Consider the following 455,644-nt stretch of genomic DNA (forward strand, 5'->3'; position numbering starts at 1 on the left):
CTCTCCGTGAATGTTTTCCCGTAATCGGGATGAACACCACGAGAGCGGTGCGAGAGGAGGAATAGTCCCCTCGCACACAGCGTCCTCGCTGTGTTTGTTTCAAAGGAACCTCGTCCATCGGACAATGTCCGACGGACGGGGTATCAACATATCTGGCGTTGATTTTTGGCACGCTGTTGAGTTCTCAAGGAACGGTCGCTTCCTTTGTACTCACCCTCTCGGGCTTTCCTCCGGGCGCTTCCCTTCGGTCTTGCGTTTCCGACTCTATCAGATCTTTTCTCGATCCGATTTCCTCGGTGCTTTCCAGTTCCCCGCTCTCGCGGTTTCCTTTCCGGCGCTCACCGACTTTATCAGAAGTTCCGAGTCGGTTTTCCCACCCGCTCCGGGCACCTGTGTCCAGCGCGTGAAGTGCTGGGGTTCCCGGTTGGGCGGAGCCGTAAACGTACTGGAGCGGGGCGCCCCGATGCAAATCGAGGCGCCCCGCTCCGGACTCGTGTCGACGGGGCGTCAGACCTCCACGACCACCGGGAGGATCATCGGCCTGCGGCGATAGGTGTCGGAGACCCACTTGCCGAGGGTGCGGCGGATGAGCTGCTGGAGCTGGTGCGGCTCCACGACCCCGTCCTGGGCCGAGCGCTCCAGGACCTCCGTGATCTTCGGCAGGACGTCGGAGAAGGCCGCGTCCTCGATGCCGGAGCCGCGTGCCTGGACGTGCGGGCCGCCCGTGATCTTGCCGGTGGACGCGTCCACGACCACGAAGACGGAGATGATGCCCTCGTCCCCGAGGATCTTGCGGTCCTTCAGCGCCGGCTCGCCGACGTCGCCGACGGAGAGGCCGTCGACGTAGACGTAACCCGCCTGGACCTTGCCGGAGATCTTGGCCTTGCCCTCGATCAGGTCGACCGCGACGCCGTCCTCGGCGATGACGATCTGGTCGTGCGGGACACCGGTGAGGGCGCCCAGCTCGGCGTTGGCGCGCAGATGGCGCCATTCGCCGTGGACCGGCATCAGGTTCTTCGGGCGGCAGATGTTGTAGAAGTACAGCAGCTCGCCCGCGGACGCGTGGCCGGAAACATGCACCTTGGCGTTGCCCTTGTGGACGACGTTGGCGCCCCAGCGGGTCAGGCCGTTGATCACGCGGTACACCGCGTTCTCGTTTCCGGGGATGAGGGACGAGGCCAGGATGACCGTGTCGCCCTCGACGATCCGGATCTGGTGGTCCCGGTTGGCCATGCGGGACAGGGCCGCCATCGGTTCGCCCTGGGAGCCGGTGCAGACCAGGACGACCTCGTGGTCGGGCAGGTCGTCCAGCGTCTTGACGTCGACCACGAGGCCCGGGGGGACCTTCAGGTAGCCGAGGTCACGGGCGATGCCCATGTTGCGGACCATGGAGCGGCCGACGAAGGCGACCCGGCGGCCGTACTCGTGCGCGGCGTCCAGAATCTGCTGGATACGGTGGACGTGGCTGGCGAAGCTGGCCACGATGATCCGCTTGCGGGCGCCGGCGAAGACCTGGCGCAGCACGTTGGAGATGTCGCGCTCGTGCGGGGTGAACCCCGGGACCTCGGCGTTCGTGGAGTCGGTGAGCAGGAGGTCGATGCCCTCCTCGCTCAGCCGGGCGAACGCGTGCAGGTCGGTGAGGCGGTTGTCCAGCGGCAGCTGGTCCATCTTGAAGTCGCCGGTGTGCACCACCATGCCGGCGGGGGTGCGGATGGCGACGGCCAGGGCGTCCGGGATGGAGTGGTTGACCGCGATGAACTCGCAGTCGAAGGGGCCGACGCGCTCGCGGTTCCCCTCGGCCACCTCCAGGGTGTACGGCCGGATCCGGTGCTCCTGGAGCTTGGCCTCGATGAGGGCGAGGGTCAGCTTGGAGCCGATCAGCGGGATGTCCGGCTTCTCGCGGAGCAGGAACGGGACGCCGCCGATGTGGTCCTCGTGGCCATGGGTGAGGACGATGCCCTCGATGTCGTCGAGGCGGTCCCGGATGGACGAGAAGTCCGGCAGGATCAGGTCGATGCCGGGCTGCTCCTCCTCGGGGAAGAGCACGCCGCAGTCGACGATCAGCAGGCGGCCGCCGTACTCGAAGACCGTCATGTTTCGGCCGATCTCGCCGAGGCCGCCGAGCGGGGTGACCCGGAGGCCGCCCTCGGGGAGCGGCGGGGGCGGGCCCAGTTCAGGATGCGGATGACTCAAAAGACTCTCCTCACCATGCGCGCCACGTACCGGTACGGCACGTGGCGCGCATGACGTTCGTGCGGAAGCAGTTGTCGTTGTGGTGTGCAGGCACCGGTGACCTGCGTGTTCAGTTGTCAGGATCTATTCGGTTGTGAAGTCGTGCTGCGCGGTTCTCCGCGCGAAGTCTGTTGATTAGAGCTGTACCCCGCCGGCAGCAAGATCGATCTTGAGCTGTGCGATCTCCTCGGGGGAGCACTCGACCATGGGCAGGCGCAGGGGTCCGGCGGGCAGGCCCTGGAGGGCGAGCGCGGCCTTGGTGGTCATGACGCCCTGGGTGCGGAACATGCCGGTGTAGACCGGGAGCAGCTTCTGGTGGATCTCGGTGGCCTTGACGACGTCGCCGGAGACATAGGCCTCGACGAGGGCGCGCAGGTCCGGGGTGACCAGGTGGCCGACGACCGAGACGAAGCCGACCGCGCCGACGGAGAGCAGCGGCAGGTTGAGCATGTCGTCGCCGGAGTACCAGGCGAGGCCGGAGCGGGCGATGGCCCAGCTGGCGCGGCCGAGGTCGCCCTTGGCGTCCTTGTTGGCGACGATCCGGGGGTGCTCGGCGAGCCGGACGAGCGTCTCGGTGCTGATGGGGACGCCGCTGCGGCCGGGGATGTCGTACAGCATGACCGGCAGCCCGGTGGCGTCGGCGACGGCCGTGAAGTGCCGGTACAGGCCCTCCTGCGGGGGCTTGTTGTAGTACGGCGTGACGACGAGGAGGCCGTGGGCGCCGATGCGCTCGGCCTCGCGGGCCAGCTCGATGCTGTGGTGGGTGTCGTTGGTGCCGACGCCGGCGACGACGTGGGCGCGGTCGCCGACAGCCTCCAGTACGGCTCGTACGAGGTCCGATTTCTCCGCGTCACTGGTGGTGGGGGACTCGCCGGTGGTGCCGTTGATGATCAGGCCGTCGTTGCCTGCGTCCACCAGGTGGGCGGCGAGCCGCTGCGCGCCGTCGAGGTCGAGTGCGCCGTCCGCCGTGAAGGGCGTGACCATGGCGGTGAGGACCCGCCCGAAGGGGGTCTGCGGAGTCGAGGTCGGAGCCATGGGTAACACGCTACTCGGTGCGCAATGCCTGGTCTGCCCTCGGGGTGCCGAGAAAGTCCGGACAAATAAGGAGCCCGGCACTGCCTGCTCGGGGGTTCAAGCAGTGCCGGGTCCGTTTGATCAGGCTAGATGAACTTCTCTAAATGCCGCAATACGGACACTTCGCGAGGCTGATCCGTACATCCGTTCCGAGCGGGGGAACAGGGCTTCGCAGGCCTTGCCTACGGGGCCACCCGGCCGTTCGCGTTGAAGGCGGCGTACGTCAGCGGCATGAGCCTGGCCCACTCCGCCTCCATCTTCTCGCCGACCATCTCGATCTCCCGCTGCGGGAAGGACGGCACCTTGGCCAGCTCGTGCTGGGTGCGCAGGCCGAGGAAGTGCATCAGGGAGCGGGCGTTGCAGGTGGCGTACATCGAGGAGTAGAGGCCCACGGGGAGAGCCGCACGGGCGACCTCGCGGGCGACGCCCTCGGCGAGCAGCTTCTGGTAGGACGCGTACGCCTGCTCGTACGACTCCCGCAGGGTGCCGCTGACCGCCTCGTACTGGGCGGGGGTGCCCTCGACGAAGACGTACTTGCCCGGGCGGCCCTCCTGGACGAGCTTGCGGTCGGTGTCGGGGACGTAGAAGACCGGCTGGAGCTCCCGGTAGCGGCCCGACTCCTCGTTGTACGACCAGCCGACCCGGTGCCGCATGAACTCACGGAAGACGAAGATCGGGGCACTGATGAAGAAGGTCATCGAGTTGTGCTCGAACGGGCTGCCGTGCCGGTCCCGCATCAGGTAGTTGATCAGGCCCTTGGAGCGCTCGGGGTCCTTCTTCAGCTCGTCCAGGGACTGCTCACCGGCAGTCGAGACCCGGGCGGCGAAGAGGACATCGGCGTCCGAGGCACTGGACTTCACCAGCTCGACGGTGACGTCACTGCGGAACGTGAGCGACTCGGTGGTCACGAGGGTCGGGGTCCTTCCCATCACTTCTTGAGGTTCGCGCCCACTGTACGGGGCACCTCTGACAGTCCGGACAGTGACCTTGCCGAGGATTTTTTCGGACATGGGCACCTTTTGTGCCACTCGAGCGTCTGTATCGGTGAGGCCTGAGAGGTCGAGGACGAAGCCCGGTTTCGCAGGCCCGGCTTCGAGAGGAGAGGTAGCCGCCATGTTCCGTCGGCGTGAGTCCGTGCCCTTCGCCTTCGTGGCCGAGGCGGACCGGTTCCGCAGCAATGTCGCTCCCCCGCCGCGCCGGCGGGCGTCCGCCGCCGAGATAGCGGGGCACTGGCTGCTGGGGGTCACGATCGTCGCCGGTCTCATAGGCGCGCTGATCCTCGGCTTGCCGGCGATGTCCATACCCTCCGACACGCCGTCCCAGCAGTCGCAGGCGTCACAGGGGCACTGACCCTTCCGGCCCCCCGAGGGTGGTGAGCGGCACCACAGGCGGATAGCCTCACCGGGCACAGCCCACACATGGACCGAGTGAGGACCAGCCGTGCCCCTGCCCTTCCTGACGGCCGACCGCACCTTCGAGACAGCGTCGGAGAGCGCGCTGCCGTACGACGACCGCGACCGCTGGCGGCGTCCGTACCGGCCCGGTCCCTGGCGGGTGGGGCTGGCCGCGCTGGTGCTGCTGGTCGCGTCGTTCGTGCTGTTCGCGGCCGTGGCGATCGCCCTGACCGGCTCGGTGTCCTTCGCCGGGGCCGTCCTCGCCGCGGGAGTGGCGGTCATCGCCTGCGCGCTGCGGCTGCTGCGGGTGGGGGTGTGGGTCAGCGGGCGCGGACTGCGCCAGGTCGGCTTTCTGGTGACGCGTACGGTGCCGTGGGCGCGGGTGGGCTCCGTGCGGACGGTGCAGCAGCCGGTGCGGTGGCTGGGGCTGCCGCGGACGGTGCAGGGCCAGGCGCTGGCGCTGGTCCGCACGGACCGGGCTCCCGATGAGACGGCGCCGCTGCTGACCACGCACACGCTGGACTTCCTGGGCCGGCCGACGGCGTTCGACCGGGCGGCGGATGTGGTGGAGGCGTGGGCGGCGGAGCGGCGCGGCTGGGACGCTCCCCGCTGAGCGGCACCGCGGCCGGCCGCGGCTTCCTGGCGCGCGCGTGGGCGCGCGCCGGGCAGCCTCAGGCCTCGACCGGCTTTCCGTCGTGCAGGGCGATCGCCCGCTGCATGGCCTTGCGGGCGCGCGGGGTGTCGCGGGCGTCGTGGTAGGCGACGGCCAGCCGGAACCAGCAGCGCCAGTCCTCGGGGGACGACTCCGTCTCGGCCTTGCGCCGGGCGAAGACCTCGTCGGCCGAGTCGCGGTCGATGTGCCCGCTCGGCAGCCGGCGCAGTTCGTCCACGGGCAGTCCGCCCTCGGCGTCGAGTTCGGCGGCGAGCTGGTTGGCCCTGCGGACGAACTGGGTGTTCTTCCACAGGAACCACAGGCCGATGACCGGCAGGATGAGCACCGCCACGCCGAAGGTGACGGTGAGCAGCGTGCCGGACTGGATGAGCAGCACGCCACGGCTGCCCACCAGGACGAAGTAGAAGACCAGGACGGCGGCCGTGACGAGGTAGGTGATCTTTGCGCGCATGACTGTGGGGCTCAGCTCAGGTCGAGGAAGTGCTCCAGGCCGAAGGTCAGGCCGGGAGTCGACACCACGCGGCGGGCGCCGAGCAGGATGCCCGGCATGAAGCTGCTGTGGTGCAGGGAGTCGTGCCGGATGGTGAGGGTCTCGCCCTCGCCGCCGAGCAGCACCTCCTGGTGGGCCAGGAGGCCGCGCAGCCGGACGGCGTGGACCGGGACGCCGTCGACGTCCGCGCCGCGGGCGCCGTCCAGGGCGGTGGCCGTGGCGTCCGGCGCGGGGGCGGTACCGGCTGCCCGGCGGGCCTCGGCGATGAGCTGAGCCGTGCGCGTGGCCGTACCGCTCGGGGCGTCGACCTTGTTCGGGTGGTGCAGCTCCACCACCTCGACCGACTCGAAGTAGGGCGCGGCGATCTGCGCGAACTTCATGGTCAGCACGGCGCCGATGGAGAAGTTCGGCGCGATGAGCACACCGGTCTCCGGGGAGTCGGCGAGCCAGCCGCGCAGCTGCGCGAGGCGTTCCTCGGTCCAGCCCGTCGTACCGACGACCGCGTGGATGCCGTGGCGCACGCAGTAGTCGAGGTTCTCCATGACGGAGGCCGGGGTGGTCAGCTCGACGGCGACCTGGGCGCCGGTCGCCGCCAGCGTCTCCAGCGTGTCGCCCCGGCCGAGGGCGGCGACCAGCTCCAGGTCGTCGGCGGCCTCGACCGCCCTGACGGCCTCGGAGCCGATCCGGCCCTTGGCACCGAGGACCGCCACGCGCAGCTTGCTCATCTCTGTTGCTTCCTTACCGAAGACGGGGAGTTTCAGGCGACGGCGTCATGCAGCCGCGCGGCCTGCTTGTCCTTCAGCGGGCCGATGACCGACAGCGACGGGCGCTGTCCCAGGATGTCGCGGGCGACCGAGCGGACCTCGTCCGGGGTGACCGCGGCTATCTTCGCCAGCATGTCGTCGACGGACATCTGCTCGCCCCAGCACAGCTCGCTCTTGCCGATACGGTTCATCAGCGCGCCGGTGTCCTCCAGGCCGAGGACGGTGGAGCCCTTCAGCTGGCCGATGGCACGGGCGATCTCGTCGTCCGAGAGGCCGTTGGCGGCGACGTGGTCGAGTTCGTCGCGGCAGATGCGCAGCACGTCGTGCACCTGGCTCGGCCGGCAGCCGGCGTACACGCCGAACAGGCCGCAGTCGGCGAAGGCCGAGGTGTACGAGTACACGCTGTAGGCGAGGCCGCGCTTCTCCCGTACCTCCTGGAAGAGACGGGAGGACATGCCGCCGCCGAGGGCGGTGTTGAGCACGCCCATGGCCCAGCGGCGGTCGTCGGTGCGGGCGATGCCGGGCATGCCGAGGACCACATGCGCCTGCTCGGTCTTGCGGCCGAGCAGCTCGATCTTGCCGGCCGTGCGGATCGTACGACGGCCTTCGCGCGGGCCGATGGGGGTCACGTCCGCGTTCTTGAACGCCCCGGCCTTCTCGAAGGCGGCGCGGACCTGGCGGACGACCTTGTTGTGGTCGACGTTGCCGGCGCAGGCGACCACCAGGTGGGTCGGGTCGTAGTGCTTCTTGTAGAAGCGGCGGATGCGGTCGGCGGTGAGGGCGTTGACCGTGTCGACCGTGCCGAGGACGGGGCGGCCGAGGGCGTTGCTGCCGAACATGGTGTGCGCGAACAGGTCGTGCACACAGTCGCCCGGGTCGTCCTCGGTCATGGCGATCTCTTCGAGGATCGCACCGCGCTCGACGTCGACGTCCTCCTCGAGGATGAGGGAGCCGGTCAGCATGTCGCAGACCACGTCGATGGCGAGTGGCAGGTCGGTGTCGAGCACGCGCGCGTAGTAGCACGTGTACTCCTTGGCCGTGAACGCGTTCATCTCGCCGCCGACGGCGTCGATGGCGGAGGAGATGTCCAGCGCGGAGCGGCGGGAGGTGCCCTTGAAGAGCAGGTGCTCCAGGTAGTGCGTGGCGCCGTTCAGGGCCGGGGTCTCGTCGCGGGAGCCGACGTGCGCCCAGATGCCGAAGGTCGCGGAGCGGACCGAGGGCAGCGTCTCGGTGACGATGCGCAGGCCGCCGGGGAGGGTGGTCCTGCGGACCGTGCCGATGCCGGCCGTGCCCTTGATGAGCGTTTGGGTACGGGCGACGGCCCGCGCCTCCGAAGAGGGGCGGGCCGTCACCTTGGAGCTACGGGACGTCACTGCTCGGCGTCGTCCTTGTTCTCGTCGTCTTCCTCGCCCTCGATCACGGGGACCAGGGAGAGCTTGCCGCGGGAGTCGATCTCGGCGATCTCGACCTGGACCTTCTGGCCCACACCGAGGACGTCCTCGACGTTCTCCACGCGCTTGCCGCCGGCCAGCTTGCGGATCTGCGAGATGTGCAGCAGACCGTCCTTGCCGGGCAGCAGGGAGACGAACGCACCGAAGGTGGTCGTCTTCACGACCGTACCGAGGTAGCGCTCGCCGACCTCGGGCATCGTCGGGTTGGCGATGCCGTTGATCGTGGCGCGGGCGGCCTCGGCGGACGGGCCGTCGGCGGCACCGATGTAGATGGTGCCGTCGTCCTCGATGGTGATCTCGGCGCCGGTGTCCTCCTGGATCTGGTTGATCATCTTGCCCTTGGGGCCGATGACCTCACCGATCTTGTCGACCGGGATCTTGACGGTGATGATCCGCGGGGCGTGCGGGGACATCTCGTCGGGCCGGTCGATGGCCTCCATCATCACGTCGAGGATGTGCAGGCGGGCATCGCGGGCCTGCTTGAGGGCCGCGGCCAGGACGGAGGCCGGGATGCCGTCCAGCTTGGTGTCGAGCTGGAGGGCGGTCACGAACTCCTTGGTGCCGGCGACCTTGAAGTCCATGTCGCCGAAGGCGTCCTCGGCACCGAGGATGTCGGTCAGGGTGACGTAGTGCGTCTCGCCCTCGATCTCCTGGGAGATCAGACCCATGGCGATACCGGCGACCGGGGCCTTCAGCGGCACACCGGCGTTCAGCAGCGACATGGTGGAGGCGCAGACCGAGCCCATGGACGTCGAGCCGTTGGAGCTCAGCGCCTCGGAGACCTGGCGGATCGCGTAGGGGAACTCCTCGCGCGTCGGCAGGACCGGGACGAGGGCGCGCTCGGCGAGGGCGCCGTGGCCGATCTCGCGGCGCTTCGGGGAGCCGACGCGGCCGGTCTCGCCGGTGGAGTACGGCGGGAAGTTGTAGTTGTGCATGTAGCGCTTGCGGGTCACCGGGGAAAGGGTGTCCAGCTGCTGCTCCATGCGGAGCATGTTCAGGGTGGTGACGCCCAGGATCTGGGTCTCGCCACGCTCGAACACCGCGGAGCCGTGCACGCGCGGGATGGCCTCGACCTCGGCGGCCAGGGTGCGGATGTCGGTGACACCGCGGCCGTCGATGCGCTTCTTCTCCTTGATGACGCGCTCACGGACCAGGGTCTTGGTCAGCGAGCGGTACGCGGCGGAGATCTCCTTCTCGCGGCCCTCGAACTCCGGCAGGAGCTTCTCGGCGGCCAGCGCCTTGACGCGGTCCAGCTCGGCCTCGCGCTCCTGCTTGCCGGCGATGGTGAGCGCCTGGGCCAGCTCGGGCTTGACCGCGGCGGTCAGCGCCTCCAGCACGTCGTCCTGGTAGTCCAGGAAGATCGGGAACTCGGCGGTCGGCTTGGCGGCCTTGGCGGCGAGGTCGGCCTGGGCGCGGCACAGCACCTTGATGAAGGGCTTCGCGGCGTCGAGACCGGCGGCGACGACCTCCTCGGTCGGCGCCTCGGCGCCGTCCTCGACCAGCTTGATGGTCTTCTCGGTGGCCTCGGCCTCGACCATCATGATCGCGACGTCGCCGTCCTCCAGGACGCGACCGGCGACGACCATGTCGAAGACGGCGTCCTCGAGCTCGGTGTGCGTCGGGAAGGCCACCCACTGGCCGCGGATCAGCGCGACGCGGACGCCGCCGATCGGGCCGGAGAAGGGCAGACCGGCCAGCTGCGTGGACGCGGACGCGGCGTTGATCGCCACGACGTCGTACAGGTGGTCGGGGTTGAGCGCCATGATGGTGGCGACGACCTGGATCTCGTTGCGCAGGCCCTTCTTGAAGGACGGGCGCAGCGGGCGGTCGATCAGGCGGCAGGTGAGGATGGCGTCCTCGGAGGGACGGCCCTCACGGCGGAAGAAGCTGCCGGGGATCTTGCCGGCGGCGTACATCCGCTCCTCGACATCCACCGTCAGCGGGAAGAAGTCGAGCTGGTCCTTGGGGTTCTTGGAGGCGGTGGTGGCCGACAGCACCATGGTGTCGTCGTCCAGGTACGCCACGGCGGAGCCGGCGGCCTGCTTGGCCAGGCGGCCCGTCTCGAAGCGGATGGTGCGGGTGCCGAATGCGCCGTTGTCGATCACGGCTTCGGCGTAGTGGGTCTCGTTCTCCACTAGCGTTTTCTCCTCGTCGTCGTCCCACGGCTGCCCGTGTGGCAGGGGGACGGTGGTGGAGAAGCGCGCCGTCTGGTGCGGGCCGGTCTTCGATCGAAGCACCCGGGGCTCGCTTCCCCCCGGGGGCCACTACCGAGGACCGGCGGCGGCGAGGTGCGCTCCTCCTCGTTCGGTGTGCGTGCTGTCGGCCTACCCGGAACGGGTCGGCACTATCACGCTGTGTCGTACGTATTGCGTTGTGCTACCACACTACAAAGCGTCAGTGACACTCCGCACGTTTCCGCCCGTGCACCGGAGGTTCGGCCTCCGTGCGGCACGTGCGTGCGGGACCTTGCGTGCGGCTCCCGCATACGGCAAAGGGAGCGGTCCCCGAGATCATTCCGGGAACCGCTCCCCTCACGGCGTCTTACTTCGCGCCCGCCGCACCGCGACGGATGCCGAGGCGGTCGACCAGCGCACGGAAGCGCTGGATGTCCTTCTTCGCCAGGTACTGGAGCAGGCGACGGCGCTGACCGACCAGGATCAGCAGGCCACGGCGGGAGTGGTGGTCGTGCTTGTGGGCCTTGAGGTGCTCCGTCAGGTCGGAGATCCGACGGGAGAGCAGAGCGACCTGGACCTCGGGGGAGCCGGTGTCACCCTCCTTGGTACCGAACTCGGCGATGATCTGCTTCTTCGTAGCGGCGTCGAGCGACACGCGTACTCCTCATAGTCTGTGAGTGGCAACCGAGTGCCCCCGGTCTTCATCTCGGGGGAGCTTCCGTTACTCGGGAGCCGGGATCCGCTGGGCGCGGCCTCCAGGGCGCAGGGCTCCGGGGGCGCGTACACACACGGCCGTCACTCAGGGTACCAGTACGGCTCGGCCACCCGGGTCACTGGTTGCGCTTGGCCGCCCAGACCAGGAAGACGACCACTGCGACGACCAGCAGCAGGACCCACAGGAGCGGCTGGCTTCCGCCGCCGGAGCCGTTGTCGCCGTAGTGGCGGTAGCCGCTGGAGTAGCCGCTGTGAGAGCTGCCGCCGTAGCTCCCCGTGGAGCCGCCCTCTTCCTCGGAGCCGTGGTAGCCGCTGGAGCCGCCCTCCTCCACGGAGCCGTGATAGCCGCCGGTGGAGCCGCCGCTGCTCCGGCCGCCGCCGAGGGCGACGACGTCGGTGGGCCGGAAGGACTGCGGGGCGAGAACAGGCAAGCTCATGACCGGGACGCTACGTGGACCCGCCATGGCATGGGCACGCCCGTTGCGGCCCTGTGACGAAACCTTCGCCGCCCGCGCACGTACGGGGACAGCCGTCCAAGGCCGACTGTCCTAGCCGACCATCGAGCGTACGTCCGTCAGGACGCCCACCACGGCGAGGCAGAGCGGGACCAGGGTGAGCAGCACCGCGCCCTCGGCCAGGTCGAGGAAGCGGCCCCAGAAGGGGGACAGGCCCTTGCGCGGCACGATCAGGCCGATCGCGGTGAGCAGCGCGGCTCCCGCGGCGACGGCCGCCGTGAGCCAGACGGTCCGCAGGTCCAGGGCGCCCCGGTCGTGGTGCAGTACGAAGTCGGTGAGGGCGGAGGACGGCGGGTTCAGCGCGAGCCCGAGCAGCAGCAGGGCGATGGCGGCGATACCGGCCACCAGGACGCAGCACACCTGCGAGGTGTAGCGGAACAGGCGCGCGCGCATCAGCATGGCGAGCCCCGTGGCCAGCGCGAGGAGCTGTCCCCACACGTCGGAGGAGAAGCCGAGGACGGCCGCGGCGCCGACCACGACCGCGGCCGTGCCGCCGACCAGGCCCAGCAGCATCTCGTGGCCCCTGCGGGCCTGCGCGGCGATGCGTTCGACGTCGAGCGGTTCGGCGTCCACGCCCCGGGTGGGGTCGGCCTCGAAGTCGTCGCCGCCGGACCGCGGGGGGGCGTAGCCGATGGGCAGCCGAGCGAAGCGGGCGGACAGGCCGGGCAGGAACGCGACCAGGCCGATCGCCGCGGGGGCGCACACCGACGCGGTGGCGGTGGCGGAGGCGTCGGACAGGATGGCCGCGAAGGCGGCCAGGGTGCCGGCCGTCGCCAGGAAGGAGGCGGCCACGAAGGGGGCGTCCCCGCCGGGGGTGACGACGACCAGGACCACGGAGGCGATCAGGACCGCGACACAGCCCAGCATGAACTGCAACCTGCCCGGCCCCTGGCCGGCGCTGGGGCCGACGAGCCCGGAGCCCGCGATCATCAGCAGCGGCAGGGCGCCCAGGCCGAGCGCCACGGCGGCGGGCCGGTCGCCGTAGACCCGCGCGCGGATGCCCGCGAACGCCGTCAGCAGCACGCCGAGACCGGCCGCGATGATCCCGGGCAGGCCGTGCATGTCGTGGCGGACCGGATCGGCGTACCACAGGACGAGCGCCGACAGCAGGACCAGCAGTGCGCCGCCCGTCAGGCCCGCGGCCCGCAGCATTCCCTCGCTCCACAGGTGCCGGTCACGTTCGACGGCGGAGGCGACGGCGTCGGAGATGTCGTCGTACACCGCGGGCGGCAGCGATTCCGCGAACGGGCGCAGGCTGAGCACCTCGCCGTCGAGGACCCGTTCGTCGGCGAGGGTGCGGCCGCTGTCGAGGACCCGGCCGTCACGCCGTACGAGGTGATAGCCGGACGGAGCGCCGACCGCTTGGGTCTGTCCGGTCAGGCGCAGGATCTCCGGGTAGATGTCGGCGACGGCGATGTCCACCGGGAGCGCCACGTCGATACGGCTGTCGGGCGCCACGACAGTGACTCTGCAGAACCCCGTCACCGCTGTCGTACTCACCTGTCCTGACCCCCTGTTCGCGGATGCGCACGGTGCGGGCGTCACCCTACCGGGCGGCGGTGTCAGTGGTGGCCAGTAGGATCGGCCGGCAAGCGGAGGAAGCCGTCGCCACGGGGGTGCCGGTGGTCAACCGATCGTCCGTACAGGTCGTCCGTACACGAGGATTGATGCTCCGGTGAGCCAGATCGTCATCAAGCGCCCGCCTCGCGCGCTTCCGCCTGAAGTGCCCACGGACGAGGTGCGATTGGAGGCTCCTCCCGAACTGCCGCGCGGGCAGCAGGAGGGCATGCTGATGCAGGTCCTGCCGACCCTCGGCATGGGCTCCTCGGTGGTCTTCTACTTCGCTTCTCCCAACGCCCATCCGTTCATGCGGATCATGGGTGTGGTGATGCTGCTGTCGACGGCAGCGATGGTGGTCTCGCAGATCGTGCGCTACCGCCGCGGTACGCAAGGGCAAATGGCCGACGTTCGCCGTGACTATCTGCGCTACCTGGCCCAGACCCGGCGTTCGGTGCGCAGGACGGCGCTGCGCCAGCGCGACGCGCAGCTGTATCTGCACCCCGCCCCCGAGCAGTTGTGGTCGCTGGTCGCCGAGGGCAGCCGGGTGTGGGAACGGCGTGTCAGCGACGAGGACTTCGGGCAGGTGCGCATCGGTCTGGGCCCGCAGCAGCTGGCCACTCCGCTGGTGGCGCCGCAGACCGCGCCCGTGGACGAGCTGGAGCCGCTGTGCGCAGGCGCCATGCAGCGGTTCCTCGCGGTCCACGGCCAGTTGGACGGCCTGCCCGTGGCCCTGTCGCTGCGCGCCTTCTACCACGTGACCGTCTCCGGCGACCCCGAGCGCGCGCAGGCGTCCGCGCGGGCGCTGGTGGCCCAGGCGGCCACCCTGCACTCCCCCGACGACCTCGTCGTGGCCGTGGTCGCCGCGCCGGGCGCCGTCGCCCGCTGGGACTGGACGAAGTGGCTGCCGCACTGCCAGGTGGCGGGCCAGTACGACGGCGCGGGCACCCGCCGGCTGTTCGGCGACGACCTGGGCGAGCTGGAGCAGCTGCTCGCGAGCCGGCTGGACGGCAGGCCCCGGTTCAGCCGGGACGGCCAGCCGCTGCTGGACCAGCCGCACATCCTGGTGGTGCTGGACGGTGGCATGGTGCCGCCGACCTCCGCGTTCGCCGCGGCGGAAGGTCTCCAGGGCGTGACCATCGTGGAGGTGCTGCCGGGCGAGCTGGACCAGCCGCGCGGCGACCTGTCGATCGTCGTACGACCGGAGCGGCTGTGGCTCGACTCCGGCGGCGGGGTGGCCTACGAGGGTCTGCCCGACGGGCTGTCGCTGCCGGCCGCGGAGGCGCTGGCCCGGCAGCTGGCCCCGCTGCGCGTGGGCGGCGGGGACGACGACGAGCCGCTGCTGGCCAACCTCGACTTCACCGAACTGCTGGGTCTGGGCGACGCCGCCTCCGTCGACGTCACGCGCACCTGGCGGCCGCGTTCCATGCCGGAGCGGCTGCGGGTGCCGATCGGTGTCGGCGAGAACGGGCAGCCGGTGATGCTGGACCTCAAGGAGGCGGCGCAGGACGGCATGGGCCCGCACGGTCTGTGTGTGGGCGCGACCGGCTCGGGCAAGTCGGAGCTGCTGCGCACGCTCGTGCTGGGGCTGGCGGTCACGCACTCCTCGGAGACGCTGAACTTCGTCCTCGCCGACTTCAAGGGCGGCGCGACCTTCGCCGGCATGTCCCAGATGCCGCACGTCGCCGCCGTGATCACCAACCTGGCCGACGACCTCACTCTGGTCGACCGCATGGGCGACGCCATCCGCGGCGAGCTGCAACGGCGCCAGGAACTGCTGCGCGCGGCGGGCAACTACGCCAACATCCACGACTACGAGAGGGCGCGCGCCGCCGGTGCCCCCCTGGAGCCGCTGGCCTCGCTCGTCCTGGTGATCGACGAGTTCAGCGAACTTCTCACCGCGAAACCCGACTTCATCGACATGTTCATCCAGATCGGCCGCATCGGCCGTTCCCTGGGTGTCCATCTGCTGCTGGCCTCGCAGCGCCTGGAGGAGGGCCGGCTGCGCGGTCTCGACACCTACCTGTCGTACCGGATCGGTCTGCGCACCTTCTCCGCCGCCGAGTCGCGGGCCGCGCTCGGCGTCCCGGACGCCTACCACCTGCCGTCCGTGCCCGGCTCCGGCTATCTGAAGTTCGGCACGGACGAAATGGTCCGCTTCAAGGCGGCGTACGTCTCGGGGACGTACCGTGCGGGCGGCCCTGAGGTGACACACGGCAGCCTGCCCATGGAGCGCCGGCCGGCGCCGTTCACCGCGCTTCCCGTACCGATGGCCTACGCGGCGCCCGACACCGCGCAGCCCCGGTCCGTCCGGCCGGAGGACGACGCGCTGGCCGACACCGTCCTCGATGTGATCGTGCGGCGGCTGGAGGGCCAGGGTGTGCCCGCACACCAGGTGTGGCTGCCCCCGCTGGACCAGGCGCCGACGCTCGACCAGCTGCTGCCGACGCTGTCGGTGTCGCCGGAGCGCGGACTGCACGCCTCGGGGTACACCCGCCCGGGCGGTCTGACGGTGCCGCTCGGCCTGATCGACAAGCCCTTCGAGCAGAAACGCGAGCTGCTCTACCGGGACTTCTCCGGCGCGGCCGGCCACATGATGGTCGTCGGCGGCCCGCAGTCCGGAAAGTCCACGCTGCTGCGCACCCTCGTCGGGTCCTTCGCGCTCACCCACACCCCGCACGAAGTGCAGTTCTACTGCCTTGACTTCGGTGGCGGCGGCCTCGCGGCACTGGCGGACCTCCCGCATGTCGGCGGGGTGGCGTCCCGGCTGGACCCGGAGCGGGTCCGTCGTACGGTCGCGGAGGTGGCGGGCATCCTCAACCGCCGCGAGCAGTTCTTCCGCACCCAGGGGATCGACTCCGTGGCGACCTACCGCAGGCGCCGCGCGGCGGGCGAGCTGCCCGGCGAGGCGTGGGGGGACGTCTTCCTGGTCATCGACGGCTGGGGCAGCTTCAAGGCCGACTACGAGGGCCTCGAGGGCGTCGTCAACGACATCGCGGGCCGCGGCCTCGGCTACGGCGTCCATGTCGTCGTCTCGGCCTCGCGCTACATGGAGGTCCGGTCGGCTCTGAAGGACCAGATCCTGGGCCGGCTGGAGCTGCGGCTCGGTGACCCGATGGACTCCGAGTTCGACCGCAAGGTCGCCGTGAACGTGCCGACGGGCGTGCCCGGGCGCGGCCAGGTCCCGGAGAAGCTGCACTTCATGACCGCCCTGCCGCGCGTCGACTCCTCGTCCACGGTGGACGGCCTCGCCGACGCGACGACCCGGTTCGTGCAGAGCGTGCGGGCCGGCTGGCAGGGCCCGTCGGCCCCCGCCGTCCGTCTGCTGCCCCGCAAGCTGCCCGCCGACCAGCTGCCCAAGGGCTTCGAGTTCCCGCAGCATGGCATCGCGATCGGCATCGACGAGGCGAATCTGGAGCCCGTCTTCGTCGACCTCGACACCGATCCGCTCTTCCTCGTCTTCGGTGAGAGCGAGTCGGGCAAGACGAACCTGCTGCGGCTGATGGCCAAGCAGATCGCGGAGCGCTACACGCCCGCCGAGGCCCGCATCGTCGTCGGCGACTACCGGCGCACCATGCTGGAGGCGGTCTCGGAGGAGCATCTGCTCGAGTACGCGCCCATGGCGTCCGCCATGGAGGTCCATATGGACGCGATCCGCCAGTTCATGGAGATGCGGGCCCCGAAACCGGACATCACCCCGCAGCAGCTGCGCGACCGCAGCTGGTGGAGCGGCCCGCAGCTGTTCGTCATCGTCGACGACTACGAGCTGGTGTCGACCAGTTCCGGCAATCCGCTGGCGCAACTGGCGGAGCATTTGCCCTTCGCACGCGATGTTGGCGTGAAGTTCATCATCGCCCGCAGCGCGGCCGGCGCCTCGCGTGCCATGTACGAGTCCTTCATGCAGCGCCTGAAGGAGCTGGGCGCCCAGGGCGTTGTGCTGTCCGGCGATCCGAGCGAGGGCGACATTCTCGGCAGCGTCCGGGCCCGTCCGATGCCGCCGGGCCGTGGCGTGTTCGTATCGCGCAAGCGCGGGACGTCCCTGATTCAGGTGGGGTTGCTTCCGCAACGGCACTAGAGTGATTGACGAGTTTTTACTCCGCTCCAGCGGGCGGAGTGCACGGGGAGAGCGGGGAGGCAGCTGAGGTGAGTTCGAACGGAGGCGGCGGTTCGAGGAATGCGCCGGACACCGGCAAGGACTTCGACTCCCTGTCCCATGTGAACCCTCAGATGGCGCTGGACGTCCAGCACAGCGCCATGAAGAAGTTCAAGAAGCGCGTCGACGACCTGCTGATCGAGCTGGAGAAGTCGGAGGCGGCCCCGGGCAAGGTCGGCGAGGACCGCCTGCCGCGGGCCGAGCTGGGGTCCGCGGACTTCAAAGAGGCCCAGTTCCTCTACGACTCGTACACCCTCGTCCACGACGAGCTGGAGAACCTGTCGAAGGCCCTGGGCGCCCAGATCGAGGGCATGGGCCTGGCCGTCCACGCGTCGCGGGTCGGCTACGCCAACCTCGACGAGGCCATCAAGGAACGGATGAGGGCGGTGAACGCGGAGGCGGAGAAGTACTACGACGTGAACCGGGATCCGTACGCGCATCAGCCGGACACGACGCCCACGTCCGGTTCTGGCTCCGGCTCCGGCTCCCAGGAAACGAAGGGGACGTGGTGATGAGCAAGGCGTCGAACCGACCGGAACCCCAGCTCGCCCACACGGACTTCGAGTCCATGACGCACGAGCAGCTGGCGGCGATGCTCGACTCCGCGAGCACGGCCGGAGCGTCCCACCTCTCCACCAAGCTCGCCAAGGCCGCGACGACGATCACCAAGATCGGCGACGACCTCATGCAGCACGTCAAGAACCTGGAGTGGCAGGGCGACGCCGGCGACGCGTTCCGTGACTGGGGTGGCCAGACGGCGAGCGCGACGCTGCGCCTGGGCGAGTACGCGGCGGTGGCGTCCCGCTGGATGGGCACCGTGTCGCAGGCCATCTCCGAGGCGAAGGCGGCCATGCCGGACGTCTCCGAGACGACCCAGGCCAAGACGGACCTCGCCAACGCCCACGCCACGATCGCGGCAGCCAAGCAGCCCGGAGCCCACAACGACCCCGACGCCCAGCAGCAGGCCCGCACGGCCAAGGCCGACGCGACGGCTGCGCAGCAGCGGATCGAGGCGGCGCGGGGCGAGGCGATCCAGCAGATGCGGAAGCTGGCGCAGACGTATGAGTACTCGGCGCAGCAGGTGAACAGTGTGACGCCGCCTACGTTTTCGCCGCCGGCGAGTCATCTGGAGCCGGATTGGTACGGCGACAGCAGCCGTCACATCTCGGTTGGCTCTGACGGATCTACGACAGCCTCCAGGACTCACACAACTCGGACGTCGGGCGGCACAGTCTCGGCACCATCCCGAGGCCCTCAGGGCACGGTCCCTCATGCCGTGACCCAGACCGTCAGCAACCACGGAACGCCGGTACACACAAACCAGCCGATTCCCCATACGCAACCGGTGGACATGCGAATCGACGGTACGGACACCCTGCCGCGCACTGCCCCCTCGCAGACCACCACGGGGCCGCACACAGGCATGCCGCATCCAGAAAGCCCTGTGCCCAGTTGGCAGCCGAGTGTCCTGCCGCCGGTGTATACCGGCGGTGAGCGCATGACGGGCCCGGCCCCCGGCCCGCGGGATTCGTCTCCTTCACGGCTCTCTCAGCCGACTCCCGGCGGCTTGGCTACCGGTCGTGGACCGACAGCTCTGCCTCCGGGGGGTGTGGCAAATGGACGCACACCTCAGCTCCCGCGGGAGACGGGGATCGTCGGCGGTCGTCCCGTGGCCACCCCGTCCGGGCGACCGCAGAACGGCATCCCGCGCGGAACCGTCATCGGCAGTGAAGGCGGCCAGGGCCGAACGGGCATGATGCCCGGGGGTACCGTGCAAGGCTCCGGTGCGGGTAGTGCCGGCTCAGTGCGAGGCACGGCCGGTGGCCGTCGTCTGGCTTTCGAGACCGGTGGGGTTGTCGGCAACCGTCAAGTCCAGCCGGAGCGAACGGGTGGGCGTCCGTTCACTTCGGGCGGCTCAGGGCTCGTCCGACCAGCGCCTGTCGCGGCCGAGGGCACTCGCGCCGGGGCGGCAGGCCGCAAGGGGTCAACCTCCCACGCGGAGCGACCTACGGGCTCACGCAAGGAACAGCAGCGGGGACGACGCCCGGACTACCTCTGTGAGGACGAGGAAACCTGGACGCCTGACAACCAGCGGATGCTTCCTCCAGTAGTCGACTGAGTCCGGTCACATCCAGTCCAGGAAGGCATATGCGTACCAGCAGGAAGCTGACACTCCGCCCGTTGCCCACTGCGTCGGCTGTTCTCGGCCTACTGCTTCTCGGCGTGGGTGCCACCCCCGCCTACGCGGATTCCGTCCGGGCTCGTCAATGGCACCTCGATGCCATGCACGCCGAAGAGATGTGGAAGGTCAGCAGAGGACACGGCATCACCGTGGCCGTCATCGACTCCGGCGTCGACGACACTCTGGCCGATCTCAAAGGCCAGGTTCTGGAGGGCAAGGACTACTCCAGCCAGCGCGGCGACGAACACACCGACATCGACGGCCATGGAACAGCAATTGCTGCTCTTATCGCGGCTACCGGGGCACGAGGACCGGTCACCGGATCGTACGGCCTCGCTCCTGAAGCCAAGATTCTTCCCATCCGCATGCGCTATGCCGTCGAGGACGACGGGAAGGACCACAAGGCCGAGTTCTCCCACATCCTCAGTAAGGCAATTCGCTACGCGGCAGACAGTCAGGCCGAGATCATCAACATGTCACTGGGCAACTCCAACACACCAGGCAGGCAGGACGTTGAGACTCCGGAACTGATGTCAGCTGTAAAGTATGCCCTTTCGAAGGATAAATTGCTCTTCGCTGCTGTCGGCAACAGCGGAGACAAATCCAACTTGCTCGCCTATCCAGCCGCCACCCCGGGTGTCGTGGGCATCGGGGCCGCCGATCAGAACGGCAAGGTGGCTAAGTTTTCTCAGCACGGCCCTCAGGTCGACCTCGTAGCCCCGGGCACCAACATGGTGCATGCCTGTCCCGGTGCCACCGAGATCTGCAATTCGCAGGGAACCAGCGACGCGACCGCCATCGCCTCCGCCTCAGCAGCCCTCATCTGGTCCAAGCACCCCACCTGGACCAACAACCAGGTCCTCCGGGTCATGCTGAACACCGCCGTCAAGCCGGCCGGCGGAGAGAAGCGGAGCGACTACGTCGGCTATGGCGGTGTACGGCCCCGGATTGCCCTGACGAATCCGGGCGACCCCGGCCCTGCCGACACGTACCCGCTCCCTGACCTGGCGACCGCGTCTCCCTCCCCCAAAACATCTGGCTCAGCAAGCTCGGCCGGCTCTGGCCGGAACGACAGCCGGTCCCCAGCCGCTGCCGCCAAGACGAGCGACGACAGCAGCACCTCGCTGTGGATAGGGCTGGGAATCGCCGCCGCTGTCGTTGTCGGGACCGCTGTCGCCATCCCCGCCGTCCGTGCGCACCGACGCCGCACGCGCCGCAGTCCGGCCGTCACCCCGACGCCTCCCGCCCACCCCCCGACGTACTCGCCCTCCCCGTACCAGTCGTCCGCGCCGCAGGCCCCCAGCCAACCGCCGCACAAGCCCGGGCAGCCTGGCTGATCGCGTCTCCACCGGCCGCGAACCGACCGTCCGCAGCGATTCAATGAGTGAGGTCTTTGTGACGTTCGAAGAACAGTGGGCGTCCGCGCGCACCCACGCAGCCGCCAAGCCAAGTCCCCCGGACGCAGCCGACATGACCCTCGCCTCCGCCGACTCCGGCAGCGGAGGCGGGGGAGGCGCGCTGGTCTACCTGCGATATCCGTGGACCAACGGAGCCACGATCCTGGGCGAGTTGAGAACCACGACGAACTCCTCGGTGACACAGCTGACGGAGGCGAAGGCCGGAGAGACCGCGCGCATCGAGGGGCTGGCTTCCATTCAGGCTTTGAGCACCGTCCGGGACAGTTGGCACCGTCGCCTCACGGCGGTTCGCGACGAGTGCGAGCACCTGGAGCCGGCCATGCGCCAGGCCGCCAAGGACCACGGGGAGAACGAAGCGAGGATCAAGGCTGCCATCGAAGCCGAGAAGAATCTCTCCAAGCGTTTCGAGGCGGACCACTAGTCATGATCACTCTCGGCCAGCTTCGCGATCTCAAGTTGTCCCAGCTTACGGACGAAGCGCATGCTTGGACCGCCATCAGTAATCGAGCCTACGCCTCACGGGACAGGGTCACGAACGAGATCTGCGCGGATCTGTCGGAGACCCAGGTGGGTGACGCCTCGTTCTGGGCCATTGTGCGGCTCGGCCGGCTCAGCAACAATTACCAGTACGTTTACACCGAATGTGGACTGGTCGCCGCAGCTCTGACCGGCCTGGCCGAGGAGCTGGCTCCTCTACAGCGGAAGCTGCTGAGCGCCCTGGAGGACGCCAAGCACGCGGGTTTCCAAGTCAACGATGACGGGTCTGTTCGCTATCCGGAAGCGAGTTCCGACGACACGTTTCTGCCAGGTGGCGCAGTCACTGGAAACAGCGGGTTCTTCAGCAGGGCCATGGGAGTGGCGGAGACGGCCACAAACCCGAACCCTCATGCCATGGTCGCCCAGGGCATCGCAGACACCATTGCCAGCGCCCTCTCCGAGGCCGCCCAGATCGACGATCAGTACGCGAAAGCCCTCCGCCGCCTCCAGGCGGCGGAGGGGCTCGATGTAACCGACTCGACGTGGGCCGACGTCAGTGGTGACGCAGCTGCCGTGCACGGTGCGGCGGATGATGTCCTGAAGCGAAACATCCCCACCGACAAATCGCCGGCAGAGCGCAAGAAATGGTGGAACAGTCTCAGTCCGGAGGAGCAGAGGGAATACCTGGCCGTCTACCCCGACACGATCGGCAACCTCGACGGCATTCCTTCCTTGGCCCGTGATCAGGCCAATCGCCTGTATCTTCCGCAGCTCATGGGAAAGCTGGAGGAACAGGGCGACGATGCCTCCATGACCAAACTCGACGGTCTTCGAAAAATCGACGAACAGCTCAGATCTGGAGGCCAGCCTCCCATGCTGCTCCTCGGCGTCGGAGATCAAGGCAACGGGCGCGCGATCATATCCTTCGGTGATCCGGACACGTCACAGAACGTCTCTGCCTATGTGCCTGGTCTGGGTACTTCGCTTGACGCGGATTTCGCAGACGGCACAGTGAAGCGGGCCAGGAATACGGCCGTAGGAGCGCGGGAAATCAATCCTTCCAGCGCATCGATCGTGTGGCTCGGATACGACGCTCCCCAGGGCGCGGACGTCGCCAGCACCGCCGATGCTGAAAGAGGAGCACCCGCCTATCAGAAGTTCATGAGCGGCCTGGCTGCCACCAACGAGAACGCCAATCCGCACCTCACCGCCATCGGGCATTCATACGGCTCGCTGACTGTCGGAACAGCGACTCAGCAACCGGGCGGAATGCCGGATGTAGACGACTACATCCTGGTAGGCAGCCCGGGCGTGGGCGTGGACCATGCCGAGGACCTGGGCGTGGGCAAGCAGCACGTCTTCGTCGGCGCGGCAGACAACGACCTCGTCAGCAAGGCTCCTTCAAAGAGTGCGGTCGTGGGTGGATTCCTCGGAGGCACCGTCGGGTTCGTCACGGGCGGGCCGGGCGGCGCGCTGGAAGGTGCCGGCTTGGGAGCGGAACTGGGCGACCCCGATCACGATGACAACTGGTTCGGTAAGGACCCGGCGAGCGCGGATTTCGGGGCTACGCGCTTCCGAACGGAAGCGGGGCCGAATCCGTTCACCCACTTTACAATGGAAGCCCATTCCAACTACTTCAACCCCGTGAAGGACCAGATGTCCGCCGACAGTATCGCCAACATCGTCGCCGGTAATCCTGGTGGGATCACTCCGGAGGCACGTCGATGAAAACGCGACTCGTCCTGGCTGCGGCGCTTCTCGCGCTCACTACAGCGTGCGGGCTGGTCGGAGGGGAGAGCGGGTCAGACGAAGGGAACGCGGCGTCAGATATGAACATGCAAGAAGCGGCGGAGCATGCCGACAATCTCCTTGCGGGCACCCTGGATGCGATCAAACCGCCGGTGAAGTGGGCGCATGGGATCTCCACGGACATCAGCTGCACGGTGTCCAGGAGGATCTCCGTGACGACCGTCATCTCCTCCGAGCGGCGGGGGAACTTCCTAGGTGTCGTGGAGCAGTACTGGAAGAAAAAGGGGTTCACCTATCGCGGCTCCAATAACAGCAAGGAGACTCCCGCGACATACTTCCTGACGCCGGACAATTTCCAGATTCGTCTGCTTTTCGGGTACCAGGGGCAGGCACACTTCGAAGTGACCACTCCGTGCGTGGAGAAGTCCGACGTCGCACCGCCGAAGCCGAGGCCCGGTGCGCCGACGTACGACGGCTCGGAGCCGCCGTTGCCCAGCGAGCACTCCGACTTCTGGTCCGCGACGTCTCCTGTCCCAGGAACTTCTTCGTCGGGTTGACCAGGGGCAGAAGAGAGAGGGAGGCAGCGCAAGCCGCGCTGCCTCCCTCTTGCGTGGGACGGGCTCAGCCCATCAGCATGCGGAAGCGGGCCGCGTTGCCCTTGTCCGTGTCCTGGTAGCCGATGACCGACTCGTCCAGGAGCTGGGCGACGCGGGCCAGCTTCTCCGTCATGGCGGCCATTTCCTGGGCGTTGCTGCGCTGGATCTCGCCGAAGGCCGTCTTGGCCTCGCCTTCCCAGCTCTCGGCCTTGACCTTGACGGCGCGCATCAGGGCCTCGAGGTGTTCGCTGAGGTTCTTCGCCGTGTTGCGGACGTCGTTCGCGGCCTGGGTGACGGTGTCGTAGTTGACCGCTGTCCGGTCGAAGCTACTCGACATGTTCTTCGTTTCCTTTCCAGCGGTTCAGGAGTAGTTGACGCCGACCTGGCCGAGGATCTTGCTCTGGATGTCCCCGGAGTTGTCCACCTTGCGGATCTCGGAGATTCGCTCCTGCTCATGCGCGCTGAACTTGTTGGTGCTCATGCGCACGATCTCCTCCAGGTCCGACAGGTTGTCCTGGAGCTTCCTCAGGTTCTGGTTGATGCCCCGTTGCAGGGAGTCGAACTCCTTGCCGGCTGCACCCTGCCACCCCGCCTGGACCATGTCGACGACCTGGTTCAGGGAACCGATCCGCTTGCTCAGTTCGACGTTGAAGGAGTCGATGTCCTTGGCCAGTTCTGTAATGCTGTCGTGGCTGAAGTCGAACTGCGGCTTCGTCATCGCCTCTTGCCCCTCCTGTTGTCCTGATCGTGGCGACAGCCACCGGGCCGGGTCTGCGAGGAATCCCTGAGGTGCCCGCCCGTGGGCAAGAGGTGCCACCGCTCCCCGCGTGCACGGACGCGGGAGCAACACCGCGCCGCCCCCGTGACGTACCACTGACGTAGTACCGGAAGCCACTCTAGTCATTTGATGTGTCGCTTCCAACTGCAAAGGACACCGGCCTGAGTTCGGCTGAGACTACGCTGGTCGGTGGATTGTCGGTACGTGGGAAAGGTCGCTGCGGCATGGCTGAGACTGCTGAGGAGATCAAGGCTCGCAAAGAGCGCGAGCGGGACGAGCTGTACTCGCTCGACATCTCCGGCGTCGAGTGGCACTGCGCTCCGGGTACGGAGGAGCACGAGGAGCGCGTCGAGATCGCTTATCTCCCCGAGGGTGCCGTCGCCATGCGGTCGTCCCTGGATCCGGACACCGTGCTGCGGTACACGGAGGCCGAGTGGCGGGCGTTCGTGCTCGGCGCGCGGGACGGGGAGTTCGACCTGGAGCCGATGGAGCACAACGGTGGGCTCGCAGTCGGGGAGGGGGAGGCCGACAGCAGCCACTGAGGCCGGCTGCCGTTGACGGCAGAAGGTGAGGGGCGGCACGCGTGTGCCGCCCCTCTGTCGTGTCAGTACCGGTTCACACCCGCACCGCTCAGTGCTGCTTCAGGCCCGCGCTGCCCACTCCCAGCGCCGACACCACCGGGTCCTTCGGGTTCTTGTCGTCGCGTTCGAGCATGCGGCGGGCGAAGAAGACCCGACCGTGTTCGTAGACGATGTCCGAGTACTCGGGGTCGCTCAGCTCCCACTCCTCCTCCGGAAGGTGGAAGAAGAGGTACGGCGTCTCCTTGTCCGTCCGGGGGTTCCAGTCGACCACGGCCGCGGGCTGCACGGTGTCCAGGCTGGTGCGGTAGATGATCAGGTCGTCGCCGTTCATGCGGACGGGGATGACCGTCTGGAAGGGGCGGCCCTTGAAGGAGGCGGCGGCGGTGCCCTTCTGGACGTCGAAGGCGGTGATCTTGTTGGCGGGCTTGACGATCTCGCCGCTGTCCTTCGTCATCACGAAGATCCGGTCGCGGCCGACCACCATGCCGTCGCACTTGTCGATGTCGCCGAAGGTCGGGCCGGCGTAGTCGCGTCCACACTTGGGGTCGTAACCGCGCAGCGAGATGGTGGCGAGCGGCTTGCCGCTCTTCGGGTCCAGGGTGATCAGGTCCGTGACGAGGGTGTCTCCCGCCGCGACGGCGAGCACCGGCGGTTCGGCGGAGGGCAGGTAGACGGCCTGGATGCCGCTGCTGACGTTGTACTGCCACAGGATCTTGCCGGTACGGGGGTCGATCTTCTCCGCCCGGTAGGTGGCGGTGGTGGACTCGCCGCAGGTGACGAGGGCCAGCAGGCCCCGGCCGCCGGCGTAGCCCGTGTCATGGCACTGGGAGGTGGACTCGGTGGTGTTCCAGAGCCGCTTGCCGCTGTCCATGTCGTACGCCACGGAGCCGTGGTTCCAGGCGATGGCCACGACCCCCTGGGTCAGGGCGATGTTCGTGTTGGTGACGTAGGCGAAGTCGGCCGCCGGCATCTTCTGCTGCCAGAGCTTCTTGCCGGTGTTGAGGTCGACGGAGAGCACCTCGTTGCAGACGCCGCTCTTGCCGGTCTTGGCGGCCGGGGGCTGGACGACGACCGCGGTGCGGCCGTCGGCGGTGACGTCGCGGCTGACGGCGCAGATGTAGCCGCCGAGGTCGAGGGACCAGGCGGTCTTGCGGTCGTCCGGGTTGGGCTCGATCGTGTAGCCCTGGATGGTGTGGGCGACGGCCTGCGCCAGGACCTTGTCCGTGGCCCAGGTGCCGGGGGCGTACCGCGGCTGGCCGGTGAGTTTGTCCTCGTAGTGGTGGACGACCATCTCGCCCTCGGGCGAGCCGGGCGCCTGTTCCACGGTCGCGCGTATCGCGTCGGGGGCCTGCTGGGCCGGCTTGGCGTCGGTGTGCCCCTTGGGCCGGCCGGACGAGTGGTACCAGTACAGGCCCGCGCCGAGGGCGAGGACGACGGCCACGACGGCGGCGATCGTGCCGACCGTACGTCTGCGGCGTCTGGCCCGCGACTGGTCGGCCTCCAGCGCGGATTGGGTGTACATCGACGAAGGTGGGCCGAAGCTCACGCTGACAGATCCTTTCGATGGCGGCGGCGCAGATCGCGGGCTACTACAGCGGTACCGGCGATGACGGCGACCAGGACGGCGGTGACACCGAGTGCGTAGACGGCGTAGCGCTGGTTGCGCTCCTGCGGGGTCTCCGCGAGGGAGAACGGCGCTACGTCGGGTTCCGGTGCCTTGGACGGGCCGGGGTCGGGGGTCGGGGAGGACGGCGGGTCGCCGCTGTCCGAGTCCTGGACGGCGCGCACCGGGTCGACGACGCCCCAGCCGACGAAGTTGTCGTGGCCGTTGACGGAGCGTTCGGCCGTCTGCTCGATCCGGGTGACGATCTGGGCGGTGGTCCAGTCGGGGTGCTTCTCCTTGAGCAGCGCCGCGACCCCGGCGACGAACGGGGCGGAGAAGCTGGTGCCGTCGTCGGTGCACTGGCCGCCGCCGGGCACGGTGGAGGCGATGTCCACTCCCGGGGCGGCGACCCCGACGAAGGTTCCGGCCTGGGAGAACGGCGCGCGTTCGTTGTTGCGGTCCGAGGCGGCCACGGCCAGGACGCCCGGGAAGGCGGCCGGGTAGGTGTTCTTGGGTCTGCCGTCCACGCCGTCGTTGCCCGCCGACGCGACCACGACCACTTTCCGTGCGATCGCGCGGTGTACGGCCTGGGCGAGGGCGGAGGTGTTGGACAGCGGCTTGGTCGTGTCCTGGGAGATGTTGATGACGTCGGCGCCCCGGGAGACGGCGTAGGTGATGGCCTGGGCCATGGTGTCGGAGTCGCCGCTGTTGTCGGCGTCGTTCTGCCGGATGGGGATGATGGTGGCCTTGGGGGCGAGTCCCACGAAGCCGGTGCCCTTGTGGGGGCGGGCGGCGATGATGCCGGCGACTTTGGTGCCGTGTCCCACCTGGTCGTCGGTGGGGTCGCCGCTCTTGCCCTTGGCCAGGTAGTCGCGGCCGGCCGCCTTGTCCACGGCACCGGCGAGTTGCGGGTTCCTGTCGTCCACGCCGGTGTCGATGACGGCGACCTGTACGCCCTTGCCCTGGTCGGTGCCCTGCCACAGCTGGTCGAGCAGGACGCGTTGCAGCGCCCAGGGCGTGCCCTTGATCTGGTGGGCGGGGAAGGTGCACTCGCCGCTGCCGTCCAGCCGCGGGTGCGGGTGCGGGGCGGGTGGAGCGGTGCCGAGCGCGGTCAGCAGGGCGGCGGCGGTCAGCAGGGTCGCCTTCGTGGGCAGCACGCGTACGGCGCTCCTCTTCGCGTGTCCGTCGTGTCCGTCGGTCATGTCGGGCAGGGGAGGCGTCAGGAACCCTGGGGCTGGCGGGCGCTGTTGGTGTCGAGGCGGGGCCCCTTGGCGAGCAGCTCCGACCAGGCCGCGGGCACCTTGGCGGGCCGGACGTTCTGGTAGCCGAGCTTGACCTGGGCCTCGCTGGGTTCGGGGCTGCCGTCGGAGGTCTTCTTGCCGTTCGCGCCGATGTCCGAGGTACGGCTGTCGCTGTCTCCGTTGGTCTGTACGGCGTACCGGAGTCCGGTGTCGGTGACCAGGAAGAGCGCTCCGGCGCCGGTCTCGGTGCCCTGGATCTGGGTGTAGAGGAGACCGGTGCCGGGGGTGACGTAGGTTCCGGTGCCGTCCGCGGTGATCGCGACGGGGTAGTCCTTGCCGGCCCAGGTGCTGAGGGTGGTGGTGTGGGCGGAGCCGGTGCCGGCGTCGCGCAGCACGCTGCACACGGTGTCGCGTCCGGTGGCGGAGGAGGCGGAGTTGACCTGCTGGGCGCGCGCCTCGGGCCACCTGCCCTGTCCGGCGAACGGGGTGGCGTCGGCCGTGAAGTCCTGGAGGCCGACGGTGCGTGCCTCGCCGTTCATGTCCAGTCCGGCGGTCTGCGGCGAGGAGATGAGCAGCCAGGCCGTGAACTCGCTGATCGGCTGCACCTTGCCGGGCAGGACGACGTAGTACTTGGTGCCGTCGCCGGTCCGGGTGCGCAGCACCATGCCGACCCTGTTCTCGGCCGCCGAGAGCTGGCCGTGCACATGGGCGGGTGTGCCGACCCCCGGGGGCAGTCGCGGGAACCGGATGGGGTCGCCCTGGTGCAGGGTGCCGAGCCATTCCTTGGTGACGAGCTGGGGTTTGCGGGTGCCGACCAGGGCGGTGGTCAGGGCGTCGGTCTCGGTTCCGGTGACGGCGTACGACGTTCCGTGCGCGTCGACGAGGTAGCGGTCGCCGGTGCGGGTCTTGACGTAGAGCACGTCGCCGGCGCCGAGGCGGCCGGGGCCGTCGGTCTTCGGGGCGTCCCGCTGGGCGAGGACGAAGGTGGCCTGCTGGACGGTCTCGCCCTTGCCGCCGGGCTGTTCGCAGACGGCCCACCGTTTGGGCTTGCCGGCCTCGTCGGGCGAGGGGAGCCGGTCGGGGGCGTAGGGGATGCCGAGGATCGGGCCGCGCGGTGGCTTGCCGGAGTCCAGGATGCTGTCACTCACCTGGATGACCTGGTAGTCGGCGCCGTTCATCAGCAGGCGTGCGGAGGCGAGGTTCAGGACCGGGTGCAGCCGGGCGGTCTTGCCCGTCTTCAGTACCACGTAGCGGGTCGTGGACTGCTTGCCGACGATCACCCGGGTGCCGGGGGTGTCCCAGCCGGCGGGAGCGGTGGGCCGGAACATGCCCCAGGCGCCGAACACGGCCAGCGTCAGCGCACCGGCGACCAGGCTGGGCACGATCGCGCGGAGCGGCTTGGGGGCGCCTTCCTCGGATCCGGACGGCGAGGGCTGGAGAAAGGCCGCGAGGGTGCGCCTCTTCGCGAACGTGTAGGCGTTGAGTTCGTCCCGCTGTGATGCCATTGGTGCCTGCTTCTCCCCGTCGTCGCACCGGCGGGCACCCGTCCCGCGCCGCGATGTCAGACCGGCCCCCTACTATGCATGGTGTCCGCGTGAACCGGTGGAGCGGGTAGGGTACCGGGGCCTCGGCTAGGCCCGGACGGGCCGCTCGGACCAGTGAGTTGTGAGTAAAACGGGGGGATGCAGTGATGGCTTCCGGTACTCGGTCGCGATCGCGCGGCCGGTCGGGGACCACCGGCTCCCCGGCGCCCGCCCCCGAGTCCTCCGGCCGGCCGGCCGCGCCGGATCCCGGCACCGCGGCGAGCGGTGCTCCGTCCTTCCGGGCCCGTCCGGGCCGGGCCGGTTCGTTCCGGCTGCAACGGCTCGTACTGCTGGAACTGGCGGTGGCCGTGCTGGTCGTCGGCTGGGCGGTCGCCCCGCTGGCGCTGGCCGTCGCGACGCCGGTGGCGGTGGCGCTGGTCCTGCTCGCCGTGGTCCGCCGCAGGGGCCGCACCCTGCCGGACTGGCTGGCCACGGCACGGGCGCTGAGGGCTCGTCAGCGGCGCGCCGCCAACACCCCCATACCGCCGGGCACGGAGCCCTCCCTGGTGCCCGCGCTGGAGTGCGAGCCCGCGTTGCGCACGTACTCCTACGGCGCGCGTGAGCGGCGGCCGGCCGGGATCGTCGGGGACGGGACCTTTCTCACGGCCGTGCTCCAGGTGGAGGCCGACGCGACCGCGCTGCGGGCCGAGCGGACCCGGCAGCCGCTGCCGCTGGGCCTGGTGCGGGACGCGCTGGAGGTGGACGGCATCCGGCTGGAGTCCGCGCAGATCGTGCAGCACACCCAGCCGGCGCCCGCGCTGCATCTGCCCCAGCAGTCCGTGGCCGTCGCCAACTACGCCCCGCTTCAGCAGCGGACGGGCGCCCCGGCCGTGCGCATCACCTGGATCGCGCTGAAGCTCGACCCCGAACTGTGCGCGGAGGCCGTGGCCGCCCGCGGCGGCGGGCTGCTCGGGGCGCAGAAGTGCGTGGTGCGGACCGCGGACCATCTGGCGAGCCGGCTGACCGGCGCCGGGTTCCGGGCGCGGGTGCTGGACGAGGAGGAGCTGGTCGCCGCGCTCGCCACCTCCGCCTGCGCCAACCCGCTGGTCACCGCCGAGGCCGGGCGCGGTGAGGCCCGGGAGCGGCGCACGGAGGAGTCGGGGCGCAGCTGGCGCTGCGACAACCGGCGGCACACCACGTACTGGGTGCGCAGATGGCCGCAGCTCGGCGGCGCGCGGGGCGGTTCGCTGCCGCAGTTCGTCGCCGAGGTCACGGCGATACCGGCCCTGGCCACCACCTTCAGTCTCACCCTCGCGCGCGGGGAGCGGCAGGAGGTCTCGCTCTGCGGTCATCTGCGGGTGACCGGCCGCAGCGACGACGAACTCGTCGCGGCCCGGCGTGCCCTGGAGGCCGCCGCTCGGCAGGCCGGTGCCGGGCTGTCCCGGCTCGACCGTGAGCAGCTGCCCGGCATGCTGGCCACGCTGCCGCTGGGAGGTGCGCGATGACGACGGTACCGACGAGCGCGGCCACCGAGGGGGCGGCGCCCAAGGTGTCCGGGCTGCGCCGGGCCGGTGAGCGGCTGCGGCACGGCCTCGGACTGCTCGGGCCCCGGCACGGCCGGCACACCCTGTCCGCAGCGCAACTGGACGCGCTGGCCCTGCCGATCGGCGACGACGGTGTGGTGGCCGGGGTCGACAGCGAGGGGCAGCCGGCGGTCCTGGGCATCAACCGGCCGACGCCGTACGACATCGTGCTGATCGGCGGCTTGTGGACCGCGCAGGTGCTGGCGCTGCGCTCGGCGGCCACCGGCGCGCGGGTCGCCGTGGAGACGGGCCGACCGCAGGCCTGGATGCAGATGGTGCACGCCATGGGCGGCGGGCAGAACGGGCTGTCCGTGTACGACGTCGGACGCGTCCCGCCACAGGGCGCCTCCGCCGGTACGCCGGTGCTGGTCGTGCGGGACTGCGGTATGCGGCCGCCCCGCGGGCGGGTGGTGGCCGGGCCCTGGCAGTCGGTGCTGACCCTGCTGCCCTATCTCAGCCCGGTCGCGCCCCGGTTGCTGCGGCAGGCCCGGCTCGCCGGCATCCAGCGGGTGTCGCCGGACGAGGCCACCGAGCTGGGGCGCACCATGGGGCTCAGCCGGACCGAGGTGGAGTCGCTGCCGGCGCTGCCCGACGGCGTCACCCTGTGGTGCACCGACCGTGACCGGCAGTACGTGCTGACGCAACCCACCGACGCCGAGACCGGATTGTTGGGCGGCCCGCGCCGGATGGACTGAACTGCCCTTACCTGCCCTATTTGTTATCCAGCCGCGCCTTTCCGGTTCGTCACATCTCTTCCGTTTACTCCCTGCTTTCGACGGTAAAACGCCGGGCGGATGCGGGGATTCGGGGTGCGTCGCAGCCCCGTCGGCGTGCGCCGAGAGGTGGGCGGGCCTGCCGAGGTGTGGCGTGCGGTGATTAGGCTGGGAGCGGGCGCGATGGCAGGAACCGTGGGCCGGGCGTCGGTGTCCCAGGGGGTGAGCCGTGGATCGGACTGCCTCGACGACTACGGACGATTCGGAACGACACGACAGGGTCGCCCCCGCACGGCATGAGGGTGCTCGACCACACCAGGAGGAACTGTGAGCAGCGATCGGGACGGGATGCGCGGGGGCTGGGCCACACCCGGCGATGACCAGCCCGACGCAGAGGCCGTCGAGACCACCGGCGAGTTCACCATCGACTACGCCCCGCCCGCCTGGTACACCCAGAACGCGGCCGGTACGGCGGCCGGTCCAGGTGGTGCGCCGGGCGCGGGCGGCTTCACCGGGGCGAACGGCCCGGGCGCTCCGGGTGAGCCCGGTGCCCCGGGGGCGCCCGGCATGCCGCCGTTCCCGCCGGGCGCGCCCGTCGCCGGGCCGACCCCGCCGCCCGCGGCGCCGTTCGGCCCGCCGCAGGGCGGGCCGTACGCTCCGCCGCCCCCGCCCGCTCCGGTGCCGGGTGCGCCCTTCACTCCGCCCGCCATGCCCACGCCACCCGCGCCGCCCGCGCCGCCGGTCGGGGAAGCGGTCCCGATGCCGAAGCTGCCCGAGGGCTTCGAACCCCAGCAGCCGGTGCAGCCCCAGAGTGTGCAGCCTCAGCCTCCGGTTGCGCAGTCGGCCGAGCAGGGTGGGCAGCAGGGGTCGTCCGAGGTGCCGGCCGCGTCCCCCGTGGCCGAGCCGGAGACGAACAACGGCGACCTGGAGAGCGGGGCCACCATCCGCTTCTCCTCCGCCGCGCTGAAGCGTGAGATGGCCGAGATCGCCGCGCGCGCGGCCGCCCTCCAGGCGGATGCCTCCGGCGGCCAGGGCGACGAGGCCGCTCCCGCGGGTACGGAGGAGGCCCAGGCCGAGGGCGGCTCCGCGCCGGAAGCCGAGAACGGCGGGGAGACCGAGGCGGAGGACGCTGCTGACGCCGAGGCGGAGGGCTCCGCCGAGGGTGGGGCGGAGGGCTCCGCCGAGGAGCAGGAGGCCGCCGCGGGCGACACCGACGCCGACACCGCCACTGATACCGACGCCGTGGCCGAGGCTCAGGAGCCTGCCCCGGCGCCGGTCTCCATCGAGAAGGCGGCACCGGAGGCTCCGCAGGCCGACGCTCCGGAGTCCGAGGAGACTCCCGCCGCCGAGCCGCCGGCAGCGGACGCGCACACCTCCGAGCCCACCGATGCCGTGCCGCCGCAGGCCGATGCCGCACCGCAGCCCACGGATGCCGTGCCCCAGAACAGCGCGCCCGAGCCCGGCGCCCCCGAGACCGGTGCCCCGCAGGACGCGGTGCCGCCCGCGCCCCCGGCCCCGCAGGACGCCGTACCCACGGCCGACGCCCCGCAGGACGCCGTACCCGCCGCTCCCCCCGCCCCGCAGGACGCCCAGTCCGCGTGGGCTCCGCCGCCGGCGCCGCAGAGCGGGGTGCCTCCGCTGCCGCCGTCGTACCAGCCGGCCGCCCCGGCCCCGGCTGCCCACTGGCCCGCGCAGCCCGCCGCACCGCAGCCCGCCACCCCGCAGCAGCCCGTGCCGCAGCAGCCCACGCCCCAGCCGCAGGCTCCGGTGGCGGGTCCGATGCCGGGTCAGCCGCAGCCGCAGCCGGCCGCCGCGCAGGGGCCGTTCGGCGTCCCCGGCCAGCAGCCGCCGTTCCAGCCGCAGGCGCCGCAGCCCGCACCCGCGCCCTGGGCCCAGCCCGGTCAGCCGAACCAGCCCCACCCGGCCGGTGCGCCCATGCCTCCTGCCGCCGCGCAGGGCGGTTACGGTTTCCCGCCTGGGCCGCCGGCGCCGCAGCCCGCCCCCAACGACCCGAGCGCCCAGGGCGGCTACGGCTTCCCGCCCGCCCCTCCGGCGCCCCAGCCCGCCCCCAACGACCCGAGCGCCCAGGGCGGTTACGGCTTCCCGCCGGCACCCCCGGCGCCCCAGCCCCAGCCCCAGCCCCAGCCCCAGCCGAACGACCCGAACGCCCAGGGCGGTTACGGCTTCCCGGCCGCCCCGCAGCAGCCGAACCCGCAGCAGCCCGCTCCGGCCCCCGGCCCGGGACCGGTCGATCCGCGTTCCGGTGCCGCATGGCCCCAGCCCATCCAGCACGACCAGCGGCAGATGGCCAACCCCGATGCGGCGCCGCTCGGTTACACCGCCGCCGTCGAGCTGTCCTCGGACCGGCTGCTCAACAACAAGCGGCAGAAGGCGAAGAGCAGCCGGCCGGCCGCCGCCTCCTCGCGGTTCAAGCTGGGCGGCAAGAAGGAGGAGGCGGAGCGACAGCGGAAGCTGGAGCTGATGCGTACCCCGGTGCTGTCCTGCTACCGGATCGCGGTCATCAGCCTCAAGGGCGGCGTCGGCAAGACGACCACGACCATGGCGCTCGGCTCCACCCTCGCCTCCGAGCGGCAGGACAAGATCCTGGCGATCGACGCGAACCCGGACGCCGGTACGCTCGGGCGGCGCGTGCGCCGGGAGACCGGGGCCACCATCCGCGACCTCGTCCAGGCGATTCCGTATCTGAACTCGTACATGGACATCCGCCGGTTCACCTCCCAGGCGCCCTCCGGTCTGGAGATCATCGCCAACGACGTGGACCCGGCCGTCTCGACCACGTTCAACGACGAGGACTACCGGCGCGCGATCGACGTGCTGGGCCGGCAGTACCCGGTCATCCTGACCGACTCCGGCACCGGTCTGCTGTACAGCGCCATGCGCGGGGTGCTCGACCTCGCCGACCAGCTGATCATCATCTCCACCCCGTCCGTGGACGGCGCGAGCAGTGCCAGTACGACGCTGGACTGGCTGTCCGCGCACGGGTACGCGGATCTGGTGTCCCGGTCGCTCACGGTGATCTCCGGGGTCCGCGAGACCGGCAAGATGATCAAGGTCGAGGACATCGTGTCCCACTTCGAGACCCGCACCCGCGGAGTCGTGGTCGTGCCCTTCGACGAGCATCTGGCCGCCGGTGCCGAGGTCGACCTCGACATGATGCGGCCGCGGACCCGCGAGGCGTACTTCAACCTGGCCGCGATGATCGCGGAGGACTTCGTACGGCACCAGCAGTCGCACGGGCTGTGGACCAGCGACGGCAACCCGCCGCCGGTGGCCGCCCCGCCGATGCCGGGCCAGCAGATGCCGGGTCAGCCGGTGCCCGGCCAGCCCGTGCCCGGGCAGCCGTACCCCCAGGCGCCCGGCCAGGAGCTGTACACCGGGCCGCCGCAGCCCTATCCGGCACAGCCCGCACAGCCGGGCCAGCAGCAGCCTGGCCAGCCGTATCCGCAGGCCGCTCCGGGCCAGCAGCAGCCCTACCCGCCGCAGGCCCAGGCCCCCGGTCAGCCGTACCCGCCGCAGCAGGGCTACGGGCAGCCGCCGCAGCAGTAGGGGCAGCGGGGTACGACACAGGCGGCCGGTGCGTTTCGTACGCACCGGCCGCCTGTGTATGTCCGGGGGTGACTCAGCCCTCCGCGGCCACGATCTCCCGGCAGCGCTCCACATCCGCGGCCATCTGCTCCAGCAGGGCCTCCAGCGAGTCGAACTTGGCCTGGCCACGGACGTAGGCGAGGAAGTCGACGGCGACGTGCAGGCCGTACAGGTCGAGGCCGACGCGGTCGATGGCGTACGCCTCCACCGTGCGCTCGGTGCCGTCGAACTGCGGGTTGGTGCCGACGGAGATCGCGGCCGGCATGACCTCGCCCTGGGCGTGCAGATAGCCGGCGTACACGCCGTCGGCGGGGATCGCGGTGTGCGGCAGCGTCTCCACGTTGGCCGTGGGGAAGCCCAGTTCGCGGCCGCGCTGGGCACCGCGCACGACGACGCCCTCCACGCGGTGCGGGCGGCCCAGGATCTCGCGGGCGCCGTGCATGTCGCCCGCGGCGACCAGGCGGCGGGTCAGCGTCGAGGAGAACGGCTCGCCGCCGCCCGCCTCACCGGAGACGTACAGATCGACGACGTCGACCTCGAAGTCGTAGACCTTGCCCTGCTCGGCGAGGAACTCGACGTTCCCGGCGGCCTTGTGGCCGAAGCGGAAGTTGGGGCCCTCCACGACCGCCCTGGCGTGCAACTTGTCCACCAGGACCTTCACCACGAAATCGGCGGGCGAGAGTTTCGAGAACTCGGTGGTGAAGGGGAGGATCAGGACGGCGTCGACGCCCAGTTCGCCCATCAGCTCGGCGCGCCGGTGGTGCGGGGCGAGCAGCGGCGGGTGGCTGCCGGGGCGGACGACCTCGCTGGGGTGCGGGTCGAAGGTGACCACCACGGCGGGGACGCCCAGCTCGCGCGCGCGGTCGACGGCATGCTTGATGATCAGCTGGTGGCCGCGGTGGACGCCGTCGTAGGAACCGATGGTGACGACGCTGCGCCCCCAGTCCTGGGGGATGTCCTCCAAGCCACGCCAGCGCTGCACTGTGACCGCTCCTCGAACCCGTGTCCGTATTGACTCTCAAGACTTGCGCAGGTCTAAGGGTGCCATGCCGGGTGCCCGGGACTCGCATCGGCATCAGGGCTGTGACGGGGCGCACGTTCACCCGGGCCCCGGACCGCTGCTCCGTGCACACCGGTACGCACAGGCGCCCACCGGCCGCCCGCTCACGCCGGTACGCGCACGCCCGCCAGGTTCTCCAGCATGCGGCGGGCGCTGGGGCCCACCACGGCGGCCCAGTCGTCGGGGGTGTCGGTCAGCCAGCCGGTCACCAGGGCGGCGAAACCGGGGACATGGCGGCCGAGGTCGACCAGGCTCCGGTCGAAGCGGGTGGCGCCCTCGGGGGTGCGGACGAGGAGCAGGCCCGTGCGGTGGACCAGGCCGCGGGCCTGCGCCTCCGCCTCCGGGCCGCCGCGGTGCTCGGCGGCCGCGTGCAGGACGGCGACCAGGACGGAGGGGTCCCGTTCCTGGGCGAGGAGGGCCTCCAGGAGTTCGCGGCGCAGCGGGCGGGAAGCGGGGGCGCCGGGCGCGGCGAGCACGGTGGCGAGGGCGGCGCGGAGCGGCTCGGGGCCGTCGTCGAGAAGGCCGGTGACCAGGGGCAGCAGCACCGGGCGGGCGGTGGGGCCCTCGGTCAGCCTGCGGTCGACGCGGGCGGCGACCCGGCCCGCGGTCTCCGGGCGCCGCCGCACCGCCTCCTGGACCAGGGGTGCGACCCGGCGGGCGAGGGCCGGGGTGGTGGCCTCGGCGACGAGGGCGGCCAGCGTGGTCAGGGACGCCTCCGCGTCCGGGCCGCACAGCCGGGCGCGGAAGGCCTCCAGGACCGGCTCCGGGTGGGTGCTGAGGGCCGGGAACAGGGCGGAGGGCGGGAGGTGCGGATCGCCGTCGGCGAAGTGGCGCAGCGCCTCGGGCAGGTGTGCCTCGCGGGTGTGCGGGTCGTGGACGAGCAGGGCGAGGGCACCGGCGTGCAGGCCGCTGACGTCGGGGCGGGCGAGCAGGGCGAGGGCGGCGTGCCGCAGCAGCTCGCGATCGGCCGCCGAGCGGGCGTGGGGGGCGACGCGCGGCCCGTGGGCCACCGCCGCGGCCCGGCGGGCGGGGCGCTCGTCGCGCGCCCAGCGGCCGACGGCCCGGCAGACGGCCGTGGGCTCCTCCTCGGCGAGCACGGTGAGCAGTTCGTCGGCGCGCCGGTGCCCGCTCGCCACCAGCGCGTCGACGAGTTCGTCCAGGGCGCCGTGCCGGTGGGTGTGCAGCAGCGCCTGGGCGGCGGTGGCCACGGTGGCGTGCGGCGTCGCGGGCAGCGGCCGCTCGTCCTCGAACCAGCGGGTCAGCTCCGGTTGTACGGCGCCGGGTGCGGCGGCGAGCAGCCGGGCGACGGCGTCGAGGTAGCGCGCCTCGGGAGCGGCGGGAGCACAGGGGCGCTCGTCGGCCCCGGACCGGCGCTCGACGTCGGGGTCGGGCGGAGGCGGATCGGCGAGGACGAGCCGCCGCAGCAGGTCGAGGCGGGCGGCCACCGGAAGGGGCAGGGCGGTCCAGAAGGCGGGGCCGAACTCCCCCGGGACGGGCCGCCGTTCACCGCGCCAGGCGACGACCCGGTCGGCGAGCAGGCGCAGCACCTCGGTGTACGGCGCCGCGTCCGGCACCTGGAGCAGGGTCCGGGCGAGCAGCCGGGCGGCCCACCAGGAGCCGTTGTCGCGATCACGCGGCGGAGCGGACGGTTCCCGGGAGAGGTCCGGAGCGGTGGGCAGGCTGAGATCCAGGGAGTCGATCAACTCCCTGAGGCAGAACCCGAGTCGGCGGGTGCCGTGCTGTCGGGCCAGAAGCAGCAGCGCCTGCACGACGGGGCCGACGCGGTGGTGCGGTACGGGCACCGGGTGCGCCTCACGGGCGGTACGGGGGCGGTGGACGAGGGCGTACAGGGCCTCGTCCAGGTCGAGGTGCATGCCCTGGATCCAGTCCGCCAGCTCCTCGTCGGCGAAGCGGTAGCCGCCGCCGGCCGGGACGAGCAGCCCCTCGGTGAGGACGGCGGAGGCCCAGCCGGTGCCGCTGCCGAGCCGGGCCGGGGCGGGTCCCCAGGGGAACACCGCCTCGAAGGACTCCCGGTCCAGTTCGCCCTGGCCCGGACCGAGGCTGCGCCGGGCGGCCTCGTGCACCTGTCCGGCGACCCGGGCCGCGAGCCGCCGTACGGCCGTGCCGCGCAGGCCGCTCGCGGCGGCGAGGCGGACCGCGATGCGCAGACACATCAGGTCCAGGTGGGCGGCGAACACCTCGTGCCGGTCGACGGGCCCGGCGTACGGCGCGTCCGGGAGCGCCGCCCGCACCTCGGCGAGCAGCCGCAGGGTGAGCGGGTGCCGGGCGTCCCGGTCGGCCAGTACGCCGTCGGGGATGCCGTACCGGGCGCGCGCCCGACGGGCCTCCTCGGGGGTGAAGTCACCGACTCGCAGGCAGGACGGGAGGGCGGCGTGCGGGGGACGTGCCGGGGGGCACGGAGATTCGGGCGCGGTGGGGGCGGGGTCCCGCGGGGTGTGGAGAAGGTCCGGGGGGAAGCAGGTGGCGGCGCGTTCCCAGTACTCCTCGCGGCAGGCCACCACCAGGCGCGCCCCGGTGCGCCGGAGCCAGTCCGCCGTGCCCCTGGTCCACTCGGGGAGGCGGTGGGCGAGGACGGGCGGCATCTCCTCGGGGCCGTCGAGCAGAAGCAGCAGGGGGCGGCCGGCCCGGGCGGCGAGGTGGGCCAGGTGCTCCGGGGTGATGTCGCCGAGGTCGCCGGGGTGCACGGATCGGGCGGCGGCGACGATCCGGGCGGCCCGCTCCAGGGTGCGGCGGGCCGCGTCGGCCACGGAGTCGTCGGTGTCGTGCAGGTCGGCGCCGCGCAGCCACAGCGTGGGCGCCGGCCGTTCGCCCCGGGTCCGGCGGGCGGCGAGGGCCGCGAGTTCCGTCGTACGGCCGCTGCCCGGGGCGCCGACCAGCCCGAGGACGGCCCGCTCGCCCTCGGCGAAGGCGGCCAGCTCCCGGACGACGGCGGTCCGCTCGATGGCCTCGCCCGTCCCGGTGAGCGCGCCGGGCGGTCCGTCCTGGGCCACGGAGGTGACGGTCAGTTCCAGGATCCCGGCCGGGTTGAGGTCGGTGCCGTAGGCGGGCACGGTGGCCGCGTTGCGGGCGAGCAGCTCGGCGAGGGGGCCGTCGGCGGGTCGCAGAGGGACGGCGAAGCCGGCGTCGCGCTGGGCGGTGTGCAGGGCGGTGCCGAGGACACCGAGGACCGCGTCGGTGCGCGCGTCGAGCACCGGGCCGCCGGCCGCGCCGCCGCCCAGCCGGAGCGCGTCCCGGCCCGCCGTGCCGATGGCCAGCTCCAGGGCGTCCTCGACGAGGTGGAAGCCGTCGGTGGAGGTGTACGTCACCTCGGTGGCGGCCAGCACCCGGGCCTCGCGCCAGCAGCCCGCGGGGATCCGTACATAGGTGCCGGCGTCCACGCGCTCGTGCTGGGTCAGCGGCAGCGGGTCCACGCCCAGGCCTTCGGTGCGGACCAGGGCGAGGTTCCGCTCGGGCAGCGCGGTGACGGCGTCGGGGCCGACCACACAGGTGCGGTCGCCCGCGCCGTGCAGTACCAGCCGGGCGAGGCCGTCGACGGCCTCGTGGCTGGTGAGGAGGGTGCCGTCGTGGTCGGCGAGAAATCCGACCCCGCGCGGCCGGCCGGCGAGGTCACGGATGTGCACGAGGGCACTGTCGTCGGCGCGAGGAGTCCGGGCCGGCGTCGGCACCTCACCCGGCTCACCACCACCGGGGTCCGTGGCCGGGCGGTCGGTGTGGTTGTCCGTGTGTTCCGTTCCCGCCATGGCCGTACCTCCCCGCCCTGCCGCGTGCCCTGGCTCCCGACGGTAGGCGGGCGATGATCGGCGGGACAGATCGCGCGATGAACGCGCCCCCTTCCGCTCCCCCGCTTCACTCCGAGCGCCTGCCCGGACGGGTGAATAGGCGCGGGCCGCTGGATAACCCTAGGGGAGGGGGAACCGAGGGGGGACCGTGGAGCGGCGGCAGGGGCCCGACCCCGTGGCCGGCCGCCGCTCCACGGACAGCGCTCCCCGCCGGGGGGGCGCCGTCCGTGGGCGGGGCGGGCGTGGGTCAGCCGAAGACGGCCAGGCTCTTGGCCTTGCCCTTGTGCTGCTCGACGAGCGCCAGGAAGCGGCCCTGGGGGTCGAAGACGGCGACCGGGCCGGCGCCCGCGTACTCGTCGGGCATCTCCAGGCGGACACCGTTCAGCAGCAGCCGGCCGCGCTTGGCGTCCACCTGCCAGCGCGGGAAGGCGGCTCCGGCGGCCTCGGCGACCGGCATCACGGTCAGCTCCTGCTGGAGCTGGTCCAGCGTCCTCGCCGCGTCCAGCTTGTACGGCCCGACCCGGGTGCGGCGCAGCGCGGTGAGATGGCCGCCGACGCCGAGGTCGGCGCCGAGGTCGCGGGCGAGGGCACGGATGTAGGTGCCGGAGGAGCAGACCACGGAGACGACCAGGTCCAGGACCTGGGTGCCGTCGTCGGCGACGGCGTCCCGGACGTCGTAGACCGCGAAGGAGGAGACGGTGACCGGGCGGGCCGGGATCTCGAAGTCCTCGCCCTCGCGGGCCCGCTTGTACGACCGTACGCCGTCGATCTTGATGGCGCTGACCTTGGACGGCACCTGCATGATCTCGCCGGTCAGCTTGGCGATGCCGGCGTCGATGGCGTCCCGGGTGATCTTGGTGGCGTCGGTGGACGAGGTGATCTCGCCCTCGGCGTCGTCGGTGACCGTGTTCTGGCCCAGGCGGATGGTGCCCAGGTACTCCTTCTCGGTCAGCGCGAGGTGGCCGAGAAGCTTGGTGGCGCGTTCGACACCGAGGACCAGGACGCCGGTCGCCATCGGGTCGAGGGTGCCGGCATGGCCGACGCGGCGGGTCCTGGCGATCCCGCGCATCTTGGCGACCACGTCGTGCGAAGTGAAGCCCGACGGCTTGTCGACGATGACAAGGCCGTCGGGCGGGGTGGGCTTGCTGGTCATTCGGCGGTGTCGTCCGTCTCGTCGTCGCCCGGCTTCCGGTACGGGTCCGCACCGGCCGCGTAGGCGGCGCCCGCGGAGGCCTCGCGGACCTTCGCGTCGGACTGCCGGGCCTTGTCGAGGAGGTCCTCGATGGTCCGGGCGGTGTCCGGCAGGGCGTCCGCGACGAAGGTCAGGGTCGGCGTGAACTTCACACCGGCGGCCCTGCCGACCTCCGAGCGGAGGATGCCCTTGGCGCTCTCCAGGCCGGCGGCCGCGGCCGCGCGCTCCTCGTCGTCGCCGTAGACCGTGTAGAAGACGGTCGCCTCCCGCAGATCACCCGTGACCCGGGTGTCCGTGATGGTGACGTGCGAGCCGAGCCGCGGGTCCTTGATCCCGCGTTGCAGCTTCTGGGCCACCACCTCCCGGATGAGGTCCGCCAGCCTTTTCGCCCGAGCGTTGTCGGCCACTGGTCCGTCTCCCGTTCTTTCTTCTTCGTGCGTTTCGTGATCTGGTCGTCGGGTGGTCAGTCGTCCTCGCCGTGGAAGCGCCGTCGGACGGACAGCAGCTCCACTTCGGGGCGGCCGGCGACCAGCCGTTCACACCGGTCGAGTACGTCGCTGAGATGCCCCGCGTCGCCGGAGACCATCGCAAGACCGATGACGGCCCGGCGATGGAGGTTCATGTGGTCCACCTCGGCCGCGCTCACCGCGTACTTCCGCTGGAGGTCGGCGACGATCGGGCGGACGACGGAGCGCTTCTCCTTCAGCGAGTGGACGTCGCCGAGGAGGATGTCGAAGGACAGAGTCCCCACGTACATGTGTGTAACCGGTTCACCCGCCGGTACGGGATCGATGGCCTCGGAGCCACGGTACCGCCTGGCTGCCGGTGTCTCGACCGGGTTTGTCGGCGTCCCCCGGGAACGCCGAGCTGGCCGGCGGGACCGTGATCCCGCCGGCCAGCTTCAGTCACCTCGGGCCGTTACGCCCGCGGCTTCTCCCGCATCTCGTACGTCGCGATGACGTCGTCGACCTTGATGTCGTTGAAGTTGCCGAGGTTGATACCGCCCTCGTAGCCTTCGCGGATCTCGGTGACGTCGTCCTTGAAGCGACGCAGGCCCTCGATGTTGAGGTTCTCCGCGACCACCTTGCCGTCGCGGATGAGGCGCGCCTTGGTGTTGCGCTTGACCTCGCCCGAGCGGATGAGGACACCGGCGATGTTGCCCAGCTTGGACGACTTGAAGACCTCGCGGATCTCCGCCGTACCCAGCTCGACCTCTTCGTACTCCGGCTTGAGCATGCCCTTGAGGGCCGCCTCGATCTCCTCGATCGCCTGGTAGATGACCGAGTAGTACCGGACGTCCACACCCTCGCGCTCGGCCATCTGCGCCGCGCGGCCGGCCGCGCGGACGTTGAAGCCGATCACGATGGCGTCGGAGCCCATCGCCAGGTCGATGTCGGACTCCGTGACCGCACCGACGCCGCGGTGCAGGACGCGGATGTCGACCTCTTCGCCGACGTCCAGCTGGAGCAGGGAGGACTCCAGGGCCTCGACGGAACCAGAAGCGTCACCCTTGATGATCAGGTTCAGCTGCTGGACCTCGCCGGCCTTGAGCACCTTGTCCAGGTCCTCCAGGGACACGCGGCGCGTGCGCTTGGCGAAGGCCGCGTTGCGCTCACGGGCGGCACGCTTCTCGGCGATCTGACGGGCCGTACGGTCCTCGTCGACCACCAGGAAGTTGTCACCCGCACCCGGGACGTTGGTCAGGCCCAGGACCTGGACCGGCGTCGACGGGCCGGCCTCGGCGACGTTGTTGCCGTTGTCGTCGAGCATGGCGCGGACCCGGCCGTAGGCGTCGCCCACGACCATCGTGTCGCCGACCCGCAGCGTGCCTCGCTGGACGAGGACCGTCGCCACGGCACCACGGCCGCGGTCGAGGCGGGACTCGATCGAGATGCCCTGCGCGTCCTGGTTCGGGTTGGCCCGCAGGTCGAGCGAGGCGTCGGCCGTGAGGATCACGGCCTCCAGCAGCGAGTCGATGTGCAGACCCTGCTTGGCGGAGATGTCGACGAACATGGTGTCGCCGCCGTACTCCTCGGCCACCAGGCCGTACTCGGTCAGCTGACCACGCACCTTGGTCGGGTCGGCACCCTCGACGTCGATCTTGTTCACCGCGACCACGATCGGCACGTCGGCCGCCTTGGCGTGGTTGAGCGCCTCGACCGTCTGCGGCATGACGCCGTCGTTGGCCGCGACGACCAGGATCGCGATGTCGGTCGACTTCGCACCGCGGGCACGCATGGCGGTGAACGCCTCGTGACCCGGGGTGTCGATGAAGGTGATCTTGCGCTCTTCGTCGTTGACCTCGGTCGCGACCTGGTAGGCACCGATGTGCTGGGTGATGCCGCCGGCCTCGCCCGCGATGACGTTCGTCTTGCGGATCGCGTCGAGCAGTCGGGTCTTACCGTGGTCGACGTGACCCATGACGGTCACCACCGGCGGACGGACGACCAGGTCCTCGTCGGAGCCCTCGTCCTCGCCGAACTCGATGTCGAAGGACTCGAGCAGCTCGCGGTCCTCCTCCTCCGGGCTGACGACCTGAACCGTGTAGTTCATCTCGTCGGCGAGGAGGTGAAGAGTCTCGTCGGAGACGGACTGCGTGGCAGTGACCATCTCGCCGAGGTTCATCATGACCGCGACGAGCGACGCCGGGTTGGCGTTGATCTTCTCCGCGAAGTCGGTGAGCGACGCGCCGCGGGAGAGACGGATGGTCTCGCCGTTGCCGCGCGGCAGCATCACGCCGCCGACGCTCGGGGCCTGCATGGCCTCGTACTCCTGGCGCCTCTGCCGCTTCGACTTGCGGCCACGACGCGCGGGACCACCGGGACGGCCGAAGGCACCCTGCGTGCCACCGCGGCCACCGGGACCGCCGGGACGGCCACCGAAGCCGGGACGGCCACCGCCGCCACCGGCGCCCGGACCACCCGGACGGCCGGCGAAGCCGCCGCCACCGCCGCCGCCACCGGGACGACCGGCGAAGCCACCGCCACCGCCACCGGGACGACCGGCGAAGCCACCGCCACCGGGACGACCGCCGCCGCCACCGGGACGACCGCCTGCACCGGGACCGCGGCCGCCGGGGCCACCGCCGCCCGGACGCGGGCCGGCAGCGGGACGCTGCGGCATCATGCCGGGGTTCGGACGCGGACCGGCCGGGCCGGGACGCGGGCCGCCGCCCTGCGGGCGGGGCATGCCGGCCGGGGTCGGCCGGGGACCGCCGGGAGCCTGCGGACGCGGACCGCCGCCCTGGGCGCCGGGCGCCTGCGGACGGGGACCGGCGCCGGGGGCACCGGGGCCGCCGGGACGCGGACCGCCCTGCGGGCGCGGGGCCTGCGGACGGGCCATGCCGGCGTTGCCGCCGGAGGTGAAGGGGTTGTTGCCCGGGCGCGGACCGGACGGACGGGCACCCGGACGCGGGGCCTGGCCGGGACGCTGACCGCCCTGGCCCGGACGGGCCGCCTGGCCCTGGCCGGGAGCGGCCGGACGGGCGCCACCGGGCTTGGGAGCGCCGGGACGGCCACCGCCGCCGGGACGCGGACCCTGCGCGGCCGGGGCCTGCGGGGTCTGAGCGGCCGGAGCAGCCGGCGGAGCGGTGAACTCCGGGGCGGCCGGGGCCGGACGCGGCGCGGGCTTGGGGCCCGGCACCGGACGCGGACCGGGGGTCGCCGCGGGGGCCGCGGGCGCGGCCGGAGCCGACGGGGCCGCGGGCTGCTGGGCCGCGGGCGTCACCGGCTTGGGGGCGCCCGGCTTCGGGGCAGCCGGACGTGCCGCCTGCGCCGGGGCGGGCGCGGCGGGCTTGGGGGCGGCCTTGCGCGGGGCGGGCTTGCCGGCGGACTTGCCGTTGCCACCGCCCTGGAAGGCGTCGGTCAGCTTGCGTACAACGGGCGCTTCGATGGTCGAAGACGCCGAACGGACGAATTCACCGAGCTCCTGGAGCTTGGCCATGACGACCTTGCTCTCTACTCCGAACTCCTTGGCGAGTTCGTAAACCCGGACCTTAGCCACTTCGCTCCTTTGAGGTCCGGGTGAAGCCGGACCGTCGCTAGTTCATGGGCGTACTCATCGCGTACTCATCGAGTGCTCATCGCAATCTCGACCTGCTTTCGACTCGCGAGGTACCAGACCGCACGGTGATCCGTGCGGTACGTCTTACGGCGTTGCCTGCTCGGCAACTGTCGTCTGCTCGACGTGCTGGCGCAACGCCTTTGTGTCGAGCGGTCCCGGGACGCGCAGTGCCCGCGGGAACGCCCGGCGGCGTACCGCCTGGTCGAAACAGACCAGGGCGGGGTGTACGTACGCACCCCGGCCGGGCAGCGTACCGCGAGGATCGGGGACGCATGCGTCCTCGATCACCACGATCCGCAGGAGATCACTCTTGGCCGTCCGCTCCCGGCACCCCACACAGGTGCGTTCAGGGCATGCTCCGGCGTGCGTCCGGCCAGACACGGTTAAGTCTACCTCCCCGTAGCGACCTCACTCCTATGGGGCAAAGATCGAACGGCTGTTGTCGTGATCTCAACGGCCTGCGGCCGGGATTCATTCCCCGCGGGGGTCCCCGGCCGCCTCCGTCATTCCCCGGCCTGCTCGGTGTCGGGCCGGATGTCGATGCGCCAGCCGGTGAGGCGGGCGGCGAGGCGGGCGTTCTGCCCCTCCTTGCCGATCGCCAGGCTGAGCTGGTAGTCCGGCACGGTCACCCGGGCGGAGCGGGTGGCCATGTCGACAACCTCCACCTTGCTCACCCGAGCGGGTGACAGGGCGTTCGCCACCATCTCGGCCGGGTCGTCCGACCAGTCGACGATGTCGATCTTCTCGCCGTTCAGCTCGCCCATGACATTGCGCACACGGCCGCCCATGGGGCCGATGCACGCGCCCTTGGCGTTCAGGCCCGAACGGGTGGACCGTACGGCGATCTTGGTGCGGTGACCGGCCTCACGGGCGATCGCCGCGATCTCGACGGAGCCGTCGGCGATCTCCGGCACCTCCAGGGCGAAGAGCTTCTTCACCAGGTTGGGGTGGGTCCGGGAGAGGGTCACGGAGGGGCCGCGGACGCCCTTGGCCACCCGGACGACGTAGGACCGCAGGCGCATGCCGTGCGGGTACGTCTCGCCGGGCACCTGCTCCTGCACCGGCAGGATGGCCTCCAGCTTGCCGATGTCGACCAGCACGTTCTTCGGGTCGCGGCCCTGCTGGACCACACCGGTGACGATGTCGCCCTCGCGGCCGGCGTACTCGCCGAGCGTCGCGTCGTCCTCCGCGTCCCGCAGTCGTTGCAGGATCACCTGCTTGGCGGTGGTGGCGGCGATCCGTCCGAAGCCCGACGGGGTGTCGTCGAACTCGCGCGGCTCCTGCCCCTCCTCCAGGTCCTCGGGGTCCTCCTTCGCCCACACGGTCACATGCCCGGTCTCCCGGTTGAGCTCCACGCGCGCGTGTCGGCGGCTTCCCTCGGTGCGGTGGTAGGCGATGAGGAGGGCCGACTCGATCGCTTCGACCAGCAGGTCGAAGGAGATCTCCTTCTCCCGGACCAAGCCCCGCAGGGCGCTCATGTCGATGTCCACGGCTACGCCTCCTCTTCTTCCTTCATGTCCTTCTTGTCCGCTTTGTCCTTGCGGTTGAACTCGACCTGCACGCGCGCCTTCGCGATCTCCGGGAAGCCGAGCCTGCGGCTGGTGGCCTTGCGGCCCTTGACTCCGGGGACCTCGACGTCGATGCCGTCCTCGTCCACCGTCAGGATCCGGGCGAGCAGCTCGCCGCCCTCGGTCAGCTGGAACTTCACGAGCCGGTCGGTGGCGCGGACGAAGTGCCGGTGCTCGGTGAGGAGGCGCTCGGCGCCGGGGGTTCCGACCTCCAGGTCGTACGCGCCCTCGCCCATCGCGTTGGTCTCGTCGAGCTTCGCCGAGAGCGCACGGCTCACATCGGCGATCGTGTCCAGATCCGCTCCGTTGTCGGAATCGACGACCACGCGCAGCACTCGCTTGCGTCCCACGGAGTCCACGGCGATCTCTTCGAGATCCAGCCCTTGCGAGGTGACGAGCGGTTCGAGCAGCTCTCGCAGCCTCTCGCTCTGGGTGGTGCTCATCCGGGTGACTCCTCGGCCGCGTGTGCTGTTGTGGGATGGGTCGCGTGTCTGCTCAAAGGGTATCCGGTCGCGGGGAGTGTTGCGTCCTGCCTCCCGCGGCCGGCGGTGCGGGCAGCGGCTCGGTCGAGCAGCGCCGCGGAGCCGGTGACATCACGCCACGGGATGCGCGGGTACCGTGATCACGGCGGGCCGGTCTCCCGCCCGTGTGTTCGTACGAGCCCCCGAGGACGTCAGCCGTGCCGTACCCCCCGCCGCCGCGCATCCCCTCGGGGCCGCGCAGAAGAACCCTGCTCGCCTCGGCCGCCGGGGCCGCCCTGCTGGCCGGCTGCTCGGCCGACCCGGACTCCGGCACCGATGCCGCCACGGCGGCCGCCGACCGGGTACGCGCGCGTGCGGCACGGGACAGCCAGGCGCTGCTGGCGCAGTACGACGCGACCCTCACGGCCCATCCGGGGCTCGCGGAGCGGCTGCGCCCGCTGCGCGCGGAGGTCGCGGCCCACGCGGCGGCCTTCACGAGCGGTACGACGCCCACGCCGAGCGCGTCGGCGTCGGCGTCTCCCTCCCCCGCCCCGGTGCCGGCCACCGAGCGGGCCGCGCTCGCCGGGCTGGCCGCGGCCGAGCGGGACCTCGCCGACCGGCGGGCCAAGGAACTGCTGGACGTGCCGGGCGAGACGGCCCGGCTGCTGGCCTCCGTGGCCGCCGCCGGCGCCGCGCACGCCTACCTGCTGACGGAGGGGGCGAAGTGACCGAGCGGACCGAGCACACGGCGGTGCACGGCCAGGCGGCCGCGAGCACCGCGCACAGCTGCCTGCCCACCAAGGAGGCGAAGTGACCGAGCGGACCGAGCACACGGCGGCATACGGCCAGGCGGCCACCAGCACCGCACACAGCTGCCTGCCCACCAAGGAGGCCAAGTGAGCCAGCGGCCGGAGAAGAAGAAGGCGGAGCCGGGCGAGCTGACCGCGCTCCAGGCGGCCCTCGCGGCCGAGCACGCGGCGGTGTACGGCTATGGCGTCGTCGGCGGACAGATCGGCCCGCGGCGGCGCACCGAGGCCCGGGCCGCGTACGACGCCCACCGGGCCCGCCGGGACGCGCTCAGCCGCCAGGTGCGCGATCTGGGCGGCGAGCCGGTGCCCGCGAGCGCCGCGTACGCGCTGCCGTTCCCGGTGCGGGACCCGGCGGACGCCGTCACGCTGGCCGCACGGCTGGAGCAGCGGGTGGCCGGGGTCTACTCGGACCTGGTGCGGGCGGCGACCGGCGCGCGGCGCGCGGACGCGGCCGCGGCGCTGCGGGAGGCCGCGGTGCGGGCGGTGCGCTGGAGCGGGCGGAGCGTAGCCTTCCCTGGGCTCGCCGAGCGGGGCGGCGAGGACACCGGCGCGGCCGGCCCGACGGGGTCGCCCTCGGCCTCGGCTTCCCCCGCGCCGTGAGTGCGCGTAGGACGGTATGACGGGACCCCGACGGGAAGGGAACGACTCGCGCATGGCTTTCGAACCGCCGCAGCGCCTGGTGAGGGCGCTCGGTGAGACGGCACCGGCCGGCGACGACTGGCTGGCCCGGCTGCCCGGGACGGCCGAAGAGGCCGTCGCCCGGCGCGAGTTGACCGTCGAGCGGGTGCAGGTGCCGGGCGGCCGCAGCAGCCTCGTGGTGCTGGTGCGGCGGGCCGACGGCACCCCGGCCGTACTGAAGCTGGCCCCGCCGCGGGCCCGTCCGGGCAGTGAGCGGGCGGCGCTGGCGCAGTGGGGCGGGCTGGGTGCCGTACAGCTGCTGGAGGCGGAGCCGGAGGAGGGGGTGCTGCTGCTGGAGCGGCTGCACCCGGATGTGTCGGTGCGCTCGCTGCCGGAGGCGAAGGCCCTGCTGGAGGCGGCGGGCACGCTGCGCCGGCTGTGGGTGGAGCCGCCGTCCGGGGAGGTCTTCGAGACCGTCGCGGAGCGCACCGGGCGGCAGGCGGCGGCGATGCGGGCGGGCGCCGAGTCCGCGCCCGAGGTGGCGCCGCTGGTGGACGCGGCGCTCGCGGCGCGCGAGGAGCTGCTGGCCGCGCCGCCCGAGCGGCGGCTGCTGCACGGCACGTTCCGGCAGAGCAAGGTGCTGGCCGGGGAGCGGATGCCGTGGCTGGCGGTGGGGCCGGACCCGGTGGTCGGCGAGTGCGCGTTCGATCTGGCGCGGCTGGTGCGGGACCGGGTGGAGGACCTGATCGCGACGCCGTCCGGGGCCGCGACGACGCGCCGCCGGATCAAGCGGCTCGCCGAGTCGCTGGAGGTGGACCAGGAGCGGTTGCGCGGCTGGACGCTGTTCCGGGCGGTGGAGTCCGGGGTGCGGGCGCTCCGCGTGGGCCGGCCGCAGGACGCGGAGCTGCTGCTGGAGTTCGCGGGCTGGCTCTAGGGTCTCCCCCGACGCCCGACGCCCGGTGCCCGGTGCGGGCCCGCGCCCCCGGAGAGGGGCGCGGGGACCGGACGGTGGTCAGGCCGTCAGGCGGGCGATCGCGTCCTCGACCGACAGCTCCTCGCGCTCGCCGGTCTTGCGGTCCTTCAGTTCCAGGACGCCCTCGCCGGAGCGGCGGCCGGCGACCAGGATCTGCGGTACGCCGATCAGCTCGGCGTCCGTGAACTTCACGCCCGGGGAGACGCCGGCCCGGTCGTCCACCAGGACCCGGACGCCCGCCGCGGCGAGCTTCTCGGCGACGTCGAGGGCCAGCTCGGTCTGGAGCGCCTTGCCCGCGGCGACGACGTGCACATCGGCCGGGGCGATCTCCTTGGGCCAGACCAGGCCGTGCTCGTCGGCGCTCTGCTCGGCGATGGCCGCGACCGCGCGGGAGACGCCGATGCCGTAGGAGCCCATGGTGACCCGGACCGGCTTGCCGTTCTGGCCGAGGACGTCGAGCTTGAGGGCGTCGGTGTACTTGCGGCCCAGCTGGAAGATGTGGCCGATCTCGATGGCGCGGTCCAGCTTCAGGCCGGTGCCGCACTTGGGGCAGGGGTCGCCCTCCTGGACCACGACCACGTCCACGTACGCGTCGACCTGGAAGTCACGGCCGGCGACGACGTTCCTGGCGTGCGTGTGCTCCTTGTTGGCGCCGGTGATCCAGGCGGTGCCGGGGGCGACGCGCGGGTCGGCGAGGTACTTCACCTTCTCGCCCAGGCCCTGCGGACCGACATAGCCGCGGACCAGGTCGGGGCGGCCGGCGAAGTCGGCCTCGGTGACCATCTCGACGGTGGCCGGGGCGAAGTGCGCCTCGACCTTGTCCAGGTCGACCTCGCGGTCGCCGGGCACGCCCACGGCGACGATCTCGCCGTCCACCTTGACCAGCAGGTTCTTCAGCGTGGCGGAGGCCGGGACGCCGAGCGAGGCGGCCAGGGTCTCGATGGTCGGGGTGTCGGGGGTGGGGATCTCCTCCAGCGCGGGCACCGCCGAGCCGTCGACCTCCTTCAGCCCGTAGGTGATCGCCTCGGTGTTGGCGGCGAAGTCGCAGTTCGGGCAGTCGGCGAAGGTGTCCTCGCCGGCCTCGGCCGGGGCCAGGAACTCCTCCGACTTCGAGCCGCCCATGGCGCCCGCGGTGGCCGCGCAGATCCGGTAGTCCAGGCCGAGGCGCTCGAAGATCCGCTGGTAGGCCTGGCGGTGCAGGGCGTACGACTGGGCGAGGCCCTCGTCCTCCAGGTCGAAGGAGTACGAGTCCTTCATCAGGAACTCGCGGCCGCGCAGGATGCCGGCGCGGGGGCGGGCCTCGTCGCGGAACTTGGTCTGGATCTGGTAGAGGATCACCGGCAGGTCCTTGTAGGACGTGCACTGGTCCTTGACCAGGAGGGTGAAGATCTCCTCGTGCGTCGGACCGAGCAGGTAGTCGCCGCCCTTGCGGTCCTTGAGCCGGAACAGCTCCTGGCCGTACTCGTCCCAGCGGCCGGTGGCCTCGTACGGCTCACGGGGCAGCAGCGCGGGAAGGGTGACCTCCTGCGCGCCGATGGCGTCCATCTCCTCGCGGACGATCCGCTCCACGTTGGAGAGGACCTTCTTGCCGAGGGGCAGCCAGCTCCAGATGCCGGCGGCGGTGCGGCGGACGTAGCCGGCGCGGACGAGGAGCTTGTGGCTGAGGACCTCGGCGTCCGCCGGGTCGTCGCGCAGCGTCTTCGCCATCAACTGGGACATGCGCTGGACCGGTGCGTTCGCCATGGTTCTCGTACTCCTGCCAAGAAAACGGTGATGGCAAGGAGGTTAGCCGGGCCGACTGCGGGGGTGGAAATCGGTTAGGGCCTTTCTTTCGGATCAGGTCGGCTGCGGTGGCGGTGCCTTTTCGGCCGACCCGAGCGGGGTCTGGTGCGTGCAGATGCAAGGCGGAGGGCCGAGTCGACGCGGAGCGTCGGGGAGGGACGACAACGCAGCAGATGTGCGTGCCAGACCCCGCTCGGGTCGGCAAGATCCGAAAGAGAGGCCCTAACGCCTGCGGAGCGGCAGCGGGGCGCCCATCACCGCGTACGGCCGCGGCGCGCTCGGGAAGTGCACCTGGCGGGCGAGGTCGGCGTAGCCGAGGGAGTGGTAGAGGCCGCGGGCGGGGCTGTCGGTGTCGATCGCGGAGAGGATCGAGCGCGGCTCGGTGGCGCTGTCGGTGATGGTGGTGATCAGGCTGCGGCCGATGCCCCGGTTCTGGTGGTCGGGGTGGACGTGCAGCTCGGTGATGACGAAGGAGTCGTCCAGCCAGTACTCGTTGCCGCCCGCGCGCAGGTACGGCTCCACGACCGTGGACCACCAGTGGGTGCGGGAGTTGGGCATGCCGTAGACGAACCCGACGAGACGGCCGCCGACGGTCGCGCCGAGGGCGCGGGCGCCCGGGAACTGCATATGGCGCTGGACGATCTGCCGGCGTACGGCCACTTCGTCGGGGCCGAGGCCGAAGGCGACGGCCTGGACCGCCAAGGCCTCGTCGACATGGGCGGAGAGGTCCAGCGGGCCGATCACGAGGTCCATGCGGGGAGCGTACAGGGAAGCGGGCGCGCGCGGTCCGGGTCGGCGGCCGGCCGTCCGGGCCGCCGGCGTCCGTTTCAGAAGAGCACGCTCATGAAGGCGCCGACCTCCTGGAAGCCCACCCTGCGGTACGTCCTGCGCGCCGCCGTGTTGAAGTCGTTCACGTACAGGCTGACCACGGGGGCCACGTCCGCGAGGGCGTAGCGCAGGACCGCCGCCATGCCGGGGGCGGCGAGGCCCCTGCCCCGGTACTCCGGGGCCACCCAGACGCCCTGGATCTGGCAGGCCCGGTGGGTGGCGGCGCCGATCTCCGCCTTGAAGACGACCTTGCCGTCGTCGTCGACCCGGGCGAAGGAGCGGCCGGAGCCGACGAGTTCGGCGACCCGGGCCTGGTACAGCAGGCCGCCGTCCCCGGCCAGCGGCGAGACGCCGACCTCCTCGGTGAACATCGCCACGCACGCCGGCATGATCGTCTCCATCTCGTCCTTGCGGACGCGGCGGACGTAGGGGTCCGGGGCGATGTCGGCGGGCATCCGGTCGGTGATCATCAGCGGCTGGTGGGCGCGGACCTCGCGGGCCGGACCCCAGTGCGGCTCCAGCAGGCGCCACAGCGCGGCGGTGGATTCGGCGGGGCCGACGATGGAGGAGCAGCGGCGGCCCGCCCGGCGCGCGCGGTCCGCGAAGGCGCGGACGGCGCGCGGGGTGGCGCAGATCGGGACGAGGTTGGCGCCCGCGTAGCACAGCGACGTGAGCATGCCGTCCTCGTACCAGCCCCACATCTCGCCGCCGAGGCGCCAGGGGTCGAGGCCCGCGACCTGGACCCGGGAGGTCACGAAGGCGTTGGCCACCGGCTCGCGGTCGAGGACCGCGAGCGCGGCGTCAAGGTCGCTCGGTTCGAGCACCCGGGAGGTGGTCTGGGTCAACACGTACGGGGCCTCACCGTGGGGTTCCGCTGATCCTCCGCACTATAGCTGCGCTGCTTGGGCGGTGCGCCTTCTGGCTCGGGGCACTTTGTGCGTGGGCGGGTTCCGGTGGTCCGTGGCCGGTCGCGCCCACGCGGCGGAGCCTGAAGGCGCCTTTGCCGCGGCGTCGGACCGTCAGCCCGCCACCGACACCGAGGGCTCGCCGGAGGTCACGCCGTCCTTCTCCATCTGCTCGGCCAGCTTCATGGCCTCCTCGATGAGGGTTTCCACGATCTTGGACTCGGGGACGGTCTTGATGACCTCGCCCTTGACGAAGATCTGGCCCTTGCCGTTGCCGGAGGCGACGCCGAGGTCGGCCTCGCGGGCCTCGCCGGGGCCGTTGACGACGCAGCCCATGACCGCGACGCGGAGCGGGACCTCCATGCCGGTCAGGCCGGCGGTGACCTCTTCGGCCAGCTTGTAGACGTCGACCTGGGCGCGGCCGCAGGACGGGCAGGAGACGATCTCCAGGCCGCGCTGCTTGAGGTTCAGCGACTCCAGGATCTGGATGCCGACCTTGACCTCCTCGGCCGGCGGGGCGGAGAGGGACACCCGGATGGTGTCGCCGATGCCCTGGCTGAGCAGCGCGCCGAAGGCGACCGCCGACTTGATGGTGCCCTGGAAGGCGGGGCCGGCCTCGGTGACGCCGAGGTGGAGCGGGTAGTCGCACTGCGCGGCGAGCTGGCGGTAGGCCTCGATCATGACGACCGGGTCGTTGTGCTTGACCGAGATCTTGATGTCCCGGAAGTCGTGCTCCTCGAAGAGGGAGGCCTCCCACAGGGCCGACTCGACGAGCGCCTCGGGGGTCGCCTTGCCGTACTTCTGGAGCAGCCGCCGGTCCAGGGAGCCCGCGTTGACGCCGATGCGGATCGGCGTGCCGTGGTCCTTGGCGGCCTGGGCGATCTCCTTGACCTTGTCGTCGAACTGCTTGATGTTGCCCGGGTTGACGCGGACCGCGGCGCAGCCGGCCTCGATCGCGGCGAAGACGTACTTCGGCTGGAAGTGGATGTCCGCGATGACGGGGATCTGCGACTTGCGGGCGATGGTCGCCAGGGCGTCCGCGTCGTCCTGCGTGGGGCAGGCCACGCGGACGATCTGGCAGCCGGACGCGGTCAGCTCGGCGATCTGCTGGAGGGTGGCGCCGATGTCCGACGTACGGGTCGTGGTCATCGACTGCACCGAGACCGGCGCGTCTCCGCCGACCGCCACGCTGCCGACCTGGATCTGCCGGCTCTTCCGGCGCTCGGCAACCTTGGTCGGAACGGACGGCATGCCGAGAGAAATCGCAGTCATCTGCTGTGCAACCCCAAGTCGTGGATCAAGGTCCGGCCCTGTGAACAGTGGGCTCCAGGCTCCGAGATTACGGCACCCGAGGCTCCGAGATTACGGCACCGCCCCGGGCTCCGGCACATCAGACCGGTAAACCCACTCGTTGGAAGACGGCCCGGAACACAGGGGTTTCCGGGCCGTCCGTGAACGGCCCGTGGCTAGGAGATTTTCACCGGGTTGACGACGTCCGCGATCAGCACCAGCAGGGTGAAGCAGACGAAGATCCCGGCGATCACGTAGGCCAGGGGCATCAGCTTGGCCACGTCGAACGGGCCGGGGTCCGGGCGGCGCAGCACCCGGGCCAGGTTCCGGCGCAGCGCCTCCCACAGGGCGCCCGCGATGTGCCCGCCGTCGAGCGGGAGCAGCGGGAGCATGTTGAACAGGAAGAGGGAGAGGTTGAAGCCGGCGAGGAGCATCACGAACATCGCCACCTGCTGGGAGGCGGGGATGTCGAGGGTGGCGATCTCGCCGGTGACCCGGGCCGCGCCGACGATGCCCATCGGGGAGTCCGGTTCGCGCGGGCCGTCGCCGAAGGCGGCGTTCCACAGGGCGGGGATCTTGCCGGGCAGTGCGGCGAGGGAGTCGACGGCGTCGCCGACCCGGTCGCCCATCCAGGTCACGGACTCGCCGAAGTCCTTGTGGACGACACCGGTGGCGGCGCTGAAGCCGAGGAAGCCGGCCTTGACGTAGCCCTTGGTGTACTGGCCGTTCGCGTCCTTCTTGGCGACCAGGTTCGTCTTGATCGTGGTGTGCAGGGTCAGCTGCCGTCCCTGGCGGTCGACGACGATCGTGACGTTCCGGCCCGCGCTGTCCCGGATGAGGTCCGAGAGGGTGTTCCAGTCCTTGGTGGGGGTGCCGGCGAAGGAGACGATCTTGTCGCCAGCCTTCAGACCGGCCTGGGCCGCCGGGGAGACCGGGTCGGACTTCTTGCAGGTGTCGCGGTTCTGGTTCTGCGCGATGGAGCAGGGCGAGACCGAGCGGACGGTGGTGGTCTGCTCCTGGACGCCGAAGCCCATCAGCACGGTGAGGAACAGGGCGATCGCGAGGATCAGGTTCATGAAGGGGCCGGCGAACATGACGATGACGCGCTTCCACGGCTTGCGCGTGTAGAACATGCGCGTCTCGTCGCCGGGCTTCAGCTCCTCGAAGGCGGCCGAGCGGGCGTCCTCGATCATGCCGCGCCAGGGCGAGGTGGAGCGGGCGGAGACCCGGCCCTGCTCGTCGGGCGGGAACATGCCGATCATGCGGATGTAGCCGCCGAGCGGGACCGCCTTGATGCCGTACTCGGTCTCGCCCTTCTTCCGCGACCAGATGGTCGGGCCGAAGCCGACCATGTACTGCGGGACGCGGATGCCGAAGAGCTTGGCCGTGGAGAGGTGTCCCAGCTCGTGCCATGCGATGGAGACGAGCAGGCCGACCGCGAAGACCACTATGCCGAGGATGAACATCAAGATCGTCATGCACGCGCCTCCGCGGTCGCCGTCGTGGCTGTGAGTTCGCGGGCCCGGGCGCGCGCCCAGGTCTCCGCTTCGAGGACGTCCGACACCGTGAGTGAGGTTCCCGTGCCGGGGGTGCCGTGCTCCTCCACCACCCGGGTGACGGTCTCCATGATCCCGTTGAAGGGCAGCGCACCGCCGCGGAAGGCGTCGACGCACTCCTCGTTGGCCGCATTGAACACCGCCGGGGCCGTGCCCGCGAGCTGCCCCACGTGCCGGGCGAGGTTCACCGAGGGGAACGCCTCGTTGTCCAGCGGGAAGAACTCCCAGGTGGAGGCCTTGCTCCAGTCGAAGGCGGGCGCCGCGTCCGGCACGCGTTCGGGCCAGCCCAGACCGATGGCGATGGGCCCGCGCATGTCGGGGGGCGTCGCCTGGGCGATCGTGGATCCGTCGGTGAACTCGACCATCGAGTGGACATACGACTGGGGATGCACGACGACCTCAATGCGGTCGAAGGGAATGTCGTAGAGGAGGTGCGCCTCGATGACCTCCAGACCCTTGTTGACGAGGGTCGCGGAGTTGATCGTGATCACCGGGCCCATCGCCCAGGTGGGGTGGGCGAGGGCGTCCTCGACGGTGACCCGGGCCAGCTCGGCCTTGGTCCGGCCGCGGAAGGGGCCGCCGGACGCCGTCACCACCAGCTTGCGGACGTCGGCCCGGGTGCCCGCCGCCAGCGCCTGGAAGAGGGCGGCGTGCTCGGAGTCGACCGGGATGATCTGGCCCGGCTTGGCGAGCGCCTTGACCAGCGGTCCGCCGACGATCAGCGACTCCTTGTTGGCGAGCGCGAGGGTGCGGCCCGCCTCCAGCGCGGCCAGCGTCGGCGCGAGGCCGATGGAGCCGGTGATGCCGTTGAGCACGGTGTGGCAGGGGGAGGCGGCGACCTGGGTGGCCGCGTCGGGTCCGGCGAGGATCTCGGGCAGCGGCTCGCCGGGGCCGTAGTGCGCGGCGAGCGCCTCGCGCAGCGCGGGTACGGCGTCCTCGCGGGCGACCGCGACGGTGCGCACCCGCAGCCGGTGCGCCTGCTCGGCGAGGAGGGCGGTGCGGCCGCCGTTCGCGGAGAGGGCGGTGACCCGGAAGCGGTCGGGGTTGCGCAGCACGAGGTCGATGGCCTGGGTGCCGATGGATCCGGTGGAGCCGAGGATCACCACGTCCTTGGGGCCGTCGCCGGCCACGGGGTCGTAGACGAGGTGCGGGTCGGCGAGGGGTGCCGGATGGGCGGGACTGTCGGTCATCCCTCCATTGTGGCCGCACCGGCCCGGCGCCCGGACAGGGTGTCCCTCGGAAGGGCGGCTCCGTGACGATCATGTGACACAGGCCACCCGTTGTGTCACTACCTTGTACCGGTCCTGTCGGAAAGGCACGGAAATCGCGCGCGGACGGCGGCCGGCAGTGGCATCCTTCCGGTGCAGCCCGTCACGTCGGGCCTCAAAGGGGGAGTACCACCACGATGAACCGTATGCGTACCACCGCGGCCGTCCTGGCCGGAGCAGCCGTCCTGACCACCGCTCAGCTGGGGATCGCCGGTACGGCGTCCGCCGCCACCCGCACGTCGGCCGGCGCCGGCTGCCCGGTGGACCTGGTCTACCCGAGCCGCTTCTACATCAACTCGCACCACTGGGTGACCAACGGCGGCCTGTACTTCGGCATCAAGAACAAGAGCACGACCACGTCCTTCAAGAAGGTCACGTTCAGCGTCACCAACGTGAAGTACCTCCGCTTCGGCACGGCGAGGGCCACGGGCGGCCGGATCACCCACAACTCGACCCAGTCGGTGTCCGTGTACACGGGCACGCTGAAGGCGAAGAAGAGCCTCGGCATGAGGATTCCGACGCATCTGCTCAACACCCGTACCTACCAGGTGAAGTTCACGCTCCACGGCACGGGCTGGAACTGCGCCGTGAACCAGGGCACCTGGGGCAACTGACCCGCCCCAGGCGCCCGGCGGGGGTCAGTCGCCGAAGGGTCGGCGTTCACTCGCCCGGGTCGCGGGTCCGGGGGTCGCGTCGGCGATCCACGGGCCGTCGCCGGACGGGTCGATGATCCCCTCTTCCAGCCAGGTGTAGGACCCGGCGAGGACGGCCTTGACCACCTTGTGGTCGAGGCCGTCCGTGTTGGTCCACAGCCGGCCGAACAGCTCGTCCACCCGGATGCGGGCCTGGTGGCAGAAGGCGTCGGCCAGCTGGTAGGCCTCGCGGCCGTGTTCGCCGCGGGTGCGCAGCCGCTCGGCGCGGACACAGGCCGCGCTCATGGCGAAGAGCTCCGCGCCGATGTCCACGATCCGGCCGAGGAAGCCCTGCTTGGTCTCCATCCGGCCCTGCCAGCGGGACATGGCGTAGAAGGTGGAGCGGGCCAGTTTGCGGGCGGTGCGCTCGACATAGCGCAGATGCCCGGACAGGTCGATGCCGTGCTTGAACTCACCGTACGACATGGGGAGTTGTCCGGGTCCGGCGACCAGCTTCGGCAGCCACCTGGCGTAGAAGACGCCCGCGTTCGCGCCCGCCCGCGCCTTGTCGGCGAGGGTCTTGTCGGGGTCGATGAGGTCACCGGCGACCGACAGGTGGGCGTCCACGGCCTCGCGGGCGATCAGCAGGTGCATGATCTCCGTGGAGCCCTCGAAGATGCGGTTGATGCGCAGGTCGCGGAGCATCTGCTCGGCGGGGACCGCGCGTTCGCCGCGCGCCCTGAGCGACTCGGCCGTCTCGTAGCCGCGTCCGCCGCGGATCTGGACCAGTTCGTCGGCCATCTTCCAGGCCATCTCGGAGCCGTAGAGCTTGGCGAGGGCGGCCTCGATGCGGATGTCGTTGCGGTCCTCGTCGGCCATCTGGGAGGACAGGTCGAGGACGGCCTCCAGGGCGAAGGTGGTGGCCGCGATAAAGCTGATCTTGGCGCCGACGGCCTCGTGCAGTGCGACCGGCTTGCCCCACTGCTCGCGCTCCGCGGACCATTCGCGGGCGATCTTCAGACACCACTTGCCGGCGCCGGCGCACATCGCGGGCAGCGACAGCCGGCCGGTGTTGAGGGTGGTCAGCGCGATCTTCAGACCGGCGCCCTCGGGGCCGATGCGGTTGGCGGCCGGCACCCGGACCCGGTGGAAGCGGGTCACGCCGTTCTCGATGCCGCGCAGCCCCATGAAGGCGTTGCGGTTCTCCACGGTGATGCCCTCGGAGTCCGCCTCCACCACGAAGGCGGTGATGCCGCCCGGGTGGCCCTCGGACACGGGCACGCGGGCCATGACGACGAGCAGGTCGGCGACCACCCCGTTGGTGGTCCACAGCTTCACCCCGTCGAGGACGTAGGCGTCGCCGTCGGGCACGGCGGTGGTGGCGAGCCGGGCCGGGTCGGAGCCGACGTCGGGCTCGGTGAGCAGGAAGGCGGAGATGTCGGTGCGGGCGCAGCGGGGCAGGAAGGCGTCCTTCTGCTCCTGGGTGCCGAACATCTTCAGCGGCTGCGGTACGCCGATCGACTGATGGGCGGAGAGCAGCGCGCCGACGGCGGGGCTCGCGGAGCCGGCCAGCGCGAGGGCCTTGTTGTAGTACAGCTGGGTGAGGCCGAGGCCGCCGTACTTGGGGTCGATCTTCATGCCGAGGGCGCCGAGTTCCTTGAGCCCGGCGACGACCTCGTCGGGGATGCGGGCCTCGCGCTCGATGCGGGCGCCGTCGACGGTGGACTCGCAGAAGGCGCGGAGCTTGGCGAGGAACTCCTCGCCGCGCTGTACGGCTTCGTCGGCGGGCAGGGGGTGGGGGTGGATGAGGTCGAGCCGGAATCGCCCGAGGAAGAGTTCCTTGGCGAAGCTCGGCTTGCGCCAGTGCTGTTCCCGGGCGGCCTCCGCCACCTGGCGGGCCTCCCGCTCGGTGACGTTGGTACGAGGGGTGGTGGGGGCGGACATGAGGCTCACCTCGCCGCGAAGAGGGATGTTTTCGGGTCGTTCGTACCGACCGGTGCTACTGGATCGTTGGTACCCGAAACGGGGCGACCCCACCACCCCTCGCGCGTCCGATCGGCCCATGCTTCGTCTCCGCCGGCGCGGTCCGGGGTGTTGCGCCGGGGGTCCTTCCGGGGGGACGGTTCGTGCACCGCGCCGGTGCGGCCGCCGCCCGCCGGGGAGGGAGCCGCAGCGCGTCCCGGACACCGGCGGCGGAAATCGCTGTCGAAGCGCTTCGACATCCTCTGGACACCCTGACCTCGCTGGGGCTAGTGTCATTGCCACCCTCAGTTATCCCCGTCGGCTATGCGCCCGTGTCGAAGCGCTTCACAACAGCTTGGAGAGCCGGATGGTCACCCTCGCCGAGGTCGCCCAGCACGCCGGAGTCTCGGCGAGCACGGTGAGCTATGTCCTCAGCGGCAAGCGGTCGATCTCCGCGACCACCCGGCAGCGGGTCGAACAGAGCATCCGGGAGCTGGGCTACCACCCGAATGCGGGCGCCCGCGCCCTGGCCAGCAACCGGTCGAACATCATCGCGCTGATGATCCCGCTGCGCACCGACATGTATGTGCCGGTGATGATGGAGATCGCCATCGCGGTGGCCACCACGGCCCGCACACACGGGTACGACGTACTGCTGCTCACCGGCGAGGAGGGGCCGGACGCGGTGCGCCGGGTGACTGGCAGCGGGCTCGCCGACGCGATGATCCTGATGGACGTCGAGCTGGAGGACGAGCGGCTGCCGCTGCTGCGGGAGACCGACCAGCCCTCCGTGCTCATCGGCCTGCCCGCCCAGACCACCGGACTGACCTGCGTGGACCTGGACTGGACGGCGACCGGCGCGCTCTGTGTGGATCATCTGGCGGGGCTCGGTCACCGTGATGTCGCGGTCATCGGCGAGGCCCCGGCCGTCTACGAGCGGCACACCGGCTTCGCCGAGCGCACCCTCGACGGTCTGCGCGCCCGTGCCCGCGAGACGGATGTGCGGGTGCTGCACCGCCCGTGCGAGGGCGGGTACGACGCGATGGCCCTGACCCTGGCCCGGATCTTCGACGAGCGGCCCGGGACCAGCGGGTTCGTGGTGCAGAACGAGTCGGCGGTGGAACCGCTGCTCGCGCTGCTGCGCCAGCAGGGCCGGGCCGTGCCGGAGGACGTCTCGGTGGTCGCGATCTGCCCGGAGCAGGTCGCCGTGCAGGCCTCGGTGCGGCTGACCTCGGTCGCCGTACCGGCGCAGGAGATGGGCCGGCACGCCGTGGAGCATCTGGTGGCCAAGCTGGACGGGCGGGGCGGCGACGAGGTCGTGCTGATCGCGCCCGAGCTGACGGTACGGGCGAGTTCGGGACCGGCTCCGGCCGCCTCCTGACCCACCCCTCCTCCCCCGTGCTCCGGTGCGTCCGGGGCACACCTCTGCCTGCCTTGTCCCTGTCCCGCACTCCTTCAGGAGCATGCAGTGAATCAGCCTGGCGTCGCGCAGTCGAAGGTCTCTCTCGCCCAGTCCTCCCCCACCGTCGGCACCTTCCGTGAGCGGGACGGCGCGCTGGAGTGGAGCGGCCGTCAGGAGACGGTGCGGATCGAGCCCTGGGGCCGGGACGCGGTCCGGGTCCGGGCCCGGCTCGGCGGCCCGGTGCTGGAGGGGCTGCCGGGGGCGCTCCTCGGCACCCCGCCGGAGCGGGCCGGCACGGTCAAGACCGATGGCGAGCTGGCGCGGCTGACGGTCGGCGCGCTGACCGTGGAGGTGACCGCGGAGGGTCTGATCCGGTTCCTGCGCACCGACGACGGCAGCGAGCTGCTGGCCGAGGAGCGGGCCCACTTCTGGTGGCCCGGGCCGCGGCTGTACACGGCGGTCGGCAACGGCCACCACCGGCTGGAGCAGCGGTTCGCCGCGTACGAGGGCGAGAAGCTGTACGGCCTGGGCCAGCACCAGCACGGGCGGCTGGACCAGAAGGGTCTGGTGCTGGACCTGGTGCAGCGCAACGCCGAGGTGAGCGTGCCGGTGCTGGTGTCCAGCCGGGGCTACACCCTGCTGTGGAACAACCCGGCGATCGGCCGGGTGGAGCTGGCGGGCAACGGCACCCGCTGGGTCGCGGACTCGGCGCGGCAGATCGACTACTGGATCACGGCGGGCACCCCGGCCGACGGGCAGCGTTCCTACAGCGCGGTGACGGGCCGCACGCCGATGCTGCCGGAGTGGGCGGCCGGCTTCTGGCAGTGCAAGCTGCGCTACCGCACCCAGGACGAGCTCCTCGCCGTGGCCCGCGAGTACAAGCGCCGGAACCTGCCGATCTCGGCGATCGTGTGCGACTTCTTCCACTGGACGCACCTCGGCGAGTGGAAGTTCGACCCGAAGGAGTGGCCCGACCCGGCGGCGATGGTCCGCGAGCTCGACGAGCTGGGCATCAAGCTGGTGGTGTCCGTGTGGCCGTCGGTGTCGCCGCTGTCGGAGAACCACCCGGTGATGGAGCAGCGCGGCTATTTCATCGGCACGCAGTACGGGCCGATGGCGCACGCCGACTGGCCGGACAAGGAGGTCGCCTCCACCGTGCAGGTGGCCTTCTACGACGCCACCAACCCCGAGGCCCGGGAGTTCGTGTGGTCGAAGGTGCGGGACAACTACCTGGTTCCGTACGGCATCTCGGCGTTCTGGCTGGACGCCTGCGAGCCCGAGCTGAAGCCCGGCTTCCCGGAGAACCTGCGCTACTGGGCGGGCCCGGGCCTGGAGGTCGGCAACCTCTACCCGGCGGAGAACGCCCGCACCTTCCACGACGGGCTGCGCGCCGAGGGCGAGGAGGTCCTCACCCTCAACCGCTCGGCGTGGGCGGGCAGTCAGCGGTACGGCGCCGCGCTGTGGTCGGGTGACATCGGCACCGACTTCGCGACCCTGCGCCGGCAGATCGCGGCGGGCCTGAACACCGCGCTGTCCGGCATCCCCTGGTGGAACACGGACATCGGCGGCTTCCACGGCGGCGACCCGGACGACCCGGCCTACCGCGAGGTGCTGATCCGCTGGTTCCAGTTCGGCGCGCTGTCCCCGCTGATGCGGCTGCACGGCTTCCGGGACCCGGGGATGCCGCTGGGCCCGGAGATGACCGGCGGCCCCAACGAGGTGTGGTCCTACGGCGAGGAGGCCGGCGCGATCCTGGAGCGCTATCTGCGGCTGCGCGAGCGGCTCAGGCCGTACATCCTCGAGGTGATGCGACAGGCGCACGAGGAGGGTCTGCCGGTGCTGCGGCCGCTGTTCCTGGAGTTCCCGGAGGACGGTGCGGCCTGGTCCGTGGACGACGCCTACCTGTTCGGCCGGGACCTGCTGGTCGCCCCGGTGCTGACGGCGGGTGAGAGGGTCCGTACGACGTATCTGCCGGCGGGCGCGCTCTGGACGGACGCGTGGACGGGCCAGTCGTACGAGGGCGGTACGGAGGTCACGGTGGACGCGCCGCTGGACCGGATCCCGCTGTTCCTGCGGGACGGGGCAGAGCTGCCGATCACCGGGTGAGGGGTGGCGAGCAGGGGGCGCGGGGAGCCGCGCCCCCTGCCGGACCGGCTGCCGGGTCAGCTGCTGGTGACGCTTTCGCTGTTGACCGTGAAGTTCAGGCCGCCGGAGGAGGAGGTGATCTCGAAGCCGAACTGGAGGTCACCGATGGTGACGTTGCCGAACCAGCCCTTGGTGTCCTTGATCCATTTCAGGATCGGCAGGATGTCGACCGTGCCGGAGCTGGAGTTGGAGGTGCGGAGGAACGAGAACACGTCGTTGGAGCCGTTGGTGCCCTTGTAGACCGTCCAGGTCGAGCCGCCGAGCGTCACGGTGCCCTGCGAGGTGCCGAGCGGGCCGACGGGTCCGGTCTTGTTGAGCCAGAGCATGATCTCGTACTTGTGGTTGGTGTCCCAGATGTCGTACGCCGTCTCGTAGGCGCCGGAGGAGGGGACGCTGACGTTGTAGCTGCTGGTCAGCGAGGAGAGGGAGGTGATCGACTTGTTGATCACCTTGTCGGCGTTGGGGTAGGACTTGATCCCGCCGGTGTTGGGGTGGTTGGCCCAGACGCCCCAGTTGGTGCCGGAGTTGGCCCAGATGCACTGGCTGCCGGCGCCGGAGCCCCAGATGTCGTTGTACAGGGTGTAGCCGTTCAGCGTGGTGGAGGCCCACTGGTCGCAGGAGGACCAGACGGCGGCGGAGGCGGGGGCGGAGGCGAGGCCGACGGTCGCGCCGAGGGCCAGTGTGGGGGCTATGAGGGCCTTGGCGACCCTGCTCAGGGTTCTCGTTGCCATGGTGTCCCTTCCATGGGTGGGGGGGGAGTGTGGGGTTTTCTCGGCTACCGCGCCCCCAGGGTGAGGACGCGGTCTTCTCCGGCGACGAGGTCGAGCGGCTCGGTGCCGGAGGAAGTCCGCAGTTCGATGCGGTGGGTGCGCCGGGGCTTCACGACGGCTCGGGCCCCGTCCGGGCGCCAGCTGAGGTCGATCTCCGCCCCGAACCGGGCCTGGACACCACGCAGTTCACCGCGCGGGCAGCCGGCCGGGACGGCGGGGAGCAGGACCAGCCGGTCCGGGGTGGACTGCACCAGCGACTCGATGAGCACGCCGGGCAGGGTGTGCGCGGCGTCCGCGTTGTAGACGCGGCGGTCCGGGTAGTGGGCGCTCATCAGGGAGGCGTGGAAGTAGTCGCCGCCGAGGACCCGTTCCAGGGCGTGCGCGACCCGGTCGGCGGCGCCGAGCCGGGCGGCGACGAGGGCGTGGTGCAGATGGCCGTGGGCGGAGTCGTTCTCGGCGCCGCGCAGTTCGAGGGCGCGAAGGGCGGCGGCGGCCGGCTCGGGGGTGTCGTGGGGGGTGATCTCCTCCAGGGGCCAGACGCCGTACAGATGGCTGAGATGGCGGTGGTCGTAGGTGTCGTCGAGTCCGGGCCAGGCCCATTCGGCCAGTGCTCCGTCCCGGTTGATCCGGTGCGGGGGCAGCCGGTCGGCCAACGCCAGCCATTCGCGCGCCCGTTCGGGGTGGTGGCGGGCGGCGGTGCGCAGGGCGTGCCGGGCGGCCGAGAGATCCATGGCCGCGTTCAGCACGCCCCAGCCGCCGTTGGCGGGGCGGTTCTCCGGCGAGTAGGAGGGGACGACGACGAGGTGTCCGTCGGCGTCGGTGCGGGTGAGGAAGTCGGCGTAGAAGGCGGCCGCCTCGGCGAGGGCGGTGACGGTGCGCGGATCCGGCTCGGCGCCGCTCGCGCGGTGGATCTCGTCGTGGTCGAGCAGCGGCTTGAGCAGCCAGTCCAGACCGGCGGTCCACAGGTGCAGCGGGTACTCGCGGCTGAAGTGGTAGGCCAGCCCGGACTCGCCGTCGGTGTGCGCGGGGACGACGGCACCCCGGGCGCCGAAGATCGCCCGGGCGTTCTCCCGCCAGTCGGGCAGCTGCCGCTGGACGAACCGGGCGAGCGCCTCGGTGACCTCGGGCAGCGCGGCGGCGGGGGCGCTAGCGGTCTGGAGATTGAGGTTGGCGTTGGTGGTGAGGGCGCCGGACCATGCCGTGTCCCACTCCCCCGTCCACAGCCCGGTGAGCCGGGGCGGGAGCAGGCCGCTGCTGGACAGCAGGTGATAGCGGCCGGCGGCGAAGAGCCGCTCCAGCAGTGCCGGGCTGTGCGGGCGGCTCAGCAGCTCGGAGCCGGGCAGCGCGCGCTCGGCGGGGTCGGCGTCCAGGTCGAGCGTCACCCGCTGGTAGGCGGTGCGGTGCAGGGCGAGATGCCGGCCGAGGAGATCGTCGTACGGTCGCCCGCCGGTCTCGGCACCGGCCTTGGCACGGGTCTCGGGACCCGCCTTGGCACCGGTCTCGGGACCGGTCTCGGCACCGGTGAGGAGGTCGCGCAGCTCCCGGCCCGCGGCAACGACGTCCAGTTCGCCGGTGTGCCGGCGCACCCGGGTCAGCAGCAGCACCGAGCGGGCGCCGGTGACACGCACGGCCGGCGGGGTGAGTTCCGCGCTGCCGCCGTCGAGCACGACGACGGTCACCCCGGTGTAGGCGCGGTCGCTGCCCGGGTAGCGGGCGCGCAGGCTGAGCAGGGCGCCCTCGGGGATCAGCAGGGCGCCCTGGCCGACCCGCAACCCGGCCGGGACGCCGGGCAGCCGGTGGTCCAGGCAGATGTCGAGGGTGCCGCCGGTGACCTCGTGCACGATCACGTCGTCCGCGCGGGAGACGAAGACCCGGCTGCGCGCGCCGGCGCAGCTCGCCGTGGCCTCGCCGGTGCTGAAGTCGAGGGCCCGCCGGTGGCCGCGCCCGGTCTCCCCGGTGCCGCGCACCCGCAGCTGGAAGGCCGGGTGGAAGGGCTGCACCCAGTGCAGCGGGCGGCCGTCGGTGAACTCCTCGGCGGCGGTGAGGTCACCGGCGAGCAACCGGTCCTGGAGGGCGGGGAGCCGGTCGGCGAGCCGGGGCGGCCGGGCGTGTTCGGAGCCGTTGGGGCGGACCAGGGTGTGATGGGTGACGATGACACGATCGTCGTGCGGATCACCGAACACCAGGGCGCCATGGTGACCGTTCCCGGTCAGGAAGGCGTCCTCCCAGCGGGCAGCCGGCGAGGGCTCCCAGGTGCCGTGCACCACGGATGCCTCGGGTGCCCCCTGGGAAGGCTGCCGGCTCAACCCTTCACCGCCCCCGTCAGCATCCCCTTCTTGAAGTGCTTCTGGACGAACGGCGACAACACCGCGACCGGCAGCAGCGCCATCACCATCACCGCCATCTGCACGGCCAGCCCGGACAGTTGGCCCGTCTTGATCGCCTGGCTCAGCCCCACCGGCGCCTCCTGCTTCTGCACCAGCTGGATCAGGACGTTCTGCAACGGCATCATGCTCTGGTCGTTGAGGTACAGCGACGCGTTGAACCAGGCGCTCCAGTACCCGACCGCGTAGAAGAGCGTGATGACCGCGAGGACGGCCCGGGACAGCGGCATGACGATCTGCCACAGGATCCGGAAGTCGCCGGCGCCGTCGATCCGCGCGCTGTCGATCAGTTCCTGCGAGATGCCCATGAAGAACCCGCGCAGGACCAGGATGTTGAAGACGCTCACCGCGCTCGGCAGGATCAGCGCGAGATAGCTGTCGGTCAGCCCCAGGGACTGCACCAGCAGGTACGTCGGGATCAGACCCGCGCTGAAGAACATCGTCGCCAGCAGCAGCATCAGCAGCCAGCGGTGCCCGAGCGAGCCGATGCGCGAGAGGCCGTACGCGCACAGGACGGACACCGCCATCGAGAACAGCGTGCCGACGAGGGTGACGAGGGCGCTGATGACCGTGGCCCGGGTGACCTGGCCGCCGCTCAGCAGCTCCTTGTACGCGACGAACGTGATGCCCTTGGGGACCATCACCAGCCCGCCCGCCTGGTCGATCGTCCGGCGGGAGGACAGGCTGGTGACGACCACGATCCAGAGCGGGAAGAGGATGCCGAGACAGGCCAGGGTCAGCACCAGGCCCTTGCCGGCCAGGCCGGCCCTGCTCGGCTCCTCCTCCCACACCGGCCGGGGCGGAGCGGCCCAGCGGGACGGCCGCCGTACCGGAGGCTTGTCGACTACCTCGGTCACTTCTTGTACACCCCCTGCTCGCCCATGAGATGGGCCACCTTGTTCGCGGCGAGGACCAGCCCGAGGCTGACCACGCCCTTGATCAGACCGGCGGCGGCCGCGTAACCGAAGTCCTGGTTGCGTACGCCGTTCCACCAGACGAAGGTGTCGAGGACCTCCGCCGCGCCCGGCCCGACGGCCTGCCGCTGGAGCAGGATCTGTTCGAAGCCGACGGTCAGGGCGTCGCCCACGCGCAGCACCAGCAGCAGTGCGATCACCGGGCGCAGCGCGGGCAGCGTGACGTGCCACATCCGGCGCCAGCGGCCCGCCCCGTCCATCGCGGCGGCCTCGTACAGGTCGGGGCTGACGGAGGCCAGCGCCGCGAGGAAGACGATGATCCCCCAGCCCGCGTCCTTCCAGACGCCCTCGGCCGTGACGAGGAACTTGAAGGTGGACGGGTCGCTCATGATGTCCAGGCCGTCGTACCCGTGTTGCCGCAGCAGCTGCGACAGGACGCCCGCGCCGCCGAAGATCTGCTGGAAGACGGAGATGACCAGCACCCAGGAGAAGAAGTGCGGGAGGTACAGGATCGCCTGGGACAGCGAGCGCAGCCGCGGCCTGACCACGCTGTTGATGAGCAGCGCGAGCAGGATGGGGACCGGGAAGAACAGCACCAGCTGGAGGAAGAACAGCACCAGCGTGTTCTTGACCGCGTTCCAGAAGGCCGGGTCGTCGAACATCCGCTGGAAGTTGTCGAAGCCGACCCAGGGGCTGTGCAGGATCGAGACGATGCCGTTGTCGCTGACGTAGGGGTCGTAGTCCTGGAAGGCGACGACGTTGCCGAGGATCGGCAGGTAGTTGAAGACCAGGAGCAGCAGGACGGCCGGCAGGGTCATCAGGAGCAGGATGCGGTCGCGCCGGAATCTCTGGCGCAGCCCCGGCTTCCCGGTCCTGGTCCTGGCGTGGTCCGCCCGGGCTGTGCCGGCGGCGCCGGACGCCGCCCGGGTCCTGCCCGTCCTGTCGTCCGCTCCGGCCGGCTTGCGGGACACGGTGCTGTGGGACACGGCCGTCCTCCTTGCCTCGGTGCCCGGTCAGCCGGCCGCCGGACCGTTCTCGTCGAGCAGCTTCTTGTACCAGTCGCGCAGCTTGTCGCCGCCCTGGCTCTTCCAGTCCGAGACGGCCTGCTGCATGTCGCTGATCTTCTTGCGGCCGCGGGTGATGTCGTCCTCGAGCTGTTCGAAGTCGCTGCCGAGGTTGGTGTAGCGGGTCGGCTCGGTGATCATCTGGCCGTAGAAGCTGGACTTCCTGGTGAAGGCGCCCATCCGCTGCTGCCACTCGACCTGGGCCTTGGCGACGTCGGGGAAGTCGGGGTGGGCGATGGTGGCGGCCGGGCTCGCGACCATGACGTAGGCGTTGAGGACCTCGTTGTTGCCCTGGGTGGTCTTGCTGGGCACGCCGTTCTTGACCGTGTAGTCGGCGCCCTCCACGCCGTAGTTGGTGAGCATGTACTCCTTGGTGCCGTACGGCGCGGCGGTGACGTTGGCGACGGCGAGCGCGTCCCGGATCACGGACTCGGAGGCCTTCTTGTTGATGAAGGCGAAGATGCCGGCAGGCTGCTCGGCCCACAGCTTCGGGGCGCCGCCGTCATGGCCGAAGATGTCCATGCCCCAGATCTTGAACTCCGGGTTCTGGGCGGCCTGTTCGGCGGTACGGCCCCACCACTGGCTGATGTTGTTGGGGTAGATCAGGAACTCGCCGGCCGCGAACCCCGGGCCCGCGTCGGGGGCGTTCTTGCCCATCATGGCGTCGGGGTGGACGTACCCGGCGGCGAAGAGCTTGCGGGTCCACTCCAGGGCCTCGAGGTACTCCTCGGTCTCGATGCGGCAGATCATCTTGCCGTCGACGAGGTTCCACCCCAGCGGCTTCTCGCTGCCGGAGAGCACCCCGAACATCTGGAAGGCGGTCCACTTCATGTCCAGGCAGGCCCACCGCTTGGCCCTGGCGTTGGTGATCTCCTTGGCCAGGGACATGAACTCGTCCGCCGAGCGCGGGACCTGGTAGCCCTTCTTGTCGAAGATGTCCTTGCGGTAGAAGGGCACGATGCCGGTGACGTACGGGGAGGGCTGCGGCAGGCCGCGCAGCTTGCCGCCGATGATGCAGCGCTGCCAGGCGTCGGTGGGGATGGCCGCGAGGTTCGGGTAGTCCTTGACCTTGTCGCCGGAGAGGTACGGCCCGAGATCGGCGAACTTGTTGATGATGGCGGTGGGTATCCTGCCGCCCATGTTCCAGCTCGGGACGACCACCACGTCCGGTACGTCGCTGGAGGCGAGGACCGCGCCGAGCTTCTGGTCGTAGGTGTTGCCGTCCTGGTTCTGCCAGACGACGTCCACGCCGATCAGGTCGTTCATCGCCTTGTAGTAGGCGTTGTCCTGCTTGGGCGGGGTACCCCAGAACGGCGACATGACGGTGACCCTGCCGCCCTTGCCGAGCTTCCTGGGCACCGAGGTCTTCAGGCCGGCGAGATCGAGCTTGCCGGTGAAGCCGATCGCCGAGCCGTTCTTCGCCGGGATGTCCGGGGTCACCACGTTGGCGGCGACGTAGGACGGCAGCAGCTTCTTCGCGTCCTTGCCCGAGGAGGAGCCGCCGCCCGAGCCGCTGTCCGACCCGCCGCAGGCGGTGAGCAGCGGCATCCCCCCGGCCACCGCCACTGCGGCGACCGCCGTGGAGGCGAGGAAGCTTCTCCTGCTGGTTCCGGTGGGGGCGGAGTCGGCGTTCGGCGTCATTGCGTCAACCCTTCGTGGCGCACCAGGACACCCGGCGGTGGCCGTCGGCTGCGGTGTCTCGAGTGGATCTGGCTGAGCGGAAGCGCCCGGATCAGGACACCCGGGTGAGGAGCAGATCGAGCGCTCCGCATAGTCGAAGCGCTTCGATGTTGCTGTGAGATTAAGTGAACCCCTGGGGGCGCACAAGGGTCGTTACGAAAGTTCCCGGGATGCGGCGCGCCCCCTGCACATCGCCGATCCACCCTTGCGGGGCAGGCGAGAAGTCCACTCTTTTCGGGTCCGGGACCTTGACACCCACCCCACCGTCGAATGAGCATCGAAGCGCTTCGAAAGCTTCTCGTCGCTCCCGTCGCAAGGGGAACCGCTCGTGACCGTTGACTCGCCGACCACGCCGCCTTTCCGCGATCCGAACCTGCCGTTCGCCAAGCGCATCGACGACCTGCTGGCGCGGCTCACCCTGGACGAGAAGGTGGCGTTCCTGCACCAGTTCGTGCCCGCCGTGGAGCGGCTCGGCATCGCCGCCTTCCGCACCGGCCAGGAGGCCCTGCACGGCGTCGCCTGGACGGGCCCGGCGACGGTGTTCCCGCAGGCCGTCGGCCTGGGCGCGAGCTGGAACCCGGAGCTGGTGCGGCGGGTCGGCGAGGCGGTGTCGAAGGAGGTCCGCGCGATGCGCGCCCGCGACGAGCGGATCAGCCTCAACGTCTGGGCGCCGACGGTCAATCTGCTGCGCCATCCGCTGTGGGGCCGTAACGAGGAGGGCTACTCGGAGGACCCGAAGCTGACCTCGGCGATCGCCACGGCGTACACCCACGGGCTGCGCGGCGACCACCCGGTGTACTGGCGTACCGCCCCCGTGCTGAAGCACTGGCTGGCCCACAACAACGAGACGGACCGGGCGACCTCCTCGGCCTCCGTCCGGCCGCGGGTGCTGCACGAGTACGACCTGCGCGCCTTCCGCGAGACGGTCGAGGCGGGCGCCGTGGCCGGCGTGATGCCCGCCTACAGCCTGGTCAACGGCCGCCCCAACCACGTCTCCCCGTATCTGCGCGAGCATCTGCGCACCTGGACGGACGAGGACCTGATGGTCTGCTCGGACGCCACCGCGCCGTCCAACCTGGTCGACCCGGAGCACTACTTCGACACCCACGAGGAGGCCACCGCGGCCGCCGTGCTGGCCGGCCTGGACAGCTTCACCGACCACGGCACGGACTCCTCGCAGATCACCGCCCGGATCAAGGGGGCGCTGGCGCGGGGGCTGCTGACCGAGTCGGACATCGACACGGCCGTCCGCCGCCAGCTCTCGGTGCGCTTCCGGCTCGGCGAGTTCGACCCGCACTACGACCCGCACGCGGGCACCGGCGAGTTCGACACCCCCGCGCACCGGGCGCTCGCCCGGGAGGCCGCCGAGCAGGCGGTGGTCCTGCTGAAGAACGACGACCTGCTGCCGCTCGCGCCCGACACCCGGATCGCGGTGGTCGGTCCGCTCGCCGACGAGTGCAAGCTCGACTGGTACAGCGGCAGTCTGATCCACCGCTGCACCCCGCTGGAGGGCCTGTACGAGCGGTTCGGGCCCGAGCGGGTGGAGTTCACGGAGGGCGTGGACCGCGTCCGGCTGCGCACCGCCGCCGGCGCCTTCCTGCACGTGCCGCCGTCCGAGGCGCCCGACGAGGTGCGGGGCGCCGAGGGCGCCCTCGACCCGGCGCTGCTCGCCGGCCGCACCGATCTGCCGCCGCTCACCACCGATCCGACCGGCACGGAGTTCGCCCTGGCCGAGTGGGGCGACGGGGTGCTGACCCTGCGCGCCCCCGACGGCCGCTATCTGACCGTCGCCGAGGACGGGTACGTACGCGCCGCCGCGGACCAGCCCGGCGGCTGGGTGGTCCAGGAGACCTTCCGCCTCGAACCCCACCACGGCGGTCACCTCCTCACCCATCTCGGCACGGGCCGCCATGTCCGAGTCGCCGCCGACGGCGTGCAGGTTGCCGCGACCGGCGACATCTTCGAGGTGATCACGGTCGAGCGCGGCGAGGAGGCCGTGGCCCGGGCCGCGGCCGGGGCGGACGTGGTGCTCGTCGTCGCGGGCAACGACCCGCACATCAACGGCCGCGAGACCGAGGACCGTACGACCCTGGACCTGCCCGGCCACCAGCAGCGGCTGCTGCGCGCGGCCCGCGCCGCGAACCCGCGCACGGCGCTGGTGCTGGTGTCGGCGTACCCCTATGCGGTGGACGTCACCTCGCTGCCCGCCGCGCTGTGGACGGCCCACGGCGGCCAGGCGGCGGGCACCGCCCTGGCCCGGGTGCTGGCCGGTGACGTCTCCCCCTCGGGCCGCCTCCCGCAGACCTGGTACGCCTCGGACGCCGATCTGCCCGATCTGCTCGACTACGACGTGATCGGCGGCCGGCAGACCTATCTCTACTTCGAGGGCACCCCGCTGTTCCCCTTCGGCCACGGCCTGTCGTACGCGACCTTCGCCTACTCCGACCTGGTGGTCCGCGTCGGCCCGGGCTCGGTCGTGGTCGACTGCGCGGTCACCCACACCGGGGACCGCCCGGCGGCCGAGGTGGTCCAGCTGTACACCCGGGCCGTGGACCCGTCGGCGGCCCGCCCGCGCCGGGAACTCCTGGCCCACGAGCGGATTGCCCTGGAGCCGGGCGAGACCCGGCAGGTCTCCTTCGACGTCCCCCTGTCCGCCTGGGAGTTCTGGGACGTCGCGCACAGCCGACGCCGGCTGGAGCAGGGCGTGTACGAGATTCTGGTGGGGGCGTCCAGCCAGGACATCCGGCTGCGTACGACCGTCGTGCTGGACGGCGAGCCCCCGGCGCCGCGTCCGGTGGTCCGGCGGGGCCTGCCGGCGGCCGACTTCGACGAGCAGTCCGGCGTCGCGATCGTGGACCGCACGAAGACGGCGGGCGACGCGGTCACCCCGGCGCACGGCGGTACGGCGGAGCTCCTCTACCGGGCCTGCGACTTCGGCTCCGGGGTGCGCGAGGTGACGGCGCAACTGGCCGGCCAGGGCGTCCTGGAGGTCTCCCTGGACGGCGGCCCGGTCCTGGCCGAGCTGGCCCTCGACACCCCGACCGCGGGCCCCTACGCCTACACCAGCACCGGCGCCGCGCTCGACGCCGAGGGCGTCCATGACGTCCGGCTGAGACTGCGCGGCCCGCTGCGGCTCGCGCACGTCGGCTTCTCCGGTTGAGGGTCCGGACGAGGCCGACGAGGGGAAGGGGTCCGGCACCGGCAGGCAGCGGTGCCGGGCCCCTTCGGCCAGGGCGGCTCCGGTGCGGCGGGCGGAGCAACCGGAGGGCCGGAAAACGCCTCACTAACAAGCGTCGGCACCAAGCACTGGCACTGGAAAGGCCCCCGCATGCCTGCGTTCGCGCGAATACGACGGCCCCGGATACTCATCGCCGCCGGGACGGCCGTGATCGCCGCCCTGGTGGCGGCGCTGATCGTGTCCCTGACGATCACGACGTTCGACCACACGTCGCCGCGTGCCGCCCGGGACAAGGCGAAGGGCACGGTGACCGGGCCGGTCGACTGCCGCAAGGCGAAGTGCGTGGCCCTCACCTTCGACGGCGGTCCCAGCGCGACGACCCCGCGGCTGCTGGACATCCTGAAGGAGAACCATCTGCACGCGACGTTCTTCGTCCAGGGCAGGGGCCATATCGACACGTACCCCAAGATCCTCCGCCGGATCTCGGACGAGGGGCACGAGATCGGCAACCACACCTGGTACCACGAGGTCCTCACGGAGATCGACGACAAGGACGTCCGGAGCGAGCTGACCAGCACCCAGACCGCCATCGAGCGGATCACCGGCAAGAAGCCCATCCTGATGCGCCCCCCGCAGGGCCGTACCAGCCGCAAGGTCGCCGAGATCTGCAAGGAGCTGGGGCTGGCGCAGGTGCTGTGGAGCGTCACGGCCAAGGACTACGAGACGACGGACTCGGCGCTGATCACCAAGCGGGTGCTCGACCAGACCCAGCGTGACGGCATCATCCTCCTGCACGACCTGCACAAGGGCACCGTCCCCGCCGTACCGGGCATCCTCAAGGCCCTCAAGGAGCGCGGCTACACGATCGTCACGGTCTCCCAGCTGCTCGCCCCGGCCAAGCCGGAGCCGGGCATGGTCTACCGGCCGTAAGAACCGTTTCTGCACAGAGACTGCGGAATTCACATTCACGCCTTCGGGGGTAGATCGACCGCAGGACACCTGCACAGCCTCATGCGGCCCGGCGGGCATGGCACGCTTCGGGAAATGCCCGTCGCACCGTGAGGAATCCGCATGAAAAAGGCTGGCAGCGTCCTGGACGACGGAATGTCCCTCGACGGTTCGGCCGACGCACTGCACAAAGCCGTGGCGCACCATTTCGACCAGCTCGTCGATCTGTACGAGGAGCTGTGGGGCGAGCACATCCACCACGGTTTCTGGGACCCGGACCGGCCCGAGGTGCACCGGCACGAGGCACAGCTGCGCACGGTCCGGGAGCTGATCGCCTACGGCGGTGTCCCCGAGGGCGGCCGGGTGCTGGACAGCGGCTGCGGCATCGGGGCCTCGGCCCAGGTGCTCGCCCGCGACCTGGGCTGCCGGGTCGAAGGGATCACCATCAGCGGCGAGCAGATCCGGCGGGCCGCGGAGAAGGCCGCGCAGGCCGGCCTCGCCGACCGGGTCGGCTTCCGGCTCATGGACGCCATGCGGACCGACTACGCGGACGACACGTTCGACGCGGTCTGGTCCCTGGAGAGCTGTGAGCTGATGACCGACAAGCGCGCCTATCTCGCCGAGTGCCTGCGTGTGCTCAAGCCGGGAGGGAAGCTGGTCGTGGCCACCTGGTGCAGCCGCGACGACCGGCTCACCGGCTCCGAGGTGCGGCTGCTCCGCAAGATGTACCGGGGCCTGGCGGTCCCCTATGTGCTGCCCCTCTCGCATTACCGGGACATCTGCACCGACCTCGGTTTCTCCGCGGTGGACACCGCCGACTGGACCGACAGTGTCCGGGCCACCTGGAGGATTTCCGCGGACATCGTCAAACCCATCGCGCGCAATCCCCGTCTCATGGTCAAACTGATCCGCGCCAAGGGGCTGGAAGTCCTGCGCATGTCGCATTCGGTTCCGCTGATGAAGCGACTGTACGACGAGAACATCATGCGCTACGGCGTGTTCCGCGCCACCAAGCCGAGGGACTGACAGGCGCCTGACGTGACCCCGTCGAAGGCGCCGGTGGTCGTCATCGGTGCGGGCCCCACGGGGCTCACCACGGCCACCCTGCTCGCCCAGTACGGCATCGACTGCCTCGTCCTCGACCGCTGGGAATCGGTCTTCCCCCAGCCCCGAGCGGTCCACCTGGACGACGAGGTGTACCGGATCCTGGCCCGGCTCGGGATCCGGGAGGAGTTCGCCGCGATCTCCCGGCCCTGTCCGGGGCTGCGCCTGGTCGACTCCCGGCTGCGCCCGCTGGCCGAGTTCCGGCGGGACCTCGGGACGGGGGTCCACGGCTATCCCGCGGCGAACATGTACGACCAGCCGGACCTCGAGGCGATCCTGCGCGCCAACCTCGCCCGGCACCCCGGTGTGACGGTCCGCGGCCACACCGAGGTCACCGGCCTGACCCAGCCGGCCGGCGGCGGGGTGACGCTCCGGGTCACCGACCGGGTCACCGGCGAGACCGGCACCCTCCACGCCGAGTACGTCCTCGGCTGCGACGGCGCCCACAGCCGCACCCGCGCCTGGATCGGGGCCACCATGCGCGACCTGGGCTTCGCCCAGCGCTGGCTGGTGGTGGACGTGGTCACCGACGCCGACATCCCGCAGTGGGACGGGGTGCACCAGGTGTGCGATCCGGTCCGCGCGGGGACGTACCTGCGCGTCGGGGGCCGGCGCCACCGCTGGGAGTTCCGGCTGGGGCCCGGCGAGTCCGCCGACGGCTACCGCGACATCGCCCGGCTGTATCCGCTGATCGCTCCCTGGACCGGTGCCGTGCCGGCCGGGCGGCTCGAGGTCGTGCGCGTCGCCGAGTACACCTTCCGCGCGCAGCTGGCCGACCGCTGGCGGGACGGGCGGGTGTTCCTGCTCGGGGACGCCGCCCATCTGACCCCGCCCTTCATCGGGCAGGGCCTGGGCGCCGGGCTGCGGGACGCGGCCAACCTCTCCTGGAAGCTCGCGGGCGTGCTGGCCGGCCAGCTGCCCGAGGCCGTACTGGACACCTACGAGACCGAGCGCAAGCCGCACGCCCGGGCCATGATCCGGCTGGCGAAGCTCATGGGGGTCGCCATGACCCGAGGCGGCGAACTCGGCAACGCCGTACGCGGGCTGCTGCTCCCCCGGCTGGGGCTGCTCCCCTCGGTCGGGCGTCTGGTCCTCAGCAGCGCGACCCCGGCGCTGCGCCGCTCCGCCCTCGTCCGGCGGCCGCGGCTGCCGCGCGGCCCGGCGGGCAGCCTGTGCCCGAACGCGCTGGTGGACGGCGGCCGCAGACTCGACGATGTCGCGGGCGGCCGGTTCGCCCTCGTGACCACGGCGGAACCGGGCGGGGAACTCCGCGCCGAGCTGGCCCGCCGCGGTGCCGTGCTGGTCGTGGCACACGCCGGCACGGAACTGCACCGCTGGCTGCACGGCGCTCGCGTGCGAGCCGCCCTGGTCCGCCCCGACGGGACGGTGCTGCGTGCCGCGCGCCGCGCCGACGAGCTGTGCCGGGACCTGCCGGTGTGCGCCGTCGAGCACCCGCGCCCGTGGACCGGCGCCGAGGGGCATCGGCCGTCGAGCGTCTTCGAACGGGTGAAACCACGTTTCCCGCTCCCGCGGCGCGCGTTCACAGAGGGGCGCTCGGACGATCATGTAGTACGCAGGGTCGGCCTGCCGCGCCCGTCGACGGACCGAGAGGGATTCCGCGATGGCCGCGGAACGTGAACAGGAGGCACCGGTATGACCCAGGCCGCCCGGGGCGCGCTGCCCGAACAGCTCGTGACCCTGCTGACCCAGCACATGGAGGTCCGGCTGGACCCCGGGGACCTGACCCCGACGGCCACCTTCAAGAGCCTCGGCGTGGACTCGCTGTCGCTGATGGAGCTGGTGGTGGCGGCGGAGGACGAGTTCGGCATCGTCCTGCCCGAGGACACCCTGGACCTCTCCCCGGCCTCCACGCTCGCGGACGCGGCCCGAGTCTTCGAGGAGGCGGCCTGTGCCGCCGACGACGCGCGCTGAGATCGCCGTCACCGGCCTCGGTCTCGTCACCCCGGCGGGACACACCGCCGAGGACAACTGGGCGGCCCTGTGCCGGGGACGTTCGCTCGCCGCACCCGATCCCGAACTCGCCGGGCTCGCGGTCGACTTCTCCTGCCAGGTGCCCGGCTTCGACGCCGCGGCGGAACTCGGCCGGCCGCTGGCCCGGCGGGTGGACCGGTTCATCCAGTTCGCCCTGGTCGCCGCCCGCCGGGCCGTCGCCGACGCCGGTCTCGGCACCAGCACCGACGGCGGGCTGGGCGACCGGGTCGGGGTCGTCCTCGGGGTCGGGTCCAACTGTCTGAGCACGTACGTCACCGAGTTCGGCCACCTCGGCGCGGGCCGCCCGGAGCGGGTCTCGCCGCTCGCCCTGCCGCGCAGCGTGCCCAGCATGGCCGCCGGCGAGGTCGCCATCGACCTCGGTGCGCGCGGCCCCAACTTCACCACCGCCAGCGCCTGCGCCTCCGGCACCACCGCGCTGGGCGTGGCCCGCGATCTGCTCCGCTCGGGCACCTGCGACATCGTGCTGGCCGGCGGCAGCGAATCGGCCCGCTCCCGGATGACCGCCACCTGCTTCGCCCGGATGCGGGCGCTGTCCCGGCGCCGCGAGGAACCGGAGCTGGCCAGCCGGCCGTTCGACGCCCGGCGGGACGGCTTCGTGCTCGGCGAGGGCGCGGCCGTCCTCGTCCTGGAGCGCGCCGCCGACGCGCGCGCCCGCCACGCCCGCCCGCTGGCCCTGCTGCGGGGGTACGGCGCCGGCGCCGACGCCCACCACCCGGTGGCCCCGCACCCGGACGGTGACGGCGCCGTACGGGCCGTCACCGCCGCGCTGCGCGACGCGGGCTGCGGTCCCGGGGACATCGTGCACGTCAACGCGCACGGCACCGGCACCCCGTTGAACGACGCGGCGGAGGCCGCCGCCCTGACCCGGGTCTTCGGCGACGCCATGCCCGCGGTCACCGCGGCCAAGGGGGTGATCGGCCATGCCCTGGGGGCGGCCGGGGCGATCCAGGCGGCGTACACGGTCCTCGCCCTGCGCCACGGCCTGGTGCCTCCGGTCGCCAACTTCGAGGGGCAGGACGGCGATCACAAACTCGACATCGTGGCCGGACGGCCCCGCCCGGCCACCGGCGCCGGGCTCAGCTGCTCCTTCGGTTTCGGCGGCCAGAACGCCGTTCTTCTCCTCACCCCGGCGTAGCCGCCGCCGGACAGCCACAGCACACGGACGCAGAAAGCAGAAAGGGGTGGAAGCCGTATGCCGACAGGTCGGACGACGGTGGGGCGCGGGGGGTGGGGGCCGGCCGAGCCGGGACCGCGGGTCAGGGCGGTCCGGACCGCCGTACCGGCGCACCGGTTCACCCAGGAAGAGATCATGGAGGCCATCGCGGGCACCACGCTGGGGCGCTCCCAAACCGGCCGGCTGATGCTCCGCAAGATCCAGGCCAACGCGGGGGTGACGACGCGCCACTTCGCGCGGCCGCTCCGGGAGCTGAGCGGCCTGACCGACTTCACCGACGCCAACCGGGCCTGGCTCGAGACCGCGCTGGACCTCGGCGAACAGGTCCTCACCGAGGCGCTTCAGGCGGCCGGTGTACAGCCCTCGGACGTGGACGCCGTGATCAGCACCACGGTCACCGGGCTGGCGGTGCCGTCGATCGAGGCGCGCCTCGCGCAGCGGGTCGGCCTGCGCCCGGACGTCCGGCGCGTCCCCCTGTTCGGCAACGGCTGCGCGGGCGGCGCCGCGGGCCTGGCCCTGCTGCGCGACTATCTGCTCGGCCACCCCGGCCACATCGCGGTGCTGCTCTCCGTCGAACTGTGCTCCCTGGCCTACCGGACCGACGACACGTCGATGGCGAACATCGTCGCCGGAAGTCTCTTCGGCGACGGCGCGGCGGCCGTCGTGGCGTTCGGCGCGCAGCGGCACCGGCAGTCCGGCGGCACCGGCGGCGGGCCGGAGCTGGTGGACAGCCACAGCCGCCTGGTGCCCGGTACCGAGGAGGTGCTGGGCTGGGACATCGGCTCCCACGGCCTGCGCATCCTGCTCTCCCACGACGTCCCGGAACTCACCGCGGAGCATCTGCCGAAGGCCGTCTACGACCTGCTCGGCCGGCATGCGCTCACCCCCGGGCAGATCGCCACCTGGATCGTCCACGGCGGCGGACCGAAGGTGCTCACCGCGGCGGAGCGCGCCTTCGACCTGCCCCCGCAGACACTCGAACCGACCCGGCGGTCCCTGGCCGACAGGGGCAACCTCTCATCGGCCTCCGTCCTGCACGTGCTGCACACGGCGATGGCGGCACCACCGCCGCCGGGCGCGCCCGGCCTGGTCGCCGCCATGGGTCCCGGGTTCGCCATCGAGCTGGTGCTCACCCGCTGGTGAGTGTGGTGAGTCCCTCCGCCGTACGACCAGACAAGGATGCCGACCGCCCATGACTCTCACCCCCGCGCACCACGAAGGAGTGGCGGCCGGACCGGACCAGGTGGCGCACCGCCGGGTGCTGTGCGTGATGTGCCTGGCGCTGATGCTGGTCACCGCCTCCATGTCCGCGCTGAATCTGGCCCTCCCGGACATCGGCCTCGACCTGTCGGCCTCCTTCACCTCGCTCACCTGGATCGTCGACAGCTACACGGTGGCCCTCGCCGGCCTGGTGCTGCCGCTGGGCGCCCTCGGTGACCGGGTCGGCCGCCGTGCCGTGCTGATCGCCGGAACCTTCGTCTTCGGCGGGGCCGCCTTCGCCGCGGCCGTGTCCTCCAGCAGCACCGGTCTCGTCGGGTGCCGGGTGGTGATGGGCCTGGGCGCCGCGATGATCATGCCGGGGACCCTGTCGACCATCACCGGCGTCTTCCCGGCGCACCGGCGCGCCAAGGCGGTGGCGATCTGGTCCGGCTGCGCCGCCGCGGGGTCCATCCTCGGCATGCTCGGCTCCGGAGCCCTGCTGGAGTACTTCTCCTGGAGGTCGATCTTCGTGGCCCTCGGCTGCGGCGCCCTGGCCGCGGCGGTGGCGTCCGGCGTGTGGGCCCCGGAGTCCAAGGACGCCTCCCCCGGCCGTTTCGACGCCGCCGGAGCGGTCTGCACCGCTCTCGCGCCGGGCGCGCTGGTGTACGCGCTGATCGCGGGCAGCGACCAGGGCTGGGGCACGCCCGAGGTCGTCGTCGCCCTGGTCGTCGCGGTGGCGGCCGGCACCGCCTACGCCCTGCTGGGGCTGCGCGCCGAGAACCCGCTGCTGGACCCGCGGCTGTTCCGCGTGCGGGAGTTCTCCCTGGGCAGTGTGGCGCTCACCGTGCAGTTCATGGTCCTGTTCGGCTTCTACTTCGTGGGCCTCCAGTACCTGCGGCTGATCCTCGGCTACGGCCCGCTGAAGTCCGCCGTCGCGCTGGTGCCGGTCGCCCTGGTCGTCGTACCGACCTCGCTGGCCACTCCGCCGCTGGTGCGGCGGGCGGGCAGCCGGGTGGTGATGACGTGCGGTCTGGTGCTGCTCGCCTCCGGGCTGATCTCCATGTCGCTGCTGACGGCCGCCTCCGGGTATCCGCCGTTCCTCGGCAGTCTGCTGCCGGCCGGTCTCGGCATCGGCCTGATCGGGGCCGCGGGCACCTCCGCACTGACCGGCTCGCTGCCCCCCGACCGGCAGGGCGTGGCGTCGGCCGCCAACGACGTCACCCGGGAGGTCGGGGCGTCCCTCGGCATCGCGCTCATGGGCTCCGTCTTCGGCAGCCACTACCGGTCCTCGCTGACGGTGGACCTCGGCCGGCTGCCCGAAGCCGCGGCCGCCGCGGTGCGCCGCTCGCCGGTCGGCGGGCTGTACGTCGCGGATCTGCTCGGGCCGCGGGGGGCGGCGCTCGCCGCGGACGTCCGGAACGCGTTCATGAACGGCATGTCCGCGGCGGTCCTCGCGGTGGCCGTGGTCACCGCCGCGGCGATCTGCCATCTCGCCCTGAGCGGGCGGCGGAAGGGCTCCGGCCGGCCCGCGCCGGCGGCGGAGCGGACGGCCCTGCGCGCGGCCGCGGAGGACTCGGGAGCGGTCGAGTGACCGCCCTCGGCACTGCGGTGGTCCCGCTCGGGGCGCTGCTCCTGGTCGCCGCCGTCTGCTGTGTGCGCGTGGTGGAGCTGTCGGTGGCCCGGCGCAACACCCGCTGGGCCGCCGCCCACGGCGGTGTGGAGTACGGCCACCGGCGCTATCCGGTGGTGATCGTGCTGCACACCTGCCTGCTCGCCGGGCTGCTGCTCGAAGTCGCCCTGGCCCACCGCCCGTTCGTGCCGCCGGTCGGCTGGTCCGCGGTGGCCGTGCTGGTGCTGGTGCAGGGCGTGCGCGGGTGGTGCATGCGCGCCCTCGGGCCGCGCTGGAACACGCGGATCGTCGTCGTCCCCGGTCTGGCCCTGGTGCGCCGGGGGCCGTACCGGCTCCTGCGGCACCCCAACTACAGCGCCGTGGTGCTGGAGGGCATGGCCCTGCCGATGGTGCACACCGCCTGGCTGACCGCCGTGCTGTTCACCATCGTCAACACGGTCTTCCTGGTCTCCTGGGCGCGGCTGGAGGACCGGGCGCTGGCGCTCGCGGCGAGCGGGTGCGTGAGCGGGGCGGGCCGGCCGCTGTCACCGGGGCGACGGGGTGCCGGAAAGGCGAACGGCCGGAGCCCCCGCACAGTGGGCTCCGGCCGTTCTGTTATCTGACCTGTCCGTGGCAGGTCAGAGCGCGAGGCCGGTCAGGACCAGCACGCGCTCGTAGGTGTAGTCCTCCATCGCGAACCGCACGCCTTCGCGGCCCACACCGGACTGCTTGGCGCCGCCGTACGGCATCTGGTCGGCGCGGTAGGACGGGACGTCGCCGATCACCACACCGCCGACCTCGAGGGCACGGTGGGCACGGAAGGCGGTCTGGAGGTCGTGGGTGAACACGCCCGCCTGGAGGCCGTACTTGGAGCTGTTGACCGCGGCGAAGGCCTCGTCCTCGCCGTCCACCTTCTGCACGGTGAGGACCGGTCCGAAGACCTCCTCGCAGGCGAGGGTGACGTTCTCCGGTACGTCGGTGAGGACGGTCGGCGCGTAGGAGGCGCCGTCGCGGTCACCGCCGGTGAGCAGCGTGGCACCGGCCTCGACGGCCTCCTTCACCCAGGACTCCACGCGCTTCGCGGCGTCCTCGCTGACCAGCGGGCCGACGTCCGTCTTGGCGTCGCTCGGGTCGCCGGTGACCTGGGCCTCGACGGCGGCGACGATGCGCGGCAGCAGACGGTCGTGGACGGAGGCGTCGACGATCACGCGCTGCACGGAGATGCAGGACTGGCCGCCCTGGTAGTTGGAGAAGGTCGCGATGCGGCTCGCGGCCCAGTCCAGGTCGGCGTCGGAGGCGTAGTCGCCGAGGACGACCGCGGCGCCGTTGCCGCCCAGCTCCAGGGTGCAGTGCTTGCGCGGCACCGAGTCCATGATCGCGTAGCCGACCTTGTCGGAGCCGGTGAAGGAGATCACCGGCAGGCGCTCGTCCTGGACCAGGGCGGGCATCCGGTCGTTGGGCACCGGCAGGACGCTCCAGGAGCCGGCCGGCAGGTCCGTCTCGGCGAGCAGCTCGCCGAGGATCAGGCCGGACAGCGGGGTGGCCGGGGCGGGCTTGAGGATGATCGGCGCGCCGACCGCGATCGCCGGGGCGACCTTGTGGGCGCACAGGTTCAGCGGGAAGTTGAACGGCGCGATACCGAGGACGACACCCTTCGGGAAGCGCCGGGTGAGCGCGAGGCGCCCCTGGCCGCCGGCGTCGGTGTCGAGCCGCTGGGCCTCGCCGCCGTTGAACCGACGGGCCTCCTCGGCGGCGAACCGGAACACGGAGACGGCACGGCCGACCTCGCCGCGGGCCCACTTGATGGGCTTGCCGTTCTCGGCGGAGATCAGCTGGGCGATCTCCTCGGTGCGCTCGGCCAGCCGCTTGCTGACGTGGTCGAGGGCGGCGGCGCGGACGTGCGCCGGGGTGGCGGCGAACTCGTCCCGCACGGCGTACGCGGCGGCCACGGCCTCCTCGACCTGGGCGTCGCTCGGCACGCTGACCTTGCCGACGAGCCGGCCGTCCCACGGGGAGGTGACGTCGAAGGCAGCGTCGCCGGTGACCTGGCGGCCGGCGAGCCAGAAGGCATGGGTGGAAGTCATGTGCGAGTCCCGGCCCTTCCGCGTTGGGGGTGCTTGTCTTTCGTGGTCCACGGTAGGGCGGGCCCGGCCGGAGGTCGTTTGTCCGCGCAGTAGCAGTCGGGCCGGATGGTGCTACGGATTGGCGGAGTAGCGCCTGGTCACTCCGGCGAGGTCGCCTTGAGGGCGAGCCACAGCTCCATCCGGACGTCCGGGTCGTCCAGGCTGCGCCCCAGGATCTCCTCGACCCGGCGCATCCGGTACCGCAGGGTGTGCCGGTGCACCCCGAGGTCCGCCGCGGCCGCGTCCCACTGGCCGTGCCGGGACAGCCAGGCCCGCAGCGAGGCGACCAGATCCCCGCGCCCGGTCGCGTCGTGCTCGTGCAGCGCGCGCAGCAGCCCGTCGGCGAACGCCTTCACCGCGTCGTCGGCGAGCAGCGGCAGCACGGACCCGGCGGCCAACTGCTCGTGCTCGACCAGCACCCGGCCGCGCCGCCGGGCCACCGACAGCGCCTGCTCGGCCTGCTTGTAGGCGGCGGCAGCGGCGATCGGCCCGGCCGGTGCGGACAGGCCGACGACCAGCTCCTGCTCCTCGGCGGCCGCCTTCTCCGGTACCGCGCGCGCCGCCTCCAGCGTCGCCGCGTACTGGGTGCACGCGGCGGCGGCCGCGCCCCCGTCCGCGGCCAGCACGACCAGCCGCTCCCCCTCGGGTACGACCAGGACGGCCTCGCCGGCGCGGGCGGCGGCGGACTCCACGGTCTCGCCGAGCGCGCCCAGCGGATCCCCGGCCGCGGCGGTGCCCTGCCCCCGGGCGGCGGCCGGGCCGGGCACCGACTCGGCGACGATCATCCGGAACGGCGCGTCGAGCAGCCCGCCGTACAGGTCCCCGGCGACGGCCCGGGCGTGGTCGGGCTCGGCGGCGAGCAGCATGCGCAGCACCGCCGCGCCGACCCGCTGCTCGGCCGCGTGCAGGGAGCGGGAGCGTTCGGTGGTGAGGGTGAGCAGGGCGATGGCGGAGTGGACGGCGTAGCGCTCGGCGGTGCCGAGGGCGGCGGCGGTGCCCACGGCGAGGGCGGCGCGGGGCCGTCGTCCGGTGCCCAGCGAGTGCAGTTCGACCCGGTCCTCGTGGTCCGGGCCGCCGACCACGGACGACGCCGGCGCGGGCCGGTCCCGCAGCCGCTCCACGTCCCCGGTGAGCCGTGCGGCCCGCCGGCCGGCCCACTCCGGTGCGGCGGCGACGACGGCGCCCGAGGCGTCGTACAGCGCGGCCCATCCGTCGACCTGGGCGGCGAGGGCGCCGAGCAGTCCCTCGGGCCCGGAGCCGAGCGCCTGCCTGGTCAGCTCGCGCTGGGCGGCGAAGCCGGCGGTGACCGCCCGGTACTGGTCGGCGGCGATGGCGGCGGAGACGGCCTTGCTGATGGCGAGGAAGGGGGTACGGCGCGGCACTTCGAGCAGCGGCAGCCCCTCGGCGGCGCACGCGTCGACCAGCGCCCCCGGAACCTCCTCGTAATTCACCCCCACGGCGAAACCGAGCCCCACGACCCCCGCCCCGGCGAGCCGCTTCACATACCGGCGCATCACCTCGGGGTCCTCCGCGTCCAGCTTCAACGCGGTGATCAGCAGCAGCTCGCCGCCCTCCATGTACGGCACGGGGTCGGCCAGCTCGCTGACGTGCGCCCAGCGGACGGGCACGTCGAGCCGGTCCTCGCCCGCGCGCACGGTCAGCTTGAGCGCGGAGTGGTGGACAAGGGAGGCGAGCGTCAGGGGCATGGGGCCTTCACGGTGAGGAGATCCGGTGATCGTTGCGATCTATTGGCCGTCACGTATGAACAACCTAAGCCGATTCTGCCTCACCGTACGATCCCGGGCGGCCACCTCACCCCCGCAGATCCACCAGCAACGGCGGCGCGTGCTCCCCCCGGACGGTGGTCAACGACAACACGGCATGCCCGGCGGGAACGCCATGCGCCAACTCAGAAGCAGACCACCGCTCCCGCTCGACCTGCCGAACGGTGACGGCCTCCGTGGTCACCGCCTTGCCAGTCACCAGCTTGCGCAGGGCGTGGATCGCGCGGGTCATCGGCTGGTCCGCGAAGACGGTGTGCCGGGCGATGTCCCGGGTCTCCACCCACTGGGTCCCCCAGGCATCCGCGAACCTGCTGCCGTCCCATGTGGTGACCCCGGAGAACGCCATACGACAGCCGACGGCCGCGTACAGCGGCCCGTGCAGCGCCTCGGGTACGTCGCCGACCGTGCGCAGGGCGAGCACCACGCCCGCGTTCCGGGAGCGCAGACGCTGGATGCGGCGGACCGACTCGGTCGTCACCGCGCCGGTGGCGTCGTCGAGGACGAGGCATGCGAAATGCTCCCGTTCCCCTGCCGTCGCGACGGACCCGAACTGTGCGAGTACCAGCCGGGTGACGATCCGGGACGCCTCTTCGTGGCCGCGTTCGGGCAGGTCGATACGGACCCGCAGCGGGTGGTGGGCGATGGCACGCAGGGAGAACGGGCGGGGGCTGCCGCCGTCCGCGCCGAAGAACTCGGCGAACGCCGGACGGTCCAGCACGGCGAGCCGGTCGGCCAGGACGGGGCCGGGATCGCCCGCGCTGCCCGCCTGCCGCGCACGCGCATCGAGCTCGCGGCGCATCGCCGCATGCTCCGGCCCCTCCAGCGCCGTGTGCAGCGCGGCCAGCGCCGCGGGCTCCCCGTCCAGGAGTTCACGCAGCACAGGCAGCGTCGGGAAACGTCCGTACGCCGCCCGGTAGGGCCCGAGAAGCTGGGCGAGTGCGGTGGCCGCCCGCTGCCCGCTCGCCGCGTCCAGGTCGCCGGCCAGCCCCTCGGCCAGGAAGGCGGCCGCCTCGTCCGGGTCGTCGGATTCCGCGTACGGGTCGAGGTCGTGCACGGACGCGGGGTCACCGAGGCGTACGACGACGTCATAGGCGGCGTCCGGCCCGAGCGGAGTACCCGCCGCGCAGACCGCGACGACGGCGCACCGCCCGGCGAGCGCCTGTAGTCCGAGCGACTCCACGACGGGCCGGATCAGGTGGTGCGTCTTGCCGGAGCCCGAGGGCCCGACGGCCAGCAGTGACGTGCCGAGGGTCTCCGGTGCCAGCGCGGCCCCGGCACCGACGTAGGCGGGCGGAGTGCGATCCCCCGCCACCCACTGTCCGATCCGCACCTGCCCGGCGAGCAGATCGTGCCGGGCGGCCCGGCCCGGCAGATCCCGCACACCGGAGGGATGCGTCCAGGCGGCGGCACCCTCGCGCACCACCGTGTCGGTGAAGGAGGCGAGCCGAGCCCTCGCACGGCTCACGGTCCACATATGGCCGATCCGGACGCAGTCGACGTCGTTCATGCGGCCGGCGTGCACCTCGGCGGCGAGCACGTCCGCCGCCTGATGCTGACCGGCCTCCCGCAGCTCGGGCCACTGCGACGGCCGCCGCTCCACGGACGACGTGGGGGTGGGCTGGGCCGTCTTCGCCCGTTCTCGGGCGGCGAGCCTCTCCTTGACAAGGGGCCACCAGCCGCCGAGCCGGGCGAACGGCCACAGCACCAGCAGCGTGACGAGCAGGTACAACCCGTCCGTGAGCAGCTGCGAGCCGAACACGGCATAGCCGCCGGTGACCAGGACGACCAGGGAGAAGACCGGGTCCTGTACGGGCAGCGCGTCCCAGCCGAGACCGAACGCGCTGGGGAAGACGAAGGCCAGTGCGACCAGTGCACCGAGGGCGGCGAGGAGGGCCCGCGCGGGTTGCTCACGGCGGGCGACCAGGTGCCGGATGATGTCGGACCAGCTGCCCAGACGCGCCATGGCGTAGACGAGGAGGGCGAAGACCACGCCGTCGGCGACCGTGATGGCCTCGGCGCCCTGGTAGGTCTTGGGTGTCGTCGTGCCGCCCCACCACCAGTCGTCCGGGGTGAGCAGCTTGAGGATGGTCCACTGGTAGGGGATGCTGCCGTGCCGCCACAGGGACCACAGGAGCAGGCCCGCCACCAGGGGGACGACGAAGCCGACGATGGTCACGGGGGCCAGGCGCTGTCCCTGCGACGCGGCCTTGGCCTGACGGTAGCCGTAGCGCCAGATGCCGGGCTCGGCGGACGGGCGCGGCGCGTCGAGCCAGTCGGCGACCGCCGGGCGGGGATGTGGTGGATGCGAGGGGCGGGGGGACTGGGCGGCCAGGGGCGGCATGTCCGGTGCCCTCGTCGGCCGTGGCGGCACCGCGGGGTTCTCCCGTGGGGGGGTTGGGTGGGGTAGGGGGGTTGGATGGGTGCCGCGTGGGTCGCGGGTGTTGTTGCTGTCCATCCGTCTGCCCCCTGACCAGCCGGTCCGTCCGTCATCAGCCATCAGCGAGCCAATCTAACGCCCCGGCAAGGGGAGTTCACCGCTTACACGGCCGACAGGCGCCGCCGGGCGAGTGGTGTGCGGGCCCACGGCTATGTCCATGGCGGACAAGCCGGGCCTCCGACAACGCCCACATGGAGCATGCCCAGCCTCCACCCCCGGCCCTAGCCTGCGAAGAAAGAGTAGGTAAGCGTCCGAAAAACGCACCCCGTACCGCCGCCCGAAAGATCATCAGGGAGCCCCCATGACCGCACTTCCGCAGGAGCGCCGCGTCGTCACCGCCATCCCCGGCCCGAAGTCGCAGGAGCTGCAGGCCCGCCGCACCGCCGCGGTCGCGCAGGGCGTGGGCTCGGTGCTGCCGGTGTTCACCACGCGCGCGGGCGGCGGCATCATCGAGGACGTCGACGGCAACCGCCTCATCGACTTCGGGTCCGGCATCGCCGTGACCAGCGTCGGCGCCTCCGCCGAGGCCGTCGTACGGCGTGCCTCCGCCCAGCTCGCCGACTTCACCCACACCTGTTTCATGGTCACCCCGTACGAGGGGTACGTGGAGGTCGCCGAGGCGCTGGCCGAGCTGACCCCGGGTGACCACGCCAAGAAGTCCGCGCTGTTCAACAGCGGTGCCGAGGCCGTCGAGAACGCCGTGAAGATCGCGCGTGCGTACACCAAGCGGCAGGCCGTGGTGGTGTTCGACCACGGGTACCACGGGCGCACCAACCTCACCATGGCGCTCACCGCGAAGAACATGCCGTACAAGCACGGCTTCGGGCCGTTCGCGCCCGAGGTGTACCGCGTGCCGGTGGCGTACGGCTACCGCTGGCCGACCGGTGCGGAGAACGCCGGCCCCGAGGCCGCCGCGCAGGCCATCGACCAGATCACCAAGCAGGTCGGCGCGGACAACGTCGCCGCGATCATCATCGAGCCGGTGCTGGGCGAGGGCGGCTTCATCGAGCCGGCCAAGGGCTTCCTCCCGGCGATCCGCCAGTTCGCCGCGGACAACGGGATCGTCTTCGTCGCGGACGAGATCCAGTCCGGCTTCTGCCGGACCGGCCAGTGGTTCGCCTGCGAGGACGAGGGCATCGTCCCGGACCTCATCACCACCGCCAAGGGCATCGCCGGTGGTCTGCCGCTCGCCGCCGTCACCGGCCGCGCGGAGATCATGGACGCCGCGCACGCCGGCGGGCTCGGCGGCACCTACGGCGGCAACCCGGTCGCCTGCGCCGGTGCGCTCGGTGCCATCGAGACCATGAAGGAGCTCGACCTCAACGGCAAGGCCAAGCGCATCGAGGAGATCATGAAGGGTCGCCTCACCGCCATGGCCGAGAAGTTCGACATCATCGGCGACATCCGCGGGCGCGGCGCGATGATCGCGATCGAGCTGGTCAAGGACCGCACGACCAAGCAGCCGAACCCGGAGGCCACCGCCGCGCTGGCCAAGGCCTGCCACGCCGAGGGCCTGCTGGTCCTGACCTGTGGCACCTACGGCAACGTGCTGCGCTTCCTGCCCCCGCTGGTCATCGGCGAGGACCTGCTGAACGAGGGTCTCGACATCATCGAGCAGGCGTTCGCGGCCGTCTGAGCAGTTCCTGAGCGTCTGCGGCAGGGCGTGTGAAGAAGGTGTGCGAGGTGGATGACGGGAGGCCGATCCGTCTGCCCAAGCGCCACCGCCTGCCGTAGGTTCTCTCGGGATGAGAGATACACCCCGCCCACAGGGGACTGTGGGCGGTCTCAGGCCGAGGCCTCCCCAGCTTCGACCTGGCCGTGCCCTCGCGCACACGACCGGGGCCTGACGGCTCCGGGATCTCCTCACCGATCGGACGGTCGCCGCCCCAAACCCCCCGGGGCGTGCGACGTTCCGGTCCGGACGGCCGCCTCGGAACCATCCCCCCTGTTCCGGGGCGGCCGACCTCCTTCCCCCGCTCCCTCTCCCGGGACACCGCACCTGCGAAGCTGGGCCCGTGTCGTCCCGTCGCCCGTTCCGCCCGGCCCTTCTCCTCGCCGTCCCGGCCGTTCTCTTCGCCCTGATCACCTGGCAGGTGACCGGCCACGGCCCGCTGCTGCGGCTGGACTCCCGGCTCAGCCGGGCCCTCGTCCATCCGGACCGCCCCTCCCAGCTGCTCTCCGACCTCGGCGACATCCAGGTCGCCGTCCCGGTGCTCGCGCTCGTCATCGGGTACGCCCTGTGGCGGGGCCGGGCCACCCGGACCGCCCGCTGGTGGGTGCCACCGCTCGGCGCCGCCGTGCTGATGGCGGTCGTACCGGCGATCGTGGTGCCGCTCAAGGACTGGACCGCCCGGCCGGGAACCCCCGTGGTGCCCCCGGCCGTCGGCTACTACCCCTCCGGCCATACGGCGACCGCGGCCGTCGCCTACGGCTCGGCGGTCCTGCTGCTGCTCCCCCGGCTGCGCTCCCCGGCCGCCCGCCGAGGCCTGGTCGCCGGCTGCGCGCTCCTGGTGCTCGGGGTGTCGTACGGCCTGGTCCGGCACGGCTACCACTGGCCGCTGGACGTGGTGGCCAGCTGGTGTCTGTGCTCCGTGCTGCTGGCCGTCCTCGCCCTCGTGATCAGCCGGAGTACGCGTCGAACGTCTTCCGGAGCTGTCGAGGGTGGGAAATGTAAGCGGCCCCCTGAGGCCGCCTAGTCGCGCTCGCCCCGCGGTCCGGCCTGGCCCGCCGCGGCCTCGTGCATCGCCAGCTCCAGCAGCGCCGGATCGGTCAGCGTGCCCGAGCCGTCCGGCGGTACCAGCCAGCGCACCCCCCGGGTGGCCCGGCCCGGGTACGGCACGACGATCCAGGTGCCCGGCCCGGCGGTCCGGACACCGGTGCCGAGCCAGCGGGTCGCGGTGCCCGGCGGCACGAAGAACCCGACCCGGTTGTCGCCGAAGTCGGCGAGCACCGGGCCGGGTCGGTCGAGGACGCGGGTGAGCACGTCCAGGGTCGGATGGCCGAGGTCGCCCGGCAGGATCAGCACGTCCCAGGCCCGGCCGGCGGGCAGCAGCGCGACCCCGAGCGGGTTGCGCTCCCATTCCCAGCGGCAGGCGTCGGGATCCGGCGCGACCGATGTCAGCCACTCGACCGCCGTCTTCGCCCCACTCATCGAAGGCCTCCCTCTCGCTCCTTCCCGCGCCCGGCCGTCGGGCCCGGGGTGTCGGGAGGAGAGAGGGAGGCCGCTCGGGGAGCATTACGCGACTTCCGCGCACCGGGAGTTGTGAGCTGGATCACACATCCGGAACTGGCTTCAGCTGTCGAAGCCCAGCCCCAGCCGGTCCATGGCCCGCAGCCACAGATTGCGCCGGCCGCCGTGGGCGTCCGCGCGGGCCAGGGACCACTTGGTGAGGGCGATCCCGGTCCAGGCGAACGGCTCCGGCGGGAACGGCAGCGGCTTCTTGCGGACCATCTCCAGCCGGGTCCGCTCGGTGTCCTCGCCGTCCAGCAGGTCCAGCATCACATCGGCGCCGAAGCGGGTGGCGCCGACCCCGAGGCCGGTGTAGCCGGCCGCGTACGCCACCCTGCCCTGGTGCGCGGTGCCGAAGAACGCCGAGAACCGCGAGCAGGTGTCGATCGCGCCACCCCAGGCGTGGGTGAAGCGGACGCCCTCCAGCTGCGGGAAGCAGGTGAAGAAGTGCCCGGCGAGCTTGGCGTACGTCTCCGGGCGGTCGTCGTACTCCGCCCGCACCCGGCCGCCGTAGTGGTGGACGGCGTCGTAGCCGCCCCACAGGACGCGGTTGTCGGCGGACAGCCGGAAGTAGTGGAACTGGTTGGCCGAGTCGCCGAGGCCCTGCCGGTTCTTCCAGCCGATCGCCGCCAGCTGGTCGGCGGTGAGCGGCTCGGTCATCAGCGCGTAGTCGTAGACCGGGACGGTGTAGGAGCGGACCCGGCGCAGCAGGCTGGGAAAGATGTTGGTGGCGAGCACGACCTTGCGGGCGCGCACCGAGCCGTACGGGGTGGTCACGGCCATCCCGGCGCCGTACTGCTTCAGGGTCAGCGCCGGGGTGTGCTCGTGGATCCGCACACCGAGCCGGAGGCAGGCCCGCTTCAGGCCCCAGGCCAGCTTCGCCGGGTGCAGCATGGCCACGCCCCGGCGGTCCCACAGGCCCGCCTCGAAGGTGGGCGAGTTCACCTGTTCGCGCACGGCGTCGGCGTCCAGGAACTCGACGCCGTCCGCGAGGCCCCGCTGCTCCAGCTCCCGGTGCCAGTCGCGCAGCTCCCAGGCCTGGTAGGTCTCGGTCGCGACGTCGATCTCGCCGGTGCGCTCGAAGTCGCAGTCGATGCCGTGCCGGGCGACGGCCGCCTCGATCTCGTCGAGGTTGCGCCGGCCCAGCTCCTCCAGCCGGTGGATCTCGTCCGGCCAGCGGGCCACGCCGTTGGCCAGCCCGTGGGTGAGGGAGGCGGCGCAGAAGCCGCCGTTGCGGCCGGAGGCGGCCCAGCCCACCTCGCGGCCTTCCAGCAGGACCACATCCCGCTGCGGGTCGCGCTCCTTGGCGTTGAGCGCGGTCCACAGTCCGCTGTACCCACCGCCGACGACCAGCAGGTCGCAGGTCTCGGCGGTGGTCAGCGCGGGCTCGGGGTGGGGCTTGCCAGGGTCTTCCAGCCAGTACGGGACCGGCTGGGCTTCGGAGAGAGAGGCGATCCAGTTGTCTTGGCCACGGCTCATGGCGCTTGGGGCCATGATTTCAACTCCCTACAGAGGAATCCCCGAAAAGGCTTATGCCTTTTGCTTGCTACGGCGGTTGGTGATGAGCATCGAGGTCAGTGTGATGAGCACCGCGACGAGGAACATGGCCGTGCCGATCACATTGATCTGGACCGGTGTTCCGCGCTGCGCCGAACCCCAGACGAACATGGGGAAGGTGACCGTCGAGCCGGCGTTGAAATTGGTGATGATGAAATCGTCGAAGGAGAGCGCGAAGGACAGCAGCGCTCCCGCGGCGATTCCGGGTGCCGCGATCGGCAGGGTGACCCGCAGGAAGGTCTGCACGGGGCCGGCGTACAGGTCCCGGGCGGCCTCCTCCAGGCGCGGGTCCATCGACATCACGCGCGCCTTGACCGCGGTGACGACGAAGCTCAGACAGAACATGATGTGGGCGATGAGGATCGTCCAGAAGCCCAGCTGGGCCCCCATGTTGAGGAACAGGGTGAGCAGCGAGGCGGCCATGACGACCTCGGGCATCGCCATCGGCAGGAAGATCAGCGAGTTCACCGCGCCGCGCGCGCGGAAGCGGTAGCGGACCAGCGCGAAGGCGATCATCGTGCCGAGGGCGGTCGCGCCGACCGTCGCCCAGACCGCGATCTGGAGGCTGAGGGACAGCGAGCCGCACATGTCGGCGACGCCGCACGGCTGCTTCCAGGCGTCCAGGGAGAACTGCTGCCACGCGTAGTTGAAGCGCCCCTTCGGTTTGTTGAAGGAGAACACCGTCACGATGACATTGGGCAGCAGGAGATACGCGAGCGTCAGAAGTCCCGCGATGACGACGAGACGGCGCTTGAGCCAGTTGACGAAGGGCATTAGACCAGGTCCTCCGTCCCCGACCGGCGGATGTAGATCGTGACCATGGCCAGGATCGCGGCCATGAGGATGAAGGAGAGGGCCGCCGCCGTCGGATAGTCCAGAATCCGCAGGAACTGCGTCTGGATGACATTGCCGATCATGCGGGTGTCGGTGGAGCCGAGCAGTTCGGCGTTGACGTAGTCACCGGCCGCCGGGATGAAGGTCAGCAGCGTGCCGGAGACCACGCCCGGCATCGACAGCGGGAAGGTCACCTTGCGGAAGGTGGTCCAGGGCCGCGCGTACAGGTCGCCGGCGGCCTCGTGCAGCCGTCCGTCGATCCGCTCCAGCGAGGTGTACAGCGGCAGGATCATGAACGGCAGGAAGTTGTACGTCAGTCCGCACACCACCGCCAGCGGGGTGGCGAGGACGCGGTCGCCGGCCGTCCAGCCGAGCCAGTTGGTCAGGTCCAGGATGTGCACCGCGTTCAGGGCGTGCACGACCGGGCCGTTGTCGGCGAGGATCGTCTTCCAGGCGAGGGTGCGGATCAGGAAGCTGGTGAAGAACGGCGCGATCACCAGGATCATGATCAGGTTGCGCCAGCGGCCCGCGCGGAAGGCGATCAGATAGGCCAGCGGATAGCCGAGCAGCAGGCACAGCAGGGTCGACGCGGCCGCGTAGAGGACGGACCGCAGGAACTGCGGCCAGTACTCGGACAGGGCGTCCCAGTAGGTCGCGAAGTGCCAGGTGACCTTGTAGCCGGTCTCCAGCGAGCCGGTCTGCACGGAGGTGGAGGCCTGGTAGATCATCGGCAGCGCGAAGAACACGACCAGCCAGAGCATGCCGGGCAGCAGCAGCCAGTACGGCGTCCAGCGGCCTCGCTTGCGCGGTGGCTTGCGCTTCGGCTCGGCGGGGGCGAGCGGCGGTGGCGCCTCGGTGAGGGTCGACATCAGGCGGCCGCCTCTTCCTCGGTGCCCGCATCGATGTCTTGGGCGGCGTCGAGACCGAAGGTGTGCGCCGGGTTCCAGTGCAGGACGACGTCGGCGCCGGGCACCAGCCGGCCGTCGCGCTCGACGTTCTGGACGTAGACCGCCAGCTCGTCGCAGACCGGGCTGTCGATGACGTACTGGGTGGAGACGCCGATGAAACTGGCGTCGGCGATCCTGCCGGTCAGGCGGTTGCGCCCCGCGGGGATCGAGCCCGCGTCGTCGGCGTGGGTGAGCGCGATCTTCTCGGGGCGGATGCCGACCAGGACCTTGCCGCCGGTCCGGGCCGGCGCGGAACAGCGCGCCGCGGGCAGCACCAGCTTGCCGTCGGCCGCCTTGAGCACGATGTCGTCGCCGCTCTTGGTGTCCACCTCGGCCTCGATGAGGTTGGAGGTGCCGAGGAAGTTCGCAACGAACGTCGACCGCGGGTTCTCGTAGAGGTCGTCGGGCGAGCCGAGCTGCTCGACGCGGCCGGCGTTCATCACGGCGACCGTGTCGGCCATCGTCATGGCCTCCTCCTGGTCGTGCGTGACATGGATGAAGGTGATGCCGACCTCGGTCTGGATGCGCTTCAGCTCCAGCTGCATCTGGCGGCGCAGCTTGAGGTCGAGGGCGCCGAGCGGCTCGTCGAGGAGGAGCACCTTGGGGTGGTTGATGAGCGCGCGGGCCACGGCGACGCGCTGCTGCTGGCCGCCGGAGAGCTGGTGCGGCTTCTTGCGCGCCTGCTCGCCGAGCTGGACCAGCTCCAGCATCTCCTCGACCTGCTTCTTCACGCTCTTGATGCCGCGCCGGCGCAGACCGAAGGCGACGTTCTCGAAGATGTCGAGGTGCGGGAAGAGGGCGTAGGACTGGAAGACGGTGTTGACCGGCCGCTTGTACGGCGGCAGGTGGGTGACGTCCTGGTCGCCGAGGCGCACGGTGCCGCCGCTGGGCTCCTCCAGGCCCGCGATCATGCGCAGGGTGGTGGTCTTGCCGCAGCCGGAGGCGCCGAGCAGGGCGAAGAAGGAGCCCTGCGGCACGGTCAGGTCCAGGGGGTGTACGGCGGTGAAGGCGCCGTACGTCTTGGTGATCCCGGAGAGGCGGACGTCGCCGCTGTTGTCTGGTGTCGTCATCGTCGTCACGCCCCTGTGAGCTTCGAGAACTTCTGCTGGTAGGTCGTCTCTTCCTTCGCACTCAGGGAGCGGAAGGCATGGGACTTCGCCTGCATGGCCTTGTCGGGGAGGATCAGCGGGTTGTTCGCCGCCTCCTTGTCGATTTTCGCGAGATAGGGCTTCACTCCCGCGACGGGGCTCACGTAGTTGATGTAGGCGGCCAGCTCGGCGGCGGGCTCGGGCTCGTAGAAGTAGTCGATGAGCCGCTCGGCGTTCGTCTTGTGACGCGCCTTGTTGGGGATGAGCATGTTGTCGGTCGACGTCATGTAGCCGCTGTCGGGGAGGACGTAGCCGATGTCCGGGCTGTCGGCCTGGAGCTGGACGATGTCGCCGCCCCAGGCGATGCAGGCGGCGAAGTCGCCCTTGCTGAGGTCGGACGTGTAGTCGTTGCCGGTGAAGCGGCGGATCTGGCCCTTGTCGACGGCCTTCTGGAGGCGGGCGGTCACCCTGTCGTAGTCGTCGGCGGTGAACTTCGCCGGGTCGATGCCCATGTCGAGCATGGTCATGCCGATGCTGTCGCGCATCTCGGTGAGGAAGCCGACGCGCCCCTTGAGCCTGGGGTTGTCGAGCAGGTCGGAGACCGACTTCACCTCGATGCCGTCGAGCGCCTTCTTGTTGTAGGCGATGACGGTGGAGATGCCCTGCCAGGGGTACGAGTACGCCCTGCCCGGGTCCCAGTCGGGCGCGCGGAACTGGTCGGACAGGTTCGCGAAGGCGTGCGGCAGGTTGGCGGGGTCCAGTTTCTGGACGTACCCCAGCCGGATCATGCGCGCGGCCAGCCAGTCGGTGAGGACGACCAGGTCGCGGCCGGTGTCCTGGCCGGCGGCGAGTTCCGGCTGGATCTTGCCGAAGAACTCGTCGTTGTCGTTGATGTCCTCGGTGTACTTGACCTGGATGCCGGTCCGCCTGGCGAACGCGTCGAGCGTGGGGTGGTGCTTGCCCTTGTCGTCCACGTCGATGTACTCGGGCCAGTTGGAGAAGTTGACGACCTTCTCCTTGGCCGAGTGGTCGTCGGCGGAGACGCCGCCTTGCGTCTTGGTCGCCGCGGGGATCCCGCAGGCGCTCAGCGCCCCGAGTCCGCCGACCGCGAGCGCGCCGCCCGCGGAGGCGCGCAGCAGCGAGCGGCGGGTCATGGCGGCCCTGCCGCTCCGCATGCTGCGCCGTATGGCGGCGACTTCGACCGGTGTCAGGCGGTCGGGCTCGTACTGCTCCATGCGCGTGGTGCCCTTTCGGGAGGGTTGGGTGGTCGGCCTGGTCGAGGGCCGGGACGTCACACCCGGCAGCAGCCGGGCCGCTTGCGTTGTCCGGCGCGGAACGCCGGACGGCGGCTGCTACCGGTCCCCGAAGATCGTGCGGTGCCAGTCCTTCTCGGCGACCGCCGTATTGTCGAACATTACGTGCTTGACCTGCGTGTACTCCTCGAAGGAGTACAGCGACATGTCCTTGCCGAAGCCGGACGCCTTGTAGCCGCCGTGTGGCATCTCGCTGATGATCGGGATGTGGTCGTTGATCCACACGCAGCCGGCCCGGATGTCACGGGTGGCGCGGTTGGCGCGGTAGACATTGCCGGTCCACGCGGAGGCGGCGAGGCCGTACGGGGTGTCGTTGGCCAGCCGGATGCCCTCATCATCACCGTCGAACGGGAGGACCACCAGTACCGGGCCGAAGATCTCGGACTGGACGATCTCGCTGTCCTGGGCCGCGTCGGCGATCAGGGTGGGCCGGTAGTAGGCGCCCCGCTCCAGCTCGCCCTTCGGCGCCTCGCCGCCGGTCACCACGCGCGCGTAGGCACGTGCCCGGTCCACGAAACCGGCGACCCGGTCCCGCTGGGCGTGCGAGACGAGCGGCCCGAGGTCGGTGCCGGGGGCGAAGGGGTCGCCGAGCCGTACGGTCTCCATCAGCGCGGCGGTCCGCTCGACGAAGGCGTCGTAGAGCGGTCGCTGGACGTACGCGCGCGTGGCGGCCGTGCAGTCCTGCCCGCTGTTGATGAGCGCCCCCGCGACCGCGCCGTGCACGGCCGCCGTCAGGTCGGCGTCGTCGAAGACGACGAAGGGCGCCTTGCCGCCCAGCTCCAGGTGGAGCCGCTTGACGGTGGCGGTGGCGACCTCGGCGACCCGCTTGCCGATCGCGGTGGAGCCGGTGAAGGAGGTCATGGCCACGTCCGGGTGGCCGACGAGATGCTCGCCCGCCTCCCGGCCGGTGCCGGTGACGATGTTGATCACCCCGTCGGGGATCCCGGCCTCGGTCGCGGCCTGCGCGAACAGCAGCGAGGTGAGCGGGGTCAGCTCGGCGGGCTTCAGTACGACCGTGTTGCCTGCGGCGATGGCCGGGAGGATCTTCCAGGCGGCCATCTGGAGCGGATAGTTCCAGGGCGCGATGGAGCCGACGACGCCGATCGGCTCGCGCCGGACGTACGAGGTGTGGTCGCCGGAGTACTCACCGGCCGACTGCCCCGCCAGATGCCGGGCGGCGCCCGCGAAGAAGGCGGTGTTGTCGATGGTGCCCGGCACGTCGAATTCGCGGGTGAGCTTGAGCGGCTTGCCGCACTGGAGGGACTCCGCGCGCGCCAGCTCCTCGGCACGGCCGGCGTCGGCGAGCACGGCGGCGAACCGGTGCAGGGCCTCCGAGCGCTCGGCCGGGGTGGCCGAGGACCAGCCCGGGAAGGCCTCCCGGGCGGCGGCGACGGCCGCGTCGACGTCGTCGGTGCCGGCCAGCTCGTAGGTGTACACCTCGGCGCCGGTGGCGGGGTCGACCACGGCGTGGTGACGGCCCGAGGTGCCCTTCGTCAGCCGGCCCGCGATGAACTGCGCGCCGTCGGCGAATGTGTCCTCGGCGGGAAATCGGTCCGGGGTGGCGGTGCCCGGGTTGTGCATGTCGCTCTCCTCCGCCGTACGCCCCGTGACGGGGGTGGGTGGCGTAGCTCCAGCTCGATTTGAGTGCCGATCCTGACAGAGCACTAGGACTCCAACAAGTGATTCCGTTGTTGCCTTTTGGTTACGCAACGGAATCTGTCGACCAGGTGTCGAGTCGCGGCGGAAAAGGGCGGACGGAGTGTCAGTGGTGCGTGCCAGACTCGCGTGCATGGGAAAGATCGACGGGGTGGACGCGCTGATCAGGGAGGTCGGAGCGGGGACCCGAGTGAAGTACCTCCACTTCTGGGGGCACCGGCCGCGGCCGGACGGCAGGATCGGCGCGAGCTGTCTGAGTCAGTGGTGGCCGTCACCGTTCGCGGTGGACGGGGAGCACTACGCGACGGCCGAGCACTGGATGATGGCCGGCAAGGCCCGGCTGTTCGAGGACGCGGACGCGCTGCGGCGGGTGCTGGCGGCTGGGCATCCCGCGGAGGCCAAGAAGGCCGGGCGACTGGTGCGCGGGTTCGACGAGGAGGTGTGGGAGCGGGAGCGGTTCCGGATCGTGGTCGAGGGCAGCGTGCACAAGTTCTCGGCCGACGAGGAGCTGCGTCGGTTCCTGCTCGGCACCGGTGACCGGGTGCTGGTGGAGGCCAGTCCGGTGGACCGGGTGTGGGGGATCGGCCTGACCGCGGACGACGAGGCCGCCATGGACCCGGAGCGGTGGCGGGGACCCAATCTGCTGGGGTTCGCTCTCATGGAGGCGAGAGAGCGGCTCGCCGCGGCGGGGTGACGCCGGGGGACGCCGTGGGGGGCGGGTCAGCGCCGCCCCCCTCAGCGCCGCCCCCGCCTCAGCGGCGCACAGCGACTCTCAGGCGTTCATCGCGATGATGAGCGCGAGGAAGGCGGCGGCCAGGACGAAGCCCACGCCGCCGCAGATCATGCCGGCCAGGGCCATGCCCGGCTTGGTGGCCTCGCCTCGGGTGACCTTCGCCCGGCCGACGGCGCCGAAGATGACGGCGAGGACGCCGACGATCAGCGCCACGGGCCACAGCAGGAAGCCGACCGCCGAGATGATGCCCAGCACCAGGGAGGCCGTGCCCATGCCGTTGCTGGGCTGCGCGGGCATCCCGGACCAGCCGTAGCCGTTCGCCATCGGGTAGCCGGGCACGCCCGCGCCCGGATAGGACGCCTGCGGCGGATAGCCGTACGACACCGGGCCGGGGCCGGTCGGGGCGATCGGCGGCGGAGGCACCGGCTCACCGGCGGCGGGTGCCATGGGGGCGGGCGGCGCGAACGGGTTCGGCTGGGCGGCGGGCTGCGGCGCCGACGGCGGCGTGAAGGGGTTCGCCGGGGGTGCGTACGGGCCGGCCGTGGGCGGTGCCCAGGGGGCCGGGTCCGGTACCGAGGGCAGCGAGGTCACCGTCTCCTGGTAGTGCACCGCGTCCTGGGCCGGGCCCGTCCGGCCGGGCGCGGAAGCCGCCCCCTTGTCCAGGGAGACGCCGGGCGCGGTGGACCGGTCGCCGGTGCCGTACTCGCCTGGCGCGGACCACGCCGACTCGTCGGACATGCTGGAAGACCCCCTGTTGCTGGACGTCCCGTCATGCTACGGGCAGCGGGGTACGGCGCGGCCCGGGGCCTACGATGTTGGCGCGCAACCGATCAGCCGATCACCGCGCCCGCCGCCGGCAGTAGCACCGCGCGGGCGCCCGTCCCGGGGAGGACCCCCTTGACCGACACCTCCGTACCCGCCACCGGCACGGCCGACCGCGATCTGCGGACCTTCATCGCCGGGCTGCCCAAGGCCGAACTGCACGTCCACCACGTCGGCTCCGCCTCCCCGCGCATCGTCTCCGAGCTGGCCGCCCGGCACCGCGACTCCCGGGTGCCCACCGACCCCGAGGCCCTGGCCGACTACTTCACCTTCACCGACTTCGCCCACTTCATCGACGTCTATCTGTCGGTGGTCGACCTGATCCGCACCCCGGAGGACGTCCGGCTGCTCACCTACGAGGTGGCCCGCGACCTCGCCCGCCAGCAGGTGCGGTACGCCGAGCTGACCCTCACCCCCTTCTCGTCCACCCGGCGCGGCATCGACGCGAAGGCGTTCATGGACGCCATCGAGGACGCCCGCAAGGCCGCCGAGGCCGAGTTCGGGACCGTACTGCGCTGGTGCTTCGACATCCCGGGAGAGGCCGGGCTGGAGGCGGCCGAGGAGACGGCGCGGCTCGCCACCGACGACCGGCTCCGGCCGGAGGGGCTGGTGTCGTTCGGTCTCGGCGGGCCCGAGATCGGGGTGCCCCGGCCGCAGTTCAAGCCCTACTTCGACCGGGCCATCGCCGCGGGGCTGCGCTCGGTGCCGCACGCCGGGGAGACGACCGGCCCGGAGACCGTCTGGGACGCGCTGACCCATCTGGGCGCGGAGCGCATCGGGCACGGCACCAGCTCCGCGCAGGACCCGAAGCTGCTCGCGCACCTCGCCGAGCGGCGCATCCCGCTGGAGGTCTGCCCGACCTCGAACATCGCCACCCGCGCGGTGCGCTCCCTGGACGAGCACCCGGTCAGGGAGTTCGTCCGCGCCGGTGTGCTGGTCACGATCAACTCGGACGACCCGCCGATGTTCGGCACCGACCTGAACAACGAGTACGCGGTGGCCGCCCGCCTGCTCGACCTGGACGAGCGGGGCCTGGCCGAACTCGCCAGGAACGCGGTCGAGGCGTCCTTCCTGGAGCCGGAGGGCAAGGCGCGGATCGCCGCCGAGATCGACACGTACACCACCACCTGGCTCGCCTCCTGACGCACCGCACAATGGGGCCATGCAGACGCTGACCGCCGTGGCCCATCGCGGCGACCCCTACCGCTTCCGCGAGAACACCGTCGCCTCGCTGCGTTCCGCGCTCGACCGGGGCGCGGACGCGGTCGAGATCGACGTACGGCTCACCCGTGACGGCGTGCCCGTGCTGCTGCACGACGAGACCCTCCGGCGGCTGTGGGACATCGACCGCCCGCTGACCGCCCTGTCCGCCGAGGAGGTGCGCGGACTCACGGCGGGCGGGCTGCCCACCCTCGCGGAGGCGCTGGCCGCGACCGGGGAGAGCCGGGTGATGGTGGACCTGTGCGGGCGGGTCTCGCGGCGCGTGGTGGACCGGGTGATGGACGTGGTCCGGCAGAGCGGGGCCCGGGAGCGGGTGTACTACTGCGCCGGTGCCGAGGCGATGCTCGCCGTGCGGGCCGCCGATCCGGCCGCCGAGATCGCCCTGACCTGGACGACTCTCGCCCCGCCCCGGCCCGCGCTGCTGGCCGCGATCCGGCCGCGCTGGCTCAACTACCGCTTCTCGCTGGTGAGCCACGACCTCGCGGCCCGCGTCCACCGCGACGGCCACCTCCTCTCTGTCTGGACCCCGGACACCCGCCGCTCCCTGCGCCGCCTGCTGGCCCTGGGCGTCGACTCCATCACCACCAACCGCATCGACGCCCTGCACGCCCTGCGCAACGGCGGCGGATGACCGTTCTTTCCCTCCGCCGCACGCCCCCTAAGGGACACCCCTCGCAACTCCCCCACCACGACGGGCTTTGACTCCGGGAACGACCGGGGTCGGACATCATCCCCGCCGATGATCCTTCCCTCGGCCCGGCAGCGCAGGATGATCACACACCGCTCACCGATCCGTCCCGATCCGGCCGGATCCGCTCCGAGGAGCCTGTATGCGTCCGCGCACCCGCGCCACCGTCCTCACCACGTCCGCCCTGGTCCTGGCCCTGTCCGCCGCTCCCCTGGCGGCGCCCGCCTTCGCCGCCCCCGCCATGACGGCGGCACACCGCGCGTCGGCCCCGGACGGCGCCGCCCTGCGCGCCGCCCTCGCCGGGCTGCCCGACGCCGACGCGACCGCCGCGTTGGTCCGGGTCGGCGGCAGCGACGGCAGCTGGCGGGGCAGCGCGGGTGTGCACGATCTGGCGAGCGGCCGGGCGGCGGACCCGGATGCCCGGTTCCGGGCCGGTTCGACCACGAAAGTGGTGACGGCGGCGACCGTGCTGCGGCTGGCGGCCGACGGCCGGATCGACCTGGACACCCCGGTCCAGCACTACCTCCCCGGTCTGCTCACCCCGGCCTTCAAGCCCGTCGCCATACGGCAGTTGCTCAACCACACCAGCGGTATCCAGGCGGGCGACGGCTGGGGCGACGACTTCCAGGACCAGTACGCCCACCGCTTCGACACCCTGACCCCGGCCCAGGTGGTGGCGTCGGCGGTGGCGAAGGGACCGGAGTTCGACCCGGGCGAGCGCCAGGACTACCTCAACATCAACTACACGGTCCTCGGCATGCTGATCGAGAAGGTGACCGGACGGCCGTACGCCGAGGAGGCGGCCCGGCTGGTGCTGCGTCCCGCCGGAATGCGGCACACGTACTTCCCCGGCACCGACCCGCGCATCCACGGCCCGCACAACCTGGGCTACCAGAAGGTGACCCGGGCCGACGGCACGACCGGGTTCGTGGACGTCACGGAGTGGAACCAGGCCGACCGCTGGGCCGCCGGGGACATGATCTCCACGACGGCCGACCTGGAGCGGCTGATCACCGCACTGTTCCGCGGACGGATCGTCCCCGAGCCGCAGTTGCAGGAGATGTTCACGGTGCCGGCCGGCATCGAGGGCGCCAGCTACAGTGCCGGGCTCCAGCGGTTCGAGTACGGCGGCAAGGTCTACTGGGTCAAGTCCGGTGCGCGGTACGGCTACAGCACGGCGATCGTGGCGACGCGGGACCTCAGCCGCACCCTCGTCTACTCGGTCGGTTCCACCGACGCCAAGGGCGACTCGATGAACCCGGTGGCCCAGCGGATCGTCCTCGCGGCACTCAAGTAGCCACGGCTGCCGCCGGGTTCGGCGCGACGAGCTCCTCCAGCCGCTTGATCTTCTTCCGCAGGACGTACAGCGGGATCACACCGAACACCCCGAAGGACATGTCGATTAGGCTCCACCAGAAGGGGATGCCCCGGATCGGTCCGCAGGCGAGGGCGAGCGGGATGATCCCGGCGCAGGCGATCATCCCGAACTCGACGACCCAGATGTTGCGGACGGGGTCCCGGTACACGCCGTAGAAGGCGACCGCGATGACGAGATGGGCGAAGGCCAGCCAGTCCGTGCCGTACAGCACGAAGGGGTACGTGGCGTCGACGGAGTCGAGCCCCTGCCGGACGCGGGTGATCCACGCCATCAGCCCGGGCAGATGCTCCGGCACGGACAACGCCCGCAACGCGCTCTCGGTCCAGCGCAGTTCATGAACCAGAGGAAAGGCCGTGGCCCCGCTGAGGACGAGACACACGACGAAGAGGCCCAACCAGACGCGAATGCCCTTGAGCAGGGCTGCTCTGTCGCTCATGAGGGCAGCGTACGCCTCTGATTGAACGTGTTCAAAAGAGTCTTGCGCCGGAACTCGGCCCGCACGGGACCGAGGAGCGCCGGAAGTCCGCTCAACGTCATGCCGGTTGCGCCGAGCCAGAGCGTGGGGGCGGTTCCGACGGCGGCCCCCGTCGCTCCGCCCGCGAGAGCGCCGAGCGCCAGGCCGCCCCAGGACAGGAAGCGGGCCGTCGCGCTCATACGGCCCAGGAGGGGGTCCGGTGTGGCGGTCTGCTGGAGGCTGGCCTGGGCCACCAGGCGGACGACTCCGCCGAGGGAGAGAAGGGCGAGGCCGGCACCGGCGGCGTACAGGGTCCAGTGCCCCGGGCGGGCCCACGGCAGCAGGGCCGCCGACGGGCAGGTGAGCAGCGGGGCGAGGCCGATCACGCGGCCCGGTCCGACCCGCGCCGAAACCCTGCCCGCGACCAGCGCGCCCAGCAGTCCGCCGCAGCCCATCCCCGACAACAGCAGGCCGATGCCGAAGGAGGAGAGCCCCAGCTGCCGGGCGAGGAAGATCATGAGCATGGCCTGGTAGAGGGCGAGGAAGACGTTGAACACCGCGTCCGTCGCCATGGTCGCCCGCAGCACGGGTGACCGGAGGACGAAGGCGAGCCCTTCCGCGATCTCCCGGCCGAAGCGGCGGCGCCGCTCCTCGCCCGGCCCGGGCTTCTCCTCCCGTCCGCGGACGGCGGTCACCAGCAGGCCCGACAGCGCCATCCCCGCCGAACTCGCCAGCAGCGCGAGCGGCGCCCCGCACCAGCCGACCAGGGGTCCCGCCAGCGCCGGTCCGCCGATGCTCGTCGCCGAGCGGACGGCGGAGAGCCGCGCGTTCGCCTCGACCAGGTTCCGGCGCCCCACCAGATGCGGCAGCCAACTGACGTAGGCCACGTCGAAGAGGACCGTCAGCAGGCCGTGCACCAGGGCGACGGCGTACAGCAGTCCCATGGTCAGCGTGCCGGTCCCCCAGGCGACCGGCACGGTCAGCAGGGTCAGCGCGCGGACGAGGTCGGTGCCGATCAGGACCGTGCGTTTGCGCCGACGGTCCACCCAGGCGCCGGCCGGGAGGCCGACCAGCAGCGAGCCCGCCATGGTCGCCGTACTCAGCAGCCCGGTCCGGAACGCGCCCGCGTGCAGCGCCTCGACCGCCACCAGCGGCAGGGCGAGGAAGAGGACACGGTCGCCGAGCTGGCCGAGGGCCGTCGCGGCGAACAGGCGTTGGAAGTCCGGGTGGTCACGCAGAAGGCCGAGCCGGGAGGGCGAGGGTGTCGACGCCGAACTCATAGACCACCTCCCGGCGCGCGTCCGGGATCACGATGTCGGCGGTCTCCACCGGCCGGCCGTCGGTGTCGTAGATGATCCGCTCGATCCGGAGCACCAGGTCCCCGACGGCGATGCCCAGCAGATGCGCCTGCTGTGGGGTGGCCCGGGCCGGGCGGGGCAGTTCCACGACCGTTTCCACCACGACGCCGATGGAGCGCATGCGGGCGACGACGCCCTTGCCCGCGAGCGGGCCCTTCTCGGGGAGGACGACCGGGGTGCCGCCCGTGATCGCCAGGGGTTCCCAGGACTCCGACAGCTGGACGGGCAGTCCGTCGGCGAGGAACTCGTAGTGCGTGGTGACGCACGGGTCGCCGGGCCGGACGGCCAGCCGCTCGGCGATCGCCTCGGGCGCCGGGACCCGCACCTGGCTGTGTGCGTCCCAGGCACCGGCCCGGCCGCGTTCCGCCGTGCAGGGCGGGGAGGGGCGGTAGCCGCCCGGGCGGTCGCGGTGGCGGGAGCGCACCATGCGCAGGCGCTCGCGGGGGACGCGGACGTACGTCCCGGAGCCCGCGCGTCCTTCGAGCAGCCCCTCGCCGATCAGCCGGTCCACGGCCCGCTGCATCACATTGCGCCCGACCCCGTACGCCTCGGCAAGCCGCGCCCGGGACGGCAGGCGCGCCCCGATCTCCCACTCCCCCGCCAGGATCCGGGCGCGCAGCGCGTCGGCCACGGCCAGGTACGGCGCCTCTCGGGGCATGGACGACCTCCGGTTGCTCGGCTGGGGGGCGGCCGCCCGGGTGGGTGCGGGCGGTGTCGGCACGCTAATGCAGCCGGGGAAAGCTACTGGAGCAGCAATACGCTGGGTGCGGGGACGCTCAAGGGAGGGCGGCGGGCGTCCGATGGTGCCGGTATGACCACGCGATCCCCGGGCGCCGAGCGCCACTTTGCTGTCTCCCGCCGGCTGCTCCTGACGGCCGGGCTGTCCGCCGTACTGACGGCTGCGACGGCGGGTCCGGTGGCAGCCTCGGGCGAGGGCGGGGAGTGTCTGCGGTCCCTGTTCGGCTCGGAGAACCGCGTCCTGCGCACCCGGGAGCGGGTGGTCGCGCTGAGCTTCAACGCGGCCTGGAACACGGCCGGACTGGGCCGCGTCCTCGGCGAGCTGGCCCGCCGGTCCGCCCCGGCCGTCTTCTTCCTGACCGGCGACTTCGCCGACCGCCACCCCGAGGCCGTCCGGCGGATCGCGGCGGCGGGACACGGGCTCGGCAACCACTCCTACAGCCACCCCCACTTCACCGGCCTGTCCGCCGCGGCCGGCGCCCGGGAGGTGCGGGCGGCGGACCGCGCGCTGCGCCGGGCCAGGGCCGGCCGGGCGCTGACCCCGTTCTTCCGCTTCCCCTACAGCGAGACCACGCCCGCCCACATCCACAACGTCTACGAACTCGGCTTGGCCGACATCGAGTTCACCAAGGACACCAACGGGTGGATGGGCAGCGGGGGCGGGATGACCGTGGACCGCGCGGTGGGCCGGGTGATGGAGGCGCTGCGGCCGGGGGCGATCGTGGAGATGCATGTCGGTGCGGCCGACGGCGGCAGCGAGGTGATCGACGCCCGGGCGCTGCCGCTGATCCTCGACGGTGTCGCCGCCCGCGGCTACCGGGTGGTGGATCTGCGCACCCTGCTCACTGCCCCGTGTGTCACATCCGGAGACCGGGCGGTGTCTTCATGGCGTACGCGTCGGACGCACCAGCCATGAGGAGACAGACGATGACGCCACGCCTTCCGAAGGCCGAGCTTCCCGCCGAGCTGCGGGAGATGATGCTCCAGCAGTTGGGTGCCGTCCCGGAGAATGTCGAGGTGACCTGGCACGCTCCCGATGTCGCCCAGGCCAACCTGGAGTTCGGCGCCAAGGTGGGCGCCTGGAGCGCGGCCGACACGAGCCTGAAGTCGTTCGCGCACATGGCGGTCGCGGCGCAGGTCGGGTGCAGCTGGTGCCTGGACGTCGGCTACTTCCAGGCACAGAACGAGAACCTGGACCTGACCAAGGCGAGCCAGGTGCCGCGCTGGCGGGTCTCGGACGTGTTCACGCCGCTGGAGCGGGATGTGATGGAGTACGCCGAGGCCATGACGAACACCCCGCCGACCGTGACCGACGAGCAGTACGCGAGCCTGCTGGAGCGGCTCGGCCCCGCGGCGATGGCCGAGCTGACCGCGTTCGTCGCCTTCGTCAATCTGGCGACCCGGGCCAACGTCGCCAACGGCGTCACCTCGCAGGGCTTCTCCGACGCCTGTGCGATCCCGCTGGCCCCGACGGCATGACCGAGGTGCCGGCGGATCCCTTCGTCACCCATCGCAGCCTGCTGTTCACCGTCGCCTACGAGATGCTCGGCTCCGCGGCGGACGCGGAGGACGTGCTCCAGGAGTCCTGGCTGCGGTGGGCCGGCGTGGACCCGGCGGGGGTGGGCGACCCCCGGGCCTATCTGGTCCGGGTGGTCACCCGGCAGGCGCTCAACCGGCTGCGCTCGCTGTCCCGCAGACGCGAGGACTACGTCGGCGAGTGGCTGCCGGAACCGCTGCTGACCAGCCCCGATGTCGCCGAGGACATCGAACTCGCGGAGAGTGTCTCGATCGCGATGCTGACCGTCCTGGAGACCCTCGGACCCCTGGAACGGGCGGTGTTCGTGCTCCGCGAGGTCTTCGAGATGCCGTACGACGAGATCGCGGAGGCCGTCGGCAGGTCCGCGGCCGCGGTACGGCAGACCGCCCGCCGGGCGCGCGAGCACGTGGCGGCCCGGCGGCCCCGGACGCGGGTGAGCCGCGCGGAGCAGCAGCGGGTGGTGGACCGGTTCCTGGCCGCGCTGCGCACGGGCAAGGTGCAGGACCTGATGGACGTCCTGGCCCCGGACGTGGTCTTCGTCGCCGACGGCGGCGGCCGGGCGAGCGCGGCCCCCGCTCCGCTGCACGGCGCCGCGCTGGTGGCGGCGGTCCTCGCGCGTCCGGGCCGCACGGTGACGCCCGTCTGGCTCAACGGCGCGCCGGCGGCCCGGATCGAGTCGGACGGTCAGCGGGCCGCGGTGACCCTGGAGGTGGCGGACGGCCGGATCACCCGGATCCACGCGGTCGCCAACCCCGGGAAGCTGACCCGGCTGCACCGCCCGACGGCACTGGCCCGGTAGCCGGTCACAGGCCCACGATGCGGTTCCAGCGCTTGGCGAACTCCAGGCGTTCCGTGGACGTGATGTCCCGGGCGATCGCGAGGCGCTGACGCATCGTGGAGTCGGGGAAGACGAGTCGGTTGTCGGCGAGGGCCGCCGTGTCCTTGTCCTTCGCGGCCGCCAGGATCTCCCTGGCGGCCGGCACCGGGCAGACGTAGTTGACCCAGGCGGCGAGCCGGGCGGCGACCTCGGGGGTGTAGTAGTAGTCGATCAGGCGCTCGGCGGCCGCCTTGTGCCGGGCCCGGTCGGGGATCATCAGGGAGTCCGACCACAGCTCGGCGCCCTCCTCGGGGACGACGAAGCGGATGTCGGGGTTGTCGGCCTGGAGCTGGATGACATCGCCGGAGTAGGCCTGGCAGGCGAGGACGTCCCCGCTGACCAGGTCCTTGGTGTAGTCGTTGCCGGTGAAGCGGCGGATCTGGCCGCGGCGCACCTCGCGCTCCACCTGGTCGCAGATCCGGTGGAAGTCGTCGGCGGTCCACCGGGTGATGTCCACGCCGTTGCCCTGCATCAGCAGCGCGAACGCCTCGTCGAGGCCGGACAGCAGGGTCACCCGGCCCTTGAGGTCGCTCGCCCACAGGTCGGACACCCGCCGGATCTCCCGGCCGAGCTTGCGGTGGTTGTAGGCGATGCCGGTGATGCCGGACTGCCAGGGCACCGTGAAGCGGCGGCCCTTGTCGAAGGCGGGCGAGCGGAGCAGCGGGTCCAGGTTCCTCGCCACGTTCGGCTGCCGGGCCCGGTCCATCTCCTGCACCCAGCCGAGCCGGACGAACCGCGCGCACATCCAGTCGCTGACGACGATCAGATCGCGGCCGGTGGTCTGGTGGTTCATCAGCGCGGGGCTGATCTTGCCGAAGAACTCGTCGTTGTCGTTGATCTCCTCGGCGTAGTCCACGGAGATCCCGGTGCGCTTCTGGAACGCCTCCAGGGTGGGCCGCCGGTTCGGGTCATTGTCATCGGTGTCGATGTACAGCGGCCAGTTCGCCCAGGTCAGCTTCTTGTCGGCCACGGACTCGTCGGCGACGGCCCGGTCGCCGGGCGCGACATAGGCGGCGGGCACCCCGCAGCCGGCCAGGGCACCGAGCGCGGCGGTGCCGCCGAGGGCGCGCAGGAGGGAGCGGCGGGACATCGGGGTCGTACGAGAAGAAGTCTGGGGCACCCCGGAAGGATGCCGCTCCCCGCGGCGGAGTCACAATCGACGCTGCGTCGAGCAGGCCCCGGCCTGCCGGACACCTTGTCGATCAGTCGGACCGGGAGCGGTCGGCACGGCTCGAACAGACCGAGCAGGGGCCGGATTTCGTCGCAGGGACATGAGACAGCGCGGCCCCCGGCAGGGAGGTGAGCCTGCCGGGGACCGCGCTGTTGTGTGTCGGTGGGGACGGCCACCCCCAGGGGCGCGGGGCTGTGTCGCCATGCGGCTCCGCCACGCGGACGCGACAAGCCGCAGCGCACCCGCAGCCGAAGAGCGGCCGACCCCGGCGGAGCGCTACTCGCCCAGGGACGTCATCACGTGCTTGATGCGCGTGTAGTCCTCGAAGCCGTACGCCGACAGGTCCTTGCCGTAGCCGGACTTCTTGAAGCCGCCGTGCGGCATCTCGGCGACCAGCGGGATGTGGGTGTTGATCCACACGCAGCCGAAGTCCATCTTCTTGGACATGCGCATCGCGCGCGCGTGGTCCTTGGTCCACACCGAGGAGGCGAGCGCGTACTCGACGCCGTTCGCGTACGCGACGGCCTGGTCCTCGTCCGAGAAGGACTGGACGGTGATGACCGGGCCGAAGACCTCCTGCTGGATGATCTCGTCGTCCTGCTTGACGCCGGAGACCACGGTCGGCGCGAAGAAGTAGCCCTTGTCGCCGACGCGCTTGCCGCCGGCCTCCACGCGCGCGTGGGCGGGCAGCCGCTCGATGAAGCCCTCGACCTGCTTGAGCTGGTTGGGGTTGTTGAGCGGGCCGTACAGCACGTCCTCGTCGTCCGGCCGGCCGGTCTTGGTCTCCTCCGCGGCCTTCGCCAGCGCGGCCACGAACTCGTCGTGGATGGACTCGTGGACGAGGACGCGACAGGCGGCCGTACAGTCCTGGCCGGCGTTGAAGAAGCCCGCCACGGAGATGTCCTCGACGGCCTTGTCGATGTCGGTGTCCTCGAAGACCACGACCGGGGCCTTGCCGCCCAGCTCCAGGTGGACCCGCTTGAGGTCCTTGGAGGCGGACTCGGCGACGGACATGCCCGCGCGGACCGAGCCGGTGATGGAGGCCATCGCCGGGATGTCGTGCTCGACCATCAGTCGGCCGGTGTCCCGGTCGCCGCAGACGACGTTGAAGACGCCCTTGGGGAGGATGGACCCGATGATGTCCGCGATCAGGACCGTGGACGCCGGGGTGGTGTCCGAGGGCTTCAGGACGACCGTGTTGCCCGCGGCGATGGCCGGCGCGAACTTCCACACGGCCATCATCATCGGGTAGTTCCACGGCGCGACCTGCGCGCAGACGCCGACCGGCTCACGGCGGATGATCGAAGTCATCCCCTCCATGTACTCGCCGGCCGAGCGGCCCTCGAGCATCCGCGCCGCGCCCGCGAAGAAGCGGATCTGGTCGACCATCGGCGGGATCTCCTCGGAGCGGGTGAGCCCGATGGGCTTGCCCGTGTTCTCCACCTCGGCCGCGATCAGTTCCTCGGCGCGCTCCTCGAACGCGTCGGCGATCTTGAGGAGGGCCTTCTGGCGCTCGGCCGGGGTGGTGTCGCGCCAGGCCGGGAAGGCGCGGGCGGCGGCCTCCATGGCGGCGTTCACGTCCGCCTCGCCGGACAGCGGCGCGGTCGCGTACGCCTCGCCCGTCGCGGGGTTGACCACCTCGGTGGTCCGTCCGTCGGCGGCGTCCCGGAACTCACCGTCGATGTAGTTGCGCAGACGACGCAGCTCGGTGCTCACTGCCGGCCTCCTGATCTGGTTCAACACTGTCCACTCACTGAGACACCCACCCTAGCCGCCCGGTCCACGTTTTCAACACCCCCACCGGGACCAGTTCTGCGAAATCCGCAAGGTTGGATCTCTTAAACAACGAATTTCATCGCTTGGGGCTTGCAAAACTGTCGAGACCTCGTGCACAGTGAGGTCGTGGCCAGTCGAAGCGCAGACCAGAGGGACTCGTCCCGCGAGTCCAGGAACGGCACCCCCCAGCTGGATGCCGTGTCCCTCGCCATCATTCAGCAGCTCCAGGAGGACGGCCGCCGGCCGTACGCCGCGATCGGCAAGGCCGTCGGCCTGTCGGAGGCGGCCGTGCGCCAGCGCGTGCAGAAGCTGCTGGACCAGGGCGTGATGCAGATCGTCGCCGTCACGGACCCGCTCACCGTGGGCTTCCGCCGGCAGGCGATGGTCGGGATCAACGTCGAGGGCGATGTCGAGTCGATCGCCGACGCGCTGACCGACATGTCGGAAGTCGAGTACGTGGTGATGACCGCGGGCTCGTTCGACATCCTCGCCGAGATCGTGTGCGAGGACGACGACCACCTGCTGGACGTCATCAACAAACGCATCCGAGCCCTGCCCGGGGTGCGCTCCACCGAAAGCTTCGTCTACCTGAAGCTGAAGAAGCAGACCTACATGTGGGGAACCCGATAACCCGTGAGGACCCGATAACCGTGAGCACCAAGGACCTCAGCCGCACCGCGTACGACCACCTGTGGATGCACTTCACCCGCATGTCCTCGTACGAGAAGTCCCCCGTCCCCACCATCGTCCGGGGTGAGGGCACCTACATCTTCGACGACAAGGGCAAGCGGTACCTCGACGGCCTCGCGGGTCTGTTCGTGGTCCAGGCCGGTCACGGCCGTACGGAACTCGCCGAGACCGCGTTCAAGCAGGCGCAGGAGCTGGCCTTCTTCCCGGTGTGGTCGTACGCCCACCCCAAGGCCGTCGAGCTGGCCGAGCGGCTCGCCGACTACGCCCCGGGCGACCTGAACAAGGTCTTCTTCACCACCGGCGGCGGCGAGGCCGTGGAGACGGCCTGGAAGCTCGCCAAGCAGTACTTCAAGCTGGTCGGCAAGCCCACCAAGCACAAGGTCATCTCGCGTGCGGTCGCCTACCACGGCACCCCGCAGGGCGCCCTGTCCATCACCGGTCTGCCCGGCCTGAAGGCCCCCTTCGAGCCGCTGGTCCCCGGCGCGCACAAGGTGCCGAACACCAACATCTACCGCGCGCCGATCTTCGGTGACGACCCGGTCGCCTTCGGCCGCTGGGCCGCCGACCAGATCGAGCAGCAGATCCTCTTCGAGGGCCCCGACACCGTCGCGGCCGTGTTCCTGGAGCCCGTCCAGAACGCGGGCGGCTGCTTCCCGCCCCCGCCCGGCTACTTCCAGCGGGTCCGCGAGATCTGCGACAAGTACGACGTGCTGCTCGTGTCGGACGAGGTCATCTGCGCCTTCGGCCGCCTCGGCACCATGTTCGCCTGCGACAAGTTCGGCTACGTCCCGGACATGATCACCTGCGCCAAGGGCATGACCTCGGGCTACTCCCCGATCGGCGCCTGCATCATCTCCGACCGGCTCGCCGAGCCGTTCTACAAGGGCGACAACACCTTCCTGCACGGCTACACCTTCGGTGGCCACCCGGTGTCGGCGGCGGTCGGCCTCGCCAACCTCGACCTGTTCGAGCGCGAGGGCATCAACCAGCACGTGCTGGACAACGAGGGCGCCTTCCTCCAGACCCTCCAGAAGCTGCACGACCTGCCGATCGTCGGCGACGTCCGCGGCAACGGCTTCTTCTACGGCATCGAGCTGGTGAAGGACAAGAACACCCGGGAGTCCTTCAACGAGGAGGAGACCGAGCGGGTCCTGTACGGCTTCCTCTCCAAGGCCCTGTTCGACAACGGCCTTTACTGCCGTGCCGACGACCGCGGCGACCCGGTCGTCCAGCTCGCCCCGCCGCTGATCTCCAACCAGGAGACCTTCGACGAGATCGAGCAGATCCTGCGGGCCACCCTCACGGAGGCGTGGACCAAGCTCTGATCATCCGACCGGCTGATCGACTCCGGCCCCGGTGCCCTCCGTTCGAGTGAGAACGGCGGCCCGGGGCCGTGTGCTGTCCGGGCTCCCCTCGCCGCCTGCCTAGCGTGCCAGTGACCGATCGGCCCAGCCTTTCGTTCCCCCACACGGAGGAAACAGGCACGGGGAAACGGATCAGAACGAGGTGTACGCCCATGGAGGCCCCGCCGGACAACGACGTGCTCTGGGCACGCTCGCTGCACTTCAGGCACCCCGACGGCTCCCCCGGGCTGGCCGGGGTCTCGCTCGGTGTGCGGGAGGGCGAGATCCTCGCCGTCACCGGGCCGCGCGGCTGCGGCAAGACGACCCTGCTGCGCTGTCTGTCCGGGCTGGTGCGGGTGCGCACCGGCGAGGTCTGGTTCAACAGCGCGCCCGTCCACACCCTCGGCCCGATCGCCCGCGAACGGCTGCGCCGCAACCGCTTCGGCTGGATCGACCCCGAGCCGGTCCTGGTGCCCGAGCTGAACGTCTGGGAGAACGCCGCGCTCCCCCTGATGCTCCGCGGCGCCGGCCGCCGACGGGCCAAGGTGACGGCGCTGGAGTGGCTGGAACGCCTCGACATCGGCGACCGCGCCCGCAACCGCCCGCACGAACTCCAGCAGGCCGAACGCCAGCGCGTGGCGATCGCCCGGGCGCTGGCCACGACCCCGACCGTGCTCTTCGCCGACGAGCCGACGGCCCCGCTGCACCGCGCCGACCGCACCCATGTGCTGCGCACCCTCACCACGGCCGCCCGCTCGCACGGCATCACGGTCGTCCTCGCCACGAACGACCCCGACACCGCCGCCCTCGCCGACCGCACGGTGACCCTGCTCGACGGCCGTCGCGTGCACACCGTCCAGCTGCCGGACACCGCCGAACCGGAAGGCCGGGCCGCGTGCTCGCTCTCCGTCTGACCCGCGCCGCCCGGCCCGCCGTCCAGCTGCGCCGCCTGCTGGTCACCGCGGCCTCGGCCGGCACCGGCTTCCTCCTGCTGTCCTGCCTCGGCTACGCCCTGAACCACCCCGAGGCCGCGGGCGCCGCCGCGCTGCGGCTGGGCTGGTGCGTGGTGCCGCTGGCCGCCACCGTGTACCTCGCGCTCGCCGTCGCCCGCACCGACCCGAGCACCCGCCCGCGCTCCGGCCTCTCCGCCGTCGGCCTCGGTCCCGCCCGCATGATGGCGATCGCGTCACTGACCACCGCCCTGTCCTGCACCCTGGGCTCACTGCTGGCCCTGCTCGTCTTCCTCCACTTCCGCGGCGATCTGACGGGCCTGCCCTTCGACGGCGCGGCCACGGACTTCCTGGCCGCGGGCCGCCCGCTGCCCCTCCCGGCCTCCCTCACCCTGCTGGCCCTGCTCCCGGCGACCGCCACGGTCACGGTGGCCCTGGCCCTCCGCCCCAAGGACCCCCGCCCCCCGGCCCAACACCCCCGCCACTTCGGCCGCTTCGGCGCCTACAGCAAGACCCCGCCGAAGGAGACGTTCGGCGCCTACGGCCGCTTCCGCGCGGGCACGCGCCGCCCACCGAAGGGCAAGAGGGATGCTGACGGCTCCCCGGCCCACGCGGGTTCCGCGACCGGGGCGGGAGGTGCGGGCGGCTCCCAGGCCCGCGCGGGCTCCCTCAGCGGAGGGGCGGGTGCGGACGCGGAGGGTGCTCCGCCGCGCACGCATTCCGCGGCCATGCCTGCCGCCGGTACGGCACGAACGAGCCCGGACCATCCTGAGTCACCGGACCGCGCCGAGCCCCACGCGCACCCCGCGCCCGGCCCCACCGCCGAGACGGGAGCTACGGGCCCGGACGGCACCCCGCCCCACCCGGATCCCGCAACCAGCCCCGCCGCCGAGCCACGCGCCGACGATGCGGGCCGCACCTACCCCCAGGCGCATTCCGCGGCCGGCTCGGCCACCGTGACGGTACGAACGGGTTCGGACAGCCCCCACTCACCCGCGCACCCCGCGGACAGTCCCACCGCTGGGGCGGAAGCTGCGGACCCGGGCAGCGCCGTGCCCCCCTCCCAGACGACGGCCGGCCCCGACGCCCAGAACCCCACCGGTCTCCCCTGGGGCATCGCGCTGCTCGCCACCGGCCTGGCCCTGCACCCCTACGCTCCCCACTCCGGCCTCGTCGTCCTGCTCAGCCGCCTCCTCACCGCCACCGGGCTGGTCCTGGCCGCCCCTGGCCTCACCCACCTCTGCGGCCGTCTCCTCCAGTCCGTGCGGCCCGGCGCCCTGCGCCTCCTCGCCGGCCGGGTGCTCATGACGGAGGCCACCCGGATCGGCCGCCCCCTCGGCGTCGTCTGCGCGGTCGCGGCCACCGGCTACGCCATGACCACCCTGTACGACCGCCCCCTGCCCTCCTTCGGCCCGCTGACCACCCTCGCCGCGCTCCTGGTCACCGGCTGTACGGTCGCCACCCTGCTCACCGCGGCCGTGGAAGCCCGGCAGAGCCGCGCCGACACCACCGCCGCCCTGCTCCGGCTCGGCGCCCCGGCGACGATGCTGCGCGCCGCGGCGGCCCTTCGCGTCGCCGCCCTGCTGGCCCTGTTCGGCCCGCTCACCCTGCTGATCGCCGCGCTGGCGGCACTGCCGGTGGCCGGCTGAGCGGTGCGCCGGCGGACCGCCGTAAAAAAGATCGAAGAAAGTTCCGGCCCCGCCGATGAGTTCGGCGCGGGCCGCCGGTCTACCCAGGCGAAACGATCGACACCGATAGGGAAAGGCCCACCATGTACCAGCAGATGATCTTCGTGAACCTGCCCGTGAACGACCTCGACGCCTCGAAGAAGTTCTTCACGGAGCTGGGCTACACGATCAACCCGCAGTTCAGCGACGAGAAGGCGGCCTCGGTGGTGATCAGCGACACCATCGTCGCGATGCTGCTCACCAAGCCGTTCTACGCGACCTTCACCAAGAAGGAGATCGCCGACGCCACGACGACCAGCGAGGTGCTGGTCGCGCTGAGCGCCGAGAGCCGCGAGAAGGTCGACGAGCTGGTCGACAAGGCGCTCGCGGCGGGCGGCACCCCGAGCGGCGAGACCCAGGACCACGGCTTCATGTACGGCCGCGCCTTCGACGATCTCGACGGCCACACCTGGGAGGTCATCTGGATGGACCCGGCCGCCGTTCAGGGCTGACCCCTCCCCGGCGTGCCCGGCAAGGGCGGGCGCACCCCGCGCCCGCCCAGCCGCACCCACCACACACGCACCACGGCCGAGAACAAACACATGAGCGATTAATAAGCAGGTAAAGCCAACTCCCGTCACAGGCATATGCGTTGACACTGCTCGCGGGGCGCTTATAGACCAGTGAGCCTCCCCGAAACCCCCCGCACATATGCTCTGTAAAGGACAAACGTGTCCATAACTCTCCGCAGCGCACGCCGTTCCGTGCGCGTGCTGGGTGTCGCCTCCGCCACGGCCGCGCTCACCCTCGGCATCGCCGGCCAGGCACTCGCGTGCGACATCTCGGATTTCAAGGCCGAGGCCAAGTGCGTCGGCGGCAAGGGCGTCATCGTCGTCACCGACACGGACAAGGGCGCCACCCCGGCGACCGTCACGCTGTTCCGCGAGAACGCCGGCGGAGTCGAGAAGCAGATCGGCCAGCAGCAGGTGAAGGGATCGGCCGCGGGCACCTCCGTCACCTTCACGGAGAACTGGCAGCCCAAGAACACCTACCGCGTCCATGTCACGGCCGGCCCGGTCGACCAGGATCTGGCGGGGCAGCTCACCACCCCGGCCGCCGCCTGTACGACCGACACCGCGACGCCGACCCCCTCGGCTCCCACCCCCTCGGCCCCGGCGCCCTCCCTGTCCGCGTCCGCGTCCGCGCCTGCCGAGTCCGCGACGCCGACCCCGAGCCCGACCCCGTCGGTGTCCGTGTCCAGCCCGGCCCCGGCGGGCGCCCCGAGCAACGAGCCGTCCCCGGCGGCCGGCAGCTCGAACCTGGCGGAGACCGGCGCCGACTCCAACATGCCGCTGATCGCCGGAATCGCGGCCGCACTGGTCGTCGTCGGCGGCTGTGCGGTCTTCTTCGGCCTGCGCCGCCGCGGAGCACGCGGCAACGGCTGATCGTCCGGCCCGCCCCCGAGGACACCGGAAGTCCGGGGGCGGGCCCCACCGCCGCGCGGCTCAGCCGAAGGTGGTCCAGCCCAGCCAGGACTCCAGCACCTCGCGCTCGCCCAGCACCTCCAGGCCGGGGGCGTCCAGCGGCAGCCGCCGGTAGAAGGCGAGCATGACCGAGGTGAGCGGTCCGCGCAGCGCGACCGTCGCCTTCTCGTGGCCGCGGCGCCAGCGCACGCCCTCCGCGCCGAACTCCAGCAGCCACTCGGCGTTCAGCTCCGGGCCGGCGTCGGTGGCGTGCAGATGGATGGAGCGCAGGGGCCCCTCCAGCCGGAAGCGCTGCTCATCGCCCCGGTGCTGCTGGATGAAGCCGATGATGCCGAGCCACTCGTCGATCGCGTCGGCCGCGATCTCCGGCGCCACCGTGTAGCCCTGCCCGGCGGCGAGGGCCGCGTCCGCACGGTGCACGGTGATCTCATGGGTCATCCGGCGGGCCCAGAACCCGGCGGTCGGCTCACCCTTCCAGCTCCACACCGCCGCGTCCGGCCCGGCCTCGCGCAGCGCCGCGACGACCCGCTCGCCGCTCTCCGCCAGCCACTTGTCCAGGGCGATGGCGTCCCCCCGCTCCTCGGGCCCGGCACCGAGCGGCACCTGGTCCCAGGGGATGTTCTCCTGCGCCCGGGCGCGCACCAGCGCGTCCACCCAGCGCAGGGCGCCGCCCATATGGCGTACCAGCTCTTCCAGCGACCAGTCCGGGCAGGTCGGCACGGTCGCCGACAGATCGGCCCCGGAGGTCACCACGGCCCTCAACTGCTCGGTCTGGAGGGCGATTTCATCGCAGTAGCGGTCATGTGCGAGCAAGGTCATGGCCTCACCCTAAGCCGCGCCCGGCGGCCGGCCCCCATGGATTCGGCCGCGCCGGTCAGTCCAGTACGACGATGTCGGCCGCGTCGAACTCGACGCCCACCGTGTCCCCGGCCTCCGGCGCGTCGCGCAGCGCGCAGGCCGCCTCCAGGCGGGGTCCGTCCGCGGGCTGGAGATGGACGGCGACATGCGTGCCCTTGAAGGTGCGGGCGCTCACCGTGCACGGCAGCCCCTGGTCGGCCGCGACCAGCCGGACCCCGGCGGGCCGGACGAGCAGCGTGCGCGCCCCCTGCGGCGAGCCGTCGGGCACCGGCACCTTGCCCCACGGGCTGTCGGCGGCCGTACCCACGACGGTCGCCGGGACCACGTTGTCGAAGCCGAGGAAGCGGGCCACGAACGCGTCCGCGGGCCGCTGCCACACCTGGAGCGGGGTACCGGACTGCGCGATCCGCCCGTCCCGCATCACCACCACCCGGTCGGCCAGCGCGAACGCCTCGCCCTGGTCGTGGGTGACGGCGAGCACGGTCGTACCCAACCGGCCGAACAGCTCGCGCAGTTCGACCACCAGGCGCTCGCGCAGCGAGCGGTCGAGCTGACCGAGCGGCTCGTCCAGCATCAGCAGCCGGGGCCGGGGCGCGAGCGCGCGGGCGAGGGCGACGCGCTGCTGCTCGCCGCCGGAGAGCCCGGCCACGGCCCGCCGGGCGGCCCCGGGCAGCCCGACCAGCTCCAGCAACTGACCCACCTCGGCGTCCCGTTCGGCTCGCGCCATGCCGCGCATCCGCAGCCCGAAGGCGACATTGCCGCCGACGTCCCGCTGCGGGAAGAGCTGGTGGTCCTGGAACATCAGGCCGATGCCCCGCTTGTGCGCGGGGGACGCCGTCCGGTCCCGTCCGTCGAGCAGCACCCGCCCGGAGTCCAGCGGCTGAAGCCCGGCCACCGCCCGCAGCAGCGTGGACTTTCCGCTGCCGCTGGGCCCGAGCACGCACACCACCTCGTGCTCGGCGACCTCCAGGTCGACCGCGTCGAGCACGGCCCGGCCGCCGAAGCGGACGGTCGCGGCCTCCAGGCTCAGCAGCATCTAGAACTCCCCCGTCCGGTCGGTGCGCAGCCGTTCCAGCAGGAGCAGCGCGGCGGCGCACACCACCATCAGAATGGTCGAAAGGGCCATCGCCTGGCCGTAGTTGAGATCGCCGGGGCGGCTGAGCAGCCGGGCCACGGCGACCGGGAGCGTCGGGTTGTCGGGCCGGGCGATGAACACGGTCGCACCGAACTCGCCGAGCGAGACGGCGAACGCGAACCCGGCGGCGACCAGCAGCGCCCGCCGCACCAGCGGCAGGTCGACCTCGCGCCACACCCGCCACGGCGAGGCACCGAGCACGGCGGCCGCCTCCCGGAGCCGTGCGTCCACCGCGCGCAGCACGGGCAGCATGGTCCGTACGACGAAGGGGGCGCCGACCAGCGCCTGCGCGAGCGGGACGAGGATCCAGGACTGCCTGAGGTCCAGCGGCGGCTTGTCCAGGGCGATCAGGAAGCCGAAGCCGACGGTCACGGCGGAGACGCCGAGCGGCAGCATCAGCAGCGCGTCGAAGCCCCGCAGCAGCCGTCCGGCGTCCCGGCGGGCCAGCGCGGCCGCGGCGAGCCCGCCGATCAGCACGGCGATGGCGGTGGCGGCGCAGGCGTACTGGAGCGAGGTCCACACCGCCTGCACCGGCGCCACCAGGAACGTACCGCTGTCGGCGTCGGTCAGTGCCCGGTAGTAGCCGAAGCCGGGCGCGTCCAGCGAGCGGCGGACCAGCACGGCGAGCGGCAGCACCAGGAGCAGGCCGATGGTCAGCAGCACCCCGCCGAGCAGGGCCCACTGTCCGGCGCCGCGCGGCCGGCGCGCGGTCACCGACGGGTCGACCAGCCGCAGGGCGCTCTCCCGGCGCCGTACCGTCCAGGCGTGCACGGCGAGAATCGCGCCGACGGCGGCGAACTGCACCAGGGTGAGGACGGCGGCCGTGGACAGGTCGAAGGTCTCCGAGGTCTGCCGGTAGATCTCCACCTCCAGGGTGGAGAAGGTGGGGCCGCCGAGGATCTGCACGATGCCGAAGGACGTGAAGCAGAACAGGAACACCATCAACCCGGCTGCGGCCACTGCGGGCGCCAGCGCGGGCAGCGTCACCTTCCGCCAGGCCTGCCACGGGGAGGCGCCGAGCATCCGCGCGGCCTCCGTCTGCCGGGGGTCGAGCTGGGCCCACAGCCCGCCGACGGTACGGACGACCACCGCGTAGTTGAAGAAGACATGGGCGAGCAGGATCGCCCAGACCGTGGTGTCCAGCCGTACGCCCCACAGCTGGTCGAGCAGCCCGCCGTGCCCGAGCACGGCCAGGAAGGCGCTGCCGGCGACGACCGTCGGCAGCACGAACGGCACCGTGGCGACGGCCCGCAGCAGCCGCTTGCCCGGGAAGTCCAGGCGGGCGAAGACATAGGCGGCGGGCAGCGCGAGCAGCAGGGTGAGCGCGGCGGAGGCAAGCGCCTGCCAGGTGGTGAACCACAGCACATGCCGGATGTCCGGCTCGGTGACGACGTCCGCGATCCGCCCGAGCCGCCACGCCCCGTCGACCTTCAGCCCGCGCGCGACGATCGCGGCCACCGGCCAGGCGAAGAACAGCGCGAAGAACGCGACGGGCAGGGCCACGAGCCCGAGCCGCGCCGCGTTCCCGCGCCGGGACGCCGCTACTTCAGTACGAGCGAGGTCCACTGCTTGACCCACTGGTCACGGTTGGCGGCGATCTTGCCGGGGGTCATGTTCTCGGGGTGGTCGGCCGCCCTGCCGTACTCGGTGAACTCGGCGGGCACCTTCGCGCCCTGCACCACCGGGTAGACGAACATATTCAGCGGCATGTCCTCCTGGAACTCCTTGGAGACCAGGAAGTCGATGAACGCCTTGGCGCCCTTGGGGTTCCTGGCGTTGCTGAGGAGGCCGGCGAACTCGATCTGCCGGAAGCAGGTGCCGTACGACACCCCGGTCGGGGCGGTGCCGGGCCGCTTCTTGGCGTAGATGACCTCGGCGGGCGGCGAGGAGGCGTAGGACACGACCAGCGGCCGGTCACCGCCCGCCTTCCTGCCCTCGGAGGAGCCGGAGAACTCCTGGTAGTAGGCCTGGTCCCAGCCGTCGACGACCTTGACGCCGTTGGCCTTGAGCTTCTTCCAGTAGCCCTGCCAGTTGGTGTCGCCGAACTGCGCGGCGCTGCCGAGCAGGAAGCCGAGGCCCGGCGAGGAGGTGGCCGCGTTCTCGGTGACGAGGAGGTTCTTGTACTGCGGCTTGGCCAGGTCGGCGAAGGTCTGCGGCGGGGTCAGCCTGTGCTTGCTGAAGTAGGCCTTGTCGTAGTTGACGCAGATGTCGCCGTAGTCGACGGGCGTGACCCGGTTCCGGCCCCGGTCGAGCTGGTACTGGGTGCCGACCTTGTCCAGGCCCTTGGCGGTGTACGGCTGGAAGAGGCCGTTGTCCAGGGCGCGGGACAGCAGGGTGTTGTCGACGCCGAAGAAGACGTCGCCCTGCGGGTTGTCCTTGGTCAGGATGGCCTTGTTGACGGCCTGCCCGGCGTCGCCGTCCTGGAGGTTGCGGACCTTGTACCCGGTCTTCTTCTCGAAGTCGGCGAGGACGCTCTTGGAGATGGCCCACGAGTTGTGGCTCACGAGCGTCACGGTCCTGGAATCGGCGGCGGAGTGCTTGCTGCCGCCGCCGGAACCGCACGCGGACAGCGTGATCAGGCCGAGGCCGACCGCGACGGCCACGAAGGTCTTGTTCTGCACCGGATGTCCTCCTGGGGGTTGGCCAGGAAGAGACGCGGCCCTGCCCGGGCTCCGCGAGGGAGGCCCGGGCAGGGCGCAACAGCTTGAGTGATGACCGAACTTCCTACCCAGAATGACCTGGGCGAGGTTCAGAGGGTCTGCGGCCCTGTCCGCCGCACTCTCAGCGCTGTGGCGCTCCCCTGTCGGAATATGAAGATATGTGGACCCGGTCAGATTACCGCTCGGTGGCGGCGAGCTGACCACAGGCTCCGTCGATCTCCTGTCCACGGGTGTCCCGGACGGTCACCGGCACCCCGTGTGCGGCGATCGCCTCCACGAACGCCTTCTCGTCCTCGGGCCGCGAGGCGGTCCACTTGCTGCCCGGGGTCGGGTTCAGCGGGATGAGGTTGACGTGCACCGGCTTGCCCCGGAGCAGCCGCCCGAGCCGGTCTCCCCGCCACGCCTGGTCGTTGATGTCACGGATGAGGGCGTACTCGATGGACAGCCGGCGGCCGCTCTTCTCGACGTACTCGAACCCGGCGTCCAGCACCTCGCGCACCTTCCACCGCGTGTTCACGGGGACCAGGGTGTCGCGCAGCTCGTCGTCGGGGGCGTGCAGGGAGATCGCGAGCCGGCACTTGAAGCCCTCGTCGGCGAACCGGTGGATGGCCGGCACGAGCCCCACGGTGGAGACGGTGATCCCGCGCTGCGACAGCCCGAGGCCGTCCGGCGCCGGATCGGTGAGCGCGCGAATGGCGCCGACCACCCGGTTGTAGTTGGCGAGCGGCTCGCCCATCCCCATGAAGACGATGTTGGACAGCCGCGCGGGACCGCCGGGCACCTCGCCGTCCCGCAGCGCCCGCATACCGTCGACGATCTGGTGGACGATCTCCGCGGTGGACAGATTCCGGTCCAGCCCCGCCTGCCCCGTCGCACAGAAGGGGCAGTTCATCCCGCACCCCGCCTGGGAGCTGATGCACATGGTCACCCGGTCCGGGTAGCGCATCAGCACCGACTCGACGAGCGTCCCGTCGAACAGTCGCCACAGCGTCTTGCGGGTGGTCCCCTGGTCGGTCGACAGATGCCGTACGACGGTCATCAGCTCCGGGAACAGCGCTTCCTGAAGCTTGCCGCGCGATCCGGCCGGGATGTCGGTCCACTGCTCCGGGTCGTGCGCGTACCGCGCGAAGTAGTGCTGCGAGAGCTGCTTGGCACGGAACGGCTTCTCACCGATCTCGGCCACGGCATCCTTGCGCTGGGCGGGCGTGAGGTCGGCGAGATGCCGCGGCGGCTTCTTGGCTCCGCGGGGGGCGACGAAAGTGAGTTCTCCGGGCTTGGGCATGGTGCTACCAGTGTCTCAGATCAATTCCCGTGGCCCGTTGCCTGTGGATTTCGTCGCCCGTTGCCTGTGGATCTCCGTGCCGGGGGTGGGTTACAGCGCGCCCGGGGTGGCGTGTTCCAGGCGTTCCTTGAGGAGGCGTTCGTTGTGCGGGAGTTCCTTGCGGACCTGGGGGCGTACGACGAGGGGCAGCAGGACCTTGCCGATGCCGTGGCCCTCGAAGTCGAGGTCCATGGTGACCCGGGTGCTGCCGTCGGGCAGTGCGGTGACCTCGCCGTGGACCTGGCCGCGGATGTGTCCGTCGATGCCCCGGGCGGTCCAGGAGTGCGGCGGCTCGAACTCGGTGCACTCCATGGTCATCGGCATGTCCCGGCCGCCGACGTGCCGGGTGACGCGGAAGCGGGAGCCGACGCCGAAGGGACCGTCGTCCAGCTCCTCGACGGAGACCGCGCTCTCCTGCCATTCCGGCAGGTGGACGGGGTCGCTGACGTACGCCCAGACATCACCGGGCGACCGCTCGATGTCGATCTCTTCATGGAAGGCGGACATGGCGCCCTCCTTCGGTGCGGGAGAGGGTCTGTCTACGTGCAGAATCGTCCCACTTGGATGGGTTTAGGGCTATACGGGACGGGCCCCCGCCACGCGCGCGTACGCGTGAGGCGGGGGCCCGGGAGCCGTACGACGCCGTCGCTCACCCGGAGCCGACGAACGCGACCATCAGCAGCCAGACCACCGGCGCCGTGGGCAGCAGGGAGTCGAGACGGTCCATGATGCCGCCGTGCCCGGGGAGCAGGGTGCCCATGTCCTTGATGCCCAGGTCCCGCTTGATCATGGATTCGCCGAGGTCGCCCAGCGTGGCGCTGGCCGCGACCGCGAGGCCCAGCAGCAGCCCCTGCCACCAGCTGCCGCCGTCGATCAGGAACTGCATGCACAGCGCCCCCGCGACCATCGCGAACAGCACCGCGCCGACCAGGCCCTCGCGGGTCTTGCCGGGGCTGATGCGCGGAGCGAGCTTGTGCTTGCCGAAACGCCAGCCGACGGCGTAGGCGCCGGTGTCGCTGACCACGGTCAGCAGCAGGAAGGTCAGGACGCGCCAGGGGCCGTCGTCGGCGGTCAGCATCATCGCGACGAACGTGGCCAGGAACGGCACGTAGAACGCCGCGAAGACACCGGCCGTGACGTCCTTGAGGTACCCCTCGGGGGGTTCCGTCATCCGCCAGACCAGGGCCGCGAGCGCCGTCAGGGCCATGGCGACCCACGCGCCCTCGGCACCGCGCACATACCCGGCGACCACCATCGCCGCGCCGCCGACGGCGAGCGGCACCAGCGGCGCCCTGATGCCCTTGCGCTCCTGGAGCCTGCTCGTCAGCTCCCACAGGCCGACGACCACGGCGACCGCGACCACCCCGACGAACACGGCCTTCTTGATGAACAGCGAGGCGATGATCACCACACCGAGCCCGACGCCGACTCCTATGGCCGCGCTCAGATCACGGCCCGCGCTCTTCTTCTGCGGCGCGGGGGCCGGCTGCGGGGCGTCGGACATGGGCTCCGGATTCTGGTTCTCGGCCGGGATCTCCCCGGACAGGGGGCCGCTCGACCGAGCGGCCCCCCGGTGATCGTCCTGGTCTCCGCCGTACGCGGGGCCGTCGGGCACGATGGGCATGGGGCGAGTCTGCTGCGCCTGAGGCGCATCGTACGCGGGACCCGCCGGGGCGGCCCCCCGGACAGGCGGGACGGGCTGGGCGGGCCCACCGTCGGTGGTTCCCCAGTACCCGGCCTGCCCCGCGGGTGGCGGCGCTCCCCAGGAAGAGTCGCTCATCAGACTTCGAGCAGCTCCGCTTCCTTGTGCTTCAGAAGCTCGTCCACCTGGGCGACGTACTTCGCCGTGGTGTCGTCCAGCTCCTTCTCCGCCCGACGCCCGTCGTCCTCGCCGACCTCGCCGTCCTTGACGAGCTTGTCGATGGCGTCCTTGGCCTTGCGGCGCACGGAGCGGATCGAGACCTTGGCGTCCTCGGCCTTGCCCTTCGCGACCTTGATGTAGTCGCGGCGGCGCTCCTCGGTCAGCTCGGGGAACACCACCCGGATGATGTTGCCGTCGTTGCTGGGGTTGACGCCCAGGTCGGAGTCGCGGATCGCCTGCTCGATGTTGCGCAGCGCGCTCTTGTCGAACGGGGTGACGACCGCCATGCGCGGCTCCGGCACGGAGAACGAGGCCAGCTGGTTGATCGGCGTCGGGGCACCGTAGTAGTCGGCCACGATCTTGTTGAACATCGCCGGGTGCGCACGGCCGGTGCGGATCGCGGCGAAGTCCTCCTTGGCGACCACGACGGCCTTCTCCATCTTCTCCTCGGCCTCGAGGAGGGTCTCTTCGATCACCACTTGCTCCTGCGTGTCTTGAGTAAGGCCCGGCTGCGGTTCCTTGAGTCGGTCGGCGGCCGGCTGCGTCGCGTCTTCTTCCTGCACGGTTCCCCACCGGCAGGACATTGTCCATCCCCCGGCCGGGGCCCGGCCCCTGCGGGGCCGTACATCACCGGCCGGACGGATACCGGGTCAGTCCCGGTTGCCCTGGTCGCCGACCAGCGTGCCGATCTTCTCACCCTTGACGGCCCGAGCGATATTGCCCTCGGCGAGCAGCTCGAAGACGAGGATCGGAAGCTTGTTGTCGCGGCAGAGCGTGATGGCGGTGGCGTCGGCGACCTTCAGGTCGCGGGTGATGACCTCGCCGTAGCCGAGCGCGTCGAACTTGACGGCGTCCGGGTTGGTCTTGGGGTCGGAGTCGTACACCCCGTCCACGCCGTTCTTGCCCATGAGCAGCGCCTCGGCGTCGATCTCCAGGGCGCGCTGGGCGGCGGTGGTGTCGGTGGAGAAGTACGGCATGCCCATACCGGCGCCGAAGATGACCACGCGGCCCTTCTCCAGGTGGCGCACGGCGCGCAGCGGGATGTACGGCTCGGCGACCTGGCCCATGGTGATGGCGGTCTGCACCCGGCTGTCGATGCCCTCCTTCTCCAGGAAGTCCTGGAGGGCGAGGCAGTTCATCACGGTGCCGAGCATGCCCATGTAGTCGGAGCGGGCGCGGTCCATGCCGCGCTGCTGGAGTTCGGCGCCGCGGAAGAAGTTGCCGCCGCCGATGACGACCGCGATCTGCGCGCCGTCCCGGACGACGGCCGCGATTTCGCGGGCGATCTTGTGCACCACGTCGGGGTCCACGCCCAGGCCGCCGCCACCGGAGAAGGCCTCTCCGGACAGCTTCAGCAGGTACCGGCCGCGCACTTTGCCGTCGTCGCTCTTCTGGGCCTTGGTGGTCATGGGAGATCCCGCCTCTTTCACGTGTTGCACATACGAAGAAGGCCATTGCCGATGGGGTCGCTTTTCGCTCCCATGCGCGGCAATGGCCTCCTCGTCAGATCTGCTGCCGTCCGCCACGTGCCCGGGTATGGCGGTGTGCGCGGACGACTGCTGTCGACCCTACCGAGAATTCTCCTCGGGTCGCGCGTCGATCGCGGTACGGACTCAGATGCCGACCTTGATGCGCGAGAAGCGCTTCAGGGTGACACCGGCCTCGTCCAGCACCTTCTGGACCGACTTCTTGTTGTCCAGCGCGTACGGCTGGCCCAGCAGCGTGGCGTCCTTGAAGAAGCCGTTGAGGCGACCCTCGACGATCTTCGGGAGCGCGGCCTCGGGCTTGCCCTCGGCGCGGGTGGTCTCCTCGGCGATACGACGCTCGGACTCGACGACCTCGGCCGGGACGTCCTCCTTGGAGAGGTACTTCGGCGCGAAGGCGGCGATGTGCTGGGCGATGCCCTTGGCGACCTCGGCGTTCGGCTTGTCCAGCTCGACCAGGACACCGATCTGCGGGGGCAGGTCGGGCATGGTGCGGTGCATGTAGGCGAGCACGAAGCCGTCGGCGAACTGCGCGAAGCGGTCCAGGACGATCTTCTCGCCGAGGTTGGCGTTGGCCTCGTCCACGAACGCCTGCACGGTCTTGCCGGGCTCGATCTCGGAGGCGAGCAGGGCCTCGATGTCGGCCGGGGAGGTCGCGGCGACGTGCTCCGCGATCTTGTTGGCGACGGCCTGGAACTTGTCACCCTTGGCGACGAAGTCCGTCTCGCACTTCAGCTCGACGATGACGCCGGAGGAGTTGTCGTCGGCGATGATGGAGACCACGGCGCCGTTCTCGGCGGAGCGGCCCTCGCGCTTGGCGACGCCCTTCTGGCCCTTGATGCGCAGCGCCTCGACGGCCTTCTCGACGTTGCCCTCGGCCTCGTCCAGCGCCTTCTTGCAGTCCATCATGCCGGCGCCGGTCAGCTCACGGAGCTTCTTGACGTCGGCGGCGGTGTAGTTCGCCATGAGTCTGTGAGTCTTTCTCGAAGTCTGGAAGATCTTCAGATCAGCACGGTCCAGCACGGTGTCGCTCCACATGTGAACGCGGCGCGCATACGTCGTGCTGACCTACGGGTGAACAGCGGGGGCGGTCTTCACCGCGCCGGAGGCGCTGTCAGTACCGCCCCCGCTGTCGACGCCTGTGTCAGGCCTGCTCGGCCTCGGCGGCGGGGGCCTCGGCGGCGGCCTCGGCCGGAGCCTCGGCGGCGGAGGCCTCGGCCGGCTGCTCCGCCTCGTCGGCCTTCTTCTCGCCCTCGAGCAGGTCGCGCTCCCACTCGGCGAGCGGCTCGCCCGCGGCCTTCTCACCCTTGTCGCCGGTGGCGACGCCGGAGCGGGCGATGAGGCCCTCGGCGACGGCGTCGGCGATCACGCGGGTGAGCAGGGTGACGGAACGGATCGCGTCGTCGTTGCCCGGGATCTTGTAGTCGACCTCGTCCGGGTCACAGTTGGTGTCGAGGATCGCGACGACCGGGATGTTGAGCTTCCGGGCCTCGCCGACGGCGATGTGCTCCTTCTTGGTGTCCACGATCCAGACGGCGCTCGGCACCTTCTGCATCTCGCGGATACCACCGAGGGTCTTCTCGAGCTTGGCCTTCTCGCGCGAGAGGACCAGCAGCTCCTTCTTCGTCAGACCGGAGGACGCGACGTCCTCGAAGTCGATCTGCTCGAGCTCCTTGAGGCGCTGCAGACGCTTGTAGACGGTCGAGAAGTTGGTGAGCATGCCGCCCAGCCAGCGCTGGTTGACGTAGGGCATGCCGACGCGGGTGGCCTGCTCGGCGATGGCCTCCTGCGCCTGCTTCTTGGTGCCGACGAACATGACCGTGCCGCCGTGGGCGACGGTCTCCTTGACGAACTCGTAGGCGCGGTCGATGTACGACAGCGACTGGAGCAGGTCGATGATGTAGATGCCGTTGCGCTCGGTGAAGATGAAGCGCTTCATCTTCGGGTTCCAGCGACGGGTCTGGTGACCGAAGTGGACGCCGCTCTCCAGCAGCTCCCGCATCGTGACGACGGCCATGGCCGTTTCTCCTTGGTTTCTCGGTTGTGCCGCGTCCGCCGGACGGCGGTCGCGCCTGACGCCCGCGATGCGCCGTTGCCACAGAGGACCGAGGGGCGCTGACACAGATCGTTTGACCGATCGGTGTCGGGGCGTGCGAAGTCGACCCGGTGACCCGGATCGCCAGAAGAAGTGTACGGGACCGGCGGGCCCGCGGGTGACGCCGCTGTCCACAACGGCGGGGTGGTCCACAGACTCCGGCCGTGATCACAGGCCTGCGGAAGGGTGGATCGCATGCGACGAGCGACGCGACACCTGACCGCGGGTACGGCCCTGCTGCTCCTGGTGCTGCCGGCCGCGCTGCCGGCGGCGGCCCTGACCGCCGTGCCCTGGGCGGGCCCCCCGCCGCCGGGTCCGCCGCCCGGCCCGCCGGTGCCGGCCGTCGCCCGGACCTGGCCGGTGGGGCCGCCGGGCGGCCGCCCGGCGGTGATCCGCGGCTGGGAGCCGCCCGCCACGGTCTACGGCCCCGGCCACCGCGGTGTGGATCTCGCCGCCCCTCCCGGCGCCCCGGTCCGCGCCGTCGCGTCGGGCCGGGTGTCCTTCGCGGGGCGGGTGGCGGGCAGGGGGGTGCTCACCCTGGAACTGGACGGGACGGACCTGCGGACGACGTACGAGCCGGTGATCCCGTCGGTCCGCGCGGGAGAGGAGGTGACACCGGGCGAGACCGTGGCGACGCTGGACCGCCCGACCCCGCACTGCGGCCCGCGCTCCTGCCTGCACTGGGGTCTGCTGAGAGACAGCACCTACCTGAACCCCCTGTCCCTGCTCCCGCCGTGGCTCCTGCCCCGAGGCCCGTCGAGACTGCTGCCGGTCCTGGGCGTACCGGAGGCCCCGTAGCCGCAGCTCGGCAACAGAGGCCCCGGGTGAGGCCCGCGCAACGCTGGGCACCCGACGCCCCGGCTCCTGCTCCGAGGCCGGTCGCTTTCCGTCCGGGGCCTACCGCAGGCGCCGTGGACGCGGCCCCTGCAGCTCGGCCCGGGAGCGCGGTGATCCGTTGGGCCACCCGGGAGCCAGGCAGGCCCGGGCGAGACCATCGCGGCAGGCCGGTCGAGACCCCTGCCGGTCCTGGGCTACCGCAGGCCCCGTAGCCCCGGCCCGGCAGTAGAGGCAAGCCCGGAGACGAGGCCACGCAACGCTGGACACCCGACGCCCGGCTCCCGCCCGACGCCGGTCGCCTACCCGTCCCGGGCACGGCGCAGGCGCCGTGGATGCGGCCGCGAGCCGGGGCCGCCGCCGGGTCAGCCTCGTACGCCCCGCAGTGCCATGGCCACCGCGGCCTCCGTCACCTGCGCGGGCTCCTCGGCCGCGCCCAGCTCGATCCGCCGCACGGCGGCATCGACCACACCCTGCACCAGCATCGCCGCCAGCCGGGGCTGACCGTGCCCCATCTCGCCGAGCGCCTCGACGATCATCGCGACCAGCCCGCCGTGGGCCGCCCGGATCTTCTCCCGCGCCCCGGCGTCCAGCTCGCTCGCCGAGATGGCGACGACCGCCCGATGCCGCCGGTCCCCGACGAGCGCCAGCTGCTGCCGCACATACGCCTCGACCTTGGCCTCGGGCGTCCCGGCCCGCTCCATGGCCGCCTCGACCTCGGCCGCCCACAGCGGGAAGTCGACCTCGCACAGCTCCTCGACCACGGCCGCCCGCGACCGGAAGTACTCGTACACCGACGACCGCGCCAGCCCGGTGCGCTCGGCCAGCGCGGGGAAGGTCAGCGCCTCCGTCCCGCCCTCGGACAGCAGGGACCGAGCCGCGTCCAGCAGGGCGGCTCGCTGCATCGACCGGTGCTCGGCCACGGAGGCCGCTCGAATCCTTGGCACGGCAACACTTTACGGACGAGCCCCGCCGAACGGGAGCGACTCAGCGCCCGAAGCTCGCCAGCTTGGCCCGCAGCTGGAGCACCGACTTGGTGTGGATCTGGCTGACCCGGCTCTCGGTGACCCCGAGCACATTGCCGATCTCGGCGAGGGTGAGCCCCTCGTAGTAGTACAGCGTCACCACGGTCTTCTCCCGCTCGGGCAGGGTGTTGATGGCCCGCGCGAGAAACCGGCGCAGCTCCCGGTCCTCGGCCACCTCCACCGGGTTGTCCGCAGCGGTGTCCTCCAGGGTGTCCATGAGGCTGAGCCGGTCCCCGCCCTCGCCGCCGACGTGCAGCAGCTCCTCCAGGGCGACCACGTTGGCCAGCGACAACTGGCTGAACACCGCGTGCAGTTCGTCGACCTCCATGCCCAGCTCGGCGGCGACCTCGCACTCGCTCGGGGTGCGCCGCAGCCGGGCTTCGAGGGTCGCGTAGGCCCGCTCGACGTTGCGCGCCTTCTGCCGCACCGAGCGGGGGATCCAGTCCAGCGCCCGCAGCTCGTCGATCATCGCGCCGCGGATCCGGGTGATCGCGTACGTCTCGAACTTGATCTCCCGGTCGATGTCGAACTTCTCGATGGCGTCGATCAGCCCGAACACCCCCGAGGAGACGAAGTCGGCCTGCTCCACATTGGGCGGCAGCCCGACGCTGACCCGGCCCGCAACGTATTTCACGAGCGGCGAGTAGTGCAGGATCAGCTGCTCCCGCAGCCGGTCGTCCCCCGTCGCCTTGTACGACCGCCACAGCTCGTCAAGCGTCGAGGGAGCGGGCGGCCGCACGCTGCCACCCTCGCGGGCGGCTGGGGGGAGCGCCGCCCGGTCGGACCCGGAGGTGTGCTGGGGCATTCGTCGCCTTGTGCCGTTCTGCCGTGAAGTGCTGTGAACTGCCGCGAAGTGCTGCGGTGTGGGAGGGGCTGGGATGTCGTGTCGTACGGTGCGGTGCCGTGGGTCGAAGTGGGCTGCCTGGGTGACCTGCCGGTCTGGTGTTGAGTTGGCGCGTTCTGCTCCGTCGCCTTTGTGAGCGTAGCGTGACTGAGGAGTCGCGGTGTGCGAACAGCGAGGCTCCACCCGCGCACGGGGCGCTCACGGGGGCTCCGCGAGCGCGGCGCGCGCCTCGCTCCGGGTGACCGGCGCGGACCCCAACTCCGGGAAACCCCAAGGGCGTCGGGGGTTCCCCCGGACGGCCGAACACTCTCGGTCAGCGACTTTCGTGGGCAGCCCGGACGGACATCACCGCCTGGCGTGTCAACTTCCAGCCGTCGCCATGTCGTTCGACGTACCCCAGTGCTCGGAGTTCGTACAGCCGGGCGATCGTGTCGTCCGGCGTGGTGCGGGCGCCCAGCGCGATCTCCGCGGCGGGGGCCGGCCGGTCGCCCGGCAGGGCGGCGAGGACGCTCCGGGCGGCCGGTTCCAGCAGGTCACGGGGGAGCACCGGGCCCCGCCGGGCCGGGGCCAGCTCTCCGATGTCGCCCACGAGTTCGACCACTTCCGCGGCGTCGGTGACGAGGGTGGCCTCACCGCGCAGCAGTTCGTGCACCCCGGCGGAGAGTGCGCTGGTGACCGGGCCGGGCACGCCCATGGTGAATCTGCCGAGCCGCTGTGCGGCCCGCGCGGTGGCCAGGGAGCCGCTGCGGCAGGCCGCCTCCACGACGACGGTGCCTCTGGTGAGGGCCGCGATCACCCGGTTGCGCAGGATGAACCGGCTCGGTGTCGGGTGGTCGCCCGGCGGCAACTCGCCGATCACCAGCCCCTGTTCCCCCATACGGTCGATGAGCGCGGTGTGGCCGCGGGGGTAGGGCCGGTCGACGCCGCTGGCCAGGACGGCGACGGTGGCGCCGCCGACGGCGAGGGCACCGCGGTGGGCGGCGCCGTCGATCCCGTAGGCGCCGCCCGACACCACCACCCAGCCCCGCTCGGCGAGGCCCGCGGCGAGGCCGGCGGCGGTGTGGCTGCCGTACTCGGTGCAGGCGCGGGCGCCCACCACCGCGACCGAGCGCAGCGCCCATAACCGCAGGCTGGGGCGGCCCCGCACCCAGAGACCGAGGGGCCGGGCGTCCCCGAGGTCGTCGAGCTGCCCGGGCCACTCGGCGTCCCCCGGGCGCAGGAACCGTGCCCCCGCCCGCCGGGCCTGGGCGAGATCCCGCTCGGGCTCGGCCCGCCGGGCCCGCGCGACCAGCCCCTCCCACCGCACGGCGCTCACCCCGGGCAACGGCTCACCGTCCCCGCGCAGCCGCCGCACCACCTCCCCGACCCCGAACTCCCGCACCCACCGCCCGCCGGCCTCGTCCCCCGGCTCGATCACCCGCCCGAGGAAGACCCGCCCGAGCAGTTCGGCGTCGGGGCATTCCTCTCCGGTCATGTCAGCGCCCCGATGGCCATCGGCACGCCCCGGGGGACTCCGGTGCGCAGTTGCAGGGCGAGGGCGACGTCGGCCGCGTCCGGGCGGTCGTGGCCGACGAGGTCGGCGACGGTCCAGGCGACGCGCAGCACCCGGTCGATGCCGCGCGCGGTGAGCACGCCCCGCTCCAGGTTGCGCTCGGCCTCGTCCATGGCGCCGGCCACGGCGTGATAGCGGCTGCGCAGCTCCCGGCCGGGCACTTCGCTGTTGCTGCGCCAGGGGGTTCCGGCGAGCCGGGCCGCGGTCCGCTCCCGGGCCTGCCGCACCCGGTCGGCCACGGTGGCGGTGGTCTCGCCCCGGGCGCCCGGTGCGGTGAGCTGGGCCCGGCTGACCGGGTCGACCTCGACGCGCAGGTCCACCCGGTCCAGCAGCGGCCCGGAGAGCCGGGCCTGATAGCGGCGGATGGCCGACGGCGGGCACTCGCACAGGGAGTCGCGCACGGAGAAGCGGCCGCAGGGACAGGGGTTGGCCGCCAGCACCATCAGGAAGCGTGCCGGGAACCGGACGACACCGGCGCTGCGTGCGATGACCACATGGCCGGACTCCAGGGGCTGGCGCAGGGCGTCCAGGGTCTGGCTGTGGAACTCGGGTGCCTCGTCCAGAAAGAGCACCCCGCGATGGGCGAGGGACACCGCTCCGGGGCGCGCGATGCCGGGGCCGCCGCCGACGAGGGACTGCATGGTCGCCGAGTGGTGCGGGGCGCAGTAGGGGGCGATGTCGATGAGCGGCTTGCCCGGCGGCAGCAGCCCGGCCACCGAGTGCACGGCCGTCACCTCCAGCGAGTCCTCCCTGGTGAGCCGGGGAAGCACGGTGGGAAGCCGTTCGGCGAGCATGGTCTTGCCCGCGCCGGGCGGCCCTTCCAGGAACAGATGGTGTCCGCCGGCGGCGGCCACCTCCACGGCCGTACGGGCCGATGTCTGGCCCACCACGTCCGCGAGGTCGTGGTCGTGTTCCTGCTGGGTGGCGCCGATGCTGTGCATGCCGGTGGCGGCGCCCGTGCCCGGTACCCGCAGACCGGCCAGGACCGGGTCCGGGCGGCCCTGCTGGGCCGGTTCCTCCTCGGGGACGGGTTCGTCGGCCAGGACCGCGATGAGCTGGCGCAGGCTGCGCACGCCCAGCACCGAGACACCGGGGACCAGCGAGGCCTCCGCCGCGGCGCATTCCGGCACGACCACCTGTTCGTACCCGGCGTCGGCCGCGGCGAGCACCGCGGGCAGGATGCCGCGCACCGGGCGGACCCGGCCGTCCAGCCCCAGCTCTCCGATCATGACGATGTCGGCGAGGACCCGGGGATCGATCCGCTCGGCGGCCCCGAGGACGGCGCAGGCCACGGCCAGGTCGAAGCCGGAGCCCGCCTTGGGCACCGATGCCGGGCTGAGTCCCACGGTGAGCTTCTTCTGCGGCCATTCGCCGCCCGAGTTCACCACCGCCGCCCGGACCCGGTCCCTGCTCTCCGTCAGGCTCTTGTCCGGGAGACCCACCAGGGTGAAGGCGGCGACGCCGGGTTCGAGGTCGGCCTGGACCTCGACGACCACGCCCTCCACGCCCACCAGGGCCACCGAGCACGTACGGGCGAATCCCATTCAGGCCACCCCCCGGGCGTGCTCGACACTCGGGCCGCCCCGGCGGGGCAGGAGCACGCCGACCAGGTCGATGCGGACGCCTCCGGGCGGAGCCCCTCCGTGGGCCTGGATCCAGTGCTGGGCCAGGCCGAGCAGCCGACCCGCCTTCTGCGGGGTGACGGCGGCCATCGGATGCTGGAACGCGCCGTCCCTGCGGGTCTTCACCTCGCAGACGACCAGGACATCGCCGTCCAGCGCGACGATGTCGATCTCTCCGGAACGACCGCAGCGCCAGTTGCGCTCCAGGATCCTCATCCCGGCCTCGGTCAGCCGCCGGGCGGCCAGATCCTCGCCGTACCTGCCGAGTCCACTGCGTGCCTTGCTCATGTCGGCACCACCTCCGGCGCCAACGATCACGCAGCCGGACCCAAGATGTTGATCTTGGTGGACGGCCCGGCGATTGTGGATAACCCCGTCACCTGCGGGAGCCCGTCACCCGCCGGAATCCGTCAGCCGCGGGTCACCTCACCCGCCGGGCAGCTCGAGGTCGCTCTTGTTCAGCTCCTCGATGTTCACGTCCTTGAACGTCAGGACCCGGACCTGCTTCACGAAGCGAGCCGGCCGGTACATGTCCCAGACCCAGGCGTCGGCCATGGACACCTCGAAGAAGACCTCACCCTGGACCGAGTGCACCTGCATCTCGTAGTCGTTGGTGAGATAGAAGCGCCGCTCGGTCTCGATCACGTATTTGAACAGACCGACGACATCGCGGTACTCCCGGTAGAGCTTCAGCTCCATCTCGGTCTCGTACTTCTCGAGGTCCTCGGCGCTCATGGCATGTTCCCCTTCAGCCGTGCGATCCCACCATTGTGCGCCAGCCGCGCGAGCCCTCAGACGATTTCCGGATCGAGGGTCACGGGACCGGCCGGGGGACCTTCGTCGAGCAGCGTGCGCAGCAGCTCGGCGAGTCTGGTCGGATACACCGTCTCATGCGCCCGGGCCAGTTCCTGACACGTCCACCACCGTGCTCCGGCCACGCTGCGCCGCTCCAGCTCCGTCAGCTCCGTCGCCCCGGTCACCGTCTGCGCCGTACGGGCCAGGTAGTACCACTCGTCCTGGTCCCAGCGGCGGCCCGCGAACGGGAAGGAGCAGCGGCGCTGCCACAGCACGGGGCCCAGCTCGACGTCCGTGATGCCGGTCTCCTCGGCAAGCTCCCGGAGGGCGGCCTCCTCCCGCGTCTCGGTGCCCTCCAGACCGCCCCCGGGGGTGAACCACCAGTCGTCGGCGGGGTCGTCGGGCTCATGGCCGTGCAGCAGCAGAATGCGGTCCTCGGGATCGAGCAGGACCACCCGGGCCACCTTGCGCAGCTCAGCGGGCACCGGCCGCCTCCGGGCGGGCGGGAGTGCGCCGGGAGCGGCCGAAGAGCTTGGCGACCGGGCCGTACGCGCCGCCGGCCAGGACCAGGACCGCACCGGCGACGATCAGCAGCTCGATGGTGCGCAGCGGGCCGGGCTGCGAGAGGGTGCCGAGCGCCGTGAAACCGGTGGGCCGCTTGAGCATGCCCTTCCAGGGCCATACGACGGCGTCCACGCGGGCGGTCACGGCGTCCCGGGAGACGGTGCCCTTGGCCGCGTCGGTGAGGTGGGCGGTGGAGTCCAGGGAGCCCTGGCGTTCGTCGCCGAGCAGGAAGAGCCGGCCCGCGGGGACGGTCACCGTCGGGAAGTTCTTGATCTCGGCGAGGGAGCCCTCGGGCAGGTAGGGCTCGTCGATCTGCTTGCCGTTGACGGTCAGCTTTCCGTCGGTGCAGCAGGAGACGGTGTCCCCGCCGACGGCCACGACCCGCTTGACCACCTTGGCGTTGGTCACCCAGCTCGTGTCCTCGAAGACCACCACGTCACCGCGCTTGACGTCGGCGCCGTCGACGCGCTGGGCCAGCACCCGGTCACCGGCGTCGATCGTGGGTGTCATGGAGCTGGTGGGCACGGTGTACGGCCGGTAGGTCACCGCCGCCCAGCCGAAGCCGCCGAGGAACAGGACGAGGCCGAGGGCCACGACCAGCCCGGACAGCCGCTGCCCCAGCCGGCTGCCGCCGGGCCCTGCCGTGCCTGTGCCGCCGCTGCGCGGGGCCGTACGCGTCGTGCTCTCGCCACCCATGGACCGGGACCCTACCCGGCGGTACTGAGCCTTGCCCACCCCCGGCGGAAAAGCCGGAGCCGCCCCGGCCGGGGCGGCTCCGGATGCTGTCGGACAGGTCCTGCCGCAGCGTGTGGCGTCAGCGCGCTCCTGCGGCGGCGTCCGGCGTCAGACGCGCTCCTGCGACCGGCTCCTGCGCCGGCGCCACACCGCCACCGGCACGACCGCCGCGACGGCCAGGCCCTCCGGAGCCACCGTCAGGGAGGCCGCCGCCGAGGACTGCCGGTCCAGGCCGGGCTGGTCGAAGGTGTCCGGAATCGGCAGGGTGCCCCAGCGGTTGACCGGCCAGGCCTTGACGATCGCACGGCCCACGACCTTGCCGACGGGGACCATGCCGTGGTTCCGGTCGGACTGGTTGTAGCGGGAGTCACGGGAGTTCTGGCGGTGGTCGCCCATCACCCAGATGTAGCCCTTGGGCACCTTCACCTTGAACTGGCCGCCCTGGTCGTCCACGCTGCACGGCGTGTTGCCGGGGTACACATACGGCTCGTTCAGCGCCTTGCCGTTGACCAGCAGCGGGCCCGAGCCCTTGCACTGGACGGTGTCGCCGCCGACCCCGATCACCCGCTTGATCAGGTCCTTCTCCTCCGCCGACGGCATCAGGCCGATCCAGCTGAGCACCTTCTGCACCGCGTTGGGGTTCGGTGTCGGCTCGCCCGCCAGCCAGTTGTCCGGGTCGTGGAAGACGACGACCTCGCCGCGCTCGGGCTCGGAGCCGAACCACGGGGTGAGCTTGTCGACCAGGACCCGGTCACCCTCCTGGAGGGTGTTCTGCATCGAGTCGGAGGGGATCGAGAACGCCTGCACCAGGAAGGTCTTGATCAGCAGCGCCAGGACCAGCGCGATACCGATCAGGATCGGCAGCTCCTTCCAGAAGGAGCGGGGCTTCCTGGGCCGGGGCGCGGTGTCTTCCGCGTCGGATCCGGACCCGGAGCCGGAGCCCGCGTCCTGGGTGCGGGGCGGCTGCTCGTCCCCGGGGGTGCCGTCGTCCGCTGCCATGTCATTCCCGGAGGTCATGGCGCCGTCCGGTGCGGGGGCGTTCGCTTCCACGGGGTGCCCGCGGTGCTCCTCGCCGTCGTGTCCCGACCGTGCGCCAACCGCCACATCCCCCACGCCAACTCCTTACTCTGTGCCGCCGCCCGCACCGCATACGACGCAGGCCCACCACTCCCATAACGAGCGGGAGTTCCGCAGGGGTCGGGAGTTGGGTCATTCCGTTCGGATTCTCGGAAGCAACCCTATGCGACAGCCGGGAGGCCGCGGCCGTACCGGAGCGGGAGTCGCCGACGCTTGCGAAGGTTTTAGGTTCGTCCAGGCTGGTCCAGTGACCGATCGGCCAGCCGATGACCATGGCGCGGCCCACCACGGAGTCCAGGGAGACCGTGCCGCCGTACGGGGTGTTCTGGTGGGCGCGGGAGTCCGCGGAGTCGTCGCGGTGGTCGCCCATCACCCACAGCCGGCCCGGGGGCACGGTGATGTCGAAGGGGGTGGCGGCGGGGGACGTGCCCGGGAAGAGGTAGTCGGCCTCGCTGAGCGGGACGCCGTTGACCGTCACCCGGCCCTGCGCGTCACAGCACTTCACATGATCGCCACCGACGCCGATGACCCGTTTGATCAGGTCTTTCTCATTGTCGGACGGAAGCAGGCCGATGAAGGAGAGGCCCTCCTTCAGCTGCTTGAGGACGACCGGGTCGGACTTCTTCTGGGTCTGTTCGTCCGCCAGCCAGCCGCCCGGGTCGTGGAAGACGACGACGTCCCCGCGCTGCGGCTCGGAGCCGAACCACGGGGTGAACTTGTCGACCAGGACCCGGTCGCCGATCCGGATGGTCTGCTCCATCGAGCCGGACGGGATCACGAACGCCTGGACCAGGAAGGTCTTCAGGACCAGCGCTATCAGCACGGCGACGCCGACCAGGAGCGGGATCTCCCGGACGGCCGAACGCCGCCGCTTGCGCTTGACCTTGCGCTGGAGTTTGCGGCGCTCCGCGCGCGTGCGGCCGCCACCGGGCGCGGAGGTGCGCCGGACCCCGGTGGGCAGCAGGTCGTCCGCGGGGGTCTCGGGCACCCCGCGCGGTTTGCCGCGGTTACCCATGGGCGCCCTCCGCCGCGGTCGCGGGCACGCGCGCGTAGGCGGACGGCCGGCTCAGGTGGGTCATATGGGCGTACGGCCAGAGGATCCAGTCGGCGCGGCCGATGACGTCACCGACGGGGATCATGCCGCCGCCGGGTGAGCCCAGGTGGTCCCGGGAGTCGCTGGAGTCGCTGCGGTGGTCGCCGAGGACGAAGAGGGTGCCGGCAGGCACACGGATGTCGAAGGCCACCTCGGAGGGGCGGTCCCCGGGATAGAGGAACGCCGTCTCGTCGACCGCCCGGCCGTTCACCTCGATCCTCCCCTTCTTGTCGCAGCAGACCACATGGTCTCCCCCCACACCGACAACGCGCTTGATGTAGTCGGCGTCCCCGAAATACCCCGTGCCGTCGAACACAACCACGTCACCGCGGCGCGGCCGGGCACCGAAACGGTACGCCAACTTGTTTACGAGAACGCGGTCCCCGATCCTCAATCCCTGTTCCATCGATCCGCTCGGGATCTGGAACGGTTGCACCACGAAGGCGTTGAGGGCGAGCAGGAACGCCAGGCAGACGAGAAGGGTGAGGGTGATCCGGCCGCCCGGCAGCCAGTCGGCGAGCCGCGCCACCAACGCGAAACGCGACCGTCCCTCCGGCCCCGGGGACTCCGGGTGGGAGGAGCGGTCGCGTTCGGTCGGCTGTGCTTCGGTGTCCATCGGGGCGAGATGCTATCCCGCCCCGCTGTGACGCCGTGGTGCCGGCTCGCTCGCCTGCGGCTCGCGAGCAGCGCAGAGCGCTCAGCTCTCGCGCTTCTCCTTGATCTTCGCGGCCTTGCCGCGCAGCTCACGGAGGTAGTACAGCTTGGCGCGGCGCACGTCACCACGGGTGACCAGCTCGATCTTCTCGACGATCGGGGTGTGCACCGGGAAGGTGCGCTCGACGCCGACGGAGAACGAGACCTTGCGGACCGTGAAGGTCTCGCGGACACCGGAGCCCTGGCGACGGATCACAACGCCCTTGAACTGCTGCACACGGGAGCGGTTGCCCTCGATGACGCGGACGTGGACGTTGACGGTGTCACCCGGGCGGAAGGCCGGGATGTCGCTGCGCAGCGACGCGGCGTCGACGGTGTCGAGCAGGTGAGACATTTGGTCTGCTTTCTTCGCTGATGCCACAGGTCATCAACGGAAACTAGTGGTTCCAAGAAGGACTGTCGTGCGAGTCGGGGCGGACGTCGTGTCCCCCTGTGGCAGGGGCGCACACCGGACGGACGCACAACAGCGGTCTATTCTTCCACGCCCCCGGCCCGGCGCCAAAATCGGCCGTGCGGGTGACCCTCCGGGTCCGGTTCCCAGCCCAGGATCGACAGCATCTCCCGGTCCTTCTTGTCGAAGGCCTTGGGATCGCAACGCTCGATCAGGTCGGGGCGGTGCAGTGTCGTACGCCGCAGGGCCTCGTCCCGGCGCCAGCGGGCGATCTTGCCGTGGTGGCCGCTGAGCAGCACGTCCGGGATGTCCCGGCCGCGCCAGACCGGCGGCTTGGTGTAGACGGGGCCTTCCAGGAGGTTGGCCATGGCGCCGGGGGCGAAGGAGTCGTCGCGGTGGGACTCGGCGTTGCCGAGGACACCGGGCAGCAGCCGGGCCACGGCCTCGGTGATGACCAGCACGGCCGCCTCGCCGCCGGCGAGGACGTAGTCGCCGATGGAGACCTCGTAGACGGGCATCCGGGTGGCGTACTCGTCCATGACCCGGCGGTCGATGCCCTCGTAGCGGGCCGGCGTGAAGATCAGCCAGGGCCGCTCGGAGAGTTCGACGGCGAGTTCCTGGGTGAACGGGCGGCCGCTGGGGGTGGGCACGATCAGCGCGGGCGCCTGGGCGCCGCTCTCGTAGCCGTCGGCGAGGACGGTGTCCAGGGCGTCGCCCCAGGGCTCGGTCTTCATGACCATGCCGGGACCGCCGCCGTACGGCGTGTCGTCCACCGTGTTGTGCCGGTCGTACGTCCACGCGCGCAGGTCGTGCACCTGGACGTCGAGCTGCCCACGCGCGCGGGCCTTGCCGACCAGGGAGACGTTCAGCGGCTCCAGGTACTCCGGGAAGATCGTGACGACGTCGAGCCTCATGCGCCGTCCTCCGTCGGCTCTTCCCTGGACGAGGCGATCTCGGCGCGGTCGTCGATCAGACCCGGCGGGGGCGCGATGACGGCCCGCTGCTCCTCCAGGTCGATCTCGGTGACGATCTCCTCCACGAAGGGGATCAGCACCTCGCTGCCGTCGGGGCGCTCCACGATGAACAGGTCCTGGGAGGGCAGATGCGAGATCTCGGTGATCCGGCCGACCTCGGTCCCGTCCTCGGTGACCACGTCGAGGTCGATGAGCTGGTGGTCGTAGTACTCGTCCTCGCCCTCGGGCAGCTCTTCCGGGTCGATCTCGGCGATGAGCAGGGTGTTGCGCAGGGCCTCGGCCGCGTTGCGGTCGGTGACGCCCTCGAAGCGCAGGAGGAGGCGGCCGCTGTGCACGCGGCCCGTCTCGATGGTGAGGGGGCCGGCGGAGGCCGGGTCGGTGGCCAGGACGGCGCCCGGCGCGAGCCGCAGCTCGGGCTCGTCGGTACGTACCTCCACGGTGACCTCGCCCTTGATGCCGTGGGCGCGGCCGATCCGTGCGACTACCAGCTGCACTGTGCTTGATCTCCTGTCGGAACGACGAGAGCCGGAAGGCTCATACGACTGCGGGCCGGGGACGGCCCGATGGACCGGTCCCCGGCCCGAGCCGGTTGCGATGAAGCGTCAGCGGACGTGGTCCACGTCGACGAGGTCGACGCGGACACCGCGGCCGCCGATGGCGCCCACGACGGTACGCAGAGCGCGCGCGGTACGGCCGTTGCGGCCGATCACCTTGCCGAGGTCGTCCGGGTGGACCCGGACCTCGAGCACGCGTCCGCGGCGCAGGTTGCGCGAGGCGACCTGCACATCGTCAGGGTTGTCGACGATGCCCTTCACGAGGTGCTCAAGCGCCTCTTCGAGCATTGTGCTCAGGCCTCGGCCGACTCGGACTCGGCAGCCGCCTCGTCCTTCTTCTCAGCCTTCTTCTTCTGGGTGATCGCCTCACCCTTGCCCTCGTCGTCACCGCCGAGCGCCTCGAACGACGGACGGGCCGGCTTCGGCTCGGCGACGAGCAGCGGCGCGGGAGCCGGCTCGCCCTTGAACTTCTGCCAGTCGCCGGTCTTCTTCAGGATGGCGAGGACGGGCTCGGTCGGCTGCGCGCCGACACCCAGCCAGTACGCCACACGATCGGCGTCCACCTCGATGACCGACGGGTTGTAGGTCGGGTGGTACTTGCCGATCTCCTCGATGGCCCGGCCGTCACGGCGGGTACGGGAGTCGGCGACGACGATGCGGTAGTGAGGCGAACGGATCTTGCCCAGACGCTTCAGCTTGATCTTGACTGCCACGGGAGTGGATTCTCCTGGAATTGACGTGGTTGGGCACGGCGAGCTGCCGCGTGGGGTTGCGGTACCCGAATGCCCGATGGACGCGTCAGCCGGAGGAGAGAGGGGTCCTATGCGGCTGTCGAGTACAGCTAGCCATTGTGCCACACCCGGCGGGTCGCTCCCGGCCGCGGGGTGTGCCGGGCATGCTTGACCGGCACCCGGCGTGGAGGTGAGGTCACGTCGGGTGCACTGCCCCCGTGCCGTGCGACTGCGGTCCGGGCCGTCACCGGCACCCACGAGATGCCGGTACCGCGGCCCGGGTCACGCCGCTCCCACGACCTCCGGGATCCTGAAGGGCTTGCCGCAGCCGCCGCAGACGATGGGGGCCTGGGCCAGCACCGAGGGGACCACGCGGACGTTGCGGCCGCAGTCGCAGACGGCCTTGACCCGGACCCCGCCGCCGGAGGAGCCGTGCCGGGCGGCCGGACCGCGGAAGGTGCGGGAGGTGTCGGACGAGGTGGCCGCGGTGTGCGCCTTCAGGGCGCGCTGGAGGCGCTCCATCGTCGGGCGGTAGCGCCGCTTCGCCTCGGGGTTGAGCGTGACCAGGGAGAAACCACTGCTCGGGTGTGGTTCCTCGGGGTGGTCCAGGCCCAGCTCCTCGGCGATGGCCAGGAATCGGCGGTTGTGATAGCGGCCGGCCCGGGAGGTGTCGCGGATCCCACGGGCGGCGGCGATGCCATGGACTGCCTCATGGAGCAGTCGCTCGAAGGAGAGTTCGTGCCCGCACGCGGACGACGACTCTCCGATCAGGGACTCTGGCGCGGCGAGGTCAGGCAGCTCGGGGTGGTACCGCTGAATGTCGGCCCACGCCTGCGCCAGCTCTGCGGCGAGAACAGGGGGTGTCTGTGTCGTGCTCACGTAATGACAACGAGCGGGGGTGCCGCTGTGTTCCTATTCCGGGGCATCCCAAATAATTTGCACGTACCCGTCAGTTGGCACTGATGCGTCCGGACGAGGGCGGGTGCGCCGATCCACGGAGAAGCCGCACAGCTCCTACCAAGCCGGTGCGTAGGCCGCGCTACGACGCATCCCGTAAAGCCGGATGTCGCCCGGGCCGACGGATGCGCAAGAGGCGATTCGGCCGCTCTCCGCGCGGGCCTCGTCCTGGTCAGCGTCCGTGACGGCCGTGACGTTACCGCGCACCCCCGCAACCCCCCTGCCCCGCCCCTTCCCTACCTGGAGCGGACACCGTACGGCCGTCCGTATTGCCGGGACATGAAATCTCGCCACACCGGCCACCGGCCGCCAAGCGGAGCCCTACGACCCCTGGACGGCGCCGCGAGCCCGCAGTTACCTGGCATACGTGGAAAGTGCGCGCGCACGGTACGGGGGCCACGCGACCGGGCACAACGGCGAACTGTCGGCGGATTGGGGCGCTTACCTATGACACCTACGCTCGTGCGGCAGCATCAGGCGCACGCGGACTCCACACCCCGCGTCGACCGGTACGCACGCGCGCGTGACTGGTCCGAGATACAGGAGCGCATGCTGGTCCCGCTCTACGAAGCCGTGTACCAGCGACTGGAAGTGGGCCCCGCCACCCGGCTGCTGGGCCTGCGCTGCGGCTCCGGGCTCGCGCTGCTGCTGGCCGCCTCCAGAGGCGCCGCCGCGGTCACCGGCGCCGACCCCTCCCCCGAGCGCCTCGCCCTCGCGCGCGAACGCCTGCTGCCCGAGGAACCACGCGACCGGCACAGCACACGCGCGCGTACGGCCGTACGCCTGCTCCAGGGCCCCGCCGGGGACCCGGCCGACCCCGAGCCGGCCCGGTACACCCTGGTGACGGTCTTCGAACCGATCGGCTGCCGCGCGGGCGACACCGAAGGGCTCGGCGGCCTGCTCGCCGAGGCGCTGCCGGCGGCCGCACCCGGGGCCGCCGTGGTGCTGGCCGGCTGGGGACCGCCGGAGCGGTGCGCCACCTCCTCGGTGCTGCGCGTGGCCGGAAAGCTGGCCGATCCGCTGCGCGGCGCGGACAGCTGGCGACCCGCCCGCAGGGACGACCTGGAGGAAGTCGCCCAGCGGGCCGGGCTGCGGCCCGACGGCTCGGGACGGGTGGCCTGCCCGTTCGGGTACGCCGATGCGGACAGCGCCATACGCGGACTGCTGTCGACCGGGCTGTTCGACGCCGCGATCGCGGCCACCGACGCCAAGCAGGTGGACAAGGAGCTGACCGAGGCCCTGCATCCCTACCGGCGCCCGGACGGAACCGTGTGGATGGACAACGTCTTCCGCTACGTCATCGCCCGCGTGCCCTGACCCTCACCCCTCCTCGGCCCCTCCCCCGTCCTTGGCCAGCCGGGTGATCCCGGCGATCCGGTACGCCTCCGCCTCCTCCAGCGTCTCGTTCTCCAGCAACGCCTGCGCAAGGGCGTCCAGCTGCCCGCGGTGCTCGCGGAGCTTGCGACAGGCCTCCTCGTAGCACTCGTCCACGAACCGCCGCATCTCGGCGTCGATGACATCGAGCGTCTGCGGGGCGGCGGCGAGCCCGTAGGCCTGCTGGGCGTCGTTGGGCAGCGCGGAGAGCCGGCCGACCTCCTCGCTCATCCCCCAGCGCGACACCATCCCGCGCGCGATGCCGGTGACCTGCTCCAGGTCACTCTCCGAACCCGTCGTGATCACGTCGTACACCACGTGCTCGGCGGCCATCCCGCCGAGCGCGCCGATGATCCGGCCACGCAGGTACTCCTCGGTGTACGCGTACTTGTCCGCGTCCGGCGTCGACAGGGTGACCCCGAGCGCCCGGCCGCGCGGCACGATAGTGATCTTGCGAACCGGGTCGGCACCCGGCTGGAGCATGCCCAGCAACGCATGCCCGCTCTCGTGATACGCGGTCCGCCGACGCTCCTCCTCGGGCATCACCAGCGACCGCTCCGCCCCCAGCTGGATCTTCTCCAGGGCCTCCGACAGGTCGGCCTGGGTCACCGCCCGCTGCCTGCGCTTCACCGCGAGCAGCGCGGCCTCGTTGGCGAGGTTGGCCAGTTCCGCACCGGTCATCCCCGGCGTCGTCCGGGCGACCCGGGCGAGGTCCACGCCCTCGGCGAGCGGAATGTCCCGGGTGTGGATCTCCAGGATGGCCTCACGGCCGCCCCGGTCCGGCGGCGCGACCTGGACGATCCGGTCGAACCGGCCCGGCCGGGTCAGGGCCGGGTCCAGCACGTCCGCACGGTTGGTCGCCGCGATGACGACCACGCCCTCCGAACCGGAGAACCCGTCCATCTCGGTGAGGATCTGGTTCAGCGTCTGCTCACGCTCGTCATGCCCGCCCATCGACGCGCCACCGCCACGGGCCCGCCCGATGGTGTCGATCTCGTCGATGAAGATGATCGACGGCGCCAGCTTGCGCGCCTCGGCGAACAGCTCCCGCACCCGGGAGGCACCCACACCGACGATCATCTCGATGAACTCCGAGGCGGAGGCCGAGAAGAACGGCACCCCCGCCTCACCGGCGACCGCCCGCGCGAGCAGCGTCTTGCCCGTACCCGGCGGACCCGCGAGCAGCACACCGCGCGGCATCTTCGCACCCATCCGGCGGTAGGCGTCCGGGTTCTTCAGAAAGTCCACGACGTCGTTCAGCTCGCCCGCGACCTCGTCGATACCGGCCACGTCGGCGAAGGTCGTGCGCTTCTTGCCGGGCTCCAGCTCCACCGGCCTCGGCGGCGCCTTGCGCCCCAGCATGCCGCCCGCACCACCGAGCCCCGCGCTCATCCGCCGCGCAATGAAGATCCACAAGGCGACGATGACCAGCATCGGCGCCAGCGAGATCAGCAGATTGGCCAGGAAACTCCGGTGCTGCACGACCGGCTGCGCCGTGACGATGACGCCGTGCTTGGTCAGACTGGCCCACAGATCGTCGTGCGCGAACGACGGGCGCTCGGTGTCGAACTTGGTGTACGTGCCACCGCCGTCGGGCCGCTTCTGCTCCTTCTTGAGCTGGCCCTGGATGGAGTCGCCCTTGGCGTAGATCTTGGCGACATTGCCGTCGTCCACCTGCTTGGTGAACTCGGTGTACGAGATCGTCGGCTCGTTCGCCTGATCGAAGTACGACAGCACCAGGTTGGCGATCAGAAACACCACCAGCGCGGTGAGCGCCAGCCGCCACCAGCCGCCGCGCATCCTCCGCCCACCGGGCGACTGCGGCGGCGGCTCGTCGGGCGCACCCTCGGTACGCCAGGGCTGGTCGGGCGACGTGCGTGGCGGCGCGGGGTTGGTCATATGCGGACGGTACGACACCGACCAACCCCCGGCACGCGCAGCCGCGACCGCGGGGTAATCCCGCGGTCCCGGCTCAGCCCATGAACTTCTTGAACTCGTCCGGAAGCTCGAACTCCTGGCCGCCCTGCTGCGGCAGCCCGAAGGCGCCACCGCCCTGCGCGGCCGCCTCGCGGCGCTGGGCCTCCTCCAGCTCCTGCTGCCGGCGCTTCATCGGGTTGCCGGAGCGCTGCTTGCCCTTGGCCTTCTTCTGCTGCTTCTTCGGCCGGCCGGGGCCGCCGCCCATGCCCGGGATCCCCGGCATGCCCGGCATACCGCCCTGGGCCATCCGGGACATCATCTTGCGGGCGTCGAAGAACCGCTCGACCAGGTTCTTCACCGCGCTGACCTCGACACCGGAACCCTTGGCGATACGGGCGCGGCGGGAGCCGTTGATGATCGTCGGGTCCTGGCGCTCGGCCGGGGTCATCGACTTGATGATCGCGGCCGTGCGGTCGACGTCCCGCTCGTCGATGTTCTGGATCTGGTCCTTGATCTGCCCCATGCCGGGCAGCATGCCGAGCAGCTTGCTGATGCTGCCCATCTTCCTGACCTGCTCCATCTGGGCCAGGAAGTCGTCCAGGGTGAAGTCCTGGCCCTTCTTGGACGCCAGCTTCGAGGCCATCTTGGCGGCCTCTTCCTGGCTGAAGGTCTTCTCCGCCTGCTCGATCAGGGTGAGCAGGTCACCCATGTCGAGGATGCGGGAGGCCATCCGGTCCGGGTGGAAGGCGTCGAAGTCGTCCAGCTTCTCGCCGTTCGACGCGAACATGATCGGCTTGCCGGTGATCTGCCGGATCGACAGGGCGGCACCACCACGGGCGTCACCGTCGAGCTTGGACAGGACCACACCGTCGAAGCCGACGCCGTCGCGGAAGGCCTCGGCGGTGTTGACCGCGTCCTGACCGATCATCGCGTCGACGACGAAAAGGATCTCGTCCGGGCCGACCGCGTCGCGGATGTCCGCGGCCTGCTGCATCATCTCCTGGTCGATGCCCAGGCGGCCGGCGGTGTCCACGATCACGATGTCGTGGACCTTGGACTTCGCGAAGTCGATCGAGTCCTTGGCGACCTTGACCGGGTCACCGACGCCGTTGCCCGGCTCGGGGGCGTAGACGGCGACACCGGCGCGCTCGGCGACGACGCTGAGCTGGTTCACGGCGTTGGGGCGCTGGAGGTCACAGGCGACCAGCAGCGGGGAGTGGCCCTGCTCCTTGAGCCACCGGCCGAGCTTGCCCGCGAGGGTGGTCTTACCGGCACCCTGGAGACCCGCCAGCATGATCACGGTGGGGGGCTGCTTGGCGAAGCGGAGCCGGCGGGTCTCGCCGCCGAGGATGGTGACCAGCTCGTCGTTGACGATTTTCAGGACCTGCTGCGCGGGGTTCAGCGCACGCGAGACCTCGGCGCCGAGCGCACGCTCCTTGACGTTCTTGATGAACGTCCGGACGACCGGCAGCGCCACGTCGGCTTCGAGAAGCGCGATGCGGATCTCGCGGGCCGTGGCGTCGATGTCCGCCTCGCTGAGGCGCCCCTTGCCGCGGAGGTTTTTGAATGTCGCGCTGAGGCGGTCGGAGAGGGTATCGAACACGGTGGCGTCGGTCCTCGGGGTCGGAGGTGGACAGGGCTGCCCTCCAGGGTATCTGGCCCGGCGGGGCAACAGTCCCCGCACGCCGGTTCCGGCGGCCGGGACACTCCCCGCGGCCGCAAGGTCACCCCCGCAGCGTCTCCTCCAGCACCCGCGCGAGTGATCCCGCGTCGTCCGCCGGGAGCGGGTCCCCGACGCCGGTCGTGACGTAGAAGGCGTCCACGGCGTTGGCGCCCAGGGTCGACACGTGCATGCTCCGCACCCGCACGCCCGCCTTCTCCAGGGCCGTGCCGATCCGGTGCAGCAGGCCCGGCGCGTCCTGGGCCCGTACCTCGATCACCGTGGCGTGGTGGGAGGCGGCCGGGGCGACGGTCACCCGCGGTGGCGGGGCGACCCAGCCCCGGCGCCTCGGATAGGCCGCGTCGCGTTCGGCGAGCCGGCCGGCGATGTCCAGGCTGCCGTCCAGGGCACGGACCAGGTCGGAGCGGAGCCGGGCGGCCTGGGGCAGGGAGCCGTACTCGGCGGCGACCCGCCAGTTGAGCAGGAGCACCGCGCCGTCGTCGACGTCGTCCGGCAGGCGCAGGGTGCGCAGTTCCGCCGTACGGACCGTGAGGCGGTGCACGGCGAGGACACCGGCGACCGCGGGGAGCACCGCGGGCTGGTCGGGTACGGCGATGAGCAGCTCGACGCCGAGGGGTTCGCCGGAGCCCTCCTCGGCGGTGACCGGCTCGGGCTGCGCGCGCAGGGCGAGGACCGGGCCGCCGGTGCGGTGGGCCTCGATGGCGAGGCGCTCCTGTTCGGCGGTGGGCGCGACGGGCTCGGGTTCGGCCGGGGCGTCGCCGGAGAGCACCGCGGAGACCCGTCGTACGAGGTCGGCGACGAGGGAGCCGCGCCAGGCGGACCAGGCGGCGGGGCCGGTGGCGAGGGCGTCCGACTCGGTGAGGGCGTGCAGCAGCTCCAGGGTGCTCTGGGTGCCGACCGCCTCGGCGACCGAGCGGACGGTGGCGGGGTCGTCCAGGTCGCGGCGGGTGGCCGTCTCGACCAGCAGGAGGTGGTGGCGGACGAGGGTGGCGAGGACGGTGACGTCGGCGCGGTCGAAGCCGATCCGGGTGGCGACGTCCTTGGCGATGATCTCGCCGGCCACCGAGTGGTCGCCGGGCCAGCCCTTGCCGATGTCGTGCAGCAGGGCGGCGACGAGCAGCAGGTCGGGGCGGCTGACGCGGCGGGTGAACGCGGAGGCGCGGACGGCGGTCTCGATCAGGTGCCGGTCGACGGTCCAGATGTGGACCGCGTTGCGCTGCGGGCGGCAGCGGACCCGCTCCCAGTCGGGGAGCAGCCCGGTGATCAGCCCCTCGGCCTCCAGCGCCTCCCAGACCGGGACGGTGGGACGGCCGGAGCCGAGCAGGGTGACGAGTTGTTCGCGGGCCTCGGCGGGCCAGGGCGTGGGCAGCGGGCGGACGGTGGCGGCCATGCGCCGTACGGCGTGCAGGGAGAGCGGGAGTCCGGCCTGCGCGGCGGCGGCCGCGGCGCGCAACGGGAGTACGGGGTCGCGTTCGGGGCGCGCGGCGCGGGCGAGCACCACCTCGCCGTCCTGTTCCACCACGCCCTCGGCCAGGGGCGAGCGTTCCGCGACCGGTTTGCCGCCGCCGAGCATGGCGCGCAGCCGCGGGCGGACGGCGCGGGAACGCAGGACGCGCCCCACCTCGCGCCAGGTGACATCGCTGGCGTACGAGATGACCCGTGCCGCCTCGTACACCTGCCGCAGCAGCGTGTCGGCGTCGAGCAGGCCCAGCTCGGCCGCCACCTGGTCCTGTTCCTGGAGGGACAGCCGGTCGGTGGCGCGGCCCGTCGTCAGGTGCAGCGCGTCGCGGACGTCGAGCAGCCGGCGGCGGGCGTCGGCGAGTCCCTCGCGGGGGGCGTCGGCGAGCCAGGAGGCGGCGACGGCGCGCAGCGCGGTGGCGTCGCGCAGTCCGCCGCGGGCCTCCTTGAGGTCGGGTTCCAGCAGGTACTGGAGTTCGCCCTGGCGCTCGGCGCGTTCGGCGCACAGCTGCTGGAGTTCGGGGAGGCGCTTGGGGGCCTGGTTGCGCCAGTCGGCGAGGACGGCGGTGCGCAGCTGGGAGGTCAGGCCGGCGTCTCCGGCGAGGTGGCGGGCGTCCAGGAGGCCGAGCTGGACCTTGAGGTCCTCCTCGGCGGTCCTGCGGGCCTCGGCGGGGGTGCGCACGGAGTGGTCGAGGGCGAGCCCGAGGTCCCAGACGGGGTACCAGAGCCGGTCGGCGAGGGCGGCGACCGCGCCCGGGTCGGAGCCGTCGTGCAGCAGCAGGAGGTCGAGGTCGCTGCGCGGGGACAGCTCGCCGCGGCCGTATCCGCCGACGGCGACCAGGGAGGCGCCCTGGACGTCCCGGGCGGCCGCGGTGAACAGCCCGGCGAGCCATTCGTCGGTCAGCTCGGCGAGGGCGGCACGGCGCGGCGGCCCGGACCGCGCCTCCTCGGTGAGGAGACGCAGCCGGGCCGCCGCGTAGCCGCTGGGCCCCGGGTCTTCCGCTTCCGTGCGCACTTCCGTACCCGTCACCCAGCGACTCCCGTCTTCACTGTTCTGTCGGAGCGACCGTCCGTCGGAGCGACCGTCCGTCGGAGCGATCGCCCTGGCGGAGCGACCGTCGTGTCAGAGCGCGTCCGGGCCGCGCTCGCCGGTGCGGACCCGTACGGCCGTCTCGACCGGCAGGGACCAGACCTTGCCGTCACCGATCTTGCCGGTGCGGGCGGCCTTGACGATGACCTCGACGAGCTGTTCGGCGTCGTCGTCCTCGGCCAGTACCTCTATGCGGATCTTGGGCACCAGGTCGACGGTGTACTCGGCACCGCGGTAGACCTCGGTGTGTCCCCGCTGTCGACCGTAACCGCTGGCCTCGGTGACCGTCAGCCCGTGGACGCCGAAGGCCTGAAGGGCCTCCTTGATCTCGTCCAGCCGGTGCGGCTTCACGACGGCGGTGATGAGCTTCATGCGTCCACCTTCTTGGTCTGCGCGGCGGCGGCCAGGGCCGGGGAGGAGACGGAGGAGCCGATGACACCGCCGCCGGCGCCACTGAAGTCGTATGCGGTCTCGGCGTGCTCGGCCTGGTCGATGCCGGAGACCTCCTCGTCCTCGGTGACCCGCATGCCGATGGTCTTGTCGAGGAGGAAGGCGAGGACCGCGGAGACGACCAGCGAGTAGCCGAGGACCGCACCGACACCGGCGCACTGGATCCAGAACTGGTGCATGCCGCCGCCGTAGAAGAGGCCCTTGACCTGCGACTGGCCCTTGCCGGTGGCGAAGAGGCCGATCAGCAGGGAGCCGAGGATGCCGCCGACCATGTGGACGCCGACGACGTCGAGGGAGTCGTCGTAGCCGAACTTGAACTTCAGGCCCACGGCCGCGGCGCAGGCGACACCGGCGATGGCGCCGACGGCGATCGCGCCGAGCGGGGAGACGGCACCGCCCGAGGGGGTGATGGCGACCAGGCCGGCGACCGCGCCGGAGGCGGCACCGAGGGTGGTGAACGCGCCGTGGCGGATCTTCTCGTAGGCGAGCCAGGCGAGCATGGCAGCGGCGGTGGCGACCTGCGTGTTGACGAACATCAGGGCGCCCACGCCGTCGTCGTTGCCGAGCCAGGAGCCGGCGTTGAAGCCGAACCAGCCGAACCAGAGCAGACCGGCGCCGAGCATGACCAGCGGGAGGCTGTGCGGACGCATCGGGTCCTTCTTGAAGCCGACGCGCTTGCCGATGACGAGGATGACACCGAGGCCCGCCGCGCCCGCGTTGATGTGGACCGCCGTACCACCGGCGAAGTCGATCACGCCGAGCTTGTAGGCCCAGCCGTCGGCGCCCCAGACCCAGTGGGCGACCGGGACGTAGACGATCGTGAGCCACAGGGCGATGAAGAGCGACCAGGCGGAGAACTTGACGCGGTCCGCGAGGGCGCCGCTTATCAGGGCCGGGGTGATGATCGCGAACATCAGCTGGAAGACCATGAAGACGAAGATCGGGATGGTGTAGCCGTCCCAGAGCTGCGTCAGGCCGATGTTGCTGAGGCCGAACCAGTCGGTGTTCCAGCCGATGAGCCCGTTGTGCGTGCCGAAGGCGAGGGAGAAGCCGTAGAGCACCCAGAGGATGGTGACGATCCCCAGGCTGATGAAGCTCATCATCAGCATGTTCAGGGTGCTCTTGACCCGGACCATGCCCCCGTAGAAGAAGGCCAGGCCCGGGGTCATGAGCAGTACAAGGGCGGAACAGATGAGCATGAAGCCTGTGTTCGCGGACGACAGCTTGGGTGCGTCCGCCGCAAGCATGATGGCTGGTGCCATCGGCGTCTCCTCGTCGGTGTGTACGGCCCCGTGCGGGCGGTGCCTGTGCGGTCCGGTCAGTGAGGGGTGGGCCGGTTATGCGCCATGAGATTGGCGCAGCGCGGTTTCGGTGGGAGCCCCTCGCTGTTTCGCCGGGGTGACGAAGGCTGCGTGCGTGTTACGCGTCCATGAACTGCCTGATCTGGGCGGCGCCGATCGTTATCGTGGCGCAACCTTCTCCCGAGTGCGCTCGGGGAAGACAGGCCGGCCGCGGGCGGCCTCTCGATGACCTGGCATGGGGGAGCCGAGTCGGGCAGTTCGGGAGGACCGGCCGCGGCCGGGGCATGGGTGCTCGGGCCGGTCAGACGGCCTCTGCGTTCTCGGGGAGATCGACGGCGAGCTGTTCGGTGAGGTCGATGACGGCGGCGAGATCGCCGTGGTCGCGTACGGCCGTGTCGACCGTCTTTCGGATACGAGTGTTCACACGCTCGGAGCGGACTTTCTTGGCGATGTCCATGGCCTGGGAGGCGTAGGCGGTGCTCTGCTCGGGCTCGCGCTGGAGCAGGTGCACGGTGGCCATGCCGATCAGGTTGAGGGCGTACGACCGCTGGTGCTCGGTGTCCTTGGCGAACAGCTCCACGGCCCGCTTCATGAGCGGCTCGGCGAGGGAGGCGTAGGCGGGGCTGCGGCCGGCGACATAGGCGAGGTCGCGGAAGGAGTGGGAGTTCTCGCCGTACAGCTCGGCCTCGGAGAAGAAGCGGATCCAGTCGGGGTCCGGCTCGTCCCACTCGTCGGCCTCGGCGAAGGTGTCCTCGGCCATGCGGACCGCGCGCTTGGTCTTTCCGGGCTGGCCCATGTTGGCGTAGGCGCGGGCCTCCATCGCATACAGCATGGACTGGGTGCGCGGGCTCGCGCAGTCGCGGCTGCCGTACTGGGCGAGGTGGATCAGTTCCAGGGCGTCGTCGGGCCGGCCGAGGTGGATCATCTGGCGGCTCATGCTGGAGAGGATGTAGGAGCCGAGCGGCTTGTCGCCGGCCTCCTTGGCCGCGTGCAGGGCGAGGACGAAGTACTTCTGGGCGGTGGGCTGGAGTCCGACGTCGTACGACATCCAACCGGCCAGTTCGGCCAGCTCGGCGGCGATCTTGAAGAGCTTGCGGGTGGTGGCCTCGGGCTGGGGTTCCTGGAGCAGGTCGGTGACCTCGTGCAGCTGGCCGACGACCGCCTTGCGGCGCAGTCCGCCGCCGCACTGGGCGTCCCACTGGCGGAACATCCGGGTGGTGGACTCCAGCAGGTCCAGCTCGGGCCGGGACAGCCGGCCGGGCCTGCGCGCGTCGAACGCGGCCTCGGGTTCGGGGGTGATCGGCACGGCGGGCGCGGGGACGAGCCAGCGCTGCATGGGCTCGATCAGGGTGGGGCCGGCGGACAGCGCGAGCGAGGTGCCGAGGAAGCCGCGGCGGGCGAGCATCAGGTCGCTGCGCGAGAACTCGCTGAGCAGCGCGACCGTCTGCGGGGCGGTCCAGGGCAGGTCGACGCCGGACGCGGAGGGTGACGGCCGGGCGGCGCGCAGGCCGAGGTCCTCGATGGAGACCACGCAGCCGAAGCGCTCGGAGAACAGCTCCGAGAGGATGCGCGGGATCGGCTCGCGCGGGTTCTCCCCGTCCAGCCAGCGGCGCACGCGCGAGGTGTCGGTGGAGATGTGGTTGGCGCCCAACTGGCGCGCCCGGCGGTTCACCTGCCGTGCCAGCTCGCCCTTGGACCAGCCGCTGCGCACGAACCACGAGCCGAGCAGCTCGTTGGGGCGCTTGTCAGCGTTCGTCCCGCTACCGCCGTTGCCGCCCACCGGAAGGCCCCCATCCCTGATTGCGATCCTCGGTCGCCCTGGAGGGAGACCGCCTCGCGCCAAGCCCTATCAGAATGCCCGTTGATACGGCTTCCCGTCCGCCGGTTCTCACCCTTCGAACGGGTTGACGAGTTGCCTCCGGCATACCCGCGCGGGCATGTGCCCCAGGGCTCGCACACTCACAGTAATCCTACGATCACCGGTCCAGCCACGGGGATCCGGGAAACGCCACCATTCGCCACCCCTTCGAATGAACTCACGATCGGCCGCTCGCGATTCACTTGACATAGGACGAACGGAAGTGGGCGGAGTGAAGCACGCAGGGGCGCGCAACGCCCGGTGCACCACTTTCCACGCTTCCAGGCGCTGCCTCAAGTGCGCGGTCACGCGGGCTTGGCCTTCGGGCCGCACGGGAAGGCGCAGCCGTAGCGTTACGTTCCGCTTTCGTCTCGTTCCGTGTCGTAACCACCGGCGCGCTGGACCCGTTGGAGGGGGCATGGGCTTCACGATCGGCGGCATCCGCGAGATCCGCTCCGGCACGCGACGGCGCGGCCGCTCGTCGGAGTGCACCACCGTCGCCGAGTTCACCGGGCTGTGGGGCTGGGACGTGGTGCCGGGCGCGCGGGCCGCGGCGGGCGCCTGCTCGTGCGGCCGGACCGACTGCCCGGCGCCGGGCGCGCATCCGCTGGACTTCGCGCCCCAGGTGCCGGCCGGGGCCACGCTGGACGAGGTGACCAAGACCTGGTCGGACTTCCCGGGCGCCTCGGTGATGCTGCCGGTCGGCCAGGCCTTCGACGTCCTGGAGGTCTCCGAGGCCGCCGGCCGGCGCGCCCTGGCCCGGCTGGAGCGGATGGGTCTGCCGCTCGGTCCGGTGACCGCCACCCCGGAGGGCCGCGCCCACTTCTTCGTCGCCCCCGGCGCCGCCGCGGAACTCCCCCGGCTGCTCTACCGCATGGGCTGGGACGACCCCGGCGCCCTGGATCTGCGCGGCCTCGGCCCCGGTGCGTTCGTCACCGCCCCGCCGTCCGACCGGGGCGGCCTCGGCCCGGTGCGCTGGCTGCGCCCGCCCGCGCTGGACTCGGCGACCAGGCCCCCGGCGGCCCGGCTGCTGCTCGGCACGCTGGCGTATGTGGCCCACCGGTCGCGGGCGCGGGCCTGACCGCCGCCGGAGAGGGCCTGACCGCCGCCGGAGAAAGCCGAAGCTCCCGTCCCCCACTGCACCTGGGGGGCGGGAGCTTCTCACTGCGCACCTGCGGCGGCAGTCCTAGTCGCCGATCAGCGCGTCCACGAACGCCTCCGGCTCGAAGGGCGCCAGGTCGTCCGCGCCCTCGCCGAGACCGATCAGCTTGACCGGCACGCCCAGCTCGCGCTGGACCGCGACGACGATGCCGCCCTTGGCGGTGCCGTCGAGCTTGGTCAGCACGATGCCGGTGATGTCCACGACCTCGGCGAAGACCCGGGCCTGCACCAGGCCGTTCTGGCCGGTGGTGGCGTCGAGGACGAGCAGCACCTCGTCCAGCGGCGCGTGCTTCTCCACGACCCGCTTGACCTTGCCCAGCTCGTCCATGAGGCCGGTCTTGGTGTGCAGCCGGCCGGCGGTGTCGATGAGGACGACGTCGACCCCCATCTCCTTGCCTTCCTTGACCGCGTCGAAGGCGACGGAGGCGGGGTCGCCCGCCTCCGGGCCGCGCACGGTGTGGGCGCCGACGCGCTCGCCCCAGGTCTGGAGCTGGTCGGCGGCGGCGGCCCGGAAGGTGTCGGCGGCGCCGAGGACGACCGTGCGGCCGTCGGCGACGAGCACCCGGGCGAGCTTGCCGGTGGTGGTGGTCTTGCCGGTGCCGTTGACGCCGACGACCATCACGATGCCGGGCTTGCGGTCCTCGGGCTCGGTCTTCACCGTGCGGTCGACATCGGTGCCGACCAGCTTGAGCAGTTCCTCGCGCAGCAGGCCGCGCAGTTCCTGCGGGGTGCGGGTGCCGAGCACCTTGACGCGCTCGCGCAGCCGCTCGACCAGCTCCTGGGTGGGCTGCACACCGACATCGGCGGTGAGCAGCGTGTCCTCGATCTCCTCCCAGGTGTCCTCGTCCAGGTGCTCGCGCGACAGCAGCGTGAGCAGGCCCTTGCCGAGGGCGTTCTGGGAGCGGGACAGGCGGGCGCGCAGCCGGACCAGCCGGCCCGCGGTGGGCTCCGGGATCTCGAGTTCGGGAACCTCGACGGCGGCGGGGCCGGCGGGCGGCTCCTCGACGGCGACCGGCGCGGGGCCGCCCGGGAGATCAACCTCCTCGATCGTCCGGCGCGGTTCGTCGCGCGGCGTCTCGGCCTCGTCGCCGACATGCGGCTCGGCCGGGGGCGCGGTGATGTCGGGCGTCTTCGGGGGCGGCGGGGGCAGCGGCTTCCGGCGCCGGCTGCCCACGATCAGCCCGCCGAGCGCGCCGAGCACGACCACGGCGATGACTACAGCAAGGATGACGGTTTCCATAACCCGACCAGTATCGGCCATGGGGTGCCGGGGAACCGGGTTTGTGGCTTTCTCCGAGAGACAAAGGCCACGTATGGCGAGGAGTGGGAGCAAAGTACGATGGTGGCGACTCGGTTGACGCGCGTAGAGTCCGGGTCGTCCCCTGTTCCCCCACGTCTGGCCCCTTTTTCATGAGCAAAACCGTCGAGACCGAAGGCGCTCTCGAGACCCGAGGCATCGAGCAGGTCCCGGATCACGAGCGCACCGCCAAGACCCGTGAGCTGTTCCCCACCTGGGTCGGCGCCAACATCAGCGTGCTGCTGCTGACCATGGGCGCGAGCCTGGTCGTCGCGTACCACCTGGACATCTGGCAGGCGCTCGTGGTGGCCGTGGCCGCGCCGGTCGTGTCGTACGGCCTGGTCGGGCTGATCGGTATCGCGGGCAAGCGGGGCGGCGCGCCCGGTATGGCGCTGTCGCGCGCGGTGTTCGGCCAGCGCGGCAATCTGCTGCCCGGTTCGCTGATCTGGGTCGCGCGCTGGGGCTGGGAGACGATCAACGCGGTCACCGGCGCCTACGCGATGCTCACCATCCTGGACATCCTGTTCGGCCTCAAGGCGAACAGTGTGCTGGACATGGTGATGCTGCTGGCGTTCGTCGTGGCGACCTTCGCGATCTCGGGTCTCGGCATCAACGCCGTGCAGAAGTGCAACAAGTACGCCACCTACCTCTTCGGCGTCTTTTCGGTGCTCGTGCTGGTCTACCTGGCGGCGAACACGGACTGGTCGAAGGTGACGCACCAGGGCGGGGGCTCCACCGCGGCGGTGATCACGGGCATCGGCATGATCGCGGCGGGCGGTGTCAGCTGGATCCCGACGGCCCCCGACTTCACCCGCTATCTGCCGCGTACGGCCTCCTCGAAGGCGATCGTCGGTACGGCGGTGGGCGGCGCCGGCATCGTCGTCCTGCCCATGGTGCTGATGGGGGCGGTGATGGCGGTGTCCACGCCGGACCTGGCCTCGGCGACCGACCCGGTCTCCTTCCTCGGCGAGATCCTGCCGACGTGGATCGCGGTGCCGTACCTCTTCATCGCGCTGATCGGCATGCTGCTGATCAACTCGATGTCCATGTACTCGGCGGGCTTCACCGCGCAGACCCTCGGCTTCAAGGTGCCGCGGCACTGGGCGGTCTCGGTGAACGCCGTGATCTCGCTGCTCTTCGGCGGGGTGCTGATGCTGGTGGCGACGAGCTTCATGGGGTCGTTCATCGCCTTCCTGTCCCTGCTGGCGGTCGCGTTCTCCGCGTGGGTCGGCGTGTTCGGCGCGGACATGCTGCGCCGCACCGAGTACGACGGCCGGGCCATGGCCGACACCACGCGCGCCAGCGCCTACTGGTACAAGGGCGGCTTCTCCCCCGCGGCCGTGGCCGCCTGGGCGATCGGTCTGCTGGCCGGTCTGATGTTCACCACCTCGGACTGGTTCACCGGCCCGCTCGCGGGCAACAACGTGATCGGCGAGTACGGCCTGGGCTGGGTCGCCACGATCGTCGTCTCGGGCCTGCTGTACCTGGCCCTGCCGAAGCCGGCGGTCCGCCCGGTCGAGGGCGGTGCCGCGGAGCAGGCCGCCGAGCCGGTCGCGGAGCCCGTGACCGCCGACGCGTGACGGAACCTTCCGCACCCCTGGTTATCTGACACCTCGTCAGCTAAGGTCCCCCTCCTGCCGCAGCGCACCGGAGGGGGATCTGCCATGCCCGGCACGGTCGTCCGTTTCAACCTCGTCGCACCCGGCGCCGCCCCTGCCGCTCTCTCCGCCCGCTACCGGGCCGCCGTGGAGATGGCCGCGTATGCCGACGCGCACGGGATCGGCATGGTGCAGACCGAGGAGCACCACGGCGCGCAGGACAACTGGCTGCCGTCGCCGTTCGCCTTCGCGGGCGCGGTGTTCGGGGCGACGCGCCGGATCGCGGTGACGGTGTCGGCGGTGATCGGCCCGCTGCACGATCCGCTGCGGCTGGCCGAGGAGATCGCCGTACTGGACCTGCTGAGCGGCGGGCGGCTGGTGACGGTGGCCGGGATCGGTTACCGGCCCGAGGAGTACGCCCTGTTCGGCGTCGACTGGCGGCGCCGCGGCCGGCTCCAGGACGAGCTGCTGGAGACGCTGCTGAAGGCGTGGTCCGGCGACGAGTTCGGCTATCGGGGCCGTACGGTACGGCTCACCCCGCGCCCGTGCACCGATCCGCACCCCCTGCTGCTGGTCGGTGGTTCCTCCCGGGCGGCGGCCCGGCGGGCGGCCCGGCTGGGGCTGCCGTTCTTCCCCAGCGCGCATCTGCCGGAGCTGGAGGCGTACTACAAGGAGCGGCTCGCCGAGTACGGCACCGAGGGCTGGGTGATGATGCCGGCCGCCGCGACCCCGCTGCTGCACCTCGCCGAGGATCCGGACCGGGCCTGGGCCGAGTACGGCGAACACTTCCTGCACGAGGCGCTGACGTACGCCTCCTGGCAGTCGGACGGGATCCGCTCGGCGGTCCGGTCGACCGCCACGACGGTGGCGGAGCTGCGCGCGGAGGGCGTGTACCGGATCCTCACCCCACAACAGTGCCTGGCCCAGGACCTGGACACCCTGGTCCTGCACCCCCTGGCGGGCGGCATCCCCCTGGCCGAGGGCTGGCGCAGCCTCACGCTGTTCGCGGAACGGGTACTGCCGGAGCTGGAACGGCAGGGGGCTCGGTGAGGACGGGACCGGATGACGGGGTCCCGGGCGGTGCGGCCGGGTGGCCGTGGTCCTGACGGCGCGACCGGGTGGGGATGGTCTTGGCGGCGTGGCCGGGTGGGGGTGGTCTTGGCGGCGCGGTCGGTCGGCGGTGGTCCTGACGGCGCGGCCGGGTGGCCGTGGTCCGGGGCGGTGCGGCCGGGTGGCCGTGGTCCTGGCGGCGTGCCCGCCCGGTTGCGATCGGGTTCGGCGCCCGGTCCGTGACCGGTGTGTCGACAACCGCCGACGCCTTGGCTCTGCCGCTGGGAGGGTGGCAGTGCTGGACGCCCTCCGGCCGGCGGGCGGGATGCGTAGCCGACGGCTCGGTCAACAGCGCGGCCGCGCGGCTGGCGCTCCCCGTGGTGCCCGGCGCCGGCTGCCGCCGGATTCGACGCTCAGTCCAGGACCGGGGTGTCCACAACCACCGGCGCCTTGGCCCGCCACCGGGACAGCGGGAGTGCTGCGCACGGAGGGCGTGTACCTCTCGTCTCCCCCCGGGTCAGCGCCTGGCAGAGGGCCTGCCCCCGGATGGCAGGCGCTATACGGAGCCGGCGTAGCCGACGGCTCGGTGAGGGCGCGGCCGCGCGGCTGGCGCTGCCCGTGGCGCCTGGCGCCGGCCGCCGCCGGATTCGACGCCCAGTCCGGGACCAGGGTGGCCTTGGCCCCGCCGCCGGGACGGGGGCAGTGCTGCGCACGGAAGGCCCTGCTGGCGGCCGGGATGCGTAGCCGACGGGTCGGCCGCGCGGCTGGCGCTCCACGCGGTGCCCAGCGCTGGCCGCCGCCGGATTCGGCGCCCAGTCCGGGACCGGGGTGTTGGCCAGGGCTGCGGGCCCGTGCTCCGGCGTCGGCAGGTGCGCTGGTGCAGGGTCCGGGCTGTGCCCATCGCAGGGGCGGAGCCCACGGCGCGGTCCAGATGGCGGCGGGCTCGGGTCGGGCCCAAGGGGGGCGGGGTGGGAGCAGGGAGCCTGGGGCCAAGCGGGCGGGCCCGGGGGCCAGGGGGCCGGGCCCGAAGTGGGGCCGGGGCGGCTAGGGCCCGGGTCCGGAACGAGGTCAGGGCCGCCCGAGGCCGGGAGGGCGGCGTACTATGCCGCCGCCCCCGGTCCGGGCAGTGGCCGGAGCGGGGGCGGCGGAGGGTACGAGGAGAGGGGCAGCGGGGACTTGGCCCTTCTCCTCGAGTTCGAGGGGGCTGCGGGTCAGCCCATCTCCTCCAGCGACTTGCCCTTCGTCTCCTTGACGAACTTCAGGACGAACGGGATGGAGAGGGCGGCGAAGACCGTGTAGATCACGTAGGTCGCGGAGAGGTTCCAGTCGGCCAGCGACGGGAAGCTCGCGGTGATGGCCCAGTTGGCGATCCACTGCGCGGCGGCGGCCACGCCCAGGGCCGCGGCGCGGATCCTGTTCGGGAACATCTCGCCGAGCATGACCCAGACGACCACACCCCAGGACAGGGCGAAGAAGAGGACGAACACGTGGGCGGCGATCAGCGCGGTCCAGCCCTGGGTGCTCGGCAGCTTGCCGTCGACCAGGTCGTAGCTGAACGCCCAGGCCTCCAGCGCGAGGCCGACGGCCATGCCGATCGAGCCGATGAGCGCGAGCGGCTTGCGGCCGACGCGGTCGACGAAGATCATCGCGATCACGGTGCCGACGATGTTGATGATCGACGTCGTGAAGGAGTAGAAGAACGAGTCCGTCGGGTCGACACCGACCGACTGCCACAGCGTCGAGGAGTAGTAGAACGCGACGTTGATGCCGACGAACTGCTGGAAGACCGACAGGCCGATACCGATCCAGACGATCGGCTTGAAGAAGAAGCCGCCGCCGAGCAGGTCCTTGAAGGTCGACTTGTGCTCGCTCTTCATCGCGTGCTCGATCTCGGCGACGCGGGCGTCGAGGTCGATGCCGTTGCCCTCGACCTCGGCGAGGATCTCCTTGGCGCGCTCACGCTTGCCGACGGAGAGCAGGAAGCGGGGGGACTCGGGGATCGCGAAGGACAGCATGCCGTACAGGACGGCGGGGACGACCATCACGCCGAGCATGACCTGCCAGGCCTCCAGGCCCATCAGGTGGCCGCGCTGGTCACCGCCGGCGGCGTTGAGCAGACCCCAGTTGACCAGCTGCGAGATGGCGATGCCGACGACGATCGCGGCCTGCTGGAAGGAGCCGAGACGGCCGCGGTAGGCGGGCGGGGCGACCTCGGCGATGTAGGCGGGGCCGATGACGGAGGCCATGCCGATGGCGAAGCCGCCGACGATCCGCCAGAAGGCGAGGTCCCACAGCGCGAACGGCAGTGCGGAGCCGACGGCGCTGATCGTGAACAGGACGGCGGCGATCTGCATACAGCGGATGCGGCCGATGCGGTCGGCTATGCGGCCGGCGGTCGCGGCGCCGATGGCGCAGCCGATCAGGGCGACGGCGATGACCTGGGCGAGGGCCGCGGAGCCGATGTCGTACTTGCCGCGGATGGCCTCGACGGCGCCGTTGATCACGGAGCTGTCGTAGCCGAAGAGGAAACCGCCCATGGCGGCCGCCGCCGCGATGAAGATGACGTGCCCGAGGTGCTCGGGTTGGGCCGTCCTGGCTCCTGACTGAGGTGCCTGCGCTGTGCTGGTCACGTGTATCTCCTCGGGCCACGGCAACGCTGCCGCGGGTGGGGGCGAGCCCTTCCAGGTGTGTGGATCTCTGGGTTCCAGTGGCGCATACGTTCACGCCGCTCACACCTGAAGGTAAAAGCAACGTTGCAGAGACTATGCCTTCAAGTTTCGAAGTCAATAGTTCAACGGCTGTGAGTTTTCAGATATGCCCGGTAGCTCTGTGTTCAAGAAGTGAACACAGAGTGAGCTGATCTTTGGATTGATCTTGAAAAGCGGCTAGCGGAGCCGCTGGGAGATGACCTTTGACACACCGTCACCCTGCATCGACACGCCGTAGAGCGCGTCGGCGACCTCCATCGTGCGCTTCTGGTGGGTGATCACGATCAGCTGCGAGGCCTCCTGGAGTTCCTGCATGATCCGGATCAGCCGCTGGAGATTGGTGTCGTCCAGCGCCGCCTCCACCTCGTCCATCACATAGAACGGACTCGGCCGGGCCTTGAAGATCGACACCAGCAGCGCGACGGCCGTCAGCGAGCGCTCCCCACCGGACAGCAGCGACAGCCGCTTGACCTTCTTGCCCGGCGGCCGGGCCTCGACGTCCACGCCCGTGGTGAGCATGTTGTCCGGGTCGGTGAGCACGAGCCGGCCCTCGCCGCCCGGGAAGAGCCGGCTGAAGACACCCTCGAACTCGCGGGCCGTGTCCCGGTAGGCCTCCGTGAAGACCTGCTCGACCCGCTCGTCGACCTCCTTCACCACCTGGAGCAGGTCCGCGCGGGTCTTCTTCAGGTCGGCCAGCTGCTCGCTGAGGAACTTGTGCCGCTCCTCCAGCGCCGCGAACTCCTCCAGCGCCAGCGGGTTGACCTTGCCCAGCTGCTGGTAGGCCCGCTCGGCGGCCCGCAGCCGCTTCTCCTGCTCGGCGCGGACGAAGGGGCGCGGCTGGTTGCGAGGGTCCTCGGGGTCGTCGGGCAGCTGCTCGCCGTCGGCGGGGGGCGAGGGCGGCACAGGCTGGTGCGGGCCGTACTCGGCCACCAGTCCCGCCGGCTCGACACCCAGCTCCTCCAGCGCCTTGGTCTCCAGCTGCTCGATCCGCAGCCGCTTCTCGGCGCCGAGTACCTCGCCGCGGTGGACCGAATCCGTCAACTTGTCGAGTTCGGCCTTGAGTTCGCGCCCGGCGGTGCGTGCGGCGGCCAGCTCCTGCTCGCGCCGGGCCTTGGCCGCCTCGGCGACGGCCCGTTCCTGCTCGGCGCGGGTGAGGGACACCTCGACATGGGCGAGCAGCTGCCGGGCGCCGGAGGCGACGGCCTCCGCGACGGCCGCCTCGTGCCGCAGCCGGGCCCGGCGCTGCTCCGCACGCGCGCGTGCCTCGCGTTCCGCACGGGCGGCCCGGTCCAGCGAGTCGGCCCGCCCGGCCAGCCCCTTGACCCGCTCCTCGTGGGTACGGACCTGGAGCCGGGCCTCCATCTCGGTCTGCCGCGCGTTCGCCCCGTCGGCGGCCAGCCGGTCCCGCACCGAGGTGTCCGGCTCCTCCTCGACGGGCATCTCCTCGGCCACGGCCAGCCGTTCGGCCAGCTCCTCGGCCTCCATGACGGCCGCCTCCAGCGCCTCCTGCGCGCGTGCGGCGGCGGCCGTGGACCGCTCGGCCTCCCCGGCGGCCGCGCGCGCCTGTCCGGCGAGCCGGCCGAGCTGCTGGGCGACGGCCGACTTCTCCCGGTCGGCGGTACGGCGCCGCTCCCCGAGTTCCTCCACCAGGGCCGCGGCCTCGGCGCGCCGTTCGGCCGCCGTGCGCTGCTCCTGGGCCAGCTCCTCGCACCGCACCGCCAGCTCGGCCAGCTCGGCCGCGGCCTGGTCCACGGAGGCCTGCACCTCCAGCAGGCTCGGTGCCCCGGCGGAGCCGCCGTGCGCGAAGTGGGCGCCGAGGAGGTCGCCCTCGGCGGTGACGGCGGTGAGTTCGGGGTGCGCGTAGACGAGGTCCTCGGCGTCTTCCAGGGTGCCGACGACCGCGATGCCGTGCAGGAGGCGGCGGACGGCGGGAAGGAGTTCGGCGGGGCCGCGGACCAGGTCTGCCGCGAGGAGGGGGGTGCCGGGTCGTCGGTCGGCCGCGGGTTCGTCGTGGCTGGTCGCGCCCCGTGGGGGCGCTGCCCCCGGCGTCGGCTCCCCGGAGCCCGCCAGCAGCAGTGCCGCTCGTCCCCCGTCCTGCTTGCGCAGCAGACGGATCGCCTCGGCCGCTGCTGCGGGGTTCGCCACGGCGATCGCGTCCGCCGCCACGCCGAAAGCCGCCGCCAGCGGGACCTCGTAGCCCGGGGTGACCGACAGGAGTTCCGCCGCCGGGCCCAGGATCCCGGTGAGGCGGTCGCGGGCGCCGAGCAGTATGCCGGTGCCGTCCTTGCGGCGCAGGCCGAGCGCCAGGGCCTCGTGGCGGGCCTGGGTGGCGGCGCGGGTGCGCTCGGCCGCGGTGGCCGCCTCCCGGGCCGCGCTCAGCGCCGCTTCCGCCGCCGTCAGCTGCCGCTTGGCCGTCTCGTGCCGCTCGGCCAGGTCCGCGTCGTCGGCGTCCAGGCCGTCGACCTCGGCCTGCAACGCCTCGTACTCCTCCTGGGCGCGCACCGCGCGTTCCCGGGCCTCGTCGCGGGCGGTGGCCAGCCGGTCGATCTCGGCCTGGGCGGAGGCGGCGCGCGAGCGGGCCGCGTTCACCTGCCCGGACAGCCGGGCCAGGCCCTCGCGGCGGTCGGCGATGGCGCGGGCGACGTCCTTCAGGCGGCGTTCCTCCACGGCCAGCTCGCGCTCCAGTTCGGCGCGGTGGGCGACGGTGTCGTCGAGCGCGCGCTGGGCCGCTTCCAGGGCCGCCGCCAGCTCGGCCTCCTGTTCCCGGATCCGGGCGGCCTCGCGCTCCAGGTCCTCGGGGTCCCGGCCGCGCCGCTCCTCGAGGGGCGCGGAGGTGGCGCTCTTCACCCGGGCGTCGGCCAGCGAGACGGTGCCCCGGACGCGTTCGGCCAGCTGGGACAGCTCGTACCAGGTCTGCTGGGCGCGTTGCAGCCGGGGCGTGAGCCGCCGTACCTCGTCCTCCAGCCGGGCCTCGCGGTGCGCGGCCTTGCGCAGCTCCTGTTCGGCCGCCTCCTTGCGCTCCTTCAGGGCCGCCTCGTCGGCGATCTCGGCTTGCAGGGCCGCGCGCAGTCGTACCAGGTCGTCGGCGAGCAGCCGGAGCCGGGCGTCCCGCAGGTCCGCCTGGATGACGGCGGCCCGGCGGGCCACCGCCGCCTGCCGGCCGAGCGGCTTGAGCTGGCGGCGCAGCTCCTCGGTGAGGTCCTGCACGCGCGCGAGGTTGGCCTGCATCGCGTCCAGCTTGCGCAGCGCCTTCTCCTTGCGCTTGCGGTGCTTGAGGACGCCGGCGGCCTCCTCGATGAAGGCGCGGCGGCCCATCGGGTCGGCGTGCAGAACGGAGTCGAGCTGGCCCTGGCCGACGATGACATGCATCTCGCGGCCGATGCCGGAGTCGGAGAGGAGTTCCTGGATGTCGAGCAGGCGGCAGGTGTCGCCGTTGATCTGGTACTCGCTGCCGCCGTTGCGGAACATGATCCGCGTGATGGTGACCTCGGCGTACTCGATGGGCAGCGCGCCGTCGGAGTTGTCGATGGTCAGCGACACCTCGGCCCGGCCCAGCGGCGGGCGGCCGGTGGTGCCGGCGAAGATGACGTCCTCCATCTTGCCCCCGCGCAGCGACTTGGCGCCCTGCTCGCCCATGACCCAGCTGAGCGCGTCCACGACGTTGGACTTGCCCGAGCCGTTCGGGCCGACCACGCAGGTGATGCCGGGCTCGAACCGGAGCGTGGTCGCCGAGGCGAACGACTTGAAGCCACGGAGGGTCAGGGCCTTGAGGTGCACGCCGGGGCACTCTACCCGCCGCCGCTATCTCACTCCATGAACCCTCGCAACCGCGCGGTTTCGCCAGTGAACAGGGAGGGCACACCGTACGTTAAAGAGGGTGAAAGGATGCGCGGGGGAAAGAAAGAAGGAAGGGACGCCGAAGCGTCCCTTGCAACTGTGACGACCGGGTTGCGGTCGTCCGATCAACTGAGCGGTTGATACGGGCAGCCCGACCACAGCGACTGCTGTTGTGGAGCGATGCAGTGATCAGGTGAGCGCAGGCTCCGCCTGGTGTGCGTCGATGCTCTCCATGATCCTCTCCTGAGAGGCGGCAGCCGCCAGCGCTTCGTTCTCCGCCTGGATCCGGACCAGCTCGGACTCCAGGTCCTGTACGCGCTGCTGCAACCGTCGCATCTCGGCGAGGAGTCGAGGGTCGGAGCCGCCGACGTAACCGAGAAGCGCCTTTGCCATGATGGATGGTCCTCCACACTGAGTGACCGACCGATGCGGTGTGGGTCGTGAGGGATTTGCACCCGCGGTGCTTGGCACATCCGGGTGTTGCTCTGCTGTTGCTCCATGCCAAACAGCTAAGGTGCGCGGGGCTTTCAGCGTCTCACCAAAAAGTTTGACGGTCAACACGATCACGCCCTGTATTGACGGGCAAACCCGGGGCGCTGCCTTCAGAACGGCGGCGCTGCGACTCGTCCGGGGCCTTGAGGGCGTGGCGATCAGCTGTACCAGCGGAGCCTGCCACGAGACGTCGTTCTTGGCAACCACCAGGTCGTTTCCCCGGACGGCGAGCGCCCCCGGTGGTCCGCCGCACGCCGGGCGGCGCCGCCGCGCGGTACCGGATCAGCGCACGGCGAAGCCGTCGTAGCCGCCGCGGGGTGTGTCCCAGATCTCGGTGACGCCGTCCACGCGGCCGGGCGTGTCGTCACTCTGGAGCCAGTCGAGCAGCCCCTCACAGCCCTCCCGGGAGCCCTCGGCGACCACCTGGACCCGGCCGTCGGCCAAATTGAGAGCAAAACCACTCAGGCCGCCGATCTCCAGCGCCTTGGCCCGGGTGAACCAGCGAAATCCCACGCCCTGCACGTGTCCACGCACCCAGGCGACCAGTCGTACATCCTCGCTCATGGGTGCAACCTAACCGCCCGGTGTCGTCCGGGACACGTCGTCCCCCGGCGCCATGGGGTACCGTCCCGACCCATTGAGTCGCACACGCAAATTCACTCGGTCGAGTGAGCCGGGTGGACCGTAGGGAGTCCGGAGGGGGTCCCCGGGAGTCACTCGCCGCGCAGGTACCGGGTCGCCCGCGAGCACGAGGAAGAGGGCAAGGACATGGGACGCCACCGACGCTCCGCCGCCGGCCGCGCCGCCACGGGCCGCGCCACGGGGGCCACGCACCCGGACCGCTCCACCACGGCAGGCGACGACCCGCAGCACCCGGCCGATCCGCAGCACCCGGCCGGGGCTGAGCAGCCGGCCGCGCGCAGCACCCCGTACCTGCTCCCGGAGGGCTACGCGGAGGTCACCGCCAGGAGCACGGCCTATCTGTTCGCGACGGACGACGAGCCCGCGGCGGCCACCGGCGCGCCCGGCGGCCCGGCCGGCGGCCGGCGCCCGTGGCGTCCCGGGCGGCCGGTGCGCGCGGGCCTGCTCGGCGTGACCGCGGCCCTCGCCATCGGCACGGCCGCGGCGGCCACGGGCTTCATGCCCGGCCTGGAGAACTACCGGCTCGGCGGTGGCACGCACGCCACCGGCGGCGAGCGAATACGAACCACCGTCTCGCCCGGCAACACGGCCACCCAGCAGGGCGGTACCTCGGGCAGCGCGGCCGGCGGGACCGGCCCGGCGGCGGGCGGCGGCGCCAAGGCGTCCCCGTCGTCCTCCCCGTCGGCCACCGGCCCGTCCGCTTCCCCGTCGTCCTCCCCCTCGGCGTCACCCTCGGCGTCACCCTCGGCGTCACCTTCGGCTTCGCCCTCCGCTTCCCCCTCCGCCTCGCCCTCGAAGACGGCGTCCAGGTCGGCCTCGGCGACGCCCTCGAAGAAGCCGGCGTCCTCGAAGAAGCCGGCGGCCTCCACGAAGCCGACGGCCGCTCCCAGCCGGCCGCGGAGCACCCCCTCGCGTACGGCGACCGCGGCACCCCCGGTCCCCACGGTGACCTCCGTGCCGGTGACCGTCTCGGCCCAGACCGCCGCCGAGGCGGAGGTGTTCAAGCTCGTCAACGAGGAGCGGACCAAGGCCGGGTGCAGCGCCCTGGCGGTGAACTCCTCGCTGACCAAGCTGGCGGAGGCGTTCAGCGCCGACATGGCCGCGCGGAACTTCTTCGACCACACCGACCCGGACGGCAGGACGCCGTGGGACCGGGCCGCGGCGGCCGGCATCACCGGTCTCGGTGGGGAGAACATCGCCCGCGGGCAGGCCGACGCGGCGGCCGTGATGGATGCCTGGATGAACAGCTCCGGCCACCGCGCCAACATCCTGAACTGCGAGTTCAAGACCCTCGGTGTCGGCGTGCACTTCGGCCCGGGCGGGCCGTGGTGGACGCAGGACTTCGGGTACTGATCCCGCCCCGCCTACTACGCGGCCGCGCGGCCCCGGGCGAAGACCGCGGCCGTCTCGGTGACCCGGCGGCCCAGGTGCTCGGCCGTGGCTATGTCGGCCTTGTGGACGCCCTCGGGACCCTGGTCGTTGTTGCTCTGCGCGGCGGCACCGCTGAAGAAGCCGAGACGGTTGAGGTCGTTCTCGGAGGCTTCGCTGCTGCTCCAGCCGGGGAGCAGGCCGAGGTTGACCCAGTGCATGCCGTGCTGGGCGGCCAGGGTCTGGAAGAACTGGAGGGTGTGCAGCTTGTCGCCGCTCTTCGAGGCCGAGTTGGTGAAGCCGGCGGCCAGCTTGTCCTGCCAGGCGCGGGTGAACCAGCGGCCGGAGGTGGTCTCGGCGAAGGCGTGGAAGGCGCCGGACGCGGTGCCCATGTAGGTGGGCGAGCCGAAGACGATCGCGTCGGCGCGGTCCAGGACCGCCCACTGCTCGTCGGTGATCTCGTCCACCTTGACCAGGTGCACCTCGGCACCCGCCTCGGCGGCGCCGGCCCGGACGGCCTCGGCGAGGACGGTGGTGTGGCCGAAGCCGGAGTGGTACGCGATGGCAACGACAGGGGTGGTCATGGGAATTCCAACTCCTCGGGTGGACGACTCAAAGCGATGACCAAAGGAAAGCACTAACTTTTGGTTAGTGCAACCTGGCGGTTAGCGCTGCGCTCGCGTAGGCTTGTGATATGAGCGCCCGCACCGAAGAACCCGTCACCGAGGTCACCGCCGAGGACCACGAGGACCTCGCCTACAACGTCTTCGCGAAGGCCTGCCCGTCGCGCGGCACCCTGGAGCACGTCACGGGGCGCTGGGGCGCACTGACGCTCGGCGCGCTGTACGAGGGTTCGCTGCGCTTCAACGAGCTGCGCCGCCGCGTGGACGGGGTGAGCGAGAAGATGCTGTCCCAGACGCTGCACGCGCTGGAGCGCGACGGCCTGGTGCACCGCGAGGCCCAGCCGACCAACCCGCCCCGGGTGGACTACGAACTCACCCCCCTCGGCCGCCAGGTCGCCGAGCGGCTGCTCGCGCTCATCCACTGCGTGGAGGGCGCCATGGACGAGGTACTGGCCTCCCGCGAGGCCTACGACGGCCGTCAGGCGTAGGCCCACGCCGGCCGGCAGCCGCAGCGGGAGGTCACTCCCCGCCGGAACCGGCGCCGCTCGCTCCCCTCAGCCCCGGCCGGCCGGGCGGGGGCGGGGCGGCCGCTGGCAGGTGGGGCAGAAGTAGCTGGAGCGGTTCATCCAGGGGCGGCGGCGCATCGGCGTACCGCAGCGGCGGCAGGGCAGGCCCTCCCGGCCGTAGGCGTCCAGGGAGCGGTCGAAGTAGCCCGACTCGCCGTTGACGTTGACGTACAGGCTGTCGAAGCTGGTGCCGCCCTCGGCGAGGGCCGCGTTCATCACGTCCCTGATGTGGCCGAGGAGTTCGGCGGTGACCGGGCGGGTGAAGTGGGCGGTGGGCCGCTCGTAGTGGATGCGGGCGCGCCACAGCGCCTCGTCCGCGTAGATGTTGCCGACCCCGCTGATCAGCGACTGGTCCAGCAGGGCCCGTTTGACCGTGGTCCGCTTGCGGCGCAGCGCCTGATGGAAGGCGTCGTCGTCGAACAGCGGATCGAGGGGGTCGCGGGCGATGTGCGCGATGACGTCGGGCAGGCCTTCTTCGGTGTTGTCGTGCAGCGAGAGGCCGCCGAAGGTGCGCTGGTCCACGAAGCGCAGCTCGGTGCCGAGGGAGTCGGCGAACCGGATCCGGATCCGCAGGTGCTTCTCGTCCGGCGCGTCGTGCGGCTGCACCAGCAGCTGGCCGCTCATGCCGAGATGGGCGAGGACCGACTGGTTCGTCTCCTCCAGCGGCAGCCACAGGTACTTGCCGCGCCGCCGCGGAGCGCCGATGTGCTGTCCCTTGAGCCGGTGCGCGAAGTCGTCCGGGCCGGCCAGGTGCCGGCGTACGGCGCGCGGGTGCAGCACCTCGACCTCGGCGACCGTGCGGTGGGCGGCCCACCGCTCCAGTCCGCGTCGTACGACCTCGACCTCGGGCAACTCGGGCATCGTGAACCCCCGTGACGAACCGGTGGATGAGCCGAGCGCCCGCTCCGGTGCCGTCAGGGGCTCGGAGCGGGCGCTCGGTACTGCTCGGGACCTGCTCGGAACAGGTCAGGCGGTGGCGGACGACGAGGCGTCGTCCCGGGCGGCCTCCTCGGCCGCCTTGGCTGCCTTGGCTCGCTCGTCCGCCGCGGCCCGGATGGACCGCCAGGCGGACTCGGCGGCCTGCTGCTCCGCCTCCTTCTTGCTGCGGCCGGTGCCGGTGCCGTACGAGACGCCCCCGACGCGGGCGGCAGCAGTGAAGGTCTTCTCGTGGTCGGGGCCGGTCTCCGTGACCAGGTACTCGGGCACGCCGAGTCCCTCGGTCGCGGTCAGCTCCTGAAGGGATGTCTTCCAGTCCAGGCCTGCGCCGAGGTTGGAGGACTTCTCGATCAGCGGGTCGAACAGGCGGTGCACCAGTTCGGAGGCCGCGTCGAGGCCCTGGTCGAGATAGACCGCGCCGATCACCGCTTCCAGGGTGTCGGCGAGAATGGATGCCTTGTCCCGGCCGCCCGTGCCCTCTTCGCCCCGGCCGAGCCGGATGAAGGAGCCCAGGTCGAGGCCACGGCCGACCTCCGCCAGCGCACGCGAGTTGACCACCGCGGCCCGCAGCTTGGCCAGCTGGCCCTCGGGCAGGTCGGGGTGGGTGCGGTACAGCGTGTCCGTGACGACGAGACCGAGGACGGAGTCACCGAGGAACTCCAGCCGCTCGTTCGTCGGCAGACCGCCGTTCTCGTACGCGTAGGAACGGTGGGTCAGCGCACGCACCAGAAGGGCGGACTCGACCTGGTAGCCGAGCCGCCCTTCCAGAAGCGTGTGGGACGAGGCCTGGTTGTCCACCGGGCCACCCCCGCTGACGCGGGGAGCGTTCTTCTTCGCCGTGGACACAGTGCCTCTCACCAGCCCGCTCAGACTTCGAGGACCTGGCGCTTGTTGTAGGTGCCGCAAGACGGGCACGCGATGTGCTGCTGCTTCGGCTCGTGGCAGCGCTCGCACGCAACCAGGGTGGGGACCGCAGCCTTCCACTGCGACCGGCGGTGGCGCGTGTTGCTGCGCGACATCTTCCGCTTCGGAACAGCCACGGCTACTTCTCCTGCTTCTCGTCGACGCCCGCTTCGGCGCCGCTCATCTCGTCCTTCTCGCCGTCCGTCTTCGAACCGGCGAGTCCCTGCAAAGCCGCCCAACGGATGTCGACGGCATCGTGGTGGTGGTCCGGGTCGTCCGCGAGCCGGGCTCCGCACTCGGAGCACAGACCCGGGCAGTCTTCCTGGCACACCGGCTGCATCGGCAGTGCGAGCACCACCGCATCACGCAGCACAGGTTCGAGGTCGATCAGACCGTCCTCGATGAAGAGCCTGTCCTCGTCGTCCTCGGCGTCGTCGCCCGGTTCCGCGATCACGCGGCCCCGGTCGTCGGCGTCAGGGTACGAGAACATCTCCTGGAAGTCCGCATCGAGCTCCAGCTCGACCGGCTCCAGACACCTTACGCACTCCCCCTCGGCCGTTGCACGGGCGGTGCCTGTGACAAGCACCCCTTCCATGACCGACTCGAGTCGGAGTTCGAGCTCCATCGGGGCGCCTTCCGGCACTCCGACGACTCCCTGGATCCCGAGATCCCGGGGAGCGTCGATCTCGCGGGTCAGGCGCTGCAGCGCGCCAGGACGCCGGCCCAGCTCGTGCGTGTCGATCACGAGGGGGTTGCGGTGGTCAAGGCGGGCGTTGGGAGCCATTCCTGCTTTCGATCTTCGAACTCGAAGGGACGCCACCCGCCGGTGTCTGCGGGCAGCGCTGATCGCGGACGTACACGCGACCGAACAGCCAGGATACTGGACCTTTCGCTCTGGGCCCAATCGGGTGCCGGCCGCCCCGGGCTACAGGCCCCGGCCCTGCTCGTAGGCGCGCAGCTGCTCCGCGCTGATCATGCTCGTGTCGAAGAGGCTGGTCTCGTCCAGGGCCGCATAGCCCGCTTGGGGCTGCTGCGGGGCCTGGTGGGGCTCGTGGGGCTGCTGAGGCGTGTAGGCGGCCTGCTGGGGGTCGTAGCCGCCTTGGTAGGCGTAGGGGTCGGCCTGCTGGTAGCCGTAGGGGTCCTGCTGGCCGTAGGCGGGCTGCTGCGGGAAGCCGCCGTAGGGGTCGGGCTGCTGCTGCTCGTACGACGCGTAGGCGGGCTGCGGGTCGTACGACGGCTGCGGCGGCTGCTGTTGCTGCCGGTCCGGGCGCTCGGCCGGGGTGTCCTGCTCGGCGAGGGCCGCGAGGTCGGCGAGGTAGTCGGCGTCGCTGGAGTGCTGGAAGGTCGTGGTGTCGTCGGCGAGCGCGCCGAGGTCGTCCGTGGCGATCCGGCCGTGCAGCTTCTGCCGGCCGCGGCCGACGGCCTCCAGGGTCTTGGCGAGGACCGCCTCGAAGGCGCCGAGCTTGGCGTCGACGTACTGGTCGGCGTTGTGCCGCAGGGTCTCCGGGTCGTGGCTGCGCTCGGGGGCGTCCTCGTCCTCGTAGCCGTTCTCGTCCACGCCGGGGCCGGTGCCGAGCAGCTTCTCGCGGCCGCGGCCGACCGAGCCGAGGGTCTTGGTGAGGACGACCTCGAAGTTGGCGAGCTTGGAGTCGACGTAGTCGTCGGCCTCCGCGCGGACCTCCTCGGCCTCCTTGCGGGCCTCGGCGAGGATCCGGTCGGCCTCGGCCTGGGAGCGGCGGGCGATCTCGGTGTCGGAGATCAGCGAGCCGCGCTCGGCGTGCGCGTTCTCGATGATCCGCTCGGCCTCCAGCCGGGCCTGCTCGACCATCTGTTCACGGTCGCCGATCAGCTCCTGCGCCTGCGCGAGGGAGCCGGGCAGCGCCTGGCGCAGCTCTTCCAGCATCGCGAGCAGCTCGGCGCGGTTGATCACGCACGACGCCGACATGGGCATGGAACGGGCGCCGGAGACCGCGGAGACGATCTCGTCGAGCTTCTTCTGCACGTCCACCTGTGCTCGCCACTCTCTACAGCCGGGTTGGAGACGGACGGGACGACTGTAGCCCCATCAGTCCCGGCGCAGGCGCGTGTTCAGGGCCTCGAGGACCGGGGCCGGCACCAGGTGGGAGACGTCGCCGCCCCAGGCCGCGACCTCCTTGACGAGCGAGGAGGACAGGAAGCTGTACGTGGGGTTGGTGGGCACGAACAGCGTTTCCACGCCGGTCAGGCCGTTGTTCATCTGGGCCATCTGGAGTTCGTAGTCGAAGTCGCTGACGGCGCGCAGGCCCTTGACGATGGCGGGGATGTCGCGCTGCTTGCAGAAGTCGACCAGCAGGCCGTGGAAGGCCTCGACCCGGACGTTGGCGTAGTCGGCGGTGACCTCGCGGATCAGCTCGATCCGCTCCTCGATCTCGAAGAGGCCCTTCTTGGACTGGTTGATCATCACCGCGACGTAGACCTCGTCGTAGAGCCGAGAGGCCCGGGCGATGATGTCGAGGTGTCCGTTGGTGATCGGGTCGAACGACCCGGGGCATACGGCGCGGCGCACTTGTGATCCCTCGCTCTCCGGTCCGGTCATCGTGCGTCTTCGCACGTAGAGGCGGCGCGACCGTACCAAAACGTTCCCTCGCCGTAGCGGCGGGACCGGATCGGTTCGAACCCGTCCGGCCACCGGAATTCACCGCCTCTGGTGCTGCGCTCCACGGTGACGAGCGCTTGCTCAGCGAGCCAGCCCTCCGAGTGGAGTGTGAGCAGAATCTCCCGAAGATCGTCGTCCGTGACGGCGTACGGCGGGTCGAGAAAGACCAGGTCGTACGGGTCTTCGGGGGCCGGCGTCCTGATGACCTGTTCCGCTTTGCCCGCTCTGACCTCGGCGCCGGGAAGGCCCAGGTTCCTCACGTTCTCCCGGACGACTCGCGCCGCGCGGCCGTCGGCTTCGACGAGGAGGGTGTGGCTCGCGCCCCGGGAGAGGGCTTCCAGGCCCACGGCGCCCGAGCCGGCGTAGAGGTCGAGGACCCGTTCCCCGTCCAGGGGGCCGCCCAACAGGGACTGCCAGGTGGAGAAGAGACCTTCGCGGGCCCGGTCGGAGGTGGGGCGGGTCCCGGTGCCGGGGGGTACCGAGAGGCGCCGTCCGCCGGCCCGGCCGGCGATCACGCGGGTCATGTGGGGTCCTTCTTCGTGAGCGGCTTTGCGTTCATTGTGGCTGGTCGCGCGGTTCGGCGCGCCCCTGGGTAGGTCTCCTTCAGCCCTTTTCCAGGTACTGCTCCCGCTCTTCGTCCAGCAGGGCGTCCAGCGCCGTCCGCAGCCCCGGCAGCTGCTCCAGGTCCGGGTCGCTCGCCACCAGGGCCGTCGCCTCCTCCCTGGCCTCCGCGATGACCTCCTCGTCCTCGATGACCGCGAGGACGCGGAGGCTGGAGCGGGCGCCGGACTGGGCCTGGCCGAGGACGTCGCCCTCGCGGCGCTGTTCGAGGTCGATCCGGGAGAGTTCGAAGCCGTCGAGGGTGGCGGCGACCGCGCCCAGGCGCTGGCGGGCGGGGCTGGCCTCGGGCATCTCGGTGACCAGGAGGCACAGCCCGGGGGCCGAGCCACGGCCCACCCGGCCGCGCAGCTGGTGGAGCTGGGAGACGCCGAAGCGGTCGGCGTCCATGATCACCATGGCGGTGGCGTTGGGGACGTTCACGCCGACCTCGATGACGGTGGTGGCGACCAGGACGTCCGTCTCGCCGGCGGCGAAGCGGCGCATCACGGCGTCCTTGTCGTCGGGGTGCATCCGGCCGTGCAGGACCTCCACCGTCAGGCCCTGGAGGGGGCCGCGGCGCAGCTGTTCGGCGACGTCCAGGACGGCGAGCGGCGGGCGCTTCTCGGCCTCGTCCTCGGGGGACTTCTGTCGGGCCTTCTTCGGGTCCTCCTCCTCGTCGCCGATGCGCGGGCAGACCACGTACGCCTGGTGACCGGCCTCGGCCTCCTCGCGGATGCGCTCCCAGGCGCGGGCGAGGAAGTGGGGCTTGTCGGCGGCCGGTACGACATGGGTGGCGATCGGGGAGCGGCCGGCCGGGAGCTGGTCGAGGACGGAGGTCTCCAGGTCGCCGAAGACGGTCATGGCGACCGTGCGCGGGATGGGGGTGGCGGTCATGACGAGGAGGTGCGGGGGCTGTTTGCCCTTGCCGCGCAGGGCGTCGCGCTGCTCGACGCCGAAGCGGTGCTGTTCGTCCACGACGACCAGGCCGAGGTCGTGGAACTGGACCTTGTCCTCGATCAGGGCGTGGGTGCCGACGACGATGCCGGCCTCGCCGGTGGCCAGGTCCAGCATCGCCCGTCGGCGTGCGGCCGTCCCCATCGATCCGGTGAGCAGTACGACCTTGGTGGCGCGCTCGGCGCCGCCCAGCATCCCGCCCTCGGCCAGGTCGCCCATCATCTCGGTGATGGAGCGGTGGTGCTGCTGGGCGAGGACCTCGGTGGGCGCGAGCATGGCCGCCTGGCCGCCGGCGTCGACCACGGCGAGCATGGCGCGCAGGGCCACCATCGTGTTGTGGGTCACCGTGAAGTGGTCGGTGACGTAGGCGTGGCTGCGATGGGCGACGCTGATGCACTGGACCGGTTTGCGCCCCACGTGCTCGACGGCCCGGATGCCGCGGCTCAGGGCGCCAGCCCCGGGGTGCGGGCGCAGCCGGGCGGCGTGGGGGCTGAGCCGGAACGGGGGGTGGTCCTCGGGCAGTTCCACGGAGACGTGGAACCCGGCCTGCCGTGCCAGCACCCGGGCCCGGCCGCCCAGGGAGCGCACGAGCCAGGCCACGTCGTCCGCCAGCGGCTGGGAGTCGGTGGCGAGAAAGGCGCCGGTCCCGTCCCGGTCCACCGTGCCGAGGGTGTCCATGAGCCCCTGGAGGAGGGCGAGGCGGTTCTTGACCGAGGTGTTCTTGAACGCGTCGGGAACGGGCCGCGGGCCGGGCGGGACGGAGCCGTCGCCGAGGCCGCGCCCGAAGCGGTAGGGGTCCGCGGGGAGCGGGGAGCCGTCGCCGAGGTCCACGGGGGTGGCCGGCGGGATGTGCCACTTCGGCGATCCGTCCGCCTCCAGCAGGTCGTCCCTGATGGCTCGGGTGGTCAGCACCTCGGGGGGCTCGCCGCTGTCCCGGCCGCGCCGCGTGCCGACGATCCAGAGGTGTTCGTCGTCGCACTCCACCGCGCTTCCGTCGGTCAGCACGAGGCGCCACACGTCCCGCTCCCCCTGCGGGAAGATTCCGTCGACCGGCGCGGTCTCGCCGGACGGCACGACGACCTCGTCGCCCACCTCCAGCTCGCCCATGCGCCGGAAACCGCGCGGGGTGAGCACGAGCGAGTCCAGCGGCTGGGCCTTGCCGGAACCCACCTCCCCCTGGAGGAGCCGGTGCATGGGGTGTTCGGTGGCGAGGTCGGCGAAGATCTCGCGGGAGACCTTCTGCTGGCCCTCGGTGAGGGTGAAGGGCAGGCGGTCGTCGAAGGCCGCGAGCAGGCCGTCCGGTCCGGGGCGGCGGGGTACGGCCGGGAGCAGGGTGTCGGCGTGCCGGCGGCGGGCCAGGGCGACCTGGAGCACGAAGGCCTCGTCCCACTTCAGGCGGGCGCGGGCGTCGGCGATGTCGGCCTTGGTGTGCGGGCGGTGGATCTTGAGCAGGGCCTCGGGGAGGGGGAGCAGCCCGCGGCCCTCGCGCAGCGCGGGCGGCAGCGGGTCGAGGGCCTCCTGGGCGCTGGGCAGGACCGTCTGGACCGCCTTGCCGATCTTCCAGGACTCCAGTTTGGCGGTGGCCGGGTAGATGGGGATCAGCGCGCCGGCCCAGGTCTCGACCGCTTCCTCGCCGTCCCCGCGCAGCAACTCATAGGCGGGATGGGCGAGTTGGAGTCGGCGGTTGAAGACGGAGACCTTGCCGGCGAACATCGCGCGGGTGCCCGGCAGCAGCTCCTTGTGCGGCTTGTGCACGCCGTTGCCGAAGAAGACCAGCTGGAGCCGGCCGCTGCCGTCGGTGATGGTCACCTCCAGGCGCTGGCCCTTGCCGCGGGGCGCCTTGGCGGAGGCGAAGGAGTGCAGGCGGGCGTCGGCGACCATGGCGACCACCGTGACGTGCTCGTCCATGGGGAGGTCGGCGAGGTGGGTGAGCTGGCCGCGCTCCTCGTATCTGCGCGGGTAGTGGTGCAGGAGGTCGCCGACGGTGTGCAGGCCGAGATGCTCGGCCATCACCTTGGCGGTGGCGGGGCCGAGCACCTTCTTCAGTGGTTCTTCCAGTGCGGGCACGAGATCCATTGCACACCACGCCACTGACAATGCCGTACACGCTGCCCCGCGGCTTTCCGTCCGCACGGCCGGGAACCTGGGGAAACCCCTGGTCAGGCGGAGTGCTCCGGGCCTAGGATGGCGCGCTCCGGCCATCCTTCGCGGTCACCGCCCCAGCCGGGACCGCCCGACCCCGCGCCGCACGCGCTCCTCCCCCGGCGCAGTGACGATGGACTCCCAGATCCCACAGCCAGCCCAGGCATCCCAGTCACCCCACCCACCCCACACGTTCCAGGTCGACCTGCGTGGTCTCGTGGACCTGCTCTCCCATCACCTGTACTCCAGCCCCAAGGTCTACCTGCGCGAGCTGCTCCAGAACGCCGTGGACGCGATCACCGCCCGGCGGGACGGGCAGCCGGACGCCCCGGCGCTGGTCCGGCTGCACACGGCACAGGGCGCGCTGCGGGTGGAGGACAGCGGTGTCGGGCTCACCGAGGCCGATGTGCACAGCCTGCTGGCCACCATCGGCCGCAGCTCCAAGCGGGCCGAGGAGCTCCAGGAGGCCCGCTCGGGCTTCCTCGGCCAGTTCGGCATCGGCCTGCTCGCCTGCTTCCTGGTCGCCGAGCGGATCCGGGTGGTCAGCCGCAGCGCCCGGACGCCCGGGGCGGCGCCGGTGGAGTGGACGGCGCGGGACGACGGGTCGTACACCGTGCGCACCCTGCCGGACGCCGAGCGGCCCGAGCCGGGCACGACGGTGTATCTGACCGCGCGGGCCGGCGCCGCGGAGTGGCTGGCCCCGGAGCGGGTGCGCCGGCTGGCCCGGGACTTCGGCTCGCTGCTGCCGTACGACGTCCAGGTGGACGGGCAGCCGGTCACCGACCTGCCCGCGCCCTGGGACCGGCCCTATCCGAGCCCCGCCGCACGCCGCGTGGCGCTCGCCCGGCACTGCCAGGAGCTGTTCGGGTTCACCCCGCTGGACTCGGTCTCCCTGGACGTGCCGCTGGCCGGTGTCCGCGGGGTGGCGTACGTGCTGCCGTCGGCCGTGAGCCCGGCCCAGCGGGCGACCCACCGGGTGCATCTGAAGGGCATGCTGCTCACCGAGCGCGCCGAACAGCTGCTGCCCGACTGGGCGTTCTTCGTGCGCTGTGTGCTGGACACCGACAGCCTGCGGCCGACCGCCTCGCGCGAGGCGCTGTACGAGGACGAGACGCTGGCCGCCGTGCGGGAGGCGCTCGGGGAGCGGATCCGGTCCTGGCTGACCGGCCTCGCCGCCGGGGACCCGGAGCGGCTGGCCGCGTTCCTCTCCGTGCACCACCTGGGCGTGAAGTCGCTCGCCCGGCACGACGGCGACATGCTGCGCACGATGCTGCCGTGGCTGCCGTTCGAGACGACGGACGGCCAGCTGTCCCTGGAGGAGTTCGCCCAGCGGCACCGGGTGGTGCACTTCACCCGGACCGTCGAGGAGTTCCGGCAGGTCGCGCCGATCGCCTCAGCGCAGGGGGTCGGGGTGGTCAACGGCGGCTACACGTACGACAGCGAGCTGGTCGAGGCGCTGCCCCGGGTGCGGCCCGGGACGGTGGTCGCCGAGCTGGACGCGGACACCGTGACCGCGCATCTGGACCCGGTGGACACGGCCGAGGAGCTGGCGCTGGCCGGGTTCCTGGCGGCCGCGCGGGCCAGGCTCGACCCGCTGGGCTGTGACGTCGTCTTGCGGGCCTTCCATCCGCTGTCGGTGCCCGCGCTGCATCTGGACGACCGGGCCGCCCGGCACGAGCAGGCCCGCGCGGCGGCCGAGGAGCAGGCCGACGACCTGTGGGCGGGCATCCTGGGCTCGCTGCGCGACAGCGCACCGCGCGCGCGGCTGGTGCTCAACCACCTCAACCCGCTGGTCCGCAGGATCGGTTCGCTCGGCGACCCGGAGCTGATCGGCACGGCGACCGAGTCGCTGTACGGGCAGGCGCTGCTGAGGGCGCAGCGGCCGTTGCGGCCGGCCGACTCGGCGCTGCTCAACCGGGCGTTCATCGGCCTTCTGGAGTGGGCCACGCATGGGGAGAACGGCAGCTGATGGGTGAGATCGCGGACTTCGACGCGCTGCGCCGGGCGATGGCGGAGAACTCCGAGCAGCCGGAGGGCCCGGCCCGCAACGCGCGCGCGGAGGAGCTGCTCGCCGAGGCCGAGCGGCTGGAGGTGCCGCTCGCCGTGATCGAGGCACTCGGGCATCAGCTGAAGGTCTACAACTACAGCTCCGAGAAGGCGAAGATGTTCGTCCCGTTCGCGCGGCTGCTGCGCATGTGGGACGAACGGCCGGAGGACTTCGACGAGTACGAGACGCATTCCCTGCACTGGGCCTTCAAGTGGATGTCGGCGGGCATGCTGGACCAGCCGCACATCCCGCTCGCCTCGATCGAGAAGTGGCTCGGCGAGATGGAGCACCGCTACCGGCTCGCCGGGTACTCCGAACGGGCCGTGCGTGGCGCCGAGTTCAGTGTGGCCGCGCATCTCGGGGATGTGCCGCGCGCCGAGCGGGCGTACGCCGCCTGGCTGGCCGCCGACCGGGACCAGATGGCCGACTGTCACGCCTGCGAGCTGCACGGGCAGGGCTTCTGGCAGGCCGAGCGGGGCCGGGACGAGGAGGCGCTGCGGCTGTGGCAGCCGGTGCTGGAGGGCGAGTTCGCCTGTGCGCACGAGCCGCACACCGTGCTCGCCTCCTCGCTGGCGCCGCTGCTGCGCCTGGGCCGCGTGGACGAGGCCCGCGCCCACCATCTGCGGGGTTTCCGGCTGGTCCGGGCGATGGAGAGCATGCGGGGCGCGTACGCGGACCATGTGGAGTTCTGCGCGCTGACCGGCAACGAGGCGCGCGGTCTGGAACTGCTCGCCGAGCGGCCCGCGTACTTCACGGACACCGGGCATCCGCGCAGCCGGCTGGAGTTCCTGGCGGTGGTGGCGCTGCTGATGGAGCGGCTGACCGGGCTGGGGCTCGGCGCGCGGCGGGTGCCGGGCCCGGCCGGGCGGACCTGGACCGCCGGTGAACTCGCCACGCACGCGCGTGCGGAGGCGCTGGAGCTGGCGGAGCGGTTCGACCGCCGCAACGGCACCTCGTCCGTCGGCGACCGGGTACGCGCGCGCATGGCGCAGCGTCCGCTGGTGGAGCGGCTCCCGCTGGGCGTGCGTACGGCACGGCCGGCCGCGGCGCCCGTGGTCGCGCCGCCGGCCGCCGGGCCGGTGCCCGCCGAGGCCGACCTGGCCGCCCTGCTGGCCGAGGCGCGGCGGATGTCGGACACGTTGCAGCCGAACGCTCTCGAGGCGTGGGCGGCGGTGGCGCGGGCCGCCGAGGGTGTACAGCTGGCCGCGCGCGACCGTGCGGAGCTGACCGACCACGAGGCGATGGCCCGCGGTCCCGAGGGCGTCGAGCTGTTCGAGCGGGCCGCCGCGGAGTACGCGGAGGCGGGCGACCCCGGTGAGGCGCTGGCGGCACGCGCGCGTGGCGCGTACATACGGGCCCTGGGCGGTGAGGTCGACGCGGCCCTGACAACGGTCTCCGGCCTGTACGACGAGGTCCTGGCGCTCTACGCCGACGGGGCCACCGGGGTGCGCCAGACCGCGTCGGTGCTGATGAGCCGGGCCCGGACTCTGATGCGCCGGGTGCACCAGGCCGCCGAGCGAGGCGCGAACGGTGCCGTCGAGGCCGCCGTCGGCGCCGCCGAGGCCGCGGTGCGGGAGGTGCTCGCGCTGGTCGGCGGGCGGGCCGGGGACGATGTGCGGCTGGTCGCCCGGGACGGCGAGGCGCGGGCGATGCTCGCCGAGCTGGCCGGGCTGACCGGGGACGCCGGGCGGGCGGCACGGCTGTTCCGGGAGGCGGCCGACGTCTATGTGGGCGCCGGGCTGCCCTGGTTCGCCGTCGAGTACGAGGTGCAGGTCGCCGCGCTGGCCCACCAGGCCGGTGACATCGCCGGGGCCGAGCGGGCGCTGCGGGCGGCCCTGGCGCACGGCGGGGCGCATGTGGAGCCGGTCGGCCGGGCTCAGCTGCATCTCCAGCTCGCCGAGGTGATCGGCTCCCGGGGCGCGGCCGAGGAGGCGGCGGACCACGCCCTCGAGGCCGCGCACTGGGCCGACGAGGCCGGTGCGAGCGGCACGGTGGGGGCCTGGGCGCGGCAGCAGCTGGGCGGCTTCCTGCTGCGCCAGGGCCGGTGCGCGGAGGCCGCCGAGGTGCTGGAGTCGGCGCTCGCCGACCTGAGCGCCGAGACGCACGGCGACGGCGCGGTCGTCCAGGCCCGCTGGTGGCTCGGGGACTGCCTGGCCGAGCTGGGCGAGCACCGGGAGGCCGCCGGGCAGTGGCTGCGGGCCGCCGAGACCGCCCGGCACTGGCCCGAGCAGCAGGACCACGCCACGCTCGCCCATCTGGCCGCCGGTTCGCTGGCCCACGCCGGGCTCGCCGAGGAGGCGGACCGGGCCTACAGGCGCGCGGGCGAGCTGTGGCGCGCGCTCGGCAACCCCCAGTTCCTGGTCCGCTCGCTGCGGGCCCGCGCCTGGCTGGCGCTGCGCGGCGCCGTGGGTGCGGCGGGTGCGCGGGCGCTGATGGCGGACGCGGTACGGGAGTGCGAGACGGCGCTCGCGGCCACGGCGGAGCCCGCCGTCCGGGACCAGCTCGGTGCCGAACTGGGCGACACCCACCGGCAGTTCGCGGAGCTGCTGGCCCGCTCGGCGTCCGAGGCGGACGGCGAGGGCGAGGAGGCCGTGGAGGCCGAGGACGCGGTGATCCAGGAGGTTTTCGAGGCGGCGCTGGAGCAGATGGAGCGGGCCGTGGCGGTGTTCGGCGCGCTCGGCGCGGCCGGCCTGCACAGCCGTACCGGCGCGGAGCTGGGGGCGGGCTGGCTGGAAGCGGACCTGGGGCGTCCAGCGGCAGCGGCGGCACGCGCGCGTGCCGTGCTCGCGGCCTACGCGGACGCCGGCGCGGCGGACGGGCCGGACCAGGCCGACGAGACGGTCCGCGCCCGGTGCGCGGAGGCCGCCCAGCTGCTCCAGGCGGCGCGGACCGAGACGGAGGGCTGAGCCGGGCCCCCGCTCACCTCAGGGCCGCTGCCCTGCTCACTCCACCCCGATGAGCAGCAGCGCGCCCTGCCGGCCGCCCTGGTACACCACCGTGTCCACGGCCAGGTAGGACTCCCGGACCCGGGCCTGGAGGCGCTCGGCGACGGCCTCGGGGGCGCCGTCACCGACGACGAGGGTGACCAGCTCGCCGCCGGCCTGGAGCATGCGGTCCAGGACCGTCTCGGCGGTGGCGCCGACCTCCGGGCCGATCACCGCCACATCGCCGTCGATCAGGCCCAGGACGTCCCCGGCCTGGCAGATGCCAGCCGTCGTCCAGGACTGGCGTTCGGCCACGGTGATCTCGGCGTAGCGGGTGGCGCCCGCCGCCGAGGTCATCTGGACGACGTCCTCGTCGAAGCGGCGTTCCGGCTCGTGCACGGCGAGCGCGGCGATGCCCTGCACCGCCGAGCGGGTCGGGATCAGCGCCACCCGGATGCCCTCGGTGCGGGCCTGCTCGGCGGCCGCGGCTGCGGTGTGGCGCAGCTCGGAGTCGTTGGGCAGCAGGACCACCTCGCGCGCGTGGGCCCGCCGTACCGCCTCCACCAGCTCCCCGCTGGCCGGCGGCTCCCCGGGGCGGGCGAGGACGGTGGTCGCGCCGGCCTCGGTGTACAGCCCGGCCAGCCCCTCGCCGGGGACGACGGCGACGACGGCCCGCTGGGCGCGCTCGCGCGGGTGCGGCCGGCCTGCGGTGTGCACGTCGCCCAGCCCGAAGTGGGTGATCCGGATCCGGTACGGCCGGCCCGCCTCCACGCCCGCCTCGACGGCGGCACCGGCGTCGTCCACATGGACATGGACGTTCCACAGCCCGTCGCCGCCGACCACCACGAGGGAGTCGCCGAGGGCGTCGAGCCGCGTGCGCAGCCGGGCCACGGCCGCGTCGTCGGCCTCCAGGAGATAGATCACCTCGAAGGCGGGGCCGCCGGCTCCGGCGCCCTCGGGGCACCCGCCGGAGCCGCACGCGCGCGCGTGGGCAGCGGACGCGGTGTCCGCCGCATCGCCCCGGGCCAGGGTGTGCCCGCGCACCGCCTCCGGCGCGACCGGCTCCCCGGTGACCGCCTCCACCAGCGCCCCCAGCACCGTCACCAGTCCGCTGCCGCCCGCGTCCACCACGTTGGCCCGCTCCAGCACGGCCAGCTGCCCGGGGGTCGCCGCCAGCGCGGCCCGCGCCCCCGCGTAGGCGGCCCGGGCGACGGCCGCGCAGTCGCCCTCGGCTCCGTCGGCGGCGTCCGCGGCGGCCGAGGCGACGGTGAGGACGGTGCCCTCGACCGGGTGGGCCACGGCCTGCCGGGCGGAGTCGGCGGCCCGGCGCAGGGCCAGCCGCAGCTCCGGACCGTCGATGTGGGGTACGTCACGGTTCCGGCCGTCCGCGAGGACCTGGGCCATGCCGCGCAGCAGCTGGGCGAGGATCGTTCCGGAGTTGCCCCGGGCGCCGATGAGCGCTCCGTGCGCCATGGCCCGTACCGCGTCCGCGAGGGACGGCTCGGCGGAGCCGGTCCCGTACCCGGCGAACACGGCCTCCACGGCCGTCGCGGCGGACTCCACCGTCAGATAGAGGTTGGTCCCGGTGTCGCCGTCGGCCACGGGGTAGACGTTGATCGCGTCGATCTCCTCCCGTGCCCGGCCGAGCGCCCGGAGCGCCAGACCGCACCAGGTGCGCACCGCGAGAGCATCGAGGAATGTCTGCGGCACCTGCGCCACCTGCGCCTCCCTGAGCTGGCTGGACGTGGCACGCAGCGTAGACCCCGGGCCGGTGTCCGGCCGAGGCGGGCCGGGAGCGGGGCACCGATCCGCCATGGTAGTTTCGTTCTGCTGGCGCGGCCGTTGTATGCTGCTCCGGTTGCCCGATCCGATCGGGCTGTTCCCCTGGCAACGCCACTCAGATCTCAGATCGTACGATCTCGATCCCGGCATGCCGGGATTAACCGTAAGTGCATCTGAAGTCTTTGGAGTGACCCGTGGCTGCCAACTGCGACGTCTGCGGCAAGGGGCCGGGCTTCGGCAACAACATCTCGCACTCGCACCGCCGTACGTCCCGCCGCTGGAACCCGAACATCCAGCGTGTGCGTACCGTGGTCGGCGGGACGCCGAAGCGCGTGAACGCCTGCACCTCGTGCATCAAGGCCGGCAAGGTCTCGCGCTGACGCACCAGCTGAGCGCGCGGCCACTGCCTGGTCCGCTGCACTGAGCCGGTCCACCTTCGGGTGGGCCGGCTTTTTGCCGTACCCGCGCGCGGTGGATGGAACAATGCGCAGAATGCGCTTCGGCATTCTGGGCCCCCTGGAGATCCACACCGGCGACGGCACCCCTGTGTCCCCCGGCGGCCCCCGCCCCCGCGCGCTGCTCACCCTGCTGCTCCTGGACGCCGGCCGCGCGGTCTCCGTGGAGCGCCTGCTGGACGGCCTGTACGGCGCCGAGCCGCCCGCCGGTGCCGCGAACGCGCTCCAGTCGCAGATATCCCGGCTGCGCGGGCGGCTCGCCCCGCACGCCCGCATCGACGCGGTCCCCGCCGGATACACCCTCGCCGTCGGCCCGGGAACCGGCGGCCCGCGGACCGTCGATCCGGACACCGTCGACGCCCACCGGTTCGCCCGGCTCGCCGCCGAGGGCCGTACCGCGCTCGCCGCCGCCGACCACCCGCGCGCGGCGGCGCTGCTGCGGGACGCGCTCGCGCTGTGGCGCGGCCCGGCGCTGCCCGATCTGCCGGACGCGCACGCCGACCGGGCCCGGCTCGCGGAGCTGCGGCTGGCCGCCGTACAGGACCGGATCGAGGCGGAGCTGGGGCTCGGCGGCGGGGCGGAGCTGGTGCCGGAGCTGCGGGCGCTGCTCGCGGAGCATCCGCTGGACGAGCGGCCGTACGGACAGCTGATGCGGGCGCTGCACGCGGCCGGGCGGCCCGCCGAGGCGCTCACGGTGTACGAGGAGGCGCGGCGCACGCTCGCCGACCAGCTGGGCACGGATCCGTCGGCCGAGCTCTCCGCGCTCCACCGGGAACTGCTCCGGGGCGGCCCCGAGGCCCCCGTCCGGCCCGCGCTGCCGGCCCAGCTGACCCGTTTCGTCGGCCGGGAAGCGGAGCTGGCCCGGGTCGAGGAGGCGCTGGCCGGCTCCCGGCTGGTGACGCTCACCGGCCCCGGGGGCGTCGGCAAGACCCGGCTCGCGCTGGAGGCGGCCCGGTCCCGCCCCGGCACCGAGGTGTGCCTGGTGGAGCTGGCCCCGCTCGCCGACGGCTCCCGGATCCCGTACGCGGTGCTGGCGGCGCTCGGGGTGCGGGACGGCTTCCGCAGCCCGGCCACGGACGCGGCGGCCCGGCTGCTGGCCGCGCTGGCCGACCGGGCCGTGCTGCTGGTGCTGGACAACTGCGAGCATCTGGTCGAGGCCGCCGCGCGGACGGTCGCCCGGGTGCTGGCCGCCTGCCCGGGCGTCCGGGTGCTGGCGACCAGCCGGGAGTCGCTGGCCATCACGGGCGAGGTCCTGGTGCCGGTGCCGCCGCTGCCGCAGGAGTCCGCCGTACGGCTGCTGCTGGACCGGGCGCGAAGTGTGCGGCCCGGCTTCGACGGCCACGCGCGCGCGGCGGAGATCTGCCGGGCGCTGGACGGACTGCCGCTGGCGATCGAGCTGGCGGCGGCACGGCTGCGCACCCTGTCGGCCGAGGAGCTGGCCGACCGGCTGCACGACCGGTTCCGGCTGCTCACCCGCGGGGACCGGGCCAAGGCGCCCCGGCACCGCACGCTGCGCGCGGTGGTGGAGTGGAGCTGGGAACTGCTGGACACGGCGGAACGGGAGCTGGCGAGCCGGCTGACCGTCTTCGCCGGAGGCGCCACGCTGGACGCCGTGGCGGCCGTGTGCGGGGTGCCGTACCCGGAGGACGCGCTGGCGTCCCTGGTGGAGAAGTCCTTCGTCGAGGTGGCCGACGGGCGCTACCGGATGCTGGAGACGATCCGTGCCTTCGCCGCCGAGTCGCTGGCCGAGCCGGCGGCGCTGCGGGCGGCGCACGCCGGGTACTTCCTGCGGCTGGCCGAGCAGGCGGAGCCGGCCCTGCGCGGCGGCGGCCAGCTGCCCTGGCTGGCCCGGCTGACCGCCGAGCAGGACAACCTGGACGCGGCGCTGCGCCATCTGACCGAAGCCGCGCCCGGGGACGCGCTGCGGCTGATGGCCGCCCTGACCTGGTTCCGGCGGCTGCGCGGCCTGCACGGCGACCGGGTGCCGCGGGCCCGGGCGCTGCTCGCGGCGGTCGGCGCCGAGCCGCCGCCCGGGCGGGCGGAGGAGTACGCCCTGTGCGTGATGAACGCCGTGTCCGGGCAGGGCGACGATCCGGAGGACGCCGGTCTCGTCGCGCGCGCGGCCGCCGTCATGGCCACGCTGGACGGGCCGCTGCGGCTGCCGTTCACGGTGGTCCTGTGGTCCCTCACCGGCGGCCCGCTGCTGAGCACGGACGCGCGGGTGCGGGCGCAGATGGGGCAGGAGCCGTGGAGTCTGGCCCTGCTGGACGTCGGCCTCGCCTACCAGGCGCTGTTCGCGGGGCGGGCCGCCGCGGCGGAAGCGGCCTTCACGCGCGCGTGGGAGGGCTTCCGGGCGACCGGGGACCGCTGGGGACTGGCCAACTGCCTCGATCCGCTGGCCGGGTTTGCGTACGGCCGCGGCGAGTACGCGCGGGCGCTGGCCCTGCTGGACGAGGGCTTGGGGCACGTCCGGGAGCTGGACGCGCCCGAGGAGACCGCCGATCTGCTGCGCACCCGTGCGATCACCCTGCTGGGCCGGGGATCCGCGCAGGAGGCCGCCGCGCACTTCACGCGCTCGTACGACCTGGCCCGCGCCGCCGGGGCGACCGACAAGGCGGCCGGGGCGCTGCGCGGCCTGGGCGATGTGGCCCGCCTGACCGGGGACCCGGCACGCGCGCGCGTGCACTACGAGAACGCCCTCCAGACCTGCGCGGCCACCTGGTTCAGCGTCGGCGAGACGGCGCGGATCATGATCGGCCTGGCGCGCACGGCCGCCGCCGAGGGGGACCCGGGCACCGCCCGCGAGTGGCTCGCCCAGGCCCACGCCCAGGCCCTGGAGTCGCCGGAGGTGCTGCTGCTGGCCGATGTCGCCGACGCGCTCGCGGCCGTGGCCCCGCGGCCGGAGCGGGCGGCCGAACTCCTCGGCGCCGCCGCGGGCCTGAGGGGCGCGCCGCAGCTCGGCGACCCCGATGTCGTGACGACGACGGAGCACACGCGTGCGTGCCTGTCCCCAAAGGAGTTCGAGCAGGCCTTTGAGCAGGGCCGGAAGCTTCGGTCAGCGGCGGTCAGCGAACGGTAGGCGCACGGTCAGCGGGGCCCTGGACCGTAGGGGGCATGACGAAGACAGCCGATCTGAGCCACCTGACCGTCCTGATCTCCGGCGCGAGCGTCGCCGGCCCCGCCCTCGCCCTGAACCTGGCCCGCCACGGCGCCCGGGTCACCGTCGTGGAGAAGGCGCCCGAGCTGCGCGGCGGCGGCTTCGCCGTGGACTTCCGGGGACGCGTGCACCGCAGGGTCCTCACCGCGATGGGCCTGTGGGACGAGATCCACGCCCACCAGACCCACATGGGCCGCCAGACCGTGGTGTCCGCCGACGGCAGCCCGCGCGTGGACCTGCCCGCGGAGATGATGAGCGGCGATGTGGAGATCTTCCGCGGCGATCTGGCGCGGATCATGTACGAGCGTACGAAGGACACGGTGGAGTACGTCTTCGACGACTCCGTCACCGCGCTGACGGACACCGGGCAGGGCGTCGAGGCGGCCTTCGAACGGGGTGCGCCCCGCCGCTTCGACCTGGTCGTCGGCGCCGACGGCCTGCACTCGAACACCCGCCGTCTGGTCTTCGGCGACGAGTCCCGCTATCTACGCTTCTTCGATCACTACGTGGCCGCCTTCAGCCTTCCCAACCACCTCGGTCTGGACCGCACCGCCCGCCTGCACAGCGAGCCGGGCCGCTGCGTCGGCATCAGCAACTACGACGGCGACCCGGACCGCGCGGGAGCCCTGCTGGTGTTCCGGTCCGAGCAGCTGGCGTACGACCGCCGGGACACGGACGCGCAGCGCCGGATCCTCACCGAGCGCTTCGCCGGGATGGGCTGGGAGGCGCCGTACGTCCTCGGGGCGCTTCAGGACGCCGACGACCTGTACTTCGACGCGATCGCCCAGATCCATGTCGACCGGCTGACCCGGGGGCGGGTGGCGCTGCTGGGCGATGCCGGGTACGGCGCGACCATGGGCGGGATGGGCACCGGGGTGGCGATGGTCGGCGCCTATGTGCTGGCCGGTGAACTGGCCCTGGCGGGCGGCGACCACCGCACCGCCTTCGCCGCGTACGAGCGCCGGATCACGGACTTCGCGAAGGGCTGCCAGAAGATCTCCGGCAACGCGGGACCGTTCTTCGCGCCGCCCACCGAGCGGCGGATCCGCAGCCGGGACCGGATGTACCGGCTGCTGAGCTCGCGGCCGCTGGGCGGGTTCTTCAAGCGGATGACGGAGAAGGCGGCGACCGCGATCGAGCTGGGGGACTACCCGGCCTGAGGCCGGTGCGTGCCGAGGGCCCAGCCGTGGTGCACCGGGCCGATGCCCGTGCCCAGCGGGAAACCGGCGGCGATGGCGCCCGTGACGTAGCTCTTGGCGGCCTGGACCGCCTCCGGGACGCTCAGGCCCTTCGCCAGTCCGCAGGCGATCGCGGACGCCAGGGTGCAGCCGGTGCCGTGGGTGTGCCGGTTGTCGTGGCGCGGGGCGCGCAGCCAGTGCTCGGCCGAGCCGTCGGTCAGCAGGTCGACGGCGTCCCCGGCGAGATGGCCGCCCTTGATCAGCACCCAGCGCGGACCGTACGCCAGGACGGCTTCCGCCGCCGGCCGCAGGTCGTCCTCGGACTCCACCCGTACGCCGGTGAGTTGGGCCACCTCGTCGAGGTTGGGGGTGGCCACCGTCGCCGCCGGAAGCAGGCGGCCGCGCACCGAGTCCAGCGCGGTGGCGGCCAGCAGCGGGTCGCCGTGCTTGGAGACGCCGACCGGGTCGACCACGGCCGGGGCGTCCGTGCCGGAGATCAACTCGGCGACCGTCTCGACCAGTTCGGCCGAGGCCAGCATGCCGGTCTTCACGGCCTGTACGCCGATGTCGTCCACGACAGTGCGGTACTGGGCCCGCACGGCCTCGGCGGGCAGCTCCCAGGCGCCCTGGACGCCCCGCGAGTTCTGCGCGGTCACGGCCGTGATCACGCTCATCCCGTGCACGCCGAGCGCCAACATCGTCTTCAGGTCGGCCTGGACCCCGGCGCCGCCGCCGGAGTCGGAGCCGGCCACCGTGAGCACCCGGGGCAGGCTCATGACTCGATGTCCCCGAAGTGGTCCCAGCCGCCCTTGCTGGTCCAGGGCGCCCCGTCCACGGTCACCTGGGGCAGCGCGGAGGGGTTGAGGACCTCGCCGATCACCTTCCAGCGGGCCGGCAGCTTGGCGTCCGGCGGGAAGGTCGCCACGATCGCGTGGTCCTCTCCGCCGGTCAGCACCCACTGGAGCGGGTCGACGCCGACGGCCTGACCGATGTCGTTCATCTGGGTCGGGATGTCGATCGCGCCGGAGCGGATGTCGATCCGGACCTTGCTGGCCTCGGCGATGTGCCCGAGGTCGGCGATCAGCCCGTCGCTCACGTCGCACATCGCGGTCGCGCCGAGCGCCGCCGCGGCCGGACCCGCGTGGTACGGCGGCTCGGGGCGCCGGTGGGCCTCCACGAAGGCGCGCGGCGAGCGGAAGCCGCGGGACAGCACCGCGTAGCCGGCCGCGGACCAGCCCAGCCAGCCCGTCACGGCCACCAGGTCGCCGGGCTGGGCTCCGCCACGGGTGACGGGCTCCTGGTTGCGCAGATCACCGAGCGCGGTGATCGACACCATGATCGTGTCGCCGCGTACGACGTCTCCGCCGACCACCGAGGCGCCCGCGACCTGGCACTCGTCGCGCAGGCCGTCCATCAGCTCGCTCGGCCAGGTGACCGGGAGTTCGGCCGGCACCACCAGGCCGAGCAGCAGCGCGGTCGGTACGGCGCCCATGGCGGCGATGTCCGCGAGGTTCTGTGCGGCGGCCTTGCGGCCGACGTCGTAGGCCGTGGACCAGTCACGGCGGAAGTGCCGGCCCTCCAGCAGGATGTCCGTGCTCGCCACCACCCGCCGGTCGGGTGCGGCGAGCACCGCGGCGTCGTCGCCGGGCCCGATCCGGACCGCCGGGGTGGTGGTGAGACGGGAGGTGAGCTCCCTGATGAGCCCGAACTCCCCGAGCTCACCAACAGTGCCCTTCATGTCCCTTGGCTCCCCTTCTCTCCCTAGCCGTGCCCAGTCGCGCGTCATCAGTGTCCCCGATACGGTCGAGATGACCGTCGATACGGTCGGAATGACCGTGGATGAAGGCCGTTCCGACCGTCAACTTCCGTCGTGCCTGCACTCTGGCGCGCAAGCCCGGTTCCCGCGGGTCTCCCCGAGGGGCGCGGCGACGCGATACCGTGGCGTTCCTTTCCCCCACATGATCCTCGTGGCCGCCCTGGAGGTTCCGTGGTACAGGCGTACATCCTGATCCAGACGGAGGTCGGCAAAGCGTCGACCGTCGCCGACACGATCAGCAAGATTCCTGGAGTGATCCAGGCCGAGGACGTGACGGGACCGTATGACGTCATCGTGCGCGCACAAGCCGACACCGTCGACGACCTCGGTCGCATGGTGGTCGCGAAGGTCCAGCAAGTGGACGGCATCACGCGCACCCTGACCTGCCCGGTCGTGCATATCTAGCCCCCGTCTACGCTTGGCCGGTGAACATTTTCCGTCACCGGCCTCTCGGCGTGCTCGCGCCCGCGCTGCTCGTCGCGGTCGCGGGCTGCTCCTCGGCAGACGACGGCACGGCGGTGACGGTTCCCAGCCCCGACGCGAAGACGGCGCCGGTGTGCCGGGAACTGCACCGGGTGCTGCCGCAGCAGCTCGACGGCAGGAGCCGGAACGACCCCGGACCCCGGTCCGCCTACACGGCGGGCTGGGGAAACCCGGCGATCATACTGCGCTGCGGTGTCGTACGGCCGCCGACGATGATCGACCCCAAGGTGGCCGAAGGCGGCGACCCGGACGCGATCGCGGGCGGGGTCGACGGCGTCGACTGGCTGATGGAGAAGCAGAGCGACGGCACCTGGCGGTTCACCACGGCGGGCCGCGTGGCCTATGTGCAGGTGAGCCTGCCCAAGGGCATGTCCGCGCAGGAGGAGGGCACCGGCGTCCTCACGGACCTGGCGCCGGCCGTGAAGAAGGCGATCCCCGAGGGGATCGCCTCCATGCGCGGCTAGAGGTTCGCTGGCGCTCAGCGCAGACCGGTCGGGCGGCGCAGCGCCGCCTGCACCAGGCGGTCGATCAGCTCGGGGTAGGAGACCCCGCTGGCCTGCCACATCTGCGGGTACATCGAGATCGGCGTGAAGCCCGGCAGGGTGTTGATCTCGTTGATGACGAACTCGCCGTCCTCGGTGAGGAAGAAGTCCGCGCGGACCAGACCCTCGCAGGAGGCCGCCTCGAAGGCCTGCACGGCGAGTTCCTGCACCTCGGCGGTCTGCGCCTCGGTGAGCGGCGCCGGCACGAGACCGGGGGTGGAGTCGATGTACTTGGCCTCGAAGTCGTAGTACGCGTGCGCGTCCGGCGGCGGGATCTCGGCCGGGACGGAGGCGCGCGGCCCGTCCTCGAACTCCAGCACGCCGCACTCGATCTCACGGCCCCGTACGGCGGCCTCGACCAGGATCTTCGGGTCGTGCGCCTGCGCCTCGGCGATCGCCTCGTCCAGGCCGGACAGGTCGTCGACCTTGGTGATGCCGATGGACGAGCCCGCGCGCGCGGGCTTCACGAACAGCGGCCAGCCGTGCTCGCCGGCGAAGTCGACGATCTTCTTGCGGGCGGCGGACTCGTCCTGCTGCCACTCCCGGGGGCGGATCACCACGTAGGGGCCGACCTTGAGCCCGAAGGAGGTGAAGACCCGCTTCATGTACTCCTTGTCCTGGCCGACGGCCGAGGCGAGCACGCCGGAGCCGACGTACGGCACTCCGGACAGCTCCAGGAGGCCCTGGAGGGTGCCGTCCTCGCCGTACGGGCCGTGCAGCACCGGGAAGACCACGTCGACCTCGCCGAGCGCCTTGGGCACGGAACCGGGCTCGCTGTAGACGACCTCGCGGTTCGCGGGGTCGACGGGGAGCACCACGCCGCCCTCGTGCGACTCGGCGAGGTCCGCGACCTCGGGGGTGCGGCGGTCGGTGATGGCCATCCGCTCCGGCTCGTCGGCGGTGAGCACCCAGCGGCCCTCCCGCGTGATGCCGATCGGCAGGACGTCGTACTTGCTCCGGTCGATGGCCTTGAGGACGGCGCCGGCCGTGACCGCGGAGATGCCGTGTTCGGAGCTGCGGCCGCCGAACACGACGGCCACGCGCGGCTTGCGCGACGGCTGCTCGGGGGTCTGGGGGAGGTTCTCGGTGCTCATATCGCGTTGAGAGTACCCGTTGGTATCCCCCGCGTCAGCGCCCGCTCGGCCGCCGTGACGACGCGTCCCCCGAGTGGTCGCTCAGCGTCGTTCCGGCTTCGCGCTGCGCGACATCAGCTCCTTCACCGCGGCCACCGGCGACTTGCCCTCGTGGACGATCGCGACGACCGTCTCGGTGATGGGCATGTCGACGTCGTGCCGGCGGGCCAGATCCAGCACGGACTCGCAGGACTTGACGCCCTCGGCGGTCTGCCGGGTGACCGCGATGGTCTCCTCCAGGGTCATGCCCTTGCCGAGGTTGGCGCCGAAGGTGTGGTTGCGGGACAGCGGCGAGGAGCAGGTGGCGACCAGGTCGCCGAGGCCCGCGAGGCCGGAGAAGGTCATCGGGTCGGCGCCGAGCGCGCTGCCGAGCCGGGTGGTCTCGGCGAGGCCGCGCGTGATGAGGGAGCCCTTGGCGTTGTCGCCGAGGCCCATGCCGTCGGCGATGCCGACCGCGAGCCCGATGACGTTCTTGACCGCGCCGCCGAGTTCGCAGCCGACGACGTCGGTGTTGGTGTACGGCCGGAAGTACGGCGTGTGGCAGGCGGCCTGGAGGCGCTGCGCGACCCGCTCGTCGGTGCAGGCGACGACGGCCGCGGCGGGCATCCGCGCGGCGATCTCGCGGGCCAGGTTGGGCCCGGTGACCACGGCGATGCGATCGGAGCCGACCTTCGCGACGTCCTCGACGACCTCGCTCATCCGCATGGTGGAGCCGAGTTCGACGCCCTTCATCAGGGAGACGAGCACGGTGTCCGGCGCGAGCATCGGGGTCCACTCGGCGAGGTTGGCGCGCAGGGTCTGGGAGGGGATGGCGAGGACGGTGAAGTCCGCGTCCCGCAGCGCCTCGGCCGCGTCCGAGGTGGCGCGCAGCCGCTCCGGGAGCTCGACCCCGGGCAGGTAGTCGGGGTTGGTCCGGGTGGAGTTGACGGCCTCGGCCAGCTCCGGGCGGCGGGCCCACACCGTCACCTCGCAGCCCGCGTCGGCGAGGACCATGCCGAAAGCGGTGCCCCATGAGCCGGTGCCCATGACCGCCGCCTTTACCGCCTTGCTCACGTGCCCTGGCCCTCCGGTTCCTTGCCTCGCGTCTGCGCCTGGGTGCGGCGCCGCTGCTCGATGCGTTCGCGGCGCGGGTCGTAGGGCGTCTCCGGCGCCTTCTCGCCGCGGATCTCCTCCAGCAGGCGGGTGATGGCCGCCATGATGACCTCGGTGGCCTCCTTGAGGACCTCCGGGGTCATCTCCTTGCCGTAGAAGCGCGACAGGTCCACCGGCGGGCCCGCCAGCACATGGTGGGTCTTGCGCGGGAAGAGGTTCGGCTTCTTGGCGTACGGCGGCAGCAGTTCGTTGGCGCCCCACTGGGCGACGGGCACGACCGGGCACCTGGTCTGGAGGGCGACGCGGGCGGCACCGGTCTTGCCGGTCATGGGCCAGCCGTCCGGGTCGCGGGTGAGGGTGCCCTCGGGGTAGAAGGCGACGCACTCACCGCGTTCCACGGCGTCGATCGCGGCCCGGAAGGCGCTCAGCGCGTCCGTGGACTCGCGGTAGACGGGGATCTGTCCGGTGCCGCGCATCGCGGCGCCGACGAATCCCTTCTTGAAAAGTCCGCTCTTCGCCAGGAATCGCGGAACCCGTCCGGTGTTGTACTGATAATGGGCGTACGCGAAGGGGTCCACATGGGAATTGTGGTTCACCGCGGTGATAAATCCGCCCTCGGCCGGAATGTGCTCCATTCCACGCCAGTCCCGCTTGATCAGAACCACCAGCGGCGGTTTGCAGATCACCGCGGCGAAGCGGTACCAGAAGCCGATTCTGCGGCGGGGCACAAGGACACCTTCCTCTAGGGCTGCCACCCCGGCGGGGGCCGCACAAGTGTCGCGCCGGGCCGCCGGTCTGTCGAGAACACCGTACGCCCCGACGGTCGGGCTGCCCGAGGACCCGGGGGACAATGATCGTGACGAGAGAGGGACGGTACGCGGTGCAGTGGACCTTGGTGATTCCTCTGAAGCCCCTCGCCCGGGCCAAGAGCAGGCTCTCGGACACCGCCGCCGACGGTGTGCGGCCGGGGCTGGCGCTTGCGTTCGCGCAGGACACGGTGGCCGCGGCGGTGTCCTGCCCGGCGGTGGCGGATGTGGCGGTCGTCACGGACGACGAGCTGGCCGCGCGGGAGCTGGCGGCGCTGGGCGCGCGGATCGTCCCGGACCGCCCCGGGCGGGGACTGAACGCCGCTCTGGCGCACGGCGCGGCGGCGGTGCGGGAGTCCCGCCCGGGGGTGCCGGTCGCGGCCCTGAACGCGGATCTGCCGGCGCTGCGGGCGGCGGAGCTGGCCCTCGTCCTGGGTGCGGCGGCGGAATTCCCGCGGGCCTTTCTTCCGGATGCGGCCGAACTGGGCACGACCTTGCTGGCCGCGGGGCCGGGGCGGGAACTGCGGCCGGAGTTCGGGCCGGATTCCCGTGCCCGGCACCGGCTCTCGGGGGCGGCGGAACTCGTGCTGCCGGGCGTCGATTCGGTACGGCAGGACGTGGACACCGGGGAGGATCTCCGGGCGGCACTGGCCCTGGGGGTGGGCCGGCACACGGCGGCGGTGTCGGCGGGGCTGCCGATCCCGGGCTCGAGGGCCCCTCGCGCCGTCCGCGGCGGCGGACACTAGGCTGACCGTCATGCACGCCACCGCGTACACCTACGACCCCGAGACCCGCAGCGGGCAGGTGCTTCTGGACGACGGCACCCCGGTCCCCTTCGACACGGCCGCGTTCGACGCGGGCGGCCTCAGGCTGTTGCGGCCGGGACAGCGGGTGCGGCTGGAGACGGAAGGGACGGGTGAGACCCTGCGGATCACCCTGGTCACCCTCCAGACCCTGTAACCGGGTAACTGGCCCTGTACACGCCGCGGGCCGGACTCCCCAGGGGAATCCGGCCCGGCGCGTGAGTGCCCTGGCGGTCTACCGTGTGACCTTACGACGTGGCCTTGCGGGCGGTCGTCTTCTTCGCGGTCGTCTTGCGCGCCGTCGACTTCTTGGCCGGCGCCTTCTTCGCGGTCACCTTCTTCGCGGGCGCCTTCTTCGCCGTGGTCTTCTTGGCGGTGGCCTTCGTCGCGGTGGTCTTCGCGGCAGCCGTCGTCGCCTTCTTGGCGGGCGCCTTCTTCGCCGTGGTCTTCTTCGCGGCGGCCGTCGTCGTCTTCTTCGCCGGGGTCGCCTTCTTGGCCGTGGTGGTCTTCTTCGCGGCCGCCTTGGTCGTCTTCTTCGCGGCGGCCTTCTTCACCGTCGCCGCGGCACCGCCGGTCAGGCTGCCCTTGGGAGCCTTCTTGACCGACACCTCGCCACCGCGCGGCAGCTTCTTCGAGCCGCTGACCAGGTCCTTGAAGCCCTGACCGGCGCGGAAGCGCGGCACGGAGGTCTTCTTGACCCGAACCCGCTCGCCCGTCTGGGGGTTGCGGGCGTAGCGAGCGGGACGGTCCACCTTCTCGAAGGAGCCGAAGCCGGTGACCGAGACCCGCTCGCCCGCGACGACCGCGCGGACGATGGCGTCCAGGACATGATCGACAGCGTCGGCGGCCTGCTGGCGGCCACCCACCTTGTCGGCAATCGCTTCTACGAGCTGCGCCTTGTTCACGTCTTCCCCTTCGGAGACCTCGCCAGAACGAAAGTGTTCAAGCTTTTTCGCACGTTAGGCAGATATATACCGCAAATCAAACACGAAACGGGCTTATCACCCTTGTGCCGCAACGGACTCGGTCGCCCCGGGCTGTTCAGCGGTCCTCTTCGGGGATCCGACCCTCGTCGAGGTCCGCGGTGAACTGCTCGAGCCGCCTTGCCGCACCGGCGAGATCGTGCTTGGCCGCGGCCGTAATGACCAGCAGCTTCCGGGTCAGCGCCATCCGTACGCCCTCCGGGACTTGCAGTGCGCGCACCCGTGAGTGCGCTTCCTTGAGCTGGTTCGCGACCGCCGTATAGAGCTGGAGTTGGCCGTCGTGTTCCATGCACAGATTGTGCCATCTGGGGCGAGTTGTCGCCCGCCCAGGGGGCAACTGCCGCCTCAAATGGCCTTCCAGGCACTTGCGCCGACCGCGCGCACAGCACTCACGTACCCGCGCAACTCCCTTCCTAACGTGGGAAGTTGTGGGACGCGTAAGAAGATCGCAGGTCCGTTCGGGTGCAGACATGGCTGTACCCCCAATCGTGGCGATCGGGGGTACAGAGGGGGTGTTGGGGTGGCCGGATCCCGACCACCGGTGCGCGGGATCAGCCCTGGAGCGTCCGCGGCTTGTAGGAGGGCCGCCGGGTCTCGTACGCGGCGATGTCGTCCTCGTTCCGGAGGGTGAGGGAGATGTCGTCCAGGCCGTTCAGCAGCCGCCAGCGGGAGTTCTCGTCCAGCTCGAAGGAGGCGGTGATGCCCTCGGCCCGCACCTCACGCGCCTCAAGGTCCACAGTGACCTCAGCCGTGGGGTCCTGCTCGGTCAGCTCCCACAGCGCGTCCACGATCTTCTGGTCCAGGACGACCGTGAGCAGGCCGTTCTTCAGCGAGTTGCCGCGGAAGATGTCGGCGAAACGGGAGGAGATCACGGCCTTGAAGCCGTAGTTCTGGAGCGCCCACACGGCGTGCTCGCGGGAGGAGCCGGTGCCGAAGTCGGGGCCGGCGACCAGCACGGTCGCCCCCTGCCGCTCGGGCCGGTTGAGCACGAACTCCGGGTCCTTGCGCCAGGCCTCGAACAGCCCGTCCTCGAAGCCGTCCCGGGTGACCTTCTTGAGCCAGTGAGCAGGGATGATCTGGTCGGTGTCGACGTTGCTGCGGCGCAGCGGGACGGCCCGGCCGGTGTGCGTGGTGAATGCTTCCATGACTGATCAGACTCCAGCGGGCGTACGGGTCTCGGCGTCGGACAGGTCGGCGGGCGAGGCCAGGTGGCCCAGGACCGCCGTGGCGGCCGCGACCTGCGGCGACACCAGGTGGGTACGGCCGCCCTTGCCCTGCCGGCCCTCGAAGTTGCGGTTGGAGGTGGAGGCGGAGCGCTCACCCGGGGCCAGCTGGTCGGGGTTCATGCCGAGACACATCGAGCAGCCCGCGTGCCGCCATTCGGCGCCGGCCTCCTTGAAGACCACGTCCAGACCCTCGGAGACGGCCTGGAGCCCCACCCGCGCGGAGCCCGGGACGACCAGCATCCGTACGCCGTCGGCGACTTTGCGGCCGCGCAGCAGCTCCGCCGCGGCGCGCAGGTCCTCGATCCGGCCGTTGGTGCAGGAACCTACGAAGACGGTGTCCACCTTGATGGAGCGCAGCGGCTGTCCGGCCTCCAACCCCATGTACTCCAGGGCCTTTTCGGCGGCGAGGCGCTCCGAAGCGTCTTCGTACGAAGCCGGGTCGGGGACGGACGCCGAAAGCGGCGCACCCTGGCCGGGGTTGGTGCCCCAGGTGACGAACGGGGACAGCGCGGCGGCGTCGATGACCACCTCGGCGTCGAAGACCGCGTCCTCGTCCGTGCGCAGGGTCTTCCAGTACTCCACCGCGGCGTCCCAGTCGGCGCCCTCGGGGGCGTGCGGGCGGCCCTTGAGGTAGGCGAAGGTGGTCTCGTCCGGGGCGATCATGCCCGCGCGGGCACCGGCCTCGATCGACATGTTGCAGATGGTCATCCGGGCCTCCATCGAGAGCTTCTCGATGGCGGAGCCGCGGTACTCCAGGATGTAGCCCTGGCCGCCGCCCGTGCCGATCTTCGCGATGATCGCCAGGATCAGGTCCTTGGCGGTGACGCCCTCGGGCAGCTCGCCGTCGACGGTGATCGCCATGGTCTTCGGGCGGGCCATCGGCAGCGTCTGGGTGGCCAGCACATGCTCGACCTGCGAGGTGCCGATGCCGAACGCCAGCGCGCCGAAGGCACCGTGCGTGGAGGTGTGGGAGTCACCGCAGACCACCGTGGTGCCCGGCTGGGTCAGGCCCAGCTGCGGGCCGACGACGTGGACGACGCCCTGCTCGACGTCGCCGAGCGGGTGCAGCCGCACCCCGAACTCGGCGCAGTTCTTGCGCAGCGTCTCCAGCTGGGCGCGGGAGACCGGGTCGGCGATGGGCTTGTCGATGTCGAGGGTCGGGGTGTTGTGGTCCTCGGTCGCGATGGTGAGGTCGAGGCGGCGGACCTGCCGGCCGTTCTTGCGCAGCCCGTCGAAGGCCTGGGGGCTGGTCACCTCGTGCAGCAGGTGCAGATCGATGTAGAGGAGGTCGGGCTCGCCCTCGGCGCGCCGGACGACGTGGTCGTCCCAGACCTTCTCCGCGAGTGTCCTACCCATCGCTTTCCCTCCGGCCGGCACACGTCCACCGGCCCAACTAGATCGTGAGGAGACGGCGACTGCCCGTGTGCGGGCCCCATGAAGTCGTGATTCCGGGCGTCCACCGCCAGGCCCGTTGGTCTGCGGGCCGCTGTGTGATTCCAGGGTGGCGCGTTCCACGGAAAATTGAACTTGCGTTTCACAGAGTGAGACGTGAGTATCGTTGCATGGACAACAGTAGCGGCGTCGGCGTTCTGGACAAGGCGGCCCTCGTCCTGAGCGCTCTGGAGTCCGGTCCGGCCACCCTCGCGGGTCTGGTCGGGGCCACCGGACTGGCACGACCCACGGCTCACCGCCTGGCCGTGGCTTTGGAACACCACCGCATGGTGGCACGCGACATGCAAGGCCGGTTCATCCTCGGACCGCGCCTGTCCGAGCTGGCCGCGGCCGCGGGCGAGGACCGCCTGCTGGCGACGGCCGGCCCGGTGCTCACCCACCTCCGCGACGTCACCGGCGAGAGTGCCCAGCTGTACCGGCGCCAGGGTGACATGCGCATCTGCGTGGCCGCCGCGGAGCGGCTGTCCGGTCTGCGGGACACGGTCCCGGTCGGCTCGACGCTCACCATGAAGGCGGGCTCCTCCGCGCAGATCCTGCTGGCCTGGGAGGAGCCCGAGCGCCTGCACCGGGGCCTTCAGGGCGCCCGCTTCACGGCGACGGCCCTGTCGGGCGTACGGCGGCGCGGCTGGGCCCAGTCCATCGGCGAGCGCGAGCCGGGCGTGGCGTCGGTCTCGGCGCCCGTGCGCGGCCCCTCCAACCGTGTCGTGGCCGCCGTGTCGGTCTCCGGCCCGATCGAGCGCCTGACCCGCCACCCGGGCCGTATGCACGCCCAGGCGGTCATCGACGCGGCCGGCCGCCTCTCCGAGGCCCTGCGCCGCTCCGGCTGACGTACGAAAGCCCCGCCCCGGGGGAGAGGCCGCCCCAACGCCGCGGCAGCCTCTCCCCCGGCGCGGGGCCGCACCCTCAGGGGCGCGCGGCCTTCTCTGCGCCCGACCGGTAGGCGAACCGGTCCTTGGCGTACCGCCCCCGCGCGGCGAGCGGCACCTGCCCGTGCGCGGCGGCGAGCCCGAAGGCCGGCATGTCCGCGTAGATCGACTCGTACGACCCCTCCGGCACGACGTAGGTCTCGTGCCAGATCCCGACCTGTCCCCGCAGCTTCCCGTTGCGCTCCTTGCGGTTGAGCGTCGCCCACGCCTTGTGGTGGAAGGCGTCCGGCGCGGTGGCGTAGGCGTACAGCTTGTCCTTGGACTCCCAGTACTGCACCACGTAGTAGGTCCGCGGGGACGCGGTGAGCAGGACCCGGGTGAGCAGCCCCCGCGCCGGGTCCTTCTCCAGCTCGCGCAGCATGCGGAGCATCCCGAAGAACACGGGGAGCCACAGGTGTACGGCCCAGAAGCGGTTGATGCGCATGCCGATGAGCATGACGACGATCTCGCCCTTCGCATCGGCGGTCGTACGGGACACCATGATTTCCCCCTCATAGGTGAGCGGCGCTATCCAAGAGCGCGTGTTTGGATAGTGCCGTTATCCAAGAAGGAGCGCAAGAGATGCGACTCGCCGAACTGAGCAGGCGCAGCGGTGTGTCCACCGCGACGATCAAGTACTACCTGCGCGAAGGCCTGTTGCCGCCCGGTCGCCAGATCAACACGACGACGGCGGAGTACGGCAACGAGCATCTGCGCCGGCTGCGGCTGGTGCGCGCGATGATCCAGGTCGGCAAGATCCCGGTGGCCACGGTCCGGGAGGTGCTGGGCCACGTCGACGACTACGCCCTGGGCCGCACGATCCGGCTGGGCGCGGCCCTGTGGGCGCTTCCGCAGGTGCCGGAGCCGGACGAGGACGACGTGTTCGTCCAGGCGGCGCACCGGGAGGCGGACGAGCTGCTGGACCGGCTGGGCTGGTCGAACGCGAAACTGCTGACGACGATCTCCCCCTCGTACCGCTCCCTGGTGGTGGCGGTGGCCGCGTTCCGCCGGCTCGGTTACGACTGGGGGAGCGAACTGCTCGTGGCGTACGCCCAGTTGATGCACGAGGTGGCCAGGCTCGACCTGGACTTCGTGGAGACGCAGCCGTCGGAGGCGGAGAAGGTGGAGACGGCGGTGCTCGGTTCGGTACTGACCGAGCCGATGCTCCAGGCGCTGCGCCGGCTGGCCCAGGAGGAGGAGTCGGCGCGCAGATACGGCTTCGAGTGAGCCCCGGACACGGCGAAGGCCCCCCACCGAAGTGGAGGGCCTTGCCTCTGTGTACCCCCGACCGGATTCGAACCGGCGCTACCGCCTTGAGAGGGCGGCGTGCTAGGCCGCTACACAACGGGGGCGTGGACTCTGCGTTTCCGCAGGTCCGAGCTGGTCTACCTGGACTCGAACCAAGACTAACTGAACCAGAATCAGTCGTGCTGCCAATTACACCATAGACCAATGATGGTTTAGACCAGTCAGTACCCCCGACCGGATTCGAACCGGCGCTACCGCCTTGAGAGGGCGGCGTGCTAGGCCGCTACACAACGGGGGCCCTAGCGATCCCGATCTGGATCAGGATCAGTACCCCCGACCGGATTCGAACCGGCGCTACTGCCTTGAGAGGGCAGCGTGCTAGGCCGCTACACAACGGGGGCTTTGCAGATGAGCTCTGCGAGCTGGCCTACCTGGACTCGAACCAAGACTAACTGAACCAGAATCAGTCGTGCTGCCAATTACACCATAGGCCACTGGAACTCAAGCCCCTGTACCGGGGATCTCGTTCTAGCTTGCTCCTCGGGGTTCCGGCCTTTCGGCCCGTTCCCCTCGGCGCAGAAAGAACATTACCCGAAGGTGGACGGGGCTCCAAAACGGGTATGCGCGCGGACCAGCGCGGGCAGTTCGGCGAGGGTCGCGATCCGGTGCGCGGGAGACCCTCCGGGGCCCTCGGCGTACACCGTCCCGCGGTCGATCCAGACGGACAGCAGACCGGCCTCGGCGGCGCCCCGGCCGTCGATCTCCGGGTGGTCGCCGACGTACGCCACCTCGTGCGGGGGCAGGCCCAGCGCCTCGCAGGCGGCCAGGAAGGCGCCGGGGTCCGGCTTGGAGACGCCCAGCTCGGCGGCGCACAGCACGGCCTCGAAACGGTCGAGCAGGCCGAGGGTGCGCAGCTTGTGCTCCTGGACGGTGAGGCTGGAGTTCGACAGCACCGCGTGCCGGTAGTCGGCGGCGAGGGCGTCCAGGGCGGGCAGGACGTCCGGGAAGAGGCTCCAGGCGGCCTCGTAGTGCCCGATGTACCGCTGGAACCAGGCGTCGGCCTCGGCGTCCGTCATCTCGGCACCCAGGAAGATCCGTACGCGGTCGCGCCGCTGGCCCTGGAAGGTGGCCTCCCCGGCGGAGAACCGCGCCCACTGCGCGTCGGTGATCTGCCGCCACCGGGCGAGGGCCTGTTCGGGGCTGTCGTAGCCCGCGAGCAGCCCTTCCACCACCAGGTGCGCCCGCATGCCCTCACGGTCCGCGGTCGTGTAGTCGAACAGGGTGTCGTCCACGTCCCAGACCACGGCTCTGATCGTCATGACTCCGACGGTACCGCCGGACGGCTGGCACACTTGCGGTCATGAGCGAGTACCGCGTCCAGTTCACCGTCGAGGCCCGTGCGACGTACGACGCCCTGCCCGCAGAGCGCCGGGCACAGTTGGACAGGGCCGTGCGGATCCTGGCCCGCGACCCGTTCCGGAAGACCTCGACCGCGCCGCTCGGACCGGACGACAACCTGCGCAAGGCCTATGTGGCCCCCGGTGTCGTGCTGGAGTACATGGTGGCCGGCGCGATCATGGTCGTCGTCGTGCTGGAGATCTTCGACGAGAGCGCCTATCTGGTCGACGAAGTCGACGCCCAGTGACCAACGCAACAGGGGCGGCACCCGGAACACTCCGGATGCCGCCCCTGACGCATGGGTCGGCTAGGCGGTCAGCTTGGCCAGGGCCGCGTCGATGCGGGCCAGCGTCTTCTCCTTGCCCAGGATCTCCAGGGACTCGAAGAGCGGCAGGCCGACGGTGCGGCCGGTGACGGCGACGCGGACCGGGGCCTGGGCCTTGCCGAGCTTGAGGCCGTGGGCCTCGCCGGCGGCCAGGACGGCCTCCTTCAGGGACTCGGCGGACGTCCAGTCGGCCGACTCCAGCTTCTCGCGGGCGGTGCGGAGCAGGGCGTCGCTGCCCTCCTTCATCGCCTTCGTCCAGGAGGCCTCGTCGGAGACCGGCTCGGGGAGGAAGAGGAAGTCCACGTTGTCGGTGATCTCCGACAGGACCTTCAGGCGGGTCTGGGCGTGCGGGGCGATCGCCTGCCACTTCGACTCGTCGAAGTCCTCCGGGGCCCAGGGGGCGAACGGCGCCTTCAGCCAGGGGCGGCAGCGCTCGGTGAACTCCTTCACATCCAGCATGCGGATGTGGTCGCCGTTGATCGCCTCGCACTTCTTCAGGTCGAAGCGCGCCGGGTTGGGGTTCACGTCGGAGATGTCGAACGCGGCGACCATCTCCTCGATCGTGAAGATGTCCTGGTCGGCGGAGAGCGACCAGCCCAGCAGCGAGAGGTAGTTGAGCAGGCCCTCGGGCAGGAAGCCCTGCTCGCGGTAGAGGTTCAGGGACGACTGCGGGTCGCGCTTGGAGAGCTTCTTGTTGCCCTCGCCCATCACGTACGGCAGGTGGCCGAAGGCCGGGATCTGCTGGGCGACGCCCAGCTCGATCAGCGCCTTGTAGAGGGCGATCTGGCGCGGGGTGGAGGACAGCAGGTCCTCGCCGCGCAGCACGTGGGTGATCTCCATCAGGGCGTCGTCGACCGGGTTGACCAGCGTGTACAGCGGGGCGCCGTTCGCGCGGACGATGCCGTAGTCGGGCACGTTCTCCGGCGTGAAGGTCAGCTCGCCGCGGACCAGGTCGGTGAAGGTGATCGCCTCGTCCGGCATCCGGAAGCGGACGATCGGGGTGCGGCCCTGGGCCTGGTACTCCTCGACCTGCTCGGCGCTCAGCTCGCGGCAGTGGCCGTCGTAGCCCGAGGGCTTGCCGGCGGCGCGGGCGGCCTCGCGGCGGGTGTCCAGCTCCTCCTGGGAGCAGTAGCAGCGGTAGGCGTACCCGCCGTCCAGGAGCTTCTGCGCGACGTCCTGGTAGATGTCCATGCGCTGCGACTGGCGGTACGGCGCGTGCGGGCCGCCGACCTCGGGGCCCTCGTCCCAGTCGAAGCCGAGCCAGCGCATCGCGTCGAGCAGCTGCTGGTAGGACTCCTCCGAGTCGCGGGCCGCGTCGGTGTCCTCGATGCGGAACACCAGGGTGCCCTGGTGGTGCCGGGCGAACGCCCAGTTGAACAGGGCGGTGCGGACCAGGCCCACATGGGGGTTACCGGTGGGCGAGGGGCAGAAACGGACGCGTACGGGGGAGCCTGATGCGCTAGCCACGCTTGACAACCTTGTTGGTGAGAGTGCCGATGCCTTCGATGGTGACGGCGACCTCGTCGCCGACGTTCAGGGGTCCGACCCCTGCCGGGGTGCCGGTGAGGATGACGTCGCCGGGGAGCAGTGTCATGGCCTCGGAGATGTTGACGACCAGGTCCTCGATGGGGTGGATCATCTCGCTGGTGCGGCCGAGCTGGCGCTGCTGGCCGTTGACCGTGAGCTGGATGATGAGGTCGTTCGCGCGGTCGAGGTCCAGGTCGGTCTCGACCCAGGGGCCGAGCGGGCAGGAGGTGTCGAAGCCCTTGGCCCGGGCCCACTGCTTCTCGCGCCGCTGCACGTCCCGGGCGGTGACGTCGATGGCGCAGGTGTAGCCGAGGATGACGTCCTTGACGCGCTCGCGCGGCACCTCGCGGCACATCCGGCCGATGACCACGGCCAGCTCGGCCTCGTGGTGCAGTTCCTCGGAGAAGGAGGGGTACCGGATCTCGTCGCCGGGGCCGATCACCGAGGTGGACGGCTTGAAGAAGGCGAAGGGGACGGGGGGCACCTCGTTGCCCAGCTCGTGCGCGTGCTCGCGGTAGTTGCGGCCGAACGCGACGACCTTGTTGGGGAGCACCGGCGGCAGCAGCCTGACCTTGCTGATCGGCACCTTCGTACCGGACAGCTCGAAGTCCGCGAACGGAATGCCCTTGATGATGTCGAGGACGAGTTCGTCCTGCTTGTCGCCCTCGACCGCGCCGAAGGCTACGTTCCCGTCGATGGAGAACCTGGCGATGCGCACGGGATCCTTGCGCCCCTCACTGAGAACCGGCGTACTGACGCCCCAGGTTAACCGGTCGGGCGGCCCGGTGTTCGGCCGGTACTGCGGCCCGTCCGGGGTTTTCCGGATGCGGAAACCGGCCGGACGGAATTAGCCCGGGGATGCGTCTTCGCAGGTCAGAGGGTCAGGTGGGGTTGCCGGGAAGGAATAGGGGCCGGGCTTTTCCGGCGCCGGCCCAGGGCCCCGCGGGATAACGCGCTCAGGCGAATGGGTTCCGCCGGAAAAACACGGGCGCGGCCGGAAGGATCATGCGAGGATCCCTCCGGCCGCGCCCGTCGGTGCCGTCGGCTACTCTCCGGCCGGGGCCCCCACGCCCACCGGCATCTCCATCAGAACGGTGCGCCGGGGGTTGGCCGTCTGGGTCGGCAGGTCGACGGAGTGCTCCGGCAGCTCGGCCGTCTGCAACTCGCCGGCGTCCTTGAGGTGGGCCAGCGTCGTGCGTCGCGGGTTGGCGATCTTGTGGAACAGCGTCGTCGTCTTCACCGTTGTACGAGTCCTAGTCCTGTGTCGGCGGGTCCGGAGCCTGCGGGCTTACAGATGCGTCCCCCATGTAAAGCGTCAGGCTAAACATCCGATTCCCCGCCGAAGACGCCAACTGACCCGGATGGACGTGTGAGTTTGCTCACGAACTCACGGGCAAACCGGTCAATTCCGGCCGACAATCCGCCCAGACGAAACGGACATTGAGCCGCTGAACCCATCATTCCGCTCCTGATCATGGCGACTGGGACACCGGGCACCGGGCGGCGACTCACCCCTGTATGCCCGTTCTGCCCAGGAACGGCTTCGACGGCCGGTAGTCCGTCACTCACAGGCCGTCACGTAGGTCACAGCTCGGGACACGGCCCTTGTTGGAGATCCGGCACTGTGCTGGAATTCCACGGACCGCCGCGGGATCGAGCCGGCGCGCAGGGGGCGCAACACAGCGCCGAGTGGCGGCGAGAGGGGGAACCAGCGCCGGTCACTCAAGACCACCCGGGGGGCGTAATTCAGGGCGCTCTCCAAACGCCGACACCGTGTCCCTCCGTTCACGCGGAGGGGTGCCTGGTCCAGAGGTTGCGACGCTAGTGCAGGGACGTTTCAAGAGGGATGGCAGCGCCTCGGCGGAGCCGGAGCCGCACGACGGGACTGGCCCCATGAAGGGCAGCTCCTCGCCCCAGCACGCCCAGAACCCGGGCCCGGCCCCGTCCGGAGACGGCGGTGAGCGCGGCGGCCGTCCGGGCGCGGCGTCCTCCAAGGCCGCGCCGGGATCCACGAACTCCGGTGCCCCCACACCGACCCCGAAGTCCGCCCAGGGCCCGACCGGCCCCGGCCCGCGCATGGCGCTGCGCAACTGGCGCATCTCCACGCGTCTGGTGTCGCTGCTCGCTCTGCCCGTGGTCGCGGCGACCTCGCTCGGTGCGCTGCGCATCGACCAGAACATCACCGACATCCAGCAGCTCGACAACATGAAGCTGCTGACGGACATGACCAAGCAGGCCACGGAACTGGCCGCCGCGCTCCAGGAGGAGCGCGACCAGTCCGCCGGTCCCCTGGCGCACGGCCTGAAGGCCACCGACTACACGGTCAAGGGCTACCAGGAGAAGACCGACCGGGCCCGCGAGAACTTCCTCAACTCCTCCGAGCAGATCGACGCGGCGAGCAAGGACGGCCAGCTCCAGGGCGTCCGCGACGCCCTCGTGGGCCTCGCCAACCAGCTGGACGACCTGGCGAAGATCCGCCGGTCCGCGTACACGTCGAAGGGCAACTCGACCCAGACGATCGAGTCGTACCACCGGCTGATCACCCAGCTGATCGGTCTGTCCCAGGACATGGCCGAGGCGTCCAGCAACCCGGAGATGATCTCCCGCACCCGTGCGCTCGCGGCCTTCTCCACGGCCAAGGAGTACGCCTCCGTCCAGCGCGCCACGATCGCCGCCGCGCTGCCCGCGTCCAACGCGACCAAGGGCAAGCTCTCCGAGAACGACCGCCTCTACGGCGAGTCGGCCTACGCGAGCGAGAACTCCGAGCTGGCGATCTTCCGCAAGATCTACGCCTCCGAGAACGCCGAGGAACTCCTCAAGCCGATCGACGAGGGCAACCCGACGATCCAGTCGGCGGACACCTACGCCAAGCGCTCCTTCGAGTCCTCCGACGGACTCCAGCAGCTGCCGGCGCGGTCCTACCGGGACTGGGTGGACGACAGCTCCACCAAGATCGAGCAGATGAAGAAGATCGAGCACACGCTGCTCGAGGACATGGAGCAGAAGGCCCGCGAGCTGAAGAGCGCCACCCAGCGTGACGCCATCATCTCCGGTGTGCTGATCCTGCTCGTGCTCGGCGTCTCGCTGGTCGGCGCGTTCGTCGTGGCCCGGTCCATGATCCGCTCGCTGCGCCGGCTCCAGGAGACCGCCACCAAGGTCGCCCAGGAACGCCTGCCCGAGCTGGTCAAGCAGCTGTCGGAGTCCGACCCGCAGGACGTCGACACCTCGGTGGAGTCCGTCGGTGTGCACTCCCGCGACGAGATCGGCCAGGTGGCCGCGGCCTTCGACGACGTGCACCGCGAGGCGGTCCGCCTCGCCGCCGAGCAGGCCCTGCTGCGGGGCAACGTCAACGCGATGTTCACCAACCTCTCGCGCCGCTCCCAGGGTCTGATCCAGCGCCAGCTCTCCCTCATCTCCGAGCTGGAGTCCCGCGAGGCCGACCCGGACCAGCTGTCCTCCCTGTTCAAGCTGGACCACCTCGCCACCCGTATGCGCCGTAACGGTGAGAACCTCCTCGTCCTCGCGGGTGAGGAGCCCGGCCGCCGCTGGACCCGCCCGGTCCCGCTGGTCGACGTGCTCCGCGCCGCCGCGTCCGAGGTGGAGCAGTACGAGCGCATCGAGCTGGCCTCCGTACCGACCACCGAAGTGGCCGGCCGGGTCGTCAACGACCTCGTGCACCTCCTCGCCGAGCTGCTCGAGAACGCCACCTCCTTCTCCTCGCCGCAGACCAAGGTCAAGGTCACCGGTCACGCGCTGCCCGACGGCCGCGTGCTGATCGAGATCCACGACACCGGTATCGGCCTCTCCCCCGAGGACCTCGCGGCGATCAACGAGCGGCTCGCCTCGCCGCCCACCGTGGACGTCTCGGTCTCCCGCCGCATGGGTCTGTTCGTGGTCGGCCGGCTGTCCCAGCGCCACGGCATCCGCATCCAGCTCCGCCCGTCCGACTCCGGTGGTACGACCGCGCTGGTCATGCTGCCCGTGGACGTCGCCCAGGGTGGCAAGAAGCCCGTTCCGGGCAAGCCGGGCGCGCCGCTCGGCACCGGTGGTCCCGCCGCCGCGCAGGCCGCCGCCGGTGCGGCCGCGGCCCGTCGGCAGACCGGCCAGGGCAACGGCAACGGCAACGGCGGCGCCCCGGCCGGTGGCGGTCTGCTCGGCGGCTCCGGTCCGCGCGGCCAGGTCGGCGCCGGTCAGAGTGCCCGGGCCGCGCTGCCCGGCACCGGCCAGGGCGGCCGTCCCGGCGCCCGCGGTCCGCAGGCGCCCGGCGGTCCCCAGCAGAACCGTCAGGCACCGGCCGGCTTCGGCGGCCAGGCGCCCGCCGCCCCGCAGGGTCTTCAGGCGGCCGGCCCGAACGGCCCGCAGGACGCCTTCGGCGGCCGTGGCCCGCAGCGGCCCGCCGCCCCCGCCGACCAGGGCCGCCAGCCCCAGCTGCCGCCGCGCGGCGGACCGCGGGCCGAGCTGCCCGGCGCCGGCGCGCCCGCGCGCACCCCGGCGTGGAGCGAGGACCGGACCCCGCAGTCCCGGGCCTCGCTGGACACCCCGCGCGGCCACGACGAGCAGGACCCGGCGCACACCGCGCGGATGCCGCGGGTGGACGACCGGCAGGGCCCGGGCTCGACCTCGGAGATACCGCGGATCGACGCCCAGGACCCGGCTGCCACGGGCCAGTTCCCGCGCGCCGAGCTGACCGGCCTGAACGCCGGCCAGTACAACGGCGCCGAGAACACCGGCGGGTACCACGGTGCCGAGAGCACGGGCCAGTTCGAGGCCCCGCAGCGGCCCGAGCAGTACAACGGCGCCCAGGGCACCGGCCAGTTCGCCCGCCCCGAGGCCCCGCAGCAGCAGGACACCGGTTCGTTCGTCCGCTCGGACATCTTCGGCGCCCCGGCGACGCCCGCGCGGCAGGACGAGAACCCGCAGACCACCGGCGAGTTCCAGGCCCCGCAGGGGTACGAGAACGGCTACGGCACCGGGTACGACGGCGGCTCCACCGGCCGGCACGCGCTGCCCGCCCGCCCCGAGCCCACGCACACCGGCCAGTTCGAGCGCCCGCGCCCGGCCGCCCGGGACGAGTTCGGCGCCCCGCGCCAGACCGCTCCCCAGCAGCCGCAGCGCCCGGTGCACCGCGAGCCGGAGGCGTTGCCGCCGGCCAGCGGCCCGTCGGACGGCCGTACCCCGCTGTACGACACGCTGGAGACCAACTGGTTCCACGGCGGTCCGCAGGCGGAGAACGCGCCGGCGCCGCAGCAGCAGCCCGCGCAGCAGCCGCAGCAGCCCGCGGCTCCGCAGCGCTCCGCCGCCGACACCGGCTCCTGGCGCACCTCGCCGAACGACGACCTCGTCCGGCAGGCCGAACGCGTCCGGCAGCCCGCCTCGGGTGGCATCACCACCTCCGGTCTGCCGCGCCGGGTGCCCCGGGCGAACCTCGTCCCGGGCACCGCGCAGCAGCAACAGCACCAAGCCGGTCCGCAGGTCTCGCGTGCGCCTGACGACGTACGCGGACGGCTGACCAATCTCCGTCGGGGTATCGCTCAGGGCCGTCAGGCCGGCAGCGGCCAGACCGGCAGCTTCCCGAGCCCCACTCACCAGCAGGAGCGTTAGTTGAGTCCGATGAGCCAGGCGGCACAGAACCTGAACTGGTTGATCACCAACTTCGTGGACAACACCCCCGGGGTGTCGCACACGGTGGTGGTCTCCGCCGACGGCCTTCTGCTGGCGATGTCCGAAGGTTTCCCGCGCGACCGCGCCGACCAGCTGGCGGCGGTCGCCTCCGGGCTGACCTCGCTGACGGCCGGGGCGTCCCGGATCTTCGAGGGCGGCAACGTGGCCCAGACGGTCGTGGAGATGGAACGCGGGTTCCTCTTCCTGATGTCCGTCTCGGACGGCTCGTCCCTGGCCGTGCTGGCGCACCCCGAGTGCGACATCGGCCTGGTCGGCTACGAGATGGCTCTCCTGGTCGACCGCGCGGGCACGGTCCTCACGCCGGACCTGCGCGCCGAACTGCAAGGCAGTCTGCTTCACTGACCGACCCGAGATCCACCCGCCTCACCAAATCACCGTCCGGCCGCCACAATCCCCCCACCGGCCCCGTCAGACGGTCAGTCCGACCGACTTGCTGTCCCGCCCGGAGGATTCATGACCCCGCCCACCGCCCATCATGATCCGTACGCGGAGCCGTACGGGGACGAGGGCGACCAGCCGCTGGTACGTCCCTACGCGATGACCGGCGGCCGGACCCGGCCGCGCTACCAGCTCGCGATAGAGGCGCTGATCAGCACCACGGCCGACCCGGCAGCGCTCATGGGACTCCTTCCGGAGCACCAGCGCATCTGCCATCTGTGCCGTGAGGTCAAGTCGGTGGCGGAGGTCTCCGCGTTGCTGGCCATGCCGCTCGGCGTGGCGCGGATCCTGGTCGCCGACCTCGCCGAGGCCGGCCTGGTCGCCATCCACCAGCCGGGTGGCGACGAGAACAACGGTGGCGCTCCGGACGTGACGCTGCTCGAAAGGGTGCTCAGTGGACTTCGCAAGCTCTGACGGGGGCCGGGCCACCACCTCCGCGAAGATCGTGGTGGCGGGCGGCTTCGGCGTGGGCAAGACCACGTTCGTGGGCGCCGTCTCGGAGATCAACCCGCTGCGCACAGAGGCCGTCATGACGTCCGCTTCGGCCGGCATCGACGACCTCACCCACACCGGAGACAAGACCACCACCACGGTGGCCATGGACTTCGGCCGCATCACCCTCGACCAGGACCTGATCCTCTACCTGTTCGGCACCCCCGGCCAGGACCGCTTCTGGTTCATGTGGGACGACCTGGTCCGCGGCGCCATCGGCGCAGTGGTGCTCGTGGACACCCGACGCCTCGCCGACTGCTTCCCCGCGGTCGACTACTTCGAGAACTCCGGCCTGCCCTTCGTCATCGCCCTCAACGGCTTCGACGGACAGCAGCCCTACACCCCCGACGAAGTACGCGAAGCCCTCCAGATCGGCCCCGACACCCCCATCATCACCACCGACGCCCGCCACCGCGCCGACGCCAAGAGCGCACTCATCACCCTCGTGGAACACGCCCTCATGGCACGCCTGCGGTAGTACTCAAGTTCGACGACGGTGGCGGCAGTTGCCGTAGACCGTTCGGAGCCGGCTGTGGCCTTAGACACGGCCGGCTCCGGCGTTCATAACAGTTCGGCAGAGGAATCACCGCACTTCACCACGCGACGCGGTCGTGCGGTGCCGCTGCGCTCACAACGGCCCCGTCTTTTGGCGGGGCTCGCTCTTTATGACCGTTTTATCTGGCGTTTACAACGGCTCCGTCACAAGCTTTCCACTGTTTGGAAGTGCACTGGTCCACGTGCTGGAATGCCTGAACTGCCCATTGGTCAAAGACGTACTCCGTAGTGGTCTGCGACGAACCGGGCTCTGAGAGACTGCGGCACGACGAAGGTGCCGACCGCCGAGAGGTTGTTGGTCGAGTGAGGCGAAGCAAGAAGGCTCCCGAGCCGTCGGCACGGGGCAACTTCACCCCGCCGCCGCGCGCTGCGGCGCCCACCCCTGTACCCGGTCAGGAGCCGTCGGCGACTCCGGCTCCGAGCGGCAGCCGTCTCTCGCCGCGCAACTGGCGGGTGCCGACCCGGCTGAACGCGATCCTTCTCATACCCGTGGCGGTCGGTCTCGTCATGGGTGGTTTCCAGGTGAAAACCTCGATCGACACCTGGCAGCAGGCCCGCGACGCCGAGAGCACCGCCCGTCTGGTGCGCGCCGCCCTCGGCTATGCCGACGCCCTCGAGAACGAGCGTGACGTCACCGCCGCCCCGCTGCTGCTGAAGAAGAAGGACAGCGCCAGCAAGGCGACCATCGACAACGCCCGCAAGGCCACGGACACGGCGGCCGACGCCTTCGACCAGGCCGCGCAGAACATGCCGCACAAGGCGGGCCTGGAGCGCCGGCTGAAGCTGTTCCGCGAGGCCGAGCCCAAGCTCACCCAGCTGCGGCAGATCGCGTACACCTCCAAGGTCACCGGCGTACAGACCGAAGAGGGCTACGTCGAGGTCAGCCACCCGCTGATGGAGTTCGCCAACGAGCTGGGCCTGGGCACCGGCAACATCACCTCCTACGGCCGTACCGTCTACGCCATCTCACTGACCAAGGCGGCGCTGTCGCTGGAGCGGTCGATCGGCACCCACCTGCTGGTCAAGCCCGGTCCGGACGCCCCCAACCTGGCGACCCAGCGAGTCTCCCTGTCCTCGTACGCCTACCTGGAGCGCATCGCCCGCGAGGAGTACATCGGCGGTGGCACCGAGGCCGACGCGCAGAAGCTGACCGGCCTCGAGGACCAGATCAAGGCGGACGTCTCCGCGCAGGCCGCGAAGGCCAAGGCGAGCAACCCGCAGTTCGTGTCCGACCCGACGGCCATGGTCACGTTGCTCGCCACCATGCCGGACACCAGCGCGCTCACCCGTCAGGGGCTCGCGACGAAGGGCGTCACCGCCGACAACTGGTTCGCGGTCAACACGCTGAAGTACAAGGCCTACCGCAAGATCGAGTCGGACATGGCCGACAAGGCGGTGAACGAGGCCTCCGACATCGCCGACAACGCCAAGACCTCCGCGTTCATCACCGGTGGCGTGGTCGTGATCGCGCTGCTCGCCGCGTTCATCCTGGCCGGTCTGGTGGCCCGGCAGATCAGCCGCTCGATGCGCCGGCTGCGCAACGCCGCCTTCGGCATCGCCGAGCAGCGCCTGCCGATGCTGGTCGACCAGCTCTCCCGTACCGACCCGGGCCGCGTGGACACCCGCGTGGAGCCCATCCCGATCACCAGCCGCGACGAGATCGGCGAGGTCGCCCGCGCCTTCGACCAGGTCCACCGCGAGGCGGTCCGGCTCGCCGCCGAACAGGCGCTGCTGCGGGGCAACATCAACGCGATCTTCACCAACCTCTCGCGCCGCAACCAGTCGCTGATCGAGGGCCAGCTGACCCTGATCACCGACCTGGAGAACAACGAGGCCGACCCGGACCAGCTGGAGAACCTCTTCAAGCTGGACCACCTGGCGACCCGTATGCGCCGCAACGGCGAGAACCTGCTGGTCCTCGCCGGCGAGGAGCCCGGCCGCCGCTGGGACCAGCCGGTCCCGCTGGTCGACGTGCTGCGTGCCGCCTCCTCCGAGGTGGAGCAGTACGAGCGCATCGAGCTGTCCGGCGTGCCGGAGGCCGAGATCCACGGCCGCGCGGTCACCGACCTCGTGCACCTGCTGGCCGAGCTGCTGGAGAACGCCACCACGTTCTCCTCCCCCCAGACCAAGGTCCGGGTGACGGCGACCCGTCTGCCCGACGGCCGCGTCATGATCGAGATCCACGACAAGGGCATCGGTCTGACCGCCGAGGACTTCGCGGACATCAACCACAAGCTGGCCAACCCGCCGACCGTGGACGCCGCGATCTCCCAGCGCATGGGCCTGTTCGTGGTCGGCCGGCTGTCCGACCGGCACGGCATCCGGGTCCAGCTGCGCCCCTCGGGCGAGCAGGCCGGCACCACCTCGCTGGTCATGCTGCCGGACGCGATCACGCACGGCGGTGGCGGCGAGGCCGCGCTGGAGCGCGACGAGTTCACCGTGTCGCAGATCATCCCGGAGCAGCAGTTCCGGGGCGAGAGCTTCAGCCAGCAGCAGCCCCTGCGCACCGCCGCCGAGCTGGGCTTCGACGACAGCCGGTACACCGAGGTCCCCGACGACATCCGGGAACTGGACCCGGTCGGCCGCTCGCTGATGCGCGAGGAGCGCCGTGCGGCCCTGGAGGCCCAGACGCACGGCCAGCCGGGCGAGGAGCCGCACCAGGAGGCCGCGGAGGCCGCCGCCGGCTACGCCGACCCGCTCTTCGACAGCCGGCAGCAGCCCTCGTACCAGGAGCAGCAGCAGACCTCCTACGAGGAGCAGCAGCAGCCGTCGTACGAGGAGAGCTACGAGCAGCAGGGCTACGAGCAGCAGCCGTACGAGCAGCACTACGACGAGCAGGGGTACTACGCGCCGAACGGCGGCCTGCCGCAGAACAACGGCCTGCCGCAGAACGACGGCTTCCCGCAGGCCGGCGCGGCCGGCGGCTACCCGGACCCCGCGTACGCCGAGCCCGCACAGCAGCATTCGTACCAGGACGACTGGCCCCAGCAGGACGGCTACCAGAACGGCTATCCGGCCCAGTACGCTCCGGAGGCGGAGCCTGTGCAGGCCGCTGACGCAAGTGAGCGGAACCGCGTAGGCTTCGACCGTCCGGGAACGGCCTCTCCCGCCGCAGACGACATGTCCGCACCCGACCTGACCGACGCCGGGCTGCCCCGCCGCGGTTCCGCGGCGAGCGGTGCCCAGGGCGCCGGTGGCGCGAACGGCGCGGCGCGCGTGCAGCAGGAAGCGCCTACTCCCGCACCGGGCAACACGCCGGGCGGCAACGGCGACAGCGGCTGGCGTTCGGCGAACGACGAGCGGTGGCAGCAGGCCGCGCAGCTCCGGAAGCCCAAGGCAGGCGGGGTCACCGCCTCCGGCCTGCCGCGGCGCGTGCCCAAGGCCAACCTGGTCGAGGGCGCCGCCGAAACCACTCCCCAGGGAGGCCCACAGGTCTCCCGTGCCCCGGAGGACGTCCGGGGCAGGCTGAGCAACCTGCGTCGAGGCGTCCAGCGCGGACGCAGCGCAGGCAGTGAAACGAACGGCCAGGGCTTCGGTCCTGACAGCACCTACAACCAGGAGCGTTAGTGTGAGCCCGATGAGCCAGGCGGCACAGAACCTGAACTGGTTGATCACCAACTTCGTGGACAACACCCCGGGGGTGTCCCACACGGTGGTGGTCTCCGCCGACGGACTCCTTCTGGCGATGTCCGAAGGCTTCCCCCGCGACCGCGCCGACCAGCTCGCGGCCGTCGCCTCCGGTCTGACCTCGCTGACCGCCGGTGCCTCGCGCATCTTCGAGGGCGGCAGCGTGAACCAGACGGTTGTGGAGATGGAGCGGGGATTCCTCTTCATCATGTCCATTTCCGACGGGTCCTCCCTCGCGGTACTGGCCCACCCGGAAGCGGACATCGGCCTCATCGGGTACGAGATGGCACTTCTGGTGGACCGTGCGGGCACGGTTCTCACCCCGGATCTCCGTGCGGAGCTCCAGGGCAGCCTTCTCAACTAGCAAGCGGACGGTGCGAGTCCGCGTTCCGGGGCCGTAAGGTTTCGGGACGCGGCTCCACAGGGATGGGCGCCCGGCACAGTCGGAGGAGGAGAAGAAAGTGGCAACACCCCCAGGTGGTTCGTCTTCGGGCAACTGGTCGTACGGCCCTGCCCAGGGCCGGCAGGACGGCTCGGCGAACCCGTACGGCTACCCCTCCTCCCCGGCCCACCGGCAGCCGTACGCCCCGCAGGGCCCCGGCCCTTCGCCGTACGACCAGCCTCCGGCGCCGCGCATCCAGCCGGTACAGCCGCAGCGCCGCCCCGAGCCGGCGCCCGCGACCGCGTCGAACAACCCCCTGGTGCGTCCGTACGCCATGACCGGCGGCCGGACCCGCCCGCGCTACCAGCTCGCCATCGAGGCACTGGTGCACACCACCGCCGCTCCGCATCAGATGCAGGGCCAGCTGCCCGAGCATCAGCGGATCTGCAACCTGTGCCGGGAGATCAAGTCGGTCGCCGAGATCTCGGCGCTCCTCACGATTCCCCTCGGCGTGGCCAGGATCCTCGTCGCCGACTTGGCGGAGGCGGGCCTGGTCGCCATCCATCAGCCCGGCGGCGACGAGAACGCCGGTGGCCAGCCAGACGTGACACTGCTCGAAAGGGTGCTCAGTGGACTTCGCAAGCTCTAGCGGCGGTCCTTCCCGCTCCACCACCTCCGCGAAGATTGTGGTGGCGGGCGGCTTCGGCGTGGGCAAGACCACGTTCGTCGGCGCTGTCTCGGAGATCAACCCGCTGCGCACAGAGGCCGTCATGACGTCCGCTTCGGCCGGCATCGACGACCTCACCCACACCGGAGACAAGACCACCACCACGGTGGCCATGGACTTCGGCCGCATCACCCTCGACCAGGACCTGATCCTCTACCTGTTCGGCACCCCCGGCCAGGACCGCTTCTGGTTCATGTGGGACGACCTGGTCCGCGGCGCCATCGGCGCAGTGGTGCTCGTGGACACCCGACGCCTCGCCGACTGCTTCCCCGCGGTCGACTACTTCGAGAACTCCGGCCTGCCCTTCGTCATCGCCCTCAACGGCTTCGACGGACAGCAGCCCTACACCCCCGACGAAGTACGCGAAGCCCTCCAGATCGGCCCCGACACCCCCATCATCACCACCGACGCCCGCCACCGCGCCGACGCCAAGAGCGCACTCATCACCCTCGTGGAACACGCCCTCATGGCACGCCTGCGGTAGTCGGATCCGCGGTAGACAGACAGAAACAGAGCAGGGCCCCTCTCCGAGGAGAGGGGCCCTGCTCGTCGTGCGGGATCAGTGCCAGCTGTGCGGGGCGCGGAAGCCGGGCTCGCGCTCCAGGCGGCGCCAGCCGGCCCTGGCCCGGCCGCTGTGCCCCGGGGCGGCGGCCGGCCGGGCGGCCGCGCGGGCCAGCAGGACGGCCGTGAGAGCGGCGACTTCCTCGGGCTCGGCGTGGCCCTTCTCGACGCGGATGTCAGTGTTCATGGATGTCAGTCTCCGTGAGAGAGAGGTCCGCGGGGTTGCCGCGGCGGGTCCGCTCGGTTACTGCGGGGGGTTGCCGTGCTTGCGGGAGGGCAGGTCGGCGTGCTTGGTGTGCAGCATCGCCAGGGAGCGGATGAGCACCTCACGGGTCTCGGCGGGGTCGATCACGTCGTCGACCAGACCGCGCTCGGCCGCGTAGTAGGGGTGCATCAGCTCGGCCTTGTACTCCTTGACCATCTTCTGACGCATGGCCTCGGGGTCCTCCGCGTCCGCGATCTGCCGGCGGAAGATCACGTTGGCGGCGCCCTCGGCGCCCATGACGGCGATCTCGTTCGTCGGCCAGGCGTAGGTCAGGTCGGCGCCGATCGACTGGGAGTCCATGACGATGTAGGCACCTCCGTACGCCTTGCGCAGGATCAGCGAGATCCTCGGCACGGTCGCGTTGCAGTAGGCGTACAGCAGCTTCGCGCCGTGACGGATGATTCCGCCGTGCTCCTGGTCGACACCCGGGAGGAACCCGGGTACGTCCAGGAAGGTGACGATCGGGATATTGAAAGCGTCACACATCTGGACAAAGCGCGCAGCTTTTTCGCTCGCCTCGATGTCCAGTACGCCCGCCAGCACCTGGGGCTGGTTGGCGATGATGCCGACGACCTGGCCGTCCAGCCGGGCGAGGGCGCAGATGATGTTGCGGGCCCAGCGCTCGTGGACCTCCAGGTACTCGCCCTCGTCGACGATCTCCTCGATGACCTTGGCCATGTCGTACGGCCGGTTGCCGTCGGCCGGGACCAGGTCGAGCAGGACGTCGCTGCGGCGGTCGACGGGGTCCGCCGACTCCACCCGGGGCGGGTTCTCGCGGTTGTTCTGCGGGAGCAGCGAGAGGAGGTAGCGCACCTCGGCGATGCAAGTCTCCTCGTCGTCGTACGCGAAGTGGCAGACGCCGGAGGTCTCCGCGTGGACGTCCGCGCCGCCCAGGCCGTTCTGGGTGATCTCCTCGCCCGTCACCGCCTTGACCACGTCGGGGCCGGTGATGAACATCTGCGAGGTCTCGCGGACCATGAAGACGAAGTCGGTGAGGGCGGGGCTGTAGGCCGCACCGCCCGCGCACGGGCCGAGCATCACCGAGATCTGCGGGATCACACCCGAGGCCTTGGTGTTGCGCTGGAAGATGCCGCCGTATCCGGCGAGCGCCGAGACGCCCTCCTGGATCCGGGCGCCGGCGCCGTCGTTCAGGGAGACCAGCGGGGCACCGGCCGCGATGGCCATGTCCATGATCTTGTGGATCTTGGTGGCGTGGGCCTCGCCCAGCGCGCCGCCGAAGATCCGGAAGTCGTGGGCGTAGACGAAGACCGTGCGGCCCTCGACCGTGCCCCAGCCGGTGATGACACCGTCGGTGTACGGCTTCTTCGCCTCCAGGCCGAAGCCGGTGGCCCGGTGCCGGCGCAGCTGCTCGACCTCCTGGAAGGAACCCGGGTCCAGAAGCAGCTCGATGCGCTCCCGGGCCGTCAGCTTGCCCTTGGCGTGCTGTGCCGCGGTCGCCTTCTCGCTGGGGCCCGCCACTGCCTGCGCACGGATCTCGTGCAGCTCGGCGACCCGTCCGCGCGCGTCCGTCGGCTCGCCGGTCGGCTCACCCGTCGTCTCTTCCAAAACGGTCATGTAGCGACCTTACGAAGGACACCAAGGAAAGCGAGCCGTCGACTCCGTACAGTCTCCGGCCCGTTTTCCTGGTACCAGTGAACAGAACCACGGCGACGTGCAGCCGTTCCGACTGCTCAGAGGGCGCCTTCGTTGTGGGGAGACGACAAAAGCGTCACCTGAGAGCCACCTCACATTCGAGGGAAGAACATGCCATCCCCGGAGTGACACGGAGCCTCAGACGGCCCTGTGCCGACAGCACCTGGACGCCGGGACCGGCCCGGCGCACCGAGCCGACCGCGGGCTCGTCCCAGGTGATCTCCAGCGGCTGCCCGGTGCGGAGCGGTTCGCTGACCCGCAGGGCGGCCGTACGGCCCCGGCGGACCAGGAGCACGCTCGCCCCCGCGGTGGCGCTGAGGTCTCCCACAGTACCGCCCTGCCAGAAGTTGACGGCGGTCAGGCCCGCGCCGGGCACGGCGACGGCCTGGCGGCCGGTGTCGTTGGCGAGGACGCGCAGCCAGTGCCGGTCGGCGGCCCGGGCGGCGGTCTCGGCGCGGGAGGCCCCGGGCAGCAGGACGTACGCGTAGCCGGCGCCCGCCGGGTCGGTGCCGTGGTCGAGCCACAGGGTCTGCCAGCGCCGGGTGCGCCGCTCGGTGCTGCTGCCGGTGTTGATGTCGGACCAGGCGCCGGTGCGGTCCTCGCGCAGGGTGTGCAGGGTGCCGCCGCGGGGCAGCAGCCAGCCGCCGTGACCCGCCAGATGGGCCCAGTCCCGCCCCTGCACGAAGGCCGGGTCCGCGCCCTCGCCCAGGTTGCGGTTGTCCACGACCGTCTCGACCGGGACGCCGTCGGCGCAAGAGATCCCGGCGCCGAGGCAGATCACGCAGTCGTCGAGGAAGAACCAGGACGCGTGGGCCTCCAGGGTGGAGCCGAGGCCCTTGAGGTGCTGGCCGACGGCCGCGTACCACCCGTCCGTGGCGCCGCCCACCCAGCGCACGTCCGGCTTGGGGGCGCCCCACTCCCCGCCCGCCCGGTCGGCGAGCCGCCGGGTGGACACCGTGGTGCCGGGCAGCCGGTACCAGTCGACGGTGGGCCAGTACCAGTCGGTGTACTGGTCGCCGCGGCCGGCCGGCCACCAGGAGAGCATTCCGGCGCCGGTGTGCCAGCCGCGCGGGTTCTCGCCGTTGCCGCACTCGTAGTGGGCGATGCGGTCGCTGGCCATGGCGAGCGCGGCGGTGAAGCGGGGTCCGCGGTGGACGGCCCGGTCCATGGCGGGGAAGAGCCGGTGGCCGAGGGGTTCGGGGACGGGGCGTACGGGCGCCGCGGCGACGGCGTGCAGCCGGGCGAGGTCGGCGACCTGGAACTGAGGCGACGTCAGGACCGGTAGCACGGTGTCCCGTTCGATCCAGCCGCGCACCAGGCCGTACCACCGCTGCCGCTGCTCCGGCGTCGCCGCGTCCGCGAGCAGGGCGACGGCGGCGATGAGGGCGTGTCCGTGGTAGTGGTCGCCGCGCATCAGGTCCGGGGGCTCGCCGCGCAGCCGGCCCCGGCTGATGGCCCTGCCGTTGACGCAGTCCATCACCAGCCCGTCGTGCACGAGCGGGGCGTAGGCGTGCTCGACGCTGTCGAGGATGTTCTGCCGGGCGGGGTCGGTGACCTCCCAGGGGGAACCGGCGAGGAGCGCGAAGAGCCGGCCGAGGCCGTCCAGCAGGACCTGGCCGTACGTCCCCGAGTAGGCCACCCAGGTGTGCTGCACGAAGGAGCCGTCGGCGTAGAGCCCGTCGCCGCGGGTGACAGGGGGGAAGACCGGCGAGAGGGCGTCCCGGGCGCGGGCGATCCGGTCGGCGGCGCGGCCGAGGACGCCGCGCAGGGCGACGGAACGGCACAGGTCGACGCGGTTGGCGCCGGTGGAGATGCCGGAGTAGTCGCCGAGCAGCGCGTCCGGGACGAAGTGGTCGACGGCCGCGCAGGCCCCGGCGATCCGCTCGGCGCCGAGGTGCTCGTACAGGGCGGCGGTGATGTCCATGAGGAGCCGCGGGCTGCCGATCCGCCACTCCCACCAGTTGCCGTAGGGGGTGGTGGCGGGGTGGTAGACGGTGGCGGAGAGGTGGTCGAGGCCGCGCAGTACGGCGGTGAGCAGGGCGGGGTCGCCGGTGGCGCCGGTGCCGGGCTGGACGTGGGCCTGGGCCATGGTCCACAGCCGGTCGTAGCTGAAGGTGATTCCGGCGGGCGGGTCGAAGGGGTGTCCCGGCCAGAGGGAGTCGGGGCCGGGCGCCATGGTCGCGCTGAACTCCCGGGCGTCCCGGCCCAGTTGGGCGAGGCGGGAGGCGTACGGCTCGGCGTCCGGGTCGTACCCAGTACCGAGGGCGAGGGCGAGCCAGCGGCGGCGGAGGGTGTCGTAGGGGTCCTCTTCCGCAGCGTGGGCGGGGGCCGCGGCCAGGGTGGCGAGGGTCGCGGCGAGGAGGCCGGCACGGAGGACGGTTCGGCGCGTTGAAGGCATGCCCTTGGCGTGTAGCAGAAAGAGACGCGGTATGACAGAGCGTGACACTGGAGACACGGTCCGGATGATGTTGAAATTTAAACTGAAGGGAGTTACGGTCGGAGACAGCGAGGTTGTTGAACGCTAAACCTTCTATTCCGAGGAGCACGCCATGGGCATCTTCAGCCGCAAGAACACCACCGCCGAGACCACCCCCGCCGCCGCCCCCGCCCCGGCCGCCGTGAGCCCGGACCTGGCCGCGCTGACCGGCGACTACACCATCGACCCGGCGCACAGCACGATCGGGTTCGTGGCACGGCACGCCATGGTCACCAACGTCAAGGGCGGCTTCCAGGACTTCACCGGCACCCTGCACCTGGACGGCTCGGACCCCAGCCGGTCCACGGCGTCGCTCGATGTGCAGATGGCCAGCATCGACACCGGCAACGCCGACCGTGACGGCCATCTGAAGTCGGCGGACTTCTTCCGGATCGACGAGTTCCCGACCATGACCTTCCGCTCCACCAAGGCCGAGGCCCTGGGCGGCGACGAGTACCGCATCACGGGCGACCTCTCCCTGCTCGGCGTCACCAAGCCGCTCACCATCGACCTGGAGTTCAACGGCGCCGCCAAGGACCCGTTCGGCAACGAGCGCGTCGGCTTCACCGGCACGGCGGCCATCCTGCGCTCCGAGTGGGGCGTGACCTGGAACGCGGCGCTGGAGACCGGCGGCGTCCTGGTCTCCGACAAGATCAAGCTGACCTTCGACATCTCGGCGATCCGGAACGCGTGAACCCGGGGGCGCACGGCCGGAGGGAGCCGGCGCTTTGGCGGTCAGAAGCCGCCGCCGAAGTCCCCGCCGTCCCCTCCCCCGCCGTCGAAGCCGCCGCCGTCGCCGAAGCCGCCCCCGAAGTCGCCGGGGTCGAAGTCGGTGCCGGAGACATCGCCGCCCGTGTAACCGCCGCCGACGTCACCGGTGTCGCCGAAGTCGCCGTACCCGGTGCCGTAGTCGGCGGCGTACGACGGGGTGGCCATCATGCTGCCGAGCACGGTGCCGACGAGCAGGCCGGGCAGGATGCCGCCGCCGAAGTAGCCGCCGGCCCAGGGGCCGTAGGCCGGGCCCGCGTCCCAGTAAGGGCGGCGGCCGTACTCGGTGTCGACCTCGCGGATCACCGGGTCCCGGCCGTCGGCCAGCCGGGTGGCGTCGGCCGCGCAGACCGGCACCTCGCGCAGGGCGCCGCCCGGCGGGGTCCAGGGGGCCTCGGTGACCGAGGGGCCGTGCCGCGGGTCGAAGAAACAGGGCGGACGGCGCTCGGGCAGCGGGCGGCCCTCACGGCGGGCGGCCAGCTGGGCCAGGGAGAAGCGGCCGTCCTCCAGCGCCTCGGTGACCGGGCGCACGTCCTCCGGCTTCTGCGCCTCGGCCATCCGCTGCTTCGCCGTCTCATAGGCGTCCAGGGCACGCTCGTAGTCGCCGCGCATCGCGTCGTCGGCGCCCGGTTCCGCCGGGTGGAAGTCCAGCCGGTCCAGCTCCTCGCCGAACGCGGTGATGTCCTCGTCCACCACCACCCGCAGCCGGTCGAGGGCGGCCCGCTGCTCCTCGGCCCGGCGCCGCCGGCTCCGGCGGACCAGCGCGTACGCCCCCGCACCACCGGCCACCAGCACGGCACCCGCCACGATCAGGGCCGTACCGGACGTTCCGCCGCCGGAACCCCCGCCCCAGCTCCGCGGCGCATGGCCGCCCATGTTTGCCAGCGCGCGGTCCGTGAAGTCGGTGAGCTGGGCCTTGGCGCTCTCGCCCTGGACGCTGCTCACCAGGTTCTGCCGGGCCGTCGCCGACATGACGGAGGAGTCGGCCCGGGCGTCGAAGCGGTCGCCGAGGCGGATGCCGTACAGGCCGGTGATGCCGGTGGCGGCGCGCAGGTCGCGGAAGAGGCCCGCCGTGCGGTAGCCGGCCGGGAGCACCGCGATGAACAGGGGCTTGTCCGCTTTCTTGATGCGGGCCGAGAGGGCGTCGGCATCGGCGGCGGACAGCTGCCCGGCGGCCGCCGGGTCGACGTAGACCGGGCTCTTTCGCAGGGCCTGGGCGATGGTGGAGACGCTGGTGTCGGCGCTCGCCCGGGGCGCGGACGTGGTCACCGCCAGCAGGGCGAGTACGGCCAGCAGCAGGGCCGGGAACAGTCGGGTCCGCGGGACGGCCTTCATCCTTCGAAATTACCTGAACGCCGTCAAACTGGTCACGTAAGGCACCCCTCTCCCCTGGAGCCCGGTATGAGTACCGCGCAGGATCTGTTCATGGTCGGCCTGGACGTGCCCGGTGACCACCCCGTCGAACAGGGGGATCTGTCGCTGGCGCTCGCCGGGGCGGAGCTGGTCGATCTGCTCGGGGTGCGCGCCGCCGCCCTGGACGGCGACCGGATCGTGCCCGGCCCGACGCTGACCACGGGCGACCGGCTGCTGGACGAGGCGGGCGCGCTGCTGGTGCGGCAGGAGCCGTACGAGACGGTCGAGGACTGGTTGTGGCGGCGCGGTCAGGGGCTGGCCACGGCCTATCGGGACGTGCTGGACTCCGCGGGGCAGCTCGGCGGGAAACCGCACCGGTGGCTGCCCGGGCGCCGGAGCGACACGCCGGCCGACACTCCCGCGCGACGGCAGGCGGCCGACCGCTGGTGGGCCCGTGAGCCGGTGCTCGCCGGGCTGGCCGCGACGCTGGGCATCGAGGACGGGCCGGACGGCGAGGAGGAGTTCGGGGACGCGGCCGTCGTCACCGTGCTGGCGGCGGTGGGCGACGCGGTGACCGAGCTGGCGGCGGTGCGGGAGCGGCGGCGGATCGAGAACGTGGCGTTCGACAACATCTGGCGGGCGCCGTAGCCCGGTGCGGGGCGAGCGCCCGCCGCGTCACTCCGGTTGCTCCGGATACCCCCGGTTACTCCGCCGGTTCCACTCCCGCCCTCAGCAGGCCGTAGGTGTAGGCGTCCTCCAGGGCCTGCCAGGAGGCGGCGATGACGTTCTCCGCCACGCCGACCGTCGACCATTCGCCGGAGCCGTCCGAGGTGGAGATCAGCACCCGGGTCGTGGACTGGGTGCCGTGCTTGCCCTCCAGGATGCGGACCTTGTAGTCGACCAGGTCCAGCTTGGCGAGCTGCGGGTAGATCTTCTCCAGGGCCACCCGCAGGGCGCGGTCCAGCGCGTTGACCGGGCCGTTGCCCTCGGCCGTGGCGACGATCCGCTCGCTCTTGGCCCACAGCTTGACCGTGGCCTCGTTGGCGTGGCTGCCGTCGGGGCGGTCCTCGACGATGGCCCGCCAGGACTCGACGTCGAAGTACTTCAGGGGGCGGCCCTGCACCTCGCCGCGCAGCAGCAGCTCGAAGCTCGCGTCGGCCGCCTCGTAGGTGTAGCCCTTCAGTTCGCGTTCCTTGACGCGCTCGACGACCCGGCCGATCAGTTCCCGGTCGCCGCCCAGGTCGACGCCCAGCTCCTTGCCCTTCAGCTCGACCGAGGCGCGGCCGGCCATGTCGGAGACCAGCATCCGCATGGTGTTGCCGACCTGCTCGGGGTCGATGTGCTGGTAGAGGTCCGGGTCGACCTTGATGGCGGAGGCGTGGAGTCCGGCCTTGTGGGCGAAGGCCGAGACCCCCACGTAGGGCTGGTGCGTCGAGGGGGTCAGGTTGACGACCTCGGCGATGGCGTGGGAGATACGGGTCATCTCGCGCAGCCGGCCGTCGGGCAGCACCTTCTTGCCGTACTTCAGCTCCAGCGCCGCGACCACCGGGAACAGGTTGGCGTTGCCGACGCGCTCGCCGTAGCCGTTGGCCGTGCACTGGACGTGGGTCGCGCCCGCGTCCACGGCGGCCAGGGTGTTGGCGACCGCGCAGCCGGTGTCGTCCTGGGCGTGGATGCCGAGCCGGGCGCCGGTGTCGGCGAGGACGGTGGAGACGACCGCGTGGACCTGGGCGGGGAGCATGCCGCCGTTGGTGTCGCAGAGGATGACGACGTCGGCGCCCGCCTCGGCCGCCGTACGGACGACGGCCTTGGCGTACTCGGCGTTGGCGCGGTAGCCGTCGAAGAAGTGCTCGCAGTCGACGAAGACCCGGCGGCCCTGGCCCTTGAGGTACGACACGGTGTCGCGGACCATCTCCAGGTTCTCGTCCAGGGTGGTGCGCAGGGCCAGCTCCACATGCCGGTCGTGCGACTTGGCGACCAGGGTGATCACCGGGGCGCCCGACTCCAGGAGCGCCTTGACCTGCGGATCGTCGGCGGCCCGGGCGCCGGCCCGGCGGGTGGCGCCGAAGGCGACCAGCTGGGCGTGCTTGAAGCCGATCTCCGCCTGGGCACGGGCGAAGAACTCGGTGTCGCGGGGGTTGGCACCGGGCCAGCCGCCCTCGATGAAGCCGACGCCGAAGTCGTCCAGGTGCCGGGCGATGGCGAGCTTGTCCGCGACGGTGAGGTTGATGCCCTCGCGCTGCGCTCCGTCGCGCAGCGTGGTGTCGAAGACGTGGAACGAGTCGTCGAGCTCGCTGGTTGCCGTCTCGGTCATGGTCTCAAGGCTCCAAGTTGTGGATCTTCGGTCTTACCGGAATGACCGGCTCCACCGTCCCCCCAATGGTCCCTCGCGCTCCGCTCCCGGCTGAAGGTGGGCCGGAAAACGAAAAAACCCCTCGCGGGTGCGAGAGGTCTGCGCGCGGGTCGAGGACGACGGTGGCCACCCGCACCTGGTCGTACGAGGTGGTCACTGCGGACCGGCGCGCCTGCTGCCAATAATCATGGCGAACGAGAGCACGGGGGCAGTCTGGCACAGCCCCGCCCCCGGCTCACCGCCCGTCTCAGGATGCGGTCGTCACTCTGGAATCCGTTCGATCGCCCGTACGGGCCAGGTCCAGGTCCTTGGTCTCGCGCATGGTGACGTACACCACGAGGGACACGGCGGCGCAGCCGGCCACGTACCAGGAGAAGCCGGACTCGGCGCCGGCGTTCTTGAACCACAGGGCGATGTATTCGGCGGTGCCGCCGAAGAGGGCGTTGGCGATGGCGTACGGCAGGGCCACCCCGAGGGCGCGGATGCCGGTCGGGAACAGCTCGGCCTTCACACAGGCGTTGATCGAGGTGTAGCCGGTGACCACCACCAGGGCGAGCAGGGCGAGGCCGAGGGCGGGCCAGAAGCTGCCCGCGTGCTTGAGCAGCGCCATGAGCGGCACGGTGAGGAAGGTCGAGCCGACGGCGAAGGTGATGAGCAGCGGGCGGCGGCCGATCCGGTCGGACAGGGCGCCCGCGAGCGGCTGGAGGCAGGCGAAGACGATCAGGGCGGTGAAGGAGACGAGGGTCGCCGTCCGCTTGGGCAGCCCGGCGGAGTTGGAGAGGTACTTCGTCAGATAGGTGGTGTACGTGTAGTAGGCCACCGTGCCGCCCATGGTGAGGGCGATGACCAGGAACGCCTCCCGCTTGTGCCGCCACAGGGCGCGCAGGGTGCCGCGCTCCGGGGAGTGGGCGGCGTCCTCCTCGTAGACCTCGGTCTCCAGCATGCTGCGGCGCAGATAGAAGATGACGGCAGCGCCGAGCGCGCCGACGACGAACGGGATGCGCCAGCCGTAGCTGTGCAGCGCGCTGTCGGACATGGTGCGCTGGAGGACGATCTGGAGGCCGAGGCCGATGATCTGGCCCGCGGTCATGGAGACGTACTGGAAGCTGGAGGCGAAGCCGCGCCGGCGCGGGTCGGAGGCCTCGGTGAGGTAGGTGGCGCTGGCCGCGTACTCGCCGCCCACCGAGAGTCCTTGCAGCAGGCGGGCGACGAGCAGCACGAGGGCGCCGCCGTACCCGGCGACCGCGTAGGTCGGCGCGACGGCGATGAGGACCGCCGACGCCGACATGAGCGTCACGGTGAGGGTGAGCGCGGCCTTGCGGCCCTTGCGGTCCCCGACCCGGCCGAGCAGCCAGCCGCCCACGGGCCGCATGAAGAAGCCGACGGCGAAGATGCCCGCGGTGTTCATCAGCTGGGCGGTGGGGTTGCCGCTCGGGAAGAAGGCGCCGGCGAAGTAGGTGGCGAAGCTGGCGTACACGAACCAGTCGAACCACTCGACCATGTTGCCGGCCGACCCGACCCAGATCCTCTTCCAGTGGTCTCTTTCCATGCGGCGTTATCTGCCCGGCAGTTGAGTGAACGATTCCTCACTCCGCCACCGGCGTCCGCCGGAGCTATGCCGTCAGCAGCGCGTCCCCGATGAACTCACGGACGTGGTCCAGCACCTGCGCCCGGTCGGTGCCGCGCAGTCCGATGGCGACATGGATGGAGAAGCCGTCGAGCAGGGCGCGCAGCCGCGCCGCGAAGCGGTCCGCGTCCACCCGGCGGAACTCCCCGCGCGAGACCCCCTCGGCGATCAGGGCGACCAGGTCGCGGTGCCAGGCGCCCTCGATGGCGGCCTGCCGTTCGCGCGCGCCGTCGTCGGCGTTCTGCGAGCGGTTCCAGACCTCCAGCCACAGCGTCCAGTGCGGATCGCGGTGGCCGTCGGGGACGTACAGGTCCACATAGGCGGACAGCCGCTCGCGGACGGTTCCCGGCCGGGTGAGCAGCCGGCCGCGCTCGGCGCCCAGCCGGCCCTCGCTCCACTCCAGGGTCTGGAGCAGCAGCTCGTCCTTGGAGTGGAAGTAGTACAGGAGATGGCCGCTGCTCATCCCGACCTCGCGGCCGAGCGCCGCCATGGTGAGCTTCTCCAGACCGCGCTCGGCGATCATGTCCATGGCGGCGGCGAGCACCTCCTCGCGCGGCGGCGCGTTCTTCCGCGTCCGGGCCGCACCGGCCATCCCTGTCTCCTACATGATCGAGAGCACGCTCATACCTTGGGCTGCTGCTGGGTGATGCAGTGGATGCCGCCCCCACCCGAAAAGATCGTACGCGCGTCCACCAGGGTGACCGTCCGCTCGGGGAAGAGCCGGCGGAAGATCCCGGCGGCGATCTCGTCGCGCGGGTCGTCGAAGCCGCACAGCACCACGCCGCCGTTGCAGAGGTAGTGGTTGATGTAGGAGTAGTCGGCCCAGTGGCCGTCGGCCTCCAGGGCGGTCGGGGCGGGCACCTCCACGACCTCCAGCCGCCGGCCGCGCGCGTCGGTCGCCGACTTCAGGATGCCGATGACCTCCTTGGTGACCTCGAAGTCGGGGTGGGCCGGGTCCGGCTGGGAGTGCGCCACCACGACGCCGGGCCGGGCGAAGGCGGCCACGATGTCCACATGGCCCAGCGTGCCGAAGCCGTAGGGCGGGTAGTCGCCGGTCAGGCCGCGCGGCAGCCAGATCGCCTTCTCGGTGCCGAGCTGGGCGTGGATCTCGGCCTCGACCTGCTCCTTCGTCCAGTGCGGGTTGCGCTCGGGGCCGAGCTGGACCGTCTCGGTCAGCAGCACCGTGCCCTCGCCGTCGACATGGATCGCGCCGCCCTCGTTGACCAGCTGCGAGGCGTACGTCTTCGCGCCCGCCAGGTCGGAGACATACGCGGCGATCTTGGCGTCGTGCTCCCAGCGGGCCCAGTCCTGGGCGCCCCAGCCGTTGAACGTCCAGTCCACGGCGGCCAGCTCACCCTTGCCGTTGGTGAGGAACGTCGGGCCGATGTCCCGCATCCAGGCGTCGTCCAGGTCGCGCTCGACGGTGTCGATGTCCGGGCCGAGCAGCGCCTGGGCGTCCGCCGACCGGCCGGGGCCGCAGACGACCGTGACCGGCTCGAAGCGGCGGATCGCGCGGGCCACCGAGGCCCAGGCGGCGCGCGAGGCGGCGAGGTCCTCGGGGTCGTCGAAGGTGGGGTTCGGGCCGGGCCACGCCATCCAGGTGCGCTCGTGCGGGGTCCACTCGGCGGGCATACGGAAGCCGTCGGCGGCAGCAGACATGGTGTTCCTTAGGAAGGTCAGAGGAAGTAGAGGCGGTTGAGGGAGACCGAGTCGGCGGGCGCCGAGCGCAGCGGGTCGCCGTCGAGGGTGACCAGGCCGGTGTGCCGGTCGACGTCGACCGCTCCGGTGCGGGAGTTCAGCCGCAGGTCGGCGGGGCCGATGCCCCGGGTGCCGCGCACGGCGACCCGGCGCCGGCGGGTGGGCATCCGGTCGCCGCCCTGGTCCACGGCCGCCTGGGCGACGAAGGCCACGGAGATGTCGGCGGCGGTGGCGCCGTAGGAGCCGAACTGCGGCCCGAGGACGAGGGGTTCGCAGGTGTCGGTGGCCGCGTTGGGGTCGCCGACGACCCCGTAGGCGGGGAAGCCGGACTTCAGCACCAGCTGCGGCTTGGCACCGAAGTACTCCGGGCGCCACAGCACGATGTCGGCGAGCTTGCCGACCTCGATCGAGCCGACCTCGTGGGAGAGGCCGTGGGCGATGGCCGGGTTGATGGTGAGCTTGGCCATGTAGCGCAGCACGCGGGCGTTGTCGTCGCCCTCGCCGTCGCCCTCCAGGGGCCCCAGCTCGGCCTTCATCTTGCCGGCCATGGCGAAGGTGCGGCGGACCGTCTCACCGGCCCGGCCCATGCCCTGGGCGTCGGAGGAGGTGATGCCGATCGCCCCCAGGTCGTGCAGCACGTCCTCGGCGCCCATCGTGCCGGCCCGGATGCGGTCGCGGGCCATGGCCGCGTCGCCGGGCAGGTCGGTCTTCAGGTCGTGGACGGAGACGATCATGCCGTAGTGCTCGGCGACCGCGTCCCGGCCGAAGGGCAGGGTGGGGTTGGTGGAGGAGCCGATGACGTTCGGGACGCCGGCCATCTTCAGCACGTTGGGCACGTGTCCGCCGCCGCAGCCCTCGATGTGGAAGGCGTGGATGGTCCGGCCCTCCAGCACCTTCAGGGTGTCCTCGACGGAGAGGCACTCGTTCAGGCCGTCGCTGTGCAGGGCGACCTGGACGTCGTGCTCCTCGGCGACCCGCAGCGCGGTGTCCAGCGCCCGGGTGTGGGCGCCCATGTCCTCGTGCACCTTGAAGCCGGAGGCGCCGCCCTCGGCCAGCGCCTCGACGAGGGGGGCGCTGTGCGAGGACGAACCCCGGCCCAGGAAGCCGATGTTGACCGGCCAGGCGTCGAAGGCGTTGAAGGCGTGGCGCAGCGCCCACGGGGAGTTGACGCCGACGCCCCAGACCGGGCCGAACTCCTGCCCGATGATCGTGGTCACGCCGGAGGCGAGGGAGGCCTCCATGATGCGCGGCGACAGCAGATGGACATGGGTGTCGACCGCGCCGGCGGTGGCGATGAGCCCCTCGCCGGAGACGATCGAGGTGCCGGTGCCGACGACGACGTCGACGCCGTCGAGGGTGTCCGGGTTGCCGGCGCGCCCGATGGCGCAGATGCGGCCTTCCCGGATGCCGATGGAGACCTTCCGGATGCCCTGGGCCGCGTCGATCACGACGACGTTGCTGATCACGACGTCGCAGGTGTCGCGGACGGCGGCGGCCTTGAGGTGCAGCCCGTCCCGGGCGGTCTTGCCGAACCCGGCCAGGAACTCGTCGCCGTAGCGCTGGGAGTCGGACTCGACGCGGACGGTGAGCCCGGAGTCGCCGAGGCGGATCCGGTCACCGGCGCGCGGGCCGTGGGTGGCCGCGTAGGCGTGCGGGTCGACGTGGATCGACCGGCTCACCTCTCGTCCCTTCGAGCGGCTCATCGCTGCTCACCTCCGTCCGTCGTCGCGCCCAGGTATCCGCAGGCGGCGGCCCTGCGCAGGGCTTCTTCACGGGCTCCGGGCGCGTCCAGCGGCCCGTCGACCAGTCCGGCGAAGCCGATGGCGACCCGCTCGCCGCCGATCGGCACCAGCCCGACCTGCTCGCTCTCGCCGGGCCCGAAGCGGACCGAGGACCCGGCGGGTACGGCGAGCCGCATGCCGTAGGCGAGCCGGCGCTCGAAGTCGAGGCGCGGGTTGGCCTCGAAGAAGTGGAAGTGGGAGGTGACGGAGACCGGCACGGTCGCGGTGTTGGTGACGGTGAGCCGGAGGACCGGTTCCGGGTCGGCGTGCTCGGGCCCGGGCAGCAGGGCGCCCGGCGCCTGCTCGCCCAGGCCGCCGCCGATCGGGTCGGAGACCACCGCGAGCCGGGAGCCGTCGTCGAAGACCGCCTCGACCATCACCTCGGTGACGACGTCGGCCACGCCCGGGAGCACGTCCTCGGGGCCGAGTACCGAGCGGGCCGCCTCGATGGCCTCGGCGAGCCTTCTGCCGTCCCGGGCGGCCTCGCAGACGGTGTCCGCGATCAGCGCGGTCGCCTCCGGGACATTGAGCCTGAGGCCGCGCGCGCGGCGGGCCCGGGCCAGCTCGGCGGCTCCGAAGAGCAGCAGCCGGTCACGTTCCGTGGGGGTCAGTCTCACGAGGCGACACCTCCTTGCCTTCCACGTTCCACACTTTAGAACATCACTCTAAACACAGAATTCGTGAAACTGAAGCATTGACTCTCGGAGCGGCCTCGCAGAGATTGAACGCTGCTCTAACTTCACCGGCGCTTGTCGAAGGAGACCAGCCATGCCGATAGAACAACGCGGAGTCGACACCATCCCGGACGAGGAGCGCACCAGCGGACCCCGCGACCTCGTCTCGATCCTGCTCGGCTCCAACCTCTGCCTCGGGGTGATCATCTTCGGCTGGCTGCCGCCGTCGTTCGGGCTCGGCTGGTGGGCGTCGGTCAGCTCGATCGTGGCCGGCACGGCCGTCGGTACGGCCGTGACGGCGCCGCTCGCCCTGATCTCGCTGCGCACCGCGACCAACCTCTCCACCTCCTCCGGCGCCCAGTTCGGCGTCCGGGGCCGGCTGGTCGGCTCGGTCGTCGGTCTGCTGCTCGCCCTCGGCTACACCGCGCTGACGGTGTGGATCGGCGGCGATGTGATGCTCGGCGTGCTCGGGCGGATGTTCGGGGTGCCGGCGGACGGGGTGTCGTACGCGATCGTCTACGCCCTGCTCGCCGGGGCCACCGTCGCGGGCGCGGTGTACGGCTACCGGGTGCTGCTCAACATGTCCAAGGTGCTGTCCATCGGCATGACCGTGCTGCTGCTGCTCGGCGTCTTCGCCTACGCCCCGCACTTCGGCACCGCCGCGCTGCCCGAGGCCGGCGGCTATCTGCTGGGCTCCTTCTGGCCGACCTGGTTCCTGGCGGCCGTCGCCGCCGGCCTGTCCGGGCCCATCGCCTTCATCACCCTGCTCGGCGACTACACCCGCTACATGTCCCCCGCCCGCAACTCCAACCGCCGGGTGCTGCGGGCCACCTGGCTGGGGCTGATCCTGGGCCTGCTGGTGCCGCAGCTGTTCGGCACGTTCACCGCGTACGGCGCCCACGCCGCCCTCGACTACGCCGGTCCGCTGGTCCAGGCCTCCCCCACCTGGTACCTGGTCCCGCTGCTGCTGTCCGCCTCGGGCGGGTCGGTCGGCAACGCGGGTCTGATGCTGTACTCCATGGGCCTGGACCTGGACGCGATCCTGCCGAAGGCGTCCCGGGCCCGCGCCACCTACACGGTCGCGATCGTCGCCACGGCCTGTGTCTTCGCCGGCCACTACGCCTGGAACGCCCAGTCGGCGATGACGTCCTTCGTGCTGCTGCTCACCGCCATCGGCACCCCGTGGGCCGTCATCACCCTGATCGGCTTCGTCCGCTGCCGCGGGGTGTACGACGCCGACGCCCTCCAGGTCTTCAACCGCCGTTCCCGGGGCGGGATCTACTGGTACAGGGCCGGCTGGAACATCCGGGCGACCCTCTCCTGGGCCCTCGGCGCCGGCGTCGGCCTCCTGGCCGTCTCCCTGCCCTCGTACCAGGGCCCCCTACTGCACCTCACCGGCGGCGTGGACTGCAGCTTCCTGCTCTCGGGCGCGGTCGGCGGCCTGATCTACCTGATCCTGACCCGAGGCCAGGAAAGCCCAAGGGCCACCTCGGACACGGAACAATCCGAAGCAGCCCTGAGCGCATAGGAGCGCCAGAGGGGCGCGGGGCCCTGTCGATATGCGGCTCCGCCGCGGGGCGCGACCAGCCACAGCGGCGCTACAGCCGAACTCGGACAGATCGCGCCCCAACGGCCAAGCCGTCAGCCGACCCGATGCATCCAGCCGTGCTTGTCCTCCACATTCCCCCGCTGGATGCCCAGCAGCGCGTCCCGCAGGCGCAGGGTGACCTCGCCCGGGTTGCCGTCGCCGTGCGTCCACTCGTCGGTCTTCGTCTTGACGTGACCGATCGGCGTGACCACGGCGGCGGTGCCGCACGCGAAGACCTCGGTGAGGGCGCCGGACGCGGCGTCCGCCCGCCACTGCTCCAGGGTGATCACACCCTCCTCGGCGGTGTAGCCGAGGTCGCGGGCGACCTGGAGCAGGGAGTCGCGGGTGATGCCCTCCAGGATCGAGCCGGTCAGCTCGGGGGTGACGATCCGGTCGCCGTAGACGAAGGCGACGTTCATGCTGCCGCTCTCCTCGACCTTGGTGCGGGTGGCCGCGTCGAGGTAGACGACCTGGTGGCAGCCGTGTGCGGCGGCCTCGGCCTGGGGCAGCAGGGACGCGGCGTAGTTGCCGCCGGTCTTGGCGTCGCCGGTGCCGCCGGGGACGGCGCGGACGTGGTCCTCGGCGACCCAGATGGTGACCGGCTTGACGCCGCCGGGGAAGTACGCGCCGGAGGGGGAGGCGATCAGCATGAAGAGGTACTCGTTCGCCGGGTGGACACCGAGCGCGGCCTCCGTCGCGAACATGAACGGCCGCAGGTAGAGCGCCTGCTCACCGCCGTGCGGCGGGACCCAGTCGGCGTCCTGGGTGAGCAGCGCGTCCAGCGCGGCGATGAACAGCTCCTCGGGCAGCTCGGCCATGGCCATGCGGCGGGCGGAGTGCCGGAAGCGGCGGGCGTTCGCCTCGGGACGGAACAGGGCGACCGAGCCGTCGGGCTGGCGGTAGGCCTTCAGACCCTCGAAGATCTCCTGGCCGTAGTGCAGGACATGGGTGGAGGGGTCCAGGGAGATCGGCCCGTACGGGACGAGCTGGGCGTCGTGCCAGCCGCGGCCCTCGGTCCACTTGATCGTCACCATGTGGTCGGTGAAGTGGCGGCCGAATCCCGGGTCGGCCAGGATCGCCTCGCGCTCGGCGGCGGCGAGGGGGCTGGCGGAGGGCTTGAGCTCGATCGTGGGCGTCGTCATGAGTGGTTGTCCTTCACCGGTTGTAGTGACGGGCCGCGCACCCTCCCGGCGCCTGCCTTGCGGCGGGTGCTAGGACGTCCGAGCATTCCCTCATACCGCGGCTCCGCGTCCGATTATCGCGCGGAGGCTGCGGGGTCAGGATCCGGGGTGAAGCGGCCCAAGGGTCGATGGTGGCACCCGGCGGGGACAGGGGGAAGCCGCCGGGCGATCGGTGACCCGGCGGCTTGAGGGGTGGAGCGCCGGATCAGCCGGCTACTCGCGCGGCGAGCGCGTCGCCGATCTCGGAGGTCGAGCGGGCGGGCCGGCCCGCGCGCTCGGTGAGGTCGGCGGCGACCGCGGTGTCGATGCGGTCGGCCTCGGCGTCGTAGCCGAGGTGGCGCAGCAGCAGGGCGACGGAGAGGACCGTGGCGGTCGGGTCCGCCTTGCCCTGCCCTGCGATGTCCGGGGCCGAGCCGTGGACCGGCTCGAACATGGACGGGAACTCCCGGCTGGGGTTGATGTTGCCGGAGGCGGCCACACCGATGCCGCCGGAGACGGCCGCGGCGAGGTCGGTGATGATGTCGCCGAAGAGGTTGTCGGTGACGATGACGTCGAAGCGCTCGGGCTGGGTGACCAGGAAGATCGTCGCGGCGTCGACGTGCAGGTAGTCGGTGGTGACCTCGGGGAACTCCTTGGCCACCTTGGTGAAGATGTCCGTCCACAGGTGCCCGGCGAAGGTCAGCACGTTGTTCTTGTGGACCAGCGTGAGCTTCTTGCGCGGGCGGGCCTGGGCGCGGGCGAAGGCATCGCGGACCACGCGCTCGACACCGTAGGCGGTGTTGACGGAGACCTCGGTGGCGACCTCGTGCTCGGTGCCCTTGCGGATGGTGCCGCCGTTGCCGGTGTAGGGGCCCTCGGTGCCCTCGCGGACGACCACGAAGTCGATCTCGGGCTGGCCGGCCAGCGGGGTCGCGACGCCGGGGAGCAGCTTGCTCGGCCGCAGGTTGACGTGGTGGTCGAAGGCGAAGCGGAGCTTGAGCAGGAAGCCGCGCTCCAGGACGCCGGAGGGGACCGACGGGTCGCCGATGGCGCCGAGGAGGATCGCGTCGTGCTGCTTCAGCTGCGCCAGGTCCGCGTCGGTGAGGGTCTCACCGGTGGCGTGGTAGCGCTTGGCGCCGAAGTCGAACTCCTTCGTCTCCAGCTTCACATCCTGCGGCAGGACGGCGGAGAGGACCTTGAGACCCTCGGCCACGACCTCCTGGCCGATGCCGTCACCGGGGATCACTGCGAGATTGATGCTGCGAGACATGCGGGCACCCTACTCCTCGTCCCAGGTGATGACACGGCGCGTCCACCATACGGACGACCGAGGCGGCGTCGGCCGGCTCAGTGGCCGGTCTCGCCGCCGTTGTCACGGCGGTCGAGGGCCCGCTGGAGGGCGGCGGCGGCGTTCTTGCGGTCGGACTCGCTCGCGTGGGACACGTGGCGGACGCGGCGGCGGACGGTCGTCTCGGCCATGGGAATCGACTCCTTCGCAAACGCGGAGCACAAGAAGGTCATGAGGGGTTGCGAGACGCCGGAAGGGGCGGAGAGCGGCGGACCGCAGGGGTTGCCTGCACGGGCCCGGCTCACGACCGCCATTCGCTGGATCGAGCGATACGTTCGGCTCCTACAAAACTAAGGGAGCCGGCCGCCGCTGTCTGCACAATTACTCGGACTTCCTACTATCTGAGACGGCGAACCGGCTCACGCCGCCCTGAGCTGGGCTTTCGTGCGTTCGGGTGTGCTGTGGCCCAGGGTGCGCAGGGTGCGGATCAGGGCCCGTACGGCGGTGGTGCCGGCGAGTTCGGCGGTGGTGACGTAGCCGACGGAGCGATACGGCCGCGCCGGGCCGAGGTCGGTGACCGCCACGCTGGGCGGAGCGGCGGCGAGCGACAGCTCCGGCATGATCGCCATGCCGAGCCCGCTGCCCACCATGGACAGCACCGCCCCGTCGTCCTCGGCCCGCACGGTGGCCGCCGGGATCCAGTCCTGGGCGGCCCACCAGTCGCGCGTGTAGGAGCCGCAGTTCTCCGTCCAGTCGACGAGCGGCAGGCTGCGCGGCGCCGGGTGCCCCGCCGGGGCCACCAGGGAGTACGGCTCCTCCAGCAGCACATCGCCGACCAGCCCGGCGGGGAAGGGCCCGTTGAGGGTGGCGATCCCGACGTCGGCCCGGCCGGCCGCGACCTCGCCCGCCGCGCCGGCGCCCACCTCCCGTACGACGTTCACCTCGACCTCGATGCCGGGGTGCAGGGCGCCCAGCCGCTCCAGGGCGGGCGGGAGCAGATGCAGCGCCGCGCTGCGGAAGGCGGCGATCCGCAGCGGCCCGGAGATCCCCCCGCCGTCCGCGGCGCGGACGTCCGCGGCCAGCGCGTCCAGCATCCGCAGCACCCGCCGGGCATGCGCCGCGGCCCGCTCGCCGGCGGCCGTGGGCCGGGCGCCGAACCGGCCCCGCTCGAAGAGCACCGCACCGAGTTTCCGCTCGATCCCGCGCACGGCGTGCGAGACGGCGGACTGGGTGGCGCCGAGCCGGCCGGCCGCGGCCGAGAATCCTCCCTCGTCGGCCACGGCGACCAGGATTCTCAGCTCCTGCGGGGCAAGGTCGGCTGTGCTCAATTCGGGGCTCCCACCTGGGTGTATGAGGGTGTCTCATGGATCGGCGCGTTCCATGAGCGCAACCCTCTGCCCGGCCCCGGCATTCCTGCCTAGCGTCCCGTCCATGACCGAAACAGCGCTCACCGTCCAGCAGACCGCCCGCCCCACCGGCTTCCCCACCGCGGACCACTTCCGCTTCGCCGAGTCCCCGGTCCCCGAACCGGCCCCCGGCACCGCCCTGGTGGAGAACCTCTACTGGTCCGTGGACCCCTACCACCGCGAGATGATGGACGGTGAGTTCGCGCTCGGCGCCCCGCTGGAGGGCCGCACGCTCGGCCGGGTCGTCGCCTCCCGCACGCCGGCGCTGCCCGAGGGCGAGGTCGTCTTCCACCGCCAGGGCTGGCGCACCCATGCCGTGGTCCGCCCGGAGGAGGTGCGCCGGCTCCCCCACCACCCGGGCGTGCCGCTGTCCGCGTATCTGAGCGTGCTGGGCGGCACCGGCCTCACCGCGTATGTCGCCCTCACCCGGATCGCCCGGCTGCGCGAGGGCGAGGACCTGTTCGTCTCCGGCGCCGCGGGCGGGGTGGGCACGGCGGTCGGCCGCTTCGCCCGGCTGCTCGGCGCGGGCCGGCTCACCGGCAGCGCGGGCAGCCCGCAGAAGGCGGCGTACCTGACCGAACAGGTCGGCTACGACACGGTCTTCGACTACCACACCGCCCCGGTCGCCGACCTGCTGGCCGAGGCCGCGCCCTCGGGCGTCGACGTGTTCGTCGACAACGTCGGCGGCGAGCACCTCGGCGCGGGGATCGACGCGCTGCGCGACCGGGGCCGGGTGGTGCGGATCGGCACGATCAGCCAGTACAACACCCCGGACGCGCCGCCGGTCGTCTTCGACCACGCCGCCGTGGTGGAGAAGCGGCTGCGCATCGAGGGCTTCCTGGTCCGCGACCACACGCATCTCCAGGAGGAGTTGTACGACTTCGCCGTGCCGCATCTGCGCAGCGGGGCGCTGACGGCGGACGAGACGGTGGTCGACGGGTTCGAGCGGATCGTGGAGGCGTTCCTGCGGATGCTGCGCGGGGGCAACACGGGAAAGATGCTCGTCCGCGCGACCCCCTGAGGCTTCCTAACCGTTCATTTCCACTTGACCAGTTAGACATGGGCGTGCTGCACTGCTCCCATGCCGACGCACCGCATCCACCACCGCACCGTGACCGTCCGTGGCCTCGACGTGTACTACCGCGAGGCCGGTCCCGCCGATGCCCCCGTGCTGCTGCTCCTGCACGGCTTCCCCAGCAGCTCGCACATGTTCCGCGACCTGATCCCGCTGCTCGCCGACCGGTACCGGGTGATCGCCCCGGACCACATCGGCTTCGGCCGCTCGGCGGCGCCGGACGCGACCGGGTTTTCGTACACCTTCGCGGAACTGGCTGCGATCACCGGCGAGTTCACCGAGCTGCTGGGCCTGGACCGGTTCGCCCTCTACATCCAGGACTACGGCGCCCCGATCGGCCTGCGTCTCGCCCTCGCCCACCCCGACCGGGTCACCGCGATCGTCACGCAGAACGGCAACGCCTACGAGGAAGGGCTCGGCGCCGAGGCCTGGGCGCCGGTGCTGGCCCTGATCGAGAAGCGGACGCCCGAGACCGAGGCGGCGGTGCGCCAGATCTACACCCTGGACGGGATCAAGTGGCAGTATCTGCACGGCGTTCCGGACCCCTCGCTGGTCAGCCCCGACGCCTACGAGCACGACGCCGCCCGCCTCGCCCGCCCCGGCCAGGCGGAGATCCAGCTGGACCTGATCTCCGACTACGGCAGCAACTTCGCGCTCTACCCGGCCTTCCACGCGTACTTCCGCGAGAGCCGGGTCCCGCTGCTCGCGGTGTGGGGCGCCCACGACGAGATCTTCGTGCCGGAGGGCGCCCTCGCCTACCGCCGCGACCTGCCCCAGGCGGAGATCCATCTGCTGCCGGCCGGCCACTTCGCCCTGGAGACCCACGCGGACCAGATCGCCGCGCTCATCCGGGACTTTCTCGGCCGGTGCCTGGTCAGCGGGGCTGCGGTTGCAGCCGGGGCCGGGGTGTTGCAGCGTGGTGTGTGAACGGATGGGGCTGACGGGGCTGCTGTGACACCGCGCGGCAGTGACATCCAGGCCGACGCGACGGCCGACCCCGCGGACATCCCCACCAGCAGAGCGCCCGTCCCCAGCGCGACGCGCGCATGCGGCCCCATCACACACCCGCACACCATGAGCAGGTGGTGACATGCCCACGAACACATCGCGCATCGTCCACAGGTCCCGCGCCGTGGCGGTCCTCGCCACGGCCACCGTCGGAAGTCTGCTGGTCGTGGGACCGGCACACTCGGCAACCACCACGGGAACCGTGTCCTACTCCGGCACGGCGAGTTGCGCGACGAGGTTCCCGAACACCGTACCCACCGAGATCACGCTGAACGCCGGGCAGGGCCCCGCGGCGGACAGCGTGGACAACAACGACCAGTCGAGCGGCGCGTACGGTCCGGTCGACCTCACCGTCCCGGTGAACAAGGCGTTCACCCTCCGCGTCACCGTGAACTGCGAGACCTCGGGCGGCACGACGCACAGCTTCCACCCGAGCGTCAAGCAGAGCGGCCTCAAGGACGGGAAGGACATCACCCTGAACTTCTCGTAGGGGCGGCGTGGCCGGACATGGCGACGGGCCGGCAGACCTGCTCCGAGGCAGGCCTGCCGGCCCGTGACATGGGGGGGCCGGGGATCAGCCCATGTGCGGGTACGCGTAGTCGGTCGGCGGGACCAGGGTCTCCTTGATGGCGCGGGTCAGCGTCCAGCGCAGCAGGTTCTGCGGGGCACCGGCCTTGTCGTTGGTGCCGGAGGCACGGCCGCCGCCGAAGGGCTGCTGGCCGACGACGGCGCCGGTCGACTTGTCGTTGATGTAGAAGTTGCCGGCCGCGTAGCGCAGCTTCTCCATCGTGTAGGCCGCCGCGGCACGGTCGTTGGAGATGACCGAGCCGGTGAGGGCGTAGTCGGACACCGACTCCATCTGGGTCAGCATCTCGTCGTACTTCTCGTCCTCGTAGACGTACACCGCGAGGATCGGGCCGAAGTACTCGGTCGTGAAGACCTCGTTCTCCGGGTCGGTGCACTCGATGACGGTCGGGCGGACGAAGTAGCCGACCGAGTCGTCGTAGGTGCCGCCCGCGACGATCGTGCACGCCGGGTCCTGCTTGGCGCGGTCGATCGCGGCCTTGTTCTTGGCGAACGAGCGCTCGTCGATCACGGCGCCCATGAAGTTCGACAGGTCGGTGACGTCACCCATGGTGAGGTAGTCGACCTCGGCGGCGAACTCCTCCTTGAAGCCGCTGTTCCAGATCGACGCCGGGATGTACGCGCGGGAGGTGGCGCTGCACTTCTGGCCCTGGTACTCGAAGGCACCGCGGGTCAGGGCCGTCTTCAGCACCGCGCGGTCGGCCGACGGGTGGGCGACCACGAAGTCCTTGCCGCCGGTCTCGCCGACCAGACGCGGGTACGAGCGGTACTTCTCGATGTTGGTGCCGACCGTCTTCCACAGGTACTGGAAGGTCTTGGTGGAACCGGTGAAGTGGATGCCGGCCAGGTCGCGGTGGTGCAGGGCGACCTCGGAGACGGCGATGCCGTCGCCGGTGACCAGGTTGATGACGCCCTTGGGCAGGCCCGCCTCCTCCAGCAGCTGCATCAGCAGGACGGCCGCGTGGGTCTGGGTCGGGGACGGCTTCCAGACCACCACGTTGCCCATGAGGGCCGGGGCGGTGGGCAGGTTCGCGGCGATCGCCGAGAAGTTGAACGGCGTGATCGCGTAGACGAAGCCCTCCAGCGGGCGGTGGTCCAGGCGGTTCCACACACCCGGGGAGTTCGCCGGCGGCTGCTCGGCGAGGATCTGCCGGGCGTAGTGCACGTTGAAGCGCCAGAAGTCGACCAGCTCACAGGGGCTGTCGATCTCCGCCTGCTGGGCGGTCTTGGACTGGCCCAGCATGGTGGAGGCGGCGATGGTCTCGCGCCACGGACCGGCCAGCAGCTCGGCGGCGCGCAGGATGATCGCGGCACGGTCGTCGAAGGCCATCGCACGCCAGGCCGGCGCGGCGGCCAGGGCCGCGTCGATGGCGTCCTGGGCGTCCGCCTGCGTGGCGTGCCGGCCGGTGCCGATGACGGCCTTGTGGTTGTGCGGCTGGACCACCTGGAACGGCTCGCCGCCGCCCATCCGCTTCTCGCCGCCGATGGTCATCGGCAGGTCGATCGGGTTCTCGGCCAGCTCCTTGAGCTTGACCTCGAGGCGGGCGCGCTCGGGCGAGCCGGGGGCGTAGCCGTGCACCGGCTCGTTGACGGGGGTGGGGACCTGGGTCACAGCGTCCATGAGATCCGAACTCCTTGTGCGTGAGCGGGTGGTGGGGCTTGGGGGCGGCTCAGCCCTTGCTGACCATCGAGCGGAGGAAGAAGCGGAGGTTGGCCGGCTTCTCCGCGAGACGGCGCATGAAGTAGCCGTACCAGTCGGTGCCGTAGGCGGTGTAGACGCGCATGCGGTGGCCCTCGGCGGCCAGTCGCAGGTGCTCGTCGCCGCGGATGCCGTACAGCATCTGGAACTCGTACTCGTCGAGCTTGCGGCCGGCCTTGTGGGCCAGCTCCTGGGCGATGGAGATCAGGCGCGGGTCGTGGGACCCGATCATCGGGTAGCCCTCGCCCTCCATCAGGATCCGCAGGATGCGGACGTACGCCTTGTCGATCTCGTGCTTCTGCTGGTACGCGACCTCGGCGGGCTCCTTGTAGGCGCCCTTGACCAGGCGGACGCGGCTGCCGGACTCGGCCAGCCGGCGGGCGTCGGCCTCGGTGCGGAAGAGGTAGGCCTGGATGACGCAGCCGGTCTGCGGGAAGTCCTTCCGCAGCTCCTCGTGGATGGCGAACATCGAGTCGAGGGTGGTGTGGTCCTCGGCGTCGAGCGTGACCGTCGTACCGATGGCGGCGGCGGCCTCGACGACCGGGCGGACGTTGGCGAGCGCCAGCTCGTGGCCGCCGGGCAGCGCCTGGCCGAACATGGAGAGCTTGACGGACATCTCGACGCGCGCGCCGAGGTCCAGCTCCTTGAGGTGGTCGATGAGCGCGAGGTAGGCGTCCCGGGCGGCGGTGGCCTGCTCGGGGGTGGTGATGTCCTCGCCGACGACGTCCATCGTCAGCTCCAGACCCTTGGCCGTCAGGTCCTTGATGATCGGGACGATGTCGGCCACCGTCTCGCCGGGGATGAAGCGGTCGACGACCTGCTTCGTCACCGGGGCCGCCGAGATCAGGCGTCGCATCCGGTCGCTTCGCGACGCGGCGAGAATCACGGGACCCAGCACGGGGCACCTCCACAGACAAGCACCAAAACGGCCATCACCCGACGCTTCGGGTACGGCACGGAGAACCACCGTGAAACCTAAGGATCCCTCCGATCCTCGGCCATCGACAGCTGTCACGCATCCGTGCACGGGATCTCAGACAGATGTATGAAGCCCCTGCGGAAATGCGGGAGAATGCCCGGGTGACGGCCGAATACAGGGGTGACTACCAGGAACTGGTCGATGAGATCTCGGAGCTGCTGGGCGCGCCGGCGACCCTGGAGAACCGGGACTTCGAGCTGATCGCCTTCGGGGCGTACGACAGCGAGGGCGACCTCGATCCCTCGGCCCTGGACCCGGTCCGGACCCGCTCCATCCTGACCCGGCGCTCCACGGCGGCGGTCCGGGCCTGGTTCGAGGGGTTCGGCATCGCCCGGGCGACCGGGCCGGTGCGGATCCCGCCGACCCCGGCGGCGGGGGTGTACCGCGGCCGGATCTGCCTGCCCGCCCGCCACCGGGGTGTCGTCCTCGGCTATGTCTGGCTGCTGGAGGACGACCCCGGTCCGACGGACGCCCAGCTGGCGGCGGCCATGGCGGTGACGGCCCGGATCGGCGCGCTGCTCGCCGACGAGGCACAGCACGGCGCCGATCTGACCCGGGAGTTCCGGGCGGTGCTGAGCACCGAGCCGGGCTGGCGGCAGGACATGGCGGTGGGCGCGCTGCGCACCGCCCTGGGCCCGCGCGGACAGGGCCCGCACGCCGTGGTCTGTGTCGCCCCCTGGCCCTCGGCCGACCCCGACGACGCGCCGTCGGCCCGTACGGTGCCGCACGCGACGGCGCTGTGCACGGTGCCGTGGGAGGGGGACGCCAAGGGCGGTGCGGCGGCGGGGCCGGGGCAGCAGTGTCTGGCCGTGCTGGTGCGGCTGCGCTCGACGGACGTACTGGCCCCGGCGCTGACGGCCGCCTCGCGGCTGCTGCGGGAGGGCGCCCGCGCGGCCGGGGTCGGCGAGGTCCGGGCCGGCCTGGCCGAGCTGGGCGTGGCCTGGCAGGAGGCGTCGGCGGCGGCCCGGGCCGCGCTCGCCGAGCCCCGGCTCGGACCGGTCGCGGAGTGGTCCCGGATCGGCCCCTACCGGCTGCTCACCTCGCTGCCCGCCCGGGTGACCCACGACCCGGCCGTGGCACCGCTCCTCGCCCCCGCCCACCAGGAACTGGCCCGGACCGCGGAGGCCTACCTGGACCACGCCGGCCAGGCCGGCCGCACCGCCGCCGCCCTCGGCGTCCACCGCCAGACCCTCTACTACCGGCTGTCCCGCGTGGAACAGCTGACGGGCCTGGACCTGGACGACGGGGAGGACCGGCTGCTGCTGCACATGGCCCTGAAGGGGGCACGGCTGTAGCCGGGCCTCTTCCTGTCATGCCCGGGCCCGGCGCCGGGGCCCGTGTCAGGATGCGTCCATGTGGCTGAAGGAGCAGATACTCGGGATCCTCTCCACGGCATCCCCGGCACACCCGCCGGTGCTGGTCCGGGCGTGGACGGAACCGGTCCACCTGAACGACCCCGAGCCGGTCGGTCATCGTTCGCTGCTCCTCGCCGCCCTGGACGGAGCCGGTTCGCCCGGCGTCGACGCCGTACGGGACGCCTTCCGGGCGGCCGGGTGGGAGACGGCCGGCCGGGGAGCGGTCCGGCACGGGGACCACTCGGCCGAGATCCGTCAGGGCCGGGGCCCGGCGGTCCTGATGTGCACCGCCTGGTCGCCCGTGGTGTTCCCGGCGCGGGCGCTGGGGCAGCCCTGGTACACCCTCAGCACGGTCGACGGCGTGCTCTGCGACACCTGCCACGGCTGGGGAGCCTGCATGGACTGCGAGGGCACCGGCCGCGACCCGGGCAATCCCCGGAGCTACGGCCGCTGCTGGTGCTACGCGAGCAACTACGGCCCCGGCACCTGCGTCGAGTGCGAGGGGAAGGGCGCCATCACCGCGTCCTCGCTGGAGCGCAAGCGCCGGCCGTATCCCCGGCTCACCGACGGATACGTCCCCGATCCCGAGCGCGAGACGGGGCATGACACCAATCTCGGCGCGTTCGTGGACGTGGTGCACCGCGCCTGCGTGTGCGGGGAGTTCCGCTGCCGCTGGGACAACACCGTGACCCGGACGGACAGCGGCCTGCACTCCCTCTTCACCGGCCTGTGCCCCGCCTGCGGCGAGCGGCGCGGCTACGCCTTCGCCCTGCCGGCCGGGTAGGACCGGCCGGCGGCTTGCCGCCAGGGCGCCCTCACCCGTCAGCGGTGCGGCCCCGCCAGTGGTCCAGGCTGTCCTCGATGAGCCGGAGGTCCACCTCGTCGAAGCCCAGCTCGCGCAGGTCCTGGCCGAGCAGTTCCTGGTACGCGGCGGCGGCCCCGGCCGCGTCACCCGCCCTGCCGCGCAGCATCGCGACGAGCCAGAGGGTGGTGAGGGTGTCCGGGTGGCCGAGGCCGCGGATGCGCCGGTGTTCGGCGAGGCGAGCCTCGTAGGCGGCGAGCGTGTCGGGGTGGCCGGGGCTGAGCACGGGCTCCTGCTGGGCCAGCAGCTGGGCCTCGACGGCGGCCGCTCCCTCGGGGTCCCCCGCCCGCTCGCGCCAGTGGGCGAGGCTCTTGCGGGTGGCGACCGTGGCGGAGTGCCCGGGGCCGAGGGCGCGCTCGTAGGCCGTCAGCAGCACCTGGAAGGTGTCCGCCGCCAGAGCCGCCTTGCCGGTCTGGCCGTACAGCCAGGCCAGTTCGTACCGGGTGTCCAGGGCTTCGGGGTGCTTGCGGCCGAGGACGCGTTCCTGGTCGGCGAGGAGTTCGAGGTAGGCGGTGATGGCGCCCTCGCGGTCGCCCGTGTCCGCCCGGAACCAGGCCAGGTTGTGCCGGACGGTGAAGGCGTGGAGGTGGTCGCGGCCCAGCGCCCGCTCGACGTCGCCGCGCAGCTCCTCCAGCGCGGCCACCACGCCCGCGGTGTCTCCGCTCTGGTACCGCAACTGCGCGAGGTTGGCGCGCGCGGCGAAGGTGTCGGGGGCGTCGGGCCCCTGCTCCCGCGTCACCCGGTCGAGCGTCTGCTGCCACTCGGCCAGGGCGATGGCCGCCAGTGGCTTTTCACCGGCCGGATCGACGGGGGTGCGCAGCGAGAGGACCCAGTCGGGGGTGTCCGTGCGCTGGTGGCGGCTCGTCGCCGGCAGGACGTCGTCGATGATGTGGATGCGCCAGCGGTGGTGCGCCTTGCGGTAGGAGACGTCCCGGTCGGCCCACATGAACGGCCCGTACGCGGCGGCGAGTTGCTCCTCGCGCATCCGCTGGACGTAGAGCTGGATCAGCGGGAGCCGGGCGGCGGTCGTCATCAGCCGCCGGGATGTGTCGTCGTCGCCGCGGCGGAAGGTGAGGTCCGCGAGAATGGCGACGGTGGAGTAGTAGGCCTCGCAGGCCTCGGTCGCGCGGCGCGCGCTGTGCCAGGCGGTGAGCCGCATCCGGGCCTGCCAGCGCCATGCCCGCACCGGGTGGCGCAGGGCGCGGGGCCGCTCGTTCAGCATGAACCACACGCCGAGGAAGTAGTTGAAGCAGGCGGTGAAGGTCGCGGCGTCGGCGATGAGTTCCTCGTTCTCCTCGTCGGTGACGCCGAGGGCCGCGGCGGTGTCCTGGGGGAGGAGCACCGGCGGGCCGGCGTGGTCCACCGGCCAGAGATGCCCGTACTGGATGTGGGTCAGTTCATGGGTGAGGGCGAAGGCGACCGCCGCGTCGTAGAAGTCGCGCGGCCCCCGGCCGTGCTGCCGTTCCCGGTCCTCGGCGGTGACCTCCATCGCGATGTCCAGCATGCTCGTCGGCGGGGGCGCTTCACCGTTCCCCTCCAGCGCACGGATGTACCGGCTGATGAACAGGTCGAGCGATTCGAAGGCGTGCATCGTCGCCTCCTCCCAGCCCTTGGGCAGCACTTCGGCCATGTAGGGGTGGGCGGTGTTCATCCCCCAGGCGATCTCGGCGCTCATCTGCACCACGAGCGGGGAGATGCCGATGAGCCAGCCGCCGGCCTCGCCGGGGTTGCGGAAGACCCGGGACTCCACGGCCATCGACGGCAGGACGAACGCCTCGACGGAGCGCGCCAGTTCCAGCGCCCGGGCGTGGTCCTCCGGGGGAAAGGTGCCCAGCAGCCCGTCCAGAAGCCCCCGGACCTGGCGTTGGGTGCGGTCGAAGTACATCTCCCAGGCCCGGTCCGGATCCTCCTCGCCGGTGATCCACCGCAGGAAGGAGAAGTCCGCGAAGGCCATGCTCATCTCGCGGGCCTCGGCCGCGAGCAGGGGATTCTGCTGCTCGCCGAAGAGGATGCTGCGCCCCGGGTCAGACACCGCCCGGTCCCCCGGCGGCACCGCCGGACCCGGTGTCCCCGCCGCGGGGCGGCAGCGCACCGGCGATGACGTCCGCCAGCCCGGCTCCGTCGCGCACGGTCACCTCGCCCGACTTGCCGCGCACCACCACGACACCGCGCGGCAGCGCCGGGTCCTGGCGGATGGTGAGCTGCCGCCCGATCGCGTCGACCACCACGCCCTTGCTCCACGCCTTGCGCAGGGTGTTGATCAGATAGGCGAGGGCGTGCGTCGCCACCGAGCCGATCATCAGCACGTCGCCCAGCGGAACGGTCCCGCGCGCGTCGACGCCCTTCCCGGCGCTCTCGGCGGCCGCGAACGCGGCCTCGGTCGCGGCCAGCGACTCCGCGTCGGCCGGAGCGAACACGTTCACCCGGACCCGCTCGACCCCGGCACTGTCCATCCGGCCCCCCGAAGACGCCCGCGAACCACTTCAAGTCGACTGTACTGGAAGGAGGTTCGCAAGGGATCAGCTCGGCTCGGCCGCCGCGAGGATCCGGCGCAGACCCTCGGTGAGCTGTTCGGCCCCGGTCGCCGAGTCGGGGTCGAACAGCCACTGGACCATCAGTCCGTTGAGCAGGGTCTGGTAGAAGCGGCCCTCGGTGTCGACGGCCGCGTCGTCCAGCTGATCCTCCGGCACGCCGTTGAACATCGACAGGATGCCCTTACGGCCCTCCACCTGGGCCTCCGCCAGGAGTCTGCGCACCTCCGGCAGCCGGTCGCCCTGGAAGAGCAGCTCGAAGCTGAGCAGCCAGATCGCCCGGGAGGCGGGCACCGCCCGGATGATGTCCGCCCACACCTCCTGGAACCGCGCCAGTGAGCCGGCGGGTGAGGTGACCTCGCCGCCGCTGCCCCAGCCGGGGTCGAAGCTCTCCCCCACGCCCTCGATCAGCGCCACATACGCCTGCGCCAGGAGCGCGTCCTTCGACCCGTAGTGGTAGCCGATCGAGGCCAGGTTGGTCCCCGACTCCTTGACGATGTCGCGTGCCGTCGTGCGCGCGAAGCCCTTCTCCAGCAGGCAGCGCTTGGCGCCTTCGAGCAGATCCTCACGGTGTCCCATGGCCTCACCCTACCCACGGTCCATACAGCCGTCATAGACGCGTGACTTATACAATCGTTCTAGACAGCTGTTTAAGACGCTTGTACATTCCCTGTCATGACCAACGCGACGAGCACCGCCCCGAGCCCCACCCCGTCCCCGACCCCCTCCCCGACCGCCCGCGCCGGACGCCGCGAGTGGACCGCGCTCGGCGTGCTGATGCTGCCGCTGCTGCTGGTCTCGATGGACGTCTCGGTCCTGTACTTCGCGACCCCGGCGATCAGCGCCGACCTGCACCCGAGCGGCACCCAGCAGCTGTGGATCTTCGACGTCTACGGCTTCGTCCTGGCCGGCCTGCTGATGACCATGGGCGCCCTGGGCGACCGCGTCGGCCACCGCCGGCTGCTGCTGGCGGGGGCCGCGGCCTTCGGCGCCGCCTCGCTCCTCGCCGCCTACGCGAACAGCGCCGAGACCCTGATCGCGGCCCGCGCGGTCCTCGGCATCGGCGGCGCGACCCTGATGCCGTCCACGATGGCGCTGCTGCGCACGATGTTCGCCGACCCCGGCCAGCGGGCGAAGGCACTCGGCCTGTGGTCCAGCGTGATGACCGGCGGTATCGCCCTCGGCTCGGTGCTGAGTGGCATCCTGGTCGAGCACTTCTGGTGGGGCTCGGTCTTCCTGGTCAACCTGCCCGCGATGGCGCTGCTCCTGCTCCTCGGCCCGGTGCTGCTGCCGGAGTCCCGCAATCCCGAGCCCGGCCGCTTCGACTGGCCGAGCGTCCCGCTGTCGATGGCCGCCGTGCTCCCCGTGGTCTACGGCCTGAAGGAGATCCCCTCCGAGGGCTGGCACCCGCTCTACGTCGGCTCGCTCACCGTCGGTCTGCTCTTCGCGGCCCTCTTCGTCCACCGCCAGCGCACCACGGCCGCCCCGCTCGTCCCGCCCGCCCTGCTGAAGGGGCACGGCTTCACCCCGGCGCTGGTGCTGAACCTCGTCGCGAGCCTCGGCATGATGGGCTCGGCCGTCTTCACCACGCAGTACCTCCAGTCGGTCCTCGGCGAGAGCCCGCTGGCGGCGGCCCTGTGGAGCCTGCTGCCCTCGGTGTTCATCGGGGTCGCCGCTCCGCTCACCGCCCAGCTCGTACGGCGGGGCGTCAACCGGGGGTACGTCGTCGCCGGCGGCTTCGCGACCATGGCGGCCGGCTATGCGCTGCTCGCCCTCGTCGGCACCGACTCGCTGTGGCTCGCGCTCACCGGCTCCGGAATCCTGGCCTGCGGGCTGGTCGCGCTGATGTCCCAGCTGACCGACCTCGCGATGCGCGGCGCCCCGCTGGAGCGGGCGGGCACGGCCTCCTCGCTGCTGGAGACCGGCGCCGAGTTCGGCGGCGCGCTCGGTATGGCGGTGCTCGGCTCCATCGGTACGGCGGTCTACCGCCACGCGATGCCGGCCACGGCTCCGGCCGGGGCCCGCGAGACCCTGGGCGGGGCCCTGGCGAGCGCCGCCTCGCTGCCCGGCCGGGCCGGCGCGTCCCTGCTCGCCACGGCACGGGCGGCGTTCACCAGCGGGATGCACGCGGCGGCGATCGCCGGGGCGGTGCTGCTGCTGGGGGCGGCGGTGGGCGCGGCGGTGAGCCTGCGCCGGATCGGGAGCGGGGACGACGAGTAAGGCGGCACGAAAAAAGCGCCGGCCGGGCTGATGAACATCAGCCCGGCCGGCGCTTGAGCGTGAACGGCTCAGACCAGGTTCACGGAGCGGGCGGAGGTCGCCCCGATCTCCGAGGCCAGCTCGGCCAGCACACCGGCGGCGACCGTGTCGTCCACGGTCAGGACGGCCAGCGCCTCGCCGCCGGCGGCCGCGCGGGCGACCTGCATGCCGGCGATGTTGATGCCCGCCTCGCCGAGGATGCGGCCGACGGTGCCGACGACACCCGGACGGTCCTCGTAGCGCAGGACGACCATGTGGTCGGCGAGCGCCAGGTCGACGTCGTAGTCGCCGACGGCCACGATCTTCTGGAGGTGCTTCGGACCGGCCAGCGTGCCGGAGACCGACACCTCCTCGCCGGTGCCCAGGGTGCCGCGCACGGTGACCACGTTGCGGTGGTCGGCGGACTCGGAGCTGGTGGTCAGACGGACCTCGACACCGCGCTCCTGGGCGAACAGCGGCGCGTTGACGTAGGACACGGTCTCGTCGACGACGTCCTCGAAGACACCCTTGAGCGCGGACAGCTCCAGCACCTTCACATCGTGCTGGGTGATCTCGCCGTAGACCTCGACGTCGAGACGGACGGCGACCTCACCGGCGAGCGCGGTGAAGATCCGGCCGAGGCGCTCGGCGAGCGGCAGGCCCGGCTTGACGTCCTCGGCGATGACACCGCCCTGGACGTTCACCGCGTCCGGGACCAGCTCACCGGCGAGGGCGAGGCGCACCGACTTGGCGACGGCGATACCGGCCTTCTCCTGCGCCTCGTCGGTCGACGCGCCGAGGTGCGGGGTGCAGACCACCTGGTCCAGCTCGAACAGCGGGGAGTCGGTGCACGGCTCCTTCGCGTACACGTCGAGGCCCGCGCCGGCGACCCGGCCCTCCTTCAGCGCCGAGTACAGCGCCGCCTCGTCCACGATGCCGCCGCGCGCGGCGTTGACGATGCGCACGCTCGGCTTGACCTTGCGCAGCGCCTCCTCGCCGATGAGGCCGAGGGTCTCGGGGGTCTTGGGCAGGTGGACGGTGATGAAGTCGGAGACCTCGAGCAGCTCGTCCAGCGACAGCACCTTGACGCCCATCTGCGCGGCGCGCGCGGGCTGGATGTAGGGGTCGTAGGCGACGACCTTCATCCCGAAGGCGGACATGCGCTGGGCGACCAGGGCGCCGATGCGGCCGAGGCCGACGACACCGAGGGTCTTCTCGGCCAGCTCGACGCCCGTGTACTTGCTGCGCTTCCACTCGCCGTTCTTCAGCGCGGCGTTGGCCTGCGGGATGTGCCGGGCGGTGGCGACGAGGAGGCCGCAGGCCAGCTCGGCGGCGGTCACGATGTTGGAGGTCGGGGCGTTGACGACCATCACGCCGGCCTTGGTGGCGGCGGAGACGTCCACGTTGTCGAGGCCGACGCCGGCTCGCGCGACGACCTTGAGCTTCTTCGCCGCGGCGATGGCCTCGGCGTCGACCTTGGTGGCGGAACGGATCAGGATCGCGTCGACGTCGGCGATGGCCGGCAGCAGTTCGGCCCGGTCGGCGCCGTTGGTGTGCCGGATCTCGAAGTCCGGGCCGAGCGCGTCCACGGTCGCGGGCGACAGCTCTTCAGCGATGAGTACGACGGGTTTCGAGCTCACGTGAGGTCCTCACAAGTCCAGAGCATGCGGACGGCCGTCCCGACGGCCGCAGGCGGAGGAGGGGGGCTAGCCGCGGAAGACGCACGACGCTGTGGGCCTGACGCGTGTTGTGCAAGCAGTGTAGTGGCGCGATGGATGGCGTAGTGCGCCTCTGCGGAGAGATCACCCGTCCGTGGCTGGACGGGCTGGACAACAGATGGACGAGGGGGGCCGGGGCACCGGCCCCGACCCCCTGATCCAAGGCTTACGCCTCCTCGTTCACCCAGCTCATCAGCTTGCGGAGCTGCTTGCCCGTGGTCTCCAGCAGGTGCTCGGAGTCCTGCTGCTTGTACTCGTTGTACTTCTTCAGACCGCCGTGGTACTCGTCCATCCAGTTCTTGGCGAAGGTGCCGTCCTGGATCTCGGCGAGGACCTTCTTCATCTCGGCCTTGGTGGCGTCGGTGATGATCCGCGGGCCGGTGACGTAGTCGCCCCACTCGGCGGTCTCGGAGACGGACCAGCGCATCTTCTCCAGGCCGCCCTCGTACATGAGGTCCACGATCAGCTTCAGCTCGTGCAGGCACTCGAAGTAGGCGATCTCCGGCTGGTAGCCGGCCTCGGTCAGGGTCTCGAAGCCCGCCTTGACCAGCGCGGCGGTGCCACCGCACAGGACGGCCTGCTCACCGAACAGGTCGGTCTCGGTCTCCTCGGTGAAGGTCGTCTTGATGACGCCGGCGCGGGTGCCGCCGATGCCCTTGGCGTACGACAGGGCCAGCTTCAGGGCGTTGCCGGAGGCGTCCTGCTCGACGGCGGCGATGCAGGGAACGCCGCGGCCCTCCTCGTACTGACGGCGGACCAGGTGGCCCGGGCCCTTCGGGGCGACCATGCAGACGTCCACGCCGGCCGGGGGCTTGATGAAGCCGAAGCGGATGTTGAAGCCATGGCCGAAGAACAGCGCGTCGCCGTCCTTCAGGTTCGGGGCGATGGACTCCTCGTAGACCTGGGCCTGGATCGGGTCCGGGACCAGGATCATGATGACGTCGGCCTCGGCGGCGGCCTCGGCCGGGGTCACCACGCGCAGGCCCTGCTCCTCGGCCTTGGCCTTGGACTTGGAGCCCTCGTGCAGACCGACACGGACGTCGACACCGGAGTCGCGCAGCGACAGCGCGTGGGCGTGGCCCTGGCTGCCGTAGCCGATGACCGCGACCTTGCGGCCCTGGATGATGGACAGGTCGGCGTCAGCGTCGTAGAACAGCTCGGCCACTTTGGGTTCTCTCCTTGTGTGCAGGTGGTGCGTCCCACCGTATGACGGTGGGCGGTGAGGAAGTTTCAGGGTCTCGGCATACGGGCGGGACGGAGGTCACCGGCCGCCCGTTTTCAGCCGTGGCGTTACGTCTTCAGCTTCGGTACGTCTTCAGCTTGGTACGTCTTCAGCTTGGTACGTCTTCAGCTTTACGCGGATCGGTCGAGCGCGCGCAGCGAACGGTCCGTGATGGACCGGGCGCCCCGGCCGATCGCGATCGTGCCGGACTGGACCAGCTCCTTGATGCCGTAGGGCTCCAGCATCTTCAGCATGGCCGACAGCTTGTCGCTGGATCCGGTGGCCTCGATGGTGACGGCCTCCGGGGAGACGTCGACGGTCTTGGCGCGGAACAGCTGGACGATCTCCACGATCTGGGAGCGGGTCTCGTTGTCGGCGCGGACCTTCACCAGGACGAGTTCGCGCTGGACGGCCTGACCCGGCTCCAGCTCGACGATCTTCAGCACGTTGACGAGCTTGTTGAGCTGCTTGGTCACCTGCTCCAGCGGCAGGTCCTCGACGTTCACCACGATGGTGATGCGGGAGATGTCGGGGTGCTCGGTGACGCCGACCGCGAGCGAGTCGATGTTGAAGCCGCGGCGCGAGAACAGGGCGGCGATCCGGGCGAGGATGCCCGGGGTGTTCTCCACCAGGACCGAGAGCGTGTGCTTGGACATGGTCTTTTTACGTCTCTCTCGCTCAGTCGTCTTCGTTGTCGCCGAAGTCGGGGCGGACGTCCCGGGCGGCCATGATCTCGTCGTTGGAGGTGCCGGCGGCGACCATCGGCCACACCATCGCGTCCTCGTGGACGATGAAGTCGACGACGACCGGGCGGTCGTTGATGGAGTTCGCCTCCTGGATGACCTTGTCCAGGTCCTCCGGGCGCTCGCAGCGCAGGCCGACACAGCCCATCGCCTCGGACAGCTTCACGAAGTCCGGCACCCGGGTGCCCCGCGCCTCCGGGTTGATGTCGTCCGGACCGCTGTGCAGCACCGTGTTGGAGTAGCGCTGGTTGTAGAAGAGGGTCTGCCACTGGCGGACCATCCCGAGGGCGCCGTTGTTGATGACGGCGACCTTGATCGGGATGTTGTTCAGGGCGCAGGTGGTCAGTTCCTGATTGGTCATCTGGAAGCAGCCGTCGCCGTCGATCGCCCAGACGGTGCGCTCGGGCCGGCCGGCCTTGGCGCCCATGGCGGCGGGGACCGCGTAGCCCATGGTTCCGGCGCCGCCGGAGTTCAGCCAGGTGGCGGGCTGGTCGTACTGGATGAAGTGCGCGGACCACATCTGGTGCTGGCCGACGCCCGCCGCGTAGATGGTGCCCTCGGGGGCGAGCCGGCCGATGCGCTCGATGACCGCCTGCGGGGAGAGCGAGCCGTCCTCGGGCTGGTCGTAGCCGAGCGGGTAGGTCTCGCGCCAGCGGTTGAGGTCGCTCCACCAGGCGGTGTAGTCGCCCTTGTGACCCTCGCTGTGCTCCTTCTGCACGGCCTGGACGAGATCGGCGATGACCTCGCGGGCGTCCCCGACGATCGGCACGTCGGCGGCGCGGTTCTTGCCGATCTCGGCCGGGTCGATGTCGGCGTGGACGATCTTGGCGTACGGCGCGAAGCTGTCCAGCTTGCCGGTGACGCGGTCGTCGAAGCGGGCGCCGAGGGCGACGATCAGGTCGGCCTTCTGAAGCGCGGTGACGGCGGTGACCGCACCGTGCATGCCCGGCATTCCCACGTGCAGCGGGTGGCTGTCGGGGAACGCGCCGAGCGCCATCAGGGTGGTGGTGACGGGCGCTCCGGTGAGTTCGGCGAGGACCTTCAGCTCGGCGGTCGCCTGCGCCTTGAGGACACCGCCGCCGACGTAGAGGACGGGTCGCTTGGCGGAGGTGATCATCTTGGCCGCCTCGCGGATCTGCTTGGCGTGCGGCTTGGTCACCGGGCGGTAGCCGGGCAGGTCCATGGTGGGCGGCCAGGAGAAGGTGGTCTTCGCCTGGAGGGCGTCCTTGGAGATGTCGACCAGGACCGGGCCCGGGCGGCCGGTGGAGGCGATGTGGAACGCCTGCGCGATGACCCGCGGGATGTCATCGGCCTTGGTGACCAGGAAGTTGTGCTTGGTGATCGGCATGGTGATGCCGACGATGTCCGCCTCCTGGAAGGCGTCGGTGCCGATCGCCTTCGAGGCGACCTGGCCGGTGATCGCGACCAGCGGCACGGAGTCCATGTGGGCGTCGGCGATCGGCGTGACCAGGTTGGTGGCGCCGGGGCCGGAGGTCGCCATGCAGACGCCGACCTTGCCGGTGGCCTGTGCGTAGCCGGTGGCCGCGTGGCCGGCGCCCTGCTCGTGCCGGACCAGGACGTGACGCACCCGGGTGGAGTCCATCAGCGGGTCGTAGGCCGGGAGGATCGCGCCGCCGGGAATGCCGAATACCGTCTCAGCGCCGACCTCCTCGAGGGAGCGGATGAGGGACTGCGCACCCGTGACGTGCTCGACGGGGGTGGAGTGTCCTCCGGAACGGGGCCGCGGCTGCGGATGGTGGGCCCCGGTGGCCTGCTCGGTCATCGGCATTCTCTTCTCGATGCTGAGGGTTGGTGCGAGGTTCGGGCGGATTCACGCGGTGCACGGCCGGTGCTCGTGCAACAAAAAACCCCTCGTGCCACAGGGGCAAGCGAGGGGAGCGCGTCGGTGTGGGTCGCTGGGGATTCCGGATCGTCCTCCGGTGGGTCCCAGCTCAGCCGACGCGCTGTCCAAGTACGAGAATTCGGGTGCGCATGGCACTGACCCTCCCCCCGACGCGCACCACGTGTCAAGTGGGTGGGACGGGCGTCTCAGAATGTGAGCGATGGCCACGACTGCCTCCGAGAACAGCGGTGACACCTCCTGTGTACACCCCCGAGCCCCGCTCCATGGCCCGTTCGCCGACACGCCCCTTGGGCTCGCGCACACTGCCCGCGAACGCCGGTTCGGCCGGGGCGTGCGGCACCGGATAGTGGCCGGATCCGAGCGCCCGACGCAGCCGGTACTCGTCCAGCGGCCCGGCGAACGCCATGCCCTGTCCATGCGTGCAGCCCATCGCGCGCAGCGCGACCACCTGCTCGGGCAGGTCCACCCCCTCGGCCACCGACAGCAGCCCGAGATCCCCGGCGATGCGCAGCAGCCCACCGGTGATCTTGTGCAGCCGCGGGGACTCGACCACGCCCTCGACCAGGCTGCGGTCGAGCTTGAGGATGTCCACGGGAAGCCTCCTGAGAGCCGTGATGGCCGCGCAGCCGGTGCCGAAGCCGTCCAGCGCGATGCGCACCCCGAGCCGGCTGAGCGCGGTCAGCCGCCGCTCCAGCTCGTCCAGGGGCGCCCTGGGGTCGACGTCGGACAGCTCGATGATCAGCGCGCCGCCCGGCAGCCCGTGCCGGGTGAGCAGCGCCTCCACGGAGCCCAGCGGCGTCGAGCGTTCCAGCAGCCGCCGGGCGCTCATCCGGACGACCACCGGGACGAGCAGCCCGCTCGCCGCCCGCTCGGCGGCCTGCTCCACCGCCTCCTGGAGGATCCAGCGGTCCAGCTCGGCCGTCTTGTCGCCGTCCTCGGCCACCCGCAGGAACTCGGCCGGCGTGAACAGCACCCCCTGCGAGGAGCGCCAGCGCGCCTGCGCGCCGACCGCCCTGATCCGGCCGTTCTCCAGGCACACCACCGGCTGGTGCAACAGCGCGAACTCGCCGTCGTGCAGCGCGGCGCGCAGCCGGGTGGCCAGCTCCGCCTTGCGTACGACGTCCTGCTGCATCTGCGGCTTGTACAGCTCGACCCGGCCCTTGCCGGCCGCCTTCGCGCGGTACATCGCGAGGTCGGCGTTGCGCAGCAGCTCGCCCGCGCCCAGGCCCGGCTCGGCGAAGGCGACGCCGATGGAGGCGTTGACCCGGACGTCGTTGCCGTCGATGGCGTACGGCTGGGAGAGGGTCACCCGGAGCCGGTCGGCCAGCTCCAGGATGTTCCGCTCCCGGGCGGCGCGGTCGCGGCTGCCGTCCCCGACGATCAGGGCCGCGAACTCGTCGCCCCCGAGCCGGGAGGCGGTGTCGCCCTGCCGGACCGCGTCCTGGAGCCTGCGGGCGGCCTGCACGAGCAGCTCGTCCCCGGCCTGGTGGCCGATGGTGTCGTTGACGGCCTTGAAGCCGTCCAGGTCGATGAAGAGCACGGCCGTGCCCAGCAGCGCGGCACCCCGGTCGGTGGCCCGGCGCCCGGACAGGGCCTGCTGGACGCGCCGGGTGAACAGCGCGCGGTTGGGCAGGTCGGTCAGCGGGTCGTGTTCGGCGTTGTGCTGCAACTGGGCCTGGAGACGCACCCGTTCGGTGACGTCCCGGCTGTTGAAGATCAGACCGCCGTGGTGCCGGTTGACGGTGGACTCCACGTTGAGCCAGCTGCCGTCGCCGGAGCGGAACCGGCACTCGATGCGCGTGGTCGGCTCCTCCAGCGGGCTCGCGGTGAGGAACCGGCGCACCTCGTGCACCACACAGCCGAGGTCCTCCGGGTGGATGATGCCGGCCAGCTCCTGGCCCACCAGCTCCTCGGCGGGCCGGCCGTACACCCCGGCGGCGGCCGGGGAGACGTACCGGAGGACGCCGTTGGGAGCGGCGATCATGATGACGTCGCTGGAGCCCTGCACCAGGGAGCGGAAGTGGTTCTCCTTCTGCGCCAGCTCCTGGGTGAGGGTGATGTTGTCCAGCAGCATGATGCCCTGCCGGATGACGAGGGCGAGGACGACGGCGCCCGCGGTGATCAGCACGACATGGTCGGGCCGGCGGCCGTTGAGGACGTTGTACAGGATGCCCAGGGTGCACACGGCGGCGGCGAGGTACGGGGTGAGCGCGGCGAGGGAGCCGCTGAGCGGCCGGCCCGCCGGGTAGCGGCTGTGGTCGCCTCCCGCGCCGGTCGCGAACACATGGTGCTGGCCGGTGCCGCGCTGGCCGGGCACGTGCTCGTGGACCACGCGCGTGTACCCCTCCCCGGCGCGGGACTGCGGCCCGCCGGGGCGCCGGGGCGCGGCCCAGGGCGCGTAGGCGAGCAGCAGCGAACCGGCGAACCAGCCCGCGTCCAGCAACTGCCCGGAGTGGTAGCTGCTGTGCAGCAGCGGGGAGGTGAACAGCGCGTCGCACATCACGGTGAGCGCGAGCGCGCCGATCGCGGTGTTCACCGCCGTACGGTTGCCCGGGGCGCGCCGGAAGTGCAGCGCGAGCACCATGCTGACCAGCGCGATGTCGAGCAGCGGGTACGCCAGCGACAGCGCGGTGTGGGCCACGCTCGGCCCGTCGAAGCGGGCCGCCTGGGCGAGCGCCAGGCTCCACGACAGGGTGAGCAGCGAGCCGCCGATCAGCCAGGCGTCCAGGGCGAGGCAGATCCAGCCGGCCCTGGTCACCGGCCGCTTGGCGAGGACCAGCAGGCCCACGATGGCGGGTGGCGCGAAGCAGAGGAAGAACAGGTCGGCGTAGCTCGGGCTGGGCACGGTCCGGCCGAGCACCACCTCGTACCAGCCCCAGACCGCGTTGCCCAGGGCCGCCATCGCCGAGGAGAGGGCGAACAGCAGCCAGGCCGCGCGGAAGCGCACGCGCGCCCTGCGGGCGTAGAGGAGACAGGAGACGGCGGCGGTGCCGGCCGCGGCGCTCAGCCCGAAGTCGCCCATGACCAGGGCGACTTCGGTGGAGCCCCAGTCGAACGCGGAGCCGATGGCGTAGGCCGCGCAGATCACGGCGAGGACGAGCTGTTCCTTCGTGCGCGCACCCTCACCGCGGGCCGGCCGGCGGGGTGGCGGCGCCTCGTGCGGGTGCGGTGCGCGCACGGCTCCGTCGAGCGGGGGCGTCACAGAGGGCGGCGCACTCACCGGGGCCTCCCGGTCCGCGCCGCTCCCGGGTCGCGCCGGTCCCGGTGCGCATGCCTCCTGCGGCCGCCCGGCCTGTGCGGGTGATGGCTGTGATGGCTGGTGTGCTGACCGCGTCTGCGCGCCGCCGTGCGCCAGGGTCGCCGTCGGCGGCTCCGCCGCGTCGGATCGTTCGTCCATAGGCCGTGCATCGCCCGTCGCCCCCCTCACAAATCTGAAATGTCCATCCCCGGCGCCGAGTGGTCAGCGGCGCATCCCCTGTCGGGGACGATACACCAGTATCGTCACTCAGGGACATAGCTTCTCTACGCTCCGTGACGACCAGGGAGTATGCGCCTACCGGCCGCGTCCGGAGAGTTGCGGAGGGTGCCGGAAATCGCTTACCGGCCGTCCTCTCCCGTCGTCAGGATCACGTTCCGCAGCGGCTCGTGGTTCACGTACCGGGTCAACTGGTCGACGAGCAGCCGCTCGGCGCGCGGCCGGAAAGCGGAGGAGGGCCCGCCCACATGCGGGCTGATCAGGACACCGGGCGCGTGCCAAAGCGGATGGCCCGGCGGCAGCGGCTCGGGATCGGTCACGTCCAGGGCCGCGGTGATCCGGCCGGTCTCCAGCTCGGCGACCAGCGCCTCCGTGTCCACGACAGGCCCGCGCGCCACGTTGACCAGCAGCGCCCCCTCCTTCATCCGGGCCAGGAAGCCGGCGTTCACGAGGCCCCTGGTGTCCGCGGTGAGCGGAGTGGCCAGGATGACGACATCCGCGCACGGAAGCAGTGAGAGCACATCGGCGATCGGATGCACGGGACCGCGCGCGGTGGTGCGCGCGGAGCGCGCGACGCGCACGACCCGCGCTACCTCGAACGGCGTGAGCCGGTCCTCGATGGCCTCGCCGATCGCGCCGTAGCCGACGATGAGCACGGTCCGGTCGGCGAGCGAGGGCTGGAAGCCGCCCTCCCAGCGCTCCTCCTGCTGCGCCCGGACGAAGCCGGGTATGCCGCGCAGACTGGCCAGGGTCAGGGTGAGCGCCAGCTCGGCGGTGCTGGTCTCGTGCACTCCGCGCGCGTTGCACAGCTGTACCCCGGGCACCAGGTCCGCCAGCCGCCCGGTGATGTCGTCCACCCCCGCGGTCAGCGTCTGGACCACCCGCACCCCGGTGAGCTCCTTGAGCGGCCGCACCCGCACCGGCAGGGGCTTCATGTACGGCACGACGTACACGGCGCAGTCCGCCGGATCGCCGGGGAACTCCTGCTCGCCGTCCGCGCCGCCGTCCCAGAACAGGTACCGGGGACCCGCGGGCAGCCCGTCGATCTCCTGCGGGGGAATGGGCAGCCATACGTCTGAAGTCATGGCAGGAGGCTATGTCAGGCGGCCGGGAGCGCAGAGGTTAGGTTGGGGGCCGGGCAGAGGGAGGTTCACGAGCAGGTGGAGCGCAGGACGATCGGCGCGGGGGGACTCGCGGTGGGGGCCGTCGGACTCGGGTGCATGCCGATGAGCTGGGCGTACAGCGGGTCCCGGCAGCGGGGGGACGAGTCGCTGAGATGTGTGCACCGGGCGCTGGACGCGGGCTCGACGCTGCTGGACACGGCGGACATGTACGGCCCGTTCACCAATGAGCTGCTGCTCGGCCGGGTGCTCAAGGAGCGGCGCGAAGACGCCTTCGTGTCCACCAAGGTGGGCCTGCTGGTGGGCGAACAGCACATCGTGGCCAACGGCCGCCCGGGCTATGTGAAGCGGGCCTGCGACGCCTCGCTGCGGCGGTTGCAGACCGATGTCATCGACCTCTACCAGCTGCACCGCGCCGACCCCGAGGTCCCGGTCGAGGAGACCTGGGGCGCGATGGCCGAGCTGGTGCGGGCCGGGAAGGTGCGGGCGCTGGGGCTGTGCGCGGTGGGCGCGCGCGGCGGCCGCCGGCCGGGCACCGGGCTGTACGACACGACGCTGCGCCAACTCCAGCGGGTGCAGCAGGTGTTCCCGGTGGCCGCGGTGCAGGCGGAGCTGTCGGTGTGGTCGCCGGAGGCGCTGGCCGCGCTGCTGCCGTGGTGCGAGGCGCGGGGCGTGGGCTTCCTCGCGGCGATGCCGCTGGGCAACGGCTTCCTGACCGGCACGCTGACCCCGGGCGAGGGTTTCGAGCCGGACGACGTGCGGGCCCGCCATCCGCGGTTCACGGCCGAGATGATGGCCGCCAACCAGCCGATCGTGGCGGGACTGCGGCGGATCGCGCGGCGGCACGGCGAGGACGTGACCCCGGCCCAGGTGGCGCTCGCCTGGGTGCTGGCGCAGGGACGCCATGTGATCGCCCTGCCGGGCACCAAGCGGGAGCGCTGGGCCGCAGAGAACGCGGCTGCGGCGGGGCTGCGGCTGACCGCGGAGGACCTCGCCGAGGTGGCGCGACTGCCCGCGGCCCGGGGATCCTGGGACTGAGCGCGGCACCGCCGTTTTCGACCACAGGCCCCACAGGCCGTGCCCCGAAGGGACCGAGATCGTGCGACGACGAGCTGTGCCGGCCGTGCTGGCCGCGGCCGCCCTGCTGCTGACGGCGGGCTGCTCCTCCGGGGGCGGGCCGCCGCTGCCGCCGATCGGTACGCCGTCCGGGAGCGCCGCCCCCTCCGCCCGGGCCGGCGAGCCGGTCCCACCGGCCAAGGGGTCGGTGACGGTGCTGCGCACGGTGACGCAGGGGCTGAAGACGCCCTGGGGGCTGGCGGTGCTGCCGGACGGCGCGCTGCTGGTCTCCTCCCGGGACGACGGCACCATCACCCGGATCGACGGGAGGACCGGCCGCAAGACCGTCCTCGGCACGGTCTCCGGAGTCTCCCCCGGCGGCGAGGGCGGTCTGCTCGGCATCGCCCTCTCCCCCGAGTTCACGGCGGACCATCTGATCTACGCCTACTTCACCTCGGCCTCGGACAACCGCATCGTCCGGGTGCTGTACGACGACCGGAAGCCGGCCGGGGAGCAGCTGGGCGCTCCGGACACGGTGTTCAAGGGCATACCGAAGGGCGCGATCCACAACGGCGGCCGGATCGCGTTCGGCCCGGACGGGATGCTGTACGCGGGGACCGGTGAGAGCGGCCGGCGCGGACTGGCCCAGGACCGGTCCTCGCTGGGCGGCAAGATCCTGCGGCTGACCCCGGACGGCGAGCCGGCGCCCGGCAACCCCTTCCCGGACTCCCCCGTGTACTCCTACGGTCACCGCAACGTCCAGGGGCTGGCCTGGGACACCCGTCAGCGGCTGTTCGCCTCGGAGTTCGGGCAGGACACCTGGGACGAGCTGAACGCGATCAAGCCCGGCGGCAACTACGGCTGGCCGAAGGCCGAGGGCAGGTCCTCCGACCCCGCCTTCCAGAACCCGGTGGCCGAGTGGCACACCGACGAGGCCTCCCCCAGCGGGATCGCCTACGTCAAGGGCGTCATCTGGATGGCGGCGCTGAAGGGCCGGCGGCTGTGGCGCGTGCCGCTGCACGGCACCTCGGCCGCGGCCGCCCCGCAGGCCTTACTCACCGGCACCTACGGCCGCCTGCGCACGGTGGCCCCGGCGGGCGGCGACCGCCTGTGGCTGCTGACCAGCAACACGGACGGCCGGGGCACCCCGAAGCCCGGGGACGACCGGCTGCTGGAGCTGCGGGTGAGCTGAGCGGCGCGGCTGTGCGTCCTCGTCGAGGAGGGACCAGTCACCCCGCCGCCACCCGGTCCCCGGTCTCGGCCGGGAAGAGGCCGAGCCGGTGGGTCAGGGCGGCCGCCTCGCCCCGGGTCGAGACACCGAGCTTGGTGAGGATGTTGGAGACGTGGACGCTCGCGGTCTTCGGGGAGATGAACAGGGCCTCGGCTATCTGGCGGTTGGTGCGGCCCGCCGAGACCAGGCGCAGCACGTCCTGCTCGCGGCTGGTCAGGCCGAGCGCGGCGGCCGGGTCGGCGGCGGTGAGGGCCTGGCGCGGGGTGCGGGCGGGGGTGAGGCGGGCGCGCTGGGCGAGCCGGGCGGCCTGGTCGGCGAGGGGGCGGGCGTCGAGGTGGGCGGCGACCGCGGCGGTCAGCCGGAGCAGCTCCTCCGCGCGGTCCCGCTCGTCCTCGCCGGCGCCGTCGGCGAGCAGTGCCGCGGCGAGGCGGTAACGGACCCTGGCCAGGTCGTAGGGGCGGTCCAGGCACTCGAAGGCGGTGACCACCGGTGCCCAGGTGCGCGCGGTGTCCCGGCCGGCCGCGCGGAGCAGTTCGGCGCCGGCCCACTCGCTGTACGCCGTCCACACGGGCACTCCGGTGGCGAGGTGCCGGACCGCCTCGGCGAGCCGCTCCAGGATCTCGTCCCGGCCCGGCTGGGCGGCGGGCAGGGTGCGGGTGTCGGCCTCGGCGGTGGCGGCGGCCAGCAGCAGGGGCCAGCCGTAGCGCTGGGTGCCGGGCGGGAATCCGGCGTCCAGGGCCGCGAGCAGCTCGGCGCGGGCGTCGGCGACGCGGCCCTCCGCGGCGGCGATCCCGAGGGCGATCCGGGCCATGGGCAGGGAGATCTGCGGCATCGGGTCATGGGTGCCGTAGTGGGCGCGGGCGGCGGCGAGCTGCCGGCCGGCCTCGGCGAGGTCGCCGCGGGCCAGGGCGAGGTGGGCCAGGCGCAGGGCACCGGCCCCGCGGGGCTTGGCGCTGTGACCGGCCCGGGCGACGCGCCCGGCGGCCTCGGCGGCCTCGGCGGCCTCCGTCCACTGGCCGAGCGAGTACAGCGCGTCGGCGAGGTTGCCCCAGACGAAGGCCTCGGCGCCGACCAGCCCTATTCTGCGGGTGAACTCGACGCCCTCGCGCAGCAGCGGCACCGCTTCGCGGGAGCGGCCGAGGCCTTGCAGCACGGACGGCAGGTTCACATAGGCGCGGGCCGCCACGTCGTGCATCTGCTCGGCACAGGCTTCCCGCAGGACCTGCCGCAGCTCGGCCAGCCCGCTCTCCTGGTCCCCGGACTCCACCGCCAGACCGCTCAGGGTGAGCCGGGCGGTCAGCTCGATCTCGCGGGCGCCGACCATGCGCGCGTAGGTGACGGCCCGCTCGGCGGCGGCGAAGGCCTCGGGGCCGGGCCGGTGCAGCATCGACCAGCTGGAGGCGAGGGCCAGCACCTCGGCGTGCACCTCCGACGGCGGCAGGCCGCGCACGAGGTCCTGGGCGGTGGCGAGTTCCGCCCAGCCGTCGCCGCGCGCCAGGTCCTGCACGAGCCGGGAGCGCTGGGCCCAGAACCAGGCGGCGCGCAGCGGGTCGGGTTCGTCCTCCAGCAGCCGCAGGGCGCGCTTGGTGATCTTCAGTGCTCGTTCGCGTTCACCGCCGGAGCGGCCCGCGACGACCGCCTCGGCCATCAGGTCGAGGTAGCGCAGCGGGGTGGTGGCGGGGTCGCAGCCGCAGGAGGGGTAGGCGTCGGCGCAGCCGACCGGGCGCAGCGCGGCGCGCACCTCCTCGGGGGCGTCGTCCCACAGCTCCATCGCCCGCTCCAGGAGCCCGAGTTGCTCGGTGTAGGCGTGCCGGCGGCTGGCCACGACGGAGGCGTCCAGGACGGCGGGCAGCGCCTTGGCGGGGTCGTGGGCGTGGTACCAGTAGCTGGCCAGGCGCAGTTCGCGCGCGTCGGCCGGGACCAGCGTCGGGTCGGCGGCCAGGGCCTCGGCGTAGCGGCGGTTGAGCCGGGAGCGCTCGCCGGGCAGCAGGTCGTCGGCGACGGCCTCGCGGACCAGGGAGTGCCGGAAGCGGTAGCCGTCGCCGGCCGGGGCGGCGGTGAGGATGTTGGCGCCGACGGCGGCGCGCAGCGCCTCGATGAGGTCGTCCTCGGGGAGCTGGGCGACGGCGGCGATCAGCCGGTGCTCCACGGTGGAGCCGCCCTCGGCGACGATCCGGGCGATCCGCTGGGCGGACTCGGGCAGCGCCTCGACCCGGACCAGGAGCAGATCGCGCAGGGAGTCGGTCAGGCCGGTACGGCAGCCCGTGCGGCTCGCGACGGCGAGCTCCTCGACGAAGAAGGCGTTGCCGTCGGACCGTTCGAAGATGTCGTCCACGTGGGCCGGGTCCGGTTCGGCGGCGAGGATGCCGGCGATCTGGCAGGCGACCTCCTCGCGGGTGAGCCGGGCGAGTTCGATGCGGCGGACGGTGCGCAGCCGGTCCAGTTCGGCGAGCAGGGGGCGCAGCGGATGGCGGCGGTGGATGTCGTCGGAGCGGTAGCTGGCGAGGACGAGGAGCCGGCCGGTGCGCAGGGTGCGGAAGAGGTAGGCGAGGAGGTGGCGGGTGGAGGCGTCGGCCCAGTGCAGGTCCTCCAGGACCAGCACCACCGGGTGCTCGGCGGCGGTCCGCTCCAGCAGCCGGGCGGCGAGTTCGAACAGCCGGGCCACGCCCTGCTCGTCATGACGGCCGGCGGTGGCCTCGCCCAACTCGGGCAGCAGCCGGGCCAGTTCCTCCTCCTGGCCGGCGGCCGCGGCGGCGAACTCCGCGGGCAGGGCCGCGCGCAGGGCGCGCAGCGCGGTGGAGAAGGGCGCGAACGGCAGCCCGTCGGCGCCGATCTCCACACAGCCGCCGACGGCCACCACGGCGTGCCGCCGGGCGGCCGCCGCGGTGAACTCCTCGACCAGACGGGTCTTGCCGACTCCGGCCTCACCGCCGAGCAGCAGCGCCTGCGGCTCGCCGGCGGCGGCACCGGCGAGCGCGGCGTCGAGCACGGCCAGCTCTTCGGTGCGGCCGACGAACACGGGACTGACGGACCTGTTCTCCACGAGCCCGAGCATCGCACGAGGTGCGGAGGGTGAGGCGGCTGTTTTCCACAGGTCAGGTGCGATTGTCGTACCAATAGCAGCGGTAGGGGTGGGTGCCGTGCCCGTGGGCGGCGGAGGCGTGGCGCTCATGCGGGGCGCGGGGCGCGGCGTCCGCGGAGGCGGCCGGTATGGGACTCGGCGGCCGCGGCGCCGTCGCCGAGGCTGCGCTCGCGGCGGGCGGCGCGACGGGCCCGGGTGGCCTCGCGGGCCAGACGGTCCTGTGCGGCCTCCTGGAGCAGCTGGGCGGTGCGGATCTTCTGCTGGTCGAACATGGTGTGTCCTTCCGGGACTTCGGGGTGGTGCCTCGCGTTCTGCGATGCCTCCACTCTCGTCTCCCAGGGGGGTGCGCCACATCGGGAAGGTTCCGCATCTTCGGGCGGCCCACGTGCCGCACGCACGCGTAAGGGGTCTTAGGAGAGGCCGTAAGACGCATACGGCTCCCCTAAGACCCCTCAGGCCTCTAAGGCATGTGCGGCCGGGGGCGGCTCAGCCGGCCGAGGGCAGGGCGAGCAGCGCGTCGGAGTACTTCAGGACCGCCAGCAGCAGACCGACGGTGCCGAGCGAGACGCCCGCCCAGGCGACCGACCTGATCCAGGGCGCCTGGGAGCGGCCGGGGGCGCCGAACGCGGGCCGGGCGAGCACGACCACACCGGTGATCAGCGCGGCCAGCGCGAACAGGCCGGCCCACAGGGCGGTGGTGTGCCAGGCGTCGCCGTAGACCGCCTTGAGCTGCGTCGCGACGCTCGCCCGGGTGGAGGTCCGCAACTGGCCGATGAGCTGCTCGCGGGCGGCGGCGACGGTGCCGATCCAGCCGCCGCTGAGCGAGACCAGGCCGAGCGCGGCCGAGACGACGGCACCCGCGCCCTGCCCCACCCCGGAGGGCGCCTCGGCCTCCGGCACAGCAGCCTCGGCCGCCTCTTCCCCGGCCGTCGCCTCCGCAGCCGTCTCCTCCTCGGCCGCCCGCTCCTTCGCAGCGTCCGTCCCGACGGCTTCCGCCGTCGTCTCGTCGTCCTTGCGCGCCACCGCGCCTGCCTCTGTCTTCGTTGCCATGCCCGGCACCGTACGGAGGCTGTCTGAGAGGTGTCTTAATGATCCATCTGCCCGGTACGCGCGCGTGCGGCACGCCACTCGGGGGCGAGCACCGACCAGATCTCGATGTCGTGCCGGACGCCGTGGTGCGGGTGGCTCTCGCGAAGCACCGCGTCCCGGCTCATGCCCAGCCGGCGGGCGACGGCGATGCTCGGCAGGTTGCCGGAGGCCGCGTGCCACTCCACCCGGTGGATGCCCCGCTCCTCGACGGCCCAGTCGACCAGGATCCGCATTGCACGGGTGATCAGTCCGCGCCCGGTGGCGGCGGGTTCCAGCCAGCAGCCGACCTCGCAGTTGCCCGCCGCCGCGTCGAAGTTCAGCGTCAGCACCCCGCCGACGAGCGTCCCGTCCAGCCAGATGCCGTGGTACGACGCGCTGTCGGCGGCGCGCAGATCGGCGTACCGGCGGAGCGTGTCCCGCGCGGAGGCCACGTCGGTGACCTGCGAGCCGAACGGGATGAACCGGCCGATGAACTCCCGGCCGCGGTCGAGGTGGGCGAGGAACTCCTCGGCGTGCCAGACCTCGAGCGGCCGCAGCTCGGCGCCGTCACCCAGGGATATCGCGTACATCGTGGCGCTGCTCCTCGCGCAGTTCGTCGACCGGGACCGGGCTGAGCCTCTCATGCGCGGCACGGCACTCGGGCGGCTCGATGCTGATGCGGGGCAGCCTGCGCTCCAGCCAGGCGGGCAGCCACCAGTTGGCGGCGCCGAGCAGATGCATCAGGGCGGGCACCAGCAGGGTGCGCAGCACAAAGGCGTCGAGGGCGACGGCGGAGGCCAGCGCGATGCCGAACATCGCGATCACCCGGTCGCCGCTGAGCACGAAGGCGAGGAAGACCGAGATCATGATGACCGCCGCGGAGTTGATCACCCGGCTGGTCTCGGCCAGGCCCACGCGCACCGCGCGCCGGTTGTCGCCGGTCTCCAGCCACTCCTCGTACATCCGGCTGACCAGGAACACCTGGTAGTCCATGGAGAGTCCGAAGAGCACCGAGACCATGATCACGGGCAGGAAGGGCTCGATCGGTCCGGCCCGGCCGAGGCCGAGCAGTTCGCTGCCCCAGCCCCACTGGAAGACGGCCACGACGACGCCGAACGCGGCGGCGACGGCGGCGACGTTCATCACGGCGGCCTTCAGCGGGATGCCGAGCGAGCGGAAGGCCGCCAGCAGCAGAAGGCAGCCGAGCCCGATCACCGCGCCGACGAACAGCGGCAGCTTGCCGACGATCACATCCGCGAAGTCGTCGTAGGCGGCGGTCACCCCGCCCACCTGTACGTCGAGCGCGGTGCCGGTCTCCGCGCGCGGCAGCACCTTGGTGCGCAGCCGGTCCACCAGGTCGCTGGTGCGCTGCGACTGGGGCGCGGAGTCGGGGACGACGGTCAGATACGCGGTGCCGCCGCCGGCGGCGTAGGAGACCGGGGTGACGGAGGCGACGCCGGGGGTGGCGCGCAGGGTGGTGTCGAGGCTGTCCAGGGCGAGCCGGTCGGCCGCCCCGTCCACCCGGGTCACCAGGGTCAGCGGCCCGTTCACCCCGGGCCCGAAGCCCTCGGCGAGCAGGTCGTAGGCCTTGCGGGTGGTGGAGGTGCGGGGGTCGTTGCCCTGGTCGGAGGTGCCGAGCCGGAGCGAGAACGTGGGCAGGGCGAGAACGGCGATGACGACCACGGCGAGCGCGCCGAGCAGCTTGGGATGCCGCTCGACCAGCGCGGACCAGCGGGCGGCGAACCCGGTGGGCAGCTCCGGGCTCGGCCCCTGCTCGGCGAGTCGCCGCCGCTCGCGGCGGCTCAGCGCGCGCGGGCCGAGATACGACAGCAGAGCGGGCAGCAGCGTCACGGAGGCGGCGACGGTGAGCACCACGGTCAGACTGGCGGCGACGGCCACCCCGTTGAGGAAACCCAGCCGCAGTATCAGCATCCCGAGCAGCGCGATGCACACCGTCGCGCCCGCGAAGACGACCGCTCGCCCGGTGGTGGCCACGGCGTTCGTGGCGGCCTCGGTGGCGCTCAGGCCGCGTTTCAGACCACGCCGGTGCCGGGTCACGATGAACAGCGCGTAGTCGATGCCCACCCCGAGACCGATCAGCATGCCGAGCATGGGCGCGAAGTCGGCGACCGTCATCGCGTGCCCGAGCAGGCCGATCCCGGCATAGGCGGTGCCGACGCCGACCAGGGCGGTGGCGATGGGCAGCAGGGAGGCGGCGAGCGAGCCGAAGGCGAGGAACAGCACGACGGCGGCGACCAGCACGCCGACCGCCTCGGCGGTGTGCCCGCGGGCGGACTCGGTGAGCCCGATGGCGCTGCCGCCCAGCTCCACCTGGAGCCCGGCACGCTCCGCCGACCGGGCGGTGCGCACCACCGACTGCGCCTCGGCCTTGCCGATGTCCTCGGCCCGCCGGGTGAAGGTCACGGTGGCGTAGGCCGTACGGCCGTCCGCGCTGATCCGGTGGGTGTGCGGCCGGCCGTACGGGCCGGACACCGAGGCCACCCCGGGCAGCTCGGCGATCCGGTGCAGGGTGCGGGTCATGGTCCGTCGGACGGCGGGGGCGCGCACGGTGCCGTCGGTGGTGTGCCAGACGACGGTGTCGCTGTCCCCGCCCAGGCCCGGGAAGCCTTGCGCGATCAGCTCGGCCGCGTGGCCCGACTCGGTGCCGGGGACCTGGTAGTCGTTCGAGTACGACGACCCCGCCACGGCCGCCGCCGCGCTGACCCCGCCGAAGGCACACAGCCACAGCAGGACGGCGATCAGACGATGCCGGACGCACCAGCGCGCGAGGGCTGCCACGGACGTGCTCCCAGAGGACGATTTGTTGATCTTTGGCCGGGAACCATCGTCCATAAACTGAACAGCCCGCAAAGAACGCATGAGTATTCGGATGACACTCTTACAGGAGAAGATGATCCTTTGCGGCGATCGTGGGCTTCTTCACACCTTTGAGGGGAAGTTCAGTCGGAGCGGTCCCCGAACGCCATGATCATCGTGCCCGCGATCAGCAGCCACAGCGCCCTGCGGGTGCGGCCCCGCGCCCCGAGGACCCCGGCCAGGGCGCAGACGGCGGCACCGAGCGCATAGGCGGCTGGTACCAGCGCCGGGGCGGAGCCGGTGAGCCGCAGCAGCGACGCGCCCAGTCCGGCGAGCGTCAGCAGCGCTCCCGTCCCGGCGGCGATCCAGCGGGCCCGGCGGGCGTCGCTGACGTACTCCTCGGCGTCTTCCGCCTCCGTCACCGCCTCGGGTATCGCGGGCCGGCTGTCGGAATCGGTGCGTCCAGTCATGGCCGGTGAGCGTACTGCCTGTGGCCGGGGGCGATACGACGCGGGGGGAGGTGCCGGACCCGGCACCTCCCCCCGCGGCTGACGGCGGCTCAGACCTCGCCGACGCCCAGCTGCTCCAGGATCAGCTCCTTGACGCGGGCCGCGTCGGCCTGGCCACGGGTGGCCTTCATGACCGCGCCGACCAGCGCGCCGGCCGCGGCCACCTTGCCACCGCGGATCTTGTCCGCGATGCCCGGGTTGCCGGCGATGGCCTCCGCGACGGCGGCGGTCAGCGCGCCCTCGTCGGAGACGACCTTCAGGCCGCGCTTCTCGACGACCTCGTCCGGGGTGCCCTCGCCCGCGAGGACGCCCTCGATGACCTGACGGGCCAGCTTGTCGTTCAGGTCGCCCTTCGCCACCAGCTCGGTGACCCGGGCCACCTGCGCCGGGGTGATCGCCAGCTCGTCCAGCGCCTTGCCGGACTCGTTGGCGCTGCGTGCCAGCTCGCCCATCCACCACTTGCGGGCGGCGGCCGCGTCGGCACCGGCGTCGATCGTGGCGACGATCGGGTCCAGCGCACCGGCGTTGAGGATCGCCTGCATGTCGGTGGCCGAGATGCCCCACTCGGCGAGCAGCCGGGTACGGCGGGCCAGCGGCATCTCGGGCAGCGCCGCGCGGATCTCCTCGACCCACTCGCGCGAGGGCGCGACCGGGACCAGGTCGGGCTCCGGGAAGTACCGGTAGTCCTCGGCCTCCTCCTTCACGCGGCCCGAGGTCGTGGACCCGGTGTCCTCGTGGAAGTGGCGGGTCTCCTGGACGATCGTGCCGCCGCCGGAGAGCACGGCCGCGTGGCGCATGATCTCGTAGCGGGCCGCACGCTCCACCGAGCGCAGCGAGTTGACGTTCTTCGTCTCGGAGCGCGTGCCGAACTTCTCGGCGCCCTTGGGCATCAGCGAGAGGTTCACGTCGCAGCGCATCTGGCCCATCTCCATGCGGGCCTCGGACACGCCGAGGGCACGGATCACCTCGCGCAGCTCACGGACGTACGCCTTCGCCACCTCGGGGGCGCGCTCACCGGCGCCCACGATCGGCTTGGTGACGATCTCGATGAGCGGGATGCCCGCGCGGTTGTAGTCGAGCAGCGAGTGCTGCGCGCCGTGGATACGGCCGGTCGCGCCGCCCACGTGGGTGGACTTGCCGGTGTCCTCCTCCATGTGGGCGCGCTCGATCTCCACGCGGAAGGTCTCGCCGTCCTCCAGCTGCACGTCGAGGTAGCCGTTGAAGGCGATCGGCTCGTCGTACTGGGAGGTCTGGAAGTTCTTCGGCATGTCCGGATAGAAGTAGTTCTTCCGGGCGAAGCGGCACCACTCGGCGATCTCGCAGTTCAGCGCGAGACCGATCTTGATCGCGGACTCGACGCCGGTCGCGTTGACGACCGGGAGTGCGCCGGGCAGGCCGAGGCAGACCGGGCAGGTCTGGGTGTTCGGGTCGGCGCCGAGCGAGGTCGAGCAGCCGCAGAACATCTTGGTCTTGGTGCCGAGTTCGACATGGACCTCAAGGCCCATGACGGGGTCGTACGACGCCAGTGCGTCCTCGTACGACACCAGGTCGGTCGTGGTGGTCACGGTGAAAACTTCCCTCTCAGCCCAGCAGGACGTCGTCGTCGCCCAGCCGCTTCAGCTCGCGGTAGAGGATCGCGAGGCCGGTCACGATCGCCACGGCGGAGACCGTGGCGTCGATCAGCCGCAGCGTGTCGTGCTCGGCGCGGGCCTTCTTGATCTGCTTGGCGACACCGAACGCGCCGAACGCGGTGGTGGCCATCGACAGGTACGTACCGGACTTGGACTTCTTGAAGTCCTTGGCCTTGGACAGCTTGCTCACAGCGACGGAGCCTCCTCCAGCAGCGGGTGACCCCACTTTTCCACGAAGGCGGCCTCGACGGCGGCGCCGACCTTGTACAGCCGGTCGTCCTGCATCGCCGGGGCGATGATCTGGAGGCCCACCGGGAGGTTGTCCTCCGGGGCGAGGCCGCAGGGCAGGGACATGGCCGCGTTGCCCGCCAGGTTGGTCGGGATGGTGCACAGGTCCGCGAGGTACATCGCCATCGGGTCGTCGGCGCGCTCGCCGATCGGGAAGGCGGTGGTCGGCGTCGTCGGCGAGACGATCACGTCGACCTGCTCGAAGGCCTTCTCGAAGTCGCGCGTGATGAGCGTGCGGACCTTCTGGGCGGAGCCGTAGTAGGCGTCGTAGTAGCCGCTCGACAGGGCGTAGGTGCCGAGCATGATGCGCCGCTTGACCTCGGGGCCGAAGCCCGCCTCACGGGTGAGGGAGGTGACCTCCTCCGCCGAGTGGCTGCCGTCGTCGCCGGTGCGCAGGCCGTAGCGCAGGCCGTCGAAGCGGGCCAGGTTGCTGGAGCACTCGCTCGGCGCGATCAGGTAGTACGCCGACAGCGCGAGGTCGAAGGACGGGCAGTCCAGCTCGACGATCTCGGCGCCCAGCTCGCGCAGCAGCTCGACGGACTCGTCGAAGCGCTGGATGACACCGGCCTGGTAGCCCTCGCCGCGGAACTGCTTGACGACACCGACGCGCATCCCGGCGACGGAGCCGTTGCGGGCCGCCTCGACGACCGCCGGGACCGGCGCGTCGATGGAGGTGGAGTCCAGCGGGTCGTGGCCGGCGATCACCTCGTGCAGCAGGGCCGCATCCAGGACCGTACGGGCGCAGGGGCCGCCCTGGTCGAGGGAGGAGGAGAAGGCGACCATGCCGTACCGCGAGACCGCGCCGTACGTCGGCTTCACGCCGACCGTGCCGGTGACGGCGGCCGGCTGGCGGATGGAGCCGCCGGTGTCGGTGCCGATGGCGAGCGGGGCCTCGAAGGCGGCGAGGGCGGCGGAGGAGCCACCGCCGGAACCGCCGGGGATCCGGGTGAGGTCCCACGGGTTGCCGGTCGGGCCGTAGGCGCTGTTCTCGGTGGACGACCCCATGGCGAACTCGTCCATGTTGGTCTTGCCGAGGATGACGACGTCGGCGGCCTTCAGCTTCTTGGTGAGGGTCGCGTCGTACGGCGGGATCCAGCCCTCGAGGATCTTCGAGCCGACGGTCGTGGGCACGCCCTCGGTGGTGAAGATGTCCTTGAGCGCGAGCGGCACGCCGGCGAGCGGGCCGAGCTTCTCGCCCCGCTCCCGCTTCTCGTCCACGGCACGGGCCTGGGCGAGCGCGCCCTCGCGGTCGACGTGCAGGAAGGCGTGCACCTTCTCGTCGACGGCCTCGATCCGGGCGAGGTGCGCCTCGGTGACCTGGACGGCCGTCAGCTCGCCGGAGGCGATCTTCTCGGCGATCTCGGCGGCCGTGAGCTTGATGATGTTGCTGTCCGTCATGACGGTTTAGTCCTCCCCCAGGATCTGCGGCACCTTGAAACGCTGCTGCTCCTGGGCCGGGGCGCCGGAGAGCGCCTGCTCGGGGGTGAGCGAGGGACGGACCTCGTCCGCGCGCATGACGTTCGTCAGCGGGAGCGGGTGCGAGGTCGGCGGTACGTCTTGGTCGGCGACCTCGCTGACGCGGGCCACCGCGCCGATGATGTCGTCCAGCTGTCCCGCGAAGTGGTCGAGTTCTTCGGGCTTCAGCTCCAGACGCGCCAGCCGGGCGAGGTGGGCGACCTCCTCGCGCGTGATGCCAGGCATGCAGCGATCCTCTGGGGTGAGTGTGTGTGGTTTGGGGCCAATCCTATGGGGCGGCGCCGGGTGACCGTGAAACGGTTTGCCCGGTCACCTGGGAAACGGTTTCCCCGGTCACCTGCGGCCGTCCCAGGCGGGGCTGGTCAGGAAGTGGTTGTCGTACAGCTCCTGGATCTCCAGCAGGCTCTCCCGGGTGGCCTCGCCGAGGCGGACGCGCTGGAGGTGGCGGAAGTACTCGAAGCGCTCGACGCCGGGGGCGATGACGATCAGGAGGTCGGCCGTGCTGCCGGGGGCGGCGGCGAAGGCGTGCGGGCGGTCCGGCGGGACGATGACCAGGTCGCCGCGCTGGGCGGTGACGATGTCGTCGCCGGAGAGCAGCTCCGCCTCGCCGTCGAGCAGGTAGAACATCTCGGCCGAGTTGTGGTGCACATGCGGCCGGGCGCCGTCCGCGCCCTCGCCGAGGGTGACCCGTACGGTGGACAGCGCGCCGCCGGTGGCGCTGCTGTCGGCGAGCAGCCTGACGGCGACCGGATCGTCCCCGGCCACCTCGGCCTCCGCCTCCCGCACCAGCACGGTCTCGTCGAACTTGGGCACGAACAGCGACATGGTCCCTCCCGGGGCACGCGATCGGTCAACGCGGCGCGGTACGGCACCGATCATCGCAAACGATCATGTCCGACGCGTTCATCCCGGCGTTCGTCCCGGCGGGGCGGGACGGGCGGGCGGGAAGGTCATTCGGCGGCCGGCAAGGCCGCGCGCGGCCGCTGCCAGCCCCGGGAGCCGCGGGCCCGCAGCCACGCCGTCGTCTCCTCCGGAGGCATCGCCGCCGCGACGAGCCACCCCTGCACCGCGTCGCACCCCAGGTCCCGCAGCCGCTCCCAGGTCTCGTCGTCCTCCACCCCCTCGGCGACGACCAGCAGCCCCAGCGAGTGCGCCAGGTCGACGGTGCAGCGCACGATCTCCGCGTCCTCGGTGTCGACGGCCAGCCGGGCCACGAAGGAGCGGTCGATCTTCAGCTCGCTCACCGGCAGCCGCCGCAGATGCACCAGCGACGAGTACCCGGTGCCGAAGTCGTCCAGGGACATCTTCACGCCGTGCCCGGTGAGCCCGGCGAGGGTGTCGGCGGCCCGCTGCGGGTCCTCCAGCAGCACATGCTCGGTTATCTCCAGCTGGAGCGCGCCCGCCGGGACCCCGTGGCGGGCCAGCCGCGCGGCGACCGAGCCGGCGAAGCCGGGCGTGTGGACGTCGCGCGGGGAGACGTTGACGGCGACCGGGACCCGAAGTCCCTGTGCGCGCCACTTGGCGACCTGCCCGAGCGCGGTCTCCAGGACGTACTCCGTCAGATGGGGCATCAGCCCGCTGGACTCGGCTATCGCTATGAACTCGTCCGGCGGCACCTTCCCCCGCTCGGGGTGCACCCAGCGCACCAGCGCCTCCAGGCCGGCGACCTGTCCGTCGAAGCGGACCTTGGGCTGGTAGTGCAGCTGCACCTCGTGGGCGTCCAGCGCCCGGCGCAGATCGCCGAGGAGGCCGAGGCGGTCCGGGGTGTTGGAGTCCCGCTTGGACTCGTACACCTCGACGCCGGTGCGGTCCCGCTTCGCCTGGTACATCGCGACGTCCGCGCGCCGCAGCAGGCCCTCCGCGTCCAGGGCGTGGTCCGGGAAGACGGCGACGCCGGCGCTGGCCTCCAGCACGAGGGTGAGCCCGTCGAGGTCGAGCGGCGAGCTGAGTGCGGAGACGAGGCCGCGGGCGACGCGCGTGGCCGACGTGGTGGAGTCGGCGACGGGCAGTAAGACGGCGAACTCGTCACCGCCGAGCCGGGCGGCCTCGGCGCCGCGCGGCAGGGCGAGCCGCAGCCGGTCGGCTATCTGGAGCAGCAGCCGGTCGCCGGCGAGATGTCCGAGGGTGTCGTTCACCGAACGGAACCGGTCGAGGTCGATCAGCATGAGGGCGGACCGGGCGCCGATGCGCTCGGCGTCGTCGAGGGCGGTCCAGATCCGGTCCAGCAGCCACTGCCGGTTGGGCAGTCCGGTCAGCGGGTCGCGGAGCTGTTCCTCGGCGCGGGCGCGGGCCATCCACAGGGTGGAGTCGAGTGCGATGAGCGGGATGGCGAACAGCGGGAGCAGGATCGGCTGGGCCTCGGCGACCACGCAGACCAGCGGGGCTATGCCGAGCAGCGCCACCGCGACCAGTGCCTGTCTGATCAGCGCGGGGCGGGAGATGGCGGGCAGTCCGCCGCGCGGGCTGTACAGGTACCAGAGCAGGCCGCGGCTGACGGCGAGGTAGGCGAGCGCGGCGAGGGTGACCTCGGGCACGGTGGCGAGGCTCCAGCTGCCGGTCTGCCAGGGCGCCTCGACGGTCGGCACCCGGCCGAACGCGCCGAGCAGCAGGGCGCCGACGCCGATGCCGAGGATGTCCACCGAGCCGTGCAGCAGGCCCTGGCGCCAGCGGTGCCGGCGGGCGACGCCGACCAGGACGACCACGGTGAGGCTGACCAGACCGGCGGGCACCCAGCCGTACAGCAGCAGTACGGCGAGGGTGAGGGCGGCGCCGGAGCCGGTGCCGCCCCACCAGCGGGCCCGGCACAGCATGACGAGATGGCCGACGATGACGCCGATGAGCAGGGCCAGCGACCAGCCGACCCGGCCGGCCGGGAAGAGCGCGTGGTGGCCGGTGAAGGCCTGGTAGAAGCCGGCGCCGAGGGCGAGTGCGGCGGCGGCGACCACGGCCGCGGGCAGGGCGGGCCAGCTCAGGTGCCGCTCGGGTTCGGCGGCGGCCTGGCCGGGGGCGGGGGCGACCGCCAGCTGCATGGGCAGGCAGGCGTCGGTGGCGGCGCCTGCTCCGGCCGGCCGCGGCGGCGCGGCCGTACGGCTCTCGCTCCGGGCCGGCCAGCGGTTCCCGCGCCAGGCGAGCGCGCGACGGCGCAGGCGCAGCCATGAGTCCGGGGCGGCGCTCTCGGTCGGTTCCATTCCCGTCCCTCTCACAACCGGCGGTGCCCACGCCACGCGGCCCGATGTCCGACGCCCATCAGCAGCTCCGCGGTGAAGAAACCTTCCCCGCGTCCTGAGAGGACACGGGGATGCCCCAACCGCAGCCGGGCACGGCAGGCGCACATCCCAACAGTAGGCCGCGGAAGGCTTCCACGGGCACCGGTCGTCGACGGTTGCCCGAATAGGCCCGGGCCACCCGTATGCAACTGATATGCACCGATCGGGTGGCCTTCAACCGCTACTCCCCGGTCGGAAGCGCGACTTCGGCCGCCGCTTCCGGGCCCTGCTCCAAGAGGACGCCGAAACCGCCCTCGTTCAGAACAGGAACCTTCAACTGCATGGCCTTGTCGTACTTCGATCCAGGGTTCTCACCTACGACGACGAACGAGGTCTTCTTCGATACGGAACCGGTCACCTTCGCGCCCCGGGTCTGCAACGCCTCCTTGGCGCCGTCCCGGGTGTGGTGCTCCAGGGTGCCGGTGACCACGACGGTGAGCCCCTCCAGCGGGCGCGGTCCCTCGTCCTCGCCGGTCGAGGCGTCCTCCAGCGGGACACCGGCGGCCTTCCACTTGCGGACGATCTCGCGGTGCCACTCCTCGGCGAACCACTCCTTGAGCGCAGCGGCGATGATGGGCCCCACGCCGTCCGTGGCCGCCAGCTCCTCCTCGGTGGCCTGCTCGATGCGGTCGATCGAGCGGAACTCGCGCGCGAGGGCCTGCGCGGCCACCGGTCCGACATGGCGGATGGACAGGCCGTTGAGGAAGCGGGCCAGCGGGCGCTCCTTGGCCGCCTCGATGTTCGCCAGCAGGGCGAGGGTGTTCTTCTTCGGCTCGCCCTTCTGGTTGGCGAAGACCGTGACGACCTTCTCCTCGCCCGTCTTGGGGTCCCGCTTGGGCAGACCGCTGTCCGGGTCCAGCACATAGGCCTTGATGGGCAGCAGCTTCTCCACCGTCAGGTCGAACAGGTCGCCCTCGTCCACCAGCGGCGGGTCGGCCGGCTCCAGCGGACGGGTGAGCGCGGCGGCGGCCACCGCGCCGAAGTGCTCGATGTCCAGGCACTCACGGCCGGCGAGGTAGGAGACCCGCTCCCGCAACTGGGCCGGGCAGGTGCGCGCGTTCGGGCAGCGCAGGTCGATGTCGCCTTCCTTCATGGGCCGCAGCGGGGTGCCGCACTCGGGGCACTCGCCCGGCATCACGAACTCCCGCTCGGTGCCGTCCCGGAGGTCGACCACCGGGCCGAGGATCTCCGGGATGACGTCACCGGCCTTGCGGATGACGACCGTGTCCCCGATGAGCACGCCCTTGGCCTTGACGACCTCCTGGTTGTGCAGGGTCGCGAACTCCACCTCGCTGCCGGCCACCGTGACCGGCTCGACCTGGGCGTACGGCGTGACACGGCCGGTGCGGCCGACGCCCACCTTGATGTCGATGAGCTTGGTGTTGACCTCTTCCGGCGCGTACTTGTAGGCGATGGCCCAGCGTGGCGCCCGCGCGGTGGAGCCGAGCCGGCCCTGGAGCCGGATCTCGTCCAGCTTGATGACCGCGCCGTCGATCTCGTGCTCCACGGAGTGGCGGTTCTCGCCGTACTGCGCGATGAACTCCCGCACCCCGTCGAGGCCGTCGACCACGCGGTTGTGCGGGGAGGTGGGCAGGCCCCAGGTCTTCAGCAGGCGGTACGCCTCGGAGAGGCGGGTCATGCCGGTGAAGCCCTCCAGGGCGCCGATGCCGTGGACGACCATGTGCAGCGGTCGGGTGGCGGTGACCCGCGGGTCCTTCTGGCGCAGCGAACCGGCCGCCGCGTTACGGGGGTTGGCGAACGGCTTGTCGCCGGCGGCGACCAGGCGCTCGTTCAGTTCGAGGAACTTCTCCATCGGGAAGTAGACCTCGCCGCGGATCTCCACCAGGTCCGGGACGTCCTCCCCGTCCAGGCGGTCCGGGATCTCGGCGATCGTGCGCACGTTGGGCGTGATGTCCTCGCCGGTGCGGCCGTCGCCGCGGGTGGCCGCGCGGGTGAGGCGGCCGTGCTCGTAGGTGAGGTTGACCGCGAGGCCGTCGACCTTCAGCTCGCACAGGAAGTGGTACTCCTGCTCGCCCAGTTCCCGCGCGATGCGGTCGGCCCAGGCGGCCAGCTCGTCGTCGTTGAAGGTGTTGTCCAGGGACAGCATGCGCTGGCGGTGCTCGACCGCCGTGAACTCCGTCGCGTACGACCCCGCGACCTTCTGGGTCGGGGAGTCCGGGGTGCGCAGCTCCGGGTACTCGGCCTCCAGGGCCTCCAGGGACTTCAGGAGCTGGTCGAACTCCGCGTCGCTGATGACGGGGGCGTCCTTCACGTAGTACCGGAAGCGGTGCTCCTCGATCTGCTCAGCGAGCTGCGCGTGCCTGTCCCGTGCCTCGGCGGGCACTGCCGTCTCCGCCTGCTGCTTGTCGCCGGCCACCGTGTTGTCCTCCCGTTACTCTGGGTTGTCCGCGAGCGATCTCGCCGCCTGGACGCAGTGGGCGAGCACCTGCCGCGCATAGGCGGGGGAAGCGCCCGCCAGACCGCACGCCGGGGTGACCGTGACCGCCTCCGCGAGCAGCCCCGGTTGCAGCCCCAGCCTGCGCCACAGCGTCCTGACACCCATGACGCTACCGGCAGGGTCTGACAATGGGCCGTCCGTGCCCGGGACGACACCGGCGAACAGCCGGGTGCCGCCCTCCACGGCCTCGCCGATCGCGTCGTCGTCACGCTCGGTGAGAAGTGCGACGTCGAAGGAGACGGCGGCCGCGCCGGTCCGGCGCAGCAGGGCGAAGGGGACGTCGGGGGCGCAGGAATGCATGATCACGGGGCCGTCGTGGGCCGCGACCACCTCGCGCAGGGTGGCCTCCACGACCTGGCGGTCCACGGCGCGGTGGGTGCGGTAGCCGCTGGCGGTACGGACCTGGCCGCGCAGGACGGCGGTGAGGGAGGGCTCGTCGAGCTGGAGGACGATCCGGGCGCCGGGGATGCGGCGGCGGACCTCGGCGAGGTGCAGCCGGAGCCCTTCGGTGAGGGAGCCGGCGAGGTCGCGGCAGGCGCCGGGGTCGGAGAGGGCGGCCTCGCCGTTCTTCAGCTCCAGCGCGGCGGCGAGGGTCCACGGGCCGACGGCCTGCACCTTGAGATCGCCCTCGTACCCTTGCGTGAACTCCTCCAGGGCGTCGAGGTCCTCGCCCAGCCAGGAGCGTGCGCGTCGGGTGTCCCGGCCGGGTCGGTCGCCGATCCGCCAGCCGCTGGGCTCCACGCGCGCGTACAGCTCGACCAGCAGACCGGTGGTACGGCCGATCATGTCGGCGCCCGGGCCGCGGGCGGGCAGCTCGGGCAGGTGGGGGAAGTCCTCGAAGCTTCCGGTGACGGTCTTGGCCGCCTCCCGGGCGTCGCCACCGGGCATGGAGCCGACTCCGGTGGCCGCCGGAAACCTGAACTCGCTGTTCTCACTCACCCCGGCAGGGTATGTCCTGCGCCGGCCAGGGGCTCCGTCAGCCTCCGGCCGTACGGTGCCGCTCCGGGAAGGCCGGCAGGGCGTCCGGGTCGCTCACCGTGAGGTTATTGCGGAACCGGCCACTTTCCCAGGTGATGTCGCGGCCGCCGTGCAGGCTGCCGACGCCGAGGAACGCGCCGTCGCCGTCGAGCGAGGCCGCCGGGTCGAAGATCCCGCCGACGACCGGCCGCCCGGTGAGCGGGGTGCCCGGGTCCGGGCCGCCCAGCAGCACGGCCGCCGCCGTCCGGGACCGGACCTGCGCCGGCCAGGCCCGGATCGCGGGGGCCGCGGACGCGGGGGCTGTGGTCATCGGCCCGGGCGTACCGTCAGGTCGTTGACCTCCGCGTCCTTGGGGAGGTCCAGGGCCATGAGGATGGTCGTGGCGACCGACTCGGGGTCGATCCACTTCGCCGGGTCGTACTCCTTGCCCTCCTGCTGGTGGACCTTGGCCTGCATCGGGCTCGCGGTGCGACCGGGGTAGACGGAGGTGACGCGGACGCCGTTCGCGTGCTCCTCCTGGCGCAGCGAGTCGGCGAGGGCCTTCAGGCCGTGCTTGGAGGCGGCGTACGCGGACCAGCCGGCGTGCGCGGCGAGACCGGCCCCGGAGTTGACGAAGACCACATGGCCGCGGGCGACCCGGAGCTGGGGCAGGAAGTGCCGGGTCAGCTCGGCGGGCGCGATCAGGTTGACGTTGAGCTGGTGGTGCCAGGACTTGGGGGTCAGATCGACCACCTCGCCCAGGTCGACGACGCCCGCGATGTGCAGCAGGGAGTCGACCCGGTCCGGGAGGCTCTGGTGGGAGAAGGCCCAGGACAGCCTGTCGGGGTCGGCGAGGTCGCCGACCAGGGTGCGGGCCCCGGGGAACTCGGCGGCCAGCTCCTTCGCGCGGCCCGCGTCGCGCGCGTGCAGGACGAGTTCGTCCCCGCGCGCGTGCAGCCGGCGGGCGACGGCCGCGCCGATGCCGGACCCGGCTCCGGTGATCACATGAGTAGCCATGCCCGCCATGCTCCCATCAACGGGTGCCGAGCTGCTCCTCCAGGTAGGCCAGCGCACCGATCGGCTCCTCGGCGAAGAAGACCAGCTCGGCCAGGGGGCGGGGCAGGAATCCCTCGTCCTCCATGCGGCGGAACTGCTGCTGGAGACCGTCGTAGAAGCCCGCGGTGTTCAGCAGCACGACCGGCTTCTCGGTGCGGCCGTGCTTCTTCAGCTCCAGGATCTCGGTGGCCTCGTCCAGCGTGCCGGTGCCGCCCACCATGATCACCACGGCGTCGGCCTTCTCCAGCAGCAGCTTCTTCCGTTCGGCGAGGTCGGCGGCGATGACCATCTCGTCGGTGCCGGGGCGCGCCTTGTTCGCCAGGAACTCCACCGAGACGCCCAGCAGCCGTCCGCCCGCCTCGTGCACCCCGTCGGCGACCACCTTCATCAGACCGACGTCGGAGCCGCCCCAGACCAGGGTGTGACCGCCCTTGCCGATCAGTTCCGCGAACTCGCGCGCGGGGCGCGTGTACCGCTCGTCGAGGTCGGCCGCGGACAGGAAGACGCAGATGTTCATGGCCTCCACCGTACGGCCTCCGGTCCCGGGAGGAGGGGGCGCACCCGGGAAGAGTCCGGGGCCCGCCGGTGCTTCTACGGACATGGCCGAAGGACACACCATCACCATCGAGCAGGGCGAGCGGCACGTGCGCGTGGTGCACGGGGACCTGGTGCTCGCGGAGACCGACCGAGCGCTGGTGCTGCGGGAGACGGGCTGTCCCCCGCGGTACTACATCCCCGCCGAGGACGTACGGCTCGACCTGCTGACCCCCTCGGGGACCCGCACCGTCTGCCCGTTCAAGGGCACGGCGTCCTACTGGTCGCTGCCGGACGCGCCGGACCTGGTCTGGGCGTACCCCGATCCGAAGCCGGACGTGGCACGCATCAAGGACCACCTCTGCTTCTACGACGTCGACGTGTCGTGACCGGTGACTCCGGCGCGGTACGGCAGTCTCCTCGGGCATGGACAAGAAGACGACTTCCCGTGACGGCACGTCCCTCGCCTACCACGTGACCGGCAGCGGGCCCACGGTGATCCTGGTGAGCGGCGCGATGTCCACCGGCGGCACCCTGGCGCCCCTGGCGCAGCGGCTCGCCGACCGCTGCACGGCCGTCGTGTACGACCGCCGGGGCCGTGGGGAGAGCGGTGACACCTCGCCGTACGCGGTCGAGCGCGAGGTCGAGGACCTGGCGGCGCTGCTCGACGCGGCGGGCGGTGAGGCGGCGCTGTTCGGGGTCTCCTCGGGCGGCGCGCTGGTTCTGGAGGCGCTGGCCAGCGGGCTGCCCGTGTCCCGGGCCGCGGTCTACGAGGTGCCCTACGCCGACTTCCTGGAGGGCGGCGCCCAGCGGGAGGCCGCCTACAAGGAGCAGCTGGCCAAGGCGCTGTCGGAGGGCCGGCGCGGGGACGCGGTGGAGCTGTTCCTGCGGCTGACGGGCCTGGCCGAGGAGGTGATCCGGGGCGCCCGGCAGTCGCCGATGTGGGCCGGGATGGAGGCCGTCGCGCCGAGCCTCGCGTACGACGACACGGTCATGGGCGACGGCCTGCTCCCCCGGGAACGGCTCGCCGCGGTCTCCGCGCCCGTGCTGTGCGTCGCGGGCGGCGCGAGCCCGGACTGGATGCGCGAGGCGTCCCGGGAGGTCTCCAGGGTGGTGCAGGAGGGCACGTACCGCGAACTTCCGGGCCAGACGCACATGGTGGAGCCGGATGTGCTGGGCCCGGTCCTGGCGGACTTCCTCGGCGCGTGACCGCACCGGGGGGAGCCGTTCTTCCGCCCGCCGGCGGCCGACGGCGGGGTCCGCCGAGGGCTCAGGCGGACGCGGTGGCCGTCGCGCGGGTGGTCGTCGCGATCGTCGCCGAGCCGACCACGCGGGTGCCGTCGTACAGGACGATCGCCTGGCCGGGGGCGACGCCGCGGACCGGTTCGGTGAAGGTGACCCGCAGTTCGCCGTCGACCGGCTCCGCGGTCACCTCGGTCTCGCCGCCGTGGGCGCGCAGCTGGGCGGTGTAGGTGCCGGGGCCGGTGGGCGCGGCGCCGCACCAGCGGGGCTTGATCGCGGTCAGGGCGGTCACGTCGAGGGCGGCGGCCGGGCCGACCGTCACCGTGTTGGTCACCGGGGAGATGTCGAGGACGTAGCGGGGCTTGCCGTCCGGGGCCGGGGTGCCGATCCGCAGGCCCTTGCGCTGGCCGATGGTGAAGCCGAACGCGCCCTCGTGCGTGCCCAGCCGGGTGCCGGACTCGTCCACGATGTCGCCCTCGGCCTTGCCGAGCCGCTGGGCGAGGAAGCCCTGGGTGTCGCCGTCGGCGATGAAGCAGATGTCGTGCGAGTCGGGCTTCTTGGCGACGGCCAGCCCGCGGCGCTCGGCCTCCGCGCGGATCTCCTCCTTGGTGGTGACGGTGTCGCCGAGCGGGAACATCGCGTGGGCGAGCTGCCGGTCGTCCAGGACGCCGAGCACGTACGACTGGTCCTTGGCCATGTCGGAGGCGCGGTGCAGCTCCCGGGTGCCGTCCTCGCGCACGACCACCTGGGCGTAGTGGCCGGTGCAGACCGCGTCGAAGCCGAGGGCCAGCGCCTTGTCGAGCAGCGCGGCGAACTTGATCTTCTCGTTGCAGCGCAGGCACGGATTGGGGGTGCGGCCGGCCTCGTACTCGGCGACGAAGTCCTCGACCACGTCCTCGCGGAAGCGGTCGGCGAGGTCCCAGACGTAGAAGGGGATGCCGATGACGTCGGCCGCGCGGCGGGCGTCCCGGGAGTCCTCGATGGTGCAACAGCCCCGCGCGCCGGTGCGGAAGGACTGCGGGTTCGCGGAGAGCGCGAGATGGACGCCGGTGACGTCGTGGCCGGCTTCCGCGGCGCGCGCGGCGGCGACGGCGGAGTCGACACCGCCGGACATGGCGGCGAGGACGCGGAGGGGGCGGGGGCGCTGCGGGGTGTCAGTCATAGCCCTTCCAGGGTACGGGGGCGCGGGAACCGGGGCGGGCGGATATCCGTTGGAGATCACATGGGGGAGGCGAAGGACGACCGGGACCGGCGGCTGGGGCGGCGGGCGCTGCTGGTCGGGGGCGTGGCGGCGGCCGCGGGCACGGCCGCGCTGGCCCGCGGGGAGCTGACGCGGCTGTACTGGCGGCTGCCCGGGGTGGAGAAGCCGCGGGTGCCGGGGGCGGTGGACTTCCGGGGCGCGCGCTGGGTGGCGGCCTCCCCGGCGAACTACCGGCGGACGAACCGCCCGGACGACTATCCGGTGGACCGGGTCGTCGTCCATGTCACCCAGGGCGGGTACGCGTCGGCGGTGAAGGTGTTCCAGGACCCGGCGCACGGGGCCGCGGCGCACTACATCGTGCGCAAGGACGGGCTGGTCACCCAGCTGGTGCGGGAGCTGGACGTGGCGTACCACGCGGGGAACCGCTCGTACAACGAACGCAGTGTCGGCATCGAGCACGAGGGGTTCGTGGCGGACGCCTCCTCCTTCACCGACGCCCTGTACGCGGCGTCGGCGCGGCTGACGGCGGCGGTCTGCCGGAGGTACGGCATACCCGTGGACCGCACCCATGTCATCGGCCACGCCGAGGTGCCGGGCACGGACCACACCGACCCCGGCGCGCACTGGGACTGGGACCGCTACCTACGCCTGGTGCGCCGGGCCGCGCCCTGAGCGGCGTTAGGTCAGTCCCGCCGCGCGGGCGCGTTCCACCGCCGGGCCGATCGCCTGGGCGACTGCGTCGACGTCGGCCTTGGTGGAGGTGTGGCCGAGGGAGAAGCGCAGGGTGCCGCGGGCCAGGTCCGGATCGGTGCCGGTGGCGAGCAGGACGTGGCTGGGCTGGGCGACGCCGGCGGTGCAGGCGGAGCCGGTGGAGCACTCGATGCCCTGGGCGTCCAGCAGGAGCAGCAGGGAGTCGCCCTCGCAGCCGGGGAAGGTGAAGTGCGCGTTGGCGGGCAGGCGGCCCTCGGGCGCCGGGTCGCCGCCGAGGATCGCGTCCGGTACGGCGGCGCGCACGGCGTCGATCAACTGGTCGCGCAGGGCGCCGATCTCCCGGGCGAACCACGCGCGCTGCTCGGTGGCGAGACGGCCGGCGACGGCGAAGGAGGCGATGGCCGGGACGTCGAGGGTGCCGGAGCGGACGTGGCGTTCCTGACCGCCGCCGTGCAGCACGGGCACCGGGGTGTACTCGCGGCCGAGGAGGAGCGCGCCGATGCCGTAGGGGCCGCCGATCTTGTGCCCGGAGACCGTCATCGCGGCCAGCCCGGAGGCGGCGAAGTCGACCGGGAGCTGGCCGAAGGCCTGGACCGCGTCGGCGTGCAGCGGGATGCCGAACTCGGCGGCGACGTCGGCGAGTTCCCGGACCGGCATGACCGTGCCGATCTCGTTGTTCGCCCACATCACGGTGGCCAGGGCGACGTCGTCGGGGTTGCGGGCGATGGCCTCGCGCAGCGTGTCGGGGTGGACGCGGCCGTGGGCGTCGACGGGGAGGTACTCGACGGTGGCGCCCTCGTGTTCGCCGAGCCAGTGCACGGCGTCCAGGACGGCGTGGTGCTCGACGGGGCTGGCGAGGACCCGGGTGCGGGCCGGGTCGGCGTCGCGCCGGGACCAGTACAGGCCCTTCACGGCGAGGTTGTCGGCCTCGGTGCCGCCCGAGGTGAAGACGACCTCGCTGGGGCGGGCGCCCAGCGCTTCCGCGAGGGTCTCGCGGGATTCCTCGACCGTGCGGCGGGCCGTGCGGCCGGCTGCGTGGAGAGAGGAGGCGTTGCCCGTGATGCCCAGCCGGGCGGCGAATGCCTCTGCCGCCTCCGGGAGCATGGGGGTGGTCGCGGCGTGGTCGAGGTAAGCCATGGTGTGCCGATTCTACGGTGACCCGGCGCTCGGCCTCGGCCGCAGGGCGGCCGGCGGCCGCCGGGGACCGGAACCGGTCACAGGCTCCAGGACACCGTGTGGGACATCTGCATGGCGATCCCCAGGACCGCGAGGTCGGCGACGCCCAGGGCCAGGCCCAGGTAGGCGCGGCCGCGGCGGGTGGTGCGGCGCCACAGGGCGACGACGGCCAGGACGATCGCGACCGGGCCCAGGAAGATGTTGAGGACCAGCAGGCCGAGCAGGCCGAGGATGAAGGAGGCGACGGCCATGCCGTCGGCGTCCCGCGCGGGCGTGGTGCCGACGGGGGTGGCGGTGCGGGTCTTGGCCGGTGCGGTGAGGTGCATGGTGCTCAGCTCCTTGAAGCCTGGGTGCGGTCAGTGGGCCGAGGGGTCGCGACGGCGGGCGTGGCGCTCGCGGAGCGCGAAGACGCCGAGCCAGACGGCGATGACGGCGGCCAGCACACCGGTGACGGTCAGCGGTGCGTGGGCGACGGTGCCCAGCACCACGCCGAGCAGCATGAGTGCGGCGACGAGGAACAGCATGGGATCGGATCCCCTTCCGTGATGCCTCGTGTGAAGGCCTTGTCGAGGCCTCGTGTAAAGTTTGAGTGAACAGTTGTAGTAACAGTTGTTCACTGACTTCGAGTCTAGCGCGTCCCACGGCTTTTCAATTCCAGAGAACAGTTGTTAACTGGATGACATGAGTCACACCCTCGGCATCCGTCAGGCCCAGAAGCAGAAGACCCGGCAGGCCTTCCTGGACGCGGCGCTCGCGCTGCTGGAGGAACAGAGCCTGAGCAGTCTGGGACTGCGCGAGGTCACCCGGGCCGTCGGTGTCGCCCCGACCGCCTTCTACCGGCACTTCCGCTCGACCGCCGACCTCGGCGTGGCACTGGTCGACGAGGCGCTGGGCAGCCTGCACCCGATGGTGCAGACGACGGTGTCCACGACCGGCGACAGCGACGAACGCATCACCCGGGCGGTCGAGTTGATCGCGGGCCATGTGGCGGCGTACCCGGCGCACGTCCGGTTCGTCGCCCGGGAGCGGCACGGCGGTGTCCAGCCGGTGCGCGCGGCCATCCAGGCCCAACTCGGCCGGTTCGCCGAGGAGGTGAAGGCCGAGCTGGCCAAGGACCCGCAGGCCGCCGGGTGGGACGACGACGACCTGCTGATGCTCGCCCATCTCTACGTCGACCAGATGCTCATCACCGCCTCCCTGTTCCTGGACGCGCTGGAGGCCCCGGAGGAGGAGCGGGAGCGGGTGACCCAGCTGGCCACCCGGCAGCTGCGGCTCATCAGCATCGGGCGCAGCCACTGGCTGGACTGAGCAGCCCCCGGCGAGCGCCGGTTTTCAGCCGGGCTGCCGGTCCGGTTCCTGGTACAGGGCCGTGACGGAGCGGACCGCCGCGAGCAGCTCCGCACGGGCCTCGGGCGGTTCCAGGATCTGCACCCCGTCGGAGAAGCCCAGGAGTTGGCGCACCGCGCGCAGGTTCGGGTAGGCGAGCCGGAGGACGGCCCACGCGCCCTCGCCGTCCTCCTCGACTCCGTCCGGGTCTCCGTCCGGCGGACTCGTCAGCTGCCCGGCGGCCATCCGCCGGAACATGTCCAGCCGCTCGCGCCGCACCCGGACCGTGACCTCGATCCCGGCCTCCCGCTCCTCCACCTGGCGGCGCAGCACCTCCCAGGCATCGGCGAGTTCCACACCGGGGCGGCGGCGCACGGGTTCGTCCAGCAGCCGGGCGGAGCCCACGCGTTCGGCCCGGAACAGCTGCGGCCGGCCGCGCCGGTCGGCGACCAGGTACCAGACCCCGGCCTTGGCGACCAGGCCGTACGGGTCCACGGTGTACGTCCGCAGGGCGCGCTCCCCGCTGTGCCGGTAGCGCAGCCTCAGCCGGCGGTCGGAGAACACCGCGTCCTGGAGCACCGCCAGGTCGACCGCCGGCTGTGGGCCGCTCTTCCAGCGGGTGGCGTCGACCAGGATGCGCCGGCTGGTGACCTCGGCGGCGGGCCGGTGCGGCGCCGGGAGCGCGGCCATCACCTTGCGCAGGGCCGAGCCGAGGGCCGCGTCCAGGCCGAGCGCGGCATGGGCGCCCTGCGCGGCCAGGATGAACAGCGCCCGGGACTCGTCGGCGGTGAGCCCGGTGACGTCCGTGCGGTAGCCCGCGAGGAGTTGGATGCCGCCGTGCCGCCCGCGCTCGGCGTACACCGGGACGCCGGACGCCGACAGCGCCTCGATGTCCCGGTAGATGGTGCGCACGGACACCTCGAGCCGGTCGGCGAGTTCGTGTGCGGGGACGCGGCCCCGGGTCTGGAGGAGCAGCAGGATCGACAGCAGCCGGTCGGACTTCACCCCGTCAGAATCGCGCCAGTGTCGGGGCGTCGGCAAATGTTGACGTTCCCTGTCAGGTTATCCGGCGATGCTGTGCTCACCGACGTACCGAACGGAGAGACATCGCATGAGCACGACCACCGGATTCACGGACCCCCGCCCCTTCTACGCCCACGCCACCGAGCAGGCGGCCGCAGTCATCGAGACGGTACGGCCGGACGACCTCGGCAGGCCCACGCCGTGTACCGAGTTCGACGTACGGGCCCTGCTGAGCCACATCGTCGGCGGCACCCGGCGGATCGCGGTCGTCGGCGAGGGCGGCGACGGGATGGCGGTGGAGGCGGTCGCCGAGGGCGTCGCCGACGACGGCTGGCCGGCCGCCTACGACGAGGTGCGCACCCGGGTGCTGAAGGCGTGGGACTCCGACGAGCGGATGACGTCCTCGGTGCGGGTGCCCTGGGGCGAGATGCCCGGGCACGCGGCGCTGTCCGGTTATGTGATGGAGATCGTCACCCACACCTGGGACCTCTCCGAGGCGCTCGGGCATCCGCTGGAGCTGGACCCGGAGCTGGCGGAGTTCGCGCTGGCCGCGGCGCGTCAGGCGCTGCCGGACTCCCGCCCGCGGGACGCGCACGTGCCCTTCGACGACCGCAAGGAGGCCGCCGAAGGGGCCGGTGCGTACGAGCAGCTCGCGGCCTGGATGGGCCGTGAACCGCTGCGCCGTCCGTGAGCGCGGCCGCCGCTCAGCCGAGCCGGACCCGGGCCAGCTGACGCGACTGGGCGACCAGGCGGTCCTCGGCGTCCCAGACCTCGGCGTCCTCCTCCAGGAAGCCGCCGGCGAGGTTGCGGGTGGTGATGGAGACCCGCAGCGGGCCGGGGGCCGGGCGGTGGCGGACGTGGACGGTGAGTTCCACGGTGGGCACCCAGCCCTTCAGGCCCAGTTCGAAGGCGGTGGGCGGCAGGGCGTCCACCGCGAGGAGCAGGGAGAGCGGGTCGGCGTCGCGGCCGTCGGCCAGGCCGAACCAGGCCCGCATCTCGCCCTTGCCGGAGGGGGCGCCGAGGGCCCAGCCGAGGGTCGCCGGGTCCAGCTTCAGCATCAGGCGGTCGGTGATGGCGGAGCTGCCCTCGACCGGGGCCGGGCCGTCGTCCGCGCCGAAGCACTGGTCCAGGGGCGGTATGGCCGGCGGGGTGGCCGTCGTACGGACGTCGTCGGGGAGGGCGGCGAGGTCGCCGTAGGAGGCGAGGACGCGGATGCGTTCCGCCTCGTTGCCCTCCTCGTCGTACTGGAAGAGGGAGGCCTGGCCGGTGGAGAGGGTGCGGCCGGTGCGCACGGTCTGGGTGCGGACGACCGCGGGACCGGGCTGGGAGGCGGTGAGGTAGTGCGCGGAGATGGTGAAGGGGTCCGGGTGCGGAAGGCTGTCTCCGAGGGCCCGGCCCAGCACGGCCAGCAGATAGCCGCCGTTGACGGCGTTGATGATGGTCCAGCCGGCCGAGAGGTCGATGTCGTAGACGCCGGGCTCGCGGCGGGTGACCGCGGTGTCGCGGTCGAACTCGCTGTCGCCGATCGTGGCCGTCAGGGCGGGCGCGGAAGCTGCTTCTGGCATGGATGAACGGTACAACAGGAAGCTACTAAGCGGTAGCTTTTTGGGTGGCGGGAGGGTGACGGCTCCGCCCCCCAGGTGAGGTTCGGGCAATTTCCCGGTAAGTCTCCCGAGCCGTCCGAAACCCCGGGCTCCGTATTTCCCTCTATGGGGACATGAGCCTCACCGGGACTCCGTTCCTCTACACGACCATCGTGCTGGCGGTGGTCGCCCTTGTTCTGCCGCTTTTCCTCTGGTCGCGGATCCGCGGGCCCAAGGCCCTGCGCGCCGCGGCCCGCGTAGTGATGCTGCTGTTCGCCCAGGGCACGGCCGTCACACTGGTCTTCGTTCTGGTCAACAACCAGAACAACCTGTACGACAACTGGGCCGACCTGCTCGGCACCGGCAACCATGTGCAGCAGGCCGCCGACCTCGGCCGTGACGGCACCGGTGGCATCTCGGTGAAACGGTTGCCCAAGGTCAAGCAGACCTTCACCCAGGCCGACGGGCCCGGCATGCACGCGGCCGGCGGCGTGCGCATCACCCAGCTCAAGGGCCGGATCTCGGGCGTCAACGCCGAGGTCTACGTCTGGCTGCCGCCGCAGTACAACGACCCGGCCTACGCCCACAAGAAGTTCCCGGTGGTGGAGGTGCTGCCGGGCTACCCCGGCTCCGCCAAGGCCTGGTTCGGCTCCATGAGGGCGCACGAGCAGCTGCTGCCGCTGATGCAGAGCGGCCAGGTGGCGCCGTTCATCATGGTCGCCCCGCGCACCAACCTGCTGGCCGGCGTGGACACCGGCTGCGCCAACATCCCCGGCCAGGTCAACGCCGACAGCTGGCTCAGCATCGACGTGCCGAAGATGGTCATGGACAACTTCCGTGCGCTGCCGGCCCCGCGGGGCTGGGCGGTCGCGGGCTACTCGGCCGGCGCGCACTGCGCGGTCAAGCTGGCCGTGGCGCACCCGGATCGGTACAGCGCCGCGGTGAGCATGTCCGGGTACAACGACCCGATCGGCGAGCGCAACTCCCTCGCCGCGCAGACCCCCGCCCTGCGCGCCGCGAACAACCCCTTCATGATCCTGAAGAAGTCGCCCACCCCGCCGCCGATCGCGCTGTACATCTCCGGCGAGTCCGGTGACGGCTACCAGGCGGGCGTGGCGCTGGAGTCCGTCGCCAAGGCGCCCACCACCGTGCACGTGGTGTTCCTGCCGCGCAGCCTGGGCGGGCACAACATGGCGCTGTGGCGGCCCCAGGTCCCGACGATCTTCCGCTGGCTGACCCTTCAGATGGGGCAGAACCACGCCAAGGGCAAGGACACGTCTCTTACCGGAACCGGTAGTTCTCTTACCGGAACGGCCGCCGGACCGACCGGCTCGGCCCCCGGCTCTACTCCTCGGTCACCGTCGAGCGGCGGTTCCACGCCCGCGGAGCTCGCCAGTGGAACCGCATCGCGAGCAGGCGCAGCACAAAAGCGGTGACGACCGCGAGCCCACTGGTGAGGGGGGTCAGCGCGTCGTAGCGGATGCACAGGGCCACCATCGTGGCCCCCACCATGGCTGGGACCGCGTACAGATCGCGGTCCCAGCGCAGCAGCGAGGGCACCTCGTTGGCCAGCACGTCCCGCAGCACACCGCCGCCGACGGCGGTGGCGAGGCCCAGGGTCGCCGACGCGGTCAGGCCGAGGCCGTAGCTGTACGCCTTCGTCGTACCGCTCACACAGAACAGGCCGAGGCCGGCCGCGTCGAAGACCAGCACCGCCGCCTGGATGCGCTCCACGTGCGGGTGCAGGAAGAAGACCACGAGCGCGGCGAGCAGCGGGGTCAGGAAGTACCCGAGGTCCGTGAACGCGGCCGGTGGTACGGCTCCGATCACCACGTCGCGGAAGAGTCCCCCGCCCAGCGCGGTGACCTCGGCGAGGACGGCGATGCCGAAGACGTCGAAGTTCTTCCGGACCGCCAGCAGCGCGCCGGAGATCGCGAACACGAAGATGCCGATGACATCGAGCGTGTGCTGGACGGAGGGACTGAAGAGTTGCTGGAGCACCCTGACATTCTCACCTGTCGCAGGGCGTGAACCTTACAAAGCCAGGCTCACAGGGCCGGCTTCCCTGTGCTGAACAGCCAGGTGTCGAACAGGTCGCCCAGCTGCTGCCCGCTGACGCGCTCGGCGAGGCGGATGAAGTCGGCGGTGTCCGCGTTGCCGTACCGGTGGAGCTTCGTCCAGGCGGGCAGCAGCCTGAAGAAGGCGGTGTCGCCGATCCGCTCGCGCAGCATCTGGAGCGTCATCGCACCGCGCTGGTAGACGGCGGAGGAGAACATCGTGTCCCGCTGCGGGTCGGCCACCTCGATCTGCCAGAAGGCGGCGTCGGCGGGGCGGGAGTCGTAGGCGGCGCGGAAGGAGTCGTGGGCGGAGCGGGTGCCCTTGTGCTCGGCCCACAGCCACTGCGCGTAGGTGGCGAAGCCCTCGTTGAGCCAGATGTCCTGCCAGCGCGCCACGCTCACCGAGTCGCCGAACCACTGGTGGGCCAGCTCGTGCACGATGGTCGTCTCGTTGCGCACGGCCGAGTAGGCGGGCTTGCTCTGCACCTCCAGAGAGAACCCGGCCTCGGGCATGTCGTCCACGATCGCGCCGGTCTCCTCGAACGGGTACGGCCCGAAGACCTGCGACCAGTAGTCGGTGGCGGCCGCGGTGACGGCGTACACGTCGACGTCGTTGCTGTTCTTCAGGACCGGGTCGACGGCGACGTAGACCGGGATCCCGCCGGGGGTGCGCCCGGTGCGCACGTCGAACTTCCCGATGGTGGCGGTGGCGAGATAGGTCGCCATGGGCCGCGACTCCCGCCAGTGGGTGTACGTCGACCCGCCCCGGTCGTGGCGCGAGACCAGCCGGCCGTTGGAGACGGCGGTCAGGCCCTTGGGCGCCTTGATCCGGATGTCGTAGGTGGCCTTGTCGGAGGGGTGGTCGCTGGACGGGAACCAGGTGGAGGCGGCGTTGGGCTCACAGGCGACGAAGACGCCGTCGGCCGTCTTCATCCAGCCGTAGGAGGAGCCGAACACGATGGGACCGCTGAGCGGCTGCGGTACGCCGCCGTAGCGGACGGTCACGCTGAAGGTGCGGCCCTCCGGGATCGCGCCGCGCGGGGTGACGGTGACCTCGTCCCCGTCCCGGCTGAACCCGGCCTGTCTGCCGTTCACTTCGACCCGGGCGATGTCCAGCTGCTGGAGGTCGAGGTCGAAGGAGGACAGCGCCTGGGTGGCGCGCGCGGTGAGGGTGGTACGGCCGTCCAGGCGGCCGGTGTCGGGGGCGTAGGCGAGGTCCAGGTCGTAGTGGAGGGCGTCGAACCCGCCGTTGCCGAGCCGGGGGAAGTAGGCGTCACCGATGCCGGGGGCGCCCGGGGTGGGGGCGGGGGCGGCGGCGATGAGCAGCAAGGAGGCCGCCGCGGTGGCGAGGACGCCGGAACGTGCCGAACGGGAGAATGCCATGGTCGTCCCTTTCGAGCGTGCCGATCAGTGGTCGGACACGGACGACTGTGCACTCTCCCGTTCAGCCATGTACATGACTTTGCCGAGCTGTCATGTGCTACTTGTCGGTTGACTCCTGGGAGTCGGAGGCCTCGCCGGAAGCGGCGGCCGACTCGTCAGCGGACTCCTCGGCGGGCTCGTCCGTCGACTCCTCCGTGGACTCCTCCGCGGATTCCTCGGCGGATTCCTCGGCGGGTTCGGCCGCGGTCTCCCCGGCCGGCTCCTCCGTGGTCTCCCCGGCCGGCTTCGCAGGGGCCTCTTCCGGGGTCTTCTCCGCCGCGGATTCCTCGGCGAGTTCCGCCGCCACCGCCGCCGAGGTCTGGGCCGACTCCGCGAGGACCTCGTCGGCGACCAGCTCCGCCGCCTCCTTCGCGGCGGTGAGCAGGACGGTGTCCTGCGGAGCCTGGTCCTCGAAGTTCTCCGGGTGGTGGCAGGCCACCCGCTGACCCGGCCGCAGCTCCTTGAGCGGCGGCTCGACCGTGGCGCAGATCTGCGTCGCCTTCCAGCACCGGGTGTGGAAGCGGCAGCCGCTCGGCGGCGAGATCGGCGAGGGCACATCGCCCTTGAGCAGGATGCGCTCGCTCTTCGCGTTCTTCCGCTTCGGGTCCGGGATCGGCACCGCCGACATCAGCGCCTTGGTGTACGGGTGCATCGGCTCCCGGTACAGCAGGTCGCGGTCGGCCAGCTCGACGATCTTGCCGAGGTACATCACCGCGATCCGGTCCGAGACATGCCGGACGACCGAGAGGTCGTGCGCGATGATCACGTAGGTCAGGCCCAGTTCCTCCTGGAGGTCGTCCATGAGGTTCACGACCTGGGCCTGGACCGACACGTCCAGCGCGGAGACCGGCTCGTCGGCGACGACCAGCTTCGGCTTCAGGGCGAGCGCGCGGGCGATGCCGATGCGCTGGCGCTGACCGCCGGAGAACTCGTGCGGATAGCGGTTGTAGTGCTCGGGGTTGAGGCCGACCACCGACAGCAGCCGCTGCACCTCCTTCTTGATCCCGCCCTCGGGCTCGACGCCCTGGAGCCGGAAGGGGGCGCTGACGATCGTGCCGATGGTGTGGCGCGGGTTCAGCGAGGAGTACGGGTCCTGGAAGATCATCTGCACATCGCGGCGCAGCGGACGCATACCGCCGACGCCGAGGTGCGTGATGTCCTTGCCCTCGAACTCGACGCTGCCGCCGGTCGGTTCCAGCAGCCGGGTGATCAGCCGGCCCATGGTCGACTTGCCGCAGCCGGACTCGCCCACGACACCGAGGGTCTCACCGGCGCGGACCTCGAAGTCGATGCCGTCCACCGCGCGGACCGCGCCGACCTGCCGCTGCAACAGCCCCTTCTTGATGGGGAAGTGCTTCTGGAGCCCGGTCACCTTCAGCAGGATCTCGCCGGGGGCGGCGTCCTTGGTGAGGGTGGCCGTGCCGGAGGTCTTCGTGGCCCTGGAGTCGGCCTCGGCACCGTCGCTCTGGGCAGGAATGCTCACTGCCTCGTCCTTGGCGTTCTCACTCACAGCTTCGGCGCAATCTCTTCGGTCCAGATCCGCTCCCGCTGCTCCTGCGACATGTGGCAGGCGGCCCAGTGCTTGCTGCCGACCTCGGTCAGCTCGGGGCGGACCGTGCGGGTCACGTTGTCCTTCGGGATGTCGGCGTACGGGCAGCGCGGGTTGAAGGCGCAGCCGGACGGGACGTTGATCAGCGAGGGCGGGGAGCCCTTGACCGGGATCAGCCGCTCCTGCTGGTCGCGGTCGAGGCGCGGCATCGAGCCGAGCAGACCCCAGGTGTAGGGGTGGCGGGGCTCGTAGAACACCTTCTCCGCCGGGCCGCGCTCGACGCAGCGGCCGCCGTACATCACCAGGATGTCGTCGGCCAGTTCGGCGACGACGCCCAGGTCGTGGGTGATGATGATGACCGCGGAGCCGAACTCCTTCTGGAGATCGCGGATCAGGTCGAGGATCTGCGCCTGGACGGTCACGTCCAGGGCGGTCGTCGGCTCGTCCGCGATGAGCAGTTCGGGGTTGTTGACCAGCGACATGGCGATCATCGCGCGCTGGCGCATACCGCCGGAGAACTCGTGCGGGTAGTTGTCCACCCTCTTGTCCGGCTGCGGGATGCCGACCCGGTCGAGCATCTCGATCGCGCGCCGGCGGGCGGTCTTCTTGTCGACGTCGTGGTGGATCCGGTAGGCCTCCACGATCTGCTGGCCGATCGTGTAGTACGGGTGCAGCGCGGACAGCGGGTCCTGGAAGATCATCGCCATCTCGCGGCCGCGCATCCGGCGCACCCGGTCGGGGTCGGCGGACAGCAGCTCGGTGCCGTTCAGCCAGATCTCGCCGGAGATCCGCGCCTTGCGCTTGCCGTACTGGCCGGCGGTGTGCAGGCCCATGATGCCGAGCGAGGTCACCGACTTGCCGGAGCCGGACTCGCCCACGATGCCGAGGGTCTTGCCCTTCTCCAGCTGGAAGCTGAGCCCGTCGACGGACTTCACCAGACCGTCGTCGGTCGGGAAGTGCACCTTCAGGTCGCGCACTTCGAGGAACGACGCCGGCGCGTCCGGGGCCGAGGAGTCCGTGGGCTCGCCGACGGCCGCGCCCGTCTTGCTGAGTTCGGTCATGAGAGCCTCACTCGGGGGTCGATCACGGCGTACAGGACGTCCACCAGAAGGTTGGCGATGAGCACCGCGAGGGAGGTGATCAGGGTGACACCCAGGATGATGGGCAGGTCCTGGTTCTTGATGGCGCTCAGCACGGCCTGGCCGAGGCCGGGGATGCTGAACGTGGTCTCGGTGAGGATCGCGCCGCCGATGAGGGCGCCGAGGTCCATGCCGAGCATGGTCAGGATGGGGGTCATCGTGGAGCGCATGGCGTGCTTGCCGATGACGACCTGCTCCTTGAGGCCCTTGGCACGGGCGGTGCGGATGTAGTCCTCGCCGAGGACCTCCATCATGGTCGCCCGGGTGATCCGGGCGTACATCGCCGCGTACAGGAAGGCGAGGGTGGTCCAGGGCAGGATCATGCTGGCGAACCAGCCGCCCGGGTCGTCACCGAGCGGGACGTACTTGGCGCTGAACCAGTGCAGCCCGAAGACGAAGATCGCCGAGGCGAGCAGACCGGTGAAGTAGATGGGGAGGGAGACACCGCTGAGGGCGACGAGCATCGCACCGCGGTCCCAGATGCTGCCCCGCTTGAGGGCGGAGAGCACACCCGCCGCGACACCGAAGACCAGCCAGAGCACAGCGGCACCGAGCGCGAGACCCAGGGTCACCGGGAAGCGGTCGGTCAGCACCGGCCAGACGGCCTGCTCACTGCGGAAGGAGTAGCCGAAGCACGGCGCGGCGCAGTGGGTGACATCGCCGCCGGCCGCGTAGGTGCGGCCCACGAAGATGCCCTTGAAGAAGTGCCAGACCTGGAGGTACACCGGGTCGCCCAGACCCAGCTTCTCGCGCACCGCCGCCACGGCGTGCGGGTCTGCCTGCTTGCCCACGAAGCTCGTGGCGATGTCGACGCCCGCCCACTTGGGGACGAGGAAGAAGATGCTGAAGACCACCAGGACGATGACCACGAGCATCACTGCGGCGGCGAACAGCCGCCTGATGAGGTAAGCGAGCACAGCTTACGGCCCGCCGCGGACCGCGGGCCCCGGAGGTCGTCCGTGGGGCCCGCGGCTCGCCGCGCCGGCCTTCACCTGCCTTTCGTGCCGTACGGCGGGTGTGCCGGTTTTACTTCGTGGACTTCAGACCGATGTTGACGAAGTCGTAGTAGCCGCTGTACGCGTTCGTCGTGTACACGTTGCCGACCCGGGAGGAGCGGAAGTTGAGGAACCGCTCGAAGGTGAAGGGCAGGTAGTACGCGCCCTCCATGACCTTGTGGTTGATCTCCGTGGAGATCTGGGTCTTCTTCGACGCGTCCAGCGTGGCGCTGTACTGGTCGAACAGGCCGTCGATCGTCTTGTCCTTGATCAGGGCGTAGTTGTTGTTACCGCTCTGCAGGATGTACTTGCTGCTCCACAGCGGGATGCCGTAGCCCTGGACGGTCGGGAAGTCCGGACCCCAGCCCATGATGATGATGCCGAGCTTCTTCTTCGCGACGTTCGAGGGGCTGCCGATGATGCCCGGGGACTGCGAACCGTCGTACTGGTAGATGTCGGCCTTGATGCCGACCTTCTTCAGCGCCGCCTGGAGGGACTCGGAGGTGGCGACTTCCTGCTGCTTGTTGTTGCGGACCGCGATGGTGGTCGAGAAGCCGTTCGGCTGACCGCAGGCCTTCAGCTCCTGCTTGGCCAGGGCGACGTTGCCGTTCTTGTTCTTCGTCGCGATCTGGTACGGGTCGTACTTCTGGCCCTCGCCACCGGCGACCGACGGCGGGAGCATGTTGGTGCCGATGTCACCACCGGCGACCGGGCCACCGCGGGCGGTCTGGAGCGACACGTGGTCGGCGGCGTAGATGACGGCCTTGCGGCAGTGGATGTTGTCGAACGGCTTGACGCTCTGCGGGAAGACCGCGTAGCGGATGAAGCCGGAGACCGGGTTGTCCAGGTTGCCCTTGTTCTGCTTCAGGGCTATCTGGCGGCCCTGGGGGCCCAGGCTGGTCTGCGACGCGTCGATGTCGTAGTCGCCGTTGATCAGCTGCTGGTCGGAGTTGGTCTGGTTGGTGGAGATGTCCAGCGTGATCTTGTCCGGGTACGCCTTGCGGACCGGGTCCGAGGACGCCTTCCACTTGTCGTTGCGGACCAGCACGAGGCCCTTGCCCGGCGTGTACGACTGGAACTTGTACGGGCCGGAGGAGAACGGGTGCAGGCCGTACTTGGACTTGGTGTCCTTGTCCTGGCGGACCGGGGAACCCGTGGTCATGGCCAGCGCCTGCGGGAAGTCCGAGTTGGCCTTCGGCAGGTGGAAGACGATCGTCTTGGCGTCGGGCGTCTGGATCGCGCTCAGGCCCAGGTGGTCCTTGGTGGAGTCCTTGTAGGGGCCCTTGTAGGTGTTCTTCGGGTCCAGCATCTGCTGGAGGTAGATCGGACCGCCGGACAGCACGTCCTGCGCCCAGACGCGCTCGATGCCGTACTTGACGTCCTGGGAGGTGATCGGCTTGCCGTCCTCCCACGTGATGCCGTCGCGCAGGGTGAAGGTGTAGGTCTTGCCGTCGGCCGAGACCTTGCCCATGTCCGTGGCGAGGTCCGGGGTGAGCTGGGCTCCCTCGGCGCCCGGCGCGGTCTTGTAGGTCAGCAGCTGACGGCTGTAGTAGCGGGAGAAGTCCCACATGAAGCCGTAGTAACCGCGCGTGGTGTCCCACGAGTCGGCGTCCTGCGTGCTGACGTACTTGAGCGTGCCGCCCTTCTTGACGAGGTTGGCCTGGGCGACCTTGTTGACGGCCGCGTTGAAGCCGGCAGCGCCGTCCTTCGAGCCGCCGTCGCCGCTGCTGTCGCCTCCGCCGCACGCCGCCGTGGTCAGCAGGCCGGCGACCACTGCGGCAGCGGCAAGGGCCTGCTTGCGCCGCCCTGAGGTGCGTTCGGTAGTCACGATCTCGGATCCTCCGGATTTGATGAGAGACCCCGTGGAAGAGCTCACGGGACGCTTGGGGGTTGGCACCTCAGCGGGAACCCTTCGGGTCCAGCGCGTCCCGCACGCCGTCGCCGAACAGGTTGAAGGCCAGCACCGTGATGAAGATCGCCACGCCCGGGATCACCATGTACATGGGGTCCGAGTCGTAGTAGTCGATCGCGCTCGAGAGCATCTGCCCCCAGGAGGAGGTGGGCGGCTTGACGCCCACGCCCAGGAAGCTGAGTGCCGCCTCGGTGAGGATGTTGGTGGGGATCATCATCGTCGTGTACACGATGATGGGCGCGACGAGGTTGGGCAGCAGCTCCTTGAAGAGGATGTAGAGCCGCCCGGCACCGAGCGAGCGGGCCGCCTCCACGTACTCGCGTTCGCGCAGGCTGAGGGTCTGGCCGCGGACCACGCGGCCGATGTACGGCCAGCCGAAGAAGCCGATGACCAGGATCATCACGAACACGCGCACACCGGTGCCGGAGAGACCCAGCATCTCGTTGGGCATGACGGAGACCAGGGCGATGATGAACAGCAGCTGGGGGAAGGCGAGCAGACCGTCCATCACACGGCTGATGAGCGAGTCGACCCAGCCGCCGAAGAAGCCGGCGAGAATGCCGAAGAGGGTGCCGAGGATGACGGCGACCACCGCGGACAGGAAGCCGACCAGCAGCGAGATCCGGGCGCCGTAGAGGATGCGGGCGAAGATGTCACGGCCGTTGACCGGCTCCACGCCGAGCAGATGGTCGCCGCTCATGCCGCCCAGCGAGCCCTTGGGCGTGCTGAACAGCGGGTCGATCAGGCTCTCGTGGTAGAGGTCCGGGTCCTGCCCGACCAGGTTCGCGATGACCGGCGCGAGCAGCGCGATCACGATCAGGACGAGCACGACGATGCCGCCCGTCAGGGCGAGTTTGTCCCGCTTCAGGCGTTCCCAGGCGATCCGCCCCAGGGAACGGCCCTGAACGGCCTTCGCGTCGGTGGCGGCCGTCGCCGCTTCCTCGGCCGCACCCGGGGCCGCTTCCGCGGTCGGCTCGTGCAATGGTGCCGTCATTAGGCTGGGACCCCTCTCAACCGGCGGTAACCGGCCCGCACTTGCCGCTGGTAGCGGCATCAATCAGTCCGTCGTACACAGGGGCGAACCCCTTGAAGGGGGAGTCTTCAACGCCTGCGCGATCAGCCGCCAGCCTTGGCAGTGAATGGATGCGCAACCGTGATGGAAGCAGGTGAACGCCGTTATGCGGACAGTGAGTCCCGTTGACCGGACGGTAACGGAGGGGTTCGAGCCCTCGGACAAGGGTGCCGTTCCGGCCGGGCGGCGACCGAAAGTCGAGGTCAGCGGAGAGGTCGCCGGGAGGTCAGTGAGCGGTCAGTAGCCGCCGTGGGCGGGGGGATAGCCGTAACCGGCTGCCGGTGTCTGGGGCAAGGGCTGGGCCTGGAGTTGCGGCTGGGGCTGCGGCTGGGCCGCGACCGCATGCGCCTCACGGTCGTAGAAGGGGCGCGCGTTGGCCCGCATCCACATCACCACGGGGTCGTAGTCGTCGGTCATCGCGACCGTCGACACCGGCAGCCCTTCCGGGACGGCGCCGACGGACTGCTGCATCATCGCGCGCACCGAGTCGACCGCGGCGGGCGAGGTGTCGTAGACGTCCAGACCGATGGCGAGGTACGGCGCTCCGAGGGCCGGCTGCACCCAGGCGCGGCGCAGGGTGCGGAGCGCGGGCGTGCGGTGGGCGTTCTGCGCGAGCAGCGCGTAGAACTGCGGGATCTCGATGCCGGGTTCGGACAGCCGGAGGGGTCCCGCGGGCTGCCGGTCCAGACCGGTGGCGATACGGCGCAGATCCAGCCAGGGGATGCCGACGCCGCCGCCCGGGGCGTGCGGGTTGAGCCAGAGGCCGTAGTGGTCCGGGTAGAGGGTGCGGGCGACGTCGAGGCCGTCGACGACCTCGTAGGAACGGTTCCAGCCGCTGGCCGAGAGTTCCTGGGCGGAGGTGACACAGGGGGCGTAGTGGAAGCCGCCGACTTCCATGTCCCCGTACTGGGCGTCCGGGGAGCCGGCCTGGCCGTGCCACAGCAGCATCCAGATCTGGCCGGCGGAGGGGGTGGCAAGGGCGCGGAGCAGGGCCTCGTAGGCGTCGTAGCGGCCGGGGGTGACCTGACGCAGCATGTGCTCGACGCTGCCGCTGTGGCTCGCGCTCACCTTGTCGTGCCCTTCTGTTCAGTGCGCCCGGGTTCGGGGACAGCTTAAGCGCCCGGTGACGCGGAGCCGCCTGTGCGTGCGCGGGTGCGGGTGGCTGGTGGCCACCCGCGCCCCACGCCCCTCGGGTGTCTCTACTGGCCGTACTGATAGAAGGGCCGGACGCGGTGCTTCAGCCATTCGGCCACGGGGTCGTCCGTCACGTCCAGCAGGACCAGGTTGACCGGCCATGCGACCGGGACGCGGGCGAGGGCCCGGCCCAGCGCCTCCAGGGGGCGGGCGCGGAGGTCGCCCTCCCACTGGGAGAGTTCCACGCCGACGAAAAGCACCGGTTCGTCCGTCTCGATCGCGGCGAGGCAGCGGCGGGCGGTGTGGACGACACCGATCTCGGCGAACTCGGAGGAGGCGGCGGCGAGGAAGTCCACCGGGTCGTCCTGCCAGTCGGGTTCGAAGAGCCGGACCCGGCCGCCGGCGGCGGGGCCGTCGAGCGGGGTACGGCCGCTGCGGCACAGCTCGGCCACCGCCTGCGGCGGCAGCGGGATGCCGACCACCCCGTCGGGGTTCACCACGATGCCGACCTGCGGGGGCAGTCCGCGGGCGAACTCCACGGCGGGGGCGATGGTGTACCCCATGTGGGAGCCGACGACCTGGCGGAACTGTTCCTCGGAGCTGAACACCGGGACGTACACCTGGCCCGCGATCTCGGTGGTGGGCAGATCCAGCGGGCCGCTGTCCGGGCCGCCGCCGGAGGGCAGCGGGATCCACAGGAAGCTGCGGCCGAGCACCTCCACGATCCGGCCGGCCGCCGCGGGGATCCCGAGGGAGGCCGACAGCACCTCCTCGAGTTCGTTGCCGGGCCAACCGCCGTGCGGGTGGGGGTGCGCCTGAGCCGGGAAGCCCGCGGGAATGTCCGCGGGCAGATCCGCCGGGAAGTCCATCTGCCTACCGCCTGCTGGGAACCACTGCTGTGTGCATGAAGGCTAGCGGGTACGCCACCCCCGCCCGGCCCCCTCGCCCACCCCCGCCCAAGCAGCCCGGGGCACATGCCCCACCCCCGAACAACACCGGCACCCCCAGCCGTCCAACCCTGTGTCAGCCGGTGAAGGCCGCACGGTGCGGGGGTGGGTCGGCTCAGGGCGTGAAGGAGAGGGTGTGCAGGGTGTCTGCTGCGGGGCGGTCCAGAAGGAGGGCTGTGGTGCAGCCGGTGGGGAGTTGGCCGCGTTCGATCGCGTCGAGCAGGCGGGCCGTCGTGCGGCGGTGGCGGCGGAAGGCGTAGCGGGAGACGCCCCGGCCGCGCTCCTGCTGGCCCGCGCGGGCCGTGGCGGGGTCGACGTCGAGCAGCAGCAGATGCAGGGTGCCGCCGCGGCGGCGGGCCTCCCGGGCGAGCCAGCTCCGCACCCAGGCCTGGGTGCCGCAGTCGTGCACGACGACGCCCTCGCCGGTGCGCAGGGCGCGGCGCAGCGCCGTGTAGTGGGCGAGGCGGACCAGGGGGCGGTAGAGGACGTAGGGGAGGCCGCGGGGCAGCCGGGCGGCGAAGCGGTCGCGGGTGTCCTGGGAGTCGATGCGGCGGCCGGTGACCGTGCGGTGCATGAGGGTGGACTTGCCGCTGCCGGGCAGGCCGGTGATCACCACCACGTCCCGGGGTCCGAAGAGCAGGGTGCGCGGGGTGTGGCCGGCGCGGTCGCGCAGGTCGCGCACGGCGCGGATGGTGGCGCTGGTCCGCTGCCGCGGCACCGTGACGCCGGTGGCGTACGCGGGGGTCCTGTTCACCGTGATCGTCCTCCCCTGTCGACTCGGTCAACTTCTTTCCCGTCGACCGTAAAGAGAAGGTAATAGGCGGTGGTGGCGGGCGGGTCCGGGTGCTGCCACAGGTCGGTTACAAAAGCGGCCGCGCCGTGCAATGATGTGCGCGCCAACTGCATACCGGCCGCTTGAATCCGCGCGGGAGAGTCCCCAGCCGTCGTCGCTGGGGCGCCGAAGGAGCAAGTCCCTCCCTTGAATCTCTCAGGCCCCGTTACCGCGCGGGCGAGGCACATCTGAAAAGCGGGCCGCTGTGTCAGTGGCTCCACCCAAGGTGCAAGCCCTGATCGTCCCGGTGGCGGTCGTGGCGAACCTCTCAGGTTCCGATGACAGATGGGGAGGAACGTTCCTCGCCCCCGTCCGTGTGCCCTGGGAGACGACCGACCGATGAGCAGCACTGAACTCCGTCACACCGCGCTGGATGCCGTGCATCGCGCGCTCGGTGCGACGATGACCGACTTCGCCGGCTGGGACATGCCCCTGCGCTACGGCTCCGAGCGCGACGAGCACCTCGCCGTACGCACCAAGGCCGGCCTCTTCGACCTCTCCCACATGGGCGAGATCACCGTGACCGGCCCGCAGGCGGCCGCCCTGCTGAACTTCGCCCTGGTCGGCAACATCGCCTCCGTCGGCGTCGGCCGCGCCCGCTACACCATGATCTGCCAGGCCGACGGCGGCATCCTGGACGACCTGATCGTCTACCGGCTCGCCGAGACCGAGTACATGGTCGTGGCCAACGCCTCCAACGCCCAGGTCGTGCTGGACGCGCTGACCGAGCGGGCCGCCGGGTTCGACGCCGAGGTGCGCGACGACCGGGACGCCTACGCGCTGATCGCCGTCCAGGGCCCGGAGTCCCCCGGCATCCTGAAGTCGCTGACCGACGCCGACCTCGACGGCCTGAAGTACTACGCCGGTCTGCCCGGCACCGTCGCCGGCGTCCCCGCCCTGATCGCCCGCACCGGCTACACCGGCGAGGACGGCTTCGAGCTGTTCGTGAAGCCGGAGCACGCCGTCGAGCTGTGGCAGGCGCTGACCAAGGCGGGCGAGGGCGCCGGCCTGGTGCCGTGCGGTCTGTCCTGCCGGGACACGCTGCGCCTGGAGGCGGGCATGCCGCTGTACGGGCACGAGCTGACCACCGCCCTCACCCCCTTCGACGCCGGGCTCGGCCGGGTGGTGAAGTTCGAGAAGGAGGGCGACTTCGTCGGGCGCGAGGCGCTCACCGAGGCCGCCGCCCGCGCCGAGCAGAACCCGCCCCGGGTGCTCGTCGGCCTGGTCGCCGAGGGCCGCCGGGTGCCGCGTGCCGGATACGCCGTCGTCTCCGGCGGCGAGGTGATCGGCGAGGTCACCTCCGGCGCCCCCTCCCCCACCCTCGGCAAGCCGATCGCCATGGCCTACGTCGACGCTGCGCACGCGGCGCCGGGCACCCCGGGCGTCGGCGTGGACATCCGGGGCACCCACGAGCCGTACGAGGTCGTGGCTCTGCCCTTCTACAAGCGGCAGAAGTAGACACTGGGCCTCGGCACGTCCCCGTGACGTGACCCTGCGCACATTTCCCTGCCCGGCACCAGTTCCGGCAGTCCCCCCTTCATCAGCACTCCCGCACGTACAGGAGAATTCAGGCCATGAGCAACCCCGAGCAGCTTCGCTACAGCAAGGAGCACGAGTGGCTGTCGGACGCCGAGGACGGCGTCTCGACGGTCGGCATCACCGAGCACGCGGCCAACGCGCTCGGCGACGTGGTCTTCGTCCAGCTCCCGGACGTCGGTGACACCGTGACCGCGGGCGAGTCCTGCGGCGAGCTGGAGTCGACCAAGTCGGTCTCCGACCTGTACGCCCCGGTCACCGGTGAGGTCACCGCGGTCAACCAGGACGTCGTGGACGACCCGTCGCTGGTGAACTCCGCTCCCTTCGAGGGCGGCTGGCTGTTCAAGGTGCGCGTGACGGACGAGCCCGAGGACCTCATGAGCGCCGACGAGTACACCGCCTTCACCGCCGGCTGAGGAGTCGTACCCCGATGACCGTCCTGAACACGTCCCTGCACGAGCTGGACCCGGAGATCGCCGCCGCGGTCGACGCCGAGCTGAGCCGCCAGCAGTCCACGCTGGAGATGATCGCCTCCGAGAACTTCGCGCCGCTCGCGGTGATGGAGGCGCAGGGCTCGGTGCTGACCAACAAGTACGCCGAGGGCTACCCGGGCCGGCGCTACTACGGCGGCTGCGAGCACGTCGACGTCGCCGAGCAGATCGCCATCGACCGGCTCAAGGAGCTGTTCGGCGCCGAGTACGCCAATGTGCAGCCCCACTCCGGCGCCTCCGCGAACCAGGCGGCCCTGTTCGCCCTCGCCCAGCCCGGGGACACCATCCTCGGCCTGGACCTGGCGCACGGCGGCCATCTGACCCACGGCATGCGCCTGAACTTCTCCGGCAAGCAGTTCAACGTGGTCGCCTACCACGTGGACGCCGAGACCGGCCTGGTCGACATGGCCGAGGTCGAGCGGCTCGCCAAGGAGCACCGCCCGAAGGTGATCATCGCGGGCTGGTCGGCGTACCCGCGCCGGCTGGACTTCGCCGAGTTCCGGCGGATCGCCGACGAGGTCGAGGCGTACCTGTGGGTCGACATGGCCCACTTCGCGGGCCTGGTCGCGGCCGGTCTGCACCCGAACCCGGTGGAGCACGCCGACGTCGTCACCTCGACCACCCACAAGACGCTGGGCGGCCCGCGCGGCGGCATCATCCTCGCGAAGAAGGAGTTCGCGAAGAAGCTGAACTCCTCCGTCTTCCCGGGCTTCCAGGGCGGTCCCCTGGAGCATGTGATCGCGGCGAAGGCGGTCTCCTTCAAGGTCGCCGCCTCGGCGGAGTTCAAGGAGCGCCAGCAGCGTACGGTGGAGGGTGCGCGCATCCTCGCCGAGCGCCTGACGGCCGCGGACGCCCGCGAGGCCGGGGTGAACGTCCTGTCGGGCGGCACGGACGTGCACCTGATCCTGGTCGACCTGCGCGAGTCCGAGCTGGACGGCCAGCAGGCCGAGGACCGGCTGCACGAGGTCGGCATCACGGTCAACCGCAACGCCGTCCCGAACGACCCGCGTCCCCCGATGGTCACGTCGGGTCTGCGGATCGGCACGCCGGCCCTGGCGACCCGCGGCTTCACGGCCGAGGACTTCGCCGAGGTCGCCGATGTGATCGCCGAGGCGCTGAAGCCGTCCTACGACGCCGAGGCCCTCAAGGCGCGCGTGAAGGCGCTCGCCGACAAGCACCCGCTGTACCCGGGTCTGAACAAGTAGCTCAGGCCCCCGCAGTACCCGGGTCCGGACCCACGGACCCGGCCAGGCAAGTCCCCGGTGGGGCACCCGGCGATCCCGGGGCCCCGCCACCCCCTGCTTTTTGAGGAGTGACCGTGGCCATCTCGGTCTTCGACCTGTTCTCGATCGGCATCGGCCCGTCCAGCTCCCACACGGTCGGCCCGATGCGCGCGGCGCGGATGTTCGCCCGCCGGCTGCGCAACGAAGGGCTGCTGGAACAGACCGCGACCCTCCGGACCGAGCTGTACGGCTCCCTGGGCGCGACCGGGCACGGCCACGGCACCCCGAAGGCCGTCCTGCTCGGACTGGCCGGCGACTCGCCGCGCACGGTGGACGTGGAGACGGCCGACGCGCGCGTGGACGCGATCAAGGCCGAGGGCCGGATCCGGCTCCTGGGCGAGCACGAGATCGCCTTCGACTTCGACCAGGACCTCGTGCTGCACCGGCGCAAGGCGCTGCCGTACCACGCCAACGGCATGACGCTGTGGGCGTACGACGCCTCCGGCGCGGAGCTGCTGACCAAGACGTACTACTCGGTCGGCGGCGGCTTCGTGGTCGACGAGGACGCGGTCGGCGCGGACCGGATCAAGCTGGACGACACGGTCCTGAAGTACCCCTTCCGCACGGGCGACGAGCTGCTCCGCCTCACCAAGGAGACCGGCCTGTCGATCTCCTCGCTGATGCTGGAGAACGAGCGGGCCTGGCGCACCGAGGAGGAGATCCGCGCGGGCCTGCTGGAGATCTGGCGGGTGATGCGCGCGTGCGTGCAGCGCGGCATGAGCCGCGAGGGCATCCTGCCCGGCGGGCTGAAGGTCCGCCGCCGCGCCGCCGTCTCGGCCCGCCAGCTGCGCGCCGAGGGCGACCCGCTGGCGCACGCGATGGAGTGGCTCACGCTCTACGCGATGGCCGTGAACGAGGAGAACGCGGCCGGCGGCCGGGTGGTCACCGCCCCCACCAACGGCGCGGCCGGGATCATCCCGGCGGTCCTGCACTACTACATGGACTTCGTGCCCGGCGCCGACGAGGACGGCGTGGTCCGCTTCCTGCTCGCCGCGGGCGCGATCGGCATGCTCTTCAAGGAGAACGCCTCCATCTCCGGGGCCGAGGTCGGCTGCCAGGGCGAGGTCGGCTCCGCCTGCTCCATGGCGGCCGGCGCGCTCGCCGAGGTGCTCGGTGGCTCCCCGGAGCAGGTGGAGAACGCGGCCGAGATCGGCATGGAACACAACCTGGGCCTGACCTGCGACCCGGTCGGCGGTCTGGTCCAGATCCCGTGCATCGAGCGCAACGGCATGGCCGCGGTGAAGGCGGTCACGGCCGCGAAGATGGCGATGCGCGGCGACGGCTCCCACAAGGTGTCCCTGGACAAGGTCATCAAGACCATGAAGGACACGGGCGCGGACATGTCGGTGAAGTACAAGGAGACGGCGCGCGGCGGGCTGGCGGTCAATATCATCGAGTGCTGAGACGACGGGGGCACCGGGACGGCGGGGGGCCGGAGTGACGGGCGGGGCGGGATGGCTGCGGGTGCCCGTGGGCGCGGACGCCGAGCGCTGGGTCACCCGGGTCCGCTGCCGTCGGGTCCTGTTCGTCGTGCACAACGTGACGTCCGCGACGCGTCTGCTGGACGTCCTCCCGCTGTTCGACGGCGACCTCCGGGTGCAGATGTTCGCCACCTGCACCGGCTCCTCCCCGTTCCTGGCCGGGGTGCCCGAGCTGCTGGCCCGGGCGGGGCTCCCGGTGCTGCCCTGGGAACAGGCCCTGGCCACCCGGTTCGACCTGGCGGTCTCCGCCAGCTACGGCGGTGAACTGGGCCTGATCCAGGGCAAGTTGGCGGTCCTGTCGCACGGGGTTGGCTACAACAAGAGGCTGGCGACACCGGACGGCGGACACCGGCCGCAGGCGCCCGTGTTCGGCCTCTCGCCGGACTGGCTGCTTCACGACGGCCGGCCGCTCGCCTCGGCCACGGTCCTCTCCCACCCCGAACAGCTGGAGCGGCTGCGTGCCGCGTGTCCGCAGGCGGCGCCCACCGCGGTGCTCGCCGGGGACCCCTGCTACGACCGCATCCTCGCCGCACTCCCCCAGCGGGACCGGTTCCGCCGGGCGCTCGGGGTGGCGAAGGACCGGCGGCTGATCGTCGTCAGCTCGACCTGGGCACCGCGCTCCCTCTTCGGCGGCCCCGCGACGGACGGCACCGGCACGCCGGGCGCGGATGATCTGCTGCCCTGGCTGCTGTCCCGGCTGGCGGCGGAGCTGCCGGCCGACGAGTACCGCACCACGGCCGTCCTGCATCCGAACATCTGGTACGGCCACGGCCCCGGACAGGTCCGCGCCTGGCTGGACACCGCACGGCGGGCCGGCCTGGACGCCATCTCGCCGCTGGACGGCTGGCGGCAGGCGCTGATCGCCGCCGACTGCGTGCTGGGCGACCATTCGAGCGTCACCTACTACGCGGCGTCCATCGGCGTCCCGGTGCTGCTGGGGGCGTTCCCGCAGGCGGACCTCGACCCGGACTCCCCGGTGGCCGCCCTCGGCCGCACGGCTCCCCGGCTGGTGCGGCGGGGCAGTCTGCGCGACCAGATCGACCGGGCGATCGACACGCACGACCCCGGCCGGTACAAGGAGCTGGCGGAGCAGACCAGTTCCGCGCCGGGCGAGTCGGCCGCCCTGTTGCGCCGGATGTTCTACGACCTCATGGACCTCCCGGAACCCGAGGGACGCCCGGCCCTGCTTCAGCCGCTGCCGCTGCCGCCGTACACCCCCGGCCGGGTCACCGCGCCGGTCCGGGTCCTGGCCCGGACGGCCGGCCCCGACACGCCGGAGGTGACGCTGGTCCGGTACCCGATCGCCGAGGACGGGCCCGGCCCGTCGGAGGCCGTGGCGGCGCGGTTCGACCTCGCGCACACGGTGGTCGACGAGGAGACCCGGGAGCCCGGCCGGGCGGCCCTCGCCGATGTCGTCGTACGCCGCGCGGCCGCGGACGACCCGGTGCTCGGGCCGCCGGCCGCCTGGGTGGCGGAGGCACTGGACCGCTACCCGTACTGCGGAGTTGCGGCCTATGTCGACGGCCCCGACCGCTGTGTCGTGGGCACCCGTGCGGGCGAGCTGCTGCGGCTGTCCGCCGCCGCGGGCCCCGACGGACGGCCCGACCTGTGCGATCCCGCCGTCTACGCCTCCGCCCTCTACACCTGGGTGGCGAACGGCCGGCCGGTGGCGTCCGCCGCCCCCGGACTCACCGTGCGCACCGGCGACACGGCCCACCGCGTCACCGTCGAGCCGCTCCCCGCGGCCCGGCCCTGAACCGGCGCCTCACGCGTCCAGTTCCGCCAGTCGGGCCCGGACCCGCACGAGGCCGGCGTCGTCGCCGTGTTCCGCCAGGCACGCCTCGGCGGTGCGCAGGTCCGCCGCCTCCTGGGCCGGGCGGCCGGAGCGGCGGTGGCAGTCGGCCCTGGCCTCGACGGCACCGGCGAGTTGCAGGCCCGCGCCCGCCTCGGTCATCCGCGTGACGGCTTCGTCCAGGCACACCCGGGCGAGGTCCGCGTCTCCCGCGTCCAGATGGGCCTCGCCCAGGCTCATATAGACCCGGCCCTCGTTGTAGGGGTCGCCGCCGGGCAGCTCGCGGAACCGGACGAGGGCGCCGTTGAGCCGGGCGACGGCGGCGGTGTGCCGGCCCTGCTTGCTCTGGGCGCGGCCGAGGTGGTGCTCCAGCAGGGCGGTGGCGCGGGGCACGTCCGCCTGACCGTCCTCGCCCGGGCCGATCCGGGCGAGGATCCGCTGGGCCTCCTCGAAGCACCGCTGGGCCGCCGCCCACTCCCACTGCCTGAGCCGCAGCAGCCCCAGTGCCTCGACGGCGGTCGCCTCCCCGCGGTGGTGGCCGCAGGCCCGGTCCGCGGCCCGGGCTTCCTCGATGGCCCGCTCGGCGGCGTCGGCCTGGCCGGCGCCCATGTGGCCGAAGGCCAGTTGCACGGCCATCCGGCCCACGGCGCGCGGATCGCCGAACTCGGCCGCGACGCGCCGGGCGGCCTCGAGGCCGAGCCGGTGGGTGTCGATCCACTGGGCGTGGAAGCCGAGCATGAGGTGCAGGCCCCACATGGCCTCGCACAGCTGCCAGACGAGGTCGTCGTGGCCGTTGCGTTCGGCGGCCCGGACGACGGCCGCGAGGTTCTCCCGCTCCCGGCGCAGTTCCGCGAGCGCGCGCCGGCCGTCCTCCCGGTCGCGGCCGGCCGGGAGGGCGAGGCCCTGGTAGGCGCGGCCGAGCCGCCATCGCCCGGGCAGCACCCGGAAGTCCGCGGCCGCGGCGAACCGCAGCTGTCCGACCGCCACCCGGCGGACCGCGGCGGCCATCCGGTCGGGGCCGTCCTCGGTGAGCGCGAGGTCACGGGCGTGGGCCCGGGTCAGATCGTGGAAGCGGTAGCGCTCCTCCTCCACCTCTTCCAGCAGATGCACCCGGGCCAGCTGCTCCAGCAGCGCCCGCGCCTCCTCCGCGCCGACGCCGGCGGCATCCGCGGCGCACCGCACGGTCACGGTCGGCCAGGCCCCGACCGCGATCGCGCGGTAGAGGGTGGCGCAGGCCGGGGTCAGTTCGGCGTAGGAGACGTCCTGGGCGTGCCGGACGGGGTCGGCCGGGGCATCGGGACCGGGGGCGGGCATGGCGGCGCCTTCCTGGTCGTGGCCGTGGACGCGGTGGGAGAGCTGCTGGGCGACGCGCTCCCAGGTGAGGTGTTCCCGTACGGCCAGTCCGGCACCGGTGGTGCACACGGCGAGGGGGATCCCGCCGGTTCCCTCGGCGACGGCCCGCACGATCGCGTCCGGCGCGGGCGGGCGGTCGCCTCCGACGACGCGTCTGATCAGCGTGACGGAGTCCTCGGTCGACAGCGGCCCCAGGGCGTACGGCCGGGCGCCGTGCGCGGACACGAGGCGGTCCGGGCGGTGCCGGCTCGTGACCAGGACGAGGCTGTGCGGTGAGGCGGGGAGCAGCGGCAGGACCTGGGCGTCACCGTGGGCGTTGTCCAGGACGACGATGAGCCGCCGGCCGGCCGTGCGGTCGCGGTACAGGTCCGCCTGCCGGACCGGGTCGCCGGGCACCAGGCCGGAGGGCACCCCGAGCCGCTCCAGGAACCGCGCCAGTACATCGGAGGGCGGCAGGGCCGTACCGGCCGACGCACCGTTCAGGTCGGCGTACAGGCAGCCGTCGGGAAACCGGTCCGCCAGCCGGAAGGCGCACTGGACCGCGGCGGCGGTCTTGCCGATGCCGCCGGGGCCGGTGAGCACGGCGATCGCCGGTGCGCCGGGGCCGCGGTCCGCCTCGTCCAGCAGGGCGGTGAGCCAGTCGAGCACCTCGCGGCGGTCGGTGAACACCGATGTCGCCGGCGGCAGCATCTGCGGGCGGGCGGCGCCGTGCGGCACGGTGGGCGCGGTGCCCGGTGCCAGCCACGCGGACTCACGGGCCCACCGTTCCACCTCGTGGGCGAACTCCGGGGAGGTGCGGGCGGCTTCCAGCAGCCGGGCGGCGGCCTCGTCGCGCTCCCGCTCGGTGCGGGGCAGCCGCGGGGACCGGCCGGGGGCGCCGGTGGCCGCCGGACCGTCCTCGGCGCGGGTCCGGCTCAGCAGTCCGTAGAGCCGTTCGGAGACCCGTCTGCCCGCCTCGCCGCCGGCTCCGGAGAGCGCGCTCGACGCGACCGTTCCGACAGCCGAGATCACCATCGACGTCAGCGGTTCCACCCAGCACTCCCCCCAACTCGCCGTCGTCGCCATCGTATCGAGGCGGCCGCGCGGCGGGGCGCGGGCGCGCGGCCGGCCCGAACGGAGACCGATGTTCCCCCAGGGGCTACCGCTCGGTAACCGCCTGCCCCTACGCTGCCGCCAACTCGGCGTCGGTGAGAGGAAGTTGGAGCATGCGCGCACTGAGACGGCTGGCGGCCCTGGCGGGGGCGGCGGCGCTGCTCGTCATGGGGCCCGGCAACGCCCACGCGGCGACGCCGAGGTTCTCCGAGACGACGGCGATCGGTACGCACAACGCGTACGACAAGGCCAAGTACACCTACTTCGCCCAGGCGTTGGACTCGGGAGCCTCGCTGCTGGAGATCGACGTCTACGCGGACAGCGTGCACAAGCGCTGGCGGGTCAGCCACAGCAACCCGTGGGGCGACGACAACAACTGCGAGGCCGCGAAGACGCCCGGCGAGCTGTACAGCACCGACCGCAACCAGGACTTCGGCAGCTGCCTGGACAACATCGCGGCCTGGAACCAGCTGCACCCCGACCACCCGCCGATCGTCTTCAAGATCGAGATGAAGGCGGGCTTCAACAACACCATCGGGCTCGGTCCGGACGCGTTCGACACGCTGATCGCCCAGAAGCTCGGCAGCAGTGTCTACAAGCCGTCCGACCTGCTCGGCGGGACGTACAGCACGCTGGACGCGGCGGCCCGGGCGAACGCCTGGCCCGCCCGTGACGCCCTCCGGGGCAAGTTCCTCTTCGAGGTCATCCCCGGCACCGTCGAGATGAACAACCCCTTCGACTCCTACTGGACCGACGAGGAGTACGGCGACCATCTGCGCGACCTGTACGCGGCCGGGCGGATCGGCGCGGCCGAGGCCTTCCCCGCGGTGCTCGGCGCGGCGAACGGCGACCCGCGCACCAGCCGTTACGACGCCTCCATCCGGCCCTGGTTCGTGTTCTTCGACGGTGACGCGGCCACCTATGTGAACAACGGCTACGACACCGCGTTCTACTCGGCGAACCACTACATCCTGATCATGACGGACGCCTCCGGCGTGTCCCCGGCGATCTCCTCCACCGACCCGACCGAGGCCGAGGTCGCCGCCCGGCTGGCCCTGCTCGCGCGGGACCACGCGAGTCTCATCACCGCCGACTGGTCGGCCGAACCGGCCGCGGTACTCGGTTCGGTGACCACCCGAAGCTGAGGTTCCGGAAGGCGGTCCAGGGGGCACAAACCAGGCATGCTGCACGGCATCGACGTAAGCGCCTACCAGTCCTCCGCCTACGACACGGACGGCCTCTCCTTCGTCTTCATCAAGGCGACGGAGGGCCGTTCGTACGTCAACTCCCGGCTGACCGCCCAGACCAAGAGGGGCCGCGACGCCGGACTGGTCGTCGGGTTCTACCACTTCCTGTGGCCGGGCCATGTCGCCGACCAGGCCGAGTACTTCCTCCGGCACGCCCCCGACCGCCCCGGCGACCTGCTCGCCGTGGACTGGGAGGCCACGGGCGACGGCACCCATGCCAGCAACGCCGAGAAGGACGCCTTCATCCGGAAGGTGAAGCAGTTGCGGCCGCACAACCGGGTCCTGCTCTACACCAACCGCGACTACTGGCTGACGGTCGACACCACCTCCTACGCGGGAGACGGTCTGTGGATCGCGGACTATGTGCGCGCGGGCCATCCCCGGATCAGGGCCCACTGGCGCTTCCACCAGTACACCAGCGAGCCCCACGACAAGAACGTGGCCGCCTTCGCCAGCAAGGCGGCGCTGAAGGAGTGGGCCACGCCCTGAGCACCGGGCGGCCGGCCGTGCCGGAGGCCGCCCTTCGGTCAGCCGCGGAAGTCCGCGGGGCGCTCCGGGCTCGCGTCGGCGAGGGCCTTGCGCACCTCCGCCTCGCCCGCCCGCAGGCCGTAGACCGGGGTGCCGGGCTGCTGGCGCCAGGAGTCGTCGATGCCACCCGCGTCGACCGTGTCGAAGCCGAGTTCGTCGATCAGCGCCCGCACCTTCGCCTTGGCCGCCTGGTCGTCACCGGCGACCGGGAGGGCGATGCGCTCGGGGTCGCCGGCGGGGCGGTGCCGGTCCAGGATGTCCTGGGCGTAGGTGCCGTTGAAGGCCTTGATCACGGGGTGGCCGAGGTGCTGCTCGGTCCAGCGGCTCTCGGTCAGGCCGTCGTCCTCGATGGCGGCGATCCGGCCGTCGCGCTGCTGCGGGTAGTAGTTGCCGGTGTCGATCACCGCTGCGCCCTCGGCCGCGCCGTCGAGCAGGCCGGCGGGTAGGTCGGGTACGGCCTTCAGCGGGACGGTGACGACCACCACCTCGGCGCCCTTGGCCGCCTCCGTGGCGTGGACGGCCCGGGCACCGGTCTCCTCGGCCAGTTCCCGCAGTGTCTCCGGGCCGCGCGAGTTGGCCACGGAGACCTCGTGGCCGAGGGCGGTGAGCCGCCGGGTGAGGTTGCCGCCGATGTTGCCCGCGCCGATGATGCCGATCTTCATGACAGACCCTCCGAGGTCATTTCATGCATGTGCATGCTTCCGTCATGCTCGACAACCGGCGGGACCCCGGCACTATTCCGCCAGTGCGGCGATCGGGTGAACAGTCCGCTCCCGGGACAGGCATGCCGAAGGGGCCCTCCCCTTGAGGGGGTGGGCCCCATCGGCACGGCGGCTGCGACTCCTACTTGTTCAGGTAGGCCCAGAACTCGTCGAACGACAGAACCTTGTCGCCGTTGAGGTCGCGCTGGTTGATGATGGCCTGCGCGACGGTCTCGGTGACGTTCCAGTCGCCCTCCACCGCCAGCGCGTGCTTGAACTCGGCGGCGGTGATGAACCCGTCACCGTTCGCGTCGATCCGCTCGAACTGCTTGCGTGCTTCCTCGATGTCCGCCACCGATCCGCCCCTTTTGGTCGTGTTTCTCATGCCGTGCTGGCGTACTGACGCTGGTCAGATTAACGGCCCGGCCAGGCCTTCAGTGCCGCGACCACCCAGCGGCTCCTGCTCACCCTTGATCGTCTTCGCTCATGACTGCGAGTCTGGGCCTTCCAGCGGGTGGAGACTCAAGGGGCGGGCGATGGAGACGTTGCGGGACATTCTGGCCGCGGCCGCGGACGGCTGCTTCCCTCCGGCGGACGGCCGTACCCGCATCGTGGCGCAGCCGTCGGATCGGGACGCGGGGGTGGTGTCCTTCACGGCGCACTCGGTCGTGTTCACCGACGAGGACCCGGGGTGGGTGCGGGAGACGCTGCGGGCGGTGGCGGCGGAGTCCGATCCGCTGTCGGCGCCGCTGCACCCGCGCTTCCTGACCGCTCTCATGGACCGCACGGGCCGTACGACGGGGACCGTCGACGTCCTCTCGGTGGGATCACCGCTGCCCGGGACGCCGTCGCTGCCGCTGACCGAGGTCCGCGACCCGGATCACCCGCGCGCGCTACGGGCCCGAAGGCACCGCGACGACGTGCGGGTGTGGACGGTGGACGGCGGCCTGCTGGTGCTGGGGCGCGGGGTGGCCGGGCGGATGGAGGTCGCCGTGGAGGTGGCCGAGGACGCGCACCACCGGGGCCTGGGGCGGGCGCTGGTGCGGGCGGCCCGGCAGCTGGCCGGGGAGCCGGTGTGGGGGCAGGTGGCGGCGGGGAACGCCCGCAGTCTGCGGGCGTTCCAGGCGGCCGGTTACCGTCCGGTCGGCTGCGAGGCGCTGCTCGGCCGGACCGGCGGTCAGCGGAAGACGCCCGTGTGACCCAGCGAGTAGCGGCCCGGCTGGGGGTAGACGGCCAGGCCGTGCGGGCCGCTGCCGACCCTGATCCGGGCCAGCTGCTTCCCGGTGCGGGTGTCGATGGCGTACACCTCGGAGTTGTAGCGGCCGGAGAGCCAGAGGACCGTTCCGTCGGCGGAGACCCCGCCCATGTCGGGGCTGCCGCCGCCCGGCAGGTGCCACTTCTTGGTGAGGCGGTTGCGGGTGAAGTCGAAGACCGAGATGGTGCCCTCGCCGCGGTTGGAGATGTACATCTCGCGGGAGTCCCGGCTGACGTACAGCCCGTGGGCACCCTTGCCGGTGTAGAGGAAGCGCGGCTGGGTGAACTTGTCCCCGTCCAGGATCCACAGGCCGTCGGCCTTCATGTCGGCGATGTAGAACAGCTTGCCGTCGGGCGAGACCTTGACGTCCTGCGGCATGGCCCCGGGGAACGGCACCTTCTCCTGGCGGACGACCTTCATCCCCGCGGTGTCCACCTTGAGGATCTCACCGCTGAACTCGCAGGACACGATGAAGTAGCGGCCGTCGATGGAGAAGTCGGCGTGGTTGACGCCCCCGCAGGTCACCGGGACCGCCTTGACCACCTTCATGGTGTGCGCATCGCGGAAGACCAGCTGGCGGTCCTTGGAGGCCATGACGACGGCGTACTTGCCGTCGGGCGTGAAGTACAGGTTGTACGGGTCGTGCACGGCGACCGGCTTGCCGGCCCTGCCGGTCCTGGGGTCGATGGGGGTGAGGCTGTTGCCGAGGTCGTTGTTGACCCACAGGGTCTTCAGGTCCCAGGACGGCACGACATGCTGGGGCTGGCGGCCCACCGGGATCGTCTCCAGGACCTTGTAGCTCTTGGGGTCGATGACGGTGACGGTGTCCGAGTTGGTGTTGGGGACGTACACCCGGGACGGGAAGTCCTTGACCACCGGGGAGAGCCGGTTCGGCCGGTCGGCGGCGTAGAGGTCGGCCGGGTCCTGGACGGGCGGCATCCCGGGCAACACGTTCACCAGCCGCTTGTCCGCCTGCCGCTGGACGGGCGCCCTGGTGGCGGCGGGCTCGTTCGCGTGGCGCGTCCCGCTGTCGCACGCGGACAGCAGGGTGAGGGCGGTCAGGGCGGCACCGGCGGCCAGCAGGGGGGCGGCTTTCGTGGTTCGCATCAGCTCAGCAGCTCCGTGGTGGTGACCGCGCGCAGTCCACGCCGGTCGAGTTCGTGCAGGAGGTCGGGCAGGGCGGTGGCCGTGTCCGGGTACCCGAAGTGCAGGCTCACCACCGATCCGCCGCGTACCTCGGCGAGCACCTTGCGGGTGATGGCGGCGGCGCCGGGGCGGGTGTAGTCGAGCGAGTCGACGTCGTAGGACAGCACGTGCGGATAGCCGGCGGCGCGGGCCAGCCGGGCGACCAGGGGGGAGGCGGTCGGCGAGCGGGAGGGCCTGAACCAGGTGCCGATGGAGCCGGTGAGCCGCTTCAGCCGGTCCGCGCAGTCGGTGATCTCCTTGCGGGCGTCGGCCTCGGGCATGGCGTTGACGGAGATGTGCCGCTGGGTGTGGTTGCCCAGGTCGTGGCCGCCGTCGAGGATCCGCCGGGCGATGCCCGGGTGTTCGTCCAGCCAGGTGCCGACGGCGAGCACGGTGAGCCGGGCACCGGCGCGCTCGGCCGCGCCGAGCAGGGTGTGGGCGATGTCGGGGTCGCCCTGGCCGTGGAAGGTGAGGGCCACCTGGGGCCGGGTGCGCGGGCCGTGGGTGATCTGGACCGGCAGACCGGGGTAGGCGCGCGGGGCGGGGGCCGCCTGGGCGGTGGCGGACGCGGAGGGGGACACGGGGGTGGACGCGGAGGGGGAGGCGGGGGGCCGGCCGGCCGGGGCGGAGCCGCAACCGGCGGCGAGCGCGCCGCCGGCGACGAGCCCGGCACCCGCTCGCAGCACCTCGCGTCGGTTGGTGGTGGTCACCCGCACCATTTAAGGGGCGATAGGTAAGAAAATCGCCGATTGGCCCGAATTGGGGATGTTGCCGGGTCGCAGCGGAGGCCACACAGGGGGCGGTGTCCCGGTCAGCGGTCGGCGACCCGCATCTCGAACCAGGTGGTCTTGCCGCGCGGCAGCAGATCCACGCCCCAGCGGTCGGAGAGTTTGTCCACGAGGAAGAGTCCGCGGCCGCTGACGTCCAGCTCCTGAACCGGCATCAGACAGGGCAGGCCGCGCGAGGGGTCGCGGACCTCGACGCGGATCCAGCCGGGGCGGCGGCGCATCCGCAGTCCGAAGACGCGGGCACCGGTGTGCCGTACGGCGTTGCCGACGAGTTCCGACACGAGTAAGACCGTGTCCTCGGTCAGCTTGGGGGTCAGCCGCCAGGTGCGCAGGACGACGACCTGGGCGAGCCGGCGGGCGGTGGCCGCGGACTCCGGGCGGGACGGCAGCGGTACCTCCGCCTCCGTCGGGTTGCCGAACAGTTCGAGCGCCTTGAGCGCCCGTTCGTCCTCGACCCCGGGCGACCAGCGTGCCGCGGCCGCACGGCTGTGTCCCCGCGGCTGTTCGATGCCCTCCAGCCCCGCCATGCCCCCATGATGGCCGTCCGCAGCCGCCTTGGGGGCCGTTCCGGAGGAATACGCCCCCCGCGCGCCCCCGTCCCGCGCCCGCGGTTCGTCATATGCCGAAGGCATTACGACGCCCGAAACAGCCTGGTTGACCTGCGAAGACGGCTCATGTCCGGGCAATCGTCAGGCTCCCTCGACGGCACAGGCTTAAGGTCGCCTTAAGGTTCCCATAAACCGCCCCATCGAGGGACCCGGATGAGACGACGCGTCAATTGCAAGTGTCCCAGGGTGAGTTGTCGTGGAGTTCACACGGCCGACGCTCAGGTGAACTTGGCCTTGCCCGGCCCCTCCTCGACGAAGCTGCGCATGCCCAGCTCGCGGTCCTCGGTGGCGAAGAGCCCGGCGAACCAGTTGCGCTCCACGGTGAGCCCGGTCTCCAGGTCGGTCTCGATCCCGCTGTCGACCGACTCCTTGGCGGCGCGCAGCGCGAGCGCCGGGCCCTTGGCCAGCCGGGCGGCCCAGGCGTGCGCCTGCTCGTACACCTCGGCGGCCGGTACGACCCGGTCGACCAGGCCGATCGCGAGGGCCTCGTCGGCCTTGACCTGACGGCCGGTGAAGATGAGGTCCTTGGCCTTGGAGGGGCCGATCAGCCGAGGCAGCCGCTGGGTGCCGCCGGCACCCGGGATCAGGCCGAGCAGGATCTCGGGCTGGCCGAGCTTGGCGTTGTCGGCGGCGATCCGGTAGTCGGCGCACAAGGCCAGTTCGCAGCCGCCGCCGAGGGCGTAGCCGGTGATGGCGGCGACGACCGGCTTGGGGATGCGGGCCACGGCGGTGAAGGAGTCCTGGAGGCCGCGGGCGCGCAGGACCATCGCGGTGTGGTCCATGTTCTGCATTTCCTTGATGTCCGCGCCGGCCGCGAACACCCGCTCACCGCCGTAGATCACCACGGCGCGCACGTCGTCGCGGCGGGTGATCTCTTCGGCCAGCTCCTTCAGCCGGTCCTGGGTGGCGATGTCCAGCGCGTTCATCGGGGGCCGGTCGAGCCGCAGGGTGCCGACGCCTTCGTCGACTTCGAGAGAGACGGTCATGGGATGCAGGTTAACGGCCACTAACGCGGAAGGGCCCGGTGCCGTAGGTCACAGCACCGGGCCCTTCCGTTCGTCAGGGGGTCACTTCTTCCAGTCCGCCCACGACATGTTCCAGCCGTTGAGCCCGTTGGCCGGGTCCACCGTGCGGTCGTCGGAGTGCCGGACGACGACCACGTCGCCGATGATCGAGTGGTTGAAGAACCAGGCCGCCGGGACGGAGCTGTCGTAGCCGCCGCGCACGTCGCGCAGGCCGACGCAGCCGTGGCTGGCGTTGTAGTTGCCGAAGGCGTCGCCGCCCCAGTAGTTGCCGTGGATGAAGGTGCCGGAGGTGGTCAGGCGCATGGCGTGCGGGACGTCCTTGATGTCGTACTCGCCGCCGTAGCCGACGGTCTCGCCGTTCATCCGGGTCACCGTCAGCTTCTCGCTGATGACCATCTGGCCGTTCCAGGTGTCGTAGCCGGGCTTGCCGGTGGTGGCCGGGAGGGTCTTGATGACCTTGCCGTCCTGGGTGATCTTCATCGTGTGCTTCTTGGCGTCCACGATGGAGACCTGGTTGCGCCCGATGGTGAACTTCACCGTCCGGTGCTGCTTGCCGTAGACGCCGTCGCGGCCCTCGACGCCGTCGAGGTTCAGGTCGACGGTGACCTTGGTGCCGGCCTTCCAGTACTTCTCCGGGCGGAAGTCCAGGCGGTCGTTGCCGAACCAGTGGCCCTCGACGTCGACGGGCGGCTCGGTCTTGATCCTGATGGCCTGCTTCACCGCGTCCGGGTGGGTGATGCCGCGCGTGAAGTTGACGGAGAACGGCATCCCGACACCGACGGTGGAGCCGTCCTCGGGGGTGAAGGAGCCGAGGAAGGTGTTCCTCGGGGTCAGCGTGGTGAAGGTGGAGTCCTCGGCGGCCGCGCGGCCCGCGGAGTCCTTGGCGACCGCGTGCACCGTGTACTTGGTGGCGGCGGCCAGGTGGGTCGACGGCGTCCAGGACGTTCCGTCGCCGGCGAGGGTGCCGGCCACCGTGGCGCCCTTCTCGTCCTTGACGGTGACCTCGGTCAGCTTGCCCTTGGCCACGGCGACCTTCAGGGCGCCGCTGGTGTCGACGCCCGTGGCGCCGGACTTGGGTGTGATGGTGACGGCTGCGGTGGACTGCTGCTCGCCCTGCTGGGTGGCGCCGCCCTTGGTCTTGCCGTCCTTGCCGGAGCCCGAGTCACCGCCGCCGCCGCACGCGGCGAGCGACAGCACCAGCGCGCCGGCTATGAGCCCCCATCCCTTACGGCCTCGCCGCCCCGTCGTCGACGCCCCCGCCATCGGCCGCACGTTCAAGTTGTTCTCCCCTCGCCGGGCCCCGGTCCCCCCGGGCCCGCTCCCCGCCTCATCTTGGTGTGCGCATGTTAACCGCCGGGATTTGAGCGGGATGTCAGATAAACGTCACCGTTCTGTCGCAAGTTCAACCTGTCACCGTGACCTCCGACGCGCCCTCCCACCTGGTTACTTCACCGCGCTGCCGGCTTTCCACTCCTTCCAGGGCATGTTCCACCCGCCGAGGCCGTTGTCCGGGGCGACCGTCCTGTCCTCGCTGTGCACGACCTCGACGACATCGCCGACGAGGCTGCGGTCGAAGAACCAGCCCGCCGGGGTGTCCGAGCTGCCGCCCTTGACGTCCCTGAGGCCCACGCAGCCGTGGCTGACGTTGACCCGGCCCGGGGCGTCCGGCGACCAGTAGTTGCCGTGCAGGAAGGTGCCGGAGTCGGTGAGCTTCATGGCGTGCGGGACGTCCGGGATGTCGTACTCGCCGCCGAAGCCGACCGTGTGGCTGTTCATGCGGGTGACCTCCAGCATGTCCATCACCACCATCTTCCCGTTGTACGTCGGGTTCTTGGGGGCGCCCGCGGTGATCGGGACGGTGGCGATCAGCCGGCCGTCGCGCCGCACCTGCATGGTGTGCCGCTCCGCGTCGACCAGGGAGACCTGGCTGCGGCCGACGGTGAAGGAGAACGTCTTGGACTGGAGGCCGTACACGCCCTTGGCGCCCTCGACGTCCCTGAGGCCGAGGCCGACGGTGACCTCGGTGCCGGGCTTCCAGTAGCGCTCGGGGCGGAAGTCCAGACGGCCGTTGCCGAACCAGTGCGGGCGGATCTCCACGGGGGGCCGCGCGGTGACGTGTACGGCGCGTTCGACGGCGGCGCGGTCGGTGATCTCCCGGCTGAAGGAGAGGGAGACGATCATCCCGGTGCCGACGGTGGCGCGGTTCTCGGGGGTGACGTAGGCGATGAACCGCTGGTCGGGGACGTAGGTGGTGAAGGTGGTGTGCCGGGCCGAGCGGCGGCCCTCGGAGTCCAGCGCGACCGCGTCGACCGTGTACCGGGCGGCGAGCGCGAGCCGGTCCTGGTCCGGCCGCCAGGTCAGTCCGTCGCCGCTGATGTGCCCGGGGACCGGCGCGTCCTGCGCGTCCTGGGACTTCGTCACGGTCACCTTCTCCAGCCGCCCTTCGGGCACCCGCACCCGCAGCCGCTGCCCGGGGCGCACGGCGCCGCTGCCGTCGCCGGGGCTGACGCGGATGACGTCCTCGGGCGCCGGGGGTCTGCCGGGCCCGCCGCCCAGTCCGAGCGGCCCGGAGCCGTCCGCGGAGCAGCCGGCCAGCAGCCCCGTCCACATCAGTACGGCGGCCAGCGCGGCCCCCGCGCGCCGTGCGCGTCCTTGTGCGTGCCTCACGCGGGGCTCAACGACGGGCCCGCTCCGGGGAAACGTGAGTGCGACCCACGCACTGGGCAGAAAAGAGGGAAGGACGACAACATCGGGGAGCCGCCGCGCCCGTGCAGAGCCGTCGGGGCGCAGCCGTAGCGGTGGCCGGGCACACCCGGCACTGCCGTGCGGCCGGGCGCGCCGCCCCTTGGCGCGCCACTGAAAGAGGGGCCGACAGGTGACGAGCGCAGCCGAGCAGCGGGCACCGGCCGGAGAACCGGCGGCCGGGAACGGGATTCCGGCGGCCGCCGGGGCGAACGGCGTCGTCCGGCACTCCGTACCACCCGCCCCCGCCGTGTGGCCGGGCACGCCGACCCCGCTCGGGGCGCGGTTCCGGGTCGGTCCGGACGGGGTCGCGGGCACCAACTTCGCCCTGTGGGCGGCGGGCGCCGAGGCAGTCCGGGTGTGCCTGTTCGACGAACGGGGACGGGAGACCCGGGTCCGGCTGACCGAGCTGACGCACGAGATCTGGCACGGATTCGTGCCGGGCGTGATGCCCGGGCAGCGGTACGGCTACCGGGTGGACGGCCGCTGGGACCCGTGGACCGGCGCCCGCTGGAACCCGGCCAAGCTGCTCCTCGACCCGTACGCCCGGGCCGTGGACGGCGAGTTCACCCTCCCGCCCGAGGTCTACGGGCACGTCCGGGACTGGCCCGAGCAGCAGGTGGCGGACACCGTCCGGGACGACCGCGACTCGGCGCCGTACGTCCCGAAGGGCGTCGTCGTCCACGATGACGACGACTGGTCCGACGACCGCCGCCCCAAGACGCCCTGGGCGGACTCGGTGATCTACGAGCTGCATGTGCGCGGCTTCACCAAGCTGCACCCGGGCATCCCGGAGCAGCTGCGCGGCACCTACGCGGGGCTCGCGCACCCGGCCGCGATCGAGCACCTGGTGCGGCTGGGCGTCACGGCCGTGGAGCTGCTGCCGGTGCACCAGTTTGCGCACGAGGACCACCTGCTCAGCCGCGGCCTGCGCAACTACTGGGGCTACAACTCCATCGGCTATTTCGCCCCGCACGCCGGCTACGCGGCCTCCGGTACGACCGGACAGCAGGTCGGCGAGTTCAAGCGGATGGTCCGCGCGCTGCACGCGGCCGGCATCGAGGTCATCCTCGACGTGGTCTACAACCACACCGCGGAGGCGGGCGAGCTGGGTCCGACCCTGTCCCTCAAGGGCATCGACAACCGCGGCTACTACCGCCTCCAGGACGACGCCCGCCGCTACGCCGACTACACCGGCTGCGGCAACACCCTGCACGTGGTCCAGCCCCAGGTGCTGCGCCTGATCACCGACTCGCTGCGCTACTGGGTGACCGAGATGGGCGTGGACGGCTTCCGCTTCGACCTCGCGGCGGCGCTGGCCCGCTCGATGCACGACGTCGACATGCTCTCCCCGTTCCTCGCGGTCATCGCCCAGGACCCCGTGCTGCGCCGGGTGAAGCTCATCGCCGAACCGTGGGACATCGGCTCCGGCGGCTACCAGGTGGGTGCGTTCCCGCCGCTGTGGACGGAGTGGAACGACCGCTACCGCAACGCCGTACGGGACTTCTGGCGGCACGCCCTGCCGGATGTGCGCGAGATGGGCTACCGGCTGTCCGGCTCCAGCGACCTGTACGCGTGGGGCGGCCGCCGCCCGTACGCCTCGGTCAACTTCGTCACCGCGCACGACGGGTTCACCCTGCGCGACCTGGTGTCGTACGAGCGCAAGCACAACGAGGCCAACGGCGAGGACAACCGCGACGGCACCGACGACAACCGCTCCTGGAACTGCGGGGCGGAGGGCGAGACGGACGACGAGCGGGTGCGGGCACTGCGCCGCCGCCAGCTGCGCAACCTGCTCACCACGCTGCTGCTGTCCACCGGGGTGCCCATGCTGGTCGCCGGCGACGAACTGGGCCGCACCCAGGGCGGCAACAACAACGCCTACTGCCAGGACAACGAGATCGGCTGGCTGGACTGGTCCCTGCTGGACGACCCGGACTGGCGGCCGCTGTTCGACCTCACCTCGCGGCTCATCGGACTGCGCCACCGGCACCCGGTGCTGCGCCGCCGCGCCTTCTTCTCCGGCCGCGCGCACTCCGCGGACGGGCTGCGCGACCTGGCCTGGTTCACCGCGCGGGGCGCGGAGATGACCGAGGGCGACTGGTACGCGCCTGCGGCCACGCTCGGCATGTACCTCTCCGGGCGGGACATCCCGGGCCGGGACGAGCGGGGCGCGCCGGTGGTGGACGACAGCTTCCTCGCGGTGCTGCACGCGGGCGACCGCCCCACCCCCTTCGTGCTGCCCGGCCCACCCTGGGCCGAGGGCTACGAGGTGCTCGTGGACACCTCCCGGGAGGAGCAGAGCGAGGCGCCGGGCACGGTGCACCGGGCCGGGACCGAGCTCACGGTGGAGGCACGGACGGCGCTGCTGCTGCGGGTCGTCTGATGCTGTGCGCGGGCTGTGCGTGACACGGATCACGTCCGCCGGATGCAGCGCATGAGGGGGTCCAGGGCCTTTCCCCTTGTGGAGACAGCCGGCGAGAGCGGGGATCGTGGGGATGGAGCAGGCACGGGCCGGTGAGTACGACGCATTCGTGGCGGCCCGCTGGTCGGTCCTGTTCCACCTGGCCCGTCTGCTCACCGGAGGGGACCGGCACCGGGCCGAGGACCTGTTGCAGGAGTCCTTGGTCAAGCTGTGGTTCGTGTGGCCGAAGGTCGCCGAGGAGGCACCTGAGGCGTATGTGCGCACGGTGCTGGCGCGGGCCGCGGCCCGCTCCGCCCGGCGGCGCTGGTGGGGCGAACGGCCCGTCGCGGAGCTGCCCGAGGAGGCCGTGGCCGGCGATCTGTCGGCGGTCGTGGCCGAGCGGTCCCGGCTGGAGGCGGCGCTCGCCCAGCTGACGCCGCGGCAGCGGGCCGCCGTGGTGCTGCGCTACTACCAGGACCTGCCCGACCGTCAGGTGGCCGAGGCCCTGGGCTGCCCGGTGGGCACGGCCCGGTCCCATGCCGCACGCGGAGTGGCCAGGCTGCGCCTGCTGCTGGCCGACGTCATCGAGCCGGTGGGGTGAGGGAGGACCCATGGACGAGCTGGACCACCTGAAGCGGGTGCGGGACAGGGCCGACGCCGACCACCGGGACCGCGCCGCCGGCCCGGATCACTTCGAGCGGCAGCTGACCCGGCTGATGCGCACCGCGCAGGAGCCGACGCCCTTCGAGCCCCGGCACCGGGAGCGGCTGCGCGCGGGTGTGCGCAGCCGTCGCCGGGTGCGGGCGGCGCGCCGGGCCGCCGGTTCCGCGGTCGTCGTCGCCGGGCTGGGCCTCGGCCTGTTGCTGTGGCCGCACGGCCACACCGACGACCGGCCCAGCGCCCCGCAGCCCCGGCCCGCGAGCAGTGCGACGCCCGGGCCGAGCCCGACCTCGCCCGCGACGCCGTCGGCCACCCCCACCGCGCCGCCGTCGGTGCCCCCGACGACGGCCGGGGCACCCCCCGAGGACACCGCCTCGGCGTCCTACCCGCCCACGACGACGGGGAGTTCGGCGACCACGAGCCCGCGGCCTCCGTCCGCCACCGCCACCGCCACCGCCTCAGCCACCGCGCGGGAGCCGGCCACGGCCCCGCCGGTCACCGCGACGACGACCATCCCGGCCGGTCCCCCGGCCACCTCCTCGGCCACCTCCTCGGCTCGGTCCGGACCACCCGGCTGACCCGACCGGCCTTTGCCACCGACCCGCACCACCGACCGCATGTCACCGGCATGCCGCCCACATGCCCGCGGCATGCCCGACCACCAGCAACAAACGGGGAAGACACGTGATGAAACTCCGCACCGGCCGTTCCTCGGCCCTGGCACCGGCCCCCCGGCGCACACCGCTGCCCACCCACCACGAGGAGCCCGTCCTGGACGTGGCCGTACCGGTGTTCAACGAGGAGAAGGACCTGGAGCCGAACGTCCGGCGGCTGCACGCGCATCTGCGGGACACCTTCCCCTACCCGTTCCGCATCACCGTCGCCGACAACGCGAGCACCGACGGCACCCCGGCCATCGCCGCCCGGCTCGCCGACGAGCTGCCCGAGGTGGTCTCGCTGCGGCTGCCGGAGAAGGGGCGCGGCCGGGCGCTGCGGGCGGCCTGGACGGGGTCCCGGGCACCCGTGCTGGCCTACCTGGACGTCGACCTGTCGACGGGACTCGCGGCCCTGCTGCCGCTGGTGGCCCCGCTGATATCCGGCCACTCCGACCTGGCCATCGGCACCCGGCTGGCACCCGGTGCGCGGGTGGTGCGCGGCCCCAAGCGGGAGGTCATCTCGCGCTGCTACAACGTCCTGCTGCGCTGCACGCTCGCCGTCGGCTTCTCCGACGCGCAGTGCGGTTTCAAGGCGGTACGGCGAGAGGCCGCCGAGCGACTGCTGCCGCTGGTGCGGGACGGGGAGTGGTTCTTCGACACCGAGCTGCTGGTGCACGCCGAACGGGCCGGCCTGCGCATCCACGAGGTGCCGGTGGACTGGGTGGACGACCCGGACAGCAGCGTCGACATCGTCGCCACCGCGCTGGCCGATCTGCGCGGGATCGTACGGATGCGGCGCGAGCTGGCCCGCCGCCGCCCGCGCACCGGACGGCCCGCGGCATGACCGCGACCCTGCCCCCCGTCGAGGCCCCACCCGTGGACACCGCACCCGGCTCCGGCCGCCTCCGCCGTGCCGCCCGCCGGCACGGCCCGGTCCTGGCGCTGTACGGCAGCCTGAAACTGGCCGGTTTCTGCTCCTTCATGTATCTGTTGTCCTCCGCCGGGGACTACCGCACCAAGGACCCCCGGTTCGGCGGCGGCGCCCATGTGTGGGACGTGCTGGCGACCTGGGACGGCTGGTGGTACCAGCAGATCGCGCTGCACGGCTACGACCCGAAGCTGGTCCCGGTCCCGGGCGCCACCGGCCTGATCACGCTGGAGGGCAACTCGGCGGCGTTCTTCCCGCTCTACCCGGCGCTGATGCGGCTGACCTCCGCGGTCACCGGCCTCGGCTCGTACGGCGCGGGGCTGTTGGTCTCCGTCCTCGCGTCCTTCGCCGCCGCGCTCGGTGTGTACGCCGTCGCCGAACGCTTCGGCGGCCGGCGGGCGGGGTTCGCCGCGGCCGGGCTGTGGGCGGTGTGGCCGGGCTCCGGGGTGGAGTGGGCGGTCTACTCCGACTCCCTCTACGTGGCCCTGGCCGTCTGGACCGCCTACGCGGTCATGACGCGCCGCTGGCTCACCGCCGGGGCGCTCGCCTTCGCGGCCGGCCTCAACCGGCCGACCGCCGCCGCGCTGGTCGCCGCGCTCGGCGTCGCCGCGCTGCTCTCCCTGCGCCGACGCGAGGACGGGGTGGCGCGCCCGCTGCTGGCGGCGGCCCTGGCCCCGCTGGGACTGCTCGGCTATCTGCTCTGGGTCGGCGACCGGATGGGCGACCTGACCGGGTACTTCAAGCTCCAGTCCGGCGCGTGGGCGCACGAGTTCGACTACGGCAAACAGACCCTGGACGTGCTGACGTCCGTACCCGTGGGCCACTTCGGCGGCTATCTGTTCTCCTACCCCTTCTCCGACGTCATCGGCGTCGCCGTGGTCCTGCTCGCCTTCGCCCTGCTCCCCCTGCTGCTGCGCCTGCGCCCCCCGGCCATGCTGGTCGTCTACACCGTGCTGACCCTCGCCCTGGTCCTCGGCAGCCAGCAGATCTTCGCCAACGTCTCCCGCTATCTGCTGCCCTGCTTCCCCCTGTTCCTGCCCCTCGCGGCCGCGATGCGCCGGCTGTCGCTGCCCGTGCTGTGCACCCTGCTCGGCATCGCCGCCCTGGCCTCCGGCTCGTACGCGGGGTACGCCCTGTTCGAGCTGGGGGTGCCGTAGGCGGCCTACGCCAGACTGTCCCGCCAGGCCCTGTGCAGGTTGGCGAACCTGCCGGTGCCGGCGATCAGTTCGGCCGGGGGGCCGTCCTCGACGATGCGGCCGTGCTCCATCACCAGCACCCGGTCCGCGATCTCCACCGTGGACAGCCGGTGGGCGATGACCACGGCCGTACGGCCGCGCAGGACCGTCGACATCGCCCGCTGGACGGCCCGTTCACCGGGGATGTCCAGGGAGCTGGTCGCCTCGTCGAGGATCAGCACGGCCGGGTCGGCGAGCAACGCCCGGGCGAACGCGACCAGTTGGCGCTGCCCGGCCGAGATACGGCCGCCGCGCTTGCGGACGTCCGTGTCGTAGCCGTCGGGCAGCGCGCTGATGAACTCGTGCGCGCCGATCGCCTTCGCGGCGCGCTCGATCTCCTCCCGGGTGGCGTCCGGGCGGCCGATGGCGATGTTGTCCGCGACCGTCCCGGAGAACAGGAACGCCTCCTGGGTCACCATCACCACCCCGCGCCGCAGCTCCGGCGCGGCCAGCTCGCGCAGGTCCACCCCGTCCAGCAGGACCCGGCCGGCGGAGGGGTCGTAGAAGCGGGCGAGGAGCTTGGCGAGGGTGGACTTGCCGGCGCCGGTGGAGCCGACGACCGCGACGGTCTGCCCGGCCGGCAGGGTCAGGTCGAAGCGGGGCAGCACCTCGCCGCCGGTGCGGTAGCCGAAGGAGACCCCGTCGAAGACGACCTCACGGCCCGGGAAGTCGCCCTTGCCGGGCGGGAGTTCACGCGGATCCGACGGCTCCGGCACGGACGGCGTCTGGGCCAGCAGTCCGGCGATCTTCTCCAGGGAGGCCGCCGCCGACTGGTAGGAGTTGAGGAACATGCCGAGCCGGTCGATGGGGTCGTACAGCCGCCGCAGATACAGCACGGCGGCGGCCAGCACGCCCAGTTCCAGCGAGTCCGACGCCACCCGGTAGGCCCCCCACAGCACGATCCCCGCGACCGCCGTGTTGGCCACCAGGCGGGAGCCGACCACATAGCGGGCCATCTCCAGCAGCGCGTCCCCGTTCGTCCGCTCGTGCCGGGTGTTGAGCGCGGTGAACTCGGCGTCGTTGGCGGCCTCCCGGCGGAAGGCGCGCACCGGCCGGATGCCGTTCATCGTCTCCACGAACTTCACGATCACCGCGGCGATCGCCGTCGACCGCTCCCGGTACACCCGCCCGGCCCGCCGCTGATAGAGCCGGACGAGCAGGTACAGCGGGACGAAGGAGACGACCGCCACCGCGCCCAGGCCGAGGTCCAGCCAGAGCAGCAGCGCGGAGATGTACACGAAGGAGAGGACGACGGTCACCAGCTCCTGCAAACCCTCGTTGAGGAGTTCCCGCAGCGACTCGACATCGGTGGTGGAGCGGGAGATAAGCCGTCCGGAGGTGTACCGCTCGTGGAAGTCGATGCTCAGCGCCTGCGCGTGCCGGAAGATCCGGCCGCGCAGGTCGAGCAGCACGTCCTGGCTGACCCGGGCCGACGCCTCGATGAACCAGAACTGAAGCCCGCCGGAGAGCAGGGCGCACAGCAGATAGCCGACGGCCACCGCGACCAGCGGCCCGTGCCGGTGGTCCCGGAACGCCGGTACGGCGGTGTCGAGGGCGTACGCCACCAGCAGCGGGCCCGCCTGCACGGCCGCCTGCTGGAGCAGCAGGAGCAGCGTGGTGAACAGGACCCGGCCGCGCATCGGCGCCAGCAGCGAGCGCAGCAGGGCGGCGGTGGCGCCGGGCGGGGTGGGCAGGACGTCCCGGTCGAAGGGGTCCTCGCCGGCGGGCCGGGCCGCCCGGTCGGCGCGGGCGTCGTGGGCGGCGTGGTCTTGGTCGTCGCCCCGGTCGCCATCGTGGTCGTCACGGCCGGCGGGGGCGGCGGAGGCGGTCGTGCTGGTCACCGGTGGTCTCCCTGTTCTTCCCGTTCGACCTGTTCGCGCTGTTCTTCCCGTTCGCCCTGTGCTCCGGCCGGTTCCCCGGACATCAGATGCGCGTACTCGGCGTTGGTGCGCAGCAGTTCCTGGTGGGTGCCCACGGCCGCGATCCGGCCGCCGGAGAGCAGGGCGACCCGGTCGGCCAGCAGCACCGTGGACGGGCGGTGGGCCACGATCAGCGCGGTGGTGTCGGCGAGGACCTGCCGCAGCGCGGCCTCCACGGCGGCCTCCGTGTGCACGTCCAGCGCGGACAGCGGGTCGTCCAGCACCAGGAACTCCGGCCGGCCGACCACCGCGCGGGCCAGCGCGAGACGCTGCCGCTGGCCGCCGGACAGGCTGAGGCCCTGCTCGCCGACCCGGGTGCCGGTGCCCTGCGGGAGGGCGTGCGCGAAGTCGGCCTGGGCGATGGCGAGGGCGCGGTCCAGATCCTCCTCGCCCGCGCCGTTCTCCGCGCCCATCAGGACGTTCTCCCCGACGCTCGCGGAGAAGAGGGTGGGTTCCTCGAAGGCGACGGAGACCTTGGCGCGGAGTTCCGCGCGGGGCATCGCGGTGATGTCGACGCCGTTCAGGGTGATCCGGCCGGAGGTGATCTCGTGCAGCCGCGGCACCAGCGCGGTGAGGGTGGTCTTGCCGCTGCCGGTGGCGCCGACCAGGGCCATGGACTCGCCGGGCCGGACATGCAGGTCGACGTGGTCGAGGAGGGGCGCGGAGCCGGCGGGTGCGTCCGGGTAGCGGAATTGGACGCCCTGGAAGCTGAGTCCCTGCCGGGCGCCGTCCTGCTCGCCCCGGCGGGCGCCGCCGTCCCCGGCCGCGGTGTCCTCCGGCGCCTCGTCCAGCACCTCGAAGTACCGCTCGGTGGCCGTCGCCGCCTCCTGGCTCATGGCCAGCAGGAAGCCGATGGAGTCCACCGGCCAGCGCAGCGCGAGCGCCGTGCTCAGAAAGGCGACCAGGGTCCCCGCCGACAGCTCGCCGTCGGCCACCCGGACCGCCCCCAGCACCAGCGCCGCCCCGATGGCCAGCTCGGGCAGGGTCACGATGACGCCCCAGATGGCCGCCAGCAGCCGCGCCTTGCGCAGCTCGGTGCCGCGCAGCGTGCCCGACAGCGCGCGGAACGCCCGGGCCTGACTGCGGTGCCGGCCGAACCCCTTGACGATGCGGATGCCGAGCACGCTCTCCTCGACCAGGGTGGTCAGATCGCCGACCTGGTCCTGGGCGCGGCGGGCCACCTCGGCGTACCGCCGCTCGAAGAGCGCGCAGGTCCAGATCACGGGCAGGGCCGGCGCGAGGACGACCAGCCCCAGCACCCAGTCCTGCACCAGCATGATGACCACGCCCACGACGATGGTCACCCCGTTGACCAGCAGGAACGTCAACGGGAACGCGAGGAACTGACGCAGCAGCATCAGGTCGGTGGTGGCCCGCGACAGCAGCTGGCCGGAGGCCCAGCGGTCGTGGAAGGCCACCGGGAGCCGCTGGAGGTGCCGGTAGAGCCGCCCGCGCATCTCCGCCTCGACGTAGGACAGCGGACGCGCCACCAGCCAGCGCCGTATCCCGAACAGGACCGCCTCGGCCAGGCCGAGCAGCAGCAGGTACAGCGCGCCGAGCCAGACTCCGGCCGGGTCCCGGTGGGCGACGGGGCCGTCCACCATCCACTTCAGCACGAGCGGGATCACCAGCCCCGTACAGGAGGCCGTGACCGCGACCAGCGCGGCGCCGAACAGCCGGAAGCCGATGGGGCGGACGAACGGCCACAGCCGCAGCAGGCTGCGGACGGTGGAGCGGTCCTCGGTGGTTGCACGTGTCGTGGGCATCACCGCGAGCGTACGGACCGGCACTGACATCGCCCACCGAGTTTTGGCCGGGCCGCCCTCCGCCCTTGGCCCTAGGACCCCCGCGCACCGATGGGTCGTAGCGGCGCATCAACCGATCGGTTGATGCCGTTTCGAGCGGGCCGGCCGATGTGCCGGACCCCGCCCGGGCGGGAGTCTCGATCCATGCCATCCGTCATCGAAGTCACCGGTCTGCGCAAGTCCTACGGCGGCCGCGCCGTGGTCGACGGCGTCTCCTTCGCCGTCGAGGAGGGCGAGATCTTCGGGATCCTCGGCCCGAACGGCGCCGGCAAGACCACCACCGTGGAGTGCGTCGAGGGGCTGCGGGTCCCCGACGCCGGCCGGGTCCGGGTCGCCGGGCTCGACCCGGTCGCCGACCACGACCGGGTCGCCCTGGTCCTCGGCGCCCAGCTCCAGCAGAGCGAGCTCCAGCCCAAGCTCACCGTCCGGGAGGCGCTGGAGCTGTACGCCGCGTTCTCGCCGCGCCCCGCCGACTGGCGGCCGCTCGCCGAACGCCTCGGTCTCGTCCCGAAGCTCGGCACCCGGTTCGCCAAGCTGTCCGGCGGGCAGCAGCAGCGGCTGTTCATCGCGCTGGCCCTGATCGGCAACCCCCGGGTCGTGGTGCTGGACGAGCTGACCACCGGGCTCGACCCGCGCGCCCGCCGGGACACCTGGCAGCTGATCGAGGACGTCCGCGCGAGCGGCGTGACCGTGCTGCTCGTCACCCATTTCATGGAGGAGGCGCAGCGGCTCTGCGACCGGATCGCGGTGATCGACAAGGGGCGGGTCGCGGCGCTGGACACCCCGGACGGGCTGATCCGCCGTTCGGCCGGCGCGACCGTCATCAGCTTCACCCCGTCCGTCCCGCTGGACGACCACGCCCTCGCCGGTCTTCCCGCCCTCGCCTCGATCGAGCGCAAGGACGGCCGGATCACCCTCTCCGGCACCGACGAGACCGTCGACGCGGTCATCACCCTGCTCGCCCGGCACCACATCACCGCCCGTCAGCTGCGCGTGGTCGACGCCACCCTCGACGACGCGTTCCTGGACCTGACCAACCGCACGGCCGAGGAGGCCACGGCATGAACACCGCCGTTCTGCGCACCGAGTTCCGGCTGTTCCGCCGGGAGCCCGGCGCCGTCTTCTGGATCTTCCTGTTCCCGACGCTGCTCCTGGTGATCCTCGGCTCGATCCCCTCCTTCCGCAGGCCCGACGCCTCCCTGGGCGGGCTGCGGCCGGTCGACGCCTACGTCCCCATCGCCGTACTGATCGCGCTGATCATGTCCGGGGTGCAGTCGCTGCCGCAGGCCCTGACCGGCTACCGGGAGCGGGGCATCCTGCGCCGGATGCGGCTCACTCCGGTACGGCCGTCGGCGCTGCTGTCGGCGCAGATGGCCGTGCAGGGCACGGTCGCGCTGGCCTCGGCGCTGCTCGCGCTCACCGTCGGCAGGCTGGCCTTCGCCGTACGGCTGCCCGAGCAGCCGGGGGGCTATCTGCTGGCCCTGGTCCTCGCGGCGCTCGCCGCGCTCGCCCTCGGCTCGGTCGTCTCGGCGCTGTCCCGCACCACGAAGATCGCGAGCGCGATCGGCTCGGCGGTGTTCTTCCCGATGATGTTCTGCGCCGGGCTGTGGCTGCCGGTGCAGGAGATGCCGCACACCCTGGCCCGCGTGGTGCAGCTGACCCCGTTCGGTGCGGCGGCCCGGGCGCTGGGCGAGGCGGCCGCCGGCACCTGGCCGGGCTGGTCCCACCTGGGGGTGCTCGCGGGCTGGACCGTGCTGCTGACCGCCGCGGCGGCCCGCTGGTTCCGCTGGGAGTGAGCGGGCCGTGCCGGACACTGGGGGGATGACGAGCGGCGGGGGACGACCATGAGCGGCGGCGGTACGACGAAGAGCGGCCGCGGGACGAGGAGCGGCGCGTCCGGGCAGCCCCGGGCGACCTTCGACAGCTGGGGTCCCTGGATGCTGCTGGCCGCCGGTGTCCTGGCGGCGGCCCTGTCCTCCCGGCTGACCGGGATGCACCGGTCCGCGACGGTCGTCGCCGCCGCCCTCGTGCCCGCGGCCGTCGCCCTCCAGCTGTACTGGGGCAGGGTGCGGCGCACCCGGCCGGGCCCGAGCCGGACCGGGGTCTGCCTCTATCTGCTGCGCTGGGCCATCGCCTTCGTGCTGACCTGGGCCAACCCGTTCTTCGCCTTCTACGCCGTCACCGGCTACTACACGGCGGCCCGGGAGCTGCCGCGCCGCTGGGTGATGCCCGGTCTCTTCCTGACCGCCGTCACCATGGCGGGCAGCGAGATCGGCGGCTGGCCGCCGCACGGGCCGGTCCTGTGGGTCGGCTACTTCCTCGTCCTGGCCGTCAACATGGGCCTGGTGAGCGTCTTCACCCGGTACGCCGAGCAGGAGCAGACCCACGCCCTCGTGCAGGCCGAGACCATCGCCGAACTGGAACGCACCAACACCGCGTTGCAGCAGGCGCTGGACGAGAACGCCGCCCTGCACGCCCAACTGCTGCTCCAGGCGCGGGAGGCGGGCGTCGCGGACGAGCGGCGCCGGCTGGCCGCCGAGATCCACGACACCCTCGCCCAGGGCCTGACCGGCATCATCGCCCAGCTCCAGGTCGTGGCGAACGCCCCCGATCTGGCCACCGCCCGCACCCATCTGGACCGCGCCAGCGCCCTCGCCCGGCACAGCCTCGGTGAGGCCCGCCGCTCGGTGCACAATCTCGCGCCGGTCGCGCTGGCCGCCGACGGACTGCCGGAGGCGCTGGAGAAGACGGTCGGCGAGTGGGCCGAACGCACCGGTGTGCGGGCGGACTTCACCGTCACCGGCACCGCCGAGCAGCTGCACGACGAGGTCGCGGCGACCCTGCTGCGCGTCGCCCAGGAGGCGCTGTCCAACGCGGCCCGGCACGCGCGCGCGTCCCGCGTCGGCGTCACCCTGTCCTTCATGGGCGACGAGGTGAGCCTCGACATCCGCGACGACGGCACCGGTTTCGATCCGGCCGCCGTACCGGCCCGCACCAGGGCCGGGGGGTTCGGGCTGGCCGGCATGCGGGCCCGCGCGGAACGCATCGCGGGCGCCCTCACCGTGGAGTCCGAACCGGGGCACGGCACGGCGGTGTCGGTTCGCGTACCGTTGGTGGGCGATGACCGTTGAGCCCTCCATCTCCCTGCTGATCGTCGACGACCACCCGGTGGTCCGGGACGGTCTGCGCGGCATGTTCGCGTCCACCCCCGGCTTCACCGTCCTCGGCGAGGCCGCGAACGGGGTGGAGGCGGTCGACCGGACCGCGGCCCTGGACCCGGACGTCATCCTGATGGACCTGCGCATGCCCGGCGGCTCCGGGGTGGACGCCATCCGCGAGCTGACCCGCCGCGGCGCCCGCGCCAAGGTGCTGGTCCTCACCACCTACGACACCGACTCCGACACCCTTCCGGCGATCGAGGCGGGTGCGACCGGCTACCTCCTCAAGGACGCCCCGCGCGAGGAACTCTGCACCGCGGTGCGGGCCGCCGCCGAGGGCCGTACGGTCCTCTCCCCCGCGGTCGCCTCCCGGCTGGTGCACGCGGTCCGCGCCCCCCGCTCCCCCGGCAACGAGGCGCTGTCGGCCCGCGAGCGCGAGGTCCTCGCCCTGGTCGCCAGGGGCACCTCCAACCGCGAGATCGCCCGCGAGCTGTTCATCAGCGAGGCGACGGTGAAGACCCATCTCACCCACCTGTACGCCAAACTGGGCGTCAGCGACCGCGCGGCCGCGGTGGCGGTGGCGTACGACCGGGGCATCCTGGGCTAGGACCTCTCTCTCGCCCTCCGGGTCAGCCCCGGCGCAGCCGTGCCGCCGGGCCCGGGCGCCAGAGCCAGGCGCGGTCGCGGGTGCGGCCCACGATGTCGGGGCTGTGGACGGCGGCCACCCCGGCCATCACCGGCCACAGCAGGAACGCCACCGCGATCTCCGCGTATCCGCCGTCACTTGCCGCGCCCAGCAGCAGGAGTACGGCGGGGAAGAGCAGCCCGACGAGCAGCGCGCCCGCGAGGACCAGGCCCGCGGTGCCGCGCAGCAGCCGGGCGACGAGGGTCAGGACGCCGGCGAGGACCAGTCCGGTCAGCGCGCCGACGAGCAGGGTGCCGCCGACGAGCAGACCGGCGGCGCGCAGGTCGGCGGCGGCGAGCGCGGTGTCCCCGCCGCGGAGGAACTCGACCGCGGCGACCACCAGACACAGGGCCGCCCACGGCAGCGCCGGAACGCCCGCCACGAGCAGGCCCACGCGCACCGCGCGCCCCAGTGTTCCCCGACCGTTCATCGCGCCCCCCGTGTCCGACGCCCCGCGCGCCGGGGCCCACCCTAGGGGACGCCCGGAAATGGCCACCGGGCAAGCGGTCCGCATAGCGGACATGAACATCCGGTCAACGAACCATTTCCGGCCAAGTTCGTGACGCGGTCCTGACAGCCACCGTGATCCCCTGCCACTCTTCCCGAGCCGCCTCACAGCAACCCCACAGCTTCACCCGCTCTGCACGGCGGCTGTGCACCTGGTTCCGCGCAACGCCCCGCTCTGCCCGGACGCATCGACCCACCGTCCGGTCTCCCCTGGCCGCGCGACCCGCGGTCACGCAGAAGGAGTCAGTGTTGAGAAGCAACGCCTCTCGCGGACGCACCTCCCACACCCCGCACCGCACCACCTCCCCCACCTCCCACCGCCGTACGGCCACCGTCGCACTCGCCGGTGTCGCCGCGCTGATCGCCGCCGCCGTCCAGTCCGGCGCCGCCAGCGCCGCCCCGGCGAACCCGCGGGCCGGCCAGGTGAATCCGGCCCACGCGGCGGTACGGCTCAGCCCCTCGCAGCGGGCCGAGCTGGTCCGGCACGCGGACGCCGCGAAGGCCGCGACGGCCCGCGCGATCGGCCTCGGCGCCCAGGAGAAGCTGGTCGTCAAGGACGTGGTGAAGGACGCCGACGGCACCCTGCACACCCGCTACGAGCGGACGTACGCGGGCCTGCCGGTGCTCGGCGGCGATCTGATCGTGGACACGAACAGGGCCGGCAAGACCATGGAGGTCGTCAAGGCCTCACCCGCCGACCTGAAGGGCGCCGGCCTCACCCCGACGGTCTCCCGTACGGCCGCCGAGCGGCAGGCCGTACGGCGGGCCAGGGCGCTCGGCGGTGACAAGCCCGCCGCGGACAGCGTCCGCAAGGTCCTGTGGGCGGCGAGCGGCAAGCCCGTGCTCGCGTACGAGACGGTCGTCGGCGGCTTCCAGGACGACGGCACCCCGAGCCGGCTGCACGTGATCACCGACGCCACCAGCGGCCGGAGGCTCTTCGAGTACCAGGCCGTGCGGACGGGCATCGGCAACACCCAGTACAGCGGGCAGGTCACCCTGACGACGACCCAGTCGGGTTCGTCGTACTCGCTCACCGACGGAGCGCGGGGCGGCCACAAGACGTACAACCTGAACCACGGCAGCAGCGGCACCGGCACGCTGTTCTCGCAGTCGAGCGACACCTGGGGCAACGGCAGCACCTCCAACGCCGCCACCGCGGGCGCCGACGCGCACTACGGCGCCGCGGTCACCTGGGACTTCTACAAGAACACGTTCGGCCGCAGCGGCATCAAGAACAACGGCGTCGGCGCCTACTCCCGCGTCCACTACGGCAACGCGTACGTCAACGCCTTCTGGGACGACAGCTGCTTCTGCATGACCTACGGCGACGGCTCGGGCAACACCCACCCGCTGACCGCCCTCGACGTGGCCGGCCACGAGATGAGCCACGGCGTCACCTCCAACACCGCCGGCCTGAACTACAGCGGGGAGTCCGGCGGCCTGAACGAGGCCACCAGCGACATCATGGGCACCGGCGTGGAGTTCTACGCCAACAACAGCTCGGACCCCGGTGACTACCTCATCGGCGAGAAGATCGACATCAACGGCAACGGCACCCCGCTGCGCTACATGGACAAGCCCAGCAAGGACGGCTCGTCCAAGGACAGCTGGTACTCGGGCATCGGCGGGATCGACGTGCACTACTCCTCCGGCCCGGCGAACCACTTCTTCTACCTGCTGAGCGAGGGCAGCGGCGCCAAGGTCATCGGCGGCGTGAGCTACAACTCGCCCACCGCAGACGGGCTTCCGGTGACCGGAATAGGCCGGGACAAGGCGCTTCAGATCTGGTATCGGGCGCTCACCACCAAGTTCACCTCCACGACCAACTACGCGGGCGCCCGCACCGGCACCCTGGCGGCGGCCGGGGAGCTGTACGGCACCTCCAGCGCCGAGTACAAGGCGGTGCAGGACGCCTGGGCGGGCGTCGGGGTCGGCTCGCGCTCCGGTGGCGGCACCGGGGGCGGGACGTCGTACGAGAACACCTCGCCGGTGGCGGTGCCCGACAACGGGCCCGCGGTCACGTCGTCCATCACCGTCTCCGGCAGGAGCGGAAACGCGCCGGGCAACCTCCAGGTCAGCGTCGACATCACGCACACCTACCGGGGCGACCTGGTGATCGACCTGATCGGCCCGTCGGGCACGGCGTACCGGCTGAAGGACTTCAGCTCCTCGGACTCGGCGGCCGACGTGAACGAGACCTACACGGTCAACGCCGCCGCCGAACCGGCCAACGGAACCTGGAAACTGCGGGTGCAGGATCAGGCCACCTACGACAGCGGAACCCTCAACGGCTGGAAGCTGACGTTCCCCTAGGGCACACCCCGGAGAGCCCGTAACTGGGCGCCGCCCGAGGCACGGAGCAGCTCGGGCGGTACCCGGTTCACACGGCCGCAACATTCATCTGAACGTCGATTTCCAGCCAACATCACTTCAGGGTCCTGACATGTACGCGCCCTTGATGTCACTCTCTCTCCACCCGCCGCAGCAGCACCGCAACTTCACAACCCCACACTGCCGGTCCAGTGACCCCACGCTGACCGGACTCCCCACGAGAAGGAGCTTTGAGTGAGCCCCCTCTACGCGCGTCACAAGCGCACCACTCTGGCCATCGCCACCGCTGTCGCCGCCGGAGCCCTGCTCTCCACCGGTGTGACCACCACCGCCTCCGCCCAGCCCGCGGCCAAGCCGCTGGCCGGCGCCCCGGCCGCGGTCTCCGTCGCCGCCCACGCCTCCCTGATCCAGCAGGCCCAGGCCGGCGCCACCGAGACGGCGCGGAAGATAGGCCTCGGCGCCAAGGAGAAGCTGATCGTCAAGGACGTCGTCAAGGACGTCGACGGCACGGTCCACACGCGCTACGAGCGCACCTACGCGGGCCTGCCCGTGCTCGGCGGCGACCTGGTGGTGCACACCGCCAAGTCCGGCAAGACCAAGGGCATCACCAAGGCGAACAAGTCGGCCATCAAGGTGGCCTCGCTCACGCCGCAGATCAGCGCCGCGAAGGCCGAGAAGCAGGCGGTGTCCGCCGCCAGAACCCTCGGCTCCGCCAAGTCCACCGCGGACGGCGCCCGCAAGGTGATCTGGGCCGGCTCCGGCAAGCCCGTCCTCGCCTACGAGACGATCGTCGGCGGCCTCCAGGACGACGGCACCCCGAACCAGCTGCACGTCATCACCGACGCGGCCACCGGCAAGAAGCTCTTCGAGTACCAGGGCATCGAGAACGCCACCGGCACCGGCAAGACCCTGTACTCCGGCACCGTCAGCCTCACCACCACGCAGGCGAGCGGGACGTACAACCTGACCGACGCCACGCGCGGCAGCCACAAGACGTACAACCTGGCCCGCAAGACGTCCGGCAAGGGCACGCTGGTCAGCAGCTCGACCAACTCCTTCGGCACCGGCACCGCCTCCACCTCCTCCTCCGACCAGACCGCGGCCGCCGACGCCGCCTACGGCGCGCAGGAGACCTGGGACTTCTACAAGTCCACGTTCGGCCGCAGCGGCATCAAGAACGACGGTGTCGGCGCCTACTCCCGTGTGCACTACGGCAGCAACTACGTCAACGCCTTCTGGGACGACAGCTGCTTCTGCATGACGTACGGCGACGGCTCGGGCAACGCCGACCCGCTGACCTCGCTGGACGTGGCCGGCCACGAGATGAGCCACGGCGTCACCTCCAACACCGCGGGCCTCGACTACTCGGGCGAGTCCGGCGGCCTGAACGAGGCGACCTCCGACATCTTCGGTACCGGCGTGGAGTTCTTCGCCAACAACGCCAAGGACCCCGGTGACTACCTCATCGGCGAGAAGATCAACATCAACGGCGACGGCACCCCGCTGCGCTACATGGACAAGCCCAGCAAGGACGGCGGTTCGGCGGACTACTGGTCCTCCTCCGTCGGCAACCTGGACGTCCACTACTCGTCCGGTGTCGCGAACCACTTCTTCTACCTGCTGTCGGAGGGCAGCGGCGCGAAGACGGTCAACGGAGTGTCGTACAACTCCCCGACCTACAACGGCTCCACGGTCACCGGCATCGGCCGCGCCAAGGCCCTCCAGATCTGGTACAAGGCGCTGACCGAGTACATGACCTCCACGACCGACTACTCGGACGCCCGCGCGGCGACCCTGAGCGCGGCGGCGGACCTGTACGGCTCCGGCAGCACCGAGTACAACGCGGTGGCGGCGGCCTGGACCGGCGTCAACGTGAAGTAGTGATCGGCTAGTGGCTCCAGGGCGGTACCCGGAAGAAGAGCCTTCCGGGTACCGCCCTACCCTTGTGACCCATGTCCTCGGCGCCTTTCACCTACGAGCCGGTCGGTGCGACCCGCGACGACCTGACCCACTGCCCGCCCGGCTTCCACCCGATGCTCGTCCGCACCCGCCTCGGCGAGGGCACCGAGCTCTTCCGCCGGGCCGCCGAGGCGGTCCTCACCTGGGAGATGCACCGCGCCATGGGCGTCGGCATCGACGCCACCGCCGACCGCGCGGCCCCCGGCGTCGACGTCACCGTCACCCTGGCCGGCCTCATCAAAGCCCCCTGCCGCATCATATGGACCGCCGAGGAACCCCGCCGCGCGGGCTGGGCCTACGGCACCCTCCAAGGCCACCCCGAATGCGGTGAGGAGGCCTTCCTGGTCGAACGCACCGGCGACGGCACGGTCTGGCTGACGATCGCGGCCTTCAGCAAGGGCGCCAAGTGGTACGCCCGTGCGGGCGGCCCGGCGACCCGCACCCTCCAGCACGCGTACGCGCGGCGGTGCGGGGTGGTCCTCAGGCGTCTGTGCGCGGGGTCGGAGGTCTGAGCGTGCTCGGACCAGGAGAGAGAGTTGACGGTCGGCCATCGGCTTGACGTGGCAATGCCAGAATTTCGCTCATGAGCGACCGCCGGCACGAGCAGCCCGAGACACCTCAAGAGGCCCCGTCAGCAGAGCCCGTTGACGCTCCGGAGCCGGTGGATGCCCCGGAGCCGGTGGGCGCCTCGGAGCCGATGGGCGCCTCGGAGCCGGGAGGCGAGCAGACCGACGCCGAGGCTCCGAAGCCGACGGAGGCAGAGGAAGGCGAGGCTCCGGAACCCTCTGGCGCGGAGGAAGCCGACAGCGCACCGGAGGAGACCGAGGCTCCGGAGCCGACGGAGGCAGAGGAAGGCGAGGCTCCGGAGCGGGAGGCCGAACAGACCGACGGCGATGACGCCCCGGAACCGACGGACACGGCGGACGCAGAGTCCGAAACCGGCCCCGAAGACGCCTCCGACACCGGCACCGAGCACGAGGACGAAGCTCCGGAACCCTCAGGCGCGGAGGAAGCCGACAGCGCACCGGAGGAGACCGACGCCCCGGAACCGGAAGCCGAGCAACCCGACGCCGACGCTCCCGAACCGACGGAGGCAGAGGAAGCCGAGGCTCCAGAGCCGGAGGCCGAACAGCCCGACACGGACGCTCCCGAACCGACGGAGGCAGAGGAAGCCGATGCCCCGGAACCGGAAGCCGAGCAGACCGACGCCGACGCTCCCGTACCGACGGAGGCGGAGGAAGCCGACGCTCCGGAACCGGAGGCCGAACAGACCGACGGCGATGACGCCCCGGAACCCGCGAACGCAGCGGACACAGACTCCGAAGCAGACCCCGAAGACGCGCCCGACACGGGCACCGAGCATGAAGACGAAGCTCCGGAACCGGCGTCTCCCGAGGGCGCAGAGGACTCGGAGGACTCGGAGGACTCGGAGGGCTCGGAGGAACCGGAGGACTCGGACGCGAAGACGCCCCGGGACCAGGTCTCCGAGGACCCGTACGAGCCCTCCCGCCCCGACGCATCACGGTGCAGCGAAGGCACCGACCCCGTCGACCTCGCCACCGGCAAGATGTACCTGCCGCAGACGGACGTCGCCCTCCCCGGCGCGCTGCCCCTCACTCTGACCCGGCGCGTGGAATCGGGCTACCACCTGGGCCGCTGGTTCGGCCCCTCCTGGTCCTCGACGCTGGACCAGCGCCTGGAGATAGATGCCGAGGGCGTCATCCACGTCACCGAGGACGGCCTCCTCCTCTCCTACCCCCACCCGGCCCCGGGCCTGCCCACGCTCCCGGCCCACGGCCCCCGCCGCCCCCTGGACCGCGTGGCCGGCGGCTACACCCTCACCGACCCGGAAACCCTCCGCACCTGGCACTTCGCCGACCGGGGCGACAGCCTGGCCGTCCTGGAACAGGTGGACGACCGCAACGGCAACCGCCTCACCTTCGAGTACGACGCGGAGGGCACCCCCCTCGCCGTCCACACCAGCGCCGGCCAGGGCGTCCGCATCACCACGGACTCCGGCCGCATCACGGCGTACCACCTGTCCGCCACCGGCGAGGAGCTGAAACGCTTCCGCTACACGGACGGCAACCTCACCGAGGTCGTCAACTCCTCCGGCCTCCCCCTCCGCTTCACCTACGACGACCGGGGCCGCGTCACCTCCTGGACGGACACCAACGACCGCAGCTACACCTACGCGTACGACGACCAGGACCGCTGCATCGCCGAGGGCGGCTCGGCCGGCCACATGGCCCTGCGCCTGACCTACACCGACCCGGACCCCACGACAGGGCTGCGCACCACAACGGCGACGACGGGCGCGGGCCACACCCGCAGCTACCTCATCGACGCGGCCTGGCAGGTGGTGGCGGAGACCGACGCGCTGGGCGCGACCACGCACTACGTCCGCGACCGCCACAACCGCCTCCTCTCCACCACCGACCCGCTCGGCCACACGACGGCCTTCCACTACGACGACGAGGGCAACCTCACCTCGGTCGTCCGCCCGGACGGCCGCGAGGCGAGGGCGGAGTACAACGCGCTCGGCCTGCCGGTGAAGCTGGTCAATCCCGACGGCACGGTCATCCGCCAGACCTACGACGACCGGGGCAACCGCACATCGGTGACGGACCCGTCGGGCGGGACCACCCGATTCACCTACAACGAGTCCGGCCACCTGATGTCGGTCACGGACCCCCTGGGCCACACGACCACGGTCGTCTGCGACCGCGCGGGCCTGCCCTTGCGCGTGACGGACCCCCTGGGAGCAGTGACCGCCTACGAGCGAGACGCCCACGGCCGCCCGATCACGATCACGGACCCGACGGGCGCCAGAACCCACCTGGAATGGTCGGTCGAAGGCCACCTGACCCGCCGTACGGCCCCCGACGGCACGACGGAGACCTGGACCTACGACGGCGAGGGCAACTGCACCACCCACACGGACCCCCTGGGCGGTGTCTCGCACTTCGAGTACACCCACTTCGACCTGCTGACGGCCCGCACGGGCCCGGACGGCGTCCGCTACGAGTTCACCCACGACGCCGAACTCCGCCTCACAAAGGTCACCAACCCGCAGGGCCTGACCTGGGAGTACACCTACGACCCGGCGGGCCGCCTGCTCGCGGAGACGGACTTCGACGACCGCACACTCACATACGCCTACGACGGGGCCGGCCGCCTGGTCAGCAGACGGAACGCCCTCGGCCGGACGACGTCGTACGAACGCGACGCCCTCGGCCAGGTCCTCCGCAAGCACACGGCGGACGGAACCACCACCTACTCCTACGACCTCACCGACCAACTCGCCCAGGCGACCGGCCCCGACGGCACGACCCTGACCCTCCTGCGCGACCACCTCGGCCGGCTGCGCTCGGAGACGGTCGACGGCCGCACGGTGACGTACACCTACGACACCCTGGGCCGCCGCACGGGCCGCACGACGCCGACGGGCGCGGTCACCACCTGGTCGTACGACGCGGCGGGCCGTCGTACCGGCATGGTGGCCTCGGGCCGCTCGATCGACTTCACCTACGACGAGTCAGGCCGCGAACTGACCCGCCAGATCGCCGGCACGGTCACCCTGGACCACACCTTCGACCCGCTGGGCCGCCTGACCACCCAGTCGGTGACCGGCACCGCCGGCCGCACGATCCAGCACCGCACCTACACCTACCGAGCCGACGGCAACATCATCGGCATCCAGGACCAGCTCAACGGCACCCGCCACTTCGACCTGGACGCCACAGGCCGTGTAACAGCGGTCCACGCGGCGAACTGGACGGAACGCTACGCCTACGACGAGGCAGGCAACCAGACCTACGCCTCCTGGCCGGCGAACCACCCGGGCACGGAGGCCACCGGAACCCGCTCCTATGTGGGCACCCGCATCACCCAAGCCGGCAACGTCCGCTACGAACACGACGCCCTCGGCCGCATCACCCTGCGCCAGAAGACCCGCCTGTCCCGCAAGCCGGACACCTGGCGCTACGAGTGGGACACCGAAGACCGCCTGACCTCGGTGATAACCCCCGACGGCACACTCTGGCGCTACACCTACGACCCCCTGGGCCGCCGCACGGCGAAACTCCGCATGGCGGCCGACGGCGAAACAGTCCTGGAGCGAGTGACCTTCACCTGGGACGGCACAACCCTCTGCGAACAGACCACAACCTCGGGGAACTACCCCCACCCGGTCACCCTCACCTGGGACCACCAGGGCCTACGCCCCCTCTCCCAAACGGAACGCATCACCACCCCTCAGTCGGAAATCGACTCCCGCTTCTTCGCCATCATCACCGACCTGGTCGGCACCCCGAGCGAACTGGTGGACGAACAGGGCACCATAGCCTGGCGCACCCGAAGCACCCTCTGGGGCACAACGGCCTGGACAACAAACAGCACGACCTACACCCCCCTACGCTTCCCCGGCCAGTACTTCGACCCCGAAACGGGGCTGCATTACAACTACTTCCGACACTACGACCCGGAGACGGCCAGATATCTCACACCAGACCCCTTGGGGCTCAGCCCAGCCCCCAACCCAACCACATATGTCCACAATCCATATGGCTGGTCCGACCCTCTGGGTCTAGCTCCAAGTGGCTGCCCAGAAGAGGAGCACCTGTTTCGGGGCACCACCAAGGGCTTCAACGCCAGCGAGGGAACGCAGACTTCCGGCTTCACGCCGACGTCAATCGATCCAGGCGTGGCAACGGCGTTCGCAAGGCACTCCGAACAATTCGGGGATGCAGTAGTCCAGCTTATACCCCGGAGTGCACTCGCAGGAGTGGAAACCATGCCAGGATACATCCGCGCCGAGGCGGAAGTCGGGGTCAACTTGTCAGCTCGTGAGCTCGCAAGTAGAGCCACAGTTGAGATCCCAGCAGGGACGGCTCACGACATCCTCGCTAAAATGGGGATTCATGTTCCGAAAATTAATTCATATGAGGGTATAACCGACGCTTTGGAGTGGGATATACCAAAACTATCCCCAGCGCAAATAAGCCAGTTTGTAACGGAGGCTTACGGCCATGCACGATCCTGACATCACAAAACTGCAAATTTACTCCGTGGAAGATGCTACGACTACGACCGCCGTATGCATCGTTCGATGCGTGGGAGGCGTTGCGCGACCCGGCCAGCAGTTTACACCCAGCATTATTACCGACCCGCAGGAACCTCAGCCCTGCATGACACTTAACTGGATTAACCGCTACGAGAGACCGGCAGATTTCCTGGAACCGCCACACAGCGGCAAGGTTCACCTGTCAGGCGAAGGCATCACGGAACTGCAAAGGGGGGTTATCCTGACCTCCCATCAAATCAGTCCCAGCGCAAACTGAAATGGACGAGCAGGTCCGTACACGATGGAAGATATCGGCGACTGAACAACCACGGACCCCGGGGGCGCCTCTCAGGGCGAACGACGAACGGCTCCGCGAGGCCCTAGCAGATCTCTTCGACCGAGTGTTCATGATCCTGGAGGACTACCCAGTCGCCCGGATCTGGCCGAGCCCGGCGACCTGTCCGACGCGGAACTCCGCGCGGCTGTGACCGACGCCCGAAGTTCCTTCGACCGAGCCCGGTGGTGAGTACCTAAACACTGGGCCGGATGGTCACCCTCACCTGGAAATCGACTGCCGCTTCTTCGTACCGAGCGAACTGAGGGACGAACGCACGACGTCCGGGGCAAGCAGCATTACGAGTATCCCGAGCAGGAAGACTGAGTCGACATGTCATGGGTTTCCTTGATGCACAATCCAGCAGGCATTACCACCGTCTACCAAGGCGATCCCCCGGACCTCATCGATGTGCATCTACACGAGATCGTCCTCCACGAGGACGACCCCACCCTGAAACTGCGTCTGGACCTGCCTCGTTACCCGGAGCAGCCCCCACGCAAGTGGGTGGAGCAGGGCTTCAATACCCTCCAGGTTGAAATCTCGTTCGGCGGCGTCAGAGAGATTGCACTGGAAGGTTTCGGGACGGCCATATTGGCAGACATTTCCCTTACTGGCGAGGAAGGCATCAGCCTCAACGTCATGTCAGCCAAGTCGCGCATCCAGGGCATCGCGGATACGGCGTTCATCTCAAAGTTGACCGCATATGCCACCGAACCCTGAACCCACGGTCGAGGCGCCGGGCCCCTCTGGTGATGTGATTGGAACCGATATGTCGACTCGAAGCACGCGAGCAGGGCGCGTCCTTAGCAGGTTCGGGGAACTGTCCTGGTTCATGCTGTCCGCAGACTATAACAACATCTATAACTACCACCCTGTGGCTTACATGGGCTGGCGTTTCAAAGCACCTAGCGAAGAGATCGCACAGGCCATTGACAATGCGATTCAAGAGTCACCCACCCAAACAGAATGGACACTCGACCGGACAAGGAGGAACTGGGTACTTGTGCCAACCAGAGTCCTACAAGAGGCACAGGGACTCTCCAACCCGGCCTTCTCAGACGTCATTCGCACCACCGCTATTCAGGACCAGGAATTCTGTCTCACGACAATTTCTGATCTTGATCTCATTGTCCAGCACCTACAGCAGGTTGCGACCCCGGAAGGCTGACCCGATAGAGAGCCGAATGCCGCCTTTATTGCGATGGCGCGAGAGGAAGTTCCGCGGCTTGTCCAGGAGATCAGACGTTTGCGGAAGCTCGTAGCCGGAGACGCACCGCCTGCTCCGAAGACGTTCGAAACAGATATCCCTGAGTGAGGTGCAATGGAGCACAGCACTACCGATAACCCGACTGGGATGACAAAAGAGCAAAACCACCAGGACTGGATGGAATGCTTGGAGCGCTGCGGCCTTCGGGTAGTTGAGGGCACAGTGCCCCACGATGCTCAGCCGGTAAGCACCGCGATCTATGCCGTAACGGGAATCGCGGTTCAGCCGACTGCTACCGTTCGCATCTCCTCGGATCGCGCCGCCGATGAGCTGGACGAGGCATGGCATCACCACGCTTCGGCATGTGCGTTGTATGACGACAAGGGCGAATTTCTCATCCTGCCGCCCATCTCGGGTGGCAGCGAGATCGGCTGGGTGAGAGTCACCGATCCGATTGGCGAGCGTTTGCCTTCACGGATTGCTTCTGGGGTCGGCTGGCCCGAATTCCTCACCATTTCGACTGACGGCCGCCATCTGTGCGCTGTGTCGGTCGAGGAAGACGAGTACTGGGTCGTGCAGCATGAGCTTCAAAGCAGACCGGAACTGACATCTCGAATTAAACAACGAATCAAAAGGGATTACCCAGAGGCGGAACAACCAGCCGTTGCAAGCATATTGGTCGAACTCTCAGATGAGATCAGCCGATACGAAAATGCCCAATTGGAAAGGATCATAGCCGCGACCCTCATCCATGGCCAGGCAGACGTAGACAAGCTCCTCACTGCTGTGCAAGTGGCCCTCTCGGACTGGCGGGATGTTTTGATGGGATCCGGCCTGGAGCACAGCGACTGGCCTGCTCGACTAAATTGCGAATTCGGCGTTGATCGAGAAGACAGTGGCCATTGAGAAGATGCACGGCTCCAGAACCTCACGTGTCTTCGCCCCATCGTGGCTGCACGACAAGGAAGTAGCTCCCCTTCTCGTGGGGGCACAGATGGACGCCCCTCTGTTGCACCGCATCATGGCCGGGTGCCAGGCCGTCGGGGCTTCACGTATGGCCTGCGCAGACCTCTCTGCCCCTGGTGAGCCTGTGGTGCAAACTCTCCGACTCCCCCTCGACATGGACGGTTCCAAGGTCCGCCCACCGTCGCTCCTGTGGACACTGGACGAGCAGGGAGCCGTCCTCTTCCCGGAACCGGGTTATGCCCTTGTCGCAGGGACCGTCCTTTTCATGGCCGCAGCAGTCAGTGAGGGTGTTGACACGGCACGGGCACGCTTCGGTCGGCATGCTCGTGCGCTCGCAGACCGGCACCCCTCCCTGAAAGCCGTGGCCGCCGCCCATCCGCCGGCACATCGGGCGTGGTCCCAACCGGACGAGGTAGCGCCCACCAGTGCGGCAGCGCGACAGCTGGAGCTGCTCGACTGGTTCATCGAGGGTTCTTGTAACGCGCCGGACTTCACCCACGGTTGGTGGGACGCACGACGTGCCTCTCAGGCGAACGGCGAGCGACTCCGTGGGGCTCTCGCAGATCTCTTCGACCAGGTCTTCATGATCCTGGAGGACTACTCAGTCGACCCGGAACTGGCCGAGCCCGGTGATCTGTCCGACGCGGAACTCCGAGCGGCTGTGACCGACGCTTGGGCTTCCTTCGACCGAGCCCGGTGATGAGTACCGGAACGCTGGGCCGGCTGGTCACCCTCACCTGGGAGCATCAAGGCCTGCGCCCCCTCCCAGCCGGAACCCATCACCGCAGCGGAAGGCCCTCAATCGGAAATCGACCCCCACTTTTTCGCACCTAGCCTGGCGCACCCGAAGCGCCCTGTTGGCCCGACGGCCGGAGCAAGCAGCATTACGAGTATCCCGAGCAGGAAGACTGAGTCGACGTGTCATGGGTTTCCTTGATGCACAATCCAGCGGGCATTACCACCGTCTACCAAGGTGATCCTCCGGACCTCATCGATGTACATCTACACGAGATTGTCCTCCACGAGGCCGGGCCGACCCTGAAACTGCGTCTGGACCTGCCCCGTTACCCAGAGCAGCCCCCACGCAAGTGGGTGGAGCAGGGCTTCAACACCCTCCAGGTTGAAATCTCGTTCGGCGGCATCAGAGAGATTGCACTGGAAGGTTTCGGGACGGCCACTGGTGAGGAAGAAATCAGCCTCAACGTCATGTCAGCCAAGTCGCACATCCGGGGCACCGCGGATACGGCGTTCATCTCAAAGTTGACCGCATATGCCACCGAACCCTGAACCCGCGGTCGAGGCGCCGGGCCCCTCTGGTGATGTGATTGGAACCGATATGTCGACTCGAAGCACGCAAGCAGTACGCGCACTCAGCAGGTTCGGTGAACTAGCTTGGTTCAAGCTGCCCGCGGGGTACAACGAATATTTCGGCTACCATCAGGTGGCATATATGGGCTGGCGCTTCAAAGCACCTAGTGAAGAGATCGCACAGGCCATCCATAATGTGATCCAAGAGCCACCCACCCAAACAGCATGGACACTCGACCGGACAAGGCGAAACTGGGTACTTGTGCCAACCAGAGTCCTGCAAGAGGCACAGGGACTCTCCAACCCGGCCTTCTCAGACGTCATTCGCACCACCGCTATTCAGGACCAGGAATTCTGTCTCACGACAATTTCTGATCTTGATCTCATTGTCCAGCACCTACAGCAGGTTGCGACCCCGGAAATTTGCCCCGATAGAGAGCAGCCCCAGTGATGGTCTGCTGTGTCGCAACGGACCTTCAATATGGGATCACTGATGACATACTACAGAGACCTATCTCCGTACGAGTACTGGAAGACTGTATGGCCACCGAATCCGCCTGAGAATGCGGAAAGGCTCCTCAATGTCGGATGGCTAGGCGGTGGCAGGGATTTCCCCACAGGGGATTGTCCGACTGGGTTTGTCGACCACCTCATCGACAGAGCCAGCGGCCCGGCGAGACTCGCACGGGGTGTACATCATTGCGAGTTCTGCGATCGGCGATCCCCTCTGCAAGTAACGAATAAAGAATCAGGAAGTACTGCCTATCTTGGAAACGGAGAAATCATCGTCATGGCAGCCAGTGGAGAAATTTACGCTGCCCCCACATTGATCATTCACTATGTAATCGATCACGACTATCTGCCACCGGTTGAGTTCATAGAGGCGGTGATGAAACGAGTCGATTAGCCTTATCAGCAGTTCCTTCTGGATCTTTGCGAGCCGCGTGAAGTGAGGTGAGTGCCGTATCCCTGAAAGAGACGTTCGGCATCGACCACCGAGGCACGGACCCGCTTATCGATCGTGTCGACGCCCTCATCGGTAATGGCTACATAGGCGAAGAGAAGGCCGCGCGCATAGCAGTCGAGGTGCCCGAAGCCGGGGAGAAGATCCTCGACTGGCTTCGGGCCATGGTCAGCACCGGCGACTGGCATAGGTTCGAGCGCTTTGCGGCAGTCGCCCTACACCTCCACCCGGACGGGCTCGCCGAGATTCTCCTGGACGCTCTCACATCGGGCAAGCATGTTGGTCGAGCTTCCCAGAACTCACTGGCCCGCCAGAAGAAAGCGCGACGAGTGAATGAGGAGGACCTCGTCGAGTTTCTCGGAGAACTGCACGCCCAAGAGGCAGTCGGTGCACTCGGTCTGCTCCTCCAGGAAAGAATGGAATCTGATGCGCCGTACTTCAGCTTGTGCATCAAGATCATCCAATCCCTCGGTGATATCGATACGCCGGAAGCGCAAGATGTTCTGAGGTCTGTGGCTTCGGGTGATTGGCCCAAGCCATTGAAGTGGCACGCGGCCGAGGAACTCGGCATTGAGGAGGAGCTCGGCTTCGACGAGGACGAGATGCTCGGCGGAGCGTGACGGCCGTCGCCCGTCGGAAGGGCTAGGCGAGTGCTGGGACCCTGCCATCCACGTGCGCCACGTCGTTTTGGTGTGGGCCCGCTTGAACACGCAGGTCTGCGTTCTGTCAGCGCGTCATGCCGCCGCAAGTTCGCACCACACGTACTTCCCCCGGTCCCCGAAGCGTGCCGTCGGCTGCCAGCCCCAGTACCGGGCGCACGCCTTCACCAGGCCCAGTCCCCGCCCCTCCTCCAGCTCCAGGCCGGCCGCCTGGTCCAGGGGGCGGGGCGGGTCCGGCGGGGCGGGGTCGGTGTCCCAGGCGCCGATCCAGACCGTGCCCTCCGGCATGCGGCGCACCCTCAGCGCCGCCGGCCCCTTCGTGTGCTGTACGGCGTTCGACACCAGCTCCGTGGCCAACAGCTCGGCGGTGTCCACCAGGCCGATCAGACCGTGCAGGGTCAGGATCAGGCGCAGGGTGCGGCGGCAGACGGTCACCGCTCTGAGGTCGTTGGGGATGTAGATCGTGTAGTCCCAGGTCTCGGTGGGCGCGGTTTCGGACATGCGTCAGCAACTCCAGCCGTTCAGTGGGCATTTCGCGTGCGGTGGCATTGCCGCAGCCGTCATGGCAGGACGACGCGGTGCACTTCCGCAGCGCAATCAGTACGTCACTGACGGTAGGGGGCAATATTTAGATCCCGCAAGCTGGTCGCGTAATCTGACCCCGAACGGGTCGCCGGGCACGGCGCGTTGAGAGGACCAGTCGATGGCGAAGAGAACCGAGCCGACGGCACGCCAGATGCGTCTGGCCACCGAGCTACGCAGGCTCCGTGACGCGGCCGGCCTCGCATCGAGGGAGGCTGCGGCCCTGCTCGGGGTGACCGCTCCGCAGATCAGTCAGATCGAGTCCGGGCTCGCCGGTGTGAGTGAGAAGCGGCTGCGTCGTATGGCCGCGAACTACTCGTGCACGGATGACGGGTTGATCGACGCCCTGGTGGCCATGGCAACCGACCGCACCCGTGGCTGGTGGGAGGAGTACCGGGAGCTGCTGCCCACTGCCTTTCTCGATCTCGCCGAGTTGGAGCATCACTCGACATACCGACGCGACGTGGAGTTCCTCTTCGTCCCTGGTCTCCTCCAGACGGAGGACTACGCCCGGGCGGCCTTCTCCTCCAGAGTCCCTGTGCTCCCGGCAGAGGAGCTGGAGCTGCGTGTCCGGCACCGGATGCAGCGGAAAGTCATCCTCGAACGCACGGTCCCCGTCCCGTACGAGGCGATCGTCCACGAGGCGGCGCTCCGCATTCGGGTCGCTGATCGCAGGACGTCAAGAGCCCAGCTCAGCCGCATCCTGGAACTGTCGGAGGAAGAGCACATCACCGTCCGGGTCATCCCCTTCGACGTCGACGGCTTCGGCGGGACCTGGAGTCCCATGATGCTGGCGGGCGGTGCCGTACCACGGTTGGACACAGCCGCTCGTGACGCCCCACACGGCACGGGCTTCATCGATTCCGAGGCTCAACTCGAAGTCCTGCGGACGCTCTTTCATAGAGTGGAGGCGGCATCGTTCGCCCCCACCCCTTCGCGTGACTTCATCCACAGACTGGCCAAGGAACTGTGAGACCTACCATGACCATCCCCGGCAACTGGCGGAAGTCGTCCTACTCCGGTGGCGGAGACGGCAACAACTGCGTGGAAATCGCCCCCACCCCCACCCACATATCCATCCGCGACTCCAAGAACCCGGCCGGCAACACCCTCACCGTCCCGGCCGGATCCTTCGCCCTCTTCATCGAGGCCCTGAAGAGAAACGCCTGAGAGAGCGGCCGCTCAGCGCAGCACCACCCCCGCTCCCTCCACCACCTCCTCCGACGGCACCGTCATCAGGCCCATCTCCGCGGAGGCGGCCAGCAGGCGGTGGGTCGGGAGGATGCGGACCGTGTAGCCGTAGGGGCCGGTGCGGTCCAGGGCCAGGGGGCCTTCGTAGACGACGCGGCCCTCCAGGTCCTGCGTGCCCGTCGGCTTCAGCGGCATCACCGTCGCGTCCGTGATGCGGTCCTCCGCGTCCACCCGGCCGGACACCGCCTGGACCTCGACGTCGTCCGGGGTCAGGGCGCCGAGGGCGACGCGGACGCGGAGGCCCACCGTGGTGCCCAGTTCCGCCGTGGGGCTGGTCGCCGTCGTCTCGACGTGGTCGACGCTGACGCCGGGCCAGGCCGAGCGCACCCGGGACTTCCAGTCGGCCAGGTCGCGCGCCGCGTCGGGGGTGAGGGCGCGGTGGGCCTGGGCGGCGGGGGCGTAGAGGCGGTCGACGTATTCGCGGACCATGCGGCCGGCCAGGACTTTCGGGCCGAGCAGGGTGAGGGTCTGGCGGACCATCTGGATCCAGCGGTCGGGGAGGCCGGCCCGGCCGCGTTCGTAGAAGCGGGGGGTGACCCGCTGTTCCAGGAGGTCGTAGAGGGCCGCCGCCTCGATGTCGTCGCGGCGGTCCGGGTCTGTGTCCGTGCCCGCGCCGTCCGCCGTGGGGATGGCCCAGCCGAAGTCGGGGCGGAACCATTCGTCCCACCAGCCGTCCAGGACGGAGAGGTTGAGGCAGCCGTTGAGGGCCGCCTTCATGCCGGATGTGCCGCAGGCCTCCAGCGGGCGCAGCGGGTTGTTCAGCCAGACGTCGCAGCCGGGGTAGAGCTTCTGGGCCATCGCCATGCCGTAGTCGGGCAGGAAGACGATGCGGTGGCGGACGCGCGGGTCGTCGGCGAAGCGGACCAGTTCCTGGACGAGCCGCTTGCCGCTGTCGTCCGCGGGGTGTGCCTTTCCGGCCACCACGAGCTGCACCGGCCGCTCCGGGTGGAGGAGGAGGCGGGTGAGGCGGTCGCGGTCGCGGAGCATGAGGGTGAGGCGTTTGTAGGAGGGGACGCGGCGGGCGAAGCCGATGGTCAGGACGTCGGGGTCGAGGACGCCGTCGATCCAGCCCAGTTCGGCGTCGCCCGCGCCGCGTTGCCGCCAGGAGGCGCGCAGCCGGTCGCGTACCTCCTGCACCAGCTGTTCGCGCAGGGTGCGGCGCAGCTCCCAGATCTCGTCGTCGGGGATCTGCGCGACCGAGTCCCAGCGGTCGGAGCCGCCGACGGTGAGCGCGTCCTCGGCCCGCTGGGCGCCGATCTGCCGGGCGCCGAGGCGCAGCACCTCCGGGGCGACCCAGGTGGGCGCGTGCACTCCGTTGGTGACGGAGGTGATCGGCACCTCCTCGGGGTCGAATCCCGGCCACAGGCCGGCGAACATCTGCCGGCTGACCTGGCCGTGCAGCAGCGACACCCCGTTCGCGCGCTGGGCCAGCCTCAGCCCCATGACGGCCATGTTGAACAGGTTCGGCTCGCCGCCCTGGTACGTCTCCATGCCCAGTTCGAGGACGCGCTGGACGTCGAGGCCGGGGAGTTCGGCGTCCGGGCCGAAGTGCCGGGCGACCAGCTCCCGGTCGAAGCGGTCGATGCCGGCCGGGACGGGGGTGTGGGTGGTGAAGACCGTGCCCGCGCGGACCGCCTCCAGGGCGGAGTCGAAGTCCAGCCCGGTGGCAACGAGTTCGGCGATGCGTTCCAGGCCGAGGAAGCCCGCGTGGCCCTCGTTGGTGTGGAAGACCTCGGGTTCCGGGTGGCCGGTGAGACGGCAGTACGTCCGTACCGCCCGGACACCTCCTATGCCGAGCAGCATCTCCTGGAGCAGCCGGTGCTCGCCGCCGCCGCCGTAGAGCCGGTCGGTCACCCCGCGTTCGCCGGGGCCGTTCTCCTCCACGTCCGAGTCGAGCATCAGCAGCGGCACCCGGCCCACCTGCGCCAGCCAGATCCGGGCGTGCAGGGCCCTGCCGCCGGGCAGTGCCAGGGAGATCCGCGCGTGGCTGCCGTCGGGCTCCTTGAGCGGGGTGACGGGCAGTTCGTTGGGGTCGAGCACCGGGTAGTGCTCCTGCTGCCAGCCGTCGCGGGAGAGGGTCTGCCGGAAGTACCCGTGCCGGTAGAGCAGGCCGACCCCGATCAGCGGGACGCCGAGGTCGCTGGCGGCCTTGAGATGGTCGCCGGCGAGGATGCCGAGACCGCCGGAGTACTGGGGCAGTGCGGCCGTGATGCCGAACTCCGGGGAGAAGTAGGCGACGGCGGCGGGCAGGCCGTCGGCCTGGGCCTGGTACCAGCGGTCGCCGGTCAGGTAGTCGTCGAGGTCGTCCGCGACCGCGCGCAGGCGGCGCAGGAACCGGCGGTCCCCGGCCAGCTCGGTCAGCCGTGCGGGCCGTACCCCGCCGAGGAGCCGCACCGGGTCGCCGCCGCCCTCGGGCCATCGCTCGGGGTCGACGGACTGGAACAGGTCGCGCGTTTCCGCATGCCAGGACCAGCGCAGATTGCGCGCCAGGTCGCTCAGCGGCCGGAGGGGTTCGGGGAGCACGGGACGGACGGTGAACCGACGGATCGCCTTCACATTCCACCTCGACGCGTTGCGGGGTGAGACGCACGGCGCTGTACGTCTCGTCGTCACCCTCGACGGTAGTGGTTACCGGAGCGTCGGTGGGGACCTGCCGACCGGGGGTGTCGGGGCGTCAGGTCCCGGTCGCCGGGCACCCGGAAGAAGAGGTCGCACAAGGGACCGTAAAAGGGGCTGCGGTATGCGTAGACATACGCGTGAGTAGTTAACAAAGTTCCGGATTGCTCACCCGAACAGGGTGGGAAGGCTCCTCCGGTACGACCCCACAGGCGTACCACAGCACCCCGCAGGACCCACCTCCCCACAGCCATCCGCCCACACCCAGTTGAAGCGGACAGGAGCGGTCATGCCCGCCACGCAGCACTCGTCAGCGCCCCCGGCAAGCGACAAGCCCGCCGGCCGGAGCAGCAGGAAGCCACGTCCCTCGCCCACGGCCCCGGCCGTCGGCCGTATCCCCGTCCTCGACGTCCGGCCCGTGGTGCAGCACGGGCGCCGGCCCGCCAAAGCGGTGACCGGGGAGGCGTTCCAGGTGACGGCCACCGTGTTCCGGGAGGGACACGACGCCGTGGCCGCCAATGTCGTACTCCGCGATCCCGCCGGCCGGCCCGGGCCCTGGACGCCGATGCGGGAGCTGGCCCCCGGCACCGACCGCTGGGGCGCCACGGTCACCGCCGGTGCGCCGGGCCGCTGGAGCTACACGGTGGAGGCCTGGTCCGACCCGCTCACCACCTGGCGGCGGCACGCGGAGATCAAGATCCCGGCCGGGATCGACACGGAACTGGTCCTGGCGGAGGGCGCCCTGCTGTACGAGCGTGCCGCCGCCGGGGTGCCCAAGGGCCCGGAGCGGCGGCGCGTCCTGGACGCGGTGGCGGCCCTGCGGGACGAGGACCGGCCGGCCGCCTGGCGGCTCGCGGCCGCGCTGGCGCCGGGGACCCTGGAGGTGCTGGCCCGGCATCCGCTGCGGGAGCTGGTCACCGCCTCGGACCGGATGCCGCTGCTGGTGGAGCGCGAACGGGCCCTGTTCGGCTCCTGGTACGAGTTCTTCCCGCGCTCGGAGGGCACCGCCGAGCAGCCGCACGGGACCTTCCGCACCGCGGCCCGGCGGCTGAAGCCGATCGCCGACATGGGCTTCGACGTCGTCTACCTCCCGCCGATCCACCCGATCGGCACGACCTTCCGCAAGGGCCCCAACAACACCCTGACCGCCGGCCCGCAGGACGTCGGGGTGCCCTGGGCGATCGGCTCCCCCGAGGGCGGGCACGACGCCGTGCACCCGCAGCTGGGCACCCTGGAGGACTTCGACTTCTTCGTCCGCGAGGCCCAGCGCCTGGGCCTGGAGATCGCGCTCGACTTCGCCCTCCAGTGCTCCCCCGACCACCCCTGGGTGCACAAGCACCCGGAGTGGTTCCACCACCGGCCGGACGGCACCATCGCCTACGCCGAGAACCCGCCGAAGAAGTACCAGGACATCTACCCCATCGCCTTCGACGCCGACATGGACGGCCTGGTCACCGAGACCGTCCGGATCCTGCGGCACTGGATGCGGCACGGGGTGCGGATCTTCCGGGTGGACAACCCGCACACCAAACCCGTGGTGTTCTGGGAGCGGGTGATCGGCGAGATCAACCGCAAGGACCCGGACGTGATCTTCCTGGCCGAGGCCTTCACCCGGCCCGCGATGATGCACACCCTGGCGCAGATCGGCTTCCAGCAGTCGTACACCTACTTCACCTGGCGCAACAGCAAGCAGGAACTCACCGAGTACCTGACCGAGCTGTCCGGCGAGGCGGCCGCCTACATGCGGCCCAACTTCTTCGCCAACACCCCGGACATCCTGCACGCCTTCCTCCAGCAGGGCGGCCGGCCCGCCTTCGAGGTCCGCGCCGTCCTCGCCGCCACCCTCTCCCCCACCTGGGGCATCTACAGCGGCTACGAACTGTGCGAGAACACCCCGCTGCGCCCCGGCAGCGAGGAGTACCTCGACTCCGAGAAGTACCAGCTGCGACCGCGCGACTGGGCGGCTGCCGAGCGCGAGGGCCGGACCATCGCGCCCCTCATCACCCGGCTCAACACCGTCCGGCGGCGCAGCCCGGCCCTGCGCCAGCTACGCGATCTGCACTTCCACCACACCGACAAGGACCAGGTGATCGCCTACTCGAAGCACAGCGGAGCGAACACGGTTCTGGTCGTCGCCAACCTCGACCCCCACCACACCCAGGAGGCCACGGTCTCGTTGGACATGCCGCAACTCGGCCTGGACTGGCACGAGTCCGTGCCGGTGCGCGACGAGCTCACCGGCGAGACCTATCACTGGGGCAGGGCCAACTATGTGCGCCTCGAACCGGGTCATAGGCCCGCGCATGTCTTCACCGTCCTGCGACCGTCCAACCCGCAGATCGGAGGGTCACCCACAATATGATCGTCAATGAGCCCGTTCCGGACACGTTCGAGAGCACGCCCGCCAAGGACCGGGACCCGGAGTGGTTCAAGCGCGCCGTGTTCTACGAGGTACTGGTCCGCTCCTTCCAGGACAGCAACGGCGACGGCGTCGGCGACCTGAAGGGCCTGACCGCCAAGCTCGACTATCTCCAGTGGCTGGGGGTCGACTGTCTGTGGCTGCCGCCGTTCTTCAAGTCGCCGCTCAGAGACGGTGGTTACGACGTCGCCGACTACACCGCCGTGCTGCCGGAGTTCGGTGACCTCGCCGACTTCGTGGAGTTCGTGGACGCGGCCCACCAGCGCGGCATGCGGGTGATCATCGACTTCGTCATGAACCACACGAGTGACCAGCATCCGTGGTTCCAGGAGTCCAGGCGGGATCCGGACGGGCCGTACGGCGACTACTACGTCTGGGCCGACGACGACAAGCAGTTCCAGGACGCCCGGATCATCTTCGTCGACACCGAGGCCTCCAACTGGACGTACGATCCGGTACGCAAGCAGTACTACTGGCACCGCTTCTTCTCGCACCAGCCGGACCTGAACTACGAGAACCCGGCCGTGCAGGAGGAGATGATCTCCGCGCTCAAGTTCTGGCTGGATCTCGGCATCGACGGGTTCCGGCTGGACGCCGTGCCGTACCTGTACCAGCAGGAGGGCACCAACTGCGAGAACCTGCCGGCGACCCACGCGTTCCTGCGGCGGGTGCGCAAGGAGATCGACGCCCAGTACCCCGACAAGGTGCTGCTCGCCGAGGCCAACCAGTGGCCGGAGGACGTGGTCGACTACTTCGGCGACTACGGCTCCGGCGGCGACGAGTGCCACATGGCCTTCCACTTCCCGGTCATGCCGCGCATCTTCATGGCCGTACGCCGGGAGTCCCGCTACCCGGTCTCCGAGATCCTCGCCAAGACCCCGGCCATCCCCTCCGGCTGCCAGTGGGGCATCTTCCTGCGCAACCACGACGAGCTGACCCTGGAGATGGTCACCGACGAGGAGCGCGACTACATGTGGGCCGAGTACGCCAAGGACCCGCGGATGCGCGCCAACATCGGCATCCGCCGCCGCCTCGCGCCCCTGCTCGACAACGACCGCAACCAGATCGAGCTGTTCACCGCCCTGCTGCTGTCCCTGCCCGGCTCGCCGATCCTCTACTACGGCGACGAGATCGGTATGGGCGACAACATCTGGCTCGGCGACCGCGACGCCGTACGCACCCCGATGCAGTGGACCCCCGACCGCAACGCGGGCTTCTCGTCCTGTGACCCGGGACGCCTCTTCCTGCCCACGATCATGGACCCGGTCTACGGCTACCAGGTCACCAACGTCGAGGCCGCCATGTCCTCCCCGTCCAGCCTGCTGCACTGGACCCGCCGCATGATCGAGATCCGTAAGCAGAACCCCGCCTTCGGCCTGGGGACCTACAACGAGCTCCAGTCCTCCAACCCGGCGGTGCTCGCGTTCCTGCGCGAGTACGAGGACGACCTGGTGCTGTGCGTGCACAACTTCTCCCGCTTCGCCCAGCCGACCGAGCTGGACCTGAGCCGGTTCGGCGGGCGGCACCCGGTGGAGCTGTTCGGCGGGGTGCGCTTCCCCGCCATCGGTGAACTGCCGTATCTGCTCACCCTCGCAGGGCACGGCTTCTACTGGTTCCGGCTGCGCCGCGAGACGGCGTAGCGGCGCCCCGCGGGGCGGTGCGTTTCCACCGCCCCGCCCGGGGCACGCATCAGTAACACCCCGACGACCGGGGAAAGGACGTGACGCCCATGGCGGAAACGGTCACCCCCTTCAGTTCCTCTTCTGGCACCACCGGTCTCGACCCCCTCCTCGCCTCGCTCGAACCGCTGCTCCGCACCTGGCTGCCCCGGCAGCGCTGGTTCGCGGGCAAGGGCCGTCCGGTCACCGGGTTCACCCCCGTGGCCGCCACCGAACTGCTGCCGCCGGACGGCCGGCTCGGTCTGTACCACCTGCTGCTGCGCGTCCACCAGCCGCCCGTGCCGGGCGCGCCCGCGCACCCCGGGGACTGCTACCAGCTGCTGATAGGCGTGCGCGAGGCGCTGCCGCCCCGGCTGGCGCCCGCGCTGATCGGACATGTGGAACAGGGTCCGCTCGCCGGACGCACGGTGTACGACGCCCTGTACGACCCCCGGCCCGCCGAGGTGCTCCTGGAGGCGCTGCGCACCCAGGCCCGCATCGGCGGGCTCTGTTTCGAGCGGGACCCCGGCCAGGAGATCCGGGAGGGTCTCGTGGCCCGGCTGATGACCGCCGAGCAGTCCAACTCCTCGGTGGTGTACGGCGATACGTTCATCCTGAAGCTGCTGCGCCGGGTGGAGCCCGGCATCAACCCCGACCTGGAGCTGCCGCTGGCGCTGGCCCGCGAGGGCTGCCCCCGGGTGCCTGCGCCGACCGCCTGGATGCGGGCGGAGCTGGGCGGGGACCCGTACGTACTGGCCGTGCTCCAGCCGTTCGTGGCCGGTGCGAGCGACGGCTGGGAGCTGGCGCTGCGCGAGCTGGCCAAGGGCGAGGACTTCGTCGCCGAGGCACGGTCGCTGGGCCGGGCCACCGCCGAGGTGCACACCGCGCTCGCCCGCGCGCTGCCCACGGTCACCCTGGGCCAGGTGCAGATGCGGGCGCTGGTCGAGGGCATGACGGAGCGGCTGGCGGCGGCCGTCCAGGCGGTACCGGTCCTGCGGCCGTACGAGAGCGGGCTGCGCTCCGCCTACACGGCGCTGGCCTCGCTCGCCGCCGAGGGCCACACCTGGACCGCGCAGCGCGTGCACGGCGATCTGCACCTCGGGCAGTGTCTGCGCTCGCCGTCCGGGCAGTGGTCGCTGATCGACTTCGAGGGCGAGCCGGCCCGGCCGCCGGCCGAGCGCCGGATGCCGCAGCCGGTGGCGCGGGACATCGCGGGGATGCTCCGCTCCTTCGACTACGCGGCCCACTCCGCGAGCGCGCCCGCGCCGGACTGGGCGCAGGCCTGCCGGGCCGCCTACTGCTCGGGGTACGCGGAGGTGGCCGGCCGCGACCCGCGCTCCGATCCGCTGCTGCTGCGGGCCTTCGAGACCGACAAGGCGGTCTACGAGGTGGTCTACGAGGCCCGCCACCGCCCCGACTGGCTGCCGGTACCGCTGTCGGCGGTCCGCCGGCTCGCCACCACGTCCGACCAGGAGGCTCGTCCGTGATCCCGAAGGCCGACAAGCCGATCCGCCCGGCCGGTGTCCCGCCCGAGGACCGGGACCGGCTGCTGCACGGCACCCACCACGACCCGCACTCCGTGCTGGGCGCGCACCCGGTGCCGGGAGGCGTCGCCTTCCGGGCGCTGCGGCCGTACGCACGCTCGGTCACGGTCGTCGGCGACGAAGTGCACACCGAACTGCACGACGACGGGGACGGGTTCTTCTCCGGGGTGCTGCCGCTGCGGGACGTCCCGGAGTACCGGCTCCTGGTGGCGTACGACGGCACCGCCGTGGAGACGGAGGACGCCTACCGCTTTGTGCCCACGCTCGGCGAGCTGGACCTGCATCTGATCGGCGAGGGCCGGCACGAGCAGCTGTGGCGGGTGCTCGGCGCGCATGTCATGACCCACCAGGGGGTGGCCGGCACCCGGTTCGCGGTGTGGGCGCCGAACGCGCGCGGGGTGCGGCTCGCGGGGACCTTCAACCTCTGGGACGGCACCGGACATCCGATGCGCTCGCTCGGTTCCTCCGGGGTCTGGGAGCTGTTCGTGCCCGGGATCGGCGAGGGCGAGCTGTACAAGTTCGACATCACCCGGCCGGACGGTTCGCACACCCTGCGCGCGGACCCGCTGGCCCGGCGGACCGAGGCCCCGCCCGCCACCTCCTCGGTCGTGCACGCCTCGCACTACGAGTGGGGTGACGCCGAGTGGATGGCGCGCCGGGGGGAGATCCCGGTGCACGAGGCGCCGTTCTCCGTGTACGAGGTCCATCTGCCGTCCTGGCGGCCCCGGCTGGGCTACCGCGAGCTGGCCGACCAACTCACCGAGTATGTGAGCGAGTTGGGGTTCACCCATGTGGAGCTGATGCCGGTCGCCGAGCATCCCTTCGGCGGCTCGTGGGGCTATCAGGTCACCGGTTTCTACGCGCCGACGGCCCGACTCGGCACGCCCGACGACTTCCGGTACCTGGTGGACCGGCTGCACCAGGCCGGGATCGGGGTGCTGATGGACTGGGTGCCGGCGCACTTCCCGCGGGACGACTGGGCGCTGGCCGAGTTCGACGGGCGCCCGCTGTACGAGCACCACGATCCGCGCCGGGCCGCGCATCCGGACTGGGGCACCCTGGAGTTCGACTTCGGACGGCGCGAGGTGCGCAACTTCCTGGTGGCGAACGCCGTGTACTGGTGCGAGGAGTTCCACATCGACGGGCTGCGGGTGGACGCCGTCGCCTCGATGCTCTACCTGGACTACTCGCGCGAGCCGGGGCAGTGGGCACCGAACGAGCACGGCGGCCGGGAGAACCTGGACGCGGTGGCGTTCCTCCAGGAGATGAACGCCACGGTCTACCGGCGCTGCCCGGGCGTGGTGACCGTCGCCGAGGAGTCGACGGCCTGGGACGGGGTGACCCGGCCCACCCACCACCAGGGCCCGAGCGGCTTCGGCGGCCTGGGGTTCGGGCTGAAGTGGAACATGGGCTGGATGCACGACTCGCTCCAGTACATGAGCCACGAGCCGGTGCACCGCAGGTACCACCATCACGAGCTGACCTTCTCGATGGTGTACGCGTACAGCGAGAACTACGTGCTGCCGATCTCGCACGACGAGGTGGTGCACGGCAAGCGGTCGCTGGTGTCGAAGATGCCGGGCGACTGGTGGCAGCAGCGGGCGAACCTGCGCGCCTATCTGGGCTTCATGTGGGCCCACCCCGGCAAGCAACTGCTGTTCATGGGGCAGGAGTTCGCGCAGGGCTCCGAGTGGTCCGAGGCGCGCGGGCCGGACTGGTGGCTGCTCGACCCGTCGTACGGCGCCGCCGCGGACCACCGGGGCGTGCGGGATCTCGTCCGCGACCTCAACACGCTGTACCGGGCGACGCCGGCGCTGTGGCGGCGGGACACCGATCCGGCGGGCTTCGAGTGGGTGGTCGGGGACGCGGCGGACGACAACGTCTTCGCGTTCCTGCGGTACGACGCCGAGGGCAGCCCGCTGCTCGCGGTCTCCCATCTGGCCCCGGTGGTCCGCCGGGACTACCGCCTGGGTGTCCCGGACGACATACCCGCCTGGGTGGAGGTGCTCAACACCGACGCCGCGGGGTACGGCGGCGGCGATGTCACCACGCCGGACGCGGTCAAGCCGGAGCCGCGGCCCTGGCACGGCCGGCCGGCGAGCGTCCGGCTGACCCTGCCGCCGCTGGCGACGGTGTGGCTGCGACCCGCCTGAGGGATTTCCACCGGCTGCCCGACGCCCGGACCCGGGGGATACGCGGGACGCTCACGTATCCCCCGGGTCCGGTCGACGGCATCCTCAACCGCTGGAGCGCGCGGCCGTGAGGGCCGCGGGCGGTTCACCGGTGTACAGCACGCCGAGCCGCTGGGTGGCCCGGGTCAGCGCCACATAGAGGTCACTGGTGCCGTACCGGCCCGGTTCCACCACCAGAACCGAGTCGAACTCCAGGCCCTTGGCCTGGCGGGGGTCGAGGAGGACGACGGTCCGGGTGAGGTCGGGTTCGGCGCCGGCCGTGACCCCGTCGAGGCGGGCGGCCAGCGAGCGGTGCAGCTCGCGCGGGGCGATCACCGCGAGGCGGCCCTCGGCCGGGGTGAGTTCGGCGACCGCCTCGGCGACCGCGCCGGGCAGATCCCCCGGTACCTGCCGGACCCAGGGCGGTACGCCCGTGGAGCGGACCGAGGACGGCGGCTCGAAGTCCGGTCGTCCGGCGCGCACCACGGCCGCGGCCAGCTCCATGATCTCGGCCGGGGTGCGGTAGTTCACGCCGAGCCGGGTGTACTCCCAGCGGTCCTCGACATAGGGGGCGAGGATGTCCGCCCAGGAGCCGACGCCGGCCGCCTCGGCGGTCTGCGCGGGGTCGCCGACCAGCGTCATCGAGCGGGTGGGACAGCGCCGCATCAGCAGCCGCCAGGCCATCGGCGACAGCTCCTGCGCCTCGTCCACGATGATGTGGCCGAACGCCCAGGTGCGGTCGGCGGCGGCGCGCTCGGCGGCGCTGCGGTGGTCGGCCTCCTCCTGCCGCTCGGCGAACCGCTCGGCGTCGATGATGTCGTGCGCGGACAGCACCTCGGACGCCTCCGGGTCGCTGTCCTCCTTGTCCTCGAACTCGAAGGTCCGGGAGGCGTACGACACGTCGAGCACGCTCTGCGCGTAGGCGACCGCGGTCTCGCGTTCCCGTTCGGCGCGGGCCCGCACGATCCGGTCGTCCTCGCCGAGGAGTTCGGCGGCCTCGTCCAGCAGCGGGACATCGGCGACGGTCCAGGCGCGGGTCACCGGGCGGCGCACGGCGTCGGCGTCCTCCTGTGACAGGTAGCCGTCCGGTTCGGCGAGGAAGTCGGCGACGAGCCGCTGCGGGGTGAGCCGGGGCCACAACCGGTCGATGGCGTCCCAGACTTCGGGGTTCTCGGCGAGTTCGTCGCGGATCTGGGTGATGTCGGAGGCGTCGAGCAGGCTGCTGCCGTCGTAGGGGTCGGTGCCCACGCGTTCGGCGTACAGCTCGGTGAGCGCGTTGAGGATGTGGCCCTCGAAGTGCTCGCGGGCCACGTTGTGCGGCAGCCGTGCGGCCCGGGTGCGCTCGCGGGCGACGTTCACCAGGCCGTCGTCCAGCATCAGCACCTCGCGGTCGTGCTCGATCGCGATGACCGGGTCGGGCAGCGCCTGCCGGTCGGCGACGACGGCGGCGAGCACCTCGGCCATGTCCGCGCGGCCCTTGACGGCGGCCGCCCGGGGGGTGTCGCCGGCGGTGGCCTTCACCCCGGGGAACAGCTCGCCGACCGTGGCCAGCAGCACCCCGGTCTCGCCGAGGGCGGGCAGCACCTCGCCGATGTAGCCGAGGAAGGCGGGGTTGGGGCCGACGATCAGGACGGCCCGGCGGGCGAGCAGCTCCCGGTGTTCGTAGAGCAGGTAGGCGGCGCGGTGCAGGGCGACCGCGGTCTTGCCGGTGCCGGGGCCGCCCTCGACCACCAGGACGCCCCGGTGCGGGGCGCGGATGATCCGGTCCTGCTCGGCCTGGATGGTCTGCACGATGTCGCTCATCCGGCCGGTGCGGGCCGAGTTCAGCGCGGCGAGCAGCACGGCGTCGCCGCCCGGGTCCTCGTGGCCGGTGCGGGTGGTGTCGCCGAGGTCGAGGATCTCGTCGTGCAGGGAGGTGACGGTCCGGCCCTCGCTGGTGATGTGCCGGCGCCGCCTGAGCCCCATCGGGGTGTGCCCGGTGGCCAGGTAGAAGGGGCGGGCGACCTCGGCGCGCCAGTCGATGAGGACCGGGGTGCGCGCGGCGTCGTCCTCGCGCAGCCCGATCCGGCCGATGTGATGGGCCGAGCCGTCGGCCAGGTCGATCCGGCCGAAGCAGAGCGAGCCGTCGACGGCGTTCAGCGCGGCGAGCAGTCCGGAGCGCTCGGCGACCAGGATGTCCCGCTCCAGCCGGGCCTGCATGGGCTTGTCGCCCTGGGCGAGCGCGTCCGCGACCGAGGTCTCGGTCTCGCCGCGGAGCGCGTCCACGCGTGCGTACAGTCCGTCGATGAATTCCTGTTCGTGGCGCAATTCATCGTCGGGAAATTCGCTGTTTGGCTTCCTGTTTGACAATTCCGCTCCCGCCCGGATATACTCTGCTCATCAAGCTTCTTCGCGACCTGTCCGAAATGAAGTCGCGAACCACCGAATATACGCAGCGAAATCCCCCGAGCGCAATTGCTCGGGGGATTTTCCTGTGCCGGGGCCGGGGCCCGGGCCTTTTTACAGCACGTCCTACAGCACGTCGGCCAGCTCCTCCACCAGCCGCCGCTTGGGCCGCGCGCCCACCATCGACCGCACCGGCTCACCGCCCTTGAAGACCATGAGGGTCGGTGTGGCCAGCACCCCGTAGGCGATGGTCGTCTCCGGATTGCGGTCCACGTCGATCTGTACGACCCGCAGCCGGTCGCCCTCCTCGAAGGCGATGTCCTTCAGCACCGGTGCCAGCTGCCGGCACGGTCCGCACCAGTCGGCGGTGAACTGCACCAGTACCGGCAGCTCCGCGCCGAGCACCTCGGCCGCGAAATCGGCGTCCGTCACCTGATCCAGTCCGCTCACCACAGTCATCGCGTCGGTCCTCCCAGTTCGCACACGGGTTCCGGGCCCCCCGGAACCAGCGCCTCGGCGGCCAGCTCGTCGCGCGCCTGCTCGGCCCGCGTCAGCTGTTCCGCGACCGTCTCCCGCACCGCCGTCAGCTGCCCGATGAGCGCGTCCAGCTCCGCCAGCTTGCGCCGGTAGACCACGAGCGAGGCCGGGCAGGAGTCGCCCTCGGGATGCCCGGCCCGCAGGCACTCCACGAACGGCCGTGTCTCCTCCAGGTCGAACCCGAAGTCCTGGAGCGTCCTGATCTGCTCCAGCAGCCTGAGGTCGCCCTCGTCGTAGGCGCGGTGCCCCTTGTCGTCGCGCCGGGCGGGCAGCAGCCCCCGTGCCTCGTAGTAGCGCAGGGTGCGGGTGGTGGTTCCGGCCCGTGCGGCCAGCTCGCCGATTCGCATGCGTACGACCGTAGGTGTTGACGTCGACGTCAAGGCAAGGCCGGCGGCAGCAGCGGCTTGCGAGGCACCGGGGACGACAGCACGATCGAGGTCGTCGTACGGCCCAGCGCCGAGATCTGCTCCAGGATCTCCTCCAGATGCCCGGTGCCGGTGACGGCGACCTTGAGGATCCAGCAGTCCTCGCCGACCACATGGTGCACCTCGGTGATCTCCGGGCGCTCGATCAGCTCCAGGGTCCGCGGGTGCTTGAGGGTGTATCCGCCGTGCGGGTTGACCCGGACGAAGGCCTGGAGGCCGTAGCCGAGCCGGGCGGGGGCCACCCGGGCGCCGTATCCCTCGACCACTCCTGCCGCCTCCAGCCGGCGCACCCGCTCGGCGACGGCCGCCGGGCTGAGGCTGACCTGCCGGCCCAGCTCGCTCAGCTTGATCCGCCCGTCGGTCTGGAGCAGCCGGATGATCTGCCGGTCCACGCCGTCGAAGGCCACCGGTGTTTCGTCGGCGACGGCCCGCAGATGCCGCTGTTCCTTCGGTGCGGCGACGGTATCTCCCATGTCTCCCCCTTCAGAGCGGGCGGTCGGCCCCGGAGAATTATGGTCATGACAAAGGCACGAGAGATACTCGTCATCGGCGGCAGCCGCTATTTCGGCAAGCGGCTGATCGCCCGTCTGCTGGCGGCCGGCGACCGGGTCACGGTCCTGAACCGGGGCTCGTCGGCGCCGCCGGCCGGGGCGCTGCACCTGGTCGGCGACCGCTCCGACGAGGCGGCTCTGGCCTCGGCGCTGGCCGGCCGGACCTTCGATGTCGTCATCGACCAGGTCTGCTACACCCCGCGTCAGGCGGAGATCGCCGCCCGGGTCCTCGCGGGGCGCACCGGGCGCTATGTCATGACCTCCACGGTGGAGGTGTACGAGCACGAGGACTCGCCCGCACTCGTTGCGGAGAGTGCGGTGGACCTGGGCGGGGTGGCCGTGGACCCGGCGCTGCCCTGGCACGATCCGGAGTTCCTGGAGGGGCACTACGGCGAGGGCAAGCGCCAGGCGGAGGCGGTGTTCACCCGCTCCGGCCTGCCGTTCGTGTCCGTGCGGGTGGCCCATGTGCTGGGCGGCGACGACGACTTCACGGGCCGGCTCCAGCACTACGCGGACCGGGTCGCCGCCGGCGCGCCCATCGCCGTACCGCCGGTCACCCGGCCGGCCACCTACATCCACGTCGAGGAGATCGCGGACTTCCTGTACTGGACGGCCGGCCAGGACTTCACAGGCCCGGTGAACGCGGCCTCGCACGGTCTGCTGACCCTGGAGGAGCTGGGCTCGGCGCTGGCGCGGCACCTCGACGCCAAGGAGCCGGTGTTCGAGATCACCGGCTCCGGCCCGCTCTCCCCCTTCGCCTTCCGCCGCGCCTACGGCATGGACAACTCCCGGGCGACGGAGCTGGGTTTCGCCTTCGGCGCCGTAAGGGAGTGGCTGCCGAAGGCGCTCACCGAGACGCTGGGCGCACCCGCGGGTCAGTAACCCCAGACGGGGAACCAGTCGGAGGAGGACTGGTACGCCGGGACGTTCACCGTGGTGCCGTAGCGCCAGCTGGTGCCGGTGCAGCCGCTGTTGCCGAACGCCTTGACGTACTCGCTGCCCTTCCACCACCAGCCCGAGATGTACGTCTTGCCGCCGGCGTTGACCTGGAAGCACTGGTCGAGGTACTGGCCGTTCTGGTTGTAGCCCTCGATCTGGATGGAGTGGGTGAGGCTGTTGGACGCGTCGGTGTAGACGATCTGCTGGCCGTTGGTGCCGGCCACCGCCGTGCCCGAGCAGGTGAGCAGCGTGGCGGCGGCCAGGGAGGCGGCGGCGAGCGCGCCGGTGCGTGCGGTGATGCGCTGGAACATGAGACTTACCCCCGTATGAACTGAGCGGTGCGGTTGGCGGCAATGGTGACCGCCGTGGTTCAAGGGTCACAGCTGCCGCCAACCGATCACCAACAGCACGCCAACGCGAGATCGCCGCCCGCGCGCCGAGGCGTCAGACGGCCAGCCCCGCCGACTCCTCGACCTCCAGCAGGGAGGCGCTGTGGCGTTCCTCCTCGAAGGCCTTGCGGCCGCCGCGGAGGCCGAAGAGGCGTTTGGCGACGGCGATGTAGAGGACGGCGAGGATGTTGAGGACCAGGGTGGCGATCTTCAGATAGCTGACCTTCTCGGTCAGTTCGTAGATCTCCAGCGGGAGGAAGGCGGCGGTGGCGACCACCGTCAGATACTCCGCCCAGCGCTTGGCGTACCAGAGGCCGACCGCCTCGATCAGCTCGATCAGGGCGTAGGCCAGGAGCAGGGCGGCGACCAGCAGCAGCGTGGAGTGCTTGTAGCCGAAGGCCTTCTGGATGGAGCCGACGACCGGGGAGTGGTCGAGGTCGTAGTGGAAGTGCCGGAACACCGGGCGGAAGACGTCCAGGTTCTGGTTGAACAGCCGCCGTACCGCGTCCTGGCTGTTGCTGAACTTCCACACGGCCACGGCGACGAGCACGATGAACACCCCGCGCACCGCCCGCTCGATGGACAGGAAGCGCAGGATGAACAGGTCGCGCAGGACCTTCCCCCGGGGCACGAGCGGCGCGTCGGCGGCCGGTCCGGAGCCGTGCGGCTCGCCCAGGACGAAGTCACCGCAGCGCAGACAGCGCCACACCTCCCCGAGCGCGGTCTCGGCGTGCAGCCGGATGCGCAGCCGGGGGTCGTCGGGCGCGTAGGTCACATGGCCCTTGCGCGCGCAGGTCCGCCGGTCCCAGTCGATCTTCATCCCCCGTGCCTCCGTACACGTGCTGACTTCCACCCATACGGACGCCACATGCGAACGTGCCGTTCCGGTCGGGTCCGGAGCGGCACGTTAGCCGATCGGCGTGCGCGGACGTCAGCCGGCCGCGCTTTCCGCCGGTTCCTTCTCCGCTTCCTTCACCTGCGATTCCGCCTCCGTCGGTTCGGCGGCCGTGTGGCGGGGCAGCAGGACCGCCACCAGGACGGTGCCGATGCCGAGGACGACCGCGCCGACCAGGCTGGTGTGCGCCACCGCGTCCGAGAAGGAGGAGCCGACGGCGTCCGCCATCTGCCGGGCGCCGGCCGCGAGTTCGGTGGCCTGCTGCTTGAGCTGCGCGGCCTGCTGCGGGTCGGTCGCCTTGGCCGCCCGGGCGGCCGCCGCGTGCGCCTTCTCGCCGATGCCCTGGGCGACGGCGTAGCCGGCGCCGACCGAGTCCTGGGCGGTGTCCAGGGCGCTCGCGGGGAGCTTGCTGCCGGCGGTGGCGTCGGCCAGGTGGTTGCCGTACGAGGTGGCGAGCAGCGAGCCGAGGATCGCGATGCCGAGCGAGCCGCCCAGCTCCAGCGAGGTGTCGTTGACCGCGCCGCCGACGCCCAGCTCGGACTCGGGGAAGGCGCCCATGATCGCGTCGGTGCAGGGCGAGAGGGCGAGGCCGATGGCGAGGCCGAGGATGATCAGGGGCGCGACGAAGTCGCCGTACGTCGATCCCGCGTCCACCCGGGTGAGCAGCGCCAGCGCCGTCGTGCCGCCGACCATGCCGGCGCTGACGGTCCACTTCATACCGACGCGCGGGGTGAGCCAGCCGGTCAGGGCCGAGCCGACGAAGACGGCACCGGCGAGCGGCAGCATGCGCACACCGGTCTCCAGGGCGTCGTAGCCGAGGACGAACTGGAGGTGCTGGGTGAGGAAGTAGAAGGCGCCGAAGACGGCCAGGAAGAACAGGGCGACGGCGAGGTTGGAGCCCGCGAAGCGGCGCTCGGTGAAGCGGCGGACGTCCAGGATCGGGCGCGGGTGGCGCAGCTCCCAGAGCACGAAGGCCACCAGGGCGACGCCCGCGAGCACGGCCGCGGTGATCGCCTTGACGCCCCAGCCGAAGTGCGGACCCTCGATGATCATGTAGACCAGCGAGCCGGCCCAGATCACCGACAGCAGGCCGCCGACGTAGTCGATGCGGTCGTGGTGGCCGGCCTTGGACGGCGGTACGAGGACGAAGGCGCCGACGATCGCCACGGCCGCGATGGGCACGTTGATCAGGAAGGTCGAGGACCAGCCGTGGTCGCGCAGCAGGGCGCCGGCGACGACCGGGCCGGCCGCGATGGCGAGCCCGGCGGTGGCGGTCCACAGGGTGATGGCCTTGGCGCGCTCGGCCCGCGGGAAGGTCGCGGCGAGCAGGGACAGGGTGGCGGGCATGATCAGCGCCGCGCCGACGCCCATCACCGCGCGGGCCGCTATGACGGTCGTGGAGCTGTCGGCGAGGTAGCCGAAGACGGCTCCGCCGCCGAAGACGACGAGTCCGAGCACCAGGGCACCGCGCCGGCTGTACTTGTCGCCGATCGCGCCGAGCAGCAGCATCAGCGCCGCGTAGGGGACGGTGTAGCCGTCGATCACCCACTGGAGATCGGCGCTGGACAGCCCGAGGTCCTTCGTCATGTCCGGCGCGGCGACCGTGAGGGCGGTGTTCGCCATCACGATGATCAGCAGGCTCAGGCAGAGCACCAGCAGCGCCCACCAGCGCCGGGCGTACGGGCGCTCCATGTTCTCGACCGGTTCGGTCATGACGAGTCGCATGCAGGGATCGCCTTCCTCGGTTACGCGACGGAGGTGCCGTGCAGGACTTGCACAGCGTCGTGCAATTGCACAACCATGTGCAATGTACGTCAATTGCACAACGCTGTGCAAGCCAGGGAAGGGCATGCAGAATGACTGCCATGACCACGGGTAACACCAGCCGCGCCGACACCAACCGGCGCCGCATCCTCGACGTCGCCCTCGCCGAACTGCTGCGCGATCCCGACGCCTCCATGGACCAGATCGCGCGCGCCGCGGGCGTCGTACGACGGACGGTGTACGGCCATTTCCCGAACCGGGAGGCGCTGATCAGCACGCTGGTCGACGGGGCCGTGGCGGCGCTGGCGGAGGCGGACGCGACGGCGCGCGAGGGGGTGGCCGACCCGGCGGAGGCGGTGGCCCGCTCGGTGCTCGCGCTCTGGCAGATCGCCGACCGCTACCGGCTGCTGGTGGCCCTGGCCCAGCGCACGGTCACCGTGCAGGGCATCCGCGAACGCCTCGCACCGCTGCGCGAGGCCAAGGTCCGGGTGCTCCAGCGCGGCCTGGACGAGGGCGTCTTCAGCTCGCCGCTGCCCGCGCCGGCGCTGGCGTACGTGCACGAGCAGATGCTGTTCGCGGTCACGGAGGCGGTGAACGACGGGCTGCTGGCAGCAGAAGAGGCGGGCAGCTCCGCCACGGTCGCCGTACTGACCGCGGCGGGCGTACCCGCCTCACGGGCCACCGAGCTGGTGGCCGAGGTGTCGTAACCGAGTGGTCCAGGGAAGGGACGTGGCCGGACGCCCGGCCCGGGTTCAGGCCGGGCCGGACGTCCGGAGTGCAGGGGGCTCCTTCGGGTCCTAGGCCTTCGCCAGCTCGCCCTCGCGGGGCTCGGGCAGCTCGGCCGCCGGGTCCTCGTCCATCAGGGTCGTCTCGTCGAACGGCAGCTCGCCGGCGAGCACCCGCTGCACCCGGGCCGTGTCGATCTCCTTGGTCCAGGTGCCGATCAGCACCGTGGCCACCGCGTTGCCCGCGAAGTTCGTCAGCGCCCGCGCCTCGCTCATGAAGCGGTCGATGCCGACGATCAGCCCGACGCCGTCGACCAGCGCCGGCTTATGCGACTGGAGACCGCCCGCCAGCGTGGCGAGACCGGCCCCGCTGACGCCCGCCGCGCCCTTGGACGCCAGCAGCAGGAACAGCAGCAGCGGGATCTGCTCGCCGAGGGACATCGGCGTGCCCAGGGCGTCCGCGATGTACAGCGACGCCATGGTCATGTAGATCATCGTGCCGTCGAGGTTGAAGGAGTAGCCGGTCGGCACCGTGATGCCGACGACCGGCTTGCTGATGCCCAGGTGCTCCATCTTGGCGATCAGCCGCGGCAGCGCCGACTCGGAGGAGGAGGTGGACAGGATCAGCAGGAACTCCCGGCCCAGGTACCTGAAGAGGGAGAAGACGTTCAGCCCCGAGACGATCCGCAGCACCGCGCCGAGCACGATGAAGACGAACAGGAAGCAGGTGAGGTAGAAGCCCGCCATCAGCACGGCGAGGCTCTTCAGCGCGTCCAGGCCGGCCGAGCCGGTCACCGCGGCGATGGCGCCGAACGCACCGACCGGCGCGGCCCACATGACCATGGACAGGATGCGGAAGACCAGCCGCTGGATGTGCTCCACGCCCCGCAGCACCGGCTGCCCGACCGGGCCCATCGCCTGGAGCGCGAACCCGGCGAGCAGGGCGACCAGCAGCGTCTGGAGCACCTGGCCCTCGGTGAAGGCGGACACGAAGCTGGTCGGAATGATCGACAGCACGAAGTCCACCGGCGGCAGCGCGTCGCTGGAGACCTGGGCGTGCCCGGTCTGCTTGAGCGCGGCGGTCAGGTGCAGTCCGGCACCCGGGTGCAGCACATTGCCGACGAGGAGGCCGATGGCGAGCGCGACCAGCGACATCACCAGGAAGTAGCCGAGGGCGATACCGCCGACGGCGCCCACCTTCGCCGCCTTCCGCACCGAGCCGATGCCGAGCACGATCGTGCAGAAGATGATCGGCGAGATCATCATCTTGATCAGGTTCACGAAGCCGGTGCCCAGCGGCTTCAGCTGGACCGCGGCATCGGGCCAGATGAGACCCACGGCGATCCCGAGCGCGACCGCCACGATGACGGCGATGTACAGGTAATGGGTCCGGTCCCGCTTCACGCGGGGTGCGGCAGGTGCCGTATCGGGGATCATGGCGGCCACGACTGCCCTCCTTGACGTCTTCGTCGGTTCAACAACCGGCGTGCGGCTCACGTCCGGGCGTTGTTCGGGGAATGCCGTGACTATCTCCCGGCCTGTGAGGGCGGTCACCCTTCCGTTCATTTAGTTCACACTTAACCGGAGAGGCACACTGCTGACATGCGCGTTCCCGCCCTTCCCCGCCCCCGCAGCCTGGCCGGCCAGCTGTTCGCCGTGCAGGCCGTGCTGGTCGCGGTCGTGGTGGCCGGGTACGCGCTGTTCACCTACGTCAGCGACCAGCGGCAGGCCGAGGAGTCCGCCGCCCGGCAGGCCACCGCGGTGGCCCGTTCGATCGCCGACTCCCCCTCGGTCCGCGAGGCGATCCGCACCCCCGACCCGAGCGCCCGCCTGGAGCCGTACGCCCTCCAGGTGATGCGGGACGCGGACGTCGACTTCGTGACGATCATGAATCCGTCCGGCATCCGCTGGACCCACCCCGACCCGAAGCAGATCGGCAAGCGCTTCCTCGGCACCATCGGCCCCGCCCAGCACGGACACACCTTCACCGAGACCTACACCGGCACCCTCGGCCCGTCCGTCCGCGCGGTGACCCCGGTGTACGCGGGCGGCCGGGTCGTCGGCCTGGTGAGCGCCGGCATCAAGGTGCAGACGATCAGCGAGCACATCCAGGACCAGGTCACGGCGCTGCTCGGGGTGGCCGGCGGCACGCTGGTGCTGGGCGCGGTCGGCACCTATGTCGTCAACGCCCGGCTGCGCCGCCACACCCACGGCATGAACGCCACCGAGCTGAGCCGGATGCACGACTACCACCAGGCCGCGCTGCACGCGGTCCGCGAGGGCCTGCTCATGCTCGACGGGCAGTACCGGGTGGCCCTCATCAACGACGGCGGCCGGGAGCTGCTGGGCGTGGGCGAGGCGGCGGACGTGGTGGGCCGCTCGGTGGCCGACCTGGACCTCCCGGCCCCGCTGACCGGCGCGCTGCTGTCCTCGCAGCCCCGGGTGGACGAGGTGCATCTGACCGCGTCCCGGGTGCTGGTGGTGAACACCTCCCCGGTGTCCGGCGGGGAGCACCGCGGTACGGTCGTCACCCTCCGCGATGTCACCGAACTCCAGTCGCTGATGGGCGAGTTGGACTCGGAGCGCGGCTTCACCCAGGCCCTGCGCTCACAGGCCCACGAGGCCGCGAACCGGCTGCACACGGTCGTGTCGCTGATCGAGCTGGGGCGGGCCGAGGAGGCCGTGGAGTTCGCCACGGCCGAGCTGGAGCTGGCCCAGGCGCTGACCGACCAGGTGGTGGCGGCGGTCAGTGAGCCGGTGCTGGCGGCCCTGCTGCTGGGCAAGACGGCCCAGGCCAACGAGCGGGGCGTGGAGCTGGTGGTGTCCCCGGACAGCCGGCTGGACGACGGACTGCTGCCCGCCGATCTGTCCGCCCGCGACCTGGTGACCATCCTCGGCAACCTGATCGACAACGCGGTGGACGCGGCGCAGGGCGGCGCCGGGGCGCGGGTGACCGTGACGGCGTACGCCTCGGAGGCCGAAGTGGTGCTCCGGGTCGCCGACACGGGCCCGGGGGTCGACCCGGCCCATGCCGACCTGGTATTCCAACGGGGGTTCTCGACGAAACCGGCCGGACCGGACGGCCGGGGGCTCGGGCTGGCCCTGGCCCGGCAGGCGGTCACCCGTCACGAGGGCACGTTGACGGTGGCGGAGTCCGGAGCAGAGGGCGAGGGCGGTGCGGTGTTCGAGGCGCGGTTGCCGCTGCGGTCGGCGGCGGGTGACGGCAGATGACCCCGGAGCAGGGGACCGCGCAGCCGATCCGGGTCCTGGTGGTCGAGGACGACCCGGTCGCCGCCGACGCGCATGTGCTGTACGTCGGCCGGGTCCCCGGCTTCGTCGCCGTCGGCAAGGCGCACACCGGCGCGGAGGCGCGCCGCATCCTGGACCGTACGCCGGTCGATCTGCTGCTGCTGGACCTGCACCTGCCCGATGTGCACGGGCTCCAGTTCGCGCGCTCCCTGCGGGCGGCCGGACATCACGCGGACGTCATAGCGGTGACCTCGGCCCGCGATCTGGCGGTGGTACGGGAGGGCGTCTCGCTCGGTGTCGTCCAGTACGTCCTGAAGCCCTTCACCTTCGCCACGCTGCGCGACCGCCTGACCCGCTACGCCGAGTTCCGGGCGGCCGTGGGCGAGGCGAGCGGCCAGGACGAGGTGGACCGGGCGCTGGCGGCCCTGCGGGCACCGTCGCCCGCGGCGCTGCCGAAGGGACTGAGCGGGCCCACCCTGGAGCGGGTGATCTCGGCGCTGCGAGGGGCGGCGGAGGGGCTCACGGCGACCGCGCTGGCGGAAGCGGTGGGGATCTCGCGGATCACGGCCCGCCGCTATCTGGAACACCTCGTCGACACCTCCCGCGCCGCCCGCAGCCCGCAGTACGGGCAGGTGGGGCGCCCCGAGCTGGTCTACCGGTGGATGCCGCAGGGCCGCTGAGGCGCCGGACGCTCCCGGGCGAGCCGTCAAGGGAGGAGAGGAAGAGGTGTTCCGTCCGTTACACACGGAACGCGCCGTACATACCGAACGGCCGGAACTGTACCTTCCGACAATCGGTGATCCTGTCCGAACAGACCGTAGCCATCCCGTCACCGCGCCTCTAGCTTGTGCGAGGTGCGCCAACCCTCAGCTCCCCCCTTCAACGCTCCCGCGGCCCGCCGGCTGCGCGCCGCGCTCGGCATGGGCCCCGAGCATGTCGCGTACGGCATGCGGGCCTCGTACGGGCTGCCCTATGTCACCCCCGACCTCGTGATCGCCTGGGAACGCGGCATCGCCGCCCCGAGCAGCCCCGAACTCACCGCCCTGGCAGGGGTGTTGTGGTGTTCCGCGGGTGAACTGATCGGCAGCCCGCAGACCCTGCGCGAGCACCGCATCGCCCGGGGCATCGCCCCCGAGGACGTCGCCCGTGCCGTCGGCCTGGACCTGCGCGCATATCTGCGCATGGAGGACAGCGGGCAGTGGCGCGGCAACGAACGCCAGTCCGCCGCGCTCGCGCGGGTGCTGGACCTGTCCGTGCCCGACTTCGTGTCCGTCACCGGCCGGGAGGCGAAGCTGGCCGAGCTGCTGCGCAGCGCGGTGACCACCCGCTGGCAGGCCTATGTGCGGCCGGTGGCGAAGCTGGCACCCGTGGACCGCGGTGCGCTGGAGGCCGCCCTCCAGGAGCTGCACCAGGACTACCAGGGCCATATGGCCGCCACCCTCAGCTGGGGCGGCGGCACCAGCAGCGCCAGCGAGTCCGGCCGGGAGTTCCTCGACCGGATCGTGGAGCACTTCTGGGCGGCGGTCGAGAAGGGCGGCTGAGCGGGCCGGCCGGGACGCGAATCCTCAGCGCTGACGCCCGGCCGAGGCCCGCTAGAAGACCGACTCCGCCTCGTCCATCCGGTCCTTCGGGACCGTCTTCAGCTCGGTGACCGCCTCCGCGAGCGGCACCATGACGACATCGGTGCCGCGCAGCGCGGTCATCTTGCCGAAGTCGCCGCGGTGCGCCGCCTCGACGGCGTGCCAGCCGAAGCGGGTGGCGAGGACCCGGTCGTACGCGGTCGGCACACCACCGCGCTGGACGTGGCCGAGGATGACCGGCTTGGCCTCCTTGCCGAGGCGCCGCTCCAGCTCGTACGCGAGGGCGGTGCCGATGCCCTGGAAGCGCTCGTGGCCGTACTGGTCGATCTCGCCCTTGCCGTAGTCCATGCTGCCCTCGGCCGGGTGGGCGCCCTCGGCGACGCAGATGACGGCGAACTTCTTGCCCCGGGCGAACCGTTCCTCGACCATCTTGACCAGGTCGGCGGGGTCGAAGGGGCGCTCGGGCAGGCAGATGCCGTGGGCGCCGGCGGCCATGCCGGACTCCAGGGCGATCCAGCCGGCGTGCCGGCCCATGACCTCGACGACCATCACCCGCTGGTGGGACTCGGCGGTGGTCTTCAGGCGGTCCATGGCCTCCGTGGCCACGCCGACGGCGGTGTCGAAGCCGAAGGTGCGGTCGGTGGAGGAGATGTCGTTGTCGATCGTCTTGGGGACGCCCACGACGGGCAGGCCCGCGTCGGACAGCATGCGGGCCGCGGTCAGCGTGCCCTCGCCGCCGATCGGGATCAGCGCGTCGATGCCGAACTCCTCGACCATGTCGGTGGCCCGGGTGCAGGCCTCGCGCAGCCGGTCGCGCTCCAGTCGGGAGGAGCCGAGGATGGTGCCGCCGCGGGCCAGGATGCCGCTGACCGCGTCCAGGTCGAGGGCGCGGTAGTGGCGGTCGAGCAGACCGCGGTAGCCGTCCTCGAAGCCGATGACCTCGTCGCCGTACGTCGTCACGGCCCGGTGCACGACCGACCGGATCACGGCGTTCAGGCCGGGGCAGTCGCCGCCTGCGGTGAGAACTCCGATACGCATCGTGCTGTGTCTCCTGCTCGCTGTCGGTGCCTGTGAGCCATGCCGATTCTTTCACGTCCGCCGGGCCGATGGAGCTTTGACGGGCGCCTTATCCGGCGCCAGGGGTATTGTCAAGAGGGTTCCGCTCACCTCGGTGGGCGATTTTGCGGCTCTCACGATGACGTAGACGCCTATATAAACGGACAAACGAGACGGATCGGAGTGCACACGTGACGCGCAGCGTGTACGTGACCGGGATCGACCGCGGTGACGGCCGCCAGGTCGTGGAGCTGGGAGTCATGGAGCTGCTGACCCGGCAGGTGGACCGGGTGGGCGTCTTCCGGCCGCTCGTCCACGACGGTCCCGACCGCCTGTTCGAACTGCTGCGGGCGCGCTACCGCCTCTCCCAGGACCCCACGACCGTCTACGGCATGGACTACCACGAGGCCTCCGCGCTCCAGGCCGAGCAGGGCACCGACGAGCTGGTCTCCGCCCTGGTCGACCGCTTCCACCTGGTGGCCCGGGACTACGACGTGGTGCTGGTCCTCGGCACCGACTTCGCCGACACCCAGCTGCCCGACGAGCTGGCCCTGAACGCCCGGCTCGCCAACGAGTTCGGCGCGTCCGTGATCCCGGTGGTGGGCGGCCGCAGGCAGACCGCCGAGTCCGTGCTCGCGGAGACCCGGAACGCCTACCGGGCCTACGACGGCCTCGGCTGCGACGTGCTCGCCATGGTCACCAACCGGGTCGCCCGCGAGGACCGCGACACCATCGCCGAGCGGCTCGCCAGCCGGCTTCCGGTCCCCTGCTACGTCGTCCCCGACGAGCCCGCCCTGTCCGCGCCGACCGTCTCCCAGATCGCGCACGCCCTCGGCGCCAAGGTGCTGCTCGGCGACGACTCCGGCCTCGCCCGGGACGCCCTGGACTTCGTCTTCGGCGGTGCGATGCTGCCCAACTTTCTGGCCGCCCTGACCCCGGGCTGCCTGGTCGTCACCCCGGGCGACCGCGCCGACCTGGTGGTCGGCTCGCTGGCCGCGCACAGCGCCGGCACCCCGCCGATAGCCGGCATGCTGCTCACCCTGAACGAGGTGCCGAGCGAGGAGATCCTCACCCTGGCCGCCCGGCTCGCCCCGGGCACCCCGGTGCTGTCGGTGACCGGCAACTCCTTCCCCACCGCCGAGCAGCTGTTCTCGATGGAGGGGAAGATGACCGCGGCCACCCCGCGCAAGGCGGAGACCGCGCTCGGCCTGTTCGAGCGGTACGCCGACACCGCCGACCTGGCCCGCCGGGTCTCGGCGCCGAGCAGCGACCGGGTCACCCCGATGATGTTCGAGCACAAGCTGCTGGAACAGGCCCGCGCCGACCGCCGCCGGGTGGTGCTGCCCGAGGGCACCGAGGAGCGGGTGCTGCACGCGGCCGAGGTGCTGCTGCGCCGGGGCGTCTGCGACCTGACCCTGCTCGGCCCCGCGGACCAGATCCGTAAGAAGGCCGCCGACCTCGGCATCGACCTGGGCGACACCCAGCTGATCGACCCGGCCACCAGCGAACTGCGCGACGCCTTCGCCGAGAAGTACGCGCAGCTGCGCGCCCACAAGGGCGTCACCGTGGAACTGGCCTACGACGTCGTCTCCGACGTGAACTACTTCGGCACCCTGATGGTCCAGGAGGGCCTGGCCGACGGCATGGTGTCCGGGTCCGTGCACTCCACCGCGGCCACCATCCGGCCCGCCTTCGAGATCATCAAGACCCGCCCCGAGTCGTCGATCGTCTCGTCCGTCTTCTTCATGTGCCTCGCCGACAAGGTGCTGGTCTACGGCGACTGCGCGGTCAACCCGGACCCGGACGCGCAGGCGCTCGCGGACATCGCCATCCAGTCGGCGACCACGGCCGCGCAGTTCGGCGTGGAGCCGCGGATCGCGATGCTGTCGTACTCGACCGGTACGTCGGGTTCGGGCGCCGACGTGGACAAGGTGCGGGAGGCCACCGAGCTGGCCCGCGAGCGCCGGCCCGATCTGAAGATCGAGGGACCGATCCAGTACGACGCGGCCGTGGAGCCGTCCGTCGCGGCGACCAAGCTGCCCGACTCGGACGTGGCCGGCCAGGCCACGGTTCTGATCTTCCCGGACCTCAACACCGGCAACAACACCTACAAGGCCGTGCAGCGCTCGGCCGGCGCGATCGCGGTCGGCCCGGTGCTCCAGGGTCTGCGCAAGCCGGTCAACGACCTGTCCCGGGGCGCCCTCGTCCAGGACATCGTCAACACCGTTGCCATCACGGCGATCCAGGCCCAGACGCCCGCCAACTGACGTCCCCCACAGAGAGTTCTCGCACACCGTGACCGCGACCCGTGTCCTCGTCCTCAACTCCGGCTCCTCGTCGGTGAAGTACCAGCTCCTCGACATGCGCGACGAGAGCCGGCTCGCCGCCGGCCTGGTGGAGCGCATCGGCGAGCAGACCTCCCGGCTCAAGCACACCTGCCTCACCACCGGTGACACCCGCGAGCAGAGCGGGCCGATCGCCGACCACGACGCCGCGCTGAAGGCGGTCGCCGAGGAGCTGGCCCGGGACGGCATCGGCCTCGACTCGCCGGAGCTGGCCGCGATCGGCCACCGGGTGGTGCACGGCGGGATGTTCTTCACCGAGCCGACCGTCATCACCGACGAGGTGCTCACCGAGATCGAGCGGCTGATCCCGGTCGCCCCGCTGCACAACCCGGCCAACCTCACCGGCATCCGCACCGCCCAGGCGCTCCGCCCCGACCTGCCCCAGGTCGCCGTGTTCGACACCGCGTTCCACACGACGATGCCGGAGTCGGCGGCGCGCTACGCGATCGACCCGAAGATCGCCGACCGCCACCGCATCCGCCGCTACGGCTTCCACGGCACCTCGCACGCCTATGTCTCCCGGGAGACGGCGCGGCTGCTGGGCAAGGACCCGTCCGAGGTGAACGTCATCGTGCTGCACCTGGGCAACGGCGCCTCGGCGTCCGCGGTGCGGGCGGGCCGGTGCGTGGACACCTCCATGGGCCTGACGCCGTTGGAAGGCCTCGTGATGGGAACCCGCTCCGGTGATCTGGACCCGGCCGTCATCTTCCATTTGGCGCGGGTTGGCGGAATGTCCATGGACGAGATCGACACTCTTCTCAACAAGAGGAGCGGGCTGTTCGGCCTCTGCGGGGACAACGACATGCGGGAGATCCGCCGCCGGATCGACGAGGGCGACGAAGAGGCCGCCCTCGCCTTCGACATTTACATTCACCGGCTCAAGAAGTACATCGGCGCCTATTACGCCGTCCTCGGGGAGGTGGACGCGGTCGCGTTCACGGCCGGTGTCGGGGAGAACGCGGCGCCCGTGCGGGAGGCAGCGCTCGCTGGCCTCGGATCGCTGGGCCTGGCGGTCGACCCGGAGCGCAACGCGGTGCGCTCGGACGAGGCCCGGCTGATCTCTCCGGAGCGCGCCCGGGTGGCGGTGGCCGTGGTGCCGACGGATGAAGAACTGGAGATCGCGACGCAAGCCTACGCACTGGTCGGAAAGAACAACTGAATAGCACCTGAGCGGTGTCCCACTCATTTGTATCTTCCGCCAGACGGAATATTCCGTAGCGAAACAAACGGATAGGATCGCCCCATGCGCCGTTCGAAAATCGTCTGTACTCTCGGCCCCGCGGTCGACTCCCACGAGATGCTCGTCGCCATGATCGAGGCGGGCATGAATGTGGCCCGGTTCAACTTCAGCCACGGCACCCACGCCGAGCACCAGGCGCGGTACGACCGCGTCCGGGCCGCCTCCAAGGAGACCGGCCGCCCCATCGGCGTCCTCGCCGACCTCCAGGGCCCGAAGATCCGTCTGGAGACCTTCGCCGAGGGTCCGGTCGAGCTGGAGCGCGGTGACGAGTTCGTCATCACGACCGAGGACGTCCCGGGCGACAAGCACATCTGCGGTACGACGTACAAGGGGCTGCCGGGCGATGTCTCGCGCGGTGACCAGGTCCTGATCAACGACGGCAACGTCGAGCTGAAGGTCCTGGACGTCGAGGGCCCCCGGGTGAAGACGATCGTCATCGAGGGCGGTGTCGTCTCCGACCACAAGGGCATCAACCTGCCCGGCGCGGCCGTCAACGTGCCCGCGCTGAGCGAGAAGGACGTCGAGGACCTGCGCTTCGCCCTCCGCATGGGCTGCGACATGGTCGCGCTGTCCTTCGTCCGGGACGCCAAGGACGTCCAGGACGTCCACCGCGTCATGGACGAGGAGGGCCGCCGGGTCCCGGTCATCGCCAAGGTGGAGAAGCCGCAGGCGGTGGAGAACATGGCGGACGTCGTCGCCGCGTTCGACGCCGTGATGGTGGCCCGTGGCGACCTGGCCGTCGAGTACCCGCTCGAGAAGGTCCCCATGGTGCAGAAGCGCCTGATCGAGCTGTGCCGGCGCAACGCCAAGCCGGTGATCGTCGCGACCCAGATGATGGAGTCGATGATCACCAACTCCCGCCCGACCCGCGCCGAGGCCTCCGACGTGGCCAACGCGATCCTGGACGGCGCCGACGCGGTCATGCTGTCGGCCGAGTCGAGCGTGGGCGCGTACCCGATCGAGACGGTCAAGACCATGTCGAAGATCGTCGCCGCGGCCGAGCAGGAGCTGCTCTCCAAGGGCCTCCAGCCGCTGGTGCCGGGCAAGAAGCCGCGCACCCAGGGTGGTTCGGTGGCCCGTGCGGCCTGCGAGATCGCCGACTTCCTCGGTGGCAAGGGCCTGGTCGCGTTCACCAACTCCGGTGACACCGCGCGCCGGCTGTCCCGCTACCGCGCGACCCAGCCGATCATCGCCTTCACCACCGAGGAGTCCACCCGCAACCAGCTCACCCTGAGCTGGGGCGTGGAGTCGCACGTGGTGCCGTTCGTGCACACCACCGACGAGATGGTCGACCTGGTGGACCAGGAGGTCGCCAAGCTGGGCCGCTTCGACGCGGGCGACACGGTCATCATCACCGCCGGCTCGCCCCCCGGCGTGCCCGGCACCACCAACATGCTCCGCGTCCACCACCTGGGCGACCAGGGCTGAGCAGCAGACGGTCCCCGCAAGGGGCTGGTACGGCGCTGAGGGCGCCCCCCGGACTTCCAGGGGGCGCCCTCAGCTGTGTGCGGCTCCCGAACGGGCTTGTGGGACCGGTCAGTCGGTCGTGTACACGTGCATGCCGGGCACGTGCAGGTTGCCGCCGAACTGGCCCGCCTGGACCACCTTGACGTGGGTGAAGTAAATCAGCGGGATGTTCAGCGGGGGCGGGCTGTCCGGGCTGAAGGTCACCGGGATCAGACCGAACAGGTTGCCCGAGATCTTCTCCGTGTACATCACGGTGTCGCCGCCCCGGATGGTGGACGTCGACCCCGAGGCCGCCTGCACGTGGTAGGTCTTGCCGGACAGCTTGTCGTGCACCGTCTGGTGCAGGTCGCCGATGTCCGTGCCGCTGGAGATGACGTACTTCAGCACCTTCTTGGTGCTGCCGTTCGCCGTCTTCACCTCCACGATGCCCTGGTAGTCGGCGCCCTTGAGGAGCAGCGAGCTGGCGTCCAGGTACCAGGGGTCGTCGGCCACCGCGACCTTGTTGTCGACACCGCTGACGTCGGTCGTGGCCGCCGGGCAGTCCTTGGCCGCGGTCGAGTCGCTCGCGGACGGGCTGGGCGTGGCCGACGCGGTCGCGTCCTGGGCCGCCTTGGTGGCGTCACCGGCCGTCTTGGCGACCGTGCCGGTGGTCTTCTGCACCGTTCCGGCGCCCGTGTCCGTGACCGTCTTCTCGGCCTTGGACACGGTGTCCTTGACGGTGTCGGTGGCCTTGGACCCGGAGGTGCCGGAGGACGAGGTGTCCTTCGTGGCCGGGTCCGGGGTCGCGGTCGCCGACGGGGACGCGGCCGGCGTCGGAGTGCCGGCCGTGGACGTCGTACCGGAGCCGCTGCCGCCGCCGGTGAGGATGCCGCCGAGCGTGTCGCCGATGGTGTCCAGCAGACCGCCGCCGCTGCTGCTCGTGCCGGTGCTCTTGGTGGGGGCCGGGGCCGGGGTCGCCGTACCGGAGCCGGAACCCGAGCCCGACGAGCCGGAGGTCGCGGTCGGGGTGGGCGTGGCCGTGTCACCGGAGCCGGAACCCGAACCAGAGCCGGAGCCCGAGCCGGAGCCCGACGAGCCCGAGCCGGAGGTGCCGGACGTGTCCGGCGTACCCGTGCGGTCCTTGGTGTCCGGTGTGTCCTTGGTGCCGGCGCTCGCGGAGGGCGAGGGCGTCGCCGTGTCCGTGGACGTGCTCGGCGAAGCGGACGGGGACGGCGAGGCCGAGGGGTCCGTGGAGTCGCCCAGCGCCTTCACACAGTCCTTGTACTCGTCGGCCGTCAGGCTCTTGGACGTCGGTGACGGCGCCGGGCTTCCGTTGTTGTCGGCGAGGGCGAGCGTGGACGTGAAGCCCATGCCCATGATCACCGCCGTCGGCATCGCCACGGACGCTATCGCCTTGCCGGCCGGCATGTGGAACCTGGTGAACAGCGGCTTCCTGGGGGCCGCGTGGCGGGGGCCGGTTCTCGCACGGGACCCCTCCGCATCGGTCCCGTGGGTCACCTCGTCAGCCGGCACTGTGCCTCCCGTTCGCCCCGTTGGCCGGGCTCGTTCCTGACAGGTCGTTCGGCTCGGCGAATCCGTCCACCCGCTGCTCCGGCAGGGGCGCGGCCTGCGGGCCGGCGTCCTGGCCCGGCGCCGCCTCGGCCGGCGGCTCCGGCTGCGGGGCCACGCCCGGCGCCCAGGCCACCGCCATCGCTCCGCCGATGAGGGCGAGCAGGAAGCCCATGATGAAGCCGCCGAAGTTGGACACGGGCAGGGACACCAGCGCGAGCAGGATCGCGGCGACGCCCGCGAACGTCCGTACGTGCTTCTGGAACCAGAGGCTGATGCCCAGGACAATGAGCAGCACGCCGATGATCAGGGATCCCGCTCCCGCCGTCGTCGCCATCGCCAGCGTCAGATGGCCGACCTGGAGGTGGAAGTACGGGAAGTAGATGATCGGAAGGCCGCTGAGCAGGATGTACAGACCGGCCCAGAACGGCCGCGTGCCCCGCCAGGCGCGGAACTGCAGCCTACGGCGGGTGAACTGGCCGGATGCGGCGGCAGGAGTCTCGGCGCTCATGGAAAACAGCTCCCTGGTGCGGCGTTGCCGTGGTGGTGATGTGTGCCGCGCGTGAAGACGCGGCCGGATAGTGGACAGGCGGGGGGCCGTCGGCTCCCCCGCCCGTCACCGAGTGCTCAGTAGCACTCCGCGCCGTCCGTCGACAGCGACATGTGCAGACCGCTGAGCTTGAAGGTGCCCGCGGTGGTCGCCCACGCCGTCTGCTTCACACCGGTCAGCGTGGCCGAGTCGGCCTGCTGGGCGAAGCCGTACGGGTTGGCCTGCTCGCCGCCGCCCTTCATGCCCGGGCCCTTGCCGGCGTCCTTCGCGGCCACACCGATGTCGATGCCGTTGAAGGTGGCGTCGGCCTGGAGGTCCGCGACGTCGATGTAGATCCGGTCGGCCTCGACCTTGTCGTGTCCCGGACCGCCCGCCCGCAGGATCAGGCTGACCTTGCCGAGGATCGGCACGTCGGGCGTGACCACGGACTGGCACAGGTTGGTGATCTCGGCGTGGGTGAACGCCGAGACGGCAACCGGGTGGAGCGTCTTCTTGCCGTTGAGCTCATAGCCGCTGTCGATGGCGCCGTACTGCTCGAAGCCCTTGCCCTCGAGCGAGTCGGCCGACACCTTGAACGACTGGCCGGACACGCTGAACGAGGCGGCGAGAGCGCCCTGTGCAAGGGCGACGCCTATCGCGGCCGTCGCGGCGACGCTGGGCACCATGACCACAGCGAACCGCTTCCATCTGGTCCCGCCACGCACCTGGGACTCCATATTTCCTCCTTCTCGGACGTACATCTCCTGGCCCGGACGCGCCCCGAATCGCGGCTCGGCCCGGCAGGGATGGGAGAAGTGCTACGTCCTCGGGAAGGGGAGCGCCCGCGCTCGGCGGCGCGAACAGCGCCCGAATCACCGGCGATCACCCCCGAGCGACAACCACTGGTCGCGCCTGACACGCATCACGCACAACCTTGCTGGACAGGCTTCACCGGACGGCGAAGACCCCCCTGCCCAAGACCCGGCGCCACTGCCGCCGGATCTGCTCGGTGGGGACCCAGAGTCTCCCGTGACCCGACCGGCTGCCGGGGTGTGGGAATGGACCGAGCGTCGCCGATCGTGGTGCATTCTCGGCCCGGACACAAGGGGGTTCGTTACTGGCTAGTAACGGCCGGATAACCGGAGGACGACCGACCGGTCTCGGAGTGCAACGCTGGGTGGCATCTCAGGGCAGAGCAAAGCCGTTGATCTCTGGACCAAACCAGACAGACCAACGGCTCTGACTTACTTGCAGTAACAGGGCGTGCGATGACCAAGATTTGGTAAAGCGCCGCAGCCCTGACGCCTCGTCGGCAGATCTTTCACCTCGGCATCACAAGCCGTGGCCGTTTAGTGACTGGTCAGAACAGTGCACGCGCCAGCGCGCGGCGCGCCCCCACCACCCGCGGGTCCTCGGGACCCACGACCTCGAAGAGCTCCAGCAGCCGGCGCCGTACCGCGTCCCGGTCGTCACCGACCGTACGCTGCACGGTCTCGATCAGCCGCCCGAAGGCGTCCTCGACATGACCGCCGACCAGGTCCAGATCGGCGGCGGCGATCTGCGCGTCGACGTTCTTCGGGTCGCCGGCCGCTTCCTGACGCACCTTCTGCTGGTCCATACCCTGCACCCGCTGGAGCAACTCGGCCTGCGCGAGGCCGAGTTTGGCCTCCGGGTGGGCCGGGTCCTCGGCCAGCACGTTCTGGTAGGCCCGGATGGCGCCGCCCATGTCGCCCGCGTCCAGGGCCTGCGCGGCGGCGTTCAGGGCCGCGTCGTACGGCCCCTCCTGCGTCGGCGCCGCCTGGCCCGGCTGGGCGTCCGGGTCGACGGTCAGACCGGTGAGACCGAACCGCTGCTCGGCGACCTGCACCAGCTGGTCCAGGGTCTGCCGGATCTGCTGCTCGCCGGCGGCCCCCTGGAAGAGCGGCAGCGCCTGGCCCGCCACGACGGCGAAGACGGCCGGAATCCCCTGGACCCCGAACTGCTGCATCAGCATCTGGTTGGCGTCGACGTCGATCTTGGCGAGCAGGAAGCGCCCGTTGTACTCGACGGCCAGCCGCTCCAGGACCGGGCTCAGCTGCTTGCAGGGCTGACACCACTCGGCCCAGAAGTCGATGACGACGGGCACCTCGGCGGAGCGCTGGAGCACCTCCCGCTCGAATCCGGCTTCATCGACGTCGATCACGAGATCGGCCGGGGAGACGGCCCCCGCACCACCCTGGCGGGCGGCCTGGGCGCGCTGCTGCTCGGCCTTGGCCTTGGCCTCCTGGGCCGCCTTCACCGCGGCGAGGTCGACGACGCCGCTCATGGACATGTTCCGTGGCTGCATGCGTCTATCCTCCCCCGATCTCGTGCCTGAAGAAAAAATCGCGTGGCGCCGGGTCCCCACCCGCACCGATGATCGCGCTCGTGTACGTCCGTCACGAGCTTTCGCTACGAGTCGTAGCGTAATGGCACTCGGTGCCTTCGCGACACCACGCCTCGGTGATCTCCCTCACGACCGCACAGATCCCGCCGCTGGTGCGCCGGTTATGGTCGAGGGATGCAGAGCCGCACCCCCGCAGGCCGTCCGGGCCGCCCTCGCAGCGCCGCCGCGGACGCCGCGATCCTGGCCGCCACGCGGGATGCTCTGGTGGAACTCGGCTGGTCGAAGCTCACCCTGGGAGACGTGGCGACCCGCGCCGGGGTTGCAAAGACGACGCTCTACCGCCGCTGGGCCGGCAAACACGAACTCGTCTGCGACGCGGTGGCGGAACTCTTCGACGAACTGGAACTGCCCGACCGGGGCAGCCTCGCGGCCGACATCGAGGGCGTGGTGCTCCAGTTCGCCGCGATCCTCGACCGCCCCGAGGCCAGAAGCGGCCTGATGGCGGTGGTCGCCGAGTCCACCCGCGACGAGGCCCTGCGCGAACGCATCCGCTGCTCCATCGTGCAGCGCCAGATGCGCCTGGTCCTGGAGGGACGCGCGCGGGCACAGAGACGCGGCGAACTGCCTCCCGAACCCGACCCCGAGGAATCCGCCCGTACGGGCGACCTGATCTTCGACCTGGTGGCGGGCGCCGTGGTCCACCGCACCCTGGTCAGCGGCAAACCGGCGGACGAGCAGTGGGTGCACAGCCTCACCCGGGTGCTGCTCCTGGGCCTGACCGGCGGGTGACACCGGAAGCCACTGAAGGCCCGAACAGCCCGCCGACAACGTGCCGGTGCCGCCGGACCCGCTCACGGGTCCGGCGGCACCGGGCAACCGCGCTTAGGGCCTCCCTTTCGGATCTTGCCGGCGTCGCGGGCCCTGGCACGCACATCTGCTGCGTTGTCGTCCCTCGCCCCCACGCTCGGCTGCTCCCCCACTCTCGGCTCCGCTCGAGCGGGGGGACCCCCATGCGCGGGGGGACCCCCATCGCTCCGCGTCGACTCGGTCCTCCGCCTTGCATCTGCACGCTCCCCCAAGCTCTCGACTGCGCTCGAGCAGGGGGGCACCCCCATGACCCCGCTCGGGTCGGCTGATAGAGCGCCGGTGCCGCAGCCGACCTGATCCGAAAGGCAGGCCCCTAGAAACCGGCGGGCTCGGTGTACACGCCCCACTCGTCCCGCAGCACCCCGCAGATCTCGCCCAGCGTCGCCTCGGCCCGGACGGCGTCCAGCATCGGCTCGATCATGTTGGCGCCCGACCGGGCGGCGGCCAGCATCGCGTCCAGCGCCGACCGCACGGCCGCCTCGTCCCGCGCGGCCTTGCGGTCGCTCAGGATGCGGACCTGCTCCCGCTCCACCTCGTGGCTGACCCGCAGGATCTCCAGGTCCCCGGTGACCGAACCGGTGTGGACATTGACGCCCACGACCTTCTTCTCACCCTTCTCCAGCGCCTGCTGGTACCGGAAGGCGGACTCGGCGATCTCGCCGGTGAACCAGCCGTCCTCGATCCCGCGCAGAATGCCGGAGGTGATCGGCCCGATCGGGTGCCGCCCGTCCGGGTGAGCCCGCAGGCCGCGCTCCCTTATCTGCTCGAAGATCTTCTCCGCGTCGGCCTCGATCCGGTCCGTCAGCTGCTCGACGTACCAGGCACCGCCCAGTGGATCGGCCACATTGGTGACGCCGGTCTCCTCCATCAGCACCTGCTGGGTGCGCAGCGCGATCTCGGCGGCCTGCTCGCTCGGCAGGGCCAGCGTCTCGTCCAGGGCGTTGGTGTGCAGCGAGTTGGTCCCGCCGAGCACGGCGGCCAGCGCCTCCACCGCCGTACGCACCACGTTGTTGTACGGCTGCTGCGCGGTCAGCGAGACACCGGCGGTCTGGGTGTGGAACCGCAGCCACTGCGCCTTCTCGGACTTCGCGCCGTACACGTCCCGCATCCAGCGCGCCCAGATCCGCCGGGCCGCCCGGAACTTGGCGATCTCCTCGAAGAAGTCCACATGGGCGTCGAAGAAGAAGGACAGCCCCGGCGCGAAGACGTCGACGTCCAGCCCGCGCGAGAGGCCCAGCTCGACGTAACCGAACCCGTCCGCCAGCGTGTACGCCAGCTCCTGTGCGGCCGTCGCACCCGCCTCGCGGATGTGGTAGCCCGAGACGGACAGCGGCTTGTACGCGGGGATGCCGGCCGCGCAGTACTCCATGAGGTCGCCGATCAGCCGGAGATGCGGCTCCGGCTGGAACAGCCACTCCTTCTGGGCGATGTACTCCTTGAAGATGTCGGTCTGGAGGGTTCCGTTGAGCACCCCCGGATCGACACCCTGCCGCTCGGCGGCGACCAGGTACATGCAGAAGACCGGCACGGCCGGCCCGCTGATGGTCATCGAGGTCGTCACATCGCCCAGCGGGATGTCCTTGAACAGGACCTCCATGTCGGCGGCCGAGTCGATCGCGACCCCGCAGTGCCCGACCTCGCCCAGCGAGCGCGGATCGTCCGAGTCCCGTCCCATGAGCGTCGGCATGTCGAAGGCGACGGACAGGCCTCCGCCGCCCGCCGCGAGGATCATCTTGTAGCGCTCGTTGGTCTGCTGGGCGTTGCCGAAACCGGCGAACTGCCGGATGGTCCAGGTCCGTCCCCGGTAGCCGGTCGGATGGAGCCCGCGCGTGAAGGGGTACTCCCCGGGCCAGCCGATCCGCTCGAATCCCTCGTACGTGTCCCCCGGCCGGGGGCCGTACACCGGCTCCACGGGGTCGCCGGAGAGCGTGGTGAAGTCAGCGTCGCGCTTGCGTGCGGCGTCGTACCGGGCCTGCCAGCGGCGGCGGCCCTCCTCGATGGCGTGAGCGTCCATGCTGTCGAATTTACTTGGACGTCCTAGTAAATGTCGATGGCAAACCGCCGCACGAGGTTCGTACGGCGGTGAGCCTCAGGCCTTCGCGGCGGCCGGGACCTGGTCGGCGACCCTGGCCTCCAGCTCGCGGCTGATCTTCCGCTCGACGAAGAACGCGGCGGTGGGGATCGTGCCGGCGAGCAGCACCCACAGCTGCCTGCCGACCGGCATCTTCGCCTTGGAGCCCAGGTCGAAGGCGACGACCAGGTAGACGACGTACAGCCAGCCGTGGGCGATGGCGACGACCCGGGTGACGTCGGCGGCACCGCTGATGTCCAGCCCGTACTTCGCGATCATGCTCAGGCACAGCAGGACCAGCAGGACACCGGTGGTGTAGGCCATGACGCGGTAGCGGGTCAGCACGCTTCGTTTCATGCCATCGAGCGTAACCGCCCGAAAAACCCCCGCAGCGGCGGGGACCACTACGCCCTCACGCGTTAGCGTGTCAGGACGCTGGGACCACCTCCGCGACAGCGGAGATCGGCGCACTGACCCGCGTCGCGCCTACTCGTCCTCGAAGTCACCCGCGGCGATCCGCAGCGGCCGGAGCATCGCGAAGATCTCCCGGCACTCGTCCGCGTCGTACGCCCCGAGGCCGAAGTCCATGGCCATCAGGTCACGGGTGGCCGCGTCGACCACCTCGCGTCCCTTGGCGGTGATGACGGCGAGCGTGCCGCGCCCGTCGTTGGGGTTGGGCCGCTTGGCGACCAGCCCGGACTTCACCAGCCGGTCGACGGTGTTCGTCACGGACGTGGGATGGACCATCAGCCGCTCACCGATCTTCGACATCGGCAGCTCGCCGGCCTTGGAGAAGGTGAGCAGCACCAGCGCCTCGTACCGGGCGAACGTCAGTCCGTACGGCTTGACCACCGCGTCCACCTCGGCGAGCAGGATCTGCTGGGCCCGCATGATCGAGGTGATCGCGGCCATCGCGGGCACGTTTCCCCAGTGCTGCTTCCAGTGCTCGTCGGCACGGGCGATGGGGTCGAAGGGAAGACTGAGAGGCTTCGGCACGTCACCAGACCCTACCCGCCGGTCACAAGCCCCTCAGCTCCGTCTCGGCTTTCGGGCGCCCCGCACCGCCGCAGCGGCGCCGACGAGCGTCGGGCGGGCGCCGTCGGCACGCGGGCCGGCGGCACCCGTCCCCGCCCGGCTACGACTCCCCGAGCCGCTCAGCCGGCCTCAGGGACGCCCCCGCTGCCCTCTGAGGTGTTCGGCGATCGGCTTGAGGGACTTGTCCAGCTCTATCAGCGACTCCGGCGGCAGCAGGTCGATGAAGTGCCGGCGCACGGAGGCGACGTGATGCGGCGCGACCTTTCTCATCGTCTCCATGCCGTGGTCGGTGAGTACCGCGTACAGTCCTCGCCGGTCGGACTCGCAGTTCTCCCGGCGCACCAGGTTCGCGTTCTCCATGCGGGTGATCTGGTGCGAGAGCCGGCTCTTGGACTGGAGTGTCGCGGAGGCGAGGTCGCTCATCCGCATCCGGAAGTCCTCCGACTCGGAGAGGTTCACCAGGATCTCGTAGTCGTTCATCGTCAGCCCGAACGGCTGGAGATCCTTTTCGAGCTGATACGTCAACAGCCTGTTGACCTCCAGGTGGGTGCGCCAGGCGCACTGCTCCGCATCGGTCAGCCAGCGCGTGGCCGTCTCGGTCTCCATGAATGAAGTCTACCTAAGAAGTTGAATGACGAACTACTTCGGGTGGTGTGACTGTGCGCACGCGTTCGACGTCACACTCCGCAGACTACCGCTCACAGCCCGAAGCGACGCTGGAGGTCTCCGAGCTGTCCGGGAAGGCGCGGTCCGCCCATCGATTGCGGACCGTGTCCAGCCGGTGCCGCTCCGCCACCGCCGGGAGTCCCCGGATCGGACGGAATGACCCCTGTGTCCACCTCCGCCATGAGCGTCTCCGTCGACTGGAGAAGCACCGTGCCGGCGCCTACGAACTCGAACTGGTGCTCCTCCCCGGATACCCCGCCGAGGCCCGTCATCGCACGTAGACCGCCCAGTACACCGGTCAGATACCCGTGGTCGTAGTGATGACACGGCGACGGGCAGTCGGCCCAGCCGACGAGCGCCTGCGGGTCCACCCGGATCGGAGGTTCCATGAACACCACCGGACCGTTAGATGCCGCCACAAACTTTCCGGTTCCGATAAGGGTCAGAAAACCCGGCACGATCGATTGTTTCAGCGCGAGACTTGGCTGAAAAGCGAGCAGATTGCCCGCGCGAATGGTCAAGTTCCCGTCGTCCAGGTCGTACGCGTTGACGTCGAAGGCCCGGTCGGCGAGCAGCATCTTGCCCGAGCCCTGCGCCACGACCCAGTCGCTCGCGTGCAGTGGCGAATGGAACGAGGTGCGGACGAGATGGTCCAGCCGGCCGTGTCCGATGCCGTTGAACTCGATCGCCCCGTAGTAGGCGATCATCTTCCCCTTCTGGAGGAACCACTGGCCGCTCTTCAGCTCGACACAGAAGGTGTACGGGTTCACGTTGTCGTCGACGGGCAGGGTCATCGGGTCGTGGACCACCGGGCCGCCGGGGGTTCCGTATGCGCCGCCGTGCGGGCCTGCGTATGTGCTCACAGCTTTTCCTCCGAGGCCTGGACATAGACCGTGCCGTTGCCGGTCAGCTCCAGCTGGAACGCCTCGCCGGAGCCGCGGCCCACCATGTCGCGCCAGCCGAGCGCGGTGGACAGCCTGTTGCGGACGTCGCCGTGGTGGGCGACATAGGCCTGCGGGTCGACATGGACCGGGTGCTCGGGGGTGATCGGGATCTCGAAGACCCCGCCGTGCGCCATCACCGCCACCGCACCCTGGCCCTGGAGGGTGGTGGTGAACAGGCCCTGGCCGGTGACCTGGCCGCGGACCAGGCCCATGACCCCGCCCTGTGAGCCCATGAACATCGTGCCCTGCCGCAGGGTGCCCTCGAAGGCGAGCAGCCGGTCCGCCTCCACGTAGAGGGTGTCGCCGGTGAGGCGGATCACGTGGACGTGGTGGCCGCCGTGCCCGAAGAACACCGTGCCGTTGCCCTCGACCGTCATCAGGGGGGTGGCCTCGCCGGTCACCCGGCGCCCGACCATGGACATCAGCCCGCCCTGGCCGCCCTGGAGGTTGGGCGTGAAGGACACGTCCCCCTTGTAGGCGAGCATCGCCCCGCGCTGGCTGAACAGCCGCTGCCCGGGCAGCACGGTCGCCTCGACCATCTTGGAGTTGATCTCCCGGAAGCCCATGTCAGAGATCCCCCGCTATCGTGTTCCGCTCGCTCGGCTGCACATAGACCAGCCCGTCGCCCTCGAACCGGATCTGGAAGGCCTCGCCGCCGCCCTCCCCGAGGAACGTGCGGAACGTCACACCGGACTGGAAGGACTGCCGGAGGTTGCCCTGGTGGGCGACATAGGCTCCCGGGTCCACGGTCAGCGGGTACTGCGGGGTGACCCGGAGCACCACCGCCGGCCCGTCGGACATGATCGCCGCCTGGCCGTGTCCCTCGACGGTCGTGGTGAACAGGCCGTTGCCCTGGGAGGCGCCGCGCAGCCCGGTGAACGTCGTGCCCGTGCGCAGCCCCGCGTCCGTCACGAGCAGGTTGCTCGACTCCACGTACAGCTTGTCGCCCTGGAGTGCGACCAGGTTGATCTCCGTGGCCCGGTCCGCGAACCAGCAGGTCCCGTGCCCTTTCACCTCCATCACCGTCATCTGCTCACCGGTGAGCCGCCGGGTCACCATCCCGCGCAGCCCCTCGCCACCCCCGCTCAGTCTCTTGAAGGTCATCTGTCCGTCGTACGCGACCATCGAGCCGTGTTTCGCCTTCACGGCGTCCCCGGTCATGTCGACGGCCAGCACTTTGCTGCCTTGGAGTCGGAACATCGCCACGCAGGGAAAGTAGCCGCAGGCCGGGTGGACCGGACAGGGCCCCCGGGTGGAGACGGACCCTGAGCGCACCCCTACGGGCGCCGTTTGCCACAATGGGTGAACGTTTGTGCTTCCGTTCACAAAGCGGATCACGCAGCGAACGCGGTCCAGTGCAGCGATCGCGCCGTCAGCGACTCTCCCACCGAAGGTGACCAGTGGACCTGAAGACAGCCTCCGCCATCCGACGCCTCCGCCTGATCTCCGTGCCGGAGGGCATCTCCTGGATCATCCTCGCGGCCTGCACGGTGATCAAGTACACGGTGGCCTCCGGCTTCGACGTGGCCCCCGTGCTCGGCCCGATCCACGGCGTGCTGTTCGTCCTCTACGTGCTCTTCTGGGCGGACGCCTGGAACCGCACCAAGTGGGCCAAGGGCAAGGCCGCCCTCTACTTCGCGTACTCGATCATCCCCGGCGGCGGCTTCATCATCGAGCGGACGCTGCGCCGCGAGGCCGAGGACGCCGTCATCGCCGCCCGGGCCCGCCAGGAAGGGGTCGTGAACGCATGATCGTCGCCTTCTCCGTGACGCCGCTCGGCGTCGGCGAGGACGTGGGCGAGTACGTCGCCGACGCCGTCCGGGTGGTCCGCGAGTCCGGGCTGCCGAACCGGACCGACGCCATGTTCACCTCCATCGAGGGCGAGTGGGACGAGGTCATGGACGTCGTCAAGCGCGCCGTGGCCGCCGTCGAGGCACGCGCCCCACGGGTGTCGGTCGTCCTCAAGGCCGACATCCGGCCCGGCGTGAGTGACGGGCTCACCTCGAAGGTGGAGACCGTGGAGCGCCATCTGGCGCAGTGACCCGGTCGCTCGCCCCGAGAAAACCCCGGCCCGCGCGGGCCGGGGTTTTCTCGTCCCCCTTGTTTGAGCGATCGCTCAAAGAGGGTGTACCTTCGCCGCAGAGTGTTTGAGCAGTCGCTCAAACCAGGGCCTGACGTGGGGGAACGACATGGGTCTCTATATCGAGGCGCACATACGCGCCGACCTCGACACACTGTGGACGCACACCCAGGACCAGGCCCGGCACCAGCGCTGGGACCTGCGCTTCACCGAGATCGACTACCTTCCGCGCGCGGAGGGCGAGCCGCAGCGCTTCCGGTACGCCACGCGCGTCCTGCCCTTCCTCACGGTCTCCGGCACCGGGGTCTCGGCCGGCGAGAAGGAGCGCCCCGACGGCACCCGCACCTCCGCCCTGCGCTTCACCTCCCCGCACCCCCTGTCGCTGCTCGCCGAGGGCAGCGGCTACTGGCGCTACGTCCCCGACGCCCAGGGCGTCCGCTTCCTCACCGGCTACGACTACCGGCCCCGCTGGGGGGCCTTCGGCGCCCGCGCCGACCGGCTGCTGTTCCGCCCGCTGATGGGCTGGGCGACCGCCTGGTCCTTCGACCGGCTGCGGCTCTGGATGGAGCGCGGCATCACCCCCGAGCGGGCCCTCGCCAACTGGCTGGCGGAGCTGGCCGTGCGGGCGCTGGTGCTGGTGGTGTGCCTCACCGGGCTCGCCGGTCAGCCGTCCCTGGGCGGCTTCGGACCGCTCGCCCCCTCGGTGGCCTTCCTGTGCCCGCTGCTGCTCCTCGCCGCCGTCTGCGTCGCCCTGTTCAAGGCGCCGCTGTCCGCCACCCCGGCCGCCCGCCGCTGCCTGCGCGCGCCGGTCACCCAGACCCGGGAGTCCCGGGCGCCCCGTGTCCTGCGCACCCTGGAGAAGCACGGATGACCCCGACGACGACCTCGGCGGCCTCCATGTTCCAGACCGTCCTGGGTGCCGACTTCGACCGGCTCCACCCCCAGCTGCGCCGCCGCTTCTCCGTCGGTCTCGCGAGCGGTGAGGCGTGTGTCGGCCGGGGCGTGATGGACCGCATCTGGCACGGGCCCACGTTCGTGAAGCCGTTCCTGGCCCTCGGCGCCACCCGCCACATCCTCGTCCCGAGGACCGGCCGGAACGTCCCGTTCGTGATCGAGAACGTGCCGTACACCGACAGCCACGGCCGTGAGACGGTGAGCTTCGTGCGCACCTTCGACCTGCCCGGCCGGGCCCGCCGCTTCGACGCCCAGATGGTGCTCAGCCCCAAGGGGGACCGCATCCTGGACTATCTCGGCACCCACCAGCACCTCGCCAGCGAGCTGCACCTCGGCGTCGAGCCCGACGGCTCCCTGCTCATCCGCTCCGGCGAACACCGCTTCCGCGAGGGGCCGGTCGACGTCCGCGTCCCCGAACTCATCGGCGCCACGGCCGAGGTGCGCGAGTCCTACGACGACGCCGTCGGCCGCTTCCGCATCCGCGTCCGTGTCGTCAACCGCCGTTTCGGGCCGCTCTTCGGCTACGAGGGGTCCTTCACGGTGTCGTACACCGACGTCCGCAGCTGTGGCGTGCGGCCCGGTCTGCGGCCGGTGCGGGAGGAGGCGCGCGCATGAGCCCGGAGACGGCCAAGTCGCAGGAGACCAAGGTGAGACTGCTGGAGGGGGCGCTGCGCACCCTCACCGAGCAGGGCATCGCCAAGACGTCGGCCCGTACGGTGGCGGCGGCGGCCGGGGTCAACCAGGCGCTCGTCTTCTACCACTTCGGCTCGGTGGACGAACTCCTCGCGGCCGCCTGCCGGTACGGCGCGGAGAAGGCCGTCGCCAAGTACCGGGCCCGGCTCGCCGCCGTCTCGTCCCTCTCCGAACTGCTCGCCGTGGGCCGCGAGATCCACCGGCACGAGCGGGCCGGCGGCCATGTCGCCCTGCTCGGCCAGCTGCTGGCCGGCACCCCGACCCACGCGGCCCTCGGCCCCGCCACGGCGGCCGGGCTCCAGCTCTGGATCACCGAGATCGAGCAGGTCCTCCGGCGGCTACTCACCCCCACGCCGTTCGGCGAGTTCGTGGACCCGGCGGGACTGGCACGCGCGGTGGCCGCGTCCTTCGTGGGCATAGAGCTGTACGAGGGCGTCGACGAGGCCGGCGCCCTGTCGGCCCTGGACGCCCTGGAACAACTGGGCGCACTGGTCGCCGCGGTGGAATCCCTGGGCCCGGTGGCCCAACGAGCAGTACGCCACCAACTCCGCCGCACCAACCGCTGACCCCGGACCGGGGGTGAACTGGGCTCACCCCAGGGGCCGGGGAACAGCGTCGCTGAACGCCGCGGGTACTGGGCGCCGAGCCCTGCGGGTGCTGGGCGCTGGGCGCTGGGCGCTGGGCGCTGGGCGCTGGGCGCTGGGCGCTGGGCGCTGGGCGCTGGGCGCTGGGCGCTGGGCGCTGGGCGAGGTTATCCCGCGCTCCTGGAGGCAACCGGCCGCGGAGTCACCGGGGCCGCTGACGCAACGGGTCGTGCGCCATCGGCTGGGGCGGGCAGGCCGCGGGATCCCCACCGGGCGAGCCGGCCAGGCTCAGCCCCTGGGGCGGGACGACGACGAGACTCCGCTACCCCGCTCCCGCAACACTCGGCAACACTCCGCTCCGGCGGGGGCGTCGCGTGGGGCAGGACGCAGGGCCGTACGCCGCCAGCGTGGCGCGAGTCTGCGCCGGGCGGGCGTCTCGCGGGTCCTGCGGAGTCTCCGGCGGGTCAGGATTGGGTGAGGCCTGCCACCAGTTCGTCTGCTGCTCGGTAGGGGTCGAGGTCGCCGGAGACGATCCGTTCCGCGAGGGCGCTGAGGCGGCGGTCGCCGTGCAGGTCGCCGATGCGTTCGCGCAGGGCGGTGACGGCGATCGTCTCGACCTCGCGGGCGGCGCGGGCGGTGCGGCGTTCGGCGAGGACGCCCCGCTCCTCCATCCACGCGCGGTGCTTCTCCAGGGCCTCGACGACCTCGTCCACGCCCTCGGCCCGGGCCGCGACCGTCTTCACGATCGGCGGGCGCCAGTCGCCGGGGCCGCGGGACTCGCCGAGGCTCAGCATGTGGTTCAGCTCACGGGCGGTGGCGTCGGCACCGTCCCGGTCGGCCTTGTTGACGACGTAGACGTCGCCGATCTCGAGGATGCCCGCCTTGGCCGCCTGGATGCCGTCGCCCATGCCGGGGGCCAGGAGGACGACGGAGGTGTCCGCCTGGGAGGCGATCTCCACCTCCGACTGGCCGACGCCGACCGTCTCGACCAGGATCACGTCGCAGCCGGCCGCGTCCAGGACGCGGATGGCCTGCGGCGCGGCCCAGGCGAGGCCGCCGAGGTGGCCGCGGGTGGCCATGGAGCGGATGTAGACGCCGGGGTCGGAGGCGTGGTCCGACATCCGGACCCGGTCGCCGAGCAGGGCGCCGCCGGAGAACGGGGAGGACGGGTCGACGGCCAGGACGCCGACCCGCTTGCCCTGCTTGCGGTACGCCGTGACGAGCGCGGAGGTGGAGGTGGACTTGCCGACGCCCGGTGAGCCGGTCAGGCCGACCACATAGGCGTTGCCGGTCAGCGGGGCCAGGGCCGCCATGACCTCCCTCAGCTGCGGGGACGCCCCCTCCACCAGGGAGATCAGCCGGGCCACGGCCCGCGGCCGGCCTTCCCTGGCCTGGGCCACCAGAGAGGAGACGTCCTGCATCACACAGCTCCGTTCACTTCAGCGACGTACCGAGACGTACAGAGAGAGGTCAGGCCTTGGGGACCCGGACGATCAGCGCGTCGCCCTGGCCGCCGCCACCGCACAGCGCGGCCGCGCCGACCCCGCCGCCACGCCGCTTCAGCTCCAGCGCCAAGTGGAGCACGAGGCGGGCGCCGGACATGCCGATCGGGTGGCCCAGCGCGATGGCGCCACCGTTGACGTTCACCTTTTCCGTGGACACGCCGAGGTCCTTCATTGACTGCACGGTCACGGCGGCGAAGGCCTCGTTGATCTCGATGAGGTCGAGGTCGGAGACCTCCAGGCCCTCCTTCTTCAGCGCGTGCTGGATGGCGTTGGACGGCTGGGACTGGAGGCTGTTGTCCGGGCCGGCCACATTGCCGTGCGCGCCGATCTCGGCGAGCCAGGTGAGGCCCAGCTCCTCGGCCTTGGCCTTGCTCATCACGACCACGGCGGCGGCACCGTCGGAGATCTGGGAGCTGGTCCCCGCCGTGATGGTGCCCTCCTTGGTGAAGGCCGGGCGCAGCTTGCCCAGGGACTCCGCCGTGGTGTCGGGGCGGATGCCCTCGTCCTTGCTGAACAGGACCGGGTCGCCCTTGCGCTGCGGGATCTCCACCGGGGTGATCTCGGCCTCGAACAGGCCGTTCTTCTGCGCGGCGGCGGCCCGCTGGTGGGAGAGGGCGGCGATCTCGTCCTGCTCGGCGCGGCCGATGCCGAGGCGGGTGTTGTGCTTCTCGGTGGACTCGCCCATGGGGATGTTCTCCCACGGGTCGGTCAGGCCGTCGTAGGCCATCGCGTCGAGCATCTCCACCGCGCCGTACTTGAAGCCCTCGCGGGACTTCGGCAGCAGGTGGGGGGCGTTGGTCATGGACTCCTGGCCGCCGGCCACCACGATGTCGAACTCGCCGGCGCGGATCAGCTGGTCGGCCAGGGCGATCGCGTCGAGGCCGGAGAGACACACCTTGTTGATGGTGAGCGCCGGGACGTTCATCGGGATGCCGGCCTTGACGGCGGCCTGGCGGGCGGGGATCTGGCCGGCGCCGGCCTGAAGCACCTGGCCCATGATCACGTACTGCACCTGGTCGCCGCCGATGCCGGCGCGGTCGAGAGCGGCCTTGATCGCGACGCCGCCCAGGTCGGCCGCGGAGAAGGACTTGAGGGAGCCCAGCAGCCGTCCCATGGGCGTACGGGCGCCCGCGACGATCACAGAGCTGGTCGTTCCTGAAGACATGAGCTGCGATCCCCTTACCGGCTGCACAGCCGAGGAGTGAACGAGGGTTTACTTCGAATGTACTGAGTGGCACTCCGTGCCGTCACCGGGCCGTCGGTGTGATCGCGCGCACGTTGCGTAACCACCGTCGGGGCGCTGCACTGAATCCATGCTGACGCGAATCGACCACATCGGGATCGCCTGCCACGACCTCGACGCCACCGTCGAGTTCTACAGGGCCACCTACGGCTTCGAGGTGTTCCACACCGAGGTCAACGAGGAGCAGGGCGTGCGCGAGGCCATGCTCAAGATCAACGAGACCTCGGACGGCGGCGCCTCCTACCTCCAGCTGCTCGAACCGATCCGCGAGGACTCCACGGTCGCCAAGTGGCTCGCGAAGAACGGCGAGGGCGTCCACCACATCGCCTTCGGTACGGCGGACGTCGACGCGGACTCCGCACAGATCCGGGACAAGGGCGTCCGCGTCCTGTACGACGAGCCCCGGCGGGGCTCCATGGGGTCGCGGATCACGTTCCTGCACCCCAAGGACTGCCACGGTGTTCTGACAGAACTGGTCACTTCGGCGCCTGTTGAGTCGCCCGAGCACTGACCCTCGTACATAAGGGCCGGTAGGGTTGGGGGCGGTCGTCCCCGAAACCGGGGTGGCCGCATGCCGGGGTCCGGGTTTCGGGGGACGAGCGTCGGGGCAGCAGCCCGTGCTCCGCCGTTGATCTGACACCATTCCCCGGGGGCCCCGTTCGGCCGATGGACGGAGCTCGTTGGAGAAGCTGACCAGGGGACGGATGGGACCGCGCAGTGCGGGGCTACGAGAGCCAGGAGCGAGAGCCGGCGGCTGACGTCGACCACCTCTCTCGGTTCGAGGCCGAGATGAAGCGGCTGAGGACCGAGCGCGAGAAGGCGATCCAGCACGCCGAGGACCTCGGCTACCAGGTCGAGGTGCTGCGCGCCAAGCTGCACGAGGCGCGGCGCACCCTCATGACCCGGCCCGCCTACGACGCGGGTGACATCGGCTACCAGGCCGAGCAGTTGCTCCGCAACGCCCAGATGCAGGCCGAGCAGCTGCGTCAGGACGCGGAGCGGGAGCTGAGCCAGGCCCGCGCGCAGACCCAGCGCATCCTCCAGGAGCACGCCGAGCAGGCGGCCCGGCTCCAGGCGGAGCTGCACCAGGAGGCGGTGACCCGGCGCCAGCAGCTGGACCAGGAGCTGGCCGAGCGGCGCGCCACGGTCGAGTCGCACGTCAACGAGAACGTGGCCTGGGCGGAGCAGCTGCGCTCCCGTACCGAGCAGCAGGCCCGCCGGCTGCTGGAGGAGTCCCGCGCGGAGGCCGAGCAGGCCATGGCCGCCGCCCGGGCGGAGGCCGAGCGGCTGACCCGGGAGGCCCGGGAGCGGCTCCAGGCCGACGCCGAGGCGGCCCGGGCGGAGGCCGAGCAGCTGCTGCGCCGCGCCCGCGCGGACGCCGAGCGGCTGCTGAACGCCGCCTCCACGCAGGCCCAGGAGGCCACCGAGCACGCCGAGCAGCTGCGCTCCACCACGGTCAGCGAGTCGGACACCGCGCGCCGGCGGGCCGCCGAGCTGACCCGGGCCGCCGAGGAGCGGATGACGGCGGCCGAGGAGGCGCTGCGCAAGGCGCAGGCCGAGGCGGAGAAGGTGCAGGCGGAGGCCAAGGAGGCCGCCGCCAAGGCCCTGGCGGCGGCGGAGGCCGCCGGCGAGGCGCGCACGCGTACCGCCAAGGAGCAGGTCGCCCGGCTGGTCGAGGAGGCCACCAAGGAGGCCGAGTCCACCCGGTCCGAGGCCGAGCAGCTGGTCGCGGACGCCCGGGCCGAGGCCGAGAAGATCGTCGCGGAGGCCGCGGAGAAGGCCCGCTCGATCACGGCCGAGGAGACGGCGACCCAGCTGTCCAAGGCCGCCCGGACCGCCGAGGAGGTCCTGAACAAGGCCTCCGAGGAGGCCCAGAAGACCACCAAGGCCGCCGCCGAGGAGGCCGAGCGGATCCGCACCGAGGCGGAGGCCGAGGCGGACCGGCTGCGCGCCGAGGCGCACGACATCGCCGAGCAGCTCAAGGGCGCGGCGAAGGACGACACCAAGGAGTACCGCGCCAAGACGGTCGAGCTCCAGGAGGAGGCGCGCCGGCTGCGCGGCGAGGCCGAGCAGCTGCGCGCCGACGCGGTCGCCGAGGGCGAGTCGATCCGCGCCGAGGCCCGCCGGGAGGCAGTCGCGCAGATCGAGGAGGCGGCCAGGTCCGCCGAGGAGCTGCTGGCCAAGGCCAAGGCGGACGCCGACGAGCTGCGGCGGACCGCGACCGCGGACAGCGAGAAGGTCCGCACCGAGGCCATCGAGCGCGCCACCGGTCTGCGCCGGCAGGCCGAGGAGACCCTGGCGCGGGCCCGCAAGGAGGCCGAGCGGCTGCGCGCCGAGGCCGACGAGCAGGCCGAGACGGTCCGCGGGGACGCCGAGAAGGCGGCGCGGGAGCTGCGTGAGGAGACCGAGAAGGCCGTCGAGGCCCGGCGCAGCGAGGCCGCCGAGGAGCTGGCCCGGCTTCAGTCGGAGGCGCAGGAGCGGCTGGCGTCGGCCGAGCAGGCGCTGACCGAGGCCCGGGAGGAGGCCGCCCGGATCCGCCGGGAGGCCGCGGAGGAGTCCGAGCGGCTGCGCGCGGAGTCGGCGGACCGGATCCGTACGCTCCAGCAGCAGGCCGAGGCCGAGGCCGACCGGCTGCGGACCGAGGCCGCGTCCGACGCGTCCGCGTCCCGTGCCGAGGGCGAGGCCGTCGCCGTACGGCTGCGTTCGGAGGCCGCCGCCGAGGCGGAGCGGCTGAAGACCGAGGCGCAGGAGACCGCGGACCGGGTGCGTGCCGAGGCGCAGGCCGCCGCCGAGCGGCTCGCCGCGGAGGCGTCCGAGACGCTGGCCGCCGCGCAGGAGGAGGCCGCCCGGCGCCGCCGGGAGGCCGAGGAAGTCCTCGGTTCCGCGCGTGCGGAGGCGGACCAGGAGCGGGAGCGGGCCCGCGAGCAGAGCGAGGAGCTGCTGGCCTCGGCGCGCAAGCGCGTGGAGGAGGCGCAGGCCGAGGCGGTCCGGCTGGTGGCGGAGGCCGACCGGCGCGCCACCGAGATGGTGTCGGCCGCCGAGCTGCACGCCCAGCAGGTGCGGGACTCCGTCGCCGGGCTGCACGAGCAGGCGCAGGAGGAGATCGCCGGGCTGCGGTCGGCCGCCGAGGTCGCGGCGGACCGGACCAGGCGGGAGGCCGAGGAGGAGGCGGACCGGGTCCGCGCCGACGCCTACGCCGAGCGGGAGCGGGCGAGCGAGGACGCCTCGCGGGTCCGGCGCGAGGCGGCCGAGGAGTCGGAGGCCGCGAAGGAGCTGGCCGAGCGTACGGTCGTCGAGGCGGCGGCGGAGGCCGAGCGGCTGCGCGCGGACGCGGGCGAGTACGCCCAGCGGGTGCGCACCGAGGCGTCGGACGCGCTGGCCGAGGCCGACCAGGCGGCGGCCCGTACCCGGGCGGACGCCCGGGAGGACGCCAACCGGATCCGTTCGGACGCGGCCACCCAGGCGGACACCCTCATCACCGAGGCCCGCAACGAGGCCGAACGGCTCACCAACGAGACCGCCGCCGAGGCCGAACGCGTCCGCACCGAGGCCGTCACCGAGGCCGAGCGCCTCACCGCGGAGACCGCCGCCGAGGCGGAGCGGGTGCGCAGGGAGGCGTCGGAGGCGCTCGTCGAGGCCAACGAGGCGGCGACGCGTACCCGGGCGGAGGCCCGCGAGGACGCCAACCGGATCCGTTCGGACGCGGCCACCCAGGCGGACACCCTCATCACCGAGGCCCGCAACGAGGCCGAACGGCTCACCAACGAGACCGCCGCCGAGGCCGAACGCGTCCGCACCGAGGCCCTCACCGAGGCCGAGCGCCTCACCGCGGAGACCGCCGCCGAGGTGGAGCGGGTCCGTGCGGAGGCGGTGGCGAGCGCCGAGCAGCTGATCGGGGAGGCCACCGGCGAGGCGGAGCGGCTGCGGGCCGAGGCCGCGGAGACGGTCGCCTCGGCGCAGGCGCACGCCGAGCGGGTGCGGGCGGAGTCCGAGCAGCTGAAGGCGGACGCGGAGGAGGCGGCCGAGCGGCTCGTCGGCTCGGCGCGCGAGGAGGCCGAGCGGACCCTGGACGACGCCCGCAAGGAAGCCAACAAGCGGCGTTCGGAGGCGGCCGAGCAGGTCGACACGCTCATCACCGAGACCACCGCCGAGGTCGACAAGCTGCTCGCCGAGGCGCAGGAGCAGGCGCTGAAGACCACCGCGGACGCGGAGTCGCAGGCCGACACGATGGTGGGCGCGGCCCGCACGGAGGCCGAGCGGATCGTCGCCGAGGCGACCATCGAGGGCAACTCGCTGGTCGAGAAGGCCCGTACGGACGCCGACGAGCTGCTGGTCGGCGCGCGCCGGGACGCGACCGCCATAAGGGAGCGCGCGGAGGAGCTGCGCGACCGGATCACCAGCGAGATCGAGGAGCTGCACGAGCGGGCCCGCCGGGAGGCCGCCGAGACGATGAAGTCCACCGGCGACCGCTGCGACGCGCTCATCAAGGCCGCCGAGGAGCAGCTGGAGAAGGCCGAGGCGAAGGCCAAGGAGCTGGTGTCGGACGCCAACTCGGAGGCCGGCAAGGTGCGCATCGCCGCCGTCAAGAAGGCGGAGGGCCTGCTGAAGGAGGCCGAGCTGAAGAAGGCTCGCCTGGTCAAGGAGGCCGAGGAGCTGAAGGCCGAGGCGATCCGGGAGGCGCGGCGCACGGTCGAGGAGGGCAAGCGCGAGCTGGAGATCCTGGTGCGCCGGCGGGAGGACATCAACGCGGAGATCTCCCGGGTCCAGGATGTCCTGGAGGCGCTGGAGTCCTTCGAGACGCCGGCGGCCGGCAAGGACGGCGGAGTCAAGACGGGTGCCACCGTGGGCGCCCCCCGATCGGGTGGCAAGTCGTCAGACGGCTAGCACACGGAGGGGTTTCCGGTGTTTTCTGGGGGCTTTGCCCGAGTCCTTGGCAAGCGGTCCGACGGTCAGCCACTCAAAAGAGGTGCCATTCTCCAGATCAAAACCGTATCCGCTCGATGACACACCGCTTCGGCCCCTAGGATTCCCCTTATCACCTCACCGGTCTCATTCGACAGGAACCCCATGAGCGACACTTCCCCCTACGGCTTCGAGCTTGTGCGGCGTGGGTACGACCGCGCTCAGGTGGACGAACGTATCTCCAAGCTCGTCTCCGACCGTGACAGCGCTCTCGCCCGGATCACCGCCCTGGAGAAGCGCATCGAGGAGCTGCACCTCGAAACGCAGAACGCCCAGGCCCAGGTCAGCGACGCGGAGCCGTCGTACGCCGGTCTCGGCGCGCGCGTCGAGAAGATCCTGCGGCTGGCCGAGGAAGAGGCCAAGGAGCTGCGTGAGGAGGCCCGGCGCGCAGCCGAGCAGCACCGCGACCTCGCCGAGTCCGCGGCCCAGCAGGTGCGCAACGACGCGGAGGCGTTCGCGGCCGAGCGCAAGGCCAAGGCCGAGGACGAGGGCGTCCGGATCGTCGAGAAGGCCAAGGCCGACGCGTCCCAGCTGCGGGCCGAGGCGCAGAAGGACGCGCAGTCGAAGCGGGAGGAGGCGGACGCCCTCTTCGAGGAGACCCGCGCCAAGGCCGCGCAGGCCGCCGCGGACTTCGAGACCAACCTGGCCAAGCGCCGCGAGCAGTCCGAGCGCGACCTGGCCTCGCGGCAGCAGAAGGCCGAGAAGCGCCTGGCGGAGATCGAGCACCGCGCCGAGCAGCTGCGCCTGGAGGCGGAGAAGCTGCGCACCGACGCCGAGCGCCGTGCCCGCCAGACGGTGGAGACCGCCCAGCGCCAGGCCGAGGACATCGTGGCCGACGCGAACGCCAAGGCCGACCGGATCCGTTCGGAATCCGAGCGCGAGCTGGCCGCGCTGACCAACCGGCGCGACTCGATCAACGCCCAGCTGACGAACGTCCGGGAGATGCTGGCGACGCTGACCGGTGCGGCCGTGGCTGCCGCCGGCACGGCGACGGACGACGAGCCGATCTCGCGTGGGGTGCCGGCGCAGCAGTCGCGGTAGCTTGCGGTCCGCGGGGAGCTGCGGGCCGTTTGTGGCCGGTCGCGCAGTTCCCCGCGCCCTTACGGGACGCGTGGGTGAGCCCTCTGTCAGGTGGCAGAGGGCTTTGCCTTCTCTTGGGCGGAACCGTCAGCGCCCGGATATCCTCCTAACCCTTACGGGGGCATGCGCCCCGCTGTCCTGAACCTTTCGATGGGTGCGGAGCATGATCGAGGCTGTAGGCCTGACCAAGCGCTACGGCGACAAGACCGCCGTGTACAACCTTTCCTTCCAGGTGCGACCCGGCACCGTGACCGGCTTCCTCGGCCCGAACGGCTCCGGCAAGTCGACCACCATGCGGATGATCCTCGGGCTGGACAACCCGACGTCCGGCACGGTGACCATCGGCGGTTACCCGTACCGCAAGCTGCCCAACGCCCCCCGCCAGGTCGGCGCGCTGCTCGACGCCAAGGCCGTGCACGGCGGCCGCAGCGCGCGCAACCACCTGCTGAGCCTCGCCCAGCTGTCGGGCATCCCGGCCCGGCGCGTGGACGAGGTGCTGGGCGTGGTCGGCCTCCAGGACGTGGCCCGGAAGCGCTCCAAGGGCTTCTCGCTCGGCATGGGACAGCGGCTCGGCATCGCCGCCGCGCTCCTCGGCGACCCCCAGGTGCTGCTCTTCGACGAGCCGGTCAACGGCCTCGACCCGGAGGGCATCCTCTGGGTGCGCAACCTGATGAAGGCCCTGGCCGCCGAGGGCCGTACGGTCTTCGTCTCCTCGCACCTGATGAGCGAGATGGCGCTGACCGCCGAGCACCTCATCGTGATCGGCCGTGGCCAGCTGCTCGCCGACATGAGCGTGAAGGACTTCATCTCGGCCAACTCCGCCGACTTCGCGCGCGTCCGCACCCCCGACACCGAGCCGCATGCGCGCGAGAAGCTGACCTCGGCGCTCACCGAGGCGGGCGGCCATGTGCTGCCCGAGCAGGACGGCGCGCTGCGGGTGACCGGGCTGGCGCTGCCCCGGATCAGCGACCTGGCGCACGAGGCGGACGTCCGGCTGTGGGAGCTGTCGCCGCACCAGGCCTCGCTGGAGGAGGCGTACATGCGGATGACGCAGGGCGCCGTGGACTACCGCTCGACCGTGGACCAGAAGGAGGGCCTCCAGCAGGCGCCGCCGCCCGGCGTGCAGCCGCCGATGCCGGTGCCCGGCCAGGGCCAGCCCGGCTGGTACGCCCCGCCGCCGCCCCAGCAGGGCGGCCAGCCGTTCGCGATGCCGCAGGCGGGCCCGTACGGCGGCGCCCCGGCGAACCCTTACGGCGCCCCCGGCGCGGAGACCCCGAACCCGTACGGCCAGCCCCCGACCGGCTCGGACCAGAACCCGTACGCCCAGCCGGGCGGGCCCCAGGGCGCCGCCCCGGCGATGCCCGCGGCCCCCGCCACTCCCCCGGCGACACCTCCGGCCGCCGCACCCGCTCCCGCCCCCGCCGACCTGACCAAGCCCGAGGAAGCCCGATGAGCAGCCACCAGCCCCCGATGCCGCAGGCCCCCGCGTCCGCGCCCGACTGGCAGGCGGCGCCCGGCGGACCGTACCCCGGTTACACCTCGCCCATCCCGGTCGTGCGCACCCACCTCGGGCATGCGCTGGCCTCCGAGTGGACGAAGATCAAGTCGGTGCGGTCGACGATGTGGACGCTCGGCGTCTTCGTGGCCCTCGTCGTCTCCATCGGCCTGATGACCGGCGCCCTGGCCAAGTCCCACTCCTCGTCCCTGGACGGCCAGAACCCGCTCTCCTTCGGGTTCTTCGGGCTGCTCCTCGGCTCGATGTGCATCATCACGCTCGGCGTGCTGACCACCGCCTCGGAGTACGGCACCGGCATGATCCGTACGACGATGACCGCGTGCCCGGACCGGGCCCGGGTGCTCACCGCCAAGTCGATCGTGTTCTTCGCCGTGTCCTTCGTCATCACGCTGGCGTCGTCCGCCTTCGTGGGCATGATCCACGCCTCCATGCTGAGCGGCACCAGCGCGATGACGCCGTCCGGCGGGGACTGGTTCAAGGACACCGTCGGCGTGAGCCTCTACCTCGCGCTGCTCGGGCTGCTCTCGCTGCTGGTCGGCTCGATCATCCGGCACTCCGCGGGCGCCATCACGATCATGATCGGCGCGGTGCTGGCGCCGCTGGTGATCGCCCTGTTCATGAGCACGTCCTCGCTGCACCGGGTGCAGCAGTGGCTGTTCGAGTACTCGATCCCGAGCCAGCTGGCCGTCTTCTACGGCAACGACCTCGGCGGTTCCGGCCCGACCGGCTGGGACCCGCTGTGGATCATGCTGGGCCTGACGGCGGCCGCGTACGCCGGTGCGTTCGCCCTGCTGCGGAGCCGGGACGTCTGACGCTTCAGAACCTCGGCGCGTTCCGGGACCGCTGCACCCGCGTGGTGCGGCGGTCCTTCGCGTTCCAGCAGGCCTTGTGCCAGTGCCGGCGGTCGTCCACGCCCGCGTGCTCCGGCCAGGCCACCACGTGCGGGACGCCGGAGGGGATCATCTGGTCGCAGCCCGGGCAGCGGTAGGTCTTGCCCTGCGCGCTCGCCCCCGCGACATGGCGCACGCTCCACTCCTCGCCCTGCCAGCTCTCGGTGGACTGCCAGCCGCCGTACCGGCCGGCCCGGTCGTCCTCGGCGCTCCGGCCGGACGAGCCGGCTGCCTTCGGGCGGTTGCGACGCGGGGACACGGGACACCTCTCGGGGCTATACAGGGAGCACGGGCCGGCTCCAGCCTACGCGCCGCCGAGTGGGGTACGCGTACAGAACGAATGCGGAAGCAATCCGTACAAGTCCCCCTGCCGGACGACCCATTCTGAAGACAATCCGCAAATCTCCTCGCGGAGCCGTGTCCTGCGCACGTGTCAGCCGGTTATGCCGGGTGGGGGAGCTCCGGTCGGAGCCAAGGAAGCAGGAAAACGCGATGCACGTAGGTAGTTTTGTGCTGGCCGCACAGTTCCCCGGCCAGGGTGCCGGGGAGGCGCTGCACCGGGCGGTGCGCTCGGCGGAGGTCTCCGAGGAGGCCGGGCTGGACGCGGTCTGGCTGGCCGAGCACCACTTCGTGCCCTACGGCACATGCCCGTCCGCGATCACCCTGGCCGCGCTGCTGCTCGGCCGCACCCGCCGGATCCGGGTGGGTACGGCGGTCAGCGTACTGCCCACCGCGCACCCGGTCGCCCTCGGCGAACAGGCCGCGCTGCTGCATATGACGAGCGGCGGGCGGTTCACGCTCGGGGTGGGCCGCGGTGGCCCCTGGGTGGACCTGGAGGTCTTCGGCGCGGGCCTCGGGGCGTACGAACACGGGTTCCCGGAGTCGCTCGATCTGCTGCTGCGCTGGCTGCGCGAGCCGGCGGTGGGGGCGGCCGGCGAGCGGTACCGGTTCCGCGAGGTGCCCGTCGTACCGCGTCCGTCGGAGGCGCTGACGGAGGTGCCCGGGCCCGAGGTGGTGGTCGCCTGCACCTCTGCGGCGAGCGTCCGGCTGGCCGCCGAGCGCGGGCTGCCCATGCTGCTCGGGATGCATGTCGGGGACGAGGAGAAGGCCGAGATGGTCGCCCTGTGGCGGCGCTGCGCCCGCGCGGCGGGCCGGCCGGCCGAGGAGATCGCGACGGCGGGGCATGTCTCGGCCGGGGTGTGCCAGCTCGCGGACCGGCGCACGGACGCGGCGGAGACCCTGCTGAAGGCGATGCCGGGCTGGCTGCGGCAGGGGCTCGAGGCCCATGTCACCGTCGACGGACGGGTGCGGGCGATGCGCGATCCGCATGCCTACACCGAGCTGCTCTGCGGGCTGCACCCGGTGGGCACGCCCCGGCTGGCCGCCGACCGGCTCGCGGCCACTTCGGAACGCACCGGGATCTCCCGCTTCGCCCTGCTGGTCGAGGGGTCGGGCGACCTCGCGGCCACCGAGGAGAACGTGCGGCGCCTGGGCGCCGAAGTGCTGCCGCAGTTGCGCTGAGCGGGCGCCGGGGGCTGCGGCCGCGGGCGCCGACTCGCAAGCCACCTGGGGGGCTTGCCGCCCCGTACTGGATGCACCCCCCGCGAGTGGAGCGGCAAGCAGGCAGCTCACTGCCCCGGCCGTGCCGGAGCCATGCGTCAGCAGTCGCGGAGTTCCGGCGACTGGTTCAGCAACTGGTTGCGCGCCGAGGTGAAGCGGGCCAGCGTCTCGTCCACCGAGGCGTCCAGCGGGAACACCGCCACCCGGTGACAGTTCTGGAAGGCCAGGCGCACCCCGAAGTGCCGCTGCAACGCGCCGCGTATGGCGTCGCTCGCAAGCGCACGCAACAGCTGACCGCGTGCCTGCTCGTCCGGCGGCGGCGTCTGGTTGTCGGCGAAGGGTCCGCCGTCCACCTTCAGCTGGGCCACCAGGGAGCTGATCATCTCCCATGCATAGGGCAGGGAGGTCCGGACGCAGTCGACGAAGTCTGCGTCGTCGACCTCGCCTCGCTCGGCCTTTTCGAGTAGGGCCGGTGAGACGTCGAGCGACATGGGTTCTCCTCTCGCACCCCCGAAGAGCAGGGGTTGCCGGACAGGTAAGGGAGTTCGCGATGTCGAACACGCTCGGTAAGGATGCCGCGACCTCCCGTTCTCTACGGTAGGCAACCGTCGGTGACCACACCAGCAGAATGCGTATATGGAACGGTCCCGTTACGGGCACAATCGGCCAGGGATGAACAAGAGTTTCCAGGGACAAATGGGGCGATCGATCGGGAGCGGGGCGGGCGAATCGCGCGCACCGAGGGGCGTCGAGTAGCGTTGCCGACCATGCGTCTCGTCATTGCCCGATGCTCGGTCGACTACGCCGGCCGGCTCACCGCCCACCTGCCCTCGGCACCCCGCCTGATCCTGGTCAAGGCGGACGGCAGCGTCTCCATCCACGCGGACGACCGGGCCTACAAGCCCCTCAACTGGATGTCGCCGCCCTGCACGCTGAAGGAGGGCACGGGCGAGGACGAGGGCGTGTGGACCGTCGTCAACAAGGCGGGCGAGAAACTGATCATCACGATGGAGGAGATCCTCCACGACTCCTCGCACGAACTCGGGGTCGACCCCGGGCTGATCAAGGACGGCGTGGAAGCGCACCTCCAGGAACTGCTCGCCGACCGCATCGAGACACTGGGCGAGGGCTACACCCTCATCCGGCGCGAGTACATGACCGCGATCGGTCCGGTGGACATCCTGTGCCGGGACGCGGACGGGCAGACGGTCGCGGTGGAGATCAAGCGCCGGGGCGAGATCGACGGCGTCGAGCAACTCACGCGCTACCTCGAACTGTTGAACCGCGATCCGCATCTGGCGCCGGTGCGGGGCGTGTTCGCCGCGCAGGAGATCAAGCCTCAGGCCCGCGTCCTCGCCACCGACCGCGGCATCAACTGCCAGATCCTGGACTACGACGCCCTGCGCGGCATCGAGGACGACAAGCTCCGCCTGTTCTGACCCCGGGTCCGCCCACCCCGCTCACCGCCGCGACAGCGCTGTACCCGGCCGTCGCGGCGGTTTTCCGTGCGGCCTCAGACCACGGACGCCGACCCGCTGCTCTGCGGAGCGCTCGCCGAGCCGCTGGAGGACACCGGGCCGCTCGCCGTGTCCGTCGTCGTCGGCGAACCACTGCCGCCACCCGTCGGGGCGGAGCTGGACGAGGACGGCGGCGAACTCGGGGTCGACGGTGAGGAGGAGGGGCTGCCGCCGGTCGGCGTCGACTTGCTCGGGGTCGGCGTGCCCGGCTTCGTCGTGGGGGTCTTCGGCGGCGTCGGGGTCGTGCCCCCGCCGCTCGGCGACCGGCTGCCGGTCGGGCCGGCGGCCGGGGAGCTGGCGGGGGTGTACGGCGTCGTGTCGCCCGTCGTGCCGTAGGTGCCGTCCGGGCCCGGGTTCGTCGGCCGGGCCGACGGGACGGTGCCCGCGCCGCCGCCGGTACCGCCGCTGGTGCCGGTGTCCTGCCGCGGGTCGGCGTCCAGGCTGCCGTCGTCCGTGCCCTGGCCGGCGGAGGGGTTGGCGCCGACCTTGCCGGCCGGGTTCTTGTCGGCGGTCTCATGGGAGGTCATGCCGAGCGTGACGACCGTGCCCAGCACGGCGGCGAGCAGCGCGCCCGCGCCGGCCGCGGCCACATTGCGCCGGGCCAGCCGCCGGAAGCCGCCGCCCACCGGCTTCCCGGCCGGGAGCCGACGGGTGACCACGGTGTCGCCGACGGGGCCGTACGGCGGCGGCGCCGACTCCTCGTGCCGTACCTCCGGCACCTCCTCGCCCACCAGGGCGGCCACCGCCGGCACCTCGCCCGCGCGGTCGGCGACGAGCGCGAGCGCCCGGCGCCCGGCGACGGTGCCCCGCTTGTCGGCGAGGGCGCCGCGCAGCCCGATGGACGCCTCCAGTTCGGCGCGGGCCCGGTCGAGCTGTCCGGAGCACAGCGCCAGGACGCCCAACTCGTGGTGGAAGTAGGCCTGTTCGGGCACCTCGCCGGTCAGCCGGGCGGCCTCCGCGCCGGAGCGCAGGGCGCGTTCCCAGGCGCTCCAGTGCAGCGCCGCGGCGAAGGCGGGCGCGGCCGTGCGGGCGAGCCGTACGGCGCAGTTGTCCGCGCTGTCGGAGACGAAGCGGGGTGTCTGGGGGACCACGGCGGCCAGCGCGGCGAGGACCGCGTCGGCCTCGGCGGCGACCCGCTCGGGGGTGACCGAGGGGTGGCCGGCCCACCAGGTGTAGTGCTGGGCGGCGGCGAGCGCCCGGTCCTGGGCGTCGTCGCCGTATCCGGCGGCCTCCAGCTGGGCCTGCACCCCGGCCGCGAGCCGGTAGCGGGGGCCGACCGGCGAGACCAGTCCGCAGCCCGCCAGCTCGCCGAGGGCGGCGTCGGCGTGGGTGTCGCCGACGAGCGCGGGCAGATGGGCCTGGTGCGGGACCTCGCCACCGAGGGCGACGGCGAAGCGCAGGGCGGCGCGGGCGGAGGCACCGAGCCGGGAGGCGAGCAGCGGGGCGGGGGCGGCGGCCTCGCCCAGAGAGGGCAGCGGGACCTCCTCGCCTTCCGCCGCCGGCAGCGGCGGGATAGAGGGCCGCGCGTCCTCGAAGACGTCGAACGCGTCGACCCCGGCGGCACCGGCGCGCAGCTGCTCGCGCTGCCGGAGCAGGGCGCCCGCCTGGACGAAGCGCAGCGGCAGCCCCTCGGACTCGAACCAGAGGTCGCCGGCCCAGTTGGCCTCCTCCTCGGTGAGGACCCGGCCGACGGCGCGCTCCAGGATCTCCACGCCGGCGGCGCGGTCGAGGCCGCCGAGGAAGACCTCCTCGACGTCCGACTCGGCGGAGGGCGCGGGCACCTCGGGGGTGGCGGCCATCAGGAACGCGCACTCGGGGGTGGCGTCGAGCAGCTCGTCGAGGGCGGCGCCGCCGAACTCGATGTCGTCCACGACGACGACCGCGCCGATCTCCGTCAGCAGTGCGCGCAGTTCGTCCGCTTCGGGGCGGTGCCCCGGGGCGTCGTAGACGGCGTGGAAGAGGTCGTCCAGGACCTCGGCGGCGGTGCGGTGGAAGCCGGTCAGGCGCACCACGCCGTCGGGGGCGAGGTCCTGGCAGTCCTCGGCGACGAGGTCGAGCAGGGCACTGCGGCCGGAGCCGCCGGGGCCGGTGAGCCGCACGGTGCGGCCGCGGGCCAGCAGCCGGACCAGGCGTTCGCGTTCGTCCTGGCGTTCCAGCAGGGCGGGTGTCGGGTGGCCGGGGCCGGGCGGCACGGGCGGCCGGGCGGCGCGCTCGGTCTCGGCGCGCTCGGCGGCGGTGCGCTTGCGGGGCCTGCCGGGCCGTTCGGCCGGCGGGCAGAGGGCTATCTCGCTGCCGTCGACGGGGTTGACGGTCAGCAGCAGGTCGCCGGTGACGAGCCGGGCCGTGCGGGCGGGCGCGGGAGCGCTCGGCGCGAAGTCGGAGGTGAGGGGTTCCCGGGGCGGACGGCGGCTGTGCGCCTGGCTCTGCTCCTCGGGTCCCGGGTTGATCGGGTCCATGGGTTTCCAGCCCCCCAAAAGCGTTGCGTGCTCGTGTTCCGGCCCCTCCCGGCCTGTTGCACACCGCGCTGTCGCTTCTGGTCCGGGCCCGCTCGGTCGAGGGGTGCGAGGCGGCGGGCGACCGAACCCTAAACCGTCGCCCAGTATCTCCGACAGGGCGGGGTGCCGGGCGGTCCGAGACATCACAGTCTTATGAGGATTGCCCCCGACGTGCGGTTCGACGGCTGCGCCCGGGTCTCACCGGCCGCCGTGGACTCCCGTGGTCCGCCGTGTCGCCCTGTGCACAGCCGTACGGCCTCAGACGCGCGGCAGCGACTCGACGCCGATGCCGCCCTCGATGGCGAGGATGCGGTGCAGTCGGGTGGCCACCAGCAGGCGCTGCATCTGCGGCGGCACACCGCGCAGCACCAGGCGGCGACCGCAGCGCCCGGCCCGCCGGTGGGCCCCCATGATCACACCGAGTCCGGTGGCGTCCCAGGAGTCCAGCTCGGACAGGTCGAGGATCAGGTCGCCGACGCCGTCGTCGACGGCCGAGTGCAGGGCCGTACGGGCGTCCGCCGCGCTGCGGACGTCGAGGCGGCCCCCGACGACCAGCTCGACGTGGTCGCCCCTGATGTGCATATGCGCTCCCCGTTGAGTGCGGTTGGCGTACTCGGTGACGGTGATGACGATGGTGGCGGTGCTGTGCACCGTCTGACTGTGTGAGTGCTGGTGCGGTTGCTGTTTGTAAGCGAACCGATACCGAATTCACCCCTGGGAGTGATACCCCCGGGGGTGAGATCCGGCCGATGCCTGTACTGAAGGTGATCAGTACGTGTAGAAGCCCTGCCCGCTCTTGCGGCCGATGTCACCGGCGTCCACCATCCGGCGCATCAGCTCCGGCGGGGCGAACTTCTCGTCCTGGGACTCGGTGTAGATGTTGCCGGTGGCGTGCAGCAGGATGTCCACGCCGGTGAGGTCCGCGGTGGCCAGCGGGCCCATGGCGTGGCCGAAGCCCAGCTTGCAGGCGAGGTCGATGTCCTCGGCCGTGGCGACGCCGGACTCGTACAGCTTGGTCGCCTCGACCACGAGGGCCGAGATGAGGCGGGTGGTGACGAAGCCGGCGACGTCCCGGTTGACGACGATGCAGGTCTTGCCGACGGACTCGGCGAACTCCCGCGCGGTGGCGAGGGCTTCGTCGCTGGTCTTGTAGCCGCGGACCAGCTCGACCAGCTGCATCATCGGCACCGGCGAGAAGAAGTGCACACCGACGACCCGCTCGGGGCGCTCGGTGACCGCCGCGATCTTGGTGATCGGAATGGCGGAGGTGTTGGAGGCGAGCACGGCGTCCTCGCGCACGAGCTTGTCGAGCGCGCGGAAGATCTCGTGCTTGACCTCCAGCTTCTCGAAGACGGCCTCCACGACGACATCGGCGTCGGCGGCGGCGTCCAGATCCGTGGTCGGGGTGATGCGGGCCAGGGCGGCCTCGGCTGCGTCAGCCGCCAGTTTGCCCTTGCCGACGAACTTGTCGTACGAGGCCTTGATGCCGTCGGTGCCACGCTTGAGGGCCTGGTCGGTGACGTCGCGCAGAACGACCTCCCAGCCCGCCTGCGCGGCGACCTGGGCGATGCCGGACCCCATGAGACCGGCCCCGATGACGGCGAGCTTCCGTGCCACTCCGACTCCTTCGAATCCTTGCGAACCCTGTCCAACGCGTGTCTCTCCGGCGGACCATAGCGCTCGGGAGCGGCTGTGTGACCGGTAAGTAACGCGCGTCACGTCTCACTTGACGGACATCACACCGGCAGCGGCAACGGCCATCCCATCGGGCCCCTTTCCGGCCCCCTTCGGCCGACCCCCACCCGAAACCGGCTTTTCACTCCAATGGGTTGAATCAGCGGGGCTCAGCGCACCGCGTACGTCAGGACCTTCTCCCCCCACAGGTCCTCGATCTCGTCCAGCAGCGCCAGGGCCTCGCGGGAGACCTCGCGGGGGTCGCGGTCCTTGACCATCTCGCGTCCGATGACCGCCATCACCGTGCTGTGCGCCCAGCCGATCTGACCGGCCATCAGATGCGGCAGGTCGTCGTCCTGGTCCGCGCCGGTCTCCTCGCGCAGCGCCTGCTCCAGGTTGGCCTGCACCTCCTGGGCGATGGCCCAGAGGCGGGAGCGCAGGGCGGGGGTCTCCTCGATGACGCGCTGGAAGCGGGCGTAGCCGGGGATCAGGCCGACCCGGGGCGAGACGGCCTCGATCTCCTCGCGCAGCTCGCGCAGGACCGCGGCGGCGGCGGACTCCCCCTGCGGGCGGCCGCGGACCCAGCGGGCGAGCCGGTCGACGACGCCGGCGGAGCGGTCGAAGAAGAGGTCCTCTTTGGCCGGAAAGTAGTTGTAGACGGTGTTGACGGAGACATTGGCGGCCTCCGCGATCTCGGCGACCGTGACCGCGTCGAAGCCCCGCTCCAGGAACAGCCCGGTGGCGACATCGGAGATGTACTGCCGGGTCTGCCGCTTCTTCCGTTCCCTGAGTCCTTCGGCCATGGCCGCATCCTAGCTTCGCTGGTGCTCCTGAAAACTTGGTGTCATTGCAAAATTTCAGGGACTCTGTTTTTCTGTCGGGCATGACAGCAGTCATCAGCGCGGCCGGACTGGCCCGCACCTTCCAGACCAAAGCCGGGCCCGTGGCGGCCGTCCGCGGCGTCGACCTCACCGTGCGCGAGGGCGAGATCCTCGGCTTCCTCGGCCCGAACGGCGCCGGGAAGACCACCACGCTCCGGATGCTCACCACCCTGCTCAGGCCGACCGGCGGCGCGGCCGTCGTGGCCGGGCACGACCTGGCCGGCGACCCGGCCGGGGTGCGCCGGGCCTGCGGCTACGTCGCCCAGTCCGGCGGCGTCGATCCGCAGATCACCGTGCGGGAGGAACTGGTCACCCAGGGCCGGATGTACCGCCTGCCGAAGGCCGAGGCCGTCGCCCGCGCCGCGGAACTGGTCCGGGAGCTGGACCTCACCGGCCTCCTCGACCGCAAGGCCGGCGCCCTCTCCGGCGGGCAGCGCCGCCGGCTGGACATCGCGATGGCGCTGACGCACCGGCCGAAGGTGCTGTTCCTGGACGAGCCGACGACCGGCCTGGACCCGGGCAGCCGCGCCGACCTGTGGGACCTGGTCCGCCGGCTGCGCGACGAGCACGGCACGACCGTCTTCCTGACCACCCACTACCTGGACGAGGCCGACGCCCTCGCCGACCGCCTGGTGATCGTGGACCGGGGCGAGGTCGCCGCCGAGGGCACGCCGGGCGCGCTCAAGCTCCGGTACGGCGGCTCGCTCGACGCCACCCTCCAGGACACCTTCCTCGCCATCACCGGCCGCGGCCCGGCGCCGGCCGACACCGCCCCCGTAGCCGTCTAGGAACCAGAAGATGCTGCTGCACGACACGGCCCTCATCTACGGCCGCTACCTCCGCCAGTCCCTGCGCTCCCGTTTCGCCCTGCTCTTCGGCGTCCTCACCCCGCTGCTCTACCTCCTCTTCTACGGCCCCCTGCTCACCCGCCTCCCACTCGGCGGCACCGGCAGCTCCTGGCAGCTGCTGGTCCCCGGCCTGCTGCTCCAACTCGGCCTGTTCGGCGCGCTGTTCGCCGGGTTCGCGGTGATCATCGAGAAGGGGCAGGGGGTGGTGGAGCGGATGCGGGTGACCCCGGTCAGCCGGCTCGCGCTGCTGCTCGGCCGGGTGCTGCGCGACGCCACGGTGTTCGTCTTCCAGGCGGTGCTGCTGGTGCTGGCCGCGCTGGTGATGGGGCTGCGCGCCCCGCTCGCGGGCATTGTGATCGGCTTCGTGTTCGTCGCCCTGCTCACCCTCTCGCTGGCCTCGCTGTCGTACGCGCTCGGCATGCGGGTCGGCACACCGCAGGCGTTCGGGCCGCTGATCAACGCGGTGTCGATGCCGTCGATGCTGCTGTCGGGCCTGATGCTCCCGATGACCCTCGCACCCACCTGGCTGGACGTGCTCTCGCACTTCGTCCCGTTCCGCTATCTGGTGGACGCGGTGCGCGACGCGTACGTCGGCCGGTACGCGACCGGGCACATGCTCCAGGGCGCCCTCGTCGCCGTCGCCCTCGCGGTGCTCTCCGTGACGGTGGGCACACGGGTGTTCCGGACCAGCGGAGCGTAACTACGCTGGCCGCATGGTCAATCTGACGCGCATCTACACCAGGACCGGCGACCAGGGCACCACCAGCCTCGGCGACATGAGCCGGGTGCCCAAGACGGACCTCAGGATCTCCGCGTACGCGGACGCCAACGAGGCCAACGCGGTGATCGGCACCGCCATCGCACTGGGCGGCCTGGAGGAGGAGATCGTCACGGTCCTCACCCGCGTCCAGAACGACCTGTTCGACGTGGGTGCGGACCTGTCGACGCCGGTGGTGGAGAAGCCGGAGTTCCCGCCGCTGCGGGTGGAGCAGTTCTACATCGACAAGCTGGAGGCGGACTGCGACCGCTTCAACGAGCGGCTGGAGAAGCTCCGCTCCTTCATCCTGCCCGGCGGCACCCCGGGCGCCGCCCTCCTGCACCAGGCCTGCACGGTCGTACGTCGGGCCGAGCGCTCCACCTGGCAGGCGCTGGAGGTGCACGGCGAGACGATGAACCCGCTCACCGCGACCTACCTCAACCGGCTGTCGGACCTGCTGTTCATCCTGGCGCGCACGGCGAACAAGGAGCAGGGCGATGTGCTGTGGGTGCCGGGCGGTGAGCGTTAGGGCTCGCGCTTCGGGAACAGCGTGTAGCTGCCGGCGATCACCAGGTTGATGCCGATCACCCAGAGCATGCGCTGCTGCCAGGCCCGCAGGGAGCTGATGTCGCCGTCGCCGACGTACCAGACGGCACCCTGGAGCAGAGCGAGGGCGACGCACGCGGCCAGGATCCAGCGGCCTGCGACCTTCCATTCGTGGACGGTGCGGGCGGTGCCGTACTTCGGCGGCTTCGCCGGGGGCGGGCCGCCGGCGAAACGGTGGGCGACCCAGGCGTCGGCCCACTTGATCGTCGAGTGGCCCAGCCCGACCGTGAAGCCGATGTAGACGGCGGCCAGGCCGTGCCGCCAGTCCGGCTGCGCGCCGTTCCTCAGGTCGATGGCGGTCACGAGGAACAGCACGACCTCGAGCAGCGGTTCGCACAACAGCAGCGCCAGTCCCGTCCGGGGCATCCGCAGCGCGTACCGGAAGGTCAGTCCGGCCACCAGCAGCACCCAGAACGCCACCTCACAGGTGATGATCAACCATACGACCATGGTTCGCTCCCCTCGTCACCCGTCAAGGCTCCCGGTCGCCCGGGGGTCGGATCATCGTCGGCGGGGGCGAACCCCGGGTAAGCGAAAGTTGCAGTCCAGGACCGTGCCCGGGGAGCACGCGGGCCGCTCGCGGGCCGTGTTGGATGGGGGCATGGCCCTCGCAGCACTCCCCCGCCCCCACCGAGACGACGTGCGGATCGCCGTGGGCGGGCTGCTCGGCGGGCTGCTGCTGTGGTCGCTCGGTCTGCACACGCGGGTGACCACGGACGCGCTCGTGCTGTGGTCGGCGCCCTGGGCCCCGCTGGTGCCGCTGGCGGTGACGGCCGCCTGCGAGCTGCTGCGCCGCACCCGGCCCCGTATCGGGCTGCTGGTGGGCACGCTCGCGCTGACCCTGGACACGGTGACCGTCGGCAGCCTGGTCACCGTCGTGCTGTACACGGACCTGATGTACGCGGCCGTCCTGTACGGCACCCCGGCCTCCGCCCGCCGCATCCCCTGGATCACCGGGATGCTGACGGTGCTCGGCGGGGTCGTACCGGCCGCCCTGTGGCGCGATCCGAAGGGGCTGCTGATCGGGGTGGGCATTGGCGTCATCGCGCTCGCCCCCGCCGGGACCGGCTGGGTGGTGCGCGACCACCGGGTGGCGGCCGAGGCCGCCCGGCTGCGCGCCGAACAGACCGCGCTGCTCGCCGAAATGGACCGCGTCCAGGCGGTCACCGCCGAACGGGCCCGCATGGCACGGGAGTTGCACGACATGGTGGCCAACCACCTGTCCGCGATCGCCATCCATTCCACGGCCGCGCTGTCCCTCGACGATCCGGCGACCTCCCGGGACGCCCTGACGGTGATCCGGGAGAACAGCGTGGACGGGCTGGCCGAGATGCGGCGGCTGATCGGCATCCTGCGGGACAGCGGCGGTGACCTGGAGCCGGCCGCCACACCGACGCTCGACGGCCTGGCCGCCCTGGTCGAGGGCGCCCGCGCCAACGGTCTCGACGTGCGGCTCGACACCGGTCACGGCCGGGTGCCGGCACCGGTGGAGCTGGCGGCCTACCGGATCGTGCAGGAGTCGCTGACCAACGCGCTCAAGCACGCGGCGCCCGGGGCGGTCCGGGTGACCGTGCGGCAGGGCGACGACACCCTGACCGTGGAGGTCACGAGCCCCTACCGGCCCGGTGACGGCCCCCGCGCGCCCGGCTCGGGTTCCGGGCTCACCGGGATGCGGGAGCGGGCGAACCTGCTCGGCGGGGGCTTCACCGCCGGGGCCGAGGCCGGCCTGTGGACCGTACGCGCCGCCCTTCCGCTCACCGACACCGAAAGAGGTCTCTCGTGATCCGTGTCCTGGTCGCCGAGGACCAGTCCGCCGTCCGCGCCGGACTGGTCCTGATCCTGCGCAGCGCGCCCGACATCGAGGTGGCCGGGGAGGCGGAGGACGGGGAGCGGGCGGTGGAGCTGGCCCGGGAGCTGCGGCCGGACCTGGTGCTGATGGATGTGCAGATGCCGCGCCTGGACGGGGTGGCGGCGACCCGGCAGATCGTGGCGGAGGGGGTCGCGGAGGTGCTCGTGCTGACCACCTTCGACCTGGACGAGTACGTGTTCGGGGCGTTGCGGGCCGGGGCGGCCGGGTTCCTGCTGAAGAACGCCGAGGCACGGGATCTGCTGGAGGCGGTGCGGACGGTGGCGCGCGGGGAGGGCATCGTCGCCCCGGCGGTGACCCGGCGGCTGATCGCCGAGTTCGCGGCCGGTCCGGTGCGTCAGGCGAAGGCCGACCCGGCCGTGCTGGACGGTCTGACCCGGCGCGAGCGCGAGGTGCTGGCCCACCTCGGGGAGGGGCTGTCCAACGCCGGGATCGCGGACCGGCTGGGCATGGCGGAGGGCACGGTGAAGACACACGTCAGCAGGGTGCTGGCCAAGCTGGAGCTGCGCAGCCGGGTGCAAGCGGCCGTGCTGGCCCAGGAGTTGGGGATCCGACCGGAGCACTGAGACGACTGGTCCAGACCTATTGACGAGTGGTCCAGACCTTTCTACTCTCGCAGCACCGTGGGCGTGAAGGCTCAGTCATGCCCCTGACATCCCCACAGACACAAGGAGGCGCAGCATGCGCTTCAGACACAGAGTCGCGGCAGGGTTCGCGACCCTGGCGCTCCCCCTGGCCGGTCTCGTCGGCCTCGCCGGCCCCGCCCAGGCCGCGAGCAGCGCCACCGCCAGTTTCACCAAGACCAGCGACTGGGGTACCGGCTTCGGCGGTCAGTGGACCATCAAGAACACCGGCACCAGCTCCATCAGTTCCTGGACCGTCGAGTGGGACTTCCCCTCCGGTACCTCCGTCACCTCCGCCTGGGACGCGGACGTGACCGGCTCCGGCACCCACTGGACCGCCAAGAACAAGTCCTACAACGGCACCATCGCCCCCGGCGCCACGGTCTCCTTCGGCTTCAACGGCTCCGGCTCCGGCAACCCGGCCAACTGCACGCTCAACGGCGGCAGCTGCGACGGTACGACGGTCCCGGGCGACGCCGCCCCCAGCGCCCCCGGCACCCCGACCGCCTCGAACATCACCGACACCTCGGTGAAGCTCAGCTGGGGCGCGGCCACCGACGACAAGGGCGTCAAGAACTACGACGTGCTGCGCGACGGCAAGGTCGTCGGCACCGTGACGACCACGTCGTACACGGACTCCGGCCTGACCGCCGGCACCGACTACTCCTACACCGTGCGGGCCCGCGACACCGCCGACCAGACCGGCCCGGCCAGCGGCGCGGTCGCCGTCCACACCACCGGCGGCACCACCACTCCCCCGAGCACCGGCGGCAAGGTCAAGCTCGGCTACTTCACCGAGTGGGGCATCTACGGCCGCAACTACAACGTCAAGAACCTGGTGACGTCCGGCTCGGCATCCAAGATCACGCACATCAACTACGCCTTCGGCAACATCACCGGCGGCAAGTGCGCGATCGGCGACTCCTACGCCGACTACGACAAGGCGTTCACCGCCGACCAGTCCGTCAGCGGTGTCGCCGACACCTGGGACCAGCCGCTGCGCGGCAACTTCAACCAGCTGCGCGAGCTGAAGGCCAAGTACCCGGGCCTCAAGGTGCTGTGGTCCTTCGGCGGCTGGACCTGGTCCGGCGGCTTCGCGGACGCGGCCAAGGACCCGGCCGGCTTCGCCCAGTCCTGCTACGACCTCGTCAACGACCCCCGCTGGGCCGATGTCTTCGACGGCATCGACATCGACTGGGAGTACCCCAACGCCTGCGGCCTGAGCTGCGACACCAGCGGGGCGGCGGCCTTCAAGAACGTCATGGCCGCACTGCGCGCCAAGTTCGGCACCAACAAGCTGGTCACCGCCGCGGTCACCGCCGACGGCTCCGCCGGCGGCAAGATCGAGGCCGCCGACTACGCGGGCGCCGCCCAGTACGTCAACTGGTACAACGTGATGTCGTACGACTTCTTCGGTGCCTGGGACAAGACCGGCCCGACCGCGCCGCACTCGCCGCTCACCTCGTACAGCGGCATCCCGAAGGCCGGCTTCGACACGGCCGACGCGATGGCGAAGTACAAGTCGATCGGCGTGCCCGCGAGCAAGCTGCTCATCGGCATCGGCTTCTACGGCCGCGGCTGGACCGGCGTCACCCAGGACGCCCCGGGCGGCACGGCCACGGGCCCGGCCACCGGCACCTATGAGCAGGGCATCGAGGACTACAAGGTCCTCAAGTCCTCCTGTCCGGTCACCGGCACCGTCGCGGGCACGGCCTACGCCCACTGCGGCAGCAACTGGTGGTCCTACGACACCCCGTCGACCATCGCCGGCAAGATGGCCTGGGCCAAGAACCAGGGCCTGGGCGGGGCCTTCTTCTGGGAGTTCAGCGGCGACACCAGCGACGGCGAGCTGGTGAACGCGATCAGCAGCAACCTGTAAGAGAGAACGTCTACGCGACGTTCACGCTCCCCCAGACTTCGTCCGGGGGGGACCCCCACCCAGCGAGTGAATGAGGCTACGCCACATTCACTCGCTGTCCGGGCGGGGCTGCTTCCAGCCACGCGAGGAAACCGGTCAGCGCGTCTTCGCTCATGGCCAGTTCCAGGCGGGTGCCCCGGTGGGTGCAGGCGAGGACCACGGCGTCGGAGAGCAGGGCCAGCTCCTCCTCGCCCTCGGGCAGCCGGCGGCCGGCCACCTCGATCTGCGCGCGCTCCAGCGTGCGGCGCGGCCGGGGGGCGTAGGAGAAGACCCGGTACCACTCGATGCGGTCGCCGTTGTAGCGGGCGACGCCATAGCTCCAGCCCTTGCCGCCGGCATCCGGTTTCTCGCCCACGTCCCAGCGCAGGGAACAGTCGAAGGTGCCGCCGGACCGCTGGATCAGTCTGCGCCGCAGTCCGAACAGGAAGAGCCCCAGCACCACCAGGGCGACCACGATCCCGCACACAGTCAGAGCGAGGACCATCGGCACCGACCTCCTCGTCTCCTAGGTAACGGAACGTAAAAACACCCACATCTACCTCAGCCGCGGCCGGGTCCGGATCGCTCCGGTCCCAGCCGCGGCTGAGTGACGTCAACGCAACGGCGCGCTGTGTCTAGCGCGCCGCGGTCGCCGCCCGCAGACGGACATCGGCGCGGCGCTCGGCCTCGGCGTCGTCCTCCGCCTTCGCGCGCTCGAGCTCGCGCTCCACGCGCTGGACATCGATCTCGTCCGACAGCTCGGCGATCTCGGCCAGCAGGGACAGCTTGTCGTCCGCGAACGAGATGAAACCGCCGTGCACCGCGGCGACGACCGTTCCACCCTCACTCGTACGGATGGTCACCGGGCCCGACTCCAGCACACCGAGCAGCGGCTGGTGACCGGGCATGACGCCGATGTCGCCGGAGGTGGTGCGCGCGACGACCAGGGTGGCCTCGCCGGACCAGACCTGGCGGTCGGCGGCGACCAGCTCGACGTGCAGCTCAGCAGCCAAGAGTGGCTCCTCGGGTCACCACCCGGCAGGGCTGCCGGGTGTTGGGGTCAATTCTAGTAGGCGTGAGTGAGGGGGCGGGACGCGCCCGCCCCCTCATGACTCGGACGAGTGTCCGGGTCAGGAGACGCCCAGCTCCTTGGCGTTCTTCTTCAGGTCCTCGAGACCACCGCACATGAAGAACGCCTGCTCCGGGAAGTGGTCGTACTCACCGTCGCAGATCGCGTTGAACGCGGCGATCGACTCGTCCAGCGGCACGTCCGAACCGTCCACGCCGGTGAACTGCTTGGCGACGTGGGTGTTCTGCGACAGGAACCGCTCGACACGACGGGCACGGTGGACAACCAGCTTGTCCTCCTCGCCCAGCTCATCGATACCCAGGATCGCGATGATGTCCTGGAGGTCCTTGTACTTCTGGAGGATCGTCTTCACGCGCATGGCCGCGTTGTAGTGGTCCTGCGCGATGTAGCGCGGGTCCAGGATCCGGGACGTGGAGTCCAGCGGGTCCACGGCCGGGTAGATGCCCTTCTCCGAGATCGGACGGGACAGAACCGTCGTCGCGTCGAGGTGGGCGAAGGTGGTGGCCGGGGCCGGGTCGGTCAGGTCGTCCGCGGGGACGTAGATCGCCTGCATCGAGGTGATCGAGTGACCGCGGGTCGACGTGATGCGCTCCTGGAGGAGACCCATCTCGTCGGCCAGGTTCGGCTGGTAACCCACCGCGGACGGCATACGGCCGAGCAGCGTGGAGACCTCGGAACCGGCCTGCGTGAAGCGGAAGATGTTGTCGATGAAGAACAGCACGTCCTGCTTCTGGACGTCACGGAAGTACTCGGCCATGGTGAGGCCGGCCAGCGCGACGCGCAGACGGGTGCCCGGGGGCTCGTCCATCTGACCGAAGACCAGCGCGGTCTTGTCGATGACGCCCGAGTCGGACATCTCCTCGATCAGGTCGTTGCCCTCACGGGTGCGCTCACCGACACCGGCGAACACGGAGACACCGTCGTGGTTGTTGGCGACACGGTAGATCATCTCCTGGATGAGCACCGTCTTGCCGACGCCGGCGCCGCCGAACAGGCCGATCTTGCCGCCCTTGACGTACGGGGTGAGCAGGTCGATGACCTTGACGCCCGTCTCGAACATCTCGGTCTTGGACTCGAGCTCGTCGAAGTTCGGGGCCTTGCGGTGGATCGGCCAGCGCTCGCCGTCGTAGGACTCGTCGACGTTCAGCACCTCACCGAGGGTGTTGAACACCTTGCCCTTGGTGAAGTCGCCGACGGGGACGGAGATGGCCGCGCCCGTGTCGGTCACCGGGGCCTGGCGGACCAGACCGTCGGTGGGCTGCATGGAGATGGTGCGGACCAGGCCGTCACCCAGGTGCTGGGCGACCTCCAGGGTCAGCGTCTTCTTCGCGCCCTCGTTCGCCGGGTCGGAGACCTCGACGTGCAGCGCGTTGTAGATGTCCGGCATCGCGTCGACGGGGAACTCCACGTCGACGACCGGGCCGATGACCCGGGCGACGCGGCCCGTAGCCGTCGCGGTCTCAACAGTGGTGGTCATTAGCGGTCACTCCCCGCGGTCGCGTCGGCCAGGGCGCTCGCGCCACCGACGATCTCGCTGATTTCCTGGGTGATTTCGGCCTGGCGGGCCGCGTTGGCAAGACGGGAGAGCGTGTTGATCAGCTCGCCCGCGTTGTCGGTGGCCGACTTCATCGCGCGCCGCGTGGCGGCGTGCTTCGAAGCGGCCGACTGGAGCAGCGCGTTGTAGATACGGCTCTCCACATAGCGCGGCAGCAGGGCGTCGAGGACGTCCTCCGCCGAGGGCTCGAAGTCGTACAGCGGAAGGATCTCGCCCTGGGGCTTCTCCTCCGCGACCTCTTCGAGGCGCAGCGGAAGCAGCCGCGCGCCGAGCGCCGTCTGGGTCATCATCGAGACGAACTCGGTGAAGACGATGTGGAGCTCGTCCACGCCGCCGTCCGCCGTGTCCTTCTCGATGGCCTCGATCAGCGGCGCCGCGACCTTCTTGGCGTCCGCGTACGTCGGCTCGTCGGTGAAGCCCGTCCACGACTCCGAGATCTTGCGCTCACGGAAGTTGTAGTGGGCGACACCGCGGCGGCCGACGATGTACGTGTCCACCTGCTTGCCCTCGCGCTCCAGGCGCTCGGTCAGCTGCTCCGCCGCCTTGATGGCGTTGGAGTTGAAGGCACCGGCCAGACCACGGTCGCTCGTGAGGAGCAGGACCGCGGCACGGGTCGGGTTCTCCGCCTCCGTGGTGAGCGGGTGCTTGGTGTTCGAACCCGTACCGACCGCCGTGACCGCGCGCGTCAGCTCGGTCGCGTACGGCGTGGAGGCCGCCACCTTGCGCTGCGCCTTGACGACACGCGAGGCGGCGATCATCTCCATCGCCTTGGTGATCTTCTTGGTCGCGGTGACGGATCGGATGCGACGCTTGTAGACCCGGAGCTGGGCTCCCATGAGTCAGGTCCCTTCCTTACGTCACTTGGCGGCAGCGGCAGGAGTGTCCTCGCCGAGCAGCTTGCCGTCCGAGGTCTCGAACTGCTTCTTGAACTCCGCGATCGCGTCCGCGATGGCCGTGAGGGTGTCGTCGGACATCTTGCCGCCCTCGCGGATGGAGGTCATGAGGCCCTGCTCCTTGCGGTGCAGGTACTCCAGCAGCTCCTTCTCGAAGCGGCGGATGTCGGAGACCGGGACGTCGTCCATCTTGCCGGTGGTGCCGGCCCACACGGAGACGACCTGGTCCTCGGTGGACATCGGCTGGTACTGGTCCTGCTTCAGCAGCTCGACCATGCGCTGACCGCGCTCCAGCTGGGACTTCGAGGCCGCGTCCAGGTCGGAACCGAAGGCGGCGAACGCCTCCAGCTCACGGAACTGGGCGAGGTCGACACGCAGTCGGCCGGAGACCTGCTTCATCGCCTTGTGCTGCGCGGAACCACCGACTCGGGAGACGGAGATACCGACGTTCAGCGCGGGGCGCTGACCGGCGTTGAACAGGTCCGACTCCAGGAAGCACTGGCCGTCGGTGATGGAGATGACGTTGGTCGGGATGAACGCCGAGACGTCGTTGGCCTTGGTCTCGACGATCGGCAGACCGGTCATCGAACCGGCACCCATGTCGTCGGAGAGCTTGGCGCAGCGCTCCAGCAGACGGGAGTGCAGGTAGAAGACGTCGCCCGGGTAGGCCTCACGGCCCGGCGGACGGCGCAGCAGCAGGGACACGGCGCGGTAGGCGTCGGCCTGCTTCGACAGGTCGTCGAAGATGATCAGGACGTGCTTGCCCTGGTACATCCAGTGCTGGCCGATGGCGGAACCGGTGTACGGCGCGAGGTACTTGAAGCCGGCCGGGTCCGACGCCGGGGCGGCGACGATGGTCGTGTACTCCAGGGCGCCGTTCTCCTCCAGCGCGCGGCGCACGCCGGCGATGGTGGAGCCCTTCTGGCCGATGGCGACGTAGATGCAGCGGACCTGCTTCTTCGGGTCGCCGGTGCGCCAGTTGTCACGCTGGTTGATGATCGTGTCGACGGCCAGGGCGGTCTTGCCGGTCTGGCGGTCACCGATGATCAGCTGACGCTGACCACGGCCGACGGGGGTCATCGCGTCGACGGCCTTGTAGCCGGTCTCCATCGGCTCGTGCACCGACTTGCGCTGCATGACCGTGGGGGCCTGCAACTCGAGGGCACGGCGGCCGTCGGTCTCGATCTCGCCGAGGCCGTCGATCGGGTTGCCGAGCGGGTCGACGACACGGCCGAGGTAGCCCTCGCCGACCGCGACGGAGAGGACCTCACCGGTGCGCTGCACCGGCTGACCCTCCTCGATGCCGCTGAACTCACCGAGGACGATGGCACCGATCTCGCGCTCCTCGAGGTTGAGGGCGAGGCCGAGGGTGCCGTCCTCGAACTTCAGCAGTTCGTTGGCCATGGCCGAGGGCAGACCCTCGACCTTCGCGATGCCGTCGCCGGCAAGGGTGACCGTACCGACCTCCTCGCGCGAGGCCGCGTCCGGCTTGTACGACTGGACGAAGTTCTCCAGCGCGTCCCGGATCTCCTCCGGCCGGATCGTGAGCTCCGCCATCTGGGTTCCCTGCTCTCCTTGTTGGGCCCGAAGTTTCACTTTGGGGGGATGGGGACTCCCCCCATTAGGAGGTGAATCCTCTGCACGGCCCAACCAGGGCCGTCATCAGTACGTACTTCTTGAGTTGCTAGCTCGCCATGCGGCGGGCGGCCTCGTCCAGCCGGTCCGCGAGGGAGCCGTTGATGACCTCGTCACCGACCTGCACCCGGATTCCACCGAGGACCTCGGGGTCCACATCCAGGTTCAGGTGCATCCGGCGCCCGTAGAGCTTGGCCAGGGCCGCGCCGAGGCGCTGCTTCTGGGTGTCGCTCAGCGGCACCGCCGACGTCACGACGGCGACCATGCGGTCCCGGCGCTCCGCGGCGAGCTTGGACAGGGACTCCAGTCCCGCCTCCAGGCTACGACCACGCGGCGCGGTCACGAGGCGCGTCACCAGACGCTCGGTGGCCGGCTTGGCCCGGCCGCCGAGCAGCCGGTGCAGCAGCGCGGTCTTGGCCTGGCCGCCGGCGGCCCGGTCGGTCAGCGCGGCCCGCAGCTCGGTGCTGGAGGACACGATCCGGCCGAAGCGGAACAGCTCGTCCTCGACGTCGTCGAGGGTGCCGGCCGCCTGCGCCGCCGTGAGGTCGGCGATGTCCGCCAGCTCCTCCAGCGCGTCCACCAGGTCGCGGGGCTGCGACCAGCGGGCCCGGACGGTGCCGGCCACCAGATCGGCGGTCTCCCCGCTGACCTGTCCGCCGATCAGGCGCCGGACGAGTTCGGCCTTGGCCTCTGCGGGCTTCGCCGGGTCGGTGAGGACCCGGCGCAGTCCGACCTCGCGGTCGAGCAGCGCGGTGACCGCCGCCAGCTCGTCGGCGAGCTGCGCGGCGTCCACGGACGTGGAGTCCGTCAGCGCGTCGAGACGCTCACGGGCGGCAGCCAGGGCCTCGCGGCTCGCTCCGTTCATCGCGTGGCCTCGGCCTTCTCCTCGAGCTCGTCGAGGAAGCGGTCGATCACACGGCTCTGACGGGCGTGGTCCTCGAGGGACTCGCCGACGAGCTTGCCGGCCAGGTCGGTGGCGAGCTTGCCGACGTCCTGACGCAGCGCCGACGCGGCGGCCTTGCGGTCGGCGTCGATCTGGGCGTGACCGGCGGCGACGATCTCCTCGCGCTGCCGCTGGCCCTCGGCCCGCATCTCGGCGATGAGCGCGGCACCCTGCTCCTGCGCCTCCTGGCGCAGGCGCGCGGCCTCGTGCCGGGCCTCGGCGAGCTGTGCCTTGTACTGCTCCAGGACGCTCTGGGCCTCGACCTTCATGGCCTCGGCCTCTTCGATGCCGCCTTCGATCGCCTTGCGCCGCTCCGCGAGAACCGTGTTGATGTTCGGAAGCAGCTTCTTCCAGAAGAAGAAGAACACGATGGCGAAGGCGATGGTGCCGACGAGCAGCTCGGGACCGGCGGGGACGAGCGGGTTCTGCTCGGTCTCCTCGGCCGCCAGCTGTACCAGGTTGGCGATCACATCAGTGCCTTTCGTCGATTCGTGTCGGGTAAGCGGTGATTACTTACCGAACACGAACGGCATCACGATGCCGATGAGGGCGAGCGCCTCACAGAACGCGAAGCCGAGGATCTGGTTGGCGCGGATCAGACCGGCGGCCTCGGGCTGGCGGGCGAGCGCCTGGGTGCCGTTACCGAAGATGATGCCGACGCCGACGCCGGGGCCGATCGCAGCAAGGCCGTAGCCGATCGAGCCGACGGAACCGTGGACACCAGTGGTGGCGGCGAGGGTCTCAAGAGCGGACATGCCGGTTCTTCCTTCTCTTTCATGGACCGGTGGGGGTTGGCCACCGGACGACTGGGGGTGAGGGGCGGTTGCTGATCAGTGGTGCTCGGCGAGAGCGCCCTGAACGTAGGAGCAGGCGAGGAGCACGAAGACGTACGCCTGCACGGCCTGGACGAAAAGCTCGAAGCAGATCATGGCCATCGTCATCACGAAGGAGACGCCGGCGCCGACGACCAGCCAGCTGTTCAGCAGGTACCAGGAGGCGGCGGTGAACATCACCAGCATCAGGTGACCGGCGAACATGTTGGCGAAGAGTCGCACCGCGTGCGTGAACGGGCGGACCAGCAGGTTCGAGAAGAACTCGATGACCATGACGAGCGGGAGCACCCCGCCGAGCGACTTGTCGTAGCCCGTGACGTTCTTGAAGAAGCCGACGAAGCCGTGCTTCTTGAAGGTCAGCGCGACCCACGTGATGTAGACGATCGCGGCCAGGACCGCCGGGAAGGCGATGACCGAGGACACCGGGAACTGCGCCAGCGGGATCACGGACCAGATGTTCATGATCCATACGAAGAAGAACAGCGAGACCATGAGCGGGACGTACTTCTCGCCCTCGGTCTTGCCGAGCGTCTCGTAGACGATGCCGCGGCGCACGAAGTCGTAGCCGGCCTCGCCGATCATCTGGAGCTTCCCCGGGACGACCTTGGCCTTGCCGAAGGCGGCCCAGAAGAAGGCGACGACGACGAGCGTGGTGACGAGCGCGAGCAGCATCACCTTGTTGAACTCGAAGCCCCCCACCGTGGCGAGCGGCTTGAAGAGGAAGGAGTTCAGGCCCGGGGCCGGGAAACCGCACCCGTTGTCGGACAGGACCCGACAACTCCAGTCAAAGGCGAGCTGGGTCTGGTCAGCACTCACCGCGGGCTCCTTCGGCGTGACGCATGGGTACGGCAACCTCGTTGTGTCGGCGCGGCACAGGGCCGCGGATCGGCACCGGACTGGTGTTACGGATGTGGGGGCGGCTGGGGGGCATCGAGCCTCGCGATCGAGCAGGCGTCAGCTCAGATGCCCGCGCCCGCGATGCCGCAGTTGGCACCGGACGATAGCAGGAGATCTCACAAGCCTTTATCCCGCCCCTACTCCTCACGACGACGGCCCTGTCTTCGTGGACTTGTCGCTCTTCTCGGAGTCCGGGTCGACGTAGAAGATCTTGGCCTTCATATGCGCGCGTGCCTGCGCGGCCATCCACACGACCGTCGCGACGACGAGCGCCGCGGCGAACGCCTTCGCGTTGAAGAGAGAGGTGTCCTTGAAAACAGCGACGAAGATCAGAAGGAGCAGCAGCTGGGCCATGTAGAGCATGAGGCCCATTGCCTGGAACAGCTGCGGGAGCGTTTTTGCCGTCCACTGGAGCACATAGAGGCCGATTCCCATGAACAGGATGGCCAGCACCGTGCCGACGGCCGCACCGAGCGCACCCTTGCCTCCCGCGAGCGCGGCGCTCACGGCGACGGCGATCGCGCCCACAGCCGCTGTGGGCACAGCGATCTGCAAGAGGTTCCGGGCGTCATTGGACGGCATGGCGGCAACTCCGCTTTCACAAGGGGGCAGGGTGTCGTCATGGACGAGCGTAGTCCCGGGCTGAGTGATCGAGACCTCACACCGACGGACCCTCGCACTCGGGTCCTTCGGTTCTCTCCGGGGTTCTCGTGAACCGTATCACAAACTATTTGATGAGGTCTTTACCTGTTCGGTGTGCTTGCTGTCACACATGAGAGTGACAGTGCGCGTCTGTGCAGAATCCGCGCCCTCTTGTCTGGTATTAGGGCGCTTTGTTCCCCCAACAACGGGCAATGCTCTCGTCAGATTCTTACCTTGCGTCTCTCAACGACCGTCGATGAAACGCGATCGAGGGCCCACCGCGGTCGCCCCGTTGACGCCCGCGACGCCCGCCGTGACAGGCGTCGGCTCCGCGCCCTCCGGGCCCTCCTGCGCGCCGCCCTGCGCCGCCGCGAGGGCCTCGGCCGGACGGCTCCTGCGCCGGTACCGGGGCGGCACGAACCGCTGCGCCCAGACCGGCACCCGCGGCGTGAAGCGCGGGAGCAGCAGCAGGACCAGACCGACCGCGCTCAGGAACGCGACGCTCAAAGTGATCCACATCGACGCGGAGTTGACCGAGAACGCCAGCGCGCCGAAGGCGATCAGCGCCGACCAGAAGTACATGATCAGCACCGCCCGGCTGTGCGAGTGGCCGATCTCCAGCAGCCGGTGGTGCAGATGACCCCGGTCCGCGGCGAACGGCGACTGGCCGCGCCAGGTGCGCCGGACGATCGCCAGCACCAGGTCGGCGGCGGGCACGGCGATGATCGTCAGCGGCATCAGCAGCGGGATGTAGACCGGCACCATCTGGTGCACGGTGTTGCGCTCGGACCCGGAGAACAGGTTCATCACGTCCGGGTCGACCTGGCCCGTGACCGAGATCGCGCCGGCGGCCAGCACCAGGCCGATCAGCATCGAGCCGGAGTCGCCCATGAAGATCCGCGCCGGATGCATGTTGTGCGGCAGGAAGCCCAGGCACATGCCCATCAGCACGGCGGCGAACAGCGTGGCCGGGGCCGCGGCCTCGATGCCGTACGAGTACCAGACCCGGTAGGCGTACATGAAGAACGCGGCGGCGGCGATGCAGACCATGCCGGCGGCCAGGCCGTCGAGGCCGTCCACGAAGTTCACCGCGTTGATGGTGATCACCACCAGGGCCACCGTCAGCAGGGTGCCCTGCCACTGGGTGAGCGCCACCGTGCCCACCCCGGGCACCGGCAGCCACAGGATGGTGAGACCCTGCATCACCATCACACCCGCGGCGATCATCTGGCCGCCGAGCTTGATCAGCGCGTCGATCTCGAACTTGTCGTCCAGCACGCCGATCAGCCAGATCAGCGCCGCGCCGGAGAGCAGCGCCCGCGGCTCGTTGGACTTGTCGAAGACCCAGTTCAGGTTCGTCAGATGGTCCGCGACCAGCAGGCCCGCGCACAGCCCGAAGAACATCGCGATCCCGCCCAGCCGCGGAGTGGGCTCCCGGTGCACGTCCCGGGCCCGGATCTCCGGCATCGCCCCGGCCACGATCGCGAACTTGCGTACCGGCCCTGTCAGCAGATACGTCACCGCGGCCGTGATGCAGAGCGTCAGCAGGTATTCACGCACGGGCTTCCCCACATGTCTCGCTGGCCATCACAGCCTCACACCCTAGCGACGGACGCATACGGATGAAGACTTCCGGGTAGCGACGATGGTTGCACGAGCGGCTGTGACCCGGCCGGCGAACCGGAATCGGTCAACCCGGATACGGCGGAAATCTACCGGTCAGCTCGCGCACCTCGTCCCGCACCCCGGACGGCTCGCTCTCCCCGCGCAGCACCGCCGCGAGCAGCGCCGCGATCCGCACCATCTCCGGCTCCCCCATGCCCTGCGTGGTCACCGCGGCCGTACCCAGGCGCAGTCCGCGGCCGTCGCCGTGCGGCAGCGCACAGCAGTCGAGCACGATCCCGGCGGCGGCCAGCCGGCCCCGCGCGGCCCGGCCGTCCACCCCGAGCGGCGCGGGATCGGCGACGATCAGATGGGTGTCCGTGCCGCCGGTGACCACGGTCAGCCCCTCGGCGGCCAGATGGCCGGCCAGCACCCGGGCGTTGGCGACCACCTGATGGGCGTACACGGCGTACGCCGGTGTTGCCGCCTCGCCGAAGGCGACGGCCTTGGCGGCGATGGTGTGCATCTGCGCGCCGCCCTGGGTGAACGGGAACACCGCCCGGTCGACCCGCTCGGCCAGCTCGCTCCCGCACAGGATCATCCCGCCGCGCGGCCCGCGCAGCACCTTGTGCGTGGTCGCGCACACGATGTCGGCGTACGGCACCGGGTTCGGCGCCGCTCCCCCGGCGACCAGCCCGATGGGGTGCGCCGCGTCGGCGATCAGATAGGCGCCGACCTCGTCGGCGACCTCCCGGAAGAAGGCGTGGTCGACATGGCGGGGGTAGGCGATGGACCCGCACACGATCGCCTTGGGCCGGTGGTTGCGGGCCAGGTGGCGCACCTGGTCGTGGTCGATCAGCCCGGTCTCCGCGTCCACCCCGTACCCGACGAAGTCGAACCAGCGGCCGGAGAAGTTCGCCGGCGAGCCATGGGTGAGATGACCGCCGTACGGCAGTCCCAGGGCGAGCACGGTGTCGCCGGGGCGCAGCAGGGCCGCGTAGGCGGACAGCACGGCCGAGGAGCCGGAGTGCGGCTGGACATTGGCGTGCTCCGCGCCGAACAGCTCCCTGGCCCGGTCGACGGCGGCGCGCTCGGCGACGTCGACCAGTTCGCAGCCGCCGTGGTAGCGGGCGCCGGGATAGCCCTCGGCGTACTTGTTGGACAGCGCGGAACCGAGGGCGGCGAGCACCGCGGGCGAGGTGAAGTTCTCGGCGGCGATCAGCTGGAGCGTGGACGACTGCCGCTCCAGCTCGGCCAGCAGGATGTCGGCCATCGCCGGATCCTGGTGCCGCAGCGCGTCGGTCTGGAGGGTATGGGTGACCGACATGGCGGGCTCCCGGGGCGGTCGACGGTGACTATCCCCAATGTAGGTCGGGCAGGTGCACGGCGCCCGGTGATGCGGCCGCACGGGAACGCGGGGCGTTCACATGCGCGCCGGTACCCCGGTCAGTGCCGTCACCACCGGGTCCAGCGCGTCCCGTATCTCGTCCCCGACGGACCGGAAGAAGGTCAGGGGCGCCCCGTACGGGTCGTACACCTCGTCCGCCTCGGCGGTGGGCGCCAGCAGCCAGCCGCGCAGCGCCGCCGCCGCCCGGACCAGTGCGCGGGCCCGGGTGACCAGGCCGTCCTCCAGAGGCGGCAGGGTCACCGGGTCTATCGCCCGGACCAGCCGGGTGAACTCCTTCAGGGTGAAGGTGCGCAGCCCCGCCGAGTGGCCCATGGAGATCACCTGGGCGCGGTGGTCCCGGGTGGCGGTCAGCACCAGGTCGGCCTTGATCACATGCTCGTCCAGCAGTTCCCGGCCCACGAAGCCGGAGGCGTCCGCGCCGAACTCGCCGAGCACCGCCTCCGCGTGCGCCTCCATGGGCGCGCCCTCGTGGCCCCAGGTGCCCGCGCTCTCCACCAGCAGCCCGCCGCCGAGCACCCCGAGGCGCTCCATGACGAAATGCCGGGTCAGCCGCTCGGTGATGGGCGAACGGCACACATTGCCGGTGCTGACGTGGAGGATGCGGAAGGTGTCACGGGGAAAGCCGAAGGTGGTCGTCTGCTCCGCGACACGCTCGCCGATGCCTATGCCACGCCCCGGTGCGGGGGCGGTCAATTCGCCACCTCGAGGTCGGGTACGACCTTGCGCAGCTCCTCGGCGGAGAGGGCGCCCTCGCGCAGCAGCACCGGGACGTCACGGCTGACGTCCACGATGGACGACGGGACGATGCCGGGGGTGGGGCCGCCGTCCAGGTAGACGGAGACGGAGTCGCCGAGCATGTCCTGGGCGGAGTCGCAGTTCTCCGGCGCCGGGTGCCCGGTGAGGTTGGCGGAGGACACGGCCATCGGGCCGACCTCGGTCAGCAGCTCGATGGCGACCGGGTGCAGCGGCATCCGGATGGCGACGGTGCCCCGGGTGTCGCCGAGGTCCCACTGGAGCGACGGCTGGTGCTTGGCGACGAGCGTGAGGGCGCCCGGCCAGAACGCGTCGACCAGCTCCCAGGCCAGCTCGGAGAAGTCCGTGACCAGGCCGTGCAGGGTGTTCGGGGAGCCGATCAGGACCGGGGTGGGCATGGCGCGGCCCCGGCCCTTGGCGGCGAGCAGATCGGCGACCGCCTCCGAGGAGAAGGCGTCGGCACCGATGCCGTACACCGTGTCGGTCGGCAGCACCACCAGCTCGCCCCGGCGGACGGCGGACGCGGCCTCGCGCAGACCCGTCACGCGGTCGGTCGCGTCGTTGGTGTCGTATCGCCGTGCCATGTCTAGCGGGCCTCCTCGTACACGTACTGCGGCTGGAAAGTCTGGGGGGCGGTCACGGCAGCGCCTTGCGGGCGGTCGCGAACCGGGGGCGGTTGTTGAGGTCGGGGTGATCGGCCGCGTCGGCCCAGCCCCGCTCCTCGGTGAAGATCCACGGCACCTGACCGCCCTGGGTGTCGGCGTGCTCGATCACGACGACGCCGCCGGGGCGCAGCAGCCGGTGCGCGGTGCGCTCCAGGCCGCGGATCAGGTCGAGGCCGTCCTCGCCCGAGAACAGCGCCATCTCGGGGTCGTAGTCGCGGGCCTCGGGGGCGACGTACTCCCACTCGGTCAGCGGGATGTACGGCGGGTTGGAGATGACCAGGTCGACCTGGCCGTCGAGGTCGTGGAAGGCGTCCAGGGCGTTGCCCTGACGCAGGTCGACCCTGGACCCCTCGACGTTCTTCCGGGTCCACACCAGGGCGTCCTCGGACAGCTCCACGGCGTGCACACGCGAGCGCGGGACCTCCTGGGCGAGGGCGAGCGCGATGGCGCCGGAACCGGTGCACAGGTCGACGATGCACGGCTCGACCACGTCCATGGCCCGTACGGCGTCTATGGCCCAGCCGACCACGGACTCGGTCTCGGGCCGCGGCACGAAGACCCCCGGACCGACCTGCAACTCCAGATACCGGAAGTAGGCCCGACCGGTGATGTGCTGCAACGGCTCGCGCTGCTCACGCCGGGCGATGACCTCCCAGTAGCGGGCGTCGAAGTCCGCGTCCTTCACGGAGTGCAGCTGGCTGCGCTTCACGCCGTGCACGAACGCGGCGAGCTCCTCGGCGTCGGTGCGCGGCGAGGGCACGCCGGCGTCGGCCAGCCGCTGGGTGGCCTGGGCCACCTCCGCGAGCAGCAGGTTCACGCAAGTCCTCCGGAAGTCACTGGTACGAGCCTTACGCCGCGGCCAGCTTCGCCGCCGAGTCGGCGTCGACGCAGGCCTGGATCACCGCGTCGAGGTCGCCGTCCAGGACCTGGTCCAGGTTGTACGCCTTGAAGCCGACACGGTGGTCGGAGATGCGGTTCTCCGGGAAGTTGTAGGTGCGGATCTTCTCGGAGCGGTCGACGGTGCGGACCTGGCTGCGGCGGGCGTCGGCGGCCTCCCGCTCCGCCTCCTCCTGCGCCATGGCGAGCAGCCTGGAGCGCAGGATGCGCAGCGCCTGCTCCTTGTTCTGGAGCTGGCTCTTCTCGTTCTGGCAGGAAGCCACCACGCCGGTCGGCAGGTGCGTGATGCGCACCGCGGAGTCGGTGGTGTTGACCGACTGACCGCCCGGGCCGGAGGACCGGTAGACGTCGATGCGCAGGTCGTTCGGGTTGATCTCCACGTCCACCTCCTCGGCCTCCGGGGTGACGAGGACACCGGCGGCGGAGGTGTGGATACGGCCCTGGGACTCGGTGGCCGGGACGCGCTGCACCCGGTGCACCCCGCCCTCGTACTTCAGCCGCGCCCACACGCCCTGGCCGGGCTCGGCCTGGCCGCGGGCCTTCACGGCGACCTGGACGTCCTTGTAGCCGCCCAGCTCGGACTCGGTGGCGTCGATGATCTCGGTCTTCCAGCCGATGCGCTCGGCGTACCGCAGGTACATGCGCAGCAGGTCACCGGCGAACAGGGCGGACTCGTCACCGCCGGCGCCCGCCTTGATCTCCAGGATGACGTCCTTGTCGTCACTCGGGTCGCGCGGGACCAGCAGCAGACGGAGCTTCTCGGTCAGCTCCTCGCGCTGCTTCTCCAGCTCCTTGACCTCGGCGGCGAAGTCGGGGTCGTCGGCCGCGAGCTCGCGCGCGGTGTCCATGTCGTCGCCGGACTGCTTCCAGGAGCGGTACGTGGCGACGATCGGGGTCAGCTCGGCGTAGCGCTTGTTCAGCTTGCGCGCGTTCGCCTGGTCGGCGTGGACCGACGGATCGGCGAGCTTCTGCTCCAGATCGGCGTGCTCGGCGACGAGGTCCTCGACTGCCTCGAACATCTTTCGGCTCCTGTACTGCGAATGAAGGGAAGGGCGGGCGACCAAAAACGCCGGTCCCGGACACACCCCGGTGAGGGTGTGGCCGTGGACCGGCGCAAGGGGGCTCGCTACTTCTTGGAGCCGGCGGCAGCCTTGCCGAAGCGGGCCTCGAAGCGGGCCACACGGCCACCGGTGTCGAGGATCTTCTGCTTGCCCGTGTAGAACGGGTGGCACTCGGAGCAGACCTCGGCCCGGATGGTGCCGGACTCGATGGTGCTGCGCGTGGTGAACGACGCGCCGCAGGTGCAGCTGACCTGCGTCTCGACGTACTCGGGGTGGATGTCGCGCTTCAAGGTGTCTCCTAGGTTTCGGGAGGGCGCCGGGTCGCCGCCGCGGGATGCGGGAGCGTGAACCGGGGCCGACGTACCAGTCTGCCAGGACTGGCGCCATCCCCCAAAACCGGGGGTGGGGGCCAGGTATTCCCCGGGGTCCGGGTAGTCCTCGGGATCCGGGTTTTCCCCGGGGTCCGGGCAGTCCCCGGGGTCCGGGTATTCCCCGAGGTGTCCGCCCTCAGGGAGTGACCACGCCCTTGGCCTCGCCGGTGGCCGTGCCCTCGGTGGCCGCCTTCGGGATCCGGCGGTCGTTCTTCAGGGCGTCCCACACCAGCTGGGCCTTCTGCTTCTCCAGCAGGACCCGGTTGGGGTTGGCGGGGTCGTACTGGACGGGCATGGTGACCATGCTCAGGTTCTTGGCGCCGATGCCCTTCAGACCGCTCGCGAAGTCGATCAGGGAGTTGACCGAGCCGAGGTCGGAGTCGGTGGTGACGGCCTTGGTGGCGGTGTCGGCGAGGTCGTACAGCTTCTTCGGGTTGCTGAACACGCCGACCTGCCTGACCTGGTTGATCAGGGCCTTGACGAACGCCTGCTGGAGCTGGATGCGGCCCAGGTCGGAGCCGTCGCCGACGCCGTGCCGGGTGCGGACCAGGCCGAGGGCCTGCGCGCCGTCGAGGGTGTGGGTGCCGGCCTTGAGGGTGAGGTGGCTCTGCGGGTCGTCGATGTTCTTCGTCGTGGTGACCTGGACCCCACCGAGGTCGTCGATGAGCTTCTGGAAGCCCGAGAAGTCGACCTCGAGGTAGTGGTCCATACGGATGCCGGTGATCGACTCGACGGTCTTCACCGCGCAGGCGGCCCCGCCGGTGGAGTAGGCGGAGTTGAACATCACGCCCGCGGCGGCCGGGTATGCGGTGCCCTTGGTGTCCGTGCACCGGGGCCGGTCGATCAGGGTGTCCCGGGGGATCGAGACCACGCTGGCCTTCGTGTGGCCCTCGTAGATGTGGACGATCATCGCCGTGTCGGAGCGGGCGCTGCCGTCGTCGGCGCCGCCGCCGAGCTTCCGGTTGGAGCCGGACCGGGTGTCCGAGCCGAGGACCAGGATGTTCTCGGAGCCGTTGTCGATCTTCGTGGGCCGGTCGGCGCCGAGGGCCTGGTTGATGTCGACGCTGTGCAGGTTGCCGTTGAGCTTGAAGTAGAGATACCCGGCCCCGGCACCGCCCAGGGCGACCACGCCCGCGGCGGTCCAGGCCGTGGCGAGCAGCGCCTTGCGGCCCGTACTGCGGGCCTTGCGGCGGCGCCCTCTGCCGCTGCCACGGGAGGGGCCCCGGGAGGCGCTGCTCCCCGGCTGCGATATCGCGGGCTCCGGCGTGCTCTGGGCGGACACATCGCTCCTAGGTCTCGGCGGTCGGTTACCCCCTGCTTTCAGGGTCGGGCGCGGTTGTCACCGCTCCATCGTCGCCCCACCTGGTCGGACGGAGAAACTCGGGACAGCGTTGCACAGGACCGGGTGCCCAGCGCGTGCCACGGCATTCACCCTGCGTGACCGTTCCGATCGGGGGAAGCGGCGCTCACCTGCGGTTTCGGCCCCGGAGGTCGTACGCCTCGAAACCGGTACCAACCGAGATCCTTGTGGCAAAGATCTCTCGTTACCCGCGGTCGAAAAAGGTCGAAAAAGCCCGCCCCCTGTCACCGGAAGTGACAGGGGGCGGGCTCGCACACGCCGTGCGGGGGAGCGACTAGTCGCCGTTGCCCGGCGTCGGCGTCGTCTTCTGAATCTGCATCAGGAACTCGACGTTCGACTTGGTCTGCTTCATCTTGTCGAGAAGCAGCTCGATCGCCTGCTGCTGGTCCAGCGCGTGCAGCACCCGGCGCAGCTTCCAGACGATGCCCAGCTCCTCGGCACCGAGCAGGATCTCTTCCTTACGGGTACCGGACGCGTCCACGTCCACGGCCGGGAAGATCCGCTTGTCCGCGAGCTTGCGGTCGAGCTTCAGCTCCATGTTGCCGGTGCCCTTGAACTCCTCGAAGATCACCTCGTCCATGCGGGAGCCGGTGTCCACGAGCGCCGTGGCCAGGATGGTCAGCGAGCCGCCGTCCTCGATGTTGCGCGCCGCACCGAAGAACCGCTTCGGCGGGTACAGCGCGGTGGAGTCGACACCACCGGACAGGATGCGGCCGGAGGCCGGCGCGGCCAGGTTGTACGCACGGCCCAGACGCGTGATCGAGTCCAGCAGCACGACCACGTCGTGACCCAGCTCGACCAGGCGCTTGGCGCGCTCGATGGCCAGCTCGGCGACGGTGGTGTGGTCCTCGGCCGGACGGTCGAAGGTCGAGGAGATGACCTCGCCCTTGACCGACCGCTGCATGTCGGTGACCTCTTCCGGACGCTCGTCGACGAGGACGACCATCAGGTGGCACTCGGGGTTGTTGTGCGTGATCGCGTTGGCGATCGCCTGCATGATCATGGTCTTGCCGGTCTTCGGCGGGGCCACGATCAGACCGCGCTGGCCCTTGCCGATCGGCGAGACCAGGTCGATGATCCGGGTCGTCAGCACGCCCGGGTCCGTCTCCAGGCGGAGGCGGTCCTGCGGGTAGAGCGGGGTCAGCTTGTTGAACTCCGGGCGGCCGCGGCCGTGTTCGGGCGCCATGCCGTTGACGGAGTCGAGGCGGACCAGCGCGTTGAACTTCTCGCGGCGCTCGCCCTCCTTCGGCTGCCGGACCGCACCGGTGACGTGGTCACCCTTGCGCAGGCCGTTCTTGCGGACCTGGGCGAGGGAGACGTACACGTCGTTCGGGCCGGGCAGGTAGCCGGAGGTCCGGATGAAGGCGTAGTTGTCGAGGATGTCCAGGATGCCCGCGACGGGGATCAGGACGTCGTCCTCGGCCAGCTGCGGCTCGGCGGCGATCTCGTCGCGGCCACGGCGGCCACGGCGGTCGCGGTAGCGGCCGCGACGGCCACGGCGGCCGCCCTCGAAGTCGTCGTCGTCCTGCTGCCGGTCCTGGCGGCCGCCCTGCTGCTGGCCCTGCTGCTGACGCTGCTGGCCGCCCTGCTGGTCGTCGCCCTTGTTACGGCGGTCACGGTCACCGCGGTCACCGCGCTCGCGGTCGCCACGGTCGCGGTCGCGGCCGCGCTCACGGCGGTCGCGGCGGCCACGGCCCTCGCCGTCACCGGCGTCGCCGCGGGCCTCGCCCTGCCCCTGCTGCTGCGCGGGCGTCTCGGCCTTGGGCTCGGCCTTCGCCTCGGCGGCGACGGTCTCGGCGCTGCCGGCGGCCGGGCTGCCCGCCTCGGCGGTGGCGCGGCGGCGACGGCGCTCGGTCGGGGCGTCGTCGGAGGCCGGCTGGCCGGGGATCTCGATCTGCTGCTGGGCCACGGCCTTCTCGGCGGGCGCCTCGGCCTTCTTCTCGCCGTCGGCGGCCTCACCCGTACGGGCCTTGGAGGTGGCCCGGCGCTTCGGCTTGGTCTCGGCGGCGGCGTCGGCCTTGGGGGCGGCTCCCCCGGCGGCCTGCGCCTCCTTGATGACCTCGATCAGCTGGCTCTTGCGCATCCGCGCGGTGCCCCTGATGCCGAGGCCCGAGGCGACCTGCTGCAACTCGGCCAGCACCATGCCCTCGAGGCCGGTACCGCGGCGCCGCCGGGAGCCGGCACCGGTGGCAGGCGCGGAGGCGTCCGTGGCGGGCGCGGCAGCGGTCTCCTCGACACGTGCGCCCATCAGATCGGTGGTGTCGCTCACGAAGGGTCCTTCCCTGGAGCGGACGTCGGCCTGTCTGGCTCGGCGACCGGTTGTGCTGTCCGACTACGGTCCTTGCTTTCGGTGAACCGTGCCGGGGCGGTGGTCCGCCAAAGCGGCGGAGGAAATGTGCGGTGATGGCGCTTCCGCGAGCCGTGACACCTGGTGTCACGTGGCGTGGCAGCACCTGTTCCGGAGCGTGCCCGGCGGCCCGCTCAGTGCTCGCATACGACGTACTGCCCAGGTACGGCGCAGGGAACACGGAGTGGCGCGGGAGGCTCCCGGAAGAATGTCTGTCCCGGACGGGGACACAAAGCACCTCGCCATGGTGGGGTCGGGTGCAGACTTGAGATTAACACTACCGGATCCAACAAACATTCCCCCTCTCCAAATCCGGCAACCGTGTGCTTTCAGCTGTCGCCGGAGGTGGCGAGCGGCAGCACGCTCGCTCCCTGCATATCGAGGTCCAGCCGGTTGGCGGCCCAGCCCTCGCCCGCGAGGTGCGACACCTTGTCGGCGCTGGCGGCGTCGGCGAGGGCCATCACGGTGGGTCCGGCACCCGAGATGACGGCCGGGATCCCGTCCGCCCGCAGCCGCTCCACCAGCGCGGCGCTGTCCGGCATGGCCGGGGCGCGGTACTCCTGGTGAAGGCGGTCCTCGGTGGCGGGCAGCAGCAGCTCGGGGCGCCTGGTCAGGGCCTCGACGAGCAGGGCGGCGCGGCCCGCGTTGACGGCGGCGTCGACGTGCGGCACGGTGCGCGGGAGCAGACCGCGGGCGGTCTCGGTCAGAACCGGCTTTCCGGGCACGAAAACCACCGGAACGATGGAATCCGAGGGCTCCATCCTGATCGCCCGGGCGGCGCCGGCCTCCATCCAGGAGAGGGTGAAACCGCCGAGCAGACAGGCGGCCACGTTGTCCGGGTGCCCCTCGATCTCGGTGGCCAGCTCCAGCAGGGCCGCGTCGTCGAGCTTGGCTTCACCGCCTATGGTCACCGCGCGCGCGGCGACGATGCCGGCGCAGATCGCGGCGGAGGAGGAGCCGAGGCCCCGGCCGTGCGGAATGCGGTTGGCGCAGACGATCTCCAGGCCCCGGGGCTGTCCGCCCAGCAGATCGAAGGCGGTGCGCAGGGAACGGACGAGGAGGTGGCTCTCGTCCCGCGGGAGGGTCTCACTGCCCTCGCCCGCGATGTCGATGTGCAGCCCGGAGTCGGCCACCCGGACGACGACGTCGTCGTACAGCCCCAGCGCGAGGCCCAGGGCGTCGAAGCCCGGACCCAGGTTGGCGCTGGTGGCGGGAACGCGCACCCGGACGGCGGCGGCGCGGAACGCTGGACCGGCCATCGCTCGTTGACTCTCCTTGAGCTGCGTGACGGTGGAAGACATTCGATGCGTACGGGGAGACCCTCTGGCCGCGCAGACGGCGCGGCGTCACCCATATGCGAAGACATATGCGCAGGGAGGGTTCGGTACAGCCTATCGAAGGAAGGTTCTGTGGCGACATAGGGCGCACAGGAGGCGCACGATGCGTGTCGTCAGCCCCCTGTGCACCCCTGTCAGGGTAGTGCCGGTGCTCAGCCCAGGCCGAGGCGCTCGGCCGCGGTGGCCGCGTCGACCGGGACGGTGACCGGCTGCGGGGCGCCGGCGACGGCCCAGTCGGGGTCCTTCAGGCCGTTGCCGGTGACGGTGCACACGATGCGCTGGCCCGGGTCGACCTTGCCCTGCTCGGCGGCCTTGAGCAGACCGGCCACGGAGGCGGCGGAGGCGGGCTCCACGAAGACGCCCTCCTGGGCGGCCAACAGCCGGTAGGCGCGCAGGATCTCACGGTCCGTCACCTCGTCGATGGCGCCGCCGGACTCGTCGCGGGCCTTCAGGGCGTACTCCCAGGAGGCCGGATTGCCGATGCGGATGGCGGTGGCGATGGTGGACGGGTCCTTGACGACCTCGCCTCGCACGATCGGGGCACTGCCGGAGGCCTGGAACCCCCACATGCGAGGGGTCTTGCCGGCGATGCCGTCGGCGGCGTACTCCTGGTAGCCCTTCCAGTAGGCGGTGATGTTGCCCGCGTTGCCGACCGGGAGGACGTGGATGTCGGGGGCGTCCCCGAGCATGTCCACGATCTCGAAGGCGGCGGTCTTCTGGCCCTCGATACGCACCGGGTTGACCGAATTGACCAGCGCCACCGGGTAGTTGTCGCTCAGCGAGCGGGCGAGGGTGAGGCAGTCGTCGAAGTTGCCGTCGACCTGGAGGATCTTCGCGCCGTGCACCAGGGCCTGGCCCATCTTGCCGAGGGCGATCTTGCCCTGCGGCACGAGGACGGCCGAGACCATGCCCGCGCGCACCGCGTAGGCGGCGGCGGAGGCGGAGGTGTTGCCGGTGGAGGCGCAGATGACCGCCTTCGCTCCCGCCTCCTTGGCCTTGCTGATGGCCATGGTCATACCGCGGTCCTTGAAGGACCCGGTGGGGTTGGCCCCCTCCACCTTGAGGTGGACCTCGCAGCCCGTGCGCTCGGAGAGCACCTGCGCGGGCACGAGCGGCGTGCCGCCCTCGCGGAGCGTCACGACCGGCGTGCTGTCGGAGACCGGCAGCCTGTCCCGGTACTCCTCGATGATTCCGCGCCACTGGTGGGTCATTGCTGGTTACTCTCCTTCAACCCGCATGATGCTGGCGACACCCCGCACGGTGTCGAGCTTGCGCAGTGCCTCGACGGTCCCGGTGAGGGAGGCGTCGGAGGCCCGGTGGGTGACGACGACGAGGGAGGCCTCGCCGTCCTTGCCCTGCTGCCGAACCGTATCGATGGACACCCCGTGCTCGGCGAAGACGGTGGCCACCTGGGCGAGCACGCCCGGCTTGTCCGCGACGTCGAGGCTGATGTGGTACCGCGTGACGACGTCACCCATCGGGGAGACGGTCAGCGCGGCGTACGCCGACTCGCCGGGCCCGGTGGAGCCGCTGAGCCGGTTGCGGCAGACGGCGACGAGGTCGCCGAGGACCGCGGAGGCGGTCGGGGAACCGCCGGCGCCGGGGCCGTAGAACATCAGCTGCCCGGCGGCATCGCTCTCCACGAAGACCGCGTTGTACGCGCCGCGCACGGAGGCGAGCGGGTGGCTCAGCGGAATCATGGCGGGGTGCACGCGCGCGGTGACCGACGCGCCGTCCTTCGAGCGCTCGCAGATGGCGAGCAGCTTGATGGTGCAGCCCATCTCCTTGGCCGAGCGGAAGTCGGCGGCGGTGACCTCGGCCATGCCCTCGCGGTAGACGTCGTCGAGCCGCACGCGCGTGTGGAAGGCGATCCCGGCGAGGATGGCCGCCTTGGCGGCGGCGTCGAACCCCTCGACATCGGCGGTCGGGTCGGCCTCGGCGTATCCGAGGGCGGTCGCCTCGTCCAGCGCCTCCTGGTAGCCGGCACCCGTGCTGTCCATCTTGTCGAGAATGAAGTTGGTGGTGCCGTTGACGATGCCCATCACCCGGTTGATCTTGTCGCCGGCGAGGGACTCGCGCAGCGGGCGGATCAGCGGGATGGCACCGGCGACGGCGGCCTCGTAGTACAGGTCCCGGCCGTGCTCCTCGGCGGCGGCGTGCAGGGCGGCGCCGTCCTGGGCGAGCAGGGCCTTGTTGGCGGACACCACGGAGGCGCCGTGCTCGAAGGCGGTGGTGATGAGGGTCCGGGCCGGCTCGATGCCCCCGATGACCTCGACGACGACGTCGAGGTCGCCGCGTTTGACGAGCGCGGTGGCGTCGGTGGTGACCAGGGCCGGGTCGATGCCCTCGCGGACCTTGCTCGGCCGCCGTACGGCGACCCCCGCCAGCTCCACCGGGGCGCCGATCCTCGCCGTGAGGTCGTCGGCGTGCGTCGTCATGATGCGCGCCACCTCTGAGCCGACAACCCCACAGCCCAGCAGCGCCACCTTCAGCGGACGCGTACGCATCATCCGACCTCGTTTCCTCATACCGTCTACGGTTGGACCAGTCTCACTCACCGGACGGGAGTTTCTCCCCTTCGTCCGGATCCTGAGACATGTATTTCATTTGTACGGGGCCGCAAGACCGCAGATCTTCCAGCCCCGCTGCCGGGCCCGGCGGACTACCCGACGTCGAGACGCAGGAGGTCCTCCTCCGTCTCGCGCCGGACGATCACCCGGGCCTCGCCGTCCCGCACCGCCACCACGGGCGGCCGGAGCACATGGTTGTAGTTGCTGGCCATGGAGCGGCAGTACGCGCCGGTGGCCGGTACGGCGATCAGATCGCCCGGCGCCAGGTCGGCGGGCAGGAACGCGTCCTTGACCACGATGTCGCCACTCTCACAGTGCTTGCCGACGACACGGGCGAGCATCGGCTCGGCCTCGCTCGTCCGGGACACCAGAGCAACGCTGTACTCGGCGTCGTACAGAGCGGTCCGGATGTTGTCGGACATGCCCCCGTCCACGGACACATAGGTGCGCAGCCCGTCCAGCGGCTTGACGGTGCCGACCTCGTAGAGCGTGAAGGCGGTCGGCCCGACGATGGCGCGCCCCGGCTCGACGGAGATGCGCGGGGTGCGCAGCCGGGCGGCCTCGCACTCACGGGTGACGATCTCGGTCAGCGCCTTGGCGATCTCGTGCGGCTCACGCGGGTCGTCCGCGCTGGTGTACGCGATCCCGAGGCCACCCCCGAGATCGATCTCGGGCAGCTCGACCCCGTGCTCGTCCCGGATGTCCTTGAGCAGCCCGACGACCCGGTGGGCGGCGACCTCGAACCCGGACATGTCGAAGATCTGCGAGCCGATGTGGGAGTGGATCCCGATCAGCTCCAGGCCGTCGAGCTGAAGGGCCCGCCGTACCGCCTCCGCGGCCTGCCCGCCGGCGAGCGGGATCCCGAACTTCTGGTCCTCGTGGGCGGTGGCGATGAACTCGTGCGTGTGCGCCTCCACGCCGACGGTGATCCGGATCTGCACCCGCTGCCGCCTGCCCAGGGACTGCGCGATGTGGGCGACCCGCACGATCTCCTGGAAGGAGTCGAGGACGATCCGGCCGACCCCGGCCTCCACGGCCCTGCGGATCTCCGCCTCGGACTTGTTGTTGCCGTGGAAGGCGATGCGCTCGACGGGCATCCCGGCGGACAGGGCGGTGGCCAGCTCGCCGCCCGAGCACACGTCCAGGTTCAGCCCCTCCTCGTGCAGCCACCGCACGACGGCACGGGAGAGGAACGCCTTGCCGGCGTAGAACACGTCGGCGTCGGGCCCGAAGGCGCTGCGCCAGGCACGCGCCCGGGTGCGGAAGTCGGTCTCGTCGAGGATGTAGGCGGGGGTGCCGAACTCCTCGGCGAGCCGCACGACGTCGATGCCCCCGACGCGGACGACACCGTCGGCGTCGCGCTCGACCGTCTGGGACCACACCTTCGCGTCGAGGGCGTTGAGGTCGGCGGGCGGCGCGGAGTAGTGGCCCTCGGGAAGGACATCGGCGTGACGGGGCCCGGCGGGGTGTGCGGAACGGCTCATGACGTGGGTCTCTTCTTGGCTCAGAGGTATTCGGGTGCGTCGATGCCGAGCAGGGACAGGCCACCGGCCAGCACCGTCCCGGCGGCTTCGGCGAGGGCCAGCCGGGCGCGGTGGGCGGCCGAGGGTTTCTCCTCACCGCGCGGCAGCACGAACGGCAGGAGGGGCAGCGCGGCATCGGCGACGGTCACGAGATGCCGGGCGATCCGGTCCGGGGCACGGTGGGTGGCGGCCGCGGCGAGGATGCGGGGGTGGTCGGCGAGGGGGGTGAGCAGGTCGCGGGCGTCGGCGGGGCCGGGGACGGCGCCGAACCCGAGGCGGGCGGCGTTGCGGCTGAGGGACCGGACGCGGGCATGCGCGTACCGCACCCGGAACAGCGGATTGCTCTCCCGCTGCACGAGGTGGTCGGCGGTGATCCGGGGCCGGTCGTGCGGGGCGGGATGCAGCAGCGCCCACCGGGCGGCGTCGGGGCCGAGCGGGGCGGGATCCTCGGGCGCGGGCACGGGCCGCAGATCGGCCGGCTCCCCGTGCTCGACGACGGCCCGCCCGCCCTGCGCCGCCACGATCCGTACGACGGCGTCCGCGACGACCTCGGCCCGCACCTCGTACGGCACCCGCAGCACCAGGAACTGCCCCGCCAGGGCGTCACCGTGGCCGTACCCGGCGCCGTGGCGCAGGATCTCCTCGACCAGGCCGGTGACAGGGTCGGCCAGCGCGTCCAGGGTGATGTTGAGGAACCCGGGGCCGGTGACGACGACGTCCCGGACCCCGGCCTCGCCGACGAGCCGGGTGCGCAGGATCTCGGCGACCCGCCCCGGCGGCTGCCCGGCCGGCCGCGCGAGCTGGAGGGCGACATTGGTCGCGAAGTCCCCGCATCCACCGGGCCCCGGCTCGGTCACGACGACCCGCTCGGGCACGGCCACCGTCAGCTCCCCGTCGGCAACGGCACGGCGCACCGCGTGCAGCACGGTGCGGGACAGCTCGACGGGGGTCACGGGACAAGCCTAGGGGAGGAGACGGGGGGCACGGCGAGCCGGTTTCCCCTCGCAGGACGGCACCGGCGGCCCACACCGAACGGACCCTGCCCGCACCCCCTCCCGGCCGAAGGAATTCCCTCCACCCCCGCTATCCGCCGAAGGAAATCCCCCCGGGGACTCCGTCGGCGACCCCGTCGTCGTCCCCGTCCGCGTCATCGCCCCCGCTCCCCCTGGCCCCCCGCCGCCCCTCGATGAGCTGCTTGACGAGCCGGACGAGTTCGGTGGGTTCGAAGGGCTTGGCGAGGAAGGCGTCGACGCCGACGTCGAGGCCGGCCTCGAATTCGTACTGCGTGCAGGCGCTGATGATGGCGAGGGGCAGGTGGTGGGTACGGGGATCGGCGCGCAGCCGGGCGGCGGTGCGCAGGCCGTCCAGCCGGGGCATGACGACATCCAGCGTGACGACGTCGGGCATCACCTGATGCACCACATCCAGACACTCGGCACCATCGGCCGCGGTCACCACCTCAAGCCCTTCCAGCTCGAGGTTGACCCTGATCAGCTGGCGGATGACCTTGTTGTCGTCGACGACAAGCACCCGACCCGACGCCCCTGGCACACCTCGAGAGTAGGTCCGCCCCGGCCACCGCGTCCGGGTTTTCCCTACTTCTGCCCCGTAGGGGGGATGGGGGTGGGGAGAGGGGGGTCCTTCAGGCTGGGCGGGGGGCACCTCCGTGGCGGGCAGGGGGCGGAGGGGGCCGGGTTGGCGTTCCTCCGCGCTGGGAAGGGACCCCATCGTGCCGGGCTGGGGGCTGCCCTGCGCTGGTTAGGGGCCCGGTCGTGTCGGCCGAGCTGGGGGTCCTCCGCGGTGGGCGAGGGAGCCGGGCGTGCCGGGGAGGGGCTCTCGGCGCTGGGGAAGGACCCGGTCGCGCCGGGCGGGTGGTCCGTCCACGGCGGGTGGAGGACTTCTCCACGCCGGGTAGGCGACGCCTCCTCAGCCCGACCCTGGAAACGGGTTCCTGATCACCCCGCCGGACCTGCTAATGTTCTACACGTCGCCGCGAGCGAGAAGCTCCGCAGCCGACACGCCCCCGTAGCTCAGGGGATAGAGCAACGGCCTCCGGAGCCGTGTGCGCAGGTTCGAATCCTGCCGGGGGCACCCAGTATGAGGTGCCCAAAGACCCCGTCACCAGCGGAAACGCTGAGGCCGGGGTCTTCGCGTTTGTGCAGGCATGTGCAGCGCTGAGCGGCCCTAGGACAGGGTCCGTGGACTATTCGTGGACAGGTTCTTGGGTCATCGGCCAGGTCGGCACCCAAATTGCCAAACCCTGGACCATCGACCGAACCGGCACCTACCTGGCCCAATACCCAGGGGCCATCAGGTGAACAGGCCGGCCCGGTGTCCAAGCACGAGAGGTCAGCCTGAACCTCTGTCGGGTGCGAGGTGAGAGCAGCAGAACCTCAGCTCTGTTACCCGCACCTTCCGCACGGCTCATCGTGTCGACAGCGATGAGCCGTTTGCCTTCGCCGATCGGCGTGAGGGGCACGATCCAGTCGACGGTCGGCGGCCATAGGTACTGAGCGCGGTGGCCGCAGCGGCGGTCCAGGCACTTGAGTCAGCTCAGGGGCACGTCCACTTCGCGAAGTCGGGATCCCGATCACACGTGCACCACAGCACCAGGTACCCCCGGCCCCGGGGCTGCGGCGCGGCCACATTTAGATCAGCGTTTGAAAAAGATCATCGATCGGATCGCTGGGCTGCCCAGAAGAGGGAACATCCTCCTCATCGAGCCGGCTCCTTTCATACTCATCCGGCTCTGGTTCATCCCACTCTGCGTCGCCGAAATCTAGGTTCTGAGCAACCTCGTCCTGAAGCATCGACAGTCGGTCCGCGAGAGCGACTGGCTCAATCGATTGATGAAGTTCAAAATCTAATAGCGCTTCTCGCAACAAGGAGAGAGAATTTTCACATTCCGCAACATTGTTTACTCTCCCAGCCTCCGCCCAGTCCCACTGCGAGGCAAAAGACGCGAAGCGTCGCCGTAGTCCTTCCTCGCTTCGCTCGGACCAGCGTGACGGATTGATTCCGAGGTCCCGAAAAACAGAAAGTGCCGACTGGAAGTGCTCAGGGTGCTCCAGTACTTCCAGCAACACGGAGGCGGCAATGTCACGGGCCGCAATGACCTGCTCCTCTACGCTTTCATACCGGCACAAATATCGCATGAGAGGGAATTCGCGCCGCAAAAGCCCCACGCCGGTCTGACCGATACGCTCGGTGAGCATCTGCACGATGCCAGCCAAAGACTGTTCCCCAAGGAGGCTTCGGCCATATTTATGGTCGAGAATCAGCATAACAAGATGCCGATTCCCGACAGAGACCTCCCGGCGAGTTGCAACTCCATAATACCTGGGGCTATCCACCCAAGTGCACGATTCTGCGGACCTCAGTCGCACCAGTGCAGCCATCACGAATCTTTCATGGCCGGGAGCGAGCCGAGGCAGTTGCCGCGTCCGCTGTGCAACCCCAAAGAACGCATCGAATTCAATTCTGGAGATCTGAGCCTGGGAAGCCTCCCCGAGTTCCCAGAGCGCAAGCGTTTCCGCTTGCTCGAAGAAGAGACATCCATGGGCCATCTGATGGATTTCGTCCGGATGAGTCGACAGGTATGACGAGATATAATCAATAAAGGAAGGGTTGGCCAGTTGGACGAGCGTTGCGCGGTTCCTCGGGTGAAATCCGTTCGCCTGATCATCTAGCGCCGCATCCGCAGAAACCTGAATGAAGGTGCCTTCCAGCTTCTTGAGGAGCAGCCTCATCTTATGCAAATCCGTACGTTGCCGCCCGTCAACGCACTCGTATGAGTTAAGTGCGCGGTGCAGGTCCTTGAGTTCGACTCGAGTACGGATGGTGGCCAAGACCAGCAGCAGGCTCCTCTCCGCCGCAGAGAGCTGGCTCTCAAAAATGCGCTCCCACAGCTCGCGAGGATCGTCAAGCGCGTTCAGGGCGTATTCGAAGAAGCCTCTGTCGGCGACTCCAGAGTCTCGAAAGTTTTTCGTGACCAGCTCGATGATCCTGGGGTTGAAGTTGGCATGCCGAATGACGTCCATGTACCTCCTTTCCTTCAAGACCGACTCACGGGCATCCTCAGAGAGTTCAGCGAAGTGGATGTGATTATAGAAGATTCTCGCCTTTTGTTCGGCGGTGTAATGTGAGAGGTCCAGAATCACCTTCCCCTCAGCCAGCGCTCGCGACTCGTGTAGGCGCTCATGAACTTGTCGCGCCTGCTGGAGGATGTACTCGCGTGTAGTCATGATCAGGATTTTGTCGGCCACATCGCGAATACGCTCAGTTAAATCAATCAGTCTACTGTCCTCGTTCTTGTTCAGATTGTCGAGGAGCGAATTCTGACCCAGGAAATCGTCATACAGGAATACTTGCCTAACCCCCGGCTTCCACACCTTCTCGATGTCTGTCACGTCGCTGGAAGCAGAATGCACTTCCCAATCATCCGAAAGAAACTTGACGAGCAGCATCTCGGCGAGAGTTGTTTTACCGATTCCCGGCTCTCCAGAAATCACGCAGACATGATGTTCTTCCAGTATCCTCAACGAATCCGGGTACGCTTCGCTATGCACATAAAGCTTGCGCCTCTTGACGATCCGGTCGACAAGTCCTGAGCTCCTCCAATATAGATCAGAGTGCAGAAGGCGGTCCAAGACGGCACTCGAAGTAATCCATAGCTTGAAGTTATTTATCTCCACTTGAGGGTGCAGTCTCAATAGGTTATCGAGATCATCTACTCCCCAAATATCCTCAACTCTCAGCCGCACTCCGGCGAACATGGTTGCGATTTCTTGCTTGTTCTGGCGTGTCAGTGAAGCCGAGGTAGCCAGAATGTAACGACAGGAGAACCGGTCACCGATCTTCTTGGCCTCGGTTTGAAGCTGACCCTTGATCTGCGCAAAAGTCCGTCCCGGCGTATGCTTGCATTGCGCAATGAGGGTTTCCTCGCCGTTTCGATGAAGGCGGATGTCGACCCCTCCATCCCGGCCTGGCGGAAACGTCTCCATGCGCGCCCCACGACTTGCCTGGAGGAGATCCCTCACCAGGACTTCGAAATCGTGAGGAGAGAGATCGCTGTAGTTGCGGGCCATGCGGCCAGTATCCCTATGCGTCTCGCTGCTGGAGCCCGCTTTACAGAAGACCCTTCCCTGATCGACGGCGGGGCCGCACAGCCCGCTCCTCTAGATGAGCGGCGAGTGATCCGCGAGCGAACCTACGGAAGGGATCACATCGGGCGAAGGCGTCGCCGCCGTGGTACGGCCGGGATGAAGAAGCCGGACAGGGCTACGCCACGGCGCCATGCCGGCACCCTGTCGCGAAACGTCGTACCGCCGAGGTCGAGGAGGAAGCCAACCGCCAGCAGCGCCGGGTAGGACGACATCACGAGGGCGCCGTAGCCGTCGGGGAGTGTGCCGGCCGGGGTCCGGCTGGCCGAGCAAGTCGAGCAGGGGCTGAACGGGGGTGCTGCCGGCGGCCGGGCGCCGGCTCCTCGGCAGCCGGCTCAGGTCTCCGCCGGCGGTGTCCACGACGCCACCAGGTCCAACAGGCCGGGGAAGCGGGTGTTCAGGTCTTCCGTGCGGACCTGGCTGCGGCGTTCCAGGCCGTACTGGCGCTGGCGGGTGACGCCCGCTTCGCGGAGGGCCTTGAAGTGGTGGGTCAGTGAGGACTTGGGGCGGTCCAGGCCGAACCAGCCGCAGGGGTGGTCGAACTCCTCCGACTCCAGGAGCAGTTTGCGGACGATGCGCAGCCGGAGCGGGTCGCTGAGTGCGCCGAGCACGGTCTCCAGGCGCAGGTCCTCCACGGGCGGCTCGGGGAGGGGGGCAGGACGCGGGTGCGGGTCCGGCATGGGCACTTCCTTTCTCCTGTACGAGTTCGATCGTACTACGTGCTAGGTTCGATTGAAGTCGTACTGGTACGGGTTCGGTCGTACTGAGGAATTCCAGGGGAGGAGTGTGTCGTGAGCCGGGTTGGGGTGCGAAGGGGCGGGGTGCGGCGGAGGGCGGGCGGTGGGGAGGTGTCCGTGCGGTGGGTGTGGCTCGCCGCCTGGCCGGTGACCGCCGTGTTCGTGCTGTCCAACGCCGCCACGCCGCTGTATGTGCTGTGGCAGCGTCAGATGGGATTCAGCAAGGGCACGCTGACCGTCGTCTTCGCGTGTTATATCGCCGGGCTGCTGGGTTCGCTGCTGGTGTCCGGCGTCGTGTCCGACCGGCTCGGCCGCAAGCCGGTGCTGCTGCCCGCGCTGGGGCTCGCGCTGGTGGCCTGCCTGGTCTTCGCCACCGCGGGCGGGGTCGGCGCGCTGGTCGTGGCGCGGCTGTGCACCGGGATCGCGGTCGGCGCGGTGGTGTCGGCGGGGATGGCCGCGGTGACGGACGTGGCCGGGCCCGGGCGGCGCCGGCTGGCCGCGCTGCTCGCCTCCTGCGCGATGGTGTTCGGGGCGGGTGCCGGGCCCCTGCTCGCGGGGGTGCTGTCCGAGGCCCTGCCCGCGCCCACGGTCACCGTGTTCGTGGTGGAGGCGGTGTTGCTGGTCACGGCGGGGGTGGTGGTCGTACGGATGCCGGTGCGGCGGCCCGCGAGGGGCGGGAGCGGGGCCTGGGTGCGGGTGCCGGGTGTGCCCCGGGGTGTGGGGTGGCGGCTGGCCACGGGCATCGCCGTGTTCGCGCCCGGGATCACCGCGACGTCGTTCGTGCTGTCGCTCGGCCCCTCGCTGCTGGCGGGGCTGCTCGGGACCGGTAGCCGCGTGGTCTCGGGGGCGCTGGCGTTCGTGATGTTCCTCGGTGCGACGGGGGTGCAGTTCGCGGTACGGCGGCTGCGGCGGCCGGCGATTCTGGCCGGCGGGGCGGGGGCCACCGCGCTCGGCATGCTGCTGCTTGTCGTCGCCGTGCGGTGGGGCTCGGTGACGGCGCTGGCGGGGGCGGTGCTGCTGGCCGGGGCGGGGCAGGGGATGGGGCAGTTGGGCGGGCTGTCGCTGTTGAACGTCGCGGTGCCGGTGGAGCGGCTCGCCGAAGCCAACGCGGCGTTCAACATCGGGGGGTATCTGCCGGCCGGGGTGCTGCCTGTGTCCGTGGGGTATCTGAGTGATGCGGTGGGGCTGGGTACGGGGGCGACGGCGTTCGGGGTCGCGTTGGGGCTGGCAGCCGTGGCGGGAGGCGGACTCGCGGCCGTGGTGGGGCGGCGCTTCGAGGAGTGAGGGCCGCCGTCAGGCCGGGCGTTTGCGGGAGGCCGTTTTCTTCGCGCCCGCCGTCGTCTTCTTCGCCGACGAGGTCGAGGTCGACTTGGCCGCCGTCTTCTTCTTCGTCCCCTCCGTCGCCTTGGACGTCGACTTCCGTGCCGCGGCCGTCTTCTTGGCCGGGGCCGCCTTCGTCGACTTCTTGCCCTCGGTCTCCTTCGGCGTGGCCCGGCCTCGCGGCAGGGATCTGACCTCCGCCTCCCCCGCCGGCTGTGCACCCCGCGACTCGCGGGCCGCGCGGACGCTGTTCTCCAGGGCCGCCATCAGGTCGAGCACCTTGCCGCCGGCGGGCGGGGCCGGCGCCTCGGGCGGCGCCTCGCCGGAGGCCTTCGCCGCGATGACCTCCTCCAGCGCCTCCCGGTACTCGTCGTGCAGGTCTTTCAGGTCGACCTCGCCGAGGGTGTCCATCAGGGCGTCGGCGAGGTCCAGCTCCTTGTCGCGGATGCTGACGTCGGCGTCGGGGGCGACCCCCTCGGGGGCGCGGACCTCGTCCGGCCACAGCAGGCCGTGCATGGCGATGGCGTCACCGACGACCCGGAGCATGCCGAGGCGTTCCCGGCCGCGCAGCGCGTACTTGGCGATGGCGACCTTGTTGCTGCGCTTGAGCGCCTCGCGCAGCAGGGTGTACGGCTTCGCCGCCGGGACGCCGCTGGCCGCCAGGTAGTAGGCCGCGTCCATCTGGAGCGGGTCGATCCGGTCGGCCGGCACGAAGGCCACGATCTCGATCGTGCGGGCCGTGGGGATGGGCAGGTGGGAGAGGTCCTCGTCGGTGATCGGGATCATGGTGCCGTCGGCGTCCTCGTACGCCTTGCCGATCTCCGACTGGGTGACCTCGCGCTCCTCCAGTTCGCAGACCTTGCGATAGCGGATCCGGCCGTTGTCCTCGGTGTGGATCTGGCGGAAGGAGATCGAGTGACTCTCGGTCGCGTTCACCAGCTTGATCGGGATGCTGACGAGCCCGAAGGAGATCGCACCGTTCCATATGGATCGCACGTGCCACACCCTTCCACCGATTTATCCGCTTTGTCTGGGATTGTCATCCTATGACGCCTATCACAGAGGTGGAGGGGCACCGGGTCGCGCTCAGCAATCTGGAGAAGGTGCTGTACC

General features: G+C 71.3%; 393 protein-coding genes, 6 tRNA genes, 3 pseudogenes and 2 riboswitches (1 of these 404 cut by a window edge). Of the genes and pseudogenes, 153 read left to right on the top strand and 249 right to left on the bottom strand.

What is annotated here, in order from left to right; all coding sequences use genetic code 11:
- Positions 1-507 precede the first annotated feature (507 nt).
- The 3 genes from ACWCV9_RS04440 to thyX all read right to left on the bottom strand — a co-directional run bounded on the left by ACWCV9_RS04440 (position 508) and on the right by thyX (position 4,214).
- On the bottom strand, positions 508-2,193 hold the full coding sequence (locus tag ACWCV9_RS04440; RefSeq protein ID WP_450784247.1) for a ribonuclease J: 1,686 nt from the start codon (positions 2,191-2,193) through the stop codon (positions 508-510).
- A 174-nt stretch (positions 2,194-2,367) separates the two neighbouring features.
- A complete protein-coding gene (gene dapA, locus ACWCV9_RS04445) occupies positions 2,368-3,267 on the bottom strand; it encodes a 4-hydroxy-tetrahydrodipicolinate synthase (RefSeq protein ID WP_385839572.1) in 900 nt (299 codons plus the stop codon).
- Between the two features lie 221 nt (positions 3,268-3,488).
- Positions 3,489-4,214 carry an FAD-dependent thymidylate synthase gene (gene thyX, locus ACWCV9_RS04450; RefSeq protein WP_385839574.1) on the bottom strand — a complete coding sequence of 242 codons (726 nt, stop codon included), beginning with the start codon at positions 4,212-4,214 and terminating at the stop codon, positions 3,489-3,491.
- Positions 4,215-4,419: 205 nt separating this feature from the next.
- On the opposite strand from thyX, the gene ACWCV9_RS04455 reads away from it, so the two are divergent.
- Positions 4,420-4,656, top strand: coding sequence for a hypothetical protein (locus ACWCV9_RS04455; protein ID WP_385839575.1), 237 nt, complete (start codon positions 4,420-4,422; stop codon positions 4,654-4,656).
- A gap of 90 nt (positions 4,657-4,746) precedes the next feature.
- The gene (locus tag ACWCV9_RS04460; protein ID WP_450784248.1) at positions 4,747-5,313 is read left to right on the top strand and encodes a hypothetical protein; all 567 of its coding nucleotides are present in this window, start codon (positions 4,747-4,749) and stop codon (positions 5,311-5,313) included.
- Between the two features lie 58 nt (positions 5,314-5,371).
- Here the strand turns inward: ACWCV9_RS04460 and ACWCV9_RS04465 are convergent, their stop codons facing one another.
- From ACWCV9_RS04465 to eccD, 7 genes are all read right to left on the bottom strand, one after another.
- Entirely contained in the window at positions 5,372-5,824 is a 453-nt protein-coding gene (locus ACWCV9_RS04465; protein WP_450784249.1) for a hypothetical protein, read from the bottom strand.
- Positions 5,825-5,835: 11 nt separating this feature from the next.
- Complete coding sequence (gene dapB, locus ACWCV9_RS04470; RefSeq protein WP_450784250.1) at positions 5,836-6,588, bottom strand: 4-hydroxy-tetrahydrodipicolinate reductase; 753 nt, start codon at positions 6,586-6,588, stop codon at positions 5,836-5,838.
- A gap of 32 nt (positions 6,589-6,620) precedes the next feature.
- The gene (locus ACWCV9_RS04475) at positions 6,621-8,000 is read right to left on the bottom strand and encodes a M16 family metallopeptidase (protein ID WP_450784251.1); all 1,380 of its coding nucleotides are present in this window, start codon (positions 7,998-8,000) and stop codon (positions 6,621-6,623) included.
- The gene (locus tag ACWCV9_RS04480; protein WP_450784698.1) at positions 7,997-10,213 is read right to left on the bottom strand and encodes a polyribonucleotide nucleotidyltransferase; all 2,217 of its coding nucleotides are present in this window, start codon (positions 10,211-10,213) and stop codon (positions 7,997-7,999) included. The genes ACWCV9_RS04475 and ACWCV9_RS04480 overlap by 4 nt, the downstream gene beginning before the upstream one ends.
- Before the next feature lie 406 nt (positions 10,214-10,619).
- Entirely contained in the window at positions 10,620-10,907 is a 288-nt protein-coding gene (rpsO, locus tag ACWCV9_RS04485; RefSeq protein WP_437072480.1) for a 30S ribosomal protein S15, read from the bottom strand.
- 175 nt (positions 10,908-11,082) lie between these two features.
- The gene (locus tag ACWCV9_RS04490; protein ID WP_450784252.1) at positions 11,083-11,403 is read right to left on the bottom strand and encodes a hypothetical protein; all 321 of its coding nucleotides are present in this window, start codon (positions 11,401-11,403) and stop codon (positions 11,083-11,085) included.
- Between the two features lie 111 nt (positions 11,404-11,514).
- The gene (gene eccD / locus ACWCV9_RS04495; protein ID WP_450784253.1) at positions 11,515-12,981 is read right to left on the bottom strand and encodes a type VII secretion integral membrane protein EccD; all 1,467 of its coding nucleotides are present in this window, start codon (positions 12,979-12,981) and stop codon (positions 11,515-11,517) included.
- 175 nt (positions 12,982-13,156) lie between these two features.
- Between eccD and eccCa the strand changes: the two genes are divergently transcribed.
- From eccCa to ACWCV9_RS04530, 7 genes are all read left to right on the top strand, one after another.
- Positions 13,157-17,113, top strand: a complete 3,957-nt coding sequence (gene eccCa / locus ACWCV9_RS04500; protein ID WP_450784254.1) for a type VII secretion protein EccCa — start codon at positions 13,157-13,159, stop codon at positions 17,111-17,113.
- A gap of 68 nt (positions 17,114-17,181) precedes the next feature.
- Positions 17,182-17,703, top strand: coding sequence for a hypothetical protein (locus tag ACWCV9_RS04505; RefSeq protein ID WP_450784255.1), 522 nt, complete (start codon positions 17,182-17,184; stop codon positions 17,701-17,703).
- Positions 17,703-19,310 carry a WXG100 family type VII secretion target gene (locus ACWCV9_RS04510; protein ID WP_450784256.1) on the top strand — a complete coding sequence of 536 codons (1,608 nt, stop codon included), beginning with the start codon at positions 17,703-17,705 and terminating at the stop codon, positions 19,308-19,310. The genes ACWCV9_RS04505 and ACWCV9_RS04510 overlap by 1 nt, the downstream gene beginning before the upstream one ends.
- Before the next feature lie 29 nt (positions 19,311-19,339).
- Positions 19,340-20,710 (top strand): type VII secretion-associated serine protease mycosin, encoded by a 1,371-nt coding sequence (gene mycP / locus ACWCV9_RS04515; protein ID WP_450784257.1) that lies wholly within the window; start codon positions 19,340-19,342, stop codon positions 20,708-20,710.
- Positions 20,711-20,768: 58 nt separating this feature from the next.
- Entirely contained in the window at positions 20,769-21,212 is a 444-nt protein-coding gene (locus tag ACWCV9_RS04520) for a hypothetical protein (protein ID WP_450784258.1), read from the top strand.
- 2 nt (positions 21,213-21,214) lie between these two features.
- Positions 21,215-22,996, top strand: coding sequence for an alpha/beta hydrolase (locus ACWCV9_RS04525; protein WP_450784259.1), 1,782 nt, complete (start codon positions 21,215-21,217; stop codon positions 22,994-22,996).
- A gap of 101 nt (positions 22,997-23,097) precedes the next feature.
- Positions 23,098-23,574 carry a hypothetical protein gene (locus ACWCV9_RS04530; protein ID WP_450784260.1) on the top strand — a complete coding sequence of 159 codons (477 nt, stop codon included), beginning with the start codon at positions 23,098-23,100 and terminating at the stop codon, positions 23,572-23,574.
- 64 nt (positions 23,575-23,638) lie between these two features.
- Here the strand turns inward: ACWCV9_RS04530 and ACWCV9_RS04535 are convergent, their stop codons facing one another.
- The gene (locus ACWCV9_RS04535) at positions 23,639-23,950 is read right to left on the bottom strand and encodes a WXG100 family type VII secretion target (protein ID WP_450784261.1); all 312 of its coding nucleotides are present in this window, start codon (positions 23,948-23,950) and stop codon (positions 23,639-23,641) included.
- A 24-nt stretch (positions 23,951-23,974) separates the two neighbouring features.
- Positions 23,975-24,331 carry a WXG100 family type VII secretion target gene (locus ACWCV9_RS04540; protein WP_385839594.1) on the bottom strand — a complete coding sequence of 119 codons (357 nt, stop codon included), beginning with the start codon at positions 24,329-24,331 and terminating at the stop codon, positions 23,975-23,977.
- A gap of 284 nt (positions 24,332-24,615) precedes the next feature.
- On the opposite strand from ACWCV9_RS04540, the gene ACWCV9_RS04545 reads away from it, so the two are divergent.
- Positions 24,616-24,933 carry a DUF397 domain-containing protein gene (locus ACWCV9_RS04545; protein WP_450784262.1) on the top strand — a complete coding sequence of 106 codons (318 nt, stop codon included), beginning with the start codon at positions 24,616-24,618 and terminating at the stop codon, positions 24,931-24,933.
- 88 nt (positions 24,934-25,021) lie between these two features.
- On the opposite strand, the gene ACWCV9_RS04550 is transcribed toward ACWCV9_RS04545, so the two are convergent.
- From ACWCV9_RS04550 to eccB, 3 genes are read right to left on the bottom strand one after another with little or no spacing between them, the layout of a single operon-like run.
- Positions 25,022-26,494, bottom strand: a complete 1,473-nt coding sequence (locus ACWCV9_RS04550) for an outer membrane protein assembly factor BamB family protein (protein ID WP_450784263.1) — start codon at positions 26,492-26,494, stop codon at positions 25,022-25,024.
- A gap of 20 nt (positions 26,495-26,514) precedes the next feature.
- On the bottom strand, positions 26,515-27,777 hold the full coding sequence (mycP, locus tag ACWCV9_RS04555; RefSeq protein WP_450784264.1) for a type VII secretion-associated serine protease mycosin: 1,263 nt from the start codon (positions 27,775-27,777) through the stop codon (positions 26,515-26,517).
- Between the two features lie 17 nt (positions 27,778-27,794).
- Complete coding sequence (gene eccB, locus ACWCV9_RS04560; protein ID WP_450784265.1) at positions 27,795-29,321, bottom strand: type VII secretion protein EccB; 1,527 nt, start codon at positions 29,319-29,321, stop codon at positions 27,795-27,797.
- Positions 29,322-29,506: 185 nt separating this feature from the next.
- On the opposite strand from eccB, the gene eccE reads away from it, so the two are divergent.
- The 3 genes from eccE to ACWCV9_RS04575 all read left to right on the top strand — a co-directional run bounded on the left by eccE (position 29,507) and on the right by ACWCV9_RS04575 (position 35,202).
- Positions 29,507-30,844 carry a type VII secretion protein EccE gene (gene eccE, locus ACWCV9_RS04565; protein ID WP_450784266.1) on the top strand — a complete coding sequence of 446 codons (1,338 nt, stop codon included), beginning with the start codon at positions 29,507-29,509 and terminating at the stop codon, positions 30,842-30,844.
- Complete coding sequence (locus ACWCV9_RS04570) at positions 30,841-31,617, top strand: hypothetical protein (protein WP_450784267.1); 777 nt, start codon at positions 30,841-30,843, stop codon at positions 31,615-31,617. Before eccE ends, ACWCV9_RS04570 begins: the two co-directional genes overlap by 4 nt.
- 345 nt (positions 31,618-31,962) lie before the next feature.
- The gene (locus tag ACWCV9_RS04575; protein ID WP_450784268.1) at positions 31,963-35,202 is read left to right on the top strand and encodes an SCO5717 family growth-regulating ATPase; all 3,240 of its coding nucleotides are present in this window, start codon (positions 31,963-31,965) and stop codon (positions 35,200-35,202) included.
- A 73-nt stretch (positions 35,203-35,275) separates the two neighbouring features.
- Here ACWCV9_RS04575 and ACWCV9_RS04580 read toward each other — a convergent pair whose 3' ends face one another.
- The 9 genes from ACWCV9_RS04580 to rimP all read right to left on the bottom strand — a co-directional run bounded on the left by ACWCV9_RS04580 (position 35,276) and on the right by rimP (position 47,366).
- Positions 35,276-36,223, bottom strand: coding sequence for a bifunctional riboflavin kinase/FAD synthetase (locus tag ACWCV9_RS04580; protein ID WP_450784269.1), 948 nt, complete (start codon positions 36,221-36,223; stop codon positions 35,276-35,278).
- A 182-nt stretch (positions 36,224-36,405) separates the two neighbouring features.
- A complete protein-coding gene (locus ACWCV9_RS04585; RefSeq protein ID WP_450784270.1) occupies positions 36,406-40,062 on the bottom strand; it encodes a trypsin-like peptidase domain-containing protein in 3,657 nt (1,218 codons plus the stop codon).
- 286 nt (positions 40,063-40,348) lie between these two features.
- Positions 40,349-41,254, bottom strand: coding sequence for a tRNA pseudouridine(55) synthase TruB (gene truB, locus ACWCV9_RS04590; RefSeq protein WP_385839611.1), 906 nt, complete (start codon positions 41,252-41,254; stop codon positions 40,349-40,351).
- Positions 41,251-41,700, bottom strand: coding sequence for a 30S ribosome-binding factor RbfA (gene rbfA / locus ACWCV9_RS04595; protein ID WP_450784271.1), 450 nt, complete (start codon positions 41,698-41,700; stop codon positions 41,251-41,253). Before rbfA ends, truB begins: the two co-directional genes overlap by 4 nt.
- A 56-nt stretch (positions 41,701-41,756) precedes the next feature.
- Positions 41,757-42,050 (bottom strand): DUF503 domain-containing protein, encoded by a 294-nt coding sequence (locus tag ACWCV9_RS04600; RefSeq protein ID WP_385839613.1) that lies wholly within the window; start codon positions 42,048-42,050, stop codon positions 41,757-41,759.
- Between the two features lie 161 nt (positions 42,051-42,211).
- On the bottom strand, positions 42,212-45,295 hold the full coding sequence (gene infB / locus ACWCV9_RS04605) for a translation initiation factor IF-2 (RefSeq protein ID WP_450784272.1): 3,084 nt from the start codon (positions 45,293-45,295) through the stop codon (positions 42,212-42,214).
- A gap of 144 nt (positions 45,296-45,439) precedes the next feature.
- Complete coding sequence (locus ACWCV9_RS04610; RefSeq protein ID WP_450784273.1) at positions 45,440-45,736, bottom strand: YlxR family protein; 297 nt, start codon at positions 45,734-45,736, stop codon at positions 45,440-45,442.
- Between the two features lie 122 nt (positions 45,737-45,858).
- Positions 45,859-46,845, bottom strand: a complete 987-nt coding sequence (gene nusA, locus ACWCV9_RS04615; protein ID WP_385839617.1) for a transcription termination factor NusA — start codon at positions 46,843-46,845, stop codon at positions 45,859-45,861.
- A gap of 2 nt (positions 46,846-46,847) precedes the next feature.
- Complete coding sequence (gene rimP / locus ACWCV9_RS04620; RefSeq protein ID WP_385839618.1) at positions 46,848-47,366, bottom strand: ribosome maturation factor RimP; 519 nt, start codon at positions 47,364-47,366, stop codon at positions 46,848-46,850.
- Positions 47,367-47,602: 236 nt separating this feature from the next.
- Here rimP and ACWCV9_RS04625 point away from each other — a divergent pair, with 236 nt between their 5' ends.
- From ACWCV9_RS04625 to ACWCV9_RS04635, 3 genes are all read left to right on the top strand, one after another.
- Positions 47,603-48,112, top strand: a complete 510-nt coding sequence (locus ACWCV9_RS04625) for a hypothetical protein (RefSeq protein ID WP_450784274.1) — start codon at positions 47,603-47,605, stop codon at positions 48,110-48,112.
- 168 nt (positions 48,113-48,280) lie between these two features.
- Positions 48,281-48,793, top strand: a complete 513-nt coding sequence (locus ACWCV9_RS04630; RefSeq protein ID WP_450784275.1) for a ferritin-like domain-containing protein — start codon at positions 48,281-48,283, stop codon at positions 48,791-48,793.
- Positions 48,794-48,845: 52 nt separating this feature from the next.
- Positions 48,846-49,745 (top strand): aminoglycoside phosphotransferase family protein, encoded by a 900-nt coding sequence (locus ACWCV9_RS04635; protein ID WP_450784276.1) that lies wholly within the window; start codon positions 48,846-48,848, stop codon positions 49,743-49,745.
- A gap of 78 nt (positions 49,746-49,823) precedes the next feature.
- Here the strand turns inward: ACWCV9_RS04635 and ACWCV9_RS04640 are convergent, their stop codons facing one another.
- The 6 genes from ACWCV9_RS04640 to dxr form a co-directional block, all read right to left on the bottom strand.
- Positions 49,824-51,527, bottom strand: coding sequence for a proline--tRNA ligase (locus tag ACWCV9_RS04640; protein WP_385839623.1), 1,704 nt, complete (start codon positions 51,525-51,527; stop codon positions 49,824-49,826).
- A gap of 261 nt (positions 51,528-51,788) precedes the next feature.
- Positions 51,789-52,319: a GNAT family N-acetyltransferase gene (locus ACWCV9_RS04645; protein ID WP_450784277.1), complete on the bottom strand. Its 531-nt coding sequence runs from the start codon at positions 52,317-52,319 to the stop codon at positions 51,789-51,791.
- Positions 52,320-52,393: 74 nt separating this feature from the next.
- On the bottom strand, positions 52,394-53,242 hold the full coding sequence (locus ACWCV9_RS04650; RefSeq protein ID WP_450784278.1) for a GNAT family N-acetyltransferase: 849 nt from the start codon (positions 53,240-53,242) through the stop codon (positions 52,394-52,396).
- Between the two features lie 171 nt (positions 53,243-53,413).
- Positions 53,414-54,571, bottom strand: coding sequence for a flavodoxin-dependent (E)-4-hydroxy-3-methylbut-2-enyl-diphosphate synthase (gene ispG / locus ACWCV9_RS04655; protein WP_450784279.1), 1,158 nt, complete (start codon positions 54,569-54,571; stop codon positions 53,414-53,416).
- A 194-nt stretch (positions 54,572-54,765) separates the two neighbouring features.
- The gene (locus tag ACWCV9_RS04660; protein ID WP_450784280.1) at positions 54,766-56,067 is read right to left on the bottom strand and encodes a M50 family metallopeptidase; all 1,302 of its coding nucleotides are present in this window, start codon (positions 56,065-56,067) and stop codon (positions 54,766-54,768) included.
- The gene (gene dxr, locus ACWCV9_RS04665) at positions 56,064-57,335 is read right to left on the bottom strand and encodes a 1-deoxy-D-xylulose-5-phosphate reductoisomerase (RefSeq protein WP_385839629.1); all 1,272 of its coding nucleotides are present in this window, start codon (positions 57,333-57,335) and stop codon (positions 56,064-56,066) included. Before dxr ends, ACWCV9_RS04660 begins: the two co-directional genes overlap by 4 nt.
- 224 nt (positions 57,336-57,559) lie before the next feature.
- On the opposite strand from dxr, the gene ACWCV9_RS04670 reads away from it, so the two are divergent.
- Positions 57,560-58,027 carry a hypothetical protein gene (locus tag ACWCV9_RS04670; protein WP_385839630.1) on the top strand — a complete coding sequence of 156 codons (468 nt, stop codon included), beginning with the start codon at positions 57,560-57,562 and terminating at the stop codon, positions 58,025-58,027.
- Positions 58,028-58,051: 24 nt separating this feature from the next.
- Here ACWCV9_RS04670 and ACWCV9_RS04675 read toward each other — a convergent pair whose 3' ends face one another.
- On the bottom strand, positions 58,052-59,989 hold the full coding sequence (locus ACWCV9_RS04675; RefSeq protein WP_450784281.1) for an acyl-CoA dehydrogenase family protein: 1,938 nt from the start codon (positions 59,987-59,989) through the stop codon (positions 58,052-58,054).
- A 385-nt stretch (positions 59,990-60,374) separates the two neighbouring features.
- On the opposite strand from ACWCV9_RS04675, the gene ACWCV9_RS04680 reads away from it, so the two are divergent.
- Positions 60,375-61,388 (top strand): LacI family DNA-binding transcriptional regulator, encoded by a 1,014-nt coding sequence (locus ACWCV9_RS04680; protein ID WP_450784282.1) that lies wholly within the window; start codon positions 60,375-60,377, stop codon positions 61,386-61,388.
- A gap of 87 nt (positions 61,389-61,475) precedes the next feature.
- Positions 61,476-63,515, top strand: a complete 2,040-nt coding sequence (locus ACWCV9_RS04685) for a glycoside hydrolase family 31 protein (protein WP_450784283.1) — start codon at positions 61,476-61,478, stop codon at positions 63,513-63,515.
- 56 nt (positions 63,516-63,571) lie between these two features.
- Here ACWCV9_RS04685 and ACWCV9_RS04690 read toward each other — a convergent pair whose 3' ends face one another.
- The 5 genes from ACWCV9_RS04690 to ACWCV9_RS04710 are packed head-to-tail and all read right to left on the bottom strand — an operon-like array spanning position 63,572 to position 70,327.
- Complete coding sequence (locus ACWCV9_RS04690) at positions 63,572-64,285, bottom strand: glycoside hydrolase family 12 protein (RefSeq protein WP_450784284.1); 714 nt, start codon at positions 64,283-64,285, stop codon at positions 63,572-63,574.
- Positions 64,286-64,329: 44 nt separating this feature from the next.
- Positions 64,330-66,630, bottom strand: coding sequence for a glycosyl hydrolase family 95 catalytic domain-containing protein (locus ACWCV9_RS04695; RefSeq protein WP_450784285.1), 2,301 nt, complete (start codon positions 66,628-66,630; stop codon positions 64,330-64,332).
- Positions 66,627-67,565, bottom strand: coding sequence for a carbohydrate ABC transporter permease (locus tag ACWCV9_RS04700; protein ID WP_450784286.1), 939 nt, complete (start codon positions 67,563-67,565; stop codon positions 66,627-66,629). Before ACWCV9_RS04700 ends, ACWCV9_RS04695 begins: the two co-directional genes overlap by 4 nt.
- Positions 67,562-68,608, bottom strand: a complete 1,047-nt coding sequence (locus ACWCV9_RS04705) for an ABC transporter permease (protein WP_450784287.1) — start codon at positions 68,606-68,608, stop codon at positions 67,562-67,564. Before ACWCV9_RS04705 ends, ACWCV9_RS04700 begins: the two co-directional genes overlap by 4 nt.
- Positions 68,609-68,635: 27 nt before the next feature.
- Complete coding sequence (locus tag ACWCV9_RS04710; protein ID WP_450784288.1) at positions 68,636-70,327, bottom strand: extracellular solute-binding protein; 1,692 nt, start codon at positions 70,325-70,327, stop codon at positions 68,636-68,638.
- 367 nt (positions 70,328-70,694) lie between these two features.
- Between ACWCV9_RS04710 and ACWCV9_RS04715 the strand changes: the two genes are divergently transcribed.
- From ACWCV9_RS04715 to ACWCV9_RS04755, 9 genes are all read left to right on the top strand, one after another.
- Positions 70,695-73,526 carry a glycoside hydrolase family 3 C-terminal domain-containing protein gene (locus ACWCV9_RS04715; protein WP_450784289.1) on the top strand — a complete coding sequence of 944 codons (2,832 nt, stop codon included), beginning with the start codon at positions 70,695-70,697 and terminating at the stop codon, positions 73,524-73,526.
- 168 nt (positions 73,527-73,694) lie between these two features.
- Positions 73,695-74,474, top strand: a complete 780-nt coding sequence (locus ACWCV9_RS04720; protein WP_385839642.1) for a polysaccharide deacetylase family protein — start codon at positions 73,695-73,697, stop codon at positions 74,472-74,474.
- A 141-nt stretch (positions 74,475-74,615) separates the two neighbouring features.
- On the top strand, positions 74,616-75,518 hold the full coding sequence (locus tag ACWCV9_RS04725) for a methyltransferase domain-containing protein (protein ID WP_450784290.1): 903 nt from the start codon (positions 74,616-74,618) through the stop codon (positions 75,516-75,518).
- Between the two features lie 12 nt (positions 75,519-75,530).
- Complete coding sequence (gene mhpA / locus ACWCV9_RS04730) at positions 75,531-77,234, top strand: bifunctional 3-(3-hydroxy-phenyl)propionate/3-hydroxycinnamic acid hydroxylase MhpA (RefSeq protein ID WP_450784291.1); 1,704 nt, start codon at positions 75,531-75,533, stop codon at positions 77,232-77,234.
- 15 nt (positions 77,235-77,249) lie between these two features.
- Positions 77,250-77,528, top strand: coding sequence for a phosphopantetheine-binding protein (locus tag ACWCV9_RS04735; RefSeq protein ID WP_450784292.1), 279 nt, complete (start codon positions 77,250-77,252; stop codon positions 77,526-77,528).
- On the top strand, positions 77,506-78,744 hold the full coding sequence (locus tag ACWCV9_RS04740; protein WP_450784293.1) for a beta-ketoacyl-[acyl-carrier-protein] synthase family protein: 1,239 nt from the start codon (positions 77,506-77,508) through the stop codon (positions 78,742-78,744). Before ACWCV9_RS04735 ends, ACWCV9_RS04740 begins: the two co-directional genes overlap by 23 nt.
- A 57-nt stretch (positions 78,745-78,801) precedes the next feature.
- Positions 78,802-79,926 carry a type III polyketide synthase gene (locus ACWCV9_RS04745; RefSeq protein ID WP_385839645.1) on the top strand — a complete coding sequence of 375 codons (1,125 nt, stop codon included), beginning with the start codon at positions 78,802-78,804 and terminating at the stop codon, positions 79,924-79,926.
- A gap of 49 nt (positions 79,927-79,975) precedes the next feature.
- Positions 79,976-81,574, top strand: a complete 1,599-nt coding sequence (locus tag ACWCV9_RS04750) for an MFS transporter (RefSeq protein ID WP_450784294.1) — start codon at positions 79,976-79,978, stop codon at positions 81,572-81,574.
- Entirely contained in the window at positions 81,571-82,215 is a 645-nt protein-coding gene (locus tag ACWCV9_RS04755; protein WP_450784295.1) for an isoprenylcysteine carboxyl methyltransferase family protein, read from the top strand. The genes ACWCV9_RS04750 and ACWCV9_RS04755 overlap by 4 nt, the downstream gene beginning before the upstream one ends.
- 15 nt (positions 82,216-82,230) lie before the next feature.
- Here the strand turns inward: ACWCV9_RS04755 and ACWCV9_RS04760 are convergent, their stop codons facing one another.
- The 3 genes from ACWCV9_RS04760 to ACWCV9_RS04770 form a co-directional block, all read right to left on the bottom strand.
- Entirely contained in the window at positions 82,231-83,676 is a 1,446-nt protein-coding gene (locus ACWCV9_RS04760) for an aldehyde dehydrogenase family protein (RefSeq protein ID WP_450784296.1), read from the bottom strand.
- Positions 83,677-83,813: 137 nt separating this feature from the next.
- On the bottom strand, positions 83,814-85,421 hold the full coding sequence (locus ACWCV9_RS04765; protein ID WP_450784297.1) for a PucR family transcriptional regulator: 1,608 nt from the start codon (positions 85,419-85,421) through the stop codon (positions 83,814-83,816).
- A 106-nt stretch (positions 85,422-85,527) separates the two neighbouring features.
- A complete protein-coding gene (locus tag ACWCV9_RS04770; RefSeq protein ID WP_450784298.1) occupies positions 85,528-87,954 on the bottom strand; it encodes an ATP/GTP-binding protein in 2,427 nt (808 codons plus the stop codon).
- A 283-nt stretch (positions 87,955-88,237) separates the two neighbouring features.
- Here ACWCV9_RS04770 and gabT point away from each other — a divergent pair, with 283 nt between their 5' ends.
- Together gabT and ACWCV9_RS04780 are read left to right on the top strand one after the other, a co-directional pair.
- On the top strand, positions 88,238-89,572 hold the full coding sequence (gene gabT, locus ACWCV9_RS04775; RefSeq protein ID WP_450784299.1) for a 4-aminobutyrate--2-oxoglutarate transaminase: 1,335 nt from the start codon (positions 88,238-88,240) through the stop codon (positions 89,570-89,572).
- Between the two features lie 379 nt (positions 89,573-89,951).
- Positions 89,952-90,632 (top strand): phosphatase PAP2 family protein, encoded by a 681-nt coding sequence (locus tag ACWCV9_RS04780; protein ID WP_450784300.1) that lies wholly within the window; start codon positions 89,952-89,954, stop codon positions 90,630-90,632.
- Here the strand turns inward: ACWCV9_RS04780 and ACWCV9_RS04785 are convergent.
- From ACWCV9_RS04785 to ACWCV9_RS04815, 7 genes are all read right to left on the bottom strand, one after another.
- Positions 90,629-91,087, bottom strand: coding sequence for a hypothetical protein (locus ACWCV9_RS04785; RefSeq protein WP_450784301.1), 459 nt, complete (start codon positions 91,085-91,087; stop codon positions 90,629-90,631). The genes ACWCV9_RS04780 and ACWCV9_RS04785 overlap by 4 nt on opposite strands.
- 141 nt (positions 91,088-91,228) lie before the next feature.
- Positions 91,229-92,659, bottom strand: coding sequence for an NAD(P)/FAD-dependent oxidoreductase (locus ACWCV9_RS04790; protein WP_450784302.1), 1,431 nt, complete (start codon positions 92,657-92,659; stop codon positions 91,229-91,231).
- 36 nt (positions 92,660-92,695) lie between these two features.
- Positions 92,696-93,496: an ABC transporter permease gene (locus ACWCV9_RS04795; protein ID WP_450784303.1), complete on the bottom strand. Its 801-nt coding sequence runs from the start codon at positions 93,494-93,496 to the stop codon at positions 92,696-92,698.
- The gene (locus tag ACWCV9_RS04800; RefSeq protein WP_450784304.1) at positions 93,496-94,425 is read right to left on the bottom strand and encodes an ABC transporter permease; all 930 of its coding nucleotides are present in this window, start codon (positions 94,423-94,425) and stop codon (positions 93,496-93,498) included. Before ACWCV9_RS04800 ends, ACWCV9_RS04795 begins: the two co-directional genes overlap by 1 nt.
- The gene (locus tag ACWCV9_RS04805; RefSeq protein ID WP_450784305.1) at positions 94,425-95,582 is read right to left on the bottom strand and encodes an ABC transporter ATP-binding protein; all 1,158 of its coding nucleotides are present in this window, start codon (positions 95,580-95,582) and stop codon (positions 94,425-94,427) included. Before ACWCV9_RS04805 ends, ACWCV9_RS04800 begins: the two co-directional genes overlap by 1 nt.
- Entirely contained in the window at positions 95,579-96,826 is a 1,248-nt protein-coding gene (locus tag ACWCV9_RS04810) for an ABC transporter substrate-binding protein (RefSeq protein ID WP_450784306.1), read from the bottom strand. The genes ACWCV9_RS04805 and ACWCV9_RS04810 overlap by 4 nt, the downstream gene beginning before the upstream one ends.
- Positions 96,827-96,943: 117 nt before the next feature.
- Entirely contained in the window at positions 96,944-98,485 is a 1,542-nt protein-coding gene (locus ACWCV9_RS04815; protein WP_450784307.1) for a gamma-aminobutyraldehyde dehydrogenase, read from the bottom strand.
- Between the two features lie 208 nt (positions 98,486-98,693).
- Here ACWCV9_RS04815 and ACWCV9_RS04820 point away from each other — a divergent pair, with 208 nt between their 5' ends.
- Positions 98,694-99,254, top strand: coding sequence for an NADAR family protein (locus ACWCV9_RS04820; protein WP_450784308.1), 561 nt, complete (start codon positions 98,694-98,696; stop codon positions 99,252-99,254).
- Positions 99,255-99,332: 78 nt separating this feature from the next.
- Here the strand turns inward: ACWCV9_RS04820 and ACWCV9_RS04825 are convergent, their stop codons facing one another.
- A complete protein-coding gene (locus ACWCV9_RS04825) occupies positions 99,333-100,031 on the bottom strand; it encodes a DUF4190 domain-containing protein (RefSeq protein ID WP_450784309.1) in 699 nt (232 codons plus the stop codon).
- 33 nt (positions 100,032-100,064) lie between these two features.
- Between ACWCV9_RS04825 and ACWCV9_RS04830 the strand changes: the two genes are divergently transcribed.
- From ACWCV9_RS04830 to ACWCV9_RS04840, 3 genes are all read left to right on the top strand, one after another.
- Complete coding sequence (locus ACWCV9_RS04830; RefSeq protein ID WP_450784310.1) at positions 100,065-101,258, top strand: adenosine deaminase; 1,194 nt, start codon at positions 100,065-100,067, stop codon at positions 101,256-101,258.
- Positions 101,259-101,277: 19 nt separating this feature from the next.
- Entirely contained in the window at positions 101,278-101,967 is a 690-nt protein-coding gene (locus tag ACWCV9_RS04835; RefSeq protein WP_450784311.1) for a glycerophosphodiester phosphodiesterase, read from the top strand.
- Positions 101,968-102,166: 199 nt separating this feature from the next.
- Positions 102,167-103,321 carry a serine hydrolase domain-containing protein gene (locus ACWCV9_RS04840; protein ID WP_450784312.1) on the top strand — a complete coding sequence of 385 codons (1,155 nt, stop codon included), beginning with the start codon at positions 102,167-102,169 and terminating at the stop codon, positions 103,319-103,321.
- Here the strand turns inward: ACWCV9_RS04840 and ACWCV9_RS04845 are convergent.
- From ACWCV9_RS04845 to ACWCV9_RS04855, 3 genes are read right to left on the bottom strand one after another with little or no spacing between them, the layout of a single operon-like run.
- Entirely contained in the window at positions 103,314-103,838 is a 525-nt protein-coding gene (locus ACWCV9_RS04845) for a hypothetical protein (RefSeq protein WP_450784313.1), read from the bottom strand. The two genes, ACWCV9_RS04840 and ACWCV9_RS04845, sit on opposite strands and share 8 nt — an antisense overlap.
- Positions 103,835-105,136: an MFS transporter gene (locus tag ACWCV9_RS04850; protein WP_450784314.1), complete on the bottom strand. Its 1,302-nt coding sequence runs from the start codon at positions 105,134-105,136 to the stop codon at positions 103,835-103,837. The genes ACWCV9_RS04845 and ACWCV9_RS04850 overlap by 4 nt, the downstream gene beginning before the upstream one ends.
- A complete protein-coding gene (locus ACWCV9_RS04855) occupies positions 105,087-105,872 on the bottom strand; it encodes a GntR family transcriptional regulator (RefSeq protein ID WP_450784315.1) in 786 nt (261 codons plus the stop codon). The genes ACWCV9_RS04850 and ACWCV9_RS04855 overlap by 50 nt, the downstream gene beginning before the upstream one ends.
- A gap of 153 nt (positions 105,873-106,025) precedes the next feature.
- Between ACWCV9_RS04855 and ACWCV9_RS04860 the strand changes: the two genes are divergently transcribed.
- The 3 genes from ACWCV9_RS04860 to ACWCV9_RS04870 are packed head-to-tail and all read left to right on the top strand — an operon-like array spanning position 106,026 to position 108,288.
- Entirely contained in the window at positions 106,026-106,868 is an 843-nt protein-coding gene (locus ACWCV9_RS04860) for a polysaccharide deacetylase family protein (RefSeq protein WP_450784316.1), read from the top strand.
- 11 nt (positions 106,869-106,879) lie between these two features.
- The gene (locus ACWCV9_RS04865) at positions 106,880-107,431 is read left to right on the top strand and encodes a carboxymuconolactone decarboxylase family protein (RefSeq protein WP_450784317.1); all 552 of its coding nucleotides are present in this window, start codon (positions 106,880-106,882) and stop codon (positions 107,429-107,431) included.
- 5 nt (positions 107,432-107,436) lie between these two features.
- Positions 107,437-108,288: an RNA polymerase sigma-70 factor gene (locus tag ACWCV9_RS04870; protein ID WP_450784699.1), complete on the top strand. Its 852-nt coding sequence runs from the start codon at positions 107,437-107,439 to the stop codon at positions 108,286-108,288.
- A 4-nt stretch (positions 108,289-108,292) separates the two neighbouring features.
- Here ACWCV9_RS04870 and ACWCV9_RS04875 read toward each other — a convergent pair whose 3' ends face one another.
- Together ACWCV9_RS04875 and ACWCV9_RS04880 are read right to left on the bottom strand one after the other, a co-directional pair.
- Positions 108,293-109,456 (bottom strand): ABC transporter substrate-binding protein, encoded by a 1,164-nt coding sequence (locus ACWCV9_RS04875; RefSeq protein ID WP_450784700.1) that lies wholly within the window; start codon positions 109,454-109,456, stop codon positions 108,293-108,295.
- A 357-nt stretch (positions 109,457-109,813) separates the two neighbouring features.
- Positions 109,814-111,253, bottom strand: coding sequence for a gamma-aminobutyraldehyde dehydrogenase (locus ACWCV9_RS04880; protein ID WP_450784318.1), 1,440 nt, complete (start codon positions 111,251-111,253; stop codon positions 109,814-109,816).
- 171 nt (positions 111,254-111,424) lie between these two features.
- Between ACWCV9_RS04880 and ACWCV9_RS04885 the strand changes: the two genes are divergently transcribed.
- From ACWCV9_RS04885 to ACWCV9_RS04910, 6 genes are all read left to right on the top strand, one after another.
- Positions 111,425-111,943 carry an Lrp/AsnC family transcriptional regulator gene (locus tag ACWCV9_RS04885; RefSeq protein WP_039656427.1) on the top strand — a complete coding sequence of 173 codons (519 nt, stop codon included), beginning with the start codon at positions 111,425-111,427 and terminating at the stop codon, positions 111,941-111,943.
- Between the two features lie 20 nt (positions 111,944-111,963).
- Complete coding sequence (locus tag ACWCV9_RS04890) at positions 111,964-113,328, top strand: aspartate aminotransferase family protein (protein WP_450784319.1); 1,365 nt, start codon at positions 111,964-111,966, stop codon at positions 113,326-113,328.
- Between the two features lie 191 nt (positions 113,329-113,519).
- A complete protein-coding gene (locus ACWCV9_RS04895) occupies positions 113,520-114,260 on the top strand; it encodes an ABC transporter ATP-binding protein (RefSeq protein ID WP_450784320.1) in 741 nt (246 codons plus the stop codon).
- The gene (locus tag ACWCV9_RS04900; protein WP_450784321.1) at positions 114,242-115,945 is read left to right on the top strand and encodes a hypothetical protein; all 1,704 of its coding nucleotides are present in this window, start codon (positions 114,242-114,244) and stop codon (positions 115,943-115,945) included. Before ACWCV9_RS04895 ends, ACWCV9_RS04900 begins: the two co-directional genes overlap by 19 nt.
- Positions 115,946-116,067: 122 nt before the next feature.
- Positions 116,068-116,475: a VOC family protein gene (locus ACWCV9_RS04905; RefSeq protein WP_385839681.1), complete on the top strand. Its 408-nt coding sequence runs from the start codon at positions 116,068-116,070 to the stop codon at positions 116,473-116,475.
- Between the two features lie 219 nt (positions 116,476-116,694).
- Positions 116,695-117,408 (top strand): LAETG motif-containing sortase-dependent surface protein, encoded by a 714-nt coding sequence (locus ACWCV9_RS04910; RefSeq protein ID WP_450784322.1) that lies wholly within the window; start codon positions 116,695-116,697, stop codon positions 117,406-117,408.
- Between the two features lie 60 nt (positions 117,409-117,468).
- Here ACWCV9_RS04910 and ACWCV9_RS04915 read toward each other — a convergent pair whose 3' ends face one another.
- The 11 genes from ACWCV9_RS04915 to rpsB all read right to left on the bottom strand — a co-directional run bounded on the left by ACWCV9_RS04915 (position 117,469) and on the right by rpsB (position 128,783).
- Positions 117,469-118,266 (bottom strand): maleylpyruvate isomerase family mycothiol-dependent enzyme, encoded by a 798-nt coding sequence (locus tag ACWCV9_RS04915; RefSeq protein ID WP_450784323.1) that lies wholly within the window; start codon positions 118,264-118,266, stop codon positions 117,469-117,471.
- A gap of 55 nt (positions 118,267-118,321) precedes the next feature.
- Positions 118,322-119,341, bottom strand: a complete 1,020-nt coding sequence (locus tag ACWCV9_RS04920; protein WP_450784324.1) for an ABC transporter ATP-binding protein — start codon at positions 119,339-119,341, stop codon at positions 118,322-118,324.
- A complete protein-coding gene (locus ACWCV9_RS04925) occupies positions 119,342-120,943 on the bottom strand; it encodes an ABC transporter permease (protein WP_450784325.1) in 1,602 nt (533 codons plus the stop codon).
- 38 nt (positions 120,944-120,981) lie between these two features.
- Complete coding sequence (locus ACWCV9_RS04930; protein ID WP_450784326.1) at positions 120,982-122,061, bottom strand: thiamine ABC transporter substrate-binding protein; 1,080 nt, start codon at positions 122,059-122,061, stop codon at positions 120,982-120,984.
- A gap of 214 nt (positions 122,062-122,275) precedes the next feature.
- On the bottom strand, positions 122,276-123,382 hold the full coding sequence (rlmN, locus tag ACWCV9_RS04935) for a 23S rRNA (adenine(2503)-C(2))-methyltransferase RlmN (protein ID WP_385839689.1): 1,107 nt from the start codon (positions 123,380-123,382) through the stop codon (positions 122,276-122,278).
- Between the two features lie 90 nt (positions 123,383-123,472).
- Positions 123,473-123,928 carry an SRPBCC family protein gene (locus tag ACWCV9_RS04940; protein ID WP_450784327.1) on the bottom strand — a complete coding sequence of 152 codons (456 nt, stop codon included), beginning with the start codon at positions 123,926-123,928 and terminating at the stop codon, positions 123,473-123,475.
- A gap of 142 nt (positions 123,929-124,070) precedes the next feature.
- Positions 124,071-125,201, bottom strand: coding sequence for a phosphatidate cytidylyltransferase (locus ACWCV9_RS04945; protein WP_450784328.1), 1,131 nt, complete (start codon positions 125,199-125,201; stop codon positions 124,071-124,073).
- Entirely contained in the window at positions 125,201-125,758 is a 558-nt protein-coding gene (gene frr, locus ACWCV9_RS04950) for a ribosome recycling factor (protein ID WP_385839692.1), read from the bottom strand. Before frr ends, ACWCV9_RS04945 begins: the two co-directional genes overlap by 1 nt.
- 174 nt (positions 125,759-125,932) lie before the next feature.
- Positions 125,933-126,691, bottom strand: a complete 759-nt coding sequence (gene pyrH, locus ACWCV9_RS04955) for a UMP kinase (RefSeq protein ID WP_450784329.1) — start codon at positions 126,689-126,691, stop codon at positions 125,933-125,935.
- Between the two features lie 204 nt (positions 126,692-126,895).
- A complete protein-coding gene (tsf, locus tag ACWCV9_RS04960; RefSeq protein ID WP_385839694.1) occupies positions 126,896-127,732 on the bottom strand; it encodes a translation elongation factor Ts in 837 nt (278 codons plus the stop codon).
- A 178-nt stretch (positions 127,733-127,910) separates the two neighbouring features.
- Positions 127,911-128,783 (bottom strand): 30S ribosomal protein S2, encoded by an 873-nt coding sequence (gene rpsB, locus ACWCV9_RS04965; RefSeq protein WP_450784330.1) that lies wholly within the window; start codon positions 128,781-128,783, stop codon positions 127,911-127,913.
- 273 nt (positions 128,784-129,056) lie between these two features.
- On the opposite strand from rpsB, the gene ACWCV9_RS04970 reads away from it, so the two are divergent.
- Positions 129,057-129,659: a peptidoglycan DD-metalloendopeptidase family protein gene (locus ACWCV9_RS04970; protein WP_450784331.1), complete on the top strand. Its 603-nt coding sequence runs from the start codon at positions 129,057-129,059 to the stop codon at positions 129,657-129,659.
- 401 nt (positions 129,660-130,060) lie between these two features.
- Here the strand turns inward: ACWCV9_RS04970 and ACWCV9_RS04975 are convergent, their stop codons facing one another.
- The 17 genes from ACWCV9_RS04975 to ACWCV9_RS05055 all read right to left on the bottom strand — a co-directional run bounded on the left by ACWCV9_RS04975 (position 130,061) and on the right by ACWCV9_RS05055 (position 143,245).
- Positions 130,061-130,618 carry a TetR/AcrR family transcriptional regulator gene (locus ACWCV9_RS04975; protein WP_385840299.1) on the bottom strand — a complete coding sequence of 186 codons (558 nt, stop codon included), beginning with the start codon at positions 130,616-130,618 and terminating at the stop codon, positions 130,061-130,063.
- Between the two features lie 64 nt (positions 130,619-130,682).
- Positions 130,683-131,525, bottom strand: a complete 843-nt coding sequence (whiG, locus tag ACWCV9_RS04980) for an RNA polymerase sigma factor WhiG (RefSeq protein ID WP_385839698.1) — start codon at positions 131,523-131,525, stop codon at positions 130,683-130,685.
- Between the two features lie 352 nt (positions 131,526-131,877).
- Complete coding sequence (gene dprA, locus ACWCV9_RS04985) at positions 131,878-133,038, bottom strand: DNA-processing protein DprA (RefSeq protein WP_450784332.1); 1,161 nt, start codon at positions 133,036-133,038, stop codon at positions 131,878-131,880.
- Positions 133,035-134,660 (bottom strand): YifB family Mg chelatase-like AAA ATPase, encoded by a 1,626-nt coding sequence (locus tag ACWCV9_RS04990; RefSeq protein ID WP_450784333.1) that lies wholly within the window; start codon positions 134,658-134,660, stop codon positions 133,035-133,037. Before ACWCV9_RS04990 ends, dprA begins: the two co-directional genes overlap by 4 nt.
- Complete coding sequence (locus ACWCV9_RS04995) at positions 134,661-135,026, bottom strand: YraN family protein (protein WP_450784334.1); 366 nt, start codon at positions 135,024-135,026, stop codon at positions 134,661-134,663.
- A 138-nt stretch (positions 135,027-135,164) separates the two neighbouring features.
- Positions 135,165-135,473, bottom strand: coding sequence for a DUF2469 domain-containing protein (locus ACWCV9_RS05000; RefSeq protein WP_003965949.1), 309 nt, complete (start codon positions 135,471-135,473; stop codon positions 135,165-135,167).
- A gap of 56 nt (positions 135,474-135,529) precedes the next feature.
- Positions 135,530-136,018: an NUDIX hydrolase gene (locus ACWCV9_RS05005; RefSeq protein WP_450784335.1), complete on the bottom strand. Its 489-nt coding sequence runs from the start codon at positions 136,016-136,018 to the stop codon at positions 135,530-135,532.
- On the bottom strand, positions 136,008-136,793 hold the full coding sequence (gene lepB, locus ACWCV9_RS05010) for a signal peptidase I (protein ID WP_450784336.1): 786 nt from the start codon (positions 136,791-136,793) through the stop codon (positions 136,008-136,010). Before lepB (ACWCV9_RS05010) ends, ACWCV9_RS05005 begins: the two co-directional genes overlap by 11 nt.
- A gap of 147 nt (positions 136,794-136,940) precedes the next feature.
- Entirely contained in the window at positions 136,941-137,945 is a 1,005-nt protein-coding gene (gene lepB, locus ACWCV9_RS05015; protein ID WP_450784337.1) for a signal peptidase I, read from the bottom strand.
- Positions 137,833-138,924, bottom strand: a complete 1,092-nt coding sequence (lepB, locus tag ACWCV9_RS05020) for a signal peptidase I (protein WP_450784338.1) — start codon at positions 138,922-138,924, stop codon at positions 137,833-137,835. The genes lepB (ACWCV9_RS05015) and lepB (ACWCV9_RS05020) overlap by 113 nt, the downstream gene beginning before the upstream one ends.
- Positions 138,917-139,618 (bottom strand): signal peptidase I, encoded by a 702-nt coding sequence (gene lepB, locus ACWCV9_RS05025; RefSeq protein ID WP_450784339.1) that lies wholly within the window; start codon positions 139,616-139,618, stop codon positions 138,917-138,919. The genes lepB (ACWCV9_RS05020) and lepB (ACWCV9_RS05025) overlap by 8 nt, the downstream gene beginning before the upstream one ends.
- Positions 139,619-139,699: 81 nt before the next feature.
- Positions 139,700-140,050, bottom strand: a complete 351-nt coding sequence (rplS, locus tag ACWCV9_RS05030) for a 50S ribosomal protein L19 (RefSeq protein WP_070022289.1) — start codon at positions 140,048-140,050, stop codon at positions 139,700-139,702.
- Positions 140,051-140,187: 137 nt separating this feature from the next.
- Complete coding sequence (gene trmD, locus ACWCV9_RS05035; protein WP_450784340.1) at positions 140,188-141,021, bottom strand: tRNA (guanosine(37)-N1)-methyltransferase TrmD; 834 nt, start codon at positions 141,019-141,021, stop codon at positions 140,188-140,190.
- Positions 141,018-141,575, bottom strand: a complete 558-nt coding sequence (gene rimM, locus ACWCV9_RS05040) for a ribosome maturation factor RimM (RefSeq protein ID WP_450784341.1) — start codon at positions 141,573-141,575, stop codon at positions 141,018-141,020. The genes trmD and rimM overlap by 4 nt, the downstream gene beginning before the upstream one ends.
- Before the next feature lie 108 nt (positions 141,576-141,683).
- Positions 141,684-141,923 carry an RNA-binding protein gene (locus ACWCV9_RS05045; protein ID WP_003973401.1) on the bottom strand — a complete coding sequence of 80 codons (240 nt, stop codon included), beginning with the start codon at positions 141,921-141,923 and terminating at the stop codon, positions 141,684-141,686.
- Positions 141,924-141,928: 5 nt separating this feature from the next.
- On the bottom strand, positions 141,929-142,348 hold the full coding sequence (gene rpsP / locus ACWCV9_RS05050) for a 30S ribosomal protein S16 (RefSeq protein ID WP_450784342.1): 420 nt from the start codon (positions 142,346-142,348) through the stop codon (positions 141,929-141,931).
- Positions 142,349-142,648: 300 nt separating this feature from the next.
- Positions 142,649-143,245, bottom strand: a complete 597-nt coding sequence (locus ACWCV9_RS05055) for a hypothetical protein (protein WP_400142009.1) — start codon at positions 143,243-143,245, stop codon at positions 142,649-142,651.
- 525 nt (positions 143,246-143,770) lie between these two features.
- Here ACWCV9_RS05055 and ACWCV9_RS05060 point away from each other — a divergent pair.
- A complete protein-coding gene (locus tag ACWCV9_RS05060; protein ID WP_450784343.1) occupies positions 143,771-144,640 on the top strand; it encodes an SAM-dependent methyltransferase in 870 nt (289 codons plus the stop codon).
- Positions 144,641-144,643: 3 nt separating this feature from the next.
- Here ACWCV9_RS05060 and ftsH read toward each other — a convergent pair whose 3' ends face one another.
- The 6 genes from ftsH to nsdA form a co-directional block, all read right to left on the bottom strand.
- Positions 144,644-146,596 carry an ATP-dependent zinc metalloprotease FtsH gene (gene ftsH / locus ACWCV9_RS05065; protein WP_450784344.1) on the bottom strand — a complete coding sequence of 651 codons (1,953 nt, stop codon included), beginning with the start codon at positions 146,594-146,596 and terminating at the stop codon, positions 144,644-144,646.
- Positions 146,597-146,669: 73 nt separating this feature from the next.
- The gene (gene ffh, locus ACWCV9_RS05070; RefSeq protein WP_450784345.1) at positions 146,670-148,217 is read right to left on the bottom strand and encodes a signal recognition particle protein; all 1,548 of its coding nucleotides are present in this window, start codon (positions 148,215-148,217) and stop codon (positions 146,670-146,672) included.
- A gap of 121 nt (positions 148,218-148,338) precedes the next feature.
- Complete coding sequence (locus ACWCV9_RS05075; protein WP_450784346.1) at positions 148,339-150,783, bottom strand: [protein-PII] uridylyltransferase; 2,445 nt, start codon at positions 150,781-150,783, stop codon at positions 148,339-148,341.
- Between the two features lie 93 nt (positions 150,784-150,876).
- Positions 150,877-151,215, bottom strand: coding sequence for a P-II family nitrogen regulator (locus ACWCV9_RS05080; protein WP_100828472.1), 339 nt, complete (start codon positions 151,213-151,215; stop codon positions 150,877-150,879).
- Positions 151,212-152,555, bottom strand: coding sequence for an ammonium transporter (locus ACWCV9_RS05085; protein ID WP_450784347.1), 1,344 nt, complete (start codon positions 152,553-152,555; stop codon positions 151,212-151,214). The genes ACWCV9_RS05080 and ACWCV9_RS05085 overlap by 4 nt, the downstream gene beginning before the upstream one ends.
- Before the next feature lie 340 nt (positions 152,556-152,895).
- Positions 152,896-154,374, bottom strand: coding sequence for a transcriptional repressor NsdA (gene nsdA / locus ACWCV9_RS05090; RefSeq protein WP_450784348.1), 1,479 nt, complete (start codon positions 154,372-154,374; stop codon positions 152,896-152,898).
- Positions 154,375-154,870: 496 nt separating this feature from the next.
- Between nsdA and ACWCV9_RS05095 the strand changes: the two genes are divergently transcribed.
- Positions 154,871-155,533 carry a bifunctional DNA primase/polymerase gene (locus ACWCV9_RS05095; RefSeq protein ID WP_450784349.1) on the top strand — a complete coding sequence of 221 codons (663 nt, stop codon included), beginning with the start codon at positions 154,871-154,873 and terminating at the stop codon, positions 155,531-155,533.
- 105 nt (positions 155,534-155,638) lie between these two features.
- Here ACWCV9_RS05095 and ftsY read toward each other — a convergent pair whose 3' ends face one another.
- Positions 155,639-156,853, bottom strand: coding sequence for a signal recognition particle-docking protein FtsY (ftsY, locus tag ACWCV9_RS05100; RefSeq protein ID WP_385839721.1), 1,215 nt, complete (start codon positions 156,851-156,853; stop codon positions 155,639-155,641).
- Between the two features lie 170 nt (positions 156,854-157,023).
- Here ftsY and ACWCV9_RS05105 point away from each other — a divergent pair, with 170 nt between their 5' ends.
- Positions 157,024-158,490, top strand: a complete 1,467-nt coding sequence (locus ACWCV9_RS05105) for a cytosine permease (protein ID WP_450784350.1) — start codon at positions 157,024-157,026, stop codon at positions 158,488-158,490.
- Positions 158,491-158,574: 84 nt separating this feature from the next.
- A complete protein-coding gene (locus ACWCV9_RS05110; protein ID WP_450784351.1) occupies positions 158,575-159,558 on the top strand; it encodes an LLM class flavin-dependent oxidoreductase in 984 nt (327 codons plus the stop codon).
- 1,211 nt (positions 159,559-160,769) lie between these two features.
- On the opposite strand, the gene ACWCV9_RS05115 is transcribed toward ACWCV9_RS05110, so the two are convergent.
- The 4 genes from ACWCV9_RS05115 to ACWCV9_RS05130 form a co-directional block, all read right to left on the bottom strand.
- Positions 160,770-162,188: a sugar porter family MFS transporter gene (locus tag ACWCV9_RS05115; RefSeq protein WP_450784352.1), complete on the bottom strand. Its 1,419-nt coding sequence runs from the start codon at positions 162,186-162,188 to the stop codon at positions 160,770-160,772.
- Between the two features lie 255 nt (positions 162,189-162,443).
- Positions 162,444-166,043, bottom strand: a complete 3,600-nt coding sequence (gene smc / locus ACWCV9_RS05120; protein WP_450784353.1) for a chromosome segregation protein SMC — start codon at positions 166,041-166,043, stop codon at positions 162,444-162,446.
- 249 nt (positions 166,044-166,292) lie between these two features.
- Positions 166,293-166,496 carry a hypothetical protein gene (locus ACWCV9_RS05125; RefSeq protein ID WP_385839728.1) on the bottom strand — a complete coding sequence of 68 codons (204 nt, stop codon included), beginning with the start codon at positions 166,494-166,496 and terminating at the stop codon, positions 166,293-166,295.
- Between the two features lie 381 nt (positions 166,497-166,877).
- A complete protein-coding gene (locus ACWCV9_RS05130) occupies positions 166,878-167,159 on the bottom strand; it encodes an acylphosphatase (protein WP_450784354.1) in 282 nt (93 codons plus the stop codon).
- A gap of 204 nt (positions 167,160-167,363) precedes the next feature.
- On the opposite strand from ACWCV9_RS05130, the gene ACWCV9_RS05135 reads away from it, so the two are divergent.
- On the top strand, positions 167,364-168,590 hold the full coding sequence (locus ACWCV9_RS05135; protein ID WP_450784355.1) for a CAP domain-containing protein: 1,227 nt from the start codon (positions 167,364-167,366) through the stop codon (positions 168,588-168,590).
- A gap of 14 nt (positions 168,591-168,604) precedes the next feature.
- On the opposite strand, the gene ACWCV9_RS05140 is transcribed toward ACWCV9_RS05135, so the two are convergent.
- Entirely contained in the window at positions 168,605-169,189 is a 585-nt protein-coding gene (locus ACWCV9_RS05140) for an NAD(P)H-dependent oxidoreductase (protein WP_450784356.1), read from the bottom strand.
- 110 nt (positions 169,190-169,299) lie between these two features.
- Here ACWCV9_RS05140 and ACWCV9_RS05145 point away from each other — a divergent pair, with 110 nt between their 5' ends.
- Positions 169,300-169,716: a winged helix-turn-helix transcriptional regulator gene (locus ACWCV9_RS05145; RefSeq protein WP_450784357.1), complete on the top strand. Its 417-nt coding sequence runs from the start codon at positions 169,300-169,302 to the stop codon at positions 169,714-169,716.
- A gap of 66 nt (positions 169,717-169,782) precedes the next feature.
- Here ACWCV9_RS05145 and mutM read toward each other — a convergent pair whose 3' ends face one another.
- The 8 genes from mutM to ACWCV9_RS05185 form a co-directional block, all read right to left on the bottom strand.
- Positions 169,783-170,655, bottom strand: coding sequence for a bifunctional DNA-formamidopyrimidine glycosylase/DNA-(apurinic or apyrimidinic site) lyase (mutM, locus tag ACWCV9_RS05150; protein WP_385839734.1), 873 nt, complete (start codon positions 170,653-170,655; stop codon positions 169,783-169,785).
- A gap of 105 nt (positions 170,656-170,760) precedes the next feature.
- Positions 170,761-171,588, bottom strand: coding sequence for a ribonuclease III (gene rnc / locus ACWCV9_RS05155; RefSeq protein WP_450784358.1), 828 nt, complete (start codon positions 171,586-171,588; stop codon positions 170,761-170,763).
- A gap of 8 nt (positions 171,589-171,596) precedes the next feature.
- Positions 171,597-171,770: a 50S ribosomal protein L32 gene (gene rpmF / locus ACWCV9_RS05160; RefSeq protein WP_003951102.1), complete on the bottom strand. Its 174-nt coding sequence runs from the start codon at positions 171,768-171,770 to the stop codon at positions 171,597-171,599.
- A 2-nt stretch (positions 171,771-171,772) separates the two neighbouring features.
- Positions 171,773-172,417, bottom strand: coding sequence for a YceD family protein (locus ACWCV9_RS05165; RefSeq protein WP_450784359.1), 645 nt, complete (start codon positions 172,415-172,417; stop codon positions 171,773-171,775).
- Between the two features lie 141 nt (positions 172,418-172,558).
- Positions 172,559-173,641, bottom strand: coding sequence for a cell division initiation protein (locus ACWCV9_RS05170; protein ID WP_450784360.1), 1,083 nt, complete (start codon positions 173,639-173,641; stop codon positions 172,559-172,561).
- A 57-nt stretch (positions 173,642-173,698) separates the two neighbouring features.
- Entirely contained in the window at positions 173,699-174,178 is a 480-nt protein-coding gene (gene coaD, locus ACWCV9_RS05175) for a pantetheine-phosphate adenylyltransferase (protein WP_450784361.1), read from the bottom strand.
- Between the two features lie 26 nt (positions 174,179-174,204).
- Positions 174,205-174,792 carry a 16S rRNA (guanine(966)-N(2))-methyltransferase RsmD gene (rsmD, locus tag ACWCV9_RS05180; RefSeq protein ID WP_450784362.1) on the bottom strand — a complete coding sequence of 196 codons (588 nt, stop codon included), beginning with the start codon at positions 174,790-174,792 and terminating at the stop codon, positions 174,205-174,207.
- Positions 174,793-174,871: 79 nt separating this feature from the next.
- On the bottom strand, positions 174,872-177,898 hold the full coding sequence (locus tag ACWCV9_RS05185) for a helicase-related protein (RefSeq protein WP_450784363.1): 3,027 nt from the start codon (positions 177,896-177,898) through the stop codon (positions 174,872-174,874).
- A 199-nt stretch (positions 177,899-178,097) separates the two neighbouring features.
- Between ACWCV9_RS05185 and ACWCV9_RS05190 the strand changes: the two genes are divergently transcribed.
- Together ACWCV9_RS05190 and ACWCV9_RS05195 are read left to right on the top strand one after the other, a co-directional pair.
- Positions 178,098-179,933, top strand: coding sequence for an HSP90 family protein (locus ACWCV9_RS05190; RefSeq protein WP_450784364.1), 1,836 nt, complete (start codon positions 178,098-178,100; stop codon positions 179,931-179,933).
- Positions 179,933-182,917, top strand: coding sequence for a tetratricopeptide repeat protein (locus ACWCV9_RS05195; RefSeq protein WP_450784365.1), 2,985 nt, complete (start codon positions 179,933-179,935; stop codon positions 182,915-182,917). Before ACWCV9_RS05190 ends, ACWCV9_RS05195 begins: the two co-directional genes overlap by 1 nt.
- A gap of 36 nt (positions 182,918-182,953) precedes the next feature.
- Here the strand turns inward: ACWCV9_RS05195 and ACWCV9_RS05200 are convergent, their stop codons facing one another.
- Positions 182,954-184,654 carry a DAK2 domain-containing protein gene (locus ACWCV9_RS05200; RefSeq protein WP_450784366.1) on the bottom strand — a complete coding sequence of 567 codons (1,701 nt, stop codon included), beginning with the start codon at positions 184,652-184,654 and terminating at the stop codon, positions 182,954-182,956.
- A gap of 257 nt (positions 184,655-184,911) precedes the next feature.
- Between ACWCV9_RS05200 and rpmB the strand changes: the two genes are divergently transcribed.
- From rpmB to ACWCV9_RS05215, 3 genes are all read left to right on the top strand, one after another.
- Complete coding sequence (gene rpmB / locus ACWCV9_RS05205; RefSeq protein ID WP_003993230.1) at positions 184,912-185,097, top strand: 50S ribosomal protein L28; 186 nt, start codon at positions 184,912-184,914, stop codon at positions 185,095-185,097.
- Positions 185,098-185,209: 112 nt separating this feature from the next.
- On the top strand, positions 185,210-188,251 hold the full coding sequence (locus tag ACWCV9_RS05210) for a BTAD domain-containing putative transcriptional regulator (RefSeq protein ID WP_450784367.1): 3,042 nt from the start codon (positions 185,210-185,212) through the stop codon (positions 188,249-188,251).
- 35 nt (positions 188,252-188,286) lie between these two features.
- A complete protein-coding gene (locus ACWCV9_RS05215) occupies positions 188,287-189,489 on the top strand; it encodes an FAD-dependent monooxygenase (protein ID WP_450784368.1) in 1,203 nt (400 codons plus the stop codon).
- Here ACWCV9_RS05215 and thiD read toward each other — a convergent pair.
- Together thiD and ACWCV9_RS05225 are read right to left on the bottom strand one after the other, a co-directional pair.
- On the bottom strand, positions 189,477-190,283 hold the full coding sequence (gene thiD / locus ACWCV9_RS05220; protein ID WP_450784369.1) for a bifunctional hydroxymethylpyrimidine kinase/phosphomethylpyrimidine kinase: 807 nt from the start codon (positions 190,281-190,283) through the stop codon (positions 189,477-189,479). The genes ACWCV9_RS05215 and thiD overlap by 13 nt on opposite strands.
- Positions 190,280-191,245 (bottom strand): thiamine-phosphate kinase, encoded by a 966-nt coding sequence (locus tag ACWCV9_RS05225; protein ID WP_450784370.1) that lies wholly within the window; start codon positions 191,243-191,245, stop codon positions 190,280-190,282. Before ACWCV9_RS05225 ends, thiD begins: the two co-directional genes overlap by 4 nt.
- 249 nt (positions 191,246-191,494) lie before the next feature.
- Here ACWCV9_RS05225 and ACWCV9_RS05230 point away from each other — a divergent pair, with 249 nt between their 5' ends.
- Together ACWCV9_RS05230 and ACWCV9_RS05235 are read left to right on the top strand one after the other, a co-directional pair.
- Positions 191,495-191,728 carry an Lrp/AsnC family transcriptional regulator gene (locus ACWCV9_RS05230; RefSeq protein WP_450784371.1) on the top strand — a complete coding sequence of 78 codons (234 nt, stop codon included), beginning with the start codon at positions 191,495-191,497 and terminating at the stop codon, positions 191,726-191,728.
- A 20-nt stretch (positions 191,729-191,748) separates the two neighbouring features.
- Positions 191,749-192,270, top strand: coding sequence for a DUF3515 domain-containing protein (locus tag ACWCV9_RS05235; RefSeq protein ID WP_450784372.1), 522 nt, complete (start codon positions 191,749-191,751; stop codon positions 192,268-192,270).
- 14 nt (positions 192,271-192,284) lie between these two features.
- On the opposite strand, the gene ACWCV9_RS05240 is transcribed toward ACWCV9_RS05235, so the two are convergent.
- The 3 genes from ACWCV9_RS05240 to ACWCV9_RS05250 all read right to left on the bottom strand — a co-directional run bounded on the left by ACWCV9_RS05240 (position 192,285) and on the right by ACWCV9_RS05250 (position 195,301).
- Positions 192,285-193,442, bottom strand: a complete 1,158-nt coding sequence (locus ACWCV9_RS05240; RefSeq protein ID WP_385839751.1) for a D-alanine--D-alanine ligase family protein — start codon at positions 193,440-193,442, stop codon at positions 192,285-192,287.
- An 81-nt stretch (positions 193,443-193,523) separates the two neighbouring features.
- Positions 193,524-194,534 (bottom strand): NAD(P)H-dependent glycerol-3-phosphate dehydrogenase, encoded by a 1,011-nt coding sequence (locus tag ACWCV9_RS05245; RefSeq protein WP_450784373.1) that lies wholly within the window; start codon positions 194,532-194,534, stop codon positions 193,524-193,526.
- Positions 194,531-195,301: a lysophospholipid acyltransferase family protein gene (locus ACWCV9_RS05250; RefSeq protein WP_450784374.1), complete on the bottom strand. Its 771-nt coding sequence runs from the start codon at positions 195,299-195,301 to the stop codon at positions 194,531-194,533. The genes ACWCV9_RS05245 and ACWCV9_RS05250 overlap by 4 nt, the downstream gene beginning before the upstream one ends.
- A 152-nt stretch (positions 195,302-195,453) precedes the next feature.
- On the opposite strand from ACWCV9_RS05250, the gene cofC reads away from it, so the two are divergent.
- Positions 195,454-196,125 (top strand): 2-phospho-L-lactate guanylyltransferase, encoded by a 672-nt coding sequence (cofC, locus tag ACWCV9_RS05255; RefSeq protein WP_450784701.1) that lies wholly within the window; start codon positions 195,454-195,456, stop codon positions 196,123-196,125.
- 10 nt (positions 196,126-196,135) lie between these two features.
- Positions 196,136-196,339 carry a hypothetical protein gene (locus ACWCV9_RS05260; protein ID WP_385839754.1) on the top strand — a complete coding sequence of 68 codons (204 nt, stop codon included), beginning with the start codon at positions 196,136-196,138 and terminating at the stop codon, positions 196,337-196,339.
- Positions 196,340-196,430: 91 nt separating this feature from the next.
- Here ACWCV9_RS05260 and ACWCV9_RS05265 read toward each other — a convergent pair whose 3' ends face one another.
- From ACWCV9_RS05265 to leuC, 4 genes are all read right to left on the bottom strand, one after another.
- Positions 196,431-197,087, bottom strand: a complete 657-nt coding sequence (locus ACWCV9_RS05265) for an HU family DNA-binding protein (RefSeq protein ID WP_450784375.1) — start codon at positions 197,085-197,087, stop codon at positions 196,431-196,433.
- Positions 197,088-197,223: 136 nt separating this feature from the next.
- Positions 197,224-197,454, bottom strand: coding sequence for an SCO5555 family protein (locus tag ACWCV9_RS05270; protein WP_385839756.1), 231 nt, complete (start codon positions 197,452-197,454; stop codon positions 197,224-197,226).
- Between the two features lie 262 nt (positions 197,455-197,716).
- The gene (leuD, locus tag ACWCV9_RS05275) at positions 197,717-198,310 is read right to left on the bottom strand and encodes a 3-isopropylmalate dehydratase small subunit (RefSeq protein ID WP_450784376.1); all 594 of its coding nucleotides are present in this window, start codon (positions 198,308-198,310) and stop codon (positions 197,717-197,719) included.
- Between the two features lie 6 nt (positions 198,311-198,316).
- On the bottom strand, positions 198,317-199,747 hold the full coding sequence (gene leuC / locus ACWCV9_RS05280) for a 3-isopropylmalate dehydratase large subunit (protein WP_385839758.1): 1,431 nt from the start codon (positions 199,745-199,747) through the stop codon (positions 198,317-198,319).
- A 206-nt stretch (positions 199,748-199,953) separates the two neighbouring features.
- On the opposite strand from leuC, the gene ndgR reads away from it, so the two are divergent.
- Positions 199,954-200,670, top strand: a complete 717-nt coding sequence (gene ndgR / locus ACWCV9_RS05285) for an IclR family transcriptional regulator NdgR (RefSeq protein WP_067301246.1) — start codon at positions 199,954-199,956, stop codon at positions 200,668-200,670.
- A gap of 76 nt (positions 200,671-200,746) precedes the next feature.
- Here the strand turns inward: ndgR and ACWCV9_RS05290 are convergent, their stop codons facing one another.
- Positions 200,747-201,250, bottom strand: a complete 504-nt coding sequence (locus ACWCV9_RS05290; RefSeq protein WP_450784377.1) for a DUF4188 domain-containing protein — start codon at positions 201,248-201,250, stop codon at positions 200,747-200,749.
- Positions 201,251-201,330: 80 nt separating this feature from the next.
- Between ACWCV9_RS05290 and ACWCV9_RS05295 the strand changes: the two genes are divergently transcribed.
- The gene (locus tag ACWCV9_RS05295) at positions 201,331-201,975 is read left to right on the top strand and encodes a MerR family transcriptional regulator (RefSeq protein ID WP_450784378.1); all 645 of its coding nucleotides are present in this window, start codon (positions 201,331-201,333) and stop codon (positions 201,973-201,975) included.
- Between the two features lie 52 nt (positions 201,976-202,027).
- On the opposite strand, the gene ACWCV9_RS05300 is transcribed toward ACWCV9_RS05295, so the two are convergent.
- The 6 genes from ACWCV9_RS05300 to ACWCV9_RS05325 all read right to left on the bottom strand — a co-directional run bounded on the left by ACWCV9_RS05300 (position 202,028) and on the right by ACWCV9_RS05325 (position 203,315).
- Positions 202,028-202,100, bottom strand: a tRNA-Glu gene (locus ACWCV9_RS05300).
- Positions 202,101-202,128: 28 nt separating this feature from the next.
- Positions 202,129-202,200, bottom strand: a tRNA-Gln gene (locus tag ACWCV9_RS05305).
- Between the two features lie 21 nt (positions 202,201-202,221).
- Positions 202,222-202,294, bottom strand: a tRNA-Glu gene (locus ACWCV9_RS05310).
- Between the two features lie 30 nt (positions 202,295-202,324).
- Positions 202,325-202,397, bottom strand: a tRNA-Glu gene (locus tag ACWCV9_RS05315).
- A 21-nt stretch (positions 202,398-202,418) separates the two neighbouring features.
- A tRNA-Gln gene (locus ACWCV9_RS05320) sits at positions 202,419-202,490 on the bottom strand.
- A 93-nt stretch (positions 202,491-202,583) separates the two neighbouring features.
- A complete protein-coding gene (locus ACWCV9_RS05325) occupies positions 202,584-203,315 on the bottom strand; it encodes an HAD family hydrolase (protein ID WP_450784379.1) in 732 nt (243 codons plus the stop codon).
- Positions 203,316-203,356: 41 nt separating this feature from the next.
- Between ACWCV9_RS05325 and ACWCV9_RS05330 the strand changes: the two genes are divergently transcribed.
- Positions 203,357-203,641, top strand: a complete 285-nt coding sequence (locus ACWCV9_RS05330; protein ID WP_450784380.1) for a type II toxin-antitoxin system RelE family toxin — start codon at positions 203,357-203,359, stop codon at positions 203,639-203,641.
- 60 nt (positions 203,642-203,701) lie between these two features.
- Here ACWCV9_RS05330 and gltX read toward each other — a convergent pair whose 3' ends face one another.
- The 3 genes from gltX to ACWCV9_RS05345 form a co-directional block, all read right to left on the bottom strand.
- Positions 203,702-205,186, bottom strand: coding sequence for a glutamate--tRNA ligase (gene gltX, locus ACWCV9_RS05335; protein ID WP_450784381.1), 1,485 nt, complete (start codon positions 205,184-205,186; stop codon positions 203,702-203,704).
- Positions 205,179-205,964, bottom strand: a complete 786-nt coding sequence (locus tag ACWCV9_RS05340) for a fumarylacetoacetate hydrolase family protein (protein ID WP_450784382.1) — start codon at positions 205,962-205,964, stop codon at positions 205,179-205,181. The genes gltX and ACWCV9_RS05340 overlap by 8 nt, the downstream gene beginning before the upstream one ends.
- 327 nt (positions 205,965-206,291) lie before the next feature.
- Positions 206,292-206,486 carry a hypothetical protein gene (locus ACWCV9_RS05345; RefSeq protein WP_450784383.1) on the bottom strand — a complete coding sequence of 65 codons (195 nt, stop codon included), beginning with the start codon at positions 206,484-206,486 and terminating at the stop codon, positions 206,292-206,294.
- A 584-nt stretch (positions 206,487-207,070) separates the two neighbouring features.
- On the opposite strand from ACWCV9_RS05345, the gene ACWCV9_RS05350 reads away from it, so the two are divergent.
- The 8 genes from ACWCV9_RS05350 to ACWCV9_RS05385 all read left to right on the top strand — a co-directional run bounded on the left by ACWCV9_RS05350 (position 207,071) and on the right by ACWCV9_RS05385 (position 217,633).
- Positions 207,071-210,847, top strand: a complete 3,777-nt coding sequence (locus ACWCV9_RS05350) for a nitrate- and nitrite sensing domain-containing protein (protein ID WP_450784384.1) — start codon at positions 207,071-207,073, stop codon at positions 210,845-210,847.
- A gap of 9 nt (positions 210,848-210,856) precedes the next feature.
- The gene (locus tag ACWCV9_RS05355) at positions 210,857-211,270 is read left to right on the top strand and encodes a roadblock/LC7 domain-containing protein (RefSeq protein WP_385839767.1); all 414 of its coding nucleotides are present in this window, start codon (positions 210,857-210,859) and stop codon (positions 211,268-211,270) included.
- A gap of 111 nt (positions 211,271-211,381) precedes the next feature.
- A complete protein-coding gene (locus ACWCV9_RS05360) occupies positions 211,382-211,780 on the top strand; it encodes a DUF742 domain-containing protein (protein ID WP_009190816.1) in 399 nt (132 codons plus the stop codon).
- Positions 211,761-212,336, top strand: coding sequence for a GTP-binding protein (locus tag ACWCV9_RS05365; RefSeq protein ID WP_385839768.1), 576 nt, complete (start codon positions 211,761-211,763; stop codon positions 212,334-212,336). The genes ACWCV9_RS05360 and ACWCV9_RS05365 overlap by 20 nt, the downstream gene beginning before the upstream one ends.
- Before the next feature lie 530 nt (positions 212,337-212,866).
- On the top strand, positions 212,867-215,980 hold the full coding sequence (locus ACWCV9_RS05370; protein ID WP_450784702.1) for a nitrate- and nitrite sensing domain-containing protein: 3,114 nt from the start codon (positions 212,867-212,869) through the stop codon (positions 215,978-215,980).
- A gap of 10 nt (positions 215,981-215,990) precedes the next feature.
- Entirely contained in the window at positions 215,991-216,404 is a 414-nt protein-coding gene (locus ACWCV9_RS05375; protein ID WP_004983065.1) for a roadblock/LC7 domain-containing protein, read from the top strand.
- 97 nt (positions 216,405-216,501) lie between these two features.
- The gene (locus ACWCV9_RS05380; RefSeq protein ID WP_450784385.1) at positions 216,502-217,071 is read left to right on the top strand and encodes a DUF742 domain-containing protein; all 570 of its coding nucleotides are present in this window, start codon (positions 216,502-216,504) and stop codon (positions 217,069-217,071) included.
- Entirely contained in the window at positions 217,052-217,633 is a 582-nt protein-coding gene (locus tag ACWCV9_RS05385) for a GTP-binding protein (protein WP_055515381.1), read from the top strand. Before ACWCV9_RS05380 ends, ACWCV9_RS05385 begins: the two co-directional genes overlap by 20 nt.
- A gap of 75 nt (positions 217,634-217,708) precedes the next feature.
- On the opposite strand, the gene ACWCV9_RS05390 is transcribed toward ACWCV9_RS05385, so the two are convergent.
- The 3 genes from ACWCV9_RS05390 to ACWCV9_RS05400 form a co-directional block, all read right to left on the bottom strand.
- On the bottom strand, positions 217,709-217,897 hold the full coding sequence (locus tag ACWCV9_RS05390; RefSeq protein ID WP_385839770.1) for an acyl-CoA carboxylase epsilon subunit: 189 nt from the start codon (positions 217,895-217,897) through the stop codon (positions 217,709-217,711).
- Between the two features lie 57 nt (positions 217,898-217,954).
- On the bottom strand, positions 217,955-219,550 hold the full coding sequence (locus ACWCV9_RS05395; RefSeq protein ID WP_450784386.1) for an acyl-CoA carboxylase subunit beta: 1,596 nt from the start codon (positions 219,548-219,550) through the stop codon (positions 217,955-217,957).
- 154 nt (positions 219,551-219,704) lie between these two features.
- A complete protein-coding gene (locus ACWCV9_RS05400; protein ID WP_450784387.1) occupies positions 219,705-222,026 on the bottom strand; it encodes a polysaccharide lyase 8 family protein in 2,322 nt (773 codons plus the stop codon).
- 151 nt (positions 222,027-222,177) lie between these two features.
- Between ACWCV9_RS05400 and ACWCV9_RS05405 the strand changes: the two genes are divergently transcribed.
- A complete protein-coding gene (locus ACWCV9_RS05405) occupies positions 222,178-222,798 on the top strand; it encodes a YceI family protein (protein ID WP_450784388.1) in 621 nt (206 codons plus the stop codon).
- Positions 222,799-222,839: 41 nt separating this feature from the next.
- On the opposite strand, the gene ACWCV9_RS05410 is transcribed toward ACWCV9_RS05405, so the two are convergent.
- Positions 222,840-224,207, bottom strand: coding sequence for a hypothetical protein (locus ACWCV9_RS05410; protein WP_450784389.1), 1,368 nt, complete (start codon positions 224,205-224,207; stop codon positions 222,840-222,842).
- 66 nt (positions 224,208-224,273) lie between these two features.
- Here ACWCV9_RS05410 and ACWCV9_RS05415 point away from each other — a divergent pair, with 66 nt between their 5' ends.
- Positions 224,274-224,873 (top strand): GOLPH3/VPS74 family protein, encoded by a 600-nt coding sequence (locus ACWCV9_RS05415; RefSeq protein ID WP_450784390.1) that lies wholly within the window; start codon positions 224,274-224,276, stop codon positions 224,871-224,873.
- Between the two features lie 55 nt (positions 224,874-224,928).
- Here the strand turns inward: ACWCV9_RS05415 and cimA are convergent, their stop codons facing one another.
- The 6 genes from cimA to ureA all read right to left on the bottom strand — a co-directional run bounded on the left by cimA (position 224,929) and on the right by ureA (position 232,301).
- A complete protein-coding gene (cimA, locus tag ACWCV9_RS05420; RefSeq protein ID WP_450784391.1) occupies positions 224,929-226,539 on the bottom strand; it encodes a citramalate synthase in 1,611 nt (536 codons plus the stop codon).
- Positions 226,540-226,825: 286 nt separating this feature from the next.
- Positions 226,826-228,127: an MFS transporter gene (locus ACWCV9_RS05425; RefSeq protein WP_450784392.1), complete on the bottom strand. Its 1,302-nt coding sequence runs from the start codon at positions 228,125-228,127 to the stop codon at positions 226,826-226,828.
- Between the two features lie 64 nt (positions 228,128-228,191).
- Positions 228,192-228,797, bottom strand: a complete 606-nt coding sequence (locus ACWCV9_RS05430; RefSeq protein WP_450784393.1) for a TetR/AcrR family transcriptional regulator — start codon at positions 228,795-228,797, stop codon at positions 228,192-228,194.
- Positions 228,798-228,826: 29 nt separating this feature from the next.
- Positions 228,827-229,864, bottom strand: coding sequence for an agmatine deiminase family protein (locus ACWCV9_RS05435; RefSeq protein ID WP_450784394.1), 1,038 nt, complete (start codon positions 229,862-229,864; stop codon positions 228,827-228,829).
- A 17-nt stretch (positions 229,865-229,881) separates the two neighbouring features.
- Complete coding sequence (locus tag ACWCV9_RS05440; protein ID WP_450784395.1) at positions 229,882-231,606, bottom strand: urease subunit alpha; 1,725 nt, start codon at positions 231,604-231,606, stop codon at positions 229,882-229,884.
- Positions 231,603-232,301 (bottom strand): urease subunit gamma, encoded by a 699-nt coding sequence (gene ureA / locus ACWCV9_RS05445; protein WP_450784396.1) that lies wholly within the window; start codon positions 232,299-232,301, stop codon positions 231,603-231,605. Before ureA ends, ACWCV9_RS05440 begins: the two co-directional genes overlap by 4 nt.
- Positions 232,302-232,452: 151 nt before the next feature.
- Here ureA and ACWCV9_RS05450 point away from each other — a divergent pair, with 151 nt between their 5' ends.
- Complete coding sequence (locus tag ACWCV9_RS05450; RefSeq protein WP_450784397.1) at positions 232,453-233,886, top strand: cytosine permease; 1,434 nt, start codon at positions 232,453-232,455, stop codon at positions 233,884-233,886.
- A 113-nt stretch (positions 233,887-233,999) separates the two neighbouring features.
- On the opposite strand, the gene ACWCV9_RS05455 is transcribed toward ACWCV9_RS05450, so the two are convergent.
- From ACWCV9_RS05455 to ACWCV9_RS05470, 4 genes are all read right to left on the bottom strand, one after another.
- The gene (locus tag ACWCV9_RS05455; RefSeq protein WP_385839783.1) at positions 234,000-235,088 is read right to left on the bottom strand and encodes a branched-chain amino acid aminotransferase; all 1,089 of its coding nucleotides are present in this window, start codon (positions 235,086-235,088) and stop codon (positions 234,000-234,002) included.
- A gap of 244 nt (positions 235,089-235,332) precedes the next feature.
- The gene (locus tag ACWCV9_RS05460) at positions 235,333-236,376 is read right to left on the bottom strand and encodes a 3-isopropylmalate dehydrogenase (RefSeq protein ID WP_385839784.1); all 1,044 of its coding nucleotides are present in this window, start codon (positions 236,374-236,376) and stop codon (positions 235,333-235,335) included.
- 77 nt (positions 236,377-236,453) lie between these two features.
- Complete coding sequence (locus ACWCV9_RS05465; protein WP_385839785.1) at positions 236,454-236,585, bottom strand: hypothetical protein; 132 nt, start codon at positions 236,583-236,585, stop codon at positions 236,454-236,456.
- Positions 236,586-236,813: 228 nt separating this feature from the next.
- Entirely contained in the window at positions 236,814-237,722 is a 909-nt protein-coding gene (locus ACWCV9_RS05470; protein WP_450784398.1) for a LysR family transcriptional regulator, read from the bottom strand.
- A gap of 103 nt (positions 237,723-237,825) precedes the next feature.
- On the opposite strand from ACWCV9_RS05470, the gene ACWCV9_RS05475 reads away from it, so the two are divergent.
- The 3 genes from ACWCV9_RS05475 to ACWCV9_RS05485 all read left to right on the top strand — a co-directional run bounded on the left by ACWCV9_RS05475 (position 237,826) and on the right by ACWCV9_RS05485 (position 240,373).
- Positions 237,826-238,821: an NADP-dependent oxidoreductase gene (locus ACWCV9_RS05475; protein ID WP_450784399.1), complete on the top strand. Its 996-nt coding sequence runs from the start codon at positions 237,826-237,828 to the stop codon at positions 238,819-238,821.
- Positions 238,822-238,881: 60 nt separating this feature from the next.
- The gene (locus ACWCV9_RS05480; protein ID WP_450784400.1) at positions 238,882-239,802 is read left to right on the top strand and encodes an alpha/beta fold hydrolase; all 921 of its coding nucleotides are present in this window, start codon (positions 238,882-238,884) and stop codon (positions 239,800-239,802) included.
- Positions 239,803-239,965: 163 nt separating this feature from the next.
- Positions 239,966-240,373, top strand: coding sequence for a hypothetical protein (locus ACWCV9_RS05485; protein ID WP_385839788.1), 408 nt, complete (start codon positions 239,966-239,968; stop codon positions 240,371-240,373).
- Positions 240,374-240,457: 84 nt separating this feature from the next.
- Here the strand turns inward: ACWCV9_RS05485 and pruA are convergent, their stop codons facing one another.
- Together pruA and ACWCV9_RS05495 are read right to left on the bottom strand one after the other, a co-directional pair.
- Complete coding sequence (gene pruA, locus ACWCV9_RS05490; RefSeq protein WP_450784401.1) at positions 240,458-242,089, bottom strand: L-glutamate gamma-semialdehyde dehydrogenase; 1,632 nt, start codon at positions 242,087-242,089, stop codon at positions 240,458-240,460.
- 49 nt (positions 242,090-242,138) lie between these two features.
- Complete coding sequence (locus ACWCV9_RS05495; protein WP_450784402.1) at positions 242,139-243,065, bottom strand: proline dehydrogenase family protein; 927 nt, start codon at positions 243,063-243,065, stop codon at positions 242,139-242,141.
- Positions 243,066-243,229: 164 nt separating this feature from the next.
- On the opposite strand from ACWCV9_RS05495, the gene ACWCV9_RS05500 reads away from it, so the two are divergent.
- Positions 243,230-244,441, top strand: coding sequence for a PucR family transcriptional regulator (locus ACWCV9_RS05500; protein ID WP_385839791.1), 1,212 nt, complete (start codon positions 243,230-243,232; stop codon positions 244,439-244,441).
- Positions 244,442-244,499: 58 nt separating this feature from the next.
- Positions 244,500-245,285, top strand: coding sequence for a hypothetical protein (locus ACWCV9_RS05505; protein WP_450784403.1), 786 nt, complete (start codon positions 244,500-244,502; stop codon positions 245,283-245,285).
- Between the two features lie 31 nt (positions 245,286-245,316).
- On the opposite strand, the gene ACWCV9_RS05510 is transcribed toward ACWCV9_RS05505, so the two are convergent.
- From ACWCV9_RS05510 to ACWCV9_RS05520, 3 genes are all read right to left on the bottom strand, one after another.
- The gene (locus ACWCV9_RS05510) at positions 245,317-247,395 is read right to left on the bottom strand and encodes a tetratricopeptide repeat protein (RefSeq protein ID WP_450784404.1); all 2,079 of its coding nucleotides are present in this window, start codon (positions 247,393-247,395) and stop codon (positions 245,317-245,319) included.
- Entirely contained in the window at positions 247,388-247,816 is a 429-nt protein-coding gene (locus tag ACWCV9_RS05515) for a hypothetical protein (protein WP_450784405.1), read from the bottom strand. The genes ACWCV9_RS05510 and ACWCV9_RS05515 overlap by 8 nt, the downstream gene beginning before the upstream one ends.
- A 66-nt stretch (positions 247,817-247,882) precedes the next feature.
- Complete coding sequence (locus ACWCV9_RS05520) at positions 247,883-248,473, bottom strand: TetR/AcrR family transcriptional regulator (protein ID WP_385839795.1); 591 nt, start codon at positions 248,471-248,473, stop codon at positions 247,883-247,885.
- A gap of 96 nt (positions 248,474-248,569) precedes the next feature.
- Between ACWCV9_RS05520 and ACWCV9_RS05525 the strand changes: the two genes are divergently transcribed.
- Entirely contained in the window at positions 248,570-250,114 is a 1,545-nt protein-coding gene (locus tag ACWCV9_RS05525) for an MFS transporter (protein ID WP_450784406.1), read from the top strand.
- A 68-nt stretch (positions 250,115-250,182) separates the two neighbouring features.
- On the opposite strand, the gene serA is transcribed toward ACWCV9_RS05525, so the two are convergent.
- The 6 genes from serA to ACWCV9_RS05555 form a co-directional block, all read right to left on the bottom strand.
- On the bottom strand, positions 250,183-251,772 hold the full coding sequence (serA, locus tag ACWCV9_RS05530) for a phosphoglycerate dehydrogenase (protein WP_450784407.1): 1,590 nt from the start codon (positions 251,770-251,772) through the stop codon (positions 250,183-250,185).
- Between the two features lie 244 nt (positions 251,773-252,016).
- A complete protein-coding gene (gene ilvC, locus ACWCV9_RS05535) occupies positions 252,017-253,015 on the bottom strand; it encodes a ketol-acid reductoisomerase (RefSeq protein ID WP_385839798.1) in 999 nt (332 codons plus the stop codon).
- Positions 253,016-253,203: 188 nt separating this feature from the next.
- Positions 253,204-253,728, bottom strand: a complete 525-nt coding sequence (gene ilvN, locus ACWCV9_RS05540) for an acetolactate synthase small subunit (protein WP_030614411.1) — start codon at positions 253,726-253,728, stop codon at positions 253,204-253,206.
- A gap of 22 nt (positions 253,729-253,750) precedes the next feature.
- The gene (locus ACWCV9_RS05545; RefSeq protein ID WP_450784408.1) at positions 253,751-255,598 is read right to left on the bottom strand and encodes an acetolactate synthase large subunit; all 1,848 of its coding nucleotides are present in this window, start codon (positions 255,596-255,598) and stop codon (positions 253,751-253,753) included.
- Positions 255,599-255,842: 244 nt separating this feature from the next.
- Positions 255,843-258,899: a putative bifunctional diguanylate cyclase/phosphodiesterase gene (locus tag ACWCV9_RS05550; protein ID WP_450784409.1), complete on the bottom strand. Its 3,057-nt coding sequence runs from the start codon at positions 258,897-258,899 to the stop codon at positions 255,843-255,845.
- A gap of 377 nt (positions 258,900-259,276) precedes the next feature.
- Complete coding sequence (locus ACWCV9_RS05555) at positions 259,277-260,239, bottom strand: 2-hydroxyacid dehydrogenase (RefSeq protein WP_450784410.1); 963 nt, start codon at positions 260,237-260,239, stop codon at positions 259,277-259,279.
- A 75-nt stretch (positions 260,240-260,314) separates the two neighbouring features.
- Between ACWCV9_RS05555 and ACWCV9_RS05560 the strand changes: the two genes are divergently transcribed.
- Positions 260,315-261,313, top strand: coding sequence for an aldo/keto reductase (locus tag ACWCV9_RS05560; RefSeq protein WP_450784411.1), 999 nt, complete (start codon positions 260,315-260,317; stop codon positions 261,311-261,313).
- Positions 261,314-261,389: 76 nt separating this feature from the next.
- The gene (locus ACWCV9_RS05565) at positions 261,390-262,523 is read left to right on the top strand and encodes a PQQ-dependent sugar dehydrogenase (protein WP_450784703.1); all 1,134 of its coding nucleotides are present in this window, start codon (positions 261,390-261,392) and stop codon (positions 262,521-262,523) included.
- A 37-nt stretch (positions 262,524-262,560) separates the two neighbouring features.
- Here ACWCV9_RS05565 and ACWCV9_RS05570 read toward each other — a convergent pair whose 3' ends face one another.
- The 17 genes from ACWCV9_RS05570 to ACWCV9_RS05650 form a co-directional block, all read right to left on the bottom strand.
- Positions 262,561-265,617, bottom strand: a complete 3,057-nt coding sequence (locus ACWCV9_RS05570; protein WP_450784412.1) for a helix-turn-helix transcriptional regulator — start codon at positions 265,615-265,617, stop codon at positions 262,561-262,563.
- A 113-nt stretch (positions 265,618-265,730) separates the two neighbouring features.
- Positions 265,731-265,916: a hypothetical protein gene (locus tag ACWCV9_RS05575; protein WP_450784413.1), complete on the bottom strand. Its 186-nt coding sequence runs from the start codon at positions 265,914-265,916 to the stop codon at positions 265,731-265,733.
- A 214-nt stretch (positions 265,917-266,130) separates the two neighbouring features.
- Positions 266,131-266,694 carry a hypothetical protein gene (locus ACWCV9_RS05580; RefSeq protein ID WP_450784414.1) on the bottom strand — a complete coding sequence of 188 codons (564 nt, stop codon included), beginning with the start codon at positions 266,692-266,694 and terminating at the stop codon, positions 266,131-266,133.
- Positions 266,695-266,729: 35 nt separating this feature from the next.
- Positions 266,730-267,302 (bottom strand): GNAT family N-acetyltransferase, encoded by a 573-nt coding sequence (locus ACWCV9_RS05585; protein WP_450784415.1) that lies wholly within the window; start codon positions 267,300-267,302, stop codon positions 266,730-266,732.
- Positions 267,280-269,511, bottom strand: a complete 2,232-nt coding sequence (locus tag ACWCV9_RS05590; RefSeq protein ID WP_450784416.1) for an MMPL family transporter — start codon at positions 269,509-269,511, stop codon at positions 267,280-267,282. The genes ACWCV9_RS05585 and ACWCV9_RS05590 overlap by 23 nt, the downstream gene beginning before the upstream one ends.
- 161 nt (positions 269,512-269,672) lie before the next feature.
- On the bottom strand, positions 269,673-269,999 hold the full coding sequence (locus ACWCV9_RS05595; protein WP_385839808.1) for a hypothetical protein: 327 nt from the start codon (positions 269,997-269,999) through the stop codon (positions 269,673-269,675).
- Positions 270,000-270,088: 89 nt separating this feature from the next.
- Entirely contained in the window at positions 270,089-271,603 is a 1,515-nt protein-coding gene (gene gatB / locus ACWCV9_RS05600; RefSeq protein WP_450784417.1) for an Asp-tRNA(Asn)/Glu-tRNA(Gln) amidotransferase subunit GatB, read from the bottom strand.
- Between the two features lie 16 nt (positions 271,604-271,619).
- Positions 271,620-271,859 (bottom strand): hypothetical protein, encoded by a 240-nt coding sequence (locus ACWCV9_RS05605; RefSeq protein ID WP_351240077.1) that lies wholly within the window; start codon positions 271,857-271,859, stop codon positions 271,620-271,622.
- Positions 271,856-273,355 carry an Asp-tRNA(Asn)/Glu-tRNA(Gln) amidotransferase subunit GatA gene (gene gatA, locus ACWCV9_RS05610; protein ID WP_385839810.1) on the bottom strand — a complete coding sequence of 500 codons (1,500 nt, stop codon included), beginning with the start codon at positions 273,353-273,355 and terminating at the stop codon, positions 271,856-271,858. Before gatA ends, ACWCV9_RS05605 begins: the two co-directional genes overlap by 4 nt.
- Positions 273,356-273,361: 6 nt before the next feature.
- A complete protein-coding gene (gene gatC, locus ACWCV9_RS05615; RefSeq protein ID WP_018531282.1) occupies positions 273,362-273,658 on the bottom strand; it encodes an Asp-tRNA(Asn)/Glu-tRNA(Gln) amidotransferase subunit GatC in 297 nt (98 codons plus the stop codon).
- Between the two features lie 108 nt (positions 273,659-273,766).
- Positions 273,767-274,258, bottom strand: a complete 492-nt coding sequence (locus tag ACWCV9_RS05620) for a cupin domain-containing protein (RefSeq protein WP_450784418.1) — start codon at positions 274,256-274,258, stop codon at positions 273,767-273,769.
- A 125-nt stretch (positions 274,259-274,383) separates the two neighbouring features.
- Positions 274,384-276,621 carry a putative bifunctional diguanylate cyclase/phosphodiesterase gene (locus ACWCV9_RS05625; RefSeq protein WP_450784419.1) on the bottom strand — a complete coding sequence of 746 codons (2,238 nt, stop codon included), beginning with the start codon at positions 276,619-276,621 and terminating at the stop codon, positions 274,384-274,386.
- 259 nt (positions 276,622-276,880) lie between these two features.
- Positions 276,881-279,076 (bottom strand): NAD-dependent DNA ligase LigA, encoded by a 2,196-nt coding sequence (gene ligA, locus ACWCV9_RS05630; protein WP_450784420.1) that lies wholly within the window; start codon positions 279,074-279,076, stop codon positions 276,881-276,883.
- A gap of 15 nt (positions 279,077-279,091) precedes the next feature.
- Complete coding sequence (locus ACWCV9_RS05635) at positions 279,092-280,096, bottom strand: methionine synthase (RefSeq protein WP_450784421.1); 1,005 nt, start codon at positions 280,094-280,096, stop codon at positions 279,092-279,094.
- A 37-nt stretch (positions 280,097-280,133) separates the two neighbouring features.
- Positions 280,134-280,445 carry a hypothetical protein gene (locus ACWCV9_RS05640; protein WP_450784422.1) on the bottom strand — a complete coding sequence of 104 codons (312 nt, stop codon included), beginning with the start codon at positions 280,443-280,445 and terminating at the stop codon, positions 280,134-280,136.
- Positions 280,442-281,140: an SDR family oxidoreductase gene (locus ACWCV9_RS05645; RefSeq protein ID WP_385839815.1), complete on the bottom strand. Its 699-nt coding sequence runs from the start codon at positions 281,138-281,140 to the stop codon at positions 280,442-280,444. Before ACWCV9_RS05645 ends, ACWCV9_RS05640 begins: the two co-directional genes overlap by 4 nt.
- Positions 281,141-281,147: 7 nt before the next feature.
- Entirely contained in the window at positions 281,148-281,687 is a 540-nt protein-coding gene (locus tag ACWCV9_RS05650; protein WP_450784423.1) for an LOG family protein, read from the bottom strand.
- Between the two features lie 82 nt (positions 281,688-281,769).
- On the opposite strand from ACWCV9_RS05650, the gene ACWCV9_RS05655 reads away from it, so the two are divergent.
- Both ACWCV9_RS05655 and ACWCV9_RS05660 read left to right on the top strand, forming a co-directional pair.
- Positions 281,770-282,093, top strand: a complete 324-nt coding sequence (locus tag ACWCV9_RS05655; RefSeq protein WP_385839817.1) for a DUF427 domain-containing protein — start codon at positions 281,770-281,772, stop codon at positions 282,091-282,093.
- A 37-nt stretch (positions 282,094-282,130) separates the two neighbouring features.
- A complete protein-coding gene (locus ACWCV9_RS05660; protein ID WP_450784424.1) occupies positions 282,131-282,913 on the top strand; it encodes an alpha/beta fold hydrolase in 783 nt (260 codons plus the stop codon).
- Positions 282,914-282,974: 61 nt separating this feature from the next.
- On the opposite strand, the gene mnmA is transcribed toward ACWCV9_RS05660, so the two are convergent.
- Positions 282,975-284,108 carry a tRNA 2-thiouridine(34) synthase MnmA gene (gene mnmA, locus ACWCV9_RS05665; protein WP_450784425.1) on the bottom strand — a complete coding sequence of 378 codons (1,134 nt, stop codon included), beginning with the start codon at positions 284,106-284,108 and terminating at the stop codon, positions 282,975-282,977.
- A gap of 60 nt (positions 284,109-284,168) precedes the next feature.
- Here mnmA and ACWCV9_RS05670 point away from each other — a divergent pair, with 60 nt between their 5' ends.
- Positions 284,169-284,819, top strand: a complete 651-nt coding sequence (locus tag ACWCV9_RS05670) for an N-acetylmuramoyl-L-alanine amidase (protein ID WP_450784426.1) — start codon at positions 284,169-284,171, stop codon at positions 284,817-284,819.
- Between the two features lie 6 nt (positions 284,820-284,825).
- On the opposite strand, the gene ACWCV9_RS05675 is transcribed toward ACWCV9_RS05670, so the two are convergent.
- From ACWCV9_RS05675 to ACWCV9_RS05685, 3 genes are all read right to left on the bottom strand, one after another.
- Positions 284,826-285,995, bottom strand: coding sequence for a cysteine desulfurase family protein (locus ACWCV9_RS05675; RefSeq protein ID WP_450784427.1), 1,170 nt, complete (start codon positions 285,993-285,995; stop codon positions 284,826-284,828).
- Between the two features lie 77 nt (positions 285,996-286,072).
- Complete coding sequence (locus ACWCV9_RS05680; RefSeq protein ID WP_450784428.1) at positions 286,073-286,360, bottom strand: DUF4190 domain-containing protein; 288 nt, start codon at positions 286,358-286,360, stop codon at positions 286,073-286,075.
- A 30-nt stretch (positions 286,361-286,390) separates the two neighbouring features.
- Positions 286,391-286,558, bottom strand: a complete 168-nt coding sequence (locus ACWCV9_RS05685; protein ID WP_385839823.1) for a hypothetical protein — start codon at positions 286,556-286,558, stop codon at positions 286,391-286,393.
- A 157-nt stretch (positions 286,559-286,715) separates the two neighbouring features.
- Here ACWCV9_RS05685 and ACWCV9_RS05690 point away from each other — a divergent pair, with 157 nt between their 5' ends.
- Complete coding sequence (locus ACWCV9_RS05690) at positions 286,716-287,342, top strand: TetR family transcriptional regulator (RefSeq protein ID WP_450784429.1); 627 nt, start codon at positions 286,716-286,718, stop codon at positions 287,340-287,342.
- 24 nt (positions 287,343-287,366) lie between these two features.
- Here ACWCV9_RS05690 and ACWCV9_RS05695 read toward each other — a convergent pair whose 3' ends face one another.
- The gene (locus ACWCV9_RS05695; RefSeq protein ID WP_450784430.1) at positions 287,367-288,365 is read right to left on the bottom strand and encodes a helix-turn-helix transcriptional regulator; all 999 of its coding nucleotides are present in this window, start codon (positions 288,363-288,365) and stop codon (positions 287,367-287,369) included.
- Positions 288,366-288,471: 106 nt separating this feature from the next.
- On the opposite strand from ACWCV9_RS05695, the gene ACWCV9_RS05700 reads away from it, so the two are divergent.
- Positions 288,472-289,074: a TIGR03086 family metal-binding protein gene (locus ACWCV9_RS05700; protein WP_450784431.1), complete on the top strand. Its 603-nt coding sequence runs from the start codon at positions 288,472-288,474 to the stop codon at positions 289,072-289,074.
- A gap of 13 nt (positions 289,075-289,087) precedes the next feature.
- Here the strand turns inward: ACWCV9_RS05700 and ACWCV9_RS05705 are convergent, their stop codons facing one another.
- Positions 289,088-289,948 carry a thioesterase family protein gene (locus ACWCV9_RS05705; RefSeq protein WP_450784432.1) on the bottom strand — a complete coding sequence of 287 codons (861 nt, stop codon included), beginning with the start codon at positions 289,946-289,948 and terminating at the stop codon, positions 289,088-289,090.
- 152 nt (positions 289,949-290,100) lie between these two features.
- Between ACWCV9_RS05705 and ACWCV9_RS05710 the strand changes: the two genes are divergently transcribed.
- Positions 290,101-291,402 (top strand): alpha/beta hydrolase, encoded by a 1,302-nt coding sequence (locus tag ACWCV9_RS05710; RefSeq protein ID WP_450784433.1) that lies wholly within the window; start codon positions 290,101-290,103, stop codon positions 291,400-291,402.
- Here ACWCV9_RS05710 and ACWCV9_RS05715 read toward each other — a convergent pair.
- From ACWCV9_RS05715 to ACWCV9_RS05760, 10 genes are all read right to left on the bottom strand, one after another.
- Positions 291,311-291,967, bottom strand: a complete 657-nt coding sequence (locus ACWCV9_RS05715) for a trimeric intracellular cation channel family protein (RefSeq protein ID WP_385839829.1) — start codon at positions 291,965-291,967, stop codon at positions 291,311-291,313. The genes ACWCV9_RS05710 and ACWCV9_RS05715 overlap by 92 nt on opposite strands.
- Before the next feature lie 47 nt (positions 291,968-292,014).
- Positions 292,015-293,406 (bottom strand): M1 family metallopeptidase, encoded by a 1,392-nt coding sequence (locus tag ACWCV9_RS05720; RefSeq protein ID WP_450784434.1) that lies wholly within the window; start codon positions 293,404-293,406, stop codon positions 292,015-292,017.
- Between the two features lie 97 nt (positions 293,407-293,503).
- A complete protein-coding gene (locus tag ACWCV9_RS05725) occupies positions 293,504-294,928 on the bottom strand; it encodes an ABC transporter ATP-binding protein (protein ID WP_450784435.1) in 1,425 nt (474 codons plus the stop codon).
- A 23-nt stretch (positions 294,929-294,951) separates the two neighbouring features.
- Positions 294,952-296,055, bottom strand: coding sequence for an ABC transporter ATP-binding protein (locus ACWCV9_RS05730; RefSeq protein WP_450784436.1), 1,104 nt, complete (start codon positions 296,053-296,055; stop codon positions 294,952-294,954).
- Positions 296,052-297,050, bottom strand: a complete 999-nt coding sequence (locus ACWCV9_RS05735; protein WP_450784437.1) for an ABC transporter permease — start codon at positions 297,048-297,050, stop codon at positions 296,052-296,054. Before ACWCV9_RS05735 ends, ACWCV9_RS05730 begins: the two co-directional genes overlap by 4 nt.
- Before the next feature lie 109 nt (positions 297,051-297,159).
- Positions 297,160-298,956 carry an ABC transporter substrate-binding protein gene (locus ACWCV9_RS05740; protein WP_450784438.1) on the bottom strand — a complete coding sequence of 599 codons (1,797 nt, stop codon included), beginning with the start codon at positions 298,954-298,956 and terminating at the stop codon, positions 297,160-297,162.
- A 70-nt stretch (positions 298,957-299,026) separates the two neighbouring features.
- Positions 299,027-300,034: an ABC transporter permease gene (locus ACWCV9_RS05745; RefSeq protein ID WP_450784439.1), complete on the bottom strand. Its 1,008-nt coding sequence runs from the start codon at positions 300,032-300,034 to the stop codon at positions 299,027-299,029.
- 315 nt (positions 300,035-300,349) lie between these two features.
- On the bottom strand, positions 300,350-301,147 hold the full coding sequence (locus tag ACWCV9_RS05750; RefSeq protein ID WP_385840305.1) for an enhanced serine sensitivity protein SseB C-terminal domain-containing protein: 798 nt from the start codon (positions 301,145-301,147) through the stop codon (positions 300,350-300,352).
- A 164-nt stretch (positions 301,148-301,311) separates the two neighbouring features.
- The gene (locus ACWCV9_RS05755) at positions 301,312-302,115 is read right to left on the bottom strand and encodes an enhanced serine sensitivity protein SseB (RefSeq protein WP_450784440.1); all 804 of its coding nucleotides are present in this window, start codon (positions 302,113-302,115) and stop codon (positions 301,312-301,314) included.
- Between the two features lie 193 nt (positions 302,116-302,308).
- A complete protein-coding gene (locus ACWCV9_RS05760; protein WP_450784441.1) occupies positions 302,309-302,947 on the bottom strand; it encodes an AAA family ATPase in 639 nt (212 codons plus the stop codon).
- Positions 302,948-303,109: 162 nt separating this feature from the next.
- Positions 303,110-303,207: riboswitch (glycine riboswitch) on the top strand.
- Positions 303,208-303,320, top strand: a riboswitch (glycine riboswitch).
- Positions 303,321-303,364: 44 nt separating this feature from the next.
- Between ACWCV9_RS05760 and gcvT the strand changes: the two genes are divergently transcribed.
- The 5 genes from gcvT to ACWCV9_RS05785 all read left to right on the top strand — a co-directional run bounded on the left by gcvT (position 303,365) and on the right by ACWCV9_RS05785 (position 309,572).
- A complete protein-coding gene (gcvT, locus tag ACWCV9_RS05765; RefSeq protein ID WP_450784442.1) occupies positions 303,365-304,483 on the top strand; it encodes a glycine cleavage system aminomethyltransferase GcvT in 1,119 nt (372 codons plus the stop codon).
- Between the two features lie 116 nt (positions 304,484-304,599).
- Positions 304,600-304,977, top strand: a complete 378-nt coding sequence (gene gcvH / locus ACWCV9_RS05770) for a glycine cleavage system protein GcvH (RefSeq protein ID WP_450784443.1) — start codon at positions 304,600-304,602, stop codon at positions 304,975-304,977.
- Between the two features lie 14 nt (positions 304,978-304,991).
- Positions 304,992-306,257, top strand: coding sequence for a serine hydroxymethyltransferase (glyA, locus tag ACWCV9_RS05775; RefSeq protein ID WP_385839839.1), 1,266 nt, complete (start codon positions 304,992-304,994; stop codon positions 306,255-306,257).
- Positions 306,258-306,370: 113 nt separating this feature from the next.
- Positions 306,371-307,738: an L-serine ammonia-lyase gene (locus ACWCV9_RS05780; RefSeq protein WP_385839840.1), complete on the top strand. Its 1,368-nt coding sequence runs from the start codon at positions 306,371-306,373 to the stop codon at positions 307,736-307,738.
- Between the two features lie 34 nt (positions 307,739-307,772).
- Positions 307,773-309,572 carry a hypothetical protein gene (locus ACWCV9_RS05785; RefSeq protein WP_450784444.1) on the top strand — a complete coding sequence of 600 codons (1,800 nt, stop codon included), beginning with the start codon at positions 307,773-307,775 and terminating at the stop codon, positions 309,570-309,572.
- Positions 309,573-309,581: 9 nt separating this feature from the next.
- Here ACWCV9_RS05785 and ACWCV9_RS05790 read toward each other — a convergent pair whose 3' ends face one another.
- Positions 309,582-311,993 carry a tetratricopeptide repeat protein gene (locus tag ACWCV9_RS05790; RefSeq protein WP_450784445.1) on the bottom strand — a complete coding sequence of 804 codons (2,412 nt, stop codon included), beginning with the start codon at positions 311,991-311,993 and terminating at the stop codon, positions 309,582-309,584.
- A 173-nt stretch (positions 311,994-312,166) separates the two neighbouring features.
- On the opposite strand from ACWCV9_RS05790, the gene ACWCV9_RS05795 reads away from it, so the two are divergent.
- Positions 312,167-313,198: a phosphatidylinositol-specific phospholipase C domain-containing protein gene (locus tag ACWCV9_RS05795; protein ID WP_450784446.1), complete on the top strand. Its 1,032-nt coding sequence runs from the start codon at positions 312,167-312,169 to the stop codon at positions 313,196-313,198.
- A 36-nt stretch (positions 313,199-313,234) separates the two neighbouring features.
- On the top strand, positions 313,235-313,789 hold the full coding sequence (locus ACWCV9_RS05800; RefSeq protein WP_450784447.1) for a GH25 family lysozyme: 555 nt from the start codon (positions 313,235-313,237) through the stop codon (positions 313,787-313,789).
- A gap of 38 nt (positions 313,790-313,827) precedes the next feature.
- Here the strand turns inward: ACWCV9_RS05800 and ACWCV9_RS05805 are convergent, their stop codons facing one another.
- Together ACWCV9_RS05805 and ACWCV9_RS05810 are read right to left on the bottom strand one after the other, a co-directional pair.
- Entirely contained in the window at positions 313,828-314,490 is a 663-nt protein-coding gene (locus tag ACWCV9_RS05805; protein ID WP_450784448.1) for an NADPH-dependent F420 reductase, read from the bottom strand.
- A 181-nt stretch (positions 314,491-314,671) separates the two neighbouring features.
- Positions 314,672-314,884, bottom strand: a complete 213-nt coding sequence (locus tag ACWCV9_RS05810) for an EF-hand domain-containing protein (protein ID WP_450784704.1) — start codon at positions 314,882-314,884, stop codon at positions 314,672-314,674.
- A gap of 181 nt (positions 314,885-315,065) precedes the next feature.
- Here ACWCV9_RS05810 and ACWCV9_RS05815 point away from each other — a divergent pair, with 181 nt between their 5' ends.
- Positions 315,066-315,728, top strand: coding sequence for an N-acetyltransferase family protein (locus ACWCV9_RS05815; RefSeq protein ID WP_450784449.1), 663 nt, complete (start codon positions 315,066-315,068; stop codon positions 315,726-315,728).
- Here ACWCV9_RS05815 and ACWCV9_RS05820 read toward each other — a convergent pair.
- The 6 genes from ACWCV9_RS05820 to ACWCV9_RS05845 form a co-directional block, all read right to left on the bottom strand.
- A complete protein-coding gene (locus ACWCV9_RS05820; protein ID WP_450784450.1) occupies positions 315,707-316,891 on the bottom strand; it encodes a YVTN family beta-propeller repeat protein in 1,185 nt (394 codons plus the stop codon). The genes ACWCV9_RS05815 and ACWCV9_RS05820 overlap by 22 nt on opposite strands.
- Positions 316,891-317,688 carry a polysaccharide deacetylase family protein gene (locus ACWCV9_RS05825; protein WP_450784451.1) on the bottom strand — a complete coding sequence of 266 codons (798 nt, stop codon included), beginning with the start codon at positions 317,686-317,688 and terminating at the stop codon, positions 316,891-316,893. The genes ACWCV9_RS05820 and ACWCV9_RS05825 overlap by 1 nt, the downstream gene beginning before the upstream one ends.
- A 92-nt stretch (positions 317,689-317,780) precedes the next feature.
- On the bottom strand, positions 317,781-318,284 hold the full coding sequence (locus ACWCV9_RS05830; RefSeq protein ID WP_450784452.1) for an ATP-binding protein: 504 nt from the start codon (positions 318,282-318,284) through the stop codon (positions 317,781-317,783).
- 299 nt (positions 318,285-318,583) lie between these two features.
- Positions 318,584-319,351 (bottom strand): enoyl-CoA hydratase/isomerase family protein, encoded by a 768-nt coding sequence (locus ACWCV9_RS05835; RefSeq protein WP_450784453.1) that lies wholly within the window; start codon positions 319,349-319,351, stop codon positions 318,584-318,586.
- An 81-nt stretch (positions 319,352-319,432) separates the two neighbouring features.
- Positions 319,433-320,668 carry a L,D-transpeptidase gene (locus ACWCV9_RS05840; protein ID WP_450784454.1) on the bottom strand — a complete coding sequence of 412 codons (1,236 nt, stop codon included), beginning with the start codon at positions 320,666-320,668 and terminating at the stop codon, positions 319,433-319,435.
- Positions 320,669-320,833: 165 nt separating this feature from the next.
- Entirely contained in the window at positions 320,834-322,057 is a 1,224-nt protein-coding gene (locus ACWCV9_RS05845; protein ID WP_450784455.1) for a L,D-transpeptidase, read from the bottom strand.
- Positions 322,058-322,265: 208 nt separating this feature from the next.
- Here ACWCV9_RS05845 and glgX point away from each other — a divergent pair, with 208 nt between their 5' ends.
- The 5 genes and pseudogenes from glgX to ACWCV9_RS05870 all read left to right on the top strand — a co-directional run bounded on the left by glgX (position 322,266) and on the right by ACWCV9_RS05870 (position 327,937).
- The gene (glgX, locus tag ACWCV9_RS05850; RefSeq protein WP_450784456.1) at positions 322,266-324,518 is read left to right on the top strand and encodes a glycogen debranching protein GlgX; all 2,253 of its coding nucleotides are present in this window, start codon (positions 322,266-322,268) and stop codon (positions 324,516-324,518) included.
- A 112-nt stretch (positions 324,519-324,630) separates the two neighbouring features.
- Positions 324,631-325,137: a SigE family RNA polymerase sigma factor gene (locus ACWCV9_RS05855; protein ID WP_450784457.1), complete on the top strand. Its 507-nt coding sequence runs from the start codon at positions 324,631-324,633 to the stop codon at positions 325,135-325,137.
- Positions 325,138-325,147: 10 nt separating this feature from the next.
- Positions 325,148-325,774 (top strand): hypothetical protein, encoded by a 627-nt coding sequence (locus ACWCV9_RS05860; RefSeq protein ID WP_450784458.1) that lies wholly within the window; start codon positions 325,148-325,150, stop codon positions 325,772-325,774.
- A 109-nt stretch (positions 325,775-325,883) separates the two neighbouring features.
- Positions 325,884-326,663: pseudogene (locus ACWCV9_RS05865) on the top strand (dolichyl-phosphate beta-glucosyltransferase); the annotation flags it as partial.
- A 29-nt stretch (positions 326,664-326,692) separates the two neighbouring features.
- Entirely contained in the window at positions 326,693-327,937 is a 1,245-nt protein-coding gene (locus ACWCV9_RS05870; protein WP_450784459.1) for a hypothetical protein, read from the top strand.
- Between the two features lie 5 nt (positions 327,938-327,942).
- On the opposite strand, the gene ACWCV9_RS05875 is transcribed toward ACWCV9_RS05870, so the two are convergent.
- Together ACWCV9_RS05875 and ACWCV9_RS05880 are read right to left on the bottom strand one after the other, a co-directional pair.
- Positions 327,943-329,856, bottom strand: a complete 1,914-nt coding sequence (locus tag ACWCV9_RS05875; protein WP_450784460.1) for an ABC transporter ATP-binding protein — start codon at positions 329,854-329,856, stop codon at positions 327,943-327,945.
- Positions 329,853-331,700 (bottom strand): ABC transporter ATP-binding protein, encoded by a 1,848-nt coding sequence (locus ACWCV9_RS05880; RefSeq protein WP_450784461.1) that lies wholly within the window; start codon positions 331,698-331,700, stop codon positions 329,853-329,855. Before ACWCV9_RS05880 ends, ACWCV9_RS05875 begins: the two co-directional genes overlap by 4 nt.
- 183 nt (positions 331,701-331,883) lie before the next feature.
- Here ACWCV9_RS05880 and ACWCV9_RS05885 point away from each other — a divergent pair, with 183 nt between their 5' ends.
- From ACWCV9_RS05885 to ACWCV9_RS05900, 4 genes are read left to right on the top strand one after another with little or no spacing between them, the layout of a single operon-like run.
- Positions 331,884-332,804, top strand: coding sequence for an ABC transporter ATP-binding protein (locus tag ACWCV9_RS05885; RefSeq protein WP_450784462.1), 921 nt, complete (start codon positions 331,884-331,886; stop codon positions 332,802-332,804).
- Positions 332,801-333,535 (top strand): ABC transporter permease, encoded by a 735-nt coding sequence (locus ACWCV9_RS05890; RefSeq protein WP_385839860.1) that lies wholly within the window; start codon positions 332,801-332,803, stop codon positions 333,533-333,535. The genes ACWCV9_RS05885 and ACWCV9_RS05890 overlap by 4 nt, the downstream gene beginning before the upstream one ends.
- A gap of 48 nt (positions 333,536-333,583) precedes the next feature.
- Positions 333,584-334,870 (top strand): sensor histidine kinase, encoded by a 1,287-nt coding sequence (locus ACWCV9_RS05895; RefSeq protein WP_450784463.1) that lies wholly within the window; start codon positions 333,584-333,586, stop codon positions 334,868-334,870.
- Positions 334,860-335,504 carry a response regulator gene (locus ACWCV9_RS05900; RefSeq protein WP_450784464.1) on the top strand — a complete coding sequence of 215 codons (645 nt, stop codon included), beginning with the start codon at positions 334,860-334,862 and terminating at the stop codon, positions 335,502-335,504. The genes ACWCV9_RS05895 and ACWCV9_RS05900 overlap by 11 nt, the downstream gene beginning before the upstream one ends.
- A gap of 22 nt (positions 335,505-335,526) precedes the next feature.
- Here ACWCV9_RS05900 and ACWCV9_RS05905 read toward each other — a convergent pair whose 3' ends face one another.
- A complete protein-coding gene (locus tag ACWCV9_RS05905) occupies positions 335,527-336,012 on the bottom strand; it encodes a hypothetical protein (protein ID WP_450784465.1) in 486 nt (161 codons plus the stop codon).
- A 326-nt stretch (positions 336,013-336,338) separates the two neighbouring features.
- On the opposite strand from ACWCV9_RS05905, the gene ACWCV9_RS05910 reads away from it, so the two are divergent.
- The 12 genes from ACWCV9_RS05910 (at position 336,339) to ACWCV9_RS05965 (ending at position 350,846) form a co-directional block, all read left to right on the top strand.
- A complete protein-coding gene (locus tag ACWCV9_RS05910) occupies positions 336,339-338,402 on the top strand; it encodes a M4 family metallopeptidase (protein WP_450784466.1) in 2,064 nt (687 codons plus the stop codon).
- A gap of 252 nt (positions 338,403-338,654) precedes the next feature.
- Positions 338,655-340,301 (top strand): M4 family metallopeptidase, encoded by a 1,647-nt coding sequence (locus ACWCV9_RS05915; protein ID WP_450784467.1) that lies wholly within the window; start codon positions 338,655-338,657, stop codon positions 340,299-340,301.
- Between the two features lie 71 nt (positions 340,302-340,372).
- Positions 340,373-340,891, top strand: coding sequence for a DUF1990 domain-containing protein (locus ACWCV9_RS05920; protein WP_450784468.1), 519 nt, complete (start codon positions 340,373-340,375; stop codon positions 340,889-340,891).
- Between the two features lie 71 nt (positions 340,892-340,962).
- Positions 340,963-345,423: an RHS repeat-associated core domain-containing protein gene (locus ACWCV9_RS05925; protein ID WP_450784469.1), complete on the top strand. Its 4,461-nt coding sequence runs from the start codon at positions 340,963-340,965 to the stop codon at positions 345,421-345,423.
- 706 nt (positions 345,424-346,129) lie between these two features.
- The gene (locus ACWCV9_RS05930; RefSeq protein WP_450784470.1) at positions 346,130-346,501 is read left to right on the top strand and encodes an Imm50 family immunity protein; all 372 of its coding nucleotides are present in this window, start codon (positions 346,130-346,132) and stop codon (positions 346,499-346,501) included.
- Positions 346,502-346,613: 112 nt separating this feature from the next.
- Positions 346,614-346,949 carry a hypothetical protein gene (locus ACWCV9_RS05935; protein ID WP_450784471.1) on the top strand — a complete coding sequence of 112 codons (336 nt, stop codon included), beginning with the start codon at positions 346,614-346,616 and terminating at the stop codon, positions 346,947-346,949.
- A 153-nt stretch (positions 346,950-347,102) separates the two neighbouring features.
- Positions 347,103-347,894, top strand: a complete 792-nt coding sequence (locus tag ACWCV9_RS05940; protein WP_450784472.1) for a hypothetical protein — start codon at positions 347,103-347,105, stop codon at positions 347,892-347,894.
- Positions 347,869-348,654, top strand: coding sequence for a hypothetical protein (locus tag ACWCV9_RS05945; RefSeq protein ID WP_450784473.1), 786 nt, complete (start codon positions 347,869-347,871; stop codon positions 348,652-348,654). Before ACWCV9_RS05940 ends, ACWCV9_RS05945 begins: the two co-directional genes overlap by 26 nt.
- A 236-nt stretch (positions 348,655-348,890) precedes the next feature.
- On the top strand, positions 348,891-349,241 hold the full coding sequence (locus ACWCV9_RS05950; RefSeq protein ID WP_450784474.1) for an Imm50 family immunity protein: 351 nt from the start codon (positions 348,891-348,893) through the stop codon (positions 349,239-349,241).
- Between the two features lie 49 nt (positions 349,242-349,290).
- On the top strand, positions 349,291-349,713 hold the full coding sequence (locus ACWCV9_RS05955; RefSeq protein WP_450784475.1) for a hypothetical protein: 423 nt from the start codon (positions 349,291-349,293) through the stop codon (positions 349,711-349,713).
- A 42-nt stretch (positions 349,714-349,755) separates the two neighbouring features.
- Positions 349,756-350,169: a DUF7919 family protein gene (locus tag ACWCV9_RS05960; protein ID WP_450784476.1), complete on the top strand. Its 414-nt coding sequence runs from the start codon at positions 349,756-349,758 to the stop codon at positions 350,167-350,169.
- Positions 350,170-350,216: 47 nt separating this feature from the next.
- A complete protein-coding gene (locus ACWCV9_RS05965) occupies positions 350,217-350,846 on the top strand; it encodes a hypothetical protein (RefSeq protein WP_450784477.1) in 630 nt (209 codons plus the stop codon).
- Positions 350,847-350,960: 114 nt separating this feature from the next.
- Here ACWCV9_RS05965 and ACWCV9_RS05970 read toward each other — a convergent pair whose 3' ends face one another.
- Positions 350,961-351,386 (bottom strand): ATP-binding protein, encoded by a 426-nt coding sequence (locus ACWCV9_RS05970; protein ID WP_450784478.1) that lies wholly within the window; start codon positions 351,384-351,386, stop codon positions 350,961-350,963.
- Between the two features lie 202 nt (positions 351,387-351,588).
- Here ACWCV9_RS05970 and ACWCV9_RS05975 point away from each other — a divergent pair, with 202 nt between their 5' ends.
- Positions 351,589-352,440 carry a helix-turn-helix domain-containing protein gene (locus tag ACWCV9_RS05975; RefSeq protein WP_450784479.1) on the top strand — a complete coding sequence of 284 codons (852 nt, stop codon included), beginning with the start codon at positions 351,589-351,591 and terminating at the stop codon, positions 352,438-352,440.
- A gap of 8 nt (positions 352,441-352,448) precedes the next feature.
- Positions 352,449-352,637, top strand: a complete 189-nt coding sequence (locus ACWCV9_RS05980; protein WP_450784480.1) for a DUF397 domain-containing protein — start codon at positions 352,449-352,451, stop codon at positions 352,635-352,637.
- Positions 352,638-352,649: 12 nt separating this feature from the next.
- On the opposite strand, the gene ACWCV9_RS05985 is transcribed toward ACWCV9_RS05980, so the two are convergent.
- A complete protein-coding gene (locus ACWCV9_RS05985; RefSeq protein ID WP_450784481.1) occupies positions 352,650-355,274 on the bottom strand; it encodes a glycosyltransferase family 1 protein in 2,625 nt (874 codons plus the stop codon).
- Positions 355,275-355,623: 349 nt separating this feature from the next.
- On the opposite strand from ACWCV9_RS05985, the gene ACWCV9_RS05990 reads away from it, so the two are divergent.
- The 4 genes from ACWCV9_RS05990 to glgB all read left to right on the top strand — a co-directional run bounded on the left by ACWCV9_RS05990 (position 355,624) and on the right by glgB (position 363,108).
- Positions 355,624-357,696, top strand: coding sequence for an alpha-1,4-glucan--maltose-1-phosphate maltosyltransferase (locus ACWCV9_RS05990; protein WP_450784482.1), 2,073 nt, complete (start codon positions 355,624-355,626; stop codon positions 357,694-357,696).
- Entirely contained in the window at positions 357,693-359,393 is a 1,701-nt protein-coding gene (gene treS, locus ACWCV9_RS05995; protein ID WP_450784483.1) for a maltose alpha-D-glucosyltransferase, read from the top strand. The genes ACWCV9_RS05990 and treS overlap by 4 nt, the downstream gene beginning before the upstream one ends.
- A gap of 89 nt (positions 359,394-359,482) precedes the next feature.
- A complete protein-coding gene (locus ACWCV9_RS06000) occupies positions 359,483-360,898 on the top strand; it encodes a maltokinase N-terminal cap-like domain-containing protein (protein ID WP_450784484.1) in 1,416 nt (471 codons plus the stop codon).
- The gene (glgB, locus tag ACWCV9_RS06005) at positions 360,895-363,108 is read left to right on the top strand and encodes a 1,4-alpha-glucan branching enzyme (protein WP_450784485.1); all 2,214 of its coding nucleotides are present in this window, start codon (positions 360,895-360,897) and stop codon (positions 363,106-363,108) included. The genes ACWCV9_RS06000 and glgB overlap by 4 nt, the downstream gene beginning before the upstream one ends.
- 84 nt (positions 363,109-363,192) lie before the next feature.
- Here glgB and ACWCV9_RS06010 read toward each other — a convergent pair whose 3' ends face one another.
- The 4 genes from ACWCV9_RS06010 to ACWCV9_RS06025 form a co-directional block, all read right to left on the bottom strand.
- Positions 363,193-365,493 carry a HelD family protein gene (locus ACWCV9_RS06010; RefSeq protein ID WP_450784705.1) on the bottom strand — a complete coding sequence of 767 codons (2,301 nt, stop codon included), beginning with the start codon at positions 365,491-365,493 and terminating at the stop codon, positions 363,193-363,195.
- A 144-nt stretch (positions 365,494-365,637) separates the two neighbouring features.
- A complete protein-coding gene (locus tag ACWCV9_RS06015; protein ID WP_385839878.1) occupies positions 365,638-365,970 on the bottom strand; it encodes a thioredoxin family protein in 333 nt (110 codons plus the stop codon).
- Complete coding sequence (locus ACWCV9_RS06020; RefSeq protein WP_450784486.1) at positions 365,967-366,395, bottom strand: MerR family transcriptional regulator; 429 nt, start codon at positions 366,393-366,395, stop codon at positions 365,967-365,969. Before ACWCV9_RS06020 ends, ACWCV9_RS06015 begins: the two co-directional genes overlap by 4 nt.
- A 29-nt stretch (positions 366,396-366,424) precedes the next feature.
- Complete coding sequence (locus ACWCV9_RS06025; protein ID WP_385839880.1) at positions 366,425-366,946, bottom strand: Lrp/AsnC family transcriptional regulator; 522 nt, start codon at positions 366,944-366,946, stop codon at positions 366,425-366,427.
- A gap of 45 nt (positions 366,947-366,991) precedes the next feature.
- On the opposite strand from ACWCV9_RS06025, the gene ACWCV9_RS06030 reads away from it, so the two are divergent.
- On the top strand, positions 366,992-367,906 hold the full coding sequence (locus ACWCV9_RS06030; RefSeq protein ID WP_450784487.1) for an NAD-dependent epimerase/dehydratase family protein: 915 nt from the start codon (positions 366,992-366,994) through the stop codon (positions 367,904-367,906).
- On the opposite strand, the gene ACWCV9_RS06035 is transcribed toward ACWCV9_RS06030, so the two are convergent.
- The 3 genes from ACWCV9_RS06035 to ACWCV9_RS06045 all read right to left on the bottom strand — a co-directional run bounded on the left by ACWCV9_RS06035 (position 367,900) and on the right by ACWCV9_RS06045 (position 370,972).
- Positions 367,900-368,274 (bottom strand): hypothetical protein, encoded by a 375-nt coding sequence (locus ACWCV9_RS06035; RefSeq protein WP_450784488.1) that lies wholly within the window; start codon positions 368,272-368,274, stop codon positions 367,900-367,902. The genes ACWCV9_RS06030 and ACWCV9_RS06035 overlap by 7 nt on opposite strands.
- Before the next feature lie 133 nt (positions 368,275-368,407).
- Entirely contained in the window at positions 368,408-369,172 is a 765-nt protein-coding gene (locus ACWCV9_RS06040) for a DUF2127 domain-containing protein (RefSeq protein ID WP_450784489.1), read from the bottom strand.
- 111 nt (positions 369,173-369,283) lie between these two features.
- A complete protein-coding gene (locus tag ACWCV9_RS06045) occupies positions 369,284-370,972 on the bottom strand; it encodes an MFS transporter (RefSeq protein WP_450784490.1) in 1,689 nt (562 codons plus the stop codon).
- 131 nt (positions 370,973-371,103) lie between these two features.
- Here ACWCV9_RS06045 and ACWCV9_RS06050 point away from each other — a divergent pair, with 131 nt between their 5' ends.
- Positions 371,104-371,718 (top strand): TetR/AcrR family transcriptional regulator, encoded by a 615-nt coding sequence (locus ACWCV9_RS06050; RefSeq protein WP_450784491.1) that lies wholly within the window; start codon positions 371,104-371,106, stop codon positions 371,716-371,718.
- 90 nt (positions 371,719-371,808) lie between these two features.
- On the opposite strand, the gene ACWCV9_RS06055 is transcribed toward ACWCV9_RS06050, so the two are convergent.
- Positions 371,809-373,173, bottom strand: coding sequence for a cation:dicarboxylate symporter family transporter (locus ACWCV9_RS06055; RefSeq protein WP_450784706.1), 1,365 nt, complete (start codon positions 373,171-373,173; stop codon positions 371,809-371,811).
- A 165-nt stretch (positions 373,174-373,338) separates the two neighbouring features.
- Between ACWCV9_RS06055 and ACWCV9_RS06060 the strand changes: the two genes are divergently transcribed.
- From ACWCV9_RS06060 to ACWCV9_RS06070, 3 genes are all read left to right on the top strand, one after another.
- Positions 373,339-374,967 carry a sensor histidine kinase gene (locus ACWCV9_RS06060; RefSeq protein ID WP_450784492.1) on the top strand — a complete coding sequence of 543 codons (1,629 nt, stop codon included), beginning with the start codon at positions 373,339-373,341 and terminating at the stop codon, positions 374,965-374,967.
- Positions 374,964-375,665 carry a response regulator gene (locus tag ACWCV9_RS06065; protein ID WP_450784493.1) on the top strand — a complete coding sequence of 234 codons (702 nt, stop codon included), beginning with the start codon at positions 374,964-374,966 and terminating at the stop codon, positions 375,663-375,665. Before ACWCV9_RS06060 ends, ACWCV9_RS06065 begins: the two co-directional genes overlap by 4 nt.
- Positions 375,666-375,839: 174 nt before the next feature.
- Positions 375,840-376,526, top strand: coding sequence for a helix-turn-helix domain-containing protein (locus ACWCV9_RS06070; RefSeq protein WP_450784494.1), 687 nt, complete (start codon positions 375,840-375,842; stop codon positions 376,524-376,526).
- A gap of 51 nt (positions 376,527-376,577) precedes the next feature.
- On the opposite strand, the gene ACWCV9_RS06075 is transcribed toward ACWCV9_RS06070, so the two are convergent.
- The gene (locus ACWCV9_RS06075) at positions 376,578-377,603 is read right to left on the bottom strand and encodes an ATP-dependent 6-phosphofructokinase (RefSeq protein ID WP_385839892.1); all 1,026 of its coding nucleotides are present in this window, start codon (positions 377,601-377,603) and stop codon (positions 376,578-376,580) included.
- Between the two features lie 209 nt (positions 377,604-377,812).
- Between ACWCV9_RS06075 and pta the strand changes: the two genes are divergently transcribed.
- From pta to pyk, 3 genes are all read left to right on the top strand, one after another.
- Positions 377,813-379,888, top strand: coding sequence for a phosphate acetyltransferase (gene pta, locus ACWCV9_RS06080; RefSeq protein WP_450784495.1), 2,076 nt, complete (start codon positions 377,813-377,815; stop codon positions 379,886-379,888).
- 28 nt (positions 379,889-379,916) lie between these two features.
- Positions 379,917-381,125, top strand: a complete 1,209-nt coding sequence (locus tag ACWCV9_RS06085; RefSeq protein ID WP_450784496.1) for an acetate kinase — start codon at positions 379,917-379,919, stop codon at positions 381,123-381,125.
- Between the two features lie 84 nt (positions 381,126-381,209).
- The gene (pyk, locus tag ACWCV9_RS06090) at positions 381,210-382,634 is read left to right on the top strand and encodes a pyruvate kinase (RefSeq protein ID WP_450784497.1); all 1,425 of its coding nucleotides are present in this window, start codon (positions 381,210-381,212) and stop codon (positions 382,632-382,634) included.
- A gap of 108 nt (positions 382,635-382,742) precedes the next feature.
- Here pyk and ACWCV9_RS06095 read toward each other — a convergent pair whose 3' ends face one another.
- The 4 genes from ACWCV9_RS06095 to ACWCV9_RS06110 form a co-directional block, all read right to left on the bottom strand.
- Positions 382,743-384,185 (bottom strand): hypothetical protein, encoded by a 1,443-nt coding sequence (locus tag ACWCV9_RS06095; protein ID WP_450784498.1) that lies wholly within the window; start codon positions 384,183-384,185, stop codon positions 382,743-382,745.
- Positions 384,175-384,732: a DUF6114 domain-containing protein gene (locus ACWCV9_RS06100; protein ID WP_450784499.1), complete on the bottom strand. Its 558-nt coding sequence runs from the start codon at positions 384,730-384,732 to the stop codon at positions 384,175-384,177. The genes ACWCV9_RS06095 and ACWCV9_RS06100 overlap by 11 nt, the downstream gene beginning before the upstream one ends.
- A 116-nt stretch (positions 384,733-384,848) precedes the next feature.
- Positions 384,849-385,487 carry a DUF6230 family protein gene (locus tag ACWCV9_RS06105; protein WP_385839898.1) on the bottom strand — a complete coding sequence of 213 codons (639 nt, stop codon included), beginning with the start codon at positions 385,485-385,487 and terminating at the stop codon, positions 384,849-384,851.
- Between the two features lie 623 nt (positions 385,488-386,110).
- The gene (locus ACWCV9_RS06110; protein WP_450784500.1) at positions 386,111-387,076 is read right to left on the bottom strand and encodes a tetratricopeptide repeat protein; all 966 of its coding nucleotides are present in this window, start codon (positions 387,074-387,076) and stop codon (positions 386,111-386,113) included.
- A 213-nt stretch (positions 387,077-387,289) separates the two neighbouring features.
- Here ACWCV9_RS06110 and ACWCV9_RS06115 point away from each other — a divergent pair, with 213 nt between their 5' ends.
- Positions 387,290-387,904: a TetR/AcrR family transcriptional regulator gene (locus ACWCV9_RS06115; RefSeq protein WP_450784501.1), complete on the top strand. Its 615-nt coding sequence runs from the start codon at positions 387,290-387,292 to the stop codon at positions 387,902-387,904.
- Positions 387,905-388,295: 391 nt separating this feature from the next.
- On the opposite strand, the gene ACWCV9_RS06120 is transcribed toward ACWCV9_RS06115, so the two are convergent.
- The 7 genes from ACWCV9_RS06120 to ACWCV9_RS06150 all read right to left on the bottom strand — a co-directional run bounded on the left by ACWCV9_RS06120 (position 388,296) and on the right by ACWCV9_RS06150 (position 393,898).
- The gene (locus tag ACWCV9_RS06120; RefSeq protein WP_450784502.1) at positions 388,296-389,996 is read right to left on the bottom strand and encodes an acyl-CoA mutase large subunit family protein; all 1,701 of its coding nucleotides are present in this window, start codon (positions 389,994-389,996) and stop codon (positions 388,296-388,298) included.
- Between the two features lie 75 nt (positions 389,997-390,071).
- Positions 390,072-390,410 (bottom strand): DUF3817 domain-containing protein, encoded by a 339-nt coding sequence (locus tag ACWCV9_RS06125; RefSeq protein ID WP_385839902.1) that lies wholly within the window; start codon positions 390,408-390,410, stop codon positions 390,072-390,074.
- A gap of 129 nt (positions 390,411-390,539) precedes the next feature.
- Positions 390,540-391,049 carry a MarR family winged helix-turn-helix transcriptional regulator gene (locus ACWCV9_RS06130; protein ID WP_385839903.1) on the bottom strand — a complete coding sequence of 170 codons (510 nt, stop codon included), beginning with the start codon at positions 391,047-391,049 and terminating at the stop codon, positions 390,540-390,542.
- A gap of 168 nt (positions 391,050-391,217) precedes the next feature.
- Positions 391,218-391,694 (bottom strand): MarR family winged helix-turn-helix transcriptional regulator, encoded by a 477-nt coding sequence (locus tag ACWCV9_RS06135; RefSeq protein ID WP_385839904.1) that lies wholly within the window; start codon positions 391,692-391,694, stop codon positions 391,218-391,220.
- Positions 391,695-391,786: 92 nt separating this feature from the next.
- Positions 391,787-392,548: an AIM24 family protein gene (locus ACWCV9_RS06140; RefSeq protein ID WP_385840311.1), complete on the bottom strand. Its 762-nt coding sequence runs from the start codon at positions 392,546-392,548 to the stop codon at positions 391,787-391,789.
- A gap of 65 nt (positions 392,549-392,613) precedes the next feature.
- Positions 392,614-393,264 carry an AIM24 family protein gene (locus tag ACWCV9_RS06145; RefSeq protein WP_385839905.1) on the bottom strand — a complete coding sequence of 217 codons (651 nt, stop codon included), beginning with the start codon at positions 393,262-393,264 and terminating at the stop codon, positions 392,614-392,616.
- 1 nt (position 393,265) lies between these two features.
- A complete protein-coding gene (locus ACWCV9_RS06150; protein ID WP_385840312.1) occupies positions 393,266-393,898 on the bottom strand; it encodes an AIM24 family protein in 633 nt (210 codons plus the stop codon).
- Between the two features lie 200 nt (positions 393,899-394,098).
- Here ACWCV9_RS06150 and ACWCV9_RS06155 point away from each other — a divergent pair, with 200 nt between their 5' ends.
- The 5 genes from ACWCV9_RS06155 (at position 394,099) to ACWCV9_RS06175 (ending at position 396,991) form a co-directional block, all read left to right on the top strand.
- Positions 394,099-394,449, top strand: a complete 351-nt coding sequence (locus tag ACWCV9_RS06155) for a DUF3817 domain-containing protein (RefSeq protein WP_385839906.1) — start codon at positions 394,099-394,101, stop codon at positions 394,447-394,449.
- Positions 394,446-394,739 carry an MTH1187 family thiamine-binding protein gene (locus tag ACWCV9_RS06160; RefSeq protein ID WP_385839907.1) on the top strand — a complete coding sequence of 98 codons (294 nt, stop codon included), beginning with the start codon at positions 394,446-394,448 and terminating at the stop codon, positions 394,737-394,739. Before ACWCV9_RS06155 ends, ACWCV9_RS06160 begins: the two co-directional genes overlap by 4 nt.
- Before the next feature lie 148 nt (positions 394,740-394,887).
- A complete protein-coding gene (locus ACWCV9_RS06165) occupies positions 394,888-395,649 on the top strand; it encodes a hypothetical protein (RefSeq protein WP_450784503.1) in 762 nt (253 codons plus the stop codon).
- Positions 395,646-396,347: a DUF4166 domain-containing protein gene (locus tag ACWCV9_RS06170; RefSeq protein WP_450784504.1), complete on the top strand. Its 702-nt coding sequence runs from the start codon at positions 395,646-395,648 to the stop codon at positions 396,345-396,347. The genes ACWCV9_RS06165 and ACWCV9_RS06170 overlap by 4 nt, the downstream gene beginning before the upstream one ends.
- A complete protein-coding gene (locus ACWCV9_RS06175) occupies positions 396,344-396,991 on the top strand; it encodes a TetR/AcrR family transcriptional regulator (RefSeq protein WP_450784505.1) in 648 nt (215 codons plus the stop codon). The genes ACWCV9_RS06170 and ACWCV9_RS06175 overlap by 4 nt, the downstream gene beginning before the upstream one ends.
- A gap of 482 nt (positions 396,992-397,473) precedes the next feature.
- On the opposite strand, the gene meaB is transcribed toward ACWCV9_RS06175, so the two are convergent.
- A complete protein-coding gene (meaB, locus tag ACWCV9_RS06180) occupies positions 397,474-398,430 on the bottom strand; it encodes a methylmalonyl Co-A mutase-associated GTPase MeaB (RefSeq protein ID WP_385839912.1) in 957 nt (318 codons plus the stop codon).
- 49 nt (positions 398,431-398,479) lie between these two features.
- Positions 398,480-399,679 carry an acetyl-CoA C-acetyltransferase gene (locus ACWCV9_RS06185; RefSeq protein ID WP_450784506.1) on the bottom strand — a complete coding sequence of 400 codons (1,200 nt, stop codon included), beginning with the start codon at positions 399,677-399,679 and terminating at the stop codon, positions 398,480-398,482.
- A gap of 148 nt (positions 399,680-399,827) precedes the next feature.
- Between ACWCV9_RS06185 and mce the strand changes: the two genes are divergently transcribed.
- The 6 genes and pseudogenes from mce to ACWCV9_RS06215 all read left to right on the top strand — a co-directional run bounded on the left by mce (position 399,828) and on the right by ACWCV9_RS06215 (position 408,127).
- Positions 399,828-400,268 carry a methylmalonyl-CoA epimerase gene (mce, locus tag ACWCV9_RS06190; RefSeq protein WP_450784507.1) on the top strand — a complete coding sequence of 147 codons (441 nt, stop codon included), beginning with the start codon at positions 399,828-399,830 and terminating at the stop codon, positions 400,266-400,268.
- Between the two features lie 206 nt (positions 400,269-400,474).
- Positions 400,475-403,336 (top strand): annotated as a pseudogene (scy, locus tag ACWCV9_RS06195) (polarized growth protein Scy); the annotation flags it as partial.
- Positions 403,337-403,513: 177 nt separating this feature from the next.
- Positions 403,514-404,641, top strand: a pseudogene (locus ACWCV9_RS06200) (hypothetical protein); the annotation flags it as partial.
- 183 nt (positions 404,642-404,824) lie between these two features.
- The gene (locus tag ACWCV9_RS06205) at positions 404,825-405,760 is read left to right on the top strand and encodes a cellulose-binding protein (protein WP_450784508.1); all 936 of its coding nucleotides are present in this window, start codon (positions 404,825-404,827) and stop codon (positions 405,758-405,760) included.
- Positions 405,761-405,962: 202 nt separating this feature from the next.
- Positions 405,963-407,252 (top strand): ABC transporter ATP-binding protein, encoded by a 1,290-nt coding sequence (locus tag ACWCV9_RS06210; protein ID WP_450784509.1) that lies wholly within the window; start codon positions 405,963-405,965, stop codon positions 407,250-407,252.
- Positions 407,249-408,127, top strand: a complete 879-nt coding sequence (locus ACWCV9_RS06215) for an ABC transporter permease (RefSeq protein WP_450784510.1) — start codon at positions 407,249-407,251, stop codon at positions 408,125-408,127. Before ACWCV9_RS06210 ends, ACWCV9_RS06215 begins: the two co-directional genes overlap by 4 nt.
- 4 nt (positions 408,128-408,131) lie before the next feature.
- On the opposite strand, the gene ACWCV9_RS06220 is transcribed toward ACWCV9_RS06215, so the two are convergent.
- A complete protein-coding gene (locus ACWCV9_RS06220; RefSeq protein WP_385839922.1) occupies positions 408,132-408,464 on the bottom strand; it encodes an ATP/GTP-binding protein in 333 nt (110 codons plus the stop codon).
- 233 nt (positions 408,465-408,697) lie between these two features.
- On the opposite strand from ACWCV9_RS06220, the gene ACWCV9_RS06225 reads away from it, so the two are divergent.
- Positions 408,698-409,726 carry an LLM class flavin-dependent oxidoreductase gene (locus ACWCV9_RS06225; protein ID WP_385839924.1) on the top strand — a complete coding sequence of 343 codons (1,029 nt, stop codon included), beginning with the start codon at positions 408,698-408,700 and terminating at the stop codon, positions 409,724-409,726.
- A gap of 137 nt (positions 409,727-409,863) precedes the next feature.
- Here the strand turns inward: ACWCV9_RS06225 and ACWCV9_RS06230 are convergent, their stop codons facing one another.
- Positions 409,864-410,256: an SCO5389 family protein gene (locus tag ACWCV9_RS06230; protein ID WP_385839926.1), complete on the bottom strand. Its 393-nt coding sequence runs from the start codon at positions 410,254-410,256 to the stop codon at positions 409,864-409,866.
- A gap of 276 nt (positions 410,257-410,532) precedes the next feature.
- Between ACWCV9_RS06230 and nucS the strand changes: the two genes are divergently transcribed.
- Positions 410,533-411,204: an endonuclease NucS gene (gene nucS, locus ACWCV9_RS06235; RefSeq protein ID WP_450784511.1), complete on the top strand. Its 672-nt coding sequence runs from the start codon at positions 410,533-410,535 to the stop codon at positions 411,202-411,204.
- A 74-nt stretch (positions 411,205-411,278) separates the two neighbouring features.
- Here nucS and ACWCV9_RS06240 read toward each other — a convergent pair whose 3' ends face one another.
- From ACWCV9_RS06240 to ACWCV9_RS06255, 4 genes are all read right to left on the bottom strand, one after another.
- Positions 411,279-413,738 carry an ATP-binding protein gene (locus tag ACWCV9_RS06240; RefSeq protein ID WP_450784512.1) on the bottom strand — a complete coding sequence of 820 codons (2,460 nt, stop codon included), beginning with the start codon at positions 413,736-413,738 and terminating at the stop codon, positions 411,279-411,281.
- A 297-nt stretch (positions 413,739-414,035) separates the two neighbouring features.
- The gene (locus tag ACWCV9_RS06245; protein ID WP_385840314.1) at positions 414,036-414,359 is read right to left on the bottom strand and encodes an STAS domain-containing protein; all 324 of its coding nucleotides are present in this window, start codon (positions 414,357-414,359) and stop codon (positions 414,036-414,038) included.
- A gap of 186 nt (positions 414,360-414,545) precedes the next feature.
- Positions 414,546-415,394 carry a 3-hydroxyacyl-CoA dehydrogenase family protein gene (locus ACWCV9_RS06250; protein ID WP_385839929.1) on the bottom strand — a complete coding sequence of 283 codons (849 nt, stop codon included), beginning with the start codon at positions 415,392-415,394 and terminating at the stop codon, positions 414,546-414,548.
- A 227-nt stretch (positions 415,395-415,621) separates the two neighbouring features.
- A complete protein-coding gene (locus ACWCV9_RS06255) occupies positions 415,622-416,254 on the bottom strand; it encodes a TetR/AcrR family transcriptional regulator (protein ID WP_450784513.1) in 633 nt (210 codons plus the stop codon).
- 80 nt (positions 416,255-416,334) lie between these two features.
- Here ACWCV9_RS06255 and ACWCV9_RS06260 point away from each other — a divergent pair, with 80 nt between their 5' ends.
- Genes ACWCV9_RS06260 through ACWCV9_RS06270 form a run of 3 tightly spaced genes read left to right on the top strand, consistent with a single transcriptional unit; the run spans position 416,335 to position 418,466 of the window.
- Entirely contained in the window at positions 416,335-417,120 is a 786-nt protein-coding gene (locus tag ACWCV9_RS06260; protein WP_450784514.1) for an ABC transporter ATP-binding protein, read from the top strand.
- A gap of 10 nt (positions 417,121-417,130) precedes the next feature.
- The gene (locus ACWCV9_RS06265) at positions 417,131-417,880 is read left to right on the top strand and encodes an ABC transporter permease (protein ID WP_450784515.1); all 750 of its coding nucleotides are present in this window, start codon (positions 417,131-417,133) and stop codon (positions 417,878-417,880) included.
- 13 nt (positions 417,881-417,893) lie between these two features.
- On the top strand, positions 417,894-418,466 hold the full coding sequence (locus tag ACWCV9_RS06270) for a cob(I)yrinic acid a,c-diamide adenosyltransferase (protein ID WP_450784516.1): 573 nt from the start codon (positions 417,894-417,896) through the stop codon (positions 418,464-418,466).
- Here ACWCV9_RS06270 and ACWCV9_RS06275 read toward each other — a convergent pair.
- On the bottom strand, positions 418,463-418,993 hold the full coding sequence (locus tag ACWCV9_RS06275) for a hypothetical protein (protein ID WP_450784517.1): 531 nt from the start codon (positions 418,991-418,993) through the stop codon (positions 418,463-418,465). The two genes, ACWCV9_RS06270 and ACWCV9_RS06275, sit on opposite strands and share 4 nt — an antisense overlap.
- Before the next feature lie 151 nt (positions 418,994-419,144).
- On the opposite strand from ACWCV9_RS06275, the gene ACWCV9_RS06280 reads away from it, so the two are divergent.
- From ACWCV9_RS06280 to ACWCV9_RS06290, 3 genes are all read left to right on the top strand, one after another.
- Positions 419,145-420,326, top strand: coding sequence for a sensor histidine kinase (locus tag ACWCV9_RS06280; RefSeq protein WP_450784518.1), 1,182 nt, complete (start codon positions 419,145-419,147; stop codon positions 420,324-420,326).
- The gene (locus tag ACWCV9_RS06285) at positions 420,323-420,976 is read left to right on the top strand and encodes a response regulator (protein WP_450784519.1); all 654 of its coding nucleotides are present in this window, start codon (positions 420,323-420,325) and stop codon (positions 420,974-420,976) included. Before ACWCV9_RS06280 ends, ACWCV9_RS06285 begins: the two co-directional genes overlap by 4 nt.
- Positions 420,977-421,091: 115 nt before the next feature.
- A complete protein-coding gene (locus tag ACWCV9_RS06290; protein WP_450784520.1) occupies positions 421,092-422,912 on the top strand; it encodes a glycosyl hydrolase family 18 protein in 1,821 nt (606 codons plus the stop codon).
- Positions 422,913-422,988: 76 nt separating this feature from the next.
- Here the strand turns inward: ACWCV9_RS06290 and ACWCV9_RS06295 are convergent, their stop codons facing one another.
- The 25 genes from ACWCV9_RS06295 to ACWCV9_RS06415 all read right to left on the bottom strand — a co-directional run bounded on the left by ACWCV9_RS06295 (position 422,989) and on the right by ACWCV9_RS06415 (position 448,974).
- Entirely contained in the window at positions 422,989-423,435 is a 447-nt protein-coding gene (locus ACWCV9_RS06295) for a DUF2550 domain-containing protein (protein ID WP_385839942.1), read from the bottom strand.
- Positions 423,436-423,565: 130 nt separating this feature from the next.
- Positions 423,566-423,943 (bottom strand): F0F1 ATP synthase subunit epsilon, encoded by a 378-nt coding sequence (locus tag ACWCV9_RS06300; RefSeq protein WP_385839944.1) that lies wholly within the window; start codon positions 423,941-423,943, stop codon positions 423,566-423,568.
- A gap of 117 nt (positions 423,944-424,060) precedes the next feature.
- Positions 424,061-425,497, bottom strand: a complete 1,437-nt coding sequence (gene atpD, locus ACWCV9_RS06305; RefSeq protein WP_450784521.1) for a F0F1 ATP synthase subunit beta — start codon at positions 425,495-425,497, stop codon at positions 424,061-424,063.
- Positions 425,497-426,411, bottom strand: a complete 915-nt coding sequence (locus tag ACWCV9_RS06310) for a F0F1 ATP synthase subunit gamma (RefSeq protein WP_450784522.1) — start codon at positions 426,409-426,411, stop codon at positions 425,497-425,499. Before ACWCV9_RS06310 ends, atpD begins: the two co-directional genes overlap by 1 nt.
- A 21-nt stretch (positions 426,412-426,432) precedes the next feature.
- Entirely contained in the window at positions 426,433-428,025 is a 1,593-nt protein-coding gene (gene atpA, locus ACWCV9_RS06315; protein WP_450784523.1) for a F0F1 ATP synthase subunit alpha, read from the bottom strand.
- A 127-nt stretch (positions 428,026-428,152) separates the two neighbouring features.
- Positions 428,153-428,968, bottom strand: coding sequence for a F0F1 ATP synthase subunit delta (locus ACWCV9_RS06320; RefSeq protein WP_450784524.1), 816 nt, complete (start codon positions 428,966-428,968; stop codon positions 428,153-428,155).
- Complete coding sequence (locus ACWCV9_RS06325) at positions 428,965-429,516, bottom strand: F0F1 ATP synthase subunit B (RefSeq protein ID WP_385839950.1); 552 nt, start codon at positions 429,514-429,516, stop codon at positions 428,965-428,967. Before ACWCV9_RS06325 ends, ACWCV9_RS06320 begins: the two co-directional genes overlap by 4 nt.
- 39 nt (positions 429,517-429,555) lie before the next feature.
- On the bottom strand, positions 429,556-429,801 hold the full coding sequence (locus ACWCV9_RS06330) for an ATP synthase subunit c family protein (protein WP_115905876.1): 246 nt from the start codon (positions 429,799-429,801) through the stop codon (positions 429,556-429,558).
- 75 nt (positions 429,802-429,876) lie between these two features.
- Complete coding sequence (gene atpB, locus ACWCV9_RS06335) at positions 429,877-430,647, bottom strand: F0F1 ATP synthase subunit A (RefSeq protein WP_450784707.1); 771 nt, start codon at positions 430,645-430,647, stop codon at positions 429,877-429,879.
- Positions 430,648-430,920: 273 nt separating this feature from the next.
- Positions 430,921-431,358, bottom strand: coding sequence for a hypothetical protein (locus ACWCV9_RS06340; protein WP_450784525.1), 438 nt, complete (start codon positions 431,356-431,358; stop codon positions 430,921-430,923).
- A gap of 303 nt (positions 431,359-431,661) precedes the next feature.
- Complete coding sequence (locus tag ACWCV9_RS06345) at positions 431,662-432,978, bottom strand: MraY family glycosyltransferase (protein ID WP_450784526.1); 1,317 nt, start codon at positions 432,976-432,978, stop codon at positions 431,662-431,664.
- A gap of 130 nt (positions 432,979-433,108) precedes the next feature.
- Positions 433,109-434,347, bottom strand: coding sequence for a serine hydroxymethyltransferase (locus tag ACWCV9_RS06350; RefSeq protein ID WP_450784527.1), 1,239 nt, complete (start codon positions 434,345-434,347; stop codon positions 433,109-433,111).
- Between the two features lie 96 nt (positions 434,348-434,443).
- On the bottom strand, positions 434,444-435,121 hold the full coding sequence (locus ACWCV9_RS06355; protein WP_450784528.1) for an arsenate reductase/protein-tyrosine-phosphatase family protein: 678 nt from the start codon (positions 435,119-435,121) through the stop codon (positions 434,444-434,446).
- Positions 435,118-435,765: an L-threonylcarbamoyladenylate synthase gene (locus ACWCV9_RS06360; protein WP_385839959.1), complete on the bottom strand. Its 648-nt coding sequence runs from the start codon at positions 435,763-435,765 to the stop codon at positions 435,118-435,120. Before ACWCV9_RS06360 ends, ACWCV9_RS06355 begins: the two co-directional genes overlap by 4 nt.
- Positions 435,766-435,817: 52 nt before the next feature.
- Positions 435,818-436,663, bottom strand: a complete 846-nt coding sequence (prmC, locus tag ACWCV9_RS06365; protein WP_385839960.1) for a peptide chain release factor N(5)-glutamine methyltransferase — start codon at positions 436,661-436,663, stop codon at positions 435,818-435,820.
- Positions 436,664-436,694: 31 nt separating this feature from the next.
- Positions 436,695-437,762, bottom strand: coding sequence for a peptide chain release factor 1 (prfA, locus tag ACWCV9_RS06370; RefSeq protein ID WP_450784529.1), 1,068 nt, complete (start codon positions 437,760-437,762; stop codon positions 436,695-436,697).
- Between the two features lie 107 nt (positions 437,763-437,869).
- Positions 437,870-438,094, bottom strand: coding sequence for a 50S ribosomal protein L31 (gene rpmE / locus ACWCV9_RS06375; RefSeq protein WP_019326867.1), 225 nt, complete (start codon positions 438,092-438,094; stop codon positions 437,870-437,872).
- A gap of 217 nt (positions 438,095-438,311) precedes the next feature.
- Positions 438,312-439,457, bottom strand: coding sequence for an LCP family protein (locus ACWCV9_RS06380; RefSeq protein WP_450784530.1), 1,146 nt, complete (start codon positions 439,455-439,457; stop codon positions 438,312-438,314).
- Positions 439,458-439,809: 352 nt separating this feature from the next.
- Complete coding sequence (gene rho / locus ACWCV9_RS06385; protein ID WP_450784531.1) at positions 439,810-441,804, bottom strand: transcription termination factor Rho; 1,995 nt, start codon at positions 441,802-441,804, stop codon at positions 439,810-439,812.
- 407 nt (positions 441,805-442,211) lie between these two features.
- Entirely contained in the window at positions 442,212-443,141 is a 930-nt protein-coding gene (gene thrB, locus ACWCV9_RS06390; protein WP_450784532.1) for a homoserine kinase, read from the bottom strand.
- A 230-nt stretch (positions 443,142-443,371) separates the two neighbouring features.
- Positions 443,372-444,430 (bottom strand): threonine synthase, encoded by a 1,059-nt coding sequence (gene thrC, locus ACWCV9_RS06395; protein WP_450784533.1) that lies wholly within the window; start codon positions 444,428-444,430, stop codon positions 443,372-443,374.
- A 6-nt stretch (positions 444,431-444,436) separates the two neighbouring features.
- Positions 444,437-445,729, bottom strand: a complete 1,293-nt coding sequence (locus ACWCV9_RS06400) for a homoserine dehydrogenase (RefSeq protein WP_450784534.1) — start codon at positions 445,727-445,729, stop codon at positions 444,437-444,439.
- Positions 445,730-445,881: 152 nt separating this feature from the next.
- Positions 445,882-447,273: a diaminopimelate decarboxylase gene (gene lysA / locus ACWCV9_RS06405; RefSeq protein ID WP_450784535.1), complete on the bottom strand. Its 1,392-nt coding sequence runs from the start codon at positions 447,271-447,273 to the stop codon at positions 445,882-445,884.
- 20 nt (positions 447,274-447,293) lie between these two features.
- Positions 447,294-448,265 (bottom strand): ArgS-related anticodon-binding protein NrtL, encoded by a 972-nt coding sequence (nrtL, locus tag ACWCV9_RS06410; RefSeq protein WP_450784536.1) that lies wholly within the window; start codon positions 448,263-448,265, stop codon positions 447,294-447,296.
- 130 nt (positions 448,266-448,395) lie between these two features.
- Positions 448,396-448,974, bottom strand: coding sequence for a response regulator (locus ACWCV9_RS06415; protein ID WP_450784537.1), 579 nt, complete (start codon positions 448,972-448,974; stop codon positions 448,396-448,398).
- Positions 448,975-449,331: 357 nt separating this feature from the next.
- Between ACWCV9_RS06415 and ACWCV9_RS06420 the strand changes: the two genes are divergently transcribed.
- Positions 449,332-449,403 (top strand) — tRNA-Arg (locus ACWCV9_RS06420).
- Between the two features lie 557 nt (positions 449,404-449,960).
- Here the strand turns inward: ACWCV9_RS06420 and ACWCV9_RS06425 are convergent.
- Both ACWCV9_RS06425 and ACWCV9_RS06430 read right to left on the bottom strand, forming a co-directional pair.
- Positions 449,961-452,399, bottom strand: a complete 2,439-nt coding sequence (locus tag ACWCV9_RS06425; RefSeq protein WP_450784538.1) for an nSTAND3 domain-containing NTPase — start codon at positions 452,397-452,399, stop codon at positions 449,961-449,963.
- A 410-nt stretch (positions 452,400-452,809) separates the two neighbouring features.
- Positions 452,810-453,154, bottom strand: a complete 345-nt coding sequence (locus ACWCV9_RS06430) for an ArsR/SmtB family transcription factor (protein WP_450784539.1) — start codon at positions 453,152-453,154, stop codon at positions 452,810-452,812.
- 174 nt (positions 453,155-453,328) lie between these two features.
- Between ACWCV9_RS06430 and ACWCV9_RS06435 the strand changes: the two genes are divergently transcribed.
- Positions 453,329-454,495 (top strand): MFS transporter, encoded by a 1,167-nt coding sequence (locus ACWCV9_RS06435; RefSeq protein WP_450784540.1) that lies wholly within the window; start codon positions 453,329-453,331, stop codon positions 454,493-454,495.
- Between the two features lie 9 nt (positions 454,496-454,504).
- Here the strand turns inward: ACWCV9_RS06435 and ku are convergent, their stop codons facing one another.
- Entirely contained in the window at positions 454,505-455,527 is a 1,023-nt protein-coding gene (gene ku, locus ACWCV9_RS06440) for a non-homologous end joining protein Ku (protein WP_450784541.1), read from the bottom strand.
- A gap of 50 nt (positions 455,528-455,577) precedes the next feature.
- On the opposite strand from ku, the gene ligD reads away from it, so the two are divergent.
- Positions 455,578-455,644: the beginning of a non-homologous end-joining DNA ligase gene (gene ligD, locus ACWCV9_RS06445; protein ID WP_450784542.1), read on the top strand. Its footprint extends 833 nt past the window's final position; only the first 67 of its 900 coding nucleotides appear in the window; its start codon is at positions 455,578-455,580; the stop codon falls past the right edge of the window.

The sequence above is a fragment of the Streptomyces sp. NPDC001606 genome (assembly GCF_053596835.1).

What these genes read in the sequence shown, in the direction of transcription:
- dapA (WP_385839572.1), bottom strand. Translation starts at nt 3,267, where the DNA reads ATGGCTCCGACCTCGACTCCGCAGACCCCCTTCGGGCGGGTCCTCACC.
- ACWCV9_RS04455 (WP_385839575.1), top strand. Translation starts at nt 4,420, where the DNA reads ATGTTCCGTCGGCGTGAGTCCGTGCCCTTCGCCTTCGTGGCCGAGGCG.
- ACWCV9_RS04465 (WP_450784249.1), bottom strand. Translation starts at nt 5,824, where the DNA reads ATGCGCGCAAAGATCACCTACCTCGTCACGGCCGCCGTCCTGGTCTTC.
- dapB (WP_450784250.1), bottom strand. Translation starts at nt 6,588, where the DNA reads ATGAGCAAGCTGCGCGTGGCGGTCCTCGGTGCCAAGGGCCGGATCGGC.
- ACWCV9_RS04490 (WP_450784252.1), bottom strand. Translation starts at nt 11,403, where the DNA reads ATGAGCTTGCCTGTTCTCGCCCCGCAGTCCTTCCGGCCCACCGACGTC.
- ACWCV9_RS04510 (WP_450784256.1), top strand. Translation starts at nt 17,703, where the DNA reads ATGAGCAAGGCGTCGAACCGACCGGAACCCCAGCTCGCCCACACGGAC.
- mycP (WP_450784257.1), top strand. Translation starts at nt 19,340, where the DNA reads ATGCGTACCAGCAGGAAGCTGACACTCCGCCCGTTGCCCACTGCGTCG.
- ACWCV9_RS04525 (WP_450784259.1), top strand. Translation starts at nt 21,215, where the DNA reads ATGATCACTCTCGGCCAGCTTCGCGATCTCAAGTTGTCCCAGCTTACG.
- ACWCV9_RS04530 (WP_450784260.1), top strand. Translation starts at nt 23,098, where the DNA reads ATGAACATGCAAGAAGCGGCGGAGCATGCCGACAATCTCCTTGCGGGC.
- ACWCV9_RS04535 (WP_450784261.1), bottom strand. Translation starts at nt 23,950, where the DNA reads ATGTCGAGTAGCTTCGACCGGACAGCGGTCAACTACGACACCGTCACC.
- ACWCV9_RS04540 (WP_385839594.1), bottom strand. Translation starts at nt 24,331, where the DNA reads ATGACGAAGCCGCAGTTCGACTTCAGCCACGACAGCATTACAGAACTG.
- ACWCV9_RS04545 (WP_450784262.1), top strand. Translation starts at nt 24,616, where the DNA reads ATGGCTGAGACTGCTGAGGAGATCAAGGCTCGCAAAGAGCGCGAGCGG.
- ACWCV9_RS04550 (WP_450784263.1), bottom strand. Translation starts at nt 26,494, where the DNA reads ATGTACACCCAATCCGCGCTGGAGGCCGACCAGTCGCGGGCCAGACGC.
- mycP (WP_450784264.1), bottom strand. Translation starts at nt 27,777, where the DNA reads ATGACCGACGGACACGACGGACACGCGAAGAGGAGCGCCGTACGCGTG.
- eccB (WP_450784265.1), bottom strand. Translation starts at nt 29,321, where the DNA reads ATGGCATCACAGCGGGACGAACTCAACGCCTACACGTTCGCGAAGAGG.
- eccE (WP_450784266.1), top strand. Translation starts at nt 29,507, where the DNA reads ATGGCTTCCGGTACTCGGTCGCGATCGCGCGGCCGGTCGGGGACCACC.
- ACWCV9_RS04570 (WP_450784267.1), top strand. Translation starts at nt 30,841, where the DNA reads ATGACGACGGTACCGACGAGCGCGGCCACCGAGGGGGCGGCGCCCAAG.
- ACWCV9_RS04585 (WP_450784270.1), bottom strand. Translation starts at nt 40,062, where the DNA reads ATGGCGGGAACGGAACACACGGACAACCACACCGACCGCCCGGCCACG.
- truB (WP_385839611.1), bottom strand. Translation starts at nt 41,254, where the DNA reads ATGACCAGCAAGCCCACCCCGCCCGACGGCCTTGTCATCGTCGACAAG.
- ACWCV9_RS04600 (WP_385839613.1), bottom strand. Translation starts at nt 42,050, where the DNA reads ATGTACGTGGGGACTCTGTCCTTCGACATCCTCCTCGGCGACGTCCAC.
- rimP (WP_385839618.1), bottom strand. Translation starts at nt 47,366, where the DNA reads ATGAGCACCACCCAGAGCGAGAGGCTGCGAGAGCTGCTCGAACCGCTC.
- ACWCV9_RS04635 (WP_450784276.1), top strand. Translation starts at nt 48,846, where the DNA reads ATGGCTTTCGAACCGCCGCAGCGCCTGGTGAGGGCGCTCGGTGAGACG.
- ACWCV9_RS04640 (WP_385839623.1), bottom strand. Translation starts at nt 51,527, where the DNA reads ATGGCGAACGCACCGGTCCAGCGCATGTCCCAGTTGATGGCGAAGACG.
- ACWCV9_RS04645 (WP_450784277.1), bottom strand. Translation starts at nt 52,319, where the DNA reads ATGGACCTCGTGATCGGCCCGCTGGACCTCTCCGCCCATGTCGACGAG.
- ispG (WP_450784279.1), bottom strand. Translation starts at nt 54,571, where the DNA reads ATGACTGCGATTTCTCTCGGCATGCCGTCCGTTCCGACCAAGGTTGCC.
- ACWCV9_RS04660 (WP_450784280.1), bottom strand. Translation starts at nt 56,067, where the DNA reads ATGACGATCTTGATGTTCATCCTCGGCATAGTGGTCTTCGCGGTCGGC.
- dxr (WP_385839629.1), bottom strand. Translation starts at nt 57,335, where the DNA reads ATGACCGACAGTCCCGCCCATCCGGCACCCCTCGCCGACCCGCACCTC.
- ACWCV9_RS04670 (WP_385839630.1), top strand. Translation starts at nt 57,560, where the DNA reads ATGCGTACCACCGCGGCCGTCCTGGCCGGAGCAGCCGTCCTGACCACC.
- ACWCV9_RS04675 (WP_450784281.1), bottom strand. Translation starts at nt 59,989, where the DNA reads ATGTCCGCCCCCACCACCCCTCGTACCAACGTCACCGAGCGGGAGGCC.
- ACWCV9_RS04680 (WP_450784282.1), top strand. Translation starts at nt 60,375, where the DNA reads ATGGTCACCCTCGCCGAGGTCGCCCAGCACGCCGGAGTCTCGGCGAGC.
- ACWCV9_RS04690 (WP_450784284.1), bottom strand. Translation starts at nt 64,285, where the DNA reads ATGGCAACGAGAACCCTGAGCAGGGTCGCCAAGGCCCTCATAGCCCCC.
- ACWCV9_RS04710 (WP_450784288.1), bottom strand. Translation starts at nt 70,327, where the DNA reads ATGACGCCGAACGCCGACTCCGCCCCCACCGGAACCAGCAGGAGAAGC.
- ACWCV9_RS04720 (WP_385839642.1), top strand. Translation starts at nt 73,695, where the DNA reads ATGCCTGCGTTCGCGCGAATACGACGGCCCCGGATACTCATCGCCGCC.
- ACWCV9_RS04725 (WP_450784290.1), top strand. Translation starts at nt 74,616, where the DNA reads ATGAAAAAGGCTGGCAGCGTCCTGGACGACGGAATGTCCCTCGACGGT.
- ACWCV9_RS04735 (WP_450784292.1), top strand. Translation starts at nt 77,250, where the DNA reads ATGACCCAGGCCGCCCGGGGCGCGCTGCCCGAACAGCTCGTGACCCTG.
- ACWCV9_RS04745 (WP_385839645.1), top strand. Translation starts at nt 78,802, where the DNA reads ATGCCGACAGGTCGGACGACGGTGGGGCGCGGGGGGTGGGGGCCGGCC.
- ACWCV9_RS04750 (WP_450784294.1), top strand. Translation starts at nt 79,976, where the DNA reads ATGACTCTCACCCCCGCGCACCACGAAGGAGTGGCGGCCGGACCGGAC.
- ACWCV9_RS04760 (WP_450784296.1), bottom strand. Translation starts at nt 83,676, where the DNA reads ATGACTTCCACCCATGCCTTCTGGCTCGCCGGCCGCCAGGTCACCGGC.
- ACWCV9_RS04765 (WP_450784297.1), bottom strand. Translation starts at nt 85,421, where the DNA reads ATGCCCCTGACGCTCGCCTCCCTTGTCCACCACTCCGCGCTCAAGCTG.
- ACWCV9_RS04770 (WP_450784298.1), bottom strand. Translation starts at nt 87,954, where the DNA reads ATGGACAGCAACAACACCCGCGACCCACGCGGCACCCATCCAACCCCC.
- gabT (WP_450784299.1), top strand. Translation starts at nt 88,238, where the DNA reads ATGACCGCACTTCCGCAGGAGCGCCGCGTCGTCACCGCCATCCCCGGC.
- ACWCV9_RS04785 (WP_450784301.1), bottom strand. Translation starts at nt 91,087, where the DNA reads ATGAGTGGGGCGAAGACGGCGGTCGAGTGGCTGACATCGGTCGCGCCG.
- ACWCV9_RS04790 (WP_450784302.1), bottom strand. Translation starts at nt 92,659, where the DNA reads ATGGCCCCAAGCGCCATGAGCCGTGGCCAAGACAACTGGATCGCCTCT.
- ACWCV9_RS04795 (WP_450784303.1), bottom strand. Translation starts at nt 93,496, where the DNA reads ATGCCCTTCGTCAACTGGCTCAAGCGCCGTCTCGTCGTCATCGCGGGA.
- ACWCV9_RS04800 (WP_450784304.1), bottom strand. Translation starts at nt 94,425, where the DNA reads ATGTCGACCCTCACCGAGGCGCCACCGCCGCTCGCCCCCGCCGAGCCG.
- ACWCV9_RS04810 (WP_450784306.1), bottom strand. Translation starts at nt 96,826, where the DNA reads ATGGAGCAGTACGAGCCCGACCGCCTGACACCGGTCGAAGTCGCCGCC.
- ACWCV9_RS04815 (WP_450784307.1), bottom strand. Translation starts at nt 98,485, where the DNA reads ATGCACAACCCGGGCACCGCCACCCCGGACCGATTTCCCGCCGAGGAC.
- ACWCV9_RS04820 (WP_450784308.1), top strand. Translation starts at nt 98,694, where the DNA reads ATGGGAAAGATCGACGGGGTGGACGCGCTGATCAGGGAGGTCGGAGCG.
- ACWCV9_RS04825 (WP_450784309.1), bottom strand. Translation starts at nt 100,031, where the DNA reads ATGTCCGACGAGTCGGCGTGGTCCGCGCCAGGCGAGTACGGCACCGGC.
- ACWCV9_RS04830 (WP_450784310.1), top strand. Translation starts at nt 100,065, where the DNA reads ATGCTACGGGCAGCGGGGTACGGCGCGGCCCGGGGCCTACGATGTTGG.
- ACWCV9_RS04835 (WP_450784311.1), top strand. Translation starts at nt 101,278, where the DNA reads ATGCAGACGCTGACCGCCGTGGCCCATCGCGGCGACCCCTACCGCTTC.
- ACWCV9_RS04840 (WP_450784312.1), top strand. Translation starts at nt 102,167, where the DNA reads ATGCGTCCGCGCACCCGCGCCACCGTCCTCACCACGTCCGCCCTGGTC.
- ACWCV9_RS04845 (WP_450784313.1), bottom strand. Translation starts at nt 103,838, where the DNA reads ATGAGCGACAGAGCAGCCCTGCTCAAGGGCATTCGCGTCTGGTTGGGC.
- ACWCV9_RS04850 (WP_450784314.1), bottom strand. Translation starts at nt 105,136, where the DNA reads ATGAGTTCGGCGTCGACACCCTCGCCCTCCCGGCTCGGCCTTCTGCGT.
- ACWCV9_RS04855 (WP_450784315.1), bottom strand. Translation starts at nt 105,872, where the DNA reads ATGCCCCGAGAGGCGCCGTACCTGGCCGTGGCCGACGCGCTGCGCGCC.
- ACWCV9_RS04860 (WP_450784316.1), top strand. Translation starts at nt 106,026, where the DNA reads ATGACCACGCGATCCCCGGGCGCCGAGCGCCACTTTGCTGTCTCCCGC.
- ACWCV9_RS04865 (WP_450784317.1), top strand. Translation starts at nt 106,880, where the DNA reads ATGACGCCACGCCTTCCGAAGGCCGAGCTTCCCGCCGAGCTGCGGGAG.
- ACWCV9_RS04875 (WP_450784700.1), bottom strand. Translation starts at nt 109,456, where the DNA reads ATGTCCCGCCGCTCCCTCCTGCGCGCCCTCGGCGGCACCGCCGCGCTC.
- ACWCV9_RS04895 (WP_450784320.1), top strand. Translation starts at nt 113,520, where the DNA reads ATGGAGGCCCCGCCGGACAACGACGTGCTCTGGGCACGCTCGCTGCAC.
- ACWCV9_RS04905 (WP_385839681.1), top strand. Translation starts at nt 116,068, where the DNA reads ATGTACCAGCAGATGATCTTCGTGAACCTGCCCGTGAACGACCTCGAC.
- ACWCV9_RS04915 (WP_450784323.1), bottom strand. Translation starts at nt 118,266, where the DNA reads ATGACCTTGCTCGCACATGACCGCTACTGCGATGAAATCGCCCTCCAG.
- ACWCV9_RS04920 (WP_450784324.1), bottom strand. Translation starts at nt 119,341, where the DNA reads ATGCTGCTGAGCCTGGAGGCCGCGACCGTCCGCTTCGGCGGCCGGGCC.
- rlmN (WP_385839689.1), bottom strand. Translation starts at nt 123,382, where the DNA reads ATGCCCAAGCCCGGAGAACTCACTTTCGTCGCCCCCCGCGGAGCCAAG.
- ACWCV9_RS04940 (WP_450784327.1), bottom strand. Translation starts at nt 123,928, where the DNA reads ATGTCCGCCTTCCATGAAGAGATCGACATCGAGCGGTCGCCCGGTGAT.
- ACWCV9_RS04945 (WP_450784328.1), bottom strand. Translation starts at nt 125,201, where the DNA reads ATGAGCGACTCTTCCTGGGGAGCGCCGCCACCCGCGGGGCAGGCCGGG.
- pyrH (WP_450784329.1), bottom strand. Translation starts at nt 126,691, where the DNA reads ATGACCACCAAGGCCCAGAAGAGCGACGACGGCAAAGTGCGCGGCCGG.
- tsf (WP_385839694.1), bottom strand. Translation starts at nt 127,732, where the DNA reads ATGGCGAACTACACCGCCGCCGACGTCAAGAAGCTCCGTGAGCTGACC.
- rpsB (WP_450784330.1), bottom strand. Translation starts at nt 128,783, where the DNA reads ATGGCCGTCGTCACGATGCGGGAGCTGCTGGAGAGCGGCGTCCACTTC.
- ACWCV9_RS04970 (WP_450784331.1), top strand. Translation starts at nt 129,057, where the DNA reads ATGCGACGAGCGACGCGACACCTGACCGCGGGTACGGCCCTGCTGCTC.
- whiG (WP_385839698.1), bottom strand. Translation starts at nt 131,525, where the DNA reads ATGCCCCAGCACACCTCCGGGTCCGACCGGGCGGCGCTCCCCCCAGCC.
- dprA (WP_450784332.1), bottom strand. Translation starts at nt 133,038, where the DNA reads ATGACCGGAGAGGAATGCCCCGACGCCGAACTGCTCGGGCGGGTCTTC.
- ACWCV9_RS04990 (WP_450784333.1), bottom strand. Translation starts at nt 134,660, where the DNA reads ATGGGATTCGCCCGTACGTGCTCGGTGGCCCTGGTGGGCGTGGAGGGC.
- ACWCV9_RS04995 (WP_450784334.1), bottom strand. Translation starts at nt 135,026, where the DNA reads ATGAGCAAGGCACGCAGTGGACTCGGCAGGTACGGCGAGGATCTGGCC.
- ACWCV9_RS05000 (WP_003965949.1), bottom strand. Translation starts at nt 135,473, where the DNA reads ATGAGCGCCGAGGACCTCGAGAAGTACGAGACCGAGATGGAGCTGAAG.
- lepB (WP_450784336.1), bottom strand. Translation starts at nt 136,793, where the DNA reads ATGGGTGGCGAGAGCACGACGCGTACGGCCCCGCGCAGCGGCGGCACA.
- lepB (WP_450784338.1), bottom strand. Translation starts at nt 138,924, where the DNA reads ATGGGTAACCGCGGCAAACCGCGCGGGGTGCCCGAGACCCCCGCGGAC.
- lepB (WP_450784339.1), bottom strand. Translation starts at nt 139,618, where the DNA reads ATGGACACCGAAGCACAGCCGACCGAACGCGACCGCTCCTCCCACCCG.
- rplS (WP_070022289.1), bottom strand. Translation starts at nt 140,050, where the DNA reads ATGTCTCACCTGCTCGACACCGTCGACGCCGCGTCGCTGCGCAGCGAC.
- trmD (WP_450784340.1), bottom strand. Translation starts at nt 141,021, where the DNA reads ATGAGGCTCGACGTCGTCACGATCTTCCCGGAGTACCTGGAGCCGCTG.
- ACWCV9_RS05045 (WP_003973401.1), bottom strand. Translation starts at nt 141,923, where the DNA reads ATGCTCGAAGAGGCGCTTGAGCACCTCGTGAAGGGCATCGTCGACAAC.
- ACWCV9_RS05060 (WP_450784343.1), top strand. Translation starts at nt 143,771, where the DNA reads ATGACACCTACGCTCGTGCGGCAGCATCAGGCGCACGCGGACTCCACA.
- ftsH (WP_450784344.1), bottom strand. Translation starts at nt 146,596, where the DNA reads ATGACCAACCCCGCGCCGCCACGCACGTCGCCCGACCAGCCCTGGCGT.
- ACWCV9_RS05080 (WP_100828472.1), bottom strand. Translation starts at nt 151,215, where the DNA reads ATGAAGCTCATCACCGCCGTCGTGAAGCCGCACCGGCTGGACGAGATC.
- ACWCV9_RS05085 (WP_450784347.1), bottom strand. Translation starts at nt 152,555, where the DNA reads ATGGCACCAGCCATCATGCTTGCGGCGGACGCACCCAAGCTGTCGTCC.
- ACWCV9_RS05095 (WP_450784349.1), top strand. Translation starts at nt 154,871, where the DNA reads ATGGGCTTCACGATCGGCGGCATCCGCGAGATCCGCTCCGGCACGCGA.
- ftsY (WP_385839721.1), bottom strand. Translation starts at nt 156,853, where the DNA reads ATGGAAACCGTCATCCTTGCTGTAGTCATCGCCGTGGTCGTGCTCGGC.
- ACWCV9_RS05105 (WP_450784350.1), top strand. Translation starts at nt 157,024, where the DNA reads ATGAGCAAAACCGTCGAGACCGAAGGCGCTCTCGAGACCCGAGGCATC.
- ACWCV9_RS05110 (WP_450784351.1), top strand. Translation starts at nt 158,575, where the DNA reads ATGCCCGGCACGGTCGTCCGTTTCAACCTCGTCGCACCCGGCGCCGCC.
- ACWCV9_RS05125 (WP_385839728.1), bottom strand. Translation starts at nt 166,496, where the DNA reads ATGGCAAAGGCGCTTCTCGGTTACGTCGGCGGCTCCGACCCTCGACTC.
- ACWCV9_RS05130 (WP_450784354.1), bottom strand. Translation starts at nt 167,159, where the DNA reads ATGAGCGAGGATGTACGACTGGTCGCCTGGGTGCGTGGACACGTGCAG.
- ACWCV9_RS05135 (WP_450784355.1), top strand. Translation starts at nt 167,364, where the DNA reads ATGGGACGCCACCGACGCTCCGCCGCCGGCCGCGCCGCCACGGGCCGC.
- ACWCV9_RS05140 (WP_450784356.1), bottom strand. Translation starts at nt 169,189, where the DNA reads ATGACCACCCCTGTCGTTGCCATCGCGTACCACTCCGGCTTCGGCCAC.
- ACWCV9_RS05145 (WP_450784357.1), top strand. Translation starts at nt 169,300, where the DNA reads ATGAGCGCCCGCACCGAAGAACCCGTCACCGAGGTCACCGCCGAGGAC.
- mutM (WP_385839734.1), bottom strand. Translation starts at nt 170,655, where the DNA reads ATGCCCGAGTTGCCCGAGGTCGAGGTCGTACGACGCGGACTGGAGCGG.
- ACWCV9_RS05165 (WP_450784359.1), bottom strand. Translation starts at nt 172,417, where the DNA reads ATGGCTCCCAACGCCCGCCTTGACCACCGCAACCCCCTCGTGATCGAC.
- rsmD (WP_450784362.1), bottom strand. Translation starts at nt 174,792, where the DNA reads ATGACCCGCGTGATCGCCGGCCGGGCCGGCGGACGGCGCCTCTCGGTA.
- ACWCV9_RS05185 (WP_450784363.1), bottom strand. Translation starts at nt 177,898, where the DNA reads ATGGATCTCGTGCCCGCACTGGAAGAACCACTGAAGAAGGTGCTCGGC.
- ACWCV9_RS05190 (WP_450784364.1), top strand. Translation starts at nt 178,098, where the DNA reads ATGGACTCCCAGATCCCACAGCCAGCCCAGGCATCCCAGTCACCCCAC.
- ACWCV9_RS05195 (WP_450784365.1), top strand. Translation starts at nt 179,933, where the DNA reads ATGGGTGAGATCGCGGACTTCGACGCGCTGCGCCGGGCGATGGCGGAG.
- ACWCV9_RS05210 (WP_450784367.1), top strand. Translation starts at nt 185,210, where the DNA reads ATGCGCTTCGGCATTCTGGGCCCCCTGGAGATCCACACCGGCGACGGC.
- ACWCV9_RS05215 (WP_450784368.1), top strand. Translation starts at nt 188,287, where the DNA reads ATGACGAAGACAGCCGATCTGAGCCACCTGACCGTCCTGATCTCCGGC.
- thiD (WP_450784369.1), bottom strand. Translation starts at nt 190,283, where the DNA reads ATGAGCCTGCCCCGGGTGCTCACGGTGGCCGGCTCCGACTCCGGCGGC.
- ACWCV9_RS05225 (WP_450784370.1), bottom strand. Translation starts at nt 191,245, where the DNA reads ATGAAGGGCACTGTTGGTGAGCTCGGGGAGTTCGGGCTCATCAGGGAG.
- ACWCV9_RS05240 (WP_385839751.1), bottom strand. Translation starts at nt 193,442, where the DNA reads ATGAGCACCGAGAACCTCCCCCAGACCCCCGAGCAGCCGTCGCGCAAG.
- ACWCV9_RS05260 (WP_385839754.1), top strand. Translation starts at nt 196,136, where the DNA reads ATGCACGCCACCGCGTACACCTACGACCCCGAGACCCGCAGCGGGCAG.
- ACWCV9_RS05270 (WP_385839756.1), bottom strand. Translation starts at nt 197,454, where the DNA reads ATGGAACACGACGGCCAACTCCAGCTCTATACGGCGGTCGCGAACCAG.
- leuD (WP_450784376.1), bottom strand. Translation starts at nt 198,310, where the DNA reads ATGGAAGCATTCACCACGCACACCGGCCGGGCCGTCCCGCTGCGCCGC.
- leuC (WP_385839758.1), bottom strand. Translation starts at nt 199,747, where the DNA reads ATGGGTAGGACACTCGCGGAGAAGGTCTGGGACGACCACGTCGTCCGG.
- ndgR (WP_067301246.1), top strand. Translation starts at nt 199,954, where the DNA reads ATGGACAACAGTAGCGGCGTCGGCGTTCTGGACAAGGCGGCCCTCGTC.
- ACWCV9_RS05290 (WP_450784377.1), bottom strand. Translation starts at nt 201,250, where the DNA reads ATGGTGTCCCGTACGACCGCCGATGCGAAGGGCGAGATCGTCGTCATG.
- ACWCV9_RS05295 (WP_450784378.1), top strand. Translation starts at nt 201,331, where the DNA reads ATGCGACTCGCCGAACTGAGCAGGCGCAGCGGTGTGTCCACCGCGACG.
- ACWCV9_RS05325 (WP_450784379.1), bottom strand. Translation starts at nt 203,315, where the DNA reads ATGACGATCAGAGCCGTGGTCTGGGACGTGGACGACACCCTGTTCGAC.
- ACWCV9_RS05330 (WP_450784380.1), top strand. Translation starts at nt 203,357, where the DNA reads ATGAGCGAGTACCGCGTCCAGTTCACCGTCGAGGCCCGTGCGACGTAC.
- ACWCV9_RS05355 (WP_385839767.1), top strand. Translation starts at nt 210,857, where the DNA reads ATGAGCCAGGCGGCACAGAACCTGAACTGGTTGATCACCAACTTCGTG.
- ACWCV9_RS05360 (WP_009190816.1), top strand. Translation starts at nt 211,382, where the DNA reads ATGACCCCGCCCACCGCCCATCATGATCCGTACGCGGAGCCGTACGGG.
- ACWCV9_RS05375 (WP_004983065.1), top strand. Translation starts at nt 215,991, where the DNA reads ATGAGCCAGGCGGCACAGAACCTGAACTGGTTGATCACCAACTTCGTG.
- ACWCV9_RS05390 (WP_385839770.1), bottom strand. Translation starts at nt 217,897, where the DNA reads ATGAACACTGACATCCGCGTCGAGAAGGGCCACGCCGAGCCCGAGGAA.
- ACWCV9_RS05395 (WP_450784386.1), bottom strand. Translation starts at nt 219,550, where the DNA reads ATGACCGTTTTGGAAGAGACGACGGGTGAGCCGACCGGCGAGCCGACG.
- ACWCV9_RS05400 (WP_450784387.1), bottom strand. Translation starts at nt 222,026, where the DNA reads ATGCCTTCAACGCGCCGAACCGTCCTCCGTGCCGGCCTCCTCGCCGCG.
- ACWCV9_RS05405 (WP_450784388.1), top strand. Translation starts at nt 222,178, where the DNA reads ATGGGCATCTTCAGCCGCAAGAACACCACCGCCGAGACCACCCCCGCC.
- ACWCV9_RS05410 (WP_450784389.1), bottom strand. Translation starts at nt 224,207, where the DNA reads ATGAAGGCCGTCCCGCGGACCCGACTGTTCCCGGCCCTGCTGCTGGCC.
- ACWCV9_RS05415 (WP_450784390.1), top strand. Translation starts at nt 224,274, where the DNA reads ATGAGTACCGCGCAGGATCTGTTCATGGTCGGCCTGGACGTGCCCGGT.
- cimA (WP_450784391.1), bottom strand. Translation starts at nt 226,539, where the DNA reads ATGACCGAGACGGCAACCAGCGAGCTCGACGACTCGTTCCACGTCTTC.
- ACWCV9_RS05425 (WP_450784392.1), bottom strand. Translation starts at nt 228,127, where the DNA reads ATGGAAAGAGACCACTGGAAGAGGATCTGGGTCGGGTCGGCCGGCAAC.
- ACWCV9_RS05430 (WP_450784393.1), bottom strand. Translation starts at nt 228,797, where the DNA reads ATGGCCGGTGCGGCCCGGACGCGGAAGAACGCGCCGCCGCGCGAGGAG.
- ACWCV9_RS05435 (WP_450784394.1), bottom strand. Translation starts at nt 229,864, where the DNA reads ATGTCTGCTGCCGCCGACGGCTTCCGTATGCCCGCCGAGTGGACCCCG.
- ACWCV9_RS05440 (WP_450784395.1), bottom strand. Translation starts at nt 231,606, where the DNA reads ATGAGCCGCTCGAAGGGACGAGAGGTGAGCCGGTCGATCCACGTCGAC.
- ACWCV9_RS05450 (WP_450784397.1), top strand. Translation starts at nt 232,453, where the DNA reads ATGCCGATAGAACAACGCGGAGTCGACACCATCCCGGACGAGGAGCGC.
- ACWCV9_RS05455 (WP_385839783.1), bottom strand. Translation starts at nt 235,088, where the DNA reads ATGACGACGCCCACGATCGAGCTCAAGCCCTCCGCCAGCCCCCTCGCC.
- ACWCV9_RS05460 (WP_385839784.1), bottom strand. Translation starts at nt 236,376, where the DNA reads ATGTCTCGCAGCATCAATCTCGCAGTGATCCCCGGTGACGGCATCGGC.
- ACWCV9_RS05465 (WP_385839785.1), bottom strand. Translation starts at nt 236,585, where the DNA reads ATGGCCGAGACGACCGTCCGCCGCCGCGTCCGCCACGTGTCCCACGCG.
- ACWCV9_RS05475 (WP_450784399.1), top strand. Translation starts at nt 237,826, where the DNA reads ATGACCGAAACAGCGCTCACCGTCCAGCAGACCGCCCGCCCCACCGGC.
- ACWCV9_RS05480 (WP_450784400.1), top strand. Translation starts at nt 238,882, where the DNA reads ATGCCGACGCACCGCATCCACCACCGCACCGTGACCGTCCGTGGCCTC.
- ACWCV9_RS05485 (WP_385839788.1), top strand. Translation starts at nt 239,966, where the DNA reads ATGCCCACGAACACATCGCGCATCGTCCACAGGTCCCGCGCCGTGGCG.
- pruA (WP_450784401.1), bottom strand. Translation starts at nt 242,089, where the DNA reads ATGGACGCTGTGACCCAGGTCCCCACCCCCGTCAACGAGCCGGTGCAC.
- ACWCV9_RS05500 (WP_385839791.1), top strand. Translation starts at nt 243,230, where the DNA reads ATGCGGGAGAATGCCCGGGTGACGGCCGAATACAGGGGTGACTACCAG.
- ACWCV9_RS05505 (WP_450784403.1), top strand. Translation starts at nt 244,500, where the DNA reads ATGTGGCTGAAGGAGCAGATACTCGGGATCCTCTCCACGGCATCCCCG.
- ACWCV9_RS05515 (WP_450784405.1), bottom strand. Translation starts at nt 247,816, where the DNA reads ATGGACAGTGCCGGGGTCGAGCGGGTCCGGGTGAACGTGTTCGCTCCG.
- ACWCV9_RS05520 (WP_385839795.1), bottom strand. Translation starts at nt 248,473, where the DNA reads ATGGGACACCGTGAGGATCTGCTCGAAGGCGCCAAGCGCTGCCTGCTG.
- ACWCV9_RS05525 (WP_450784406.1), top strand. Translation starts at nt 248,570, where the DNA reads ATGACCAACGCGACGAGCACCGCCCCGAGCCCCACCCCGTCCCCGACC.
- ilvN (WP_030614411.1), bottom strand. Translation starts at nt 253,728, where the DNA reads ATGTCCAAGCACACGCTCTCGGTCCTGGTGGAGAACACCCCGGGCATC.
- ACWCV9_RS05545 (WP_450784408.1), bottom strand. Translation starts at nt 255,598, where the DNA reads ATGACCGAGCAGGCCACCGGGGCCCACCATCCGCAGCCGCGGCCCCGT.
- ACWCV9_RS05555 (WP_450784410.1), bottom strand. Translation starts at nt 260,239, where the DNA reads ATGACTTCAGACGTATGGCTGCCCATTCCCCCGCAGGAGATCGACGGG.
- ACWCV9_RS05570 (WP_450784412.1), bottom strand. Translation starts at nt 265,617, where the DNA reads ATGCTCGGGCTCGTGGAGAACAGGTCCGTCAGTCCCGTGTTCGTCGGC.
- ACWCV9_RS05575 (WP_450784413.1), bottom strand. Translation starts at nt 265,916, where the DNA reads ATGTTCGACCAGCAGAAGATCCGCACCGCCCAGCTGCTCCAGGAGGCC.
- ACWCV9_RS05580 (WP_450784414.1), bottom strand. Translation starts at nt 266,694, where the DNA reads ATGGCAACGAAGACAGAGGCAGGCGCGGTGGCGCGCAAGGACGACGAG.
- ACWCV9_RS05585 (WP_450784415.1), bottom strand. Translation starts at nt 267,302, where the DNA reads ATGTACGCGATATCCCTGGGTGACGGCGCCGAGCTGCGGCCGCTCGAG.
- ACWCV9_RS05595 (WP_385839808.1), bottom strand. Translation starts at nt 269,999, where the DNA reads ATGACTGGACGCACCGATTCCGACAGCCGGCCCGCGATACCCGAGGCG.
- gatA (WP_385839810.1), bottom strand. Translation starts at nt 273,355, where the DNA reads ATGACGGACAGCAACATCATCAAGCTCACGGCCGCCGAGATCGCCGAG.
- gatC (WP_018531282.1), bottom strand. Translation starts at nt 273,658, where the DNA reads ATGCCTGGCATCACGCGCGAGGAGGTCGCCCACCTCGCCCGGCTGGCG.
- ACWCV9_RS05620 (WP_450784418.1), bottom strand. Translation starts at nt 274,258, where the DNA reads ATGTCGCTGTTCGTGCCCAAGTTCGACGAGACCGTGCTGGTGCGGGAG.
- ACWCV9_RS05625 (WP_450784419.1), bottom strand. Translation starts at nt 276,621, where the DNA reads ATGGAACCGACCGAGAGCGCCGCCCCGGACTCATGGCTGCGCCTGCGC.
- ACWCV9_RS05640 (WP_450784422.1), bottom strand. Translation starts at nt 280,445, where the DNA reads ATGACCACAGCCCCCGCGTCCGCGGCCCCCGCGATCCGGGCCTGGCCG.
- ACWCV9_RS05645 (WP_385839815.1), bottom strand. Translation starts at nt 281,140, where the DNA reads ATGGCGGGCATGGCTACTCATGTGATCACCGGAGCCGGGTCCGGCATC.
- ACWCV9_RS05650 (WP_450784423.1), bottom strand. Translation starts at nt 281,687, where the DNA reads ATGAACATCTGCGTCTTCCTGTCCGCGGCCGACCTCGACGAGCGGTAC.
- ACWCV9_RS05655 (WP_385839817.1), top strand. Translation starts at nt 281,770, where the DNA reads ATGGCCGAAGGACACACCATCACCATCGAGCAGGGCGAGCGGCACGTG.
- ACWCV9_RS05660 (WP_450784424.1), top strand. Translation starts at nt 282,131, where the DNA reads ATGGACAAGAAGACGACTTCCCGTGACGGCACGTCCCTCGCCTACCAC.
- mnmA (WP_450784425.1), bottom strand. Translation starts at nt 284,108, where the DNA reads ATGACTGACACCCCGCAGCGCCCCCGCCCCCTCCGCGTCCTCGCCGCC.
- ACWCV9_RS05670 (WP_450784426.1), top strand. Translation starts at nt 284,169, where the DNA reads ATGGGGGAGGCGAAGGACGACCGGGACCGGCGGCTGGGGCGGCGGGCG.
- ACWCV9_RS05675 (WP_450784427.1), bottom strand. Translation starts at nt 285,995, where the DNA reads ATGGCTTACCTCGACCACGCCGCGACCACCCCCATGCTCCCGGAGGCG.
- ACWCV9_RS05680 (WP_450784428.1), bottom strand. Translation starts at nt 286,360, where the DNA reads ATGCACCTCACCGCACCGGCCAAGACCCGCACCGCCACCCCCGTCGGC.
- ACWCV9_RS05685 (WP_385839823.1), bottom strand. Translation starts at nt 286,558, where the DNA reads ATGCTGTTCCTCGTCGCCGCACTCATGCTGCTCGGCGTGGTGCTGGGC.
- ACWCV9_RS05690 (WP_450784429.1), top strand. Translation starts at nt 286,716, where the DNA reads ATGAGTCACACCCTCGGCATCCGTCAGGCCCAGAAGCAGAAGACCCGG.
- ACWCV9_RS05700 (WP_450784431.1), top strand. Translation starts at nt 288,472, where the DNA reads ATGAGCACGACCACCGGATTCACGGACCCCCGCCCCTTCTACGCCCAC.
- ACWCV9_RS05705 (WP_450784432.1), bottom strand. Translation starts at nt 289,948, where the DNA reads ATGCCAGAAGCAGCTTCCGCGCCCGCCCTGACGGCCACGATCGGCGAC.
- ACWCV9_RS05710 (WP_450784433.1), top strand. Translation starts at nt 290,101, where the DNA reads ATGAGCCTCACCGGGACTCCGTTCCTCTACACGACCATCGTGCTGGCG.
- ACWCV9_RS05720 (WP_450784434.1), bottom strand. Translation starts at nt 293,406, where the DNA reads ATGGCATTCTCCCGTTCGGCACGTTCCGGCGTCCTCGCCACCGCGGCG.
- ACWCV9_RS05730 (WP_450784436.1), bottom strand. Translation starts at nt 296,055, where the DNA reads ATGACCGAACTCAGCAAGACGGGCGCGGCCGTCGGCGAGCCCACGGAC.
- ACWCV9_RS05745 (WP_450784439.1), bottom strand. Translation starts at nt 300,034, where the DNA reads ATGACGGCACCATTGCACGAGCCGACCGCGGAAGCGGCCCCGGGTGCG.
- ACWCV9_RS05750 (WP_385840305.1), bottom strand. Translation starts at nt 301,147, where the DNA reads ATGCTGCGTCAGGTCACCCCCGGCCGCTACGACGCCTACGAGGCCCTG.
- ACWCV9_RS05755 (WP_450784440.1), bottom strand. Translation starts at nt 302,115, where the DNA reads ATGGACTTCCCGGCGGATCTGCCCGCGGACATTCCCGCGGGCTTCCCG.
- gcvT (WP_450784442.1), top strand. Translation starts at nt 303,365, where the DNA reads ATGAGCAGCACTGAACTCCGTCACACCGCGCTGGATGCCGTGCATCGC.
- gcvH (WP_450784443.1), top strand. Translation starts at nt 304,600, where the DNA reads ATGAGCAACCCCGAGCAGCTTCGCTACAGCAAGGAGCACGAGTGGCTG.
- glyA (WP_385839839.1), top strand. Translation starts at nt 304,992, where the DNA reads ATGACCGTCCTGAACACGTCCCTGCACGAGCTGGACCCGGAGATCGCC.
- ACWCV9_RS05795 (WP_450784446.1), top strand. Translation starts at nt 312,167, where the DNA reads ATGCGCGCACTGAGACGGCTGGCGGCCCTGGCGGGGGCGGCGGCGCTG.
- ACWCV9_RS05800 (WP_450784447.1), top strand. Translation starts at nt 313,235, where the DNA reads ATGCTGCACGGCATCGACGTAAGCGCCTACCAGTCCTCCGCCTACGAC.
- ACWCV9_RS05805 (WP_450784448.1), bottom strand. Translation starts at nt 314,490, where the DNA reads ATGAAGATCGGCATCATCGGCGCGGGCAACATCGGCGGCAACCTCACC.
- ACWCV9_RS05815 (WP_450784449.1), top strand. Translation starts at nt 315,066, where the DNA reads ATGGAGACGTTGCGGGACATTCTGGCCGCGGCCGCGGACGGCTGCTTC.
- ACWCV9_RS05820 (WP_450784450.1), bottom strand. Translation starts at nt 316,891, where the DNA reads ATGCGAACCACGAAAGCCGCCCCCCTGCTGGCCGCCGGTGCCGCCCTG.
- ACWCV9_RS05825 (WP_450784451.1), bottom strand. Translation starts at nt 317,688, where the DNA reads ATGGTGCGGGTGACCACCACCAACCGACGCGAGGTGCTGCGAGCGGGT.
- ACWCV9_RS05830 (WP_450784452.1), bottom strand. Translation starts at nt 318,284, where the DNA reads ATGGCGGGGCTGGAGGGCATCGAACAGCCGCGGGGACACAGCCGTGCG.
- ACWCV9_RS05835 (WP_450784453.1), bottom strand. Translation starts at nt 319,351, where the DNA reads ATGACCGTCTCTCTCGAAGTCGACGAAGGCGTCGGCACCCTGCGGCTC.
- ACWCV9_RS05855 (WP_450784457.1), top strand. Translation starts at nt 324,631, where the DNA reads ATGGAGCAGGCACGGGCCGGTGAGTACGACGCATTCGTGGCGGCCCGC.
- ACWCV9_RS05860 (WP_450784458.1), top strand. Translation starts at nt 325,148, where the DNA reads ATGGACGAGCTGGACCACCTGAAGCGGGTGCGGGACAGGGCCGACGCC.
- ACWCV9_RS05870 (WP_450784459.1), top strand. Translation starts at nt 326,693, where the DNA reads ATGACCGCGACCCTGCCCCCCGTCGAGGCCCCACCCGTGGACACCGCA.
- ACWCV9_RS05880 (WP_450784461.1), bottom strand. Translation starts at nt 331,700, where the DNA reads ATGCCCACGACACGTGCAACCACCGAGGACCGCTCCACCGTCCGCAGC.
- ACWCV9_RS05885 (WP_450784462.1), top strand. Translation starts at nt 331,884, where the DNA reads ATGCCATCCGTCATCGAAGTCACCGGTCTGCGCAAGTCCTACGGCGGC.
- ACWCV9_RS05890 (WP_385839860.1), top strand. Translation starts at nt 332,801, where the DNA reads ATGAACACCGCCGTTCTGCGCACCGAGTTCCGGCTGTTCCGCCGGGAG.
- ACWCV9_RS05895 (WP_450784463.1), top strand. Translation starts at nt 333,584, where the DNA reads ATGAGCGGCGGCGGTACGACGAAGAGCGGCCGCGGGACGAGGAGCGGC.
- ACWCV9_RS05900 (WP_450784464.1), top strand. Translation starts at nt 334,860, where the DNA reads ATGACCGTTGAGCCCTCCATCTCCCTGCTGATCGTCGACGACCACCCG.
- ACWCV9_RS05905 (WP_450784465.1), bottom strand. Translation starts at nt 336,012, where the DNA reads ATGAACGGTCGGGGAACACTGGGGCGCGCGGTGCGCGTGGGCCTGCTC.
- ACWCV9_RS05920 (WP_450784468.1), top strand. Translation starts at nt 340,373, where the DNA reads ATGTCCTCGGCGCCTTTCACCTACGAGCCGGTCGGTGCGACCCGCGAC.
- ACWCV9_RS05925 (WP_450784469.1), top strand. Translation starts at nt 340,963, where the DNA reads ATGAGCGACCGCCGGCACGAGCAGCCCGAGACACCTCAAGAGGCCCCG.
- ACWCV9_RS05930 (WP_450784470.1), top strand. Translation starts at nt 346,130, where the DNA reads ATGCACAATCCAGCAGGCATTACCACCGTCTACCAAGGCGATCCCCCG.
- ACWCV9_RS05935 (WP_450784471.1), top strand. Translation starts at nt 346,614, where the DNA reads ATGCTGTCCGCAGACTATAACAACATCTATAACTACCACCCTGTGGCT.
- ACWCV9_RS05940 (WP_450784472.1), top strand. Translation starts at nt 347,103, where the DNA reads ATGGAGCACAGCACTACCGATAACCCGACTGGGATGACAAAAGAGCAA.
- ACWCV9_RS05950 (WP_450784474.1), top strand. Translation starts at nt 348,891, where the DNA reads ATGCACAATCCAGCGGGCATTACCACCGTCTACCAAGGTGATCCTCCG.
- ACWCV9_RS05955 (WP_450784475.1), top strand. Translation starts at nt 349,291, where the DNA reads ATGTCGACTCGAAGCACGCAAGCAGTACGCGCACTCAGCAGGTTCGGT.
- ACWCV9_RS05960 (WP_450784476.1), top strand. Translation starts at nt 349,756, where the DNA reads ATGACATACTACAGAGACCTATCTCCGTACGAGTACTGGAAGACTGTA.
- ACWCV9_RS05970 (WP_450784478.1), bottom strand. Translation starts at nt 351,386, where the DNA reads ATGTCCGAAACCGCGCCCACCGAGACCTGGGACTACACGATCTACATC.
- ACWCV9_RS05975 (WP_450784479.1), top strand. Translation starts at nt 351,589, where the DNA reads ATGGCGAAGAGAACCGAGCCGACGGCACGCCAGATGCGTCTGGCCACC.
- ACWCV9_RS05980 (WP_450784480.1), top strand. Translation starts at nt 352,449, where the DNA reads ATGACCATCCCCGGCAACTGGCGGAAGTCGTCCTACTCCGGTGGCGGA.
- ACWCV9_RS05990 (WP_450784482.1), top strand. Translation starts at nt 355,624, where the DNA reads ATGCCCGCCACGCAGCACTCGTCAGCGCCCCCGGCAAGCGACAAGCCC.
- treS (WP_450784483.1), top strand. Translation starts at nt 357,693, where the DNA reads ATGATCGTCAATGAGCCCGTTCCGGACACGTTCGAGAGCACGCCCGCC.
- ACWCV9_RS06000 (WP_450784484.1), top strand. Translation starts at nt 359,483, where the DNA reads ATGGCGGAAACGGTCACCCCCTTCAGTTCCTCTTCTGGCACCACCGGT.
- ACWCV9_RS06015 (WP_385839878.1), bottom strand. Translation starts at nt 365,970, where the DNA reads ATGACTGTGGTGAGCGGACTGGATCAGGTGACGGACGCCGATTTCGCG.
- ACWCV9_RS06020 (WP_450784486.1), bottom strand. Translation starts at nt 366,395, where the DNA reads ATGCGAATCGGCGAGCTGGCCGCACGGGCCGGAACCACCACCCGCACC.
- ACWCV9_RS06025 (WP_385839880.1), bottom strand. Translation starts at nt 366,946, where the DNA reads ATGGGAGATACCGTCGCCGCACCGAAGGAACAGCGGCATCTGCGGGCC.
- ACWCV9_RS06030 (WP_450784487.1), top strand. Translation starts at nt 366,992, where the DNA reads ATGACAAAGGCACGAGAGATACTCGTCATCGGCGGCAGCCGCTATTTC.
- ACWCV9_RS06035 (WP_450784488.1), bottom strand. Translation starts at nt 368,274, where the DNA reads ATGTTCCAGCGCATCACCGCACGCACCGGCGCGCTCGCCGCCGCCTCC.
- ACWCV9_RS06040 (WP_450784489.1), bottom strand. Translation starts at nt 369,172, where the DNA reads ATGAAGATCGACTGGGACCGGCGGACCTGCGCGCGCAAGGGCCATGTG.
- ACWCV9_RS06045 (WP_450784490.1), bottom strand. Translation starts at nt 370,972, where the DNA reads ATGCGACTCGTCATGACCGAACCGGTCGAGAACATGGAGCGCCCGTAC.
- ACWCV9_RS06050 (WP_450784491.1), top strand. Translation starts at nt 371,104, where the DNA reads ATGACTGCCATGACCACGGGTAACACCAGCCGCGCCGACACCAACCGG.
- ACWCV9_RS06055 (WP_450784706.1), bottom strand. Translation starts at nt 373,173, where the DNA reads ATGATCCCCGATACGGCACCTGCCGCACCCCGCGTGAAGCGGGACCGG.
- ACWCV9_RS06060 (WP_450784492.1), top strand. Translation starts at nt 373,339, where the DNA reads ATGCGCGTTCCCGCCCTTCCCCGCCCCCGCAGCCTGGCCGGCCAGCTG.
- ACWCV9_RS06065 (WP_450784493.1), top strand. Translation starts at nt 374,964, where the DNA reads ATGACCCCGGAGCAGGGGACCGCGCAGCCGATCCGGGTCCTGGTGGTC.
- ACWCV9_RS06075 (WP_385839892.1), bottom strand. Translation starts at nt 377,603, where the DNA reads ATGCGTATCGGAGTTCTCACCGCAGGCGGCGACTGCCCCGGCCTGAAC.
- pyk (WP_450784497.1), top strand. Translation starts at nt 381,210, where the DNA reads ATGCGCCGTTCGAAAATCGTCTGTACTCTCGGCCCCGCGGTCGACTCC.
- ACWCV9_RS06100 (WP_450784499.1), bottom strand. Translation starts at nt 384,732, where the DNA reads ATGAGCGCCGAGACTCCTGCCGCCGCATCCGGCCAGTTCACCCGCCGT.
- ACWCV9_RS06105 (WP_385839898.1), bottom strand. Translation starts at nt 385,487, where the DNA reads ATGGAGTCCCAGGTGCGTGGCGGGACCAGATGGAAGCGGTTCGCTGTG.
- ACWCV9_RS06110 (WP_450784500.1), bottom strand. Translation starts at nt 387,076, where the DNA reads ATGCAGCCACGGAACATGTCCATGAGCGGCGTCGTCGACCTCGCCGCG.
- ACWCV9_RS06115 (WP_450784501.1), top strand. Translation starts at nt 387,290, where the DNA reads ATGCAGAGCCGCACCCCCGCAGGCCGTCCGGGCCGCCCTCGCAGCGCC.
- ACWCV9_RS06120 (WP_450784502.1), bottom strand. Translation starts at nt 389,996, where the DNA reads ATGGACGCTCACGCCATCGAGGAGGGCCGCCGCCGCTGGCAGGCCCGG.
- ACWCV9_RS06125 (WP_385839902.1), bottom strand. Translation starts at nt 390,410, where the DNA reads ATGAAACGAAGCGTGCTGACCCGCTACCGCGTCATGGCCTACACCACC.
- ACWCV9_RS06135 (WP_385839904.1), bottom strand. Translation starts at nt 391,694, where the DNA reads ATGGAGACCGAGACGGCCACGCGCTGGCTGACCGATGCGGAGCAGTGC.
- ACWCV9_RS06140 (WP_385840311.1), bottom strand. Translation starts at nt 392,548, where the DNA reads ATGACCCTGCCCGTCGACGACAACGTGAACCCGTACACCTTCTGTGTC.
- ACWCV9_RS06145 (WP_385839905.1), bottom strand. Translation starts at nt 393,264, where the DNA reads ATGGGCTTCCGGGAGATCAACTCCAAGATGGTCGAGGCGACCGTGCTG.
- ACWCV9_RS06150 (WP_385840312.1), bottom strand. Translation starts at nt 393,898, where the DNA reads ATGTTCCGACTCCAAGGCAGCAAAGTGCTGGCCGTCGACATGACCGGG.
- ACWCV9_RS06160 (WP_385839907.1), top strand. Translation starts at nt 394,446, where the DNA reads ATGATCGTCGCCTTCTCCGTGACGCCGCTCGGCGTCGGCGAGGACGTG.
- ACWCV9_RS06165 (WP_450784503.1), top strand. Translation starts at nt 394,888, where the DNA reads ATGGGTCTCTATATCGAGGCGCACATACGCGCCGACCTCGACACACTG.
- ACWCV9_RS06170 (WP_450784504.1), top strand. Translation starts at nt 395,646, where the DNA reads ATGACCCCGACGACGACCTCGGCGGCCTCCATGTTCCAGACCGTCCTG.
- ACWCV9_RS06175 (WP_450784505.1), top strand. Translation starts at nt 396,344, where the DNA reads ATGAGCCCGGAGACGGCCAAGTCGCAGGAGACCAAGGTGAGACTGCTG.
- meaB (WP_385839912.1), bottom strand. Translation starts at nt 398,430, where the DNA reads ATGCAGGACGTCTCCTCTCTGGTGGCCCAGGCCAGGGAAGGCCGGCCG.
- ACWCV9_RS06185 (WP_450784506.1), bottom strand. Translation starts at nt 399,679, where the DNA reads ATGTCTTCAGGAACGACCAGCTCTGTGATCGTCGCGGGCGCCCGTACG.
- mce (WP_450784507.1), top strand. Translation starts at nt 399,828, where the DNA reads ATGCTGACGCGAATCGACCACATCGGGATCGCCTGCCACGACCTCGAC.
- ACWCV9_RS06205 (WP_450784508.1), top strand. Translation starts at nt 404,825, where the DNA reads ATGAGCGACACTTCCCCCTACGGCTTCGAGCTTGTGCGGCGTGGGTAC.
- ACWCV9_RS06210 (WP_450784509.1), top strand. Translation starts at nt 405,963, where the DNA reads ATGATCGAGGCTGTAGGCCTGACCAAGCGCTACGGCGACAAGACCGCC.
- ACWCV9_RS06215 (WP_450784510.1), top strand. Translation starts at nt 407,249, where the DNA reads ATGAGCAGCCACCAGCCCCCGATGCCGCAGGCCCCCGCGTCCGCGCCC.
- ACWCV9_RS06225 (WP_385839924.1), top strand. Translation starts at nt 408,698, where the DNA reads ATGCACGTAGGTAGTTTTGTGCTGGCCGCACAGTTCCCCGGCCAGGGT.
- ACWCV9_RS06230 (WP_385839926.1), bottom strand. Translation starts at nt 410,256, where the DNA reads ATGTCGCTCGACGTCTCACCGGCCCTACTCGAAAAGGCCGAGCGAGGC.
- nucS (WP_450784511.1), top strand. Translation starts at nt 410,533, where the DNA reads ATGCGTCTCGTCATTGCCCGATGCTCGGTCGACTACGCCGGCCGGCTC.
- ACWCV9_RS06240 (WP_450784512.1), bottom strand. Translation starts at nt 413,738, where the DNA reads ATGGACCCGATCAACCCGGGACCCGAGGAGCAGAGCCAGGCGCACAGC.
- ACWCV9_RS06245 (WP_385840314.1), bottom strand. Translation starts at nt 414,359, where the DNA reads ATGCACATCAGGGGCGACCACGTCGAGCTGGTCGTCGGGGGCCGCCTC.
- ACWCV9_RS06255 (WP_450784513.1), bottom strand. Translation starts at nt 416,254, where the DNA reads ATGGCCGAAGGACTCAGGGAACGGAAGAAGCGGCAGACCCGGCAGTAC.
- ACWCV9_RS06260 (WP_450784514.1), top strand. Translation starts at nt 416,335, where the DNA reads ATGACAGCAGTCATCAGCGCGGCCGGACTGGCCCGCACCTTCCAGACC.
- ACWCV9_RS06265 (WP_450784515.1), top strand. Translation starts at nt 417,131, where the DNA reads ATGCTGCTGCACGACACGGCCCTCATCTACGGCCGCTACCTCCGCCAG.
- ACWCV9_RS06270 (WP_450784516.1), top strand. Translation starts at nt 417,894, where the DNA reads ATGGTCAATCTGACGCGCATCTACACCAGGACCGGCGACCAGGGCACC.
- ACWCV9_RS06275 (WP_450784517.1), bottom strand. Translation starts at nt 418,993, where the DNA reads ATGGTCGTATGGTTGATCATCACCTGTGAGGTGGCGTTCTGGGTGCTG.
- ACWCV9_RS06280 (WP_450784518.1), top strand. Translation starts at nt 419,145, where the DNA reads ATGGCCCTCGCAGCACTCCCCCGCCCCCACCGAGACGACGTGCGGATC.
- ACWCV9_RS06290 (WP_450784520.1), top strand. Translation starts at nt 421,092, where the DNA reads ATGCGCTTCAGACACAGAGTCGCGGCAGGGTTCGCGACCCTGGCGCTC.
- ACWCV9_RS06295 (WP_385839942.1), bottom strand. Translation starts at nt 423,435, where the DNA reads ATGGTCCTCGCTCTGACTGTGTGCGGGATCGTGGTCGCCCTGGTGGTG.
- atpD (WP_450784521.1), bottom strand. Translation starts at nt 425,497, where the DNA reads ATGACCACCACTGTTGAGACCGCGACGGCTACGGGCCGCGTCGCCCGG.
- ACWCV9_RS06310 (WP_450784522.1), bottom strand. Translation starts at nt 426,411, where the DNA reads ATGGGAGCCCAGCTCCGGGTCTACAAGCGTCGCATCCGATCCGTCACC.
- atpA (WP_450784523.1), bottom strand. Translation starts at nt 428,025, where the DNA reads ATGGCGGAGCTCACGATCCGGCCGGAGGAGATCCGGGACGCGCTGGAG.
- ACWCV9_RS06320 (WP_450784524.1), bottom strand. Translation starts at nt 428,968, where the DNA reads ATGAACGGAGCGAGCCGCGAGGCCCTGGCTGCCGCCCGTGAGCGTCTC.
- ACWCV9_RS06330 (WP_115905876.1), bottom strand. Translation starts at nt 429,801, where the DNA reads ATGTCCGCTCTTGAGACCCTCGCCGCCACCACTGGTGTCCACGGTTCC.
- ACWCV9_RS06340 (WP_450784525.1), bottom strand. Translation starts at nt 431,358, where the DNA reads ATGCCGTCCAATGACGCCCGGAACCTCTTGCAGATCGCTGTGCCCACA.
- ACWCV9_RS06350 (WP_450784527.1), bottom strand. Translation starts at nt 434,347, where the DNA reads ATGTCGGTCACCCATACCCTCCAGACCGACGCGCTGCGGCACCAGGAT.
- ACWCV9_RS06360 (WP_385839959.1), bottom strand. Translation starts at nt 435,765, where the DNA reads ATGGCACGGCGATACGACACCAACGACGCGACCGACCGCGTGACGGGT.
- prfA (WP_450784529.1), bottom strand. Translation starts at nt 437,762, where the DNA reads ATGTTCGAGGCAGTCGAGGACCTCGTCGCCGAGCACGCCGATCTGGAG.
- thrB (WP_450784532.1), bottom strand. Translation starts at nt 443,141, where the DNA reads ATGGCCGGTCCAGCGTTCCGCGCCGCCGCCGTCCGGGTGCGCGTTCCC.
- thrC (WP_450784533.1), bottom strand. Translation starts at nt 444,430, where the DNA reads ATGACCCACCAGTGGCGCGGAATCATCGAGGAGTACCGGGACAGGCTG.
- ACWCV9_RS06400 (WP_450784534.1), bottom strand. Translation starts at nt 445,729, where the DNA reads ATGATGCGTACGCGTCCGCTGAAGGTGGCGCTGCTGGGCTGTGGGGTT.
- lysA (WP_450784535.1), bottom strand. Translation starts at nt 447,273, where the DNA reads ATGAGCCGTTCCGCACACCCCGCCGGGCCCCGTCACGCCGATGTCCTT.
- ACWCV9_RS06425 (WP_450784538.1), bottom strand. Translation starts at nt 452,399, where the DNA reads ATGGCCCGCAACTACAGCGATCTCTCTCCTCACGATTTCGAAGTCCTG.
- ACWCV9_RS06430 (WP_450784539.1), bottom strand. Translation starts at nt 453,154, where the DNA reads ATGCCGGACCCGCACCCGCGTCCTGCCCCCCTCCCCGAGCCGCCCGTG.